Raw genomic sequence first — 456247 nt, forward strand, 5'->3', positions numbered from 1 at the left:
AGGCCAAGGTCTTCGCGCAGACGGTCAAGGACACCGGCGGGGAGAAGCTCGACGTGCGCACGGTCGCCACCCGCGCCGACGCCGTCGGCCTGCTGGAGTCCCGCGAGGTCACCGGCGCCTACGTGCCGGACGCCAAGGCCCCCGAGCTGCTGGTGGCGAGCGCCGCGTCCGACATGGGCGCCACGGCCGTGGAGAAGGTCTTCACCCCGGTCGCCGCCCGGCAGGGCGTGCCGCTGAAGGTCACCGACGTGGCCCGGCCGGTCGCCGACGACCCCACCGGACAGGGCCTGTTCTTCCTGCTGATCGCGGTCAGCATCGGCTCCTACGCCTCGGTCGCCGCGCTCGGCGCCGCCGGCGCCGCACTCGCCATGCGGGTCCGCGCGCTGCTCGTCCTCGGTGTCTCCGCGGTGGTCGGCGGCATCGGCGCGCTGCTCGCCGGACCGGTGTTCCACCTCGCCCACCACGACCTCGCGGGCGTGTGGGGGATGGCCTGGGTGTACTCGGCGGGCATCCTGTTCATCGGCGTCGGCCTGCACACGTTCCTGAAGCGGTGGACCACGCTGACCATGATGGTGCTGTTCGTGATGCTGAACTTCACCAGTTCCGGCGGGCTGTTCCGGCCCGAGCTGCAGAACGGCTTCTTCGGCACCCTGCACGCCTTCTGGAACGGCGCCGGCTTCGTCGAGGGCGTCCGCAGCCTGCTGTACTTCGGCAACGACGGCCTCGCCCGCGACGTGTGGACCCTGGTGCTCTGGCTGCTGGCCGGCATCGTGGTGACCGCGGTCGCCGCCCTGTACGAGCGCACCGTCCGGGCCCGCCGGGAAGCCGCCGGTCCCGAGAGCGAGGCCGCGCACGCGGGAACCGGGACCGGACGCACGGGCCCGCGGCACGCCAAGGACGAGGCCGCGCGGGAAGCCGCGGAAGAGGCCGAGGAAGAGGCCGAGGAGTCGGTCGGCGTCTGACCAACTCCCCGTGGGCCACAGGCCGTCGCGGGCCGTGGGGTAAGGTGGCCGTCCGGCCGCGGGACCCGCGGCCCTCGAGGACGAGGAGGTGAGACCCATTACCGCTGTGTCGGCTGGGGTGCTCTCTCCTCGTGACGGCGCGGTACGCCGGTAGCGGTGACCGCGGGAGCGCCCTGAAGTCTCGCGCTCCCGAAAGGCTTTCGGCTTCCATGCCCGTCCCCGCTCCCTTCACCCCGCTCACCCCGTCCGCCGTCGTCTCCGCGCTGCGCGCCGCCGGATGCGTCTTCGCCGAGGACGAGGCCGAGTTGATCCTCGCCACCGCCCGTACCCCCGAGGAGGCGGCCCGCATGGTGGACCGGCGCGCCGCCGGGCTGCCGCTCGAACAGGTCCTCGGCTGGGCCGGGTTCCACGGGCTGCGGATCGCGGTGGAACCGGGGGTGTTCGTGCCCCGCCGCCGTACCGAGTTCCTGGCCGAACAGGCCCTGGCCGCCGCGCCGGACGCGACCGTCGTCGTGGACCTGTGCTGCGGTTCCGGCGCGCTCGGCGCCGCCCTCGCCCACGCCCTGGACGGCGCGGAGGTGCACGCCGCCGACATCGACCCCGCCGCCGTACGCTGCGCCCGCCGCAACCTCGCCCCCTTCGGCGGCCGGGCCCATCAAGGCGACCTCTACGACGCCCTGCCCGCCGGCCTGCGCGGCCGGGTGGGCCTGCTGACGGCCAACGTGCCCTACGTCCCCACCGCCGAGGTGGCCCTGCTTCCCGCGGAGGCCCGCGACCACGAACCGCCGGCCGCCCTGGACGGCGGAGCCGACGGACTCGACGTGCTGCGCCGGGTCGCCGCCGGGGCGTCCGAATGGCTCGCCCCCGGCGGCTGCCTGCTGACCGAGACCAGCGAACGCCAGGCACCGGCCGCCGTACGGGTCCTCACCGACGCGGGCCTGACCGCCCGTCTGGCGGTGGACGAGGACCGGCACGCGCACGTGGCCATCGGCATACGGCCTCCCGAGACCGCCCCGTAACGCCGTGAGCATCCCCTACAGGGCCGGGCACGGCCGGAGCCGGTCCGCACCTCCCCCGGCCGCACGGCCCCGGACGCCGCCGGCATCAAGGCCCGCGCCGCGTCCCGGCTCGTCCGGTCGAGGTCGCGCCCGCCGCTACGGCAGCTCCTGCGCCCGGGCGATGAGCAGGGCCACGTCGTCGTGGTTGTCCGGGTGGCGGAGGGTGCGCAGGAGGTGGTCGCAGGTCTCCTCCAGCGGGCGGGCGGGGTCGTCGAGCAGGGTGAGCAGCAGGGCCAGCCGTTCGTCCAGCGAGTGGGAGCGGGTCTCCACCAGCCCGTCGGTGTAGAACACCAGCTCGTCGCCGGGCTCGAAATCGACCGTGACGGTGCGGAAGCCGACCCCGCCCACCCCGAGCGGCACTCCGGTCGGCAGGTCGAGCAGCTCCGGCGGGCGTCCGGGCCGGACCCGGGCCGGCGGCAGATGGCCGGCGTTGGCGATCCGGCACTGGCGCAGACGCGGGTCGTGGACGGCGTAGACACAGGTCGCGATGGAGTGGTCCAGGGCCGAGGTCGTCTTGTCCAGGTGCTCCAGCAGCCGGGCCGGGTCGAGATCGAGCGCGGCCAGGGTGGTGGTCGCGGTGCGCAGCCGGCCCATCGTGGCGGCGGCGCTGACCCCGCTGCCCATCACGTCCCCCACGACCAGCGCGGTCTTGCCGCCCTCCAGCGGGATGACGTCGAACCAGTCGCCGCCCACCTCGCTGGTGGCGCCGGCCGGCTGGTAGCGGGAGGCCACCTCCAGTCCGGTGGTGACCGGTGGATGGCTGGGCAGCAGGCTGCGCTGGAGGGTGAGCGCGGTGTTGCGGGCGTTCTGGTACCAGCGCGCGTTGTCGATCTGCACGGCCGCGCGGGCCGCCAGCTCCCGCGCCAGCAGGACGTCGTCCTCGTCGAACGGCGCCGGATTGCGGGTCCGCTTCAGGTCCAGCGCGCCCAGCACCTCACCGCGCGCGATCAGCGGCACCGCGAGGTAGGAGTGCAGACCCGCCCGGCCGAGCAGCACGGCCGCCTCGGCGGAGCGGGCGATCAGCGGCAGGTCCTCGTCCTTCACCCGCGGCACCAGCACCGCCTCGCCGGTGCGCACGCACTCGGTGACCAGCCGGTCCGGCCCGTAGCGGGCGATCTGGCCCGGCGGGTCGGCGGCCCGGACCGCGTCGCTGCCCTCCGCGGGGCGCACGGCCAGCGCCCGGATCACCGCGGACTCCGAGGGCCCCAGCGCGCTGGGCCGGCCCTCGACCACCGCGTCCAGCAGGTCCACCGCCGCCACGTCCGCCAGCTCCGGCACCGCGACCTCGGCCAGCTCGCAGGCGGTGCGCTCCAGCTCCAGCGTGGTGCCGATCCGGGCGGAGGCGTCGGCGATGACCGCGAGCCGGCGCCGCGCGGTCTCCGCCTCCGCCTCGGCCCGGTGCTGCTCGGTGATGTCGACCAGCGAGACGGCCACCCCGAGCACATGGCCCAGGGTGTCCTCCAGCCGGTACAGCGAGTGCGACCAGGTGTGGTCCTCGTCCGGGTCGGCCGGGGTGCGGCCGACCAGCGTGTCGTCGATCAGCGGCACACCCGTCTCCAGCACCCGCCGGGCCACGGCCTCCAGCTCGCGGGCGTTCAGCAGCGGCAGCACCTCCGGCAGCGTCCGGCCCACGTGCTCGGCGGCCGGCATCCCGTTGATCCGCTCCAGGGCCGGGTTGACGGAGACGAACCGCAGGTCGGTGTCCAGCACGGCGTAGCCGATCGGGGACTGCTTCACCATCCGCTCGGACAGCGCCACGTCCTGCTCCAGTCGCCGTACGGTCGACTGGTCGGCGGCCAGCCCGAGCGCGTAGACGTCCCCGCGGTCGTCCAGCAGCCGCATGTTGCGGAACTCCACCAGACGGGTGCTGCCGTCCTTGTGCCGGACCGGGAAGCCGCCCGCCCAGCTCTGTCCGGTGCGCATCACGTCGGCGAACAACCGGCCGACCAGCCGGCTGTGCTCTTCGTGGACCATCAGCCGGGCGGCGTACTGGCCGAGGGCCTCCTCGGCGGAGTACCCGAACAGCTCCGCCGCCTGCGGGCTCCACAGCACGATCCGGCCGTCGGTGTCCAGCACCACCGACGCCACGCCCAGCACGTCCAGCAGGCCGCCCGGCGGGACCGGCCCGCGCGCGGGCTCGCCGCTCTGCGTCACCGGAGCCTCGGCTGCACTCATGCCACGCACCGCCTTCGCCCGTCCGCACGGCCCGCCGTGCCCCGTGCCGACTGCCCTCGTTCTACCGCGCTCACACCCGACTCTCCGCCGCCGATGCCGTTACTCCCTCCACCATCCCTCAACACGGCGGCGTACGTCCGCCGGAGCCGTCGCGCCGGTGGTGCGCGCGGCACGGAACACCCGACGGGACCGTACCGCGCGGGTCCCGCGGGCCGTGAGAGTTCACGCTCATGTTGCGTTGTTGGTCTGTACATGACTTTCGCGCCACGCCAGACTGTCCGCCGTCCGAGTGCCCCCGTCGCCCGTCCGAGGAGCCGGAAATGCCCGCGTCCGCCCGGCAACGTTGTCACGCAGTCCTCGCCGGACTCGTCACCCTCGCCACCGCCGCCGTCGTGTCCCTCGCCGCGCCCGCGCCCGCCTCCGCGGCCGGCGGCTGGACCGAGACCGGCTCCGACCGCGCCGACCCGCTGACCGAGAGCCAGGGCCTGACCTCGGTCGAGGTCCCGGCGAACAGCCCGAACCGCTACACCGGCGTCGGCACCGTCCCGCTCGACGTCGCCGGCCGCGGCTGGAACCACGTCGGCGACCCCGACGCCTCCTACGACGGCTTTTACATCGAGCCCTACCAGCGGGACGCCGGCAACTCGAAGATGTTCCGGGTGCAGGCGCCCGGCGGTGCCTGGTCGGAGTACGTCCACACGCTGGGCCCGGGCGAGGCGCCGAACAACTCCTGGGCCGCGATCTCGCCGGACGGCCGGTGGATGCTGTCCGGCGAGTGGGGCACCATGACCCGCCTGCTGGTCTTCCCGACTCCGGGCGTCAACCCGGCCACCTCGCCCTCGGCGGACCTTCCGCAGGTCTCCACCGTCCGCCTGGACCACGCCGTCCGCGACGTCCAGGGCTGCGACTTCACCGGCCCGACCACCTTGCTGTGCTCCTCCGACGACCCGGAGGGCAGCCTCTTCGGCCTCACCAAGCCGCTGCTGCGGATCGACCTGTCCGCCCCGCCGAGCGGGACCGCCGACGTCACCGGGCACGTCACGGCGGAGCGGCAGCTGCCGCTGCGCAGCTCCTGCCAGGGCTCCTTCGAGGCGGAGGGCATCGACTACGACCGCCGCAGCGGCATCCTGCGCGTGATCGTCGTCTCGCCCGGCTTCTGCGTGCTGACGGACAGCAAGACGTACAAGTTCACCCGCGGCTGACACGGCAGTCCCCCCGCGGCCGAGGTGTGCGCGACGGTCCGTGGTGTTTTTCTGGGGGTGGACGAGGTTTCGCGGGGTACCCCGTTCCACCGCAGCACGGCACGAGAGGAGCGGTCATGGCAGACACGGAGCGGTCGCATCCGGAAACCGTCACGGTGGAGATCAGCGGGTCCAAGGAGGACGCCCGCCTCGTCTTCGACGCGCTCGGGTCCTGCTTCGCCTCGGACCGGGGGCAGGACGAGGAGCCGCAGCAGCTCCACGAGACCCGGCCGATGGTGTGGCTCGGGACCTACGACGTCTCGGAGGCCCGGGGCGGCTGCCGGCCGGTCCACCTCGGGCAGCCCGTCCAGGCGGACGTCCAGGGCGGCTACTGGGCCGTCGACCGGTTCCGCACCACCCTGGACGCGATGTTCACCGTGCAGGAGACCTGCACGGCCTCCGGCGACCAGGAGCGGGATTTGCACCTGCGCCTGGAGAGCCGCTGAGTCAGCGCGGCGACGCCCCGGCCGGTCCTTCTCCGGCCGGGGCGTACTGCGCCAGGCCGTACCCGAAGGACCAGTCGGCGTCGCCGTTCTCGGTCAGGGTGACCAGCACGTTGCGCGGCTCGGTGCCGGTGCGCTCGTGCACCAGCTCGGCGATCCGCCGGTACATCGCGCGCTTGCGGTCCGCGTCCCGTCCGGCCCGCAGGGTGATCGCGACGAAGACGGCCGAGTCGTCCCGCGGGATGCCCGGGTAGTCGCCGTGGCGCAGGGTGCTGCCCGCTCCGTCGTGGCCGGTCAGCACCTGGAAGCGGTCCTCCGGCGGCACGCCGAGCGTCTCCACCAGGGCGTCCTGGACGGCCTGGCCGAGCGCGGCGAGGCGGGCGGGGTCGGTGCCGAGCGTGTCGATGCGGACGAAGGGCATGGCGGAGGTGTCCTTTCGGGCGGCGGATAGGTCGCACCTGATCGTACATACTAGTAGGTACACCAGTGCCGATTATGCAACTAGTTGCACAAAGCCTCGGGCTTCCTCTACAACAAGAGGCGACGACACCGCGTACGGAGGGCCCGATGAGCCGTTACCCGCACCTGATGACCCCGCTCGACCTGGGCTTCACCACGCTGCCCAACCGCGTGCTCATGGGTTCCATGCACGTAGGCCTGGAGGAGGCCGAGCGCGGCTTCGAGCGCATGGCGGCGTTCTACGCGGCCCGCGCGCGCGGCGGCGTGGGACTCATCGTCACCGGCGGCATCGCGCCCAACGAGGAAGGGCGGCCGTACGAGGGCGGGGCCAAGCTCACCACCGAGGAGGAGGCCGAGCGGCACCGGGTGGTCACCGAGGCCGTGCACCGCGAGGGCGGCAGGATCGCGATGCAGATCCTGCACTTCGGCCGCTACGCCTACCACCGCGACCTCGTCGCGCCCAGCCCCCTCCAGGCGCCGATCAGCCCCTTCCCGCCGCGCGAGCTGACCGACGCCGACGTCGAGCGCACCATCGACGACTACGCCCGCGCCGCCCGCCTCGCGCGGCGGGCCGGCTACGACGGCGTCGAGATCATGGGCTCCGAGGGCTACCTCGTCAACGAGTTCATCGCCGCGCGGACCAACCGGCGCACCGACCGCTGGGGCGGCTCGTACGAGAACCGGATGCGCTTCCCCGTCGAGATCGTCAAGCGGGTCCGCGAGGCCGTCGGCGAGGACTTCATCGTCATCTACCGGCTGTCCATGCTGGACCTGGTCCCGGACGGCTCCTCCCTGGAGGAGGTGATCACCCTCGGCAAGGCCGTCGAGGCCGCCGGAGCGACGATCATCAACACCGGCATCGGCTGGCACGAGGCCCGCATCCCCACCATCGCCACCTCCGTGCCGCGCGGCGCCTACACCTGGGTCACCAAGAAGCTCATGGGCGAGGTCTCCGTGCCGCTGGTGACCACCAACCGCATCAACACCCCGGAACTCGCCGAGGAACTGCTGGCCGGCGGCTGCGCGGACATGGTCTCCATGGCCCGCCCGATGCTCGCCGACCCCGACTTCGTCGCCAAGGCCGCCGCCGGCACCCCGGAGGCCATCAACACCTGCATCGGCTGCAACCAGGCCTGCCTCGACCACACCTTCAGCGGGCAGATCACCTCCTGCCTGGTCAACCCGCGCGCCTGCCACGAGACCGAGCTGGTCCTCGCGCCGACCCGGCTGAAGAAGCGCGTCGCCGTCGTCGGCGCCGGTCCGGCGGGCCTCGCCTGCGCGGTCTCCGCCGCCGAACGCGGCCACCACGTCACCCTGTTCGACGCGGCGAGCGAGATCGGCGGACAGCTCAACGTCGCCCGCAAGGTGCCCGGCAAGCAGGAGTTCGACGAGACGCTGCGCTACTTCCGCCACCAGCTCGACGCGCACGGCGTCGACGTCCGCCTGGACACCTGGGTGGAGGCCGCCGACCTGGACGGCTTCGACGAGGTCGTCGTCGCCACCGGCGTCACCCCGCGCACCCCGGACATCCCCGGCGCCGACCACCCCCGCGTCCTCGGCTACCTCGACGTGCTCCGCGACAACGCCCCCGTCGGCGACCGCGTCGCCGTCCTCGGCGCCGGCGGCATCGGCTTCGACGTCGCCGAGTACCTCACCGACGGCGGGGACAAGGCGAGCGAGGACCCGGAGACCTACTTCCGGCACTGGGGCGTCGACATGGACTACCAGGCGCCCGGCGGCCTCGCCGCCCCCGAGCGGCCCGCCCCGCCGCGCCAGGTCCACCTGCTCCAGCGCAAGACCACCAAGGTCGGCGCCGGCCTCGGCAAGACCACCGGCTGGATCCACCGCACCGAGCTGAAGCACCGGGGCGTGACCATGGTGCCGGGCGTGCGCTACGACCGGATCGACGACGCCGGCCTGCACATCACCGTCGGCGAGGAGAGCACGGTCCTGGAGGTCGACACGGTGGTGCTGTGCACCGGCCAGGAGCCGCGCCGCGACCTGTACGAGGCGCTCCTCGCCGCCGGCCGCAGCGCGCATCTGATCGGCGGCGCCGACGTGGCCGCCGAGCTGGACGCGAAGCGGGCGATCAAGCAGGGCACGGAGCTGGCGGCGGCCCTGTAGGGGCCGGGGCGTCCCTCCCTAGGATGAGCCCATGTCACTCCCGCACGCGATCCTCACCGCCCTGCTGGAAAAGCCGTCGTCGGGACTGGAACTGACCCGCCGGTTCGACAAGTCGATCGGCTACTTCTGGTCCGCGACGCACCAGCAGATCTATCGCGAGCTGGGAAAGCTGGAGGCCGACGGGCTCATCCGCACGCTGCCGGCCGAGCAGCCGGCCCGCGGCCAGAAGAAGCGCTACGAGGTGCTGCCCGCGGGCCGGGCCGAACTGGCCCGCTGGACCGCCGCCGCGCAGGAGCCGAAGCCGCAGCGGGACGTGCTGCTGCTGCGGCTGCGCGCGGCGGCCGTGGTCGGCACCGCGGGCCTGGAGGCCGATCTGCGCCGCCATCTGGAGCTGCACCGGCGGCAGCTGGAGGAGTACCGGGAGATCGAGAAGCGCGACTTCCCGCCGGACCGGGACACCCCGCAGGACCGGCTGCGCCACCTGGTCCTGCGGGCCGGGATCGACCTGGAGACCTTCTGGACCCAGTGGCTCGCCCACGCCCTGGCGGAGTTCGCGGAACTGCCGGGGGAGGGGCGCGAGGCCGACGGGGCACGGTGACGGTTCCGCGCGGCGCCGGGCCGCGAAGCCACCGGTACGGCGGTGCGCGAACGCCTCCCGGACGGCCGCCCGCTCAGAGCCGGTACGGCCCGGAGCGGCGGCGCAGGAACCAGCCGGTGGCGAGGAGCCCGGCGCCGACCAGGGCCGCGCCGACGCCGAGGGTCAGCGGGCCGTAGTCGCGGGCGGCGCCGCCGAGGCCGCCCATCACGCCCCGGGACGGGGCCGGGCTGGTGGTCGCCGAGATCGTCGGCCGGGTCGGGACGGCGGGCGCGGGCCGGGTCGGGACGGCCGACGCGGAGACGATCACCGACTGGCTGCCCGCGGTGGTGCCGCTGGAGCAGAGCACGACCACGGTGTAGGTGCCCGGGCTGACCCCCGTCCAGGCCGCGGACTGGCTGACGGACGTACCGGACAGGGCCACCTGCCGGCCCTGGGAGAAGTTCGCCTGGCGGCTGGTGAGCAGGGCCGCGGTGCCCCAGCCGCCGTTGATCTGGGTGCACGCGCTGGTGACCACCGAGACCGTGGAGCCGGTGGTGCTGACCGAGATGCCCGAGGCCGCGGCGGTCGGCCCGGCGAGCGCGGCCGGGAGCGCGGCGGCGGCCGCGAGGGTCAGGCCGGAGCGGAGCAGGAGTCGCGAGTTGTCCATGGACGGGCCTCCGGCGGCACGGTCGGCGGTACGTCCCATGCGCCGCCGGGGGTCGGGAAGCGCCCGTGCTGCCTCAACCGCAGCCAACGCCCCGCCGGGCACGCCCGCACCCGGGGCGGCCCGATCAGGTGACGGCCGGATGGCCGCGCCAGGTCCCTGGAGGACGCCGAGGACGACGCGGGGCGCGCGGAGCGGCGGCCGGCGTGCCCGTCAGGCGCCCGTGGTCACCGTCCGCTCCGGGGACCAGCCGCCCCAGGTGCCGTCCGGCAGCCGGCCCCGCAGCCGCACCCGGTGTTCCTCCCCGGCGGCGGTGCCCACGTAGAAGCTGTGGTGCGCCCGGCCGCGCGGCGGGGCGCCGCCCCAGACCAGCGAGGTGGCCGCGGTGCCGTCCAGCCGGATCTGGTACTCGGTGATCACCCCGTCCGCGTGCGGCGGGTCCCAGGCGAGGTCGACGTAGTAGGCGCCGTCCGCACGGTGGGTGGCGGCGGTGAAGGCGGTGGGCGCGGTGTCCCGGCCGTCGTCGCCGCCCGGCGTGGTCAGACGGACCGGCGTGCCGGCGGGGGAGAGGTTGTCGGCGGCGTCCCGGGCCCGCACCGTGAAGACGTAAGCGGTGCCGGGCCGCAGACCCGTGACGACGGCGGCGGTCTGGTTCCCGCCGACGCTGTGGATCTTCACACCGCTCTGGAACACGTCGTACGACGACACGCCCCGGTCGTCCCGGGACGCGCCCCAGGACAGCTGGACGGCCCGGCTGCCCACGGGCCGCCCGGCGGTCGTCCCCGGCCGGGTCGGAGCCGAGCGGTCCGCCGCCGTCACGGCCGGGGTCCGCGCCCGCACCGACCGGCTCGGCGGACCCAGCCGGCCCTCGGCGTCCCGGGCCCGCACGGTGAACGCGTACAGGGTGGACGGCCTGAGCCTGGTGACGTCCACCATGTGCTGTGCGCCAGGTACCTCGGCCACCTTTGTGGTGTCCCGGTACACCTCGTAGGTGCGGACCCCGGCGCCGGCGGGGGCCGCGTTCCACATCACGTGCACGCTCGTGGCGCTGCCCGCCGCCGCGGTGACCCCGACGGGAGCGCCCGGTATCCGGCCGTCGCCGTCGTCCGCCCGGTTCCAGCCGCAGGACGCGACCAGCAGCACGGCCCCGCAGACCACCGCAAGCGGAAAGGGAACGCGTCGCACGGCACTGCCCTCCCCCGGACGGCCCAGACATCACCTAAAGGTCCGGACCAATAGTGGCCCGGCCGGTGTGGCCGCAGCAAGGGGGCCGCGTTGGTGACCATCCGCCGCGATTACGTATGCTGAAGCTTCCTACGGCCGAACTGCCCTCAGAAGCAGGGGAGTTCACGCCTGTGGCGCGGACACGCTGTCGTCGCCGATCCCGCGCCGGCGCGGGCGGCCGGGAGATCCGGACCGTGCACCCGGTCCGGATCCCCGGCCCCTGTCGTCCCTCCCGCCTTTCCCGGCGCCGCAGCCCCTCCGTCCCCTGACAGAGTGTCAGCCGCGTGCTCCATCCGGCCCCTTCACGGCGCACCCCGTGGCCGGGCGCCCAAGATCACATCACAGTGGGGTCGGCGTCCAGGGCCACGGACAGTGGGCCGGACGTGCGCCTTTGTGTTCCCGGCGAAAGGTTCCCCCATCGTGCGTGTTCCGTCGCTGACCCTGGCCGCGGCCGGCGCCGCCCTGCTCGCCCCGGCGCTGCCCGCCCCGGCCACCGCCGTCGCCCGCCGAGCGGCCCGCGGCCCGCGACGAGGGCCCGGTCCCCGGCGTGGCCACGGTGCTCGACCGGGGCGCGGGCCGTGACGGCCGTGCGACCCGTGGCGGCGGTGTGGTCCGTGGCGGCGGTGTGACCCGCGACGACGACGCGGCTCCCGGCGCTGGCGCGGCCCGTGACCGGGCGACGGCCCACGACGCGGACGAGGTGACCGCCGCCCGGCTGCTGGCCCGGACCGGCCGGTGCGCCCGGGTCTCCCGGGACCGGTACCGCACCGACGCGGGCCGCCCCGCGACCGTGCCCGTCTGCGGCACCCGGGACGCCGTCTTCTGGAAGGCCGACCTGGACATCGACTGCGACGGCCGGCCCACCGCCCGCTGCAACCGCCGCACCGACCCGGTGTTCGCCGCCGCCACCGCGGTCCAGGGGTCCGACGGCCGCCGGCTGAACGCCGAGACCCTGCCCTACATCGTCGTCCCGGCGCCCAGCCGCCGCTGGGACCACCGCAGGTCCGGCGTGCGCGGCGGCTCGGTCGCCGCCGTCGTCTACCGCGACCGGGTGCGTTACGCCGTCGTCGGCGACACCGGCCCGCGCGACCTCATCGGCGAGGCCTCCTACGCCACCGCGCGCGCCCTCGGCATCCGGCCCGACCCGCGCTCCGGCGGGGTGTCCTCCGGGGTGACCTACATCGTCTTCCGCGACTCCCGGATCGGTGCCGCCGAGGACCGCGCGGCGGCGGTGGCGGAGGGGAAGCGGCTGGCCAGACGCTTCCTCGCCCGCCGCTGACCGGCCCCGACGAAAGCCCCCGCACCACCCACCCCTGCCGGGCCCCCGCCGCACCTGCCGGCCCCCGTCGACCCTCCGGTCCCGTCACTTCGCCTGGCGGCGGTCGCGCTTTCTGCTGTCACTTCGCCTGGCGGCGATCGCGCCTTCCGGTGCTGTCATTTCGCCCGGCGGCGGCCGTGCCTTCCGGTCCCGTCACCTCGCCCGGTGGTGACCGCGCCTTCCGGTGCCGTCACCTCGCCCGGTGGCGGTCACACCTTCCGATAGCTGTATGCCTCCGCCGCCGCGGCCTCCACCGCGTCCAGGCCGGCGCCCGCGGCGGCGGTGACCACCGCGGCCACCGCGCCCTCGACGAACGGCGCGTCCACCAGGCGGGTGCCGTCCGGCAGTTCGTCGCCCTCGGCGAGCAGCGCCTTCACCGTGAGCACCGCGCTGCCCAGGTCGGTCAGCACCGCCACGCCGGCCCCCCGGTCCACCGAGGCCGCCGCGGCGGAGATCAGCTCGGCGCTGGTGCCGAGCCCGCCGCCCTCGGTGCCGCCCGCCGCGGCCACCGGCACCCCGGCCGCCCCGCCCGCCAGGCCCTTCGCCAGTTCGGCGACGGCCGCGGCCACCTGCGCGCTGTGCGACACCAGCACGATCCCGACCGGATTGTCCTCACTCACCGTCCGCCTCCGCCGTCTCGGCCAGCGCCGCGATCAGCAGCGCCGACGAGGTCGCCCCCGGGTCCTGGTGACCGATGCTGCGCTCGCCCAGGTAACTCGCCCGGCCCTTGCGGGCCCGCAACGGCACGGTGGCCGCCGCGCCCTCCTCCGCGGCGGTCCGCGCGGCGGCGAAGCCCGTGCCGAGCGCGTCCACGGCCGGCACCAGGGCGTCGATCATGGTCTTGTCGCCGGGCGCCGCGCCGCCGAGCGCCATCACCGCCTCCACACCCGCGCGCAGCGCCTCGGCCAGCTGCTCCACGCCGACCTCTGCGGCGTCGCCGAGCGCCTTGCCGGTCCGGCGCAGCAGAGTGCCGTACAGCGGACCGGAGGCCCCGCCGACCGTCGATATCAACTGCCGTCCGGCGAGTATCAGGACACCGCCCGGGGTGTCCGGCGTCTCCTTCTCCAGGGCCGTGGCCACGGCGGTGAATCCGCGCCGCAGATTGCTGCCGTGGTCGGCGTCCCCGATGGCCGAGTCGAGGGCGGTGAGCCGCTCGGCCTCCCGGCCGACGGACGCGGTCGCCGTCGTCATCCAACGGCGGAAGAAATCGGCGTCGTGCACTGGAACTCCTAGCGTGACAGGGCCGTTGACCGTGCGGCCGGGGTGGTGGCGCGGGCGGTACGCACGGGCGTTCACATGCCCCAGCGCAGGGCCGGGGTCTTCACCGGTGCGTCCCACAACCGCAGCAGCTCCTCGTCCACCTGACACAGCGTCACCGAGACGCCCGCCATGTCCAGGGAGGTGACGTAATTGCCGACGAGGGTGCGGGCCACGGCGACACCGCGTTCGCGCAAGATGCGCTGCACCTCGGCGTTGAACCCGTACAGCTCCAGCAGCGGGGTCGCGCCCATGCCGTTGACCAGCACCAGGACGGGACCGCGCGGCGGCAGGTCCGTCAGGACGGCGTCGACCGCGAAGTCGGCGATCTCCCCGGAGGTCATCATCGGCCGCCGCTCCCGGCCCGGCTCGCCGTGGATGCCGATGCCCAACTCCAGTTCGCCGTCCGGCAGGTCGAAGGTGGGGCTGCCCTTCGCCGGGGTCGTACAGGCGCTGAGGGCCACGCCGAAGCTGCGGGAGTTGTCGTTGACCCGGCGGCCGATGGACTCCACCTGCTCCAGCGGCCGGCCCTCGGCCGCGGCGGCGCCCGCGATCTTCTCCACGAACAGCGTCGCGCCCGTACCCCGCCGGCCGGCCGTGTAGAGGCTGTCGGTGACCGCCACGTCGTCGTCGACGAGCACCTTGGCGACCTGGATGCCCTCGTCCTCGGCCAGCTCGGCCGCCATGTCGAAGTTCAGCACGTCACCGGTGTAGTTCTTCACGACGAACAGGACGCCCGCGCCGCTGTCCACGGCCGCGGCGGCGCGCGCCATCTGGTCCGGCACCGGGGAGGTGAAAACCTCTCCCGGACAGGCGGCGGAGAGCATTCCCGGGCCGACGAAGCCGCCGTGCAGCGGCTCGTGCCCGGAGCCGCCGCCCGACACCAGCGCGACCTGCCCGGCCACGGGGGCGTCGCGGCGGACGATCACCCGCTTCTCCACGTCCACGTTCAGATCGGGATGCGCGGCGGCCAGACCCCGCAGCGCGTCCGCCACGACCGTCTCCGGTACGTTGATGAGCATCCTCATGGGTGTCTCCTCGCGAACTCTCATGGTCGTGCGGTGGCGAGGTCAGTCGCCTGTCCTGTCTGTTGGAAGTATCGACCTTGCGGTGGTGCAGGTCACGTGCGGCCGTACGGCTTCACGGTGCGTGGCGACCCGCTCACCGAAGGTGCGCGCCGCGGACCGCCGTACCCGGGGCGGCTCGGTACGGCCGCCCCGGCCGAAGCGGAGGGCCGCGCGTTTCTAATGGGCTTGCGGGGGCGGGATCAGCTCGATCAGGAAATCCTGGTCGGCGGCGCCGGAGCAGCGGCCCTGGACGACTTCCGCGCCGTCGCCGGTGTCCTGGTCGCGCAGGCTCAGACACTGGCCGGTGACCACGGGACGGATGCGGAACCGCTCCGCGGCGGGCGGGCCGAACGGCTCGACGCGGAATCGCTGGGCCCGGTCGTCGTCGGCGCAGTCGTCACGGGGTTCGAGGAGGTCGCGGCCGGGCCCGTCCCGCAGGACGGTGAGGCAGCCGATGCCGAACCGCGGATGGTGCCACTGGATCTGCACGATGTCCTTGGCCAGCGGTTCGAGGAACACATGCGGCAGGGCGGCCTTCGCGCACGGGCGTTGGGCGGCGACGGCGGTCTTGTAGTGGCCGCGGCGATCCCTGCCCTCGGTGAGGCAGAGCCCGGGGGTGCGGGCGGGGTGGATGCGTGCCCAGCTGCCCACGGCCAGGATGCGCAGCCCGGACACCGGCATCGCGGGCGGGGCGGTCGGTGGTGCGGAGGTGTCGAACAGGCTGCCGGCACCGAGCGTGGCGGCGATCCCGAGAGCCGCGGCGACCACCGGGCCGGCCGCCCGGCGCACTCGCGGAGCGCGCGCCGGGAGGGGCCCGCCGGGTGTGGAGGCCCGGCTGCCGCCGCGGCCGGTCCTGCCGCTCGCCGGCGCGGGGGCGCCGGTGGCGATGCGGCGGCGGACCTCGAGCCACCGGTGTGCTTCCTCCTCGCCGAGGCCGCACGCGCGGGTGAAGGCGTCGACGAACCGTTCGCGCGGAAGTCCCGTACGGCCGAGGGTCGTTGCGATGGTGCTGGCCGGGAGCGCGTCCCCGCGGGCGGTGGCCTTGGCCTCCAGCTGACGGTAGGTCAGTCCCGACCACGTCCGTAGTGCCTTCAGCGCCGCGGTGAACTCGGCCGGGGTGCCGGCCTCCGCCGGCTGTGGTGCGTTCACCGGTCCGGCTGTGCCGCCTCCTGTCTGGCTCATTGCCTCAGCATGGCGCTGCCGGCGGCGACCGGGTGACAGCCAAACCGGCCTCGGGCGAGTGCGCGCGAAACGTGATGTGGTTCGTTCCGGCTCGCCCGCGGCGTGCCGAGGCGGCCGGTGGTGGCGACCGCTCGAATTCAGCCAAGATTCAACCGTTCAGGTCAACTCCGTTGCGTCCTCGTAGTGTTCAGGCGTCAACTTCCTTGTCATGTACCTGCGGCTCAGGGTGGGCCGCAGCCTCGTGGAGGTGTGGGATGCACCGAAGACTGTCCGTCGGCCTGTCCGCCTCGGCTCTCGCCGTGATCACCACCATCGGCGGCGCCACCGCCGCCGACGCCGCTCCTGCCGACAAGCCCCAGGTCCTCGCGAGCTGGACCCAGACCAGCGCGTCGAGCTACAACCTCTGGGTGGCCGCCCGGGCCAACCAGGCCGCCTGGTCCGCGTACGGCTTCGACTGGTCGACCGACTACTGCTCCTCCTCGCCGGACAACCCGTTCGGCTTCCCCTTCGCCACGTCCTGCGCCCGCCATGACTTCGGCTACCGCAACTACAAGGCCGCCGGCACCTTCAGCGCCAACAAGGCCCGGCTCGACAGCGCCCTGTACGAGGATCTCAAGCGCGTCTGCGTCAACTACTCCGGCGCCACGAAGACCGCGTGCGACAGCACGGCGTGGACCTACTACCAGGCGGTGAAGGCGCTCGGCTGAGCCGTGGGCGAGGACGCCGACACCTCGGGGCCCGCGGCGACGGACCGCGTCCCCGGGGATCGGCGGCGGCGCGTCGATGCCGTGGGCCCGCCGAGGCACGCCGTACGACGGAGAACCCGGCCTGGCTCGTCACCGACTCCACCGAGGCCCGTCAGGCACCGCGGGAGCGCCGGCCCGGCGCCGACTCCCGCAGGCCCGGCGCCCTCTCCCGCCGCCCACGCGGACCGGCATCCGCGACACCCGGCCCGCCGTCCCGCGCAGCAGCCCGTCCGGCCGCCCGCGCCCGAGTCCGCCATCGAGCGCGAGACAAGCCCCGCGCACCACGACCGGGTCCGAACGTCACCACGAAGCGGCGTCCCCCGGCCCCGTCCGCCCCGCTGCCTCCGCGACGCACACCGTCCCCGCGCGCCCGCGCCGGGAAGCGGACCACACCCTCCGCGCCGCCTCCCCGGCCCGCACCCGGCGGCCCCCGTCGATCGGCCGGGTCCCGCGGCCGGATGACCGTGTACGCCCCGACCGCGCCGCCCGTCGCCCCGTGGACCCGCTTCCCGCCGCGCCGAGCGCGCACGGCGCGGGACCGAGGCGAGGCCGTCCACGGGCGGCGTACCCGCCGCCGGGTCCGGACGGGGGCTGCCGCCCGGTACGGAACCGCTTCCGACGCGGGCCCGCCCGGTACCGCGCCCCGCAGGCCCGCCCGTCCCGTTCCGCATCTCCCCGGCCGGCCGGGGAACCCGGTAGCGCGGGGCCTGGGGCCGCCGACCGGCGGAGGAGGTGCCGTGGCCGTGGACGACTGGGAGAAGCGGGACATGCACGACGGGATACGGCTGACACCGCGCGAGCGGATCACACTGCTGCGGATCGAGGCGGGCCTCCGGCAGGACCGGCGGTTCGCGCGTCGTATGGGCGAGGCGGGGCACGGGGCGTCGCTGCCGGTCGCGGTGGTGCTGCTGGCGGTCGCGTCGGTGTTCGTCGCCGTCATGGGCATCCGCACCTCGGACCCCGCGCTGTTGTGGTGCTTCGCGCTGCTGTGGCCGCTCACCCTCGTCCAGGCGTTCCGGCTGCTGTGCCGGGGGACCCGGCCCCGTCCCCGCCGCCGCACCCGCGCCCGGGCCACCCCCTGGCTGTGAACGTCGCGGGGGGCCGGGCCCACGGGCCCGGCCCCCCGCGCTGCCGGCGAAACCCGAAGGTGCCCGTCAGCTCTCCTTCCCCCGCCCCGACAGCGCGTCCCGCAGCCGGTCGACCAGGCCGGCTCCCGGGGCCAGCAGCTTGTTGGCCGGAGGAGTGTCCGGCGCCGACGGGTGCGGGCGGGTCGGTGCCATCTGCTTGGCCCGGCGGACCTTGTCGCCCAGCTCCATCAGCGCGTCCGGGGGACAGGCCTGCTCCAGCCGCGGGAACAGGTTCTGTTCCTCGTCGGTCACATGGGACCGGATCTCGCTCATCAACCGCGTCATCAGCGTGTCGAGGCGCGGATCGTCCGCCCGGCAGCCCTCCAGGTCCTTCATGATCCGCTCGGCCTCGGCGTGATCTGCGATCTCCTTGTCCGCCAGCGCGTCACCGCCCGCCACGTGTTCGCGCACCGCCGGGTAGAGGTAGGCCTCCTCGGCGACCGAGTGCCGGACCAGCTCGATGGTGGCCTGGTCGCAGAGGTCCTTGCGCTGCGGCGAGCCGGGCGGCAGCGCCTCGAAACGGCCGAAGATCTCCTCGACCTCACGGTGGTCGGTGGTCAGCTCCTGGATGACGTTTCCGCCGTGGCCCATGTCGTTGCCTCCTGCGTGGAACGCGGCGGCCCGGGAGGGCCGGCCGTCGCCGTGCCGAGTGCCCTGGCCACCGTGCGTCACACGGAGCGCCACGCGCGGTCAGCTCATCGAGTGACGGGCGGCGGCCGTCCGGCCCGCCCCGGACAGCGCCCAGTCCCACCAGCGGTCCAGCACACCCGGGGCCGGCGCGTCCGCCGCCACCAGCGCCGGCCAGCCCACCGCCCGCGCCTGCGCGGTGACCTTGGCGCCGCCCGCCACCGGGTCCACCGCGATCACCGGGGTGCCGGTGCGCAGCGCCAGCACCAGACCGTGCAGCCGGGTGGTGACGACCAGGTCGCAGCGGGCGACGAGGGCGAGGAACTGCTCGGCGGTGGCGCACAGCCGCCAGTCGTCCACGGCCAGCCGGGTCTCGGCCGGCACCCGCGCGCAGTCCTTGCCGCCCAGCCAGCCGGTGATCGCCTCGTTCACCGCCGCGTGCCGCCGGCGCGCCCCGTACTCGCCCTGACCCGCGGAGAGCACCACCGCCACGACCGGCGGCAGCGGCCCCAGCGGGGCGCCGGCCGCCAGGTCCCGGCGGGCCGGGGCCCGGGTGCCGTCCCGGGCGATGATCGTGTGGAAACCGGTGGCCGCGGGATGCGCCGGGTCGACCACCGAGACCCCGGCCGCCAGTCGTGTGCAGGAACTGAACCTGACATGCAGGGCGGCGACTTGGGGGCCGTACACCGGACCGCACACGAACAGCAGCGTGCCGTAGGCGTCGGGGTCGGCCGTCTCCAGGGACAGCGCCCCGGGCCGGAAGCCCGGGCTCCACGCCGTGTCGTGCGGGATGCCGGCGCCGGTCAGTGCCGCCGACGTGTGCCGCTGCGCGAGCACGTCCCCGGCCGTCGCCTCCCCGTCCGGGAAGCTGAACCAGCCGGTGAGCAGCAGCCTCCTTCGGGGGCCGGCGGGCCCGCGCAGGCTGCGCAGTACGGCTGCCGGGACGTCGTCGTGCATGGCAGCCTCCTCCGTGGTGACCGAGCCGCCTGAGTCGCGCGAGTACCCCTGAGTCCGGAGAATAAGAATCCAACGCGTGAACCCAACTGGCAGGGGAACCCAGCTGCCAGTGCCGTCCAGCAAGCGGCGGCCGACCAGGGCGGCCCCGGACGTCTTCCGGGGCCCGGGCCCTGTCCTCTTCCTCTCCGACGGGCCGGTGCCGCCGGGCCGGTGGCCCGGCGCGCGCCGAAACCACCGCACACCTGCCCACAGCACGCGGACGGCGCGTTCGGCGGCGCCGCTTCAGGGGCGCGGACGACGTGGACGAAGGACGACGAAGGAGTAGCCCCCATGACTGGTGACACACCCTTCTCCTGGCGGCGCGCCCTCGTGACCGGCGGCGCCGGCTTCCTCGGCTCCCACCTGTGCGAGCGGCTGCTGGATTCAGGCGTCGAAGTCGACTGCGCCGACAACCTGGTCTGCGGGCGGCGCGAGAACATCGCGCACCTTCAGGCGCGGCCCGGCTTCCGGTACGTGCGCTGCGACGTCTGCGCGGCCGACTGCGCCGCACGCCTGCCGGGCCCCTACGACCTGGTCCTGCACTTCGCCTGCCCCGCCTCGCCCGCCGACTATCTGCGCCTGCCGCTGCAGACCCTGGAGGCCGGCAGCACCGGCACCCGCAACGCGCTGACGATCGCCGAACGCGACGGCGCCCGCTTCCTGCTCGCCTCCACCTCCGAGGTGTACGGCGATCCCCAGGTCCACCCGCAGCACGAGGGCTACTGGGGCAACGTCAACCCGGTCGGGCCGCGCAGCGTCTACGACGAGGCGAAACGGTTCGGCGAGGCGCTGGTCACCGCGCACGCCGGCACCCGGGGCACCGACGCGGGCATCGTGCGGCTGTTCAACACCTACGGGCCGCGGATGCGCGCCCACGACGGGCGGGCGGTGCCCACCTTCATCTGCCAGGCCCTGGCCGGCGAACCGCTCACCGTGACCGGCGACGGCAGCCAGACCCGCTCGCTGTGCTACGTCGACGACACCGTGGACGGCATCCTCCGGGTCGCCGCGAGCAGGTCCCTGCGGCCGGTGAACATCGGCGGCAGCGACGAGATCACCGTCGCCGACCTGGCCCGCCGGGTGGTCGCCCTCACCGGCTCCCGCTCCCCGATCGCGTTCGTCGACCGGCCCGTGGACGACCCCGGCCGGCGCCGCCCCGACACCACCCTCGCGCGCGAGCTGCTCGGCTGGTCGCCGCAAGTCCCCTGGGAGGAGGGCCTGAAGCAGACCATCGCCTACTTCGCCGCCCCGACCCCGCAACCGGTGCCGCGCGCGCAGGACCCGGCCCCGCAGTCCTGACCCCCGCCCCTTTCCGGCCCTGGAGACAGCGCATGCACGTCCTCGGAATCAACGCACTCTTCCACGACCCCGCCGCCGCCCTGATCACCGACGGCCAGGTCGTGGCGGCGGCGGAGGAGGAGCGGTTCTCCCGCCGCAAGCACGGCAAGCGGCCCGTACCCTTCTCCGCCTGGGAGCTGCCCGAGCGGTCGGCCCGCTGGTGCCTGGAGCAGGCCGGCCTCACCCCGTCCGACCTGGACGCCGTCGCCTACTCCTACGACCCCGTCCTCGCCCGCCCCGCCGAGGAGCTGGGCCTGCACGACCCCTGGGACCACCTGCGCCAGGAGTACGCCCGGCAGGCCCCCGGCTTCCTCGCCGAGGCACTGCCCGGACTCGACCCGGACAAGGTGCGGTTCGTCCCGCACCACGTGGCGCACGCCGCCTCCGCCGGGCCCGTCTCCCCGTACCCCGACTGCGCCGTGCTCGTCCTGGACGGCCGCGGCGAGTGCGGCTCCCACCTGGCCGGCCGGTACACCAACCGCGAGCTGACCGTCCTCACCGCCCAGCAACTGCCGCACTCCCTCGGCCTGTTCTACGAGGACCTCACCCAGCACCTCGGATTCCTGCGCAGCAGCGACGAGTTCAAGGTCATGGCGCTCGCCTCCTACGGCACCCCGCGCTTCGCCGACCGGCTGCGCGAGTACGTCCGCGCCGGCGACCAAGGCGGCTTCCTGGCCCGCCCGGTGCCCTGGGCCGATCTCGTCCCGCCCCGCCCGGCCGGCGGCGCCTGGCACCAGGACCACGCCGACCTCGCCGCCAGCGCCCAGCTCTGCCTGGAGGAGGTCACGCTGGCGCTCGCCCGCTGGCTGCGCGAACGCACCGGCGAGGACGCCCTCACCCTGGCCGGCGGTGTCGCCCTGAACTGCGTCGCCAACACCCGGCTGTGGCGCGAGAGCGGCTTCACCCACGTATGGGTGCAGCCCGCCGCGGGCGACGCCGGCACCGCGCTCGGCGCCGCCGCGCACATCGCCGGGCAGAAGGACACCCTGGAGCCGATGGAGACGGCCGCCCTGGGCCGCGGCTGGAGCGACGCCGAACTGCGGGCCTGGCTCGAACGGGCCGCCGTACCGTACGAGGAGCCCGCCGACATCGCCGAGACGGCCGCCGAGGCACTGGCCGCCGACGGGATCGTGGCCTGGTTCCAGGGACGCGGCGAGTACGGGCCGCGCGCGCTCGGCCACCGCTCCCTGCTCGCCCACCCCGGCAAGGCGGAGAACCTGGAGCGGCTCAACGCCGTCAAGGGACGCGAGGAGTTCCGGCCGGTCGCGCCGATGGTGCTCGCCGAACGCGCCGCGGAGATCTTCGACGGGCCGCTGCCCAGCCCGCACATGCTGTTCGTGCACGACGTGGCCGCCGGCTGGAAGTCCCGCATCCCGGCCGTGGTGCACGTCGACGGCACCGCCCGCATCCAGACCGTCGACCGCGCCCGAGAACCCCTGGTGGCCCGGATGATCGACGGCTTCGAACGGCGCACCGGACTGCCGGTGGTGGTCAACACCAGCCTGAACACCGCCGGACGGCCCATGGTCGACGACCCCCGGGACGCCCTGGAGTGCTTCGGCTCGGCCCCCGTGGACCTGCTGGTCCTCGGCCCGTTCGCGGTCCGCCGGGGAAAGGCGTTCGCATGAGCGACGCCCCCGCCTACACCGTCGTCGTCCCCACGATCGGCCGGCCCTGCCTCGCCGAGTGCCTGCGCGCGCTCGCCGAGGGCGCCGTCGCGCACACCCCGCACGAGGTGGTCGTCGTCGACGACCGGCCGGCGCCCGAGGGCGGCCTGCCGCTGGGGACCGCGGGGCAGCTGCTGGACCGGGTGCGCACCCTGCGCACCGGCGGCAAGGGACCGGCCGCCGCCCGCAACGCCGGCTGGCGCACCGTCCGCACCCCCTGGACGGTGTTCCTGGACGACGACGTCCAGGTGCTGCCGGACTGGTCCCGGCGGCTCGCCGAGGACCTGCGCGCGGCCGGCCCCGACGTCGGCGGCGTCCAGGGGCGGCTGCGCGTCCCGCTGCCCGAGGACCGCCGGCCCACCGACTGGGAACGCACCACCAAGGGCCTGGAGAACGCCGCCTGGGCCACCGCCGACATGGCCTACCGCACCGACGTCCTCAAGCGGACCGGCGGCTTCGACGAACGCTTCCCGCGCGCCTTCCGCGAGGACGCCGACCTCGCCCTGCGCGTCGAGCGGGCCGGCTGGAGCCTGACCCGGGGCACCCGCGTCACCCGGCACCCGGTCCGCCCCGCCCACTGGTGGGCCTCGCTGCCCGCCCAGCGCGGCAACGCCGACGACGCCCTGATGAACCGGCTGCACGGCCGCGACTGGTGGCACCGCGCCCAGGCGCCCCGCGGCCGGCTGCCCCGCCACCTGGTGGTCACCGGCGCGGCCCTCGCCGCCGCCGCGTGCGCGCTGGCCGGACGGCGCCGCACCGCGACCGCCTGCGCGGCCCTGTGGACCCTCGGCACCGCCGAGTTCGCCCTCGCCCGTATCCTGCCCGGCCCGCGCGACCCCCGGGAGATCGCCGGGATGCTCGGCACCAGCGTGCTCATCCCCCCGCTCGCCGTGCGGCACTGGATGCGCGGCGTCGTCCGTCACCGCAACGCCCGCCCGCTGGGAGGCGCCGGATGACCACCGTGTCCGCGATCCTGTTCGACCGCGACGGCACCCTCGTCGCCGACGTGCCGTACAACGGCGACCCGGACCGGGTCCGGCTGCTGCCCGGCGCCCGCGAGGCCGTCGCGCTCGCCCGGTCCCACGGCCTGGCCACCGCCGTGGTCAGCAACCAGTCCGGCATCGGCCGCGGGCTGCTCACCGCCGGGCAGGTCCGGCGGGTCAACGAGCGCGCCGACGCGCTGCTGGGCGGGCTGGACCTCTGGCTGTTCTGCCCGCACACCGCCGAGGACGGTTGCCCCTGCCGCAAGCCCCGGCCCGGCCTGGTCCGCGCCGCCGCCGTCCGGCTGGGCGTGCCGCCGGCCGCCTGCCTGGTCGTCGGCGACATCGCCGCCGACGTGCTGGCCGCCCGCGCCGCCGGAGCCCGGGGCGTGCTCGTGCCCAACGCGGCCACCGCACCGGAGGAGACCCGGCGGTTCGCCGGGCACAGCGCCCCCGACGTGCTCACCGCCGTACGAAGCGCCCTCGGCGCCGCCGCGGGGAGGGCACCGGCATGAGATCCCTCGTCGTCCGCCTCGACAGCTTCGGTGACGTGCTCCTCGCCGGGCCCGCCGTCCGCGCCGTCGCCGCCCACAGCACCCGTGTCACCCTGCTGTGCGGCCCGCGCGGCGCGGACGCCGCCCGGCTGCTGCCCGGCGTGGACGACGTCCTGGTCTGGGAGGCGCCCTGGGAAGGCTTCGACCCGCCCCCGGTCCGCCCGGCCGACATCGACGCCCTCCTCGGACGGCTGCGCGCCGGCGCCCACGACAGCGCGCTCGTCCTCACCTCCCACCACCAGAGCCCGCTGCCCGCCGCCCTGCTGCTGCGCCTCGCCGGCATCGGCCGGATCGGCGCCGACAGCACCGACCACCCCGGCCGCCTCCTCGACGTGCGCCACCGCCGGCTGCCCGGCCGGCACGAGGCCGAGGCCGCCCTCGACACCGCCGCCGCCATGGGCTTCACACCGCCCCCGGGCGACGACGGGCGGCTGCGCGTCCTGCCGCCCCCGGACACCGGCGGCCTGACCGGCAACGGCCCCTACGTCGTCCTGCACCCCGGCGCCAGCGCCCCCGCCCGCGCCTGGAGCCCGCACCGCTGCGCCGAGGCGGTCACCCTGCTCGCCGACGCCGGGCACCGGGTCGTCGTCACCGGCGGCCCCGACGAGCGGGACCTCACCCGGCGGGTCGGCGGCGACGCGGCCGTGGACCTCGGCGGCCGGACCTCCCCGCGCACCCTGGCCGGGGTGCTGCGCATGGCGGACGTCGTGATCAGCGCCAACACCGGACCCGCCCACCTCGCCGCCGCCGTCGGCACCCCGGTCGTCTCCCTCTTCGCGCCCGTCGTCCCGGCCGGACGCTGGGCGCCCTACGGCGTCCCCGTCATCCTGCTCGGCGACCAGTCGGCGCCGTGCGCGGACACCCGGGCCCTGACCTGCCCGGTGCCCGGCCACCCCTGCCTGGACGAGGTCACCGGCCAGGACGTGGTGCGCGCGGTGCACAAACTCATCCAGGAGCGGCCCTCATGAACATCCTCGTCTGGCATGTGCACGGGTCCTGGCTCACCGCCTTCGTGCAGGGCCCGCACACCTACCTGGTCCCGGTCACCGAGGACCGCGGCCCCGACGGCCTCGGCCGCGCGGTGACCTGGGACTGGCCCCCGTCCGTCCGGGAAGTCACCCCCGCCGCGCTGCGGGACGCCGACATCGACCTGATGGTGCTGCAACGCCCGCACGAGCCCGGCCTCGCCCTGCGCTGGACCGGCCGCCGGCCCGGCCTGGACGTGCCCGCCGTCTACGTCGAGCACAACAGCCCCGACGCCTCGCCCGAACGCCAACTCCACCCGCTCGCCGCCCAGTCGGCGATTCCCCTGGTGCACGTCACCCACTTCAACCGGCTGATGTGGGACAGCGGCCTGGCCCCCACCGAGGTCGTGGAGCACGGCATCGTCGACCCCGGCCCGCTGTGGACCGGCACCGAGCGGCGCGCGGCCGTCGTCGTCAACGAGCCGGTGCGCCGGGGCCGTACCACCGGCACCGACCTGCTGCCCCGGTTCGCCCGCTCGGTCCCGCTGGACGTCTTCGGCATGGGCACCGGCTCACTCGCCGGCCACCTCGGCCTGCCGCCCGGGCGCTGCCGCGCCCGGGACCTGCCGCAGCACGAGCTGCACCGGGAGATGGCCCGGTGCCGCCTGTATCTGCACCCCGTGCGCTGGACCTCGCTCGGCCTGTCCCTGCTGGAGGCCATGTTCCTCGGCATGCCCGTGGTCGCCCTGGACACCACCGAGGTCCGCGAGGCCGTACCCGAGGGCGCCGGGGTGGTGTCGAACCGACTCGACGTACTGGAGGACGCGGTACGGGCCTTCCTCGCCGATCCCGGGCACGCCCGCGCGACCGGCGCGGCGGCCCGGGCCGCCGCCCGCGCCCGCTACGGAGAGCGGCGCTTCCTGGACGACTGGGAGCGCCTGATCAAGGAGGTCACCCGATGAGCCGCATTCCGCACTCGGCCGGGCGCGTCGCCATGGTCTCCGAGCACGCCAGCCCGCTGGCCGCGCTCGGCGGACCGGACGCGGGCGGCCAGAACGTGTACGTGGCGCAGGTCGCCCGGCAGCTCGCCAGGAAGGGATACCGGGTCACCGTGTACACCCGGCGGGACTCGGCGGGCCTGCCGGACCGGGTGACCCTCATCGACGGCGTCCAGGTGGTCCACGTCCCCGCCGGGCCGCCCGCACCCGTCCCCAAGGACGAACTCCTGCCCCACATGAGCGAGTTCGGGAACTTCCTGGCCCGGCAGTGGGCACAGCGCCCGCCGCAGGTGGTGCACGCCCACTTCTGGATGTCCGGCCTGGCCGCCCTGGCCGGCGCCCGCGACCCGGACATCCCGGTCGTGCAGACCTACCACGCGCTGGGCACGGTCAAGAAGCGCTACCAGGGCACCGCCGACACCAGCCCTCCGCAGCGACTCGCCGTCGAGGAGGCCATCGGGCACGAGTGCGCCCGGATCATCGCCACGTGCAGCGACGAGGTGGCCGAACTGAAGGCCATGGGCCTGCCCGAGGACCGGATCAGCGTCGTGCCGTGCGGCGTCGACCCCGAACAGTTCACCCCGGTCGCCCGCAACCGCCCGCCCGGCGCCCGCAAGCGGCTGCTGGCCGTCGGCCGGCTCGTGCCCCGCAAGGGCTTCGACCGCGCCATCCGCGCCCTGGCCGGCGTCCCCGACGCCGAACTCCTCATCGCCGGCGGCCCCGAGGCCGACCTGCTGCGCACCGAACCCGAGGCCGCCCGCCTGTACGGCATCGCCCGCGAGTACGGCGTCCTGGACCGCGTCACCCTGCTCGGCGGCGTCGGCCGCGCCCGCATGCCCCGGCTGATGTCCAGCGCCGACCTGGTCCTGTCCCTGCCCCGCTACGAGCCCTTCGGCATCGTGCCGCTGGAGGCCATGGCCTGCGCCACACCCGTCGTCGCCACCGCCGTCGGCGGCCAGCTCGACACGGTCGTGGACGGCACCACCGGCCTGCTGGTCCCGGCCGACGACGACTACGACCTCGGCGCGGCCCTGCGCGCCCTGCTCGCCGACCCCGGCCGGCTCGCCCGGTACGGCACCGCCGGCCGCGCCCGGGTCCTCGCCCACTACACCTGGGACCGGGTGGCCGACGGCGTGGCCGGGGTGTACGGCGCCGTGTCCTCGATCCGCTCGCTCTCGGGAGTCGTCCGATGAACACCGCCACCGACACCACGCACTGCGACGACCTCGCCAAGGCCCTGGAGGCGTTCCGCGACCACGCCCCCCTCCTGGAGCGCTGGGGCACCGAACTCGCCCGGCGGCTCGGCTCGGGAGCGCGGCTGCTCGTCGCCGGCAACGGCGGCAGCGCCGCCCAGGCCCAGCACCTCACCGCCGAACTCGTCGGCCGCTACCGCGAGGACCGCCCGCCGTTCTCCGCCCTCGCCCTGCACGCCGACACCTCCTCCACCACCGCGATCGCCAACGACTACGGCGTCCAGGAGGTGTTCGCCCGCCAGGCCGCCGCCCACGGCCGCCCCGGCGACGTGCTCCTGCTGCTGTCCACCAGCGGCGCCAGCGCCAACCTGCTGTCCGCCGCCGACCGCGCGCACCGGCTCGGGATGACCGTGTGGGCGCTGACCGGACGCTCTCCCAACCCGCTGCAACTCGGCGCGGACGACGCGGTGTGCGTCGACGCCCCGGCCACCGCCACCGTCCAGGAACTCCACCTGGTCGCGGTGCACATGCTCTGCGAGACCTTCGACCGGGCGGTGACGCGCGAGGAGGCCGGACGCGCGGACGCGGGCGCCGACGGAGCACCGAGTGCCGACGGCAGACCGGGGGTCGTGGGGCGGCTCGTCGGCCGGGCCCGCACCGTCGGGCGGGCCGCGCCCGGCGGGCCCGTCGCCCCGCGGGAGGGGCAGGCATGAGCGACACACCGACCCCCCTGGTCGTCGTCGGCGACGCCCTGCTCGACCACGACCTGTGCGGCCGGGCCGAACGGCTGGCCCCGGACGCCCCGGTGCCCGTCGTGCACGGCACCCGCCGCAGCTCCCGCCCCGGCGGCGCCGCCCTCGCCGCCTGCCTCGCGGCGGCCGACGGACGCCCCGTCACGCTGGTCACCGCCCTCGGCGCCGACCCCGCCAGCGACACCCTGCGCGAACTGCTGGAGGGCCGGGTCCGCCTGGTCGAGGTGCCCCTGGAAGGCACCCTCGCCAGCAAGACCCGGGTCCTGGCCGGAGACCGGCCGCTGCTGCGCCTGGACGACGGCGAGGGCCGCGCCCGCGAGGCCACCGGGCAGGCGGTGGCCGCGGTCGCGGAGGCCGGGGGAGTCCTCGTCGCCGACTACGGCCGCGGCACCGCCGACGTCCTGCGGGACGCGTTGGCCCACACGGCGGCCCCCGTCGTCTGGGACCCCCATGTGCGCGGCCGGCCCCCCGTGCCCGGCGTCCGCCTCGCCACCCCCTCCGCCCAGGAGGCCCGCGCCTTCGCCCGGCGGGCCGCCGGGGACGAGGAGGCGGCCGGCGGGACGGCGGGGCTGCGCACCGCCGCCGGCGACGCCCGCGCCCTGGTCCGGGCCTGGCGGGCCCGGGCCGTCGCGGTGACCCTCGGCGAACGCGGCGCCCTGCTCTCGCACGGCGAGACCCCGCTGCTGGTGCCGACCCCGGCCGCCGCCACCGGCGACCCCTGCGGCGCCGGCGACCGGTTCGCCGCCGCCGCGGCCGGCCTGCTCGCCGACGGCGCCCTCACCGAGGCCGCCGTCCAGGCCGCCGTACACGCCGCCACCCGCTACGTCGCCGAGGGCGGCGCCCGCGCGCTCGCCACCCCGGACGGGACGGAGACGGCCGCGCGCCAGGCCCCGGCCGACGGCGACACCACCGCCGACGCCGTGCGCACCGCCGCCCGGGTCCGGGCCGCGGGCGGCACCGTCGTCGCCGCGGGCGGCTGCTTCGACCTGCTGCACGCCGGCCACGTCGCCCTGCTCCAGGCCGCCCGCCGGGCCGGCGACTGCCTGATCGTCTGCCTCAACTCCGACGACTCCGTCCGCCGCCGCAAGGGCGACGGCCGCCCTCTCGTGCCGGCCGCCGACCGGGTACGGGTGCTGCGCGCCCTGGAGTGCGTGGACGCCGTAGCCGTCTTCGACGAGGACACCCCCGAACGCGTCCTCGGCGAACTGCGCCCGCACATCTGGGCCAAGGGCGGCGACTACGCGCGGACCCGGCTGCCCGAACAGCCCCTGGTGGAGAGCTGGGGCGGGCAGGTCCTGCTGCTGCCCTACCTCGACGGCCGCTCCACCACCGTCCTCGCCCGCCGGGCCGCCCTGGCCCCCACGGCAGGAGAGGGCACGTGACCCCCGCGCCCACCGCCCGCACCCCGGGCCGCCCCACCACGCGTCCACGGCCGCCCCGTGCGCCCCACGGCCCCGCGGCGAGCGCGGCCACCGGGCGCATGCGGTCCGGGCTTCCCGGTTACCCGGGTGGAGACGAGCCGGCCCGGACCCTGCCGCCCGGCCCGGCACCGCCCCACCGTCCGCCCCCCGCTTCCCCGCCCACCCCCGGAGGACCACCCGGTGACCACTGAGCAGACTCCGCGTGTCCTGGTCCTGCGCGCGCTCGGACTGGGCGACCTGCTGGCCGGCGTGCCCGCGTTGCGCGGGATCCGGCGCGCCTTCCCCGGGCACCAGGTCGTCCTCGCCCAGCCGCCGGCCCTCACCGAACTCGCCCTGGCCACCGGGGCGGTCGACACCGTGTTCCCGGCCGAGGCGCCGGGCCGCGCGGTGCCCGACCTCCGCCACTGGCCGGGACCGCCCCCCGAGGTGGCCGTCGACCTGCACGGCAGCGGACCCGAGAGCCGCGACGCCCTGGCCGCCCTGCGCCCGCGCCGGCTGCTCGCCCACGCCTGCCCGGACGGCCCGCCCTGGCCCGCCCACGTCAACGAACGCGACCGCTGGTGCGCCTTCCTGCGCGGCTACGGCATCCCCGCCGACCCCCGCGACCTGCGGCTGCCCCCGCCCGGCACACCCTCCCCGGCCCCCGGCGCGGTCGTCGTGCACCCCGGCGCGGCCTCCGGCTCCCGCCGCTGGCCGCCGGAGCGGTTCGCCGCCGTCGTCCGGTGCCTGCGCGCGGCCGGCCACCGCGTCGTCCTCACCGGCGGCCCCGGCGAGGACTCCCTGGTCCGCGAGGTCGCCGAACGCAGCGGCCGGCCCGGCACCGACGTGCTCACCGGCGGCCTGCCGCCCGCAAGGCTGTCCGCCCTCGTCGCCGGGGCGTCCCTGCTGCTCAGCGGCGACACCGGCCTGGCCCACCTCGCGGTCGCCCACGGCACCCGCTCCGTCACCCTGTTCGGCCCCGTCTCCCCCCGTCTGTGGGGACCGCCCCCGGGCCCGGACCACCTGGCCCTGTGGAAGCCCGGCCCGCCCGGCGACCCGCACGGCCTCGCCCCCGACGCCCGCCTGCTGCGCATCGGCACCGGCGAGGTCGCCGCGGCCTGCCTGACCCTCCTGCGGGACGCCCGCGGCCGGCGCCGGCCCGCCGGAGCGGAGGTGGCGCATGTCCACTGAGCACGCTCCCGCCCGCCCCCGCCCGCCCACCGTCCCCGGCGACCCGCGGATCACCGTCGCCGTCATCACCCGCGACCGCGCCGCCAGCCTGCTGCGCACCCTGGACGCCCTGGCCGCGCTGCCCGAACGGCCGCCCGTCGTGGTCGTCGACAACTCCCGCGACGACACCACCCGCCGGGCCGTCGCCGGCCACCCGGCCATCGCCCGCCTGCTGCGCCCGGCCGGCAACACCGGCGCCCTCGGCCGCAACCTGGCCGCGCGCCACGCCCGCACGCCCTACGTCGCCTTCAGCGACGACGACTCCTGGTGGGAGCCCGGCAGCCTGGCCCGTGCCGCCGACCTCCTCGACGGGCACCCGCGGCTCGGCCTGCTCGCCGCCCGCACCCTGGTCGGCGACGAGGCCGCCGAGGACCCCCTCAACGCCGTCCTCGCCGCCTCACCCCTGCCGGCCGAGCCCGACCTGCCCGGCCGCCCGGTGCTCGGCTTCCTGGGCTGCGCCTGCGTGGTCCGCAAGGAGGCCTTCCTCGGCGTCGGCGGCTACCATCCGCTGCTCTTCTTCGGCGGCGAGGAGACCCTGCTCGCCTACGACCTGGCCGCCGCCGGCTGGGGCGTCGCCTACGAACCCGCCCTGCGCGCCCGCCACCACCCCGGCGACCACACCCGCGCCGGCCGCTCCGCCCTCGTCCGCCGCAACCACGTCCTCACCGCCTGCCTGCGCCGCCCCTGGCCCGTCGCCCTGCGCGCCGGCACCGGCCTCGCGGTGGCCGCCGCGACCGGCCGGCCCGGCGCCTCCCGCGCCCTGAAGGAGGCCGTCGCCCGGTTCCCGGCCGCGCTCGCCCGCCGCCGGCCCCTGCCCCCGCACGTCGAGCACGCCGCCCGGCTGCTCGACCGGGAGGCGGCCGGACCCGCCGCGGAAGGCGGCGCGCCATGACCGCCCGGCCCGGCCCCGACCACCGCACGACCGTCGTCGTGATCACCCACAACCGCCGCGAGGAACTGCTGCGCACCCTCGGCCTGCTGCGCCGGCTGCCCGAACGCCCGCCCGTGATCGTCACCGACAACGCCTCCACCGACGGCACCGCCGAAGCGGTCGCCCGGGACTTCCCCGGCATGACCCTGCTGCGCCCCGGCCGCAACCTCGGCGCCATCGGCCGCAACCTGGCCGTGCAGCGCGTGCGCACGCCCTACGTCGCCTTCTGCGACGACGACACCTGGTGGGAGCCCGGCAGCCTGCGCCGCGCCGCGGACCTGCTGGACCCCCGGCCCCGGCTGGCCGCCGTCACCGCCCGGATCCTCGTCGAACCCGAAGGCACCGAGGACCCGGTCGTCCCCGAACTGCGCGACTCCCCGCTGACCGGCCCCGACTGGCTGCCCGGACCCGCGCTCGGCTCCTTCCTCGCCGCCGCCACCGTGCTGCGCACCGAGGCCTTCCGGGCCGCCGGCGGCTTCCATCCCGGCCTGTGGCTCGGCGGCGAGGAGGAACTGCTCGCCTGCGACCTCCAGCGCCGCGGCTGGTGGCTCGCCTACGCCGGGGAACTCACCGTCCACCACCACGCCTCCACGCTGCGTGACAGCACGGCCCGCCGCGTCCTCGGCCTGCGCAACACCCTGTGGTTCACCTGGCTGCGCCGCCCCCTGCTGCCGGCCCTGCGCCGCACCGGCCACCTGATCCGCACCGTGCCCCGGGACGCCGCCTCCGCCCGCGCCTTCGTCCACGCCACCGCCGGACTGCCGTGGGTGCTGCGCCAGCGCGCCCCCGTGCCGCCGGACCTGGAGCACCGGATCGCCACGCTGGAACGCGCCCGCCGGGACTCACCCGCACGGCGGTACGTCGGCTGACCGGCCGGCGCCACGACACGCCCGGAGACGTCGTTGCGTCCGGCATCCGCGTGCGGGCACAGTGAACCCCCGGTCAAGAAGCGGCCGGCCGATCCTTCCTCCCCGCCCAGGAAGCGCGTCCCTCCATGGAAATCGGTCAGCCCTCCCCGGCCCGCGTCCGCCCCGGCGGCCCCGCCCCGCTGCGCCTGCGCACCGAACGCGAGCACCACGCCGGCCTCGGCCGGATCAGCGTCCTGAAGGCCCGCGGCACGGTCGACGCCGACAACGCCGGCCGCCTGTCCGCCGCGCTCGCCGAACACCTCGCCGACGCCGGACGCACCGGGGACCACCCCTTGCTGGACCTCACCGAGACCTACCTCGCCTGCCCCGCCGCCCTCGCCGCCCTGGACCGGGCCACCGGTGCCCTCGCCCGCGCCGGCCGCGCGCTGCACGTCGTCCAGCCCCGTCCCCACGTCCGGGAAACCCTCGCCGCGGCCGGCCTGCCGGGCATCCGGACATACGCCGCCCTGACGGCCGTCCTGCGCGCCCTGGAGACCGGCGAACCGGCGGACACGGAACCCGGCCCCGCGCGCACGCGACCCTGAAGGGACGCGCGGAACCAGCGCGGACGGCCCCGGAGCAGGGACCGGCCAGGACGGACCCCGGGCCCGTGCACGCGGCTCCCGTGACGCCGGGCGCCGCCGCCCGGGCCGCACACGCGGACCCCGGCGGCCTGCGCTGACGGCCGTCCGGCCCGCCGTCCCCCGCCCGGCGCGGTGGATGGCGGACCCGGCGGCCCGGGCCTACCGTGCGAGGTGATGCCGGGGCCGGGAAGACGGCCGGGCGAGACCTCTGTGACGTGCTGTCTGGGTGATGCGATGAAACCTTCCTCCGGCCGGCCGGCCGCACCGGCCCCCCTCGTCATCGAGTCGTCCGTGGTCGAGGGGCTCCCCGCCGAGGGCGCCCTGCTGCTGCGCATGTCGGGCAGCCTGGACGCGCAGGGCGCCGAGGTCTGGTCGGAGGAGCTGCGCGGCCACCTGGACCAGGCGGACCGCGCCGGACTGCGTCCCGTACTGGACATGGCCCACGTCCAGCTCGGCGGCGCCGCCGTGCTGCGCGCGCTCAGCGAGACGACCCGGACCCGCACCGGACGCCCCGACCTGATCATCGTCCGCGCCCGGCCCGGGGTGCGCGAGGCGGTGCACCTGGCCCGGCTGACCGGCGTACGGCTGTACGCCACCCTGGACGAGGCGCTGGGCGAGCTGGCCCGCGCCGCCTGCCGGGTGGAGGAGCCGCCCGCCTGGCGGTCGCAGCTGGCCGACCCGGTCCGGCCCTCCTACGAGGACCTGCACAAGGAGGTCCGCGCGCTGCGCGCCCGGGTGCGCAGCGCACCGGTGATCGGCATGGCGCAGGGCGTGCTCATGGTCCGCTACGGCCTGCCGGACTCGGGTGCCGCCTTCCGGGCGCTGCGGGAGGCCTCGCAGCGGTTCAACGTGCCGCTGCGGGTCCTGGTCTCCGCCGTGGTGGCGGCCCGCGCCCCGAACGGCGAGGTGTGGTTCCCCGGCCGCCGTCCCCTGCCCGTGCCGCAGCTGCGGATCCTGGCCCGCGGCGGCCGGGACCCCCGCTACCGCCGGCAGATGATCGACGCCGTCCTGTACGAGGCGCTGGCCATCGGCCGGGCACCCGCCGGACACGTACGGCTCGTGGACCCGGCGGTGAACGCGCTGGCGCTGGAGACCCACCACGGCTGCGCGGAGCCGGTCCTGGACCACCTGGCGCTCGGCCGGGGCGACGGCACCGCCGACGGGGCGGCCCGTACCCGGGGCCGCCAGGCGGGCGTCCCCGACGTCGCGACGGACGCGCTGCTCTCCGACGACTGCCGGTCCGCCCTGCTGGCCGGCGGCGTCCGGGCGCTGCACAGCGTCCCGGTGCTCTCCTCGGCCGGCTCCTGCACCGGCGTGATCGGCCTGCACTGGGCCGACGCCGGCCACCGGCCCACCGCCGCGCAGGCCGAGGCGCTCGCCGTGCTGGCCGCGGACACCTCGGCCTGGCTGAGCTGGTACCACCGCTCGGTCCTCCTGGACGCCCTGGAACACCTCCACCGGACGCTGACGCGCGGCGCGCCGTGAAGCCGGGCCGCCGCCGGGTGCGTCAGCCGTGCGGCGCCGGGAGGAGAGGGCGGCGGGGTGCCGCCGGCGCAGCAGCCGGACCACCCGTGACCGCACTCCTTCGACCCGGCCCGTCGAACGGCCCCGCAGCGGGGCCGTTCGTCATGTCCGGCCGGACACGGCACGGCCCGCGCCGGCCGCTTCGACGCCTCCGGACCCGTTCCGGGGGCGTCGGGCGGTCCGGCGCGGGCCGTGCCGACGGTGAGGGCCGGTGGCGGGGCCGGACGTTCAGTGGGCGCCGAGTCCGCCGCCGCCGAAGGAGCCGCTGGAGCCCTTGCTCCAGCGCGGACGGTCCTTCGACGCGCTCGGCCGGCTGTCCATGTTGGTCAGGTCGTACGGCGTGAGCGGGCGTTCGCCCTTGGCGATCCGCGGTATCTCCGCGGACTCCCGGTTCTGCCGGACCTCGTGCACCGGACCGCCCGGCGGCATCTTGGGCTGCTCCTCCGGGCGCGGGCGCGGGGACTCCTGGGAGCGGACGCGGGAGGTCATCCAGAAGCCGCCGCCGAGCAGCGCGAGGACCGCCACGGCCACGAGGAACAGTACGAGGCTCATCAGGCCGCTCGCCGCGGCCAGCTGCATCGATGCGGTGTTCATAGAACAGGAATACCCATACCATAAGCGTATGAATCCGGACATTGAGGGCGGCCGAGGGGTGGCGAGGGCGGCGCGGAGGGTGTATCCGGACCTCTCCCGCGTACGCCGGAGGCAGTGGTTTGTGGCCGCCCGCCCCGGCTACCCGCCCGGTGTGACAACGCCGACTTCTCAGCAGCAGCTCTACCGGTTCCTGGAGGACCGTTTCACCTGTGCCCAGGCGTGCACGGAGTGCGCCCGGGCCTGTGCGGTGCGGGCGAGTCTGGTCGACCCGGACGGCACCGAGCACCAGGAGCGCGTGCGCCGGCTGGGCATCATGTGCGCCGAGGCGTGCGACGCCACGTGCAGGGTGCTGGGCGAGGAGAACCAGCAGGACGAGGAGGGCATCCGGGCCCGGGTGGAGTGGTGCCGCTCGGTCTGCCTGGAGTGCGCCCGCGCCTTCGACGAGCACCCCGGCGCCGAGTCGGCCGCGGCCACCTGCCGGGCCTGCGCCGAGGCGTGCGCGCACTTCCTGGAACTGCTCGGCTGAGCGCCACGGCCGCCCGCCGCGACCGCGCACCCACCGGCTCGGCCACGCGCACGGCCTCATGGCCATCCGCGCCCCGCGCGACGTAGGGCACCGGGCGATCCGCACCGACCCCGCCGGCGGCCACCGGGCCGCCGGCCCGCCGCCGGACGGCCCGGCCCCGAGGGCGCGGCGTTAGCCTTCGTGCATGGCGGCGGACCCCGGGCTCTTCACGCCCGACTCGGTGACCTGGCAGCTGCACGGCGATCCCATGATGTGGGTCGCGGGAGTGCGGGCGCTGTACCTTCAGGCGCTGCATCCGCGGGCGGTGCGGGGGGTGACGCAGAACTCCGACTTCCGGCGGGACGCCTGGGGGCGGCTGCGGCGGACCGCGGACTTCGTGGGGACGGCGACGTACGGCACCACCGAGGCCGCCGAGCGGGCCGGGGCGCGGGTGCGCGGCATCCACGCCCGGCTGACGGCGACCGACCCGGACACCGGCGAACGCTACGGCCTCGACGAGCCCGCGCTGCTGCTGTGGGTGCACTGCGCGGAGATCGACTCCTACCTGCACGTCCTGCGCCGCTCCGGCTTCCCGCTCACCGACGCCCAGGCCGACCGGTACGTGGCCGAACACCGGGCGGATGCCCGGCTGGTGGGGCTCGACCCGGACACCGTACCGGCGAGCCGCGCGGAGCTGGCCGCCTACTTCGCCAAGGTCCGGCCGCAGCTCGCCGCCGGTCCCGAGGCCCGCGAGGTGGACGACTTCCTGCGCCGCCCGCCGGTCCACCCGCTGCTCATACCGGCGCGCGAGGTGCTGTGGCAGTGGGTGGCGCGCCTGGCGTACGCCTCCCTGCCCGCGTACGCCCACGAGCTGTACGGCAGGCCGGCCCCCGCGCCCGCCGCCGTCACCCGGCGACTGCGCGCCACCGGTGCCGTACTGCGCGCGATCCCCGCACGGCTGCGCTGGCAGCTCCCGCCGAAGCACATCCTGCGCGCCATGGGCCGCCTCGGTCCCGGCGCGCGTCCGGCGGCGCGCAGGCTCCGGCCGTGATCCGCGCCCGGCTCTGGCCGTCGTGGATCAGCGCGTGCTACGAAGGACCATGTCCGCGAACGAGCCGACCCGCGCGTACGACGCCGTGATCGTCGGCGGTGGCCACAACGGCCTGGTCGCCGCCGCCTACCTGGCCCGCGCCGGCCGCTCCGTGCTGGTGCTGGAACGGCTGGACCACACCGGCGGCGCCGCCGTCTCCACCCGCCCCTTCACCGGCGTCGACGCCCGCCTGTCCCGCTACTCCTACCTGGTCAGCCTGCTGCCGCAGAAGATCGTGCGCGACCTCGGACTGGACTTCCGGGTCCGCCCGCGCACCATCTCCTCGTACACCCCGGCGGAGCGGGCGGGCCGGCCCACGGGACTGCTGGTCGGCGGGGACGAGCGGCGCACCCGCGAGGCGTTCGCCCGGCTGACCGGCGGCGACCGCGAGTACACGGCCTGGCGGCGGTTCTACGGCATGACGGCCCACGTCGCCCGGCGCGTCTTCCCCACGCTCACCGAACCGCTGCCCACCCGCGACGACCTGCGCCGCCGCGTCGACGACGAGGCCGCCTGGCGCGCCCTGTTCGAGGAGCCGATCGGCGTCGCCATCGAGGAGGCGTTCGCCGACGACCTGGTGCGCGGCATCGTCCTCACCGACGCGCTCATCGGCACCTTCGCCGACGCCCACGACCCCACCCTGGTCCAGAACCGCTGTTTCCTCTACCACGTCATCGGCGGCGGCACCGGCGCCTGGGACGTGCCCGTCGGCGGCATGGGCGCGCTGACCGACGCGCTGGCCGCGGCGGCCCGCTCGGCGGGTGCGCGCATCGCCACCGGACACGAGGCGGTCCGCGTCGACACCGACGGACACACCGCCGAGGTCACCTACCGCACGGCCGACGGCGTCGGCACCGCCGCCGCCCGGCACGTCCTCGTGGGCGCCTCCCCGCACGAACTGGCCGCCCTCACCGGCGGCCCGGCGCCCGAGCCCGCCGAGGGCGCCCAGCTCAAGGTGAACATGCTCCTCACCCGTCTGCCCCGGCTGCGCGACCCCGGCACCGACCCCCGCGAGGCGTTCGCCGGCACCTTCCACATCGCCGAGGGCTACCGGCAACTGGCCACCGCCCACGCCGAGGCCGCCGCCGGCCGGCTCCCCGCCACCCCGCCGGCGGAGATCTACTGCCACTCCCTGACCGACCCCACCATCCTCGGCCCCGGCCTCGCCGAACGCGGCCACCACACGCTCACCCTGTTCGGCCTGCACGCCCCGGCCCGGCTCTTCGACCGGGACAACGACGCCGCACGCGAGGAACTGCTCACCGCCACCCTCGCCCAGCTCGACGCCCACCTCGCCGAACCGCTCGCCGACTGCCTGGCCACCGACGCCGACGGCCGCCCCTGCATCGAGGCGAAGACCCCGCTGGACCTGGAACGCGACCTGCGGCTGCCCGGCGGCCACATCTTCCACCGGGCCCTGTCCTGGCCCTACGCCGATCAGGGGGAGGGCCGCTGGGGAGTGGAGACCCGGCACCGCAACGTCCTGCTGTGCGGGGCGGGAGCGGTGCGCGGCGGCGGGGTGAGCGGGGTGCCGGGCCACAACGCGGCGATGGCGGTACTGGAAGCGGACCCGTCCCCGCGCCGCGGCCCGGTCAGTCGGCCGACTCCTCCCAGCCCACCGCCGTGATCCGTGCCGCGTCCGCCGGGCGCGCCCCGTCGAACAGCACCGTCCCGCCCGTCTCCACGCGCGGCGCGTCCACGTACGCGCCCCGGCCGACGTACCGCGGGCCGGTGGTGTACCGCCAGCGCAGGACCAGGCGCGGGCCGGCCGGCAGCGCGGCGGCCACCCGGTGCCAGACGCGGCCCGACCAGCCGGACACCGCGCCCTCCGGGTGGTCCTCGGGGCCGGCACCGGGCCGGATGGTGGTGAAGGGCACCGGCCGCCAGGTGGCGCCGCCGTCCGTGGTGGACTCCAGCACCACCTGATCGGCACCGGGTTCGGTGTCCCACCACAGGGCGCAGCGCAGCCGGGCCGTGCCGGAAGAGGTGTCCAGCGCGGGGAGCGTGAGCGTCGCGGCCGTGGCGTTCGCCATGCCCGCGAACCAGGCCGTACGGCCCCGCGCCGGGCGGAGGGGCACCGCGCGGGCGAGCCGGTCGCCGGCCGCGACCCGGGGAGCGGAGCCGGAGCGCCAGGTGCGCACCGGGTGCACGGAGTTGCCGAGCACGACGAGGAACGAGTCGGTCGAGGGGTCGAGCACCAGCGAGGTGCCGGTGAAGCCGGTGTGGCCGGCGGTGCGCGGGGTGGCCATCGCCCCCATGTACCAGTGCTGGTACAGCTCGAAGCCGAGGCCGTGCGCGTTGCCGGGAAAGGCGGTGTTGAAGTCGGTGAACATCAGCTCCACCGACTCCGGCCGCAGGATCCGCGTCCGGCCGTAGCGGCCGCCGTCGAGCAGCGTCCGGCCGAGGACCGCCAGGTCCCAGGCGCGGGAGAACACCCCGGCGTGGCCGGCGACACCGCCCAGGCTGTAGGCGTTCTCGTCGTGCACCTCGCCCCACACCAACCCGCGGTCCAGCCCGGACCAGGGCGGGCGGGCGTCCTCGGTGGCCGCGATCCGCGGCTTCCAGGAGGCGGGCGGGCGGTAGCGGGTGCCGTCCATGCCGAGCGGGCCGGTGATCTCCTCGCGCAGCAGCGCGTCCAGCGGGCGGCCGGTGACCGTCTCCAGGACGAGGCCCAGCGTGATCAGGTTCAGGTCCGAGTACAGGTAGGCGGTGCCCGGCGGGCTGACGGGGGCCTCTTCCCAGACGAGCCGGAGCTTCGCCTCGTGGGTCGGCGCCGTGTACAGCGGCAGCCACGCCCGCAGACCGGAGGTGTGCGTCAGCAGCTGACGGATCGTCACTTTCTCCTTGCCCGCCCGGCCGAAGTCCGGCAGGTACGAGGCGACCGTGCCCGCGAGGTCCAGGGCGCCCCGCTCGATCTGCTGCACGGCGAGGAGCGAGGTGAACAGCTTGGAGACCGAGGCCAGGTCGAATACGGTGTCCCGGGTCATCGGCAGCTGCCGGCCGGGCGGCAGCTCGACGCCCGTGTCGGTCTTCTCGTCGTAACCCGAGTAGCGCACCGCCATGCCGATCGGCTCGTGCAGGGCCACGATGTTGCCGCGCCCGGCGAGCAGGACGGCGCCCGCGTACCAGGGCCGGCGGGGGGAGGGGGCGAGGAACGCCTCGGCGTCCGCGACGAGGTGCCGCAGGTGCGCGGGCAGCAGCCCGGCGCGCTCGGGGGAGCCGTGCCGCAGGGTGGCGCGGCGGCCGGAGGAGGCGGGCGCGGTGGCGGCCGGCCCCGCCGGGAGCGCGCCGAGGGCCAGCGCGCCGCCTGCCGCCAGGGAGCCCGCGACCAGCCGCCGCCGGGTCGGCCCGCCCGGTGCTCCGCCTGCCAGGTCGTCCGTCATCGTCCGCGGCCTCCCGCCTGAAAATATCTTTCCGGACCCGCCCCGCACCGTGAAACTTTCCTGTCGGGCCGGAGGTGTGTCAACGGGGCGCGGCAGCCGCCGAGAAATCTGACGGTCCGTCAGTGACGGCTTCCCGTGACCGTCCTGTGGTCTCGCCACATGTGCGCCGGAACCATGTGCCGCAGACCGAGGTACTCCCGGGTGCTTGACCCGCCCCGGGTGACCTGCCGAGGATCCTGAGGCATGACGCACGGACAGGGCAGCACGGTGGACGCGATGCTGCGGCGCAGCGCCCGGCGCACCCCGGCACGCGTCGCCGTCGAGTACGGCGACCGGACGTGGACGTACGGGGAACTGGACGACGCCGTCTCCCGCGCGGCCTCGCTGCTGCTCGCCGAGGACACCGCACCCGGCGACCGGGTCGCCGCCTACGGCCACAACTCCGACGCCTATCTGATCGCCTTCCTCGCCTGCGCCCGCGCCGGCCTGGTCCATGTGCCGGTCAACCACCACCTCACCGGCGACGACCTCGCCTACCTCCTCGGCCAGTCCGGCAGCACCCTCGTCCTCGCCGACCCCGGCCTCGCCGGGCGGCTGCCGGCCGGGACGCGGACGCTGCCGCTGCGCGACACCGGCGACTCGCTGCTCTCCCGGCTCCCCGGCGCACCGCCGTACGACGGCCCCGAACCGCGCTCGGAGGACCTGGTGCAACTGCTGTACACCTCCGGGACGACCGCCCTGCCCAAGGGCGCGATGATGACCCACCGGGCCCTGGTGCACGCCTACCTGAGCGCCATCACCGCCCTCGACCTGCGTGCCGGCGACCGGCCCGCGCACGCGCTGCCGCTGTACCACTCGGCGCAGACACATGTGTTCCTGCTGCCGTACCTGGCGGTCGGCGCGACCAACCTCATCCTGGACGCGCCCGCCGGCGACCTGCTGTTCGACCTGGTCGAAGCGGGCCGCGTGGACAGCCTGTTCGCCCCGCCGACCGTCTGGATCGCCCTGGCGGGCCGCCCGGACTTCGCGACCCGGGACCTGTCCGGGCTGCGCAAGGCCTACTACGGCGCGTCGGTCATGCCGGTGCCGGTGCTGCGCCGCCTGCGCGAGCGCCTGCCCGGGCTCGCCTTCTACAACTGCTTCGGCCAGAGCGAGATCGGCCCGCTGGCCACGGTCCTCGGCCCGGACGAGCACGACGCGCGGCCGGAGTCCTGCGGGCGTGCCGTCCTGTTCGTCGAGGCCCGGGTGGTCGACGGGGACGGCACGGACGTTCCCGTCGGAGTGCCCGGCGAAGTCGTCTACCGCTCCCCGCAGTTGTGCGAGGGCTACTGGGAGCGGCCCGAGGAGACCGCCGAGGCGTTCCGCGGCGGCTGGTTCCACTCCGGGGACCTCGCGGTGCGGGACGCCGAGGGCTGCCTCACCATCGTGGACCGGGTGAAGGACGTCATCAACTCCGGTGGCGTACTGGTGGCCTCACGCCAGGTCGAGGACGCGCTCTACACCCACGAGGCGGTCGCCGAGGCCGCCGTGATCGGCCTGCCCGACGACCGGTGGATCGAGGCCGTCACCGCGGTCGTCGTGCCGCGCGCCGAGGTGACGGAGGATCAGCTCATCGCCCATGTGAAGGCCAGGATCGCCCCGTTCAAGGCCCCCAAACGCGTCCTGTTCGTCCCGGAGCTGCCGCGCAACGCCAGCGGAAAGATCCTCAAACGCGAACTGCGCGACCGCTTCGGGGGCTGACCGCCCCGGCGGCCGGTCGGAGCCTCACAAACTCTGCCCCAGCTTCGCGACGAGAGCGGCGATGTGGTGCTCGTCGCGCTGGTAGTGGGTCCACTTGCCCACGCGGGTCGCCCGGACCAGGCCTGCGCGCTGGAGTTCGGCCATATAGGCGGACACCGTGGACTGGGCCAGGCCCGCCTTGGCCTGTATGTGGCTCACGGACACCCCGGCCTGGGCCGGGCCGGCGGTGGCCGCGTTCCTCGGGAAGTGCCGCTCGGGGTCGCGCAGCCAGCGCAGCATCTGCAGCCGCATCGGGTTGGACAGCGCCCGCAGCGCGGTGACCAGATCAGGGTCCGGGGTGGCGGCGGTGTCCGTCATGAGGTCGGAGTATAGGGGGCCTCCGGCCTGCCGGGGCGCGCCGATACGTCCCTGGTCAGCCGCCGGACCGGCGGCGCAGCGCCGCCTTCTTCGCCCGGTTGCCGCAGGTGTCCATCGAGCACCAGCGCCGGGTGCCCGGCCGCGAGGTGTCCAGGAACAGCGCCCCGCACGCGGCCCCCGCGCAGTCCCGCACCCGGTCCACGGCCGGTGAGGCGACCAGGTCCAGCGCGTCCCGGGCGACGAGGGCGAGCGTGGCGCGCACCGGATCCCCGGCGTGCCAGGCCAGCCGGCCCGAGGCGGTGAGCGCGGGGACGGGCACGGGATGGGCGGCGGCCTCGTTGACGAGGGCCCGCGTCGCCGCGTCCGGTCTCCCGCCGGAGCGGGCGGCACCGATCAGCCGGTGGATCGCCTCGCGCAGCTCATGAGCCGTACGCACCAGGGCGGGCGTCGCGTCGCCGGCCCCGGCGGGACAGGGGCCGCACTGCCGCACCCAGGCGGCCAGGGCCTCGGCGTCGGGCAACTCCTCCACCGCCTCGGCCGTACCCCGGAAGCGCAGGGTCCGGGCGAAGTCCAGACACAGGCGTCCCGAGCCCTGGCGGAAGCGGATGGTCGTCGGCACCCTCTCACCCTACACAGGAGAACCGGTTTGACTGGTACCGTGCGGGAACCGTTCAAACCGGTTCCTGGAGAGGTGACCGCGTGTCCGCGTCCCCCGCACCGTCCGCCCCGCCCCGCCGGGTGATCCTCGCGCTGGCGCTCGCCTGCGGAGTGAGCGTCGCCACCATCTACTTCCCCCAGGCCATCAGCGCGCTGATCGCCGCCGACCTGCGCGTCTCGGCGGGCGAGGCGGCCCTCGTCGTGACCGCGGCCCAGTTCGGCTACGCGGCCGGCATCTTCCTGCTGGTCCCGCTCGGCGACCGGCTGCCGCACCGCCGGCTGATCGTCACGCTGCTCGCGCTGACCGCGGCGGGGCTGCTCGCCGCCGGCGCCGCGCCGACCCTGCCCGTCCTCGTCGCCGCGAGCGCCGCCACCGGCATCACCACCGTCGTCCCGCAGATCATCATCCCGATGACCGCCGGGCTCGTGCCCGCCGAACGGCGCGGCGCCGTCACCGGCACACTGCTCAGCGGACTCATCGGCGGCATCCTGCTGGCCCGGACCTTCGGCGGCACCCTCGGCGAGTGGCTGGGCTGGCGCGCCCCCTACCTCGTCGCCGCCGCCCTGATCCTCACCCTCGCGCTGCTGCTCGCCCGCGTGGTGCCGGACACCACACCCACCTCCCGCCAGCCGTATCCCGCGCTGATATCCGCCCCGCTGCGCCTGCTGCGCGAGGAACCCGACCTGCGGCGCTCCTGCCTCTACCAGGCGACCGTCTTCGCCGGCTTCAGCGCCGCCTGGACCGCGCTCACCCTCCTGGTGACCGGGCCGGCCTACGGCATGGGTGCCCAGACCGTGGGCGTGCTCGGGCTCGTGGGTGCCGCGAGCATGTTCTGCACCCCCGTCGCCGGGCGCGTGGCCGACCGCCGGGGACCGGACGCGGTGAGCCTGTGGTGTCTGCTCGGGGCGATCGGCTCGGCGGGAGTGCTGGTCCTCGGCGGCACGGGCGGCACCGCCGGGCTGGTGGTGCTGGCCGCCGGCATGCTGCTCCTCGACGTGGCCGTGCAGGGCGGCCAGGTCGCCAACCAGGCCCGCAACTTCGCCCTCCGCCCGGACGCCCGGGCCCGGATCAACACCGCCTACATGACGTGCGCGTTCCTCGGCGGCAGCGCCGGGTCCTGGCTCGGGGTGCGGGCGTACGACGGGCTGGGCTGGCCGGCGGTGACGGCACTGGTGGCCCTGCTGGCCGCGCTCGCGCTGACCCGGCACCTGACCAGGCCCCGGGTGCCGGCCGTACCGGCCGAGGACGCGGTGACACCGAGCAAGGTGCTGTGAGGCGGAGCCCGCAGCGCGCCGCCTCCGCCGCGCTCGTCCCTCTCGCCGGCCCGGCCCTATCCGTCGTCCCGGGGCCGCAGGTCCACGATCCGGCGGATCTTGCCCACCGACCGCTCCAGCGACTCCGGTTCCACGATCTCCACGTCCACCGACACCCCGATGCCGTCCTTGACCGCCGCGACGATGGCCCGGGCCGCCGCCTCCCGCACCTCCGCCGGGGCGTCCGGGCGGGCCTCGGCCCGGACCGTCAGGGCGTCGAGGCGGCCCTCCCGGGTCAGACGCAGCTGGAAGTGCGGTGCCACCCCGGGCGTGCGCAGCACGATCTCCTCGATCTGGGTCGGGAAGAGGTTCACCCCGCGCAGGATCACCATGTCGTCACTGCGCCCGGTGATCCGCTCCATCCGCCGGAACACCCGGGCCGTGCCCGGCAGCAGCCGGGTCAGGTCCCGCGTCCGGTACCGGACGATCGGCATGGCCTCCTTGGTCAGCGAGGTGAACACCAGCTCGCCCCGCTCGCCCTCCGGCAGCACCTCGCCGGTGACCGGGTCCACGATCTCCGGGTAGAAGTGGTCCTCCCACACATGCAAACCGTCCTTGGTCTCCGCGCACTCCTGCGCGACACCCGGACCGATCACCTCGGACAGCCCGTAGATGTCGACGGCGTCGATCGCGCACCGCTCCTCGATCTCCCGCCGCATCGGCTCGGTCCAGGGCTCGGCCCCGAAGACGCCCACCCGCAGCGAGGTGCTCCGCGGGTCCACGCCCTGCCGCTCGAACTCGTCCAGCAGGGTGAGCATGTAGGACGGGGTCACCATGATGACGGACGGTTCCAGGTCCAGGATCAGCCGCACCTGCCGGGCCGTCATGCCGCCGGACGCGGGGACGACCGTACAGCCCAGGCGCTCGGCGCCGTAGTGGGCGCCGAGCCCTCCGGTGAACAGCCCGTAGCCGTAGGCCACATGGACGACATCGCCGGGCCGGCCGCCGGCCGCCCGGATCGAGCGGGCCACCAGGTCGGCCCACAGGGAAAGGTCGCGGTCGGTGTAGCCGACCACCGTGGGTCGGCCCGTGGTGCCACTGGAGGCGTGCAGCCGGCGGATCCTCTCCCGGGGGACGGCGAACATGCCGTACGGGTAGTTCGCCCGGAGGTCGGCCTTGGTCGTGAAGGGAAACCGGGCCAGGTCGGCGAGCGTACGGCAGTCCTCCGGGCGGACACCGGCCCGGTCGAAGGACTCCCGGTAGAACGGCACGTGCTCGTACGCGTGCCGCAGCGAGGCACGCAGCCGCTCCAGCTGGAGTGCCCGCAGCTCCTCGGCCCCGAGCCGTTCGCCCGCGTCCAGCAGATCCGCCACATCCGTCATGGGACGTCTCCCTAGCCAGCCACACATTCCGGACGACCGATCATTCGGTCGTTGTTGCTGCGGCAAGTAATTCAGGCCACCCGGGCTCCGGGCAAGAGGCCGACGGAATTTTCCCGACACCGCACGCCGGAGAGCCGGCCCCGGCCCGGCCCGCACGCCACGGGCTCGGATGGCGCGTCCTGGCCGGCCCGTGCGCGCGGCGCGGGCTCCACACCGCCGCACCGCACGCCCCGTCCAGTTCCCAGGCGGTGATCCCGCGCCGCTCCCCGCGCCTCGGCGCCGTCGGCGGCTCCACCGCACGCGTCGCCGCGCACCCGAACGCCGCCCGCGTCCACCGCACGGTTCTCATCCTCGCCTTCGACAAACAGTCCGAGTCCCACCGCGATGTGCGGCCTGCGGCGCCACCGACACCATCGGCGCCGCGCGGGCCGCAAGCCCACCGGGGCCGGGACGACGGCACTCGACGGGACCTGGCCGCCGCCAGGCCCGGCGGCGTGCTCCGCGCCGACCCCATCGGTGCCTCCGGCCCGATCCGCTCCGCCGGGGCCGCCTTCCGGATGTCCGTCCACGCGGCTCCCGGGTTCCGAACCCCCGGCTCCTGACGGCCCGCCGCGAAGATCGCCCCCGTGTGCCCTGTCCGCCGTGGCGGCCGGTCGCTAGGCTGACCCGCGGACGACGAACCGGGAGGAGCACGGACGTGGCCGAGAGCACCACCCAGCACAAGCCGCTCGCGGGCTGGGACAAGCCGGAGCTGGACCTCAGCAAGGCCGAGTGGCAGTCCAGCAGCCGAGGGCTGGGCGATGTCCAGATCGCCTTCGTCGAGGGCTTCATCGCGATGCGCAACAGCGACCGGCCGGAGAGCCCGTCCCTGATCTTCACCCCCGCCGAATGGGGCGCCTTCGTCTCCGGCGCGCGCGAAGGCGAGTTCGATCTCACCTGAACCGGGGGTGTTCCGCGCGGATTTCCGGACACGCGGCCGGCAGCGCCCCACCGGGGACCGGACCTGAGCCAGGCTGGCCCCTGCACGGGGAAGGTCGCCTTCCGGAGGTGAGAAGGATGAACGCTGCGCCGGTCATCGCCGCGGTGGACGGTTCCGCGGACAGCCTGCGCGCCCTGGACTGGGCCCTGGACGCCGCCCGCCGCCGCGCGGCACCGCTGCGCGTGGTGCACGTACGGCAGTACGCCGCCTGGGGTCAGGCCGGCGTCCTGGTCGCCGGACCGCCCGGCGCCGAGGACGATCCGGTGCTGGACGAGGTGCGCGCCCGCCTCGGGGACCACGCCGGGCAACCGGCCGTGGAGTACGTGACCCTGGAGGGCGTGCCCGGCGCCGTCCTGCCCGAACTGGGCGACGACGCCCAGCTGTTGGTGCTCGGCTCCCGGGGCCGCGGCGGGTTCGCCAGCCTGCTGCTCGGCTCCAACGGCCTCGCCGCCGCCCGGGACGCCGGATGCCCCGTGGTCGTCGTCCCGCCGCCCGGCCGCGAGGTGCACGGAGAGGGTCCCGCCGAACCCGGACCCCGGGTCGTCGCCGGACTGCACGCCGACAGCCCCGACGACGGCGTCCTCGCCTTCGCCTTCGCCGAGGCCGCCCGGCGCCACGCACGGCTCCAGGTCGTCGCCGCCTACCCCTGGCCGGCGCAGACCTGGTCCGCGCCCGGCCAGCCGCTGCCGCCCCTGGTCGACGAGGAGGCCGTCGCGGACGAGACCCGCGCCCTCGCCGACGGCTTCCTCGCCCCGCACCGCGAGCGGCACCCCGAAGTGCGCGCGGACGCCGAGGCGTTGCCCGGCGACGCGGCCGGCCATCTGGTCGCCGCCTCCAGGGACGCCGAACTGGTCGTGGTCGGCCGGCACCGGCGGCGCCTGCTCGCCCCGGCCCGCATGATGGGCTCGGTCACCCAGGCCGTACTGCTGCACGCGGCGAGCCCCGTCGCGGTGGTACCGCCGGCCCCGCACCCGGAACCGGACCGGGAAACGGCGCCCTAGGTGTGCTGTCCCGGGACGTAGGGCCTGTCTGACAATGCCCGTCTGCCGCGCGACGCCCTTCGGGCGACGACGCGCATGGTCAGACAGGCCTTAGCAGGCCGCACCGCGCTCCGCAATCCCTCCGGCGCCGACTGACGCTCCGCCGGCTGTGGGGCGCGACGCCATGGTGCCCGGACACACCCGAACCTAAGGTTCCGCCACCCCGCCGCTCCCGGCGCCGCCCGCGCCCGGAACCGGCCGGGGCCCGTGTGTCCACCGAAGGAGCCGTCATGCCCCTGCCCCCGCGACCCGGAGCACCCGTGGCACCCGGAGCGCGACCCCGCGCCCGTCTGCTGCCCCGCCTGCTCGCCGTCCTCGCCGTCGTCCTCGGCACCGTCCTCGCCGGCCCCGCGCCCCGGGCCGACGCCGCCGTCACGCTCACCAGAGTGAACGACTTCGGATCCAACCCCGGAGCCCTCACCATGTACGTGTACCGGCCCGCGACCCTGCCGGTCCGCCCACCGGTCGTGGTGGCCCTGCACGGCTGCACCCAGAACGCCCAGGTCTACGCCGACAACTCCGGACTGCCCCGGCTCGCCGACCAGGACGGCTTCCTGCTGGTGTTCGCCGAGACCGGCACCGCCAACAACGCGAACAAGTGCTTCAACTGGTTCCAGTCCGGCGACAACCGGCGCGGCCAGGGCGAGGCGCTGTCCGTCCGCCAGATGGTGAGCCACGCCGTCACCGCCTACGGCGCCGACCCGGGCCGCGTCCACGTCACCGGCCTGTCCGCCGGCGGCGCCATGACCGCGGTCATGCTCGCCACCTACCCCGACGTCTTCGCCGCGGGCGCGATCGTCGCCGGCCTGCCCTACGACTGCACCAAGGACAACAGCCCCTACACCTGCATGAACCCCGGCGTCGACCGGAGCCCCGCCGACTGGGCCCGGCGAGTGCGCGACGCCCACCCCTCGTACACCGGGCCCTGGCCGCGCACGGCCATCTGGTACGGCGACCGGGACACCACCGTCGTACCGCGCAACGCCACCGAACTGCGCGACCAGTGGACGGCCCTGCACGGCCTGTCCCAGACGCCCACCCGCACCAGGGCCATCGGGCCGGACGCCACCCGGCAGGACCAGTACCTGGCCGCCGACGGCACCGTGGCCGTCGAGGTCGACCAGGTCCCCGGCATCGGCCACGGCACCCCGGTCGACCCCGGAACCGGCGGCGAACAGTGCGGCGGCACCGGCGCCCCCTACTTCCTCGACTCCATCTGCTCCAGCCGCTGGATCGCCCGCTTCTTCGGCCTGGACACCACCGACCCGGGCGACCCCGGCCCCGGCGACCCCGATCCCGGCGACCCCGGCACCGCCGCATGCTGGACGGCGAGCAACTACGCCCACGTCCAGGCGGGACGGGCCACCGTGGGCGGCGGCTACACCTACGCCGTCGGCTCCGGCCAGAACATGGGCCTGTACAACACGTTCGTCACCCACACCCTGAAGGAATCACCCACGGGCTACTACACCCTCGCCGACAGCGGCTGCCCCTGACCACCCGTCAGCGCCCGCACACCAGCGACCACCCCTCCACCGCCATGGTGACCGGCACCGGCGAACAGCCCGTCATCATGGCGGCCTCACACATGTCCGCAACCCCCACACCGCGCCTAACCTCCAGCGCGTCCCCAACCCGCCGGAGGAGCCGTATGTTTCCGCCCCGAACAGAACACCGCGCCCGGCGCACCCCGCTCGGCGCCCTGTCACTCGCCGCCGTCTGCGCACTCCTGGCCGGCCCGGTCACCCCGGCCGGCGCGCCGCCCGCCGGCCCCGGAAGCCCGGACGCCCACTGCGCCGGACGCGCCCTGGTGCGCGTCCCCGGCGCCGCCCGCCAGCGGACCGACTGCCTGGAGGAGCTGACCACCGCCGGAACCGCCGCCACCGGCCACACCGACCCCGCCGACTACGCGGGCCTCACCCCCAAGGACCTGCCCACGCCCACCGGCGTCCCCGGCCTCCAGATCGACGGCTACTTCCCGGACACCTCCACCACCAACACCAACCACGGCTGGCACCACGACTCCCAGTTCGTGATCCGGCTGCCCGACCACTGGAACGGCGGCCTGGTCGTCGCCGGCACTCCGGGCAACCGCGAGCAGTACGCGGGCGACCGGGCCATCGCCGACTGGGTCCTCGCCCGCGGCTACGCCTACGCCGCCACCGACAAGGGCAACACCGGCACCGCCTTCTACCGCGACGGCCGCCGGCCCGGCGACGCCATCGCCGAGTGGAACACCCGCCTCACCCAGCTCACCCGCGCCGCCCGCACCGTCGTCACCGAGCGCTACCACCGGCCCCCCGCCCGCACCCTGGCCACCGGCCTGTCCAACGGCGGCTACCTGGTGCGCTGGCAGCTGGAACACCACCCGGAGCTGTATGACGGCGGCGTCGACTGGGAAGGCACCCTCTGGCGCGCCGACGGCCCCCACCCGCTCACCTTCCTGCCGGCCGCCCTGCGCCACTACCCGGACTACGCCGCCGGCGGCCCCCGGGCCGCCGAGGCCGCGGCGGCCCTGCACCGGGCCGGCTACCCGGCCGGCTCCGAGTTCCTGTGGCCGTACCACCATCAGGTCTACTGGGACCTCACCCAGCGCCTCTACCGCGAGGAACTCGACCCCGGCTACGACGGTCCCACCGAGGCGGGCACCCCCTACTGCGCCTCCGGCACCCCCGCCTGCGACGCCGACTACGCCTACGCCGAACGGCCCGCCGCCGTCCACCGCGCGGTCGGCCGCATCGGCCTCACCGGCCGCATCGGCAAACCCCTGATCACCCTCCAGGGCACCCTCGACGTACTCCTGCCGATCAGCCAGGACTCCGACGTCTACGCCCGCATGGTCCACGAGGCCGGCCGCGGTGCCCTGCTGCGCTACTACCGCATCGAGGACGGCACCCACACCGACTCCCTCGCCGACGCCTTCCCCGGCCGGCTCCGCCCGATGGTGCCCTGCCACCGCGCCGCCTTCACCGCCCTGGAGCGCTGGCTCGCCGGAACGGGCCGCCCGCCCGCCGACCGCACGGTCGCCCGCCCGGCCGGAGCGGACCCCGCCACCCTGCTCACCAGCTGCCCCCTGCGCTAGCCGGCCTGCCCGGCGCCCGCAGGTCACCCACCGGAGCACGGGCACGTACCATGGCCGCATGTCGTTCCTCCGCCGCCGCAGCGCGACCCCTGCCGGACCCGACTTCGACGTGCTGGCCATGGACCCGGGCGACTGGCCGGGCAATCTCGGCGCGGGCCTGCTGCCCGCCCCCGACGGCACCTGCCAGGGCGTCTTCCTGCGCTACGACCTGTTCGGCGGACGCGGCCCCGCCATGATCATCGGCAATCTCCCGGAGGGCTCCCCGGCCCGCGACGTCGCCGAGGACGAGATCCCCTTCGAGGTGGGCCAGCTGCTGCTGGCGCTGGAGAACGACGAGGAGGTCACCGTCGTCGGCACCGAGGACACCCCGGTGCTCCAGGGCGACAACCTCCTCATCGTGCGGCGGCTGAAGCTCTCCGAGAGCCGGATCTCCTGCGTCCAGTTCGACCGCAGCGACGGCGTCCTCGTGACCATCGCCGCCTGGGACCGGCCCATCACCGACGACCTGTACGCCCTCCTGAAGCCGCTCCCGGCGGAACTGTTCCAGCAGGGCTGACACCCGTCGGCCGGCCTAGCGGGCCGCGGTCCCGTCCTCGACCGTCACGTCGGCGGCCCGGACGAAGGCGACCCGGTGGCCGTACTGGATCTCGTAGTACCGGTCCTCGCCCCTTACCACCCGGTGCGCGTCCGGGGTGAAGGTCACCGCGTAGTAGTACTCGCCCGGCATCTCGTCACCGACGACGTACCGCTGCCCGGCCGGGATCGTGTACGGCAGCGGCACCACCGACTGGGCGGGGACACCCGCCGGGTAGGCCGCCTTCTCCGGGTAGGCCCGGCCGTACACCGGCACGCTCGCCAGGCCCTCGCGCGGGGTCACCACCAGGCCCTTCGCGGGCACCGCCGTGCGCTGCCCGGCCGGGTCGCGGAACCAGGCCTTCTGCCCGAGGTACCAGACGGCCGTCCAGTCACCCCAGCGGCCGGCCACCGCGTACTGCTGGCCCGTGGAGACGCGCGAGGACAGGTCGTTCACCCCGTCGGTCGGGTCCGTCTTCACTCCGATGTCCCTGATGAGCGGCGCGTTCTCGTCGTGGTCCGTGTACAGCCGCACTTCACCGGAGCCGTGCGCCGGGCAGGGCTCGCCCTTGGCGGCGCAGCCGGTGTACACGGGCCGGTTCGCGTCGTAGTCCGGCAGCACCGTCAGCACACCCGAGTGCGGTCCGGCCGTGCGCCGCAGCGGCCGGCCCAGCAGCCGGAAGTAGTGCCGCCAGTCCCAGTACGGTCCCGGGTCCGTGTGCATCCCCGGAATGGTGGAGGCGGTCGGCCCGGGCACGTTGTCGTGGCCGAGGACGTGCTGCCGGTCCAGCGGGATGCCGTACGTCCTGGCCAGGTACCGCACCAGCCGCGCCGAGGAGCGGTACATCTCCTCCGTGTACCAGGCGTCCGGAGCGGCGAGGAACCCCTCGTGCTCGATGCCGATGGACCGGGCGTTGACATCCCAGTTGCCGGCGTGCCAGGCCACGTCCTTCGCCTTCACATGCTGGGCTATCAACCCATCGGTCGAGCGAATCGTGTAGTGCCACGACACATAGGTGGGGTCCTGGATCAGGTTCATCACCCCTTCCCAGGAACCCTCCGTGTCATGGATGACGATGTACTTGATCCGCTGGGACGCCGGGCGGTCGCCGAGGTCGTGGTTGCCGTAGTCGTTGTCCCCGAACTCCTCGTAGGGCGCCGGGACCGAGGTGCACGAGACCGACCGGGGGCACTCGGTGCCGTCCGCCGGCAGTGTGCGCAGGCCCGCCGCCCGCAGCCGCCCGGTGCCGGGGTTCACCCGGGGCCGGGCGGCCAGGCTCACCAGCTGGCCGTCGTCCGTGATCCGCTCCTCGCCGGTGCGCAGCACGTCGTACACATCGTCGGCGTACGCGGCGGCGGTCGCCGTGTCGTCGGCACCCGAGAACCGGGCCACCGCGCCGTACCAGTCGGCCGGGTCGGCGCTCGCCGGCCCGCCCAGCTCCCGCTGCGCGGCGGCGAGCAGCGCGGCACCGCCGGCCACGTTCGCCGCCGGGTCCGACCGCAGTCGCGCGGCCGGGATGCCGGTCAGCTCCGCTGCCTTCGGCAGCGTCCGCAGCCGGGCCGGGACCGCCGAGGACGCCGGCGCCCCGGCCGTGGGATGCGGCGCGGGACGTGCGGTGTCGCCGCGGGCGTCCTCCGTGCCGTGGGCGAAGTGCTCCGCGGTGGCGAGCGCGGTGCGGGCGTCGGTGAGGTGCATCGGGCCGTAGCCGCCGGTCACGCTGGGCGCGCCGCCGTGCCGGTCCCAGCGGGACTGGAGATAGGAGACGGCCAGCAGCACGCTCTGCGGCACGTGGTAGTCGGCCGCCGCGGCGGCGAACGCCTGTTGCAGACGGTGCGCGGAGGGGTCCGGGGCGGGGTGGGCGGGGGCCGCGCCGAGCAGCGACAGCAGCAGGGCCGCGGAGGCGAGCGGGACGACGGTCCGCAGCGGGCGTCCGGGGCCGTCCGGGGCCGGGGGAGCGGTGGCGGGTCCTCGCAAGGCGGCCTCCAGTGAAGGGCGGGGCGTGCGGCGCCGGGCTGGGTCAGTGGTACCGGCTGGCCGACGTCCCGTCAATGAGGCCGACAGGAAGGCGACTTCCCACGTCACGGAGGGTTCACGGCGAGTTTCGCGAGAGCGCGGCCCGGGCCTGCGGAGCGTCACTGGCGTACACCACTGGCCGCCGCCCCGGCCCGCGCGAAAGGTCCGCGGTGCGCCGCCGCTCGGGGCGCACCGCGGACCGTCCCCCCGTCAGCGGGTGCCGACCGCCGCGCGCACCGCCCTGCGGGCCAGCTGGCAGTCGTCGTGCAACCGCCGCAGCAGCAGCCGCTGTTCCTCGCCGGACGGCACGGCACCCGGCTGCGCCGCGCCCGGGACCGGCGGAGCCGCCTCCCGCATGGAACGCTGCACGGCCGTCTCCACGGTGCGGATCTCCCGGGTCACCAGCAGCATCAGGTTCACCAGGAAGGCGTCCCTGGAAGCCGGGCCCGCCGACTGGGCGAGCTGGCTGATGTTCCGCCGGGCCACCGGAGCGGCCTCCCCGAGGGCCAGCCACAGCGTCGCCAGGTCGTAACCCGGCAGGTACCAGCCCGCGTGCTCCCAGTCCACCAGCACCGGACCGGCCGGTGACAGCAGGATGTTGGACAGCAGGGCGTCGCCGTGGCAGAACTGGAGCATGCCGTGCCGGCCCACCTCGTGCGCGATGCCGTGCAGCAGTTTCTGCAGGTCGCCGAGGTCCCGGTCGGTGAGCAGGCCCAGCTCGTGGTACCGGGAGATCCGGGCCGCGTAGTCCAGCGGCATGTCGAAGGTGCCCGCCGGGGGCCGCCAGGCGTTCACCCGGCAGATCGCGCCGAGCGCGGCCCGGATGTCCGCGCGCGGCGGCGCCTCCATCGGATGCCGCCGCAACGCCACCGGGCGGCCCGGCAGCCGCTCGATCACCAGCGTGCAGTTGTCCGGATCCGCCGCGATCAGCCTCGGCACCCGCACCGGCGGCCGGTGCCGGACGAACGAGCGGTATGCGGCTATTTCCTGACGACTCCGCTCCACCCAGACGGGCGAGTGGTCCAGGAGACACTTCGCGACCGCCGTCCCCCGTCCCGTCGTCCCGACCAGGAGCACCGACCGTCCACCCTGCCGCAGCACCTGCACCGGGGCGAACTCCGGGCAGATCCGGTGCACCGAGGCGAGCGCGGTCCGCAGCTGCGCGCCCTGCGGGCCGGACAGGTCCAGCCGTCCGCTGAGCGGCTGGGCTCCGGGCCGGCCCGGGACCCGCCGGGGCCGGACCACCCCCGGCACGGGGACGCCCGGACGCGCCACCGGGTCCAGGTACGGTCCGCCGCCCGCAGGACGGGAGCGCAGCGGCCGGGCCGGGGCGGACACGGAGGACGATGCTGCGTACATGGGAAAGACAGATCCCTTCGTGTGCCTGCTGTGCCTGCCTGTACGTCCGCACTCCGAACCCGTGCTCGCGGGGGCGTGCCCCGTGAGCGTGGTTTCGGGAGCGTGCGCCCACCCGACCCGGCCCTCCGGACACACCCTGGGGAATGTGCCCGGCATGTGCGACCGGACGGCCGTCACCGGGAGGTGGCGGACCGGGTCGGGGTGGCGCTTTCCTACCTGACACCCGATGGCCGGTGGCACACCATCTGGCGGACCCTGGCGAACCGTGGCGAATAGTCGCCCGGCAACCCGCACCCGGCTACTGTCAACTCAGCCGAGAACCTGGGGGCTTGACGTGAGCGGACGACCCAACACCCGCCTCGCCGACCTGTTCGGCCTGGCCGGCTGGTCGAAGGGCGAACTCGCGAGGCTGGTCAACCGGCAGGCGGCGGCCATGGGCCACCCCCAGCTGGCGACCGACACCTCCCGGGTACGGCGGTGGATCGACATGGGAGAGATCCCGCGCGATCCCGTACCGCGGGTGCTGGCGGCCCTGTTCACCGAGCGTCTCGGCCGTGTCGTGACCATCGAGGACCTCGGTCTGGTACGGCAGGGGCGTGCGGGGAAACGGCAGGGCGACGGGATCGAGGAACATCCCGACGGCCTGCCCTGGCCGCCCGGGCGGACCGCCGCGGTCCTCACCGAATTCACGGGAATGGACCTCATGCTCAACCGACGCGGCTTGGTGGGCGCGGGTGCCGCGCTCGCCACGGGATCCACACTCAGCGGTGCCATGCACGACTGGCTGCACACCGATCCGGCCCTCAGGGCCGATGCCCCTGTCCTCGACGACCCTCTGCACGCCGACCCGGCCGGTTTCGACCGGTACGAGGCCGCTCCCGTCGGATCCCAGGAGATCGAGGCGCTGGAGCGCTCGGTCGAGGTGTTCCGCGCCTGGGACGCGGCCCGCGGCGGCGGCCTCCAGCGCAAGGCGGTGGTGGGCCAGCTCAACGAGGTGGGCGGCATGCTCGCCTACCACCATCCGCCCCACCTCCAGCGGCGTTTGTGGGGCGTCGCCGCCAACCTCGCCGTCCTGGCGGGCTGGATGTCGCACGACGTCGGCCTGGAGCCCACGGCGCAGAAGTACTTCGTGATCGCCGCGCACGCCGCCCGGGAGGGCGGTGACCGGCCGCGCGCCGGGGAGGCGCTGTCCCGCGCGGCGCGGCAGATGGTGCACCTCGGCCGCCCGGACGAGGCCCTGGACCTGATGAAGCTCGCCCAGTCCGGCGCCGGGGACGGCCTCCAGCCGCGTACGAAGGCGATGTTCCACACCATCGAGGCCTGGGCGCAGGCGTCGATGGGCAAGGGGCAGGCGATGCGCCGCACGCTCGGGCACGCGGAGGACCTGTTCGTCGTCGACCGGCAGGACGCGGCGACGCCGGACTGGATGCAGACCTTCAAGGACGCCGACCTGTACGGCATGCAGGCGCTCGCCTACCGCACCCTGGCGGAGTTCGACCCGGGAGCGGCCGAACACGCCCAGCACTACGCGCAGAAGGCCCTCGCCCTGCGGGTGGACGGACGGGAACGCTCGAAGATCTTCGACCATCTGTCCATGGCGTCCGCCTGTTTCATCGCCGACGACCCCGAACAGGCCGACCGTTACGCGCGGCTGGCGCTGATGGCGATGGGCTCGAACTCCTCGCGTCGCACCTGGGACCGGCTGCGGCAGATGTACCAGCTGACCGCGCAGTACGCCGGCTGCCCGAGAATCCAGGAGCTGCGGGAGGAGATCAGGATCTCCCTGCCCAAGCAGCGGGCCAGGACGGATGGCGCCGGAGCGCAGGCGTAGGGCCGGCGCACCGTCCGGCCCGGCGGGCCGGTTGCCGTCACACGGTGATCATCGTCGGGTGGTGGCCGTCGTCAGGCGGTGACCTTCGCGGCGAGCACGCACGCGTCGTCCTCGCGTCCGGGTCCGCCGAACTCCTCGACGACCGTGCGGACACAGTCCCGCGCGGTGTGCGCGGGGCCGAACCGGGAGGCGAGGCCGAGCAGCCGGTCCACGGCCGCCGTCCCGCCGTGCTCCGGCAGCAGCGCGCCGGTGTGCAGCAGGAGCAGGTCGCCCGGTCGCAGGGTGACGGCGGACTCTTCGTAGACGGTGCCGGAGGAGGCGCCGAGGGGGGTGCCGTCCGGCGCGTCCAGCAGGCGCCCCGTCCCGCCGCGGTACAGCAGCGGGGCGGGGTGTCCGGCCCGTGCCCAGACCAGGGTGCGGGTCGTGGGCCGGTAGCGGCAGCAGACGGCGCTGCCGAGGGCGGGCTGCGCGGCGGTGCCGAGCAACCGGTTCAGCAGGGTGAGCAGCCGTCCGGGCAGGGTCCCGGCCATCGCCATGCCGCGTACGGCGCCGAGCAGCATCGCCATGCCGGAGGCGGCGGCCTGCCCGGTGAGACCGCCCACGGTGAGCAGGGTCTGGCCGTCGGCCAGGTCCAGCGCGTCGTACCAGTCGGCGCCGATCAGGGTGGCGGTCGCGGCCGGAATGCGGTGGGCGGCCAGGTCCAGGGCCACCGGGCCCTGGTGCGAAAGCCGCAGGGAGCCGTGCCAGGGCGGCAGCACGGCCTCCTGTAACTCCGCCGCGATCCGGTGCTCGGTCCGCTCCCGCCGGCGGCGCCGGTGCAGCGTGTCCCGGGTCTCGCTCACCGTCCGCTGGCTGCGGCGCAGTTCGCTGACGTCGCGGAGCACGGCCCACATGGAGGTCGTGCCGCCGTCGGCGCCGAGCACGGGTTCGCCCATCATGTGTACGGTCCGTACGACACCGTCGGGACGTACGACGCGGAACTCGCCGTCGATGGGCCTGGCGTCGACCAGGCAGGCCGTCACCATCTCGGTGAGTCTCGGCCGGTCCTCCGCCGGCACCAGGCCGGGCAGTTCGTCCAGGGTGAGAGCGGGACCGGCCGGGTCGAGGCCGAGGATCCGGTACAGCTCCGCGGACCAGGTGACCTCGTCCGTCAGCAGGTTCCACTCGGCGCTGCCGACGCGGCTGAGCAGCGAACCGCCCGGAGCGGCCGGCGCCGGTCGGGGCGGCGGGCCGTCCCGCAGCTGGGCCAGGTGCGCGTCGACGTCGTTCAGCTGGTGCAGGGCGAGGTCGTACAGGGCGCGCTGCCAGCGTTCCTCGGGGTCCGCGCCGTCGCCCCGGGTGTCACGCCGTACGGCGTCCACGTCGCCCTTGAGCCGCCGCGTCTGCGTGATCAGCGCCTCGACCGAGCCGCGGCCGGGCGGCTGGGCGGCTGGGCGGTCCGCGGAGACTGGGGACGGCATGAGCACTCCGGAAATGGGGGGACGGTACGGCGGGCGGCGGCGGGGGACCGTTACGACTCTCGCACAGCCCGCGACGGCCTGTAAGGGATTTGGCAACACACGATGCGGTGGTGCCTCAGGCATATGCCAGAGTCCTCTCGGGGGGAGGGAAGGGGACGAACGGCGCACTTGTCACGTCGGTCAAGTCGTAGTGCCCGTACGTGAGTTGGATGAGACGGACGGTCCGGGCACGTTGTTCGCGCGGGTGTTCGGAGGCATTGCGTTCCAGGAAGCGGCCGAAGGCCGGTACCTGCCGAATTCTGACCGGAATTGACGCCATGCGAGCCGCCCGCGCGGACTCCTTAAAAGCATGGAGACCACCGTCGCACAGCTCGCCCACGCCCGCCTCGTCGCCGCCGGGGACCAGGAGGTCCCGGTGCCCGCCACGCTCCGCTACACCGCGGACGACCCGCTCGCGGTGTACCTCGACTTCCCCGCCGAGGCCGCCCTGCACGGCGAGGAGGTCACCTGGACCTTCGCCCGCTCCCTGCTCGACGAGGGGCTCGGGGCCCCGGCCGGCCACGGGGACGTACGGATATGGCCCTGCGGCCGCACCGGAACCGTCCTGGAACTGCACTCGCCGCACGGCATGGCCCTGCTGCTCTTCCGGGCCTCGGTGCTGCGCGGCTTCCTCGGGCGCACGTACCAGGTGGTGGCGAGCGGCGAGGAGGATGTGTCCGAGGTGGTGGAACGGGGGCTGAGCGCGCTGTTCGGAGGCGTGTGAGCCGGTCCGGCGGCACTTTGGTGCCCTGGTCGCGCGGCCGCGGGCGTCAGTGTCCGGGCCGGGCGTACAGATCCGGGCGGGGAGCCGGTTCGACGGGCACCCGGGTGCCCGTCTCCAGGGACCGCACGCCCGCCTCGGCGACCAAGGACGCGGCGTACCCGTCCCAGGCGCCCGGACCGGTGACCTCGCCGCGCCGGGTGGCGTCGACCCAGGCCCGCACCTCGCGGTCGTAGGCGTCGGCGAACCGGACGAGATAGTCCCGCGCCACCTCCTCGCGGGCGCCGTCCGCGGTGGTGACCACCATGGTGTGCGCCTCGCCGATCCGCGCGCTGCCCGCCTCGCACACGGCCTCGCAGCGCACCTGGTAGCCGAAGCCGCAGTTGACGAAGACCTCGACGTCCACCAGGGCCCCCGACTCGGTCTCGAACAGCACGAACTGCGGATCGAGCAGGCCCTCGGGCGCGCGCGAGGACGGCGTGGGCCGCAGCACGGTGACCGCCGTCAGCTCCTGCCGGAGCAGCCACCGGGCCGCGTCGATCTCGTGCGACACCGAGCTGTTGATCAGCATCGCGCTGGTGAAGCCGCCGGGCGAGGAGACGTTGCGGTGCGTGCAGTGCAGCATCAGGGGCCGGCCCAGACCGCCGCCGTCCAGCAGCGCCTTCAGCCGCAGGTACTCGGCGTCGTAGCGGCGCATGAAACCGATCTGCGCCAGCCGGCGGCCGAGTGCCGCCTCGGCCTCCACGACGCGCAGGGCACCGGCGGAGTCCGGCACCATGGGCTTCTCGCACAGGACCGGCAGCCGGCGGGCGAAGGCGCCGAGCAGGGCCTCCTCGTGCGCGGGACCCGGGGACGCGATCAGGACCGCCGCCACGCCGGGCGCGTCGAGCGCGGCCAGCGGATCGGTGTGCACGGTGACGCCGGCCAGCCCGGCCGCCGCAGCCTCGGCCCGGGCGAGGTCGGGATCGGCCACCGCCGCCACCCTGGCGCCGCTGACCACCCGGTCGAGGCGCCGTATGTGGTCCGCTCCCATGTGTCCGGCACCCAGTACCGCCACACCCAGCAGCTCACCCATGCGCGCGCTCCCTTACGCCGACGATCACGCCGTAGCGTACGCGGCGCGCGGGGAGCGCTTGCCGGAAGCGGCCGGGCGCGGCGGCGCTTGCGGCTTCGCGCCGCCGGCGGCCGGCGGAGTGCCTCAGTACCGCAGCACCCCGGCGATGCCGTTCGCGTCGCCCAGTGTGCCGTCCGGGACGAAGCGCACGTCGGCGCCGGTCTCCAGGCACCGCTCGACGATCTCGTCCACGATGTCGTCGCGGGCGTCCAGGTCCCCGGACTCGGCCGGCTCCAGGTGGTCGCCGATCTCGCGGACGGTCGCGCGGTAGTCCTCCTCGACGGCGAGCAGCCGGACGCGGCCGTCCCGGGCGCTTTGCCACAGCTCGTCCACCCCGGCCGCGTAGGTCCTGCGCCCGCGGGCCGCGGTGAGTTCCCGTGCGACGGCCGCGGCGTCGCGGCGCGACTCCTCCTCCAGGACCGGCCGGACGGCCTGCCACACCGCCTCCGGACCGGCGTGGGCGAGCCCGCCGTGCGGCACCGGCACGCCGCACCGCGCGACGCCGCCGGCCTCCTCCATCAGGGACAGCGCCGCCTGCTCGCCGGTGAGGTACAGCGGCCGGGGCCAGGCCCGCAGGATCCTGCTCATGGCGGTGTCCGCGTCGCGCAGGAACCGGCGCGTGTCCTCGTCGCGGAAGGTGCTCGGCTGGTCGCCGATCCGCATCAGCCGCTCGGCGTCGAAGTTCTCCCGGGCGCGGATCAGCGGGAAGCCGCCCGTGTGCTCCTCGACGACCCGGCCGGCGCCGCCGTTCCACAGCGTGACGCGGTCGGCGGAGAGCGTCAGCACCCAGAAGGGCCGTTCGGCGGCATGGGCCGACACCAGGTTGCGGGTGAGGAAGGTGTCCGACAGCACCACCCGCTCGGGCACGGGCCGGGCGAGGGACCACACCTGGTGCTCACCCGGCGCGGCGAAGATCACCAGACCGTCCTCGGGGTGTGTCAGGTCCACCTCCGCGAGGGCGCGGTCGAGTTGTGCCTCGACGTCGGCACGCCGTTCGCGGGTGACGGCCGGGTCGGACTCCAGGCGCCGGCGCGCCTCGGTCAGCGCGTTGCGCAGCCGGACCTGGTCCTGGCCGTCGCCGCGTTGCCGGCGGTGCGTCGGCGTCAGCACGGAGACCGCCGGATAGGGGCGCGGGCGGCGCAGTTCGGCGAGGGTCGCGGGACTCAGTGCGTGCTCCATGACAGAACGATAGGGCGGAATCACCTTTACGGCATTCGGGGTAATCCGGGCCTTCGCGTACACCCCTGTCCGCTCCCGGGCGCCTCCGCCGCGAGCCCCCGTGCCGACGCCGTCCTCCTGTCGGAACTTCCTCGCCGGGTTTCTGATCGCGAAGACGTAACACGTCGTTTACTTGAGGAAGTTTTTGCCTGTGGCCGGTTCTTGTCGGCCGAGGTGCGGCAATGTACGGATCCGTGGATTTTGCTGAGGCAAAACGCGGCCGAAACCGTGACGCGGATACCCGTCCGGTGTTTCCGGCGCGTTGACTCGGCCGGACGTCCGATGGACTCTCGATATAGATGCTCGATACAACTGGTTTGCCCGGCCGGCCCTCCGTACCCGAGGAAAACGCAGGTGAGCGGTGGTCTGCCGGCGGCCGGAGGCAGGAGGTAGCGCATGTGCGGCATCACCGGATGGGTCTCCTTCGACCGTGATCTGACCACGGAGACCGCCGCTGTCGACGCGATGACCGAGACGATGGCCTGCCGGGGCCCGGACGACCGCGGCACCTGGAGTGAGGGCCCCGCCGCCCTGGGACACCGCCGGCTCGCCATCATCGACCTGCCCGGCGGCCGCCAGCCGATGTCCGTGCCCACCCCCGAAGGCACCGTCGCCCTGGTCTACTCCGGCGAGGCGTACAACTTCACCGAACTGCGCCGGGAACTCACCGACCGCGGCCACCGGTTCACCACCGACTCCGACACCGAGGTGGTGCTGCACGGCTATCTGGAGTGGGGCGACGCGGTCGCCGAACGGCTCAACGGCATGTACGCGTTCGCCGTGTGGGACGGCCGGCGGGACAAGCTGGTCATGATCCGCGACCGCATGGGCATCAAGCCCTTCTACTACTACCGCACGCCCGACGGCGTCCTGTTCGGCTCCGAGCCCAAGGCGATCCTCGCCAACCCGCTGGCCCGGGCCCGCGTCACCCTGGACGGCCTGCGCGAGCTGTTCGTCATGATCAAGACGCCGGGGCACGCGGTCTGGGACGGCATGGCCGAGGTGGAACCCGGCACCGTCGTCACCGTCGACCGCTCCGGCCTGTCCACCCGCGTGTACTGGAGCCTGGAGACCCGCCCGCACACCGACGACCGCGACACCACCATCGCCACCGTGCGCTCGCTCCTCGACGACATCGTGCGCCGCCAGCTGGTCGCCGACGTGCCGCGCTGCACCCTGCTCTCCGGCGGGCTCGACTCCTCGGCCATGACCGCGCTCGCCGCCCGGCAGCTCGCCGTCCACGGCGAGAAGGTGCGCAGCTTCGCCGTCGACTTCGCGGGCCAGGCCGACAACTTCGTCGCCGACGAACTGCGCGGCACGCCCGACACGCCCTTCGTGCACGACGTGGCCCGGCTCGCCGGCACCGAGCACCAGGACATCGTGCTCGACACCGACGCCCTCTCCGACCCCGGTGTCCGCGAGCGGGTGATCCGGGCCCGCGACCTGCCGTCCGGCCTCGGCGACATGGACAGTTCGCTGCTGCTGCTCTTCCGCGCGATCCGCGAGAAGTCCACCGTCGCCCTGTCCGGCGAGTCCGCCGACGAGGTGTTCGGCGGCTATCTGCAGTTCTTCGACGAGGAGGCGCGCCACGCCGACACCTTCCCGTGGCTGACCACCATGGGCCGCCACTTCGGCGAGGACGCCGACGTGGTGCGCAGTGACATAGCCAAGGCCCTCGACCTCGAAAGCTATGTGGCCGACGGCTACCGCACCGCCGTCGCCGGCATCGACCGGCTGGACGGCGAGAGCGACTTCGAGTACCGGATGCGGCGGATGAGCCATCTGCACCTCACCCGCTTCGTGCGCATGCTGCTCGACCGCAAGGACCGCATGAGCATGGCCGTCGGCCTGGAGGTGCGGGTGCCGTTCTGCGACCACCGGCTGGTCGAGTACGTCTACAACACGCCGTGGGCCCTGAAGTCCTTCGACGGCCGGGAGAAGAGCCTGCTCCGGGAGGCGACGGCGGACCTCCTGCCGAAGTCGGTGTACGACCGGGTGAAGAGTCCCTATCCGTCCACCCAGGACCCCGGGTACGCCCGCGCGCTCCAGGAGCAGGTCAAGGAGCTGCTGGCCCGGCCCTCCCACCCCGTGTTCGACCTGCTCGACCGGGACCGGGTACGGGAGGCCTCCGAACGCGACACGCCGGTCAGCACCCAGGCGGCCCGGCGCGGCCTGGAACGCGCCCTGGACCTCGCCGGGTGGCTGGACCTGTACGCGCCCGAGCTGGTGCTCGGCTGAGCCGGGTGCTCAGTCCAGCCCGATGATCCGGTCCGCGGCCCGCGCCGTCGGCTGCCACCAGGTGGTCACCGGCTCCCAGACGAGCACCTGCCGTCCGGTGCCGAGCCGGCCGGGGCCGAAGGAGCGGCCCCAGTGCGCGGCCGAGGCCGCCACCGTGACCGAGTCCGCCCGGCGGGCCTGCGGGTCCGCCGGGTCGGCGATGGTCCGCACGGCGGCGTAGGCGGTCCCGCCCGCCGCCAGCCGGTGGTCGCCGGTGCCGCCCTCGGGCAGCGGCAGCGCGGCCCCGTCCAGGTCGCCGAAGGTCACCGTGGGCACGCGGTCGACGAGGCAGGCGCGGGCGGTGTGGTTGGTGACGCTGACCCGCAGCACGGCCGGGTGGCCGGTGACGGCCTTCGCCTGTACCGTCAGCGCCCGCTCGGTGCAGCGGACGGTCCGCTCGTGGCCGGCGGCGGCCTGGCTCTGCGGCGCGGTCAGCAGCAGGGCCGCCGCGGCGGCCGAGACGGCGGCGGGTGCGGCGATGGCGGCGCGGATGCGCATGGGATGTCCCCTGTCGTGGTCGGAAGCGGGTTTGCGGCGCGGCCCCCGCCTGCCCTGTCTGACGGCCGGCATGCCCGGGAGGTTGCCCCGGTCCGCGATGGTCGTCCGCGGCGTCGACGCCGGCACCGGGCCGCGGCGGGCACGCGGCGGTCAGCCGGTGCCCTCGGGGCCGGCGGCCGGGGCAGCGTCCGCGGGACAGGAGCCGCCGCCGGCCGGCAGCGTGCCGTAGAGCAGGAAGTCATTGACCTTGTGGTGCACGCACATGGAGGAGGAATACCCGGTGTGGCCCTCGCCCTTGTTGTCCAGCACCACCGCCGAGGGACCCAGCCGGCGGGCGGTCTCCACGGTCCACCGGTACGGCGTCGCCGGGTCACCGCGTGTGCCCACGAGCAGCATCTTCGCCGTGTGCACGTCCTTCACCCGCTCGCGGATGAAATCGGTGCCCGCGGGCCGGCCGTAGCACAGCAGCAGCTGGGTGAGCCGGTAGCGGCCGAAGACCGGCGAGGCGTGGTCGTACGCGGCCCGCAGCGTGCGCATCTCCTCGGTGAGCCGGGCCGCGGCGGGCCGGTCGGGGTCGTCCGCGCAGTTGATCGCCATCAGGGCGGCCGGCAGGTTGTCCGCCGGGACGTCGGCGGCGTCGACCAGTCCGCCGTCCGCCGGTCCGCCGTCCGCGCGGTGCCGGTCGCGGGGCGCCGGGCCGGTGCGGTCCGCGGCGTACCGGTCGCGGGGCAGGCCGATGCCGCCCGTGGCGAAGCCGAGGACCCGGCGGGTGTCGCCGTCCTCCACCAGCGAGGCCAGCGCGCGTTCCAGCGAAGGCCACGACTGCCTGCTGTACAGGCCCTGTCCGAGGGCGCCCACCAGGTCCTGGCCGCTGAACGAACCGCCGAAGCCCGTCGGCACCGGGTCCCGGTCGAGCGCGCGCACCAGCCGGATCACCTCGTCCCCGGCCCGGCGCCGGTCCTGCCCGAACGGACAGCCGACATCCGCCGTACACCAGTCCAGGAAGTCGTCGAGTGCCGTCTGCTGGCCCTCGGCGCCCGCCAGCCCCTGCTCGGCCGGCGACTCGGTCAGTGTGTCCACGCCGTCCAGGACGAGCCGGCCGGTCCGGTCCGGGAACTGCGCCGCGTACACCGCGCCGAGCCGCGTGCCGTAGGAGAAGCCGAGGTAGTTGAGCTTGCCGTCGCCGAGCGCCTGGCGGATCACGTCCAGGTCGCGGGAGGCGTTCACGGTGCCGATGTGGGGCAGCACCGGGCCGGAGTTGCGGGCGCATTCCTCGGCCACCTGCCGCAGCTGCCGGAACAGTTCCCGCGACCGGCCGGCCTCCGAGTCCTGCCTCGGCACCGCGGGAACCGCGACGCCGCCCTCGCCGCAGCTGACGGGGGAGGAGCGGCCGACGCCGCGCGGGTCGAAGGTGACCACGTCATAGCCGTTGGTCAGATCCATGAACTGCCGTCCCTGGGAGGCCAGTTCCGGAATACCGGCGCCGCCCGGGCCGCCGAAGTTGAGCACCACCGAACCGTGTGACGTGCCCGTCGCGCGGTAGCGGGCCAGCGCCACGTCCAGCGTCCCCGCGTCCGGCCGGGCGTAGTCGAGCGGGACGGTGACCTTCGCGCACTGCAGGTCCTCGGGCATGTCCGGACCCTGGCAGGCGGCCCACACCGGGTGCTGCCGGTAGAAGCGGGTGAGGTCCGGCTGCGGCCGGTCGGCGGCGGTCGCGGGCAGCGCCGCTCCGAGCAGCGCCAGGGCGAGCGCCGAGGCGCCCGCGCAGCGCCGCACGCCGGGCCGTGTGGACAGCATGGCCAGCATCGATCGCCTCCCGGGGCGCGCCCGCCACGGACCGGGGACGGCGCCCTCGGATCACCATAAGCGGACCCCTCCGGGCCCGCCTCCCGGCGGGCGGCCCGGCGCCGGCCGTCGTATCCTGCGCACCCTGCGTGCCCGATCGTGATCATTCGGGCGGCTTCACGGCAGTTCGATAACAGTGCCGCTCGATGGGGTGAAAGACCGATAAGCCACAACTCGGATGGTTCAACTGCGTTTTAGGTGGTGCGGGTGAGTGCTCGCGCGATGTCTGGAAGGCAGGGAACCTATGAGACGGGCCACCCGAAACGGTGTGATCGCGGTCGCCGCCGCGTCCGGCGCGATGGCCGTGGCGCTCCCGGTGTCCGCCGCCTTCGCGGCCGACGGGGCCGGCGCCCGGGGCGCGGCAGCAGGCTCACCCGGGCTGCTCTCCGGCAACGGCGTCCAGCTCCCGGTGGACGTGCCGGTGAACGTCTGCGGCAACACGGTCGACCTCGTGGGACTGCTCAACCCGGCCGCCGGCAACGCCTGCGCGAACACCGGCAAGAAGCGGTCCGACGGCACGGGACCGGGCGCGTCCGCCCACGGCGGCGCGGCGGGCTCGCCCGGCGCGGTCTCGGGCAACGGCGTCCAGCTCCCCGTCGACCTGCCGGTGAACATCACCGGCAACAGCGTCGACGGGGTCGGCGTGGGCAACCCGGTGTTCGGCAACCAGTCGGTCAACGGCCCCGGCGACACTTCCCGCCCCGCCCCGCGTCCCCCCGTCCGGCACACTCCCGCGCCGAAGCCCCGGGCCCCGAAGCCGCAGGCCCCCGCCCCGTCCCGGCCCGCCCCGCGCCCGACCGTGTCCACGCTGGCCCACACCGGAGCGGACGCCGCCGCCCCCGCCGCGGCCGCCGGCGCCCTGCTCGTCGCAGCGGGCACCATCCTCTACCGCCGCTTCCGCCCGGCCCGCGACGCCTAGGGCACGAACGCGGGGCCCGGGGAGCCGCCTCCCGCGACGGTGACCGTGAGGTGGACGGCCTCCGGGCGTACCGTCTCGCGCGCCGGGTCCGCTGCCCGCGGCCGTGACGGCGAGGCGAGCACGCTCCGGGCCGCCGGCTCAGATGACGATGCCGCTGCCGGCGAGTCGCTGCGAGGCGGACGGACGTCCCTGCCGCCGCTACCTGTGACGGTGACCGTGGGGTGGACGTGCTCCGGGCCGCCGGCTCAGGTCGTGAGCTGGACCGGCGTGCCTGCCGCCGTTGCCCGCGACGGTGACCACAAGACGGAGACGGGCGCTCCCGGCCCCGCACCCCTCGCCGACGCTGCCGGCGTCGTCCCCCGGGCCGATGGCCCCCGCGCCGCCTCCCGCGAGCCGTACGGAGTCCGAGCCGCCCCCCCACATGACGGCGGACCGTCGTACGCGTACGCCCCGTCTCCCCGTGGCGTCACCCCCGTTGATCCGGAAGGATGCTGCCGGCGGCCGGCCGGCGGCCGTGCCGTACGACAGCCCGACCCCGACGGAAACGGAGCGCACCGATGACCCCTGCGGCCCCCCAGGACCTCGTCGTCACCCAGGCCACCCTCGCCGACTGGCCGGTGATCAGCGGGTGGGCGGCGGCGGAGGGCTGGGACCCCGGACTGTCCGACGGGCCCGCGTTCTTCGCCCAGGACCCCGACGGGTTCTTCCTCGGCCGGATCGACGGGGAACCGGTCTCCGCCGTCTCCGTGGTGAACCACGGAGACGGCTTCGCCTTCCTCGGCTGCTACCTGGTCCGCCCCGGCCTGCGCGGCCAGGGGCACGGTCTGACCACCTGGAAGACCGCGCTGGCACACGCCGGGAGCCGGACCGTCGGCCTGGACGGAGTCGTCGCCCAGCAGGACAACTACCGCCAGTCCGGTTTCCGCTTCGCCCACCGCACCATCCGGTTCACCGGCCCCGCCCCCGCGGCCGAGCCGCCCGCCGGCGTCCGCCCGGCCGGCCCCGCGGACCTCGCCGCGATCACCGCCTACGACAGCGCCTGCCACCCCGCCGACCGTCCCCGGTTCCTCGCCGCATGGCTCACCACACCCGGCCACCAGGCCGTCGTCCGCGAGAACGACGGCCGCCTGACCGGCTACGGCGTGCTCCGCCCCGGCCACGACACCCTGCGCATCGGCCCCCTCTTCGCGGACACCGCCGCCGACGCCCGCGCCCTGTTCGCCGCCCTCACCGCCGACGTGACCGGCCGGGAGGTCGCGATCGACGTGCCCGAGCCGAACACGGCCGGCACCGCCCTCGCCGAACAGGCCGGACTGCGGCCCTCGTTCGAGACCGCCCGCATGTACACCGGCCCGGTGCGCGCCTACGCCCAAGAGCGGGTGTTCGGCGTCACCACGCTCGAACTCGGCTGACCCTCAGCCGAGCCGGGACCGACCGGAGTGGAAGCGGCGGTGCAGCTCCCGCACCTCGTCCACCAGCTCCGGCACCGGCCCCGCCACGGCCACCCCGGGCGCGACGTCCCGCACCGGAAGAGTCCGCACGGGCGGTGCGGGCACGCCCAACTCGGCCAGCAGTCCGGACAGTTGCGCGGAGGAGAGGACGTACACGATCCGGCCGAGCCCCACCCAGGCGTGCGCCGCCGCGCACATCGGGCAGTGCTCGCCGGAGGTGTAGACGGTCGCCGCCGCCCGCTCCTCGGGCGTCAGACGCGCCGCCGACCAGCGGGCCAGCTCGAACTCGGGGTGCCGGGTGTGGTCCCCGCCCGCCACCCGGTTGCGGTCCTCCGCCAGCACGGTGCCGTCACCGGCCACGAGCACCGACCCGAAGGGCTGGTCACCGGCCTCCAGCGCCTCCTCGGCCAGCTCCACACAGCGGCGCAGATACCGCAGTTCACCATCGCGCACCATCGGCTCACCTCCGTACCCCATGATCCCCGGCCGGGCGCGTTGCGGCCACCGCGTTCGGTTCGGCCGGCGCTTCCGCCACCGGGGCGCCGGCGCGCCGCACGGCCGGGAAGGCGCGCCGGAGCGCGCCGGAGCGCCACCGGAACCCCCTGTTCACCCGCCCTCTCCGCCATGTACATTTCAGCCAACCGACGCGTGGACGACACCCCAAGCCGGTTCTACGCGCGCAGACTTGGCGCCCGCACCGCCTCTCCCCACCCTTCATGGAGGTTCGACGGATGCTCGGATCGAGACGATCCCGCCGCAGCGGCACCACCGCCCTGGCCGGTGCGGCGCTGCTGCTCACCTCGGTCGCCGTACAGGTCGGCACCGGCACTCCCGCGCACGCGGCTACCACCCACCGCATCCTGTTCGACAACGCCCACGCCGAGACCGCCGGCAACGCCGACTGGATCATCTCCACCAGCCAGCCCGACCCGCTCGGCCAGGACTCCTCCCCGTCCGCCGAGACCGACTGGACCGGAGCCCTGTCCTCCTGGGGCGTCGCGCTGCAGAAGACCGGGAACTACAGCCTGAAGACGCTGCCGTCCGGCTCCAGCCTCGGCTACGGCTCCACCTCCGCCACCGACCTGTCGAACTTCGACACGCTCGTCCTGCCCGAGCCCAACACGCTCTTCACCAGCGCCGAGAAGACGGCGATCATGAACTTCGTCAAGAACGGCGGCGGACTGTTCATGATCTCCGACCACACCGGGGCCGACCGCAACAACGACGGCTACGACGCGGTCGAGATCTTCAACGACCTGATGACGAACAACGGCGTCGACTCCACCGACCCGTTCGGCTTCTCCGTCGACTCGCTGAGCATCGGCTCCGACCACCCCTCCGCGATCGGCGACAGCACCGACCCGGTGCTGCACGGCTCCTTCGGCACCGTCACCAAGAGCCTGATCGCCAGCGGTACGACCGCCACCCTCAAGCCCGCCGACAACCCCGGCGTCAAGGGCCTGCTCTACCGCACCGGTTACTCCCAGAACACCGGCGCCTTCTTCGCCACCAGCACCTTCGGCAGCGGCCGGGTGGCCTTCTGGGGCGACAGCTCCCCGGTCGACGACGGCACCGGCCAGTCCGGCAACACCCTCTACGACGGCTGGAACGACTCCACCGCCACCAACGCGGCCCTCGCGCTCAACGCCACCGAGTGGCTGTCCGGCGCGAGCGGCACCGGCACCGGCGGCGGCTCGACGAGCTGCGCCGCCGCCCAGCTCCTCGGCAACAACGGCTTCGAGTCCGGCAGCACCGTCTGGACCACCACCAGCGGTGTCATCACCGACTCCACCAGCCGCGCCGCCCGTTCGGGCTCCTACTACGCCTGGCTCGACGGCAACGGCACCGCCGGCACCGACACCCTCGCCCAGTCGGTGACCCTGCCGTCCGGCTGCTCGGCCAGGCTCGGCTTCCAACTCCACGTGGACACCGCCGAGACCACCACCAGCACGGCCTACGACACCCTCAAGGTCCAGGTCCTGAACGCGTCCGGCACGGTGCTGCGCACCCTGGCGACGTACTCCAACCTCGACGCCGCCTCCGGCTACACCCAGCGCGCCTTCGACCTCGGCGGCTTCGCCGGGCAGACCGTGACCCTGAAGTTCACCGGCACCGAGGGCTCCAAGTACCAGACGTCGTTCGTCGTGGACGACACCGCGCTCGACGTGAGCTGAGCCGGTGAAACGGAGGCGGCCCGTGCGCCGGGGCCGCCTCCGCTCGCATCAGGACGCCGGTACCGTCGTCGGCGGCGTGTTCCAGCCGGAGACCCGCACGCGCGGCGCCGAGCCGCGCAGATCGGCCGTCCGGTAGGTGGCGGTCAGCGTCACCGACTCACCCGGCCACAGGCTCACCTGGTTGTCCGACCAGCGCACCGGCAGCACCGGCTTGCCCTCCGCGCCCACCATGTCGACGTCCGTCAGCAGCGCCGGGGCCGTGCCGCGCCCGTGGCGCCGCAGGGTCACCGTGGTGGTCGACACGCCCTCCGACGCCCGGGTGACCGCCGTCGCCGACACCGGCACCCGGGCCATCGAGGCCAGCCCGGTGAGGTCGGCGTACTCCGTCGTCGGGGTGTAGTACCAGGTGGTGTCGTCCCAGTCGAGGGTGTCGGGCCGGGTGGAGAGCCAGTACACGTTCCGGCTCACCTCCTTGCCGTGCGCGTCCGTCAGCACCAGCCGCAGCAGATGGGTGCGCGACTCCCCGTCCACCGAGGCCGGCAGGGTCAGCGCGGTGGCGCGCGCCCCGCCGCCGTCCACCGTCACGCCTGCGGCGCTCTCGTCGTACCTGCGCGTGCCGTCGGGGTCGAACAGCGTGGCCCGCGCGGTGAGGCCCCGGGCCGCGGCGGTGCGGTTGTTCACCACCACGACGGAGCGGTCGTCGTAGGAGAACTGCACGTGCAGCGGCTCGTTCGCCTTCTTCGCGCCGAAGTAGGCGCCGTTCTGGTCCAGGTAACGGTCCGTCAGCTGCCAGTGCAGGGACGGCCAGCCGCTGTTGAACATCCAGTGGACGACCCCGGTGGCGGGCCGCTCGGCGTCGGTCGCGTTGCGCCGGTACGCCTCGAACTGGGCGCGCACGGTCTCGTACTGGGCCAGCTGGGCCTTGCGCACATAGTCGGCGAGACTCGTCGGAGCGCCGTAGCGGCCGGCGAGCGCCTCGTCGTAGATCTTGAGCGTGCCGAAGGTGAGGGACGGCGAACGGTGGTACTGGCGGGCCTCCGGATCCTTCCACAGGGTGTCGAGTTCGGCCGGTGTCATCATCCGGCGCAGGGTGTCGAGGGTCGGGATGCTCGGGCCCGCGCTGGTCTCGGAGTTGAAGCCGGTGGCTCCGCCCTCCTGCTTGGCGTACCAGTAGCCGGGCGGCACCCAGTCGTAGGGGCCCGTCATCTTCATGCCCGAGTCGCCGAGCCGTGGGGAGGACGTGTCGGAGGCGGCGGGGACCACGGGGACGGGCCAGTCGGCCGCTTCCAGGGCGTCCAGGTAGCTGCGCTCGATCGTCGCGTCCGGCGCGGCGTCGCTGCCGATCAGGAACGACAGCATGCTCGGGTGGTCGCGCAGCCGGGCGGCCTCGGCGGCCATGGAGGCCTTCGCCACGGCGTGGTCGGTGGCGGACCACGGCTCGCCGGACCCGTTGGGGTTGACGTCGCCCTCCCACTTGTCGCAGCACTCCCAGCCCGGCAGCGCGAGCACGCCGTAGCGGTCGGCGAGGTCGAAGAACTCGTCCGGCTCCAGGTGGCCCTCCAGGCGGAGGGTGTTCAGGCCCAGGTCGAGGGCGTACTTCAGACGGTCCTCGGTGTAGGCGCGGTCCCAGCGCAGGAACTCGTCCGGGGACCAGCCGCCGCCCTTGATGAGCAGCGCGCGGCCGTTGACGCGGTACTGGCGGTCGCCGTCGGAGTTCAGCGGGGCCCGCACGTCGCGGATGCCGAAGGTCTCGTGCGCGGTGTCCGAGGGCCTGCCGGCCACGGTGGCGGTGAGGTCCAGGTCGTACAGCGGCTGCTTGCCCATCCCGGCCGGCCACCACACCCTGGGGCGGGTGAGACGCAGGCCGGGGACGTCGGCGGGGGAGAAGGAGAGCGTCTTCGACTCGTGCGCGCCGAGCGTCACCGTCCGGGCGAACCGGGTCCCGGCGGCGCTGCCGGTGACCTCCGTGGTGACCGCGCTGCCCGTGTCGTTGCGGACCAGGGCCCGCACCGTCAGTTCGGCGGTGGCGAGCGAGGGCACCGCCAGCCTGGTGACGACGTGCGCGTCGCGCAGCGCGACCGGCCCGCCCCGGCGCACCAGCACGTCCCGCACCAGGCCCATGTTCCGGTCGGGCGGCGGCTGGAGCCAGTCGAGCCAGCCCATGGTCAGGTCCCGGTTCGGATCGTTGGGCCGCACCCGGAAGGCGACCGTGTTCGTGCCCGGCCTGACCGCCGAGGTGATGTCCAGCTCATGGCGGGTGTAGGCGCCGGTGACCCGCGAGGCAGGTGCCACCAGGCGGCCGTTCACATACACGTCGGCCGCCGAGACGACGCCGCTGAAGTCCAGGAAGGTGCGCCGCGTGGTGTCCTCGACCGCGAAGTCCGAGCGGTACCACCACGGCACCTCGAAGTCGGCCCGCGGGATCTGCCGCTGGTGGGTGGAGCGGAACGGGTCGGCGTACACGCCGTTCGCCAGCAGCGCGGCCAGCACGGTGGAGCGCGGGCCCGCCGGATACCAGTTCCGCGCCGGATAGCCGGGGGACGACACGGCCGCCGCCGAGTCGGTCACCTTCGCGGCCGACTGGATGACATAGCCGGACAGCGCGGTGGTGGCGCCCGCGGCGGCGGGCACGGGAGTGATCCGGCCGGGCCGGTGCGGCTCGGTCGCCTCTCCGCGCCCGGCCCAGGCGCCGGTGGTCAGGGCGCCGCCCAGGGCGAGAAGCGCCGCGGCGGCCAGGGGGAGCCGGCGGGTGGGGCGAGCGAACACGGCGGTCTCCAGCCTCGTAAAGTTAGGAAACTTTACTAACCTAAGTCACGCTAGGTCGCGTCCCGGACACTGTCAACGAGCCTCGCGGAGACCGGCACGGGACGCCGCCGGCTTGGGCAGGATCGTTTCACCGTCGCGGGTCTGACGGATGGTCAGTCACCGCCGGGCGCCTCGGCCCCCCGTCGTGTCAGGAGTCCCCATTGTCCGGTAGCCCGCCACCCACCGGTGGCTTCGTCCGCCGTGTCGGCCTGTTCCAGGCCACGGCGATCAACATGAGCCAGATGTGCGGCATCGGCCCGTTCGTGACGATCCCGCTGATGGTCACCGCGTTCGGCGGCCCGCAGGCGGTCATCGGCTTCGCCGCGGGCGCGGTCCTGGCCCTGTGCGACGGGCTGGTCTGGGCCGAGCTGGGCGCCTGCCTGCCCGGCTCCGGCGGCAGTTACGTCTATCTGCGCGAGGCCTTCCGGCACCGCACCGGCCGCCTGATGCCCTTTCTGTTCGTGTGGACGGCGATGCTGTTCATCCCGCTGATCATGTCCACGGGTGTGGTCGGCCTCGTCCAGTACCTCGGCTACCTCGCCCCCGGCCTCGGACGGACGGCCGGCGACCTCACCGGCCTCGGCGTCATCGCCCTGGCGGTGCTCCTGCTCTGGCGCGGCGTCGAGCACATCGCCCGGATCACGGCCGTGATGTGGGCCGTGATGCTCACCTCTGTGCTGCTGGTGATCATCGCCGCGGCCACCCACTTCAGCCCGCACATGGCCTTCACCTACCCGGCGGGCGCATTCCATGTGACGAGCACCCACTACTGGCCCGGTTTCGCCGCGGGCCTCACCATCGGCATCTACGACTACCTCGGCTACAACACCACCGCCTACATGGGCGCCGAGATCAAGGACCCCGGCCGGACCCTGCCGCGCTCCGTGCTCTTCTCGATCCTCGGCATCATGGCGATCTACCTGCTGCTCCAGATCGGCACGCTCGGCGTGGTCGACTGGCACCGGATGACCGACCCGCAGGACATCGCCTCCACCTCGGTGGCCTCCGCGGTGCTGGAGGACACCTGGGGCGCGGGAGCGGCGGACACGGTGACGGCGCTGATCCTCGTGACCGCGTTCGCCTCCGTCTTCACCGGCCTGCTCGGCGGCTCCCGCGTGCCCTGTGACGCCGCCCGCGACCGCGTCTTCTTCCGCCCCTACGCGAAGCTCCACCCCAGGCACCGATTCCCGGTGTACGGCCTGGCCACCATGGGCGTGATCACCGCCGTCGGCTTCCTGGTCGGCCGGCACACCGACCTCGCCACCCTGATCCAGCTGCTCACGACGGTGATGGTGATCGTGCAGGCGCTGGCCCAGATCGTCGCGCTGACGGTGCTGCGCCGGCGCCGGCCGGACCTGCCCCGGCCGTACCGGATGTGGCTGTATCCCGTGCCGAGCGTCGTCGCCTTCGCCGGCTGGTGCGTGATCTACGGCTACGCCGACCACAACGCCCCGGGCCGCCGTCCCGTCGAGTGGTCCCTGGCCTGGCTGGCCCTCGGCTGCGTGGCCTTCCTGGTGTGGGCGCGACGCGAGAGGGTCTGGCCGTTCGGCCCGAAGGAGACCGGCGAAGAGGCCGGCGAGCGGCACAACGCCCTTGAGATGAGCTAGAGTTGCGGACACCACCTCCCCGGCCGGACCGCGATCCGCCGGGGACGCTGTCGTTCATGACCGACAACACGACCGCGGACCTCGCAGTCCGCCCCGCGACCCCCGAAGACCGGCCCGCCGTGGAACGGCTGTGGCTGATGTTCCGTCACGACCTCTCCGAGTTCCGGGGCGGCCTGCCCGCCGCCGACGGCACGTTCCGCAGCGAGTGGGTGACGTCCGCCTTCACCGGGCCCGGCTGGGCACCGTACCTGCTGACCTGTGACGGCCACCCGGCCGGGCTGGCCTTCGTCCGCGGGCTCGACGGGCCGGTACGCATACTGAACAGCTTCTTCGTGGTGCGCGGCGCCCGGCGCCGGGGCATCGGGCTGCGGGCCGCGCGCGAGGTGCTCACCCGGCACCCCGGGCGGTGGGAGGTCGCCTTCCAGGACGACAACCCGGCAGCCGCGCGCTTCTGGCCGCGGGTCGCCGCGGACCTCGCCGGCGAGGCCTGGACCCGCGAGCCGCGCCCGGTGCCGGGCCGGCCCGACCTGCCGCCGGACGTGTGGATCTCCTTCACCGTGCCGGCCGCCGGACCCGGCGCGGGCCTTTGACACGCAGCTGATCGCCTCGCGAACCCGAGCGGCACGGTACGGCGGGGCCGGAAGGGAGGCACCACCTCGTGTCCCGCGCGGCGACGAGCCGAGGAAGCCATGACCGGCACACCGGTTTCGAGTACGCCGTCCATGTCGCCGGCACACCCGAGCGGGTCCGGGAGGCGCCCACCGGCGCCGACGTGACGGCCGTCTGCCGGGGCACCGGAACGTCTCCGACCGGCGGCCCGGTTGCCGCCGGGAGCAGGTGCGCACCGACGGCGCCGGCGTCGCCGACGCGGCCGGCCGGGTGGTGGCGGGCGAGCCGCCGGTCCGGCTGGCGACCACCCGGGCCGCGCCCGGCGAGAAGGACCGGTCCTCCCGGGCCGCCTCCGCGCTCCGCCCGTAGGGGGACATCGTCCGGCCGGCCCTCACCCACGAGGGACTCGGCGGCGAGGACGAACGGCCGGCCGTCGCGTCCGGCCGGCCGTGCTGTCCCGCCTCAAGTCGCCGCCGGAGACCGGGGCGGCAGCCGCCACAGGAGCCCTGGCGGGTGCCGGCCGGCCGACGGCGGCGCACGGAGGCCGGTGTCGGGCGGGGCTCGGCGGAGTGCCGCCGCGGTGGCATGTCCTCGCCGATCGTGGGCAAGCGGATCAGCACAACACGTACATTCCGTCCGGGCCGGTGCAGCAGGAGGTGGCCGCCGTCATGAGTGCGAGGGTGCTGGAGCGTTTTCCCGCCGGAGCTCCGCGTGGTTCATGGCCCGCAGAGGAGTTCGCCGCCGCCCGACGCGCCGAGGGTGAACCGGCGACCGTGGTGATGGACCTGAAGTCGGACGCCTTCCTCGTGGTGGTCGAGGGGCAGGAGGAGGACGGCGGGTCCTGAGGCCCGGCCCGTCCGGGCCCTGGGACCCCGCCGGCGGGCGACCGCCGTGGACCGCGCGGGTCCGCGATGCGAGAACGACCGGGATCTCCTTGACGGTTGTCGCGGGCTGCTGCCACGATCGATGGCATGACCATGCGACTGGACCTCACGCGGCGACGCCATGTCGATCTCGCGCGCGTCTCCAGCGCCTGCTGTCGCGCCGCGGTCTGATCCGCCACCCCTTCCTTCCCCTCCGGGCCTCGGCACACCCGGGATCCCCGTCGCCGTCCGACGGGTGAGGTGTGCCGTCGTCCCGTCGAGTGGTTGGCGCACCAGGGGTTCCGCGTGCCCGGTCCGGCTCGGGAGGCGGCGCTCCCGACCGACTTCCCTCCGGGCGTCCGGCTCGCGTACGGCCGTCCGGCGCACCCCAGAAACGAGACACCCATGGCCACCGTCCTGTCCGTCTCCGGCAGCCCCTCCGCCTCCTCCCGCACCAGTCTCCTGCTGCGCCACCTGGACCGGCGGCTCGTCACCCAGGGGCACGAGGTGATCCCGCTCGACGTCCGCGCCGTCCCGGCCGAGGCCCTGCTCGGTGCGGACTTCCGGCACCCCGCCATCGTCGAGGCCACCGAGCTGTTCGCCCGCGCCGACGGCGTCGTGGTCGGCACCCCCGTCTACAAGGCGTCGTACTCCGGTGTGCTCAAGGCGCTGCTGGACCTGCTCCCGCAGTACGCGCTCACCGGCAAGACCGTGCTGCCGCTGGCCACCGGCGGCTCCCGGGCACATGTCCTCGCCATCGACTACGCCCTGCGGCCGGTGCTGAACTCCATGGGTGCCGCGCACATAGTCCAGGGCTGGTTCACCCTCGACAAAGACATCACCGTGCGGGAGGACGGCTCTCTGACCGTCGCACCGGCCACCGCCGAGGCCCTGGCACAGGTGGTGGACCAGTTCGCCGCCGCCCTGGACCGCACGCCGGTGCTGGCCGCGACGGCGAGCTGAGCGGACCGGCCGCGGCCGGCGGCGGGGGGTGCGTGCCGGGGCCGGCGGCTGCCGGGCCGGGGCCTGCCGCGTTCCGTGCCGCTCGCCGGCCCGTCGTGTGCCGAAGACACCGCGTTCCGCGCCGGTGGCCGCCCGGTCCGCCGGTGCCGGCCTCACGGGACACCCGCGCCCCGAGCCCGCGGGTACGCGCCCATCCACCCCACGGACCCCAGCGATCATGGAGACCCCTCGTGTCCCTCACCTTCCACTGGTTCCTGCCCACCAACGGCGACAGCCGCCATGTGGTCGGCGGCGGCCACGGCACCCCGGCGACCGCCTCCGGCCGGGACCGGCCCCCGACCGTCGCCTATCTGAGCCAGATCGCGCGGGCCGCCGAGGAACTGGGCTTCGCGGCCGCGCTCACCCCGACCGGCGCCTGGTGCGAGGACGCGTGGCTGACCACCGCCATGGTCAGTCAGCACACCGAACGGCTGAAGTTCCTCGTCGCCTTCCGGCCCGGTTTCGTCTCGCCGACGCTCGCCGCGCAGATGGCGACCACCTTCCAGCGGCAGACCGGGGGACGGCTGCTGCTCAACGTCGTCACCGGCGGCGAGAGCCGGGAGCAGCGGGCCTACGGCGACTTCCTCGACAAGGACGCCAGGTACCGCCGTACCGGTGAATTCCTGCATGTCGTACGGGAATTGTGGGAGGGCAAGGGCGTCGATCTGCACGGGGAGCACCTGCGGGTCGAGGACGCGCGGCTGAGCCGGGTGCCCGATCCGGTGCCCGAGGTGTACTTCGGCGGCTCCTCGCCGGCCGCGGGGGAGGTCGCGGCCCGGTACGCCGACGTCTACCTCACCTGGGGCGAGCCGCCCGCGCAGGTCGCCGGGAAGATCGCCTGGATCCGCCGGCTCGCCGCCGCGCGCGGCCGTACCCCGCGCTTCGGGATCCGGCTGCACGTGATCACCCGGGACACGGCGGAACAGGCCTGGGCGGAGGCGGACCGGCTGCTCGCCGGGTTCGACCCGGAGACGGTCCGGGCCGTGCAGGAGGGACTGGCCCGCAGCGAGTCGGAGGGGCAGCGGCGCATGCTCGCGCTGCACGGCGGTGGCCGGGACGGGCTGGAGATCCACCCCAACCTGTGGGCCGGCATCGGGCTGGTGCGCGGCGGCGCGGGAACGGCGCTGGTCGGCAGTCATGAGGAGGTGGCCGAGCGGATCAAGGAGTACCACGCCCTCGGCATCGACGAGTTCGTCCTCTCCGGCTATCCGCATCTGGAGGAGGCCTACTGGTTCGGCGAGGGCGTCCTGCCCCGGCTCGCCGCGCAGGGCTTGTGGGCCCACCCCCACGGGCCGGCGTCCGCCGCACCCGCGGAGGTACCGCTCGCGATCTGACCGACGGCGCGCGTTCCCGCTCAGCCGCTCCGCCCCCCGGCGTCGCCCGGCGCCCCGCCCAGCGCCCGCAGATGGGCCTCGCGCGACTCGGCGGTCTGGCCCTGCACCAGGAGGAACAACGCCTCCCGGGCGAGGCGCTGGGCGCGGCTCGTCAGGGCCATGGCGCGGCCGCCGCCGGCCACCACCGCCGCCGTGGTCGCCGTACGCAGCAGCTCGTAGGCCCGCGCGCGCACCGCCAGCCGCTCCCGCACCCAGGCGTCCACCGCTCCGGGCCCCGTCCCGGCTTCCGGTCCGGTCCCGTTCCCGCGCGGACCCGTCCATCCCTCGGGCACCGGACCGTCCGCCAGTTCGTACGCCCTGCCGCGGATCCCGGCGAGGCGGGCGCGGAGCGGGGCGGCCGTGTCCGCGTCCAGGAGGGAGAGCGCGGCCCGCGTCACGCCGAAGACCGCGGGGCTGGTGTGCAGGGTCCTGGCCCGGTCGCCGGCGGCCCAGCGGTCGTACGGCGTGCGCAGCGCCACCGACTCCGCGGGCAGCCACAGGCCGTCCAGTTCCAGGGACACCGTGCGCGCGGCGGTGAGGGCCGCCAGCCGCATCGGTGCCGAGGCCCGCAGCCCCGGCCGCTCGCGGGCCTCGGTGAAGGCGGACAGCACCTCGCCGGAGTCGGTCACCCCGGCCAGCAGCATCACGTCGTTCAGGCCCCAGCCGGTGTACCAGGGCACCGTCCCGTCGAACCGCCAGCCGCCGCGCTCCGGCCGGACCCGCACCGGACGGTGCGGAGCCGACCGCACATGCGCGTACGCCACGCCCGACAGCAACTCCCCTCGGGACAGCGGGCCGAGCAGCCGCTCCCGCACCGGGTGACCGCTGTGCGCCAGGATCTGCACCGGCGTGTGGTGCTGGGTCTGCACGAACCAGGTCGCACAGCACGCCCCGGACAGGATCTCCGCGACCTCCCGCGCCACGGCGGCCGGCGCTCCCGCACCCCCGTGCTCCACCGGCGCGCTCACCCCGAGCAGACCCGACCGCTTCACCGCCCCGACATGCCCCGGTGGCACCCCCTCCTGGTCGACCCGCTCGGCCTCGGGGAGGAGCAGGTCCGCGGCGAGCCGGCGGGCGCTGACGACGAGGGGATGCCGAGTGAGATCCATACCGGAGATTCTTCCGGTTCCGCGGACGGTGTATCCGCACGGTGTACCCGCGCGGCACGGGCCGTCCCGGGCCCGGCGTGACCCTCGTCACCCCGGGGGTGCCGCCGGAATGAACTTGAGGACATGAAAGGTTGCCAAATGCATCCGACTGTCCGTACGTGATCCATCGAGGCACCGTGAACCACTCCCTGCCCGAGCAGCCCGCCGAGATCGTGGCCCGGCTGCGCGCCACCTTCGCCACCGGCCGCACGAAGTCCGTCGACTGGCGTACCGGCCAGCTGCGCCGGCTGCGCGCCCTGCTCACGGAACGCGGCGCCGACCTCGCCGCCGCCCTCCGCGCCGACCTCGGCAAGAGCGGCACCGAGGCCCGTCGCACCGAGATCGACTTCACCGTCCGCGAGATCGACCACACGCTGGAGCACCTGGCCGACTGGCTGCGCCCCGAGCCCGCGCCCGTCCCGGCGCACCTGGGTGCCGACGCCACGGCCTGGACGCAGTACGACCCGCTGGGCGTCGTCCTCGTGATCGCGCCCTGGAACTACCCGGCGCAGCTGCTGCTCGCCCCCATGGTCGGCGCGCTGGCCTCCGGCAACGCGGTGGTCGCCAAGCCGAGCGAGCTGGCCCCGGCCACCTCCGCCGCGCTGGCCGAACTGATCCCGGCCTATCTGGACCGGGACGCCGTCGCCGTCGTCGAGGGCGGTGTGCCCGAGACCACGGCCCTGCTGGCCGAGCGCTTCGACCACATCTTCTACACGGGCAACGGCGCCGTCGGCCGTATCGTCATGCGGGCCGCCGCCGAGCACCTCACCCCGGTCACCCTCGAACTCGGCGGCAAGTCACCGGTGTTCGTGGACCGCGGCACCGACCCGGAGGTGGTCGCGGACCGGCTCGTCCGCGGCAAGTTCCTCAACGCGGGCCAGACCTGCGTCGCCCCCGACTACGTCCTGACCGACCCGGAGACCGCGCCCGCCCTGGAAGCCGCGCTGGTCCGCGCGGTCGAGAACCTGTTCGGCGCCGACCCGGCCCGCTCGCCGGAGTACGGCCGGATCGTCAACGAGCGGCACTTCGACCGGCTGTCCGGCCTGCTCGGCTCCGGCCGGGTCGTCGTCGGCGGCGTGGGCGACCGGGCGGCGAAGTACCTCGCGCCGACCGTCCTCGCCGACGTCGACCCCGACTCGCCCGTCATGCGGGAGGAGATCTTCGGCCCCATCCTGCCGATCGTCACCGTGTCCGGGCCGGACGAGGCCATCGCGTTCGTCAACGACCGCGACAAGCCCCTTGCCCTGTACGTCTTCAGCGAGTCGGACGAGATCCGCGCGCGCTTCGCAGCCGAGACCTCCTCGGGCGGCCTCGGCCACGGCCTGCCGGTCGCCCATCTCACCGTCTCCGACCTGCCGTTCGGCGGCGTGGGGGAGAGCGGCATGGGCAACTACCACGGCCGCTACTCCATCGAGACCTTCAGCCACCGCAAGGCGGTCCTGGCGAAGCCGCTGCACTGACCGTACCGGCCCCGACTCCGGTACCTGTCAGGGGACTTCGCTCGCCCGTCGGAGGAGTCCGTCCCCGCGGGCGCGCGGTGAACGGCCGGTCCGCACCCTTGACTGGTACATACCAAAGCGGTTGAGTGGGCCCACCCCCCACCACGGCCGCCCCCGACTCCGGCGGGTGCGGCCGTGCCGGACAAAGGAGTTGGTCCGTGTCGAGGCACCGCATCGCCGCAGCCCTTACCTCCCTCGCCGTCGCCGGTTGCGCCCTGGCGTCCCAGGCGGCGCCGGCCTCCGCCGCCGGTTTCGTGGTGAGCGAGGCGCAGTTCGACCAGATGTTCCCGAACCGGAACGCGTTCTACACCTACAGCGGTCTGACCGCCGCGCTCGGCGCCTACCCCGCCTTCGCGAACACCGGCAGCGACACCGTGAAGAAGCAGGAGGCCGCCGCCTTCCTCGCCAATGTCGGCCACGAGACCGGCGGACTGGTGTACGTCGTCGAGCAGAACACCGCCAACTACCCTCACTACTGCGACTGGAGCCGCCCCTACGGATGTCCGGCGGGCCAGGCCGCCTACTACGGACGCGGCCCCATCCAGCTCTCCTGGAACTTCAACTACAAGGCCGCCGGCGACGCGCTCGGCATCGACCTGCTCAACAACCCCGACCTGGTGCGCAACAACGCCTCCGTCGCCTGGAAGACCGGCCTGTGGTACTGGAACACGCAGTCCGGGCCCGGCACCATGACCCCGCACAACGCGATGGTGAACGGCGCCGGCTTCGGCCAGACCATCCGCAGCATCAACGGCTCGCTGGAGTGCGACGGCAAGAACCCGGCCCAGGTGCAGAGCCGGGTCTCCGCGTACCAGCGCTTCAGCCAGATCCTCGGAGTCTCGCCGGGCGCCAACCTGTACTGCTGAGGACCGGCCGGGTGCCGTGTGCGAGACTCCGCCGATGACCACGCAGAAGATCACCGCGGACGCCTCCGGCACCTTCGCGCTGGGCGACCTGCCCGTCCACCGCATCGGGCTCGGCACCATGCGGCTGACGGGCAGCGCCGCCTTCCACCACGGCACCCCCGGCGACCGCGAACGGTCCCTGACCGTGCTGCGCGAGGCCGTCGCACTCGGCGTGAACCACATCGACACGGCGGCCTTCTACTTCTCCTCGCTGCGCTCCGCCAACGAACTCGTCAACACCGCGCTGTCCCCCTACCCCGACGACCTGGTCATCGCCGCCAAGGTCGGTCCCTACCGCGACTACCACGGCGAGTGGGGCGCCTCCGCCCGGCCCGGCGAGCTGCGCGGCCATGTCGAGGAGAATCTGCGCCAGCTCGGCCGGGACCACCTCGACGTCGTCTACCTCCGCCGGATGAGTCAGGACTCCATCGCCGAACACTTCGGCGCCCTCGCCGAGTTGCGCACGGCCGGCCTCGTCCGGCACCTCGGGATCTCCGGCGTGGAACCCCGGCACCTCGCCGAGGCGCTCGAGATCGCCCCGGTGGTCTGCGTCCAGAACCGGTACGCCCTGGACCGCCCCGACCCCGCCGGCGACGAGCTGCTGCGGCTGTGCGGGGAGCACGGCATCGCCTTCGTCCCCTTCTACACCGTGGCCGGCGAGGCGGGCGAGCACGGCGCCACGGCCGCCCACGACGACGCGGTGCTGTCCGTCGCCCGCGCCCACGGCGTGAGCCCCGCGCAGGTCCGCATCGCCTGGACCCTGCACCAGGGCCCGCACGTCCTCGCCATCCCCGGCACCGGCGACCCCGGCCACCTGGCCGACAACGTCGCCGCCGGGGCGCTGCGGTTCACCGACGGGGAACTGGCCCGGCTCGCCGAGGCCCGCGCCCAGGCCGGCTGACCGGCCGGACACGGCCGCGAGGCCCGTACCCGGACCGGCCGTTCGCCGCGGGCCCGGCCGGGCGGTGCCCGCCGGCCGGTGTCACGCCACCCAGGCGCCGTCCCGCATCAGATGCCGGCCGCGCAGCTCGCGCACCCCGTGCCACGCCTGCACCGCGACCGGCCGCACCTGGAAGAAGACGTACGCCGCACCGTCCGTGCGCGGGTCCCAGCCGGTCTTCGCCGCGAACGCCCCGGCCGCCGCCACCGGCACCTCCGCGGGGCCGAAGACCCGCACCTCCCCGTCGACCAGCACGACGTCCCGGGTGTCGCCGAGGGCGAGCCGGGTGCGGCCGCCGTCGCGCAGATTGCGGCCCGTCGGGTTGGTGCCGCGCGTGCACAGCCAGAACGACTCCGCGTGCCAGACGAACCACAGCGGCACCAGGCAGGGCACGCCGTGCGCGTCCGCCGAGGCCACCCAGATGTCGCTCTCCCGCTCCAGCCGGGCCAGTACGTCGCTCTTGCGCCTGGCCGGGCCGCGGACCGCTTCGTCGATCGTCATGTCCGGGGACGCTACCGGGACGCGCCCCGCCGGCACCTCCGCCCCGAGCCGCCCCGCACCCGCGACCCCGGACGTAGGTCCCCGGCCCCATGCGCCCGCGCACGCCGGAGCCCGCCCCGCGCCCGGCAGGCCACGCCACCCCCCTGACTACGATGGCGTGGACGGCCGTGAGAACCGCACTACGAAGACGGGGTGAGGAACCTCCCCATGACCGACGCCAAGGGTGAACGCCGGCCGGCCGGCGAACTCGAAGCGAGCGTCCTGGCCGCGCTCTGGGCCGCCGCCGCACCCCAGACACCCGGCGAGGTCCAGTCGAGCCTCGGCGCCGGCCTCGCCCGTACGACGGTGACGACGATCCTCACCCGGCTGCACGACAAGGGCGTGGTCGACCGGCGGCGCCAGGGCCGGGGCTATGCCTACTTCCCCGTCCGGGACGCCCAGGACGCCCACGGCCTCACCGCCCGCCGGATGCACGGCGAACTGGACCGGGACAGCGATCGCGAGACGGTGCTCGCCCGCTTCGTCGCCCAGCTCAGCCCGGACGACGAACGCATCCTGCGCGAGCTGCTCGACTCCGACGGCCGATGACCGTCCTGCTCCTGCTCCCGCTCCCGCTGCTGCTCCCGTTCGCCCTGCCGTCCCTGGCCCGCCGGGCGCTGGACCGGCTGACCCCGGCGGCCGCGCTGTGGTCCGTGGCGGGCTGCGCGCTGCTGCTCGCCGGCTGTACGGCGGTGACGCTCGGCGTGCTGCTCCTGCCCGGGCTGCTGAAGCTGCCGTTCCTCGCCGCGCCCGGCGAGCTGGTCCATCCGCTGCGCACCGCTCCCGCCGCCCTCGTGGTCCCGGCCGCCGCCGCCTCGGCCGGCGCGCTCGCCCGGTGCGGCCGGACCCTCGGCCGCTCGGTACGGGAGCAGGCCCGCGCCTTCCGGGCGGCCCGCGCCGAGGCCGGCCGCCGGCCCGCCGCCGGCGATCTGTGCGTGGTGGACTCGTCCAGGCCCGACGCCTACGCCCTGCCCGGCCGCCCGCACCGGGTCGTCGTCACCACGGCCATGCTGCGCGCCCTGGACGGCCCCGAGCGGGAGGCGCTGCTCGCCCATGAGCGGGCGCACAACGCGGGCGGCCACCACTACGCGCTGGCCGCCGCCGAAGTCGCGGCGCACTGCCACCCGGCGCTGCGGCGGGTCCGGGACATTGTCCGGCTCGCGGCCGAGCGCGCCGCGGACGAGGCCGCCGCCGCCTCGGTCGGCGACCGCCGGCTGACCGCCCGGGCCATCGCCCGCGCGGCCCTCGCCGCCCGGCCCGACGGCCCCGCGCGCCCCGGTTTCGCCGCCGGCGCCGCCACCGGCCCCGTCCCGCGGCGCGTCCAGGCCCTGCTGGCGGCCCCGCGCCCGCCCGGGGCCCACCGCACGGCCGCCGTGCTCCTCGCCGCCTGCGCCACCCTGTCCTGCCTGGCCTCGGCCGCCACGGCGGCCGACGTCCACCACCGCGTGGAGGTAGCCCAGGGCGAGGAGAGGCCCTGATCCCGACGCCGTGACGGACCGCTCCGCACGACCGGACCGCACAGCCGCTTCCCCAGGGCGCCCACCCTCGCCACCCAGGACTCCGCCCTCGCGTGACGCGCGTAGAAAGCGGACTGGCGCCCGCAACGTTTTACGTATAACCTCACCGGCTAACCACCCCCCTCCGGAAGGCAGCCATGCGTCGCGTCGCCCTGGTCACCCTCGTCGTCCACGACTACGACGAGGCGATCCGCTTCTACACCGAGGCCCTGGGATTCCGTCTCGCCGAGGACGCCCCGCGCCCCGACGGCTCCCGCTGGGTCGTCGTCGAGCCCGGTGGCGACGGAAGCGGCACCGGGCTGCTCCTGGCCCGCGCCAAGGACACCTGCCAGCGCGCCCGGGTCGGCGACCAGACCGGCGGACGCGTGGGCTTCTTCCTGCACACCGACGACTTCGCCCGCGACCACGCCCGGATGACCGCCGCCGGCGTGACCTTCCTGGAGGAGCCGCGCCACGAGCCGTACGGCACGGTCGCCGTCTTCCAGGACCTCTACGGCAACCGCTGGGACCTGCTCCAGCCCGCCGCCCACTGACCGCACCGCATCACCAGCCGAGGAACGACACACCATGACCGCGTCCCGTATCGACACCGAGACCCTCCGCCGGCTCCCCAAGGCCGTCCTGCACGACCACCTGGACGGCGGCCTGCGCCCCGCCACCGTCGTCGAACTCGCCGACGCGGCCGGCCACACCCTGCCCACCACCGACCCCGGCGAGCTGGCCGCCTGGTACGTCGAGGCCGCCAACTCCGGCGACCTGGTCCGCTACATCGCCACCTTCGAGCACACCCTCGCCGTCATGCAGACCCGCGAGGGCCTGCTGCGCACCGCCGAGGAGTACGTCCTCGACCTCGCCGCCGACGGCGTCGTCTACGCGGAGGTGCGCTACGCCCCCGAGCTGATGCTCAAGGGCGGACTCACCCTGCCCGAGGTCGTCGAGGCCGTACAGGAGGGTCTGGCCGCCGGCATGGCCAAGGCGGCGGCGGCCGGCACCCCCGTCCGGGTCGGCACCCTGCTGTGCGGGATGCGCATGTTCGACCGCGTCCGCGAGGCCGCCGAGCTGGCCGTCGCCTACCGGGACGCCGGTGTCGTCGGCTTCGACATCGCCGGCGCCGAGGACGGCTTCCCGCCCGCCGACCACCTCGACGCCTTCGCGTACCTGCGCGCCGAGAGCATGCCCTTCACCATCCACGCGGGCGAGGCGTACGGCCTGCCCAGCATCCACCAGGCCCTCCAGGTGTGCGGCGCCCAGCGCATCGGCCACGGAGTGCGCCTGACCGAGGACATCGTGGACGGCAAGCTCGGCCGCCTCGCCTCCTGGGTACGCGACCGCCGCATCGCCCTGGAGATGTGCCCCACCTCCAACCTCCAGACCGGCTGCGCCACCTCCGTCAAGGAGCACCCGATCACGGCGCTGAAGGACCTCGGCTTCCGCGTCACCCTGAACACCGACAACCGCCTGGTGTCGGGGACGACGATGACCCGCGAGATGTCCCTGCTGGTGGAGCAGGCCGGCTGGACGGCGGAGGACCTGCGCACGGTCACCGTCAACGCCCTGAAGAGCGCGTTCATCCCGTTCGACCAGCGCACGGCCCTCATCGAGGACGTGGTCCTGCCGGGCTACGCCGCCGCGCTCTGAACCAGCCCCCTGAGATAGGCGGCCTGCCCGACGTGCTGGAGATCGTCGGACAGGACGCTCACCAGGCGCACGCCCAGGCTGACCGGTGGATCCCAGCGCTCGTCCACGACGCGCTCCAGATCCTTGGCGGCCAGCGTGCGCAGGACCCCGAGGGTCTGCTCGTGGACGGCGTCGTAGTACCCGGTCAGCAGCCCGGCCGAGGCCACCCGCACCTTCGCGACCTCGGCCGGGCTGTGCCCGTAGCCCGTGTCGTGCCGGGGCAGGCCGAGCCCGAACCGCTTCTGCCAGTCCTGGGCGAGCCACACCTGGTCCAGGCCGAAGGCGTCGGCGATGTGGTCGTCCTGCACCCGGGTGAGGTGCCAGACCAGCCACGCGAGGGTGTTGGCGTCAGGGGCCGGGCGGTGGTGCAGCTCCTCGGGGCCGAGGCCGTCGAGGGCGGCATGGACTTCTTCCCGGACGCGGCCGTAGCCGTCGATGAGGATGTCCTTGGCATGCATACCGTCCACCTTCGCAAACCACCGCCGCTCCCGCGTCCGCAAGAGGGCGGCCGGCGCGTCACGTCCCCGTTTCGAGCAGCGTGATCAGCGCCCGGGCGGCCGGGCTCGCGGCCCGCTCCGGCGGCAGCAGGGCCACCGTCTCGTACCGCGCCTCGCCCATGCCCTCCAGCGGCAGCGCCGCGAGCGCCGGCCGCTTGTGCCGGAAGTGCCGGGGCACGACCGCGACGCCCAGGTTCTCGTCCACCAGGTCCAGCAGACTGTGCACGTCGTTGACCTCCAGCGCGACCGTGCGCCGGACCCCGGCCGCGGCGAACGCGGCGTCGGTGGTGCGGCGCGGACCCCAGTCCGGGTGGAAGTCCACGAACACCTCACCGGTGAGGTCGTCCGGGCCGAGGGCGGCCGGCGCGGCGGCGAGCCGGTGGCTGGGGTGGCACAGTACGGTCATCGGCTCGCAGGCCAGCGAGACCGACCGCAACTGGTCGGTGTCGGCCTGGGTGCGGTAGGCGAAGGCCAGGTCGAGCCGCCCGGCCGCGACCTCCTCCGCCAGCGCCACCGAACCGGTCTGCCGCAGCCGGATCTCCACATCCGGGTGCCGGCCCCGGAAGGCCGCCAGCAGCGGGGCCACCCGCACGCCGGCGATGCACTGCTCGGTGCCGAGCGCGAGCGTGCCGCGCAGCACGCCCTGCACCGCAGCCACCGCGTCGTGCGCCGCCCGCACCTGGGCGAGGATCCGCTCGGCCTCCGCCAGCAGCGCCCGCCCCGCCTCCGTCAGGGTCACCCGGCGCGTGGTCCGCACGAACAGCGGCGCCCGCAGCTCCCGCTCCAGCGCCCGGATCGACGCCGACAGACCCGACTGGGACACCATCAGACGCTCGGCGGCCCGGGTGAAGTGCCGGTCCTCGGCGACCGCGACGAAGTGCTGGAGATGGCGCAGTTCCATGATTGAGAAGCCTATCCGCACAATTCCATCGGATTCTTCTGTTGGACCGCTGCCCGCCGCCCGGGGAAGAGTGGAGGCGGTAGATCCTGTGCCCACCCCTCATGGAGTCGCGTTGTACACCGCACACCCCGACCGCTACGCCGACATGCCCTACCGGCGCACCGGACGCAGCGGCCTGAAGCTCCCCGCCCTGTCGCTCGGCCTGTGGCACAACTTCGGACCCGACCGGCCGGTGGAGACCCAGCGGGCCATCCTCCGCCGCGCCTTCGACCTCGGCGTGACCCACTTCGACCTGGCGAACAACTACGGCCCGCCGCCCGGCGCCGCCGAGTCCGCCTTCGGCGCGGCCCTGAAGGACGACTTCGCCCGCTACCGCGACGAGCTGGTCGTCTCCACCAAGGCCGGCTATCTGATGTGGCCCGGCCCGTACGGCGAGTGGGGCTCGCGCAAGTACCTGCTCGGCTCGCTCGACCAGAGCCTGAAGCGGATGGGCCTGGACTACGTCGACATCTTCTACTCGCACCGCCCGGACCCGGACACTCCGCTGGAGGAGACGATGGGCGCCCTGCACAGCGCGGTGCAGCAGGGCAAGGCCCTCTACGTCGGCGTCTCCAACTACTCCGCCGAGCAGACCCGCGAGGCCGCCCGCATCCTCGGCGAGCTGGGCACCCCGCTCCTCATCCACCAGCCGCGCTACTCGATGCTCGACCGGCGCCCCGAGGACGAGGGCCTGCTCGACACCCTGGACGAACTCCAGGTCGGCTCGATCGTCTACTCCCCGCTGGAGCAGGGCCTGCTCACCGGCCGCTACCTCGACGGCATCCCGGAGGACTCCCGGGCCGCGAGCGACAGCCCGTTCCTGAACTCGGACGCGGTCACCGAGGACCTGGTCGCCCGGCTGCGCGCGCTGGACGAGGTGGCCGCCTCCCGCGGCCAGACGCTGGCCCAGCTGGCGCTGGCCTGGGTGCTGCGCGGCGGCCGGGTGACGTCCGCGCTGGTCGGCGCGAGCAGCGTCCGCCAGATCGAGGACAGCGTGGCCGCCGTCCGCAACCTCGGGTTCGACGCCGGGGAACTGGCCCGGATCGACGCCATCGTCAAGCCGTGACGTCCTGACCCACCGCGGTCGTACGAGCCCGGCCGCCCGCCCCGGCGGCCGGGCTCCTCGCGTACGCCCGCTCCTCACGCGCCGGCGGGCACCCGGTCGAGGAAGCCGAGCACGGAGCGGATACGGCCGTCCGCGTCCAGCGTGATCACGTCGGAACCGGCGACCGGCGCGGACTCCTCTCCCGAGGACGTGTCCCCGGCCTCGTTCACCAGCTCCCAGGAGAAGCGCGCCGTGTCGTGGTGGCCGTCCACCGGGCCGAGGGGCCGGAAGACGTGCCCGGGGAACTGCTCGTGGGCGGCGGCGATGACGGCCGTGATCCCGTCGTGCCCGCCGACGTCGGCGAGAGGGTCGGTGTAACGGCCGTCCTCGGTCCAGGCGGCGGCCACGGCCTCCGCCCGCCGTTCCGGCCCGGTGGCGTTCCAGGCGTCGAAGTAACGGGACACGGCCATCTGGTAGCGGTCGTTGGTCGCGGACATGGGCGATCAGCCTCCATCGAGGATCGTCACTGGTCAGGGCCCGGATCTCCGCTGCGGTGACCCGGTACGGCAACCATGCCCGGAGCGGCCCGGGACCGTCGATTACCCCCGGGGTCATGGCCGGGCGCCTCGGACGCGCGAAGGACCTCACCGGACCGTGTCGTTTCGGCCAGGACCTGCGCGGAATATGCCAAGAGACTGGCCTAAAAGACATGGTGACAGTGATTCAGCAGTGAACATACTCGACTGTGCGGGCTTCACTTCCAGCGAGGCCCCGATCACGCACCGCACACGAGCCGCAGCGAAAGCGAGGCCGGCCCGCAGGCGAACGACGCGACGGGGGAGTGCGCATGCACGACGAGTTCCTGTGCCATGTCACCGCGTACGGCATCTGCGGCGGACAGCGCATCGGAGTACCGCTCGGCACCTACCGGGCCCCCACGCTCGCGCTCGCCCTGTGGTGGCTGCGCGACCGGGCGAGCTGGATCGCCGACCGCCTCGACCCGAGTCCGCAGGCCGCGCACTTCCCGCCCCGTGCGCTGGTCCCGGTCGCCGACACCGTGCCCGACGTGCCGGCCGTCCTGCGCGCCTGGTGCGGCGACCCGGCCCGGCAGGAACTGGTCGCCGACGAGCTGGCCGCGGGCAGGCTGGTGCGGATCGCGACCGGCGACGAGACCACCGAGTACGAGCTGCTCGCGGAGTCCGTCGACGCGCTGCGCATGCAGCGGACCATACCGGCCCTGGTCATACCGGTAGCCTGACCCTCCGCCGCGCCGCCGCAAGGCCGGGCGCCGGCGGTCCGGACCCGACCGTGACCGGCGGCTCCCTGTGCGCGGTCGGCGAACGCGTCCGAGGGACTGCCGGGCCGGGCTCGGGGTACGAGGACGGGAGCGACAGCCACCGGCCGCACCGGGCCTTTCCGAGAGAGAACAGCATGACCGAGCACCTGGGCGGGGCAGTGATACCGACTGGTTTCGACGTACCCGTGGAGCCGCTGCGGCGCGCGGCGCACTACACCGGCGCACCCGGCTGTATCGCCGAGGCACGTGCCTTCGCCGCCCGGTTCCTCCAGCGGCTGCGCACCGAGTGGTGCGCCAGCGTCGGCGACCGCGCCGACGGCGAGCTGCTGCTGATGGTGAGCGAACTGGTCACCAACGCCGACCGGCACAGCAACGGCCCGTACATCCTGGAGCTGGAGGGCACGGACAGCTCGGTCGTGGTGTCCGTGTACGACAGCAGTACGGCCCTGCCGCGCCGGTTCCCGAAGAACCCCGAGCGCGTCGGGCGGCACGGGCTGGAGATCGTGCACGCGCTGGCCGCCGAGGTCACCGTCGAGCGTGTCCCCGTGGGCAAGCGGGTGCGGGCCGTCTTTTCCCTGCGGCGGGGCTGAACCTCTCCGGCAGGATCTCTCCCGCGCGGCCGGGCCGAGCCCGCTGCCCAGGCACTCGGCCTGCGGCGGGACGCGGCCCGTCGGCGTCGTGACCCCCGGACGTCAGGCGCAGCCCAGTTCCCCGAGCATTCCCTGGCGCAGCCGGGTGATGATCCGCTTGATCAGCCGGGAGACGTGCATCTGGGAGCAGCCCAGCCGCTCACCGATCTCGGCCTGCGTGGCCTCCTCCACGAACCGCAGGTGGATGATCTGCCGGTCGCGTTCGCTCAGCTCCGCCATCAGCGGGGCGAGCGCGTGGAAGTCCTCCACGAGCCGCAGGCCCTCCTCCTCCACACCGATGAAGTCGGCGAGCACGGCCTCGCCGTCCTCGGGGCCGTCCCCGGTGAGCGCGGCGTCCAGGGAGGCGGAGTTGTAGCCGTTCGAAGCGAGCTGGGCCTCGACCACCTCCTTCTCGGAGATGTTCATCAGCGTGGCCAGCTCCGCCACCGTCGGGTCCCGGTCCAGCCGGCTGGACAGCTCCTCGCGCGCCTTGGCCAGCTCCACCCGCAGCTCCTGGAGCCGGCGCGGCACATGGACGGCCCAGGTGGTGTCGCGGAAGAACCGCTTGATCTCGCCGACGATGTACGGCAGCGCGAACGACGTGAACTCCACCTCGCGCGCCAGCTCGAACCGGTCGATGGCCTTGATCAGGCCGATCATGCCGGTCTGGACGACGTCCTCCATGTCGTCCCCGCGGCCCCGGAAGCGTCCGGCCGCGAACCGCACGAGCGACATGTTCATCTCGATGAGTGTGTTGCGCGCGTACTGGTACTCGTGCGTTCCCTCTTCCAGCTCGGCCAGCCGGCGGAAGAACTGACGGGACAGCTCGCGCGCGTCGCGCGGCGCGACGGACGCCGGGTCCGTGATGCCGGGCAGTGACCCCTCGTCCGCTCTGTCCTGCTCGGTCTCCTCGACGGTCTGTGCTTCCGACCGGGTCCCGGCGGCGGTGTTCATTACCTCTCCCACGAAAGTCACGGTTCGACGTCTTCCTGTGCGGCCTCCGGTCCGGCACCCGGTGGAGCCGGTTCCAGTGTCCGGACAGCGTCTCCGGCGGGTACCCGTTGTACAACGGATCATGCCTTCCCGCGAAGCCGCTCACGGCGCGGGTACCCCTGGTGACGCGCTGCATGCCCCCGCCATCGCGCACTGGCGGAAAACGGCCGGTCCAAGGCCGGCCCGGGCGAGGATTTCCCTCAGGGCGAACGCCCGGTCCTTGCTCCCGACGGTACCGCTCCTAGGCTGACGGGATGACCAACCCGGTGAGCGACAAAGCCCGAGTGATCCCCCTGCGACCGGCACCGGCCCGCCCCGAGGCCCCGGAGAACGAGCCCGCCCCCAGGGAGCCGCTGTGGCGGGATCTGGTCGGCGAGGTGCTGCGCCGCGAGCGGCGGGCACAGCGGCGCACCCTCAAGGACGTGGCCGACGCGGCCCGGATCTCGCTGCCCTATCTGTCGGAGATCGAGCGCGGCCGCAAGGAGGCGTCGTCGGAGGTCCTCGCCGCCGCCGCGCACGCCCTCGGCCTCGGCCTCGGCGACCTGCTGTCGCGGGCGCACGGCGACCTGTCCCGCCGTACGGCCGGCCGGCCCGGCGCCGCGGCCCCGCAGCACCGCTCGTACCGCGGCCTCTGCCTCGCCGCCTGACCCCGGCGCGCCGGGCCGTGCCACGCGGCCCGGCCCGGCGTCCGGGCCTCTCTCACCCGTCCGGATGACCCGGTGGCCGGGCCGGCGATTTTCGCGGCGTGCGGCCGATGAGTTCCGCGGCGTGCGGCGGTCTCCTTCCACGACCGTGTTCCCCGACCCGTTCCACGCCCCGGGAGGCGCTCATGACCACCGACGGATTCCTCACCTGCCTCTGGTTCGACGGCCGGGCGGAGGAGGCCGCGCACCACTACGTGTCCGTCTTCAAGGACTCCCGCGTCGAGCGTGTCGTCCGGTGGCCCGAGTCCGGTCCCGGGCCGGCCGGCGCCGTGCTGACCGTGGAGTTCACGGCCAACGGCCAGCGGTTCGTCGCGCTCGACGGCGGACCGCAGTACACGTTCAACGAGGCGGTCTCCTTCCAGGTCCTCTGCGCGGACCAGCAGGAGATCGACCACTACTGGACGAAGCTGACCGAGAACGGCGGCGAGGGCGGCCCCTGCGGCTGGCTCAAGGACCGGTACGGCGTGTCCTGGCAGGTGGTCTACGCCCCGCTGCTCGACATGATCGCCGACCCGGACCCGGAGAAGGCCGGCCGCGCCCTGCGGTCGATGATGGGCATGGGCAGGCTGGACGCGGCCGAGCTGGAACGGGCGTACGCGGGCGAGTAGCGCACACGGCAGCCCACGGGCCGCCGCCGCACACCTCCTCACCGCATGGATCGCGGGTCGGCCGGGACCACCGCTGCCGACCGGATCTCCGGGGCCCGGCTCACCGCGCGGGCCGGACCCCGGATGACTAGCGTGAACAAGCGGGACACACCACATCAGGAGGGTCGCCAGCATGGCCGTGCAACCCGAAGGAACGCCCTGTTGGGCCGACGCGATGTTCAGCGACGTCGAGGGAGCCAAGCGGTTCTACGGCGACGTCCTCGGCTGGACCTTCGGCGAGTCGTCGTCGGAGTACGGCCACTACACCCAGGCCTACGCGGACGGCAGGGCCGTCGCGGCCGTCGTCCCGCCCATGCCCGGCCAGGAGGGCCAGTCGCGGTGGTGCCTGTACCTCGCCTCGCCGGACGCCGCGGCCGCCGCCCGCAGGATCCGGGACAGCGGCGGGGAGGTACTGCTGGAGCCGATGCGGGTCGGCGATTTCGGCACGATGTGCCTGGCCAGGGAGCCCGGCGGCGCCGTGTTCGGCGTGTGGCAGGCGGATACGCACGAGGGCTTCGAGGCGACGGCCGTGCCCGGCGCCTACTGCTGGGCCGAGGTCTTCACCAGGGAGCCGGAGCAGACGGACGCCTTCCTCACCGCCGTCTTCCCCTACCGGATGAAGGAGATCGAGGACGACGCGGTGGACTTCCGGATGTTCGACGTCGGCGAGGACACCGTCCTCGGCCGGATGCGGATGACCGACGACTTCCCGCCCGAGGTGCCCGCGTACATCAACGTCTACTTCACCACCGCCGACTGCGACGCGGCCGTCGACCGGGCCGTCGAACTCGGCGGGGTGCTCCGCTTCGGGCCGATGAGCAGCCCCTTCGGCCGGTTCGCGGCGCTCAGCGACCCGCAGGGAGCCGACTTCTCGGTGATCGACATCACGACCACCGAGGGGCGCATGCCGCAGATCAGGGACGTCTGACCGGCCCCGGCACGGCCCCGTCCGCGGCCATGGCATCATCGAGCGCATGCGTGAACGTGTGGTGGCCGCGTGCGACGGGGCTTCGAAGGGAAACCCCGGACCGGCCGGATGGGCGTGGGTGGTCTCGGACGACGACGAGCGGACCCCCGCCCGCTGGGCGGCGGGCCCGCTCGGCCGGGCCACCAACAACGTCGCCGAACTGACGGCCCTGGAGCGGCTGCTCACGGCCGTCGACCCGGAGGTGCCGCTGGAGATCCGGATGGACTCCCAGTACGCCATGAAGGCCGTCACCACCTGGCTGCCCGGCTGGAAGCGGAACGGCTGGAAGACCGCCGCCGGCAAGCCCGTCGCCAACCAGGACCTGGTGGTCCGCATCGACGAACTCCTCGGCGGCCGGTCCGTCGAGTTCCGCTACGTACCCGCCCACCAGGTCGACGGCGACCCGCTGAACGACTTCGCCGACCGCGCGGCCAGCCAGGCGGCCTCCGTCCAGGAGCCCGCCGGCAGCGAACTCGGCTCCCCGCAGCCCCCGCCGTCGCCCGACACCCCGGCGGCGGCCGGGGCGCCGCGCCGGAAGGCACCCCGCCGCGCCGGCGCCGGGGCGTCCCCGTCCTCCCGGACCATCAAGGCGAAGTTCCCCGGCCGCTGCCCGTGCGGCCGGTCCTACGCGGCCGGCGAGAAGATCGCCAAGAACGCGCAGGGCTGGGGTCACCCGGAGTGCCGTACCGCCGACGCCTGATCAGGCGTCGAACGTGTAGTACTTCGTGTGGTCCAGCAGGTCCGCCGGGCGCACGGTGTTCCACGGCTTCATGGTCTCGTTCAGGTCCACCACGTCCGGCGTGCCGCCCGCCGGCACATAGGCGGCGTCCGGGTGCCGCCGCTGCCACTCGGCCCACAGCTTGTCGACGTAGGCGTGGTGCAGCCAGAACACCGGGTCGTTGGGGGAGACGCCGGTGGCCATCTGCCCGCCCACCCAGACGTGCACCCGGTTGTGCAGGTTCACCCCGCGCCAGCCCTCCAGGTGGTTGCGGAAGCCGTCCGAGGCGCTGTTGTACGGCGGCAGGTCGTACGCGGCCATCGCCAGCACCGACTCCACCTCGGCGCGCGTCGGCAGCTCGGCCACGCTCGTGCCGAGCGAGCGGCGCAGGAACGTCCGGCCGTCGACGCGCACGTTGACCGGCCAGTTGCCGGTGGACGCGGCGAACGGCCCGTCCATCACCCGGCCGTCGGTGCTGCGCCCGGTGCCGCCGAGGAAGTCCGGCGCCCACAGCGAGGCCCGCACGGTCCGGTCGGTGCTCCAGTCCCAGTACGGCAGCGTGACGGAGGAGTCCACGGCCCGCAGCGCCTCTTCGAAGTCGAGCAGGAATCTGCGGTGCCAGGGCAGGAAGGAGGGGGAGCGGTGGCCGGTCCGCTCACCGCTGTCGGTGTCCGACATGATGAACTCGTTGTGCGTGCGGACGAAATCGTCGTAGCGCCCGCTGCGCTTGAGTTCGAGGACGGCGGCGACGAACCGGCGCTTCTCGTCGGCGGTCAGGGTGGCCTGGTTCTTGCGTACGGTCATGGTGCGCGGTGCTCCGAAATCCTTGCGGGGGCGGTCAGTTGGCGGGGAACGGCAGCAGCGGGGCGCCTTGCAGCTCGTCCACCGCGGCACGGGCGGCGGCGCGCGGGGTGGGCACCGGGTCGTAGTGGCTGACGACACTGATCCAGCTGCCGTCGGCGTTGCGCATCACGTGCAGCCGCACGCCGTCGATGAACACCGCGTATCCGCCGCCGTGTTCGTGGTGGTGCTCGGTGCCGTCCGCCGGACGGCCCTGTATCCGGCGGCCCTTGTAGACCTCGTCGAAGGAATCGGGCGCGGCGGGGTCGTGGTGGCCGGTGGCGGGCGCGGCGGTCGCGGCGGGGGCGGTGAGGGCGACGGCCGCCGTGGCGGTCGCGGCGACGGCGGCCGCCGCGGTGAGCGCGCGACGCCGGGTGATCTCGGGCATGCGGGTCCTCCGGAAGAGTGATCTTTTTGGTGACGACGCATGCCTATCGGCAGGTCCCGGAGCGGAAGAAATCTCCCGGAACCGGTTGGCTGTGATCCGGACAATTAACCACATGTCATACAGAGTTGAACAAAGATGATCTTGCTGTGGCGGTGGTCCGATCCGCACCGGAACGGGGAATTCCTTGCCGGACCGCCCCGGTTTTCCTTGATCCTTTCCGGGTGCGGTCCGTCCGAGTGGCGCGGCTCACCACGCGAGACTGACGCGATCGGGCGGCCTGCCGCCCCTGCTACCCTCCGGTTCCGTTCGGACACGTCGGGTGACTGTCAGGGGTGTGTGCGTGAAGGTCGTCTGCGTCGGAGGCGGGCCCGCCGGCCTCTGCCTCGCCCTCCTGCTCAAGCGGCAGGACCCGGCCCACGACATCACCGTCCACGAACGCGACCCCGAGGGCTCCACCTACGGCTGGGGCGTGACGTACTGGCGCGGATTGCTCGACAGACTGCGGGAGTACGACCCCGAGACCGCCCGCGCGGTGGAGGGGCACTCGGTGCGGTGGACGGACGGTGTCGCCCACGTCGGCGACCTGACCACCCGGCACCGCGGCGACGAGGGCTTCGGCATCGGCCGGCACCGGCTGCTCGGCCTGCTCGCCGCCCGGGCCCGATCCCTCGGCGTCCGCCTGGAGTACGAGAGCGCGCCGGCCCGGCCGCCCGCCGGCGCGGACCTCGTCGTCGCGGCCGACGGCGTCCACAGCATCCTGCGCACCCGCCGCGCCGACCACTTCGGCACCCGCGTCACCCCGGGCCGCAACCCCTACCTCTGGCTCGGCACCACCAAGGTCTTCGACGCCTTCACCTTCGCCTTCACCGAGACCCGGCACGGCTGGATCTGGGCCTACGGCTACGGCTACAGCGGCGACCACAGCACCTGTGTCGTCGAGTGCTCACCGGAGACCTTCACCGGACTCGGGCTGGACCGGGCCGATCCCGGCGAGAGCCTCGCACTGCTGGAGGAACTCTTCGCCCGCGTCCTCGACGGCCACCCCCTCGCCGTCCGCCCCGGCGCCTCCTGGGGAACCTTCCGCACCCTCACCAACCGCACCTGGCACGACGGCCGCATGGTCCTGCTCGGCGACGCCGCCCACACCACCCACTACTCCATCGGCGCCGGCACCACCCTCGCCCTGGAGGACGCCATGTGCCTGGCCGACGCCCTGCGCGCGCACCCTCTGCCCGAGGCCCTCGCCGCCTACGAACGCCGGCGCCGGAGCGAGCTGCTGTCCGCGCAGAGCGCCGCCCGCTACAGCGCCCGGTGGTACGAGAACCTGCCCCGCTACATCCACCTGCCCCCGCACCGGATGTTCGCCCTGCTCGGCCAGCGCCACTCACCGCTGCTGCCGTACGTCCCGCCGCAGCTGTACTACGGCCTGGACAAGGCGGCCGGACAGCTGGAGCCCCTGCGCAGGCTCAAGCGCTGGCTCGGCCCCCGCGCCGCCCGCGCCCTGCACGCCCGCGCCGAACGCCCCCGCTGACCGAACCCACACCTCGGCCGGCCACAGCCTCCAGCGCGCCTACTGGCTGGCCCGTGCCGCCGAGCTGGCCTACCGGAACGAGGCCGCCATCGGGGAACAGGCCGCCCAGTGGGGCTTCGGGGAGGTCCGCCACCACCACACCCGCTTCACCCCGCCCTTCCCGCTCCAGGACACCCAGGCGTACACCCTGGCGAGCGACCGGATGATCGCCACCGCGTCCCGCGGCACCGAACCCGCGCAGATCAAGGACTGGCTCTCCGACGCCACCACTGCGCCACTGCCCGGCCCCGGCGGCACCGGCTACGTCCACCACGGCTTCGCCCAGGCCCTGGACTCCGTCTGTCCGGCCGTCCACGACACGCTCGCCGAGCTGCGCACCGACGGCCAGGCCGTCTACTTCACCGGGCACAGCCTCGGCGGAGCCCTCGCGATGCTGGCCGGCGCCCGGCTGTACCTCCAGGAGCCGTACCTGGCCGCCGACGGCGTCTACACCCACGGCCGGCCCCGCACCTGCGACCGGCTGCTGGCGGAGGCCTTCCACGAGGGTTTCGGCGGCCGGATGTACCGCTTCGTCAACAACAACGACATCCCCCCAGCTCCCGCCGGAGCCGGTCTACACCCACGTCAGGGCGCTGCGCCACTTCGACTCCACGGGCCGGCTGCACGAGTCCGTGCCGCTGCTGTCGGCACTCGGCGACCGGGCCAAAGGCCTGACCTCGGACCCGTTCGCCCCGGCCTCCGACGGCGTCCGCGACCACCTCGTCCGCCACTACCTCGCCGCCCTGGAACGGAACCTGGCCTGAGCCGCGGGGCCGTCGCCCGGCGGCGGCCCGGCGCGGTGACCGGGCGGGAGGCGGCGACACTACCGGGATGGATCTGCTGTCACTGCGCTATTTCCAGGCCGTCGCCCGGCACCAGCACATCAGCCGGGCCGCCGAGGAACTACGGGTCGCCCAGCCGTCGGTGAGCCGGACCATCCGCCGGCTCGAAACCGACCTCGGCGTCCCGCTGTTCGACCGCCAGGGCCGCCGCATACGGCTCAACGACCACGGCGCCGCCTTCCTGGCCCGGGTCGACCGGGTGCTGGCGGAACTCGACGACGCCCGGCGGGAGATGGCCGACGCCGCCGGGCCCGGCCCCGGACGCGTCGCCGTGGCCGCCGAGACCCTGCTCCAGCTGTCCGGTGTGCTGTCCGCCTTCCGCGCGCTGCGGCCCGGGGTGCGGGTGCGTCTGTTCCAGGCCCCGGTGGACGCCATGCACCGGCATCTGCGCTCCGCCGAGGTGGACTTCGCCATCGCCTCCCAGCCGATCGCCGGGCCCGGCCTGCGCACGCTGGAACTGGTCCGCGAGGAGGTGCTGCTGGCCGTGCCGACCGGACACCCGCTGGCCGGCCGGGCGAGCGTCACGGTGGCCGAGCTGGCCGGCGAGGACTTCGTCAGCACCCGCACCGGCCACTGGCAACGGGCACTGCTGGAGCGGCTGTTCGCCCGCGAGGGACTGACCCCGCGGGTGGTCTGCGAGGGCGACGAGGCCGCCGCCACTCCCGAACTGGCCGGCGCCGGGCTCGGCCTGTGCCTGCTGCCGGCCGTCGCCCGGCGGGCCATCGGAGAGAACGGGCCGGTGGCGTGGCTGCGCCTGGACGCTCCCGGCTGTCACCGCACGCTCACCCTGGTGTGGCGGCGGAACGCCTATCTCTCGCCCGCCGCCCGCGACTTCCGCAAGGTGGCCGGAGAGCGGCTCATGCCTCACGCGTCATGAACACATGGCCGAACCGGTTGTGGAAGGCATGGACCTTCCGGCACTAGCGTCGGCCGTGCCCACCACCGCCCCGGACGAGGGAGAACAGCGATGACCGAGCAACAGGTCCCTGACCGGGCCGGGTTCCGCAGTTACGCGGAGGCCGTCCTCGACGTGCTGGCCGCCGAACCGGCCCGGGCCGCGGCCACCACCGCCGAGGGGCGCGTGGTCGGCGCCGGAGAGTTCCGGGACCAGGTTCACCGGCTCGCCCGGGAGCTGGCCGCCCGCGGTACGGGCCGCGGGGCCACGGTCACCCTGCTCACCGGCAACACCGTGGAGGCCCTGGTGGCCCGTTACGCCGCCAACCTGGCCGGCGCCCGGGTCGTCGTCCTCTACGAGGGCATGAGCCCGCCGGTCATGGCCCGGGTGATGGAGAGCGTGGACTGCTCCCTGCTGCTGGCGGACGACCGGCAGCGGGAGGCGGCACGGCGGCTGTCGCGGCTCCCCGGCACCCCGCAGACCCTCTGGCTGGGACCGGGCGGCGAGGCCGAGGACGTGCTCGCCGCGGCGGCACGGCGGCCGGCCCGGCCGATGGACGGCCGGGCCGGACCCGACGACGACTGGTGCGTCCGGCACACCGGCGGCACCACCGGCATCCCCAAGGGCATCCGCATGACCCACGGCGCCTACCGGCTGAGCATGGACCAGGGTTTCGCCGCCGCCGGCGACCCGCCCCGCTTCCTGGCCTGCACCGCCCTCGCCCACCTCGCCGGCATCTTCGCCGACCTGGCGCTCTACCAGGGCGGCTCGGTGGTCCTGCGGCACGGCTTCGAGCCCGGCGACGTCCTGGCCACCATCCAGCGCGAACGCGTCACCCACACCTGGCTGCTGCCGCCCCTGCTCTACCAGCTCCTGGACCACCCCGACCTGCCCCGCACCGACCTGTCGGCCCTCAGCCGCGTCAGCTACGGCGGCACCCCCGCCTCACCGGCCCGGATGCGGCAGGCCGCCCGGGTTCTCGGACCGGTGCTGCACGGCATGTACGGGCAGGCCGAGACGCAGCTCATCACCCAGACCGGCCCCACGGAGCAGGAGGTGACCGGACGCGGCGGCCAGCTGACGGTCGGCCGGGCGCTGCCGGGCGTGGAGATCGCCGTCCGGGACGCCGACGGCACCAGCCTGCCGCCCGGGGAGTGGGGCGAGGTGCGGGTGCGCTCGCCCTATGTGATGGGCGGCTACTGGAAGCAGCCGGAGCTGACCGCCGAGGTGCTGCAAGACGGCTGGGTGCACACCGGTGACGTCGGCTACCTCGACGAGGACGGCTACCTCTACCTGGTGGACCGGATCAAGGAGAAGATCGTGGTCGTCGGAGGCCATGTCTATCCGGCGGAGCTGGAGGAACTGCTGCTGGACCATCCCGCCGTGGGCCGGTGCGCGGTGTTCGGCAGCCGGGACGAGGACGCGGTGGAGCACGTGCACGCCGCCGTGGTGCCCGCCGCGGGGCAGCAGCCCACGCTTCGGGAGATCCGGGACTTCGTCACCGCCCGCAAGGGACGCCTCTACGCCCCCGAGGCCCTGCACCTGGTGCCGGACATCCCGCTGACGGCGGCGGGCAAACCGGACAAGCGGCAGCTGCGCGCCCGGCTGACCGGCTGATCCGGCCCGTCCGGCGCACGCGATGCCGTCACGGATGACAGACTGGCGCCATGGACGAACGTGTGATCGGCAGGTCGGGTCAGTGGGCATCGGTGGTCGGGCTCGGCACATGGCAGCTGGGCGCCGACTGGGGAGACGTGGACGACAAGGTGGCCCTGTCCGTCCTGGAGGCGGCGGCCGAGGCCGGGGTGACCTTCTTCGACACGGCTGACGTGTACGGCGACGGGCGCAGCGAGGAGACCATCGCCTCCTTCCTGCGCGGCCGTCCCGACCTGCACGTCCTCGTGGCCACCAAGATGGGCCGCCGGGTGGAGCAGATCCCGGAGAACTACGTCCTGGACAACTTCCGCGCCTGGAACGACCGCTCGCGCCGCAACCTCGGCGTCGACCGTGTCGACCTGGTGCAGCTGCACTGCCCGCCCACCGCCGTCTACTCCTCCGACGAGGTGTTCGACGCCCTGGACACCCTGGTCGAGGAGGAGCGCGTCGCCGCCTACGGCGTGAGCGTGGAGACCTGCGAGCAGGCGCTCACCGCGATCGCCCGGCCGGGCGTGGCCAGTGTGCAGATCATCCTCAACCCGTTCCGCATGAAGCCGCTGCACGAGGTGGTGCCCGCCGCCCGCGAGGCCGGCGTCGGCATCATCGCGCGGGTCCCGCTCGCCTCCGGGCTGCTGTCCGGGAAGTACACCAAGGACACGGTGTTCGCGGCCGACGACCACCGCACCTTCAACCGGCACGGCGAGGCCTTCGACCAGGGCGAGACCTTCTCCGGGGTCGACTACGCCACCGGCGTGGAGGCCGCCGCCGAGTTCGCCGCGCTCGCTCCCGAGGGCTACAGCCCGGCCCAGCTCGCGCTGCGCTGGATCATCGAGCAGGAGGGGGTCACCACCGTGATCCCCGGCGCCCGCACCCCGGAGCAGGCCCGCGCCAACGCCGCCGCGGCCAAGCTGCCGCCGCTGCCGGCTCGGACCCTCACCGCGATCCGGGAACTGTACGACCGCCGGATCAAGGACCAGGTCGAACACCGCTGGTAGCCGCTCGGCCCGTTTGAACGAACGGACGGACGGTTACACGGCACCGCATGATACGGGAAGGGCGGCGCAGAGGGCGCGACGAGACCGAGGAGGAGCGGGCCGACCGGATGTGGGGTGAACTCATCCAGGAGGTCCGCGTCGCACAGACGGGCGTACAGATCCTGTTCGGCTTCCTGCTGACAGTCGTCTTCCAGGCGAAGTACGCCCGCCTGGCCGACACCGACCAGACGATCTACATCGTGACCGTCGTCATGGGCGCCTGTGCCACCGGCGCCCTCATCGGGCCGGTGTCCCTGCACCGCCTGGTCTCCGGCCACCGGGTCAAACCGCGGGCGGTACGGCTGGCCTCCCGGATGACACTGGTCGGCCTGGCCCTGCTGCTCGCCACGATGACCTCGTCCCTGCTGCTGATCCTCCGGGTGGCCACGCACAACGGCTATGTGCCCTACCTGGTGTCGGCCGTCGTCGCCTGGTACGTCCTGTGCTGGTACGTCCTCCCCCTGTGGGCCCGCCGCCGGAACCCGGCGGACCCGGAGGACTAGCCGCAAGGGTCCGCAGATTTCCGGAACCGGCCGGCGGTCGGCACAAAGCCCTGCTTCGGGTATCCGAAGCAGGGCTTGCGGTTGCTCAGCCCGCGGAGAGGATCTCCGCCAGCAACTCGTCCATGTCGAGCCGCTCCTGACCGGGCGGCACGACCTGGTACGTCTCGCGCAGGAACGCCGCCACTCCCGGCGCCCACGCCAGCACCACCGCCCGGTGCCGGCTGCCGTCCGGGCGGGTGTCGCCGAGGAACTCCATGCGCAACTCGTGCCACGGGCCGGTGGCCTGCGGCCGCAGCCGTACGTCGCCGATGCCGACCGGACCGGCCAGGCCCTCGGCGAGCATCGCCCGGTCCAGCCGCCACGAGGCCAGCACCCGGCCGTCGTGGGCGAAGACGGCGGTGACGGCGAACGGGTCGTCGGCGGCGTAGCCGAGATGGGCCAGCACCGGACACCGTCCGGTGCCGGTCGCGAGGAGCTGCACCACCAGGGTCTTGTGCACGAACGGATTCACGCGGGGCCTCCGGCAGACAATCGTCGTAGAGACCCCTAGTACCCCGGCAGTGCCCAGGATGCTCACTCGCGCGGCTGATTCCCGTACCGCACCGCCAAAAAAGATCCTCAGCCGAACGCCTCCCGCAGCGCCGGCAGCAGGGTCTTGGACGACCAGTCCAGGAACTCCCGCTGCGCGTCGCCGCCGATCTGCACCAGCGCGACCTCTCCGAACCCGGCCTCCACGTACGGCCGTACGGCCTCGACGAAGGCGTCCGGGTCGTCGCCGCACGGAATGGCGGAGGCGACATCGTCCTCGGTGACGAACTGCGTCGCGGCCTCGAACGCGTCCGGGTGCGGCAGTTCGGCGTTCACCTTCCAGCCCAGGCCGAACCAGCGGAACTGGGAGTGGGCGCGCTTGACCGCCGTGTCCCGGTCGGGGTCGTAGCTCACCGGCAGCTGGCCCACCCGGGGCTTGCCCTGGCCGCCGTGCCGGTCGAAGGCCTCCAGCAGGCCCGCCTTCGGCTCGGTAGCGATCACCAGGTCGGCGAGGTGCCCCGCGAGTTGGCAGGACTGCTCGCCGGAGACGGCCAGGCCGATCGGCGGCGCCTGGTCCGGCAGATCCCACAGCCGGGCCGACTCCACGTCGTAGTGCTGTCCGTGGTGGGTGACATGGCCGCCCTCGAACAGCGCGCGGATGATCTCCATCGCCTCCTCCAGCATCTCGTGCCGGACGTCCACCGGAGGCCAGCCGCCGCCCACGACGTGCTCGTTCAGGTTCTCGCCGGCGCCGAGGCCGAGCCGGAACCGGCCCTCCGACAGCAGCTGCACGGTCGCCGCCTTCTGCGCCACGACCGCCGGGTGGTAGCGCAGGATGGGACAGGTGACGTAGGTCATCAGCGGGATCCGCGAGGTGGCCTGGGCGGCGGCGCCCAGCACGCTCCACGCGTAGGAGGCATGACCCTGCGCGCGCAGCCACGGGAAGTAGTGGTCCGAGATCACCGAGAAGTCGAACCCCACCTCCTCGGCGCCCACCACGTGGTCCACCAGGTCCCGGGGACCAGCCTGCTCGGTCATCATCGTGTATCCGATTTGCACCATATCCGGCGAGTCCCCGGCTGAGCCCCGGGAAAACGGCCGATTGCGCGGGTCACTCCTCCGGTACCCGGAGCGTCCGCGGGAATGTCGTCGGCGCGATCCGGTCCGCCGCGTCGTCCCCGCTCGCGTTCCGGGCGGTGGAGCGCGGCGAGAAGCCGCGTCGGCCGCCCGGCAGCAGGCCGCGCCCGAGGGGGGCGCGCCCGTGCCGCCCCGGACCCGGCAGTGGTGGCCCGTACGCCACCGGTCCGCGCGGCCCGGCAGCCTCGCCGGGCCGGGCTTCACGTTCTCGCGCCACACGGCGACCGGGCCGGGGCCGACGCGCTCGCCGCCGGTGACGGCGGAGGCGGGCCCGTCGCGGTCCCGGCGCGAGGTGACGCGGTGGGCGGAGAGCGGTCGTCGGTCCCCGGCCGGTGTCACCGTCGTCGACGCGTGACCATGACGCGGTGGTCGGCCGCCACGACAGCGACGACCTGGCCCGCGCGGGACCTGGCCGGGAGGCGGCGCGCGGTGTCCCCGGCGGGCCGGGGATCAGTGCTGCTGGTTCTTCTGCGGCGTCAGCTCGCTCGGCCGCACCACGACGAACCCCTCGCCCTGGAACATCAGCTGCACGGCCTCCCCGGACCCGCCGCGCAGCATCGAGCCGAGGGACTGCGAGCGGTGCAGCGAGGTCTGCAGATGGGTGGTCCAGCCCACCACCGCGTCCGTGTCGACGTACACCGGCGCCTGCGCGGACACGGGGATGACCAGCGGGTTGCCCTCGCAGACCAGGCCGAGCCGGCCCTGCCCGGTGAACACGCTGTTGAACAGGCCGCCGCCGGCGATGCCCGACCCCTTCACCGTCTTGATCTCGTACGACAGCGAGGCGTCGAAACACAGGACGTTGCGGCCGTTGACGGTGAACTGGTCGCCGGGCTCGACGTCGACGATGAAGCAGTTCTGCGCCTCGTGCGCGAACCAGGCCTCGCCCCGTCCGCGCACCGCCATCAGGGGCAGCCCCTCACCGGTGACCGCACGCTTGAGCATGCCGCCGACGCCCTGTCCCTTGCGCTCGAACCTCAAGTCGCCGCGGTAGGCGACCATCGCGCCCTGCCGGGCGTACATCTCGCCGTCCACCGCGTACTTGACGCACTTGGCGTTCTCGACGCTCATTCCCGGCGCCACGGCCGGCTGCACCACGTGCTGACTGGAAAACAGATCACCCTTCATGCGGGCATGGTGTCCCGGACGGCGCCGTTCCGCCAAGATCACGGCATGCGCCGGTCCGGTCACCGTCCGGTCACTTCCCGCAGAACGCCGACTCCAGTGTCCCGGCCAGCGTGTTGAGCACCTTGGCGTTGTTGGAGGTGTTGGCCATGGCGGTGAGGGTCCGCGCGCCGTCCTTCGTGCCGAACGCGTAGGTGTAGTAGCCCTGCACCGCCCCCGTGTGCCCGTACACCGACACCCCGCAGGACAGAGTGCGCCGCCGCAGCCCGAGCCCGTACGCCGTCGTGCCGTTCACCTTGGTGAACCGCTCCATGTCGGCGAGGCGCGCGGCGGACATCAGCCTGCCCTTCAGCAGCGCGCCGTAGAAGACGTCGAGATCGCGGGCGCTGGAGATGACCGCCCCCGCGCTCTGCGCCCAGGACACGGTCTGCGCGGTCGCGTCGACCAGCGGGGCGCCCGCGGCGTCCGGCGTCAGATATCCGCGGGTGTGCCGGCCGGGGATCGCGGTCCGCGGATGGACGTAGAAGGTGTCGGTCAGCTTCAGCGGCTTGATGAGACGGTTTTGGTAGGCGGTCGCCACCGGCTGTCCGGTGAGCTTCTCCACGAGCATCCCGGCGACGACGAAGTTGGTGTTGGAGTAGGCGTAGGCGGCGCCGGGCGCGTTGGTGCGGGGCTTCTTCAGGGAGAGGGCGACCAACTGCCGGTAGGTGAACACCTTGTTGCGGACCGCCTCGAAGCCCGGGACGCTGGCGGCGAACATGTCGTCGGTGTAGTCGTACAGGCCGCTGCGGTGGCCGAGCACATGGCGGACGGTGATCCGGTCGTCCGGCAGCAGGCCCGGCAGGTAGCGGTTGACCGGCGCGTCCAGCCGGAGCCGGTGTTCGTCGGCCAGTTGGAGCAGCACCACGGTCGTGAAGGTCTTGGTGACACTGCCGATCCGGAACCGGTCGGCGGTGCCGATGGCCCGCCCGGTGGCCCGGTCGGCCACGCCGCGGGTGACCCGGTAGGTCCGGCCGTGGTCGTCGATCCGGGCCAGCGCCCCCGGCGCGCCCTGGGCCACCACCGACCTCAGCACCGCCGCCAGACCCGCGGTGTCCGGGGCCGGCAGCGCCGCCGGGGCCGGACTGCCCGGTGCCTGCCGTGCCGCCGGGGCCGGACTGCCCGGTGCCTGCCGTGCTCCCGCGGCGGCGGCCGTCCGCGTTCCGGCCGCCGCGTGCGCGGGGACCGCGAGCAGCGACAGCCCGACCGCGCCGAGAACCGCTGCCCGCCCCACCGTTGCCAAGACCATGTCGCGATTCTCTCCCACCGGTCCGGTTCCTGATGCGATATCGGTCACATTCCGCCCTGGGAACCTAGGGGATGGAAGTGACGTCCTCCCAGCCGACACACGATGAGCCATGCTGTGATCACTCTGTGGTTCTCGTATGTAAAGGATTGCCATAGAAGTTCACGAAATGGATCATTCCGGCTTTACGTGCCCATGACTGATCCGTAAGGGTTACCCCCTGGGGCCGGACCAGCCCCCGTGGCGCCCAACCGCGCCATGTCTCAAGGCGGTTGACGACCTCGACCGCCTTCGAACGAAGGAACCCTGATCAGATTGCGTAGACCGCACATACGCACCGTGGCGGTCGCCGTCGCGGTGACGACGGCAGCCACGGGCCTGGCCGGTACGGCCTTCGCGGCTCCCGCCACGGGGACGCAGCGCTCCGCCGCCTCCGCCGCCGCCTCCGACGCCGCGGTGGTGGTGGAGGCGGCGCGCACCGCGGCCTTCGCGCACGCCTCGGCGACCGGCGTCTCCAAGGGCGACGAACTGCACGCCCAGGACGTCATGATCGACCCCGAGGGCGCCCGGCACGTCCGCTTCGTCCGCACCCACGCGGGCCTGCAGGTGCTCGGTGGCGACCTCGTCGTCCACCTCGACGGCAAGCTCGGCTACACCGGCGTGACCCGCGCGGCCGACCACGCCGTCAAGCCCGCCGCCCAGGCCAGGCTGACCGCCGCCCAGGCCGCCGCGAAGGCCGCCAAGGCGGCCAAGGGCGACGCGGGCGGAGCCCAGCTCGTGGTGGACGCCCGCGCCGGCGCCTCCGCGCTCGCCTACCAGGTCACCGTCACCGCCCAGGACACCTCCCGCACGGTCGTCGTCGACGCGGTCACCGGCAAGGTGCGCAGCAACACGCCGACCCGGGACGAGTTCCTGTCGCCGAAGCTGCTCGACACCCTGCGCGACCGCGGCGAGAGCCTCGACCCGGCCACCGGCACCGGCTCCGCCGCGGCCGCCTCCGGCCTGGCCGGCTCCGGCGCCACCGGTGCCACGCGCTACCCGTCGGCCGCCAAGGGCACCGGCAAGACCCTCTTCGTGGGCAACGTCGGTCTCACCACCACGCAGACCTCGCGCGGCCACTACCAGCTCAAGGACCCGAACCGGTACGGCACCGAGACCCGGGACGCCAAGGGCTCGTACACCGAGAAGTTCAGCGCCGGCGCCAAGTTCACCAACACGAACAACGTGTGGGGCAACGGCAAGACCACCAGCCGGGTCACGGTCGCCGCCGACGCCCAGTACGGCGTGACCAAGACGCTGGACTTCTACAAGTCCACGTTCAAGCGCAAGGGCATCCGCAACAACAGCAAGGCCGCCCAGGCGATGGTCCACTGGGGCAAGAAGGTCGCCAACGCCTTCTGGGACCCCACCTGCAACTGCATGCTGTACGGCGACGGCGACGGCCAGATGTTCAAGAAGCCGCTCGTCGTCCTCGACGTCACCGGTCACGAGCTGACCCACGGCGTGGTGGAGGCGACCGCCAACCTCCAGCCGACCTTCGTCGACTCCGACGGCAACCAGTACGGCGAGCCCGGCTCGCTGAACGAGTCGCTCGCGGACATCTTCGGCTCGAACGTCGAGTTCTACGCCAAGAACGCGAAGGACACCCCGGACTACCTGGTCGGCGAGAAGCTGGGCCTCGCGCAGAAGTTCCTGCGCCGCCTGGACCACCCGTCGCTGGACAAGCTCGAGGGCACCATCGACTACTGGTCGCCGAAGGTCTACGACACCGAGGTGCACGCCGGCTCCGGTGTCTCCTCGCACGCCTACTACCTCCTCGCCGAGGGCAGCGGCAAGAAGAAGATCGGCAGCGTCACCTACAACTCGCCGACCTACCACAGCATCAAGGTCAAGGGCATCGGCCGGGCCAAGGCGACCGCCATCTACTACCGGGCGCTCACCCGCTACATGGTCTCCACCACCGACTTCCACCAGGCGCGCACCGCGACCCTGAAGGCGGCCAAGGACCTGTACGGCGCGAACAGCACCGAGTACAAGACGGTCAACACCTCGTGGTCCGCGGTCAACGTGACCGCCGCCAACACCCCGCGCGCCCGCCACTGACGGACGCCGTACCACCCAGCACCACCGGATGCCCCGCCCCGCGCGGGGCATCCGCCTGTCGGCTCCCGGGTCAGTGCAGGGTCCGCGCCCAGTCGTCGGGCACCCGCCCCGCCGGGCCCGGGACCGGCTGGCCGGCGGGACGGCTCGTCGGAGGAGCCAGCTCGGGTCCGCCGGCGCACAGCTCCTCGGTGGCGTAGTTCCAGAACCAGTCCTCGCCCGGCTCGAAACTGCGGACCACCGGGTGACCGGTCGCCCGGAAGTGGGCGGTGGCGTGCCGCGACGGGGAGTCGTCGCAGCAGCCGATGTGCCCGCACAGCGCGCAGCGGCGCAGATGGAACCACCAGCCGCCCGTCTCCTCGCACTCCACGCAGCCCGGCCCGCTCGGCGGCACGTCCGGGTCGATGCCCCCGGTTCCCACGGCGTCGTTCATCGCGGTTCCTCCCCGGACGGTCCGGCGGTCAGCGGCAGCAGCACCTGGAAGCGGGTGTCGCCGGGCACCGAGTCCACCCGCAGGGTGCCGTGGTGCTTGTCGACGACGATGCGCCAGGAGATGTCCAGGCCGAGCCCGGTGCCCTCGCCGACCGGCTTGGTGGTGAAGAACGGGTCGAAGATCCGGTCCTTGATCTCCGGCGGGATACCGGGACCGGTGTCCCGGAACTCCACGAGCAGCCGCTCGTGGTCGCGTGCCGTCCGCACGGTCAGGGTGCCTTGCCCGCCCGCGTCGTTCATCGCGGACACGGCGTTGTCCACGAGGTTGGTCCACACCTGGTTCAGTTCCGCCGGGTAGGCGGGCACCGGCGGCAGCGCGCGGTCGTAGTCCTTGACGACCTCGATGCCCGGCCCCCGCTTCCCGGACAGCATCAGCAGGGTGCTGTCGAGGAGTTCGTGCACGTCCACCACCCGGTACGACGCCCGGTCCAGCTGCGCGTACTGCTTGGCCGCGTCGACCAGGTGCGAGATGCGGGAGGTGGAGTCCTCGATCTCGTTCATCAGCAACTCGGTCTCGATCGTGTAGTTGAGCCAGCCGACCGCGTTCGGCAGGATCTCCTCGCCGACCGCCGCCGCGACCTGCTCCAGCCAGTCCGTGTCGAGTCCGGCCTGCACGAAGGCGGGCGCGAGCTGCCAGCCGTGGCCGATGCCGTGCTCCTGGAGCCAGTCGGTGAGCGCGTCCTCCCGGTCGGACGCCTCCAGCGGGCTGAGCACCGGCGCCTTCGCCACCCGCTCCGCGGTCCGCTCCTGGATCTCCACCAGTCTCGCCAGCACCTCCCGGGAGAACGGGCCCTCGGCGATCAGGCCGAGCTTGTGCCGCATCTTCGCGACCCGCTCGCGCAGCGTGGCCGTCGCCCGGACCGCTGCCGCCGCCGGGTTGTTCAGCTCGTGCGTGAGCCCCGCCGACAACGAGCCGAGCGCCAGCAGCCGTTCCCGCTGCCCGATCATCGCCTGGGTGTTCTTCGACCCGAAGAACAGGCCGTCCAGCAGGTGCACGGCCATCGGGAACCACTCGCGCATCACGTCCGCGAAGACGTCGGCCGGCAGCACGAAGAACCGCGTCGGCTCCGTGACCCGCATCGAGTTGCGGTACACCTGCCGCACCCGGTCGCCGAGGTAGGCCTGCATCGCGCCCGCGTACACCCCGCGCTGCGAGGTCCGGCTGACCTCCACGTCGTCGGCGCCGACCCGCCGGGACAGCACCACCGTGCCCTCGATCATCACGAAGAGGCAGGTGGCGGGGTCGCCCTCGGTGTACACCGGGCCGGGCTCGAACAGCTCCACCCGGCCCGCCGCGCACAGCCGGCCCAGCTGTTCGGGACGGAGCTTCTCGAACAGGAACAGCGAGCCGATCTCCCAGGGGCTGCACGGCACGATCCGCCCGCTCACGACTGCTCCAGGTACCGGTGGACGAGCATCACGGCCATGGCTCCCTCTCCGACGGCGGACGCGACCCGCTTGGCGGACTCGGCGCGCGCGTCCCCGGCGACGAACACGCCGGGGACGCTGGTCTCCAGGTGGTACGGCGGCCGGTCCAGCTCCCAGCCGGCCGGCGGCCGTCCGTCGGCGGTCAGGTCGGGCCCGGCCAGGATGAACCCGCGCTCGTCGCGCAGCACCGTCCCGTCCAGCCAGTCGGTCAGCGGGGCGGCGCCGATGAACACGAACACCCACCGGGCGTCGACCTGTTCGCGCTCGCCGGTCACCGCGTGCCGCAGCGTCAGCCGCTCCAGCCGCCCGGTGCCGTGCGCCTCGTCGACCACCGTGCGGCAGCGCACCGAGATGTTCGGGGCGTCCTCGATCTGCTGGATCAGGTAGTGCGACATCGACGCCGACAGGTCGGGACCGCGCACCAGCAGCGTCACCGACTTGGCGAACCGGGACAGGTACATCGCCGCCTGGCCGGCCGAGTTGGCGCCGCCGACGACGTATATGTCCTCTCCCTCGCAGGAGGCGGCCTCGGTCAGCGCCGAGCCGTAGAACACGCCGCAGCCCGTCAGGCCGTCGCAGCCCGCGGCCGGAAGCTGCCGGTACTGCACGCCGGTCGCGAGGATCACGCTGTGCGCGGCGATCGCCGAGCCGTCCGCGAACCGTACGATCCGGGCCGCGCCGCCGGCCTCGAGTCCCGTCACCTCGCGGGCGGTCAGGATCTCGGCGCCGAACTTGGCAGCCTGCCGCCGCGCCCGGTCGGTGAGCTGGGCGCCGGAGACGCCGTCGGGGAAGCCGAGGTAGTTCTCGATGCGGGAGCTCTGCCCGGCCTGCCCGCCGGTCGCCGACCGCTCCACCAGCACCGTCCTGAGGCCCTCGGAGGCGCCGTACACGGCCGCGCCGAGCCCGGCCGGGCCGCCGCCGATCACCACCAGGTCGTAGAAGTCGGCCGCCGGAGTCGTCGCGAGCCCCACCCGCGCCGCCAGCTCCGGCGGCTCGGGCTCGACCAGGGCCGTGCCGTCCGGGGTGACCACCAGCGGCAGCCGCTGTCCGTCCTGTCCGGCGGCGGCCAGCAGCCGTCGGCCCTCGGGTTCCCCGACCGAGTACCAGCGGTAGGGCACCTGGTTGCGGGCCAGGAACTCCCGCACCGCCGAGGACCGCGCCGACCAGCGGTGCCCGACGACCTTGGTGCTGGTCACCGGCTTGCAGGCGCTGCCGTGCCAGGCCTGGAGGAGATCGTCGAGGACCGGATAGAGCTTCTCCTCGGGCGGGTCCCAGGGCTTGAGCAGATAGTGGTCCAGGTCGACGACGTTGATGGCGTCGATCGCCGCGTGCGTGTCCGCGTACGCGGTCAGCAGCACCCGGCGCGCGCCCGGATACACGTCCAGGGCCTGTTCCAGGAACTCGATGCCGTTCATCCGGGGCATGCGGTAGTCGGCCAGGATCACCGCCACCAGGTCCCCGCGCAGCTTCAGTTCGCGCAGCGCGGCGAGCGCGGACTCGCCGGACTCCGCCCGGACGATGCGGTACGCCCCGCCGTAGCGCCGCCTGAGGTCGCGGGCGACGGCACGGGAGACCCCCGGGTCGTCGTCCACGGTCAGGATGACGGTCCGCGCGGTCTCGGCGGCCTGTGCCATACGACTCCCCACCCATGTCACCGGTACCAGGCCATCGTATGTTCGATCGCCCGGACCCGCTCCGGACACCGAGGTGCCGGGGGCCGGGAGCGGGCACCATGATCGTGGGCACACGACGACACGCTCGTGCGCACATCACGACGAGGAGGCCCACGGATGACACGCCCGATCACGGCAGGGGTGGACGGTACGGAGGAGAGCCTGGCCGCGCTGGACTGGGCGGCCAGGGAGGCCGTGCGCCGGGACCTGCCGCTGCGCGTGGTGCACGCCTGGCGGTACGCCGAGGCGCTGGCCACGGCCGACCGGGACACCCAGCACGGGTGGGTCTCGCAGGGCGTGGAGCGCGCCGTGCGCTCGGTCGCGGAGCGGCACCCGGGACTGACGGTCACCACGGACCTGGTGGAGAGCGGCGCCGGGCACGCGCTGGCACAGGCCGCGGCCGCGGCCGAGATGCTGGTGCTCGGCTCGCGCGGGCACGGACCCGTCGTCGGGTTCCTGCTGGGCTCGGTGGGGCAGCAGGTGATCGCCGAGGCGGCCCGGCCCGTGGTGCTGGTGCGCGCCGGCGACGAACCGGCGGCGGAGGCGGCCGGCCGGGACGTCGTGGTCGGGCAGCAGGGCGGCCCCGAGGACAGCGCGGCGGCGCTGCGGTTCGCGTTCGAGGCGGCGGCGGCCCGGCGCGCGGCCGTCCGCGTGGTGCGGGCGTGGACCCTGCCGCCGGTGTTCGCCTACAGCCCCGGTTCGCTCCGGCTGCTGGACGAGGCGGGCGGCCTCGAACCGTACGAGAAGCAGGCGCTGGCCGACGCCGTGCGGCCCTGGCGGGAGCGGTTCCCCGAGGTGTCCGTCGCCGAGCACGTCGAGATGGGCAGCGCCGGTCAGGTGCTGCTGTCGACGGCCGCCCGGGCCCAGTTGATGGTCGTCGGGCGCCGGGCGCGCCGTACGGCCGTCGGCGCCCGGATCGGCTCGGTGGCGCACGGTGTGCTGCACCACGCCGGCTGCCCGGTGGCCGTGGTCCCGCACGACTGACCGACCGGCCTACTCGGGCTCGGCCGGCTCCAGCGTGGCGCGGGCCCGAGGCAGGACGTTCTCGATGTAGTCCTTGACGGCCGTGTCCAGCCCGATGTCGTGCTGGGCGCGCTCGGACAGGTACCAGCGGTGTTCGAGCAGCTGGTGGTAGATCTCCGCCGGGTCCATCGTGCCGCGCAGCTCCGGGGGCACGGCGCGCACGGTGGGCCGGAACACGTCCCGCACCCAGCGGTGGGCGAGCACCTCGGGGCGGGCGGCAAGCGGGTCTCCGCTGCCCGAACGGAGCCGAGAGCCGGGGGGCGGGTCGTCGGGGGCGTAGTCGTCCTGGGTGGCCATCCAGCTCTCCAGGTCGCTCAGCAGCCGCCGCGCCTGGTTCTCCTCGGCGTCCAGGCCGGTCAGCCGCAGCAACTGCCGCTGGTGATGGCCGGCGTCCACGACCTTCGGCACGAAGGTGACCGTGTCGCCGTTGGAGGAGTGCTCGATCTGCATCTCGGCCACGTCGAAACCGAGGTCGTTCAGCCGGCGGATGCGGCGCTCGATGTAGTGGTACTTGCCCGCCGGGTACACCGAGGTGCGGGTCAGCTCCCGCCACAGCCCCTCGTAGCGGGTGCAGATCTCGTGGCCGAACGCCACCGGGTCCACCGCCGGGTGCAGCGCGCCGGACGCCTCCAGGTCCAGCAGCTCGCCGCTGATGTTGACCCGGGCCAGGTCCAGGTCGTAGTCGCGCTGCCCGGGGCTGAGCCGCGGATGCAGCTCGCCGGTCTCGGCGTCGACCAGATAGGCCGCGTAGGCGCCGGCGTCCCGCCGGAACAGCGTGTTGGACAGCGAGCAGTCGCCCCAGGCGAACCCGGTCAGGTGGAGGCGGACCAGCAGGACGGCGAGGGCGTCCATGAGCCGGTGCATGGTCGCCGGGCGCATGGTCGTCTCGAACATCGACCGGTACGGCATCGAGCCGCGCAGGTGCCGGGTGATCAGCACCGGCTCCAGCGGGGCGCCCGAGGGACCGGTGCGGCCGGTGACCACGGCGAGCGGGTCGACGGCCGGGATGCCGAGCCGGTCCAGGTCGCGCAGCAGCTCGTACTCGCGCAGCGCGGGCCGCTCGGCCAGCTCCTTGACGGCGATCACCTCGTCGCCGGCGTGCGCGTAGCGCACCACGTGCCGGGAGATGCCGCGGGGGAGCGGGACGAGGTACTCCTCGGGCCACTCCTCCAGCGGGGTGTCCCACGGCAGGGCGAGCAGGAGCGCGGGGTGCTCGGGGTTCGTGGCGCTGATCTGCAAGGACATGACACGAACCCTAAGGCCCCGGCCGGGTGTTCTAGGAGGCCCTCTCCCGGGCCAGTTCGGCCGCCGCGCGCACCGGACCCCGGTGCACCGGTCCGTGTCCCGGCAGCAGGACGTCCCCGTCGAGCGCGCCGATCAGCTCCAGCGAGGCCACGACCCGATCGCGTTCGTGGTGGAAGAAGCCGGGCAGGATCTGCGGGCCCTCGATCCGCGAGATGGCGTGCCCGCTGACGAGCGCGTCCCCGGAGATGACGATGCCCGACCCGGGCAGGTGGTAGACGCAGTGGCCGTCGGTGTGACCCGGAGTGTGCACGGGCACGGGGCGGCCGGGCAGGTCGAGGGGGCCCTCGGCCGGGAACGGCTCGGGCGCGGTGACCGGGTTGTGCTCGGTGCCGCCGGCCTTGATCACATGCCGGGCCCAGGGCAGGACGCCGGGCCGCCAGGCGTTGCGTATGACGTCGCCGATGGTGGCCTGCTGGAGGAAGTCCCGCCGCGCGTGCGGCACTTCGGCCGGGTGCAGATACACCGGCGTGCCGTGCGCCGCGCGCAGGTACTCGGCCGAGCCCAGGTGGTCGTTGTGCGCGTGGGTGATCAGTACGGCGGCGACCGCCTCCGGGGAGGCGCCCACCTCGGCGAGCGATTCCAGCAGCGCCGGGCGGTCTCCCGGATAACCGGTGTCCACCAGGGTGACGGCGTCGCCCTCCTTGAGGATGACCCAGTTGACGTGGTGGCCGTGCACCAGATAGATGCCGTCGGCGACTTGGCGTACCTCTGCCCGCATGATCTCCCCGAGCCCTGTGTGATCGTTGGTGGAAGGACAGCCAATCAGACCGGCCGCCGGCGCGGGCAAGGGCGGGGCCGGCCGGTCACCGGACGCCGTGCGGCCGGAACTGGACGCTGATGCGCGCTCCGGCGGCCCGGCCGGTCTTGGGCACGCAGTGCTCCCAGGTGCGCTGGCAGGATCCGCCCATCACGATCAGGTCGCCGTGCCCGAGCGGCCGGCGCACCGCGGAGCCGCCGCCCACGGGGCGCAGCAGCAGGTCCCGGGGCGCGCCGACGGAGAGGATCGCGACCATGGTGTCCTCGTGGGCGCCCCGCCCGATGCGGTCCCCGTGCCAGGCCACGCTGTCCCGGCCGTCCCGGTAGAAGCACAGCCCGGCCGTGGTGAACGGCTCGCCCAGCTCCTCGGCGTAGTGCCGGGACAGCGCGGCGCGGGCCTCGTCCAGCACCGGGTGGGGGAGCGGGTCCCGCTCGCCGTAGTGGGCCAGCAGCCGGGGTACGGCGACCACGCTGTCGTACATCTTCCGGCGCTCCGCCCGCCACGGCACCCCGGCCGCGAGCCGTTCGAAGAGCGCGTCGGCGCCGCTCAGCCAGCCCGGCAGCACGTCGATCCAGGCCCCCGCGCCCAGCACGGTCCGGCGCAGCCCGTCCAGCGGACCGAGCCGCAGCTCGTCGGTCTGGTCGAACAGGGAGCCCTGGAGGTGCGTGGCCATGGGACCAGCGTACTCCGTGAATCGAAAATGCGTTCCAATTGATCACCGGGGCGCGAGCGCCTCCCACCGCGGCGTTCACCCTCTTTCGATACACCGGTGTATCCGATACATTCACGCATCGAACGAGAGGACGGTCGGATGGAACCGGCACACGAGCCGCCCGCGCGCGTCACGCGGCGCCGGGTCCGCACGCGGGCCCGGCTGCTCGACGCCGCGTTCGCCGTGTTCGCGGCGAAGGGGTTCGGCCGGGCCACCATCGAGGAGGTGTGCGAGGCGGCCGGATTCAGCCGCGGCGCCTTCTACTCGAACTTCGCCACCCTGGACGAACTCTTCTTCGCCCTGTACCGGGAGCGCGCCGGCCTGATCGCCGGCCAGGTGGCCGACGCGCTCGCCCAGGACGGCCCGGACCTGGACGTGACCGCCTCCGTGGACCGGGTCACCGAGGTGCTGCTGCTCGACGTGGACTGGCTGCTGGTGAAGACCGACTTCCTGGTGCGCGCCGCCCGGGACCCGGCCGTCGCCCGCGCCCTGCTCGACCACCGCGCCCGGCTCCGCGCGGCCGTCGCCGACCGGCTCGCCCGGGCCCGGGGCCGCACCGCGCTGCCCGCCGTCCTCGGCGACGCGGACGGCGCCGCGCGCGCCGTGGTCGCCGCGTACGACGGCGTCACCACCCAGCTGCTGCTGGACCGGGACGTGGAGGCCGCCCGGGCCTGGCTGAAGCAGCTGCTCACCGCGCTGCTGACGGACGGCGGCCGCATCCCGTCGTAGCCCCGCGACGGCCCCCGACGCACCCTCCGAGGAAGGACACACACATGGACGCGGACGCCATCGTCGTCGGAGCGGGCCTCGCCGGGCTCGTCGCCGCGCACGAACTCACCAGCCTGGGCCGCCGGGTGGCCCTGGTCGACCAGGAGAACGCCGCCAACCTCGGCGGCCAGGCGTTCTGGTCCTTCGGCGGGCTCTTCCTCGTCGACTCGCCCGAGCAGCGCCGCCTCGGCATCAAGGACTCCTTCGGCCTCGCCTGGACCGACTGGCAGGGCAGCGCGCGTTTCGACCGGCAGGCCGACGAGGACTCCTGGGCGGTGCGCTGGGCCCGCGCGTACGTCGAGTGGGCGGCGGGGGAGAAGCGGGCCTGGCTCGCCGGGCACGGCATCGAGCTGCTGCCCACCGTCGGCTGGGCCGAGCGCGGCGACCTGCGGGCCGACGGGCACGGCAACTCCGTGCCCCGCTTCCACATCGCCTGGGGCACCGGCACCGGCGTGGTCGAGCCCTTCGTCCGCTACGCCCGGCAGGCCGCCCGGGACGGACTGCTGACCTTCCATCACCGCCACCGGGTGGACGAACTGATCGTGGAGGGCGGCACGGCACGCGGGGTGCGCGGCACGGTCCTCGCTCCCGACGACTCCCCGCGCGGCGCCCCCTCCGGCCGCGACCGCGCCGGGGACTTCGAACTGACCGCGCAGGCCGTCGTCCTGACCACCGGCGGCATCGGCGCCGACCACGACATCGTCCGCCGCCACTGGCCCGAGCGGCTCGGCACGCCCCCCGCCCGGATGGTCACCGGCGTCCCGGCCTACGTCGACGGCCGCATGCTCGACATCAGTGCCGAGGCCGGCGTACGGCTCGTCAACCGCGACCGCATGTGGCACTACACCGAGGGCCTGCGCAACTGGGACCCGATCTGGCCCGGCCACGGCATCCGCATCCTGCCCGGCCCGTCCTCCATCTGGCTCGACGCCCTCGGCCGCCGCCTGCCCGACCCCTGCCTGCCCGGCTACGACACCCTCGGCACCCTGAAGTACCTGCGCACCACCGAGGACGTCGCCGGCTACGACCACTCCTGGTTCATCCTCACCCGGAAGATCATCGAGAAGGAGTTCGCGCTCTCCGGCTCCGAGCAGAACCCCGACATCACCGCCAGGGACCGCAAGGCCGTGCTGCGCGACCGGCTGCTCGGCAAGGGCGCACCGGCACCCGTGCGGGCCTTCCTGGAGAAGGGCGAGGACTTCGTCGTCGCGGACGGCCTGGAACGGCTGGTGGAGAAGATGAACGGCCTGGCCGGCGAGCCGCTGCTCGACGCCGCCGGGGTGCGCCGCCAGATCGAGGCCCGCGACGCGCAGATCGCCAATCCCTACAGCAAGGACGCGCAGGTCCAGGGCATCCGCAACGCCCGCCGCTACATCGGCGACCGGCTCGGCCGGGTCGCCGCCCCGCACCGCATCCTCGATCCGGCCGCGGGCCCCCTCATCGGCGTCCGGCTGCACGTGCTGACCCGCAAGACCCTCGGCGGCATCCAGACCGACCTGGACTCCCGGGCCCTCGGCACCGACGGCACGCCCGTCGAGGGGCTGTACGCGGCCGGCGAGGTGGCCGGGTTCGGCGGCGGCGGGGTGCACGGCTACAACGCCCTGGAGGGCACCTTCCTCGGCGGCTGCCTGTTCTCGGGCCGGGCGGCGGGCCGGCACGCGGCCCGGCACACGGGCTGAACCCCGGCCGGCGGCAGGCGGCGGACGGTGGCCCCGGACAAGGGCGGGCCTCAGCCCCGTACCAGCTCCAGCAGCACCCGCGCGTGGCTCTCCTCCGGCCGCTTCGACGCCGTCAGGAGCGTCACGTGCCCCTCCCGGGCCGACCGGCGCAGGCCGTCGAGCAGCCCGGCGGCCTCCGGCGCGTCCAGCTCCGCCTCGTAGCGCCGGCGGAACTCCTCGTAGGAACCCTCGCCCGCGTGGTACCACTTGCGCAGTTCGGCCGACGGCGTCAGGCCCTTGGGCCACTCGTCCACGTGGGCGTCCTCCTTGGCCAGGCCGCGCGGCCACAGCCGGTCCACCAGCACGCGCAGACCGTCGTCGGGCTCGGGCGGTTCGTAGATCCGGCGCAGGCGCACGCTCACGGCACGGGGCTCCTTCCGGGGCGGGGGACGGTGCCGCGAGCGTACTGCGCGCCGCCTCGCGCGCCCGGCGGCGACGCGACGCGACTTGACCGGAAGAAGGGGGATTCCGGGACGCCGGTCCGCCTACGCTGACGGCCAGTCGATCACCGGCCACGCCCCGAGGAGCGCATGTGACACCACCGCGCCAGCCCGCCCGCCGCCGTACCGCCGTCCTCGCCACCGTCCCCGTGGCCCTGGCCGCGCTCCTCGCCACCACCGGGGCCGCGGCGCCGGACGCCACCGGACCCGCGGCACCCGAGGCCGGCGGACGCGCCGCGCCGGGCACCGCCGGAGCACCCGGCGCGGGCGACGCGTACTTCCCGCTCAGCGGCAACGGCGGCTACGACGTGCGCCACTACGACCTGACGCTCCGTTACCGGCCCGCCGACCGGCGCCTCGACGGCACCGCCGTCCTCACCGCCCGTGCCACCCAGCGCCTGACCCGCTTCGACCTCGACCTGTCCGGGCTGACCGTCACACGGGTCACGGTCGACGGCCGTCCCGCCCGCTTCGCCCGGGACGGCCGCGAACTCGTCGTCACCCCGCGCACCGCGCGGGCCAAGGGCCGCGACTTCCGGGTCACCGTCGCCTACCACGGCACCCCCGGGCCGGTCACCGACCCCGACGGCTCGGCGGACGGCTGGATCCCCACCGACGACGGCGCGTTCGTCGCGGGCGAACCACAGGGCGCCATGACCTGGTTCCCGGCGAACGGCCATCCCCGGGACAAGGCGTCGTACGACTTCACGCTCACCGTCCCGCGCGGACGCACCGCCGTCGCCAACGGCGTCCTGCTCGGACAGCACACCGCCCACGGCGAGACCACCTTCCGCTGGCGCCAGGCCGAGCCCATGGCCGCCTACCTGGCGACCGCCACCGTCGGCACGTTCCGTACCGAGCGGTACACGACCCGTGACGGCATCCAGGTGTACAACGCCGTGGACCCCCGTGAGGCGCGCGCCGCCGCACCCGTGCTGAAGAAGCTGCCGTCCGTGCTGGAGTGGGAGAGCCGGCTCTTCGGGCCGTACCCGTTCCGGGCCGCCGGCTCCCTCGTCGACCACGCCCCGGACGTCGGCTACGCCCTGGAGACCCAGACCCGCCCGGTCTACGACTCCGCGCCCGACCTCGGCACCCTCGTCCACGAGAGCGCCCACCAGTGGTTCGGCGACTCCGTGTCCCTCACGGCCTGGAAGGACATCTGGCTCAACGAGGGCTTCGCCACCTACGCCGAGTGGCTCTACTCCGAGCAGCACGGCGGCCCCAGCGCCCAGAAGACCTTCGACGCCCTCTACTCCCGCCCCGCCCGCGACGGCCTGTGGGCCTACCCGCCCGGCGACCCGGGCGGCGGCGAGCGCCTGTTCGGCACGCCCGTCTACGAGCGCGGCGCCATGGCCCTGCACGCACTGCGGCGGGCCGTCGGCGACCGGGACTTCTTCCGCGTCCTGCGCGCCTGGGCGGACGGACACCGCGGCGGGCACGGCACGACCGCCGGGTTCGTCGGGCTCGCCGAGCGGACGTCGGGCAAACGGCTCAAAGGACTGTTCGACACCTGGCTGTACACCCGGGGCAAGCCGGACCGCGCCTGAGGCCGCCGCGCGGCCGTCCGCCGCGGGCCCCGGCGGACCGGAGCGGAGTGCCGCCGTCCGATTTCCGGTGCGCGGCGGGGGTACTCCGGTCGCGTCGCGTACGCGCAGGTACAGGGAGGTCAAGCCATGAGCGCACCGGACGACCTGCCGGTCGTGAGCACCCTCGCCGACGCGGCCGCTCTGGTGCGGCGGCGCCAGGGGCTGTACGTGCGGTGGTCCAAGGGGCCCGGCGCCGATCTCCACAAGGCGTCCAGTACGGACGAGCTGACCGGCGTGGCCATGCCCGGGCTGTCCGCCAACCCGCTCGACGTGGAGGAGTGGTGGCGGGGCCGATCGGTCGAACTGTGGGTGGCGCGCCGGCTCTACGACTACGCGCACCTGCCGCACGACAAGGGCCCCGGCGTACGGCCCTGGTTCCTGACGGGCCGGGAGAGGGGCCGGGGTCCCGACAACGAGCCGCTCGTGGCCGACGTCGAGCCGCTGTGCTGGATCGCCGACGAGGTGATCGAGGAGGCCCGTCAGGAGGTGGCCCGCCAGGAGCGGGAGTGGGGGACGCTGCGCCGCGGGAGCGGCTGAGCCGCGCGCCGGGGGCCTTGGCGCCGGGAGGGCCGCCGGCGCGGCGCGCGGGCGTCCGCCGGGTCCCGGCGGTCAGCCGGAGCGGTACCGGGAGCGGGCCCGGCGCTTGAGCGCCCGGCGTTCCAGCTCCGTGGTGCCGCCCCAGACACCGATGCTCTGTCCGGTGTCCAGCGCCCAGTCCAGGCACTGCTCCCGGACCGGGCAGTGTCCGCACACCGCCTTCGCCCGCTCGGTCTGTCCCTGCGCCGGGCCGGTGGTCCCGATGGGGAAGAACAGATCGGGATCCTCGTGACGGCACGCGGCATGGTCACGCCAGTTGTCCATCGGAAATCTCCTGGATCGGTGGAAGTCGTCGTGCCCTGTCGTCAGTGTTCTCGCCTCCGGGTGACCGGCCGGGAGCACGTGAAACGGCTCAACCGCCGCACGTTCCGGTGACGGTGCGACGACGGCGGGCCCGGGCGCCGCCCGCCGCCTCGGTCGTGGCCGGTCAACAGGCCTGGCACCGGGGCCCGATGAGCGCCGGGCCACCGGACCGACCGCCGTTGCGGGCGAGTTGGGCTCAGCGGCGCAACGCCTGCGCCGCCGTGGCCGTGACCGCGTCGGCCAGGGCCGCCAGCGCGGGGGAGTCGAGCTTCCACTGCTGCCAGTACAGCGCCACGTCCATGAACTCGTCCGGGACCAGCACGGCCAGCCGTCCCCGCTCCAGCAGGGGGCCGGCCTGGGCCTCCGGGACCATGCCCCAGCCCAGCCCCGCAGCGACCGCCTCCAGGAACCCCTCGGAGGTGGGCACATGGTGCCGGAACGGGCCGGCCGAACCGCGGCCGAGCCGGCGGGCGAAGCCGTCCTGGAAGTCGTCCTTGCGGTCGAAGACCACCACGGGCGCCCGGGACAGCGCCTCCGCCGCCGGCCGCCCCGCCAGCCGGTCCGCGACGAACTCCGGCGCCGCGACCGGCAGATAGCGCATCCGGCCGAGCGGGCGCACGGTGCAGCCGGGGACCGGGTCGGGCGAGGAGGTCACCGCCGCCATCACCAGGCCCTCGCGCAGCAGTGCCGCCGTGTGGTCCTCGTCCTCCCGGCGCAGCTCGAAGCAGAGGTCCGCGACCCGGGTCAGGGCGGGCAGGAACCAGGTCGCCAGCGAATCCGCGTTCACCGCGACCGACACCCGGGTCGGCTCCCCGGTGCCGTTCAGCCCCAGCTCGCCCCAGGCGTCCCGCTCCAGCCGGGCGAGCTGCCGGGCGAACCGCACCAGCACCGCGCCGGACTCCGTGGGCCGTACCGGCTTGGTGCGCTGGAGCAGCACCCGGCCGGTGCGCTGCTCCAGGGCCTTGACCCGCTGGCTGACCGCCGACGGAGTCACGTGCAGCGCGGCTGCGGCCGCGTCGAAGGTGCCCTCGTCGACCACGGCCATCAAGGTCCGCACCTGCTCCAGGGGAAGTTCCGACATCACGAATGCTAAGGGTACGTAAAAATCATTAGCTGTACTTGAGGCGGTGCTTTCTCTAGCGTCCTCCGCATGAACCACGCCCTGACCGCCACCGCCGCCGGATTCGGCACCGGCCTCTCCCTGATCGTCGCCATCGGTGCCCAGAACGCCTTCGTCCTGCGGCAGGGGGTGCGGCGCGACGCCGTGCTCACCGTGGTCGGCATCTGCGCCCTGTCCGACGCGGTGCTGATCGCGCTCGGCGTCGGCGGGGTCGGCGCGGTGGTGGTGGCCTGGCCGGGCGCGCTCCGCGCGGTCGGCGTCGTCGGCGGCGTCTTCCTGCTCTGCTACGGCGTGCTGGCCGGCCGCCGGGTGCTCAGGCCGGGCGCCGGGCTGCACGCGGAGGGCGAGGCGGCCGGCTCCCGGCGCCGGGCGGTGCTCACCTGCCTGGCGATGACCTGGCTGAACCCGCACGTCTATCTGGACACCGTGTTCCTGCTGGGCTCGCTCGCCGCCGACCGGGGCCCGCTGCGCTGGACCTTCGGGCTCGGCGCCGCGCTCGCCAGCGTGTGCTGGTTCACCGCCCTCGGCTTCGGCGCCCGGCTGCTCGGCCGGTATCTGGCCCGGCCGGGCGCCTGGCGGGTGCTGGACGGCCTGGTCGCCGTCACCATGCTGGTCCTGGGCGTCAGCCTGATCGCCGGGTCCTGACCGCGCCCTGCTCGATGCCAACCGGTTGCTGCTGAGATAGTCGGGCTTTCGAACCGGAAAGCTGTAACGAGCAACCAGGACAGCCGTGGACACGAGCGAGAGCAGCACCACCGAGACCACCACCGGACCTCCGGCGGCCGGGGACCCGCCGCGGCGCGGCTGGCGCCGCTGGGGGATGGACACCCGTCCGCTGCGCATCCCCGCCTACCGGCGGCTGTGGTCGTCGACCATCGTCACCTCCGTGGGCAGCCAGCTCACCGCCGTCGCCGTACCCAAGCAGATCTACGACATCACCCACTCCTCGGCCTGGGTCGGCTACGCGAGCTTCGCGGGCCTGGTGCCGATGGTGGCCTTCGCGCTGTGGGGCGGGGCGATCGCCGACACCGTCGACCGGCGCAAGCTGCTGCTGGTCACCAACAGCGGCATCGCGGTGACCTCGCTGCTGTTCTGGGCGCAGGCGGTCAGCGGCCTGGACTCCGTGGTCGTCCTCATGGTCCTGCTCGCGCTGCAACAGGCGTTCTTCGGGCTCAACGCGCCCGCCCGCAGCGCCTCGATAGCCCGGCTGGTGCCGGCCGAGCAGCTGCCGGCCGCGAACGCGCTGGGCTCGACGGTGATGCAGACCGGCCTGGTGGCCGGCCCGCTGCTCGCCGGTGCGCTGATCCCGGTCGTCGGGCTGCCGGAGCTGTACCTGATCGACGCGGTGGCGCTGTGCGCGACCGTGTGGGCCGTCGCGCGGCTGCCCGCCCTGCCGCCGCTCGGCGGGACCGGCCGCCGCCGGGCCGGGCTGCGCGAGATAGCGGACGGGTTCCGGTACATCTCCCGGCACAAGGTGCTGCTGCTGTCCTTCCTCGCCGACATCGTCGCCATGGTGTTCGGCATGCCCCGCGCCCTGTTCCCGCAGCTGGCCGCGGAGAGCTACGGCTCCTACGGCGAGGGCCTGGCGCTCGGTGTGCTGTTCGCCGGCATCCCGGTCGGCGCGGTGCTCGGCGGCCTGTTCTCCGGGGTGTTCTCGCGGGCCCGCCGGCACGGCTGGATGGTCGTCGGGGCGGTCGTCGGCTGGGGCGTGGCCATCGCCGGGTTCGGGCTGAGCGGCAACCTCTGGGTCGCCGTGGTCTTCCTCGCCGCGGCCGGGGTCGCCGACATGGTCTCCATGGTGTTTCGCGGCGCGATCCTGCTGTCGGCCGCGACCGACGAGATGCGCGGCCGGATGCAGGGGGTCTTCACGGTGGTCGTGGCGGGCGGGCCGCGGCTGGCCGACGTCCTGCACGGCACCGCCGGCGCCGCGTTCGGCCCCCGGGCCGCCGTCGCGGGCGGCGGCGCCCTGGTCGTCGTGGCGATGCTGGCCCTGGCCGGCGCCGTCCCGGCCCTGCGCCGGTACCGCGTCTGACGGGCCGGTACCGCGGCTGACGGAGCGGCCCTAGAGCGGGCCGGCCTGCCGCCGTATCGTGTACTGCTCCATCAGCTTGCCGCGGGTCGTCTCCAGCCGGTGGGCGAGGATCTCGGCCACCGTCCGCACCACCGAGAGACCGAGCAGCGGGTCCTCCACGCACAGGCCGAGCACCGACGGCCCGTCGAACTGGTAGGCGCGTACGTCGGTGAAGGCCACGGCGCCGAAGTCCCACTCGTACGGCGGGAACAGCCAGGACCAGCCGAGCAGGTCGCCCGCGCCGAGCATGGCCACGGTCACCCGCTGCCGGGAGGTGACCTCGGTGTCCAGGTGGACCGCGCCCGAGCGGATCACCCAGAACCGGTCGGCGGTGCCGCCCGCCTCGAAGATGCGGCTGTCCTCGGGGAAGGAGACCTCCTGGGCCACCTCCATCAGGCGCTCGCGCTGTGCCTGCGGCAGGGCGGTGAGCAGTTTGATCGCTTTGGTCATGCGCGGGGCTCCTCGCCGGCGGCGGATGCGGTCGGGGTGCTGTGCCTAAGCCCATTTCAGCCGCTGCCGCCGTCCCGGGCACCTCGAACCCGGGGTGCCCGCCGCCTCCCGGCCGTTTCCGGGCAGCGAAAAGCCCTGGCTGGACGGGGGAAACCAGCCAGGGCCGTATGCGGTGACGCGTGGCGGGGGGAAGGACGGTTCCGCGCCGCGCCCGCATCACGTATGGATGAATAGTAAACCAATTATCAGGCCTTTCCGCGGCCTGAACCGGGTCAGGTGACCTGTTTCACTCCGTCGGCCCGCGCGCGAGCTTTGCCCGGATCGACGATCTCCTCCAGCACCCGCAGCACCGCCTCGAACGCCCGCGCCCGGTCCGCCGCCTCGGCGGCGCCCTCCGGATCCGTCGCCGCGAGGCTCCGGGCCCGCTCCCGCCATGTCTCCTCCTGCTCCTGCGCGTGCTCCCGACCGCGCCGGATACGGCGCAACAACTCGTCCGCGTCCACGACATCCTTCATATCCGGCGGGTACCCGGGAGCGGCCGGGTGATGGCACCCCTACCGGGCGTGCCGGGCCGCGAGCGCGGCCCGGTCCCTCGTTCCGCTTGTGCCAGAGGCCGGTACCGGAGTGGTGGAGCGAAGTTCCGTTCATCGGGGGTGTTTGACCGCCGGGGCAGGGGGCAGGCGGAATCTCGTGCTTCGGACCGGAGGCGCGCGCCCAGCGGGGAAGAGACCCGCTGCCTGGGCCCCTCCCGCCGGGCCCGGTGGCTCACCCGCGGCGAAACCCTGACACCACCGTTCGGGCCAGAACCCGGAACCCCTGTTTCCGGAGGTGCCCTGAAACCACGTTCAGGAGCGATTCCGCATGCTGACCGACATGTCGACAAGCCGTCCCGGCACGACCGCCCCCGCCGGGGCGTCCGCCCGCCGCAACCACGACGACGCCCCCGACACCGCGGCGCTGTTCGCCCGGCTGGCGGAGCTGGAGGACGGCCCCGAGCGGGACGCCGTACGCGATGAACTCGTCACCGCCTGGCTGCCCATGGCCCACCGGATCGCCGGCCGGTTCCGCGACCGCGGCGAGTCCGTGGAGGACCTGCGCCAGGTGGCCGCACTGGGACTGGTCAAGGCCATCGACCGCTTCGACCCCTCCCGCGGTGCCTTCGAGAGCTACGCCGTGCCCACGATCACCGGAGAGGTCAAGCGGCACTTCCGCGACCGTATGTGGGCCCTCCGGGTGCCCCGCCGGGTGCAGGAACTGCGCAACCGGGTCCGGGTGGCCCGGCGGGAACTCACCCAGAACCCGGGCAGCCCCGAGCCCACCGTCGCCGACATCGCCGCCCACACCGGGCTCACCGAGGAGGAGGTGAACGCCGGCATGGAGGCGCTGGAGAGCTTCAGCACCCTCTCCCTGGACGCCGAGCTGTCCGCCGGCGACGACGGCTACAGCCTCGCCGACACCCTCGGCGCCACGGACACCTCCTTCGACGTCGTCGTCGACCGGGAGGCCGCCAAGGAGGGCCTGCGCCGGCTGCCCGAGCGCGAGCGGGCCATCCTCTACATGCGCTTCTTCGAGGACATGACCCAGAGCCGCATCGCCGACCGGCTCGGCATCTCGCAGATGCACGTCTCCCGGCTGATCAGCCGCAGCTGCGCCCGCATCCGCGACGAGGCGCTCGGCACGCGCAGGCCCGGCTCCGCCGGGTCGCGCTGAAAGCTCACCGGGCCGGGCCGCCGGCCACGCCGAGCGGGCGCGCCAGACCGGAGACCGCCTCGTCCAGCCGCTGCAGATGGCGCAGCACCCGGTCGGTCACCCGGCCGTAGCGCGGGGTGCGCAGGGTTCCCGGCTCCAGCATCGACGCGATGCTGGAGCCGCTCTCGATCTCCTCGGCGGAGCGCGGATCGGCCACGTGCGCCGCGATCGCCTCGATGTTGTGCACGATCCGCCGGCAGGCCCCGCGCAGCCGGGGATCGGCCGCGATCGAGGGGTGCGTGGGCAGCAGCTCGGCCGTGGCCGCGAGGGACCGCCCGTGGTACGCGCACGTCTCCAGCAGCGCCACCACGTACCGCACCGAGTCCCGGCGCGAGCGCAGCGGCGTGATCGGATGGGTCAGCGGCTGGGTGGCCGCGCGCAGGTCGGCCAGCGCCTGGTCCAGCTCCCGTGCCCGCTCCACCAGATCGCCGCCCGGCCCGCCGCTGAGCTGGTCGACGGCGCCCCGCGTGACCTCGGCCAGCCGCTCCAGGACCGCCACCAGCAGCTCGTTGGTACGGCGGTCGGTGTGCACCGGCAGCACCACCGCCGCCGCGAACACCCCGCAGGCCGCGCCGAGCGCCGTCTCCTCGATCCGCAGCACCAGCACCGCCGCGCTGTAGGTGTTCAGCAGCGTGTAGAGCAGCCCCAGCATCGCCGTGACGAAGAACGACATCAGCGTGTACGACAGCGGCGCGGTGTAGAACATCGCGAAGATGAACACCAGCACCAGGCCGAACGCCATCCAGGTGTGGTGCCCGACCAGCCCGGCGAGCCCGATGCCCGCCACCACGCCGAGCACCGTGCCCAGCAGCCGCCGGTAGCCCTTCACCAGGATCTCGCCCGTGGAGGCGGTGTTCAGGAACACGATCCAGCACGTCAGCACCGCCCAGTACCAGCGCTGGCTGGACAGCAGCTCGCCGCCGGCGATGGCCAGCGAGGAACCGACGGCCACCTGGACCGCGGCCCGCGTGGTGGGCCGGCGCAGCCCGGACGGCTCCGCCTGCGGCGCCCGCTCCTCGCTGATCTCGATCGCGGTGTCCTCCGCGTCCAGCTCCTCGCGCGAGCGGGTGGTCGCCGGGGTGTCGGCGGACTCGTCCTGCGGCCCGTCCAGGGCCAGCCGGAGACCGAGCGCGGCGCGGGCCGCCTCGCCGAGCCCGCGGAAGACGTCCTGCACGGCCGGGGAGGCGTCCGGCAGGTTCTCCTCCTCGCGGTAGCCCAGCAGCCGGTTGCGCACCTGGGCGAGCGCGGCCCCGGGCGCCTCGCCGGCCGGCCGCAGCATCAGCACCCGCAGCGCCCGCAGGTCCCGGCGCAGCGCGGCCGCCGCCCCGTCCCGCACCGGCAGCTCGACTCCCGAGGGCACCGGGGCGCCCGGCAGATGCAGGGTGAGGGTGTCGGTCCGCTCGGCGCTGCGCGCGGTGAGCAGCAGCAGTCCCAGCCGCTCGGCCGCGATCTCCGCGTCCGCGATCCGGCGTTGCAGCAGCCGGGCCACCGCGGGGTCGGAGGTGCCGTCCTCCAGCCGGCCCTGGATCAGCAGCGCCGTCTCGTGCAGCCGGGCGGTGCGGGTGCGCAGCTCCTCCAGCACCTTCTCCACCTCCTCGGGCCCGGCGTCCGGCAGTTTGGCCTGGCTGGCGAGCAACTGGGCGAGGCGGGCGCGGAAGGCCCGGCGCAGCCGGTCCAGGGTGCCCGCCGGGGTCTGCGGCAGCAGCACGAACCGGGCGGTGGCGCTGCACGCGAACGCCACCGCGATGACGGCGTACAGCGCGGGCAGCGCGGCCGTCGTGGCCTGCACGAACAGCGACAGGAAGTAGACCTGGAACCCGATCAGCCCGAGCGCCGTGCCGCGGTCGCCGAACCGGCGGCCGTAGACGGCACCGAAGATCAGCGCGACGAAGAACAGGTCGCCGACGACGACACGCTGGTTGAGCAGCGCGCCCAGCGACACCGAGGCCAGCGCCACCGGCAGGCCCAGCGCGAGCGTGACGGCCTGCCGGGCGGGCTGCTTCTCGCGGATGGCGAAGGTGGCGACCATCGCGGCCATGGCGCCGGCGACCAGACGCGGGACCGGGACGCCCGCAGCGGCCAGGACGGCGAGGGTCAGGGCGATGGCGGTGACCGTGCGCAGTCCCGCCGTCAGGCGGAGCAGCCCGGGGTCCGACGCCGCCAGCCGGTCCCACATCCGTACCCGTCCCGACCGTCCCCGTGCCGTCACCTGGTCGCGCTCTCTCCCGTACCGGACATCGATCCGCGACCCAGCATCGCACGCCCGCTCCGGCTACCTGCCCTCGGCCAGGGTGGCGGCCACCAGGGCGTTCGCGTGCCCGTGGCCGAGCCCGTGCGCCGACTTCAGCCAGCCGACCAGCTCCGCGTGCCGGGTCAGCGGCGAGGAGCGGATCAGCTCCTGCCACTCGGCGGCCGGGCGGCCGTACTTCTTCTCGATCGAGGGGAAGTAACTCGCCGGGCCCTTGACGGTCTTCTCGGTCATGGTGCGTCCCTCCGCGTGGTGTTCCGTGATCACCTGGTACGACGGCCGGCCCGGGCCGGACTCATCGGCGGCCGACGGTGATCACGGTCACATCAGGACGGGCCGACGGCCGCGCCCTCCACCCGGGCCCGCACCTGTTCCGGTGTCAGATAGGAGTCGGTGAACTCGAAGTCCTTCAGCCGGGCGGGCTTGCGGGCCTGGAAGCCGGTGCGCACGAAATCGTCGCCCGCGACCGCGTTCAGCATCCAGTTGGTCATCACCCGGGTCTTGGCGACGTTGGTGCGCAGCGCCGACCAGTGGTAGCCGCGGGCCACCGCCTGCGCGGGCACCCCGCGCAGCTCCACGCCGAGCGGCTTGGACACCGCGTCCTTGCCGCCGAGGTCGACGACCAGTCCCAGGTCCTTGTGCTCGTAGGGCCGCATCGGCTGTCCGCGCAGCGTGGCGATGACGTTGTCGGCGACCACCTTGCCCTGCCGCATGGCGTGCTGCGCGGTGGGCGGGCAGACCGCGCCCTCGTCGCCCTTGGCCAGGTCCGGCACGGCCGCCGAGTCGCCGAGCGCGAACACCCCGTCGTGGCCCGGCAGGCACATCTGCTCGGTCACCGCCAGCCGGCCCTTGACCGTCTCCGCGCCGAGCGTGGCGATCAGCGGGCTGGCGACCACTCCGGCCGTCCAGATCAGGGTGTGCGTCGGTACCACCCGGCCGTCGGTGAAGGTGACCTCCTCCGCGCCGGCCTTGTCGATCGACACGCCCAGCGAGACCTCGATACCGCGCCGCCCGAGGATCTCCTGCGCGCTGCGGCCCAGCTTGTCGCCCAGCTCCGGCATCAGCTTGGGCGCGATGTCGATCAGGTGCCAGCGGATCAGGCCCGGGTCCAGGCGCGGATAGCGCTGCACGGCGGCGTGGGTCAGGCGTTGCAGGCAGGCCGCGGTCTCCGTGCCCGCGTAGCCGCCGCCGACCACCACGAACTGCAGCCGCGCGGCCCGTTCGGCCGGGTCGTCGCTGGCGTCCGCCAGGTCCAGCTGCGAGATGACGTGGTCGCGGATGTAGGCGGCCTCGGCGAGCGTCTTCATCCCGAAGGCGTGGTCGGTCAGCCCGGGGATGTCGAAGGTGCGGGTCACACTGCCCGGGGCCAGCACGATGTAGTCGTACGGCTCGTTGACGATCTTGTCGGTGATGGTGCGGACGACACACACCTTGGACCTCAGGTCCACCCCGATCGCACCGCCCGGGATGATCCGGGTGCGGTACTTCTTGCTGCGGCGCAGCGACAGGGCGATCGACTGCGGCGTGAGCACGCCGGAGGCGACCTGGGGCAGCAGAGGCAGGTAGAGCTGGTAGGAGGACGGCGTCACCAGCGTGACGTCGGCCTCGTCGGGGGCGAGTTTCCGCTCCAGGCGGCGGACGCACTCGACTCCGGCGAAGCCTGCGCCCACCACCAGGATCCTGGGTCGTGTCACGGTGTTCATCCCTTTCTGCGGCTCCGGGCGGCCCGGCTCGACGCCGCCGTCCTGCCCCGGTTCGCTGTGCGCCGAATCCGATCCCACCGCGCCCGCGGCCACCCCGCCAGCCGGGCGTGGCAGCCAGCCGAACGCGTGGGGGGCACCACGCCCCCGCTGCCGGGTGGAGTAACCGGTGCGCGCCCGCCTACACGTCGTACGGCCCGCCGTCCGGCGTCCCACGCGTCACCAGGGCAGGAACGCGTGGATGTCCTTGCCGGTGTCGTGCACGACGACGCTGACCTGGCTGCACAGGGTGTGCACCAGATGCCAGCCGATCCCGCCGCCTCCGGTGCGCGGGTGGAAGGGCCGCGGCTCCGGCCGCTCCGGGCTGGTGTCCCGCATCATCACGTGCACCCCGTCGAAGGTGCGGCGCAACCGCAGGTCGAAGGGGCCCGGCGCGTACTGGATGGCGTTCGCGGCCAGTTCGGTCACCACCAGCAGGATGTCGTCCCAGTACTCCTGGGCGCACGGTGGTGCGTCCCGGGAGAGCGCGCGGAGGAATTCCTCCGCCGCGAGCCGCGCTCCCGTGACGTTGCGCAGCTCACCAGGGAAGGAGAACGTGCGCTCGTACTTCTCCTCCGACGGTGGTGTGTCGTCCCAACGCGGCTCCGTCGCCATCTCGCTTCCCCGGCCCCGTCCGGCCTCGACGGCCGGACGGTCCTCGTCGCTGATCTGTTCGCTGCGCTGCGGGTTCCCCAGCTGGCGCGGACTATCCTTCCGCCCTTCCCGCCCCGCGGTTCCCCCCGGCGGGCACCGCCTTCTCAGCGGAACACGTCGTCCGTCTCGTCCCGGTCGGCCGGCTCCCGCACGACCGGCCGCGGCCGGGACCGGGCCGCGTACATCGCCTCGATCTCGGCGGAGTGGTGCCGCACCACGGCGTCCCGGCGCAGCTTCAGGGACGGTGTGAGCAACCCGTCGTCCGCCGCGAACGGTTCCGGAAGGACACGGTAGACCCTGATGGACTCCGCGCGGGACACCGCGCTGTTGGCGGAGGCCACCGCCCGCGTGATCTCCTCCCGCAGCGCGTTCTCCTCCCGGGCCTCCCGGGCCGGGGCGTCGCCCGGCAGCGAGAGCGCGGCCCGCCAGTGCGCGAGGAAGTCCGGGTCCAGGGCGATCAGGGCGCCGACACAGGGCCGGCCGTCGCCGATCACCACCGCCTGGTGGACCAGCGGATGAGCGCGCAGCCGCTCCTCCAGCGGGCCCGGCGCCACGGTCTTGCCCGAGCTGGTGACGATGACGTCCTTCTTGCGTCCGGTGATCGTCAGATAGCCGTCGGCGTCCAGCCGCCCGAGGTCCCCGGTGGCCAGCCAGCCACCGCGCAGCGCGGCCCGGGTCGCCTGCTCGTCACCGGCGTAGCCCTGGAACACCGAGGGCCCGCGGACCAGGATCTCGCCGTCGTCGGCCACCCGGATCGCGGTGCCCGGCAGCGCCGTCCCCACCGTCCCGGACTTCTCCCGGCCCAGCGGCTGCATGGTGATCCCGCCGGAGGTCTCGGTGAGTCCGTAGCCGTCGTGCACGAACATGCCGATGCCCTCGTAGAACAGGCCCAGTTCGCGGCCGAGCGCGGAGCCGCCGGAGGTGCCGCGGACCACCCGGCCGCCGAGCGCGGCCCGCAGCCCGCGGTACACCGTCCGCTCGTACAGGGCGTGTTGCAGCCGCAGCTCCAGCCCGGGGCCCGGCCCGGCGCCCAGCCGCCGGCGCTCCTCGGCCGCGGCGAAGTCCCGCGCCGTGCGCGCGGCCCGCTCGAACAGCGCGCCCCGGCCCGCCTGTCGCGCGGTGCGCAGAAAGGTCTTGTGGAGCCGCTCGTACACCGACGGCACCCCGTGGAGATACGTCGGCCGGAAGGTGCCGAGGGCCGATGTCAGCGCCGCCTCGGTCACCTCCGGCTCGTGCCCCAGCAGGACGCCGCCGCGCACACACATCACCATGATCATCAGGCCGTACACATGGGAGAACGGCAGGAAGGCCAGGACGGACGGCCGCTGCCCCGGTCGCGCCGCGGTGTGCGCCCAGCCGGCCAGCAGGGTGTCGCACGGGTAGGCCAGGCCGCGGTGGCTGAGCGCGCAGCCCAGCGGACGCCCCGAGGTGCCGGAGGTGTGGACGACGGCCGCCGTGGCGTCCGGCGGGACGAGCCGGCGCAGCGACTCCACGGTGGTGTACGGCACCGCCGCGCCGTCCGCGGCGAGATCGGCGAGGGCGCCCGTGTCCAGCTGCCAGACGTGCCGCAGCCGGGGCAGCCGGGCGCACACCGTGCCGACGGTCATGACGCCGTGCTCGTCCTCCACGAGCACGGCGACGCAGCCGGTCTCCCGCAGCATCCACTCGACCTGCTCGCGCGCGGAGGCCGGGTGGACGGGCACCAGCTCGGCGCCGACGGCCCACACGGCGTGGGCGAACACCGTCCACTCGTGGCGGGTCCGGGACATCAGGGCCACCCGGTGGCCGGGCGAGATCCCGGCGGCCACCAGGCCCCGGGCCACGTCCGCCACCCGGTCCCGCAGTTCCCCGGCCGTCACCGTCCGCCAGACCGGGGCGGCGGGTCCGGCGCGGTGCGCCAGCACCGGCAGCGCGGGCTCGCGCTCCGCCCTGGCGAAGACGCTGTCGGCGAGACCGCCGGTGAGCGGCGGGACGGCGGCCGGAGCGGAGGCGACGTTCCGCATGCGCTGCTCCTGGGGTACGCGGGGTCACACCGTCGAGCGGCTCGCTGCCGGCGGTGCTCGAATGTAGCTCAGGGGCCGGCGTTCGGTGACCGGAACCGGGAAGTCGTGATCGGCTGATGATGTGGGCCCGTCCTGGGGACTCGGGGGACATGAGTCATGTGAACCCCGATCCGGAGCCCGAGCGCAGCACCGGCCTGGAGCCCGGTGGCGGTGTCCCGCCCGGCGAGACGCCGCCCGCCGAGAGCAGCATGCCCGAGGCCGGGCCCCGGGAGACGCACAATCCGACGAAGGGCTGGGCGAAGGCGCCGCTGACCGCGATCCTGGTCCTGGTGGTCATGGTCGCGGCGTTCTTCCTGGTCTACGCGCTGATCATGATCCTGTGAGCGAGCGGGACGCTCACCCCTGTGTGTGCCGCACGCACTCGGTGACCACGTCCCGCAGGCTGCCGGTGCGCTCCAGCAGGCGGCGCTGTTCCCGTGCGCCGTTGCCCCGGCGCAGCAGCTCCGCGACGCCCTGCGCGGCGCGGTCGGCGTCGCCGCTGCCGGCGAGCGCGTCCCCGGTGTACTCCAGCAGGGAGTCCAGCACCCGCGCGGCGGGCCGGGGCCGCAGGGTGACCGGGTCGAGCAGGTCCTCCTCCAGGCCGAACCGGGCGGCCTGCCAGTCGGCCATCCTGAGCAGGCTCACTCCGGTGCCGGGCGTCGGCCGGCCCGCCCGCCAGTCGGCCGCGGCCGTCTCCACGAGGGCGCGGACCAGCGTGGCGAGCAGGACGGCGGTCTCCGCGTACAGGCACACGTCCGCCACCCGTATCTCCACCGTCGGATAACGGGCGGACAGCCGCGCGTCGAAGTAGACCATGCCCTCGTCCAGCACGACGCCCGTGGCCACCATGTCGGCCACCCGCCGGTGATAGTCCTCGGCGGTGCCGAACGGCTCGGCCGGCCCGGCCGACGGCCAGCGGTTCCACACCCGGCTGCGATAGCTGGCGTAGTCGGTGTTGCGGCCCTGCCAGAACGGCGAGTTGGCGCTGATCGCGCGGAGCACCGGCAGCCACGGGCGCAGCCGGTCGAGGACGGCGACCCCCTCCTCGTCCGACTCCACGGAAACATGCACATGGCAGCCGCACACGAGCTGGTCCCAGGTCGGGATGCCGAACCGCTCGGCCAGCCACTGATAGCGCTCGTTGACGCTGAGCGAGGGGCTGACCGGCAGCGGCGAGGTGGCCAGCGCGGCGACGGCGCAGCCGATCTCCCCGGCGTGCCGGGCCGCCTCCTTGCGGCAGCGGACGATCTCGTCCCCGAGTCGCGCCATGTCCGACTGCGGATGCGTGGCGAACTCCAGCATCTGCCCGAACAGCTCCTTTTCGAAGACCTGCTGTCCGGGGTCGTCCTGGGCGGCGCGGGCGAGGACGGCCGTCGCCAGCGCCTTCGGGTCGCCGCTGTCCGGATCGACCAGGAGGAGTTCCTCCTCCACTCCTACGGTGCGCAATGGTGCCGCCCTTCTGTGTCGTGCCGCGGGGGGCAGTCGAGGCTCTGTACGACCTCGACTGCCCCCCGGACGGCCGCCGACACCTGCGGCGTCTCAGCCCTCCGGTACCAGCCAGAGCGTGGCGAGCGGCGGCAGCGTCAGCGTGAGGGCCCCGTCCTCGGCCTTGACCGGCCCGCCGGCACCGACACCGCCGCCGCCGTAGCGCACCTCGTCGGTGTTCAGCTCCTCCCGCCAGGCGGCGACGCCCTCGGGCACCCACAGGCGGTAGCCGTGCCGGACGACCGGGGAGAAGTTCGACACCGCCAGCAGCGGGCCGCCGTCCGCGGCGAACCGCAGGAACGCCAGCACGTTGTCGTCCGCCGCGTCGCACAGCACCCACCGGAAGCCGCCCGGATCGGTGTCCCGCTGCCACAGCGCCGGCGTCGCCCGGTACACCCCGTTCAGATCGCGGACCAGTGACTGCACGCCCCGGTGGTCGCCCGCCGAGTGGTAGTCGTCGCCGAGCAGCCACCACTCCGGGCCGTGCGCCTCGGACCACTCCGCTCCCTGCGCGAACTCCTGCCCCATGAACAACAGCTGTTTGCCCGGATGGGCCCACATGAAGCCGAGATACGCGCGGTGGTTGGCGCGCCGCTGCCACCAGTCGCCGGGCATCTTCGACACCAGCGCCCGCTTGCCGTGCACCACCTCGTCGTGGGAGATCGGCAGGACGTAGTTCTCGCTGTAGGCGTACACCATCGAGAAGGTCATCTCGTCGTGGTGGTACTTGCGGTGCACCGGCTCCTTCTGGATGTACTCCAGCGAGTCGTGCATCCAGCCCATGTTCCACTTCAGCCCGAAGCCCAGCCCGCCGCCGTCGGTCGGCCGGGTCACCCCGTCCCAGGCGGTGGACTCCTCGGCGATGGTGACCACGCCCGGGCAGCGCCGGTAGACGGTGGCGTTCATCTCCTGGAGGAAGGCGACCGCGTCCAGGTCCTCCCGGCCGCCGAACACGTTCGGCTCCCACTGCCCGGAGTCGCGCGAGTAGTCCAGGTAGAGCATCGAGGCGACCGCGTCCACCCGCAGCCCGTCGATGTGGAACTCCTCGCACCAGTAGACGGCGTTGGCGACGAGGAAGTTGCGCACCTCGGTGCGGCCGTAGTCGAACTCGTACGTCCCCCAGTCCGGGTGCTCGGCACGGGCGGCGTTCCCGGGCTCGTACAGCGGGTCCCCGTCGAACCGGGCCAGTGCCCAGTCGTCCTTCGGGAAGTGTGCCGGCACCCAGTCCATGATCACTCCGAGGCCGGCCCGGTGACAGGCGTCCACGAAGTACCGGAAGTCGTCCGGGGAGCCGAGCCGGGGCGTCGGCGCGTAGTAGGAGGTGACCTGATATCCCCACGAACCGCTGAACGGATGGCCCGCCACCGGCATCAGTTCGAGATGGGTGAAGCCCATCTCCCGTGCGTAGGCCGGGAGTTCCTCGGCGAGCTGCCGGTAGGTCGCGCCGGGCCGCCAGGACGGCAGATGCACCTCGTACACCGAGAACGGCGCCTGGTGCACGGGGGTGTCACCGCGGTGCGCCATCCACTCCGCGTCGTCCCAGGCGTAGTGCGAGGCCGTCACCACCGACGCGGTGTCCGGCGGGACCTCCGTGCACCGCGCCATCGGGTCGGCCTTCAGGAACCGGTGGCCGTGCCGGGAGGTGATCTCGAACTTGTACCGGGTGCCCTCGCCGATCCCGGGCAGGAACAGCTCCCACACCCCGGACGCGCCGAGCGAGCGCATCGGGTACTGCGTGCCGTCCCAGTAGGTGAAGTCCCCGGCCACCCGCACCCCCCGGGCGTTCGGTGCCCACACCGTGAACCGGGTGCCGGCCACGCCCTGGTGGACCATCGGCTCCGCGCCGAGCGCCCGCCACAGCTGCTCGTGCCGGCCCTCCCGGATCAGATGCAGGTCCAGCTCACCGAGGGCGGGCAGGAAGCGGTACGGGTCGTGCACCTCCTGCTCGCCGTCGTCGTACGCCACCAGCAGGGTGTACGACGGGATGTCCGGGCCCGGCAGCACGCCGGCGAACAGCCCGTCGCCCTCCGGGCGCAGCTCGGTGCGGGTGCCGTCGGCCACGACGCTCACCGCGCGGGCGTTCGGGCGCAGCGCCCGCAGCAGCGTGCCGCCCGGCACCGGGTGGGCGCCCAGCAGCGCGTGCGGATCGTGGTGCGCCCCGGCCAGCAGCCGGCCGCGCTCGGCGGCGTCCAGCGGCTCGGCCACGGGGGGCACGGGGCCCGCGGCCTCCGGGCGGGTGGTGTCGCGCAGTGCCATGCGTCAGCCTCCCCACACGGCGAGCCGTTTGATCGCCGCCATCGGAACCGGCAGCCAGTCCGGTCGGTGTCTCGCCTCGTACAGCACCTCGTAGACCGCCCTGTCCGTCTCGTGCGCGCGCAGCAGCGCGTGCTTCTTGCGTGGATCCCAGCCAGCCCGGGCCGCGTAGCCCGCGCAGAACGCCTCCCGGCAGCGGCGCGCCCACTCGGGTCGCCAGGGGCGGCGCTGCCGGGCCGCGTAGTCGAAGGAGCGCAGCATCCCGGCGACGTCCCGCACCGGGGACTGCGGGGTGCGCCGCTCGGCGAGCGGCCGGGACGGCTCGCCCTCGAAGTCGATGACGAACCAGTCGCGGCCGGCCCGCAGCACCTGCCCCAGGTGCAGGTCGCCGTGGACCCGCTGGGCGGGCGGACCGGTGTCGCAGGTGGCCAGCGCCGCGAACGCGGCCCGGAGGCCGGGCACGAAGGGCAGCAGCCCGGGTACGGCGTGCGCGGCGGCGTCCAGCCGGGCGCGCATCGCCTCCGCCGTACGGCAGTTCTCGCCCGGCCCGGCCGGCGGGAAGGCCTCGGCCAGCGCCAGGTGCACCTCGGCCATGGCCCGGCCCAGCGCCCGGGCCTCGGCGGTGAAGTCGTCGCCCGCGGCGAGCGCGCCGAGGGCCAGCGACCAGCCGTCGGCGGCGTCCGGCAGGAACGGCTGGAGCACTCCGAGGGTGGCCGGGCGGGGACCGGCCGTGGTGAACCAGGCCACCGGCGCCGGCACCCGGGAGCAGCCGAGGGCGGCCAGCGCCGCCGGCACCTCCAGGTCCGGGTTGACGCCGGGCTGGATCCGCCGGAACAGCTTCAGGATGTACGCGTCGCCGTAGACGATCGAGGAGTTGGACTGCTCGGCGTCCAGCAGCCGCGGCGGCAGGCCGCCGGGCACCCGGGCGGCCGGATCCGCCTCGAAGCGCAGCGGGCCCGCCGCGCCGGGCCGGCGCAGCCGCTCCAGCAGCAGATGGGCCGAGCGCGGGTCGTGCAGCGCGTCGTACACCGCCAGTCCGGCCAGCGGTCCCGTCGTGGCCCGTCCGATGAACGCCCGTTCCAGGCGCGGCGCGAGGTGCCGGCGCAGGCTCAGCAGCAGCTGGTAGCAGTCCCCGGGCGGGGGCGTGCCGCCGGGGGTGGGCACCGGCACGTGCGAGGCGTGCACCAGCAGGTGCAGGCAGCCCGGGAACAGTTCGGTCACGGACAGCACCGACAGATCGGTGACGGGCCGGTCCTTGCCCGCGAACCAGCGTTGCCCGGGCAGCCATTCGCGCAACAGTCCGCCGAGCGAGTCCAGGGGCCCGTCGAGCGCGGTCGCGGCGCGCGGTCGTGAGGTGATGGTGTTCGGCATGGTGACGCGTCCTTTCCTCGGCGCCGGACGGGTCAGCGGCGGCGGCCGATGCGGGATGCGACTCGGGTGAGCCGGAACCAGTAGAAACCGTGGCCTTGCAGGGTCAGCAGGTAGGGCAGTTCGCCGATGGCGGGGAAGCGCACTCCGCCGATCAGCTCGACGGGGTGCCGTCCGTCGTAGGCCCGCAGGTCGAGTTCGGTGGGCTGGGCGAAGCGGGAGAAGTTGTTGACGCACAGCACCAGGTCGTCGCCGTGTTCGCGCAGGAACGCCAGCACCGCCGGGTTGGAGGACGTCAGTTCCGTGAACGACCCCAGGCCGAAGGCGGGGTTCTGCTTGCGGATCTCGATCATGCGGTGGGTCCAGTGCAGCAGGCTGGACGGGGAGGACATGGAGGCTTCCACGTTGGTGACCTGGTAGCCGTAGACCGGGTCCATGATCGTCGGCAGGAACAGGCGTCCCGGGTCGCAGGAGGAGAAGCCGGCGTTGCGGTCCGGGGTCCACTGCATGGGGGTGCGGACGGCGTCGCGGTCGCCGAGCCAGATGTTGTCGCCCATGCCGATCTCGTCGCCGTAGTAGAGGATCGGTGAGCCGGGCAGGGACAGCAGCAGGGCGGTGAACAGCTCGATCTGGTTGCGGTCGTTGTCGAGGAGCGGGGCCAGGCGGCGGCGGATGCCGATGTTGGCGCGCATGCGGGGGTCTTTGGCGTACTCGGCCCACATGTAGTCGCGTTCCTCGTCGGTGACCATTTCCAGGGTCAGCTCGTCGTGGTTGCGCAGGAAGATGCCCCACTGGCAGGTGGAGGGGATCGCGGGGGTCTTGGCGAGGATCTCGGAGACCGGGTAGCGCGATTCGCGGCGTACGGCCATGAAGATGCGGGGCATGACGGGGAAGTGGAAGGCCATGTGGCACTCGTCGCCGCCGGCGGAGTAGTCGCCGAAGTAGTCGACCACGTCCTCCGGCCACTGGTTGGCCTCCGCCAGCAGCACGGTGTCCGGGTAGAGCGCGTCGATCTCGCGGCGCACCCGCTTCAGGAACTGGTGGGTCGCCGGCAGGTTCTCGCAGTTGGTGCCCTCCTCCGCGTAGAGGTAGGGCACCGCGTCCAGGCGGTAGCCGTCGATGCCGAGGTCCAGCCAGAAGCGCAGGGCGGCCAGGATCTCCTCCTGGACGGCCGGGTTCTCGTAGTTCAGGTCCGGCTGGTGCGAGAAGAAGCGGTGGAAGTAGTACTGGCCGCGTACCGGGTCGAAGGTCCAGTTGGAGGCCTCGGTGTCGACGAAGATGATCCGGGCGTCCTGGTACTGCTTGTCGTCGTCGGCCCACATGTAGTAGTCGCCGTAGGGGCCGTCGGGGTTCTTGCGGGACTCCTGGAACCACGGGTGCTGGTCGCTGGTGTGGTTCATGACGAAGTCGATGATCACGCGCATGCCGCGCTGGTGGGCGGCGTCCACGAACTCCACGAAGTCGGCGAGGTCGCCGAACTCCGGCAGGACGGCGGTGTAGTCGGAGACGTCGTAACCGCCGTCGCGCAGCGGTGACTTGAAGAACGGCGGCAGCCACAGGCAGTCCACGCCGAGCCATTGCAGGTAGTCCAGCTTGGCGGTCAGGCCCTTCAGGTCGCCGACGCCGTCGCCGTTGCTGTCCTGGAAGGAGCGGACCAGGACCTCGTAGAAGACGGCGCGTTTGAACCACTCGGGGTCCCGGTCCTTGGCGGGAGTGTCCTCGAAGGTGTCCGGAACGGGCTCGTTGACGGTCATGACGCTGCGGGCCCTCCGGTCCGGGGCGCCGAGCGCCCGACGTGGAGCACGTGCGCCGGCGCCCGGCCGGGCGTGAGCCGCACGTAGGCGGTGCCGCTCCAGTGGTATGTCTCGCCGGTCAGTTCGTCGTGCACCGGCACGGACTCGTGCGGGTCCAGGCCGAGTCGCGGCATGTCCAGTGAGACCGTGGCCTCCTGGGTGTGGTGCGGGTCGAGGTTGACGACCACGACGACCGTGTCCGTCCCGGTGCGCTTGCTGTACGCCAGCACGGCGTCGTTGTCGGTGTGGTGGAAGTGGAGGTTGCGCAGGTACCGGAGTGCCGGGTGGCGGCGGCGGATGGTGTTGAGGCGGGTGACGAGCGGCGCGATGCTGCGGCCCTCGCGTTCGGCGGCTTCCCAGTCACGGGACCTGAGCTGGTACTTCTCCGAGTCCAGGTACTCCTCGCCGCCCTCGCGCAGCGGAGTGTTCTCGCACAGTTCGTAGCCGGAGTAGATGCCCCAGGCGGGGGAGAGGGTCGCGGCGAGCACGGCCCGGACCTCGAACGCGGGCCGTCCGCCGTGCTGGAGGTAGGCGTGCAGGATGTCGGGGGTGTTGGGGAAGAGGTTCGGCCGCATGTAGGCCGCCGCCTCGCCCGACAGCTCGGTCAGGTACTCCGTCAGCTCCTGCTTGCTGTTGCGCCAGGTGAAGTACGTGTAGGACTGCTGGAAGCCGATCTGGGCCAGGGTGTGCATCATCGCCGGGCGGGTGAAGGCCTCCGCCAGGAAGATCACGTCCGGGTCGCGGCGGTTGATCTCGGCGATGACCCGCTCCCAGAAGACGACCGGTTTGGTGTGCGGGTTGTCGACGCGGAAGATGCGCACGCCGTGGTCCATCCAGTGCCGCAGGATCCGCACGCTCTCGGCGACCAGGCCGTCCATGTCGGCGTCGAAGGCCAGGGGGTAGATGTCCTGGTACTTCTTCGGCGGGTTCTCGGCGTAGGCGATCGAGCCGTCGGGGCGGTGGTGGAACCAGTCGGGGTGCTTCTCCACCCACGGGTGGTCCGGTGAGCACTGGAGCGCGAAGTCCAGGGCCACTTCCAGGCCGAGCCTGCCGGCCTCGGCGACGAAGAAGTCGAAGTCCTCCAGGGTGCCCAGGTCCGGGTGGACGGCGTCGTGGCCGCCCTCGGGGGAGCCGATCGCCCAGGGCACGCCGACGTCGTCGGGGCCGGCGGTCAGGGAGTTGTTGGGGCCTTTGCGGTGGGTGGTGCCGATGGGGTGGACGGGCGGGAGGTAGACGACGTCGAAGCCCATCCGGGCGATCGGGCCCAGCCGGCGGGCGGCGGTGCGGAAGGTGCCGTGCGGGCGTTCGGCGGTGCCCTCGGAGCGCGGGAAGAACTCGTACCAGGAGCCGTACAGCGCGCGTTCGCGCTCCACCAGCAGCGGCATCGCGTCGGAGGCGGTGACCAGCTCCCGCAGCGGATACCGGGCGAGCACCTCCTCCACCTCCGGGGACAGCGCGGCCTTCAGCCGGTGGTGGACCGAGAGGGTGTCGTCGCCGAGGGCCCGGGCGGCGGCCAGCACGAGGTCCCGCTCCGGGCCCTTGGGCACCCCTGCGGCGGCCCGCTCGTACAGCTCCGCGCCCTCCTCCAGCACCAGCCCGGTATCGATCCCGGCCGGCACCTTCACCGACGCGGTGTGCCGCCAGGCGGCCAGCGGATGGCTCCACGCCTCCACGCGGAAGGTCCAGCGTCCCGTCACGTCCGGGGTGATCTCCGCTCCCCAGCGGTCGCTGCCCGGCGCCAGTTCCCGCATCGGCGTCCAGGGGCCGCGCCGGCCCTTCGGATCGCGCAGGACCACATTCGCGCCCACGGCGTCCTGCCCTTCGCGGAACACGGTGGCCGTGACCTCGAACGTCTCCCCGGCCACCGCTTTCGCCGGGCGCCTGCCGCACTCCACGGCCGGCCGGACATCACGTACCGGTACACGGCCGATGGCCGGGGTCCTGCGCATGTTTCTCACCTCCGCCGTGCGCGGAGCCGGGCGCCCGGCCCGGCTCCGCGATCCGATAGCCGGAACCGGCCGCTCGCCGGTCCCGCGGGGAACGCCTTGTACGGTGCCAGGTCAGGGGCTTGGCGCCGTGGAACGCCGCTCCGACGGCGGCGCTCTTCTCGCCGTCCGGCGCGGCTGCGGCCGCCCGTCCTGCTCCCGCAGATAGGTGACCAGGTTCGTGCGCAGATAGCGCTCGGCGGCGTCCGCGGCCTCGCGGGCACAGCGCTTGCCCATCAGCACGCACAGGGTGTACCCCGAGTCCTCGAAGGTGGCCCGGACCGTGCGGTCGTGCGGCGAGGCGAGCATCACGCGCTCCCACGCCCGGTATCGCCGCAGCTGCCGGGCCACTTCGGCCTTGGCGGGTAGCAGCATGGCCCTGTTCACCTTCCACGCTCTCGACTGGGCGCGTTCCCGACGGTCGGGTGGTGTCCGCGCAGGGGAGGGCGCGGCACCGTTACGGCGATCGAGGCTTTCACTCATGGTGCACGCGCGGCGACGCAGCGTCTTGTTGGAACTTCAACGAGAGGGGGGTGATCGTGGCTCGTGTTGCACGAATGGCGTAGTGAGCGCACCGTGGAGATGACTCTGAAGCGATCAACGCTCACGCTGTGTGCCCGGGAGACCGTCCGGGCGGGCGAGGGGAGCGAGAGCTTCGCCGGTGAGGAGCAAGCGACGATGAAGACCGCAGTGCCCTGCTACTACCACCTCGACGTGGAGGTCGGTCCGGAACGGGTGGGACAGGTCGGCCGCATCCTGGCCGCCCATCTGCGCTACTGGGATCTGGACAACCTCGTGGACCCCGTCTGCCGCGGCGCCGAGCTGCTGCTGCGGGCGATCGACGCGCACGCGAGGAACAAGCGCACCTCCATCGAGCTGTGGTGGAACGGCCAGCACCTCATCACCGCCTTCGGCGGCGACGACCCGGATCTGCGCCCGGACCCGGACCTGCGGTCCTGCCTGGCGGACATCGCCGCCATGAGCGACGGCTGGGGCTGCTGCGCCTCGGACACCGGCATCACCATCATCTGGTTCTCGCAGCGGGCCCGGGCCGGCCAGCGCGTCCCGCTGGTGCCGCTCGCCCCCGCGCCCACGCTGCGCACGGACCTGGAGGTGCCCCGCGACGAGCCGGTGACCGTGCTGGCCGGCCGGGCGTCCGCCGGTGACGCCGCCCTGGAGGGCAGCCGGTGACCGCCCGCACGTCACGCGCAGGGGTGCCCGTCTGGAGCGGGCACCCCTACCCGCTGGGCGCCGCCTTCGACGGACAGGGCACCAACTTCGCCCTGTTCAGCGAGGTCGCCGAGCGCGTGGAGCTGATCCTCGTCGACGACGCCGGTGCCGAGACCCCGATCCGGCTGCACGAGGTCGACGGGTTCGTCTGGCACGCCCGTCTGCCCGGCGTCGGCCCCGGGCAGCGCTACGGCTACCGGGTGCACGGCCCCTGGCAGCCCGCGCTCGGCCACCGCTGCAACCCCGCGAAGCTGCTGCTCGACCCGTACGCCCGCGCCGTGGACGGCCAGATCGACAACCACCCCTCGCTGTACGAGCGTGCCCAGGACGGCCCCGCCCCCGCCGACAGCGCCGGCCACTCCATGCTGGGCGTGGTCACCGACCCGTTCTTCGACTGGGGCGACGACCGGCCGCCGCGGACGCCGTACGCGGACTCGGTGATCTACGAGGCCCATGTCCGCGGCCTGACCCGCACCCACCCGGACATCCCCGAGCGGCTGCGCGGCACCTACGCCGGCCTCGCGCACCCGGCCGTGACCGAGCACCTCACCTCGCTCGGCGTCACGGCGGTGGAGCTGATGCCGGTGCACCAGTTCGTCCAGGACGGCATCCTCCAGGACCGCGGGCTGTCCAACTACTGGGGCTACAACACCATCGGCTTCTTCGCCCCGCACAACGCCTACGCCGCCTTCGGCACCCGCGGCCAGCAGGTCAACGAGTTCAAGGCCATGGTGAAGGCGCTGCACGCGGCCGGCCTCGAAGTCATCCTCGACGTGGTCTACAACCACACCGCCGAGGGCAACGAACAGGGCCCCACGCTGTCCTTCCGGGGCATCGACAACGCCTCCTACTACCGCCTGGTCGACGGCGACTGGGGGCACTACTACGACACCACCGGCACCGGCAACAGCCTGCTGATGCGGCACCCCTTCGTGCTCCAGCTGATCATGGACTCGCTGCGGTACTGGGTCACCGAGATGCATGTCGACGGCTTCCGCTTCGACCTCGCCGCCACCCTCGCCCGGCAGTTCCACGAGGTGGACCGGCTCTCGGCGTTCTTCGACCTGATCCAGCAGGACCCGGTGATCAGCCGCGTGAAGCTGATCGCCGAGCCGTGGGACCTGGGCGAGGGCGGCTACCAGGTGGGCAACTTCCCGCCGCTGTGGTCGGAGTGGAACGGCAAGTACCGGGACGCCGTACGGGACTTCTGGCGCGCCGAGCCCGGCTCGCTCGGCGAGTTCGCCTCCCGGCTCACCGGCTCCTCGGACATCTACCAGCACAGCCGGCGCCGGCCGCGCGCGAGCGTCAACTTCGTCACCGCGCACGACGGTTTCACGCTGCGCGACCTGGTGTCGTACAACGACAAGCACAACGAGGCCAACGGCGAGGACAACCGGGACGGGGAGGGCCACAACCGGTCCTGGAACTGCGGCGCGGAGGGCGACACCGACGACCCGGCCGTCCTGGAGCTGCGCGCCCGCCAGCAGCGCAACCTGCTGGCCACGCTGCTGCTGTCGCAGGGCATCCCCATGCTGTGCCACGGCGACGAGCTCGGCCGCACCCAGCGGGGCAACAACAACGCCTACTGCCAGGACGACGAGACCTCGTGGGTGGACTGGGACCTCACCGACGAGCAGCGCGCCCTCCTCGGCTTCACCCGGCGCCTGATCGCCCTGCGCGCCGCCCACCCGGTGCTGCGCCGGCGCCGCTTCTTCCGCGGCGAGACCGCGACCCACGCCCGGCAGCCGCTGCCCGACCTGGTGTGGCTGCGGCCCGACGCCCGGGAGATGACCGACCGGGACTGGCAGCGCGCGGACGCGCACTCGGTCGGCGCGTTCCTCAACGGCGACGCCATCGCCGAACGCGACCCCTACGGCCGTCCCATGGCCGACGACTCCTTCCTGCTGCTCGTCAACGGCTACTGGGAGCCGGTCGTCTTCCGCCTGCCCGACGACTCCTTCGGCGAGCGCTGGACCACGCTGATCGACACCGCCGACCCCGACGGCGTCCCCGACGAACGCGAACGCAAGGCGGGCACCCGGCTCCGTGTCGAGGCTCGCGGCCTGGTCCTGCTGTCCCGCCCGTCCCGTGCCGCGGCCGAGCGGGCCGGTGAGGCTCTCGGGAAGGGGCGGGACGGCGCCGGGCGGGTCAGCGGCAGGCGCCGCGCGCGGTGACGGTGAACTGGGCGCCGTCGGCGTCGCGCAGGATCGCCTCCCGGCCGCCGTCGTCGCGCAGCACGCTGCCGCCGTGCTTCTCCGCCGCGCGGGCACAGGCCGGCACGTCGGTCACCGCGAAGTGGATCTGCCAGTGCGGCCGTACCGAGGGGTCCGGGGCGGCCTCCACCGCGCCGGAGTCGATGCGCGCCACCACGGCGCCCTCGCTGCGCAGCAGCACCTCGCCGCCGTCGTACTCCACCTCGCAGCAGCCCGGCTGCCCGGACGCCCAGTCCAGGATCTCGCCGTAGAACATCGCCGCGTCGAAGGCGTCCCGGGTGTGCAGCCGTACGAAGGTGGGCGCCGCCCGCCGCCACGCCTCCCAGTTGGTGACCAGGTCGCCCTGCCAGATCCCGAACGTGGCGCCGTCCCGGTCGGCGAGCAGCGCGGCCCGGCCGGGCGGGAAGGACAGCGGGCCGACCGCCGCCGTACCGCCGCGCTCCCGGACCCGGGACACGGCCACGTCCGCGTCCCGCACCGCGAAGTACGGCGTCCAGGCCACCGCCATCTGCCACATGGAGGCGACGGCGGCGATCCCCGCGACCGGGACGCCGTCCGCCAGCGCGATCCGGAAGTGCTCGCCGAGCTTGGCGGTGCGCCACTGCCAGCCCAGTACGGCCGTGTAGAAATCCTGCGTGGCCTGAAGATCACGGCTGGTCAGGCTCACCCAGCAGGGTGCGCCGAAGACGGAGTGGGTGGAGACGACGTCCTGTCCGCGCGGTCCGCCACCGGGGCTGTGGTGGTTCATGGCAGTCGGGTCCTGCTCTCGGGGCCGGGCGGCCACCGGTATGACACCAGTGTCCGGCCGGACGGGGTGGAAGCGCCTGCCGAGTACCCCGGGTGGCAGCGGGACAGGCCCCTGCGCACGATGGTGGGATGGGAGAGAGCGAGCCGGACCGGATCGCCGCGTTGCAGGCGGAGGTCGACCAGCTGAAGGAGGCCATGGCCTCGCACGCGGTCGTGGACCAGGCGATAGGAATGGTGGTGGCCCTCGGCCGGGTCACCCCGGACCAGGGCTGGCAGGTGCTGAAGGAGGTCTCCCAGCACACCAACATCAAGCTGCGCCACATCGCCGAGCTGATCCTGATCTGGGGCCGTCGCGGAGACCTCCCGGACCACATCCGGGCCGAGCTGGAGGACGCCCTGGACCGGTACGGGCCCGCGCAGGTGCCGGGGACCGAGGGGGAGTAGGGGCGTACCGGCGGCGGAAGGGGGCCGCCGTACGGGTGCGGGGATCAGCGGACCTCCGTGAGCAGTTCCTCGCGCAGCCGGTCGAAGCAGCCGCTGAGCAGCCGCGAGACGTGCATCTGCGAGATCCCGAGCTGCGCGGCGATCCGGCTCTGTGTCATGCCTCCGAAGAACCGCAGGTAGAGAATGGTGCGCTCGCGCTCGGGCAGCGCCTCCAGACACGGTCTGACCGCCGCCCGGTCCACGACGAGGTCGAACCCGGGGTCCGGTCCGCCCAGGGAGTCCCCGAGGGCGTAGCCGTCCGTGCCGGACACCTCGGCGTCCAGCGACAGCGCGGAGAAGCACTCCAGCGCCTCCATGCCGGTGCGCACCTCGTCCTCGCTGAGCCGGGTGTACGCGGCGATCTCGGCGACGCTGGGCGCGCCGCCCCCCGTGGTCTGCGCCAGGTCCTTCACGGCGGCGCGGACCCGGTTGCGCAGGTCCTGCACCCGGCGGGGCACGTGCAGGGTCCACATGTGGTCCCGGAAGTGACGCTTGATCTCGCCGGTGATGGTGGGCACCGCGTACGCCTCGAAGGCCCGGCCACGCTCCGGGTCGTAGTGGTCGACGGCCTTCACCAGGCCCAGCGCGGCCACCTGGTACAGATCCTCCAGGGCCTCGCCGCGGCCGCGGAACCGCACCGCGATCCGCTCGGCCATGGGCAGCCACAGCCGGACCAGCTCGTCCCGCAGCGCCTGGCGCTCGGGGCCGTCGGCCAGTTCGGCGAGCCGCTCGAAAGCGGCGCCCGTGTCCGGGGCGTCGTCGTGGGGATGGGACTTGGTGCTGCCAGTGACACGCATCGCGCGCACCTCTCTCAGCAGGTGCTGAAGGGACAACACCGTGGGAGGTGCGCTCGGACCATGGAGTGGGGACACCCGGGGGCCGGCGGTGCGCGGTCTCCCACGGACGTGCCTCCTGTCCGAAGCACTGTTCTGGCCATTCCCGTCAAGGGACATTTATAAACAGATAATAGTAAAAGCGCTGAATCGGACCAAGAGGCCGGAAAGATCGCCGATCTTGCCGCGGACGTGATGTGCGGCACGCGCGGGAGGGCGGCCGGAACCCGCCGCGGAGGTGTTCTTCCTGGGCAGCGCTTGATCACCGCTCGATGAGGCCCAATTCCCCTGACCACGGCGCGTTCCGGCCATTTGACAGTGCGCTCGGCGCACAGATAGACAGCAGCTCTCGAAGGTCGAGAGGGGCACTGTGTACGAGCCGAACGTGGTCGGTGACTGGCAGGAGTGCGAGGAGCATGCCGGTCTGCGGGTCCGCGTCCACCGCCTGGAGGCGGCCGAGCCGCCGCGCGGACGCGACGACGCCGCCGCCGGGCTGACGTATTTCAGTGTCCGGGTGACCGTGGAGAACCGCGGCGCGCTGCCCTGCGGCATCCACCTGGAGGACGGCCAGATCGACGTCCGCGTCGGCCCGGACGGCGAGGGCGCCTTCATCGACTGGCGCAACTCGCAGTTCATCGAGGGCTTCGACGTCTACCCGCTGCGCCGGGCCACCGCCGTGCTCTACGCCGCCGCGCCCGAAACCTCCCTCGGCCACGTGGACGTACAGGTGCAGCTGCGGGTGGACGACGAGTGGGCCGGCCGCCGGCTGTGGGCGGGCGGCATCGGGGTCCTGGAGTCGGCTCCGGTGGCCGCTCCCGCGGCCACCGGCCAGGGCAGCCTGGCGCACCAGGTCTCCGCCTTCCTGCGCGACCAGGCGGAGCCGGGCTCCGCCTGACCCGGCCTCCCGCCGCGCCGCTCCCGGCCGGCGCGGGACGCCGCGCCGGCCGGGCGCCGTACGCGGCTCGCCGACCGGATGCCGTACGCGGCTCAGTGCGGGATGCCGTCGATGATCTCCCGTGCGCCCTGCCGCAGCAGTGCGACCGCGACCGAGGTGCCGAGGGTGGCCGGGTCGAGCCGTCCGGCCCACTCGTGGGCGTTCAGCCGCGTCTTGCCGTCCGCGGTGAACACACAGGCGCGCAGCGAGAGTTCGCCGCCGCGGTCCACGCGCGCGTACCCGGCGATCGGGCTGTTGCAGTGCCCTTGCAGCACATGCAGGAACATCCGCTCCGCCGTCGCCTCCCGATGGGTGTCCGGGTCGCCGAGGCCGCTCACCGCGTCGATCAGCCCGGTGTCGTCCTCCCGGCACTGCAGGGCCAGGATGCCCGCGCCGATCGGCGGCATCATCGCCTCCGCCGACAGCACCTCGCTGATGACGTCGGTCCGGCCGATCCGCTCCAGGCCGGACACCGCCAGCAGCAGCGCGTCCGCCTCGCCCGCGGCCAGCTTCTCCAGCCGGCGGTTGGCGTTGCCGCGGAACGGCACGCACTCCAGATGCGGGTGGGTCGCGGCCAGTTGGGCGATCCGGCGCACCGAGGAGGTGCCGATCCGGGTGCCGGCCGGCAGCTCGTCCAGGGTCAGCCCGCCCGGGTGGACCAGCGCATCCCGGATGTCGTCGCGCTTGAGGAACGCGGCGAACACCGTACCGGCGGGCAGCGGCCGGTCGGCCGGCACGTCCTTCACGCAGTGCACCGCGAGATCCGCCTCCCCGGCGAGGAGGGCCGCGTCCACCTCCTTGGTGAACGCCCCCTTGCCCTCGACCTTCGACAGATCGCCCAGCCACTTGTCGCCGGTCGTCTTCACCGGGACGACCTCGGTGCGCACGCCCGGGTGCAGCACGGCCAACTCGGCGCGGACCCGCTCGACCTGGGCCAGGGCCATGGGGGAGTCGCGGGAGACGATACGGATCAGTTCCGGTGCAGACATGGTGGACACGATAGACCCTGGGCCGGGACGGCTCCGGTCGCACCACCCGTGCCGGAGACCGGGCATCGGCCGCCGCCGCTACGGGAGTTCGGCCGACGGCCGTGAACCGCCGTACGACGCTAGGCCGGCTCGTCCGGCAGGTCCGCCGCCGACTCCCGCGGGGTGAGGTCCGGGCGGAGCCGCAGCCAGGACGGCTGGCGCAGCATGCCGTGCCGGGTGCGGGTGCTGTACGCGACCTCGCCCACCAGCCGGGGCACCACCCAGCGCGCCTGCGGGATGTGCGGCACCGGGTCGAAGGGGCACCGCCCGCTCGCCGCGTCCCGCAGCAGCTCGGCCAGCCGGACGCGTTCCGCCTCGCTCCAGCCGGTGCCCACCCCGCCGACGTAGCGCAGCCGGCCCGTCGGGTCGCGCTGGCCGGCCAGGACCGCCCCGGGCAGTCCGGCGAGCCGGCCCCTGCCGGGCAGCCAGCCGCCGATGATCACGTCCTCCGCGCGCATGTTACGGATCTTGATCCAGGCGCGGGAGCGGACCCCGGGCTCGTAGACCGAGTCCAGCCGCTTGCACACCAGGCCCTCCAGCCCGTGCTCCCGGGTGGCGCGCAGCGCCTCGGCGCCGTGCCCGGTCACCGCGCCCGGGACCGACCAGTACGGCCCGGCCAGGCCCAGCTCCTCCAGCCGGGCCCGCCGCCCGGCGTACGGCAGCCGCAGCAGCGGCCCGGTCAGATACGGCACGTCGAACAGCACCAGGTGCACCGGCACCCGGGCGGCCCGGCGCGCCGCCCGCGCCGGGGCGTGCGCGAGGCCCATCCGGCTCTGCAGCAGCTGGAAGTCGGACCGTCCCCGCTCGTCCAGGGCCAGCACCTCGCCGTCCAGCACGGCGGGCGTGGAGCCCAGCGCGGCGCCCAGCGGACTCAGCTCGGGGTAGGCCGCGGTGATGTCGGCGCCGGAACGGGCGCGCAGCAGCACACTGCCGTCGCCGGGCAGATAGACCAGCACCCGCTGGCCGTCCTGCTTCGTCTCGTACGCCCAGCGCCGGTCCTGGGCGGCGGGCGGCAGGCTGCCGGGGGTGGCGAGCATCGGCGCGATGAGCGGCAGGGGCACGGCGGTCACGGCAGAAGATCTCGACCGGCCCCGGCCCGCTCACGCGTCTTTCCCGCCCGGTTCCCCTGAACGGTCCCCGCGCCGCCGCCCCGGCGCCGTCTCAGCCGACCGGCTCGGCCGGCGCGGCGGCCGCCGCCGCGGCCGCGGGGGCGGTGCCGGCCGGGCGGTGCCGGGGCAGGAACGCGGCGAGCAGGAACGCGAGGGCCGCCGCGCCCGCGCCGAGCGCCATGACGGCCTTGAAGCCGTCCTCGGACGGCAGCGCGTGGCCGCCGAGGCTGATCGTCATCCGGGCCAGGATCACGCCCGCCACGGCACTGGCCACCGAGGTGCCGATCGACCGCATCAGCGTGTTGAGGCTGTTCGCGGCGGCCGTCTCGGAGGCCGGGACCGCGCCCATGATCAGCGCCGGCATGGCGCCGTAGGCGAAGCCGACGCCCGCGCCGATGACGCAGGAGACGAGCACCAGGTGCCAGACCTCGCTCATCAGCACGATGCCGAGCGCGTATCCGGCGGCGACGATCACCGCGCCGGTCATCAGCGTGGTCTTCGGGCCCCGCGTCCTGGTGATCAGGGCGGAGACCGGGGCCGTGGCCATCATCACCAGGCCCTGCGGGGCCATCACCAGGCCCGCGGTGAGCATGGACCTGCCCAGGCCGTAACCGGTCTGGACGGGCAGCTGGAGAAGCTGCGGCAGGACGAGGGCCATCGCGAACATGGAGAAGCCGAACGCGATCGACGCCAGGTTCGTGAACAGCACCTGGCGGCGGGCCGTGGTGCGCAGGTCGACCAGCGGCTGTGCGGTGCGCAGCTCGAAGAAGCCCCAGGCCGCCAGGACCACCACGGCGAGCGCGAGCAGGCCGAGGGTGGTGCCGCTGCCCCAGCCCCAGTCGGCGCCCTTGGACACCGCGAGGAGCAGCGAGACCAGACCGACGGCCATGCCGAGCGCGCCGGTCAGGTCGAACCGGCCGCCGGTGCGCACGCCGGACTCCGGCACCAGGCTCAGCACCAGCACGGCCGCGACGACGCCGAGGCTCGCGGAGGTCCAGAACAGCATGTGCCAGTCGTAGTGGTCGGCGATGAACGCCGCCGCGGGCAGTCCGAGCGCGCCGCCGACCCCGAGCGAGGCGCTCATCAGCGCGGTGGAGCCGGCCAGTTTCTCCGCCGGCAACTCGTCCCGCATGATGCTGATGCCGAGCGGGACCACGGCGGCGGCCAGTCCTTGCAGCGCGCGGCCGGCGATCATCGGCACCAGCCGGTCGCTGAGCGCGCACACCGCCGAGCCGGCCACCAGCAGGGCCAGGCTCACCAGCAGCAGGCGCCGCTTGCCGAACATGTCGCCGAGCCGGCCGGCCACCGGAGTGGCGACGGCGGCGGCCAGCAGGGTGGCGGTGACCGCCCAGGCGGCGTCGGACGGCTCGGCGTGCAGATAGCCGGGCAGCTCGGGCACGATCGGGATCACCAGGGTCTGCATCAGCGACACGGTGATCCCGGCCAGGGCCAGCACCGCGACCACGGCACCCGGCCGGGACGGTGCCGTGCGGCCGGCCTCGGCGGGCCGGACGGGGACGTCGGACATGAAGGGAGCCTTCCGGAGAACGAGGAGCGGCGAGCCGCTTTTAAGTCAAGTGCTTGACTTACCTTAGCGGGCCGCCGCCGGACCGGGCGCGCGACGGCGGCTCACCGGGCCCGGTCCGGGCGGGCGGCCGGCGCGCCGTAGGCTGTGACCGGCTGGACCTCGCCCGCTTCGGCCGAGGACCCGGGGCGGAGTGCGGGACGGACCGCCCCCGGGGTGGCGCACGTCCCGGAGCGGTGGTGAGCATGGCGCGCAGGACGGCGCGGACCGAACAGGTGAACGCGACGCGGGAGGCGATCCTGACCGCGGCGGAACGGCTGTTCGCCGAGCACGGCGTGTACGCCGTCTCCAACCGCCAGGTCAGCGAGGCCGCCGGCCAGGGCAACAACGCCGCCGTCGGCTACCACTTCGGCACCAAGGCCGACCTGGTCCGCGCGGTCGCCCGGCGGCACACCGGGCACATCGAGACGCTGCGGGAGCGGGCCCTGAAGGAGACCGCGGGCTCAACGGACGTGCGCGACTGGGTCGGCTGCCTGGTCCGCCCGGTCACCGAGCACCTGGCCGGACTCGGCAGTCCCACCTGGTACGCCCGCTTCTGCGCGCAGGTGATGACCGACCCGGCGCTGCACGAGATCATGGTCGAGGAGTCCCTCGCCTCGCCGGCGCTGCGCGAGGCGGTCGAGGGCCTGAACCGGGCCCTGCCGGACCTGCCGCCCGAGGTCCGCGCCGAACGCGGCCAGATGGTCCGGCTGCTGATCCTGCACACCTGCGCCGAGCGCGAGCGGGCCCTGGCCGAGGGCACCCCGACCCCGCACGCCACCTGGAGCGAGGCCGCGACAGGGCTCGCCGACGCGATCGTGGGCCTGTGGCTGGCACCGGTCAGCGCCCGGGCGGCGGCACCGGAGCGGTCCTCCTCGGACTGAGGCGGGCGGTGTGCGCGGCGGGGGTCAGGAGGTCCGTGGTGGCCCGGCCCATCCCAGGGACCGTTCGACGGCCCGCTTCCAGTCGCCGTACTCCGCCTCGCGCCGCTCGGGGTCCATGGCGGGCAACCACTGCGCGGCCCGGTGCCAGTTGCGGCGCAGCACCTCCAGTCCGGGCCAGTAGCCGGCGGCGAGGCCGGCCGCGTAGGCCGCGCCCAGGGAGACGGTCTCGGCGACCATGGGCCGCACCACGGGCACGTCGAGCACGTCGGCCACGAACTGCATGAGCAGGTTGTCCGCGGTCATGCCGCCGTCCACCTTGAGCTGCGGCAGGGGCACCGGGAAGTCGGCGTTCATCGCGTCGACCACCTCCCGGGTCTGCCACCCCGTGGCCTCCAGCACCGCACGCGCCAGATGCCCCTTGGTGATGTACGAGGTGAGGCCGACGATGACCCCGCGCGCGTCGCTGCGCCAGTGGGGCGCGAACAGCCCGGAGAAGGCCGGGACGATGTAGCAGCCGCCGTTGTCCTCGACCGTGCGGGCGAGGGTCTCGATCTCCGGGGCGCTGCCGATCAGGCCCAGGCGGTCGCGGAACCACTGGACGAGCGCGCCGGTGACCGCGATCGACCCCTCCAGGGCGTAGGCCGGAGGCTGGTCCCCGATCTTGTAGGCGACGGTGGTGAGCAGCCCGTGCCGGGAGCGCACGACGTCGTCGCCGGTGTTGAGCAGCAGGAAACTCCCGGTGCCGTAGGTGCACTTGGCCTCGCCGGGGGAGAAACAGGTCTGGCCGAAGAGGGCGGCCTGCTGGTCGCCGAGGGCGGCGGTGAGGGGGATGCCGGGCAGCAGCGCGCTCGCCTCGCCGTACCGCTCGGCGGAGGAGCGGATCTCGGGCAGCATCGGGCGGGGCACGCCGAAGAAGTCCAGCAGCTCGTCGTCCCAGGCGAGCGTGTGGATGTTCATCAGCATCGTGCGGCTGGCGTTGGTGGCGTCGGTCAGGTGCAGGCCGCCGCCGGTGCCGCCGGTGAGATTCCAGACGAGCCAGCTCTCCATCGTCCCGAACAGCACGTCACCGTCCCGGGCGCGCTGCTCGACGCCCTTGACGTGGTCGAACAGCCAGCGGATCCGCAGCGCGGAGAAATAGGTGGAGGGCGGCAGGGCGCACCGCTGGAGGAAGAACGCCTCGCCGGGGTGGCGCAGGAGGTCCTCGACCAGGGGCGCGGTACGGGTGTCCTGCCAGACGATGGCCCGGCCCAGCGGGACACCGGTGTGCCGGTCCCAGAGCACCGTGGTCTCCCGCTGGTTCGCCAGCCCGATGGCGGCGACCTGCTCCGTGCCGACCCCGGCGGCGGACAGGGCCTCGGGCACCACCCGGCGCAGGTTCTGCCAGATCTCCACGGCGTCGTGCTCCACCCATCCGGGCCGCGGGAAGTGCTGCCGGTGCTCCCGCTGCGCGACCGAGACCAGCCGCCCGCGGTGGTCGAAGAGGATGCAGCGGGTGGAGTTGGTGCCCTGATCGACCGACATCACATACCGCTCAGTCATGATCGGGTCTGCCTTCCGGGGGATCGTGGGCGGCTGTCCTGGCCTACCAGCGGGCGGCTCCCAGATCTCTGGAGATCGCCCGCGCGGCCTCACGGAGCAGGCCGATCAGCGCGGGCCGGGGCCGGCACCGGCCGTCGCAGACCCGCTCCACCGGCCCGGACAGCCCGATGGCGCCCACGACGAGCCCGCCGTGCCCCCGGATCGGCGCCGCGATCCCGGCCTCGCCCATGCTCATCTCCTGGATCTCGGCCGCCCATCCGGTGTCCCGGACGGCGGCGAGCGCCCGGGCGAGGCGCTCGGGATCGGTCAGGGTGTGCCGGGTGTACGCCTCCAGCCCGGGCCCCCGCTCGGGCTCGGCCGTCGCCGTGCCGTAGGCCAGCAGCACCTTGCCGAGCGAGGAGGCGTGCAGCGGCAGCAGCGCGCCCACGTCCAGCGTCTGGAAGCTGTCGTCGGGCCGGAACACATGGTGGACGACGAGGACCCTGCCCTCCAGGGGTGTGCCCAGGCGCACCGCCTCCCCGCTGCGGGCGGCCAGGGCGTCGGCCCAGTTCAGGGAGCGTGAGCGCAGTTCGTTGACGTCCAGGTAGCTGGTGCCCAGGTGCAGCAGGGCGGCCCCGAGCTGGTACTTCCCGGTCGCCGCGTCCTGCTCCACGAAGTCCACGTGCTGGAGTGTGCGCAGGATGCCGTGGGCGGTGCCCTTCGCCAGCCCGAGCGAGGCCGCCACCTCGCCGAGTCCGAGCCGGCGGGGCCCGCCGGCGAGCAGCCGCAGAATCGCCGCCGCCCGCTCGATCGACTGGACGGGTCCGGCCATGAGGCGAGCCTATTACCGCCGCGGGCGCTTCGCCCCGTGGGACGGCTGGGACGGCTGGGACGGCTGGGCCCGGCTTTCCCGCACCGCCTTCCGTACGGTGTTCGCGCAGGGCGGAGCCCGGTGCGGGCCGGGGACGCGGGGAGGCGTTCGGTAATGCCGACTCCTGTTCATTGACCCGCCCGATATGTCTCCCTAACGTGCTTTGAGGCCCGGAAGACGCCGAGACAGCGTGCGAGACCGGCAGTAGATCGGGAGAGAACATGGTGGCTCAGCTCAATACCCTGCTTCGGGTGGCACACGAACATGTGTGTCCGGTGCCTCCCGTCGCCGGCGCGGTCTCGGCCGTACGCCGGCGGGTGGCGGCGCTCCTCGCCGACTGGAGCGTATGTCCGGAGATCGTCGAGGACTCGCTGCTCGTGGTGTCGGAGCTGGTCACCAACGCGATCGTGCACGCCCGGCCGCCGGCCGAACTCCGGCTGTCCTGGGTGCGCGGCGACCACCCTCCCACCCTGCGCGTGGAGGTCACCGACGCCGGAACCGACTTCGCCGCGGGGCCGTCCCGCGCCGGGATCGACCCGGACGAGCACGGCCGGGGCGAGGCGATCGTCCGCGCCCTGGCGACCCGCCACGGCATACGGGTCCACGCCGAGCGGATCACCCGCTGGGCCGAGCTGGTCGCGGCCTGAGGCACGGCCCCGGTCCCGGCCGCCACGGCGGCCGGAGAACCGGCCGCAGGCCGAGCCCGGCCGGGGCGTGCGCGTCCGCCGTCTCGGGCACGACGGCCTTCTCGCCGCCGGCGTGCTCGCCGGCGACGAGTTCCGGCAGCACCTGCTCGGCGCCCGGCATGCGCGCCGCCCCGGACCCCTGAAGCGCACGGATTCACCGGACCCGGCGCCGCCATGTCGCCGTTTGACCGGCCGCACCACCGTCCTCGAAGCCCAGTACGCCGCGGTTGCCGAAGCCGAGTGCATACGTCCTGCCGGTCCGGCACCATGGCACAGGAGCGGTCGGCAGCCCGCAGGAACCCTCGGGCAGCCATGGCGGACGGGGGGCGAAGCAGTGAGGAAGAACCCGGAGCCCGCTGGGACGGCGGCGGAGGAAGCGGGAACCGGGGACTTACCGCCCGCCGTACCCCGGCAGTCCCGCGCCCGGGGTGTGCTCCTCCTGGCCGCCGCCTGGCCGATGGGTCTCGCGGGATTCTGGCAGGCCCTGGCCGCGTTCGACCACTGGCAGGACGCCCGGCTCCGGTCCACGATGGCCGTCGACGCGTTCGGCCCGCGTGCCCCCTGGTGGTACCCGACGGTCGTCGCCGGGGCCCTGATCGTGGCCGGTGCCGTGGCGCTCGGGACCGTACGCGCTGTGGTGCTGCGACGTCCTCCGGGCGGGCAGGGCTTCGGTCGTCTGCGACTCTTCCTGCCGATCATGGCGTTCAACTCGGTGCCCGGACTCTGGGGAGCGGACTCACCGTTGCCCTGGTGGGATCTCGGCCTTCTGATTCCCCTCGTCGCGGTGTCCGCCCAGACCCTGTTGTTCGGCGCGCGCCGTCTCGCCGTGCTCGGACGGCAGCACCTCGCGGAGATCATCCGGTCCCCGGCGGAACTCCGCAGGAACTCGTTCACGCTCTATCTGAGGTCCTTCGAGGACGACGTACGGCGTACGGCGCTGGAGGAGAACGAGCGTCCGGCACCCGGGCCGGGCGCCGTGGTGTCGGACCTCGGGCTGTCCACGCGGACCGAGGAGGAGCAACTGGCACAGGCACTGAAGCCGGTGGCACCGATGGTCGCCGTGGGCCGCCCCGGGGAGCGGCTTCCCCTGGTCGGTGCCCGGCGGCTGTATCTGCCGATCGACGACTGGCAGGACACCGTCTGGGACTTGATGGGGCGAGCGCGGCTCGTGGTGATGGCTGTGGGGCTGGGTCCCGGACTGCTGTGGGAATTCAGGGAGGCGACGCGGCTGCTCCCCGCGGAACGACTCGTTCTCCTCGTGCCCGGCCGCGAGGAGTACGAGACGTTCCGGGCCCAGGCGGCGCCGCCTGGGCAGGACGCGGTGCGACCGGGGCAGGCGGGGGACGCCTGGGCACCGCCCGCCCTGCCGGCCTATCCCGACAGCGAGCCTCCGGCCGGCCTCACATTGAAGGGCGCTGTGTACTTCGACGTCGACTGGGCCCCACACTTCGTACTCTTCGGCGCGGGCAGGAGCCGGAACAGACTCGGCGGCGTGGTCCGAGCGGCTATGGAGGAAGGGCTCGAGCCGGTTTTCGACCGGTACCGTCCCGGCCGCCACCGGTGATACGGCCCGCGTCGCGCGTGTCAGGCTCCTCCGACTGACGGAAGGTGATTTTGTGGCTGAATCGCACGACTCGCTGTGGAACCCGGCGGTCGGTCATTCGGACTACTCGAGGGACGCCGACAAATACCAGCAGGTCGTCTTCGAGCAGTACAAACTCTGCGTGGAGATGGCCGACAGGGTCAGCGCCCGGCGCAATCTGGCCAACACCTTCTTCCTCTCGATGAACAGCGCAGTCGTCACCGTTCTCGCCGTACTCGCCCACGACACACCCTCTTCGTCGCTCTCGGTTCCGGCGCTCGCGGCAGGGTTGGTGATCCTGCTCGCTCAGTGCGCCGCCTGGTGGTTCATGGTCCGTTCCTACCGGCAGCTCAACGCGGCCAAATGGCGGGTGATCGGCATGTTCGAGGAGCGGCTGCCGGCCTTCGCCTACTCGCGCGCCGAATGGGCGATGCTCGACGGAGGCCGGAACTGGCGCACCTACCTGCCGTTGACACACGTCGAGCAGTGGGTTCCGGTCATATTCTGTGTGGCGTACCTGCTAGGGTTCGCGGCGCTGGCGCTGTGACGTGGGCAATCGGCCGGCCGATGGCCGGTGCACGGCCGCCCGGCCCCGCGCCCCCACGACGAACAGGGAGTTGACGGATGCCGACCGTCGCCACCACCGGGCACATGGATCTCACAGTGGCAAGCGTCGAGCCGGTCCGCAACGCCCTGCGGCAGGCGCTCGCCGAGGAGGTCGGCGCGGACGGTGGCCTGATCGGGATCTCCTGCCTGGCTCCGGGAGCGGACACCCTGTTCGCCGAAGCGGTGCTCGAAGCCGGGGGAGACCTGGTCGTCGTCCTGCCGTCGCGGGACTACCGGAAGAAGCAGGTGGGCCCGGAACACGCATGCGTCTTCGACCAATTGGTGAAGGCGGCGTCCGAGGTCGTCATCATGCCCTTCGCCACGGCTGATCGACGCGCCTACGAGGCGGCGAACGCCGAACTCGTCAAGCGGGCCGATGCGTTGGTGGCCGTGTGGGACGGCACACCGCCCTCCGGCCGCGGCGGCGGTACGGCCGACACGGTGCTCAAGGCACGCGGCGCCGGCGTACCCGTACACGTCGTGTGGCCGGAGGGAGCCTCGCGGCGGGGCCAGGGATGATCCTCGACCTCATCGAGGAGGGCATCGCCGCAGGCAAGGGAGTCCTGGAAGTCCTCGGCGCCGATGTCACCGCGTTCACGCCGGCCGGTGTGTCCTCCGTGGTGTTCACCGGCCTCGCGGCCCTCCGCGCCGCCCGCCGCCCCGTGCCCGCCGCCCCGTGCCCGGCGGCCCCGTGGAGTGCCTGGTCACCACCAGCGGCTGACGGCCCGGTACCGGGCCGTCCCGGGGCGAACGCGCCCCGGTGGCCTACGCTCCAGTAATATCCGGCGGCAGGCCACCCGAGGAGGAACCGTGTCCCGGTCCGAACGCTCACCCCTGCTGCTCGCCGGCCTGCTGGCCGCCGCCGGGGTCGCCCACTTCACCGCGCCCCGGCAGTTCGACGCGACCGTCCCCCGGGCGCTGCCGGGCCCGCCCCGGGCCTGGACCTACGCCAGCGGGGCCGTCGAACTGGCCCTGGCGGCCGGTCTCGCGGCGCCCCGCACCCGCGCCTCGGCCGCGAAGGCGGCGGCCGCCTTCTTCGTCGGCGTCTTCCCGGCGAACGTCCAGATGGCCGTCGACTGGCGCCGCCGGCCGGCGCCGCTCCGGACGGCGGCGCTGGCCCGGCTGCCCCTCCAGGTGCCCCTGGTGCTGTGGGCGCGCGGCGTGGCCCGGAACGCGAAGGGGCGGTCGTGACACGGCCCCTCGCGGTCGGCGACACGGCGGAGGACTTCGCCCTGCCCGACGAGATGGGCACCACCCGCCGGCTCACCGAACTGCTGGCCGGCGGACCCGTCGTGCTCTTCTTCTACCCCGCCGCCCTCACCCCCGGCTGCACCGCCGAGGCCTGCCACTTCCGGGACTTGGCCGCCGAGTTCGCGGCCGTCGGCGCCCGGCCCGTCGGCATCAGCGGCGACGCCGTCGACAGGCAGCGGGAGTTCACCGACCGGCACCGGCTCGGCATGCCGCTGCTCTCCGACGCCGACGGCACGGTCCGCGAGCGGTTCGGCGTCACCCGCGGCTTCTCCCTGGCCCCGACCAAGCGCGTCACCTTCGTGATCGCCGAGGACCGTACCGTCCTGGAGGTCGTGCGCAGCGAGCTGCGCATGAACACCCACGCCGACCGGGCCCTCGCCGCGCTCCGCGCCCGCCGGGGCTGAGCGGCGGTCACTGGAAGGGGCAGCCCGGGTTCGGGGCGTCCTCGGAGAACGGGGAGCCGTGCGGCAGCACGTACAGCACCTCCAGGACGAGCGGGGTGTCGCCCAGGTTGCGGCCGATGTGGACGTAGCCCGGGCCGGCCGGCTCCTGGATCGTCCCGCCGGTGCGGTACACGCCGTCCGACGCGCAGGTGGAGTCGAAGTGGCTGAGGGTGCCCTGCCGCACGACGCCGTACAGCGGGCCGTCGTGGTAGTGCCAGCCGGTGGTCTGGCCGGGCGGGAGCGTGACCTCCCGCAGGATGTAGTCGGTCCCGTCGGCCGTGGTCCGGGCGAGGATCCGGGACGTGATGCCGGGTCCCGCCGGGGTAGCCCCGGCGAAGGAGCAGGTCATGAGGGCGGCGCCGGTGACGACGGCGGTCACGGCGGTACGGAGTGCGATGCGCATGCCGGCCTCCGGAAGGCGTGGAAGGGTATCGCCGCGACCCTAGGGGCGCGGCCGTGCCCTCGGGGCCGGAATCCCCGCATCCGGATACGGCCGCCCGCGCGGCGGTGCGCGGGCGGGGCCGCGCACCGGTGCCGGCGGCGGCCCGGGCGCGCTGCCGTGGTCACCCGGCAGGCCGCCAGCCCAGCGCCGGCCCGAGTTTCGTCGCCATGTCCGTCAGGATCTGTACGTAGTCCTCGTGCTCGAAGGTGAAGGGCAGCGCGAACGCCACCTCGTCGACCTCCCGGAAGGCGGCGTGCGCGGACAGCCGTTCGGCCAGCTCCGCCGAGGTGCCCACCAGGTCCGGCGCGAACAGCTGCCGCGCCGGGCCCTGCGGGGAGGCCGTGCGGGGCAGCCGCCGGGCCGCGTACTCCGCGTATTTGGCGCGCTGCGCGGGGCTCGCGGAGTCGGTCGGGATCACCACCAGCCCATGGGAGACCCGGGCGGCCTCCCCGTCCGGGTGGTGGGCCCGGAACTCCCGGATGAGGGACAGCTGGATCCGGGCGAAGTCCGGCGGGCCGTCCACGGCTCCGGTGTCCTCCACCTTGACCACGCTGCTGGTCAGGAGGTTCATGCCGTGCTCGCCCGCCCAGCGCGCCGACCGCAGGCTGCCGCCGCCGTACCACATCCGCTGCCCGAGCCCGGGGGAGTGCGGCTGGACCACGTCGGAGAACACCTCGAAACCCTTCACGCCGCTGAAGTCGCTGGCGGGCTTGCCGCGCACCAGGTCCAGCAGCCGCCGCACCCGCTCGAAACCGAAGTCCTCCGCGTCGGCGGTGTCCGGGTAGAGGGCGCCCTTGACCTGGTCGAAGTGCGTCGGCGGGCCCACGCTGACGCCCGGGTTCAGCCGCCCGCCGGACAGCACGTCCACCGTCGCCAGATCCTCGGCGAGCCGCAGCGGGTTCTCCCAGCCGAGCGGCGTCACCGCGGTGCCGAGCTGGATCCGCCGGGTGCGCTGTGAGGCGGCGGCCAGGACCGCGACCGGTGAGGAGATGCCGTACTGCAGATGCCGGTGGCGCAGCCAGGCGCTGTCGAAGCCGAGCCGCTCGCCCAGCTCGATGATCTCCAGCGTGGACTCGTGGCCCCGCCCGGGGTCCGCCGCGTCGAACAGGCCGATGGTCAGAAAGCCCAGCTTGCGCAGGGGGCGAGGAGTGGACGGCAACGGGTCCTCCAGCGGTCGTGGGTCGGCTCCGCCTCGATTCTGGCAGGCCGGTGTGACAACCGTGTGATCAATCTGCCGGTGCCGCCGGCAGCGGGATCACGACCTCGTCCTCGACCGGGGGATCGAGTTCCTGCGCGCGGTTGCCCGTCGCGGCGAAACAGCGCAGCCGTACGGTTTCCGCCGTGACGTCCAGCCGCAGGAAGGACTTGAAGAACGGCGGGCTGTAGGTGACGGAGGACGGCGAGAACAGCTGGGTGTACATCTTGCGCACGGGCAGCCGGAACCGGGCGGGACGGTCGGGGCGGCGGCCGGTGCCGAGCAGGCCCGCGACCAGCCGGGTGCGGCGGGTGACCCGGGCGTCGGGGCCCGGGGCGCGGGCCGGTTCGATGCCGAGCCGTTCGGCGACGACGGCCGCCGCCTCCTCCTGCGTCAGGCGGAAGAAGCGGCGCAGCCGCAGCCGGTGCCCGTACAGGCGGCTGTAGAAGGCGAGCGAGTCGCCGCGCAGCGGATAGCAGCGGAACTCGCGTTCGGTGACGCCGCCCACCGACACCCGGGGGATGGTGTGCGTGGCGTGCGTGAACGCCCCGCCGCCGCCCGCCACGACGTACTGGACGGTGCGGCCGTCCACCGTCACCGGATAACGCTGGTAGTTGTGGATGTCACCGCCGATCGCGGCCACGTAGTGGTGCTCCGGGTCCCGGACGACGTCGTCCACCGTGCCGCCGCCCTCGATCGGGCAGGGGTGGTGCTCGCCGTCGACGTACAGCGGCGAACCGGTGACGAGGATCTTCGGCCTGGGCCCCCGCGACACCTCCCGCAGCCAGGCGCCCTGTTCGGCGTCGACCGTGCCCAGCAGACCGGTGTCGATGCCGACGATCCGCAGCGGCCCCGCGTCGATCGCCCAGTACGGCCCCGGCTGTTCGGCGCGCTGCCCCGGTGCCGACCGCAACGCCCGTGCCGCGGCGAACCGTTGCTCGTCGGCGGGGCGCGCCCGGTGCCACAGCAGGGACCGCCACCAGGCGCGGGTCAGCGGGCGGGGCGGGGGCTTTGGGGCGGGCGGCGGGGTGTCGGCGCAGAAGACGCGCATGAAGGCGCCGAGGTCCTCGTACCAGTCGTGGTTGCCCGGTATCGCGTAGATCGGCCCCGGGTAGTCCTGGTAGGGCCGGAAGAACTTGTCGCCGTAGTCGTCGGCGCCGCCGACGGGATAGACGACGTCGCTGGCGAGCACCGCGAAGTCGGTTCCCTGACCGACCCTCAGAAAGCCGGGCACGACGGCGTATTGGGAGTGGCCTCCCTCGCCGGTGTCCCCGATGACCATGAAGGAGAACGACTCCGGTACGTCCCGCCGGATCAGCTTGTCGGCGGGCGCCCCCGCCTCCGCCCGGCGGGCCACCCAGCGGCCGCGGGTGGCGCCGGTCGGGTCGCCGAACCAGGACGCGAGAACGCCGTTGCGGGCGGCCCACAGGATGCGGGGATCGAGCCACGACAGGTTCTCGACGTGGTCCGGCAGCAACTGCCGGTAGGCGCCGGGCCGGGCCTCGCCCCAGCCGGCGCCCTGTGCGGTATCGCGTGAGGAGTCAGACACGCGGTGCACGGTAACAACGCCCCGACCAGCGACGGAAAGCCGGGTCCGGCCCAACGGGACTGCCGGCGGGGCGTGTTGCGCGCGACCGTCCGGTGGCGTACCGGTGCGTGGCCTCCTTTTGGCACCGGACGCCGGAGGGGTGTCGTCCCGTGGCGGACGGGCGGCCGTAGGGAGCGGACAGGGCGGCGGCCGTCCGGACCCTCCGGGCCCTCGGTCCGGCGGGGCCACGACCTCGGCGTCCGCGCCGAGCCGCGGTGGCATGCCGGCGGCGTGTTCCGCGGACGCGACGGCAAGGACGGCCCGGACGCGGCCGGCGGGACCCGGCGGGGTCGCGCTGTCCCGTGTGGCGCGCGCCACCACCGGTTCCATGAGGCCGGGCAACCGACGCGGGAGCGCGGCTGCCGGCCGTACCACCGCCTTCCCTGGTGGCGGCGGGCGCCGAAGCCGGCCGGGCAGGACTGCCGGTGCGCGGCCGGGCCGGAGCCCGCCGGCCGCTCCAAGCGTTCCCGGAGGATTCGGATCGAGGCCGCGAGGAGCGTCGGCGGGTCACCGCTTCCGGGCGACCCCGCCGTACTCGGCGACGGCCTTGGGGGCGGGCGGACCGGGCAATGGGTCGTCGGTCGTGTCCTTCTCTCCTCCGGGGCCCTGATCCGGCCACGAACTCCCCCCGGGGCCCTGCCCGGCCCCTGCCCGACCCACGCCCCCGCGCCCGCCGTTCACCTCCGGATTCGTCCAGGCCGGCCGATAGGGAAAACCCTCGATTGACCCGGCCAGAGGTGACATGGATCGGTCAAGGCTGTCATTCTCCCTGCGCACCCTGATCCACCCCACCGATTCCCGGATCACGGCCCCGCACGACTCAGCTCACCCGGGCAGCAGACCCCTCTGCCCGTCTGTCACCTCACCGGCCGCCGATCGGCGACCGCAGCAGGAGGAGTACGCGTGAGACCCCACAGACCCCTTCCCCACAAGCGCGCCACGGCGGCAGCCGCGCTGCTCTCCACCGCGGCGTTCCTCGCCGTCGGCCTCCAGGCGACCGGCGCGGCCGCCGCCCCGGCCGCCCCCCACCCCGGCCCGCTGCGCACCGGCGGACTGGAGGCCGAACTCAGCCCGGCCCAGCACCAGGCACTCCTCGAGAGCGCCCGGGACAAGACCGCCGGCACCGCCCGCACCCTCGGCCTCGGCGCGCGGGAGAAGCTGGTCGTCAGGGACGTCGTCAAGGACAACGACGGCACCCTGCACACCCGGTACGAGCGCACCTACGACGGCCTGCCCGTCCTCGGCGGCGACCTCATCGTGCACACCCCGCCCGCCTCGCTGGCCAAGGGGACCGTGAGCACCACCTTCAACAGCAAGCGCACGATCAAGGTGCCCTCCACCACCGCCACCTTCGCCAAGGCCGCCGCCGAGACCAAGGCGCTGAAGGCCGCGAAGGCGCTGGCCGCCGGCAAGCCCGCCACGGACAGCGTCCGCAAGGTGATCTGGGCCGGCGCCGGCACCCCGAAGCTCGCCTGGGAGACGGTCGTCGACGGCCTCCAGGACGACGGCACCCCCAGCCGGCTGCACGTCGTCACCGACGCCACCACCGGCAAGGAGCTGTACCGCTACCAGGCGGTCAAGACCGGGACCGGCAACACCCAGTACAGCGGTGCCGTCACCCTGAACACCACGCTGTCGGGCTCGACGTACCAGCTGTACGACACCACGCGCGGCGGCCACAAGACCTACAGCCTCAACCGGGGCACCTCCGGCACCGGCAGCCTGATGACCGACGCCGACGACGTCTGGGGCGACGGCACCGGCTCCAACACCCAGACCGCGGGCGCCGACGCCGCCTACGGCGCGCAGGAGACCTGGGACTTCTACAAGAACACCTTCGGCCGCAGCGGCATCCGCAACGACGGCGTCGCCGCCTACAGCCGCGTCCACTACAGCAGCGGTTACGTCAACGCCTTCTGGGACGACAGCTGCTTCTGCATGACCTACGGCGACGGCAGCGGCAACACCCACGCCCTGACCTCGCTGGACGTGGCCGGCCACGAGATGAGCCACGGCGTCACCTCCAACACCGCCGGTCTGGAGTACAGCGGCGAGTCCGGCGGCCTGAACGAGGCCACCTCCGACATCTTCGGCACCGGCGTGGAGTTCTACGCGAACAACTCCAAGGACGTCGGCGACTACCTCATCGGCGAGAAGATAGACATCAACGGCGACGGCTCGCCGCTGCGCTACATGGACAAGCCCAGCAAGGACGGCGGGTCCAAGGACAGCTGGTATTCCGGGATCGGCAGCCTCGACGTGCACTACTCCTCGGGCCCGGCGAACCACATGTTCTACCTGCTGTCCGAAGGCAGCGGGACCAAGGTCGTCAACGGCGTGACCTACAACAGCCCGACGTCCGACGGCGTCGCCGTCACCGGCATCGGCCGCGACGCCGCGCTGAAGATCTGGTACAAGGCGCTGACGACGTACATGACGTCCAGCACCAACTACGCCGGCGCCCGCACCGCCGCGCTCAACGCCGCCGCCGCGCTGTACGGCACCAACTCCGCGCAGTACGCCGGAGTCGGCAACGCCTTCGCCGGCATCAACGTCGGCGGTCACATCAACCCGCCGAGCAGCGGCGTGACGGTCACCAACCCGGGCAGCCAGTCCTCCACCGTCGGCACGGCCGTGAGCCTGCAGATCCAGGCGAGCAGCACCAACAGCGGCGCGCTGACCTACAGCGCCTCCGGTCTGCCCTCCGGCCTGACGATCAACGGCTCGACCGGTCTGATCACCGGCACGCCCACCGCGGCGGGCAGCTACAACACCACCGTGACGGTGACCGACTCCACCGGCGCGACCGGCACCGCCGCCTTCGCCTGGACGATCGGCACGACCGGCGGCGGCTGCTCGGCGACGCAACTGCTGGGCAACCCCGGCTTCGAGTCCGGCGGCACCGGCTGGAGCGCGAGCAGCGGAGTCATCACCACCGACAGCGGCCAGCCCGCCCACGGCGGCTCCTACAAGGCATGGCTGAACGGCTACGGCTCCACGCACACCGACACGCTGTCCCAGTCGGTGACCATCCCCGCGGGCTGCAAGGCGACCCTGACCTTCTACCTGCACATCGACACCGACGAGACCACCACCAGCACCCAGTACGACAAGCTGACGGTGACCGCCGGTTCGAAGACGCTCGCCACCTACTCGAACCTCAACGCGGCCTCCGGCTACGGCCAGAAGACCTTCGACCTGTCCTCGCTGGCGGGCTCCACGGTCACGCTGAAGTTCAACGGCGTGGAGGACTCCGGCCTCCAGACCAGCTTCGTCGTGGACGACACCGCCCTGACGACCGGCTGACCGCCTGACACCGCGCGCGGTCCCGCACCCGGTTCGCCGGGTGCGGGACCGCGTCGTGTCAGCCGAGCGGGTCCAGCGTGAGATATGCCTGCCGCGGGCTGCCGTCGTGCACCAGCGACTCCTGGTTGCCGACGTCGTCGAAGGCGAACGCGTAGGCCTTGCCGTCGGCCATCTGCGCGTGGACGGCGCGCGCGTACTGGTTGGTCACCGCGTCCCGGTAGAAGTCGGCCGCCGTGGTGTCCGGCTGATTCGCGCTGACCAGCAGCGTGGACCGGTTGAAACCGGCGCACAGCGTACGGGAGATGGGCCCGCGCACCGCGTCGTTGGGCGCGTCCAGCAGCTTGTGGCAGCCGAAGACACTGGACGCGTCGGGCTTCTGGAAACTGGTGACGACCGCGCCGGCGGAATTGGTGAAGTTCATGACGTTGCCCGAGACCCGGCCGTAGTACTTGGTGTTCGGCTGGTCCGCGAACGGCGTGACGGTCAGCGTCGACGTCGTGTACTTCTGCCAGACCCGGTTCACGTAGTCGTCCAGCACGTTCCCGGGAAGCGCCCCGGTCTCCACGCCGTACAGCGGGGACAGCGCGCGCAGCACCGTGCCGTCGGAGCGGGTCTGGATCAGGCCGGCCCAGCCGCCCGGCTGCGCGCGCAGCGCGGAGAAGAAGCCGTTCCAGCCACCGGACTTCAGATGCCCGGTGGTGCTCACGCCGCCGTCGGCGCGCTGCACACCGACCGCGTACGGCGCCGAGAACATGTCCACCTGCGTGCTGTTGAGCCAGAGGCCGGCGTCGTTGAGCGTGTACTCCGACCAGTTGAAGAGGATGTCGCGGTTGGGGTCGGACGGGTTCTGCACGGCCGGCTGGACCAGTCCGCCGGTGGTCAGCCGGAAGTCCAGCTTGCGGCCGTAGGAGAAGTAGATCCGGCCGGAGAACTTCGGGATGCGGATCGTCTTGGACTGGCCGGCGGCCGGCCCGGGTATCGCGGCGTCCGGCGCGGGAGTCGGCGGGTTCCCTCCGGCCGGCCAGGCGTGGAAGACGCCGTCCGCGTCGGCCCAGCCCTGCCGTCCCGAGGACAGCTGGGTGCCGAGGTCGTAGACGTACACCGGCTCGGAGCGGCCCGAGTTGTTGGTGATCGTCAGCGGGATGGTGTCGGGGACGGCGGCGGCGGCGCGGCCCGGGGTGCCGAGCGCGAGCAGTCCGCCGAGCAGCGCCGTGGCGGCGGCCAGGGGCAGCACGCCCCGCGTGAGCGTGTGAGGCAACTCTCCACCTCCGTGTGGGGTCGGGGTCGTACGGAATTGGTCCGTACCGCTGTGAGAGCGCTCTCAGATTCCCGGTCACGGCGAGTGCATGTCAATGCCGGAGACGAGATCGGCCCGGTGCCCGCCGGGCGGCGGACACCGGGCCGGGCCGTCAGAACGCGCGCTTGAGCAGGTCGAGCAGCGCCGTCCAGTGCCGCTCGTCGGCCTGCCGGTCGTAGGCGGGGGTGTCCGCCTGGGTGTAGCCGTGGCGGGCGCCGGCATAGACCTCGCAGGTGTGCCGCACACCGGCGGCGGTCAGCGCCTCCTCGAAGCGCGCGATCTGCTCCGGCGGCAGCGACGGGTCCTCGTCGGCATGCCCGAAATACAGCTCCGCGGTGATGCGCGGGGCCTCCCGGTGCGGGCTGTCCGGGTCGTCGGTGGCCAGGCCCCCGCCGTGGAAACCGGCCGCCGCCGCGACCCGGTCCGGATAGGCGCCCGCCGTCCACAGCACGAGCCGGGACCCCATGCAGTAGCCGGTCAGCGCGACCGGGCCGTCCGCCACCAGCGGGCTGTCGGCCAGCCAGCGCAGATAGGCGCCCGCGTCCCGCTTGACCAGGTCCGGCGTGAGCCCGGCCAGCATCGGGCCGAGCCGCTCCCAGATGGTCGGGTCGGCGCCCGGGTCGATGAACTCGGGCAGGTCCGCGACCGGCGCCCGGCCGAGCCGGTAGAACACGTTCGGCAGCAGCACGGTGTAACCCGCCGCGGCCAGCCGGTCGGCCATCGACTTCAGGTGCGGTCGCGGGCCGTAGGCGTCCTGATAGAACAACACGCCCGGGCGGGGCCGGCCGTCGGCGGGATGGACCAGGTAGGCGTCGGCGATCCCGTCCTCGGTCCGGATGTCGACATCGTCACGCTGGAGATCGGTCATGGTGGACAAACCCTCCCTCGGGAATCGGGCGCCGGGCGCGGGTGGTCCCCGGCGTCTTGGCTGCGACCATGCTGTCACGCAAGATCGACAACGCTCGCCGGGTCCGGGCGGACGGGGCGGGCGTGGGTGTGCGGAGACCTGTATGCGGGGCGCCTGTGTGGTGCGCGTCTGTGCGGGGCGCCTTCATGTGGGGGTGGCGCCTGTGTGGGGTGCGGCTATGCGGGCCGCGGCTGTGTGCGGGGCGCACATGTGCGGGACGCACACGTGGGGAGCGGCCCATGTGTGAAGCCCCCATCGCGGAGGCCGTCCGCGGGCCGGCTGCTCACTCGAAGCGGCTGGTGTCGCCCGCGCCTCGCCGGACGATCTCCGCCTCGCCTCCGGAGAAGTCGACCACCGTCGTCGGCTCGGTGCCGCACTCGCCGGAGTCGACCACCGCGTCCACCACGTGCTCGAGCCGGTCCTTGATCTCCCAGCCCTGGGTCAGCGGCTCCTCCTCGTCGGGCAGCAGCAGCGTGCTGGACAGCAGCGGTTCGCCCAGCTCCGCCAGCAGCGCCTGGGTGACCACGTGGTCCGGGATGCGCACGCCCACGGTCTTCTTCTTCGGGTGCAGCAGCTTGCGCGGCACCTCACGGGTGGCCGGCAGGATGAAGGTGTAGCTGCCGGGTGTGGACGCCTTCACCGCCCGGAAGACGTCGTTGTCCACCCGGACGAACTGGCCGAGCTGCGCGAAGTCCCGGCACATCAGGGTGAAGTGGTGCCGGTCGTCCAGCCGGCGGATGGCACGGATGCGGTCCATGCCGTCCCGGCTGCCCAGCCGGCAGCCGAGCGCGTAACAGGAGTCGGTCGGATATGCGATGAGCGCTTCCGAGCGCACCGCGTCGGCGATCTGCGCGATGCTGCGCGGTTGCGGGTTCTCGGGATGCACGTCGAAGTACTTCGCCACCCGTCGAGCTTATGCCGTCCCGGGCACCACACGCGCATCCCGGTCACCCGGCCGCCCCCGCCTCCCCGCACAGCGCACCCGGCCGGGGGTGTCCGGACGGCGATACCTATGGCTCCATACCTGTTTGACATGGGTATGTAGTCATACCTATCCTGGAGGGCATGTCCGGATCCAGCGCGCCCCAGCGGGACGTCGACAGCGTCGCTTCGGCGCTCGCCGACGCCCTGCCCGCGCTGTACCGTGCCCTGGACCGGCGGGTCGCCCGCGACTTCCCCCACCCCAAGCCGCCCGAGGGACACCTCAACCTGCTGCGGTACGTCGCCGAGCACGACGGTGCCACGGTGCGGGAGGCCGCCGACGCGCTGCTGATGAAGCCCAACAACGTCAGCGCGCTGGTCTCCCAGCTCACCGAGCAGGGCCTGCTGGAGCGCGGGCAGGACGGCACCGACAAGCGGGTCGTACGGCTGCACCTGATGCCGGTCGCCCGGCGGCGCCTGGCCGAGGTGCACGCACTCCAGGCCGGCCACCTCACCCAGGCCCTGCTCGCGCTGACCGAGGGCGAGATGGACGCGCTCGGCTCCGCCCTCGGCGCGCTCCAGTCACTGGCGCACCGCCTGCGCCCCGCCGCGCACTGACCCGCACGGCCGTACTCCCTGTAGGTCCGTACACGCCTGTACGCGCCCGTACGGCCCCGGTGTCCTGCGCCTTGCGTCCCGCGTCGCGTACCGAGTCCTCGCGCCTCACCGCACGGAGCGCCCGGCCACGCGTGCGCTTGTCACGTCTTCCCGCGCCCTCCACACCTTTCCGCATCCTTTCCACCCCGTATCAGACGAGGCTTCCGCCATGCCGTCCACCTCCGTGGATCACTCCGCCGTGCCCGCGACTCCCGCGGCACCGGCCACCGCCGCCGCCCGGCGGCGCGCCAACCCCTGGCTCACCCTGTGCGCCGTCGCCTTCGGCCTGTTCATGGTCCAACTCGACGGATCCGTCGTCGCGATCGCCAACCCCGAGATCGGCCGCGAACTGCACGCGTCCACCGCCCAGTTGCAGTGGGTGACCAACTCCTATCTGCTGGCCCTGGCCGCCACCCTCATCCTCGGCGGCAAGCTCGGCGACCGGTTCGGCCGGCGCACCTTCTACCTCGCCGGCGTCGCCGGGTTCGCGTTGTCCTCCGTCGCCATCGGCCTGTCCGGCTCCATCACCGGCGTCGTCGCCTTCCGCGCGCTCCAAGGTGTCTTCGGCGGTCTGCTGATGCCCAACACCCTCGGTCTGCTGCGGGCCGTGTTCCCGCCGCGCAAGTTCGGCATGGCCGTCGGCATCTGGGCGATGGTCTCGGCCGTGTCCACCGCCCTGGGCCCGATCGTCGGAGGCCTGCTGGTGGAGCACGTCAGCTGGGAGTCCGTCTTCTACATCAATCTGCCCATCGGCGTACTCGCCTGCGCCTTCAGCGCGTTCGTGCTGCCGCAGTCGAAGAGTGCCGCCGGCAGCCACCGCTTCGACGTCATCGGTGTCGTCCTGCTCGCGCTCGGCCTGCTGAGCGTCGTCTTCGGCGTGGTCAAGGGCGAGACCTGGGGCTGGACGTCGGCCGGCACCTGGGCCGCGATCCTCGCCGGTCTGCTCCTGCTCCTCCTCTTCGGCCGTCACGAGACGCGAGTGGAATATCCGTTGCTGCCGATGCGGCTCTTCCGCAGCCGTGCCCTGACCATCGGCGCGGTCATCACCGCCCTCAACTTCTTCGTCATGCTGGGCGTGATCTTCTTCGTCATGCTCTACCTGCAGAACGTGCGCGGTCTGACGCCCGTGCAGGCGGGCGTGCGCACCCTGCCGTTGAGCCTCGCCTCCCTCGTCGCCTCCCCGCTCGGCGCCGCCCTGACCGCGCGGTTCGGCGCCCGCCTCTGCATGCCGCTCGGCATGCTGCTCCAGGCCGCGGCCTGCTTCGCCCTGCTGACCTGGTCCGGCGACTCCTCGTACGCCACCATGTGGCCGCCGTTCGTCGCGCTCGGGCTCGGTGTCGGCATGGTGCTGTCCGCCTCGTCCGACGCGATCGTCGGCAACGCGCCCGTGCAGGACGGCGGTGTGGCCGGCGGGCTCCAGGCCACCACACTGCAGATCGGCGGCGCTCTCGGCACGTCCGTGCTGGTCTCCGTCATCAGCGCCCGCGTCGGCGCCACCCTGGCCACCGAACTGACCGGCGCGGGCGTGCCGGGTGGCCTGGCCGGGAAGCTGGCCGAGGCGAAGGACGCCGTGGCCATGGGTGTCGCGCCGGTGTCGCCGTCCATGCCGGACACGCTCCGTGCGGCCGTCGTCGAGGGCAGCGGCCGGGCGTTCATGAACGGTGTGCACGCCTCCGCCGTGGTCACCGGCGTGCTCTGCCTGCTGGGCGCGGCCCTCGCGGCGGCCGGCATGCGGGGCCGGACGACGGCCGGGGACGAGTAGGCAGAGGCCAAGGGGACCGAGCGGTGAAGGCACCGGAAAACGGCGACGGGCCTCCCGGCCGCCGACGTACCGCGAGGCGGCCCGGCCCGCCCGCGGCATCGGCCGGTCCGTCACGCGTCGGTTCCTCACCCGTCGGCTCGTCACCCGTCGGCTCGTCACCCGTCAGCCCGTGCGCCGACCTCTGCGCCGGTCCCCGCCTCGGTCTCCGCGTCGTCCCTTGCTCAGCCCGACCGCTCAGCCGCCGGCGGTGGCGGACCGGCCGGCCTTACCCGGCAGGGCGGTGGCCACTCGCCCCGGCCGGGACCGAGCGGTCATCAACCGGCGTGCCCGGGCCGATTCCCGGCCCATAGTCCTCGGCCGCTTCCCGGCCCGTCGCCCTTGACCGATATCCGCCCCATCGCCGCCGACCGGTGTCCGGCAGGGTGGCCCTCGCCCCTGCATCCCTTACGCCCTTACACCCTGTGACCCCGTGACCCGGTGCTCTCCGGTTCCCGGCCGGTTTGGAAGATTTTTCGGATCGTCTGGAATTCGGCTGCGTACATCCAGGATTCCGGGGCATCCGAGCACTGAACCGCCCGGGGTCTCCCCCTGCTCCGGGCGCGGCGTCTCCGCCGGCGGCCCCATCCCCCCGGGCCGCCGGCGGAGCCATGCGCGGCCGTCCCGGCCACCCGGGCCCGGCGGTGCTCAGTTCCCCAGCCGGACCGGGATCTCCTGCCAGCCGTGGGCGATGCAGGACGGCACATGGCGCAGCTCGTCGGCCGCGCGGGCCAGGCGCAGGCCGGGGAAGCGGGAGAACAGGGCGGGCAGCGCGGTCAGCGCCTCCAGCCGGGCCAGCGGAGCCCCGACGCAGCGGTGCACGCCGACCCCGAACGCCAGGTGGTCCTCGGCCGCCCGCGTCGCGTCGAAGACGGCCGCGTCGGGGCCGTAGCGCGCCGGGTCCAGGCCCGACGCGGCGTACGTCGTGATGATCGCGTCCCCGGCCGGAATCGTCACGTCCCCGACCGTGAGGTCCTCCACCGCGAACCGCAACGGCAGCGCGGCGATGGACGGATGCACCCGCAGTGTCTCGTCGACCACCGCGTCCCAGCCGATCTCCCCGGCGCGCACCGACGCCAGCTGTCCGGGGTCGGCCAGCAGGGCGACGGCCGCGTTGCCGATGAGGTTGACGGTGGTCTCGAAGCCGGCGCCGACCACCAGCAGCAGCGTGTGCAGCAGTTCCTCGTCGGAGAGCCGGTCGCCGTCCTCGTCCCGCACCCGGATCAGCTCCGTGGTGATGTCGTCACCCGGCCGGGTCCGCCGGTACTCGATCAGCGCGCCGAGCACCGAGCCGACGCGTTCGCGCACGGAGGCCGCGAACTCGGGGCTCGGATCGGAGGTGTTCATGAAGTCGGCGATGAGCCGCGCCGCGCCGGGCCGTAACGCGTCGGGCACGCCCAGGAGTTCGCAGATCATCCGCATCGGCAGAGGATGCGCGAGGCCGTCGCGCAGGTCGACCACGCCGCCGTCGGCGCCCGCGGCCTGGAGCGCGTCCAGCAGCTCGGCCGTCAGCGCGGCCACCCGGGGCCGCATCGCCTCGGTGCGCCGGTGGGTGAAGCTCGGCGCCACCAGCCTGCGCAGCCGGGTGTGGTCGGTGCCGTAGGTGGTGAGCATGTTGGTCACGCCCACCCAGTTGGCCATCCAGCCCCAGGACGGATGCGCGTCCAGCTCCGGCCACAGACGCCAGTGCCGGCGCGCGTCCTTGCTGACCCGGGGATCGAGGATGAGGGTCTTGAGGGTGTCGTGACCGGTGGGTGCCCAGGCGGGGATGGCTCCGGGCAGCTCCACGGGTACGACGGGGCCGAGGGCGCGCAGCCGGGCGCTCTCCGCGGCGATGTCGGAGCCGAAGGGGTCGAGGGCGATACGGTCGGTGACGGTCACAACGGTCTCCAGACTGGTCGGCCATGCCTGAGGCGGTCCCGGTCCAAGTACACCCTGTCATCGGTCGTACGCACACCGCTTCCGTGTCATCCGGCCCGTAAGGGGACCGAGTTCGGCCGCGGGCCCGGCCTCCGGGCCGGCGCGGGACGGTCGTTCGCCCGCCGTGGAGGAGGGCAGCACGCCGGCGGCCCGGCGTTCACCGCGGCCCTCCACCCGCTCCCGCCGCCTCCGGTGTCAGGACCAGCATGGTCGCGTCGTCGCGGACCAGATAGCGGTGTCGTACCAGGTCCTCCCACACCGCGCCGGGAAGGTCGGCGGACGGGGCGCCGGCCAGGGCGGTCAGTCGTCGCGGGAGCGGGTAGAAGGCACCGCCGGCGTCCCGGGCCTCCCACACGCCGTCGGAGGCCAGGAACAGGCGGTCGCCCGGAGCGAGCGGCACGGTGACCTCCTTCGGCGGGTCGACACCGACCAGCCCGATGCCCAGCGGCGGTGCGGGCGCGACGGTCACCTCCCGGGCCGCCCCGGCGCGCAGCAGCACGGGCGCCGGATGCCCGCACGCCACCACCCGTACCGCGGCCGTGCCGTCGGCGAACTCCAGCAGCAGGGCGGTGGCGAACAGCTCCGCGTGCCCCACGTCCGCCGAGTCCACCGCCAGCCGGCGGTCCAGCCGCGCCGCCACCGACTCCAGGTCCGGCTGGTCCAGCGCGGCCTCCCGGAACGCTCCCAGCAGCGACACCACCGTGGCCACCGCCGTCAGCCCGTGCCCCTGCACATCCCCCAGCACCGCCCGCACGCCGTACGGCCCCGCCCGCACGTCGAAGAAGTCCCCGCCCACCAGCGTCCCGTCCTGCGCGGCCCGGTAGTAGGCGGCGCACCCGACCCGCCCGACCCGGTCCGGCAGCGGCGGCAGCACGGCCCGCTGCACCGCCTCGCCGATCGCCCGCTCGGTGTCCAGCTGGGCGTCCCGCCGGCTGCGCACATAGGCCACGAACACGCTCAGCGCGGCCACGAACACGACGGTCAGCAGATCGGTGTCACCGGGACGGTTCAGATGCGTGGCCGGCATGTTCAGCACCGCGACCACGCCCAGCCCGAGCACTCCGGTGGTCAGCGGGCCGTAGGACAGGACCGCCAGCGGCGGGATCGCGCCCAGCAGGAAACCGAGATCGCGCGCGTGGGGTGTGATCAGCGTGGCGGAGCCGACGGCCGCGAGCAGCAGGACGGGCAGCACACGGACCCACCACGGCGGCGGCGCGCCCCGCAGCCAGCCGCGCTCCCGACGGTCCCCGCGCGCCCACCGGCCGCGTACCGATCCCACATCCCCAAGCTACGCCGCCGCCCATGTCCCGCACCTCGCGCGAGAACGCGGAAACCGGTGGACGCCGGCCCGGCCGCCCGCCTAACCTGGGCCCGCCACGCCCGGACCGGACCGACGAAGGAGGCGAGTGTCATGCGCGACAGCAGCAACAGGCGCTTCCCCCTCCCCGTGCCGCGGGCGTGTCACGTCTGATCCGATGATCCGACCGGGAGCGTCGTCCACCCACGCATCCCGGAGGAATCCATGACCGGCCTGGTCGTCCGCGCGCTCGACGACAGCAGCGCGCACCTGTTCCACACCCTGCCCGACCCGCTCGCCCTGGGCGACGGGCACCGGCGCACCCGCTACCGTCCCGACTGGCGGCGCGTCGCCCTGCGCGACGGCCGTGTCGTGGCACGGGCCGCCTGGTGGGCCCGCCCCGAGGACCCCGAGCCCCTGGTGATCAACTGGTTCGACGTCGCCGAGGGCGAGGAGGAGGCCGGTGCCGCACTGCTGCGGACGGCCCCGTGGCGGACCCCCGAGCTGGAACTCGACCTGCCGCCCGGCTGGCGGAACGACCCGCGCCTGCGGGCCGCGGCCGGCGCCCGGGCCGCCGCCGCGCGCCGGGCCGGCTACACCCCTCTGGTGGAGCGGTTCGTCTACCGCTGGACCCCGGACCGGGGCCTGCCCGAGCGGCCCGGACGGCTCGTCTTCACCGCCGAACCGGACGACAGCGTGTTCCACGGCCTGCTGCGCCGCATCCACTCCGCCACCCTGGACGCCCACGCCCGCCGGGCCGTCGAGCGGGGCGGCGTGGACCGGGCGGCCCGGGAGGAGATGGACGTCTTCCACTGGTTCCCCTCGCCCCGCCACTGGTGGCGGCTCGCCCACACCCCGGCGGGCGACCCGGTCGGCATCCACATCCCGGCCCGCAACCCCTCGGGGCCGTGCGTCGGCTTCATCGGAGTGGTGCCGGAACAGCGCGGCCACGGCTACGCCTACGACCTGCTCGCCGACTGCACCCACTTCCTGGCCGGACAGGGCGCCGAGTTCATCGCCGCCGCCACCGACCAGGACAACTTCCCGATGGCCGCCCACTTCACCACGGCCCGCTATCCCGTCGTACACGAACGCGTCACCTACTGGACCGGCCCGGAGGCCGGCGACGGTCGCTGACGGCACGGCGACCGGCCGTCCGGACCCGACCGGCCGTCCGGACCCCGGTCGGCCTACGCCGGGCCGGCCTACGCCGGGCCGGCCTACGCCCGGGCGGCCGTGAGCCGGTCCTCCGCCGCGGCGAGGATTTCGGTGACCCGCAGCCCGAACGCGGCGTCGCAGGAGTGCGGGCGGCCGGTGCGGGCGGCCCGCACCAGCGCGTCGGCGGCCCGGCCGAGCGCGGCGACCGCTCCTTGCGAACTCCCGGGCATGACCGACACACCCGCCTCGCCCCGCAGCTCCACCTCGGCCCCGGCCGCCGCCGGCGGGGCCGTCAGGCTCAGCGTGAGCGAGCTGGACGCGCCGGTGGCGTGGTCCAGCACCAGATGGACGGTGTCCGCCGGACCGCGCGCCGCCGCCGCGACCTTCCCTACGTCGCCGAGGACCGGCAGCAGGACCGACAGGGCGTGCGGGCCGACGTCCCACAGCGCCCCCTTCTCCCGCCGCCACGGCGAGGCCGCGAACGGGCTGTCGCCCGTGAACACCGCGCCCAGCCAGTGGGCCCGCGCGGTGAACCAGCCCGTCCGCGCGGCCTGTTCCTCGACCCAGGCCTCCGGCTCCTTCTGGAAGCGCGTGGTGAAAAACACCACCGACGCCACCCCGGCCCGCTCCACCGCCTCCGCCACGGCCCGGCCCCCGGCGGCCGACACCGCCAGCGGCTTGTCCAGCAGCAGGTGACGGCCCGCTCCGGCCGCGCGCACCGCCAACTCCGCCTGCACCGACGGCGGCAGGGCCACCGCCACCGCGTCCACGTCGGCCAGCAGCGCGTCCACGTCGGCGTACGCGGCGACGCCGTACCGCTCCGCCAGCTCCGCGGCCGCCTCCGGCCGGCGCCCCCACACCCCGGTGAACTCCAGGCCGGTGTGCTCCGCGAGGGCGGGAGCGTACGTCGCCCGCGCCCATGGGCCCGTCCCCAGCAGTCCGATGCGCATGTCCCGTTCCCTTCCGACAGTCGTTCCCCGCCCCTTCAGGATGGTGCGCCGCGTTCACCCTCCGCACACCCGTGGCCCCCCGTTCCCCGCCCCGCGAGCCAGCCCGCGATGGCGGCGGCGATCGGCTGGCCGGTGTCCATCTCCACGAACCCGAACTGGCCGGACTGGTTGCACTCCAGGAACCACCAGATCCCGTCCGCGTCCTCCGCGAAGTCGAAGGCTCCGTACGCCAGTTCCGCACCCGTCATGTACCGCCGCACGCCTTCGGCGACCCGTGGGGGCACGTCCGCGGGCAGCCAGGGGGAGACCGAGGGGGCGAAACGGACGTCCACGTCGTCCGGATGGGCGTCCGGGTCGGCGGGCTTGCGGGCGGCCAGCAGCGTGCCGCCGACGACGGTGAGCCGGATGTCGGCCCGTTTGGCGATCCTCCGTTGCAGCAGGGTCGGGCCGTAGGCCACCGCGGTGAAATCGGTGTCCGGCGCGACGCGGCTGGTCGGCACGGACCGGGGCGGCTCCTGCGGATGCGCCCCGGAGACCGGCTTGACCACCAGGTCCGGGAAGCGCCGCGCGAACTCCCGCGCGGCCTGCGGGAACGTCGTGATGAGGGTGGCCGGCACCGCCAGCCCGCTGCGCTGGGCCAGGCCGAGCTGCCAGGGTTTGTGCCGGGCGCGGCGGGCGGCGTCCGGATGGTTCATCCAGCGGGCGTCGCTGCACCGCAGCATGCCGTACAGCGCCTGCGACGACTCCTCCGTCAGCCAGGCGGAGGGCTGGGCGGCGCGGGCGGCCGGATCGCCCGGTCTGCGCACCCACACCGAGCGCAGACCGTCCATGCCCACCAGGCGCCCGCCGACGGACAGATGCCCCCGGCAGGCGCCCCGCACGTACTCGCCCGACAGCGCCACGCCGTTGGTCAGATCGGCGGGGTCGAGCCGGACGACGGGCACGCCGGCCTCGCCCAGCCGGAGGACCACCATGTCCGCCGTCACGTCTTCCTCACTGGTCAGGATGAGCACGGTCATCTGTGGGGGTCCGCGGTTTCAGTCGTCGAAGTGCGTCTTGGAACCGGCGGTCGACGTCGTGGTCCCGAGGGCTCTCAACGTCGCGTGGTCGGTCGCGGCGATCCGCCCGTCCGGGAGGACGTTCACTTGCAGTCCGGAGTCGTACGCGTACGGAATGGTGACGTCCAACTGCACAGCGGGCCGCGCGTAGTTGAGCGTGAACGGTTGCATGGTCTCTCCCTGATTAGGCTTTCACGTCCTTATACGAGTCGAACGGGTGATTGGTTTCCTTACTCTCCGTGGCCGCGGCGCGGAGGGACGCCGCGGGCGCCTACCGCGCGAGCGTCTCCCGCGCCGCCGTCAAGGCCTGTTCGGCGTACCCGCGTCCGAACAGCACCGCGTGCACCAGCAGAGGGAAGAGCCGGTGCAGCCCCACCCGGTCCCGCCAGCCGTCCGCCAGCGGCGCCGCCTCCTGGTAACCGACGAATACCCGCTCCAGGTGCGGACAGCCGAACAACCCCAGCATCGCCAGGTCGGTCTCCCGGTGCCCGCCGTGCGCGGCCGGATCGATCAGCCGCACCTCGCCGTCGGCCGCCCACAGCACATTGCCGTTCCACAGGTCGCCGTGCAGCCGGGCGGGCGGCTCGGCCGGACCCGCCAGCTCCGGCAGGCGCGCGCAGACCCGCTCGAACACGGCGGCCTCCGCCGGGCGGAGCACGCCGCGGTCGACCGCGCCGCGCACATAGGGCAGCACGCGGTGCTCGGCGTACCAGGACGGCCACTCGGCGCCCGGCGCGTTGCGCATGGGGGCCGCGCCGATACGGGCGTCCTCGGGGCCGCCGGGCGGCGCCGCCCCGAAGCAGGGCGCGCCGGCCGCGTGCAGCGCGGCGAGGGCCTGGCCGAAACGGAGCGCCGCCGCCGGGCCGGGCGACCCGGCCGGCACCCGCTCGGTCACCATCCAGTGGTCGTCGTGCCCCAGCACCGCCGGCACCCGGACCGCGTCCGCGGCGGCCAGCCAGCGCAGCCCCGCGACCTCGGCGCGCACCGCCCCGGGAGCGTCCCCCCGCTTCACCATCACGGGTGTCCCGTCGTCGAGCAGCACCTCGGCGGGCGAGCCGGACGACGGCCGGGTCCCGGCGGCGGGGCGCCCGGTGAGCCGGGACGCCACCTGTCCTGGATCCTCTTCACGGTTGGCCACGGCCCCAGGGTACGACCCGCAACAAGGGCGCCTCGCTGGGCAGTTCAACCATTGATACGACTGTTGCCAGCCAAACGGATGAGGTCGGCGGCCCACGTTTCCCGAGCGGCTGCCGGTGACCGGGCGGCCTCAGCGGCCGACGGGGAGCGTCCTGCGGGTGAGCCCCACCGGATTCGCGGCCGGCAGCAGCCCCGACTCCCGGACCGCGTGGGCCAGCGGCTCCAGCAGCGCGGCCAGCCGCTCGGTGCGCTCGGCGCCCAGCGCGGTCCACGGCCGTTCGGCCGCCGCGTCGGTCAGCGCCTCCGTCCGGGCGCGCAGCGCCGCGCCCGCGGGCGTGAGCGAGCCGTCCGCCGCGAGCCTGCCGTCCGCGCGCAACCGCTCCTCGGCCGCCGCCCAGTCCCGCGCCGGCCACTTCCGCGTCTCGCGCAGGAAGGCCCCGTCGGACTCGCCGGCCGCCGCCTTGAGCACCATGGCCTCCACCGGCCCGAGCCCCAGGCCGACCAGCACCGCCACATGGGAGTCGCCGCGATGCTCACGCAGGGTCGTCACGGCCTGCCACAGCCGGGCGGCGGGCCGCTCCGGGCGGCCGAGCGCCTGGTTGGCGGCGGCCAGCACCCGGCCTGTGGTGTCCGCCGCCGCGGCGGCCTCCCAGGCGAGGTCCGCGGCCTGCGCGAAGGCGGCGGAGCCGACGGCGTCCGCGCCGGCCACCCGGGTCAGCGCCGCGTCCATCGCCTCCAGACGGGCCGCCAGCACATCCGCCGGAGCCGCGTACGCCCAGGCGTCCGGCAGCGCCCGGGCCACCCGCGAGGGATGGAAGACGTGGAAACAGCTCGTCACCACGGACGGGGACACCGCGCCGAGCGGAGCGGCGCGCAGCGCGAAGTACCCCATCCAGAACCCGCGAAGCCCGAGCGCGTCCGCCGCCCGGTGCGCCTCCGGCGCGAAGTACACGAGGTCGTGCACCGGCTCGTACCGCTCCCACAGAGCGCGCGCCCTTCCGTCCGCCACCGCTTCCTCCCGCCGCGTCGCCCCGGCCGGCCGCCGTACGGCCGGTGCCGTACGACCGTGCTGCCGTGCCGTCGCCACCAGCCTGCGTTATGACGGCGGTCATAACAAGGGGTCCGGCGTCACCCGGAGCCGGTCCGGACGCGGCCGGTGGCAGCCGATCACTCCGGCAGGCGTACGGACGCGCCGCCGATTGACCCGTACGAGGGGTCGCGAAGCGGGCGCGCTGGGGCAGACGGGTGGCGTGGTGACCCGGCTGGGCGGCCCGGATGGTGGGAGCCGGGGGCCTCGCTGACGGTGGTTCATGTCGGGACCGGGTCCATCCAGCTGATGAGGTATCCGCTGCCCGGTCACGGCGGAAGGACATCACTATGCGCTCTGCCCGCACGCTCCTGGCGACGGCGGCCGCCACGGCCGCCCTCGGCTTCGCGACGCCCGGAGCCGCGTTCGCCGTTCCGGCCGAACACGACAGCGGTCGCGACGACTCCTCGTACAGCAGGGAGCACGACAGCGACTCCGACCGTGACGAGGGATCCGACAGCGGCGACAACAGCGACGACAACAGCGACAAGGACAACGACTACGGCAGCGAGCGCGGCGGCGGAGGGGAACACGACGGGCCGCGCGGCGGAATGCACACGGGTGGCGGAGCACTCGCCGCGGTGCGCAGCGGCGGCTGGGGATCGGGGAGCGACGACAGCAGGTTCGACCCGGAGAGCTACCGCGACAACGGCGGCGACGACGAGGAGGAGAAGGGCGGCAAGGAGGAAAAGGGCGGCGGCAAGGGTGAGAAGGGAGGCAGGAGCGGCAAGAGCGAGTGGGGCGAGGACGACGAGCACGACAAGCCGCGCGGCGGCATGCACACCGGCGGCGGCGCGCTCGCCACGCCCGGTGTCACCGCGGGCGGTCTCGCCGTCCTGGCCGTGGCCGCGACCGGCGCGTACACGCTGCGCCGCAAGAAGGCCGCCGGACCGGCGGCCTGACGGGCCGCCGCCGTGCGACAGGGGCCGCGGACACCGCCGGCACGCCCTCGGGGCCGGCGGCCCGCGCCCCCGCGCCGCACCAGTGCCGCCCTCGCCGGCCCTCGCGCGCGGCCCCGCCCCGCCCCTGTCCTCCGTGCCCCGATCCCCGTGCTGCCGTGCCCGAGTGAGGTGGTGTCCGATGGCAGCAGATCCCTCCGCGTCCCCCGTCTCTCCGGCGGCGCCGGCGGACGACCGGCACGCCGGCCACGGCGGGCGGCTGACGCTGTGGGGTGTGGCAGCGGTCTTCCTCGCCGTCAGCCTGTTCGGCGGCCATCGGCCGGCCGGTGAGCCCACGCCGCACCGGGCCCCGGACGCCGGTGCCGTCGCCTCCGCCGGTCCCCGCCGGCCGGGCGAGGCGCTGCCCCGGTCGGCGCCGACCCGGCTGCGCATCCCGGAGATCTCCGTGGACGCGCCCTTCACCACCCTGGCCCTCGGTTCCTCGGGCCAGCTCCAGCCCCCGCCCGCCGCCGACACCAACCTCGTCGGCTGGTACGCCGGCGGTGTCTCGCCCGGTGAGCGGGGCACCGCGATCATCGCCGGTCACGTCGACACGGTCACCTCGGCGGCCGTCTTCGCCGAGCTGGGCCGGCTGGAGCCCGGCGACCGGTTCTCCGTGGAGCGGGCCGACGGGCGTACGGCGGAGTTCGTCGTGGACAGCGCCGAGACCTTCGCCAAGGACGACTTCCCCAGCGAGCGGGTGTACGCGGACGCCGACCGCCCCGAGGCCCGGCTCATCACCTGCGCCGGGGACTACGACCGTTCGGTGCGCGACTACACCGACAACCTGGTCGTCTTCGCCCACCTGGTGTGAGCCGCCGGGGTCACGGGCGCGCGCCGGAGCCTTCCGGCCGGGCGGTGGCGCGGGTCCCGGCCGGGCGGCGGCCAGCGCTCCGGTCGGGCGGCGGGACGGCTTCCATCAGGCGGGGGCGGGATCGCGGCAGGCGGCTCAGGGCTGCGGCCGGGCGGCCGCGCGTGCGGTGAAGGGGCCGTCGGGCGCGAACGCCAGCGCCGCGAACCGTTCGCCGATCCGGCGGTGGCCGGCCGGGTCCGGGTGCAGGCCGTCGGGCAGCGGCAGCTCGGCGAAGTCGGCCTCGCCGTACAGCTCGCGGCCGTCCAGGTAGTGCAGCCGCGGGTCCTCGGCGGCCCGCTCGCGCACGATCCGGGCCAGCTCCTCCCGGACGACCCCGAGGGTGAGCTTGCCGGCCGCCCGCTCGGCGGGGTCCCCGGTGGCTAGGTACCGCAGCCGGCCCTCGCCCAGCGCCGCCGGGTCCATGGCGGTGGGGCCGGGCGTGTCCTCGTGCATCGGGCACAGGACCGGGGAGACGACGAGCAGCGGGGTGCCCGGGTGGCCCTCGCGGACGGTGTCGAGGAAGCCGTGCACGGCGGGGCCGAAGGCGCGCAGCCGCATCAGGTCGGTGTTGACCACGTTGATCCCGAGCTTGACGCTGATCAGATCGGCGGGCGTGTCGCGCAGCGCGCGGGCGGTGAACGGGTCGAGCAGCGCGCTGCCGCCCAGCCCGAGGTTGACCAGCTCCACTCCGCCCAGGGACGCGGCGAGCGCGGGCCAGGTGGTGGTGGGGCTCGCCGCGTCGGAACCGTGGCTGAGGGAGCTGCCGTGGTGCAGCCACACCGGGCGGCCCCGGTTTGGTACGGGTTCCACGGGGGCGTCGGCGCGCAGCGCGACGAGTTCGGTCCTCTCGTTGTGCGGCAGCCAGATCTCCACGTCCTTGAGGGTGTCCGGCAGGCCCGCGAAACGCACGGTGCCGACGGGCCCGGGCCGGTGCTCGGCGGAGCCGGTGGCCAGGTCGACGGTGAGCGTGTCGCCGTCGGCGAGGGTGGCGCTGCCGGCCGGGCGGCCGTCCACGAGCAGGTCGTAGACGCCGTCCGGGCGGGGCGGCGCGCCGGTGTAGACGCGCTTGGTCGGCACGGTGTCCAGCTCGACGGCGGTGGCGCGGGTGCGCAGCGCCAGGCGTACGCCGGAGGGCTGGGACTCGGCCAGGGCCAGCTGCGGGTCGGCGCACTGGGCGCGGGCCCGGGCGGGCAGCCGGTGCGGCAGCAGCCCGCGCTCGGTGCGCTCCAGTTCGAGGGCGCCGCGGATCAGGCCGGAGGTCAGGGGAATGGTGTGCATGGTGTCTGCCAGGGGTCTCAGGGGCGGGCGGGCCAGGTGCGCAGCAGGGAGTCGAGGGCGTCCAGGATCCGGGCCCAGGACTCCTCGGAACCGGGGGCGCTGTGGTCGAAGCCGCCGGCCGTCTCCAGGCTGACGTAGCCGTGGAAGACGCTGCCGAGGAGGCGTACGGCGTGGGTCTGGTCCGGCTCCGCCAGGTCGTAGCCGCGCAGGATGGCCCGGGTGAGCTGGGCGATGCGGACGCCGGCGCTGCCGGCCGCCGTCGCGGGGTCCAGCGGGTGGCGGGCCGCCGTGTAGCGGCCGGGGTGAGCGCGGGCGTAGTCCCGGCAGACGTTCGCGAAGGCGACGAGGGCGTCCCTGCCGGACCGGCCGGCCAGCGCCTCGGCGGCCCGGTCGGCCATCTCCTCCAGGGCGAGCAGGGCGATCCGCGTCTTCAGGTCCTGGGAGTTGCGCAGGTGCGAGTACAGGCTCGCGACCTTGACGTCGAACCGCCGGGCCAGCGCCGAGACCGTCACCTGCTCGAAGCCGACCTCGTCGGCCAGTTCCGCCCCGGCCCGGACCAGGCGTTCGGTGGTCAGACCCGCACGCGCCATCATCGTCTCTCCTGTCTTCCGGAGGGGATTATGGAACTTCCTAAAGGGTTTAGGCAAATGGGATCGGAAATTAGGTGGGCTTCTTACTCCCGCCCGCTGTCCTCCGCGAGGCGGTAGAGGGCGGCGCCGTGGGCGGGCAGGCGTACGGTGAGGTGCCGGCCGTCGTGCGGGACGTCGGCGTGGGTCCACAGCTCGCGGACCCGGTCGGCGGGGCGCGCGCCGACCGAGCCGAGCGGCACGTCGTACCGGCGGGGTTCGCCGGCCAGGGAGAAGACGGCGGCGTACCGGGTGCGGCCGTCGGTGTGCCGGGCGGTCCACAGCACCAGTCCGTCCTCGCGGAGCACCTCGCGGTTGCCGGTGCCGTGCCACAGCACGGCCAGCGCCTCCTCGTTGGTGAGCAGTTCGATGGTCTCGGGCGGGCTGGTGGGCAGATCGCCGCCCATCATCAGCGGTGACCGGGAGATCAGCCACAGGGTGAGCAGGCTGATCTGCTCGGGACGGGTCAGGGAGCACAGCCGGTCCGTGCCGCGTTCGGCGCGGATGCCGATCCGGCCGAGGGGCAGCATGTCGGCGTCCGCCCAGCCGGCCTCGCTCTGCCAGGGCGCCCACCGGGCCATCCGGGCGAACTGCGCCTCCACGTCCGCCCAGCGGTCCCACAGGTCGTCGCAGACGCGCCACATGGTGGCGTGCTCGCGCAGGTGGTCCAGGCGGGCGAGGGAGAGGTCGGTGCCGGGGGAGAGGCTCAGCTCGATCGGCCGGCCGCAGCGCTCGATCGCCCGCGCGTAGGCGGCGATCTCCCGTTCGTGGTACGGGAACAGCATGTCGTCGGCCTTGACGAAGTCCACGCCCCACGCGGCGAACCGGGCCACCTGGGAGTCGTAGTACGCCTGGGCGCCCGGATGGTCGTGGTCCAGGCCGTAGTTGTCGGTGTTCCACGGGCACACCGAGGTGGTGTCGGCGATCTCGTCGGCGGTGAACTCCGTTCCGTGGACGGGCAGCCGGGCGGCCACGGCACGGCGCGGGACGCCCCGCATGACGTGCAGCCCGAAGCGCAGCCCGAGGTCGTGCACCCGGCGGGCCAGCGGTGCGAAACCCGCCCCGCCGGCGGCGGACGGGAACCGGTTCGGGGCCGGGAGCTGACGGCCGTACGCGTCCAGGACCAGCGGGGCGTCCGGATTGTAGCCGTGGGCACGGGCCGTCGGCTCGTACCACTGGATGTCCACCACCACGGTGTCCCAGCCGTGCGGCAGCAGGTGGCCGGCCATGAACTCCGCGTTGGCCAGCACCTCCTGTTCGGTGACGGTGGGGCCGTAGCAGTCCCAGCTGTTCCAGCCCATCGGCGGACGCGGTCGGCGGGCGGGGAGGGCGCGGTCCACGGTGGTGTCCTCTCGGTCCGGCAGCCGGCCGACGGCCCGGACGGCGACGAAGGAGTACGGCGGGCGGGTGAGCCGCGCGGCCGGTTTCCCCGGGCCGCCGGACACCCACTTTTTTGTGGGTACTTGGCACCTCCCGGTCGCTCGGGAGAGGCTGTTTCCCGAGGCCAGGGGCTGCCGGCAGAACGGACGGGAGGTGCCAGCCGCAGGCGCGTCAGGACGCCGCCCCGCTCGCGCGGAGCCGGTCCAGACGGCGGTGGCCCCACTCGGCCAGCGGGCCGAGGGCCTCGGCCAGGTCGCGGCCGAACGCGGTCAGCGAGTACACGGTCTTCGGCGGCAGCACGTCGTGCACCTCACGGTGCACCAGGCCGTCCAGCTCCATCTCGCGCAGCGCCTGGGTCAGCACCTTCTCGCTCAACCCGGCCAGCCGGCGACGCAGTTCGCCGGGCCGGTGCGGGCCGGACTCCAGCATCCACAGCAGTGACGTCTTCCATTTGCCGTCGATCACGGCGACCGCGGCGGTCACTCCGCAGACGTTCGGGTCCTGGGCACGGCTGCGCGTCATCGTCGTCCTCTTCGTCTTGTCCCCGCGGCCCGTCCGGCCGCTCTTGCCCCATTGCCAACATGAACATCACGTACCGGAGTTGCAACATGTCCACAGCTGTGAATCTTCCTGCCGTCACCGTGCTCGGCCTCGGTCCGATGGGCCGCTCGCTGGCGGGCGCGTTCCTCGAGGCCGGCCTGCGGACCACGGTCTGGAACCGCACGCCCGGGAAGGACCGGGAACTGGCCGAGCGGGGCGCGACGGCCGCGGCGACCGCCGAACAGGCGGTACTGGCCTCGGAGTTGACGGTCATCTGCGTGGTCGACTACGACGCCTGCGACGCGATCCTGCGCGATGCGGACGTCACCCGCGCGCTGAAGGGCCGGACCGTCGTCAGCCTGACCGCCGACACCCCAGGCCGCGCCCGGGACACCGCCGAGTGGGCGGCGGCCCACGGCATCGGCTACCTGGACGGCGCGATCATGACGCCGGCCCCCAGCATCGGCACCCCGGAGGCCGTCTTCCTGCACAGCGGACCGCGCGACCTCTACGAGCGGTACCGGCCGGTGCTGGAGGTGCTCGGCGGGACGCACACCCACCTGGGAGAGGAGACCGGGCGCGCGGCCACCTTCGACATCGCGCTGCTCGACATCTTCTGGACCGCGATGGCGGGCTACGCGCACGCCGTGGCGATCGCCCGGGCGGAGGGCGTCACCGCCGGGGAGCTGGCCCCGTTCGCCCAGGGCATCGCCGCGATCCTGCCGCCCCTGTTCGAGGAGTTCGCGCGGAACGCCGACGACGGCACCTACTCCGGCGAGATCAACCCCATCACCTCGGCCGCCTCCACCATGTCCCACGTCGTCGCCGTCTCCGAGTCCCACGGGATCGACGCGGGCGTGATGCGCTCGGTGGAGGGCCTGGCCCGCCGCGTCATCGGGCTGGGGCACGGCGGGGACGGGTTCATCCGGGTGGCGGAGATGCTCGGACGGCACTGAGGCAGACGCCACCGGAACACGCGGCCGGTGGCCATTCTGCTCCACGGGTCGTGTGCCGATCCCGCGGGGCCCAGGGCCGGCAGGCGAGGACACACGCCTGCGGCCCGCCGGGCAGCGTCCCGGCCGGCCCTGACCGGCCGGGACGCTCCGGCGCCGGTCCACGCCGCCACCGGCCCCCGCCGACGGCCGCTCCCGGCGCGCTCTTCGAGGCCGGCGACCCGTTCTCCCTCCAGCACGGCCGAACGCGCGGCGAACCCGTACCCCCCGATGTGACCGCCCCACACCCTGGCGGACCTGCGACTTGTGCCGCGCGGGGCGCCATGGAACGCTTCGGTCCGCCGGTCGCCACCGCGTCCGGCCCCGGCGGCGCGCGGCCACGGGCCGTGCGCGGCCCCCGGCGCCGGGCACAGGGCCGGGACGGCGCGACGGCCGTGCCACCGGGCGGAGCGCGGGCCCCGGCCCCGGGCACCGCCGCCCGGCCGGCCGGAGGAAACGAACGGGAAAGCGGACCGATGGAGCTGGAACTGCGGCATCTGCGGGTGGTGTGTGCGATCGCCGACGCCGGCAGCGTGGGGCGGGCCGCCGCTCAGCTGGGGTATTCGCAGCCCGCCGTGAGCACCCAGCTCCGGCGCATCGAACGGCATCTGGGCGAGCCGCTCTTCGAGCGAGGACCGGGCGGGGTGCGGCCGACCCGGTACGGCGCGGAGGTCGTCGAGCAGGCCCGGGACGTGCTCGCGCGGGCCGCCGCGATCGGGCACCGGCCGGCCGCGGCCCGCGCCCGCCGCACCCTGCGCGTGGCCGCGACCAACTCGCCGATGCTGTCCGGCACGGTCTCCCGGGTCCGCGCCCGCCTGCCGGAGCTGACCCTCGCCGTCACCAGCGTCTACGCGTCCTCGCGGATCGTGGAGCTGCTGGAGGACGGCGCGGTGGACGCCGCCATCGCCGCCGACTACCCGGGCATGGAGCTACGGCACTCGGCCGCCGTCCGGCACCGCGGCATCGTCACCGAGCCCACCTTCGTCGCCCTGCCCGCCCGGCACCGGCTGCGGCCGAGCCCCCAGGTGCGGCTCGCCGACCTCGCCGAGGACGCCTGGTTCGTGACCCCGGACGACGGCGCGGGCTGGCCGGAAGTGTTCTACGACGCCTGTGCGGCGGCCGGGTTCAGGCCGCGTACCGTGCACGAGTGGCTCGGCGACCAGACCCAGTTGCAGAGCATGATCGCCGACGGGCTCGGGGTGTCGCTGGTGCAGCCGACGCTGCGGCCGATCCCGCACGTCGTGGTCAAGCCGCTGGACGGTTCCCCGCTGTGGTGCCGCTATGTGCTGGCCTGGCGGCCGGACACCGTCACCGACGACGTCGTGGAGACCGTCGTCCGCTCCGCCACGGACGCCTACCGCGACCTCGTCGCCCAGGCCCCCCACCTGCGCACCTGGGCCTCCCGCACCTGGAGCGCCGCCGGGACACAGGGGACGTAGGACACCGCCGGCACCCGGCCCTCCCGCGCCGCCGGGATCCGCGGCGCGGCCCGTCCCGGCCGCGGGCAGCCGGTACTGCGCCGAACGGCGGCACCCGCGTGCCGCGCGTGGTTCCCGTGACCGGTGCCAGGTGGTAGACACGGCGGGGTCACGGTTCCTGTCCGCCAGCAGGAAGGTCACTGCCGTATGTCTGCAACACGCCGTCAGGTCCTGTCCGCAGCGAGTGCCCTGGGAGCGGGCATCGCCTTCACCGGGGCCCTGTCCGAGGTCTTCGCGGGTACGGCCGCCGCCCAGGGCATGGGCGGCACCGGTTACGGTCCGCTCGTTCCCGACCCGGACGGCCTGCTCGACCTGCCGAAAGGTTTCCGCTACACCGTGCTCTCCCGCGAGGGCGACCAGCTCCGCTCGGGGGAGGGCCGGGTGCCCTCCCACCACGACGGCATGGCGGCCTTCGCCGGCAAAGGAGGCCGAACGCACCTCGTCCGCAACCACGAGAACCGCGCGACCGCGGAGATCCCGGTGCCGGCCGTCAGCGGCCTCACCTACGACCCGGCGGGCAAGGGCGGCTGCACGGCCCTGACGCTCGACCGGAACCAGCGGGTGCTCTCCGAGCGGGTCGCCATCGCCGGTACGGCCGTCAACTGCGCGGGCGGCCCGACGCCTTGGGGTACCTGGCTGACCTGTGAGGAGACCGAGGACAAGGCCGGCACCAACGGATACACCAAGGATCACGGCTTCGTCTTCGAGGTGCACCCCAACGACCCGCACCGCACCGGCGCGGTGCCGCTGACCGCACTGGGCCGCTTCCAGCACGAGGCGGTCGCGATCGATCCGCGCCACGGTGTCGTCTACGAGACGGAGGACGCCTTCCAGAAGCCCTTCGGCCTCTTCTACCGCCTCCTGCCGCACAAGCCGCTCGGCGGTGTCGGTTCGCTGCGCGCGGGCGGCCGGCTCCAGGCGATGCGGGTGCCCGGCGTACCGGACCTGTCGACGGTCCAGGAGACCGGGGCGCGTTTCGACGGCGTCGAGTGGGTGGACGTACCGGACCCGCTGGCCACCGCCACGCCGACCAGGTTCCAGGACTACGGCCCCGGCGGCATCACCCACGCGCAGAAGCTGGAGGGCTGCTACTGGGGCGGCTCCAGCGTGTACTTCGTGTCGTCCTTCGCGCGCGGCGCCGACGGCTCCGGCGCCGACCACTACGGCCAGATCTGGCGCTACGACCCGGCGCGCCGCCGGCTGACCCTGGTCGTCGTGTTCGGCCCGCACACCGACGTACGGCTGCCCGGCGAGTCCCCGGACAACATCTGCCTCGCACCCGGAGGCGGCCTGATGGTCTGCGAGGACGGCAACGGCGCCCAGCACGTCTTCGGGCTGACCCGCCGTGGCGAGGTGTACGCGATGGCCCGGGGCCGGCAGAACATCGGGACGGCGGAGAAGCCGGAGTGGGGCGAGTTCGCCGGGGTCACCTTCGCGCCCGACGGAGAGACGATGTACGTCAACTGCTACACCCCGGGCACCACGTTCGCCGTGACCGGTCCCTGGCGCGGCTAGCGCGCCGTGGCGAAGAGGCGGGCCGCCGGTCCGGTGCGTTCCGGCGGCGCGCCGGCCTTTGCACCCAGAGGTGCTCCACGTACGGCGTCGCGGGGCAGCGTGAACCAGTCCCGGTGCGCGGAGCCGGAGCGGGCCGGCCGGGGCCGAGAGCCAGCAGCGGCGGGCGTACGACGCCGTCGGCGCCCGGGCGCCGCGACGAAAGAGGCACCGGAGACGATCGCCTCCCGGGCCGGGTGCGCGTGCGGTCCGGGCGCGGGCCGGCGCCCCTCGGCGGCGACCGTCTCGAAGACGGCCTCCGGCGCACCGCCCACCCGTGCGGCGGCCCAGCCCTCCGGTTCCGTACCGACGGCGGCGAGCCGGGACCTGACGCCCATGGTGTTGCTGCCCCTGGTGCCGCCGTCCGTCGCCGCCGGCTCCGTCTTCACCTTCTCGCTCAGCCTCGGCGACTACATCACCGTGCAGATCGTGGGCGGCAAGACCCAGCTCATCGGCAACCTCGTGTACTCCCGCATCGATCTCGACCTGCCCATGGCCACCGCGCTCGGCACCGTGCCCGTCGCCGTGATCGTCCTGTATCTGCTGGCGATCCGCCGTACGGGCGCCCTCGACAGCCTCTAGGAATGAGCGCCATGCGTCTTGGCCGCACCGCGCGGATCGCCCTGCGGATCGGCGCCGGCCTCGGTTTCGCGGTGATCTACGTCCCGCTGCTGCTGGTCCTGCTCAACTCCCTGAACCCCGACCCAGCGCGGGCTGGCCGCCGCCGGGGCTGACCGGGCGGTGGTGGTCGGTGGCGGCGCACAACGTCGGTGTCCGGCAGGCGCTGTGGGTGTCGGTGAAGGCCGGGCTCGGGGCCACCGCCCTCGCGCTGGTGCTCGGCACACTCCTCGCCTTCGCGGTGGCCCGGCACCGCTTCTTCGGCCGGGACACGGTGTCGTTCCTGGTGGTGCTGCCGATCGCGCTGCCCGGCATCGTCACGGGCATCGCGCTGAACTCGGCCTTCGGCACGGTGCTGGAGCCGCTCGGCGTGGGCCTCGGGCTGTTCACCGTGATCGTCGGTCATGCCACGTTCTGCGTCGTCGTGGTCTTCAACAACGTGGTGGCCCGGCTGCGCCGCACGGCCGGCTCGTACGAGGAGGCGGCCGAGGACCTCGGCGCGACCGGCTTGCGCGCCTTCGCGGACGTCACGTTCCCGCTCGTGCGCTCCTCGCTGCTGGCCGGCGCCCTGCTCGCCTTCGCGCTGTCCTTCGACGAGGTCGTGGTCACCACGTTCACCGCGGGCCCGGGTGTCCAGACCCTCCCGCTGTGGATCTTCGACAACATGGCCCGGCCACGGCAGGCACCGGTGGTGAACGTCGTGGCCGCGGTCCTCGTCCTGCTGTCGGTGATCCCGGTCTACGTCGCCCAGCGGCTGTCCGCGGACACGGCCACGTCGAGCCGCGTATAGCCGGAAGACGCCCGGCGGCCCGCCGCCTCCGCCGCCCGGATGTTATGAGCGAGCGGCGGCATGTGCTATGTCACACACCATTGTCGGGTCCGGTGCGCGCTGAGACAGTGCCTGACACGCCTCGACCCCACAGAGGCGCGTCCCCTTCGTGGAGGAATCCCGATGCGCCCTCGCTTCGCGCTGCCCGCACGCGTGCCCACCGGCACCACGGGCCGCATCGCCGCCGCCGTCGCCGTCTGCGTCACCCTGGCCGGCCTGCCGGCCGCGCCCGCGCAGGCGGCGCCCAGGCCGCCCGCCGCGCCCCGCGCACACCTGCCCGCGCCGTCACCGGCCGCCGCGTCCGCCGCCGCCACCGAGCGTCCCGCGACCCGGCCCGGACGGCTCAGTCCGGCCCAACTCCCGCCCAGGCAACCACGGTCCGGCCGCCAGGACGGTCGCGCGGTGAAAGCCGGCTCCTGCACCCCGGCCGACTTCGGGTCCCGTACCGGCGCCGCCCTCGTCGCCCACGTCAAGGCCGCCACCCCGGCCTGTGTCAACACCCTCTTCGCGGTCACCGGCGGCGACGCGCGGGCCGTCTTCCGGCAGGCCCAGATGCTGACCGTGGCGCACGCGTTCACCGGCACCGCCGGGCAGTACCGCGGCGACAACTCCGGCGGCCTGCTGCAACTGGTCCTCTTCCTGCGCGCCGGCTACTACGTGCAGTTCAACCACCCGCAGGACGCGGGCACGTACACCTCCCGGCTCACCACCGCCGTCACCGGCGGCCTGGACACCTTCTTCGCCCGCCCGCACTCCCGCGATGTCACGGCGGCCAACGGCGACATGCTCGGCGAGAGCGTCATCCTCACCGACAGCGCCGACCAGCAGGGCCGCTATCTGGACGTCTACCGGCGGCTGCTCGACGACTACGACGGTTCCTACGACGCCGTCGACAGCATGGTCAGGGCCGTCAACGACGTCCACACCCCGCTGTGGCGCGGCAACTGGAACCCGGCGTACGTGCGGGCGGTACGGGCCGACCCGAGGATCACCGGCGCCTTGTACGACTTCGCGCTGGCGCACACCGGCCTGCTCGGCACGGACCTGGCCTTCCTGGACTCCAACGCCGGGATGAACCTGGCCCGTTACGCCGAACATCCCGAACTCCAAGACACCGTCCGGCCGTTGGCCAAGGACCTGCTGGACCGAACCGCGATCACCGGGCCCACGGCCGCGCTGTGGGTGGCCGTCGCCACCCAGGCCGCCGCCCACGACGGCGCGCACTGCGGGTACTACGGCGTCTGCGACCTGCCGGCCCGGCTCGACAGGGCCGTCCTGCCGGTCACCCGCCACTGCGACGCGAACATCACCGTCCGCGCCCAGGCGCTGACCGCCGCCGACCTCGACGCCGCCTGCGCGAGCGTGCTCCGCCAGGACGCCTGGTTCCGTTCGGTGGTGGGGGCCGGCGGACCGATACCCGGCCAGTACGCCACCAGCCTCCGCCTGGTGGTGTTCGCCGGCCGCGCCGACTACCAGACCTACGCCGGCGCGATGTACGGCATCAGCACCGACAACGGCGGCATGACCCTGGGCGGCGACCCGTCCGACCCGGCCAACCAGCCCGTGTCGATCATGTACCAGAAGGACCACGACGACGGCTTCCCGGCCCGGATCTGGAACCTGAACCACGAGTACACGCACTTCCTGGACGCCCGTGACGACATGAAGGGCGACTTCGGCCGGCAGACCTCGGTGCCGGACGTGTGGTGGATCGAGGGCATCGCCGAGTACGTGTCCTACGGCTACCGCGGGCTCACCGACGGCCAGGCGGTCCAGGAGGCCGGCCGGCACACGTACCGGCTGAGCACGCTGTTCGAGAGCACCTACGACAACAGCGATGTGACCCGCACCTATCCGTGGGGCCATCTCGCCGTGCGCTACATGGTCGAACGTCATCCCGACGACGTGCGGCGCATGCTCGACCGCTTCCGCGCCGGTGACTACGCCGGCGGGTACGCCGTCTACCACGACGGCATCGGCACCCGCTACGACGCCGACTTCGACCAGTGGCTCACGGCGTGCGCCGCGGGCGCCTGCGCCGGACCGGCCGGGACCTGACCGCACCCGGCAACGGAGACGGCCGCCGCTCGGAGACCCCCGGTCGGCGGCCGTACGTCGCGTACGCGGTGCGGGCGCGGTCAGACCGCGGTCGCCGGGTACGTCGGGTACTCCACGCCCGACACGTGCTGGACGACGCGGACGACCTGGCAGGAGTAGCCGAACTCGTTGTCGTACCAGAGGTAGAGGATCGCGTTGTCGCCGTCGACCTTGAGGGCGCCGGCGTCCACGATCGAGGCGTGGCGGGAGCCGATGAAGTCGCTGGAGACCGCGTCGGGCGCCGTGATGAAGTCGATCTGACGCTTGAGCGGCGAGGTCAGCGACACCTCGCGCAGGTAGTCGTGGACCTCCTCGCGGGTGGTCTCGCGGGCCAGCTGGAGGTTGAGGATCGCGATCGAGACGTCCGGCACCGGGACGCGGATCGAGCTGCCGCTGATCTTCGCCTTCAGGTCGGGCAGGGCCTTGGCGACGGCGGAGGCGGCACCGGTCTCGGTGATGACCATGTTCAGCGCCGCGGAGCGGCCACGGCGGTCAGACTTGTGGTAATTGTCCAGCAGGTTCTGGTCGTTGGTGAACGAGTGGACGGTCTCCACATGGCCGCGCAGCACACCGTACTCGTCGTCCATCGCCTTCAGCGGCGGGACGATCGCGTTGGTGGTGCAGGAGGCGCAGGACAGGATGCGTTCCTCCGGCTTGACCGTGTCGTGGTTGACGCCGTGCACGATGTTGGGCACGTCGCCCTTGCCCGGCGCGGTGAGCACGACCTTCTCGATGCCGGGGCGCAGGTGCCGGGACAGGCCCTCGCGGTCGCGCCACTTGCCGGTGTTGTCGATGAGGATGGCGTCGCGGATGCCGTACTGGGTGTAGTCCACGGACGCCGGGTCGTCGGCGTGGATCACCTTGATGGCGTTGCCGTTGGCGACGATCGCGCTGTTGTCCTCGTCCACCGTGATGGTGCCCTGGAACTGGCCGTGGATGGAGTCGCGGCGCAGCAGCGAGGCGCGCTTGACGATGTCCTGGGGGCCGCCGCCGCGTACGACGATGGCGCGCAGCCGGAGGCCGTTGCCGGAGCCGGCCTTCTCGATCAGCAGGCGGGCCACGAGGCGGCCGATGCGGCCGAAGCCGTAGAGGACGACATCGCGCGGCTCGCGGCGCTCGATCTTGTTGGCCCCGGTGGCGCCCGCGACCGCCTCGGCGGTGAACTCCTGGACGCTCAGGCCGCGTTCGTCGGCCTTGTACATGGTGGCCAGCATGCCGAGGTCGATCTGGGACGGCCCGAGGTCGAGGGAGGTGAGGGCCTGGAGGAACGGCATCGTCTCGGTGACGGACAGCTCGGCGCCGGCGATCTGCCGGGCGAAGCGGTGCGTCTTCAGGATGCTGACCACCGACTTGTTCACCAGGGAGCGGCTGTGCAGCAGGACGGTCACGTCCCGCTCGCGGTGCAGCTTCCCGATGAGCGGGATCATCGACTCCGCGATCTCTTCGCGGATCTTCCAGTTGGTGAACGAGTCGTCGTTGACAGTCACGGATCCATCTTTCGAGCTAGGCAGCGCTCATATGATAACCACACGGCTTTGGCGCGTTTATAGCCCCCTCCAGGCCACCTCGCCGGCACGCCGGCAGCGGTGTCACACGGGCTGTTCGCCTCGGTGTGTCCGGCGGTGGGCGACCAGACCCGCGACGGCCGTCAGCAGCGCGCTGACCCACACCGGGGAGCGGTGGCCGAATCCGCCGTCGAGCACGGCACCGCCCAGCACCGGACCGAGCGCGGCACCCACGTTCAGCGCCGAAGTCGCGAACGCGCCGCCGAGCGACGGCGCGTCGGCCGCCTCGTACAGCACCCGGGTGACCAGCGTGGCGCCCACCCCGAAGGCCAGCAGGCCCAGCACCGGCACCAGCGCGACGGCCACCGCCGGCTGCCCGGCGGCCAGGGCCAGCGCGGTCCAGCCCGCGAGCAGCGCGGCGCCGGCCAGGGGCGGCACCGGCCGGACGCTCCGGTCCGCCAGCCGGCCCGCCGCCGTCACCCCCGCGAACGCCCCCGCGCCGAACAGCGCCAGCACCGCCGGCACCCAGCCCGGGCCGAGTCCGCACACCCGCGTCACCAGCGGCGCCAGGTAGGTGAACGTGCAGAAGGTGGCGCCGTTGACGAGCGCGGCCAGGCACAGCACCGACAGCAGCCGGGGCCGGCCCAGTGCCCGCAGCTCCGTGCCCGCGTCCGGTGCCGGGCACCCGGCCGCCGGGCCGCGCGGCACCGACCGGGAGATCGCCGCCAGCGCCGGCGCGGACACCAGGGCCACCGCCCAGAACGCCGAGCGCCAGCCCAGGAGTTGACCCAGCACGGCACCCGCCGGCACTCCCGCCACACAGGCGAGCGTGGTGCCGCCGAGCAGGACGGCGGTGGCCCGGCCCTTGGCGTCCGGCGCGACCATGCCGGTCGCCGCCGTCAGGCCGACGGCGAGGAAACCGGCGTTGGCCAGCGCCGCGAGCACCCGGGTCGCGAGCAGGACCAAGAAGTCGGAGGTGAGCGCCCCGGCGACGTGCACGGCCAGGAACACCCCGAGGAACACCAGCAGCGACGGCCGGCTCGGCCGCCGCCGGGCGAGCAGCGCCGCCGCCGGCGCGCCCACGACCATGCCGACGGCGAAGGCGGACGTGAGCGTGCCCGCCGTGGACACCGAGACCCCGAGGTCGCGGGCGATGTCCGGCACCAGGCCGGCCAGCATGAACTCGGACGTGCCCTGGGCGAAGACCGCCAGCCCGAGCAGATAGAGAGCGAAAGGCATCAAGACTCCACACACCGTGTCGCGGACGGGTAGCGAGCACGCGGAGCCGCGACGGTCACGACCGGTGGGTGTGGTCCTGGAGCGGACGGACGGCCGGGCGCGCGGGGCAACGCGTGCGGGCCCGGCCGGCACCGCCGCCCGCACGAGGGCGACGCGTCACACGGACGAGTGAGGAGGCACAGCAGAAGAAGCGGAAGAGAGGTGCGTGCCGGTCCGGAACCCGGAGGACGGCAGCCCGGTGATGGCGTGCGAACGACGAAAAGCCACCGGGCGGCCGGTGGCTAGCGTCTGGATGCCTCGGGGCTGGACATGTCCCGCACGCTAACGCGCGGCCCCGGGCGCGCGCCACCGGTTTTTCGCGGCGGCGCGCGCCCGGGTGTGCGCGCAGGCGGTCAGGTGTGCGGGAGCGTGCGCTCCCGGTGCCGGACGGTGCCGGACGGTGCGGGTCAGCGCGGGTTGAAGACGACGCTGGCGAAGCGGGCGCCGGCGGGCGCCGCTTTGCCGGGAGCGAGCCGCGTCGCCGTTCCCTTGCACCGCTTCTGCGTGTAGACCACGAGCGGCTTCTTCGTCCCGTTGCGGGCGCCGCGCGCCTCCTGGGCCATGTCGAAGCACTTGCGGTCCGGCGGGTTCTGGATGCCGTACGCCTTGCCCTCGGGCCCGATCCACGCGAACGTGCCGTCGGCGGCGAGCGCGGAGCCCGTGGCGGTCAGGACGAGGGCGAGAGTGCCGAGCACGGCGGCGAGCGGACGACGATACAGACGCATGGGATGCCCTTCGGATACGTCGGGGTCGGAAGACGGGGAGCGCGGAACGGGGCCGCCTCCGTGACGCGGAACGGGGCCGCTTCGGTAATCTCCCACTCCCGCCCGGCCCGCCCCCGGGGCCGACACGGGCACGTCCACCGTTCGGGTGACGGACGGGGACGGTCACGCGGAGACCGGCCGGTGTGCTCCGCCGGGGCCGTGCGAAGGCGCGGAAACGGGGTAGACGAGGGGACGCCCGAAGAAAGGACCGTCTCATGACGACCTACGTGATCAGCGTCCCCGGCACCTTCACCACCGGGATCGGGGCCGACGCCCGCACCCGGCTGGTCAGGGCGCTCCGGCCCGCCGATCCGCACGGCACCCGTATGGGCAACGCCGAGGACCTGGACGTGCTCAGCGTCAACGACGACAACACCTTCACCCTGCGCCTGACCGTCGACGCGGACACCCGTCCGCACGCCGAGGAGGAGGCCCGGCGGCTCGCGGGCGACGCGCTCCGGGACGCGGGACTGGACGAGCGGAACGCGCCGCTGGGGCCCGCGGTGGTCACCGGCATCGACTCCGAAATCCACTGATCAGTAGAAGTAGGTAAAATCTAGGCGTTTGCTGAAGATTCGGGCTACCGGCCCGCCGAGAGCCACCGCCCCGCCGGAAGTGATCGATGCCCCGCAAGCGCACCATGGACGAAGGCGACGAGTTGCTCGCCCGGCTCGGTTCGCTCACCGCCCAGGCGCGCCGACGCGCTCAGCTCCAGCGCACCCAGGTCGAGCTGGCCATCGCCCTCCAGCGGGGCATGCTCCCGCGGGACCTGCCCGTCGCCCCCGGCGTCCATGTCGCGGTGCGGTACACGCCCGCCAACCTCGGCCTGAACGTGGGCGGCGACTGGTACGACGCCTTCACCATGCCCGACGGACGGATCGGGCTGTCCATCGGCGACGTACAGGGCCACAACATCGAGGCCGCGGCCTTCATGGGCCAGGTCAGGGCGGGACTGCGGGCGCTCGCCTCGGTCACCGGGGATCCGGGCGAGCTGCTGGCCCGCACCAACGACCTGCTGCTCTCGCTGGGCAGTGAGCTGTTCGCCACCTGCACCTTCATGCGGCTGGACCCGGCCACCGGCGTGCTGGAGAGCGCGCGGGCCGGGCACATCCCGTTCGTGTGGGCCACGGCCGACGGGAAGTCCGGGGTCGTCGACGACGAGGGCGGGCCTCCGCTCGGCATCGAACGGGGCGTGGAGTTCCCCGTGACGCGGCACCGCCTCACCACCGGCGGGGTGTTCGTGCTGCTCACCGACGGTGTGGTGGAGGGACCCTCGCTGAACATCGAGGACGGCCTGGACCAGGTGGTACGGCTCGCGGGCATAGCCGCCGTCGCCGGGCTGGAGGCCCACGCGCTGGCGTCGGCCGTGATCAAGGGCGCGGAGAGCGTCGGACACGAGGACGACGCCGCCGTCCTGGTCGTGGGCCTCGACGGCCCCTGCACCCTCGCCTGACCGGCGGCCGGGTTCCGCGGCGGCCCGTCGTTCAGCCATAGGGCCGGACCGGACCGCGGCTCGCCTCGCCGAGATGCGCCCGGCGGTGTGAGATGGCTGCTGTGGTGGGTATCGAGAAGCTGCGCCGGCCGGGCGGCCTTGCCGTCCAGGTGGCCGCCGTCGCCGCCTGCTACTACGCGGCGGCCCGGCTCGGCCTGCTGCGCGAGCTGTCCGTCGAGGGCGCCGTCGTCACTCCCATCTGGCCGCCCACCGGCGTCGCCGTCGCCGCGCTGCTGATCCTCGGCCTGCGCTGCTGGCCCGGCATCACACTCGGCGCCTTCTTCGCCGTCCTGTCCCTGACCACACCCGACGTCGACATCCTCGGGGTCCTGTTCGGCAACACCGCCGCGCCGGTGTGCGCGGTGCTCCTGCTGCGCCGGGCCGGCTTCCGCACCGACCTCAGCCGGTTGCGCGACGGCCTCGCCCTGGTGTTCCTGGCGGCGCTGGCGGCCACGCTGATCAGCGCGACCGTCGGGGCCGGTCTCCTCGTCCTCGCGGACGGCCTGGCCGCCCACGGCTTCTGGCCCGTCTGGCTCGCCTGGTGGGTGGGGGACGCGATGGGCGTCCTGATCGTCACTCCGCTGCTGCTGTCACTGCACCGGGCGCGCCGGCCGCTGCCGCTGGGCCGCTGGAAGGAGGCGACCGCGCTGGCCGTCGTCGCCTGCCTGCTCGTGCCGCTGGCCGCCTACAGCCCGATCAGCACGCTCTTCCTCGTCTACCCGGTCGTCATCTGGGCGGCGCTGCGCTTCCAGCTGGTGGGCAGTGTGCTGTGCGCGCTGCTGACCTCCGTGGTGGCGACCGTCGCCGCGACGGACGGCGCCGGCGCGTTCGCGGGGCTGAACCGGATCGAGGTGATGGTGAAACTCCAGGCGTTCAACGGGGCCACCGCCCTGACCGCGCTGCTGCTGTCCGCCGTGATCATCGACCAGCGCAACACCCGCCGGTCCGTGGAGCACGCCTGCCAGGAACTGGTCGAGGTGCTCGAACACCTCACCGCCGGCGAGGCCCCACCGCCCCGCTCCCGCCCGAACCCCCAGAACACCGACGACCGCCCCCACCCGACCGGCATCCCGTGACGCACCACGACGCCGGCGACCGCCCCTGCCGGAGCGGGCATCCGGTGACGGGCCGGGGCTGACGCGGATCACGACGCCGACGGCGGGCCTGGTCCGACCTGCGTGCGCGTGACGGGCGGGGCCGGGCCAGGATCACGGCCCGATGGGCTACGGCGCCGATGGCCGATCCTGCCGGGGCAGCGGTCCGTGAGTCGGCGGGGCCCCGGCCACGATGCCGGCGGCCGACACCGTCCGACCGGCATTCCGCGGGCCGGGGCCGACCCGGACCACGGTGTCGGTGACCGGCTCCGGCGGGCGGTGCCGTGGCCGCGGCCGGGCGGTGCGGGCCGGGACGCCGGCGTACGCCGTCGGCCCCGCCGCCGTACGGCCTCGCACGGCGGCGGGGCCGCCCGTCGTTCCGGCACCATCCGGCCGGCCCCAAGCGCCACGGCCCCGGACCACCCCCGTATCCCGTTCCCGGGTCAGCGCTTCCGCTTGGAGCGGTTCGCCGGTCCCTCGTCGTCGCCGGGCTCGGCCGCCGGGGGCCGGGCCGGGGTACGGCGCTCGGGGGCCGGCGGGTGGGCGGCGCCGGTCGCGCCGGGCTGGCCGCCGCCGGTCGTGCCGTAGCCCCCGGGGATGCCCGGCGGGGTGTCCGCGGCGGCCTGCGCCTCGCTGATGTGACGCCGGGCCCGGACCCCGGCCCGGCGCTCCGGGTACGGGTAGTCGAACGGCTGGGCGCCGGCCCGCTCGCGCTCCTCCTCGCTCCGCCGGCGTGCGGCCCGCTCGGCCGCCGTCGCGTCCTCGTGCTGTCGGTCGCGGTCGTGTGCGTGCTCGCTCATGCGGCGCCGAGTACCCGGGCGGCGGCCCCCGCCAACGTGCCTTCCGGCGTGTCGGGCGGCGTGGCGCGGGCGGCGGGAGACGATGGGCCGCGACCGCACGGGCACGGGGCCGGACCGGGAGGACGGGGCGCCATGGAGCAGCGGCCGGTACCAGGACGGACGGCCGGGGACATCCCGCCGCGGCCGGACGCGGCCGACGCCCGCCGCCGCATCCCGCGCACCGACACCCTGCTGCGCGACCCCCGGCTGGCCGCCGCCGCCGACCGGCTCGGCGCGCACCGGGTGAAGGACGCCGTACGGCGGGCGCAGGAGCGGGCCCGCGCGGGCGGCATCGCGCCGGAGCAGGTTCCGCGCACGGCCCTGGACCTGCTGCCCGGCACCGCGAGCGGCCTGCGCCCGGTGATCAACGCCACCGGGGTGCTGCTGCACACCAACCTCGGCCGGGCCCCGCTGTCGGACGCGGCCCGGCAGGCGGCCCTGGAGGCCGCCGGACCCACCGACGTCGAACTCGACCTGGCGACCGGCGCACGGGCGCGCCGGGGCCGCTCCGCGCTCGCCGCGCTGCGCGAACGGGTGCCGGCCGCCGGCGCCGCGCACGTCGTCAACAACGGCGCCGCCGCGCTCGTCCTGGCCGCCACCGCCCTCGCGGCCGGCAAGGAGATCGTCGTCAGCCGGGGCGAGATGGTGGAGATCGGCGACGGCTTCCGCCTGCCCGACCTGCTGGCCTCGACCGGCGCCCGGCTCCGCGAGGTCGGTACCACCAACCGCACCACTCCCGCCGACTACGCGGCGGCGACCGGACCGGACACCGGGTTCGTACTGAAGGTCCATCCGTCCAACTTCCGCGTCACCGGCTTCACCCGGTCGGCCGAGGTCTCGGAGCTGACCGGCCTCGGGGTGCCCGTCGTCGTCGACATCGGCTCCGGCCTGCTCGCCCCGCATCCGGCCCTGCCCGGCGAACCCGACGCCGACAGCCGGCTGCGCGCCGGGGCCGCGCTCGTCATCGCGAGCGGCGACAAACTGCTCGGCGGCCCGCAGTGCGGACTCCTGCTCGGCCGGCAGGACCTGGTCCGCGCGCTGGCCCGGCACCCGCTCGCCCGCGCCCTGCGCGTCGACAAGCTGACCCTCGCCGCGCTGGAGGCCACCCTCACCGGCCCGCCCACCCCGACCGCCCGCGCCCTCGCCGCCGCCCCGGAGCGGCTCGGGGCCCGCGCCGACCGGCTCGCCGCCGCGCTGCGCGCCGACGGGATCGACGTACGCGCCGTCGCGAGCGCGGCCACGGTCGGCGGCGGAGGAGCACCCGGAGTCACCCTGCCCAGCGCGGCCCTGTCCCTGCCCGAGCCGTACGCCGCCGCGCTGCGCACCGGCCGCCTCCCGGTCGTCGGCCGGCTGGAGGCGGGACGCTGCCTGCTGGACCTGCGGTCGGTCCCGCCCGAGGACGACGACCGGCTGGCGTGGGCCGTACGGTCGGCCCGCGCCGCCGTCCACGAGGCCACCGCGCAGCACCCGGCCGCGGAAGGACCCGACGCGGCGGCCCGGCCCGCGGCGGACGGGTGGCCCTGATGCGGGTGCTCGCCACCGCCGGCCACGTCGACCACGGCAAGTCCGCGCTGGTCCGCGCGCTCACCGGGATGGAGCCCGACCGGCACGAGGAGGAGCGGCGCCGGGGCCTCACCCTGGACCTGGGTTTCGTGTGGACCCGGCTCGGCGGTGACCACCTCGCCTTCGTGGACGTACCGGGGCACGAGCGGTTCGTGCCGACCATGCTGGCCGGCGCCGCCCCGTGCCCGCCGTGCTGTTCGTGGTCGCCGCCGACCAGGGCTGGCAGCCGCAGTCGGCGGAGCACCTCGCCGTCCTCGACGCGCTCGGCGTCCGGCACGCCGTCCTCGCGGTGACCCGCAGCGACCTCGCCGACCCCCGGCCGGTGCGCGCCGACGCCCTCCGGCGGCTGGCCGCCACCTCGCTGGGCCCGGTCGGCTCGGCCGCCGTCAGCGCGGTCACCGGCGCCGGCCTGGACGACCTGCGCGCCGAACTCGCCCGGCTGGCGGACCGGCTGCCCGCGCCCGATCCCGACGCCGACGTACGGCTCTGGCTGGACCGGGCCTTCACCGTCCGCGGCCACGGCACCGTGGTGACCGGCACCCTCGGCGCGGGCACCCTGCGGGTCGGCGACCGGCTGGCCACCGCCGACGGCACGGCCACGCTGCGGGTGCGCGCGCTGCAGAGCCTGCGCGAGGAACGGACCGCCGTCGGCGCGGTGGCCCGGGTCGCCGTCAACGTGCACGGCCCGGGGGACGGCGCGCTGCGCCGCGGAGAGGTGCTGCTGACCCCGGACCGCTGGCTGTGCACCGAGACGACCGACGTACGGATCACCGGGGACGACGCGGCCGGCCTGCCCCGGTGCCTCACCCTGCACATCGGCACGGCCGCCGTGCCGGTGACCGTCCGCCCGCTCGGCCCGGACACCGCCCGGCTCGTCCTGCGCCGCGGCCTGCCCCTGCGGGTGGGCGACCGGGCGGTGCTGCGCGAACCCGGCGGCGGCCGCACCCCGCGCGGAGTCACCGTCCTGGACGTACGGCCGCCCCGGCTGACCCGGCGCGGTGCCGGCCGGGCCCGCGCGGCCGAACTGGACGCCATGACCGGCCGGCCCGACACCGCCGCCGAACTCAGCCGCCGCAAGCTGGTCCGGCGCGCCGAGCTGCGCGCCATGGGAGTGCCCGCGCCCGGCGACCCGGTCGCCGGGGACTGGCTGGCCGACCCGGCGCACTGGGCGGACCTGGGGGACCGGCTCGTTGCCCGGGCCGGGGAACACGCCCGCGACCATCCGCTGGACCCCGGCCTGCCCGCCGAGACGGCCCGCCGGCTGCTCGGCCTGCCCGACCGCGCCCTGGTGGACGCGCTCGCGGCCGGGCTGCCCCGGCTGCGCGCCCGCCAGGGCCGGCTGTACCCCGCCGACGGCCCGGCACCCACCCTGCCCACACCCGTGCGGACGGCCGTGGACGCCCTGCGCCGCGACCTCGCCCGGGCCCCCTTCCGCGCCCCCGAGGCCGGGCGGCTCGCCGAACTCGGCCTGGACCGGCGGGCGCTGGCCGCGGCGGCGGCCGGCGGGGCACTGTTGCGGATCGCCGACCACGTCGTGCTCCTGCCCGGCGCCGACGCCCGCGCCGTCGCCGTGCTGCGCGCGCTGCCCCAGCCGTTCACGCTCAGCGAGGCCCGGCGCGCGCTGGACACCACCCGCCGGGTGGCCGTACCGCTGCTGGAGTTCCTGGACGCCCGGGGACACACCGAGCGCGTCGACGAACGGCGCCGGCGCTGCCGTGCCGGCGTGGGGAACGGAGGCGGACAGGAATCGAACCTGCCGGCCCGAGATCCTCGGGCCCCTCGGTTTTGAAGACCGGGAGGGCCACCAGGCACCCACACGCCTCCACCGCCCGCCACGCTACCGCCCCAGGAGACCACCACCATGACAGCGACACCGGCCCGCGAGGCGCCCGTACGGCTCACCCGGTTCGCCCGCGGCGGCGGCTGCGCCTGCAAGATCCCGCCCGGCGAACTGGAGGCGATCGTGGCCGGCCTGACCGCGCCCGCGCTCGCCGGCGGCGACACCCCGCTGCTCGTCGGCCTCGCCACCGGCGACGACGCGGCCGTGGTCAGCCACCGGGGCACCGCGATCGTGTGCACGGCCGACTTCTTCACCCCGGTCGTGGACGACCCTTACGACTGGGGCCGGATCGCCGCCGCCAACGCCCTGTCCGACGTGTACGCGATGGGCGGCCGGCCGGTGCTCGCCGTCAACCTGCTCGCCTGGCCGCGCGACCGGCTCCCCTTCGACCTCGCCCGCGAGGTGCTGCGCGGCGGGCTCGACACCGCCACCGAGGCGGGCTGCCATGTCGGCGGCGGACACAGCGTCGACGACCCCGAGCCGAAGTACGGCATGGCCGTCACCGGTGTCGCCGACCCCGGGCGGCTGCTGCGCAACGACGCCGGGCGGCCCGGGCTGCCGCTGTCCCTGACCAAACCGCTCGGCACCGGCGTCCTGAACAACCGGCACAAGGCCACCGGCGAGTACTTCGGGCACGCCGTCGCCACGATGGCCGCGCTCAACCGCGAGGCCGCCGAGGCCGCGCTCGCCGCCGGCGCCCGGTGCGCCACGGACGTCACCGGGTTCGGTCTCCTCGGCCACCTGCACAAACTCGCCCGTGCCTCCGGGGTGACCGCCGTGCTCGACACCGCCGCCGTGCCGTATCTGGAGGGCGCCCGCCAGGCCGTACGGGACGGGTACGTCAGCGGCGGCACCCGGCGCAACCTGGAGTGGGTCGCGCCGCACACCGACTTCGGCGACACCGACGCCGACACCCGGCTGCTGCTCGCCGACGCGCAGACCTCCGGCGGGCTGCTCGTCGCCGGAGAGGTGCCCGGCGCGCCGGTGGTGGGGGAGCTGGTGGCGCGCGGCGCGCACTCCCTGGTGCTCCGGTAGGGCCGCTCACGGCTCGGTCCCGGTGTGCTCGTCGATGCCCGCCCGGATCCGGTACGCCCGCACCAGCGCCAGCGCCGCCTCGCCCCTCGGCCGCCGTCCCGGGCGGATGTCGACGGCGAACGCCTTCGTCTCCTGGATGTGCGTGTTGGGGTCCAGGGACAGATGGAGCAGTTCGTTCGCCGCGTCCCCGGTGCTGTAGCCGTTCGGGCCCCAGTGGTAGGGCAGGCCCACCTGGTGCAGCGGGCGTCCGCGCACGGTCAGCGGGATCATCCGGTCGGTGACCAGCACCCGTGCCTCGATCACGCCCCGGGCGCTGACGACCGTGGCCCAGCCGGTGTGCTCCAGGCCCCGCTCGGCGGCCAGCTCCGGGGAGACCTCGCAGAAGAACTCCGGTTGCAGCTCGGCGAGATACGGCTGCCAGCGGGACATCCCGCCCGCCGTGTGGTGTTCGGTGAGCCGGTAGGTGGTGGCCACGTACGGGAACACCGAGGAGCCGGGGGAGCCGCCGCTCGGCTGGTAGCGGTTGTCCGGGTGCGGCGGCAGCAACTGCCGTACCGGGTTGCGCTGCCGGTCGTGCAGGAGGTTCGGCACGGGAGAGTCCTGCGGTTCGTAGTGCGCCGGCAGCGGCCCGTCCGTGAGCCCGGAGGGGACGTACAGCCAGGCCTTGCCGTCGGCCTGCATGATGAACGGGTCCGTGCCGGACAGGGCGTCCGGGCCGGTCGCGTCCTCGGGCGGCACGTGGTTCGGTGCCTTGTCCTTCTCGAAGTCGGGGACGTCGTGTCCCGTCCACCGGCCGCGCTCCGCGTCCCACCACACCAGCGCCTTGCGTTCGCTCCACGGCCGGCCCTCGGGGTCGGCGGAGGCACGGTTGTACAGGATCCGCCGGTTGGCCGGCCAGGCCCACGCCCACTCGGCCGCCACCCAGTCCTGCTCCCGGCCCGGTCTGCGGCGGGCCGCCTGGTTGACGCCGTCGGCGTAGACCCCGCAGTAGATCCAGCAGCCGCACGCCGTCGAGCCGTCGTCCTTCAGCTCCTCGTACGAGGCGAGCGGAGTGCCGCCGGCGTCCCGCCCGTTGATCTCGGCGAGGACCGCCTCCGCGTCCGGTTCGGCGTGCGGACCCTTCGTCGGGTAGTCCCAGGCCAGGTCCCGTACCGGCCGGTCCATCGGGTCGGCGGACCCGGCGAGCTTCTGCCGGATGATCCGGCCCAGGTGGTAGGCGAACCACAGGTCGCTGCGCGCCTCGCCGGGCGGCTCGACCGCCTGGTGGTGCCACTGCAACAGCCGCTGCGTGTTGGTGAAGCTGCCGTCCTTCTCGGTGTGCGCGGCGGCCGGCAGGAAGAACACCTCGGTGCGGATGTCCTCGGTGCGCAGCTCGCCGGTCTCGGTCTCCGGCCCGTCGCGCCACCAGGTCGCCGACTCGATCAGCGAGAAGTCCCGGACCACCAGCCAGTCCAGGCAGGCCATGCCGAGCCGCATCAGCTTGGAGCCGGCGTTGCCCACCGCCGGGTTCTCACCGAGCAGGAAGTAGCCTTTGCAGACGCCGTCCAGCTGCGCCATCGTCGTCTCGTACGTCGAGTGGGAGCCGGTCAGCCGGGGCAGGTAGTCGAAGCAGAAGTCGTTCTCCTCGCTCGCCGCGTCACCCCAGTACGCCTTGAGCAGGCTCACCAGATAGGCGCGCATGTTGCCCCAGTAGCCCTTGTGCGCGGCCTCGGCGGCGACGAACCCCTCCAGGTCCTGGTGCTGGTGCGCGTGCGGCATCGGGATGTAGCCCGGCAGCAGGTTGAACAGGGTCGGGATGTCCGTGGAGCCTTGGATGGAGGCGTGCCCGCGCAGTGCCAGGATGCCGCCGCCCGGCCGGCCGATGTTGCCCAGCAGCAGTTGCAGGACGGAGGCCGCCCGGATGTTCTGCACGCCCACCGTGTGCTGTGTCCAGCCGACCGCGTAGGCGAACGCCGTCGTCCGGTCGCGTCCGGAGTTCTCCGTGACCAGCTCGCACACCTGCCGGAACAGCTCCCGCGGCACGCCGCAGATCTGTTCGACCAGCTCCGGGGTGTAGCGGGCGTAGTGCCGCCTGAGCACCTGGAAGACACAGCGCGGGTGGGACAGCGTCTCGTCCCGTTCCGGCTCGCTCTCGTCGATCACCGGGCCGCCGGAGCCGTGGGACTCGCCGCGCGCGGCCTCGGTCACGGACGCGTCGTCCCGGGCGCGCTCGTCGTACTCCCGGTCGCGCTCGCCGGAGGCCGCCCGGGTCTCGGTGCCCTCGTACTGCCAACTGGCGTTGTCATACGTGCGGCTGTCGTCGTCCAGGCCGGAGAAGACACCGGCCAGGTCCTCGGTGTCCCGGAAGTCCTCCCGCAGGATCACGGGCGCGTTGGTGTACGCCACCACGTAGTCGCGGAAGTACTTCTCGTTCTCCAGGACGTGGTGGACGATCCCGCCGAGGAAGGCGATGTCCGTGCCCGCGCGCAGCGGTACGTGCAGGTCGGCGAGCGCGCTGGTGCGGGTGAACCGCGGGTCGACGTGGATCACCTTCGCGCCGCGGGCCTTGGCCTCCATCACCCACTGGAACCCGACCGGATGGCACTCGGCCATGTTCGAGCCCTGGATCACCACGCAGTCCGCGTTCTGCAGGTCCTGCTGGAAGGTGGTCGCGCCGCCGCGGCCGAACGAGGTTCCCAGACCGGGAACGGTGGAGGAGTGTCAAACGCGCGCCTGGTTCTCGATCTGGATCGCTCCGAGCGCGGTGAACAGCTTCTTCAGCAGGTAGTTCTCCTCGTTGTCGAGCGTGGCACCGCCGAGGCTCGCGATGCCGAGGGTGCGCCGGGTGCGGGCCCCGTCGGCCTCCCACTGCCAGCCGGCCCGGCGCGCCGCGATCACCCGGTCGGCGATCATGTCCATCGCCGTGTCCAGGCCCAGTCGCTCCCACCCGGTGCCGTACGGACGCCGGTAGAGGACGTGGTGCTCGCGGGCGCCCCCGGTGGTCAGCTGGAGGCTGGCCGCGCCCTTGGGGCACAGCCGGCCCCGGGACACGGGGGAGTCGGGGTCGCCCTCGATCTGGGTGACCCGGCCGTCCTGGACGTACACGTCCTGGCCGCAGCCCACCGCGCAGTACGGGCAGACGGACTTCACCACCCGGTCGGCCGTGGCCACCCGGGGCGTCAGCCGGGCGCTCGCCGCGCTCTTGGCTGCGGCCCCGCGGCCCAGCGGATCCGTGCCCGTGAGCTGCCGGTAGACCGGCCAGGAGTCGATCCAGGTGCGTACGCCCACGGCTCCTCCTCCCGCTCGGGTGCCTCGATTGTCCCGCGGCCTCGCGCAGGCGGCACCTCCGGCCGTGCCGGTCGCGGAGGGAGGTGCCGGCGCGGTGTGTCGGCGCACGGACCGGACGCAGTGCCCGTAATGTCCGGGTGGTCACGGTCCCGGGCGAGTGACGGGAGTGATCGGGTGACGGTCAGGGGCGGCGGGGCGGAGGCGGTGGCGCCGTGAGGCAGCGTCACGTCTTCGGAACGGTGTGCACGGTGGAGGCGGCCATCGCCGGCGCCGTGTTCCTCGCCGTCCTCGGACTGCTCGCCCGGACGCTCCCGCGCCACCGGCGGGCCCCCGCCCCGGAGAGCGCCGGGGCCGCCGAGCGTGGGGAACGGCCCCAGGCGGAGGCGGTCGCCTCCCGCTCCGGCAGCGGATCGCCGTCGCCCTCCCCCTGCTGGTGCCGGCGCACGCCCGGGCGGTCCTCGGCGGCCTCATCGCCCCGGAGCCGGCCGGCGGCGCCCGGGTCGCGCAGCCGCCGGTGCTCGCGGCGGCCGTGCTGTTCCGGCTGCCGGTCCCGGCCCGCGCCCGGCACCGGCTGGACGACGCCGGCCGGGATCACCGCGGCGGCGCCGACCTGGTCCCGGGCGAACCGGGTGAACCGGGCGAACCGGGAGGAACGCGAGGCCCGTCGGGCGTCGCCGGACCCCGCGTCCGCTCACTCCGCGAAGGGCGCGGCCATCAGCAGGTCCTCCACGGTGGGCACCGGGAAGCCGGGCAGGTGACGGCGGCCGACCTCGGCGAAGGGATGCATCAGCTCCCCCATGGGCTTGGTGCGGCACAGCGACAGCACCGTGTCCAGCGCGGCCTTCTTGAACTCCAGCCGGGGAAACGCCTCCAGCACGTCCGCCACGGCGTCGGACGGGATCCGCTCCAGCCCGTTGCCCGTGAAGTCGAGTCCGGACCCCACGGCGACCAGGGCGATCTCCGGCCTCTTGCGCGTCGCGATGCCCATGCTGGTGTGCAGGGCGATCGCGTCCCAGACCACGTCCACCCGCTCCGCCGGCACCCGCAGCCGCTCCAGGAAGCGGCGCGCGGCGTCGGCGCCGTCGACCTCGAACCGCTCGGCCGGCGTCTGGTACGCCTCCACCAGGCCCAAGTCGTGCAGCACGGCGGCGACGAACGCCAGTTCCCGGTCGTAGCGCACCCCCTGCCGGTCGAACACCAGCGCGCCGAAGACATAGCTGCGCAGGACGTGCTGGAAGAGCGACGGGGAGCTGACCTGGCGCGCGAAGGCCACGCTGCGCCGGGCCAGTTCGCCGTCGGGGATGCGGACGCCGGCCACCGTCGCGGGCAGCGCGGCGGCCGGGCCCGGCCGGGCGTGGGCGGCGGCGGGCGGACCGGCGAACGCGGCCGCCGCGCCGGCCGCCGCGACCCCGGCCCCCCGCCGAAGCGCCGTGCGCCGGGTGATGTCGCGTCCGTCGGTGTGTGCCTCGGTCATCTGTGCGTTCCTCTCACGGGCGACTGGTCACCGTGAGCCTAGGAACGCCCGGTCCGCGCCGACAGCGGCGAAAGTGACAGAGGGTCACGGAATTCCGCCAGCACCGGCCGGCCCGCTCAGGAACCGGGCCGAGTCGCCTCCAGGCGCTCGCGCTGCGGCAGGACCGTGTAGGCGGGGTCCGCCGCGGACGCCACCCCGGCGTGGAACACGCCGAAGCGCAGGGCCGCCGAGCCCGCCAGCAGCGCGGCTCCGGCCGCCGCCGCGAGGTGCCGGTCCCGCGCGGAGCACGCGGCGAGGACCGCGCCGCCCGCCGTCAGCAGCTCCGAGGCCCGCACCAGCAGCCCCGCCCGGCCCTGCCCGAAGGGCTTCGCGGCCAGGCCCATGCGCCGCTTCATCGTGTGCAGGGCGCCCAGTTCCAGGACGGCTCCGAGGACGGCGAACCGGCGCGCGGGACCGGCCTCGGCGGCCGGCGCAGCGGCCAGCGCCAGACCGGACGCGGTGCCGGCCGCCGAGCCCGCGAAGACGAACGGCAGTTCCCGGTAGCCCTCGTGCCAGGACGGCACCGCCGTGTCCGAGAGCAGCACCGCCGTGTAGGTCGCCACGGCCGGGCCGAGGACGGCGGAGGCCGCCGTGGCGGCCCGGCCCGGCAGCCGGTACCGGCCCGCGACGTCCGCGGCCGCCGCGGTCAGCGCCAGCGGCGCGTACGCCGCCAGCAGCCACGAGCCCACGCTCATCGGGGAGGTGGGCTTGCACACCCGCAGCATGTTCAGGAACCGGGCCGGCCGCCCGAGGTCGTGCACCAGCGCCGCCAGCGACAGCGAGACCGCCGCCGCCGCGGCCGTGTGCGCCGGTGCGGCGAGCCCCGGCCGGCCGGTCAGCCGGGCCCCGGCCGCCAGCAGCGAGGACGCGCCGGCCAGCCCGCCGAGGTACAGGTACCCGGCGATGTCCAGCGGCTTCCACGGGGGCTCGGCGAGCACGGGCATGCCGTAGTACGACGCGAACTCCGCCTCCGGCACCACCGGCCGCTCGCCCCGCCGGCCGCGGCCCGCCGGGACACCGGGCACCGCCTCCCGGCCCGGCCGCGCACCCCGGACCCCGTCCCGGGTGACATCCGACTCGCTCATCGCGGCCTCCTGAAGAAGCTGCCCGCGGCCAGGGCCGCCAGGGTCACCGCGGCCGCCGCCGCGTGCCGCCACATCGACGGCAGGTCCCGGGTGGTGACCCGCGGGTCCGGCGGCAGCCCGTACACCTCCGGCTCGTCCAGCAGCAGGAAGAACGCCCCGGCGCCGCCGACGCCGTCCTCGGGGCTCTCGCCGTACAGCCGGGCGCCGGTCACACCGGCCGCGTGCAGCCGCGCCACCCGGGCCCGCGCCCGCTCCCGCAACTCCTCCAGCGGGCCGAACTGGATGGACTCCGTCGGGCAGGACTTGGCACAGGCCGGTTCCAGGCCGGCACCGAGCCGGTCGTAACACAGGGTGCACTTCCACACCCGGCCGTCGCCCTCCCGCCGGGCGATGACGCCGTAGGGGCAGGCGGGCACGCAGTAGCCGCAGCCGTTGCAGACGTCCTGCTGGACGACGACGGTGCCGAACTCGGTGCGGAACAGCGCGCCCGTGGGGCACACGTCCAGGCAGGCCGCGTGCGTGCAGTGCTTGCACACGTCCGAGGCCATCAGCCAGCGCAGCTCGGTGCGGCCGTCGGGGGACACCGGCGCGATGCCTCCGGCGGCCGCCGTGCCCGCGCCGAGGCGGGACGCGGCGGCGAACACGTCCACCTCGTCGTGTGCCGCCTCCGGCGTGCCGAACGGCCCGCGCTGCTCCACGAAGGCCACGTGCCGCCAGGTGTCGGCACCCAGGCCGCGCGTGTTGTCGTAGGACATGCCGGTCAGTTCCAGGCCGTCCTCCGGGATCGCGTTCCACTCCTTGCACGCCACCTCGCACGCCTTGCAGCCGATGCACACCGAGGTGTCGGTGAAGAAGCCCACGCGCGGCGGGGCGTCGGGGTAGCCGGCCGCGCCGGACACGTCCGGCTCCGGGCCGTACAGCGCGTTCCCGCGCCGGTCGGCACCCTCGGTCATGGCGTCTCCTTCTCGCTCTCGGCTTCCCCGGCCGTTTCCCGGGGCGCCTCGTCCGGCCAGCGGCTGAGCGCGTCCCGCACCCGGTGCCGGCGCACCCGGCGCCATGCCTCCGGTGCCTTCCGTCCGGAGCCGGGGTGTGTCGCGCACGAGGACACGGCAGACCTCCTCGCCGGGTGGCAGGAGGTGCGCTTCCTCGCCGTCACCGCCCGCCGTGCGCCGCGCCTTCTCCGAGCCTGGCACGGCCGCCCGCGCTCCGCGCGCCCGGGACGGCCGCCCGGTCCGCCGGGCCCGTTCGCCCCGCTTCGCGCACGGCGACCCGGGGGCCCGGACCAGTGGCCGCCGGGCGCCGGGGCCCGGGGAGGTCGCCGTGGAGACCGTGTCCGGCGGACTCGCCGTCCTGCTGCGGGAGCGGGGCGTGGGCCGGGTGTACGGCGTGTCCGCACCGGCCGTCGACCCGTTTCCGCGGGCACTCGGCGGTGGTTCCCGGTCCGGGAGTTGGTGCAGACGCCGGGCAAGGAGTCCGTCGCGCAGATGGCCCGCGCCGAGCGCGGACCCGGCGTCCCGGCGGGCGACGCGGCCGTGCGTCATCTGGCGGAGGTGTCCGTGTAGTGCGAGGAGGTGTCCGGGCCGGGCTGCTCGGCGACCGGAGCGTGGCGGGTTTCGTGCTGCGCCGCGCTCTTCTCGAGGGTCGGGCCGGTCTCTCGGCCGCGCGGGCCAGGAGCGGGTCCTGCCCGAAGGTACTGGCCAGGTTGCCGGGGACGGCGGACTGACCGCTCCTTCCGGCACACGGGGTGGGACGTGGCGCCGCGATGGCCGCCGGGTTTCCTCACCAGCTCCAAGGCGGGCGGCCGGATGTCGAGGCCGCTCGCGCCGCGGCTCGCCGTCGACCGACGGCCGCAGGAGGTTGTGGCTGGCGGGCGGGGCCGAATGGCACGCGGGCCGGGTGTCGGGTCAGCCGGGCTGTTCCGTGGTCAGTGGTACCGTCACCGAGACTCGTTTGCCGTGGGACAGCCAGCTCACGTCCAGGTCTCCGGCGAGCATCGCCACCAGGTGCAGACCGTGGCCGCCGACCCGCCGCGGATCGGGCGGGCGCTTGCGCGGCGGCTCACGCGAGGTGTCCGTGACGGTGACGCGCAGTGCCCGCGCGCCGGGCAGCAGTTCCAGGCCCAGCGCACACGGGCCGGGCGCGTGCCTGGCCGCGTTGGTGACGAGTTCGCTGACCACCAGCTGGGCATCCTGGACCGGACGCCGTCCGGGGGCCGGCCGCGCCCGCGCGAGCAGGTCGGCGACCGCCTCTCTGGCCTCGGCGATGCTGGTGACGCCGGTGTCCCAGGTGCGGCTGTAGCGCTGGACCGCCGGGCGGTCCCGCGTCGTCGCGTGGGTCCTGAGCGGGATGTCCATACCTAGTTGCCCTTTTTCTCTGGGGTCAGGGGCCCTTCCTGTGCACAGGGGTGCCGTCCCTCCCCGGCTACCCGCTGGGCCGCCGGTCAAGGGGACGTTCGCGAGGAATCCCCCGGATGGTCACGAACGGCCCCGGCCCCGCAACGCGCGAACGGGCCCGGGAACTCCCGCGGAAGCGGAGGCCCCGGGCCCGTCGTGCGGCCGGACGGCGCGCACCTCGGCTCAGTGCTTGAAGACGTCCTTCGCCTTCTCCTTGGCCTGCTGGGCGTCACCCTTGGCGCCCTGCGCCCGGCCTTCGGCCTCCATGCGCTCGTTGCCGACGGCGCGCCCCGCGGCTTCCTTCACCTTGCCCTTGACCTGCTCGGTCTTGGCCTTGGCCTTCTTGTCGCCGGCCATCGTGTCACTTCCCAACGTGGTACGCGGTCTGTGGTCTCCCTCCGGATTGCCGCTGCGCCGCCGTCCAAACCCGCCGGCGGGTCAGCGGGCGCGCCGCCGCACGAGGCGGCGTACGACGAACCCCGCGATCACGACCGCGCAGGCGAGGACGACGTACAGCTGGTAGCGCCTGATCTCGTCGTAGATCGCGGTGATGTGGCTGCCCGCGACACAGGCCAGCGTCGTCCACAGGCCGACCCACAGGGCCGCGCCGAGGGCGTTGAACGCGAGGAAGCGGCGCCAGCGCATGCCGGTCGTGCCCGCGATGATGCCGTTGGCCTGGCGCAGGCCCTCCACGAACCGGGCCACGGTCACGATGCCTCCGCCGTGCCGGGTGAAGAACCGCTCGGCGGTCGCGAACCGCTCCGGCGTCAGCAGGACGTAACGGCCCCACCGGTGCACGAAGGCCCGTCCGCCGGCCCGGCCGATCAGATAGCCGAGGTTGTCCCCGGCGACGGCCGCGGCGAACGCGATGAGCGCCACGGCCGCCACGTTCAGCCGCCCCGCGCCCGCGTACACCCCCGCCGCGAGGAGGATCGTCTCGCCGGGCGCGGGCACCCCGAAGTCCTCCACGAGGACCACCGCCCCCACGGCCCAGTAGCCGTAGTGGCCGAGCAGCGGTTCCAGATGGGCCAGCGGTCCCGGGAGGGGCGACGACATGCCTCCACCGTACGTCGGTGCCGCCGGCCGGTGATCAGGGGCGGCTGACCGGGGTGTCCTGGTCGGGGACGACGGCGTCCGGGCCGGTCCCGGCCCCGGTGTCCGGTGCCGCGCGCCGGGCCCGCAGGCCGGTCAGCCGGAGGGCGAGCGGCTCGGTGTACCGGGCGGTGAGCGGGCCGAGCACGACGAGGATCAGCACATAGGCGGTGGCCAGCGGGCCGAGGTCGGAGTCGATGCCGGAGGTGACGGCGAGGCCCGCTATGACGATGGAGAACTCGCCGCGGGCCACCAGGGTGCCGCCGGCCCGCCAGCGGCCCCGGCCCGAGATGCCCGCGCGGCGGGCCGCCCACCAGCCGGTGGCGATCTTCGTGACGGTGGTGACGGCGGCCAGGGCGAGCGCGGGCAGCAGCACCGGCGGGATGCTCGCCGGATCGGTGTGCAGGCCGAAGAAGACGAAGAACACCGCCGCGAACAGGTCCCGCAGCGGTGCCAGCAGGTTGTGCGCGCCCTCGGCGACCTCTCCGGACAGGGCGATGCCCACCAGGAACGCGCCGACCGCCGCCGACACCTGGAGCTGCTGGGCGATCCCGGCCACCACCAGGGTCAGGCCGAGCACCACCAGCAGCAGCTTCTCCGGGTCGTCGGTGGAGACGAAGCGCGAGATGTGCCGGCCGTAGCGCACCGCCACCACCAGCACCAGGCCCGCCACGCCGAGCGCGATGGCCAGCGTGACGCTGCCCGCGGCGATGCCGGTCCCGGCCAGCAGGGCGGTGACGACGGGCAGGTAGACCGCCATGGACAGGTCCTCCAGCACCAGGATGCTGAGGATGACCGGTGTCTCCCGGTTGCCGATCCGGCCCAGGTCGCCGAGGACCTTGGCGATGACACCGGAGGAGGAGATCCAGGTGATGCCGGCCAGGGCGACGGCGGCGATCGGGCCCCAGCCCAGCAGCAGGGCCATGGCGGCGCCGGGCAGGGCGTTGAGGGTGGCGTCGACGATCCCGGCCGGGTACTGCGTCTTCAGGTTGGAGACCAGATCGCCGGCCGTGTATTCGAGGCCCAGCATCAGCAGCAGCAGGACGACACCGATCTCGGCGCCGACGGCCACGAACTCCTCGCTGGTGCCGAGCGGCAGCAGGCCGCCCTCGCCGAAGGCCAGCCCGGCCAGCAGATACAGCGGGATGGGCGAGAACCGCAGGCGGGCGGCGAGCCTGCCGAGCAGCCCGAGGCACAGGATGATCGCGCCGAACTCGATCAGGAAGACCGCGGAGGAATGCATCCCGATCACTCCCGCCCGAGTATCGCGGCGGCACCGTCCACGCCTTCGCGGGTGCCGATGACGATCAGCGTGTCGCCGCCGGCCAGCCGGAAGCCGGGGCCGGGGGAGGGGAACGCCTCGGCGCGGCGCAGGACGGCCACGATCGACACGCCGGTCTCCGTGCGCATCCGGGTGTCACCGAGCAGCCGCCCGTTCCAGTGGGAGGTTCCGGACAGCTCGATGCGTTCGGCCACCAGACCCAGCTCGGTGGTGGACAGCAGGGTGGGGCTGTGGTGGGTCGGCTTCAGGGCGTCGACCAGGGCTTCCGCCTCCTGTCCGGTGAGCCGGACCGACAGCGCGCAGGCGTCCGGGTCGTCGTGCCGGTAGGCGCTCACGGTGCGTGAGCCGTCCCGGTGGGCGACCACCGACAGGTGGCGGTGTTCGCGGGTCGTCAGGTCGTACCGGACGCCGATGCCCGGCAACGGTGTCCTGCTGGTGCGTGCGGTGCTCATGGCAGCCCCCCTGCTCGGCTTTGAAAGTTTCTTGGTAAAACTGTTACCAGAAGCTTATCCGGAACGTGATCGTCCCGGAGGGCCGAGATCGAGGGGTGTGCCGAGGCGGGCGCTAGGAGCGGGCGGCGCCGCCCATTCCCCGGCCGGGGCCCGGCTGGCAGGCGTGGCACAGCTCGTGTTTCCCGTCGTGGGTGACGACGGTGCCCCAGCCGAGGCACTGGTCGCAGTCGCGGGCGAGGGCCGGGTCGGGGTGGGGCGGGAGAAGGGGGCTGCGGTGGGCTCCGTGCGCCATACGGGGGACGGCTCCTTGAGGATCGGGAATCGCGTGGGAGGCGGGTTGGCAACTCTGTCCGACAGATTCCATTATGTCCTACTTTTTCCTTACGTCTGTGATGTGTGCCACATTCCCGCCGACCGGGCGGACGCGACTGTTCCGTTTCCGGTCCGGCCGGAAGGGCAGGCGGTGATCGAAACGGCGAGCGGAAGGAAGCGCTGATGAGCGGTGAGAGGTCCGGCGGGGAGGCCGCGTCCGGCAGGGAGCGGGAGATGGCGGGCGGAGCGCGGGTCCCGAAGGCCGTGGCCCGGCTGCCGCGCCAGGTCCGCGAGGAGCTGAGCCGCAGGCTGCACCGCAACCGGCGGGCCTTCGGCGCCGACGACGTCCAGGTCGTCGAGCCGCCGCTGCTGCGGCGCGCCGTCGGCGCCTCCGCGCTCGGCAACTGCATGGAATGGTTCGACTTCGGCGTCTACAGCTATCTCGCCGCCACCATCGGCAAGGTCTTCTTCCCCGGCGCCTCCCCGGCCGCCCAGGTCATCTCCTCGTTCGCGACCTTCGCCGCCGCCTTCGTCGTACGGCCCCTCGGCGGACTGGTCTTCGGGCCGCTCGGCGACCGGATCGGCCGGCAGAAGGTGCTCGCCACCACCATGATCATGATGGCGGCGGGCACCTTCGTCATCGGTGTCATCCCCGGCTACGCCACCCTCGGCCTCGCCGCGCCGGTGCTGCTCCTGCTGGCCCGCATGCTCCAGGGCTTCTCCACCGGCGGCGAGTACGGCGGGGCCACCACCTTCGTCGCCGAGTACTCCCCGGACCGCCGGCGCGGCTTCCTCTCCAGCTGGCTCGACTTCGGCACCTTCACCGGCTACGCCCTCGGTTCGGCGCTGGTCACCGCGCTGAACCTGGCCCTGACGGACGACCAGATGCTGTCCTGGGGCTGGCGCGTGCCGTTCCTGATCGCCGGGCCGCTCGGTGTCATCGGCCTCTACATGCGGATGAAGCTGGAGGAGTCCCCGGCCTTCCAGCAGCAGCTGGACGACCACGAGAAGGCTCTGGCGCAGGAGTCGGCGGGCAGCGAGTTCAAGGACATCGTGCGCAACCACTGGCGTGCGCTGCTCGTCTGCGTGGGCCTGGTGCTGCTCTACAACGTCACCAACTACATGGTCACCGGCTATCTGCCGACCTACCAGACCGAGACCCTGCACCGCGCCGGCGGCTCCGCCGACCTGCTGGTGCTCGTCGGCATGGTGTGGATCGTCATCCTGATCACCTTCCTCGGCCGGCTCAGCGACCGGGTGGGCCGGCGGCCGCTCTACGCCGTCGGCGCCGCCGCGCTGATCGTGCTCGCCGTGCCGGCCTTCCTGCTGATCAAGGCGGGCGGCACCTGGCCGCCGATCGCCGGGGTGCTGCTCCTGTCCACGCTGCTGGCCTGCTTCGCCGCGCCGAGCGCGGCCACCCTGCCGGCGCTGTTCCCGACCGCCGTGCGGTACGCGGCCATGGGTATCGGCTTCAACTTCGCGGTCGCCGCGTTCGGCGGCACCACGCCGCTGGTCACCGCCGCGCTGGTCGAGCTGACCGGCGACGACCTGATGCCCGCCTACTATCTGATGCTGGCCGGCGTCATCGGCCTGGTCACCGTCCGGTTCCTGCCGGAGAGTGCCCAGGTGCCGCTCAAGGGCTCGCAGCCGATGGTCGGTTCGCGCGAGGAGCGGCGCGAACTCATCGCCACCTCCAAGGAGCTGTACGCCTTCGCGCGGGAGCAGGAGCGGGCACGGCGGAGCTGAGCCGCGCCCGCGGGCTGTTCGATCCTACGAACTTCCCGCGGGGCCGGTTACCGGCTCACCCTCCATTTGATAGGAAACTTTCCTATCAGCGTTCCTCCGCCCCCCACTCCCGCTTGGAGCCCCTGTGGTCCGTCAACACCGCCTGTCCCGCCGGGCCGTCGTGGTCGCGCTGGGCGCCGTCGCCTCCGGCGCCGTGGCCGCCGTCGGCCGCGGCGGCACCGCCACGGCCGCCACGCCCGGCCTGGACGACCCCGCGAAGAAGGAGATCGCCATGAAACTGGTGTCGAGCGCGGAGAACTCCTCGCTCGACTGGAAGGCGCAGTACCGGTACATCGAGGACATCGGGGACGGCCGCGGCTACACCGCCGGCATCATCGGCTTCTGCTCCGGCACCGGCGACATGCTCGACCTCGTCGAGCTGTACACCCGCCGCCGGCCCGGCAACGTCCTCGCCGCGTACCTGCCCGCCCTGCGCAGGGTCGACGGCACCGACTCGCACGCGGGTCTCGACCCCGACTACCCGGCGGACTGGCGCAGGGCCGCCCGGGACACCGCGTTCCAGCAGGCCCAGAACGACGAACGCGACCGCGTCTACTTCGACCCCGCCGTCGCCCGGGGCAGAGCGGACGGGCTGCGCGCCCTCGGCCAGTTCATCTACTACGACGCCCTCGTCATGCACGGCGACGGAGACGACCCGACCGGCTTCCGCGCCATCCGCGAGCGCGCCCTGCGCGGCGCCGAGCCGCCGGCCCGGGGCGGCGACGAGCGGGCCTACCTCGACGCCTTCCTGGACGCCCGGGTCTGGGCCATGCGGCAGGAGGAGGCGCACAGCGACACCAGCAGGGTCGACACCGCGCAGCGGGTCTTCCTGCGCCAGGGCAACCTCGACCTGAACACCCCGCTCGACTGGAAGGTGTACGGCGACAGCTACCACATCGGCTGAGCCGTCCCCCGGCGATGCGCCCCCGCCGGTGGGGCGCACTCGCACCGCGCGCCCCCCACGGGGAAAGATGTGCGGTGAGCGAACGATCCCACCGACGTGGAGGAATGCTACTCATGCCGCATGAACGAGCCGGCCGGCCGGCCCGTCCCGAGGACCTCGTCGACGTGGCCCGGCTGGTCACGTCGTACTACACGCTGCACCCCGATCCCGCCGACCCGGCACAGCGGGTGGCGTTCGGCACCTCGGGGCACCGGGGCTCGTCCCTGGCGAGCGCCTTCAACGAGGACCACATCGCCGCCACCAGCCAGGCCATCTGCGAGTACCGCGCCGCCCAGGGCACGGACGGCCCGCTGTTCCTGGGCGCCGACACCCATGCCCTGTCCGAGCCGGCGCGGGCCACCGCGCTGGAGGTCTTCGCCGCCAACGAGGTGAGCGTGCTCATCGACGGCGCGGACGGCTACACGCCCACCCCCGCCGTCTCGCACGCGATCCTGACCCACAACCGGGGCCGCACCTCGGGCCTCGCCGACGGCGTGGTGGTCACCCCGTCGCACAACCCGCCCGCCGACGGCGGCTTCAAGTACAACCCGCCGAGCGGCGGCCCGGCCGCCTCCGACGCCACCTCCTGGATCCAGGACCGCGCCAACCAGATCATCGCGGGCGGCCTGAAGGACGTACGCCGGCTGCCGTACGCCCGCGCGCTCGCCGCGGACACCACCGGGCGCTACGACTTCCTCGGCACCTACGTCGCCGATCTGCCCGGCGTGCTGGACCTGGACGCCGTCCGCGCGGCCGGGGTGCGCATCGGCGCCGACCCGCTCGGCGGCGCCTCCGTCGCCTACTGGGGCCGGATCGCCGAACAGCACGGCATCGACCTGACGGTGGTCAACCCGCACACCGACCCCACCTGGCGGTTCATGACCCTGGACTGGGACGGCCAGATCCGCATGGACTGCTCCTCGCCGTACGCGATGGCCTCCCTCATCGAGCAGCGCGACCGCTTCCGCATCGCCACCGGCAACGACGCCGACGCCGACCGGCACGGCATCGTCACCCCGGACGCGGGCCTGATGAACCCCAACCACTACCTCGCGGTCGCCATCTCCTACCTCTTCCGGCACCGCGAGCAGTGGCCGGACGCCGCGGGCATCGGCAAGACCCTGGTCTCCTCCGGCATGATCGACCGGGTCGCCGCCGACCTCGGCCGGCGGCTGGTCGAGGTGCCGGTCGGCTTCAAGTGGTTCGTGGACGGACTCGTCGGCGGCGACCTCGGGTTCGGCGGCGAGGAGTCGGCCGGCGCCTCCTTCCTGCGCCGCGACGGCTCGGTGTGGACCACCGACAAGGACGGCATCATCCTCGCGCTGCTCGCCGCCGAGATCACGGCCGTCACCGACAAGACGCCCTCGGAGCACTACGCCGATCTGACCGGCCGCTTCGGTGCCCCCGCCTACGCCCGCATCGACGCGCCCGCCACCCGCGAACAGAAGGCGCTGCTCGCCAAGCTGTCGCCGGCCCAGGTCACCGCGGACACGCTGGCCGGGGAGCCGGTCACGGCCGTGCTCACCGAGGCGCCCGGCAACGGCGCCGCGATCGGCGGTATCAAGGTCACCACCGACAACGCCTGGTTCGCCGCGCGGCCCTCGGGCACCGAGGACGTCTACAAGGTGTACGCCGAGTCCTTCCTCGGCCAGGACCACCTCGCCCGGGTGCAGGAGGAGGCCCAGGCCGTGGTGCTGAGCGCGCTCGGCGGCTGACGCGGCGCACGGGGCGGCTCCCGGCGGGGCCGCCCCGGTTCAGCCGCGGCCCCGCTCCAGCCGGTCCAGCACGGCCCGTGCCATGGCCGCCTCGCCCCGGGCGTTGGGGTGTGCGGGGGCGGCGGGCGCGGCCGGCCGGAGCGGCTCGATCCAGCGGTCCGCGGGTGCCTGGCACATGTCGTGGCCGGCCGTGGGACCGTAGGTGTCCACGAACTCGGCCCGGTTCGCCCCGGCGACCAGCCGCAGCATCCGGTTCAGCCGCTTCTCGGTGTCCCGCAGATAGGGGAAGTCGCCCCGGGCGAACGGGACCTGGGGGAAGCAGCCGCTGCCGTCGTCGGGCAGCAGGGCGGGATAGCCGACGACGAGCACCCGGGCGTGCGGGGCGCGGGCGTGCACCGCACGCAGCACCCGGTCGACCTTCGGGGCGGTACGCAGCACGGCGAGCGCGAGTTCGTCGCGGCCCGAGGCCCGGTACGCGCGCTCGCAGGGGTTGCCCGCCAGGTCCTGGGCGGCGAGGCGGGCGCAGGTTTCGATGATCGGCCCGAAGCCGACGTCGTTGCCGCCGATCTGCACGGTCACCAGGCCGGTGTGCCGGTCCAGCGCGTCGAGCTGGGGCGGGTTGCCGCCCTGCGCCCGCCACATCTCGGCGGTCGTGGCCCCGCCGCAGCTGACGTCCGTGAACGTCCTCGGGTGCCGCTCGGCGGCCACGAGGGAGGGATAGTTGTGGTCCGAGCGGGCGCAGCCGGCGTCCACCTGCGCCGGGATGCCGGGGCCGGAGGTGTAGGAGTCGCCGAGCGCCGCGTAGGCGACCGGGGGGCGGCCGTGTCCGCCGGGGTGCGCGGCGGCCGGTGGTGCCGTGGCGGCCCCGGCCAGGACGCATCCGCCCAGCACCGCCGCCAGTGCGGCGGCCCGCAGCCGTCTCGCCGGACGCCTCTCGCGCGCCATGCGCCCTCCCCCTGTGCTCGTCCTCGCCCGTTCGACTGGGTCTGTATACCGCCCGGTGCCTCGCGGCGACCAGAAGCGGGAGGCGACGAGTTCGGGGGAGGGGCGGTCAGGCCCCGGCCGTCTGGAGGAGGGAGTCGTCCTCCGGGCGGGCACCGGAGAGGCGGTGACGGGCCGCGATCAGGGCCATGTCGACATCCCGGGTGCCGGTGGCCACGCACAGCGTGTACGAGATGTCGGCGAGCCGCTGCCGGGCCTCGGGGGTGCTCTCCTCGGCACCGAGCAGGGACAGGGTCTCGTACTGGGCGATGAGGTCCTTCAGTACCGCGGGGTGTGCCATGAGCATGCGCTTTGCCTCCTGATGGTCCGCCGGACTAACGAATTCGCAGCCCTGATACCCCCGCGGCGCGCGTACATGCCCCGCCCGGTCCGGCGTGCCGGGGCCGGAAACCGCCGTGTGGCCGGGAATGAGCCCCCTCACAAGCGGCGGCCCCCGTTCCGTGGCCGGCGCAACGGCGCGTCCACGCCAACGGTGTCCCGCGCGTCACCGCACCGGAACGCCCCGCCGCTCCCTCCCGTCCACCACGCCCGGAGTGCGGTGATACGAGAAGCGGTGTGTCAACACATCGTCATCGCGACTTCTTCACAGGGCAATCACTTTCGGCCGAACCGGCTCCGGCTCCGTGCACGGGTGCAGACGCCGCACACGGCCCGTGCCTAGCCTCCCGGGCCATGCGATCACCTCTGCCGAGACGCCTCGGTCTCACCGCCGTCCTCGCCTTCCTCCTCGCCGTCTTCGGTCTCGTCCCGAGCGCGAGCGCCGACCCCGCGCCGACCACCCTGGCCTTCGCCACGGACACCGCCACCACCACCCCCGGCGGCACGGTGAAGCTGTCGATGACGCTCACCAACAACAAGACCTACGACGTCTGGTTCGTGTACCAGACCATCGACCCGACCTGGCTGACCACCCAGCGCCCGGACCTGAAGTACAGCTTCACCGGATGCAGCCTCGCCACCGCGGCCGGCAGCACCCCCTGCTCCGGTACCGGCCCGAGCAACCTCGGCGGCAACTACGGCGCCACCATCCCGCCCGGCCAGAGCCGGACCGTCACGCTGACGCTCCAGGTCGCCGCCGACTCCGGCTGCAACGGCAACATCGGCTTCTACTCGTACTACTACGCCGAGTTCAGCGACACCAGCAACACCAACGGCGGTCCCGTCTACACCCCCGAGACCCGGGTGCTCTGCGCCTGACGGACGCGACGGCGGCCGTGGCCCGGTGACTTGAAACGGCTACGGCCGCGGGCCGGTCGCGAGGCGCGCCACGGCCCATCGCCCGGCGGACCGCATGGTCCGCCGGTACGCCGTACGACGGCCGGACCAGCCCGCCGGACCCGCCCCGCGTCCTGTACCACTCGCGCGGCGGCGACGGGAAAACGGCCCGCCGGGTTGCCTCGTCGGGCGACCGGCGCGCGCCAATTTCCGTCATGTTTCGTATCTCGAGCACAAAAGCTCCACAGAGCCATCACCATGTGACGCGACGGATGCGCCGACGACCGGCTTCTGAGGGGGACGCCGGCGTCGCGCGAGGGGGTGCGTCCGCTCCATGGGAGCCGTGCTCACCCCTGTCCGGGGAGGGGACTTCACCGCAATGAAGCGGACCATACGCACCACCGCCCTGACGGTGGGCGCGCTCATCGCCGCGCTCGGCCTGCCGGCCGGCCCGGCCCAGGCCGACACCACCGCACCACGCATCGACCTCAGAGTCCTGGTGGTGAGCGACGGCGGCCCGGCCACCGACGCCATCGCCGCCGAACTCGACGCCGCCGGAACGCCGTACACGAAAGTCGACCTCGGCCGCGCCGACCGGCCCACCATCGACGCGGCCTTCCTCGCCGACACCGTCGACGGCCGCCCGCGCGCCAAGTACCAGGCCGTCGTCCTGCCCAACGACAACCCGTTCGCGGCCGGCAGCGCCGAGATGAGCGCGCTCGCCGCCTACGAACAGACGTACGCCATCCCGCAGGTCGACGCCTACACCTACGCCCGGCCCCAGGTCGGCCTCCAGGTCCCCACCCTCGGCGGCTACTCCGGCAGTGTCGACGGCATCCGCGCCCAGGTCACCGCCGCCGGGCAGGCGGGCCCCTTCGGCTACCTCGACGGCGCGGTCCCGTTCGAGGACAACTCGCCGACCGTGGGCGAGAGTTACGCCTACCTGTCGACGCCGGCCGCCGGCGCCGACTTCACGCCGTACGTGCAGGCGCCCGTCCCCGGCACCTCCAGACAGGGCTCCCTGGTCGGGGAGTACCGGCACGACGGCCGGCGCGAACTGGTCGTCACCTTCGTCTACAACCAGTACCAGCAGCAGTTCCGGCTGCTGGCCCGGGGCATCGTGGAGTGGATGACGGGCGGGGTGCACCTCGGCGCCGCCCGCAACTACTTCGCCGTCCACGTGGACGACGTGTTCGCCGCCGACGACCGCTGGGACACCGAGCTGAACTGCACGCCCGGCGATGTCGACTGCGCGAACGGCGCGGGCACCCCGAACCCGATCCGGATGACCCCGGCGGACGTCGACTACGCCACCACCTGGCAGAACAGCCACCGCTTCACCCTCGACCTGGTCTACAACGGCGCCGGCAGCGTCGACCAGCGCGAGGACAACGACGGCGTCGACCAGCTCGCCGACAAGCTGATCGCCGACCGGAACCAGTTCCGCTGGGTCAACCACACCTACACGCACGCCTTCCTCGGCTGCGAGCAGAACGTCACCGTCGTGCCGTGGACCTGCGCCACCAACTTCGACGGCAGCACCAAGTGGGTCGGCCTCGCCACGATCGACTACGAGATCGCCACCAACCGCGTCTGGGGCCAGAGCGCCGGACTCCCGCTGGAGAACGACGAACTGGTCACCGGCGAGCACTCCGGGCTGAAGCTGCTGCCGCAGCAGCCGCAGGACAACCCCAACCTGGCGCTCCCGCTCACCGTCGAAGGCGTCAAGTGGATCGCCTCCGACAACTCCCGCGACCCCGAGCAGCGCCGGGTCGGCCCCGCCACCACCGTCTCCCGCTATCCGATGAACGTCTTCTACAACGCCGGCCGCGCGGCCGAGCAGGTCGACGAGTACAACTGGCTCTACACCAGCCGCGCCCAGGGCGGCAGCGGCATCTGCGAGGACAACCCGGCCACCACCACCTGCCTGCCGGCCCCGCTGGACACCGCCACCGGCTACACCGGCCACATCGTGCCGCTGGAGACCCGGATCGCCCTCGGCCACGTGCTGTCCAACGACCCCAAGCCGCACTTCATCCACCAGTCCAACCTCGCCGAGGACCGCATCGCCTACCCGGTCCTCAACGGCGTACTCGACACCTACGACGCCCTGTTCGCCGACAACACCCCGGTGGTCAACCTGCGGATGAAGGCCATCGGCGCCGAACTCCAGCGCCGCGCCGCCTGGAAGAGCGCCGTACAGGCCGGCCGGGTCACCGCCTACCGCGTCGGCACCACCGTCACCGTGCAGGGCCCGAACGGCACCGCCGTCCCCGCCACCCTGCCCACCGGAACCACCCTCGCCGGCACCGCCTACGGCACCGCGTACGCGGGCGCGGTCTCCGGCTGGACCGCCTCCCCGGGCACCCCGCTCACCTTCACCCTGCCGGCCGCCGCCGCCGCGCCCTCCGCACACCCGGCCGCCACTCTCGCCGCCACCGCCCCGGCCCCGCGCACCAAGGTCCCGGCGGGCGTCACCGAGCGGGCCGCGCACACCCCGGACAGCTGAACCGCGCACCGATCCCAGGGCCCGTCCGATCGTTCCCCGCGAGGGGCGGACGGGCCCCGGTCCCGCCCGCCCACCGGCGGGACGGGACCGCACGACCACCCCACACCTCGGCCGTGGAGTCCCATCGATGCACGTTCAGCACGGCGCGCGCCGCACCGGCGCCGCGCACGTCACCCTCCTCACCGAAGGCACCTACCCGCACAGCCACGGCGGCGTCAGCGTCTGGTGCGACCAGCTCGTCCAGGGCATGCCCGACCTCGACTTCGACGTCATCGCCGTCACCGGCACCGGACGCGAACCCGTCGTATGGGAACTGCCCGGCCACGTCCACAGCGTGCTGTCCGTGCCCATGTGGGGCGCCCCGCCCGAGGGCCGCCCGCCCCGGGGCCGGGCCCTCGCCCGGCTCGCCGACGCCTACGAACACTTCCTGACCGCGCTGCTCGACCCGCGGGCCGAGGAGCGGTTCCCGGCCGCGCTGTACAGCCTCGCCCGGGCCGCCGCCGAGGGCGCGCTCAGCCCGTTCCTGCGCGGCGACCGGGCCGTCTCCCTGCTCGCCGGGGTGTGGAACCGCCCCGGACTCCCCGTCCGGGAGGCCCGGCCCACCCTGCACGACGCGCTCACCGCCACCACCCTGCTGGAACACGCCCTGCGTCCGCTCGCCGCGCCGCCGCCCCGGCACGGTGTGGCCCACGCGGTCAGCGGCGGGGTGGCCGTCCTGCCCGGCCTCGCCGGCCTGGAGCGTTACCAGGTGCCCTTGCTGCTCACCGAGCACGGCGTCTACCTGCGGGAACGTTACCTCGGCTATCGCACCGCCCCTTACCGCTGGCCGGTGAAGGCCGTCGTCCTCGGCTTCTTCCGGCTGCTGGCCGAGGAGAGCTACCGGCGGGCCGCCCTGATCACCCCCGGCAACCGCTACAACCGGCTGTGGGAGGAACAGGGCGGCGCCGACCCCCGGTCCATCCGCACCGTCTACAACGGCGTGGACCCGGCCGCCTTCCCGCCCGCCGGCCCGGAACCGCGGACGCCCACCCTCAGCTGGGCCGGCCGGGTCGACCCCATCAAGGACCTGGAGACCCTCATCCGCGCCTTCGCCCTGGTCCGCAAGGAGATACCCGAGGCGCGCCTGCGCCTCTTCGGCGGCACCCCCCGCGGCGGGGAGGCGTACCGGGAACGCTGCGAGGCACTCGCCGCCGACCTGGGCCACGCCGACGCCGTCACCTTCGAGGGCCGGGTCGACGACATCAAGGACGCCTACGCGGCCGGGAACGTGGTGATGCTCTCCAGCATCAGCGAGGGCTTCCCGTTCACCCTCATCGAGGCCATGTCCTGCGGCCGGGCCACCGTCTCCACCGACGTCGGCGGCGTCCGCGAGGCCGTCGGCGACACCGGCCTCGTCGTCCCGCCGCGCGACCCCGACCGTATGGCGGCGGCGGCCCTCGAGCTGCTCGGCGACGCCGGGCGCCGCCGCGCGATGGGCGAGGCGGCCCGGCTGAGGGTGATCGAACAGTTCACGCTGCGCCAGACCATCGACACCTTCCGCTCCATCTACCTCGAACTACCGCACCATGCCCGGCCGTTCACCGAACCGGCCGCGCGCGGGCAGCACCTCGGGGCCGCCGCGGGGAGCCTGGCCGGATGAGCGGGCCCATGGCGCTCGAACCGGGCGGCGCCGAACAAGACACCCTCGCCCTGCGGCTCGCCCGCCCGCCCCTCCGCGGCGACGACCACACCCTGGCCCTGCGGCTGCCCGGCCACGCGAGCGACCCGGAGGCGGTGAGCCGGCTGGCCGCCGACCTCGCCGACCGCATCGGCCCCGCCGTCCACCCCTACGAGGTCGCCGCCCTGCTGGAGGCCGAGGGCCTGACCGCCGAACAGATCAGACAGCGCTACGGCCATCCGAACCTCTTCTCCCTCGCCACCGCCCTCTACGAACAGGTGCCGCGCACCTACCCCGAACCCGCGCCCGCCGCCGACCCCTGGCGCCCGGACACCCTCCGCTGCCTGCTGCGCGGGGTGCTGTTCGCCCTGCCGGGCCTCGCCTACCTGCTCACCGCGCCGCTGTGGCACCCCGGCCGGCACACCGCCGCGCCCGTCCTCGCCGGCCTGGTCTCCTGGGCCTGGGGCCAGGCCCTCGGCCACCGCACCCACCTGCGGCTGGCCACCGGCCGCCGGGAGGCCGCCCGCACCCTGCTGGCCGGCGCCCCGCTCGGCGCCGCCCTCGCCACCGCCGCCGCGGCCCCGCTCGCCGGCCACGGCCCCGTCCTGCTCGCGGCGGCGGCCCAGTCGCTGTATCTCGCGGCGGCCGGCGTGCTGCGCGCCCTGGCCCGCGAGCGGCTGCTGCTCGCCGCGCTGACCCCGCTGATCGCGGGCACCGCCGTCCTGCCCTGGTGGGAGCCCGGCCCGGCGGTGCGCGCCGGGCTGCCGCTGCTGGCCCTGCTGGCCACCCTCGCCGTCACCGGCCACGTCCTGCGCGGGGCCCTCGCCGTCCCGGCCGCCGCCGCCGGCGCCCGGCCCCGGCTGCGCTGGTCCCTGCCGTACGGACTGTTCGGGCTGGCCGCCGGGGTGCTGGTGCTGCTGGAAGGGCGGCACGAGCCGTACGCGGTGATCGTGCTGACGGTCAGCATGGGCCCCGCCGAATGGCTGCTGTACCGCTACCGGGGCCTGTCCGTGGCCGCGCTGCGCGCCACCGCCACCCCGGCCGGCTTCCTGCTGCGCTCCGCCGCCGTCCTCGCCGGCTGCCTGGGCGCCTATCTGCTGCCGCTGCTGCCCGCCGCCCGGCTGACCGGCGCCGCCCCGGTCACCCTGCTGCTCCTCGCGGCCACCCTGTGGACCGCGCTGCTCCTCCAGGCGTTCGGGACCGCCTGGCCGCCGGCCGTGATCTGCCTGGCCGCCGCCGCGGTGGCCGGCCTGGTCCCACGGCTCCGGCCGCCGGCCGTCCCCGCTCTCCTGCCGCTGTGCTGCGCCGCCGCCGTCCTCGGTCTGGTGACGTACGCGCTGCTGCTGCTCGGCCGCCCCGCCCGGCACGTCTGACACCGTCCCCGCCCGCACCGACCCACCGGAAGGACACCGCAGTTGACCTCCCTACCGCTCGCCGCCGTCACCGGAGCCGAGGGCTTCATCGGCTCCCACCTCACCGAGGCCCTGGTCGCCTCCGGACACCGGGTCAGAGCCATGGCCCAGTACAACTCCTTCTCCTCCTACGGCTGGCTGGAGACCCTCGCGCCCGACGTGCTGGACCAGGTGGAGATCGTCCTCGGCGACGTCCGCGACCCCGGCTCGGTCCGCGCCCTGCTCGACGGCGCCGACGTCGCCTACCACCTGGCCGCCCTCATCGCGATCCCGTACTCCTACCAGGCGCCGCACAGTTACGTGGAGACCAACGTCACCGGCACCCTCAACGTGCTGGAGGCGGTGCGCGCCCTCGGCACGCCCCGGCTGGTGCACACCTCCACCAGCGAGACCTACGGCACCGCGCGGACCGTGCCGATCACCGAGGACCACCCCATCAACACGCAGTCCCCGTACGCCGCTTCGAAGGCCGGCGGGGACCGGCTCGCCGACAGCTACCACGCCAGCTTCGGCACCCCCGTCGTCACCCTGCGGCCGTTCAACACCTTCGGGCCCCGGCAGTCCATGCGCGCCGTCATCCCCACCGTCATCGGCCAGGTCGCGGCAGGGGAGCGCACCCTCACCCTCGGCGATCTGCGGCCCACCCGGGACTTCACCTTCGTCAAGGACACCGCGCGGGCCTTCCTCGCCGTCGGCACCGCCCCCGCCGGACAGGTCGTCGGCCGCACCTTCAACGCCGGCACCGGCGGCGAGATCTCCGTCGGCGACCTGGTCGCGCTGATCGGCAAGGTGATGGACACCGACCTCGACGTCCGCGCGGACCCCGCCCGCGTCCGGCCCGCGAACTCCGAGGTGATGCGGCTGGTCTGCGACGCCACCCGGCTCACCCGGGCCACCGGCTGGCAGCCCGCCCACACCCTGGAGCAGGGCCTCGCCCACACCGTGGAGTTCTTCCGCGACCCGGCCAACCTGGCCCGCTACAAGACCGGCATCTACAACATCTGACCCCGTCCGCACGGCATCGCCCCACGAAGGAGGAGCCCCATGCACGCAGTGATCCTGGCCGGAGGCAAGGGCGTCCGGCTGCGGCCCTACACCACCGCGCTGCCCAAGCCGCTCGTCCCGATCGGCGACCAGCACGCCATCCTGGAGATCGTGCTGCGCCAGCTGTCGGCCGCGGGGTTCACCCGCTGCACCCTCGCGATCGGCCACCTCGGCGAGATCATCCGCGCCTACGTCGGCGACGGCTCCCAGTGGGGCATGACCGTCGACTACGCCACCGAGGAGAGCCCGCTCGGCACCATGGGCCCGCTGCTGGGCCTCAGAGACCGGCTGCCCGAGGACTTCCTGGTGATGAACGGCGACATCCTCACCGACCTCGACTACTCCGACGTACTGCGCCGCCACCGGGACTCCGGCGCGCCGCTCACCATCGCCACCTACGCCCGCAAGGTGCACATCGACTTCGGTGTGCTCACCACGGACGCCAGCCGGGTCGTCGCGTTCACCGAGAAACCGAGCATGGACTACCGGGTCTCCATGGGCGTCTACGGCCTCAGCCGCGCCACCCTGGACGGCTACACGCCCGGTCTGCCGCTCGGCTTCGACGAACTCGTCCTGGACCTGCTGCGCGCCCAGAACCCGCCGTACGCCTACGATTTCGACGGGTACTGGCTGGACATCGGCCGCCCCGACGACTACGACCGGGCCAACGCCGAGTTCACCAGCCGCAAGTCCCTGCTGCTCAAGGGAGCCTGAGTACCGCATGCGCATTCTCGTCCTCGGCGGCACCGGATACCTGGGCCGCCATGTGGCGGAGCGACTGCGCGCCCTGCCGGGCGCGCAGGTCCTCGCCGCCGGCCGCTCGGCCGGCGCCGCTTTCGCCGCCGACCTCGCCCGTGACCGGCCGGAACGGCTCGCCGAGACCCTGGCGGCCGCGGCCCCCGACGCCGTGGTCAACTGCGCGGGCGCCACCGGCGGCGACCCCGTCACCCTGGCCGAGGTCAACGCCCGCGGCCCCGCCGCACTCTGCGCGGCCCTGTGCGCCGCGGCCCCCGCGGCCCGCCTGGTGCACCTCGGGTCGGCCGCCGAGTACGGGCCGGGCACCCCGGGCGTGCGGGTCACCGAGGCGTCCCCCGCCTGCCCGGTCACCCCGTACGGCGCGACCAAGCTGGCGGGCACCGTCGCGGTGGCCTCGGCCGCCCTGGACGCGGTGGTGCTGCGGATCGGCAACCCGGTCGGCCCGGGAGCGCCCGCGGCGAGCCTGCCCGGCCGGCTGGCCGCCCTGCTCCGCCCGGCCGGCCGGGACCCGCAGGCCGTACTGCGCCTCGGGGACCTCTCCGCCCACCGCGACTTCGTCGACGTACGCGACGTGGCCCGCGCGGTCGAGCGCGCCGTCACGGCCCCCGCCGCGCCGCCCCGGGTGCTCAACATCGGCGGCGGCAGGGCCGTACCGGTGCGGGAACTGGCGCACGGCCTGGCCCGGCACGCGGGGTTCCGGGGCCGGCTGGAGGAGGGCGCGGACGGCTCGGCGCGCTCGGCGCGGGTGTCCTGGCAGTGCTCGGACATCTCCGCCGCCGCCCGGGCCCTCGACTGGCGGCCGGCGCACAGCCTGGACGACGCCCTCGCCGCGCTGTGGGCGGCCACCCTGGAGCGGGTGCCGTGAGCCTGCTGGTGCCGCTGTACGTGCATCCGGCCGACGACCCCGGCGCCTGGCACCGGCTGATCGCGGCGGCGGACCGCACCTACGCGGTCGTCCTCAACCCGGCGAGCGGCCCCGGCACCGCCCCCGACCCCGCGTTCACGGCGGTCGCCCGGGCGCTGCGCGCGGCCGGGGCCCGCCTGCTCGGCTACGTCGACACCGACTACGGCGTCCGGGACCGGGCCGACCTCGCCGACGAGGCGCGCCGGCACCGGGAGTGGTACGCGACCGACGGCTGCTTCCTGGACCGGGTGACCGCCGGCCCGGACGGCGTGCCCGCCTGCCGCCGGCTGGTGCGGGACCTGCGGCGGTCGGGCACCGGGACCGTCGTGCTCAACCCCGGCGTGCACCCGGCCCCCGGCTATGTCCGCCTCGCCGACCTCACCGTCACCTTCGAGGGGCACTGGAGCACGTACGTGTCGTCGTTCACCCGGCCGGCCCGGACCGCCCGGCACCCGCCCGAGCGGCTGTGCCATCTGGTCTACGGCGTTCCCGAGGTTCTCGTCCCGCTCGCGGTGCGCACCGCGCACGAGCGGGGCGCGGCGGTGTGCGGCCCGGTGACCGGCGAACCCCCCAATCCCTGGGCCGCGTTGACCCCGGCGCTGACCGGCGGAAACGGTGTGCAAGGCTGAGAGGACCAGCATCCGCGCACGGGAGGCAGCGACCGGCATGGCCGTCATCCATCACACCACCCTCAAGCCGACCAAGACCGAACTGATCGCCGGCTGGCTGCCCGGCCGCCCGTGGTACCGCGGCGGCCCCGTCCCGGTCCTGGAGAGGTCCGGCGGTTTCCGGCTGGACGACCCCGAGGGCGAGGTCGGCATCGAGTTCGTCGTGGTCACCGACAGCGCGGGCCCGGAGCGGACGGCATACCTGGTGCCGCTCACGTACCGGGGGGCGCCGCTGGAGGGCGCGGAGCACGGCCTCGTCGGCACCTTGGAGCACGGGGTGCTGGGCACGCGCTGGGTCTACGACGGCTGCCACGACCCGGTGCTGGTCACCGAGCTGCTGGCGCTGATCGGGGGCCGGGCCCAGGCGATGTCCCAGAGCGTCACCGACACCCCCGACCACGAGGTCGGCCGCTCCTGCGCCGTCGCCCCGCCGAGCCTGGACGGCCGCATGCCCGAGCCGGCCGACGACGCCGACGGCACGCACCTGCCCCTGCCGGGCGGCACGGTCCTCCACGTCCACCGCGTCCCCGAGCCCGTCGCCGGCGAGCAGCCGCTGCCGCAGCCGGACGCCCTCGGTCACGTCGCGAGCGGCTGGCCGGGCCCGGACGACAGCCGGCTGCGGGCCGTGTTCATGACGCTCCGTCCGGCCTGACCCCCGCTTCCTGCCGGCCCGTCACCGCATCGGAGGACGACGGCCACCCGCATGGGCTACAGACCGGCCGCGGACGGCGTCGTTGGGCGCAGTCCGGGGTGCGGTGCGCGCCGGCGCCGGTTCAGATGGACTCGTGCGAAGCCCCATATTCCGTCCTTGCGGATGGTCCCGCCGGTGCCTCACCGGCGCCCTGACCGTCCTCGTCCTGTTCCTCTCCGGCCCTCCGGCCGCGTCGGCGGAGCCCGACCCGACCGCGAACCCGCTCGCCCGCGGCAGCGCCTACATGGGCATCGGCGTCCTCGCCCACGACGGCGCCTCCGGCACCCCGCCCCCGGACTCCCGCGCCACCCAGACCGAGGGCGTGGACGTCTCCAGCCACCAGGGCGACGTCGACTGGCGGTCGCTGTGGAACAGCGGCGTCCGCTGGGCGTACACCAAGGCCACCGAGGGGACGTACTACACCAACCCCTACTTCACCCAGCAGTACGACGGCTCCTTCGACGTCGGCATGGTCCGCGGCGCCTACCACTTCGCGACCCCGGACACGGCCGGCGGCGCCGCCCAGGCCGACTACTTCCTGGCGCACGGAGGCGGCTGGTCGGCCGACGGCAAGACCCTCCCGGGCGTCCTGGACATCGAGTGGAACCCGTACGGCGACGCCTGCTACGGCAAGTCGGCGAGCGGCATGGTCACCTGGATCCGCGACTTCCTGAACCGCTACAAGTCCCGCACCGGCCGGGCGGCGGTCGTCTACACCGCCACCAGCTGGTGGTCGGAGTGCACCGGGAACTACGCCGGCTTCGGATCGGTCAACCCGCTGTGGATCGCGCGCTACGCCGCGACGGTGGGCACGCTGCCGGCCGGCTGGTCGTCGTACACCATGTGGCAGTACACCTCCTCGGGCCCGGCGGTCGGCGACCACGACCGCTTCAACGGCTCCCAGGACAAGCTGCGCGAGTTCGCCACCGGCTGAGCGTCCGGGCCGGGTTCAGTCCACCTCCACGTCGTCGAACAAGGCGTGCATCGCGCCGAGCACCCGCAGACAGGCGTCGACGTCGGCCATGGTCAGGTCGGCGTCGACGCGGCGCAGCAACTCGTGCTCGCGGGCCCGTACCGCGCCGATCGCGTCCCGGCCCGGCCCGGTGAGCCGGATCAGCGACGACCGGCGGTGCGCGGGGTTGGGCACGCTCTCCACCAGGCCCTGCCGGGCCGCGTCGTTCACCATGCGCTGCACGAACTGCCGGCTGAGCGCCTGGGCCCGGCCCATCTGCGGCACCGTCATCGGGCCCCGGGCGCGCAGCAGATCGAGCACGGCGCGCACACCGACCGAGAGGCCCTCGACCGGTGCCGCCTGCTCCACCTTGCGGTGCACCCGCCGGTAGAGCGGGCCGACCAGGTCGAAGACCTCGGTGAGGCGTTCGGCCAGGGCGTCCTGGGAGGGCCGGGCGGGAGCGGTGCGGGGGTCGTTCATGCCTCCAGGATGACACCTTGGTTGCCAACTCGCGCAAGGAATGACACCTTGGTTGTCATGACTGTCGATCTGGCATCCCTTCCCGTCCGCTTCCTGCCGACCTCCGACGGCCGCCTCGCCTACCGCGAGGCCGGCTCCGGAACGCCCCTCGTCCTGCTGCACGGCGGCTTCACCGACCACCGCATGTGGGAGGCGCAGATCCGGGCCTTCGCGCCGACCCACCGGGTCATCGCCTGGGACGCCCGCGGCCACGGCGCCTCCGACAACGCCACCCGTCCGTTCCGCCCGGCCGACGACCTCGCCGCGCTGCTCCGGGGGCTCGACGCCGCGCCCGCCGTCCTCGTCGGGCTGTCGATGGGCGGGGGCACCGCCACCGACTGCGCGCTGGAGCACCCCGAGCTGGTCCGCGCGGTCGCCGTCAGCGGAGTGGGCACCAGCGAGCCCGTGTTCGAGCACCCGTGGGTGCTCAAGGTCATCGCCGAGCAGCAGGCGAGCCTGGCCGCGGGCGACCTGGAGGGCTGGGCCGACGCGTTCGCGCTGTGGGCGGCGGGCCCGGACCGGGAGCTGTCCGAGGTCGACCCCGGCGTGGTGCGCCTGGTACGGGAGATGGGGCTGGCCACGCTGCGCAAGCACACGCCCGACGAGCCCGACCACACGGTCCCCGTCACCCGCACCTGGGAGCGCGCCCCGGGCATCGAGGTGCCGCTGATCACCATCAACGGCGCCCTGGACTCCCCGGACCACCACGCCATGGCCGCCCGGCTCGTGGACCTCGTCCCGGACGGCCGCGGCGTCACCGTGCCGGGCGCCGCCCACTACCCGAACATGGAGAACCCGGACGCCTTCGACGCCGAACTGGCCGCCTTCCTGGAGCGCCTGCCGTAACCCGGGCCGGCGGGGGAGGGGGCCGGGGACCCGGGCGGGTGTGCCCGGCCCGCTCCGGCGGGTACCCGGAGGCCGGGCGGCCTGACCCGGGCGGGCGTACCGGCACTGCGGCGAGCGTGTCCCGAGGCGAGACTGCTGGGAAGACGACCGGTGCCGGGGTGGTGATGCAGAGGTGACCGCAGACCCGGGCGGTGCCCCGCTGGAGGACTTCCTCGCCGACCCCACCACCTGCACCCTGGACATGGCGACCGCCGTCGCCCGCTGCGCGAAGGCCCTGGGCCTCCGGCACGCCGTCGTCTACCTCGCCGACCTCCAGCAGCGGCACCTCGTGCCGCTCACCGACGTCACCGCGGCCCTGCCCATCGACACGTCGCTCGCCGGCTGGTGCTACCGCACCCAGTCGCTGCGCGTCGAGGAGTCCGAGCGGGACGGCATGACGGCCTGGTTCCCTCTCCTCGACGGCGCCGAACGGCTCGGCGTCCTCGCCGTCCACACCGGGACGCTCACCGCGGCGACCCTGCGCCAGGGCCGGGCGATGGCCGCCCTGCTCGCGATGATGACCTCCTCGAAACGGGCGTACAAGGAGACCTTCGTACGGCGGACCCGCACCCGGGAGATGCACCTGCCCGCCGAGATGCTGCGCGCCTTCCTGCCGCCGCGTACCATCGGCAACCCCCACGTCGTCTCCACGGCCGTCCTCGAACCCGCCTACGACCTCGGCGGCGACGCCTTCGACCACGCCCTGACCACCGACAGCCTGCACGCCGTCGTCCTGGACGCCATGGGGCACAACCTGCTCTCCGGGCTGACCAGCGCGGTCGCCCTGGCCGCCTGCCGCAACGCCCGGCGCAACGACGCCGACCTGCGCGACCTGGTGGACAGCGTGGACGAGGCGCTCACCCAGTGGCTGCCGGACCAGTTCTGCACCGGCATCCTCGCCCGGCTCGACTTCCGCACCGGCAGGCTGGAGTGGTTCAACTGCGGCCATCCCGCGCCGCTGCTGATCCGCGGCCAGCGGCTGATCGCCGACGCGCTGTCCCGCGAGGCCGACCCGCCCATGGGCCTGCGGTCCCTGTTGTCCGAGCGGATCCGCCGGGCGCACACCGCCCAGCTCCAGCCCGGGGACCGGGTGCTGCTCTACACCGACGGCGTCACCGAGGCGCGCACGGCCGACGGCCGGCTCCTCGGCCTGGAGAGGTTCGCGGACTACGTCATCCGGGCCAGCGCCACCGGCGAGATCGCGCCCGAGACGCTCAGGCGCCTGATCCACTCGCTGCTGGACTCCCAGGACAGCCGGCTCCGGGACGACGCCACGATCGTGATGATGGAGTGGGAGCCGGGCTCGCCGCCGCCGGGCTCCGACCTCGCCGGTTAGGCCCGGCGCGTGCCGCACGCCGAGATCCGCCGGCCGGCTGGTCTCCCCGGTGCACCGGCTCGCCGTCCGGCCGGGCGACGCCCCTGCCCGGGCTGCCGCCCGGGGAACGGATGACCCGGGCCGAGGCGCGCGCCGGCCTCGCCATCGTCGGCGACCGGCACTCCGGCCGGCCCGCGCACCCCTGACGGCCGCCGGGCGCGTGCCGCCGCCCGCACCCGGCCCGGTGCGACGTCCTGCTCGCCGGGGCGGCATCGACGCCCTCACCGGCGCGACGGTCGTCCCGGACCGCGGCCCCGGCCCGGTGGAACCGGAGGTCCGCCGCGCCGCCCGGCCGCGAGCCCGGACGGACACCACACTCGGCCCCCGGCGCCCGGCGCGGCGGCGGGGGAGGGGAGTGCGCTGCCGGCCCCGCCCGGTTCGAGGTCGCACCTCGCGCACGGCGCCAGACAGGCCCTAGGCGCCCGAAGGGAGCAGCTGGTCGGTCAGCCGGTGGGCCTGGGCGAGCAGGGCGCCGTAGGTGGCGACCTCGTCGGGGTCGTCGGTCGTGGCGCGGGCCAGGTCCCGGCGCAGCACGGTGAGCGTGCCGCGCAGGTCGGCCACGGCCTCGCGCAGCTCGTCCTCCCGGGCGTCGCCGAACCGGCTGTGGCCGTAGAGTCGTAGCGCGCGGGCGGTCCGGCACAGGAACTGCGCGTACCGCCGGGCGAGCGCGGGGTGCGGCCGGGGCGCCGGACGGTCCTCGGCGGCGGTCTCCAGCACCGTGCGGGTCACCTCCGCGGTGTACACGGCCGCGTAGTCCAGGGCCGCCAGCGCGTCCTCGCACCCCTCGCCCGGCGGTACGGCGCCGGTGCGGCGGCGCGGGTTCGCGCGCAGGCTCTCCCGGCTCCACTCCACCGCCGAGCGGGCCTGCTCCACCAGCCGCGGCAGCCTGAGGGCCCGGTCGTGCCACTCGCCGGCCTCCGCCGCGTCCCAGCGGCCCGTGGTCAGCCCGTCCGCGACGTCCCGCAGGATGCCGTCCGTCTCCGCCACCGCGTCCCGGAGCGCCGCCTCGGTGTCGCGCAGATACAGCGGCGGCCGGACGAGCGCGTTGACCGCGATGCCGACCACCGCTCCGAACAGGGCCTCGGCGAGCCGGGCCGCGGAGGTGCCGACGGCGACCGGCCCGCCCGTCAGGACGAACAGGGCGCCGGTGGCCGCGTAGACGCCCTGGCTGCCCAGCCGCGGCCAGCGGCCCAGCAGCATCGCCAGGGGCAGTACCACCGCCATCGCGGCCACCGGGCTGGGCAGCAGCAGCCCGACCGCCGTGGCCGCGATCGTGCCGGTCGCGATGGCCGCGAGCTGTTGCAGACCGTGCGCGATCGACCGGTACACGGTCGATTCCACCAGCACCACCGCGACCCACGGCGCGACGAACGCCACCGGCGCCTTCAGCCACCAGCCCGCCACCGCCCAGGCCACCCACGCGGCCAGCGCCGCCTTCACCGCCTGGACCGCCAGGTCCCGTTCCCGGCCGGGTCCCGCCCAGGCCCGCCGCGCCGCGCCCGCAGCGGCCGACACGTCGCGCCGCAGGGCCTGCCAGGTCACTCGTATTCCACGCACGCGGGCCCGGGTGCCACCTTCGGGGCGACTTCATGCGCCGGTGCGCACGGACGGCGGCGCCGCGTTTCTCACACCCCTCGCGGCGTGGGATCGGCCACCCGGGGCAGGCCGGGCCACGGCTTACGGCGGCACCGCCCGCAGCGCGTTCAGCACCGCCCACACCACCGACACCAGCGGCACCGCCACCACCGCGCCGATCACTCCGGCCACGATGCTGCCCGCGATGACCGAGACGGCCACGACCAGCGGATGCAGCCGCACCGCCCAGCTCATCACCAGCGGGTGCAGCACATGCCCCTCCAGCTGGCCGATCACCACGATCAGCACCAGCACCGCGGCCGCCGTCAGCGGCCCCCGCCCGGCCAGCGCGACCACCGTGGCCACTCCGAGCGCCACCGGTGAGCCCACCAGCGGCACGAACGCGGCGAAGAACTCCAGCAGCGTCAGCGGCAGTGCCAGCGGTACGCGCAGCACCAGCAGCGCCACGCCCACCAGTACGGCGTTGGTGCCGGCCACGATGATGATGCCGCGGGTGTACCCGGCGAAGCTCCGCCAGGCCGCCCGGCCCGCCCGGTCCCACCCCGGACGGGCACCGCTCGGCAGCAGCCGGTCCCGCGCCCAGGCCCACAGGCGCTCCCCGGAGTGCAGGAAGAAGACCGACGCGAACAGCGCCAGCGCGGCCCCGGTGATCAGCTCCACCACCCGGCCCAGCTCGCCCACCGCGCTGCTGAGCAGAGCCGACCGGTGCGTGGCCACATAGCCGGTCACCTGCTGCTGGAGCTTGGACAGCGCGCCGGGACCGAGCCGGAACGGCGGCCGCCCCAGCCACTCCTCGATGCGGTTCACCCCGCCGCGGAACTCGTCCGCCAGCCGGCCCGACTCCTCCGCCACCGCGCTGCCCACCAGCGCCAGCAGACCCAGCAGCAGCACCAGACTGCCCACCAGCGCCACGGCCACGCACAGCGGCCGGGGCAGGAACCGGGCGAGCAGGTCGGTCGGCGGGCGCAGCAGTGAGGTCACGACCAGCGCGACGAAGAGCGCGACGGCGATCAGCTGGAAGCTGCCGAGGACGCTGAACACGCCGTAGACGGCGATCCCGACGAGGATCAGCCGCCACGCGTAGGAGGCGGCCACCCGCAGCCAGGGCACCGTCCGCTCCGCCGCCCGCACCGGCGCGGCCCGGGGCCGCGGGCGGGGCGGGCGCGGCATCCGTACCGAGTACGCCGCCCGGCTGCCCGGCACCGCGCGCCGGCTCCGCCCGGGCCGCCCGCCCGCGGGCCGGCGCACCTCGCCCACCACCGCTGCCGCCTCCTCTCCGCCTGACGGCAGGTCGCCTGACAGCACGGTAAGCACAGCGGACGCGGGCGGCGCGCCGGGCGCGCGTGTGGCCGTACCCCGCCCGGCGGTCCGCCGGCCCGGCCGGGCCGGCGGACCGCGAGGTCACAGGCCGTTGGTGATCACCGCGTCGGATCCGCCGTTCCCCGCTCCGGGTCCGAGGCCGTGCGGGCCGGACCGGGCCGGGGACCGGCGGATGCGGGCAGGCCGTCGCCGGGCGGCGCGGAACGCTCGCCGCAGCGGCGGTAGCGGACGATCGCCTTCACCAGTTCGATCCGCTCGGGTTCGGGCAGGTCTTCGCCCTGGACATGGCCGAGCACGTGCTCGGCGACCGTACGCAGCTTGACGTTCGTGCGCTGGGACACGTCCCGCAGCGCCCGCCAGGCCTCCTCCGGGGCGATCCGGCCGAGGACGACCACGACGCCGATGGCCTGGTCGATCACCGCGTGGGAGGTCACGGCGCGTCGCAGGTGCCGGTTCTCCTCCAGCAGCCGGTCGTACTCCGACGCCAGGTCGGTCACCGAGAGCAGGGTCAGCGGCTGGAGGCGGGAGAGGGCGAAGAAGGCCATGGAGCACCTTTTCGGGGTGGGGGGCGTCTCGGGCTACGCCTGCCCCCAGCGGGCGCCCGCACACGAATCGAATCAGTCTCGCGGGCCGCCGTCACGTGGCCGGCCCGCATCGGTGCGCGCCCGCGGCCGGTGCCGTCCGGGCCGTCCCGCGCCGGTGTCAGGCGAACCGGTGTCAGGCGAACCGGCCCATGTCCTGGGTCGCGCGGACCACCGGCAGCAGTTCCCTGATGTCGGCCGGCAGCGCGTGCGCCATCCGCTCGGTCAGCTCCGGCGCGAGCGCGGCGTCGAGCACCTCCAGCACCGCGGCGGCGTCCCGCAGCGCCCTGTCCTCGTCGGTGCCGGCCCGGACCGCGACCCGTCCGGTGAAGGTGGTCAGCCCGAACCGCTCGCCCGCGGTACCGGAGTCCCGTCCGGCCGAGGCGTCGGCCGCCTCCCGCATCTCCGCCGCCAGGTCCGGCGGCAGCTGGGCCGCCACGTGCCGGGCGAGCCCGGACGGCAGCCGTTCCGCCAGCGTGCGGACGACCGCGTGCGCGGCCCGCTCGGCCGTGCCCCGGTCCGGCAACTGGGCCAGCGCCTGCACCTTCCCGATCATCTCGTCGTGCCGCATGAGACCGGTCCCTTCCGCCCGACGCGCTCGCCCGCGCCCGTCCCCGCGGGCGCGGCGCCACCCGCCGGGTACCCCGTGCCCGCCCCGGATCACCGGCCGCGCGGCCGTGGTCCCGGTTGCGTCGGCCCCTTGTCCCGGGGTACGTGTCGGCAGCGGGACGACGGCGAAGGAGACGCGGACGAGGAGGTGCGCATGACGGGTGCGGCGGCGGCACCGTTGTGGGACCTCCAGGCCGGCCAGGGGCCGCGGCAACTGGCCGAGCTGGGACTGGCGCTGCTGCTGTCGAGCCTGATCGGCTGGGAGCGCGAGGCCCAGCAGAAGAGCGCGGGACTGCGCACCCACACCCTGGTCGGCATCGCCAGCGCCCTGATGATGGAGGTCTCCCAGCACGGCTTCGCCGCGGTGCTCGGCCTGCAGAGCGTGTCCTTCGACCCCTCGCGGGTCGCGGCCCAGATCGTCTCCGGGATCGGCTTCATCGGCGGCGGGCTGATCTTCGTACGACGGGACGCCGTACGGGGCCTGACCACGGCCGCCACCATCTGGCTGACCGCAGCGGTCGGCATGGCCTGCGGCGGCGGGCTGCCCGTGCTCGCGCTGGCGGTGACGGCCCTGCACTTCCTGGTGGTCCGGGGCTACCCGCTGCTGGCGTCCCGCCTGGTGCCCGGCACGGTCTCCGCCGCGTTCGAGGCGCGCCTGACCTACCGGACCGGGACGGCGCTGCTGCCCCGCCTGTTGCAGACCTGCACCCGGCGCGGCTTCCGCATCGCGCAGGTCACGGTGGAACGGCTGCCCGGCCGCGCCGACGACGCCGCGCGGGTGCTGCTGCGGCTGGAGGGCACCGGGGACCCCTCCGGGCTGGCGTCGGAGCTGTTCTCGGACGACGGCGTGCTGGAGGTGGACCTCTCCGCCGCGACGCAGGAGGAGTGACCGGAGGCCCAAGGGGGTCACACGGGCGGGCGCCGGGCGCGCCGGGGCGGTGTGCCGCTCAGTCCTCGGCGATGCGCTGGGTCGCCGTCCAGGCGTACTGGAGCCAGTCCGCCACGGTCAGCGCGGCGAAGCCGGCGCCGACCAGCCGGGTGAGCCGGGGAGAGGCGGCGTAGGTGCACACCAGGGCGCCGGTGGCCCAGGCCGCGGTGCAGAACGGGCAGGAGACCAGGTCGCCGACGGCCCGGCGGAGCCCGGTGCCCGTCGCCTCGTCCATGACCTCGCTGGCCTCGCCCTCTTCCGCGCGCCGGGTGAACGGCGCCCGGAGAAAGCTGGTGATCTTGTCCTTGGTCACCAGCCGCGACGCCTTGTACGCCGCCGTGCCCATCAGCAGCACGTCCCAGGGCGGCACGTTCTCCGGCAGCCGCACACCCCGGCGCCGGGCCACCAGCGCGAAGGTGCCGGTGCCCGCCACGAAGACGGAGGCGAGGGCGGCGTACCCGCCCAGCGGCGTGTCCTCCCGGTCGTCGTAGCGTGCGGCGTCCGTCGTCATGAGACCTCCCAGATCCCGCCGGTGTCCTGCGGCCCGTGCCCGAGCGACGGACGAGTGCCCGCCGGGCCGGTGACGACACGCGGCCTTGTGGCCGGGGCCGCACGGGTCTATATTCATCGTGTGATGAATAACTGCTCCTGAGAAGGGCAGGACGGCCATGGACGACAAGACCACCTGCTGCGTCATCGGCGGCGGCCCCGCGGGCATGGTGCTCGGGCTGCTGCTGGCCCGCGCCGGCGTCGCGGTGACGGTGCTGGAGAAACACGCCGACTTCCTGCGCGACTTCCGCGGCGACACGGTCCACCCGTCGACCCTCGCGCTGCTGGACGACCTGGGCCTGGGCGAGCGGTTCGCCCGGCTGCCGCAGCGCCGGCTGCGCACCGTCCAGCTGCCGGCGGGAGCCGGCCGCCCACCGGTCACGGTCGCCGACCTCTCGCTCCTGCGCGGTCCCTACGACTACGTCGCGATGGTGCCCCAGTGGGACCTGCTGGACCTGCTCGCCGAGGAGGCCCGGCGCGAACCGGCCTTCGAGCTGCGGACGAACACCGAGGCGACCGGCTTCCTCGTCGAGTCCGGACGGGTCACCGGGGTGCGCTACCGCACCGCCGACGGCCGCACCGGCGAACTGCGCGCCACCCTCACCGTCGCCTGCGACGGCCGAGGATCACTGGCCCGCTCCCGGCCCGAACTGCGGCTGCGCCGCTTCGCCTGCCCGATGGACGCCTGGTGGTTCCGGCTGCCGCGGCGGGAAGGCGACCCGTCCGGGCTCGTCGGCGGCGCCGGCGACGGCTTCCTGACCGCGATGATCGACCGCGGCGACTACTGGCAGTGCGCGGCACTCATCCCCAAGGGCACCGACGCCGAGCGCCGCGCCGCCGGCCTGGACCGCTTCCGGGCCGACTACGCCGCCACCGCGCCCTGGCTCGCCGGCCGCACCCGGGCCCTCGGCTCCTGGGACGACGTCAAGCTGCTCGACGTGCACCTGGACCGTCTGCGCCGCTGGCACCGCCCCGGCCTGCTGTGCATCGGCGACGCGGCGCACGCCATGTCCCCGGTCTTCGGCATAGGCATCAACCTCGCCGTGCAGGACGCCGTCGCCGCCGCCCGCCACCTGGCCGGGCCGCTGCGGCGGGGCAGGGTGCGGCTGCGCGACGTACGCGCCGTGCAGCGCCGCCGCCGGCCCACCACGCTCGCCACGCAGGCGCTGCAACGGGCCGCCCACGCCCGCGTCATCGCACCGGTCCTGCGCGGCCGTCCGCCGCTCGGCGGCCCGGAACGCGCCCGCCGCGCCGCGGCCCTGGTCACCGCCGCGCCCTGGCTGCGCCGCCTGCCCGCCTACTTCATCGCCTACGGCGCGCTGCGCGAACGCCCCCCGGCCGAGGCCGTCCGCCACCACCCGCCGGCCGCACCGGACGCCGGCCTCTCCTGACGCCCCGGAACCCCGTATCTCTCCTATCACGCGCACCTTTTGACGAACCATCAGCACCAGCCATCCCACTCTCCCTCGCCCGCCGCCCGGCCCGGAACATCTCCGTCTTTCTTTCGCGTGAGCACCGTTGTCCGAACAGAAGACTCCGTGTTCCACTAATCTCCTTCCGCCACAACGATCACCGCTCCCGGGCGGATGAGCATCCAGAGGGATCCGTGTGTGATGATCTGGGGTTCGAAAGACTCCTCGGCGAGGAAGGCTTCTTCGCGCGCATGCTCGGGCGGTCACCCTCGGGTGCCGGCCGCGAACCGCTCTACGGCCCCGATCTCCCGGTCGTCCTGCTCACCGGCGGCCCGGGCATGGGCAAGGGGCGGCTGCTGCGCGCGGTACGGGACCGGTTCGCCACCAAGGTGCCGGTGATCTATCTGGACTGCGGCTCACCGGTCCACGCGGACCGGGCCGAGCCCGAGCCGGGCGCCCGCTCGGCCGCCACCGAGGTCCTGGTCGAGGCCGCCCGGCGACTGTCCACCTGGCAGGGCACGGGCGGCTCCTTCACCTTCCCCCGCCTCTTCGCGGGTCTCGCGATGATCGCCACCGGAGTCGCGGACGGCACTCCCGACGCGGTCGCGGCGGAGGTCGAACGGTACGCGGAGTTACCCCAGAAGCAGCGCCTCCGGGGCCTGGGCGCCGGCGACTTCTGGCGCGGCGCCCTCCTCGGCGCCATCCGGAACCTGCTGACCACCCTGTCCGGGCAGGCGCTCGACCCCTACTCGGCCGCCGTGAGCAGCGCGCTCGTGGACGCCCTCGTCTCCGGCCTCGCGCCCCGGGGCCGGGCGGAGATGGCCCGGATCTACGGCGCCTACCCCGGCGCGGCCGGCCAGCCCGAGCACGGACTGCGCGACCTCGCCGCCGACTTCAAGGCCGGCGGCGAGGGACGCGAGGTGGCGGAGCGCTTCCTCTTCCAGGCCCTGCGCGAGGACCTGGAGGCCGCCCACACGGGCGCGGTGGGCTGGCTGCGCCGGGTCGGCCGCCCGGCGGTACTGCTCGACCGCGCCGAGTCGCCGCTCGGCGAACAGCTGCTGCGGGCCGTGCTCGTCGACCGCCGGGCCGGGCAGCGCGACCGGGTGGTGGTCGTCGGCACGGCCCGCCGGGCGGACGGCGGCGCCTTCCTGTACGAGGGCCTGCCGCCCGGACAGGTGCCGCCTCCGGCCGAGTTCCGGCCGGCCGACGGCGCCCCGCCCGCCTGGTCCCGGCGCACCGACGCGACGGCGGGCCGGGCCCCGCTGGCCGACGGCGTCCTGCTGCTGCGCATGCCCCTGCTCGGCGGCGACCAGCTGCGCCGGGAGACCGAGCGCAGACAGCGGCGCACCGAACCGGAGGGCGGCACCAACCGCCGCCGTATCGACGCCGCCGTGGCACGGCTGAGCGGCGGACGCCCGCACACGGTGATCCGGCTGGCCGAGGCCGCCGCCGCCTTCAGCATGGAACCGGACGCCAACGACCGGGCCATCCTCGACGCCCCGCTGAACCTCTCCGGCGACGGCGCCGCCGAGCGGCCCGTGGCCGAGGTGCTGCTGCGCGAACTGGTGCTGGACCAGTTGCCGGTACGGCTGCCGGCCGAGCAGCACGACCAGTGGCTCGACCTGCTCACCCATCTGTCGGTGGCGCACGACACCGAGTGCGCGGACGTCCTGCTCCGCCACCACCAGCGCGGCCGGGTCCACCGGCTGACGGCCCATCATGTCGCACAGCTGCTGACCGACACCGGCTGGCCCGCCTGCGAACGCCACTTCATCGGGGACTTCGGCCTGCGCCAGCTGCTGGTGCACCGGCTGTACGCGCTGTCCCCCGACGGCGCCGCCTGGTACGCCGACCACCACCTGCTGCGCGACCACTACACCGGACGTGTGGCGGACGAGGCGGCGCCGAGCGGCGCCGCCTTCCGCTCGGTCATGGCCCACCGGATGAACCACCACCTGGTCTCCGGCGGCGTCGACGACGTGGTCCGCCACCTGGCCGCCACCCTGCCCGGCCGCCCCGGACAGTGGTGCGCCGAACTGCTGGAGATCGCCCAGGCGCCGTATCCCGCGGGCGCGGACACCCGCCGGGACCGCGCGCAGGGCCTGGTCGCCGTGGACGGACCGGCGCTGCGCCGCACGGTCGACCAGCTGCTGCACGCGGTGTGGCTGTGCGAGGAGCGGACCCGGCCCACCGGCCGCGAGACCGCCCGCACGCTGGCCAAACTGCTGGACCTCCTCTCGATCATGGAATTCGAGGGCGCCGGGCAGCTCGGCCGGACCGCCACCGAGTGGAGCGGGCTCGCGGAGAACGACCAGCCGTTGCTGCGCTGCACCTGCACCGATCAGCTCGGGCGAAGGAGATAACGCGGATGCCCAGGTGGAAGAAGATCCTCTACGCCCTGCTGGTCACGGCGGCCCTCGTGGCGGGAGGCCTGTTCGGCTGGTCCTTCCTCCACCGGCCGGACACCTGCGCCGAGGGTGTCGAGCGGATCGACGGCGAGTGCGTCGGCGTCAACGGCGAGGGCTACGACTTCGGCACACGGGAGATCGGCGCCGTCGCCCGGGCCATCGCGCAGGAGAACAAGCGGATCGAGAAGGACCCTCATGTGACGGTGGCGATGATGCTGCCGCTCCACTCCGGCAACGAGGCGCTGAACCGGCAGATACGCAGCGACCTCCAGGGCGCCTACCTGGGACAGCTGCAGGCCAACGAGGGCGAGGGCGAACCACCGAAGATCCGGCTGGTGCTGGCCAACCCCGGCCGGGAGTACGGTCACCAGGCGCCGGTCGTGGACACCCTGCTGCGCATGGCCCGCTCTCCCGGGGACCGGCTGCGCGCCGTCACCGGCTTCAACCTCAGCCTCGACGCCACGACGGCGGCCGTCGACCGCCTGACCGCGCACCAGGTCCCCGTGCTCGCCTCCCGGATCACCGGCGACGGGATCGCCAACGAGGAGGGCCTGGACGCGGTGGCCAAGCCGAAGTTCCCCGGCCTGGCCCGGATCATCCCCACCAACCACGAGGTGGCCCGGGCGCTGGCCGCCTTCACCGGGGGCCTGGACCGGGAGGACCGCCGGACGGTACTGGTCCACGACACACGCGAGGACAGCTACAACGAGTCGCTGGCGAAGGCGTTCGACAGCATCGAGGAGAAGGGCCCGGCCGGACCCGCCGAGATGTCCTTCACCTCCCCGGCGATCGACGAGGCCGGCTCCACCGGCAACCAGTTCACCCAGATCGCCAACAACATCTGCAGCTCCGAGGCGGACACCGTCTACTTCGCGGGGCGCACGGTGCACCTGCGGCTCTTCGCGCTCAAGCTCGCCGAAGTCGGCTGCGGGAAACGGCACTACACCATCATCAGCGGCTCCGACGCCGCCTCGCTGCGGCAGTACATGAGCGAGGAGAACTGGGAGAAGCTGCGCGGCACGGACGGCGAGGCGAAGGTCACGGTGCAGTACGCCGCCCCCGCGCACCCCCAGGCCTGGGACACCGAGCTGACCGCCTGGCGCAAGGAGTGGCGCGAGCGCCACCACCGGGAGCCCACCGGCAAGGAACTGCCCCAGTACCTCGCGGAGCCCAAGGCGGCCCTGGACCGCCTGCGCGGCCTCATCGACACTACGCGGCGCGCCGGAACGGACCTCGGCACCCCGCCCAGCCTGGAGGACTCCCGCACGATGCTGGTGTACGACGGCATGGTCACCATCGGCACGGCCCTGCACCAGGTGCAGAACGGCCCCGCCGAGAAGGTGCCCGGCCTGGAGGAGGTCGGCCAGGAGTGGGTGCGGCTGAACGCCCAGCACCGGGTGGCGGGCACCAGCGGCCTGATCTGCCTGACCGGCGGCGGCAACCCCTACGACAAGCCGGTCGCGGTGGTCGAGCTGGACCCGGGCCGCAAGGGCGAGGGCACGCTGAAGTACGTCGGCCTGGGCTGGCCCGCCGGCGGGCCGCAGCCCAAGAACTGCGTCATCCCCAGCAGAACCCCGTGACACCACCGCCCGGCGGGCGTGCGTCACGTCACATATGACCTGGTTCGCACACCCCTCCCGGGCGTGCCGGGCGCCGGGCTACCGTGGCGTGGAGCTTCGTACCCCCTCGTTACCTCGGACGGCCCGGCTGTGCTCACTGACCTGTCCCCCCTGATCGCCGCCACGGCGCGCTGGCTGACGGTCGCCTACCCGCCCAGCGGCGGCGCGCTCGCCACCGCGCTGTGCGAGGCCCAGGCCCGGCAGGCGGCCACGGTCGCCGCCCGGCTGCGCTACCCCACCGACCTCGACGCCGGCCTGGTGACCCTCGCCGGCCCCGGAGGCGCCGGCCGGCTCGACTGGATCGCCGGCGCCGAACCGGCCGGCGAACACCTCGCCGCGGATCGGGCGTGGCGCACCTGGGTGGACGAGGTCGTCGCCAGCTGGGCCGCCGTGCTGCTCACCGACCCGGACCTGGCCGCCCTCGCCGTAGCGGCCCTCGCCGAAGGCGGACCCGCCGCCCACGCCCCGGCGGAGTACCGCCGGCTGCTCGACCCCGACGACAGCGACCGCCGCGCCGCCGCCCTGCTGCGCCACCCGGACCTGCTGGCCCCCGTGGCCGGGCTGCACCGCGACCAGCTCCTCGACCGCCTCGCCCCGGGCCGATCCCTCGCCGCCTGACCGGCAGGCCACGGCGGACCGGCCGGCCGTCCCGGTGCCGGCCGGTCCCTGAACGCCGGGGTCCGGGCGGCGTGTCAGCCGGCCGTGTGGTCGGCGCGCATGCGCACCTGTTCCTCCAGCCGTCGCAGGCTGCCGTCCAGGGCGTCGTACACCGCTCCTTCGCCCGGGTCGTGGCCCTCGTCGAAGAAGGACAGGTGGACGGTCACCTCGCTGGCGCCGCTGCCGATGCCCGCCACCTGGAGCCAGCCGGTGTAGCTGCCCTGCTCGCGGGTGCCCCACTCCAGGCGCATCTGGTCCGGCTGGGCCCGCAGCAGGGCGGGCATGTCCTGGCCGGAGAGATCCTCGTGCACGGTCACGGCGGGCGGGTCCTGGACGTGCACGTGCAGTGCGTCCGGGAGCCAGGCGTCGAGCTGGTCGGCGTTGGCCGCCTGGTCGAAGACGTGCTCGGGCTGCGCGGGCATGGTGCGGGAACGTTCGTACTCGGACATCGCGGGAGCGCCCCTTCCGGTCGGAAGCCGTACTCCGACCGCGTGCCCCTTCCGCGGCCGCCGAAAAGTGGGGGACGGACAGGCCTCAGACCGCCGCGCGCGCCGTGCGCTCCACCAGGGATATGCCGGCGCCCATGGACGCGTTCCCGTCGGACAGCACCGCCACGAGGTACCGGTGTTTCCCGACCGACACCTCGCCGACGCTGTTGACGTCCCAGCGGCCCGTGGTGGTCCGCTGCAGCCAGCCGTTCTTCAGCACCGGCCGGGCGTGCGCGCCCCCGGCCGCCGGGACACCCCAGGTCTGCCCGGGCACGACCCGGCTCATCAGCGTACGGACGTAGGCGCGGGAGGCGGCGTCGAGTCCGCCGGAGCCCCGGCGCACCGTGCCGCCCGGGCCGAACACGGCCCGCAGCAGCCGCACCTGATCGCTCGCGGTGGTCCGGGTCAGGCCCCACTTGCCGCCGGGCCCGCCCGTGGTCGAGGTCAGCCCCAGCCGCTCGTTGGCCGCCGCCAGCCCGCCGGCGCGGCCGATGCGCCGCCACAGGGCGTTGGCCGCCGCGTTGTCGCTGCGCCGGATCATCGGCTCGGCGAGGTCCCGTTCGGCTCCGCTGAGCGGGCGCCCGGCGTCCTGTGCCCGGAGCAGCAGCGCCGCGAGGATGTCGATCTTGACGATGCTGGCCGTGTCGTACGGCCGGTCCTCGCCGCGCACCACGGTGGTGCGGCCGGTGCCGTCCAGGTCGAGCACGGCCGCCGTGGCGTGCGCCGATGCCTTCGGTGTCTTCCCGGACGGGGCGGACGCGGTCGCGGCCGCCGCCGGGTGCGGAAGGCCGGCGGCCAGCAGGGCGGTCGCCGAGGCCGCGAGGGCGCCGGCCGTGGTCCGTGCGGTGCGGGAGAGGCGGGACGACATGGGTCACGAACGTAGACAACCCGTGCGTCCGGCGACATGGCCGCCGTCACGTTCGGGCCCGGTTCGCGCCGATTGTGACAAGAGCCACCGACGGGTGCGACGAGCCGCCCGGGCCGCGTCCCCGGCGGCGTGTACGCGCGGCCGGGCCGCCCGCCTCGCCTATCGTCGGCCCGACACCGACATCCGGAGCGACGATGCAGAAAACGGATGATCCGGCCGGTGCGGCGGGGCCCGCGACCGCCGTACCCGCCGGTCCGCCCGTGCGCCGGGTCCGGGCGTGGCCGCTCGGCGCCGTCCTCGTGTGCGCCGCCGGTGCCACGGCCGTGCTGCTGCTGCCGGCCGGCACCCGGTGGCTGGAGCATCCGGCCGTCCAGGCATGGCGCACCGTCTCGCTGGCCATCACCGTGCAGGCGCTGCCGTTCCTGCTCCTCGGCACCGCACTGTCCGGCGCCATCAACGCCTTCGTGCCGGCCGGCCTGTTCACCCGGGTGCTGCCGAAGCGGCCCGCTCTCGCCGTACCGGTCGCCGGGGCCGCCGGCGCCGTCCTGCCCGGCTGCGAGTGCGCCTCCGTGCCCGTCGCGAGCAGCCTGATCCGCCGGGGCGTGCCACCGGCCGCCGCCTTCGCCTTCCTGCTCTCCGCGCCCGCGATCAACCCCGTGGTGCTCACGGCCACCGCCGTCGCCTTCCCCGGCGACCCCGCGATGGTCGCCGCCCGGCTGCTCGCCTCCCTGACCACGGCCGCCGTGATGGGCTGGCTGTGGCTCTGGCTCGGCAAGGAGGAGTGGCTGCGTCCCCTGCTGCGCCACCGGCACACCGGGCACCGGCACGGCCACAGCCGCTGGACCGAGTTCCGGCTCGGCTTCCGGCACGACTTCCTGCACGCCGGCGGCTTCCTGGTGCTGGGCGCGATGGCCGCGGCCACCTTCGACGTCGCCGTGCCGGGCTCCGTCCTGGACGCCTTCGCCGGCTCGCCATGGCTGTCCGTGCCGTTCCTGGCGGGCCTCGCCGTGCTGCTGGCCGTCTGCTCGGAGGCGGACGCGTTCGTCGCGGCCTCGCTCACCGGGTTCTCGCCGACCGCGCGGCTCGCCTTCCTGGTGGTCGGCCCGATGGTCGACCTGAAACTCATCGCGCTGCAGGCCGGCACCTTCGGCCGGGCCTTCGCCTGGCGGTTCTCCGCGGCCACCACCGTCGTCGCGGTCATCGCCGCCGTCCTGATCGGAGGCGCCCTGTGGTGAGACGGCTTGTCCACAACCTGCTCCTGGCCCTGACCGGGGCCGGCCTGCTGCACGCGGCCCTCTTCACCGACCTCTACCTGCGCTATGTCAAGGCCGGACTGCGCCTGCCGCTGATCGTGTCCGGCGCGGTCCTGCTGCTGCTCGGCCTGGCGGCGGCCGCCAGCCGCGAGGGCCCCCGCGGTGCCGTCGGCCACGGGCACGACCACACCGGCGCCCCGCGCGTCGCCTGGCTGCTGTTCCTCCCCGCGCTGAGCCTGCTGTGCCACGCCCCGCCCGCGCTGGGCGCGTACACCGCGGCCCGCGCCGGCGACAAACCGGTCGCCGCGCAGCGGGGTTTCGGACCGCTGCCCGCGACCTCGCCGCTGCCGCTGACCCTCACGGACTTCACCAAGCGGGTCCAGCAGGACCGCGGCCTCGCCGTCGCGGGCCGCACCGTCCGGCTGACCGGCTTCGTCACCCCGGCCGGGCACGGCGGCTGGTACCTGACCCGGATCGTCTTCTCCTGCTGCGCCGCGGACTCCCGGACGGTCCGGGTGCGCATGTACGGCCGGCCGGCCCCGCCCGCCGACACCTGGCTGGCGGTGACCGGGACCTGGCACCCGGGCGGCACCCTGGGCACCCGCACCGCTCAGGCGGCGCTCGACGTCGGGGACGCCCGCCCGATCGCCCCGCCGGTGAACGCCTACACCGACGACCTCCCGCTGACCCCTTCCTGACCCGGTTCCCGCACACGGCTTGCCGAGCAGGGCGTACGACCGGCCCGGACGGGTGCAGGATGGTGTCGTGACGCTCGTTCCGAGACCGGGTCCGGTCGCCGCGCAAGGGCCGCCCCGGTCGCGGGCCGCCGGCGCGCGGAAGGAGGCGGTGACGATGACACGGACACCCTCCACGGCGGTCACCCGGGTGTGGCTGTGGCGCTGGCGGCGCAACCCGCTCAAGCGGCACAGCGATGTCGTCGAGGCCTGGATCGTGCTCGCCGGCTGGCTGCTCGTCCTGGCCGCGGGGATCGTCGCCGGCCTGGCGGCGGCCCACACCTCCGCGTCGGCCTTCGCGGCCCGGCAGGCCCGGTCGCACCCCGTGTCCGCCGTGCTCACCGACGGCACGGCGGGAATGGCGGCCGCGGCCAGCGGCTACGGCGACGGGCGGGTGTGGGCGACCGTGCGCTGGACGGACGCGGACGGCTCGGTGCGCACCGACCGGGCCGAGGTCGTCCCCGGCGCCCCCGCCGGCAGCCGGGTCACGGTGTGGACCGACCGGGCCGGCCGGGTCGTGCCGGCGCCCGTCACCGGCACGGCGGCCGACGTCCAGGCGGCCCTCACCGGAGTCCTCGTCGCCCCGGGAGCCGGCGCGCTGGCCTGGGGCGGGCTACGGCTGGTCCGGGGCCGGCTCATCCGGCGGCGCATGGCCGAGTGGGACGAGGAGTGGAGGCAGACAGGACCCCGCTGGGGAAACCTCAGCGGCGGCGTCGGCTGACCGGGACGCGGAACCGGGCCCGCGAGGCCGAGCCCGGCCCCGGCACCGACCGGCCCGGCCCCGACCGGCCCGGCGAGGAGACGGGCCATGCCCTCTCCGGCCGGTGCCGCTATGGCCGTGTCCGCTCCGGGCCGGTGCCGCTATGGCTGGGTCCGCCCGTCCTGGGCTGGTGCCGCTACGGCCGTGCTCTCTCCGGTCGGCGCCGCTGTCGCCGTCTCCTCACCAAGCCGGTGCCGATCGCGGCCGTGTCCTCACCGGCCCGGCGCGGGGACGGCCGTGTCCACCGGGCTGCCTCGGCCCGCTTCCTCCCCGGACGTGCTCCCCGTCGCACGCCGGCCCCACGCCGGTGACCGTGTCTTCACCGTCTTCACCGTCGTCACCGCCATCACCGCCTTCGTCCTGACCGGCACGGCCCTGCCGGCAGCCGGCTGCCGCGCCGCCGCACGGCGCGACGGAGACCGGCGGGCGCGGGACGCCGCGGCACCGGCAGCCGGATCGACACCGCGGGCGTGAGCGCGCGCCGGCTGGTTACCCGGCTCTCATGACCAAGCTGCACGTTCCACGGCTGCGTCACCGGCACGCCGCCGACGAGAGCCCGGAGCCGGCGACGCCGGCACGGGAGGAGACCGGGCCCGCGCCGCAGACGGAGCGGGCGGTGCCGGAGAGGGACGAGGGCCGGGCGACCGCGGACCGTCGTGACGAGAGCGCGGAGCCGCGGACGCCGGCGCCGGAGGAGGCCGGGCCCGCGCCGGAGACGGAGCGGGCGGCGCCCGACAGTCCGGTCCGGCTGCCCCGGCGGGCCTGGGGCGCGGTGTTCCGGGGCGCGCTGCGCGAGTTCCGGGACGACCAGCTCACCGACCGGGCCGCGGCGCTCACCTACTACGCCGTGCTGTCCCTCTTCCCCGCCCTGCTGGTGCTGGTGTCCCTGCTGTCCGTCGTCGGCCGGTCGGCCACGGACCGGGTGCTGGCCAACGTCCAGAGCCTCGCTCCCGGACCGGCCCGGGACATCATCGTCCGGGCCGTGGGACAACTCCAGGACAAGGCCGGCATCGGCTCGGTGATGGCCCTGGTCGGCATCGTGCTGGCGGTGTGGTCGGCGTCCGGCTACGTCGCCGCCTTCATCCGCGCCGCCAACGCCGTCTACGACATGCCCGAGGGCCGCCCGGTGTGGAAGGTGCTCCCGGTGCGCGTGGGCGTCACGGTCGTCCTGATGGTCCTGTCCGTGGCCGGCGCGCTCATCGTCGTCTTCACCGGCGGCCTCGCCAAACGCGCCGGGCAGGCGCTCGGCGTCGGCGACACGGCCCTGACGGCGTGGTCGATCGCGAAGTGGCCGGTGCTCGTCGTGCTCGTCACCCTGATGATCGCGATCCTGTACTGGGCGACTCCCAACGCCAAGGTGCGCGGCTTCAAGTGGATCACCCCGGGCAGCGTCCTCGCCCTGCTGATCTGGATGGTGGCCTCCGCCGGCTTCGCGTTCTACGTCGCCGGTTTCGCCTCGTACAACAAGACCTACGGCGCCATGGCCGGAGTCATCGTCTTCCTGGTCTGGCTCTGGATCACCAACCTGGCCATCCTGCTGGGCCTGGAGTTCGACGCGGAGACCCTGCGCCAGCGGGCCATCGCCGGCGGCCATCCGCCCCACGCCGAACCCTATGTGCAGCCCCGTGACACCCGGAAGTGGGACGAGGAGGACGTACGCCGCCTGGACCGGCCGGACCGGTCCTGACGCGCACATCCGCCCCGTCCCGTCCGGCTCAGGCCGCGTAGCCGCCGTCCACCGAGAACTCCGCACCCGTCACATAGGCCGCCTCCGGTCCGGCGAGGAACGCCACCATGGACGCCACCTCCTCGGCCGTGCCGAAGCGGCCCAGCGCGGTCATGGCCGCCTGACCGGAGGCGTGGGGGCCGTCCGCGGGGTTCATGTCGGTGTCGGTCGGGCCCGGGTGCACGACGTTCGCCGTGATGCCGCGCCCGGCCAGCTCCCGCGCCAGCGCCTTCGTCAGCCCGGTCACGGCCGACTTGCTCATCGCGTACAGCGTGGCCCCGGGCCCCGGCACCCGCGCGGTGAGACAGCTGCCGACGGTGACGATCCGCCCGCCGGTGCCCATGAGGCCGGCGGCGGCCCGGGCCGCCAGGAACAGCCCGCGCACATTGACGGCGAGGACCCGGTCGACATCGGCGAGGGTCAGGTCCTGAAGTGGTGCCATGACGCCGACGGCCGCGTTGCCCACCAGCACGTCCAGCCCGCCCAGTTCCCGCGCGGCCCGCCGTACCGCGTCCGCCGCCTCCTCGGCGTCCGCCGAGTCGGCACGCAGCGCCACCGCCCGCCGCCCCAGCGCCTCGATGTCCCGCACGACCGATTCGGCCGCGTCCTTGTCGTGCACATAGGTCAGCGCCACGTCCGCGCCCTCCCGGGCCAGCCGCCGTGCCGTCGCCGCGCCGATGCCCCGGCCGCCGCCGGTGACCAGGGCCGTCCTGCCATTGAGGTTCTCTCGTGAAGTCATGTGTCCATCTCACCGCCGGTGCGCGGGAAGCACCGGCGGTGAACGGACATCGACCTTTCCGGCCGGCCGGGTCAGCCCGTCAGGTGGCCGCGCGGGCTGATCAGGCCGGTCTCGTAGGCGAGGATCGTGGCCTGGACGCGGTCGCGCAGCTGGAGTTTGGACAGCAGGGCGTTGACATGGCTCTTGACCGTGCCCGTGGTGACCCCGAGTTCGGCGCCGATCTCGGCGTTGGTCAGCCCCGAGGCGATCTTCAGCAGGACCTCGCGTTCCCGCTGGGTGAGCCGGCCCAGCGGCCCGCCGGCCGCGGGCGGCGGCGGGGCGCCGCGGGCGAAGGTGTGGATGAGCCGGCCGGTCACGGCGGGCGCCAGGATGCCGTCGCCGGCCGCGACGACCCGGATCGCGGACAGCAGTTCGTCGGGCCGGGCGTCCTTCAGCAGGAACCCGGACGCCCCGGCGCGCAGCGCCTCGTACACGTACTCGTCCAGGTCGAACGTGGTGAGCACCAGCACCCGCGGCCCGCCGGGCGACGCGGTGATCAGACGGGTGGCGGCCAGCCCGTCCATGCCCGGCATCCGGATGTCCATCAGGACCACGTCGGCCTCCCGGGCCGTGGCGAGGGACACCGCCGTCGCCCCGTCGCCGGCCTCGGCCACCACGGTCAGATCGGGTTCGGCGTCCACGATGGCCGCGAATCCGGCGCGGACCACGGCCTGGTCGTCGACGACGATCACGCGTATGGCGACGGGGACACCTCCTGGACGGGGGCCGCGAAGGCCCCGGCCGGCAACGACACCCGTAGCGTACCGGCCGGTTCGCACACCATCCGTCCCTCCCCGGCGGCGACCTGCACCCGCAGCCGCTCGGCGACCGGGCCCGCGACGGCCAGCCGGACCCCGCTCACCGTGATCCGCAGGGTGCCGCGGCGGCGCCGCAGGGTCACCCGCGCCGGGCCGGGATCGCCCGCGCCGAGCGCGGCCTCGACGATCCGGTACACCGACACCTGCGTGGACGGCGGCAGTCCCCGGGCGGCCTCCGGCAGCCCCCGCAGCCGTACCTCCCGGCCGGCCCGGCGCAGCGCCCGGCACAGGGCGTCGAGGTCGGCGGCGGACGGCGACGGCGCCAGCGGACCGCCGGGTCCCGCGTCGCCGCCGTCCGCCAGGCCGTGCAGCATCTCCCGCATCGCGGCCAGCGCCGCCCTGGCCGCGTCCGCGACCTCGGCCAGTTCACCCCGGCGGGCCGCGCCGACCAGCGCCCGGGTGTGCGCCGGCACCGCCTCGCGCAACGTGGCCGCGAGCCGCTGCCGTTCGGCCTCGGCCGCCCGGTCCGCCTGCCACATCGAGCTGGCGAACGCGAAGTCGTCGTAGGCCAGGGCCCGCACCCGGCGGCGGCGCACCAGCAGCCCGGCACCCCACACGGCGGCGAACACCGGGGCCAGCAGGACGGACAGGAAGAACGGCAGCAGGACGGCCTCGGCCGGGCCCGCCGGCTCACCCGCCACCATGCCGTCGGCGCACGCGAGGGCCGCCACGGCACCGGCCGTCCCGAGCGCGGCCACGGCCGGCGCGGGCCAGGTGTGCCCCGGGCCCGAACCGTAGGCGGCGACCGCGTACACGGCCAGTGCCTCCACGAGCGTGCCGGCGACCAGGAACTGCGCGACCTGGGACGGCAGCGGCACCGCGACGACGGCCACCGGCCCCAGCCAGGCCGACGCCAGCACCGCGCCGAACACCGTCCACGGGGCCCGCCTGCGCCACAGCAGCGGCAGCGCGTGCAGCACCAGCAGCCCGCAGACCACCAGCAGCGTCGGCAGCACGGCCCGCCGCGCGGCGGCCGGCCAGTCCTCCGTCAGCGCCAGCGCGCACGCCACCGGCAGCAGCGTCGCGGCCAGCGCCAGCGCCGGATCGGCGAACCGCTGCTCGCGCAGGACGTCACGCCGCCAGCCGGCCTCCTCGGGCCGCGGCGACGCGGCACCGTCGGGCAGCGTCGCGCGCACCCGCCAGCCGCCTTCCGGCGTGGGCCCGGCGGTCAGCTCGCCGCCCGGCCGCGGCGGCCCGCTCCCGCATCCCGGCCACGCCGCGCCCGGCGCCGAGTCCGCCGGCCGTCTGCGGCGCGACGCGCGGCGGCGCGTTCTCCACCGTCACCTCCAGCAGCCCGTCCACCCGCCGGACGACCACCCGGGCGGCGGCGCCGGGCGCGTACCGCAGCGCGTTGGTCAGGGCCTCGCGGACGATGCCGTGCGCCGCCTCGGCCGCCGGGCCCGCCAGGTCGTCCGGGATCCGCGCGGTGACCGGGCGGCCCAGCCGGCCGAACCCCGCGACGAGTTCCTCGATCCGTCCGCTCATCGGCCGGTGGTCCGGCCGGCCGGTGTCCCGCAACAGCCCCACCAGCCGTTGCAGCGCCGTGAGCGTCTCGGTGCCGGTACGCTCGGCGAACGCCAGCGCCTCGGCGGCCAGATCGGGCCGGTCGTCCCGGAGCCGCAGCGCCGCGTCCACGGTCACCACGACGGAGGTGAGGTGATGGGCGCTCACGTCGTGCAGTTCCCGGGCCAGTCGCCGGCGCTCCTCGTCGCCCGCCAGGCGGCGCGCCTGCTCGGCCCCGGCCAGCCGCCGGGCGGCGGTCAGCCGGCCGGCGAGCCACTGGCGCCGGGCCTCGCCGAGCCCCGCGCACAGCACGTACGTGCCCAGGGAGACGGCCATCGTGGACAGCAGCGGGGCCCGCAGGCCCTCCGTCACCGCGGCTCCCACCCATTCGACGCCCACCGCGGCGGCCAGCGCCCGCACCGTCACCGACACCGGGCAGCGTACGGCGACGGAGTACAAGGCGATCAGCGAGCCGAGGCCCGCATAGCCGTCCGGCCAGGCGAGTCCGCCGAGGGCCAGGGCGGCCAGGGTGCCGGCCAGCGACCGCACCGGTGCGGTACGGCGCCACCCGAGGGCGGCCGTCTCCACGGCCAGCGCGCCCACCACGGCGGCCAGGGCGAGCGGGCCGGGGGTGCCGTCCGGGTTCACCCCGGGCCACAGCAGGACGCCCTGCCCGGTCGCCAGCAGCAGGGGCAGCAGCCAGTTGCGTATCGTCTCCATGTCGCCGACGAGCGTAAAGGCCGGTCCGTGTGGCGGGCACCGGCCCCGAGGAGGAGGTCCTTCCCCAACCAGGGATAGAGACACCGCTCCTGCCGGGGGCCGATGGCACACCTCCGTGTTTTCGGCAGGCTGACGGCATGACACAGCCGCCGTTCGCCGAGCGACTCCCGTACCACCGTCTGGCCCGTCTCACGCCGCACCACCGGTGGTGGCGCCCGCTGCTCGGGACGCTGGTCGTGGCCGTGGCCTACGTGCTCGCCGTGCTCGTCCTCCTGCTGTGCTCCGCCGTCCTCGGCACGGCCCTCGGCTATCCCGCGGACGCCGACGGCTGGCCGGAGTTCGGCCCGGTGCCGGGCACCGCGGTCGACCTGCTGTCGATCGCGGTGGGCCTGCCCGTCCTGCTGCTGACGGTGCGCTGGACCGGCCGCCGCCCGGCGGGCTCGGTCTCCTCGGTCACCGGGCGGCTGCGGTGGCGCTGGCTCGGCCTGTGCGTGCTGACCGCCGTGCCCGTCCTCGCCCTGGCGACAGGCGGCATGTTCCTGCTGCCCGAGGAAGGCGGCGAGGCGCGGAGCGAGTGGGTGGGCGGGCCGGAGTTCGCGCGGGCCCTCGCCGTGCTGGTGGTGCTGGTGCCGTTGCAGGCGGCGGCCGAGGAGTATGTCTTCCGCGGCTGGCTGACGCAGGCCGCGGGGGCGTTCCTGCGTTCGCCGTGGGCCGCGCTGGTGCCGCAGGCCGTGCTGTTCGCGGCCGCCCACGGCTGGGGCACCCCGTGGGGCTTCGCCGACCTGCTGGTGTTCGCGGCGTGCGCGGGCTGGCTGACCTGGCGGACGGGCGGACTGGAGGCATCCATCGCCCTGCACGCCGTCAACAACCTCTTCGCCTTCGGCATCTCGGCCGCCGTCGTGGACGGGCTCGCCAGTGACGAGACCGCGGCCGACGCGGGCTGGCAGACGGTGCTGCTCGATGTCGCGGGCATCGCGCTCTACACGGCGGCCGTGACATGGTGGCTGCGCCACCGCCCCCTGGAACGCACCGCCCCGGCGCCACCGCCCCCGGCCCACCCGTACGCCATGGCCCCCGGCCAGTGGCCGGCCCCCCTGACGACCGGCACCCCGCTCCCGCCGAACCGGCCGGCTTACCCGGCGACCGGCGTCCCGCTTCCGCCGCACCGGGCTCATCCGGCGGCCGGTGCCGCCGTGCCATCGGACTGGACGGGACACCCGGCGGCCACACATCCGGTGCCACAAGCGGGGCCGGGCCGCCCGGCGACCGGTGCGCCCGCGCCACAGGCCGGGCCGGACCACGCGCCGGCCGACGACGTGGTGCCGCCGGTCTGGCCGCCGCACCCGGGGGCTGTCTCACCGTGGCCGGGTCCGGGCCGCCCGACCGAGCCGGCGGGCACGGGCGAGGAGGGCCCCGACGGGGTGTGAGCGGCGGGCTGCCGGGGCGGGTGCCGGTGTTCCGGCGGGCTCGGTGGCTTTGCAGGGGCCTGCCTGTGGGCCGGGTCGGGTCGTCCGGCCGGGCCGGTGGGTACGGGGAGGACGGTTCGGCACGGGGCGAGCGGCCGGGTGGTCGGTGCGGGGGCACGTCCCGGTGGGCCCGTCGTACAGGTGGGTCCGTCCGTCAGCCCGCCTGCGCGGGGCGTCCGGGGGAGTCGGCGGGAGCCTCGGCTCCCGGGGCGCGGGCACCGTGGTTCAGGCACATCACGGGGTGTCCGTCAGGTCACCCGTGCGGCGATGGTCCGTGCGCACTCCAGGGACTCGGTGCGGGTCGTGTCCACCTCCATGTCGTAGGAGACACCCTCGTGCACCGCGTGGGCCTGGATCAGGGCCATGCCCTGTATCCGGTCGCCGCGGGCGGTCTCCCGTGCCGCGGCGACCTCCGGGTCGCAGCGGACGCCGACCCACAGCACGTCGAGTCCGTCCAGGGCCTTCCGCCACCGCCGCTGGGAGCCGGCTCCGCCGAGGAAGACATCGTCGACGACGATCCTGGCGCCCGCGCGGGCCGTCGCCGCCACGCCCTCCCGCCAGGCCTCCTCCAGTGTCCGGAAGTCCGCGCCGACCACCACCTCGCCGTCCGCCGCGAACTCGATCCCGCCGTCCGCGTCCCGCAGCCTCGGCGGCAGCGCGTCCACGAACGCGTCGATCCCGAACGCCAGCCAGGCGTCCGGCAGTACGGCCTGAAGGCAGCGGACGATCCCCGACTTCCCCGCGCTGGAGCCACCGTTGAGAACGATCACCTGAGTCACCGGACCACCGTACGCGGCCTGCCGGCGCGACGGCGCGGGAGCCGGTGTCCCGGACCCGGGTGGCGTGCGGGGCCACGGGCCCGGCTGGTGGAAGATCTGTGCGGGGGCCGGAGCCGTACCCGCACCCGGGAGACGTGTCCGCCGGCCGCCGATCCGCCGCAACCCTCCAGGAGTCGACGACATGACCGACAACCTCACCGTGACCGTCCTGGGCACCGGCATCATGGGTGCCGCGATGGCCCGCAACCTCGTGCGCTCCGGACACACCGTGCGCGTCTGGAACCGCACCCGCGCCAAGGCCGAACCGCTCGCCGCCGACGGCGCGCGGGTCGCCGGCACGCCCGCCGAGGCCGTCGAGGGCGCCGACGTCGTCCTGACCATGCTCCACGACGGCCCGGCCGCCCTCGATGTCCTGCGCGAGGCCGCCCCCGCGCTGCGCTCCGGCACCGCCTGGGTGCAGTCGAGCACCGCCGGCACCGAGGCCCTCGGTGACCTGGCGGACTTCGCCCGCGCACACGGCCTGGTGTTCTTCGACGCGCCCGTGCTCGGCACCCGGCAGCCCGCCGAGGCCGGGCAGCTCCTGGTCCTCGCCGCGGGACCGGCCGGGCACCGGGCCGCCGTCACCCCGGTGTTCGACGCGATCGGCAGCCGTACCGTGTGGACCGGCGAGGACGGCGCGGCCGGCAGCGCGACCCGGCTGAAGCTGGTCGCCAACAGCTGGGTCGTCGCGGTCACCGCCGCCGCCGGCGAGACACTGGCCCTGGCCAAGGCCCTCGGTGTGGACCCGGGCGACTTCTTCGGCGCCATCGACGGCGGCCCGCTCGACATGGGCTATCTGCGCGCCAAGTCCCGGCTCATCCTCGACGACCGGCTGACACCGGCACAGTTCGCGGTGGCGACGGCGGCCAAGGACGCCCGGCTCATCGTCCGGGCGGGCGAGGAGCACGGCGTACGCCTGGACGTGGCCGCCGCGAGTGCCGAGCGCCTGGAGCGCGCCGCCGCGCAGGGCCACGCCCACGAGGACATGGCCGCCGCCTACTTCGCCAGCTTCGGCGAAGCCGAGGGGCCGTCCGCCTGAGCGAGGACCCGGCGGGAGGCGTCGGGACTCACTGGGCGGGTTCGGTGCCCTCCGCGTCCCCGGGCGTCTCCCGAGCCGGCTCGGTGACCACGGTGTAGAAGACGGACGAGCCCTGCTTGGAGCGGTGCGCGCCGTTGCGGGCCACGAGGTTCTCCAGCGTGGTGCGTACGACCTTCGTCTGCACCGCCCGCTCGGGGTGCGCCCGGCCCAGCGCCTCCGCGACCTCCGCGGCGGAACGCGGCTCGTTCTGCTCGGCCAGGTACCGGCGGACCAGTTCGACGAGCGTCGGCTGCGCCGGCTCCGCGGACGCCTTCGCGTCCGCCGTGTTCCCGGCGGTCGCCTTCGCGTCCGCCGTTTTCGCGGCCGTCGTCTTGGCGTCCGCCGTTTTCGCGGCCGTCGTCTTCGCGGCTGCCGTGTTCCCGGCGGTCGTCTTGGCGTCCGTCGTCTTCGCGGCTGTCGTGTTCCCGGCCGTCGTCTTCGCGGCCGTGGTCTTCCCGGCCGTGGTCTTCCCGGCCGTGGTCTTCGCGGTCGCGGCCTTTGCGGTCGCCGGCTTCTTGGCGGCCGGCTTCCTGGTCGCCGGCTTCTTCGCGTCGGGGCGCCGCGCGTCGCCGCTCTTCTGGCGCGGAGCGGGTACGACCGCGCCACCGGCCGACGCGGCGATGCCGAGCGCCTGCTGCATGTTCTGCAAGATGGCGTGGTCGTGCTGAAGAGCGGCCAACCGCTCCTGGAGCGATGCGATCTCGGCGGTGACGCGCTCCTGTTCGTGGACGTTGTGCTCCAGGTCCTTGGTCACCTGGCTGACGTACTGAGAGGCCAATTCCGTGACGGGCCTCGCGGTTTCCGGCATACCTACCTCCGCTTGTGGTGCGACACCTGGATGATACGGGTGAGTTAACCCGTTCTCACCCTTCGTGACGACAGACACGGCGGTGGAGCCATGTGTCCGCCTTGTTCAGTCCTGGGCCAGGACCGCGACCTCGCCCGGGGCCAGGGCCCGGCCGTAGACCCGGAAGTCGTCCACGGCTCCCTTCAGATACGGGTCCGGGTACTGGGAGCGGCCGAGGTAGCCGCAGCGGATGTGATTGCCGAAGTCGCGGGGCTCGACGGTGACGTCGGTGTTCCGGCCCGCCTCGCGGCCGTCGACGTACAGCACGGCGGTGCCGGAGTTGTAGGTGACGGCCACGTGGACCCACCGGTCCGCCGGCAGCGGTCCGGCGTCGATGCGCCGCTCCGCGCCACCGCCGCCCGCGGTGATCGCCCAGCGGAGGGTGCCCGCGTCGCTGAGCGGGGTGAGGAACAGGTTGGCGCCGACTCCGGTGCCGATGTCGAAGACCCGGCTCCAGAGGGCCGGTTGCCCGGTCAGCCGTACCCACGCCGCCACCGAGTAGGCGGACGCGCCCGCCAGCAGGTCCTCGGCGAGCAGCACATGGGCGCCCGAGCCGTCCAGGGCGACGGCGCCGCCGGTGCGGCCCTGTGTCCAGGCGGCGCCGCCGGCGAGTGCCGCGGTCCGTCCGTGGCCGGTGGCGTCCGCCGCCGTGGTCCCGGAGGTCTCGTCGAAGCGGTGCCAGACGGCGAACTCCGGCGGCGGAGGCGGGGCCTGGCCGGTCAGCCAGTAGACGTCGTAGTACTGGTGGTGGATGCGGGCGAGCGGCAGCAGGGTGACGGTCCTGCCGTCGGCGGTGGCCGTGAACCGCAGCGGATCGGTCGAGGTCCGCCGGACGGTGGAGGTGTCCAGGCGGGGCAGCCACCGGCTGGGGGTGTCGCCGGTCGCACCGGCCAGCACCACCGGACCGTGCAGCACCGCCGTGACATCGGGGTCGTCCGGGGTGGCCGCCAGGACGGTGCGCATCGGCAGGCTCACCTCGACCCGGTCGCCGGTGCGCCATGGGCGGTCCAGGGTCAGCCGGCTGCCCGCCGCCGGCCGGTCCGGCAGGATGCGGCCGTTCAGCCGGACGCGCGCCCCCGGGGCCCAGCCGGGGATGCGGATGGCCAGTTGGTGGGCGGCGGCCCCGGCGGCGACCGTGAGCACGGTGGAGGAGGTGTCGGGCAGCCGGGTGGTCTGCCGCCAGGTGATGCCCTTCTCCCGCCAGTGGACCTCGGACGGGATGAACAGGTTGACCAGCAGCCGGTGTTCGTCGTGGGTGTAGACGGTGTCCGCGAGTTTCGCGTGTGTCTCCATGCCCGTGCCGTGGTCGCAGGAGAAGTTGTCGTAGTCGGAGGAGTACGCGTCCGGGTCCGTGCCCATGAAGGACGGCTGCTGTTTGAACGAACCCGGGCCGAGGCCGGTGTAGTAGATGTTGAAGCCGTGCGCGGAGTCCGGATCCTGCTCGCCCAGCATCTGGTTGAACAGGGTGCGTTCGTAGTGGTCGAGCAGGTCCGCGCGGTCCGGGTCCGCGAAGTGCAGCAACCGGGTCAGCTTCAGCATGTTGTAGCTGTTGCAGTTCTCGCAGGTCGCGTTGGACAACTGACCGGCGACGACGTCGGGTCCGTGGAACGCCTCGCCGTTGCTGTTGCCGCCGATGACATACGAGTGGTGTTCGGTGACGATCCGCCAGAAGTTCTCGCCGATGGTGCGGTAGCGGTCCGCCAGGCCCTCCTCCCACATCCGTACCGCGCCGACCGTCTTCGGGATCTGGGTGTTGGCGTGCAGTCCGGCGAGCCGGTCCTCGCCCGCGGCCAGCGGGTCGAACACCCGGGCGTGGACGAAGCGTTCGGCGACCTGGAGCCAGTGGGTGTCGCCGGTGACCGCGTGCAGATCGGCCAGGACGTCGTTCATGCCGCCGAACTCGGTCTCCAGCACCCGCTGCATGTGCGCGGGGCTCAGCCGGCCCGTGCGCGCGTCCACCCACGCGCCGAGCCCGAGGACCACGTCGAGTGCCTGGCCGTTCCCGGCCAGCCGGTACTGGTCGACCAGGCCCGCCATGATCTTGTGCAGGGTGTAGTACGGCGCCCAGACCCCCGTGCCGGCCTCCAGCCGGTCGAAGAAGTCCTCCGGGAACGCCGACAGATAGCCCCGGCCGTACCCGGCCGACGGCGACGCGGCCTGGCACTCGGCCAGCGCGGCGACCAGCCGGCGGCCCTTGTCGCCGAGCGCGCTCTCGCCCGTGGCGGCGAAGGCGAGGGCGAGCCCGGACAGCAGGTGGCCGGTGGAGTGGCCGCGCAGTTCGACGTCCGGCGCCTCCCAGCCGCCACACGGCCGGGCGGTGCTGGGCAGGCCGACGTTCAGCCGGAAGGTGTGCAGCAGCCGGTCGATGTCGACGAAGCGCAGATAGGCGGAGTTGCGGCGCTGGTTGTCCCGGAACGGTCCGGCCAGCAGGGTCACCGCGGTGAGCGGGAAGGGCACCGCGCGGGCGGCGGCGGGCCGGCGCGGTGGTCCGGCGGTGCCCGGCGCCGCGTGGGCGGCCGTGCCGTCCACTGCCGTCAGGGCCGCCGCGGCACCGGCCGCGGTGAGGAAGGACCGTCTGCCGAGAGAGGGGGTCACGAAGTCCTCCGCATGTCGATGGCAGAGGGTGACGTGTCCCGTGCGCCGCCCTCGCGAGGTCGGTTCGAGATATCGAATGCTGTGCGACATGCTGTGCGGGGGTCTACGGTAGAGGACCCGTCCTCGATGTCAATGGTGCCGGGGAAGACGCCCCGGCTCCCGTGCCTGCGGGGCGGGATGACTACGATGCCTCCTCATGGCGGCGGAGCGCGGGCACACCGGGACACCCGGGCCGGGGCGGCCTGTGCGTGCGGCCCTGGTCCTGGCCGGCCTGCTGCTCTGCGCCGGATGCGAGGACTCCCTGGGAAAGCCCCCGCCGCGCCCGGCCGGCCCCTCCGCCGTCACCGCCTGTCTCACCGGCTCCGGTGACCTGATCGCCGATGTGGACAACGACGGCCGCCCGGACCGGATCACCGACCCCTCCCGCCGCGGCGCCCGGCTGTCCATCGCCTTCGGCACCGGCTCTCCTCGCGAACGGACCGTCCCGGCGCGGGGACTGGCCGACCGTCCGGGAGGCCGGCAGCAGTATGTGCGCGCCGTCGTCGCGGACTTCGACCGGGACGGCTGGAGCGACCTGGTCGTGGTCGCGGGGCGGACCCAGGGCGGCGACGACCCGGTCCCGCCCCGCGTGGCCGAACTGCGGCTCGGGCCCTTCTCCGGCACCGGCCGCAGCCGGCGTACCGTACGGCTCGACCTGGGCGCCACCCAGGACATCGCCGTGGCCGACTACAACCACGACCGGTACCCCGACCTGGCGGCCTACACCTACGCGGGCGACGGCGTGTATGTGTTCCAGGCCCGGCTCGGCGGCCCGCGCACCGGACTCGGGTCCGACACCCGCGAGTACACCACGGACGCCGGGGCCACCGGCTACCACCCGCCGGCCCGCCTCCCGCACGCCGGACCGGCGCCCTTCTACCCGCTGTGCGGCAGCGGGTGACAGGGCCCGCGGGAGGGGGTCAGCCGAGCACCAGGGGGAGCCGTCCGGCCGGCGGGTCGCCGAGTTCGGCGCGTTCGGCGCGGGTCGGGGCCCGGCGGCCGGTGCCGATCCGCAGCGCCTCCTCGTCGGACCAGGACACGGGGAAGGGCGCCCCGGCGATCTCCTCCAGCACGGCGCGCGTTCGGGCGAGGCCCTCGGCGGGCGGCCGGGCCGCGCCCGGCAGGTGCGCGATCAGGTCCAGGTGGTGCAGGGTCCACTCCAGGACGTACGCCGAGAGGTAGTCGCCGGCGGTGAGGACCATGTCCTGGGTGCGCACCCGCAGCCCTGGATCGGCCAGGCCCGCCGCGCGTCCGGCGGCCGCGCCGACGTCGTCCAGATGGAACTTCAGCAGCTCCGGCTCCTCGTACGCGGCGGCCAGCCGGACCGTCAGCGCGTCCAGCGGATCGTCACCGGCCGGCGGGGTGTCCGTCACGTGCCAGTAGCTCACCGCGTCGTGCGTCGGCTCCCGCGCGGCGGGCGTCACCAGGGTGATCAGCACGTCCTGGGCGTCGATCACCAGATGGCACACCAGGTCCCGGACGAGCCAGCCGGTACAGCCGGACGGCCGCGCGAAGTCCTCGTCGGCGAGCCCGGCGACCGCCGCACGCAGGGCGGCCCACGAGCGCTGGAAGAGTTCCATGCCCGCAAGCCAACAGCACATCGCGAAGCACTTCGACCGCTTTACCGAAGGGCCCGGTGCGCCGGCCTTCGCGCGGGCGGCGGCGGCCGGCTCAGAACGTCGCGTCCACGAAGCCCATCTTGCGGTTCATGGCGATGACACCGGCGTTCGCGGGGTGGTGGAAGGTCCGGACCGTGGTCGCCGCGCGCTGCCTGGCGAAGGCCATGCCGAGGGTCTTCATGGCGATGGCGATGCCGCGGCCCCGGTAGGCGGCCCGCACCCCGGTCATCTCGTTGAAGACGAAGTCCGGGTGGACCGACGTGGCCGCCATGCCGATCCACGCGTCGCCGTCCAGGGCGATCAGCACGCCGTGGGGGTCGTAGCCGGCGGAGCCGAAACGCCGTTCGGCGTACTCCTCGTACGAGTAGAACTCCCCGCGCTCCGGGATGTCCGCCGAGCACTCCTTGTTCAGCTCGTACAGGGCCCGCCGGTGTTCCGGTGTGTCGCCCAGTTCGGCGAGAGTGGCGAAGCGGATGCCCGCCGCGCGGCAGCGTTCCACGTAGGGCTGGAAGCGCGGTGCGTCGAACGAGGCCAGGTCCAGTTGGAGCTTCACCCAGTGATCGGCCATGCTGCCCCCTCGGTCGGCAAGATCCTCGCCTCATCCTGTCAGATGATCGACCACGGACCAGAAGAGTTCATGGACATGAACTTCACCCATGTGGGTGTACATGTGCCGCGCGTGTGTGCCAAGCTCAGCCAACTTCTCGCTGAGACGGCGGAGTTGGAGGGCGAGCATGAGCGTTTCCCGGCGTGCGCTGCTGGCCACGGCGGCCGGTGCGGCGGCCCTGGTGCCGGCCGCGGAGGCGTCCGCGGCACCCGCGACGGAGAGCGGCCGGCCTGCGGCGGCGACCCTGCGGACGCTGACCGCGGCGGCGGACTACGCCGTGGCGAAGGTCCGCGCCGTCGCGCCCCGCGTGACCGGCTTCCCGGTCGGCACCAGGTTCGAGAAGTGGACGTACTCGCGCGGCGGGGACTGGGTGGGCGGTTTCTGGCCCGGGACGCTGTGGATGGCGTACCTGTACAGCGGCGACGACTCCTTCCGTGCCCGGGCCGTCGAGTCGGCCCGGAACCTGGCCCCCCGCCAGAGCGACACGAGCACGCACGACCTCGGCTTCCTCTTCTACCCCTCCTGGGTCACCGCCTGGCGTCTGACCGGCGACGACGAGTGGCGTATGGGCGCGATACGGGCCGCTGACTCCCTGACGCGGCGGTACAACCCGCGCGGTGAGTTCATCCGGGCGTGGGGCGCGCTTACCGACACCGCCAACGCCGGCCGCGTCATCATGGACACGATGACTATCCATCAAGTACCGGCAACGAGCTGAACAGCGGCGATGCTGCTTCACCCGCTGCCAATGGGAGACGGATGGGAAACGAGGGCATCCATAGCCCAGCCGCAACGACCCTCTTCTCCCACACCTCTTGCAGGTACTTGACGATCCGCTCCTCCATCGCGAGCGTCACCTCGCTGTAGGCGCCCTCCATGCCGGGTAGCTCGTGACCCAAGCGCCCCTCCTTGGCCACCTTCGGGATGTCGGCGCCCGGCTCGTCCAGCAGCGCACGGTGCCAGTGCCGCAGGCGGTAGATGTCCTGCTTGGCCATCTCGGGCACGGCCGGCACCTTCGGCCGGGCGTTGCGCCCGGTCCGCTCGTCCGCTCCATCGCGGATCGGATACCAGTAGTCCCGGTTGAAGTTCGTGCCCACCAGTGGACGCCCTGTCATGGACGTGAAGACGAACGGCTGGTCATGGCTCGCCAGCACCGCTTCATGCATGTGATGCAGGAACGGCGGGATCACCAGCGTGCGGTGTGACTCGTACTTCGGGCCGGCCAGCATCGGCTTCCCGTCGACCCGGTACACCTGATGCTGGACCCGAAGGGCATGCAGCCGAGTCCCATAGCGGGATGCTGCTTCCTCGCGCCGCTCGTCGTCGGGTTCGGAAGCCGGCCAGTAGGGGGAGGCGTAGCCGCGCTGGAGGCCGTACATTTCGCCGGGCGGGCGCATGCCGGTGAAGGCGAGGGTCCAGATGTACGCCCAACCGGTGTAGCCCCATACGGTGTGCGCGTTGACGGCGAGCTGGTGAATAGGCTCGATGGGCAGATGCTTTTTCTCGCGCCGGACCTTCTTCTTCGTGTACCTGCCGCGTCGACTGTGCGTGACGATAGGTGTGTCAGCGCGCAGTTTGTACTTGGTCATCGCGTCGACCATCATCGTGCGAAAGAGGCCGCAGAGCTGTGCTGCGTAGTTGTCCGAGTACCGGCGCTCAATACTGTTTTTCCAGCGCTCGTATTCGATGGGCGTGATTTCCCCGACGGGTCGGCCTTGCCAGTCTGGGGCAATGACGGTTTTGATCATCGACTTGTAGGCGTCGAGGGAGCGAGGGCGCAGGTCTGCGGCCTTGTACCAAGTCCAGGCGTACTCGTCCATCGGCGTCTTGCTGGAGGCGTGCGGGATGTGCTTGCCGTGTCGGACCTCGTATTCGCGGTCGAGGCCGTACTTGTGGGCTTCGTCCTCGTCCTCGAATGAAACGCCCGGCTCAGGCCCTGAAGCTGAGTCATACAGCTTCTTCTTTGTGGGTTTTCCGTCGTCGCCGAGTTTGTACGTGCCGTTCCACCATTTGACGCGGATCGAGTTGCCGCGGACTTCGACACTGGGCATATGTACCCCCCAATGATTGGTGAGTTGGGGGCGTGGCGGGCACCCCTGCCGCCATCGCCTCCGCTGGACTGTCTCTACGATGCCTGACCTATCGGGCAGCCGCCGCAGGTTTCACAGTCCCGGCCCTGTGCCTTCATGAACCGCCTCACGCGCCCCTGAATAGCGCGATCTTCGACAGCCCTGGAGGACAGGACGCACACCTTCTCTCCTGCTACTTGGGTCGGATAGCCGAAGCTGGTCGGCCCAAGATCGAGATAGATGACATTACTCACCGGTCCCCCTTATGTGGCTTGGGACCTCCGCGGGTGGGTCCTATCAGCCTCGCATGCCGAACATGCGAACGGGAGGGGGTTGTTGAGGTTTCATCAGCTCAATGAGGTCACGTTTTGGTCACGGCGAAAAGGTTGTACGGAAGAACGCCCCTAGTCAGGAGCCATCCGTCACGATCCCCGCTCTTCGCAAGTTCTCCACAAGCTCGTTCACGAAGGTGTCAAGCTCGCCAACTGGGGCAGTCGGCAGGGTTGCCCTCGCGGTGTCCCACGCCATGTCGCGCGCCTGCTTCTCGGTCATCCGCGGCGCGGGATCGGGTGACGACGTTGTCGTGCCGCCGGCCAGTACTGGCTCGCCACCTTCCGTGATGGCAGTGCAGCTGCCGATCGCCCAGCCGAGAGCCTTGTCGACCTTGGCATAGGTGGACTCGCGGACGGGCTCGCCTTCTTCGACGCGCTTCCACGTGTTGCGAGTGACTCCTGCCGTGGCGGCGGCTGTGTCGCGTGACGGGTACTGCGCCAGTCGGTGCGCCTTCACGTGCTTCGCGAGACGGTCAAGATCGGGGGTGGCCATGTCGACATGGTCTCAGGTCCAACCAGTTCCAGCTAGTTCCACCTAGGTAAACGGCCGGTTTCCGTGAGGAGCGGGTCATCTACATCCAGTGATGCTCTGGCCACAGGGTCATCTAAGGTCAGAAAAGTCCACCGAGGGCTAGACAGCTAGGGTCAACTAAGGTTAACTCGAGGCATGCACCAACCGCTGACCTACGAGGTCAACGGGGACGCGATCCGCGAGGAGCGCATGCAAGCGGGCCTGACTCAGACCGAGTTGGCCAGACGCGCGGACATAACCCCCCGCTACGTCAGCCACCTCGAAAACGGCACCCGCAGACACATGGGCCCCAAGACGTACCGGCGCCTCCGCAAAGCCCTCAACGCGACCGACGAACGCCTACGGCTCACGCCTCCTCGCCCGACCGAGGACCCTCCTCACCCTGCCGAAAGGGAATGACCCGTGCCCACGGACAAGAGCTGGTACCACCGGCCGCAGCCGCCGGCCGACCCGGACCAGGAGTACATGACCGTGCAGGAGACGGCCTACGTACTGCACGCCAGCACCAACTGGATCCGGCGCCTGGTGCGTGCCAACCCGCACCTCTGCGGCCGGAACGGTGTCAACGGAAAGATCGTGACGGACCGGGAGCAGCGCGCCGAGATCCACCTGATCCGCAGTGCTGGTGACCCGCGTCAGGGCCGCTCGATGCCGCGGCCCCGCCGGCGCCCGACCACCCGCTCGCGGGCTGCTGTCGCCGCCTGACCAACCCCTTGAACGCGCCGAAGGGCCGCCCACCTTGCCCGGCTGACGGCCCCGCGACCGGCGCACCCCACCACACAGAAAGTGAGGCCACCGTGGCCACATCATTGCAGATCCGCAGCAGGGTTCTCCCGCTGCACCTGTCGCCGCAGGCGCGGCCGACGACCGTCCCGGCGGTGTTCCGGGCCGCCGCGCGGATCGTCGCGGCGAACGGGCTCTGGCAGGGCGACTACGTCCCGGACCCGTTCGACCGGGAGATGGACGTGCCGCACGCGCTGCGGCCGATGAGCATCGTCGCGGCGCTGAAGTGCGCGGTGTCGGGTGACCCGCACACGTGGTCGCCGCTGGCGGACGACGCGATCGCCGTGCTGGCGCTGCGCCTGAACGACGGCCCGGAGTACGGCGACATCTTCTCCCTGGAGGAGCACGTCGACGCCTGGGGCGACGTGGAGGGCCGGACCAGGGAGAGCGCCGTCGCGGTGCTGGAGGCGGCTGCGGACGCGAACGAGGTGGCGGCATGAGTGCGCTGCGGATGGTTCGTGCGGAGGACTTGGAGGAGGCCCGCCTCGCGGAGGTGGACCGGGAGTTCATGACCGACTTCGGTCCGGACTGGGCGTCCTGGCTGCCGTGGCAGCAGGAGCAGTACCTCACGGCGATCGAGCGGGTCCACGCCGAGTTCGCCCCGCAGGGGGTGGCGGCGTGAACGCGAAGCGTGTGAGTGCGGCGGCGGACTTGATCCACCGGTCGCAGGTGAACGGGAAGCAGACGGCGGCGGGGGTCGCGGCGGATCTGGACGCGGCGTGCATGTTGCAGTCGCCTGAGGTGGCCGCCGAGATGGCGGCGTATCGGGCGCTGGAGCTGGGTGACCTGGATGGCCGCGTGTCGGCGGCCTGCGAGAAGCCCGGGCACCCGACGTGGCTGCGGCCGAAGGGTGACAACCGGATCTGCCCGTGGTGCTTGGCCGACATGCAGTCGGCGTCGCTCACCGCGATGAGGCGCGAGCTGGATATGCACGAGCGCATCGAGCGTGAGCGTGAGGCGAACCAGCGGATCGATGGATCTCTGGCGGCGGTCGCGAATCTCCGCATCGCAGAACTGAACGAGGAGCGTGACGCGGCCAAGAGCGAGGCGGCGCAGGCTCGCCGTGAGCGGGACTTGATCCGCGAGCGGGTGTCGGAGCCGTTCGGTTGCGCGCACTGCGGTGTGGTGAAGCGGCGGCATGGCAGCCGGTACATCAGCGGTGTGGGCATGCACGCGTGGGAACGCCCCACCGACGAGCAGGTCAAGGATCGGATGCTCGCCCGTCGCGCCGCACGATCCCCGCTGCCCGGGAAACTGGAGCTCGACCGTGCCCACGACGACCTGACCGGCGCGTCCCTCTCCTTGTACGAGGGGGCGTTGGACACCGCGCGGCTGCGGCTGGCGTTGAAGTCGGCGCAGCGCGGCCGGCGGCAGCTTCGGGCCCGGGTCGCCGAGTTGGAGGCAGAGCGGCACGCCACGAATGCCTCGCTGTCCGAGGCGGCCGAGGCGCTGCGCGAGCAGCGGGACCGAATCGCCGGCCTGGAGGCGGAGCGCGCGCGGTATGTCGGTGCGGAGCCGACGATCGCGGAGGAGTTGGCCTACCTGTCCCGCTGCCTGGACTCGGTGCTCGCGTGGTGCGAGAAGGCCGAGGAGCGGGCGCCCGAGTTGGTCGCGGAGGTTCGTGCGGCGGCGGAGGGGATGGTCGAGCGCACGTCGTATCCGCCGGCCCTGCCGTGGGCGCGGCTCATGGACTGCGAGGACCTCGCGGAGTTCCTGGACGAGTTGGCCGCGTCCGCTATCACCCACGCGTCCGCCGAGGTCGCGCTGACCGAGGTGGAGGCGACGTGTGGCCGGTGGCGGGCGATCGCCGAGGCGCAGCACGCCCACAACACCGCACCCGGCGAGGAGACCACTCGATGACCGACATCACGACTCCCGTGGACGGGCCGTTCCCGATCCGCGTCGTCCGTACCGAGTCCGGTGCCGACCTGGACGTGTCCGCGTTCCTGGTCCGCGCGGTGTTCGCGGAGTTGTTCTCGCAGGCGTACGAGGACCCGGAGGGGTTCACCGAGGAGTTCGCCGACATGTACGAGCTGTTGCGGTCGGCGCAGCACGGCGGCCCGGACTCGGCCGCGCGGCACGAGTTCGACGCGCGGATGGAGAAGTACCTCGGCGCGTTCGGTGACGGGCTGATCCCCGTGTACGGCGGGCAGGTTGGCCGCTTGCGTGACCGGCTCGCCGAGATCGCCGCACCCCGCCCCGTCCCCGCCCAGCGCGAGGCAGGTGCGGCATGAACGAGATTCGCGTCGTTCTCCAGCCCGCTGGCGCGATCCCGCACGAGAGCGCCTACAAGCACACCGACATCGACGGCGACCGGCTCCTGATCAGCACCGCGTTGATGCCGGACAACGTGCCCGGGATCTACTTCCGTACCGACCCGAACGGCTCCACGGTCCCATTGGCCGGCCTGCCCCAGCTCATCGCCCAGTTGCAGGTCATCGCCGATGCCTCCCAGGCCGAAGCGAATGAGGCGGGTGAGTCCCGATGACCGCGCTTCAGCCCGAGATCACCGCGCTGGTCGCTCGGCAGCGGGAGCAGCGTCTCGCCGAGGGCGTCGCCGCCGAAGCCCGACACCAGGTGGACGACACGGACCCGGTGTTCGCCCGGCTCGCCTGCGACCACCCCGAGGCGTGCTCGTGCGAGGCCGACTACCCGGGATGGACCCCCGGGGGTGCCGCGTGAGCACCCAGTCCAGCCGCGAGGACCGCTTCGCGCAGCTCCTCACCACCATCCGCGATCACCCCGGGAAGTGGACCGCCGGCCGCCTGCACAAGACGCGCCGTGTGACGGGCGGCCCGGTCCAGCGGGGCACCGCCCGCCGCGACCTGGCCGAACTGGTTCGACGCGGCTACCTCGCTCAGCGCGGCCCGTCCGACGGCCGCTACTTCACCCTCAGGAAGGACGGCTGCGCGTGACCATCACGACCGACGCCGGGGCGCAGGCCCCGGCCGCCGGCCCGGTCATCCGGGACGACCTGACTGCCGAGCAGTACCACGCCGACCGCACATCGATCTCCTCGTCCGGGCTGCGCGCCCTCCTCGCCCCGGGCTGCCCCGCCCAGTTCAAGTACGACCGCGACAACCCGCCGTCCCCAAAGCGCGAGTTCGACCTCGGACACGCCGCGCACCGTCTGGTCCTCGGTGTGGGTGAGGAGCTGGTCTTCACCGAGTACGAGGACTGGCGAACGAAGGCGGCCCGCGAGGAACGCGACGCGATCCGTTACGACGGTGCCGTCCCGCTGCTCGCCCACGAGGGTGAGCAGGTCCAGGCGATGGCAGACGCGGTCCGCCGCCACCCGATCGCGGGCCCGCTGTTCACGCCGGGCACCGGCCGGGCGGAACTGTCGATCTTCTGGACGGACCGGGAGACCGGCGTCCGCTGCCGGGTCCGCCCGGACTGGCTGAAGGAACTCCCGGGGCTGGTCCTGGCCGCGGACTACAAGACGATCAAGTCGGCTGACCCGGAGACCGTCTCTCGGGCGATCCGCGACCACTCGTACCACCAGCAGGACGCGTTCTACACCGACGGGATCTGGGTCGCCCTCAACCCGGCCGACGTGCGGTTCGTCTTCGTCTTCCAGTCCAAGCAGGCCCCGTACCTGATCACGGTGCGCGAACTCGCGCAGCAGGACCGGGACATCGGCCGCGCCCGAAACCAACGCGCCCTCCGCCTCTACGCGGACTGCGAGCGAACCGGCATCTGGCCCGACTGGACCGGCCCCGTCACCGAGATCCCCACGATCTCCATGCCCTCCTACGACACCCTCCGCCAAGCCGAGGAGTACCTGAAGTGACCACCGAAGTCGCCACCCGCGACGAGCAGCAAGCCGTCGTCACCCAGCCACAGGCGCCGCAGCAGGTCACCACCAAGAGCGCCCTCGTGATCTGGGCCGAAGAGGCCCGCGTCGTCGCCAACATCGCCGTCTCCATCGCCAAGACCCCGTTCGCCGGCCAGCTCCGCGGCAAGCCCGAGGAAGTCACCGCGGTGATCCTCGCGGGGAACGAGATCGGACTGCCGCCGATGGCCGCGCTGAAGGCGTTCGACATCATCCAGGGCACCCCGGCTCTGCGAGCGCACGCCATGCGCGGTCTCGTCCAGTCCAAGGGTCACAAGATCCAGCTCGTGGAGTCCGACGGCGAGCACTGCGTGATGCGCGGTCGTCGGGCCGATGACGAGGACTGGCAAACGGTCACCTGGACCATGCCCCGCGCGGCGCTCCTGGGCCTGGTGAACAAGCCGGAGTGGAAGAAGCAGCCGCAGACGATGCTCGTTGCTCGGGCCACGGGCGAGCTGTGCCGGCTGATCGCCTCCGACGTGCTGCACGCCGTGCCGTACACGTCGGAGGAACTCCGCGACGCCAACCACACCACCTACGAGGTACGGCCCGCCGCGGCCCCGCTGTCCGTCGCCGCGATCACCGCCGCCCCGGCGCCAGCCTCGACGCCTGCGGAGACCGGCCCGGATCACGAGTCCGGCTCCGACGAGCAGGACGGCGACGGTCTGTGGCAGCAGGAGCAGGGCGAGCAGCCCACCGGCTGGCCGACCGTGACGCAGCCTGGCGGTGACGCGTGAACGGGCCGCAGCACTACCGCGAGGGCGAGCAGCACATGAGCGCCGCCGAGCTTCTCAACAAGCCCGGAGGCAGGCCCGTTGACCCGACGGCGTCGGCGTTCCACCTGATGGCCGCACAAGCCCATTTCGCCGCCGCTCAGGCTGCCGCCGCTGCCGACCAGCTTGCGGACCGGTACGTCGGCGACGGCCCTCACATCAACGAGTGGCGAAATGCCGTGAGCTGGCTCGCGCCCGCCGAGATCATGGACGGCGACGCGTCGGCGCCCGGCCCGCGCATCCCGGGCAAGCCGTACTCGCCGGCTGTCGAGACCGCGCTGCGGAACCTCAACCTCGCCGGGCATGTCACGCCCGCCGACACGCTGGCCGCCGCGATCCCGGTTATCGCCGGACACGTCGCTGAAGCGCTGGTCGACGGCGAGAACGACGCCGTCCGTAGGTGGGCCCGCAGCATTACCGACGAACTCCGCCGGGTCGGGCTCGACCTCAGGGGCCACGTCGAGCGCCGGGCCGAAGACCTCAACGGCAGTCAGCCGTTCAGCTACGACCTTCCGCTCGGCTACAGCGACGAGCCCCCGTTCTAGCCCGCACACGTACGGCCGCCCCGCGGGCAGTGCGGGGCGGCCCTCCCAAGGAGACCACAGCCCATGAACAACACGCGTATCCCGATCGCCTTCGTGGACACCGAGACGACCCACCTGGACGCCGAGGTCGGCGAGGTCTGGGAGGTCGCGATCATCCTCCGCGACTTCGATGACTCCACGCCGACGGACACGGAGTACGTCTGGCAGGTCCGCCCCGACCTGGCCACCGCTGACCCCGAGTCTCTGAAGATCGGCCGCTACCTTGAGCGGTTCGTCGTGCCGCCGCACGCCGAGGCCGCCTGGACCGGCTACGAGGACGGGCCCGTCATGCCGATGACACGGTCCGAGGCCGTGGCCGCGGTCATGGACGTGCTGAGTGGCGCGGTCATGGTCGGCAGCAACCCGGGCTTCGATGACCGGTTCCTCCGCCGACTGCTCGGCCCCGGCTCGGCGCAGTGGCACTACCGGCCCATCGACATTGCCACCCTCGCCGCCGGCTACCGGTATGGGCAGGCGGCGAGCGGCGCCTACGGCGGCGACTTCCTCTTCCCGCACGACTTCCCCCGCTTCCCGTTCTCGTCGCGCGATCTGTCCCGCGCGGTTGGTGTGGAGCCGCCGGGAGACGACGTGGCACACACCGCGCTGGGCGACGCCCGCTGGGCCCGTGACGTCTTCGACGCGGTGACGGGCGGTGGCCGGTGATGCTGGTCTCCAAGTCGAAGTACGAAGACCTGAAGCGCGCGCTCGCCGTGGAGACGGGTCGCCGGGCGGTGGCAGAGGCGAAGATCGAGCAGCAGGCCGCGACGATCGCCCGCTTCCAGGGCCAGCGCGATGACCTCCGCTCCCAGCTCCAGCACCTCCAGGACGAACACCCGGACACCCCCGTCTCGGTGCAGCCCGCCGTGGGTGACGCCCGGGTCGCGCAGCAGCTCAGCTTGCTGGAGAGGGCCCGGCGCTCGCTGGACGAGCAGGTCCGCACCCTCCACGCGGCGAACCTCGCGCAGGAGCAGGAGATCGTGGTGCTGCGCGCGCAGCTCGCCGCTCTCCAGCCGGTTGAGGAGAGCGCGTCGTGACCCCGGAGATCACCCTCGGCGTCGCCTCTCTCATGGGCGCCCTCGTCATCGCCACCGCCGCCGTCCGCTGGGCTGTCAGCCCCGCGGCGGCCCGCGCCCGACACGCCCGCCAGTACGGGGCTGCGGCGATCCAGCAGTGGGCGTACTGCCCGGCCTGCACCGCCATGGCCCCGGCGACGGTGCACGGGACCGCGGTCCGCTGCGACGCTGGCCACCTCACCGGGGAGGGCCGGTGAGCAGCAAGAAGCACCGTCGCCTCATCAACTGTGCTGCGTGCGGAAAGAGCCGTGAGCACGGAGGCCACGGCTGGTGCCGGACCTGCGTCGCCCGATGGATTTACCACGGCAGGCCCGCTGACGGACCGCCTCCTATCCTCCAGCCCGCACCGTGCGGCACGGACGGCGCCTACCAGCGACACCTCCGCAAAGGGGAGGAGCCCTGCCAGGCCTGCCGCAACGCGCACGCCGCCAAGCAGCGTGCATACACGCGACGCCACTCGGCCTCCAGGCACTGGAGCCGTGAAGAGGCACAGGCCGCAGTAGCTGTCGCGGCTCGCTCCAAGGGAGTCGCGGACTGCCGTCTCGTCCTCGAAGCCCTCGGCCTGACGCCCTCTGGTGTGCAGCGCCGTGATCACGTTGGGAGGGCAGCATGACCAGCAACTACGAGAAGGGCCGCGCGCTGGAGCACCGCGTCCGCGCCCACCTTCGCGAAGAGGGCTACGAAGTCCTCCGCACCGCCGGCTCCAAGAGCAAGGTGGACCTGGTCGCGATCAAGCCGGGGCAGATCCTGCTGGTCCAGTGCAAGCGGTCCGGCGCGCTGCCGCCCGCGGAGTGGAACGCGCTGTGGGACCTCGCGCAGATGATCGGCGCGGTCCCGGTCCTTGCCGAGCAACTCCCGCGCGGGCGCCGCTACTGGCGGCTGACCGCCCGCAAGGACAGGCCGGGGGCCCGGCAGCCGTACGTCGAGCTGAAGCTGGACGAACTCGCCGCGGGGGTGGCGGCATGAAGCGCCCCCGAGTTCTCGATCTTTTCTGCTGCGCCGGCGGCGCGGGCATGGGCTACTGGCTCGCCGGCTTCGACGTCATCGGCGTCGACATCCAACCCCGCCCCCGCTACCCGTTCGAGTTCATCGAGGGCGACGCACTCGACGCCATGCGCGAAATGGGACAAGAGTTCCACCTCGTCCACGCCTCCCCGCCCTGCCAGGCCCACACCGCCCTCACCAAGGGCACGAACAAGGGCCGCCAGTACGTCGACCTCATCCCCGAGATGCGGAAGCTGTGCGAGTGGTACGGCGTCGACTGGGTCATGGAGAACGTCCCCGGGTCCACTCTGCGGCGTGACCTGGCCCTGTGCGGGGAGATGTTCGGGCTCGGCGTGATCCGGCACCGGGACTTCGAACTCGGCTGGATCGGCGGCAACAAGGTCGTCCCGCTGCCACACCGAAAGCACCGCGGCCCCGTCCGAGGATGGCGGCACGGCATCTACCGGAACGGCCCCTACATCGCCGCCTACGGCAAGGGCGGCGGCAAGGGCAACGTCACAGAGATGCAGCAGGCCATGGGCATCTGGTGGACCGACGTTCACGAGGAACTCACCGAGGCCATCCCGCCCGCATACACGGAGTGGATCGGCCGCGAGTGGCTCCTCCGCTGCGAGTGGAACGCCAACCGCGAGCCGGACGCCGAGCAGCGCATCGCAAGGCTGCGACGCCAGCCTGAGGCGGTGGCGGCATGAGCGTCCGTCTGGATGTCGAAACTCTGCTCCGCGCCGGGTACGGGGACCGCACGATAGCCCGCCAGCTCGGCGTCACAACCGGCAGCGTCACCCGCGCCCGCACCCTGCTCCGCCTCCCCAAGGTCCGCGGCGGCCTTAAGGCGGCGGGCAGCCTGGAGGACTTCTACTGGCGCCGCACCCGCCCCGTCGACGGCGGCCACATCGAGTGGACCGGAGCGCGCAACACCAAAGGCGTCCCGATCATCCACTGGAAGCGGACGTCCCACAGCGCCCTACGGATCGCCTACAAGATCCGCGCCGGGCACGAACCCATCGGGTACGCGCACGTCACCTGCACCCACCCCGGATGCGTCGCCCCGAGCTGCGTCGCCGACTCCGCGGTCACCCCACGCAAGGGCCACCACCGGCTGGGGCCAGGCGTCAAGCCGCTCACCAGCCGGGAGGAGATCGTCCGGCTCCTGACCGCCGGCCACTCCGACCGGTACATCAGCCTCCGTCACAGCGTGAACAGCGCGCGGGTCGCACGAATCCGCGCCGAACTCGGCCTCCCTGTCACCGAGATGCCGCAGCCGGTCAGCTTCGAGACCAGGTGGGCCACGTCCACCGAGCCCGCCGACGGCGGCCACACGCGGTGGGTCGGCAGGGTCCGCGGCGGGCGTCCCGTCCTCCGGGTCGACGGCCGCCGTGTCAGCGCCCGCCGTGCCGCGTTCGAGCGGCTGCACGGCCGACCCGCGGTGGGCCCAGTGCGGCCGGGCTGCGGCTGGGAGCCGTGCGTGCGCCCGGACCACCTGGAGGACCGGCCGATGCGGGACCGGTTGAACACCCAGCTCACAGCGATCTTCGGAGTAGCAGGATGACCCACTACATCGGCTCCGTCCCCGACCCCGAGCGCGCCCGGCACTGGCGAGACGAAGCAGCCTGCCGCGACGCCAACCCGGACGACTTCTTCTCGGAGAACACTCACATCGTCAACGAAGCCCGGAAGGTCTGCATCAGCTGCCCCGTCCGGCAGCAGTGCGCCGCCTACGCCCTGGAGCACGGCGAGTGGTGGGGGACGTGGGGCGGGATGACGCAAACCCAGCTCCGCACCCACCGCGGCCGACGCCGGGCCGGCCGGCACGCGGCCTGATGGACGCCGCTGCCGGCCCGGTCTGCGACATACCGGCCCCGCACGAGGGCCCGGTCCGCCTGTACCCCGCCGGGTGGCTGTGCTCCACGCACAGCCCCTGGCGGGCGGCGGGCCTCCCCGAACCACCACCCCCGTACCAGCCCCGCCCCCAGCAGGAGGAGACCACGCCATGACCGGCCGTCCCATCACCGGCGCCGCCCGAATACACCTGCGGACCAAGGCCGCCCGCCTCTACACGGAGGGCTGCACCATCCAGTCGGTCGCCCGGCAGATCGGCTACTCCTACGGCACCACCCGCACCCTGCTGATCGAGGCCGGCGTCCGGATCCGCGCCCGCGGTGGTGTGCTGTGACCGCCCCGGTCCAGCCCGCGCTCGACGGCACCGTGCCCGCGCCGGCCGTGGACTACCACTCGTGGGTCGACGCCGTCCGCCCGGCGTTCGTGGCCGCCGCGCGGTCGGGCCGCCGGTTCACCACCTACGAGGTTGCCGACGAGCACCAGCTCCCCGAGCCGCCGAACCCGCGCGCCGACTGGGGCAACTTCACACAGTCCCTGGTCCGGGACCGGGTGATCGAGCACGTCGCGTTCGAGCGGTCCAGCCGGCCGACGGGTGAGCGGTCCGCGGTGTCCGTGTGGCGCGGCACCCGCGCGGCACAGGCAGGACGGATCGCGTGATGGCCGCCCGTACCTGGCACCCCGACGGGCCCGGCAGCTTCCAGGCCCCGGCCGACGTGCGCGCGGTCACCGATCGGACCGGGCGCCGCTGGTCCAGGAAGGGCGCCCGCTGGACCGCGACCGGCTCCCACTTCATCCGCTGGCGGGTCCTCGTCGCCGACCACGGACCCGTCACCGAAGCCGACGCCTGACGCACGCAGCAGAGCCCCGCACCAGCACGGTGCGGGGCCCGGAGAGAAGGGGAGGGGAACGGTGTCAGGACTCGGAGTCGAGCAGGTTGTCGAGCCGACGCTGAGCCGCCCTCTGACGGGCCTGCTGCTTGCGCCACGCGGCAACGCGCGAGTGGACGTGACGACGGATGTCATCGGCGCGCGAGGTTCCCTCCGCCTCGCACAGCTGCCCGTACGCGGCCCACACCTCGTCATCGATGCGGACCATGCGGCCCGGGGTTCCCTTCGTCGTCATGTCGACAGCGTAGCTGACTTGTCAGTGGCTACACACCCCCTGCGACTCACCCGTATGTCGAATGTATTGCGGGTGACTATACACCCTGCGCTAGAATCAGGGGCAGGCAAGGCGCTCGAACATCCGCCCTGAACTGGGGCGTTACTCGACATGCCCTGACCAGCACTAACGCGAAGAGAGAACCCGTGAGCTTCAAGGTCACCAACTGGGTGTGGACCCGGTCCGAGTCCCGCAACGGGGCCCGGCTCGTGATGCTCGCCCTGGCCGACCGCGCCGACGACAACGGCTGCTGCTGGCCGTCCATTGATGACCTCGCCGAGCGCACGAAGCTCAGCCCTCGCGCAGTGCAGAAGGCCATCGCCACCCTCGCGGAGATCGGCGAGCTGGACATCGAGAACGGTGGCGGCCGGCACCGCTCGAACCGCTACCGCATCATCCCGAAACCCCGCACATCTGACGGGGTAACCGGCCCGGAACCCCGCACAAACGACGGGGTATCGGCACAGGAAACCCCGAACTCTGCGACAGAAACCCCGAACTTTGAAGCAGAAACCCCGAACTCTGCGACCAGAAACCCCGTCCAAAGTTCACCCGAACCCTCTATAGAACCAACAGAGAACCGTCAGAGGAACCTCCCCGCACGCCGCACCGAGCCGACACCCGCCGAAGCACTTCTCGCGAAGTGGTGGGAGCAGTACGGCCACACCACCGCCCAGGGCAAGCGCACCATCCAGCGCGCCATCACCGACGCCCTGAGCAACGGCATCGACGTAGCCGAACTCTGGCAGGCCCTCGACCGTCTCGGCGCCCTCTCCAAGCCCGTGACGGGCGGCACCCTTCAGTTCGCCCTTGCCGAACTCCGCCAGCCGGCGCCCGGCAACGTCGTCGCCCTCCCCGGCCAGCCCCCGCTCCGCCGCTCCACCACGGACGAGCGCGTAGCCCAAGGCCTCGCCCTGGTCGAACACTTCCGCCGCCTCGAACAAGGAGACACCGCATGACCACCGCGCCCGCCCCGGTCGCCGACACCACCGGCTACGACAACGAGACCACCCACGTCTACTGCTGCGACCCCAACACCGCCCTCTGCGGCTGGGACGTCAGCGACACCCCCGAAGTCCCCGACGGCGTCGGACACGACTGCATCGTCTGCACCGACCTGGAGACGCAGCCGTGCCCCATCTGCGGCGACGGCAACGACAAGGAGACCGCCCGATGACCCCCGCCGAGACCGCCGCGCTCCTCTCCTTCGCCGCCGCGTTCGACCGCCGCACCCTCGGCGAAACCGACGTCCTCGCCTGGCACACCGTCCTCCACGACATCACCTTCGACGCCGCCAAGGCCGCCGTCACCGCGCACTACGCGGTCGAGACCCGGTGGATCATGCCCGCCGACATCCGACAGCACGTGCTCAAGGCCCGCGCCGACACCGCCGCCGACATCCAAGGCCCCGGCCTCCCCCCAGAAATCCCCGACGCCGACCCCGACAACGTCCCCGCTTACCTCGCCGCCGTCCGGCAGCAGCGCACCCGGGCCGCCGACGGCCAGGAGCTGAAGCGCCGGCCCGTCGCCGAGCTGCTGGCCGGCATCGGCCGCGACATCCCCCGCGAGCACACCACCGTCCGCCGGCCCGGCCCCCTCGGCATCACCTGCCCCGACTGCCGAGCCCCCACCGGCCGCCCCTGCCGCACCGGCAACGGCCGCGAACGCGCACCCCACGAAAACCGAGAGACCGCCGCCCTCCAGCCACGCACCGAGGAGACCGCATGAACGCCCGCGAGCGCCTGACGCTCATGATCCGCAGAGACCGCGGCAACATGACCGTCTGGTCACAGCCCGAGGTGAACGACGCCCTCGACGCCCACCGCGCCCAGAACCTGAGCGACGGCCTGACGAAAGAGGAACGCCAGTTCCTCACCTTCGCCCTCAACCTCGCAGCCGACGTCATGGCCTCCCGCAGCAACGAGTTCACCGACGAGGACGAGGCCGCTCTCGCCACCTTCCGCCACATGGCCGCCCCGGAGAACGGTGACGCCCGATGACCGCCCGCAAGCCCGGCGCCCCCATGCCTCCGGCCCTCCGCGCCCTCATCCACAGCACAGCCACCCACCCCGCACGAACTGTTCCCTGCCCCCACTGCACGGCCACCGCAGGCAAACCCTGCCGGCTCCGCACCACCGGCCGGCACCTCCCCGAACCCCACCCCCGCCGCGTGTCCGCCTGGGCGCAGCAGACCGCCGTCTGCCCCCAATGCCAGGTCGAGCCCACCGTGCCCTGCCACGACGTCGGCTGCGCCCGCCACACCGTCCATCACCGCCGCCACCAGGAAGCCGAGGCCACCGCCGCATGAAGGTTCGCGCCGACATTGCCGCCCTCATCCGCGAGGGCCACACCAACGCCTACATCGCCCGACGCCTGTACTGCGACCCGTCCACCGTCGCCCGCGCCCGCCACGCCCTCCGCCTGCCACCCGCCGACAAGCTCGGCCGGATCTACGCCGAAGCCACACCCACCCGCCCCGCACCGCCACCGCCCGGTAGCCACTGGACCCCGCAACAGCAGGACGCCCACTGGACGGCCCTCTGCCACGCCGTCGGAACACCCGGAGCCCCACGGCCCACCGACACCGAGAACGCCCGCCAGGCCGCCGCCTGACCACCACACCCCAACCCACCCCTGGAGCACGCCGTGACCAGCACGCCCGACCCCCGCATCCGCCAGCTCGCCGAAGCCCACTACCGCAACAACGCCACCGCGACCAGCAAGCCCTGGAACACCCTCGACCCGAGCATCCGCGACTACCTGGCCGACAAAGCCGAGGCATGGCTCCGCGCCGCCATCGAAGCCGGGATCGCCCCCGCCGCCTGACCGCCTGACCGCCGCCACCACAACCCAGACACGGAGACAGCCATGCCGATTACCGCCGAGTACCAGGTCAAGTGCGACGTCTGCTGGGGCGTCATGGACGGCTACTACGAGACCCGTGAGGACGCCGACACGGCCCGCCTGGAGATGGGCTGGGTCGACCCCAACGGTGGCACCGCATGCCCCGAGCACAACACCCGCCAGCCCTCCGCCTGACCGCCCCGACACCCCTGGAGACCCGATGCCACACGACCAGCTCGACCTCGACGCCATCGAAGCCCGCGCCAACGCCGCCACCCCCGGACCGTGGCGCCTCGTTCGCGAGCAGTGCGACTGCTCCGACGGCTACTGCCACCACGGCGAGTACGTCACCGGCGTCGTCACCCCACAGCTGACTGAACTCGCTGTCGAGCGGATCGCTCGGACTGGCGGGGAACCGCAGGACTACGACTACCACCGCTCGGACGTCGGCGACTTCACCGAAGCGGACTGGGAGCTGATGGTCCACGCCCGCGAGGACGTCGACGCCATGGCCAACGAGATCCGTCGCCTCCGCGCCGACGCGAGCGAGCAGCAAGCCGAGATCGCGAAGCTGATCCGCTGGCACGGCGAGGACGAGACCGCGATGAAGAAGATGCGCGGCGCGATCGAGCGCCTCCGCGCCGAACTCGCCGAGATGACCCACTTGCGCGACAACGCCCTCCGCGCCCTTTACCGCGACGACGTCAACACCGACATCGACCTGGAAGAGACCATCGCCGCCCCGTTCTACGGGCCCGGCTGGGACTGGGACGAGGCCGACCTCCAACGCGTCGCCCGCGAGGCCGCCGCCGCAGTCCGGCCCGCGTTCGGGAAGCTCACCCAGCAGCGGGACAAGGCGCGCCAGCGTGCCCGCGAGTACGGCGAGCTGGCCGCTCGCCGCGAGTCCGAACTGATCGCCCTCCGCGCCGAACTCGCCACCGCGCGCACCGCCGCGCTGACCGAGGGCGCCGCTGGGATCGACCACCTGCGCGCCACCATGCTCGCGCCGCCGGTAGCCGACCTGTACGCGAATGGACTGTCGCGAGCCGCCGGGGAACTGCGCCGGTTGGCCGCCGCCGTGGTGGCGCACGTCGTCGCCGACGACAGCGACGACCCCGAACACGTAGACGACTGCCCCGGCTGCGAGACCGCCGCCCGCCGGCCGTGACCCACCCCTCGCGCGCGGCCCGGGCGGCGGCATTCCGCCCGGGCCGGCGCACCGACCATCTCACAGGAGCAGACATGACCCAGACCGACCACCCGTACCGCGTCCGATTGCACGGCGGCCGGAACGTACACGCTGCACGGCATGTCAACGGCAGCGCCAACCGCGTCACCGGCTGCGGGTACTACCTGCCCGAGGACAGCACCAACCACTGGATGGACGACGACACGGCCGTCACCTGCCGCGGCTGCCAGCGCGCGATGGGCGGTGCCCGATGACCGACCTGCCCCCCGGATGCCACCCGCAGGACTGCTGCGGCGACCCGTCCGCCCACCAGCCGGCCGTCGTGTCCCCGCCCGCGGACCGGGCCAGCGACCTTCGCGACCGGATCGACGCCGCTCTCGCCGGGCTTCAGGGCGGGCCGCATCACTTGCCGCGGGGGACACGGCAGGCAGTGGCCGAGCACTTGGCCGCCGTGCTGCCCGTCTTTGAGCCCGCCCTGCCCAGCCAGACCGGGCCCAAAGCCGACTCAAAGGCCGCCACCGTGCTGCCCGCGCCCGACCAGCAGGCCGCCGAACTGGCGTCGCTCGCCGTGAATGCCGGGCGTGCGCTCCAGGACGAGAAGCGGCACTACGAGATCGCCTGCCAGGAGAACGCCCGCCTGCGCGCCGATATCGCCGAGCTGCGCCGTCTGGCTGGCGAGGCGCAGCAGGACGCGCACGTGTGCCGTCCGGGCGCCGGCTACTACTACTGCCCGACCAGCGCCCGGGTGGAGTCCGACTGCCACGGGGGTTTCGACGTCTGCTGCGACCGGCCCGAGCTGCACTTGCCCCAGCGCGAGGCGCAGCAGGACCCGGCACAGGACGGCGAGGCGCTCCCGTCGTCCACCGCCCCGCTCGCCTCCGGACTCCCGCTCGTCAAGGGCAACTGCCCCGCCTGCCAGCACGCCAGCCTGTTCCTTGGGACCGGCGGCTACCCCACGTGCAGCAACGCCGACTGCCCGGAACCCGACGCCGCGACCACCGTGCTGGAGCAATACGCCAACGAGGCGCACTCGCCGTCTCACGCCTGGACGGTCGAGTCCCCGCGCCGCGACAACTGGGCGAGCTGGGGTGCCACCTACGACGACCGTGACTGGGCCAGCGATAGCTACGAGTCGGCAGTCAGCACCGCGCCTCAGCGTCCGTTCCGGCTCGTGCGCGCTACGACCACGTACACCGTCGAGGCCGAGCACACCCCCGCCGCCGTGGCGAGGTCCGGGCAGCCCGAGACGGACTGAGCCTGCCGGGGCCGCGTGAGACTGCGCGGCCCCCACAGAGGGGCTGGACGGGCCTGTGAGCCCCGAACAGCCCGCCCCGGCCCTCCGCTTCGTCCGAACCCGTCAACGCGCCGCAGGCAGGCGCACAGCCGATCAGGAGACCCCGTGACACCCGCCGACGAGATCCGCACCGCAGCCGCCAAACTCCGAACCCTCGCCGCCGCCACCAGCACCGACACCGACGGAACCCCCACCACCCACTGGAACAGCAAGGACCAAGGCCACGGCCGCAGCCTCCTCTGCGGCAGCTACACCACCAACGGACGCGGCGAACAGGTCGGATGGCCGTCCCTAGTCCGCGGCGGCTCATTCCAACGGCCCTCGTACATGCACACCCAGCACGCCGACTACGCCGCCGCCATGGACCCCACCGTCGGCCTCCTGCTGGCCGACCTGCTGGACGACATGGCCGACGGCGACGACGCCGGCGAAATCAACCCCTGGGCCCTCACGCTCGCCCGCGAACTCAACGCCAAGCCGTAGCCCGCAGCCCGCCCGGCACACCCGGGCGGGCCCACCACCAGGAGCAGCACGTGAACGAGCAGCAGATCCGTAACATCCTCCGCGTCCACTTCGGCCGCTTCGGCAGCCCCATCCACCGCCTCTACACCACCGGCGAAATCACCGAGCACACCGACCAAGCCCTTCGAGACCGCATGGTCCAGCTCACGCTCGCCGCCCGGGACCCCGAGGCCGACCAGATCGAGGACGTCATCGACTACGTCACCCAGGTCGGATGCCGGCCGCCCGTCACCCGCTGGACGACCTCCGCAACCAGGGGGCAGCAGTGACCTTCCACTACCGCGACACCGACGGCGACCTCCTCGTCATCACCGCTGGCCGCAACCTCAACGGCCAGCCCGTACTCCACTTCGCCGCGACGCCCGACGGCGTTGACGTCCCCCTTGACCGGATCGAGGAACTGATCGCCGGCGCCCGCGACACCGCCCGTCAAGCCGCCGCACAGGAGCAGCCGTCAACCTGGGAGCGGCGCGGCGGCTTCGACCAGCACGACGACTACCGGACCGACTTCCCCGTGACGGAGCAGTCCGCGCCGACGGCAGCGACCCGAGCAGCCGACAACTGGGAGCGACAGGAGGACGACACCTGGACCATGCCGATCAGCAACGGTGGCGGCGTACTCATCGCCCCCAGCCAGATCACGCCCGATGAGCGCGCCCGCCTGGCCGCCGCCTGGCCGAAGGAGAACCCCGATGCCTGACCTGCACGGCTGGATCACCCAGCAGATCGAAGAGACCGAGCGCCTCGCGCGCAGGGCTGCTGAGCTGTGCGGCTGCCATCCGGCAGCGCCATCGTGGATCTTCGGCGACGAGACGACGGACGGCCGCATCCTCGTGGCCGACGACCCGCACCCGGACCTGAAGCGGAAGATCGGGCGACGGTGGAACCGCTCTTACGAAGGCCTGTTCATGGCCGAGCACATCGTTCACCACGACCCGGCCGCGGCGCTCCGTCGCTGCGAAGCCGACCGGCGCATCCTCGCCCGCCACCAGCTCGACCCCGACGTCCACTACGAGCCGGCCTGCAAGGGCTGCGGCACCTACGGTGACATGGAACTCCCCGAAACCGACAACCTCAACGAGTGCCCCGAACTCCTCGACCTCGCCTACGCGCACGGCCTCACCAACGAGATCCTCGCCAGCCTCGACAAGCCGGTACCGCCGCCTACACCACCGCGCCCGGAACCGAGCGCCGTCGACCTGTCCGCGTACATGCGGCTGTGGACCGCGCAGCCGACGAGCAGCGTCCCGCCCGCACTCCGCGGACCCAACTGGAAGGCTCAGCCGTGAACTACTGGATCACCCGCCGCGTCGACGCCGTCGGCTGCTGGCTTGTGGAACGCGGCCACCCAGGGGCCGCCGAACTGCTGTGGCGGGCCTGCCGCATGTGGTGAGCGCCCGGCTTGACGGCCGTGGCATCCTGAGCGTGGCAGTACGGCACCCACGGGGTGTCATCCGATCGGCTGCCGCGCACCGGCCCAGCTACCCGGCGCACCGCCTTCCGCCCCGCCTCCACGGTTGAGGTGGGGCGGTCGTGCGGTCCGCACACGGCGCGACCCGCCGACCAGCAGCCGGCGGGCCCGACGCCGCAAGGGCGCCCCCCTTCGCGGGACCTCAGACGCTACGCCCGCGCCGGCCAGAACGGTAGATGTATGCAACCCTTGACCCTCGCCGAGGGCGGGCGCACCCTGAACCCTCACCTCAAGGGGAGGGAAACCAGTCATGGCCGAAAACGACGACTACCGGACCGTCATCCGCGAAGACGAAGACGGCACCCGACACATCGCCATCGTCCGCCGCGACCCTGAAACCGACCAGCTCACCGACGACCAGATCATCACCGACCTCCAGGAGTGGCGCGCCAAGCGCGAACAGCCCGAACGCGAACGGTGGCCTATGCCCCGGCCGTTCGGCGAGTGGCTGATGGCGACCAAGCCCGGTCCGAAAGGACCATGCCCCGAGTGCGGCTGCTACGGACTCCGCCGCGGAGCCAACCCAGCTCACCCGGACGACGAGAAGGTCATCTGTACGAACAGCAACTGCGAGGCCTGCCCCTGGTACAGCGGCTGAGCCTGCCGGTCAGTGCTCCCACGCGTCTGGCCCGCCGCCCCGCCACTCGATCCAGTCGGCCGCCGCAACGTCGGTGTCCTCGATCGTGTCCAGGCCGGCCCGGCGCAGGAACTCGACCACGTCCTTCAGGCCGAGCGCGCGGCCCGAGATCTCCCCATCGACACGGACACGCCGGCCGCCCTGCTCGTCGGGCGGGTACACGATCACCACAGGCATGGTGGACAGCCTGCCGCACGCCACTGACAACGGCACGGTGAGCACGCCCGAACGAGGGTTCCTTGACAGCGGTGTGATCCTGGGAGTGCTGCCGGGCGGACACGCTGCTCGCGCACCGGCAGCGGTTGCTCTCAGCCTGGGAAGGCTCGGGGCGGAGGACACAAGAGAGCCCCCGAGACCAGGTCTCGGGGGCTCTCGTCTGATCGGGCCTACTCCTCGTCGTCGGCGCGCGGCATTTCGTCCACGAACGGGCCCTCCGCCGCCTCAACGATGATGTCCAGCAGCGGCCCCTTCTTCGATACCAGGCTGCCGGGCGGCCAGTCCGTCGAGCCGTAACCGGAGTGAAGCCACATCCGCTCAATCACCCGGAACGTACCCCCGCGCTTCTCATAGGCGTCCCACAGGCTGATCAGGTCCCCAGTCGCGGGCGGGTACGGGGTGACGAAACGCTCGAATCCGCTCGGCCCGTTGATGTTGATCCGGTCGTAGCGGTAGCCGCCCTCGACCTTGACACGCTCGTAGAACTGGCAGCGTGGCGCTGCCTGCACCAGCTCATCCATCCGACGCCTCTTTCTTCGGCCGCACGGTCCCCGACCCCTTGTAGCCGCGGAACACGTCCTGCACCGTGCTCAGCTTGATCCCGAGGCGGTCGGCAATCTGCCGATACGAGAGTCCGTCGCCGTCGTCCCACAGCTCGCGGATCAGCTCGCTGCGCTCCTGCGCCCAGACCTTGTTGCGGCGGACCTGCTCAGCCATGATCTTGCTCTGGGCTCTGACCCGCTCTTCCCGGTCCGCGATCTGCTCGACCGCATCGAGGGCGTCTGACACGCGGCGCACCTCCTCGTCGTCCATCCCTGGCCCTTCATTCGTGGGGCCGCTTGCCAAGAGCGTAGGGGACCCCTACAGTCATGGGCAAGCGACCGGGAGTCGCTTAACAGAACGGCCCCGGCCGGAGTTCGCACCTCCGCCGGGGCCAGCCTTCCCCTGATCAGACCAGGAGAGACCGTGCCCGATCGTACCCAGCCCCAACCGGCACAGCCCAGCCCCGGCAACCTGTACGTGGCCGCCGCCCGCGCCTGCCACTTCAGCCACTGCACCCGCTGCCGGGAGATCAACGCCGCCAGCGAGGTCACCGCCACCGAGAACGCCGAATCCATGGCGCGCCGCGACCGCCTCACCCTTGGCCTGCGCCGCACCCCGGCGGTGACCCGGTGACTCAGCAGCCCGTCTCCACCCCGTGGCAGGTCCCGTGGCCCGACGGCGTCACCCACCGGTACGCCAACCTCGTTGGCGCCACCGTCGACATCACCGACAGCGGGCGCGGGCGTTACGACACCAAGTGCACCGGCTGCCCCTACGGGAACAGCTCCAAGTTCGAGGCCAACGCGCACACCGAGGCCCAGGCCCACGCCGAGCGCTGCCGCGCCCTGCCCCGCCCCGAGGCCACCCGATGACCGCCCCCACCTGCCAGGGCTGCGGCGGCCAAGGCGGCTACCCCGAAACCACGCCGAAGCAGGGCGGCGGGCAGGTCACCGTCTGGCGGCGCTGTGCCACCTGCGGCGGACGGGGGACCGCCTGATGCGCGCCATCTGCATCCTCGGCATGGCCTGGCCACTGATCCTCGGCGCCGCCGTCCTCGCCCGCCACCTCCACTGACCCATCAGACTGCCGGCCCCCGCACCCCAACCCCTCCGTCCGCGGGGGCCGGCACCCCTCCGGAAGGACCCCGATGAAACGCCTCCGCGGCTACCTCGCCAGGCTCGACGTGTTCGCCGTCGTGGAAAAGCTGCTCACCCTGGCCGCGCTCGCCCTCGTGGCCGTCACCGTTGGCGGCCAGCTCGGCCCCATGCTCGGCCTCCACGGCACTCTCGGCCAGATCGCCGGATGGTCCATCGCCCTCGTCTACGACGCCCTGTGGATCGGCTCGCTCCGCATGAGCGAGGTCGCGATCCGGCAGCGCTCCCGCATCGGCATGGCCGTGATGCTCGGCCTGTCCCTCGCCGCGCTCGGCGTCTCCACCGGCACGCTGCTCGTCCTCGGCCACGCCAAGGTGTTCGCGTTCGTCCCCGTGGCCGCCGCCGCGTTCATGGCCCTGCGTCTGTTCGCCACCCACTGCCTCGCCGACCACGCCACCGCCGACCAGATCGCCGAGCAGTCCGCCGCGGACCGCACCGCCCGCGCCCTCGCTGCCGCCGACGCCCGGCACATCCGCTCCGCTGCCATCACGGACGTGGTCACCGAAACCGCCGGCCACCTCGGGGAGATGGCACGGCAAATCGCCCGCGCCGAGACCCTCACGGCGGCGGAGAAGCGGATCAGCAAGGTCCGCGCCAAGGCGGAGCAGCGACTGCGGAAGTCCGACGAGTCGCACGGCGAACTCGCCGCAGCGTTCGCGGGACGGCCCCTGACCCTGGCCGTCTCGGCCCCCGGGACACCCGCCCTGCCCGCCGTCCCGGACCGTCCCGGCACCGCCCCGGAGCCCGCCGAGGAACCGACCCCAAAGCCCGCTCCCGACACGGCCGAGACGCAGCCCGTCCCGGGTACCGACACGCAGGTCAGCGCCCCAACCGGCCCCACTCCCGACACGGCCGAGACACCCGCGGTACACCCCGTCACGCTCGCCGACCTCGCTGCCGTCTCGGGTGTCCCGACCCCCGTCCCGGGCGAGCAGCTCTCGGACGAGCAACTCGACGTCGTCCTGCGACACCTGCGCTACGCCGACGACCCGCCCCGCTCATACCGGCAGGCGCTGCGGGAGTTCCGTGACGCCGGGTGGGTCGGAAGCGAGGAACGCGTCCGCCGGGTGTGGGGCGCCCTCCTGACGCACGAGGAGACCACCCCCGCAGGCGAGTAGCAGCGTCCGGCACCACCAGTGAGGGCCAGCACCACCGGGTCTGGCCCTCGCTGCGACTGCCGGAAGCAGTCACCAGGACCGGCGAGTGACCGGCGAGCACCCCGTGCAGACCCGGCGAGCAGACCCCGACCTACCCCATCCAACCCGCGAGGGCCGTCGCATGACCAGCCAGGGCGCCGACGAGTTGCGCGCCCGCCACTACCTCCGCCGCCTCGGCGCCCGCCCTATCGGCCACCAGGAGCCCACCGTGGAGCCCCGACTCGTGACCCCCACCCGCATCATCCCCGCCAGCGCGCTGCTGCCCGTCGGGCCGGCCCGCCCACCTTCCCGCCCCGAAGGACCACCCACCATGCTGCTCGCCCTGCTCGCCGCAGCCCTACTGCCCGGCGCCATCACCACCTGGCTGATGCGCCGCCGAGGCTGGGCCATCGCCCTCCTGGCCGGCATCGGAATCACAGCAGCCCTGCCGTTCCTGCTGCTCGCGACCCTGGTCGTGTTCCCGCCTCTCGGGTTCGCGGTAGGTATCGCCGCCGGCCTCGCCGCGCTGGACGCGTTCGGCGCTGGCCGGATCTGGGCCGCCACCGCTCTGGCCACCATCTCCGCCGTTGCGCTCGCTTGCGCGGGGTGGTCGCTGTGAGCAGTCGTCACCCGATCACTCCGACCCGGGTGATCCCGGCGGGGGAGTCGCTGCCCGCTCCGGGCGCGCCCCCGACTCCTCCGCCGCCCCCACCGCCGTTCCCGCCCGCACCGGCAGCCCCGGTCCCCGGTCCGGACTGGTGGCGGCACCTGCCCCGCCCGGCCGTACCGCCCCAGCCGGTCCCGGTCGACGTACACGTCACCGTCACCATCGACACCGGACCGACGGAGCCACCCCCGCCTCCGCCGTGGTGGCGCCGGATCCGCTGGGGCTACCACGCGGTGATGGCCCTCACCGCGTTCCCGCTGTCCGGGCCGTGGGCTTGGGTCCTCGCCGACGTCCGCGAGCAGGCATCCCTCACTGGGACCTGGGTGATCGCGGTCATCCCACTGGCCATCGTTGCCTGGTGGGACAACGCAGCCCGCATCCAGGCCCGGCACTCGGACCCGGACCTGTGGGGACCGCGGGTCCGTGCCACCGTCGCCCGGCTCGCGCTGTACGCCACCGCCGAGGCCACCGCCCTCGCCTTGCCCCTGTACTCCCTCGTGATCATCCTGACTGGAGTTCGTCCATGAGCACCGTCCTCGCAGCCGAGGTCAGCCGGTTCACGTCCGGCACCGTCACCACCGCGGGGTTCGCAGTCGGCCTGGCCCTGCTCGGCGTCGAGCACTACCGCTGGTACAAGGTCGGTGGGGGAGCAGCCGCCGGCGCGGCCGGGGGTGGCGGCAGCCGCGACCCCAAAGCCCTGATCCCGTTCTGGTTCGGCATCATCTGCGGCATCCTCATGGTCGCCTGCCCCGCGGGCGTCCTCGGCACCGCCGCCGGGTTCCTGCGCTGGGGCACCAACGGCGCCGGCGGCATGGCCATGGGCTGGCTCACTGGCAAGGACGGCAGCACCCTCGCCAGTGCCTCGGCACCGGGCCTGGACGGGTACGGCGCCGTCGTGATCACCGCGCTGACTATGGCGCTGTGGTGGCTGCGGAAGTCGATCGCCAAGGCCGTGAAGGGGAAGTGGAAGAAGGGCGTGCTCACCGGGTGCGTGCTGTGCATCTCCACCGGCACCGCAGCGATCGTTGCCCAGCAGGTCGTCAGCAGCACCAACCAGCTGGGCCACTTCGTCCTCGGCCAGATCGCCACCGGGACCCTGGTGTGAGCGCCCCGACCACCGCGCAGTGGCTCCGGACCGCGGTCGACCGGGTCGCGGTCGGCAGCACGCGGCTGGCCGCCGACCGGGGCGGGCGCCTCATCCGGGGACTGCACAACAGGTACGTGCGGACCCGGGCGTGGGTATGGGAGTCGACCGGCCTCGACCGGTGGATCCGCGTGGCGCTGCTGGCCGCCGCGGCGCTGATCGCCCGGGCGATCGGTGTGGCCGTCGGCAGGTGGGCGTACGACCGGATCCAGTCCGGCGCCTGGTGGCACCTGCTCGTCGCAGCCGCCCTCGCCTGGATCAGCGCGGCCTACCGCGCCGGCCGCGACGACTGGCAGCCGACCCCAGCACCGGCGCCCGCCGAGGCGACCTCAGCCGAGGGCGAGCAGGCCGACACCGCGCAGCCGACGCCGGCCGTCGAGCGGGCTCCCGCAGGGCCGCCGCCCGTCTCGCCCGGCGCGCTCATCGCCGCGGTCCGGGACATCGGCACCCCGCACGCCCAGCTCGTCCCCCTCGCCGAGCACCTCGGCACGACCACCGACGCGGTGCGCTCCGCGGCGGCCGGGATGGGGTGGCCGGTGAAGGACGTCCGGATGAAGGGCCGGTCGTCGGCGGCCGGGCTGCGCGGGGACGAGGTCCCCTCCCCTCCCCTGGAAGACCCTTCTTCGGGTGTCGTCGGTGCAGGTCAGACCGCCGACGACAACGACGACGACGTCTGTGGGGAGGGGCCCGGAGAGGGGGTGCGTGTAGTGCGCACCGATGGCGGGCTGATCGTCTACGACCTCGCCGACACCCACCGCCGACGCGGCACCGTCCGCGCATGAAGCCCCGGGGCGGCCGTCCGCCTGGCAGCTACCCGGCCGCCCCGGTCCCATCCCACGAAGAGACAGGACTGCCATCATGGCCTTCCGCCGATCGATCCCCCAAGAGGAACTGCGCGCCCGGCTGACCCCCCAGCAGCGGGCCCGGCACGAGACGACGTACCAGGCGTCACGGGGCGGGCACTTCCCCACCCCGCCCAAGCCCGTACCGGGTACACCGAAGAAGCCCCGCGAGAACTGACCGGCTGCCAGACTGAGTTGCGAGACCCCCGCCGTCCCCCGTCGGCGGGGGTCTACTGCTGTCCGGGCTCGGCCGTGTGGTCGGCTGGCGGGATGGCGCGGGCGCGGGCGAGCCAGCCGTTGCCGAACGTGTCGGACGGTAGTAGCGCCGGCTGGGCGTTGAGCCGTTCGCACAGTTCGGTGAGGGCCTGCATGCATTCTTCGCGGGTATCGCCGATGACTCCGTACCTGATCGCCATGAGCAGCAGTGTGCCGGGACGGGAGAGGCCGGGCTACCGGTTCGCTCGAACGAGGGTCACAGATCAATGACAGATGCTTCACGTAGCCCGCACGGCAGCGGATGATGCGGCGGAACACTGCCGTCACCCCGGGGGACCGATGCCCAGCTACAGCGAAGTCCAGCGCGCGGTACGCGTGGAGAAGGTCCGGCTCTGGTTCGCGTGGCTGGCCGGCAACGTCATCATGTTGATCATCGCCAACGCAACGAAGAACATCGCGGTCGTCTCGGTGGTCACCCAGGTGCTGATGGTCGTCGTCTTCGTCGGCTTGACCGTGGCGCTGTTCCGGATGACCGGTGCCCTGAACCGGCGCGCGACCGACGCCCGGCGCGAGGTGCTGGGCGACGACTACCCGGGCTGACCCCCGGACGTACAGCGGCCCCGCACCGGATCCCGGGCGGGGCCTTCGTCATGCGGGCAACTGTGCGTCGCAGTCCGGGCAGAGGTACGCGAGCAACTCGTCGGTGACGGTGCTGCGGACCTCGGTAGGGGTGAGGTGGCGGCAGGCGCCCCGCAGGTACTCCGTTCCGTAGCCGACCGTCGTGATCTCAACCCAGTCCCACCGCGGATCGAGATCCGCGCTCACGTGGGCTCCTCGTCCGGGCGCACCGGGCCCTCGCTGGTCTGAGGGTCGATGAGGTCCGGCAGCTCGTCACCGTGACAGACGCCGAGGTCGCAGCCGCCGCCCACCTCGTTGTGCGCGTACCGCTGCTGTTCGGCCAGCTCGTGCGCGAAGGCGTCGAGGTTGGCCTCGGCGCGCGCCGTGCTCAGCCCGGCCTGGCGTAGATAGGCGAGCAGCCTGTCCCGTGCGTTCATGCGGTCCTCGTCTTCTTCGGTCCGGGCCGTGCGGGCTCGATGCCGTTGTCACGGGCGATACGCCGGACGTAGGCGGCAGTGAACGGGGACCGGGCGGTGACGTCGGTCGGGCGCTCGCCTGCCTCCAGGGCGTTCACCACTGCCTCGACCGCCGCGTCTCGGGCTGCATTGTGGGCGGCTTCGGTCTCTCGGTAGCGGGCCGTGGCCTTGTCGAGATTGGTCATCGGGTCCATGCGATACAGAGTAGCGCAACCCCCTTGCGCTGCCCAGCGATGAAGCGCTAACGTGTATCGCAACAGAGAAGCGCAACACTGTAGGGGGACCTGAGATGATCGCCGCCAACCGCACCCGCCGCGCCACCCTCGCGGCCCGCGCCCGCACCCACCGCGCCGCCGCGAAGATCCGCCGCACCGGCACCGGCACCCTCGCCACCCACTGCATCGCCGCCGGCCTCCCCGTCCGCGAAGCCCGCAGCGTCGCTGGCTCCCTCCGCAAGAACGCGGTCAAGGCCGGCATCACAGGCACCCCCTCCGTCAGTTACACCCACGGCCGCGCCCGCCAGTGCCGCAGGTTCACCCCGGCCGAGGTCGCCCGCATCGCCACCGTGTACCGGCCCCGCCGTGCCGAGTACAAGGCCGCCTGCACCCGACTCGCTCTCGCCGCCTGACCTACCGCCAACCACGAGCCGCAGGAGAACCATCATGATCAACGCCCGCATCTACGGCTACCTCACCGACGACGGCACCCAGACGATCGGCGGAACCGTCACCGCCAGCGGCGGCCGGTACGGCGACATCAAGGCCATCCAGTGGGACGACGGCCAGACCACCCACGTTGCGGAGCACGAGCGCGGCATCACCTGGGACTACGACGACGAGGACTGACCGCCCCGCACCGCCGCCGCTCGACTCACCCTCGCCGCTTGACCCCCGCCATACCTTCAACCCACCGCCGCGAAAGGACCCCTGTCGTGATCCGTCGGACCCGTGAGACCTACGCGTTCATCAACGAGCACCCGGAGCCGTCGACCCCAGAGGAGGCGCTCGCGCACGTGCTCGCCGTCTACGAGCACGAGGACGACGCCCGCCTGATGGTGGAGGCCACCCGGAACATCTACGGCGGCGGAGTCGTCACCGGCCTCACGATGGGCGACCTCCGCGCACTCGCCGCCCGCCTTGGCCTCTGACCTTCGACGCGAAAGGAGCCTGCCATGGCCGCTACCGGACTCACTGACGTCAAGGTCGGCGACCCGCTGATCCTCGTCACCGGCAACAAGTACCGCAGTGACGAGCCCGTCACCGTCTCCCGGGTCGGCCGGAAGTACGTGTACGTCAACCTCCATGGCCGCGAGTACAGCCAGCGGTTCCACAGGGACACCGGCGCAGAGGACAGCCAGTACGGCGCCCGCGAGCACCTGTACACGCCAGAGCAGTACGACGAGATGAAGCAGCGCGACGCCCTGTTCATGAAGTTGTCGGCGGCAGGGATCGACGTGAAGTACCAGATCCGACCCGAGGTGACCACGGACCAGCTCCGCGCCCTGCTCGCCGTCGTCAAGCCCTCCACCTGACCGCCCGACACGACAGGACGAACCCCATGACCGAGATGTACATCCCCGCCGACAACTTCCAGGTGGGCGACATCGTCCACACCGAAAAGAGCCGACCCGTCCGGGTCCGGCACATCGTCCGCGACAAGGCAGGCCGCCTCCTCGTGAACCCCGGAGACTCCGACGAGCTGGATGGCTGGGTGTGGGAGCACGCCACCGTCACTCGCGACGCCTGACCCCGGGCGAACTGAAGGCCCCGCACACGCCACCGGTGCGGGGCCTTCGTCCTGCGCGCGCCCTCAGCCGCCACCCCGGTTGCACGCATCACCTACCATCAAACCACGCCAACCGTTATACGTATAACCACACGAGGAGGGGCCCGTGACCGCCAACGACGACCCCCACAAAACCCGCGACGGCCACGGCCGCTACGCCCGCACCATCAACCAAGCCCGCCGCGACGCCCACGCCGCCGAACTCCGCGCCGAAGGCTGGACCTACCAGCAGATCGCCGACGAACTCGGCATCGACAAATCCGGCGCCATCCACGCCGTCCGCCGCGCCATCCGCGACGCCTGCGCAGGCCCCGGCCAAGACCTCATCAACCTCGAAGTACAGCGCCTCGAAGCGATGTACGACCAAGTCCTCGACATCCTGCAAACCGATCACCCCGTCGTCTCCCACGGCCGGATCGTCAAGGACGACACCGGCGCGCCCCTCACCGACGTCGAGATGAAACTCAAGGCCGTCGACCGCGCCCTCCGCACCCGCGAGAGCTTCCGGAAACTCCTCGGCCTCGACGCCCCCTCCCGCGTCTCCGTCGACGCCGAACAACTCGGCCGCGAGATCGGCCGGCTCCTCGACGCCGCCACCAGCGAGGACGACGGTGACGACACCGACGCGTGAGGAGATCCACCAGCAGATACAGCAGCTGGTGCGCGCCGGCGACACGAAGGCGCTCAAGGCCATCCGGGATCAGCTCCAGTCGAAGGTCGACCGCCGGAACCTCAAGCAGCGGACGCGCTTGTACCAGAACAACCCGACCGGCTGGGTCGAGGAACGCCTCGGTCAGGTCGTCTGGTCGAAGCAGCGCGAGATCATGCTCAGCGTCCGCGACAACCGGCGCACCGCCGTCCGCTCCTGCCACGGCGTCGGCAAATCCCACACCGCATCACTGGTCGCCTCCTGGTGGCTCGACACCCACCCCCCAGGCGAGGCCTTCGTCGTCACCAGCGCGCCCACCTTCGCCCAGGTCCGCGCCATCCTCTGGCGATACATCCGCCGCGTACACCGCCGCGGCAAGCTCGCCGGCCGCGTCAACCAGACCGAATGGCACATGGAAGACGAGTTGGTGGCGTTCGGCCGGAAGCCCGCCGACCACGACGAGTCCGCCTTCCAGGGCATCCACGCCCGCTACGTCCTCGTCATCCTGGATGAGGCGTGCGGTATCCCCGGCCAGCTGTGGGTGGCGGCGGACGCGCTGACGACCAACACGGACTGCCGCATCCTCGCGATCGGCAACCCCGACAACCCCGCGAGCCACTTCCGGAAGGTCTGCCAGCCCGGCAGCGGTTGGCACGTCATCGGGATCTCAGCGTTCGAGTCACCCAACCTCACCGGCGAGCAGGTCCCGGACGACGTGGCGCAGGCCCTCGTCTCCCGCGGCTGGGTAGAGGAGAAAGCCACCGAGTGGGGCGAGGACAACCCCCTCTACAAGAGCAAGGTCTTGGGGGAGTTCAGCGAGGATGCCCCGAACAAGGTCGTCCGCGCCTCGGACATCGCCAAGTGCCGCATCGCCTCAGAGGAGAGGCCCGCTGCCGCCGACCTGGAACCGGTGGAGCTTGGGGTTGACGTCGGCGGTGGCGGGGACGAGACCGTCATCCGGGAGCGCCGTGGCCGGCGCGCGGGCCGGGAATGGCGGGCACATACGGACCGCCCGGAGAAGATCGCCCCGCTCGTGCTCCGGGCGATCGAGGAGTCCGGCGCCGAGGCGGTGAAGGTCGACTCCATCGGCGTGGGCTTCGGTGTGATCGGCGAGCTACGGAACCTCGCGTCGCAGGGCAAGCACCGGGCGCGGATCGTCGGCGTCAACGTGGGTGAGAAGTCGTCCCAGCCGGACAAGTTCAAGAACCTCCGCGCCGAGATCTGGTGGGAGATCGCGCGCGGCCTGTCCGAACGGCAGGGCTGGGACCTGTCCGCGATGGACAACGCCGACACCACCGTGGCTCAGCTGTTGGAGCCGTTGTGGGAGGTCGACGCGCAGGGCCGGATCTTCGTGGAGCCGAAGGACGAGATCCGGAAACGACTGGGGCGCAGCCCCGACAACGCAGACGCGCTCTTGTTGGCGTTCTACAACGGAGCCCGAACAAGGGTGAGGTGGCTGTGACCAGTCGAAACGAGCGATTCCGCAGGTGGGCTCTGCTGTGGCGGAAGTTGGCGCCGTTCTTGCTTGACACGGCTGGGATCATCCTATTGTCGGGTTCCGCCATGGTGTGGAACCTGATCGCTGGCCTGGCCGCAGCAGGAGTTGGCTGCTTCGTCCTGAACTGGCGGTGGTTCGGAACCGAGTAGGCGAAGGAGGGGCGTTGGCACGGACCCTCCTCGGCGCGCTCCTCAACAAGACCAGCAGCGTCGCAGCTCAGACCCCGGTCCCCTTCGCCTCCCGCTCCGCCAGCTACGGCGGCCTGTTTGGCTCCAGCCGCACCGCCGAAGGCCAGATGCGCGCGATGTCCGCAGTCGGCACGCTCTTCGCCATCGTGGACCGCACCTCGAATGCGACCGCCCTGGTCGACTGGAAGCTGTACCGCAAGGCCAAGTCCGGTCGGAAGGAAGACCGGACCGAGGTCACCTCGCACGCGGCGCTCGACCTGTGGAACAGGCCCAACCCGTTCATGCCGCGGCAGGAGTTCGTAGAGACCCAGCAGCAGCACTTCGACCTCACCGGCGAAGCCTGGTGGGTCATCGCCCGCCGGCCCGGCGTCACCCTGCCGCTGGAGATGTGGCCCGTCCGCCCCGACCGCATGACCCCGGTCCCCGACCGCGAGACGTTCCTGAAGGGCTACTTCTACACCAGCCCCGACGGCGAGCAGATCCCCCTCGGCCTGGACGAAGTCATCCAGCTCCGCCGGCCGAACCCGCTGGACCCGTACCGCGGTCTCAGCCCGGTGCTGTCGATCCTCCCGGACCTGGACACCAGCCGGTACGCCTCGGAGTGGTCGCGGGCGTTCTTCGTCAACTCGGCTCAGCCGGGCGGCATCATCGAGGTTCCACAGGCTCTGTCGGACGACCAGTTCGGCGAGTTGCGGGACCGGTGGAACGAGCAGCACCGCGGCGTCGGCAACGCGCACCGTGTGGCCATCCTCGAACACGGCAAGTGGGTCGACCGCACCATCAGCCAGCGAGACATGCAGTTCGTGGAGTTGCGCGGCGCCACCGCCGACCGGATCCGCGAGGCCTACGGCATTTCCAAATCGGCGATCGGTGATTTCGAGGACATCAACCGCGCCTCCGCGCTGGCGGCCAAGGCGTGGTTCGCGGAGCAGCAGACCATCCCGCGGCTGGAGCGGATCAAGGCGGCGCTCAACTTTGAGCTGCTGCCCATGTACGGGCCGACCGCGCAGGGCCTGGAGTGGGACTACGAACCCCCCACCCCGCCGGACCCGGAGATCGAGGCCCAGCAGCTCACCGCCCGCTCGGCTGCTGCTGCCGTCCTGGTTCGCGAGGGCTTCGACCCGGCCGGCGTCCTGTCCGCCGTCGGCCTCCCCGAGATCCCGTTCGCCGGCCGCCCGACCGCGCCCACGCCAGCCGCTCCGGTGGCCGCGTGGGATGACGCGGTTGCTGGCTTGCTCGGTACTGAGATCGAGGCGGCGATGCGCTGGGAGGTCGTCACCGAGCACGACGACGATGTCTGCGGCCCATGCGCCGAGCAGGACGGCCGGCTCTATCGCAACCGTGCCGCCGCGTACAAGGACTACCCGGGCGGGTCCGGCTACATCCACTGCGTGGGCGCGGAGTACGGCAACGACTGCCGCTGCAAGGTCGTGAAGCGACGGAAGACGAGGGACGACGAATGATCACCCTTCCCGCGAACCTCCCCGGTTTCGTCGCCCGCCAGCGCGAGCACGCCGAGAAGCAGCGCGCGCAACTCGGGGTCGAGGCCCGCTCCTGGTACCGCATCACCAACGCCGCGGACCCAGACGAGGCCGAGGTCATGCTCTACGACGAGATCGGCGGCTGGTTCGGGTCGACGGCCGATGAACTGATCGCCGACCTGCGGGGCATCACGGCGCCGCGTATGCGGGTCCGGGTCAACAGCCCCGGCGGCAGCGTGTTCGAAGGCGTGGCCATCGCCAACGCCTTGAGGAGCCACCCGGCTCAGGTCACGGTGCAGGTCGACGGGATCGCCGCGAGCATCGCCTCCGTCATCGCGATGGCCGGGGACCGGATCGAGATGGCCCCGAACACGATGATGATGATCCACGACGCGTCCGGCGTGTGCATGGGCAACGCCTCCGACATGGAGGAGATGGCCGAACTCCTCGACCTCATCAGCGACAACATCGCCGACGCCTACGCGGCCAAGGCGGGCGGCACCCGCGACGAATGGCGGGCCCGGATGAAGGCCGAGACCTGGTACCTCCCCGAGGACGCCGTCGCCGCCGGCCTCGCCGACGAAGCCGTACAGACCCCGAAGGCCGGCGCCCCGACGGAACCCGCCGAGCCCGAGCCGGACATGGCCCGCGCCTGGGACCTCGCCGCCTACGGCTACCAGGGCCCGCGCCCGGCCGAGCCCGCGCCGACCGCGACGCTCACCGAGGACATCCGCACGCTCGTCGGCGAGGAGGTGGCCGCGCAGCTCGCTGCCGCGGTCGTCCCGCCCACCGAGGCCACCACCGCGGCCGAGTCGGCCGACGAGGTCACGGCCAGCGAACCCGCCGTCACGCCGGCCGAGGCGGCCCCGGAGGCGCCCGCGGCCGAACCCGTGGACGAGTGGGCCGCCGCAGTGGCGCACCTCGTCCAGCCCCCATCTGACCCGTGGGCCGCAGCCGTGGCCCATCTCATCAACAGCACGTCGGCGGCCAGCTCGGCGACGGAAGCAGCCTGAAGGAGGCAGCAGTGGCAACACCCACCATCCCGAGCAATGCCGCCGAGCTGGCGGAAATGCTCAGCGACCCGGCCAAGGCGAAGGACGTCGTCGCCTCCCCGGAGGACCTGACGAAGTTCATCACCGAGTACGCCAACCGGCAGCAGGGCGAGGGCACCGACCTCAACCGGCAGATCGCCGAGCAGGTGCAGCAGCAGTTCGCGGCGATGCTCCGCGACAACGGCGCCGACGCCACCACCAAGGACGCCGCCCAGGCGATCAAGCGGCTCGACCTCGACCCGCAGGCCAAGCGCGGCGGCATGCTCACCTCCCACCGGCAGGGCACGGCCTACAACAAGGCCGCCCCCGGCGCGATCGTGGACAAGCACTTCGAGAACTCGATCGACTACGTCCAGAACATCTGGCACAAGAACGCGCACGCGGACGCGGACAAGCTGGCCGCGCTGCGCAACGCCGCGGGCTCCGTCAGCCCCGCCGACGGTGGCTTCCTGGTCCCCGAGACCCTGCGCTCGCAGCTCCTCCAGCTCGCGCTGGAGAAGGCGGTCGTGCGCCCGCTGGCCACGGTGGTCCCGATGGAGTCGGCCCGGGTCCCGTTCCCGATGATCGACACCACCACCAACGCCGGGTCGGTGTTCGGCGGCATGGTCGCCTACTGGGGCGAGGAAGGCGCCGCGCTCAAGGACTCGAACCCGTCGTTCGGGCGGGTCGAGCTGGACGCGAAGAAGCTCACGGGCCTCTCCGCGGTCCCGAACGAGCTGCTCCAGGACTCCATCGTCTCCTTCAGCGCGCTGATCGAGACGCTGTGGCCGCAGGCCCTCGCCTTCAGCGAGGACAACGCCTTCCAGTCCGGCTCCGGCACCGGTGAGCCCCTCGGCTTCCGCGGCGCCGGTAACCCGGCCGCGGTCACCGTGACCCGCGCGAACAGCAACAAGATCCAGTACGTGGACGTCATCGGGATGTACGCCCGCATGCTGCCCTCGTCGCTGTCCAACGCCGTGTGGATGTGCGCCCCCGACGCGCTGCCGCAGCTCCTCCAGCTTTCCCTCACCGTCGGCACCGGCGGCAATTCGGTGTTCGTCGTCAACGCCGCGGCCGGCATGCCGATGAGCATCTTCGGCCGGCCGCTGATCATCACGGAGAGGGGCTCCACGCTCGGCTCCCGCGGCGACCTCGCCTTCGTCGACCTGTCGTACTACCTCGTCGGCGACCGGCAGGTCATGACCGCCGACAGCTCGACGGACTACAACTTCGGCACGGACAAAACGACCTTCAGGATCATCCAGAGGGTCGACGGCAGGCCGTGGATCCAGTCCCCGATCACCCCGGCCAACGGCTCCACCTCCACACTCAGCCCGTTCGTCGAGCTGAACTAACCCCCCGCGGTCGGCGGCGGCATTCACACCCCGCCGCCGGCTTCCACCGGGCCGGCAGTGTCGCCCCGGACCCGCTCACCAGACGAAAGGAAACCCGATGTCTCAGAAGGCACTCGGCCGGCTCATCAACAGCACCCCCGCCGCCGACGGCAAGTGGATCGCCCTCAAGGGCGCCGCGGCCGGCGTCACCTTCTCCTGCTACCTCGCGGGCGCGGTCGGCGACACGTACACCCTCCAGGAAGCCAAGGACAGCAGCGGCACCGGCGCACAGAACCTCGCGATCGTCACCGAGTACCACACCAACACCGGTGACGGCTCGGACGCGTGGACCCGCAGGACGCAGGCCGCTGCGGCGACCATCACCACCGCGGCGGCGGCAACGCAGAACGCCATGGTCTGCGAGGTCGAGGGCACGTCGCTGTCGGACGGCTACAAGTACGTGAAGCTCACCTCGACCGGCGCCGGCACGGTGAACGCGCTCACCCGCGACCTGCTCGCCCAGCGGGCCCCGGCGAACCTGCCGGCGACCGGGGCCTGATCGTGGCGGTGTGGACGTGCGCCGACTGCACCGCACGGTATGCGGTCGGCGCCCCCCGATGCCCGCAGTGCGGCTGCCGGGTCCGAGTCGAGGACGGAAGCGAGGACGACATGGCGAAGGTCACCGTACACGGCGGCCCGTCCGACGTGCACACCGAGGAGAGGGGTGAGGACGTATCAGCTGGGAGCAGCTCATCGACATCCTCCGCGAAGGAGCAGCCCTCGCCCGAGCCGAGCGAGAAGCCGACCCCGTCGCGTGCCCGCAAGACGGGGAGCCGCTCCGGACGGGCCCGGACGGACAGCTCTTCTGCCCGTTCGACGGGTGGCGGCCCGGAGGCCGGTACGTCGGCGACCGACTCCGCTGACGAGGAGGGCGACGCGTGACACCGAGCGTGGGCCGCGTCGTCCACTACGTCAGCTACGGCACCCCAGGCGGCGAGTACACCTCGCAGTGCCGGGCGGCCGTCATCACCGAGGTTGGCGAGTGGCCCGAAGGCGTATCCGAGGAGGACAGGCACAACATCGCGGTGCCCATCGGCCTCGCGGTGCTGAACCCCACGGGCGTGTTCTTCGACCGGAAAGTCATGCAGTCCGAGGTCGGCCGCGAAGGCGGCACCTGGCACTGGCCCGAGCGCACCGACTGACCACCCGCACGACCACAGAGAGGAGGTGAGAGATGACCCAGCAGCCGGTGTACGCGACCCGTGAGAACGTGCAGCGCGCCATGGACAGCAAGCCCACGGCGAGGAGCAGCGCCCAGATCGACCGCGCCCTCCAGTCCGCGTCCCGGGACGTCGAGCACCTGTGCCACAGGCGCTTCTACCCCGAGCAGGGCACCCGGTACTTCGACTGGCCAGAGTCGCAGTACCGGCCGTCGTGGCGGCTGTGGCTGGACGACTCGGAGCTGATCTCTCTCACCTCCGTCTCTTCCGGTGGCGTGACCATCCCCTTGGACGACGTGCTGCTGGAGCCGAACCGGTCCGGACCGCCGTACAACCGCGTCGAGATCAACATCGGCACCAGCGTGGCCTGGGGCGGCGGCAGCACCCACCAGCGGGACATCACCATCACCGGCCTCTGGGGCTACCGCAACGACGAAACCACCGCGGGCACGCTGACCGGCGCCGTCTCCTCCACTACCGCGACGACGGTGGCCGTGGACGGGCCGGCCGCCGCGGTCCTCGGCGTCGGCTCCGTGATCAGAGTCGACTCGGAGCGGATGCTCGTCACAGGCCGGACGATGGCCGCCACCGGGCAGACGCTCGGCGGCAGCGGACTGACCGCGCAGCAGAACAACGTGGCCCTCACCGTGGCCGACGGCTCCGGCTTCGCGGTCGATGAGGTGCTGCTGATCGAGTCCGAGCGCGTGCTCATCGTGGACATCGCCGGGAGCACGCTGACCGTGAGGCGCGGCTGGGACGGGTCCGTCCTCGCCGCGCACCCGGCCGGCACCGACATCTACGCCTCCCGCTCCCTCGCCGTGGCCCGCGGGGCGCTCGGTACCACCGCGGCTACCCACGCCAACGGCTCATCCGTCGTGCGCTGGGACCCGCCCGGCCTGGTCCGGGACTTGGTCATCGCGGAGGCGATCGGCCGGCTCACCTCCGAGACGTCGGGATACACGCGGGCGCTCCGGGCGGGCGAGACGGGGGAGCGAAACCGGGACCACAGCGCCCTCACGACGCTACGGCAGGCCGTGTACGACGCGGTCGGCCGCAAGGCCCGGATGAGGAGCGTGTGACGTGGCCATCGACATCGACTTCCGTGGCCCCCTCTTCGACGGCCGCGCCGAGCGTGCCATCGAGGACGCCTGCACGGATGCCCGCGACGACGTCGCCGACTTCGCGCAGGAGCACGCGCTCGGCCTGATGCGCGCCAGCTTCCGGAACCCCACCGGCTACTACGAATCCCGCGTCACCACCACCCGCGTCAGCAGCGAGGTGGCCCTCGTTCACGACCAGGGCGTGGTGTACGGGCCGTGGCTGGAGGGCGTCGGCTCCCGTAACAGCCCCGTGACCCGGTTCCCCGGCTACTGGCACTGGCGCCGCACCAAGGGCGTGGTGGCCGCGCGAGGCCCGCAGATCGCTGAGACTGCGGTGCGCCGGCACCTGCCTGAGATGGGGGGCTGACGGGTGACTCTCGACATCACCGGCATCCTCGACGCGGCGATCTCCCACGCCTCCGCCAGCGGCTACTTCGAGCAGGTCAACGGGCACGAGCCGACCAGCCCGGCCCCGTCCGGCGGCCTCACGGCCGGGGTGTGGGTCGACCGGGTCACACCGGTCCGCTCGTCCGGCCTGGACTCGGTGACCGCGCTCGTCGTCCTCAACGTCCGCCTGTACACCAGCGCGCAGCAGCTGCCGCTCGACGCGATCGACCCCGCCATGGTCGCCGCCGTCGACGCCCTCTGCACCGCGTACTGCGGGGACTTCACGCTCGGCGGCCTTGTCCGCAGCGTGGACATCTTCGGCACCTACGGCCAGTCCCTGGACGTGCGCGCCGGCTACCTGCCCCAGGACGGGGCGTTGCAGCGGGTCATGACGATCTGGCTGCCCTGCATCGTCAACGACCTATGGGAGGAGGCCGCGTAGTGGCCAAGACAGGCGGGTTGGGAGACAACCTGTACATCGCGGGCTACGACGCCTCGGGCGACATCCAGGCCCTCGGCAACATCGGCGGCGGGCCAGCCCTGCTGAACATGACCAGCATCCGGTCGTCTGCGTACGAGCGGCAGGGCGGTCTCAGGTCGGGCCAGTTCGAGATGACCACGTTCTTCAACTCCGTGGCCATCACCGGCGCCACGCACGAGAAGCTGTCAGCCCTGCCCCGCACCGACGTCATCATGACGTACTGCCGGGGCACCACCCTGGGCGACCCGGCCGCGTCCCTCGTTGCCAAGCAGACGAACTACGACCCCACCAGGGGCGACGACGGGATGCTGACCTTCTCCGTGTCGGCGCAGTCCAACGGCTACGGCATCGAGTGGGGCCGGCAACTCACCGCAGGCGTACGGACGGACACGGCAGCCACGACGGGCACGAGCATCGACACCGTGGCCAGCGCCTCGTTCGGCGGTCAGGCGTACCTGCACGTGACCGCGTTCACCGGCACGGACGTCACCATCAAGATCCAGGACAGTGCCGACAACAGCACCTTCGCCGACGTCGCGTCGTTCGCCTTTACCCAGGTGACCGCAGCCCCGGCGTCCGAGCGGATCGCGCTGGGCAACACGGCGACGCTCCGCCGGTACCTGCGGGCAACCACGGTGACCACCGGCGGCTTCACCTCGGTGACCTTCTCCGTCAACGTGATCAAAAACGAGGTGGCTAATGTCAGCTTCTAACGTCCGCCACCTGAACCGGGTGGCCCCGCTCATGGACCCAGCCGCGTACAAGACGTACTCGGTCGTGGCCCCAGTTGGCACGCACTTCAGGCGCGGCACCTGCGCAGAAACCCAGTGCCCCCACTACCTCAACGGTTGGCGGACCAGGATCGAGAACCTCACCCCTGACCTGCTGCACGCGGCCACCCACTCGGGCCGGCAGTACACCGTGCAGCAGGTCACCGACGGCGAGAGCTACCTCGTGTTCCCCGCCGGCCAGCCGTGCTTCGCGGCGTCGGAGCACCGGGTACGGCTGGACCGGCCGCCGCTGTACGTGGTCCGGGACGGGGACTGGCGCGGCAACCCGCGCGGCACGAAAGCCCGGGTGCACGTGAGCCCGGACAACTGGCTGGACGACTTCGCCACGCACCAGCAGACCATCGCCGACGAGATCGCGAAGGGGTGACAGCATGGCCAACGCGGCTGACGCGCGCGTGATCGTGGACGGCACCGACCACACCGACGAGGTCGGCCCTGTCGAGTTCCATACCCCGTTCGCAGTCCACGAGGTCCCCGATGACGAGCCGTGGACGAACCGCGTGCTCGGACCGTCAAGCTTCACCATCCTCATCTCAGCTCCGAGCGACCGCCTGTATGCGCTGGTCGACGGTGGGGAGACAACGCACGAGGTCAAGCTCATCGCCGCCGACTACTCGATCACCCGGCCCACGCACTTCCACAAGGGCTGGGTGGGCGCCGACGGCGTCCGCAAGATGTTCGGCTCCCTCGCGGTCAACCGCGAGCGCGAAGCCAAGTGGGTCCAGGAGCTGCCCGCCGGGGCCAGCACCGCAACAGAAGGGAACTGAGCCATGGCCAAGGCTTCCGGTCTCGGGCAGACGACGCTGTCCGTGGACGACGCGTCCGGCACCGCCCGCGCGATCAAGAACGACATCACCAACTGGCAGATGTCCACGCCGCGCGGCGTGCAGGACATCACCGGCGTCGACAAGTCCGCGAACGAGCGGCTGCTGCTCCTCGCCGACGGCAGCGTCACGCTGAACGGCGTCTTCAACGCCGCGGCGAACCAGAGCCACGACGTCTTCAAGACCGTCCCGTCCACCTCGGTGGCCCGCACGGTCACGCAGACCGTCAACGGCGTCACCCTCGCCATGGAGATGCTCCCGACCGACTACCAGCTCACCCGCTCCGACAGCGGCGAGCTGACGTTCTCCGTCCCCCTGTCCCTCGCGGACGGTTCGGTACCGACCTGGGCATAGCTCCAAGTCCACGTCCCAGTCTGCTAGTTGCTCGATAGACTGTCCAAGTCATCGGCACTTGGAGGCCAGGTCATGGGCGGAGCAGCGTCCGGCAAGTTCACCGTCAAGTCCTGCGGCAAGGCGCACGCCTGGTGTGCCGAATGCCGTCCCGCACAGACAGCCGCACAGCGGAAGCCACCGAAGCCGAGGAAGGAGCACGACAAGCCATGCAGGAACTGCGGACGCTGCGACGCGTGCCTCGGTCTCACGGCCCCCGAGGGCTTGAAGGTCTGCCGGGACTGCAAGGAAACGAAGCTGCTGTCGGCGTTTGCTCGGCGCAACGACACGGGCGGCTACCGGAATCAGTGCATGCAGTGCCGGAACAAGGGCATGGCGGCAGGTCAATGCCAAGGGTGCGGGAAGTCCTTCACTCGGCACTCGGCCGGTCGCACGCACTGTGCCGCGTGCCGTCCAGCAGTCACAAAGCCGTGTGCCCGGTGTGGGGCAGAGTTCGTCGGCTCGATGGAGCAGCGTCGGTACTGCTCGCCGGAGTGCCGCGAGGCCACGCTGAGCGAGCGTCGGCAGAGGGCGCACCGGAAGCAACGCGCGGCGGCGCTCCGCGCGTATGGCGGAGACGTACCGGCTTGCGTCTGCTGCGGCGAGACGATCACCCAGTTTCTTGCCCTCGACCACATAAACGGCGGTGGCCATCAACACCACCGGGAGACCGGCGGCGGCGGCTTCTACACCTGGCTCAAGCGCCACAACTATCCGGCTGGGTTCCGGGTGCTCTGCCACAACTGCAATTTTGGTCGACAGATCAACGGCGGGATCTGCCCGCACCAGGAGAGATGAACATGGGCTACCGCAAAACCGTCCGCAAGATCGAGGTCTCCCTCAAGGGCCACAAGGTGTACGGCCAGGACGCCGACTACCCGCTCGCGTACGCGCGCGGCAAGAACCTCGGCGAGTACCTCCACCTCGTCGGCTTCGCCGAGACCGACGAGGACGGCGAGACGAACTACCTCGTCAAGCAGCTGGAGGCGTTCGGCGACGCTCTCGTCTCCTGGAACCTGGAGACCGAGGACGGCACCCCAGTCCCCTGCACCCGCGAGGGCCTGTTCTCCATCGACAACGACCTCGCGCTGTCGCTCGCCAAGGAGTGGATCGACTGCCTCGGCGGCAAGGTGGACGAGGCGTCCCCTTTGGACAGCAACTCGCCCTCTGGCGAGCCGTCCCCGGTGGCATCGATTCCCATGGAAACACTGTCGGCCCCCCAGCCGAATACCAGCGTGCCCGCCTGATCCTCGGCCTCTGTGAGCGGTTCCACTGCCTACCCAGTGCGCTGCTCGCAGAGGACTCCGAGCTGCTGCAACTGATCGAGATCGAGAGGCTCGGCACGCCCGAGCACGAGCTGGAGGGAGGGGACGGCCTTGGGTAACGACATCGAGATCCGGGTGCGGGTCGCGAACAACACCGCCACCGGCCTCGCGGCTGTCAACCGCTCCCTCGACCAACTCCGCGACCAGGCCCGAGACGCCGGCCGCGGTCTGGACGGGCTGACCGAGCGGGCAACCGCCGCGTCCATCGCTCTTCGCGCCTTGAAGGACAGCGCGCAGGATGCCGCCCGCGCGCTGCGGTCGCTGAACACCGCAGCCCGAAACGCCGACACCCGCATGACCGCGATGTCGGACCGGTCCCGGACACTGCGTCGGGACACGGACGAGCTGGACGGCAGCATGCGCCGTCTCACCGGCACGATGGGACAGCTCCGCGGCAACAACGGGCGCCTGACCGCCACTTTCAGCGGCAGCAGCCAGGGCCTGGACCAGCTCAAGACCGCGGCGCTCATGCTTGTCCCAGCGCTGCTCCCGATCGCCGCCGCCACGGTCCCGATCATCGCGAACGTGGGCGCGGCCGGCGCCGCTGTCGGCGCGTTCGGGCTCGCGATCGCGGGCCAGCTGGTGGCGGTGAAGGACGCGGCGGACGCGCAGAAGAAGTACGACGAGGCGGTGAAGAAGCACGGGCCCGCGTCGAAGCAGGCCACGCAGGCCGAGGCCGCCTACCTGGACCAGCTCAAGGGCATGGACCCGGCCTCCCGGCGGGCAGCCGCCTCCCTCACCGTGCTGACGGACCAGTACAAGCAGTGGTCTAAGAGCCTGGCCGGCGACACGATGCCCGTCTTCACGAAGGGGCTCGCGGTCGCCGGCGCGCTGCTGCCGAAGCTGACCCCGGCGGTGAAGGGCGCCGCGGGCGAGTTGGACCGGTTCATGACCATCCTCGGTGGCGGCGTGCAGTCCGGCGCGTTCTCCAAGTTCATGGAGTCGTTCTCGTCGTTCGCGACGGGCGCCCTGTCCAAGGCAAACGACAGCTTGGTCCACTTCATGCGGACGATGTCCGAGGGCGGCGGTGGCTCGGGCAAGCTGTCCGAGTTCATGGATTACGTCCGCAAGGCCGGCCCGCAAGTTGGGGACACGCTGCTGCACCTGTCCGAGGCGCTGGTGCACGTGGTGACCGCAGCGTCGGACACTGGCCTGAGCATGCTCGGCTTCGTGAACGCGGTCGCGAAGCTCGTCAGCGCGATCCCACCTGGGGTGTTGTCGACGTTCCTTCAGTTCGCAGTCGCACTGAAGGCCGTGAAGATGGCCGCGGCTGGTATGGCGGCGTTGGGTGGCCTGTCGAGCGTGGCCGCTGCGATCGGGGCGATGCGGACGGCGGCGGCCGGCGCGACCGGTCCGCTGGCGTCGCTGTCCGCTGCGTTCGGGGCCCTGTCCAGGTCGGCGAAGGTCGCGCTGATCGGTACGGGGATCGGCCTGCTGGTGATCGCTCTGTCGAGTCTGTCGGAAGCAGGGAAGGCGGCGCCGCCGGACATTGACAAGCTCACCACGAGCTTGGGGAAACTGGCCGACACCGGCAAGGTGAGCGGCGAGGCCGCGCGTGCGTTCGGCAAGGATCTGTCCGGGCTCGGCGAGAGTCTGCGGACGCTGGCCCGGCCGTCGAACATGGAGGGTGTCCAGCAATTCCTCACGTCGCTGATCGGCATGGACTCCACGCCGGTGAAGAAGGCGAAGGAGGACTTGGACGCGGTCGACAAGGCCCTGGCCAACATGGTCAAGGGCGGCAAGGCGGACCTCGCGGCGGCGGCGGTCACCGATATCGCGAAGGCGATGGAGAAGCAGGGCCTCAGCTCGAAGGAGCTGAAGGGGAAGCTGGACGACTACCGCTCCGCGCTCGCCGACCAGGCGCTTGAGGCCAAGCTCACCGCCGAGTCGCAGGGCCTGTTCGGCGCGCAGGCGCAGGCGACGGCAGCGAAGCTCGACGCGCAGAAGGCGTCGGCGGACGGGTTGCGTGGCGCCCTCCAGGCCTTGAACGACGTGCAGCGCGCGGGCTTGGGCGGGATGATCGGGTTCGAGGCCGCCGTCGACGCGGCGGCGCAGGCGGCGAAGGACAACGCGGGCGCCCTGAGCATGACGCACGGCGTGCTGGACCTGAACTCGGAGAAGGCCCGCGCGGCGGCGTCGGCGCTTCAGGATCTCGCGGACAAGACGGACGGAGCGGCAGCGAGCGCTCGGGAGTCGGGGGCGAGTTGGGAGACGGTCAACGGGATCTACTCCCGGGGTCGCTCGGAGCTGATCAGGTCGGCTGAGGCGATGGGCCTCAACAAGGAGCAGGCACGGCAGCTCGCGGACCAGATTCTGAAGATTCCGGACAAGAAGGCCAAGGTCCGGATGGACACCGAGGACGCGCGCGCGGGCCTCGAAGCGTTCAACGCTGCGGTGAAGCGGTCTCCGGGCTCGAAGAAGGTGACGCTTCAGACGCTGTCCGGTGCGGCCGAGAAGGTCTTGGAGGCGTTCGGGTACAAGGTCACCCATTTGAAGGACGGCCGCGTGTCGGTCACAGCGGCGACTGGTGGGGCGCTACGCGGGATCGGCAGTGTAAGCAGCGCAATCGGCGCCCTGGACGGCAAGTCCGCCAACACCTACGTGAACACGTACAAGCGCGTCTACTTCCAATCCATCGGCCGCCCCGGTGAGAAGGTTCCCGCCGCCCATCGCCCGGACATCGCCACAGGCGGACCGGTGCCACGGTATGCGAGTGGCGGGGCAATCCAGCACTTCCCCAACGGCGGCTACGTGCAGGGGCCCGGGACCGGCACCTCGGACAGCATCTTCGCTACCTTCCCCTCAGGGGCACCGGCCAACATCTCGAACACCGAATATGTGATCAAAGCGGACTCGGTGCGGAAGTACGGTGTGAAGTTCCTCGACGCCCTCAACGAGGGCCGTCTCCCCGTCGCTCACTTCGCCAAGGGCGGCAAGACAAAGCCGAAGATCGACCAGGCCCAGCTCGACGCGAGGCGGGCGCTGTCCGGCAGCTTCGGGATCTCCGCGTTCGGTCGGCTGGCGGGCTACCAGCGGACCCCGTTCGAGAAGAGCCTCGGCGGCGCGACGGACGTGAACGCGCTGGTGTCGTCCCTGAACGAAGCCGCGAGCCGAATCAAGGCGGCGTTCTCCGGGAAGACCGAGACCCGCCTGCTCAAGCAGTTGAACTCGGTCGGCAAGGCGCTGATCGGCTACGAGAAGAAGCTGACCACCGTCACGGCATCGCTGGACAAGGCCAAGGACAAGCTCAGCGACTTGAAGAACGCCTCGTCGCAGCTCGCCAGTTCAGTCAAGGGCAACCTGATCTCCTCGGCGAACATCACCAAGGGCGCGTCCGGTGAGGGCACGGTGACGCTGTCCTCGATCCGCTCCAACATGCGGATGAGCAAGGACAAGGTCACCGCGTTCGCGAGCGCCCTGAAGCAGCTCCGCGCGAAGGGCTTCTCGAAGTCGATCATCCAGCAGGTCGCCGAGGCGGGCATCGACGGCGGCGGCCTGGAGACCGCGGGCGCCCTGCTCCAGGCCAGCGCGTCCGAGATCAAGACGATCAACGACACCCAGGCTCAGATCGAAGCCGCAGCCGGGTCAGCTGGGAAGACCGCGGCGGACGCCGTGTACGACAAGGCGATCAAGCAGCAGGAGCGGTACGTCAAGGCACTTGAAGTCCAGCAGAAACTTCTCACCAGAGCCATGGATCGGCTGGCCAAGGTGATGGAGCAGTCCATCAAGAGCGCCCTCGGGAAGAAGGCCAGCGGCGGGATCGTCGGCGCCGCAGCCTCGGGTGGTCTCCGCTCCGGTCTGACGCTCGTTGGCGAACAGGGGCCCGAGCTGGCAGAGCTGCCCATGGGGTCTCGCGTGTGGTCCAACCCGGACACCCGGCGGAAGCTCGGCGCTGGCCAGGCGCCGTGGGCGTCGATGCTCACCGCACCCCGCCGCGCGCCGGCCGGGACAGCGGCAGCCGCGACCGGGCCGGCGCCGAGCCAACCGATCGTGTTGGAGCTGCGGTCGTCCGGGAGCCACGTCGATGAGCTGCTGCTCCAGATCCTCCGTAAGGCCATCCGCGTCCGCGGAGGCAACGTCAACTTCGTCCTCACCGGACGCCCGTAGGGGAGAGACATGCACCGGTACAAGATCTGGAACGGCGCGGCGCCCACTACCGCAGCGCTGGCGAAGGTGGCCACAGGCACGTCCATCAAGACGATGCTCCAGTTGGCCACCCCGTCAACCAGGCAGATACAGCTGATCAGCTGGGGCTACAGCTTCGACGCGGGCCCCTCATCGGCGGGAGTGGTTGAGCTAGTCCAGACCGACGTCGCCGCGACCGTCACCGCGCACGTGGCATCCGGGGTGCAGCCGCTCGATCCGAACGCGCCGGCGTCACTGCTGACGCTGGGCACCAGCGCGACCGGCTACACGGCCACCGCGGAGGGCACCACGACGGCGTCCCGCAGCTTCGACACCGTGCTGGTGCCGCCGTCTAGCAGCTCGGCGCCGAGCGTCTGCTACAGCTACCAGTGGATGCCAGACGAGCGCCCGATCATCGCCGTCAGCAAGTTCCTACGGGTCCGGGCCACGATGGGCAGCTCAGTCAACATGATCGCCTGGGTCTGCTGGGACGAGTGACCGGTGCCGGGGAGTATCGCAGCGCAGACGATGGCCTGGCAGCGCCGCATGGGCGGCGTCGCCGGACCACTCGCCGCCGCGCCCAGCGCCAGCGGGGAGGCGTCCAACGGGCACGCCGTCCAGGTGGAGATGTTCGTCGGCGGCGCCTGGGTGGACATCACCGATCCGTACGTCATGGTCCGCGACGACCAGGGCAACATCGCCATCAGCAAGGGAATCCGCGACGAGGGCGGCAACACCGAGGCCGGGTCAGCCAGTTTCCCGCTGCGCAACAATGACGGCCGCTTCAGCCCTCGCAACCCGATGGGCGCCTACTACGGGCAGCTCAGCCGCAACACCCCGCTGCGGGTCAGCGTCCCGGACGGCAACGGTGGCAAGTCCTACCGCCTTTGGGGCGACGGCTCCGAATGGCCGGTGTCCTGGGACCCGTCCGGCACGGACGTCTGGACTGATGTCAGCGTCAACGGACCGCTCCGTCGCGTTGCGCAGGCGCCGGCTCCGGAGCGGTCGGTCATCTACACCGCGGTCATGGATCCTCTGCCCTCCAGCGTGGTGGCGTACTGGCCGTGCGAAGACCCGACCGGATCGACATCGCTCGCGTCTGCGCTGGCCTCGGGCTCACCGATGACGTGGAGCGGTGTGCCGGCGCCCGCGAGCTACAGCGGGTACGCCGCTTCGGACCCGCTGCCGGACCTCACAAACGGTGCCTTGGCCGGCGGCATTCCCAAGTACGACGACCCGCCCGCGACTCAGGTTCGCTTCCTTGCCTATGTCCCGGCGGCCGGGCTCGGCCTCGGTAAGGTCCTGATGGCGATCGACCAGCTCGAATATGCGGCCGGCGCCTCCCAGTTCTGGGAGCTGTACTACGACACCTCCACCACGTCCTTCACGATCCGGACGTGCGCGTCCGACGGCACGGTCCTCGGCGCGGAGCTTCAGCACACCCTCGACGTGCGGGGGCGTCTGCTGTACGTCTCGGTGGAGCTTCAGGAGACGGGCCCGGACGTCGCCCGCACGGTCCGCCTGAAGGACGTGAGCACCGGCCGCGTGTACAGCGTGAGCGACACCGTCTTCGTGACCCAATTGACGAGGTTGACGAAAGTCCAGTTCGGGCCCGCGTCGCGTGCGGTGTCCGGCGCGGCCGGGAGCGCGTTCCTGCCGGGCGTCGCGGTCGGCCACTGCACGGTGGAGACTGCGATCACGCCGCTCGACACGCTCGGCGTCCGCCTCAACACTATCGGCGAGCCGGCCGGGCGTCGCATTCAGCGGCTGTGCGGCGAGGCCGGTATCACCTTCGACTGGGTCGGCGACCTGGACGACACCGTCGCCATGGGCGCGCAGCCCAAGGCCAGCTTGCTGTCGCTGGTGCAGGAGTGCGTGCAGGCCGACGGCGGCCTGCTGTACGAGAACCCCGGCACGCTCGGCATCGGCTACCGCACTCGCACCTCCCTGTACAACCAGGACCCCACGTTGGTGCTGGACTACTCGGGCGCCCAGCTCGCGCAGGTCCCGACGCCGGTCGAGGACGACCGCTACATCCAAAACAAGATCACCATCACCGTGGGCGGCGTATCCCAGACGTACGAGGAGACCAGCGGCGCGCTGGGCACTGCGCTGCCGCCGGCCGGCGTCGGCACGTATGGCGGCGAAGCCACGCTGAACCTCGCGAGCACGGACGCCGGGACGCTCCAGGACCAGGCGGCCTGGCGGGTGCATCTCGGCACGACCGATGAGGCTCGCTACCCGCAGATCGCGGTGAACCTCGCCCACCCCAGCATCACCTCGGCGATGCGTCGCACGATCCTCGGCATGCGACTCGGCGACCGCATCCAGATCACCAACCCACCAGCCTGGCTACCACCCGACACCATCGACCAACTCGTCCTTGGCATCGCCGAGACCATCACGCACTTCGAACACCGGATCGTCTTCAGCTGCGCGCCGGCCAGCCCGTACAGCAGCATCGGCGTCCTGGACGCCACCGCGTCTCGAATCGACACGGACGGCTCGCAGCTCGTCGGCGATCTCACCACGACGAATACCGTGGCGGGGGTGCAGCCGTCGTCCGGAGCCGACCTGCTGTGGACGAAGGACCCGGCGGATTTTCCGCTGGACGTCCGGGTCGGTGGCGAGGTCATGCGTGTGACGGCTGTCTCGGACTTGGTGACGGACACGTTTACCCGTACGACGTCCAGCGGCTGGGGCGCCACCGACGGCGGCCTCACGTGGGCGACGAGCGGCGGCTCGGCGACGGACTACTCCGTGAGCGGCGGGGCGGGCGCGCATCTGCTGTCCACGATCAACATCAGCCGCCGGGTGCTGCTGACCACCACCGTCACTGACCTGGACATGTACGTCAGCATCACAGCTGACCAGCTCGCGACGGGGGACATGCTGACAGGCGGCCTTATGGCCCGGCACATCGATGTCGGCAATCTGTACTCAGCACAGATCCGTTTCGGCAACGCGACGAACACGGTGGGTGTCGCGATCATCAAGCGTGTCGGCGGCGTCGAAACCACCCTCGGCTCGTACACGATGCCTGGCGTCACCTTCGTCGCGGGGACGGCATACCGGCTGCGGTGGAAGCTGACCGGCAGTCTGATGCGCGCCAAGGTCTGGGCCGCCGGCGATGCTGAAGCCCCGGAGTGGCACGTCGCGGTGACCGATACTGAACTGACGGAGCCGCAGTCCCTTGGGATGCGGTCGATCTCAGGGCCGGCGTCCACGAACGTCAACCCGAGCATCAAGTACGACGACTTCGCCATCGTGAGCCCGCAGCTGTTCACGCTGACCCGCAGCATCAACGGTGTCATCAAGACCCACTCGGCGGGCGAGGACGTCCGTCTCGCTACCCCCACCTACTTGGCCCTGTAAGGAGACACCGTGGCTGAGGCATACCCCACGCCCCTCGCGGGGCAGCGGATTACCGCAAGCCTGTTGCGCAGCATGCAGCCGCAGGTCGTCCGCAAGACGTCGGATACGAGCCGCGCGGCGACCACGACCGTGACGCCGGACCCGCACTTGCAGTTCGATCTCGTGGCGGGCGGGGTGTACGTCATGGACGGCTGGATCAAATACGACGGGCCGAGCGCTGCTGACCTGAACATCGACTGGTCGGTTCCGAGCGGGACCCTCGGCGAGTGGGTCGGTTTCGGTGGCGGCCTCTCCCCGATGATCTCGTTCAACGCCAGCGCGGTGCTCGTCACGGACTCGCAGCAGTCGCGCGGCTACACCATCCGTACCGAGTCGACGGACGTCGCGGCGTCCCGGGCATTCGGCACGCTCGGACTCACCGGCGTCCAGCTCTCCGTGGCCCTGTACTCGACGCTCCGCGTCGGTTCGGTGAGTGGCACGTACAGCCTGGACTGGGCTCAGGTCACCTCTGACGCGTCCCCGGTGACGCTCTACACGGACTCGTGGCTCCGCCTCCAGCGGATCGCCTGAACAGGAGAAGCATGCCGAACTACCAGGTAACCGGCCGAAACAACGAAGGGACACCGCTCGCGTCGGTGTCGCTCAGCAGCGTTGACCAAGAGGGCCACGTAGTCGATGACATGACCGTCGTCAATGCGATCCGAGACTGCCTCGCGGGTGTGCCCGGAGTGCAGTCGGTCGTCGCCCTGAAGTACGAGCAGGTCATAACCCGCGTCTGACCAGCAGAAAGTAGGCAGGTATGGCCACTCCAATGACGGCGGCTCAGGTCGTCGCACAGCTGAAGAAGTGGGGTCTCCGCTACGTTGAGATCCCCGGCTGGTCCTCCCACAACCGCAACCAGAAGGGAGCGTGGGGGCCGGTCAACGGCTTCGTGTGGCACCACACCGGCGCCGACGTACGCGACGGCCAGGCGTACGCCTCCACCACCCTGTACAACGGCATCACCGGCCTGCCGGGCCCACTCTGCCAGTTCTCCATCGGCACCGACGGCACGGTGTACCTGGTGGGTTGGGGCCGCGCGAACCACGCCGGCGGCGGCGACCCGGCGGTGCTCGCGCACGTGCAGGCGGAGGACTACAGCGGGCAGCTGCACCCGACGCGCGGCAACTCCAACGGGGTCGACGGCAACGCGCACTTCTACGGCGTTGAGATCCAGTACTCCGGGGGCCACGAGATGAGCGCGGCGCAGTACACGGCGGCGCGCCGGCTGTCGGCGGCGATCCTCGATTTCCACGGCTGGTCGGAGCGGTCGGTCATCGGGCACGGCGAGTGGTCGTCGGACAAGTGGGACCCGGGCTACGCGGCCGGGAAGATCATGGCCATGCCTGCGGTGCGCGCCGACGTGGCCTCCACCCTCAGCGCAGGACCCAACACGCAACAGGAGGAGACCGTGGCACTGACCGCCGCTGACCTGGAGAAGATCCGCAAAGTGGTATGGGAGTCGGACAAGGCCGCCGCTCCCAAGGACGCTCCGGACGCGAAGACGAACCCGACGTGGCAGTACCAGTCGTATCTGAAGGACACGAACGCCCGCGTGCGTGCGATTCAGGTGTCGGAGGCCGCGCAGACGGCGGCGATCGCGAAGTTGGCGGGGCTGGCGGGTTCTGGTGTGGACACGGCAACGGTGGTTGCCGCGGTGAAGGAGGCCATCGCGGACGCGGTGGTGAAGGTGTCGGTCGACGTGACCGGCGCGGATTCGAAGGGGGTCTGATCATGGTGAAGGAATCCACGAAGACGACGGCGCGGACGGTGCTCCAGACGCTGGTGGGTGTGGCGGTTGCCCTGCCGGGGATCGTGGCGGCGTCCGGGGTGCCGGAGTCGCTGCCGTGGGTGGCGGGCGCGCTGGCGGTGGCCGGGGGTTTCGCGCGGGTGATGGCACTGCCGTCCGTGCAGGGCCTGCTGCCGGGGTGGCTGCGGACGGGTGAGGGTGCGGAGGCGAGAGAGTGAGCGTGCCGGACTCGGGCGTGTACATCGCGCCTGCCCAGATGTATCAGGAGTTGCGGTCGTTGAGCGATGGCCTAACCCGGGTCGAGACGAAGCTGGATGGGATCGGCCAGGGCCTCACGGAGTTGGGTAAGGACGTCGCGGACCACGAGACGCGGCTGCGGACGCTGGAGCGGGCCCGCTGGCCTCTGCCGTCGCTGGCGGCCGTGGTGTCGGTGGGAGCGCTCGGCCTGACCTTGTGGCAGGCGGCGGGCCGGTGAGTACCGGGGACGTCGTCTGGGGCGGGCTCATCCTCGCTGGTGCCGGGTTCGAGGCGTACGCGCTGCGGAACGCCCGCGAGGGGGACACGCTGTCGGAGTCGACGCGCCGCTGGTTCCGGGTCCACACGAAGGCGGGCGCGGTTTGCTTCGCCGTGGCGTGGACTGGCTTCGGCGTCTGGTACCTCGACCACATCCTCCGCTGACCGCGCGGTGAGGCCCCGTCCGTAGTGCGCGGGCGGGGCCCTCTGCGATCATCGGGGCAAGAGAAAGGGGGCAGCGTGACGCCTCAGCATTGGATCATCACCGTGCAGTGGGAAGAGAACGGCCACGTCAACGCACGCACCCTCGACGGAACGATCTTGCCCGAAGCCCGCGCCACGCGACGCAGCGCCTACCTCACCATCCTGCGCACCGCCACCGAGCACCTGGGCATCTCGGATCCTGTCGTCCTCTTCTTCGACCTGAGCCCCGAGATCCTCGACAGCTGAACTGCGCCCCGTGGTCACGCCGCCGTGGCGCCCCCGCGCTGCACTCGCGCCAGTTCGGCGCACAGCCGCTCGTACTCCGCCCGCTGCTCCCTGGTGAGGGGTACCGCCGGATGCGACCAGAGCGCGCGGATCGCTGCGTTCAGCTCCGCAGCAGACAGCACCAGGTCACAGGTCACAAGATCGGGGGACATGAGCCCAGCGTACGCCGCCCCCACCCCACAACACACGACACAAAAACGGCCCCGCCCCCTACCCTGACAGTGCGACCCGAACAGAGCTGGAGGGCGAGACCATGCACAACGATGCTACCCCCGACCCCTACGCCAACCCCCTCGCATTCGGACAACGGATGCAAATCCTCCGGCAACGACGAGGAATGAGCCGACCCGTCCTCGCCGGCCTCCTCGGCAAGAGCCCGTCATGGGTGAAGCAGGTGGAGAGCGGCGTGCTCCAGACGCCGAAGTTGCCGACCATCCTCCGTATCGCCGAGCTGCTCCGTGTCCGGGACCTCGCCGACCTCACAGGAGACCAGTCCATGCCGGCCGATCTGTTCATTGGCCCCGGCCACCCGAAGCTCGCCGCGGTGAAGGCCGCGGTGGACGCGTTCCCGTTGGCGACCGACCGGCAGGCGCCGCCCACCCTGCACCTACGGCACCGCCTCGACGCCGCGTGGGCGGCCCGGCACGAGGCACCGAACCACCGTGAGGTCGTCGGCGGCCTGCTGCCCGACCTGATCCGTGACGCGCAGCTCGCCGTCCGGCAGGCTGACACCGCGGCGGACCGGCGCGCGGCGCAGGCTGTCCTCTCCGAGGTGTACTCCCTCGCCCAGTTCTTCGTCGCATACCAGCCCGACAGCGCCCTGCTCTGGCGAGTCGCCGAACGCGGCATGGTCGCGGCCCAGGAATCGGAGGACCCGCACGCCATCGGTGTGGCCGCGTGGCTCGCCGCCCAAGCCCACCGCGACACCGGGCCCGTGCACTTCGACGCCGCCGACTCCGTCACCCTCGACGCACTCCGCTACCTCGACCACCATCTCCCCGACGTCGACGACAGGGTGCTGGCCATCGCCGGCGCGCTCCAGTTCGAGGCCGGGTACACGGCGGCGCGCCGGGGTAAGACCGGGGAGGCGTGGGGGTGGTGGGACCGGGCGGAGAAGACCGCGAAGAAACTGCGCCCCGACTACTACCACCCCGTCACCTCGTTCTCGCGGGCCATCATGGGCGCCCACGCGGTGACCGTCGCGGTTGAACTGCACCAGGGCGGCGAGTCCGTCCGGCAGGCCGCGCGGGCGGACAAGCACGTCATCAAGTCCCGGCCTCGGCGGGCCCGGCACCGGATCGAGGAGGCCCGTGCCTACCAGCTGGACGGGCAGCCGGACGTCGCGCTGGCCACGCTGGACAAGGCGTGGGAGTCGGCTCCGGAGACCATCCAGTACAACGGCTACGCCAGGAGGATCGTGCTGGAGGAGACCGAGGCGAAGCAGCCCGAACGGCGGCAGCGGGCGTCTGAGCTGGCGGTCAAGCTGGGGATGTTGGCCGCGTAAGCATGGGGCAGAAACTCTGCCCCACCCTCAGCAGACGGGCTTCTACGGTCAGTTGCGTGACCCAGCCGCGCTGACCGTGGAGGCCCGACTCATGCCAAGCGACACCGCGGGCACTCAGCCCGCGCTCGCCGCCCTACCACTCCCGAAGTACGACACCCTCACCCCGGACCAGGCGCGCGGCGCAACCTGCGTTTGGGACGGGACCCGACTCACCGGCGAGACCGCGGTGGACCTCGGCCCGCGCCGCGACGACGACGGGGTGTGGTTCCCGCGGGCGTGCCGGCCGTGCGCGCAGAAGCAGGCGATGGACGCGCTGGTGGAGCACAGCAGCGAGTGCGAGCAGTGCGTGGACGACCACAATCTCTGCCCCGAGGGCAGCACGCTGGTCCGCGCGGTCCGTGAGGCACGGCGATGATCTGCACGCGCTGCGATCAGCCGATCCGCGAGGACGAGGGTTACGACACGGTCATCCACCACGGCGCGACCGGGGCCAAACCGACGCAGTACGTCCACAAGCGGTATTGCCAGCCTGCTCCGAGGCAGAGCTACCTCTCGCACCGCCTACGCAGGTAGCGTCCCCAGATTCCGGCGCCCGGGGGTGGGCGCCGGCGGCCACCCGCGAAGGGCCTGCCCGGGTGGCCACGGTCCGCCGCCGGTTTTCCCTTGGGCCGGCGGCGGGCCACAACTCAACAGAGTGACCGCAGTCGGTGAGCAGTCGTTGGCGATACGCCACTCGTGTGGCCCTATCGAAGGAGATCACGTGGCCGCTATCTGCCCGAACTGTCACCTCCCGGAAATGATCGCGTACGTCGTCAACGACGAGGGACTGCACCCCTTCCCGTGTCTGGAGTGCAACACGGGGACCGTCCGCTCCACCCCCTACGGGCATCTCTCAGGGGCGGCGCCGTGCGGCACCAGCGGCTGCCGGGGGTCGGTGCGTGACGACTACCAGTACGACGCCAAGGGGCGTCTGCACCGCCTGGACCGCGTCAGGTGCCAGTTCTGTGGAACCAACGAGACAGGAGTGATTCATGCCGGAAATGCGAAACAACGTGCCCTGCCCTAGGCCCGGCTGCACCGGCTCCAGGTGCGACATCGTCATCACCGACGACGACGGCACCTGGATCGGCCAGAGTTCCGAGCCGTGCAACGTGTGTGGTAGCTGACCGGTCTACCGGACGAGGTCGGCGAGGGGGACGTCGAGGGCGTTGGCGATGAGGAGTAGGTCGGTGAGGTCGGGGGCCCGGTGGGCGTTCTCCCAGCGGCTGATGCTCTTGTGGTCGCGGCCGATGCGTTCCCCGAGCTGGACCTGGGAGAGGCGGGCCGCGCGACGGGCGTCACGGATGCGAGTCCCGATCTCGGCGCGGCGGCGGGGTACCCAGTCGGGGAGGTCGTGCACCCGCTTGATGGTCTGGTGATCTTGCGGGGATGTCTTTACCCACCTGGGTAAATCTCATCCGGCGGGGTACTCGACAGATATATGCAGGAGGAGTACCAATTAAATCAGCACGGTCTGTAGCGAAGTCGCACTCACTGTGTTGAGATGGCATATGCCGGACCGTACTGGCGTTCGATCCGGTCGCTCCTTGACGCCTGAATCTGCCACCCCCCAGCAGGCCCGGCACGGCCGACCGTGCCGGACGGACCGTCCGCCCGCCGTGAGCACCCCCTCGACGGCGGGCGGACGGAACTCCGTGCCCGTCGATCGCAGGTCGCACCGCTCGTTCGAGCGAGTGACACATGCATAGTGCATGCGTTACACAGACGGGGCCAGGGCGGGGGTGATGTCTGCCTCCGCGGGTGGTCAACCCCCGCCCTGGCCCTACAAGGATGGCCCCCCGACGTCCGAGACGTCGGGGGGCCATCCGCCCCTCTCATGGGGAACGGATGGGAAACAGATCTTGTGAACCTGGGTCAACTCAAACCAACCGCAGTCAACCCAGGTCAACTCCCCTCGGTGACGTTTCCCAGATAGGCGCCCCACCTGCGGAAACGTCACTCACGTGCATCATGGACACGATGATGAACCTCGATCTGCTGGCGTTCGCGAGCCGGCAGACCGGTGACGGCAGGTATCTGGACATCGCGGCGGCGCACGCGCGCACGGCCCGGCGTGTCTTTCCCCGCCCCGACGGATCGACCCCGCACGTGTTCGACTTCGACCCGGACACCGGCGCACCCCTCGGACCCGCCACGGTGCAGGGCTACGACGCCTCCTCCTGCTGGTCGCGGGGACAGGCGTGGGGCATCTACGGCTTCACCACCATGTACCGCAGGACCGGCGACACCGGTTTCCGGGACACCGCGCGCGCACTCGCCGACTACGCCATCGAGGCGCTGACCCCGGACCACGTTCCCGTCTGGGACTACCGCGCGCCGCAACAGCCGTACGACGTCAAGGACGCCTCCGCCGGGGCGATCATGGCGTGCGGTCTGCTGGACCTGCACGCGGCGACCGGACGAAGCGGCTACCGGGAGGCGGCGCTGCGGATCCTCACCGCGCTCGCGGAGACATGCCTGACCAGGAACTCGGCCCGCGCGGAGGCGGTGATCGCCCGCTGCACCCGCAACCGTCCGGCCGAGGACGGCGTCGAGATCTCGCTGCCGTACGCCGACTACTACTTCCTCGAGGGCGTCCTGCGAGTGCTCCGCCCGGCCGACGTGGACCGGGCGATCGACCTGTCGCAGCCCGCCTGACCGCGCGGACCGCGACGGCTCAGCGGCGTATGGACGCCTCGTCGGCGCGTTCGCCCGTGCTCTCCTCGCGGCCGGCGCGCCCGGCGACGGCCCGGGGCCGCGGCGCCGCGGCGGAGCCGCGGCGGTTGATCAGGACGACTCCGGCCACGACGACGGCACCGCCGAGCAGCTCGATCGGGTGCGGGATCTCGCCGAGCCAGACGAAGGACACCAGCAGGGCGACGGGCGGCACCAGGTACAGCGCGGCGGTGGACGTGGAGAGCGGGAGCCGGGCGACGGCGTAGCCCCAGATGACGAAGCCCAGCGCGGACGGCAGCAGCCCGAGGAAGAGGACGGCCAGCAGCGCGTCCAGGGGAGCGTGGGTCACGGCCCGGGCCGTCGCGGGCACCAGCGGCAGCGCGAACACCGTGCCGGCGATCATGGCGTACGTGGCCACCTCCAGCCCGGTGTAGCGGCGCAGCAGCGGCTTGGTGGCGAAGTGGTAGACGCCCTGGACGACGGCCGCGGCCAGGACCACCAGGGACGCGGCGGTGAACCCGGACACGCCTTCACTGAGGGTGACGACGGCGGTGCCCGCGAGCGCGATGACGCTGCCGACGGCGACGTTGCGGCTGATGTGTTCGGCGAGGAAGACGCTGCCGAGCAGGACGCTGAAGACGGGGGCGACGGCGATCAGCAGGCTCGCGGTGCCCGCCTCGACGTGGATCTCGCCCCAGTTCAGCAGGATCTGGTACGCGGTCATGCCGGTGAGCCCGCACAGCGCGATCTGCGGCAGGTCCCTGCGCCGGGGCACCCGGACGCCGGCGAACGGCGCCAGGACGGCCAGGACGGCGGCGGCGATGGCCAGCCGCAGCAGCGAGAGCGCCGCCAGGCCGAGCCCGCCGACCCCCACCCGGATCGCCGGGAACGCGGACGCCCAGAGCACCACCGTGCCGGCCAGGGCGAAGAAGCTGGGGGAGGCGAACGGTTTGCGCATTCCTCTACGATGCCGAGAGCGAAACGAGAAGGTCCAGTTAGCTTTCGTTATGTGAAGCGTAAGCTGTGGTGATGCTTGATGTGCGCCGGCTCAGGATCCTGCACCACCTGGCCATCCACGGCACCGTCGCGGCGGCGGCCGAGGCCCTGCACCTGACCGCTCCGGCCGTCTCCCAGCAACTGGCCGTCCTCGAACGCGAGGCCGGTCTGCCCGTCGTGGAGAAGCACGGCCGCACGCTGCGGCTGACCAGCGCCGGAGAGCTGCTGGTCGCGCACGCGGAGGTGGTCCTCGGCGACCTCGCCGCCGCGGAGTCCGACCTCGCGGCGCTGCGCGGTGGCGAGCGCGGCCAGGTCCGGGTGGCCGCGTTCTCCTCGGCCGCCCGCGCGCTGTTCCCGGCCGTGTACCGGGCGCTCGCCGAGGAGGACGAGGCGTGGTCGCGCCGGCTCGTCCTCCAGCTCACCGTCCTGGAGCCCGGGGACGCGCTCACGGCCCTGCACAAGCGGGAGATCGACGTGGCCGTCGTCCACGGCTACACCGTACTGCCCCGCGACTTCCCCTCCGGCAGCGAGCAGGAGGCCCTCATGGACGACCCCGTGGTGGCCGTGCTGCGTCCCGGACACGCGGACCGGCTGGGGCTGGCTCCCGGGCAGCCGGCCGACCTCGCCGCGCTCGCCCGGGCGCCCTGGCTGACGCCCGCGCCGGACACCTCCTGCTACGAGATGATCCAGCGCACCTGCGGCGCCGCCGGGTTCGTGCCCGACATCCGGGTGCGCAGCAGCGACTTCGCCGTCCTGACCGCGCTGGTCGCGGCCGGCGCGGGTGTCGCGCTGGCGCCCCGGCTCGCCGTCCCGGACGACATCGCCGGCGTCAGCCTGCACCCGCTGACCAGGCCGGTCAGCCGGACCATCTTCACCGTGAGCCGCTCGGGCACCACCCGCCGGCCCGACATACACCTGCTGAACTCCCTGCTGAAGCGGGCAGCGGCCGGCCACCCTCACACCTGACGCCCACCCCGCCGCCAGGCGCCGGCCATCCCGGCGCCCGCCGGCCGCGCCGGGCATGTGTGCGTCTGACGGCTGTCCTGCCGGCCGTGCCGAGCGTGCCGGCGTCTGGTGGCCTGTCCTGCCGGGCCGTGTCGGACATGTGCGTGTGGGGTGGCCGCCCTGCCGGGCCGCGCCGGGCATGTGTGCGTCTGACAGCCGCCCACGCGGGCCCGCGTCAGGCATGTCTGCGTGTGACGGCCGTGCCGGTCACCGCTGCCGGCCGCTCTGCGGGTCGCGTCGGGCATCCCGGTGGCCGTCGGCCGCCCCGTCGGCCCGCCCGCGCCTTGCGGCACCTCGCCGGTCGTGTCAGCGCAGGCCGGGCAGGTGCCGTAGCTCCGTGATCCGTAGCAGGCGGGCCGCCGCGAGGTAGCCGGCGGCCAAGGTCACCGCGCCCGCGGCCAGGGAGAGTGCCGTGGGCCAGGTGCCGGTGCCCAGGCGGGCGGCGCAGACGTGCGCGACCGCCCAGCCCAGGGCCGCGGCCGGCCCCGCGGCGGCCAGCAGCTTGGCGTAGGTGCGGCGCAGGGCCCCGTCGTCGAGGCGGCCGCCGACCCGCCTCCGCAGCAGCCGCGCGGTCACCACGAGGCCGACCGCGTACGACAGCGTGTACGCCCCGGCCATCGCCGTGACCGCCCAGCGTGCCGGCAGCAGCACATGGCACGCGGTGGCGAGGGCGACGTTGACCACGGCGACCCACGCCGCCATGAAGAACGGCGTACGGGTGTCCTCGAAGGCGTAGAAGCCGCGCAGCAGCAGGTACTGGGCGGAGAACGGCACGAGCCCCGGGCCGAACGCCTGGAGCATGTGACCGAGCGGCCGGGCCGAGGTCGCGTCGGCGGCGCCGTGGGCGAACAGCAGCACCGCCAGCAGCGGCCCCAGGGCCAGGAAGAAGAAGGCGGCGGGCACGATGACGGCGCCGCTGACCCGCAGGGCGCGCGACAGGTCCGCCCGCAGGTCGGCGACCCGTCCTTCGGCGGCGGCCCGGCTCATGCGCGGCAGCAGCGCGGTCACCAGCGACACGGTGACGATGGACTGCGGCAGCATCCAGATGGTCTGCGCGTAGGTGTACGCCGAGTAGCCCGCGCCCGCGTCCGGCAGCTTCTGGTCGGCGGCGTTGGCGTAGTTGGTGACCACGGCCAGGGCCACCTGGTTCGCCAGGACGTACAGCAGGGTCCACTTGGCCGCGTGCACGCTGGAGCCGAGACCCGTGCCGCGCCAGTCGAAGCGCGGGCGGAAGCGGAAGCCGGCGGCGCGGGCGAACGGGATCAGCGCGAGGGCCTGCACGGCTATGCCCGCGGTCGTGCCGATGCCCAGCAGCCGGACCTGGCCGGCCGTGATGTCCTCGACCCGGTCGGGCGCCGTCATCAGGCCCAGGTAGGCGCCGAACATGGCGACCAGGACGACGTTGTTCAGCACCGGCGTCCACATCGCCGCACCGAACTTCTCGCGCGCGTTGAGGACTTGGCCGTAGATGCCGGTCAGGCCGTAGAAGAAGATCTGCGGCAGCAGGTACCGGGCGAAGGTCACCGTCAGCCGGTAGGCCTCGTGGTTGCCTGGTGTGTCCCGCATGTAGACGCCGACGATCTGCGGCGCCGCCCACACCGCCAGCGCCGTCCCGGCGCCGAGGACGCACACCACGAGGGTCACCAGCCGCTGCTCGTAGGCCCGGCCCTGGTCGGGGTGGGTGGCGCGGGCGCGCACCAGCTGCGGGACGAGGACGGCGTTGAGGGCGCCGCCGATCAGGAGCGTGTACAGACTGGTCGGCACCGTGTTGGCCGTGTTGTAGGTGCTCGCCAGCAGGCTCGTGCCGAGCGCGGCCGCCTGGAGCACCGTGCGTATGAGTCCCGTCGCCCGGGACACCACGGTGCCCGCCGCCATCAGCAGCGAGGCGCGGGCCGGCCCGCCCTGTGCCGGTCTCTTCCCGCGCCGGCCCCGCCTGCGACGGTCCGCCCGGCCTCCGGGGGCGGCGTGCCGGCCCCGGGCCCGGTGCTGCGCCGGCACCGCCCGTGGCCTCGTCTTCGCGTCCTCGATCATGCGCACAACCTATGTGAGCGGGTCGCGGGGGCCGGGGCGGGCGTCGGGGAGCGGACACCGTGGGGGAAAATAGTTGCCTTGAGAAACTAGGAAGTGTGATGAAAGGTCCCGCATGCCGCACCTCACCATCGACTACTCCTCCCACCTGGCCGGAGTCCTCGACGCGAGCGTCCTCGTGAAGGAGCTGCATCCGCTGGTCCTGGAGGAGTCCGGCTCGGCGGGCGTGTGCAAGACGCTGGTCCGGCCCGTGGAGACGTACGTCGGGGACATGTCGAGCGGGGAGACGGGTTTCGTGCACGTCGAGGTGGGCCTGCTGACCGGCCGTCCCGAGCACCAGCGGGCCCGCCTGTCCGAGAGCGTGCTCGCCCTGCTCGACGGACACCTGCGGGCGGCCGGAGTGCGCGAGGCGGTCGTCACCGTGGAGGTCAGGGAACTGGCCGGCAGCTACCGGCTGTCGTCGCTCTCCACGGCCGGCGGGTGACGCCGGCCCGGTCACGTGGTGCCGTCACCGCCGGGGGACCCCTTAGCCGCCGAGGGGGTCCCTGGGGGCCGTAGGGGTGTCTTGCGTCACCGCCCCCTGCCTAGCCTCCCACCAGCGGAGGGGAAGCGGACCGGCGACCGTCCGGAGGCGATCCGCACGGCCCAGGCCCTCACTTCGATCCCGATCGGATGGCGCGCTGGTGAACAACGAAGAGCAACTGCTCGACTATCTCAGGCGGACGACGGCGGACCTGCGGGAGGCGCGGCGGCGGCTGCGCGAGAACGAGCGACGCGCACACGGCCCGGTCGCCGTCGTCGGCATCGGCTGCCGCTACCCGGGCGGCGTCACCACCCCCGAGGACCTGTGGGACCTCGTCGCGACCGGCACCGACGCGGTGACGGACTTCCCCGCCGACCGCGGCTGGGACGTGGACGCCCTGTACGACCCCGACCCGGCACGGCCCGGCAAGACCTACGCCCGCACCGGCGGATTCCTGCACGACGCCGCCGACTTCGACCCCGGCTTCTTCGGCATCAGCCCGCGCGAGGCCCTCGCCATGGACCCGCAGCAGCGGCTGCTGCTGGAGACCTCCCACGAGGCCTTCGAACGGGCCGGCATCGTCCCGGCCTCCCTGCGCGGCAGCCGGACCGGCGTGTTCGCCGGCGTCATGTACAACGACTACGCCACCCGCCTCGGCTCCGTGCCCGACGACCTCGGCGGCTACCTGGCCAACGGCAGCGCCGCCAGCATCGCCTCCGGCCGCGTCGCCTACACCTTCGGGCTCGAAGGGCCCGTCGTCACCGTCGACACCGCCTGCTCCTCCTCCCTGGTCGCCCTGCACTGGGCGGTACGGGCGCTGCAGTCCGACGAGTGCTCCCTGGCGCTGGCCGGCGGGGTCACCGTGATGTCCACCCCGGAGACCTTCGTCGACTTCAGCCGGCAGCGCGGGCTCGCCCCGGACGGCCGCTGCAAGGCGTTCGCCACCGCGGCCGACGGCACCGGCTGGGGCGAGGGCGCGGGCATGCTGCTGCTGGAACGGCTCGCCGACGCCCGCCGCAACGGCCACCCGGTGCTCGCCGTGATCCGCGGCAGCGCGGTCAACTCCGACGGCGCCAGCAGCCGGCTGACCGCGCCCAACGGCCCCTCCCAGCAGCGCGTCATCCGGCAGACCCTGGCCGGCGCCGGGCTCACTCCCGCCGACGTCGACGTGGTCGAGGCGCACGGCACCGGCACCTCCCTCGGCGACCCCATCGAGGCGCAGGCGCTGCTCGCCGCCTACGGCCAGGGCCGCGAACGGCCGCTGCTGCTGGGCTCGGTCAAGTCCAACCTCGGGCACACCCAGGCCGCCGCGGGCGTCGCGGGCGTCATCAAGATGGTGCTGGCCATGCGGCACGGCGAGGTCCCGCCCACCCTCCACGTCGACGCGCCCACCGACCAGGTGGACTGGAGCGCCGGAGCCGTCGAACTGGCCCTGGAGCGGCGCCCGTGGCCCGCCACCGGACGGCCCCGCCGCGCCGCCGTCTCCTCCTTCGGCATCAGCGGCACCAACGCCCACGTCATCCTGGAACAGGCGCCCGCCGACCCCGAACCGGCCGAGGACACACCCGGCGCACCCGCCCGGGAAGGCGGTTGCGTCCCCTGGATCGTCTCCGGCCGCACCCCGCAGGCCCTCACCGCGCAGATCGCCCGGCTGCGCGAGCACCTCGACGCACACCCCGGCGCCCGCCCGGCCGACCTCGGACTGTCGCTCGCCACCACCCGCGGCCGCCACGAGCACCAGGCCGTCGCCGTCGGCCGGGACACCACGGAACTGCTCGCCGCGCTCGGCACCGCCACGCCGCTCACCCGGACCGGCGGCAAGGCCGCGTTCCTGTTCACCGGGCAGGGAGCCCAGCGCATCGGCATGGGCCGCGCCCTGCACCGCGCCTTCCCTGTGTACGCCGAAGCCTTCGACGCGGTGTGCGCCCTCGCCGACCCGGGCCTGGAACGGCCGCTCGCCGAGGTGATCGACGGCGACGCCGCCCTGCTCACCCGCACCGACTACGCGCAGCTCGCCCTCTTCGCCACCGAAGTGGCCCTCTACCGGCTCCTGGAGTCCTGGGGCATCACCCCCGACTACCTGGCCGGCCACTCCGTCGGCGAGATCGCCGCCGCGCACGCCGCCGGGGTGCTGTCCCTGCCCGACGCCATCAAGCTCGTCCTCGCCCGCGGCACCCTGATGGCGGCCCTGCCCGAAGGCGGCGCCATGGCCGCGCTGCGCGCCACCGAGGAGGAGATCACCCCCCACCTGGACGACCGGGTCGGCCTCGCCGCCGTCAACGGCCCGCGCTCGGTGGTGATCTCCGGCGCCGAGGACGCCGTCGACGCCCTCGCCGCCCGCTTCGGCACCGGAAAGCGGCTCACCGTCTCGCACGCCTTCCACTCGCCGCTGATGGAGCCGATGCTCGCCGGCTTCGCCGAGGCCGCCGCCGCGTGCTCCTACGCCGAGCCCCGCATCCCCCTCGTGTCCACGCTCACCGGCGCCCTCGCCGACCCCGCGCACCTGACCACCCCCGGCTACTGGGTGGAGCACGTCCGCCGGACCGTCCGCTTCGCCCCCGCCATGACCACCCTGCGCGAGCTGGGCGTCCGGGCGTTCCTCGAAGTCGGCCCGGACGCCGCCCTGACCGCGCTCGCCGCCGACTGCGTGCCCGGGGACAGCGTGACCGTCGCCGCACTGCGCCGGGCCGGCGACGAGGAACGCGACCTGGTCACGGCCGTGGCCCGGCTGCACGCGGCCGGCACGGACGTCGACTGGGCGGCCTTCTTCACCCCGCACCACGCCCGGCCCACCGCCCTGCCCACCTACGCCTTCCAGCGCGAACGCCTCTGGCTGGACGCCGGCTCCGGCGGCAGCGGCGACGCCGGCGGCCTGGGCCAGAGCGCCACCGGCCACCCCCTGCTGAGCGCCGCGACCGATCTGCCCGACACCCAGGGAGCGGTCCTCACCGGCCGGCTCTCCCGGGCCACCCACCCGTGGCTCGCCGACCACGCCGTGCACGGCACCGTACTGCTGCCCGGCACCGCCTTCGTGGAGATGGCCCTCCAGGCGGCGCGGCACACCGGCTGCGACAGCGTCGGCGAACTCACCCTGCACGCCCCGCTGATCCTGCCCGAGCAGGGCGCCCTCGCCGTCCAGGCCGCCGTCGGCGCCGACCGGGACGGACAGCGGGAGCTGACCGTCTGGTCCCGCCGCGCTGACACCCCCGACGCGCCCTGGACCCGGCACGCCGCGGGCGTCCTCACCCGGCCGGCCGCCGAGGACACGGACCCGGCCGGGCTCACCGACTGGCCGCCGCCGGACGCCGAACCCGTCGGCCTGGACGGCCTCTACCCGGCGCTGGCCCGCACCGGCTACGGCTACGGCGAGGTCTTCCAGGGCCTGCGCGCCATGTGGCGGCGCGGCGACGAGCTGTTCGCCGAGGCGGCCCTGCCCGACGGCGCCCGCGCCACCGCCGCCGCGTACGGCGTGCACCCGGCGCTGCTGGACGCCGCCTTGCACGTCAACCTGCTGGACCTGCCCGGCGGCCAGGCGGTCCTGCCGTTCGCCTGGGACGGCGTCACCCTGCACGCGGCGGGCACCGACACGCTGCGCCTGCGCCTTACGCCGTCCGGCCCCGACACCGTCGCCCTCACCCTGGCCGACGCCACCGGCGCACCCGTCGCCACCGTACGCGGCCTGGTGGCCCGCCCCGTCTCGGCCGACCAGCTCGCCGGCGACGGCGACGACCCGCTGTACCGGGTGGACCTCGTCCCGGCGCCCGCCGCGGCGGCCCCGGCCCCGCCCGCGGCGGCCGTGTGCGGCCTCGGCGGCAGCGACCCGCAGCACACCGGCCTCGACGCCCCCCACCACCCGGGCCTCGACGCCCTCGCCGCCGCGGGCCCCGTGCCCGATCTGGTCGTACTGGCCGTACCGCCCGTCCCCGACGCCGCACCGGACCTGCCCGCCCTGGTGCGCGCACGGGTGCACGCGGTCCTGGACGTGCTGCGCGGCTGGCCCGCCGACGAGCGGTACGCCGGGCGGCATCTCGCCGTGCTGCTGCGCGCCGGCGACCTCGCGCACGCGGCCCTGTCCGGACTGGTCCGCGCGGCCCAGGCCGAGCATCCCGGGCGGTTCCTGCTGGTCGACAGCGACGGCAGCGCCGGCCCCGGACCGGCCCTCGCCACCGCGCTCGCCGCCGGGGAACCGGAGGTCGCGGTGCGGGACGGTGAGGTACGGCTGCCCCGGCTGGCCCGCGCCAAGCCCGGCGGCGCGCCCGCCTGGGACCCGGACGGCACCGTCCTGATCACCGGCGGCACCGGCGGCCTCGGCGCCCTGATCGCCCGCCACCTGGTCACCGCGCACGGCGTACGGCGCCTGCTGCTGGCCGGCCGGCGCGGCCCGGACGCCCCCGGAGCCGCCGAACTCGCCGACGCCCTGCGCGAGTCGGGCGCCGAGGTGACCCTCGCCCGGTGCGACGCCGCCGACCGCGACCAGCTCGCCGCGCTGCTGGCCGAGCACGACGTACGGGCCGTGGTGCACGCCGCCGGCGTCGTCGACAACGGCGTGCTGGCCGGCCTGGACGCGGACCGTGTGGACCGGGTGCTGCGGCCCAAGGTGGACGCCGCCTGGAACCTGCACGAACTGACCCGCGACCAGGACCTGTCGGCGTTCGTGCTGCTGTCCTCCACCGCCGGTCTGCTGGTCGGCGGCGGCCAGGCCAACTACGCCGCCGCCAACACCTTCCTCGACGGCCTCGCCGCGCACCGCCGCGCCCTCGGCCTGCCCGCCGTCTCCCTCGCCTACGGCCTGTGGTCCGGCACCGGCGGCATGGGCTCCGGCATCGACGCCGCCGACCTGGAACGGCTGCGCCGGCTGGGCCTGCCGCCGCTGACCCCCGCACAGGGACTGCGTGCCCTGGACGCGGGCCTCGGCGGCGAGGACGCCGTCCTGGTGCCCGTACGCCTGGACACCGCCGCGGTGCGCGCCCGGACCGACGGCGTACCCGCGCTCCTGCGCGGCCTGGTCCGGCCCGCCCGGCGGCCCGGCGCCGAACCCGGCACCCCGGCCGGTTCCTGGCGCGAGCGGCTGGCACCGCTGGCCGACGCCGACCGCGACCGCGCCCTGCTGGAGCTGGTGCGCACCCACGTCGCCGCCGTGCTCGGGCACCCCTCGCCCGAGTCGGTGGACCCCGGGCGCGCCTTCCAGGAGATGGGCTTCGACTCGCTCGCCGCCGTGGAACTGCGCAACCTCCTCGCGGGCGCCACCGGCCTGACCCTGCCCGCCACCCTCGTCTTCGACCAGCCCACCCCCACCACCCTCGCCGCCCACCTCAAGACCGCGCTGGTGCCCGGACCCGCCGACCGGGCCCGGTCGGCGCTGGCCGAGCTGGACCGCCTCGAAGCCGCGCTGCACGCCCTGCCCGACGAGGCCGGCAGCCACGCCCGCGTCACCGCCCGTCTCGAAGCGCTGCTGCGCGACTGGCAGGACACTCACGGACGGCACCCCGCGCCCGGCGCGCCCGAGGACTTCGGCGACGCCAGCGACGACGAACTCTTCGCCAGGATCGACAACGAACTGGGAGCCCTGTGATGGAAGACTCGGCCACGGCCGGCAAGCTCCGCGACTACCTCAAGCGGGCCACGACCGAGCTGGAGCGCAGCCGCCGCCGCGTGCGGGAGCTGGAGGACCGCGAGCACGAGCCCGTCGCCATCATCGGCATGGGCTGCCGCTACCCGGGCGGTGTGCGCACCCCCGAGGACCTGTGGCGGATCGTCGACGAGGGCATCGACGTCGTCACCGAGTTCCCTGCCGACCGCGGCTGGGACACCGAGGCGATCTACGACCCGGAGCCCGGCGCCCCCGGCAAGACCTACGTCCGCCACGGCGGCTTCCTGCACGACGCCGCCGAGTGCGACCCCGCCTTCTTCGGCATCAGCCCCAAGGACGCGCCCGGCACCGACCCGCAGCAGCGGCTGCTGCTGGAGGTCACCTGGGAGGCCTTCGAACGGGCCGGCATCGACCCCACCACCGTCAAGGGCACCCCGACCGGTGTCTTCGTCGGCCTGATGCACCACGACTACATCGGCGGCACCATCTCCGGCAGCATCGTCTCCGGCCGCATCGCCTACACCCTCGGCCTGGAGGGGCCCGCGGTCACCATGGACACCGCCTGCTCCTCCTCCCTGGTGGCGCTGCACCAGGCCGTCCAGTCGCTGCGCAAGGGCGAGTGCTCCCTGGCGCTGGCGGGCGGCGCCGCCGTCATGGCCAGCCCCGAGATGTTCATCGAGTTCAGCGAGCGCCGCGCGCTGTCCCCCGACGGACGCTGCCACTCCTTCTCCGACGACGCGGCCGGCGCCGCCTGGGCCGAGGGCGCCGGCATGCTGCTGGTGGAGCGGCTGTCCGACGCGCTGCGCAACGGCCACGAGGTGCTGGCCGTCGTGCGCGGCTCGGCCGTCAACCAGGACGGCGCCTCCAACGGCCTGACCGCGCCCAGCGGCCCGGCCCAGGTCCGCGTCATCCGGCAGGCCCTCGCCGACGCCCAGCTCGCCCCGCACCACATCGACGCGGTCGAGGCGCACGGTACCGGCACCACCCTCGGCGACCCCATCGAGGCCCAGGCCGTCATCGCCGCCTACGGACAGGACCGGCCGGAGAACCAGCCGCTGTGGCTCGGGTCCCTCAAGTCCAACATGGGCCATCCGCAGGCCGCGGCCGGTGTCGGCGCCATCATCAAGACGGTCATGGCGATGCGCCACGGCACCCTGCCCCGCACCCTGCACGTCGAGAAGCCCTCCACCGCCGTCGACTGGAGCGCCGGAGACGTCCGGCTGCTCACCGAGGGCCGCCCCTGGGACACCCCCGACGGCCGCCCGCGCCGCGCCGGCGTGTCCTCCTTCGGCATCTCCGGCACCAACGCCCACACCATCCTGGAGGAGGCACCCCCCGCCGGGACCGGACAGGCCCCTGCCGAGCGGGCCGCGCTGCCCGTCATCCCCTGGGTGCTGTCCGGCAAGGGCCCCGACGCCGTCCGCCGGCAGGCCGAACGGCTCCTCGCCACGGCCGGCGGCCTCGACCCGTACGACGTCGGCTACTCGCTGGCCACCACCCGGACCGTGTTCTCCCACCGGGCCGCCGTCACCGGCCGGGACCGCGACGAACTGCTGGCCGGCCTGCGCGCCGTCGCCGACGGCCACCGGCCCGCCGAGGCGGCCCCCGAACCCGGCCGGCTCGCCGTGCTGTTCTCCGGCCAGGGCTCCCAGCGGCCCGGCATGGGCCGCACCCTGTACACCGCGTTCCCGGTGTTCGCCGCCGCCTTCGACGAGATCTGCGCCGCGTTCGACACCCACCTGGACCGGCCGCTGCGCGAGGTGATGTGGGACCAGGACACCGACCCCGCGCCGCTGCACCGGACCGCCTACACCCAGGCGGCCCTGTTCGCCTTCGAAACCGCCCTGTACCGGTTGCTGGAGCACTGGGGCGTGCGCCCGGACCTGCTCGCCGGGCACTCCGTCGGCGAGGTCGTCGCCGCGCACGCGGCCGGCGTCCTGGACCTGAAGGACGCCGTCGCCCTGGTCGCCGCCCGCGGCCGGCTCATGCAGGAACTGCCCGCCGGCGGCGCGATGGTGTCCCTGCTCGCCACCGAGGCCGAGGTCACCGCGCTGCTCACCGACGGCGTCGACATCGCCGCCGTCAACGGCCCGCGCGCGGTGGTGGTCTCCGGCGACGAGGACGCCGTACTCGCCGTCGCCGCCCGGGTGGAGAAGTCCACCCGGCTGAAGGTCTCGCACGCCTTCCACTCCCACCGCATGGAACCCATGCTGGACGCGTTCCGCGAGGTGCTTGCGGGACTGACCTTCCGCGAGCCCGCCGTGCCGGTCGTCTCCAACGTCACCGGCCGCCTGGCCGACCGGCTCACCTCGCCCGAGTACTGGGTCCGGCACGTCCGGGAGGCCGTCCGCTTCCACGACGGGGTCACCACGCTGGCCGCCGAGGGCGCCACCCGCTTCCTGGAGGTCGGCCCCGACGCGGTGCTCAGCAACCTGGCCCAGGACACGGTGCCGGTCGTCGTCGGCACCCAGCGCCGCGACCGCGACGAGGACGCCGCCCTCCTCGACGCCGTCTGCCGGCTGCACCTGACCGGCACCGGCCCCGACTGGACGGCGGTGTTCGCCGGAGGCCGCAAGGTCGACCTGCCCACCTACCCCTTCCGCCGCGACCGGCACTGGGAGGACGCCCCCATCCTCCAGGCCGAGCGGTCGGCGGCGGCCCGCGCGGGCGGCGACACCGCCGACCCGTTCTGGGACCTCGTCCGCGACCGGGACGTCACCGCCGTGGCCGCCACCCTCGGCGTCGCCGACCAGACCTCCGTCGCCGCCGTCGTACCGGCCCTGGCCGCCTGGCACGAGCGGCGGCAGGCCGACGCCGCGGCCGACGGCTGGCGGTACCGCGTCGCCTGGGAGCCGCTGGCCCCCGCCGCCACCCCGGCGCGCGGCGGGCACTGGCTCGCCGTCGTCCCCGCCGCCGGCGACCCCTGGACCACCGCCGTCCTGACCGGGCTCGCCGGACACGGCCTCGCCCTCGACACCCTCACCGTGCCCGCGACGGCCGGCCGCGCCGAACTCGCCGCGCTGCTCGCCGGACGGGACGGCGTCGACGGAGTGCTGTCCCTGCTGGCGCCCGCCACCGCGCCGGCCGTCACCGCCGCCCTCGTCCAGGCCCTCGGCGACGCGCAGGTCACCGCACCGCTGTGGTGCCTCACCCGCGACGCCGTCGCCCACGGCCCGGCCGCCGCCGTCACCGGCCTCGACCAGGCCCCGGTGTGGGGCCTCGGCCGGGTCGCCGCCCTGGAACACCCCGAGCGCTGGGGCGGACTGGCCGACCTGCCCGCCGAGCCCGGCCCGCAGGTCCTCGCCCGGCTGGCCGCCCTGCTCGGCGACGGCGGCGGCGAGGACCAGGTCGTCCTGCGCGAGACCGGCGCCTACGGCCGGCGCCTGGAGCCCGCCCCCGCCCGCGCCGGCGCCCCCTTCAAGCCGTCCGGCACCGTGCTGGTCACCGGCGCCACCGGCGCCGTCGGCAGCGCCGTCGCCCGCTGGCTCGCCGCCGAGGGCGCCGACCACCTGCTGCTGACCTCCCGCCGGGGCATGGACGCGCCCGGCGCCGCCGACCTGGTCCGCGAACTCACCGACGCCGGCACCCGGGTCACCCTCACCGCCTGCGACGTCGCCGACCGCCGGGCCCTGGCCGCCCTGCTGGACTCCGTACCGGCCGAACACCCCCTCACCGCCGTGCTGCACCTGGCCGGCGTCCTCGACGACGGCGTCCTGGACGCCCTCACCCCCGAACGCTTCGCCCGCGTCCTCGCCCCCAAGGCCGACGCGGCCCGCCACCTGCACGAACTCACCGCGGACCGGGACCTGTCGGCGTTCGTGCTGTTCTCCTCGCTGACCGCCACCGTCGGCGGCGCCGGCCAGGCCAACTACGCCGCCGCCAACGCCTACCTCGACGCCCTCGCCGCGCACCGCCGCGCCGCCGGGCTGCCCGCCGTCTCGATCGCCTGGGGACCGTGGGGCGGCGACGGCATGGCCGCCCACGGCACCGTACGCTCCGCCGCCCGCGCCATGGGCATGTCCCTCCTCGACCCCGGCCGCGCGCTCACCGCGCTGCGCCGCGCCCTGGCCGGCGGCGACACCGCCGTCACCGTCGCCGACGTCGACTGGACGGTGTTCGCGCCCGCCTTCAGCGCGACCCGGCCCAGCCCCCTGCTGGCCGCGCTGCCCGGAGCCCGCCCCGGCACCGGCGGACCCGAACAGGCGGGCGCCGCCGACGGTTTCGCCGAGAAGCTCGCCGGCCTCACCGGCGGCGAACGCGACCGCGCCCTGCGGGAGCTGGTGTGCGGCCAGGCCGCCGCCGTCCTCGGCTACGGCGGCGCCGACGCGGTCGAGCCGACCACCGCCTTCCGCGACCTCGGCTTCGACTCCCTCACCTCCGTCGACCTGCGCAACCGGATCAGCGCCGCCGCCGGGGTGCCGCTGCCGGCCACGCTCATCTTCGACTACGCCACGCCCGCCGCCCTCGCCCAGCACCTGGGCACCGAACTCGCGGGCTCCGCCACCTCCTCCGTGGACTCGGTCCTCGCCGACCTCGACCGGATCGCCGCCCGGCTCGGCGGCCTGAGCGCCGAGGACATCGAAGAGGGCGGGATCACCAACCGCCTGCGGTCGCTGCTCGGCGACCTGGACACGGCCCCCGGCCGGGAGGAGGCCGGCAGCGTCGCCGGACGGCTCGAGGACGCCACCGCCGACGACGTCTTCGCCTTCATCGACAACGAACTCGGCTCGGCCTGAGGCGACCCTCCCACGACACCCCGGCCGCACCGCGGTCCACCTCTTCGCACAGGAGTGGCGACACCCGATGACCAACGACGAAAAGCTGCTCTCCTACCTCAAGCGGGTCTCCGCCGACCTGGCCCAGACCCGCCGGCGGCTGCGCGAGGTGGAGACCCAGGACCGGGAACCCATCGCGATCGTCGGGATGAGCTGCCGCTTCCCCGGCGGCGTGACCACCCCGGAGGAGTTCTGGCGGCTCGTCCACGACGGCACCGACGCCATCGGCGACTTCCCCGACGACCGGGGCTGGGACATCGACGCGCTGTACGACCCCGACCCGGACGCCACCGGCAAGAGCTACGTCACCCGCGGCGGGTTCCTCACCGACGCGGCCGGGTTCGAGCCGGACTTCTTCGGCATCAGTCCCCGCGAGGCGCTGGCGATGGACCCCCAGCAGCGGCTGCTGCTGGAGGTGTCGTGGGAGGCCCTGGAACGCGCCCGGATCGCCCCCGACTCGGCGCACGGCACCCGCGTCGGCGTGTTCGCCGGCACCAACGGCCAGGACTACAAGGACCTGCTGGCCCGGATGCCCGACGACAGCGAGGCCGCGCTCGGCACCGGCGTGCTGGCCGCCGTCATCTCCGGCCGCATCTCCTACACCCTCGGCCTGGAGGGCCCGGCCGTCACCATCGACACCGCCTGCTCCTCGGCGCTCGTCGCGGTGCACCTCGCCGTCCAGGCCCTGCGCGGCAAAGAGTGCACCCTCGCCCTGGCGGGCGGCGCCACCGTGATGTCCACGCCGGGCAACTTCGTCGCCTTCAGCCGGCAGCGCGGCCTCGCCGCCGACGGCCGCTGCAAGTCCTTCGCGGACGCCGCCGACGGCACCGGCTGGAGCGAGGGCGCCGGCATGCTGGTGCTGGAACGGCTCTCCGACGCCCGCCGCAACGGCCACGAGGTGCTGGCCGTCATTCGCGGCTCCGCCGTCAACCAGGACGGCGCCTCGAACGGCCTGACCGCCCCCAACGGACCCTCCCAGCAGCGCGTCATCCGCGCCGCGCTGGCCTCCGCCGGGCTCGGCCCGGCCGACGTGGACCTGCTGGAGGCGCACGGCACCGGCACCACCCTCGGCGACCCCATCGAGGCGCAGGCGCTGCTCGCCACCTACGGCCAGGGCCGCGAAGAGCCGCTGTGGCTGGGGTCGGTGAAGTCCAACATCGGGCACACCCAGGCCGCGGCCGGCGTCGCCGGCATCATCAAGGCGGTCATGGCGATGCGGCACCGCGTCCTGCCCCGGACACTGCACGCCGAGCAGCCCTCCACCAAGGTCGACTGGGAGCAGGGCGCCGTCCGGCTGCTGACCGGGAACCGGCCCTGGACCGACCCCGGCCGCCCGCGCCGGGCCGCCGTGTCCTCCTTCGGCGCCAGCGGCACCAACGCGCACACCATCCTGGAGGAGGCCCCCGCCGAGGAAGCCGGGGAACCCGCGGAGGCGGCGCCGCGCACGGCCCCGCCGCTGGTGCCCTGGGTGGTCTCCGGCCGCACCGAACGCGCCCTGCGCGAGCAGGCCGCCCGCCTCGCCGCCGCCGTCGGCGAGGCGGACCCGGTGGACGTGGCGCACTCCCTGGCCGCCACCCGCACCGCCCACCCGTACCGGGCCGTCGTCCTCGGCGCCGGCCGCGACGAGCTGCTGGCCGCCCTGACCGGCGTCGCCGAGGGCGGCCGGGGCGCCGCCACGGGCCGCATCCGCAAGGGCCAGACCGCCTTCCTGTTCACCGGCCAGGGCGCGCAGCGCGCCGGCATGGGCCGCGAACTGCACGCCCGCTTCCCGGTGTTCGCCCGCGCCTTCGACGAGATCTGCGCGCTGACCGGCGACGACGGCCTGCGCGACCTCGTCCTCGGCGACGACCCCGAGCCGCTGCGCCACACCGCCCGCACCCAGACCGCGCTGTTCGCCTACGAAGTCGCCCTGTACCGGCTGCTGGAGTCCTGGGGACTCACTCCCGACTACCTGGCCGGCCACTCCGTCGGCGAGATCGCCGCCGCCCATGTGGCGGGCGTCCTGGACCTGAAGGACGCGACCACGCTGGTGACCGCGCGCGGCCGGCTGATGCAGGCGCTGCCCGAGGGCGGCGCGATGATCGCCGTACGCGCCACCGAGGAGGAGGTCCGCCCGCATCTCACCGCGCGGATCGGCATCGCCGCCGTCAACGGCCCCCGTTCCGTGGTGATCTCCGGCGACGCCGCCGAGGCCGAGGCGGTGGCCGCCCGCTTCGACAAGAGCCGCCGGCTGACGGTCTCGCACGCCTTCCACTCGCCGCTGATGGAACCGATGCTGGACGCGTTCCGGACGGTCGTGGAGTCCCTGACCTTCCACCGGGCCGCCGTCCCCGTCGTCTCCAACGTCACCGGCGCGCTCGCCACCCAGGACATCGCCTCCCCCGAGTACTGGGTGCGGCACGTGCGCGAGGCGGTCCGCTTCCACGACGGCGTCCGCGCCCTCGCCGCCGCGGGCGTCACCCGCTACCTCGAGGTCGGCCCGGACGCCGTGCTGACCGCCATGGCCCGCGACTGCCTGACCGACGACGGCACCGACACCGACGCCGTCCTGGCCGCCGCCGCCCGCCGCGACCGCGACGAGACCGAGACCCTGCTCACCGCCCTCGCCCGGCTGTACACCGCCGGCGCCGCCGTGGACTGGACCGCGCTGTTCACCGGCGCCCGCACCGTCGACCTGCCCACCACCGCCTTCCAGCGCGAACGCTTCTGGCCCGAGACGACCGCGACCGCCGGCGACGTCGGCTCCGCCGGCCTGGACTCCGCCGACCACCCGCTGCTCGGCGCCGCCACCGTCCTCGCCGACACCGACGGCGCCGTCCTCACCGGCCGGCTGTCGGCGCGCACCCATCCCTGGCTCGCCGACCACGTCGTCGGCGGCCGGATCGTGGTCCCCGGCACCGCCATGGTCGAACTCGCCGTCCGCGCCGGCGACCAGGTCGGCTGCGCCCACCTGGACGAACTCGCCCTGGAGACACCGCTGGTGCTGCCCGCGGACGAAGGGGTGCGGGTCCAGGTCGCCGTCGGGGCGCCCGACGCCCTGGGCGCCCGTACGGTGCACGTGTACGCACGCGCCGAGAGCCTGCCCGCCGACGCCCCGTGGACCGCGCACGCCTCCGGCCTCCTCACCGCCGGCCCCGCCGCCCCGGGCACCCGCCTGGACGACTGGCCCCCCGAGGACGCCGAAGCGCTCGACATCAGCGGCCTGTACGAGCGGCACGCCGCCGCCGGACTGGAGTACGGGCCCGTCTTCCGTGCCCTGACCGCCGCCTGGCGGCGCGACGGGGAACTGTTCGCCGAGGTACGGCTACCCGAGCGGCCCGCCGCCGACGCGCCCCGCTTCGGCCTGCATCCGGCCGCGTTCGACGCCGCCCTGCACTCCCTGGCCCTGCTCGGCGACGGATCCGCCGACGACACCGCCCGGCTGCCGTTCGCGTTCGCGGGCGTCACCCTGCACGCCACCGGCGCCTCGGTGCTGCGCGCCCGGCTGACACCCGCCGGCGAGAACGCCTTCGCCGTCGACCTGGCCGACGCCGGCGGCGCGCCCGTCGCCACCGTCGCCTCGCTGACCTCCCGCCCGCTCACCCGCCTCACCGCCCACGACCCCGCCGCCGACGCCCTGTTCACCCTCGACTGGCAGCCGCTGCCCCTGGACACCGACGCCCCCGACGCCGGCCACCGGGTGCTGCACAGCAGCCCGGGGTCCACTCCCGACGCCGTCCGCGCCGCGCTGCGCACCGCGCTCGCCGCTCTCCAGGACGACGACCCCCGCCCGCTCGCCGTGGTCACCCGCGGCGCGGTGAGCGTCGCCGGCGAGGACGTGCCCGACCTGGCCGGCGCCGCCGTATGGGGCCTGGTGCGGTCCGCGCAGTCCGAGCACCCCGACCGGTTCACGCTGCTCGACCTCGAACCCGGCGCGGACGCCGCCGCCGTCCTGCCCGGCGCCCTCGCCACCGGCGAACCCCAGCTCGCCGTGCGCGAAGGCACCGCCCGCGCCGCCCGCCTCCTACGCGCCGAACTCCCCGCCGACGCCCCCGGCCGCACCTTCGATCCCGAGGGCACCGTCCTGCTGACCGGCGCCACCGGCGGCCTCGGCCGGGTCCTCGCCCGCCATCTGGTCACCGCGCACGGCGTGCGGCACCTCGCGCTGCTCAGCCGCTCCGGCAACGCCGACGACCTGATCGCCGACCTGGCCGCCCTCGGCGCCACCGCGACCGCCCACGCCTGCGACGTCGCCGACCGGGACCGCCTCGCCGCCGTCCTGGCCGCCCTCCCCGCCGACCGCCCCCTCACCGCGGTCGTGCACGCCGCCGGCGTCCTGGACGACGGCGTGATCTCCGCCCTCATCCCCGAACGCCTCGACACCGTCCTCGCACCGAAGGCCCTCGGCGCCCTCCACCTGCACGAACTGACCGGCCCCGGCACCACGTTGGTGCTGTTCTCCTCCATCGCCGGCACCGTCGGCGCCCCCGGCCAGGGCAACTACGCCGCCGCCAACGCCGTCCTGGACGCGCTGGCCGCGCACCGGCACGCCCACGGCGCCCCCGCCCTGTCGCTGGCCTGGGGTCCCTGGGAGCCGTCCGGCGGCATGACCGGCACCCTCGACGAGGCCGACCGCTCCCGGATGACCCGGGGCGGCATGACCGCCCTGTCCGCCGAGGAGGGCACCGCGCTGTTCGACCGGGCGCTGTGGGCCGGCCGTCCCGCCCTGGCGCCGGTACGGCTCTCCCTGCCCGCGCTGCGCGCCCAGGGCCCCGGCCTCGCGCCCGTCCTCCGGGCCCTCGCGGGCCGCCCGGTGCGCCGGGAGGCCGCCGCCGAGGGCACCGGCGCCGGCTTCGCCGAGCGGCTGGCCGCGCTGAACGCCGAGGAGCGCGCCGAGGCGCTGCTGCACACGGTCCGCGCCCATGTCGCCGCCGTCCTCGGGCACGCCGACCCGGGCGGCGTGGAGACCGACCGGGCCTTCAAGGACCTCGGCTTCGACTCGCTCGCAGCCATCGAACTGCGCAACTCCCTCTCCGCCGAACTGGGCCGGCGGCTGAGCGCCACCCTGGTCTTCGACCACCCCTCGCCCGAAGCGCTCGCCGCCCACCTCGGCACGCTGGTCGGCGACGCCCCGGCCGCGGCCCGCGGCGACCGGCGCGCCCGCGCGGCCCGCGCCGAGGAGCCGCTGGCGATCGTCGGCCTGGCCTGCCGCTACCCGGGCGACGTCCGCACCGCGGACGACCTGTGGCGGCTGGTCGCGGACGGCACCGACGCCATCACCGCCTTCCCCGCCGACCGCGGCTGGGACGTGGACCGGGTCGTCGACCCCACCCGGCGGCGCCCCGACACCTCCTACGTCGGCGAAGGCGGATTCCTGCACGACGCGGGCGACTTCGACGCCGCCTTCTTCGGCATCAGCCCCAAGGAAGCCCTCGTCATGGACCCCCAGCAGCGGCTGCTGCTGGAGACGTCCTGGGAGGCGCTGGAGGACGCCGGCATCGACCCGCACTCCCTCAAGGGCAGCCGCACCGGCGTGTTCGCCGGCGTGCAGTACCACGACTACTTCGGCAGCTTCGGCTCCGGCAGCATCATCTCCGGCCGCGTCGCCTACACCCTCGGCCTGGAGGGCCCCTCCCTCTCCGTCGACACCGCCTGCTCCTCCTCCCTGGTGGCGCTCCACCTGGCCGCCCAGTCGCTCCGGCAGGGCGAGTCCGACCTGGCGCTGGTCGGCGGCGTCGCCGTCATGGCCACCCCGGAGACGTTCGTGGAGTTCAGCCGGCAGGGCGCGCTCGCCCCCGACGCCCGCACCCGCGCCTTCGCCGACGCGGCGGGCGGCACCGTGTGGGGCGAGGGCGTCGGCGTGCTCGTCGTGGAACGCCTCTCCGACGCCCGCCGCAACGGCCACCAGGTCCTCGCCCTCGTCCGCGGCACCGCCGTCAACCAGGACGGCGCCTCCAACGGCCTCACCGCCCCCAACGGCCCCGCCCAGGAACGCGTCATCCGCGAGGCCCTGGCCGCCGCCCGCCTCACCACCGCCGACGTGGACGTGGTGGAGGCGCACGGCACGGGGACGACGCTGGGCGACCCGATCGAGGCGCAGGCGCTGCTGGCGACCTACGGCCAGGACCGGGACCAGCCGCTCTGGCTGGGGTCGGTCAAGTCGAACATCGGGCACACGCAGGCCGCCGCCGGTGTCGCCGGGATCATCAAGATGGTCATGGCGATGCGCCACGGCGTTTTGCCGAAGACGCTGCACGTGGACAAGCCGTCCACGAAGGTCGACTGGGACGCGGGCAGCGTACGGCTGCTGACCGAGGAACGTCAGTGGCCGGCCGCCGGCCGGCCGCGCCGGGCCGGCGTCTCCTCCTTCGGCATCAGCGGCACCAACGCCCACGTCATCCTCGAACAGGCCCCGCCCGCCCCCGCCGAGCCCGCACCGCCCGCACCCCAGGGGCCCGCCGTGCCCTGGCTGCTCAGCGCCAAGACGCCCGCCGCGCTCGCCGGACAGGCCGCCGCCCTCCTCGGCCACCTCGACACCCACCCCGGCCTCGACCCCCGCGACATCGGCTGGTCGCTGGCCACCACCCGCGCCCGCTTCGCCCACCGCGCCTCGATCAACGGGACCGACCCGGCCGAACTGCGCGGCGCCCTCGCCGCACTGGCCGACGGAAGCACCGCCCGCGCCCTCGTCCAGGGCACCGCCGCCGGCCGCGCCCGGCCCGTGTTCGTCTTCCCCGGACAGGGCTCCCAGTGGTCCGGCATGGCCACCCGGCTCCTCGACGAGTCACCGGTGTTCGCCGCCCGCATGGCCGAGTGCGCCGCCGCCCTGGCCCCCTACACCGACTGGGACTTCGCCACCGAACTGCGCGGCGACCTGGACCGCGTGGACGTCGTCCAGCCGCTGCTGTGGGCCGTGATGGTGTCCCTCGCGCACACCTGGAGCGCCTACGGCGTCACCCCGGCCGCCGTCATCGGCCACTCCCAGGGCGAGATCGCCGCCGCCTGCGCGACCGGCGCGCTCACCCTCGCCGACGGCGCCCGCGTCGTCGCCCTGCGCTCCCAGGCCATCGCCGAACTGCTGTCCGGCTCCGGCGGCATGATGTCCGTCGGCGAGGGCGCCGACGCGGTCCGTGCCCGGCTCGCCGCCTTCGCCGGCCGGCTGTCGGTCGCCGCCGTCAACGGCGCCGCCTCCACGGTGGTCTCCGGCGACCCCGACGCCCTCGGCGAACTCCTCGCCCTGCTGCGCGCCGAGAAGGTCCGCGCCAAGCGCCTGCCCGTGGACTACGCCTCGCACAGCGCCCACGTCGAGACCCTGCGCGCCCGCCTCGCCGAGGACCTCGCCGGCATCGAGCCGCGCACCACCCGGGTGCCGTTCTACTCCACCGTCACCGGCGGCCTCCTGGACACCGCCGGGCTCGACGCCGACTACTGGTACACCAACCTGCGCGGAACCGTGCTGTTCGAACAGGCGGTACGGGCCGCCGTCTCCGCCGGGCACCAGCTGTTCATCGAGGCCAGTCCGCACCCCGTGCTCACCGTCGGCATCCAGGAGACCGACGACGCGGTGGCCGCCGTCGGCTCCCTGCGCCGCGACGAAGGCGGCCGGGACCGGCTGCTGACCGCGCTGGGCGAGGCGTTCACCCATGGCGCCGCCGTCGACTGGACCGCCGTGGCCGAGGGCCGCCGGCCCCGCCGGGTGCCGCTGCCCGGCTACGCCTTCCAGCGCGAGCGGTACTGGCTCGACAGCACCGCCGCCGGCGCCGACGTCACCGCCGCCGGCCTCGCCCCCACCGACCACGCCCTGCTCGGCGCCGCGATGGTACGGGCCGATACCGAGGGCGCCGTACTCACCGGCCGGCTGTCCGCCGCCACCCAGCCCTGGCTGGCGGACCACCGGGTCGGCGGCCGGCTGCTCTTCCCCGGCACCGGGCACCTGGAACTCGCGCTGCGCGCCGGCGACCAGGTCGGCTGCGGCGACCTCGCCGAACTCACCCTGCACGCGCCGCTGATCCTGCCCGACCACGGCGCCGTCCAGCTCCAGGTCACCGTCGGCCCGCCCGAGGGCGACACCCGCCCGGTCACCATCTGGTCGCGGCCGGAGAGCCCGGACGAGGAACTGCCGTGGACCCGGCACGCCGACGGCCTGCTTGCCCCCACCGGCACCCTGCCCGCCCCCGCCGACCCGCTCACCGACTGGCCCCCACGCGACGCCGAACCCGTCCCGCTCGACGGCCTGTACGACGACCTGGCCGGCCTCGGCCTCGGCTACGGGCCGCTGTTCCAGGGCCTGCGCGCCGCCTGGCGCACCGCCGACGGCCTGTACGCGGAGGTCGCCACCGACGCCGCGCCCGACGGGTTCGGGCTGCATCCCGCGCTGTCCGACGCCGCGCTGCACACCGTCGGCCTCACCGACGCGGCCGGCGAGGAGGCGCTGCTGCCGTTCGCCTGGTCCGGGGTACGGCTGTACGCCACCGGGGCGACCGCGCTGCGCGTGCGCGTCCGGACCGCCGGCGAGGGCACCGTCTCCCTCACGCTCGCCGATCCCGCGGGCGCCCCCGTCGCCACCGTCGACGCGCTCACCCTGCGGCCCCTGCGCACCGAGGCGCTGGCCGCCGCGGCCCGTGGGCCCCGCGCGGGCGCGCTGTACCGGGTCGCCTGGGTGCCGGCCCCGCCGGTCACGGCGGCCACCGGCCGGGTGGAGGTGGTGCGGGCCCCGGCCGGGGTGAGCGCCGCCGACGCCCGGGCGGCCGTCGGCACGGTCCTGGACGAGCTGCGTTCCAGGCTGGCCGACGACCGCCTCGCCGACACCCCGCTCCTCGTCGTCACCGGCACCGACCCGGCGGGCGCCGCCGTCGGCGGCCTGGTCCGCTCGGCCCAGTCGGAGAACCCCGGCCGCATCGTCCTGGTCGAGTCCGACACGCCCCCGGACCCCGCACGCCTCCCCGAAGCGGCGACCCTGGGCGAACCCCACGTGGCGTTCCACGAGGACGAGTGGCGGATGCCGCGCCTGGTCCGCGTCACCACCGAGACCCCGGCCGCGGCCGAGGCCACCGGCGGATCCGCCGATAGTTCCGCCGTGCCCACCGGCGCGCTCGCCCCGGAGGCCGGCGGCTCCGTTCCGGCCGCCGGCACCGCCGGCCCGGCCGAGCCGGGTGCCGCCTCCGCGCCGGGCGCCGGAGAGACCGCCGACCCGGGGACCGGACTCGGTGCCGGGACCGTCCTCCTCACCGGTGCGACCGGTGCCCTCGGGCGGATCGTGGCCCGGCATCTGGTCGTCGCGCGGGGAGTGCGGAGTCTGCTGCTGGTGAGCCGGAGCGGGGCCGCCGAGGATCTGGTCGGCGAACTCGCCGCGCTGGGCGCGGAGGTGACGAGTGCCGCCTGCGATGTCGCCGACCGCGCGGCGCTCGCCGCCGTACTGGACGCCGTACCCGCCGACCGGCCGCTGACCGCCGTGATCCACGCGGCCGGTGTCCTCGCCGACGGCGTGCTCTCCTCGCTCACCCCCGAGCGGCTCGACACCGTGTTCCGGCCGAAGGCGGACGCCGCCTGGAACCTGCACGAACTCACCGCGGACCGGAACCTGTCGGCGTTCGTGCTGTTCTCCTCCTCCGCCGCCACGCTCGGCTCGCCCGGCCAGGCCAACTACGCCGCCGCCAACGCCTACCTCGACGCCCTCGCCGTACACCGCCGCTCCCTCGGGCTGCCCGCGCACTCCCTGGCCTGGGGCCTGTGGGCCGAGGCCGGCGGCATGACCGGCGCCCTCGGCGACGGCGACCTCGGCCGGATCGCCCGCGGCGGCGTCGCCCCGCTGGCCACCGAGGAGGGCGTCGCCCTGTTCGACGCCGCCCTCGGCGGCACCGACCCCGCCGTGCTGCCGGTGCGGCTGGACCTGGCCGCGCTGCGCGCCCAGGAGGACGGCCCGGCCCCGCTGTTCCGCGCCCTGGTGCCCGTACGCCGGGCCGGTGCGGCCGGTGCGCGGACCGCGGCCGGTGCCGACGCGCTGCGCGAGCGGCTCGCCGGGCTGCCGGCGGCCGGCCGCGAGCCGTTCCTCACCGACCTCGTGCGCGGCCACGTCGCCACCATCCTCGGCTACCGCTCCGCCGAGGACGTCGGCCGCACCCTGGCCTTCCGGGAACTCGGCTTCGACTCCCTGGCCGCCGTCGAACTGCGCAACCGGCTCACCGCGGCGACCGGCCTGAAGCTGCCCGCCACCCTCGTCTTCGACCACCCCACGCCCGCCGGCCTCGCCCGCCACCTGCTCGGCGAACTCACCGGCGCCCTCGCCGCGGCACCCGCCCGCACCGCCTCCCGCGGCGCCGCCGACGACGAACCGATCGCCGTCATCGGCATGGCCTGCCGCTTCCCCGGCGGCATCGCCTCCCCGGAGGACCTGTGGCGGCTGGTCGCCGAAGGCAGGGACGCCGTCGGCGAGTTCCCGGCCGACCGCGGCTGGGACCTCGACCGCCTCTACGACCCCACCCTGGACCGCCCCGGCACCAGCTACACCCGGCAGGGCGCCTTCCTGTACGACGCCGCCGGCTTCGACCCCGCGTTCTTCGCCATGGACGACGAGGAGGCCCTGGTCACCGACCCCCAGCAGCGGCTGCTGCTGGAGACCTCCTGGGAGGCGCTGGAGCGCGCCTCCATCGACCCGGCGACCCTGCGCGGCTCCGACACGGGCGTGTTCGCGGGCGTCATGTACCACGACTACTTCGGCAGCTACGGCTCCGGCAGCGTGGTCTCCGGCCGTGTCGCCTACACCCTCGGCCTGGAGGGCCCGACCCTCTCCGTCGACACCGCCTGCTCCTCCTCGCTGGTCGCGCTGCACCTGGCCGCCCAGGCGCTGCGGCAGGGCGACTGCTCGCTGGCGCTGGCCGGAGGAGTGACCGTCATGGCCACCCCGGGCACCTTCGTGGAGTTCAGCCGGCACCGGGGCCTGTCCCGGGACGGCCGCTGCAAGCCGTTCGCGGACGCCGCCGACGGCACCGGCTTCGGCGAGGGCGCCGGCGTGCTGCTGCTGGAGCGGCTCTCCGACGCCCGCCGGAACGGCCGCCGGATCCTCGCCGTGCTGCGCGGTACCGCCGTCAACCAGGACGGCGCCTCCAACGGCATCAGCGCTCCCAACGGGCCCGCCCAGCAGCGCGTCATCCGCCGCGCCCTCGAAGCGGCCGGTGTCGCCGCGGCCGAGGTCGACGTGGTCGAGGCGCACGGCACCGGCACCACCCTCGGCGACCCCATCGAGGCGCAGGCGCTGATCGCCACCTACGGCGCCGAGCACACCGGCGACCGCCCGCTGTGGCTCGGCTCGGTCAAGTCCAACCTGGGCCACACCCAGGCCGCCGCCGGCGTCGCCGGTGTCATCAAGATGGTCGAGGCGCTGCGCCACGAGACCCTGCCCGCCAGCCTCGGCGTGGACCGGCCCACCCGGCACGTGGAGTGGGAGGGGAGCAACGTACGGCTGCTCACCGAGAACCGTCCCTGGCCGGACCCGGGCCGCCCGCGCCGCGCGGGCGTCTCCTCCTTCGGCATCTCCGGCACCAACGCCCATGTCATCATCGAGGCCGCACCCGCCGAAGAGCCCGCCGAGGAGCCCGCCGCCCCGGCCGGCGGCACCGTGCCGTGGCTGCTGTCCGGGCACACCCCCGACGCCCTGCGCGCCCAGGCCGCCCGGCTGCTGGACCACCTGTCCGCCGCCCCGGACACCGACCCGTACCGGCTCGCGGGCGCGCTCGCCCACGCCCGTACCCGGCTCGGCCACCGGGCCGCCGTCCTCGGCCGCACCCGGGACGAACTGACCGCCGGCCTGCGGGCCGTGGCCGAGGGCCGCACACCCCCGGCCGGAGTGCTCGGCACCGCCGCCGACGGCCGGCTCGCCTTCCTCTTCTCCGGCCAGGGCTCGCAGCTGCCCGGCATGGGCTCCCGCCTCGCGGCGGACTTCCCCGCCTTCGCCGCCGCCTTCGACGAGGTCCGCGCCCACCTCGACCCGCTGCTGGACCGGCCGCTCGCCGAGGTGATGGACTCCGCCGGGCTGCTGGAGCGCACCGAGTACACCCAGCCCGCGCTGTTCGCCGTCCAGGTGGCCCTGTACCGGCTGCTGGAGTCCTTCGGCGTGCGGCCCGACCTGCTCGCCGGGCACTCCGTCGGCGAGTTCGCCGCCGCGCATGTCGCGGGCGTGCTCGGACTGGAGGACGCCTGCGTCCTGGTCGCCGCCCGCGGCCGCCTGATGCAGGCCCTGCCCGAGGGCGGCGCGATGATCGCCGTACAGGCCACCGAGGACGAGGTCGTGCCGCTGCTCGGCGACGGCGTGGGCATCGCCGCCGTCAACGGTCCCGCGTCGCTCGTCGTCTCCGGGCCCGCCGGACCGGCCCGCGCGCTGGCCGCCCGCTTCGCGCGCACCAAGGAACTGGCCGTCAGCCACGCCTTCCACTCGTCCCTGATGGAACCGATGCTGGCCCGGTTCCGCGAGATCGCCGCCTCCGTGTCGTACGGGACCGCGCGCATCCCGCTGGTGTCCACCCTCACCGGCGCCCCGGCCGCCCCCGACGAGCTGTCCGCCCCCGACTACTGGGTGCGGCACGCCCGCGAGGCCGTCCGCTTCGCCGACGCCGTCACCGCCCTGCACGACGCGGGCGTACGGCACTTCGCCGAGGTCGGTCCCGGCAGCGCGCTGACCGCCGCGGCCGGCGAGTGCCTGCCCGAGCAGGCGGCCGTCGTACCGCTGCTGCGCAAGGACCGCGAGGAGACCGAGGCGCTGCTCGCCGGGCTCGCCGCGCTGCACGTGCGCGGCACCGCCGTCGACTGGACGGCGCTGCTGCCGCACCGCGACGGCTCCGGCCTGCCCACCTACGCCTTCCAGCGCAGCCGCTACTGGATGACCGGCGACACCGTCCCGGCGCGCCCGGCCGACGGGCATCCGCTGCTGGGCACCGCCGTCGAACTCGCCGGCGCCGACGGCATCCTGTACACCGGGCACCTCTCCCTGGCCGACCAGCCGTGGCTGGCCGACCACCGCGTGGGCGGGGTGCCGCTGCTGCCCGGCACCGCCTTCCTGGAGATGGCGCTCGCCGCCGGGACCCGGGCCGGCTGCGCCGCGGTGGAGGACCTGACCGTCACCGAACCGCTGCCGCTGCCCGAGGACGGCGCCGTCCGCCTCCAGTGCACGGTCGGCGAACCGGATGCCACCGGCGCCCGCGCCTTCCGCGTGTACGCCGCCCGGGCCGACGGCGACCCGTGGACCACCCACGCCACCGGCGTGCTGCGGCCGGCCGGGGAGCGGTCCGTTCACGACCCGGCCGCCTGGCCGCCGCCCGGCGCCGAACCGGTCGCCCTGGACGGCGTCTACGAGCGGCTGGCCGAGCTGGGCGCCGAGTACGGGCCCCGCTTCCAGGGCCTGAGGGCGGCCTGGCGGCGCGGCGACGAGGTGTACGCGGAGGTCGCCGTCCCCGGCACCACCGACGGCTTCGGCCTGCACCCGGCGCTGTCCGACGCCGCCCTGCACGCCCTCGCCCTGCGCGCCGGAGCCGAGGAGCGCATGACCCTGCCGTTCGCCTGGAGCGGCGCGGAGCTGTACGCGCCGGGCGCGACCGCCCTGCGGGTGCGGATCGCCCCGGCCGGTGCCGGCGCGGTGCGGATCGAGGCCGCCGACGCCACCGGCCGGCCGGTGGCGCGGGTGGCGTCGCTCGCGCTGCGGGAGGTGGACCCGCAGCGGATCGCGGCGGCCGCCGCGGGCGGCCACGACGACCTGTTCGCCCTGGACTGGGTGCCCGCCACCGTGCCCGCGGCCCCGCAGGCCGGGCGGTGGACCGTCCTCGGCCCCGGCCGCGAGGAGCTGGCCGCCGCCCTGGCGGGCGAGGTCGCCGACGTCACCGTCGCCGCCGGCCCCGCCGAGGCCGCCGCCCAGGCCCCCTCCACCCTGGTCCTCCTGCACCCCGGAGGGGAGGGCGCCGACGCGGTCCGGGCCGGCCTGCACCGCCTGCTCGCCCAGGTGCGCGACTGGCTGGCCGACCCGCGGTCCGCCGACGCCACCCTGGTGGTGGCGACGCACGGCGCGACGGGCCCCGGAGACGTCACCGACCCCGGTGCCGGCGCCGCGTGGGGCCTGCTGCGCTCCGCGCAGTCCGAGCACCCGGGCCGCCTCGTCCTCACCGACCTGGACGGCACCGAGGCGTCCCGCCGGCTGCTGCCCGCCGCCGTCGCCTGCGGCGAACCGCAGCTCGCACTGCGCGACGGCACACTGTGCGTCCCCCGGCTGGTGCGCGCACCACGGCTGCCCGAGTCCGCCCCGGCCGACTTCACCGGCGGCGTGCTGGTCACGGGCGGCACCGGCGCCCTGGGCCGGCTGGTCGCCCGGCACCTGGTCACCGCGCACGGCGCCGACCGGCTGGTACTGCTCAGCCGGGGCGGGCCCGAGGCGCCGGGCGCGGCCGGACTGCGGGAGGAACTGACCGCGCTCGGCGCCCGGGTGACGGTCGTCGCCTGCGACGCCGCCGACCGCGCCGCCCTCGCCCGGGTCCTGGACGAGCACCCGGTCGGCGCCGTGGTGCACACCGCCGGTGTGCTCGCCGACGCCGTGCTGACCTCGCTCACGCCCGAACGGCTGGACACCGTGCTGCGGCCCAAGCTGGACGCCGCCTGGAACCTGCACGAACTGACCCGCGAGCGACCCCTGACGGCGTTCGTGCTGTTCTCCTCCGCCGCCGGTCTGCTCGGCGGCCCCGGCCAGTCCGGCTACGCCGCCGGCAACGCCTTCCTCGACGCCCTCGCCGCCCACCGCCGCTTCCTCGGCCTGCCCGCCGTCTCGCTCGCCTGGGGCGCCTGGGCGGGCAGCGGCGGCATGGCCGACCGGCTCACCGGCACCGACGCCCGGCGCGTCACCGCCGGCGGCATGCTCGCCCTGGACGCCGAGGCCGGGCTCGCCCTGTTCGACACGGCGGCCGGCCGCCCGGAACCGGTGCTGCTGCCGGCCCGCCTGGACCTCGCCCCGCGTGAGGCCGCCCGCGTCGCCCCGCTGCTGCGGTCCCTGGTACGGGCGCCGCGCCCGGCCGGCCCCGGGACGCCGGCCGCCGCGACGGCCCTGCGCCGCGAACTGGCCGCGCTGACCCCCGAGGACCGGGACGAACGGCTGCTGCGGCTGGTGCGTGACGAGGCCCGCGCGGTCCTCGGCACCGAGGAGTTCGCCGACGAACTGCCCTTCAAGGACCTGGGATTCGACTCGCTGACCGCCGTGGAGTTCCGCAACCGGCTGAACGAGGCCACCGGTCTGCGGCTGACCGCCACCCTGGTCTTCGACCACCCGACCCCGGCCGCGCTCGCCGGCCACCTCGGTGCCGAACTGGCCCCGCGCACACCGGACGGCCCGCGCGCCGAGGAGGACACCGTACGGGCCGCGCTCGCCGCGCTCCCGGTGGCGCGGCTGCGCGAGGCCGGCCTGCTGGACAGCCTGCTCGAACTCGCCGGACTGCGGCCCGCGCCGCACCCGGCAGGCGACGGCGGAGCCGGCCGCGCCCCGATCGACGAGATGGACGCCGAGAACCTGATCAGCATGGCCCTCGACGACCTCGTCGGGGACGACGACGCCCTGTGACGACGCCCGCGACAAGGAAGAGGACCATGGCCGAGTCCGAGAAGCCGGACACCAGGATGGTCGAGGCGCTGCGCGCCTCGCTGAAGGAGATCGAGCGGCTGCGGGAACGCAACCGCGCGCTGACCGCGGCGGCCCGGGAACCGGTCGCGATCGTCGGCATGGCCTGCCGCTACCCGGGCGGCGTCCGCTCCCCGGAGGACCTGTGGCGGCTGGTCGCGGACGGCGGCGAGGGCATCACCGCCTTCCCCGCCGACCGCGGCTGGGACCCGGACCTGTACGACCCGGCACCGGGCACACCGGGCCGCTCGTACACCCGGCACGGCGGATTCCTGCACGACGCGGGCGAGTTCGACGCCGCGTTCTTCGGCATCGCCCCGAACGAGGCCCTCGTCATGGACCCGCAGCAGCGGCTGCTGCTCGAAGGCTCCTGGGAGGCGCTGGAGAACGCCGGGATCGACCCCGCCGGGCTGCGCGGCTCGCGCACCGGCGTCTTCGCGGGCGTCATGTACCACGACTACTTCGGCAGTTTCGGCTCCGGCAGCATCGTCTCCGGCCGCGTCGCCTACACGCTCGGCCTGGAGGGACCCACGCTCAGCGTCGACACCGCCTGCTCCTCGTCGCTGGTCACGCTGCACCTGGCCGCGCAGGCGCTGCGGCAGGGCGAGTGCACGCTGGCGCTGGCCGGGGGAGTGACGGTGATGGCGTCGCCGGGCACCTATGTGGAGTTCAGCCGGCAGGGCGCGCTCTCCCCGGACGGGCGGTGCCGCTCCTTCGCCGAGGACGCGGCCGGCACCGGGTTCTCCGAGGGGCTGGGCGTCCTGGTGCTGGAGCGGCTGAGCGACGCCCGCCGCAACGGGCATCCGGTGCTGGCCGTGGTGCGGGGCTCCGCCGTGAACCAGGACGGTGCCTCCAACGGCCTCACCGCGCCGAACGGTCCCGCGCAGCAGCGGGTGATCCGGCAGGCGCTGGCCGCCGCGCGGCTGTCGGCGGCCGACGTGGACGTGGTGGAGGCGCACGGCACGGGGACGACGCTGGGCGACCCGATCGAGGCGCAGGCGCTGCTGGCGACCTACGGCCAGGACCGGGACCAGCCGCTCTGGCTGGGGTCGGTCAAGTCGAACATCGGGCACACGCAGGCCGCCGCCGGTGTCGCCGGGATCATCAAGATGGTCATGGCGATGCGCCACGGCGTTTTGCCGAAGACGCTGCACGTGGACAAGCCGTCCACGAAGGTCGACTGGGACGCGGGCAGCGTACGGCTGCTGACCGAGGAACGGCAGTGGCCGGCCGCCGGCCGGCCGCGCCGGGCCGGCGTCTCCTCCTTCGGCATCAGCGGCACCAACGCCCACGCCATCATCGAGGAGGCGCCAGCCGAGGACCCGGCCGGCACCGAACCGGACGCGCCCGCCGTCGTCTGGCCGCTGTCCGCCCGCTCCGCGCCCGCCCTGCCCGCCCAGGCCGCACGGCTGCACGCCTTCCTCGCGGCCCGGCCCGGACTGCACCCGGCCGCCGTCGCCCGCGCCCTCGGCACCCGGCGCACCGCCTTCGACCACCGGGCGGCCGTCACCGGCACCGACCGGGAGGAACTGCTGGCCGGGCTGCGCGCCCTCGCCACCGGCACGCCCGCACCCACCGCCGTCACCGGCCGGGCGCGCCCCGGCACCCGCACCGCGTTCCTGTTCACCGGGCAGGGCGCCCAGCGACCCGGCATGGGCCTGGAACTGCGCGCCCGCTACCCGGTGTTCGCCGACACCTTCGACGCGATCGAGGCCCGGCTCGGCCTGGACCTGGCCGCGGTGCTCGCGGGCGACGACCCCGACGCCGTCCACCGCACCGGATACGCCCAGCCCGCGCTGTTCGCGTTCGAAGTCGCCCTGTTCCGGCTGCTGGAGTCCTTCGGCGTGCGGCCCGACCTGCTCGCCGGGCACTCCGTCGGCGAGATCGCCGCCGCCCACGCGGCCGGCGTCCTCGACCTGGACGACGCCTGCGCCCTGGTCGCCGCCCGCGGCCGGCTGATGCAGGCGCTGCCGGAGGGCGGCGCGATGGTCGCCGTACGGGCCACCGAGGAGGAGGTACGGCCGCTGCTGGACGGCCGGGTTGCCCTCGCCGCGGTCAACGGCCCCGATTCCGTGGTCCTCTCCGGCGAGGAGGAAGCGGTGCTCGCCGCCGCCGAGGGCTTCTCCAAGACCCGGCGGCTCACCGTCTCGCACGCCTTCCACTCACCCCTGATGGACGGCATGCTCGACGAGTTCCGGGCCGTGGCCGGCAAGCTGGCCTTCCACGCGCCGCGCGTCCCGCTGGTGTCCACCGTCACCGGCCGTCTCGCCGAGGAGGGCGAGCTGCGCGACCCGGACCACTGGGTGCGGCAGGTGCGCGGGACGGTCCGGTTCGCCGACGCGGTCGCCGCCCTCGCCGCCGCCGGGGCCGGCCGCTTCGTGGAACTCGGCCCCGACGCCGTCCTCACCGGTCTCGCCCGCGCCTGCCCGGAGGCCGACGGCGCCCTCCTCGTCGCGCTCGGCCGCCGCCACGGCGCCGAACCCGCCGTCCTGGCGGCCGGCCTCGCCCGCCTCCACACCGACGGCCTCGCCCCCGACTGGGCCGCGCTCTTCCCCGGCACGGCCCGTGCCGAACTGCCCACCTACGCCTTCCAGCGCGCACGCTACTGGCTGAACGCCGACGTGCCCCTGACCGCCGGCCCCCTGGCCGAGCCCGCGCACTCCGCCCCGGCCACCGGCCCCGCAGCGGCCGAACCCCTGCGGCGACGGCTGGCCGAGGCCGGGCCGGCCGAACAGGAGGAGCTGCTGACGGACCTGGTCCGGGCCCAGACCGCCGCGGTCCTCGGCCACACCGGACCGGAGGCCGTCGAACCCGACGCCGTCTTCCTGGAGATCGGCCTGGACTCCGTCTCCGCCGCCGAACTCCGCGCCGCGCTCGCCACCGCACTGGAAACCGGCCTGCCGGCCGGTGCCGTCTTCGACCACCGCACCCCGGCCGCCCTCGCCGCCGCCCTGCGCACCCACCTGGCCGGCGGCCCGCCGGCCCCGGACGGCGCCGGCGGCCTGGAAACAGTCGCCGGGCTCGTACGGCACGCGGCGGCCGACGGACGCATGGACCAGGCCGTCGACCTGCTGCGCACCGTCGCCGGCATCCTCCCCGGCTTCTCCGGCCTGGCCGAACTCGGCGACCTCGCCGACCCGGTGCGCCCGGCCACCGGCCCCGCCGGCCCCCGCCTGGTCTGCCTGCCGTCGCCGATGGCGCTGGGCGGCGCCCACCAGTACGCCCGCTTCGCCCGGCACTTCGAAGGGCGCCGGGACGTCCTCGTGCCCGCGATGCCCGGCTTCGGCCCCGGCGAACCACTGCCGCGCTCGGTGGACGCGGTGCTGGAGGCGGTCGTCGAGGGCATCCGCCGGGCCTGCCCGGACGAGCGGCCGTACGTGCTGGTCGGATACTCCTCCGGCGGCCAGTTCGCCCACGCGGCGGCCGAGATCATGGAGAAGGAGGGCCGGCCGGCCGCGGGCGTGGTGCTGCTGGACACCTATCTGCCCGGGGACGACGGCAAGGACGAACTGTGGCGGCAGATGTTCGACGGGATGCTGGCCCGCGAGTCCGCCCTCGGCGGCTTCGGCACCGCCCGCCTCGCCGCGATGAGCCGCTACAGCGACCTCATCCAGCACTGCCTGCCCGGCGCCCTGACCGCGCCGGTGCTGTTCGTGCGGCCCACCGAGTCCTTCGCCACCGGCCCCGGAACCGGCGACTGGCGGGCGCTCTGGCCCGCCGAGCACCAGCCGGCCGACGTCCCCGGCACCCACTTCACGATGCTGGAGGACCATGCGCAGGCCACCGCCGAGGCGGTCGAGAACTGGCTGACGGCCCGGCCGGCCGCCGGCACCCCCTGAGCCGGCCCCGCCGAAAAGGCGGCGGAAACCCGGCGTGACCCCCCGCGCGGGCGGCCGAAAAGGCCGCCCGCGCCCGCATATCCCCTTATCTGGCGGCGTCGCGGAAATGCGCCAGCCACGCCTCGATATCACAGTGGATACTGTCCGGATCGATCCCTAATCGCGCGGCGATTTCATCCGCCGCCAATTCCGGCTGCCAGTCGCTGCGCTGGAGCGCCAGCCACATCGTCGTGCCCCGCGGACCGCACCGGTGCCGCTTACCGGTGCGCCGTGAGAACAACTCCAGATAACCATCGGGCCGGACGCTCGCGGTCAGCTCGTGGTCGGGCCTCCTGGCCATGCGACATCCTATCTACGTGGTTTCCCGGTCGGTTTCGACGGTACCCGCAGGTACGCCCCGTGACACGGGTGGCAATCGGACCTTTCCCGGTCGATCCTGCTGTCCGGGCAGGGTGGAGACGCCTCTGCACAAACATGGCGCCACTTCTGCACAAAGGTGGAGACGCTGTCGTACACATTTCAGCGGAACCCTGTCGAAACCTGGCCCGGAGAGGTAGAGAAACCTCTACCTCGAACCGGGCGGACAATGCCAATGTGCCGGCGGCGCGGTGTTCCTAATCTGGTCCTCAGACACCGCGTGAGAGGCGCGTCATCCCCTAGGGAGCCCGAGTGCACACTTCACACGACCTCCGCCGGACGGAGGCGGTACGGCTGGATGCCGTGTCGAAGACCTATGGCCGGGGAGACGGCCGGGTGGCCGCCCTCCGCGGACTCACCATGAGCTTCGCCGACGGCACCTTCACCGCCGTGATGGGCCCCTCGGGATCCGGCAAGAGCACCTTCCTGCACTGTGCCGCCGGACTCGTCCAGCCCACGTCCGGCACGGTCACCGTCGGCGGCACCGACCTCGCCGGCCTCGACGACACCCGGCTGACCAAGCTGCGCCGGGACCGGATCGGCTTCATCTTCCAGTCCTTCAACCTGCTGCCCGCCCTCACGGTGATGCAGAACATCACCCTGCCGCTGCAACTGGCCGGACAGCGCCCCGACCAGGGCCTGATCCGCAGCGTCGTCGAGCGCGTGGGCCTGGCCGAGCGGCTCGGCCACCTGCCGGCCCAGCTGTCCGGCGGCCAGCAGCAGCGCGTCGCCATCGCCCGCGCCCTGGTCACCCGCCCCGCCGTCGTCTTCGCCGACGAGCCCACCGGCGCCCTCGACACCCGCACCGCCGCCGCCGTGCTCGGCCTGCTGCGCGAGTCCGTCGACACCGCCCGCCAGACCCTGGTCATGGTCACCCACGACCCGGTCGCCGCCTCCTACGCCGACCGCGTGGTCTTTCTCGCCGACGGCGCCTTCGCCGGCGAACTGCACCGGCCCACGGCCGACGCGGTCGCCGCCCGGATGACCCGGCTCGGCGCCTGGGAGGACGACGCCCACCGGCAGAGCGCGCCGCAGCACTCGGGAGGACGGTACTGATGTGGCGCCTGGCCCTGCGCACCCTGAAATTCCGCCGGACGAGCTTCGTCGCGACCTTCCTCGCCATGTTCCTCGGCGCCGCGATCGTCATCGGCTGCGGCGGCCTGATGGAGACCGGCGTCCGCATGGCGGCCGACCCGCAGCGCCTGCGCGGCGCCCCGGTCGTCGTCACCGGTGAACAGACCTACGACTCCGGCGCGCTGACCGAGCGGCACCGCATCGACGCCGGCCTGACCGGCGAGGTGGCCCGGGCCGACGGTGTGCGCGCGGCCGTCCCCGACGTGTCGTTCCCGGCCACCGTCCTCAAGGACGGCAAGCCGGTGACGGAGAAGTCCGCGTCGTACGGCCACGGCTGGGCGTCCGCCCGGCTCACCCCCTATACCCTCGCCGCCGGGAAAACCCCCGTCACCGGCGGCGAGGCCGTTCTCGACGCCGGGCTCGCCCGGCGGGCCGGCGTCCGCCCCGGCGCCACGGTCGACATCGTCGTCCGGGGCACCATCGGGCACTTCCGGGTCAGCGGCATCGCCGAGCAGCACGGCGACCACAACCCGGACGCGGCCGTGTTCTTCACCGACGACGCGGCACGCGACCTCGCGGGCGGCCGGATCGACTCCATCGCCGTGCTGCCCGAGCCCGGCACGAGCACCGCCGCCGTCGCCGACGCGGTGCGCGCCGAGGTAGGCGACCGCGCCGAGGTGCTCACCGGCGCCCGCCGGGGACTGGCCGAACTGCCCGGCACCCTCTCCAGCCGGCGCACCGTCGTCATCCTCGCGGCGGTCTTCGGCTCCTCGGTCGTCCTGATCGTCATGTTCGGCGTGGCCTCCACCCTCGGTCTCTCGCTCCAGCAGCGCGTCCGCGAGATGGCCCTGCTGCGCGCCGTCGGCTCCACCCCGAAGCAACTGCGCCGCATGATCCTCACCGAGACCGCCGTGCTGTCGGTGGCCTCCGTACTGCTCGCCCTGGCGCCCGGATACGCCATCGGACGGCTGCTGTTCAAGGTGCTGACCTCCAGCGGCGTGGTGGCGCCGGCCATCGTCTACCACGCCGGCTGGATGCCGATGGCCGTCGGTGCGGCCGTCACCGTCCTCGCGGCGGCCGGCGCCACCCGGTTCGCCGGACGGCGGGCCGCCCGCACCGAACCGGTCGCCGCCCTCGCCGAATCCACCGCCGCCAACCGCTGGTTCGGCCTGCCCCGGCTGCTGCTGGCGCTGTTCTTCCTCGCCAACGGCATCGGCCTGGCCGTCGCCACCGCCACCGTGATGGAGGACGGCCCCACCCTCGCCAGCACCGCGGGCCCCGCCTCCGTGCTGTTCTGCATCGGCCTCGCCCTGCTCGCGCCCGGTCTCACCAAGGCCATGGTGGCGCTGCTGCGACCGCCCGTACGGGCCCTGTCCGGGCTCTCCGGGCAGCTGGCGCTGCGCAACGCCGCCACCGCGCACGTCCGCATGGCGGGCGCCGTCGCACCGATCGTCCTGCTGATCGGCATCGCCACGGGCACCCTGTACATGCAGTCCACCGAGGACCACGTCTCCCGGACCTCCTACGACGCCAACGTCCTCGCCGACTACGTCCTCGACTCCACCACGGGCGGCTTCGCGCCCGGCGTCGTCGCCGCGGTGCGGGCCACGCCCGGGGTGGCCGCGGCCTCCGAGTTCGTCACCAGCCGCGGCTTCGTGGACCGCCCGGGCGGCCCGGCCGACACCGACCTGCGCGGCGTCTCCGCCGAAGGAGTGCGCCGGAGCCTCGACCTGCCCGTGGTCGCCGGCTCCCTCGACGCGCTGCGCGGCGACACCGTGGCCCTGTCCGACAAGAAGGCGCAGGAGTACGGCGTGCGGGTCGGCGACCGGCTGCCGCTGCACCTCGGCGACGGCACCGCCCTGCGGCCCACCGTCGTGGCCCTCTACACCGACAACCCCAAACAGCAGTACCTGACCCTGCCCGCGGCCACCCTCGCCCCGCACACCGGCGACGGGCTGCCGCACCAGATCCTGGTCCGCGCCGAGCACGGCGCCGGCGCCGAGGTCCACGAGCGGCTCGCCGCGCTGGCCGCCCGGGTGCCCGGCACCGAACTGGACGACAGCTCCTCCCTGGCCGGCCGGAACAACCAGATCCAGCAGATCCTGGTGTCCGCCAACTACACCATCGTCGCCATGATCGTCGGCTACGCGGCCATCACCGTCGTCAACACCCTGGTGTCCGTCACCCGCAAACGGCGCGCGGAGTTCGGCCTCCAGCGGCTCACCGGCGCCACCCGCGCCCAGGTGATCGGCATGCTGACCGTGGAGGGCGTGCTGATCGCGGTCGTCGCCACCGTCCTCGGCACCCTCGCCTCCGCGACGACCATCGTCCCCTACAGCCTCGTCAAGAGCGGCTCGTACCTGCCCTCCGGATCCCCCGGCATCTACCTCGCCATCGTCGGCGGGTCGCTGCTGCTGGTGTTCGGTGCCACGCTGCTCCCCTCCTGGCGCGGTATGCGCAGCCCCGCCGTGGAAACGGTGAAGGCCGCGTGAGCCACGCCCCGGCCGGGCCGTCCCCGCTTCCCCCGGGCGGGGACGGCCCCCGCGTGAGCGCCGGCCGGGGATGGCAGCATGAGGGCATGAAGACTGTGCCGGTCGCGTGGCGCGGCCGACTCCGCCGCGCCGCCCTGGACACCCTGGTCGGCGCGGCCATCGCCACCGGAGCGCTGCTGTCGGTCGTCCTCTTCGTCACCACCACCTACTTCGTCATCCTCTGCCTGATCGGCATCGGCTTCCTCGCGCTGCCCTACCTCACCCGGGCCGTGCGGTGGCTGTGCGACCTCAACCGGCGTGCCGCGGCCCGCTCCGGCGTCCCCGTGGAGCGGCCCTACCGGCCCGAACCCGAGGAGATCGAGCGGGACATCGTCGGCTGGACGCGCCGCTGCAAATGGATCCTCGCCGACCCCGCCACCTGGCGGGACCTGCTGTGGCTGCTGCTCAACTCCGTAGTCGGAATGGCCGGTTTCGTGCCGGCCGCCCTGCTGTACTACGCGGGGGAGGGGCTGTTCCTGGCCTGTGGGCTGTGGCGGCCGGTCGCGGACGGCGGGACGGGCCGCTGGTACGCCTTCGTCACCGTCGGCAGCTGGCCGGCCGCGTTCGCCGCCGGCCTGCTCGCGCTCGTCGTGCTCACCGGCTGGCTGTTCCTCTCGCCGCCGGTGCTCAAGGGGTACGCCTACTTCGTCCGCTTCCTGCTCGGCCCGACCCGCGGCTCCCAACTGGCCTCCCGCGTGCAGCACCTGTCCGAGACCCGGTCCGGCGCGCTGGACATCCAGGCCGCCGAGCTGCGCCGCATCGAACGCGACCTGCACGACGGCGCGCAGGCCCGGCTCGTCAGCCTCGGCCTCCAACTCGGCGCCGTCGACCGGAAGATGGGCCAGGACCCCGAGGAGGCCCGCCGGCTGCTGCGGCAGGCTCGCAGCTCCTCCGTCGAGGCCCTGCGCGAACTGCGCGACCTGGTCCACGGCATCCACCCGCCGGTCCTCGCCGAACGCGGCCTGGCCGACGCGCTGCGCGCCCTGGGCCTGGCCAGCCCGCTGGACGTGACCGTGGTGGTGGACCTGCCCGGCCGGCTGCCCGACCCGGTGGAGTCCGCCGTCTACTTCGCGGTGTCGGAACTGCTCGCCAACGCCCTCAAACACGCCGACGCCCGGCGTGTGGAGGTCGTCGCCTGGCGCGCGGACGACACCCTGCACGCCCGGATCACCGACGACGGCCGCGGCGGCGCCGACGTCTCGGCCGGGAGCGGTCTGGAGGGCATCCGGCGGCGGCTGGCATCCTTTGACGGCGTCCTGGAGATCAACAGCCCTCCGGGCGGACCGACCGTGATCAAGATGGAGTTGCCGTGCGCGTTGTCCTCGCCGAAGACCTCTTCCTCCTGAGGCAGGGAATCATCCAATTACTGGAGGCGTACGGGTTCGAGGTCGCCGCCGCCGTCGACAACGGCACGGACCTCGCCGCCGCGATCGCCGAGCACCGGCCCGACGTGGCGATCGTGGACGTACGGCTGCCGCCCACCTTCACCACCGAGGGCCTCCAGGCCGCGCTGCGGGCCCGGCGCGAGCGGCCCGGCCTGCCGATCCTCGTCCTCTCCCAGCACGTCGAGCAGATGTACGCCCGCGAACTGCTGGCCGACGGCACCGGCGGCATCGGCTACCTCCTCAAGGACAGCGTCCTGGACGACGAGCAGTTCATCGACGCCGTACGCCGGGTCGCGGCCGGCGGCACGGCCATGGACCCCGCCGTCGTCGCCCAGCTGCTGACCAGTCACGCCCGGGACGAACCACTGGCCGCGCTCACCACCCGCGAACGCGAGGTGCTGGAACTCATGGCCGAGGGCTGCTCCAACACCGCGATCGCCCAGCGGCTCACCGTCACCGAGGGCGCGGCGGCGAAGCACATCTCCAACATCTTCACCAAGCTGATGCTGCCGCCGTCCGGCGACAGCAACCGCCGCGTGCTCGCGGTCCTCGCCTACCTCAACGCCTGAGAGTGCGCGCGGTAGTTGGGGCGGGTAGGGGTGGGCGGGCGGCCGCCCCGCGCGCCAGACTGCTGGGGCCCGCCCGTGCCCCGGCGCGGCGCAGCCACCCCAGGAAGGGAACACCCGCCCCATGACCACGCTCGCCGAGCACGACCGCCTCTGGATCCGCCGCTACCACCCCCGCCCGGACGCGGCGGCCCGGCTGGTGTGCCTGCCGCACGCCGGCGGCTCGGCGACCTTCTACCACCCGGTCTCGGCGAGCATGCCGGCCTCCGTGGACGTGCTCGCCGTGCAGTATCCCGGCCGCCAGGACCGCCGTCACGAACCGTGCGCCGCGAGCATCCAGGAGCTGGCCGACCAGGTCACGCCCGCGCTGCTGCCGTGGGCCGACCGCCCGCTGGTCCTGTTCGGCCACAGCATGGGCGCCTCCCTGGGCTTCGAGGTCGCCCGCCGGCTGGAGCGCGACCACGGCATCGTCCCGAGGGCCCTGTTCGTCTCCGCCCGCCGCGCCCCCTCCTGCCCGCGCGACGAGTCCGTGCACCTGCGCGACGACGACGGGCTCATCGAGGAGATGCGGCGGCTCAGCGGCACGGACTCGGCCATCCTGGACGACGTCGAACTGCTCCGCCTGGCCCTGCCCGCCATCCGCGCCGACTACCGGGCCGCCGAGACCTATGCCTACGAGCCCGGCCCGAACCTGCGCTGCCCCGTCGTCGCGCTGGTAGGCGACGACGACCCGAAGGTCACCGTGGACGAGGCGCGCGCCTGGTCCCGGCACACCGACGCGTCCTTCGAGTGCCATGTGTTCCAGGGCGGCCACTTCTACCTGACGAGCCACCAGCAGCAGGTGCTCGGCCTGCTCGCGGACACGGCGCTACGGCCCTGAGATCTCCTCGTCACCGGATACGGCAGCGGGCACCGGGCCGGCGGCGGCGTGCCGGAGGCCGGCTTTCCGGGGACGCCGCGCCTGGTCCGCGCGACGCGGCCCGGGACGCGTGCCCGGGGCTCAGGTGGTCTCGCCGGCGTCTCCTCGTTCGCCGCCCGCGCCTTCGCCGAGCCGTACGGCATCCGCGGGGTGTGACCGGAGCCGGACGGCTTCGCCACCGTGGTCCGGCGCGCCTGTGCGGCCGGTGCCACCGGCGGGCGGCCGCCCGGACCGGCCCGTGCGCCGCGGCCCCCGCCTGGCCGGACCGGTTCCCCGCCCGGGTCGCGGAAGGCACCGCGCCGACCGTGCCGAGGCGGTACGGGAGTTGCTCCAGGTGCTCTTGCGAGCGGTGGCCGCCCCGCTTCCCGGCCCGGCCCCCGGCAGGCCGACGGCGGCGGGACCGGGGAGCCCGGTCCCGCCGCCGTCGGGAGAGGTCAGCCGTGTACGCGGATCGAACGGGACGGGCACAGCTCGGCGGCCTGCGCGACCTGTTCGCGCAGGTCCTCGGCCGGCTCCTCCCGAAGGACGGTGACCAGGCCGTCGGCGTCCTGGTCGAACACCTCGGGGCTCAGCAGCGCGCACTGGCCGGAGCCCACGCACCGGTCGCGTTCGGTGGTGACACGCATCAGGGGTGCTCCGTTCGGGTCGGCCGTCACCAGGTGACGGGGAGTTCGTAGACGCCGTAGACCATGGCGTCGTCCTTGAACCGCAGCTCCGCCACGTCGGCGTCCAGCCGCAGGCCCGGGACGCGGCGCAGCAGCGTGCCGTAGACCGCCTCCAGCTCCACCCGGGCGAGGTTGGCGCCGATGCACTGGTGGATGCCGTAGCCGAAGGCCAGATGGCTGCGGGCCTCGGCGCGGCGGATGTCCAGGGTGTCCGGGTCAGGGAAGACCGACTCGTCGTGGTTGGCCGCGTTGTTCAGGGCGAGGATGCCCTCGCCGGCGCGGATGGTGACGTCGCCGACCTCGATGTCCTCCACCGCGACCCGGGCGGTGCCGGAGTCGGAGATGGAGAAGACGCGCAGCAACTCCTCGACGGCGTTGGGCAGCAACGACGGATCGGCCCGCAGCGCCTCCATCTGGTCCGGGTGCCGCAGCAGGGCCAGCACCCCGAGCGCGATCATGTTGGCGGTGGTCTCGTGGCCGCCGACCAGCATCAGCCGGGCCATCGTCACCACGTCGGTGTGGTCGGCGACCTGTTCGGCGCGGTTCTTCTCCAGGAACCGGCTGATCAGGTCGTCGCCCGGCTCCTTCTCCTTCAGGGTGACCAGCTGGTCGAGGTAGGTGTCCAGGGCCTGCACGGCCGCGCCGTACTCCTCCGGGCTCAGGTCGTGGTTCATCATCGCCGCCGACCACTCCTCGAACCGCGCGTGGTCCTCGTAGGGCACGCCGAGCAGTTCGCAGATCACCAGGGACGGCACCGGCAGCGCGAGGGCGGTGACGAGGTCGACCGGGCCGCCCGCCGCCAGCATCGCGTCCACGTGGTCGTCCACGATCTGCTGGATCCGCGGGCGCAGCTCCCGCACCCGCCGGGCGGTGAACTCCGGTATGAGCATGCGGCGGTGGGCGGTGTGCTCCGGCGGGTCCATGTTCAGCATCATCAGCCGGACCTGCGCCAGCAGTTCCTCGGGGATGTGGAACTGGTGCGGATAGCCCGGCAGTTTCAGGTTGGAGCTGACCCGGCTGTCGCCCAGCACCTGCCGGACGTGCTCGTGCCGGGTGACCAGCCAGGCCGGCTTGCCGTTCACTTTCAGCGCGGCCCGGGAGACGGGCTCCTCGGCGCGCATCCCGGCGTACTCGGGCGGCTCGGCGAACGGGCAGGTGCGGCGCAGCGGGAACCGCACCAGCGGCGATTCCGTCTCGGGTACGGCGTCGGCGGACTGGGTCATGGCTGCCTTTCGGACGTCGGTGACGGCGGGGGAGGGGGCGGGGCGGCGGGGGTGGGGTGTCACCAGGTGACGGGCAGCTCGTACAGGCCGTAGACGATCGCGTCGTCCTTGAACCGCAGCTCCTCCACCGGGGCGGCCAGGCGCAGCGTCGGGACCCGGGTGAGCAGCGTCGAGTAGACGACGTCCAGCTCCATGCGGGCCAGGTTCTGGCCGATGCACTGGTGCACGCCGTAGCCGAACGCCAGCTGGCTGCGGGCCTCGCGGCGCACGTCCAGGCGGTCGGGGTCGGGGAAGACGCGCGCGTCGTGGTTGGCCGCGTTGTTCAGCGGCAGGATGCCCTCGCCGGCCCGGATGGTCACCCCGCCCAGCTCGATGTCCTCCAGGGCGACGCGCGCGGTGCCCGCGTCGGAGATGGAGAAGAAGCGCAGCAGCTCCTCCACCGCCCGGGGCATCAGCTCCGGCTCGGCGCGGACGGCGGCCAGCTGCTCCGGATGCTCCAGCAGGGCCAGCACGCCGAGGGCGATCATGTTGGCGGTGGTCTCGTGGCCGGTGACGAGCATCAGCTTGGACATGCTGACGATGTCGGAGTGCTCCACGGCGGGAGTCTGCCGGTTGAACTCGATCAGCCGGCTGATCATGTCGTCGCCGGGCTCGCTCTCCTTGGCGGTGACCAGTCCGTCCACGTACCGGTCCAGCTCGTAGTGGGCGCGGCCGCGGTCCTCCTCGCTGATGTCGTGGTTCATGATGGCCCACGCCCACTCCTCGAACCGGCCGTGGTCCTCGTACGGCACGCCGAGCAGTTCGCAGATCACCAGGGAGGGCACCGGCAGCGCGAGCGAGGTGACCAGGTCGACCGGGCCGTCCGCGCCCTTCTCCAGCATGTGGTCGATCTGCCGGTCCACGATCTGCTGCACCCGGCCGCGCAGCTCGCGCATCCGGCGCACGCTGAACTCCGGTGCCAGCATGCGCCGTTGGACCGTGTGGTCCGGCGGGTCCATGGAGAGGAAGGTCAGCGGCACCGACTGGAGGATCTCGTCCGGCACCGGCACCTGGAGGGGGTAGCCGGGCAGCTTCAGGTTCGCGCTGACCCGCTCGTCGCCCAGCAGCTTCTTGTACAGGTCGTGCCGGGTGACCAGCCAGGCGGGCTTGCCGTTGACCTTCAGCCGGGCCCGGGAGACGGGGGCGGTCTCGCGCAGCTCGGCGTAGGCGGCCGGCGGGCTGAAGGGACAGGCCCGCCGCATCGGGAAGTCCGGCGGCGCGGCCTGGTCGGCCGGTTCGGCAGGTGCAGTCATCATGACCTCTTCGCACGGGAGGGAACGGGACGCGCCGACGCCGGGTCGGCTCCGGGCGCGACGCCGTGCGGCGCCGTCGGCCGTCCCCCGCACGCTAGGCAGCCACGCCGACGGACCCCAACCCCTAGCCGCCCCTAGGGAAGGGCGCGGAGCCACCGGCCCGGCGGACGGCGGTCCCCGGGCGGACGGCGCGGTCGGATTCACCTGGTGTTCCGGGCGCTGTGAGCGTTGCGGGCGCGGTGCGGCGGGTGTTCCGGGTGCCGTCGGCGCGGTGTGGCTGGTGGCACCCGGGCGCGCCGCCGGTGCCCCGGGCCCGCCGTGCCGCCCGCCGCGGGAGCCGGGAAGTCCGGTGCCCCGGGCGCCGCCGGCATCCCGCCCTCCGTCGCTCCGCGTACCGCCGGCACCCCCTCCTCCACCGGCCCCGTGCCGCCGGTCACCCTGCCGCCACGTACGGCCCGCACCCCCTCACCCGCCATCCCGCACACCGCCGCCACCCCACCCCCGGCCCGCCCCGCCCCCGTGCGCCCCCAGTCCCCCCTGCGCCGCCTAGGGGCGGTTAGGGGTCTGGTGGCGGCGTGGGGGCCGTTAGCGTCGGCTGCGGACCACGGCGGAGACGGTCAGGGCGCCGCACCCGGCCCTCCCGGTCCCGGCCGGTGTCCGCGCCCGGCCGCCGTCCCGTCCCGCAGCGAGCAGAGGTGATCAGCGTGTCCCCGGAAGCCACCGCGAAGGGCACCGTCCCCTTCGGGGAGTACCGGACCTGGTACCGGGTGACCGGCCGGCTCGGCGCGGGCCGTCCGGCGGTCGTCGCCGTGCACGGCGGGCCCGGCAGCACCCACGACTACCTGCTGCCGCTCGCCCGGCTCGCCGAGGACGGCTGGCCCGTCGTCCACTACGACCAGCTCGGCAACGGCGGCTCGACCCACCTGCCGGACCAGGACCCCGGGTTCTGGACCGTCGAGCTGTTCGAGGCCGAACTCGCCAACCTGATCGAGCGGTTGGGCATCGCCGACGACTATGTGCTGTTCGGCCAGTCCTGGGGCGGCCCGCTGTGCGCCCGGCACGCCATGACCGCCCCGCCCGGCCTGCGCGGCCTGGTCGTCGCCAACGCGCCCGCCTCCTACCCGCTGTGGCTGAAGGAGATGGCCCGGCTGCGCGCCGCGCTGCCGCCGGAGGTGGAGGACACCCTGCGGCGGCACGAGGCGGCCGGCACCTACGACAGCGAGGAGTACCTCGCCGCGATGCGGGTCTTCTACGACCGCCATGTGTGCCGGGTGACGCCCTGGCCCCGGGACTTCCTGTCCTCCTTCATGGAGATCTACAACGACCCCACCGTGTACTACGCGATGAACGGCCCCAACGAGTTCCACGTCATCGGCTCCCTGAAGGACTGGTCGATCGTCGGCGACCTGCACCGCGTCCGCACCCCGACCCTGCTGATCAGCGGACGCCACGACGAGGCCACACCGGCCGTCGTCCAGCCGTATTACGACGAGATCCCCGGGGCCCGCTGGGAGATCTTCGAGGAGTCCAGCCACCTTCCGCACCTGGAGGAACCCGAGCGGTTCCGCGCGGTGCTGACCGACTTCCTCAAGAGCCTGTGAAAGGGGACGTGGCCATGGCACACGACACCGCCCTCGTCTTCCCCGGCATGGGACCCGTCCCGTTCGCCGAGGTGGGCAGGTTCATGGTGGCGAACCCCATCGCCCGGGACCTGGTCGCCGTCGCCGACGAGGCACTCGGCTACTCCCTCGTGGACGCCTTCCGCACCTCCCCGGGCGACTACTCCGAGGCCGCCCAGGTCGCGTTCTTCCTCAACTGCCTGGCCTGCGCCCACTGGGCGGAGGAACACCTCGGCGTGGAGCCCGGCATCGTCGCCGGGCCCAGCTTCGGCGAGAAGGCGGCCCTCGCCTACACCGGCGCCCTGGAACTCCCCGACGCCGTCCGCCTCACCGCGGAGATCGCCCGCTGCCTGGAGGAGTACTTCGCCGTCGAGCACCGGGACATCGTGACCCTCTCCTTCGTCCGCGCCCCGCGCGACGGCCTCGACGCGATCCTCGCCGAACTGGACGAGGCGGGGGAGTGGCACGAGATCTCCTGCCACATCGACGACGGCTTCTACATGGTGTCCCTCTCCGAACACCGCGTGCCCTGGTTCCAGGAGCGGCTGCGCGCCCTCGGCAGCCTCCCCCTGTACACCATGCGGCCTCCCATGCACGCCTCGGCGTTCGCGTCGCTGCGCGAGAAGGCCGCCCGCGAGGTGGTGTCCCGCTACACCTTCGCCGACCCCCGGCTGCCCGTCGTCGCCGACCAGGACGGCCGGCTGCTGCGCACCGGCGAGGAACTGCGCACCATGCTCCTCGACGGCTTCGACCACCCGATGGACTGGCCGAGCGTCACCACGGCCCTGAAGGACGCCGGCGCCCGCCGGATGTGCGTCGCCGGACCCGACAGCCTGTTCGGCCGGGTGCCGTGCACGACCCGCCAGTTCGACGTCGTCGCGGCCCAGCCGCGGCTGGCGATGACCCCCCGGCGCCGTACCCGCGCCGCCTGACCCCGCCCGACTCCTTGGAGGCCCCCATGTGGGACGACCGGTTCGAACAGATACTCCGCCCCTTCCTGCCGTTCCTCCCCCCGCAGGAGGAGCTGACGCCGGAGTCCGACCTGAAGGACCTCGGCCTGGACTCCCTCGGCACCGTCCAGCTGCTCGGCACGCTGGAGGAGGACTACCAGGTCCGCTTCCGCGACAGCGCGCTGACCATGGACACCTTCCGCACCGCCGGTGTGCTGTGGGACACGCTGCGCGGCATGCTGCAGCAGAGCACCGCGGGCTGACGGGGCGGCCACCGTGGACCCCACCGTGGACGGCACGCTGTCCGGCCGGTTCGCGCGCGGCCTGGCCCTCGCCCCCGACCGGCCCGCGCTGCGCGCCGACGGCGTCGACCTCACCTACCGCGAACTGCACGAGAGCGCCCTGGTCCGGGCCGGTTCGCTGCTCGCCGGGCTTCCCGGCCGGCCGCCCGCCGTGGGGGTGCTGGCCGGCAAGGGGCCCACGGCGTACGCCACGCTGCTGGCCGGCCTGTACAGCGGCGTCACCGTCGTTCCCCTCCAGCCCGCCTTCCCCGCCGCCCGCACCCGGCGGATGATCGAGGCCGCCGGGGTCGGCGCGCTGCTCGCCGACGACGACGCCCTGCCCGCTCTGACCGCGCTGCACGAGGACGGTGTGCGGCTGCCGACACTGTTCGCGCCCGGCGCACACCCGATGCCCGCCCTCGCCCTCGACCCGGACAGCGCCCTGAAGGCGCCCCAGCCCGCCCGGCCCTCCGACATCGCCTACGTGCTGTTCACCTCCGGCTCCACCGGCCGGCCCAAGGGCGTACCGGTCACCCACGCCAACACCGCCCACTACTTCGGCCTGCTCGACCGGCGCTACGACTTCGGGCCGCACGACGTCTTCTCGCAGACCTTCGACCTCAACTTCGACTGCGCGATGTTCGACCTGTTCTGCGCCTGGGGCGCCGGCGCCACCGTCGTCCCCGTACCGGCCCGGGCCTACGCGCGCCTGCCGGAGTTCGTGGCCGAGCAGCGGATGACCGTGTGGTTCTCCACACCCAGCGCCATCACCCTGGTGCGCCGCACCGGCGGGCTCGCACCGGGCGCCCTAGCCTCGCTGCGCTGGAGCTTCTTCGCGGGAGAGGCGCTCGGCTGCAAGGACGCCGAGGACTGGGCCGCCGCCGCGCCGGGCGCCGCGCTGGAGAACCTCTACGGCCCCACCGAGCTGACCATCACCATCACCGCGCAGCGCTGGACGCCCGGCCCGCAGCCGAACGGCATGGTGCCCATCGGCGCCGTCCACCCCGGTCACGACACCCTGCTGCTCGGCCCCGACGGCGCGCCCTGCACCGGCGACGAAGGCGAACTCTGCATCGCCGGACCCCAGTTGACCCCCGGCTATCTCGACCCGGCCGACGACGCCGGGCGGTTCCTCCAGCGCGACGGCCGGCGCTACTACCGCACCGGCGACCGGGTCCGGCGCGCCGACGGCGGCGGCTGGCACTACCTGGGCCGCAAGGACGCACAGGTCCAGGTGCACGGCATCCGGGTGGAGCTGGCCGAGGTGGACGCCGCCGCCCGCACCTGTCCGGGCGTCGAGGACGCCGTGACGGTGGCGGTGCCCGTGGACGGCACCGTGGAACTCGCCGTCTTCCACACCGGCACGCCCGTGCCGCCCGCCCGGCTCGCCCGTCATCTGCGCGAGCTGCTGCCGGCCGCCGTGGTCCCGCGCGCCTACCACCACCTGGACACCCTCCCGCTCAACGCCAACCGCAAGACCGACCGCAGGAAGCTCGCCTCCCGGGCCGCGGCCATGCGGCAGCCCGCCGGAGGCACACACGAAAGGCGGCAGGAGTCGCAGTGAACGGTCAACCGACAGTGCCGGCCCGCACCGACGCCCGGGTGCACGACCTGCTCGACGAGGCCACCGCCGAGCGCCCCGACGCACCGGCGGTCACCGACGCCGCGGGCCGCTGGACGTACCGGGAACTGGCCGCCCACAGCCACGCCGTCGACGCCTGGCTGCGGGCGGCCGGCATCGGCCCCGGCGACCGGGTCCTGGTCCAGCTGCCCAGCACCCGGGAACTCGTCGCGCTGCTGTACGGCACCGCGCGGTGCGGCGCGGTCCTCGTCCCCGTGAACACCGGCATGAAGGACTACCACCTGCGGGCGGTGGTGGAGAACGCCGAGCCCTCGCTGATCATCGTCGCCGACACGGCCGTGGACCGGATCGGTGCCCTCGCCGGCGAGGTGCCGGTCCGCGGGCTCGGCCCGGCCTGGCGGGAGATCACCGCGCTGCGCGAGCGCGGGGCCCGCGGCGCCGGAATCCCGGTCGGCGCCGACGACATCGCCGTCCTCGTCTACACCTCCGGCTCCACCGCCGCGCCCAAGGCGGTGATCTGCCCGCACGGCCGGATGGTCTTCGCCACCGAGGCCATCAACCTCGAACTCGGCTACCGCCCCGACGACGTGGTGTTCTGCCGCTTCCCGATCTCCTGGGACTACGGCCTGTACAAGGTGCTGCTCACCGCCGCCGGCCGCAGCGAACTCGTCCTCGCCGACGGAGACTCCGACCTGGTGCTGCTGCGCCGCATCCGGGAGACCGGCGCCACCGTCGTCCCGATCGTGCCGTCCCTGGCCACCATGATCTGCGCCCTCGCCGAACGCGAACCGGCCCGCGAGTCCCGGGTGCGACTGTTCACCAACACCGGTGCCGCGCTGCCGAAGGCCACCGCCGACGCCCTGCGCACGGCGTTCCCCGGCGCCGAGGTGGTCGTCCAGTTCGGGCAGACCGAGTGCAAACGCGTCTCCGTGCTGCCGCCCGCCTTCCAGGACGCCAAGCCCGGCTCGGTCGGCCGCCCGCTGCCCGGCACCCGCGCCTTCGTCGTGGACGACGAGGGCCGGCCGCTGCCGCCCTGGCGGACCGGCGAGATCGTCGTCGAGGGACCGCACGTCATGCCCGGCTACTGGCGGGCCCCGGAGCAGACCGCCCGCGCCTTCCGCCCCGTCCCCGGCGGCGGACTGCGGCTGCACACCGGCGACTTCGGCCATGTCGACGAGGACGGCTTCCTGTACTACGAGGGCCGCCGCGACGACATGTTCAAGCACAAGGGCGTCCGCATGAGCACCACCGAGATCGAGGCCGCCGCCACCGACGTCCCCGGCGTCCGCGCCGCCGCCGTCCTGCCGCCCGCCGAGGACCGCCCGCTCGCGGTGTTCGCCGAGGGCGACATCGACCCGCACACCCTGCTGAAGGAACTGTCGCTGCGGCTGGAGCCCGCCAAGGTGCCCGCCGTGAGCCGGGTCGTCGGCGAACTGCCGCTCACACCGCACGGCAAGCACGACCGCAAGGCGCTCGCCCGCCTCCTGGAAGGAACCACCGCGTGACCGCCACCGAACCGGCCGGGCACACCCGCCGCGTGACCGCCGCCGAACTGGCCGAGCGCTTCGGCACCCCGGCCTACGTCTACGACCTGGACCGGGTGGCGGCGGCCCGCGACGACCTGTTCGCCGCGCTGCCCGACGAGGTCGAGGTGTTCTACGCCGCCAAGGCCAACCCCCACCCCGAACTGCTGCGCGAGCTGCGCACCGGCGGCTGCCGCGCCGAGATCAGCTCCGTCGGCGAACTCGACGCCGTGCTGCGCGCCGGGTTCACCGGCGACCGCGTCCTGTTCACCGGACCCGGCAAGACCACCGGGGAACTGACCGAGGCCCTGACCCGGGGCGTGCGGCTGTTCTCCGCCGAGTCCCACGGCGACCTGCGCCGCATCGGCGAGACGGCGCTCGGGCTGGGCCTGACCGCCGACTGCCTGCTCCGCGTCAACAACGCCACCGGCGCCGCGGCCACCGGCATCCGCATGACCGGCGTGCCCTCGCAGTTCGGCTTCGACAGCGAGACCCTGCCCGACCTCGCCGCCGAACTGCGCGAGATTCCCGGCACCCGCGTCGCCGGCCTGCACTTCTTCCCGCTGAGCAACGCCAAGGACGAGGCGAGCCTGATCGCCGAGTTCCGGCACACCATCGCCACCGCCGCAGCCCTCCAGCGGGCCCTCGGCGTCACCTTCCGCTTCCTCGACATCGGCGGCGGATTCGCCGCTCCCTACGCCGTCCAGGGCACCCGGCCCGTCTACGGCGAGCTGCGCGACGCCCTCGCCCGGACGCTGGACGAGCACTTCCCCGGCTGGCGCTCCGGCGCCCCCCGGATCGCCTGCGAGTCGGGCCGCTACCTGGTCGCCGACAGCGGCACCCTGCTCACCTCCGTCGTCAACGTCAAGGACAGCCGCGACCACCGCTACCTCGTCCTCGACGCCGGCATCAACACCTTCGGCGGCATGTCCGGCCTCGGCCGCATCCTGCCCGTGTCCGTCGAACCCCACGAGTCCGTGGGCGCCGACGGCACCCCGGCGAGCCTGGCCGGCCCGCTGTGCACGCCGGGCGACCTGCTCGGCCGGAACGTCCCGCTGCCCGCGCTCACCCCGGGCGACCTGCTCACCGTCCCCAACGCCGGCGCCTACGGCCCCACGGCCAGCCTGCTGATGTTCCTCGGCCGGCCCGCGCCCGCCGAGATCGTCGTACGCGGCGACGACCTCGTGTCCGTCTCCCGCATCGAGCACACCCGCACCTACGACCACGGACAGGCCCTGTGATGAGCCCCTTCCCGACCACCCCCGACCCCGGCGCCCGGCCCGTGCTGGTGGCCGGCGGCATCTCCGACTCCCACACCTGGAACCTCGTCTACCTCCAGCTCCTGCTGGAGGAGCACGGGCACCGCGTGGTCAACCTCGGCCCCTGCGTCCCCGAGGACCTGCTCATCGCCGAGGCCCTCGCGCACCGCCCCGTGCTCATCGTGGTCAGCAGCGTCAACGGCCACGGCTACCACGACGGCATGCGGACCGTCACCCGGCTGCGCGAACACCCCGCCCTCGCCACCGTGCCCGCCGTCATCGGCGGCAAGCTCGGCATCGCCGGGCCCTCGGGCGCCGAGGAGGTGGCCGCGCTGCGCGCCGCCGGGTACGACGCGGTGTTCGACGACAGCGCCGAGGGCGTCGCCGCCTTCCGGCGGATGCTCGGCGAGCTGCCGCAGCGGGCCCTGGTGTGACCGGCGGCGGGTTCGGCGCGTTCGTGCGCCGGGCTCACGACGCCGGCCACCTGGTGGTGCAGCCCCGGATGGGGATGAGCAGCCCGCGCCGGATGCGGGCCGGGCTGCTCGCCACCCGCGACGCGCGGGCGACCACCGTCGGCACCATCACCCTGGACAGCTACACCCGGGTCGGTGATCTGGAGTCGGCGCGCCTGGCGGTCCTGGAGGGCGTGGCCCTCAACGGCTACCCGATCGTGAGCCACGACGCGGCCACCACCGCTGGCGTCCTCGACGACATCCACGGACCCGGCTTCCCGGTCCAGGTCCGGCACGGCTCCGCCGCGCCGCAGGACATCTTCCGGGCGCTGACCGCCGTGGGGCTGGACGCCTCCGAGGGCGGCCCGGTCTCCTACTGCCTGCCCTACGGCCGGGTCCCGCTGCGCGCGTCCGTCGCCCACTGGGCCGCCGCCTGCGAACTGCTCGCCGCCCACCGGGAGCCGGGCACCGAACCGCACCTGGAGACCTTCGGCGGCTGCGTCCTCGGCCAGCTGTGCCCGCCCAGCCTGCTCGTCGCCGTCAGCGTGCTGGAGGCGCTGTTCTTCCACCGGCACGGCATCCGCAGCATTTCCGTCAGTTACGCCCAGCAGACCCATCCCGGCCAGGACGCCGAAGCGGTGGCCGCGCTGCGCCGCCTGTGCGCGGAGCATCTGCCGGACACCGAATGGCATGTCGTCGTCTACGCCTACATGGGGCTGTATCCGGAAACGGAACAGGGCGCCTACCGGCTGCTCGGAAAAGCGGCCGAACTCGCCGTCGCCAGCGGCTCGGAACGGCTCATCGTGAAAACCGTCGCGGAATCCCGCCGCATTCCCACGGTGGCCGAGAACGTCGCCGCCCTGGAATACGCCGCCGAGGTCGCCGCCCGCACCCCGCGCGCCCCGCTGGACGCCACCGGCACCCAGACCTACGCCGAGGCGTCCGCCCTGGTGAACGCCGTACTGGGGCTGGACGACGACCTCGGTACGGCCCTGCTGACGGCGTTCGCCGAGGGACTGCTCGACGTGCCCTACTGCCTGCATCCGGACAACGCCGGATTCAGCCGGAGTCATATCGCCGCGGACGGCCGGCTGGCCTGGACCGACGTCGGCAGGATGCCGCTGACCGGCATCGCCGACGTACGCCCGGCCCGCGCCGTCACCGCCGCGGAACTGCTCGATTCCCTGTCATACGTACGCCGTTCGTTCGACGGACACGCTCCCGGGAACATCCGGGCCGTCGAATCCGCCCACCCCTAGGGGTGGTTAAGGGTGTGGCCTTTCGAGGGCCGTCACTACGGTGTGGAAAAAGGTGAGGAAAACCGGTGTCGGCCGAAAGTGGAGATGCGTGGATGAACGGGCCCGGATCCGACTCAGCTCTGGCACGACGGCTCGCCACGGCCGTACCCTCCCGGCACCGCGCGCTGGTGACCGACCTGGTGCGCACGGCCGTGGCCGAGGCGATCGAGACGGCCCGGCCGGGCACGCCGGCCCCGCTCGACCCGGCCGCGCCCCTCGCCGCGCAGGGACTCGACTCGCTCGCCGCGGTCGACCTGCACCGGCGGCTGACCGCGCTGACCGGCCTGGACCTGCCGGTCGGCCTCGCCTACGACTGCCCGACCGTCCAGGACCTCGCGGCCCGGCTGCTCGCCGAGGTCCACGGCACCCCGGACACCCCCGCCGAGCCGGCTCCCGGCCACGACCCCGGTGAGCCGGTCGCCGTCGTCGGCATGGGCTGCCGCTTCCCCGGCGGCATCGACTCGCCCGCCGACCTGTGGCGGCTGCTCACCGAGGGCGGCGAGGTGCTGACCGGCTTCCCCCAGGACCGCGGCTGGGACCTGGACGCCCTCTACCACGAGGACCCCGAGGTGCCCGGCAGCACATATGTGCGCAGCGGCGGATTCCTCGACACCGCCACCGAGTTCGACGCCGACTTCTTCGGCATCAGCCCGCGCGAGGCGCTCGGCATGGACCCGCAGCAGCGGCTCGTGCTGGAGACCTCCTGGCAGGCCCTGGAGGACGCCGGCATCGATCCCACGGCACTGCGCGGCACCCCGGCCGGGATGTTCCTCGGCGCCGAGATCCAGGAGTACGGTCCGCGCCTGCACGACGCCCCGGACGGCCTGGACGCCTATCTCCTCGCCGGGAACGCCAACAGCGTGATATCCGGCCGGATCGCCTATGTGCTGGGCACCGAGGGACCGGCGGTCACCGTCGACACCGCCTGCTCCGCCGCCCTGGTCGCCGTCCACCTGGCGTGCCGCTCGCTCAGGCAGGGCGAGTCCTCGCTCGCGCTCGCCGGCGGCGTGGCCGTCATGGGCGGCCCCGGCGTGTTCACCGCCTTCGGCCGGCAGCGCGGCCTCGCCCCCGACGGGCGCTGCAAGGCGTTCTCCGCCGCCGCGGACGGCACCGGATTCTCCGAGGGCGTCGGCGTGCTCGTCCTGGAACGGCTGTCCGACGCCCGCCGCAACGGGCATCGGGTGCTGGCCCTGGTGCGCGGCTCGGCCGTCAACTCCGACGGCGCCTCCAACGGCCTGACCGCGCCCAGCGGCACCGCCCAGCAGCGGCTGATCCGCCGGGCGCTCGCCGACGCCGGCCTCACCGCCGCCGACGTCGACGTGGTCGAGGCGCACGGCACCGGCACCCGGCTCGGCGACCCCATCGAGGCCACCGCGCTGCTCGCCACCTACGGCCAGGACCGGCCCGCCGGCGCGCCGCTGCTGCTCGGTTCCGTCAAGTCCAACCTCGGGCACACCCAGGCCGCCGCCGGTGCCGCCGGCCTGATCAAGACCGTCCTCGCCATGGAGCATGGGCGGATACCGGCCACGCTCCACGTCGACGCGCCCACCCCGCACGTCGACTGGTCCTCGGGCGCCGTGGAACTCGTCACCGCGCCGCGCGCCTGGCCCGACACCGGCCGGCCCCGGCGGGCCGGAGTGTCCTCGTTCGGGGTCAGCGGCACCAACGCGCACGTCATCCTCGAACAGCCTGGACCCGAACCCGAGGCGCCCGGCCCGGACGCCACCACCGCACCGCCCGCCGGGACACCGCTGCCGTTCGCCCTGTCCGCCCGCGGCGAGGCCGCCCTGCGTGCCCGCGCCGCCGACCTGCTGCCGCTGGCGGACGAGGCCGGCCTGCTGGACCTCGCCCACTCGCTGGCCACCACCCGGGCCGCGCTGCCCGACCGGGCCGTCCTCGTCGCCGCCGACCGCGCCGAACTCCGCGCCGCCCTCGCCGACCTGGCCTCCGGGACCACCCCGCCCACCCCGCGCGCCGACGGCGAACTCGGCTTCCTGTTCACCGGGCAGGGCAGCCAGCGCCCCGGTATGGGCCGCGAACTCGCGGCCGCCCACCCGGTGTTCACCGACGCCCTGGACGACGTCTGCGCCCACTTCGACCTCCAGCTCGCCCGGCCGCTGAAGCAGATCCTGTTCGCCGGCCCCGGCACCCCCGAGGCGGAGCTGCTGCACCGCACCGAGTACGCGCAACCCGCCCTGTTCGCCGTGGAAGTGGCCCTGTACCGGCTGCTGGAGAGCTGGGGCCTCACCCCGGACCAGCTCGCCGGGCACTCCGTCGGCGAGATCGCCGCCGCCCATGTCGCGGGCGTCCTCAGCCTCCAGGACGCCACGATCCTGGTCGCCGCCCGCGGCCGGCTGATGCAGGCCCTGCCCGAGGGCGGCGCCATGGTCGCCGTACGCGCCGCCGAGGACGAGGTGGCACCCCTGCTCACCGCGCGCACCGGCATCGCCGCCGTCAACGGGCCCGCCGCCGTCGTCGTCTCCGGCGACGCCGCCGACGTGGAACTGATCGCCGCCGAACTCGCCGCGCGCGGCCACGACACCAAGCGGCTGCGGGTCAGCCACGCCTTCCACTCGCCGCTGATGGAACCGATGCTGGCCGGGTTCCGCCGGATCGCGCACGTCCTTGACTACGCCGAGCCGAAGCTGCCGATCGTCTCCACCGTCACCGGCGGCCCCGTCACCGCCGGCGAACTGCGCGACCCCGAGTACTGGGTGGAGCACGTCCGCGCACAGGTCCGCTTCCACGACGCCGTCCGCTCCCTCGCCGACGCCGGCGTGCGCACCTTCCTGGAGGTCGGCCCGGACGCCGTGCTGTCCGCCATGGGCCCGGACTGCACCGACGCACCCGGCACCGCGTTCCTGCCGGTCCTGCGGCGCGAGCGTCCCGAGCCGCGCGAGGCCCTCGCCGCGCTGGCGGCCGCCCACGCCCGGGGTGTCCCCGTCGACTGGCGGCGGCACTTCGCCGGCCTCGGCGGACGCCGGATCGACCTGCCCGGCTACCCCTTCCAGCGGCGCCGCTTCTGGCTGGAGCAGCGCACCGGCACCGACGCCACCGGCCTCGGCCAGCTCCCCGCCGGCCACCCGCTGCTGGCGGCCGTGGTCGCCGTCGGCGCCGAGGGCGTCGTCCTCACCGGCCGCCTCTCCACCCGCGCGCAGCCCTGGCTCGCCGACCACGTCATCGCCGGCCGGGTCCTCTTCCCCGGCACCGCCTTCGTCGAACTCGCCCTGCGCGCCGGCGACCACGCCGGCGCCGGCACCCTGGAGGAGCTGACCCTCGGCGCCCCGCTGGTGCTGCGCGCCGAGGAGGACATCGCCGTACAGGTCGCCGTCGGCGAACCCGACGCCACCGGCCGGCGCACCGTCACCGTCCACAGCCGCGCGGACGAGGCCGCGCCCTGGACCCAGCACGCCACGGGCGTCCTCACCGCCACCGCCCCGCCCGCCCCGGCCCCCCTCACCGAGTGGCCGCCGCGCGACGCCCGGCCCCTGGACACCACCGGCGTGTACACGGACCTCGCCGGCCAGGGCTACGACTACGGGCCCGCCTTCCAGGGCCTGCGCGCCGCCTGGCGGCACGGCGACGACGTCTACGCCGAGGTCGCCCTGCCCGACGACGACGCCGCCGACGCCGGCGCGTTCGGCCTGCACCCGGCGCTGCTCGACGCCGCGCTGCACGCCGCCGACCTCGGCGCCCCGCCGCGCCCCGAGGTGCTGGTGCCGTTCGCCTGGACCGGCGTCACCCTGCACGCCACCGGCGCCACCGCCCTGCGCGTGCGCATCACCCGCGCGGGCGGCGACACCATCGCCCTGCACCTCGCCGACCCCACCGGCGCCCCGGTGGCCGCCGTCGAGGCCCTCGCCTCCCGCCCCGTACCGGACCAGGACGTGCTGTACGCCGTGGGCTGGCAGCCGTACCCCCGGCCCGCGACCACCGAGCCGCTGCGGACCGCCGTCCTCACGGACCCCACCGAGCCGCCCGCGGACGGGCCCGCCCCGGACGCCGTCGTGTACCGCGTCCCCGGCGCGGCGGAGGCCGACGCCGGCCAGGCGCGCGCCCACGTCCGCCATGTCCTCGGCCTGCTGCGCACCTGGCAGACCGACGAACGCCGCGCCGCCACCCGGCTGGTCGTCGTCACCCCGCCCGGCAGCCCCGCCCACGCGGCCGTCCGCGGCCTGGTCCGCTCCGCCCAGGCCGAGAACCCCGGCCGCTACGTCCTCATCGAGCACGAGACGCTGCCCTCCGAGGCCGACCTGCGCCGCGCCCTCGCCACCGGCGAAAGCGAACTCTCCCTGGCCGGCGGCGCCTTCAGCGTGCCCCGGCTGACCGTGCGGCCCCCGGGCGAGGAGGCCGCCGCCGACTGGGGCACCGTCCTCGTCACCGGCGGCACCGGCGGCCTCGGCGCGCTCCTCGCCCGCCACCTGGTGACCGCCCACGGCGTACGCCGCCTGGTCCTCGCCGGCCGCCGCGGCACCGCACCCGAGCTGCGCGCCGAACTGACCGCGCTCGGCGCCGAGGTGACGATCGCCGCCTGCGACACGGGCGACCGCGAGGCGCTGCGCCGCCTGCTGGAGCGGCACCCGGTGGACTCCGTGGTGCACGCGGCGGGCACCGTACGCGACGGCGTCGTGGAGACCCTCACCGACGCGATGGTGGACGAGGTCTTCCACGCCAAGGCCCTGGGCGCCTGGCACCTGCACGAACTGACCCGGGACCGCGAACTCGCCCACTTCGTGCTGTTCTCCTCCCTCGCCGCCGTCCTCGACGGAGCCGGCCAGGGCAACTACGCCGCCGCCAACGCCTACCTCGACGCCCTCGCCGAGCACCGCGCCGCCCTCGGCCTGCCCGCCACCTCCCTCGGCTGGGGCCTGTGGGCCACCGACACCGGCATGGGCGCCACCCTGGACGACGCCGCCCGCCAGCGGATCGCCGCCTACGGCGTGCCCGGACTCTCCGCCGCCCGCTCCCTGGAACTGTTCGACGCCGCCGTCCGCTCCCGCGCCCCCCACCTGGTGCCCGTGGAGATCGACACCGCCGCCGTCCGCCGCCGTCCCGACGGCGTACCGCCGCTGCTGACCGGCCTCGTCCGCCCGGCCGTCCGCCGGGCCGCGGCGAGCACCGCCGCCGTGCCGGCCGCGGACGGACGGCTCGCCGCGCTGCCCGCCGCCGACCGCGACCGAGCCCTGCTCGACCTCGTGCGCACCGAGGTCGCGGCCGTCCTGCGGCACGACGGCCCGTCCGCCGTCGACCCCGGCCGCGCCTTCACCGACCTCGGCTTCGACTCGCTCGCCGCCGTCGAGCTGCGCAACCGGCTGAACACCGCCACCGGACTGCGGCTGCCCGCCACCCTCGTCTTCGACCACCCCACCTCCCGCGCCCTGGCCGCCCACATCCACGACACCCTCTTCGGCACCGGCCCCGAGGAGACCTCCGCCGCCGCCCCCGCCCGCACCGCCCCGGACGACGACCCGATCGCCATCGTCGGCATGAGCTGCCGCTACCCCGGCGAGGTCCGCTCCCCGGAGGACCTGTGGCGGCTCGTCGCCGACGGCGTCGACGCGGTCGGCGGCTTCCCCGCGGACCGCGGCTGGGACACCGAGGCGCTGTACGACCCCGAGCCGGGCACCCCCGGCCGCACCTACACCCGCGAGGGCGCCTTCCTGTACGACGCGGCCGAGTTCGACGCCGGCTTCTTCGGCATCGGCCCCCGCGAGGCCACCGCCATGGACCCGCAGCAACGGCTGCTGCTGGAGGTGTCCTGGGAGGCGCTGGAGCGCTCCGCCATCGACCCGCACCGGCTGCGCGGCTCCCGCACCGGCGTGTTCGCGGGCGTCATGTACCACGACTACGGCACCTGGCTCGCCGAGGTCCCCGAGGACCTCGCCGCCTACCTCGGCAACGGCAGCCTCGGCAGCGTCGTCTCCGGCCGGGTCGCCTACGCCCTCGGCCTGGAGGGACCGGCCGTCACCGTCGACACCGCCTGCTCCTCCTCGCTGGTCACCCTGCACCTGGCGGCCCAGGCACTGCGGCAGGGCGAGTGCGACCTCGCCCTGGTCGGCGGCGTCACCGTCATGTCGACACCGGACACCTTCGTGGACTTCGCCCGGCAGCGCGGACTGGCCGCGGACGGCCGCTGCAAGTCCTTCGCCGCCGCGGCCGACGGCACCGGCTGGGGCGAGGGCGCCGGCATGCTGGTCGTGGAACGCCTCTCCGACGCCCGCCGCAACGGCCACCGCGTGCTGGCCCTGGTGCGCGGCTCCGCCGTCAACTCCGACGGCGCCTCCAACGGCCTGACCGCCCCCAACGGCCCCTCCCAGCAGCGCGTCATCCGCGCCGCGCTCACCGCCGCCGGGCTCACCCCGGCCGACGTGGACGCCGTGGAGGCGCACGGCACGGGGACGACGCTGGGCGACCCGATCGAGGCGCAGGCGCTGCTGGCCACCTACGGCCAGGACCGCGACCAGCCGCTGTGGCTGGGCTCGGTCAAGTCCAACATGGGACACACGCAGGCCGCCGCCGGAGTCGCCGGGATCATCAAGATGGTCATGGCGATGCGCCACGGCGTCCTGCCGAAGACCCTGCACGTCGACGCGCCGTCGCACCAGGTCGACTGGAGCGCCGGCGCCGTGGAACTGCTCACCGAGCGGCGCCCGTGGCCCGAGACCGGCCGGCCCCGGCGCGCGGGCGTCTCCTCCTTCGGCATCAGCGGCACCAACGCCCACGTCATCCTGGAGGAGTTCCCCGCACCCGAGCCCGCCGAGCCGGACCCCGCCACCGCCCCGCCCGTACTCGCCCTCCCCGTCTCCGCCCGCTCGCCCGAGGCCCTGCGCGGCCAGGCCCGGCGGCTGCTGGAGCTGACCGGCACCGCCCCCGCCGACCTCGGCCGGGCCCTCGCCACCACCCGCGCCGCCCACCCGCACCGCGCCGTCCTCCTCGCCACCGGCGCCGACCGGGCCGCCACCGCCCTCGACGCCCTCGCCCACGGCACCGAGGCACCCGGACTGCTGGTCACCGGCTCCGCCACCGACGGCGGCCTGGCCTACCTGTTCTCCGGCCAGGGCGCCCAGCGTCCCGGCATGGGCCGCGACTGGTACGACGCCTTCCCCGTCTACGCCGAACACTTCGACCGCGTCGCCGCGCTCTTCGACAAGCACCTCGAACGCCCCCTCGCCGAGGTCGTCCTCGGCGACGATCCCGAGACCCTGGAACAGACCGCCTACACCCAGGCCGCCCTGTTCACCACCCAGGTGGCCCTCTACCGGCTGCTGGAGTCCTTCGGACTGCGCCCGGACCGGCTGGCCGGGCACTCCGTCGGCGAGTTCGCCGCCGCGCACGTCGCGGGCGTGTGGTCGCTGCCGGACGCCGTCACCGCCGTCGCGGCCCGCGGCCGGCTCATGCAGGCACTGCCGGCGGGCGGCGCGATGACCGCCGTCCAGGCGTCCGAGGAGGAGGTCGCCGCGCTGGTGGACGGCGAGCGGTGCGCGATCGCGGCCGTCAACGGCCCCCGCGCCGTGGTCGTCTCCGGCGACGAGGACGCCGTCGCCGAGGTCGCCGCGCACTTCGGCACCACCCGCCGGCTGCGCGTCTCGCACGCCTTCCACTCGCCGCGCATGGCACCCATGCTGGACGCCTTCCGGGACGTCATGGCCGGCCTGCCGGCCGCCGAGCCGGCGCTGCCGATCGTCTCCACCGTCACCGGCGCCCCGGCCACCGCCGTCGACCTCGGCTCCGCGGACTACTGGGTGCGGCAGGTCCGCGACACCGTACGGTTCGCCGACGCGGTCGCGACGCTGGCCGCGCAGGGCACCGGCACCTTCCTCGAACTCGGCGCCGCGCCCGTGCTCACCGCCCTGGGCCCCGACTGCCTGCCGGACGCCGAGGACACCGCCTTCGTGCCCGCCGCCCGCAAGGACACCGCCCAGCTCCCCGGCCTGCTCGCCGCCCTGGCCGCCGTGCACACCCGGGGCTTCGACGTCGACTGGGCCGTGCTGTACGAGAACTACGCGGGGCGCCCGGTCGACCTGCCCACCTACGCCTTCGAGCACCGCCGGTACTGGCTGCCCACGCCCGCCGTCACCGCCGGCGACGCCGCCGGGCACGGGCTCGCCGCCGCAGGCCACCCGCTGGTCAGCGCCCGCCTGGACCTGCCCGGCGACGCCGGGGTGCTGCTCACCGGCCGGATCTCCACCGCCACCCACCCGGTCCTCGCCGACCACGCCGTGCTGGGCACGGTCCTGGTGCCCGGCGCCGCGCTGGTCGACCTCGCCCTGCACGCCGGCCACCTGACCGGCCGTCCCGTCCTGGAGGAGCTGACCCTGCACGCCCCGCTGGCCCTGCCCGGCGACACCGCCGTACGCCTCCAGGTCGCCGCCCGCGCCGACGGCACCGTGGAGATCCACTCCCGCGCCGAGCAGGCCGCCGCCGACGAGGGCTGGACCCACCACGCCACCGGCACCCTCACCGACTCCGACGGCGCACCCGCACCCGTGCCCGCGGCCGGCGCCTGGCCGCCGCCCGGTGCCGTCCCGCTCGACGTCGACGGCCTCTACCCGCGCCTGCACACCGAGGGCTACGACTACGGCCCCGTCTTCCGGGGCGTCCGGGCCGCCTGGCGGGACGGCGACACCCTCCTCGCCGACCTGGAACTGCCCGCGGCGGCGGGCCAGGACGCCGCCCGGCACGTCCTGCACCCCGCGCTGCTGGACTCCGCCCTGCACGTCACGTCCCTGCTCGACGGCGAGCCGGCACCCGACGGGCCCACCGACGGCGTCGCGCTGCCCTTCGCCTGGACCGGGGTCACCGCGCACGCCCGATCGGCCCTGACCGCCCGGGCCCGCGTCACCCGCCACACCGACGGCACCCGCATCGAGCTGACGGACACCGACGGCCGGCCCCTGGCCACCGTCGCCTCCTACGTCACCCGGCCGGTCACCGCCGACCGGCTCACCCGGCGCCGCCGCCACCTCTACACCGTCACCGACACACCGCTGCCCGAGACCGCCGGCCGCCCCGACCGCCGTAGCTGGGCGGTCCTCGGCGACGACGACCTCGGCCTCGGCGTCCCCGTCCGCCCCGGCCCGGACGCACTCGGCACCCCGGTGCCCGACGTGGTGATCCTGCCCGTCACCACGCCCCGCGCCGAAGAAGTGCCCGGCGCCGTGCGCGACGCGCTCGGCCGCACCCTGGAGGTCCTCAAGGCATGGGCGGCCGACGACCGGTACGCCGGCTCGGCGCTCGTGGTCCTCACCGGCGGCTCACTCGCCGACGCGGCGGTGCACGGGCTGGTACGGGCCGCGCAGGCCGAGGACCCCGGCCGCATCCTCCTCGTCGACCGGACCGCGCCCGACGCGCCCGTACCCGACCGGGCCGCCCTCGCCGCCCTCCTGGACTCCGGGGAACCCGAGGTCCGCTGGCGGGACGGCACGGCCCACGCGCCCCGCCTGGTCCGCGCCGACGACGGCGAGGGCACGGACCGCCCGTGGGGCACCGTCCTCGTCACCGGCGGCACCGGCGGACTCGGCGCCCTCGTCGCCCGCCACCTGGCCGCCCGGCACGGCGTCACCCGCCTGGTGCTGACCAGCCGCCGCGGCCCCGACGCGCCCGGCGCCGCCGCACTGCGCGCCGGCCTCGCGGACCTCGGCGCCGAGGCCGACATCGTCGCCTGCGACGTCGCCGACCGCGCCGCGCTCGCCGCCCTGCTCACCGCGCACCCCGTCGACAGCGTCGTCCACACCGCCGGCGTCCTCGACGACGCCCTGATCGGCTCGCTGACCCCGGCGCGGCTGGACACCGTCCTGCGGCCCAAGGCGGACGCCGCCTGGCACCTGCACGAACTGACCCGGGACAGGGAACTCGCCCACTTCGTGCTGTTCTCCTCGGCCGCCGGCACCCTCGACGCCTCCGGACAGGGCAACTACGCCGCCGCCAACGCCTTCCTCGACGCCCTGGCCGCCCGGCGCGCCGCCCTCGGCCTGCCCGTCACCTCCCTCGCCTGGGGCCTGTGGTCCGGCGGCGGCATGGGCGCGGCGCTCGGCACGGCCGACGTCCAGCGCATCGAACGCACCGGCATCGGCGCGCTCGACCCGGACGAGGCACTGGACCTGTTCGACGCCGCCGTCGCCACGGGCGCCCCGGCCCTGGTCCCCGTACGGCTGGACACCGCCGCCCTGCGCCGCCGCGCCGACGACGTCCCGGCCGTGCTGCGGACCCTGGCCGGCGCCACCGCCCGCCCGGACCGCGCCGACCACGCCCGCACCCTCGGCGAACGACTGGCCGCCCTGCCCGCCGCCGACCACGAACACACCGTGCTGGAAACGGTCCGCACCGAAGTGGCCGCCGTCCTCGGCCACTCCGGGCCCGCCGCAGTCGAACCGCGCCGTGCCTTCACCGAACTGGGCTTCGACTCGCTCGCCGCCGTCGAACTGCGCAACCGTCTGGGCGCGGCCAGCGGACTGCGCCTGCCCTCCACCCTCATCTTCGACCACCCCACCCCGGCCGCCCTCGCCGGCCACCTCCTCGAGCGGCTGCGCCCGGAGCCCGAGCCGGCCGCGCCCGGCGACGACGACGAGGTGCGCGCCCTGATCTCCCGCATCCCCGTCGCCCGCCTCCGCGCCGCCGGTCTGCTGGACAGCCTGCTGAAACTGTCCGGGCCCGCCGCGGACCCCGCCCCCGCCGAACCGGCCAGGGACATCAGGACCATGGCCGTCGCCGACCTGGTGCGCGCCGCGCTCGACCGCAGCGCCCCCCAGTGACCCCACCCGGTGCCGGACGACGCGCCGCGTCCGGCACCGGGCCATCCGCACCCGGCGCACCCGCCACCGCGTCACCAGCGCCGCCGAGCCAGCAGGGAGCGACACCGACCGTGGACACATCCGTCGAGCAGATCGTCGAGGCGCTGCGCGAGTCATTGCTCGAGAACGAGCGGCTGCGCGTGCAGAACGACCGGATCACCGAGGCGGCGCACGAGCCCGTCGCGATCGTCGCCATGAGCTGCCGCTACCCCGGCGGCGTACAGACCCCCGAACAGCTGTGGCAGCTGGTCGACACGGGCACGGACGCCGTCGGCGACTTCCCCGACGACCGCGGCTGGGACGTCGAGGGCATCTACGACCCCGACCCCGACACCCCCGGCCGCACCCATGTCCGCGAAGGCGGATTCCTGTACGACGCGGCCCGGTTCGACCCCGGCTTCTTCGGCATCAGCCCGCGCGAGGCCCTCGCCATGGACCCGCAGCAGCGGCTGCTGCTGGAGACCGCCTGGGAGGCCTTCGAACGCGCCGGGATCGACCCGCACACCCTCAAGGGCAGCCGCACCGGCATCTACGCCGGCGTCATGTACCACGACTACGGCAGCTGGCTCACCGAGGTCCCCGAGGGCGTCGAGGGCTACCTCGGCAACGGCAACCTCGGCAGCGTCGCCTCCGGCCGCGTCTCCTACCTCCTCGGCCTCGAAGGGCCCGCCGTCACCGTCGACACCGCCTGCTCCTCCTCCCTGGTCGCCCTGCACCTCGCCGTGCAGGCCCTGCGCACCGGCGAGTGCACCCTCGCCCTGGCCGGCGGCGTGACCGTCATGTCCACCCCGGACACCTTCATCGACTTCTCCCGCCAGCGCGGCCTCGCCCTCGACGGCCGCTGCAAGTCCTTCGCCGACGGCGCCGACGGCACCGGCTGGGGCGAGGGCGCCGGCCTGCTCCTGCTGGAGCGGCTCTCCGACGCCCGCCGCAACGGCCACCGCGTGCTGGCCGTGGTGCGCGGCTCCGCGGTCAACCAGGACGGCGCCTCCAACGGCCTGACCGCCCCCAACGGCCCCTCCCAGCAGCGCGTCATCCGCGCCGCCCTCGCCAACGCCCGCCTCGAACCGCACCAGGTGCACGCCGTCGAGGCCCACGGCACCGGCACCCCGCTCGGCGACCCCATCGAGGCGCAGGCGCTGCTGGCCACCTACGGCCAGGACCGGGCCGAGCCGCTGTGGCTGGGCTCGGTCAAGTCCAACATCGGGCACACGCAGGCCGCCGCCGGAGTCGCCGGCGTCATCAAGATGGTGATGGCCATGCGGCACGGCCGGCTCCCCAGGACCCTGCACGCCGACCGCCCCACCACCCAGGTGGACTGGGAGGCGGGCGCCGTCGAACTGCTCCGCGAGGCCCGCGACTGGCCCGCCGACGGCGAGCCGCGCCGCGCCGCCGTCTCCTCCTTCGGCATCAGCGGCACCAACGCCCACGTCATCGTGGAGGCCGCCCCCGAGACCGAGCCCCGCGCCGCGGACCCCGCCTGGACCGGCCCGCTCCCGCTGGTGCTGTCCGGCAACGGCGCCCGGGGACTGGCCGCCCAGGCCCGCCGCCTCCTCGACCACCTCGCCACCACCGCCGACCCCGTCCCCGACATCGCCCACACCCTTGCCACCGCACGCGCCGCGCTGGACGAACGGGCCGTCGTCACCGCGGCCCGCCCGGCCGCCCTGACCGCCGCCCTGACCGCCCTCGCCGAGGGCGAGGACACCGCGCCGGACGTGGTGCGCGGCCGGCCGGCCGGGGAGTCCCGCATCGCCTTCGTCTTCCCCGGCCAGGGCTCCCAGTGGGCCGGCATGGCCGCCGACCTCCTCGAGACCTCACCGGTGTTCGCCGCGCGCATGGCCGACTGCGCCGCCGCCCTCGCCCCCGTCACCGACTGGGACCTCCTCGAGACCGTACGGGCCCGGCAGCCGCTGGACCGCGTGGACGTCGTCCAGCCCGTGCTGTGGGCCATCATGGTGTCCCTCGCCGAGGTGTGGCGCGCCCACGGCATCCGGCCCGCCGCCGTCGTCGGCCACTCCCAGGGCGAGATCGCCGCCGCCTGCGTGGCCGGCGCGCTCTCCCTCGCCGACGGCGCCCGCGTGGTCGCCCTGCGCAGCCAGGCCATCGCCCGGGAACTGTCCGGCCGCGGCGGCATGATGTCCGTGGCCCTGCCCGAGGACCGGGTCCGCGACCTCCTCGCCGCCTACGACGGCCGGGTCTCGGTGGCCGCCGTCAACGGCGCCTCCTCCGTGGTGCTGTCCGGCGACGCCGACGCCCTCGACGCCCTCCGCGCGACCATCGTGGCCGGCGGCGACCGCGCCAAACGGCTCCCCGTGGACTACGCCTCGCACAGCGCGCACGTCGAGTCGATCCGGGAGCGGCTGCTCGCCGACCTGGCGGACATCCGGCCCCGGCCCGCCGAGGTGCCGTTCTACTCCACCGTCACCGGCGCCCGCCTCGACACCACCGGCCTGGACGCCGGCTACTGGTACACCAACCTCCGGCAGACCGTGCTGTTCGCACCGGCCACCCGGACCCTGCTCGACGCCGGGTACGGCGTGTTCGTCGAGTGCAGTCCGCACCCGGTGCTGCTGCACAGCGTCGAGGAGACCGCCGACACCGCCGGCGCCACCGTCACCGGCCTCGGCTCCCTGCGCCGCGACGACGGTGGCACCGAGCGCCTGCTGACCGCCCTCGGCGAGGCCTTCGTCGCCGGCCTCCCGGTGGACTGGGCACCGGTCTTCGACGGCCTGCCGGTCCGCACCGCCGACCTGCCCACCTACGCCTTCCAGCGCGAGCGGTACTGGCTGGGCCGGTCCGCCGGCGGCGGCGACGTCACCGCCGCCGGCCTCCAGACCACCGGCCACCCCCTGCTGGGCGCCGCCGTCCCGGTCGCCGAGGGCGGCACCGTCCTCACCGGCCGGCTCGCCACCGCCACCACACCCTGGCTGGCCGACCACGCCGTGTCCGGCACCCCCCTGCTGCCCGGCACCGCCCTGGTCGAACTGGCCCTCGGCGCCGGCCACCGGCTCGGCTGCGGACACCTGGCCGAACTCACCCTCCAGGCACCGCTGGTCCTGCCCGAGCGCGGCGCCGTCCAGCTCCAGCTGCACGTGGCCGCCGCCGACGACACCGGGCACCGCGCGCTGACCGTCCACTCCCGCCCCGAGGGCGCCGACGACACCGCCTGGACGCGGCACGCCACCGGCCTGCTCGCCCCCCGGGCCGCCACTCCCGCCTTCGACCTCGCGGCCTGGCCGCCGCCGGGCGCGGAGCCCGTACCGGCCGAGGACGCCTACGACCGCCTGGCGGCCCTCGGCTACGACTACGGGCCCGCCTTCCAGGGGCTGCGCGCGCTCTGGCGGCGCGGCGACGAGACCTTCGCCGAGGTCGAACTCCCCGGCGAAGCCGATGGGTTCGCCCTGCACCCGGCCCTGTTCGACGCCGCGCTGCACGCCGACGGCCTCACCTCCGGCGGTGAGGACACCGCCCGGCTGCCCTTCTCCTGGACCGGCGTCTCGCTGTACGCGGCCGGTGCCACCGCCCTGCGGGTCCGGCTGCACGGCACCAAGGACGCGCTCGCCCTCCAGCTCGCCGACCCCACCGGCGCCCCGGTCGCCGAGGTCGAGTCCCTGGTCTCCCGGCCCGTCGACCCGGCCGCGCTCACCGCCGCCGCCCGCACCGACGCCCTGTACCGGCTGGACTGGCCGGCCCTGCCCGTACCCGAGGCTCCCGCGCCGGAGTACACCGTCCTGGACGCCCGGGACCCGGCCCTGCCGGAGACCGTTCCCGCGTGGGCGGTGCTGCCCGCCGGCGGCGACGGCCCGGGCGCCGGCACGCACCGGGCGGCCGAGCGCGTGCTGACCGCCGTACAGGACTGGCTGGCCGACGAACGCACCGCCGCCGCCCGGCTGCTGGTCCTGACCCGGGGCGCAGTGGCGGCCGGAGAGGAGGACGTCACCGACCTGGCGGGCGCCGCGGTGTGGGGCCTGGTCCGCGCGGCCCAGGGGGAGCACCCCGGGCGGTTCGTGCTCGTCGACGCCGACGAGGGCGGCTCGGAGAGCGCCGTCGCCGCCGCCGTGGCCGCCGCCGCGGCAAGCGGTGAACCCCAGCTCGCGCTGCGTGACGGCACCGTGCGCGTGCCCCGGCTCGCCCGTGCCATCCCGCGAGGACAGACGCCGGCCCTCGACCCGGACGGCACCGTGCTCATCACCGGCGGTACCGGCGTGCTCGGCGCCCTGGTCGCCCGGCACCTGGTCGCCGAGCACGGCGTCCGCCGACTGGTGCTGGCCGGCCGCAGCGGCACCGCTGCCGGGGACGTCGCCGGCCTGGACGCGGAGGTCGTCGTGGCCCGCTGCGACGCCGCCGACCGCGACCAACTGGCCCACCTCCTCGGCGAGATACCGCAGGACCGCCCGCTGACCGCCGTCTTCCACCTCGCCGGCGTCCTGGACGACGGCCTGGTGACCGACCAGACGGGCGAGCGGCTGGAAGCGGTCATGCGGCCCAAGGCCGACGCCGCCTGGCACCTGCACGAGCTGACCCGCGACCTCGGCCTCGCCGCGTTCGTGCTGTTCTCCTCCGCCGCCGGCACGGTCGACGGCGCGGGCCAGTCCGGCTACGCCGCCGCCAACGCCTTCCTCGACGCGCTGGCCGCCCACCGCACCCACCACGGCCTGCCCGCACACGCGCTGGCCTGGGGCTTCTGGGAGCAGCGCACCGGCCTGACCGCGCACCTCACCGACGCCGACGTGGCCCGCATGGCCCGCGCGGGCGTCCGTCCGCTGTCCACCGAGGAGGGGCTGCGCCTGCTCGACGCCGCCCTGGGTGCCGCCGAGCCGCTGCTGCTCCCGGTCGGCCTGGACCCGGCCGTGCTGCGCCGGGCCGCGGACGTCCCGGCCGTGCTGCGCGGCCTGGTGCCCGCCCGCGCCCGCCGCACCGCGGCCACCCGCGCGGACCTGGTCCCGCTCGCCGGCCGGCTCGCCGCCCTCGGCCCCGCCGAACGCGACGCGGCCCTCCTGGAGCTGGTCCGCACCCAGGTCGCCGCCGTGCTCGGCCACGGCAGCGACATGACGCTCGACCCGCGCCGCTCCTTCCGCGAGTCCGGGTTCGACTCGCTGACGGCGGTGGAACTGCGCAACCGGCTGGGCACCGCGGTCGGCCTGCGCCTGCCCGCCACCCTGGTCTTCGACTATCCGGACGCGGGCGCGCTCGTCGCCCACCTCAGGACGGAACTGTTCGGCGAGGACGACGGGTCCACCGCCGACGTCACCGCGCGGGAGGCGGACGAGCCGGTCGCCATCGTCGCCATGGCCTGCCGCTACCCCGGCGGCGTCGCCACCCCCGAGGAGCTGTGGCGGCTGCTGGCCGACGGCGCCGACGGCATCGGCGCCTTCCCCGCCGACCGCGGCTGGGACCTGGACGGCCTGTACGACCCGGAGCCCGGCAAGGCCGGCCACTCGGTCACCCGGTCCGGCGGATTCCTGTACGACGCCGCCGACTTCGACCCCGACTTCTTCGGCATCGGCCCGCGCGAGGCCCTGGCCATGGACCCGCAGCAGCGCCTGCTGCTGGAGACGTCCTGGGAGGCGCTGGAGCGGGCCGGCATCGACCCGCACTCCGTGCGCGGCAGCCGTACCGGCGTCTTCGCGGGCGTCATGTACCACGACTACGGCAGCCGGCTGCGCCGCGTCCCCGAAGCCGTGCGCGACCACCTCGGCAACGGCAGCCTCGGCAGCGTGGCCTCCGGCCGGGTCGCCTACGCCCTCGGCCTGGAGGGCCCGACGCTCACGGTCGACACGGCGTGCTCGTCGTCCCTGGTGGCGCTGCACCTGGCCGCGCAGGCGCTGCGGCAGGGCGAGTGCACGCTGGCGCTGGCGGGCGGGGTGTCCGTGATGTCGACCGTCGACACGTTCGTGGACTTCAGCAGGCAGCGCAATCTGGCCGCCGACGGCCACGCCAAGTCCTTCGCCGACGCGGCGGACGGCACGGCCCTGTCCGAGGGCGCCGGCATGCTGGTGCTGGAGCGGCTGAGCGACGCCCGCCGCAACGGGCATCCGGTGCTGGCCGTGGTGCGGGGCTCCGCCGTGAACCAGGACGGTGCCTCCAACGGCCTCACCGCGCCGAACGGTCCCTCGCAGCAGCGGGTGATCCGGCAGGCGCTCACCGCCGCCGGGCTCACCCCGGCCGACGTGGACGCCGTCGAGGCGCACGGCACGGGGACGACGCTGGGCGACCCGATCGAGGCGCAGGCGCTGCTGGCCACCTACGGCCAGGACCGCGAGCAGCCGCTCTGGCTGGGCTCCGTCAAGTCGAACATCGGGCACACGCAGGCCGCCGCCGGTGTCGCCGGGATCATCAAGATGGTCATGGCGATGCGCCACGGCGTCCTGCCGCGGACCCTGCACGTGGACAAGCCGTCGTCCCAGGTCGACTGGGACGCGGGGAACGTACGGCTGCTGACCGAGGAACGGCAGTGGCCGGCCGCCGGCCGGCCGCGCCGGGCCGGCGTCTCCTCCTTCGGCATCAGCGGCACCAACGTCCACGCCATCATCGAGGAGGCACCCGCCGAGGAACCCGCATCGGCCCCCGGCCCCGCCTCGGCCCCGCTGCTGCCGCTCGTCGTCTCCGGGGCCACCCCCGAGGCGCTGGCCGCCCAGGCCGCCCGGCTGCGCGCGGTCGCCGGCCGCCCGCTGCCCGACCTGGCCCGCTCCCTGGCGACGGGCCGCGCCGCCCTCACCCACCGGGCCGCCGTCGTCGCCCGCGACGAGGACGAACTCCTCGCCGCGCTCGCCGCGCTCGCCGACGGCACCGCCTCCGACGCCGTGGTCCGCGGCCGGCCCGCGGGCGGCAAGACGGCCGTCCTCTTCACCGGCCAGGGCGCCCAGCGCCCCGGCATGGGCCGGGGCCTGTACGCCGCCCACCCGGCGTTCCGGGACGCGCTCGACGAGGTCTGCCGGGCACTCGACGCCCACCTCGACCGCCCGCTGCGCGAGGTGATGTGGGCCGAGCCCGGCACCGAGGACGCCGGCCTGCTCGACCACACCCTCTACACCCAGAGCGCCCTGTTCGCCGTGGAGACCGCGGTGTACCGGCTGCTGGAGTCCTACGGCGTACGCCCGGACCGGCTGGCCGGCCACTCCATCGGCGAGCTGACGGCCGCGCACGTCGCCGGGGTCTGGGACCTGGCGGACGCCGCCCGGCTGGTCACCGCGCGCGGCCGGCTGATGCAGGCGCTGCCCGCCGGGGGCGCGATGCTCGCCGTCGACGCCACCGAGGACGAGGTGCTGCCCCACCTCGGTCCCGAGGTGTCCGTCGCCGCCGTCAACGGGCCCCGCGCCGTCGTCGTCTCCGGCACCGAGGCCGCCGTGGCCGCGGTCGCCGCCGCCTTCCCCGGCCGCCGCACCAGGCGGCTGCGGGTCAGCCACGCCTTCCACTCCCCGCTGATGGACCCGATGCTCGCCGAGTTCGAGAAGACCGCCCGGGAACTGCGCTACGAGCCGCCCGCGATCCCCCTCGTCTCCAACCTGACCGGAGCGCTCGCCGGCGAGGACGAGGTGTGCGACCCCGAATACTGGGTGCGGCACGTCCGCGAGACGGTCCGCTTCGGCGACGGCGTCCGCGCGCTGGAGGCCGACGGGGTGCGCACCTTCCTCGAACTCGGTCCGGACGCCGTCCTGACGGCCCTGGGCGCGCACGCCGTCGCCGATGCCGAACGGTCGGCGTTCGTCCCGGCGCTGCGCCGCGACCGGGACGAGGAGCGGACCTTCGCGGCCCTGCTCGGCACCGCCCACGTGCGCGGGGTGCCCGTCGACTGGCGGCGGGTGTTCGCCGGCACCGGCGCCCGCCGCACCGACCTGCCCACCTACGCCTTCCAGCGGCGGCGGCTGTGGCTGGACGACGAGCCCGGCACGATCGCCGACGCGGGCGGCCTCGGCCAGGCCCCGGCCGGGCACCCGATGCTCGGCGCGGCCCTGGACCTCGCCGACGACGACCGGACGACGCTCACCGGCCGCCTCTCCCTGGCCACCCACCCCTGGCTCGGCGACCACGCCGTGGCCGGTGTCGTCCTCGTCCCGGGCAGCGCCTTCGTCGAACTGGCCGTCCAGGCCGGCGACCGCACCGGCTGCCCGCACCTCGCGGAACTCACCCTGGAACGCCCGCTGGTCCTGCCCGGGCACGGCGCCGTCCACCTCCAGGTGACCGCCGCCGCCCCCGACGCCGACGGACACCGGCGGCTCACCGTGCACGCCCGCCCCGAGGGCACCGACGGCGAGTGGACCCGGCACGCCACCGGCGTCCTCGCCCCGCACACCGCACCGCAACCCCTCGCCGTGACCGACTGGCCGCCCGCCGGCGCCGTACCCGTGGACGTCACCGGCACCTACGACCACCTGGCCGCGCAGGGCTACGCCTACGGCCCGCTGTTCCGCTGCCTGCGCGGCGCGTGGCGGCTCGGCGCGGAGGTCTGGGCCGAACTCGTCCTGCCCGAGCCCGCCGCGGCCGACGGCTTCGCGCTGCACCCGGCGCTGCTCGACTCCACGCTGCACGCCATCGACCTGCTCGACGGCCAGGACCCGACCGTCCTCACCCTGCCCTTCTCCTGGGAGGGCGTCACCCTGCACGCGACCGGTGCCACGGCGGTGCGGCTGCGGCTGACCCCGCACGGCACCGACCACATGACCCTGCGCCTGTACGACGGCACGGGCGCCCCCGTGGCCGAGGTGGCCGCGCTGCGCATCCGCCAGGTGACCGCCGACCAGCTGAACGCGGCCGCGCCGGAGCCCGGTGAGCTGTTCGGCGTGCGGTGGACCGAACTGCCGGTCCCCGAGGGCGGCCCGGCACCCGCGCCCCGCATCCTCACCACGGACCCCGCTCCCGGCACCGAACCGCCCGCGGCGGCCCGCGCGACCGCCGTACGCACCCTCGCCGCGCTACGACAGCACCTCGCCGGCGCACCGGACGGCGCGCCGCTGGTGGTGCCGACCCGGTCCGCCGTAGCCGTCCACGCCGGCGACGTACCCGACCCGGCGCAGGCCGTGATCTGGGGCCTGGTGCGGTCGGCCGCGGTCGAGCACCCGGGCCGCTTCGTCCTCGTCGACACCGACGGCGACCCCGCCTCGGCCGCCGTCCTCGCGGCCGCCGTGGCCACCGGCGCCCCCGAACTCGCCCTGCGCGCCGACACGGTGTACGTCCCGGAGCTGACCCGCGTCACCGGTCCGGAGCCGGAGCGCACCGCCCCGGAAACCGTCCTGGACCCGGAGGGGACCGTTCTGGTCACCGGCGGTACCGGGAGCCTCGGGCGGCTGCTGGCCCGGCATCTGGTGACCCGGCACGGGGTGCGGCACCTGCTGCTGGCCGGCCGTGGCGGGCGGCTGCCCGAGCCCGGCGCCCTGGACGACCTGGCGGCCCTGGGCGCACGCGTGACCGTGGCCGCCTGTGACGTCACCGACCGGACCGCGCTCGCCGGCCTGCTGGCGTCCGTGCCGGACGAGCACCCGCTGACCGCCGTCGTGCACGCCGCGGGCGTCCTGGACGACGGCTTGGTCACCGACCTCACCCCCGAGCGGCTGGAGGCGGTCATGCGGCCCAAGGCCGACGCCGCCTGGCACCTGCACGAGCTGACCCGCGGCCTCGGCCTCGCCGCGTTCGTGCTGTTCTCCTCCGCCGCCGGCACCCTGGGCGCGGCGGGCCAGGCCAACTACGCGGCCGCGAACGCCTTCCTCGACGCCGTGGCCGCCCGGCGGCGCGCCGAGGGGCTGCCCGCCCTCTCGCTGGGCTGGGGACTGTGGGACACGGGGGAGGGCATGGCGGCCGGGCTCGGCGAGACGGAGCTGCGCCGGCTGGCCCGCGACGGCATCCTGCCGCTGTCCGCCGACCGCGCCCTGGCCCTGTTCGACCGCGCGCTGAGCGCCGCGCCGGCGCCGGCCGCCGACCGGGCCCTGCTGCTGCCGGTGCGCGTGCGGGTCACCGAGGACGCCCCCGCACTGGTACGGAACCTCGCCCCCGCAGCCGTCCGGCGCCCCGCCCGTCCGGCGGCCCCCCTCGCACCCGCGGCCGTCGAGCCGCTGCCGGACCGGCTGGCCCGCCTCGGCGCCGCCGACGCCCTGGACCTGCTGGTGGAAACGGTGTGCGGGCACGTCGCCGACGTCCTCGGCCACACCTCCGGCAGCGCCGTCGACCCCCAGCGCTCCCTGGGCGACCTGGGCGTGGACTCGCTGGCCGCGCTGGAGCTGCGCAACCGGCTCGGCGCGGACACCGGTCTGCGGCTGTCCACCACGCTCACCTTCGACTACCCGACCTCCGACGCCCTCGCCCGGCACCTGTTCACGGAGCTGGGCGGCGACCGCGCCGCCGAGCCGGCCGTCGACGTCGAGGCCGAAGTGGTGCGCCTGGAGGAGGTGCTGGGGACCGCGCTGGACTCGCCGGCGCTGGACGAGGAGCAGCGCGCCCGGGTGGCGGCCCGGCTGCGCACGCTCACCGCCCGCTGGGACGGCACCGGCGAGTGGCGGGAGAGCGGCACCGCGCCGACCGGCGGGACGGGGCTGGAGACGGCCACGGCCGACGAGCTGTTCGGCATCCTGGACGACGAACTCGGCAGCTTCGGCTGACCGTGCGGCGCACGGCACGCGGCCCCGCCGGAGACCTCCCGGTGGGGCCGTGTGCCGCGCTTCTCCTCGGGCCGGGCGCCGCGGGCCGCTCAGCCCGCCGAGGTGTGGGTGCCGGCCCAGCGGTCCGACAGCTTGGGGATGCGGTGCTCCAGCATCTTCGACGGCAGCTCCGCCCGGCTGGCCACCTGGAGCTTGCGGTAGACCCGGGTGAGGTGCTGCTCCACCGTGCTGATGGTGACGTGCAGCCGGGCGCTGATCTCCCGGTTGGTGTAGCCGAGCGCGGCCAGCCCGGCGACCCGGCACTCGGCGTCGCTGAGGATGGCCGGGCCGTCCTCGGACTCGGCGGCCTCGGGCCGTACGGGGTCCTCCAGCAGGTGCGCGTCGACCGGCGACTCGATCCGGCAGGCCTCGGCCTCCCGGGCGGCCCGCCGGGCCACCAGCCGGGCCCGGGCGTACTCGCCGAGTTCGTAGTGCGCGGCGGACAGGTCGGCGTACGCCTGCGCCAGCGCGTAGCGGTCGCCGGACGTCTTGAGCAGGTCGATCGTCTCGCGCAGCAGCGAGGCCCGGCGGTGCGGCTTGCTGGTCGCGGCCAGCAGCCGCAGGGCCGTGGCCCGGGCCCGGGAGCTGTACCCGCCCGGCAGCCGCAACTGCTCCTCGGCCCACTCGCGGGCCGTACGGGCCTTGCCGATCCGCAGATTGGCCAGGGCCAGGTCGGACCGCCAGGGGATGCCCTTCTGCAGGCTGGGATTGCCCTCGCGGAGCAGCCGGCCGCAGGTCTCGAAGTCGCCCAGGGCCGCGAACGGCCGGTCGGTGGCGAGGTAGTGGTGGCCGCGGGCCCGCAGGTACTGGATGCCGAACACGGTGCGGAACATGGGTTCCGGTACATCGTGCTTGAGCAGTTCCTCGGCCTCGGCGTGGGAGCCGGTGGCGGTGTGCGCCGAGATGGCCGTCGACAGCGGCAGGCCGATCAGCACCCCCCAGCTCTGCGCGCCCAGGATGCCGAGCGCGTCGAGCGCGCCGCGCGACGCGGCGGTCACGTCCCCTTGGAGCAGGGCTATCTCGGCCCGGATGGAGCCGAGCAATGCCTGCCAGGTCGTCGCCCCGCGCTCCGCGGCGCACTCCAGCAGCCCGTCACAGGCCTCGGCGGCGATCGCGGGCCGGTCCGCGTGGGCGATCGCCAGCAGCGACATCGCCACCAGTTCGAGGTTGAGGTGGTCCAGCTGGTGTCCCTGCAGGGCCTGCGCGACGGCCGCCGCGGACTCGTCGGTGGCCTCGCCGCCGACGAGCGCCGCCACCCGCGCGGCCAGTCCGCCGCCGTCGGCGCGCACCGGGCGGGGACGCGGGACGGGGCCGGCGGCCGGTGCGGCCTTGCCGGGCAGCGCCACGCCGTAGAACCACTGCCGCACGAACTCCACCTCCGCGACGATCTGCGCGTCGGCGGACGACTGGGCGTGCACGAGCGTGGCCACGGCCTTGGCCGCCAGCTCGGTGTCGCCCCGCCACAGCAGATACCGCAGGACGGTGGCGGTGTCCCGCATGCTCAGCCCGCCGTCCAGCGCGACGTCGCGCAGCGGCTCCAGATGGGGGCCGGCCGCCGCCGGGTTGGTACGCCACTGGGCGCGGGCCAGGGCCACGGACAGCGCGTGGCGTTCGCCTTCGTCGGCGCAGACGCGCAGGACCATGCCGAGGTAGTCGGTGCAGCGCTCCACGTCGTCGGCGGCCAGCGCCTGTTCCGCGGCGGCGCGCAGCACGCCCGCGCCCCAGCGCGCCGGGACCAGGCCGGCGGCGTGCAGATGCCGTGCCACCTCGACGGCGGGAGCGCCGGAACGATACAGCAGGTGAGCGATCCGGCCGTGCAGCTCGGTGCGGGCGGTGGGATCCATGTCCTCCAGGACGGCCGCGGCGGCGGTGGGGTGCCGGAAGGCGTGACCGTCCAGCAGCCCGGAGGAGTTGAGGACGGCGACGGCCTCCTGGGCGCCGGCGGGCGTGGTGCCGGCCGGCTCCGCGACGGAGACGGTCTGCGCGAGGGTGCCGAGCGCCGCCAGGACCCGGGCGACGCGGACCTGGGCGGCCCCGCCGCGGTGCAGCAGGGACAGCACGGCCTGGCGGTAGGCGGCGCCGGCCACGGGCGGGCCGATCTCGGGGCCGAGGCCGGCGCTGTCGTCCAGCAGGGCGTGGATGAGCAAGGGGCTGCCGGCGGTGGCCCGGTGGTAGGCGCCGCACACGAGGTCCGGCAGGGCCCGGCCGGCCTGGGCGGCGAGCAGTTCGCCGACGCTCGCCTCCGACAGCGGCGCCAGCCGCACCCGTTGATGCGGCTGGCGCAGCAGCTCGGTGTGCGCGTCCGAGCGGGCCGCGCCGAAGTGCCCGGAGGTCGCGCACACCACGAGCACCCGCCGGGAGCGGCTGCGGCGCAGCAGATGGAGGAGAGTCGTCAGCGACTCGGCATCCATGGCGTGGGCGTCGTCCACGGCGATGACCAGGGGACGTTCGCCGGGGACGAGGCTCAGCAGGGCCTCGGTCCCCTCGGCCGCCCGGAGCACGGAGGGCGCGGACGGAGTGCGGGATCCGGGTTCCCGGGGACGGCCGTCCGCCGCCGGCGGGCGCGCGGCCGGGAGGGCGTGGTGTGCTAACGCGTTCTCCGCCTCGGCGTTGCCGAGTAATTGCCCGACCAGGCTCATCGGCTGACGTCGTTCCGCCGCGCAGGCCGTACCGGCCAGTATCCGCGCGTCGGCACTGTTCAGCGTGGCCAGGAATTCGTGCATCAGCTGGGTCTTGCCGGTTCCCGGACCCCCCGTGATGATCACCAGGCGGCCGTTTCCCCGCGTACAGTCGGTGAATGCCTCGGCCAGGTACAGCAGTTCTCTCGAACGGCCGAAGATGTGCATCGTGCCTCTCCCCATGGATTCTTTATGCCGAACCGGATCGTGCTCCGCTTTCCGCGTGATGGGTGATGGCGGGGTGTCACGCGACGGTGCGTGGAGAGTTCACAAGGGCGGCGACGGCGCCGCAAAGGCGGCGCGCCGAACCCGCCCGGTCCCTGGCGGACGACTGCTGGCCGGCGGCACGAGCGCGTGGCCGCCGGTGTGGTCCCTGCCTGCATCGCGAGAGGCGTTGCATCCTCTGGTCTCCCGTAGGTGCCGCGTACTGTCGACACCCCGAATCGGTTCCAGCCAACAATTGGCTGGAACCGATTCGGGGTGTCCACGGCTTTGCTGGTCGAATCCTGAATTAAAGATTACGAACACATAGCAGATCGAAACGCTATCTGTCCAGACCAACGTTGTCAACTGTCGTCATGTATCGGTCAGTTGTCGTTGTGCGAGGTCTCCTGCCTACTGGCCGGACGGTCCGTCGAGGCATCGTTTTACGGGCAGTTCATTTACCGGATGGTTAATGAAAGGAGCCGGGCAGGATCAATCGTGAGATCGGTCACGCGAAAGGCGCCATGGCTGCCCGTTCGGGCATCGGGCCCTGTTGGAGGGCCGGTCGGGGGAGGGCCGAGCCGGTGTACCCGCCGTCCACGCGGCGGGCCCCGCGATGACCGGGCGCACCGGGCGTATACAGCCGGGCCGGCCGTACGGCGGGGAGGACGTTCACCTCGAACGCCCGGTATCGACCGGCAGCCGTAAGAGAACCGTCAAAGCCCTGGGTGCTGCCGTAAGAGAGGCGTCAACAACGGCCGGATCCGGCCAGAGGGGCGCTTTCCTCGTACACGTCCGTTTCCACCGCACCTCACTCCAGGAGTTCGCGATGGCCGACCTGGCCTTCGTCGTCACCGTGCTCGCCGGCTTCGCGCTGGTGGCCCTCGTCGCCAAGGGGGTGACGAAGCTGTGACCGCCGAGAACGTCGTCGGCCTGATCGTGGCCGTCGCCCTGCTGGGCTACCTCGTCCTCGCCCTGATCTTCCCGGAGAGGTTCTGAGCGCGCACATGGGTCCCGTACTGGCAGGCGTGCTCCAACTGCTCGCCCTCATCGGCGCGCTGGCGCTCGTCCACAACCCGCTCGGCGCCTACATGGCCCGGGTCTACACCTCCCGGCGCCACCTGCGGGCGGAGCGGTGGATCTACCGGGCCATCGGCGCCGATCCCGACGCCGAGATGACCTGGCCCGCGTATCTGCGCGGTGTGCTGGCGTTCTCGCTGGCCGGTGTCCTCTTCCTGTATCTGCTCCAGCGGCTCCAGGGCGTCCTGCCCGGCTCGCTCGGCTTCTCCTCGGTGAACCCGGCGCAGTCGTTCAACACGGCCGTCTCCTTCGTGACCAACACCAACTGGCAGTCGTACGCCGGCGAGCAGACCATGGGGCACGTCGTGCAGACCGCCGGCCTGGCCGTGCAGAACTTCGTGTCGGCCGCCGTGGGCATGGCCGTGGCCGTGGCGCTCGTGCGCGGCTTCGCCCGGTCCCGCTGCGGTGGGCTGGGCAACTTCTGGGCCGACCTGGTACGCGGCACGCTGCGCGTCCTGATGCCCGTCGCCGCGCTCGCCGCCGTGGTGCTGGTGGCCTCGGGCGTGCTGCAGAACTTCTCCGGCATCCACGAGGTCGGGCAGTTCACGGGCGGTGGACAGCAGTGGGGCGGCGGCGCGTACGCCTCGCAGGAGGCCATCAAGGAACTCGGCACCAACGGCGGTGGCCTCGCCAACGCCAACAGCGCCCACCCCTTCGAGAACCCGACCCCGTTCACGAACCTGCTGGAGATCTTCCTCGTCCTGGTGATCCCCTTCTCGCTGACCCGCACCTTCGGCGTGCTGGTCGGCAGTGCGAGGCAGGGCTACGCGATCCTCGGCACGATGGCGGCCATCTGGCTGGGCTTCGTCGGGCTCATGATGTGGACCGAGTTCGCCCACCACGGCCCGGCGCTCCAGGCCGCGGGCGCGGCGATGGAGGGCAAGGAGGTCCGCTTCGGCGTCGGCGGGTCCTCGCTCTTCGCGGTGACGACCACGCTCACGTCGACCGGTGCGGTGAACTCCTTCCACTCCTCCTTCACCGGCCTCGGCGGCGGCATCACCCTGCTCGGCATGATGCTGGGCGAGATCGCGCCCGGCGGTGTCGGCTCCGGTCTGTACGGCATGCTGATCATGGCGGTCATCGCGGTGTTCATCGCCGGCCTGATGGTCGGCCGCACCCCCGAGTACCTGGGCAAGAAGATCGGCGCCCGGGAGATGAAGCTCGCCGCCTGCCACATCCTCGTCACCCCGGCCCTCGTCCTGGTCCTCACCGCGGCCTCCCTGGCCCTGCCGACCCCGCCGCACTCGATGCTCAACCCGGGCGCGCACGGCTTCTCCGAGGTGCTGTACGCGTTCACCTCGGCGTCGAACAACAACGGCTCGGCCTTCGCCGGCCTGAACGCGAACACCGACTGGTTCAACACGATGACCGGACTCGCGATGCTGCTCGGCCGCTTCCTGCCGATGGTGTTCGTGCTGGCGCTCGCCGGCTCGCTCGCCGGGCAGCGGCCCGTCCCGGTGACGGCGGGGACCCTGCGCACCGGGAAGCCGCTGTTCACCGGCCTGCTGGCGGGCGCCGTCCTCATCGTCACCGGTCTCACCTACTTCCCGGCCCTGGCACTGGGCCCGCTCGCGGAGGGCCTGGCATGACGAGCACCGACGTACACCGGCAAGAGGGCCCGACGACCCGTGGCGCCCTCGCACCCCACCAGGACGCGCCGGCAGGGCACCGGCGCTCCGAGGGCCGTGTCGGCGCCGGCCTCTTCGACCCCGCGCAACTGATCAGATCGCTGCCGGACGCCTTCCGGAAACTGGACCCGCGGGTGATGGCCAAGTCCCCCGTGATGTTCGTGGTGTGGATCGGCTCGGTCCTGACCACAGCCTTCTCCTTCAAAGACCCGACGGACCGGTTCGGCTGGACCATCAGCGCCTGGCTGTGGCTGACCGTGCTCTTCGCCAACCTGGCGGAGGCGGTCGCCGAGGGCCGCGGCAAGGCACAGGCCGACACCCTGCGCAAGGCCAAGACCGGTAGCGTCGCGCGCCGGCTGCGGACGGACGGCTCCGAGGAGCGCGTCCCGGGCACCGGGCTGGCCATCGGCGACCTCGTGGTCTGCGAGGCCGGGGACGTCATACCCGGCGACGGGGACGTGGTGGAGGGCGTCGCGGCCGTGGACGAGTCGGCCATCACCGGCGAGTCCGCGCCGGTCATCCGCGAGTCCGGCGGCGACCGCTCGGCCGTCACGGGCGGGACGAAGGTGCTGTCGGACCGGATTCTCGTCCGGATCACGACAAGACCGGGCGAGACCTTCATCGACCGGATGATCCGCCTCGTGGAGGGCGCGGCCCGGCAGAAGACACCGAACGAGATCGCCCTGAACATCCTGCTGGCCTCGCTGACCGTCGTGTTCCTGCTGGCCTGCGCCACGCTGCCGCCGTTCGCGGACCACGCGGGCACCCATCTGACGATGGTCGTGCTGGTCGCCCTGCTGGTGTGCCTGATCCCCACCACCATCGGCGCCCTGCTCTCCGCGATCGGCATCGCCGGCATGGACCGCCTGGTGCAGCGCAATGTGCTGGCCCTGTCCGGCCGCGCGGTCGAGGCCGCGGGTGACGTCTCGACGCTGCTGCTGGACAAGACCGGCACCATCACCCTCGGCAACCGGCGGGCCGCCGAGTTCGTGCCGGTGGGCGGCGCTACACAGGCCGAGGTCGCCGACGCCGCCCAGCTGTCGTCGCTGGCCGACGAGACCCCCGAGGGCCGCTCCGTCGTCGTCCTGGCCAAGGATCGGTACGGGCTGCGCGAACGCCACCGGGGCGAACTCGCCGGCGCCGCATGGGTCGCCTTCTCCGCCGGGACGCGCATGTCCGGCGTGGACATGGACGGCCGCAGGATCCGCAAGGGCGCCACCGCCTCGGTCATCGCCTGGGTCCGGGAGCGGGGCGGTACGGTCGCCGCGGACGCGGACCGGACGGCCGGACGCATCTCCGCGGCCGGCGGCACGCCGCTGCTGGTCGCGGTCGAGGACGACGAGGGCGCCCGGGTACTGGGCGTGATCCACCTCAAGGACGTCGTCAAGGAGGGCATGCGGGAGCGGTTCGAGGAGCTGCGCCGCATGGGCATCAGGACGGTCATGATCACCGGTGACAACCCGCTGACCGCCGAGGCGATCGCCGCGGAGGCGGGCGTGGACGACTTCCTCGCCGAGGCCACCCCCGAGGACAAGATGGCCCTCATCAAGCGGGAGCAGGCCGGTGGCAGGCTGGTCGCGATGACCGGCGACGGCACCAACGACGCGCCGGCCCTCGCCCAGGCGGACGTCGGCGTGGCCATGAACACCGGTACGTCGGCCGCCAAGGAGGCCGGCAACATGGTCGACCTCGACTCCGACCCGACGAAGCTGATCGAGATCGTGGAGATCGGCAAGCAACTCCTCATCACCCGGGGCGCGTTGACCACGTTCTCCATCGCCAACGACGTGGCGAAGTACTTCGCGATCATCCCGGCGCTGTTCGCGGCCGTCCACCCGGGCCTGGACAAGCTGAACATCATGCGGCTGTCCTCGCCGGACTCGGCGATCCTGTCGGCGGTCGTCTTCAACGCGCTGATCATCATCGCGCTGGTGCCGCTGGCCCTGAAGGGCGTGCGCTACCAGCCGATGAGCGCGGACCGGATGCTGCGCCGCAACCTCGGGATCTACGGCGTCGGCGGCCTGATCGCGCCGTTCCTCGGCATCAAGCTCATCGACCTGCTCATCTCTTCGATTCCCGGGATCGGCTGAAGGACATGAAGAACTCTTCCGTGAACACCGGCCGGTTGCTGGGCGCGGGCCTGCGGGCGCTGCTGGTGTTGACCGTGCTCACAGGCGTTCTCTATCCGCTGGCCGTCACAGGTGTGGCCCAGGCGCTCTTCCCCGGCCCCGCGAACGGCTCGCAGATCAAGGCGGACGGCAAGGTCGTCGGTTCCTCTCTCATCGGACAACAGGGCTACGACCTGCGGTACTTCCAGCCCCGCCCGGCAGGCGGACTGACCGAAAACTCGGTCGACACGCGATACCGGCTGCTGGTGTCGGGCGCGACCAACCTCGCCGCCGACAGCGAGGAACTGCTCCGCCGGGTCGAGGACGCCAAGGCCGAGGTCGTCCGCGTCAACTCGGTGCCCGGCCACCCGGTCAGGCCCGCGGACGTCCCCGCCGACGCCGTCACCTCCTCCGGCTCCGGCCTGGACCCCGACATCTCCCCGGCCTACGCCGCGCTCCAGGTGCGCCGGGTCGCCGTCAGGAACCACCTGCCCGTCACCGCGGTGCGCGGGCTGGTCGAGCACCACACCGAGGGGCGGACCCTGGGCTTCCTTGGCGAACCCCGCGTGAACGTCCTGGAACTGAACATCGCGCTCGAGGACCTCGTGGCCGAGCGGTGACGCTCCCGCGCGACCCCGCTCGGGAGCCGATGGCACCAGGACGCGTCCCGGTGCCATCGGCTCCCGGGCCGTGCACGGGAAAGGCGCACGGCCGGCCCCGGGTCCTCGTGCGGCCTCCAGGCCCGCCGCCACGGTGCCGACGGCATCGAGGCGCCGCGCGGCTGGGCCACGTCACCCGGCCGTGGCCAGGGCTCTCCGAGTGCGGGGCGGCCGGGCCGGTGCCGGCCGCCGACCGGGACGTCGCTGCCGTTCTCGCGGCCAGAAGACGTATACCGGGCGCGGCTGGTGGGCTGGTCCTACGGCGCACTCGGCGGCGCGCCCGGCGCGCACCGGGACCCCGGCAGGGCCCTCGGTACGACCCCGGTCGACGGCGTCCGGCCCTACGACCGGCCGGACAAGGCCATGGAACACCGCGTCCGCGAGCTGTTCCGGCGGCTGAACCGGGCCGTGCCGCCGCGGCCCCCGACCGGTCCGGCCCCGCGGACGACCGCCGGGGAGGCCGGAAGCGCGCCCTGACTCGCCGTCACCGGATCGGATCCGTCCGCGGATCGACGACCCAGTGGTTGGTCCGGAGCATCCGCCCGGCGAACTCCACCTCGGCCTCCGCCCGGAACCGGAACCCGACGGACCGGCAGATGCCGTTCGACGCCGCGTTGGTGACCGCCGGGAAGGCGTGCACCACGCCCCACCGCCCCTGGTCCCGGGCCGCCTCCAAGAGCGCGCGGACGGCGCGCTTGCCCAGGCCGCGGCCCTGGAACTCCGGCAGCACCATCCACCCGATCTCGGAGACCGGCCCGCCGCCGGGGTCGTGGGACCAGAGGGTCACCTGGCCCGCCACCACCTCCGGGCTGCCCGGGTCGGGGACGATCATCTTGATCCACGCCTGGTCGTCCGCCGCCTGCCGGACATCCCGCCGGACCTTGTCCGCGATGCCCTCGCGTGGCAGGGGGCCGCCGAGGTCGGCCATCATGGCGGGGTCGCAGCGCATCCGGACGTAGACGCCGGCATCGCCCGGTGACACATCGCGCAGTTCCACAGGTCTCCTCCGTTTTCCCGGGATCGTCCCATGGACGGCTCCCGGCGAGGTCACGGGCTGGTGAGCAGCACGAGCCGGCCGGTGGCGCGGGTCATCGCGACGTAGCGGTCCACCGCTCCGCGGACACCGGTGCCGAAGCGGTCCGGGTCGACGAGGACGACCAGGTCGAACTCGAGCCCCTTGGTCAGCTCGGGCGGCAGGGAGCGGACCCGGGAGGTCGCCGGGAACGCGGGGTCGCCGATGACGCAGGCGGTCCCGTCGTCGTGCGTGGCGAGCCAGGCGTCCACGATCGAGCGCAGCTCCGATACGGAGCCGCGGGCGACGGGAACACCGCTGCGGCGCACGGACACCGGCACGTTGGCGTCGGGCAGCGCGGCCCGGATCACCGGCTCGGCCTCGGCCATGACCTCCTCCGGAGTCCGGTAGTTCACGCTCAGCGAGGCCAGCCGGACCCGGTCGAACCCGACCCGTTCGAGCCGTTCGCTCCAGGACTCCGTGAACCCCTGCCGGGCCTGCGCCCGGTCCCCGACGATCGTGAAACTCCGGGACGGGCACCGCAGCAGCAGCATCTGCCACTCCGCGTCGGTCAGTTCCTGGGCCTCGTCCACGACGATGTGCGCGAACGGCCCGGCGAGCAGGTCGGGATCGGCGGCGGGCAGCTCGCCCTCGTCCACCAGGCTGACCTTCGCGTCCTCGCCGCGCAGCATCGTCACCAGGCCCTCACCGTCGTCCCCGTCGGCCCCGGAACCCGCCACGGCCTCGATCAGGGTGTCGACGACCCGCTCCATGCGTTCCCGCTGGGCCTCGAGGACCGCCGCGTTCCGACGCGCGCGCCGCGCCGCCGCCGGGTCGCCGAGCCGCTGCCGCGCCGCGTCCAGCAGCGGCAGGTCCGACACCGTCCAGGCCTGCGCGTCCGCCCGCCGCAACCGCCGGACCTCGTCCCGGCCGAGCCAGGGAGCGCACAGCCGCAGGTAGGCGGGCACCGTCCACAGGTCGCCGACCAGGTCGGCCGCCTCCAGCAGCGGCCACGCCCGGCCGAAGGCCGTCAGCAGCTCCCGGTTCGTCCGCAGCGACCTGCGCAGCAGCGCGGCCGGGGCGCCGCCGTCGTGTTTGTCCTCCAGGATCGTCAGCAGTTCCGCCAGCACCTGTTCCCGGGCCTCGTTGTGCGGCGTACCGGGCTCGGCCGCGTCGAACGCCGCCGCCCAGTCGTCCGCGGTCAGCCGGACGGTGGCCCAGGGAGTGGTGACCGTCATCTCCTCGGTGGGCGGCTCCTCGTAGAACCTGACGGCCGTCTCGATCGCCCGCACCATCCGCGCGGACGACTTCAGCCGGGCCACCTCCGGATCGGCCTCGGGCACCGCCCGGGCCCCCTCGGTGACGAGGTCCCGCAGCGTGCAGGTCTGCACACCCTCCTCGCCGAGGCCGGGCAGGACGTCGGCGACGTAGGACAGGTACGGCCGGTGCGGCCCGACGAACAGCACCCTGCCCCGGCGGTGCCCGAGCCGCGGGTCGGCGTACAGCAGGTAGGCGGAGCGGTGCAGGGCGACGACCGTCTTGCCGGTGCCCGGGCCGCCGTCCACGACGAGCGCGCCCCGCGAGTCCGCCCGGATGATGGCGTCCTGGTCGGCCTGGATGGTGCCGAGCACGTCCCGCATCCGCGCCGAACGGCTGCCGCCCAGACCGGCGATGAACGCGGACTGGTCGTCCAGCGCGGCATGCCCCACCAGGCCGTCGGCGGTGAACACCTCGTCCCAGTAGTCGCCGATCCGGCCGTTCGTCCAGCGGTACCGGCGGCGGCTCACCAGACCCATCGGGTGGGCGTGGGTGGCGCCGAAGAACGGCTCGGCGGCGGGGGAGCGCCAGTCGACCAGCAGCCGCCGGCCCGTGCTGTCGGTGAGGCCGAGCCGTCCGACGTACACGGGCTCGGGGTCGTCCGCGGTGACCATGCGCCCGAGGCACAGGTCCAGTCCGAAGCGGCGCAGCGTGCGCAGCCGGGCGGTCAGCCGGTGGATCTCCGCGTCCCGGTCCATCGCCTGCCGGCCGGTGCCGCCGGGCGCCCGGCGTTCGGCGTCGAGCCGCTCGGTCAGTTCGGCGATCGACCGCTCCAGGCACTGCGCGATCGCCGCGAAGTGCCGCTCGTCGTCGCCGATCAACGCGGGGTCGGCCTTGGCGGACAGCCGGTCGGGAAGGGCGAAGGCGCTGGTGGTCGGGTGGGATGTCACGTCGCTGTCTCCGATGAGGCCGCGTTGCCGGCCGCGTAGTGGTGGTGTCGATGGTTCCGGGCCGGGCGCCTGCCGGTCCGGTGTTCACGGGTCGGCCGGCAGGGTGGGACGCCGGCCGGCCGGACGGGTCCCGAGGGCCCGGCGTTCAGCGGGCCGCCGTCGTCCGTCACCGGGAAGCCGCGGTGTCGAGCAGCAGCCGCGCCGCCACCGAGGCCCCGTCGGAGCGGACCCGGCCCGCCGCGGCGGCCGCCCGCGCGCGGGTCCCGGGAGCGAGCGCCGTGCGGAGCGCGGCCGACAGCGACGCGACGGTGGGGGCGGGGCCGTCGTGGGCCGCGCCGATGCCCAGGCCGGCCACCCGGCCGGCCCAGTACGGCTGGTCCGCCGCCTGGGGGACCACCACCTGGGGCGCTCCGGCCCGGGCGGCCGTGGTCGTGGTGCCCGCGCCGCCGTGGTGCACGACGGCGGCCACCCGGCCGAACAGCGCCTGCTGGTTGACCTCCCCGACCACGAGGCAGTCGGCCTCGTCACCGCCGAGGGACAGCTCCGCCCAGCCGCTCGCCACGATCACGCGGCGGCCCTGCGCGCGGACCGCCTCGACGGCGACCCGGGCCATGTCCGCCGTCGCGTGCAGGGGCATGCTGCCGAAGCCCACGTACACCGGCGGCGTCCCGGCGTCGAGGAACGCCGTCAGGCCGGCCGGGAGCGGGCGGGTGTCGGGCAGGATCCACGCGCCGGTCTGGACGACGTCGAGGTCCGGCGTGCCGTGCCACGGGTCCAGGAACGGGTCGCTCGCCAGCCACGGCCGGTCGCCGAGGACATAGGCGCGGACGTCGTCCACCGGTGGCAGGCCGAGGGACGCCCGGCCCGTGTCGAGCGCCGTCCGGAACAGCGCGTCGATGTTCCGGGCGTCCAGCTCCCACAGCTCCCGGTTGCCGGTCACCTCCGGCGGGAGCGGGCGGCCCGGGTACGCGAGCGGCCGGCGGTGCGGCGCGGGCAGGGTGAGCTGCTGGAAGGTGACGGACACCGAGCGGACCCCCAGCTTCTCGGCCACCGACAGCGCACCCGCGGCGGCGGGCAGCGCACCGGTCGCCACCAGCACGTCGCACCCCTCGGCCGCCTCGGTGACCGGGCCGAGCTGGCCGGCGATCAGGTCGGCCGCGCGCTCGGGCAGCGACGAGGGGGCCGGCGCCGCCCTCGTCAGCGCCCGGGCCGACGGGCCGACGGGCACCAGCGGCACCTCCACGTCGGCGAGCCGGCGCGCGAAGTCCTCGTCCGGCGGCGCGCACACCCGCACCTGCGCGCCGTGCTCGCGCAACCGGACCGCGAGTCCCGCCAGCGGTTCCACGTCCCCGCGCGACCCATATGTCGACAACACAACACGCACTTGGCGGAACTCCCATTTCGGCGGCAATCTGGCTCAGGCCGTTGATTCTGCGCTACGACGGGGGCCTTGCCGCAAGGCCCCCTGTGCGCTATAAGTTAAGAGTGGCAAGGAGCGGCTGACCTCCTTGCCTTTGTTCTTTTACGGCGCCTGCCGGGGCATGAGTGTCCTGCGGCGGTCTCCTGCCGGTCGACCGGCGGCTCCGGCGGGATACGGCCCCGTCCGGCCGCGACCGGTCCGCGTGGCTCCGGGCTCAGGACCGCAGGGCGAGCAGGCCCGCGGCCGTCTCCTCGAACCCGCAGGTGTCCAGGTAGAACGGGCGCAGGTGCTCCTCGAAGTCGACGTGCAGCCACGCGCAGCCGGCGGCACGGGCCTCGTCGGCCGCGCGGGCGACCAGCGCCGCGCCGACGCCCCGGGACCGGCACGCGCGGGCGACGACCGTGTCCAGCAGGAAGGCGTGCGCCCCACCGTCCCAGCCGACGTTCACGAAGCCGACCAGAGCGCCGTCCCCCCACGCGCAGACCCAGCCCAGACTGTGGCGCTCCGCCCGCGCCCGCCGCCCGGTCGCGGCGACCGGACCCCCGAAGCCCTCGGCGTGCAGCGCGTCGAGAGCGGCGTCGGCGAAGTCGCCGCGCCACTCGTAAGTGATCATCACGCCGCCGATGGTATGCCGGGTGCTCAACGGACCCGGCGCCGAGGCCCGGGCCCTCCGCCGGTCCGCCGGTTCCGTACCCGCATCCGTCCGGCGCGGGTTAGCGTGCTCTCCATGTCCGGAAGAGCACCGCGGCGCCCCGCCCGCCCCCAACGTCCCCCAGCCGTACGCGACTACGACCTGCCACGCTGGCGGGACGAGGGCAGCCTCGGCCGTGGCAAGCCCTTCGTGCGCAAGGCGACCGAGGTGAACGGCGGCCGGAAGGCCGTCGTCAAGCACACCGCCGACCCGCCCGACGCGCGCCTGACCCGGTTCCAGCGGACCCGCCTCCAGCGCTTCCACCAGGAGGCGCTGTACATGCGCCGGATGAACGGCACGCCCGGCATCCTGCCGGTCTGGGACATCGACGACGAGCACGGCGACCGGCCCCGCTGGTACGCCATGCCGCAGGCCCGCCCGCTGGCCGACGCCCTCGACGAGAACTCCACCCTCCTCGACGTCGTCGCCCACGTCACCGACCTGGCCGGAACCCTGGCCGCCCTCGCCGAGCAGGGCACCTACCACCGCGACATCAAGCCCGACAACCTCTTCTGGTACGACGGCGCGCCGGTCCTCGGCGACTTCGGGATCGCCGCCATCGCCCGGATGCCCGCCGGACTGACCCGGCAGGGAGAAGGGCTCGGCCCCGCCAACTTCCTCGCCCCCGAGATGCGCCGGGCCGCGGGCCCCGGGGCCGGTGAGCGGGCCGACGTCTACTCCCTAGCCAAGACGCTCTTCGCCCTCGCCCACCCCCGCCGCGGTCCCTACCCGCCGTTCGGCACCCATCGCGTGGACGCCGAGGAGTTCAGCTTGTGGTCGCTCGGCGGCGGCAACGCCACGCTGGCCCTCGGTCACGTCCTGGAGGCGGCCACCCAGCACCGGGTCGGCGACCGGCTGACCATGGCCGACTTCCACGCCGAGCTGCGCGCCTGGCTCGACGGCCACCGCGGCGACGCCGCCCGCTTCACGCCCCTCGGCGCCCAGTCCTTCCGCCGGGGCTGGGGCGATCCCTCCCTGTGGGACCGCCACCACCGCGACGAGGAAGCCACCCGGGCGATGATGCTGCCCTCCATCCGCCGTATCGCCGAGGCCCTGACCGGCGACAAGGGCGCCTGGACCGAGGGCATCGACCACGAGGGCGGCGACAGCACCCTCGGCGCGTACGACTGGCAGCCCAACAGCGACGAAGGCTTCGTACCGGAGGGTGCGCTCTGGATGGCCACGCAGTCGCACGACGGCCGGCGCGTCGTCCTGGAAGCCGTCCTCGACCACGACGTCTGCTTCCTCGCCGAGGCCCAGCGCGGCGGCCCGCCGTGGACCCTGGAGCGGCAGTGGGGGCACACACCCTGGCACCGGCCCCGCCTGCCCCGCACCCACGACCGGCTCCGGGAGCTGACCGACGAGGTCGTCGACTGGATCGCGCACACCGCACCGGAAACCCCCGCCGCGCCGGACCGGCCGGTCGTCGACGGCCGTCTGGCGCCGGTCACAGGCCCATGACGTCGAACAGGAGGGACGGATCCGGCTCCGCCGCCCGGTCCAGGGTCTGCTCGGCCCAGATGACCTTGCCCCGCGCGGCGTAACGCGTCCCCCACAGGTCGGCGAACTGGGAGACGAGGAACAGGCCCCGGCCGCCTTCGTCCGTGCTGGCCGCGCGCCGCAGCCGCGGGGAGGTGTTGCTGCCGTCCGACACCTCGCAGACCAGGGTGCGGCCCAGCAGCAGCCGGACCCGCACGGGCGGGGCGCCGTAACGGAGCGCGTTGGTGAGCAGCTCGCTGAGGATCAGCTCGGTGGCGAACGCCGTCTCCGCCAGCCCCCAGTCCGCCAGCCGCCGGCTCACCTCGCCGCGCACCCGGGGCACCGCCGTCACGTCGAACGGGACGTCCCAGGCCGCCACGCACGAGGGGTCGAGCAGCCGGGTCCGGGCGACCAGCAGGGCCACGTCGTCACTGGGGCGCTCGGGCAGCAACCGCTCCACCAGGACGCGGCAGGTCTCCTCCGGTGTCCGGTCCGCGTGGGCGACGGCCGCGGAGAGCGTCGCCAGGCCCTCGTCTACGTCCCGGCCCCGGCTCGCGATCAGACCGTCGGTGAACAGCACCAGACGACTGCCCTCCGCCAGCTCCAGCTCGCCCGCCTCGAAGGGATGACCACCCACACCGAGGGGCGGCGACAGAGGCAGGTCCGGGAAGGTCACCCGGCCCTCGGGGTCCACCACCGCGGGCGCCAGGTGCCCCGCGCGGGAGACGGCGCAACGCCCGCGCACCGGGTCGTAGACGGCGTAGAGGCAGGTGGCCCCGGTGAGCGGCACACGGTCGTCGTCGGTCGCGGTCTGCGAGTCCAGCCGGGTCACCATCTCGTCCAGGTGGCCCAGCAACTCGTCCGGGGCGAGGTCCAGCGACGAGAAGTTCAGCACGGCCGTGCGCAGCCGCCCCATGGTCACGGCCGCCTGCATCCCGTGTCCCACGATGTCCCCGACGACGAGCGCCACCCGGAACCCGGGCAGCGGGATGACGTCGAACCAGTCGCCGCCCACGCCCGACCGGGCCGGCAGGTACCGCGAGGCGATCTCCAGCACGTCCTGCTCGGGCAGGCCGACCGGCAGCAGGCTGCGTTGCAGGGTCACCGCCATCTCGTGCTCGCGGGAGTACCGGCGGGCGTTGTCGATGGCCACGGCGGCCCGGGCCACCAGCTCCTCGGTCACCGCGACGTCCTCCTCGTCGAACCGGGGCGAGCCCGCGCACCGCCAGAAGTCGGCCATGCCGAGGATCACCCCGCGGGCCCGCAGCGGCACCGTGATCAGCGAGTGGATGCCGTAGTCCAGCACCCGTTGCGCGCCGCCGGCGTCCCGTGCCCGCCAGTCCCGGGCCGTGCGCAGGTCCGGCACGAGGACGGCCTTGCCCCGGCGCAGCGCCGCCGCCATCGGGGTGTCGGCCATCACGAACCGGATCACCTCGCCCACCGGCTGCAACGGGTGCCCGGTGTGCGTGCCGCGCAGCGCGGTACGGCGCATCTCGCGCACCGCGCTCGTGGGCTCCTCGCCGCGCAGCACGGAGTCCAGCAGCTCCACGGTGACGAAGTCGGCCATGCGCGGCACCGCCACCTCCGACAGCTCCTCGGCCGTGCGCCGCACATCGAGCGTGGTGCCGATCCGCATGCCCGCCTCGTACAGGAACGACAGCCGGCCCCGCGCCAGCTCCGCCTGACCGGAGAGGGTCCGCAGATCGGTGGTGTCGCGGAACGTGGCCACGAGGCCCGGCGCGCCACCGTACGGGGCGGTGGGCCGGATGTTCACCGCCAGCAGCCGGTCCCCGGACCGCACCACCTCGTCGGACACGGCCTCGCCCGCCTCCAGCAGCCTGGTCGGCCCCGGCCCCAGCCCCAGCTCCCGCACCCGGCGCCGGTCGGCGTCCTCCGGCAGGTCCAGCAGCCGGCGCGCCTCGTCGTTGGCGAGCAGCACGCGCCCGTCGCCGCCGAGGATCAGCACCCCCTCGCGCACGGCGTGCAGGACGGCGTCGTGATGCTCGTACATCCGGGTCATCTCGGCCGGGCCGAGCCCATGGGTCTGCCGCAGCAGCCGGCGGCTGACCAGGGCCGCGCCGCCGGTGGCCAGGGCCAGCGCCCCCGCCGCCGCGCCGAGCAGCGCCGGCAGCTGCCGGACGAGGACATCGCCCACATTGGCGTACTCGATGCCCGCGGTGACGACGCCGACCACGCGCCTGCTCGGGTCCGTCACGGGCACGGCGGCGCGCACGGCGTCGGCCGGCCGGCCGTGGAAGGTCTCGGTGAACGCCTCGCCCAGGAGGGCCCGCCCGACTCCCTGTGCCTTCGTGCCGATCAGGTCGGGCCGGCGGTCGGTGAGCCGGACCCCGTGCTGGTCCAGCACGGTGACGAAGTCGACCCCGGCCCCCTTGCGCACCTGCTCCGCCATCGGCTGCAGCCGGGCCGTCGGATCCGGCGCGCGCAGTGCCTGGGCCGTGCCGGGGGCGTGGGCGAAGGCCTCGGCCACGGCCAGCGACCGCTGCCCGGCGCTGCGCTCGGCGTCGTACAAGCCCTGCACCACCAGCACGGCGGCACTCGCCGCGACCAGCAGCAGCATGATCAGCGCCTGGAACAGGAAGACCTGCGCGGCGAGCGTGCGGACGCTCAGGGACGGCGAGAGCCGGCGCCCGCGAAACGGCCACGGCGCGCGTCGGCGGGGCGGATCGGAGGTCCACCGGGTGCCGGGCGGCGGCGCCGCTTTCGCCCTTGGACGGCGGAAACGTCCGCTCATCTCCCTTTTCTAGCACTGGAACTCGGTGACCGGCGACCGCTGTGCCGCCGGTCGCGCACGGCCGACGGTCCGGTGCCGGCCGGACGGGGGAGGGGACCGCGGCGCGGGCGGCGCCTTTGGACGTGCGGCATCTCGTGCCGGCCGTGGCGGAAACATGCCGCTGAGTGGAGCAATCCCCGGTGTGCCGCGCGCGGGCGCACCAGGCTGGGGACCTTGTCGTCGTGAGGTCCTCGGATCAGGAGTCCGTGTGCGGAGACCACGTATGCCGAAGCCTGGACCCGCCGGCCGGGAGCCGGAGGACGGCGCGGGTGCGCGGACGCGGTTGCCGGAGCCTCCCGCGTGGCTGCGGTGGCTGCCGGTGCTCTTCGTCGCCGCCATCCTGCTGCTGGAGCCCGTGACCCCCGTCCAGTGGCCGGTGAGCTTCGTACTGATCGCCCTGCCCCTGGTGACCGCGTTCGCCTACGGCCCCGCGGTCGTCGCCGGTGCCACCGTGTTCGCCGTCCTCATGGAAGGCGTCCTGGCCGGCACCCCGTGCTGTGCCGGCCGGCCCGTCGGCTACCTCTGGGACCGCTACTACGTGGCCTCCTACGTCTGTACGGCCCTGGTGGGCGTCCTCGGCACCATCCTGGCCGCGCACCGCATCCACCGCGAGCGCACCCTGGCCGATGTGCGCTTCGTGGCCGACATCGCGCAGCGGGTGCTGCTCCGGCCGGTCCCGCACCGGATCGGCGGCCTGCTGCTGGACAGCCTCTATCTGTCCGCCACGGCGGAGGCCCGCATCGGCGGCGACCTCTACGAGGCCGTGCCGACCCGGTACGGGGTCCGGCTGCTCATCGGCGACGTACGGGGCAAGGGACTGCTCGCGGTGGAGACCGCCGCCGCCCTGCTCGGCGCGTTCCGCGAGGCCGCGCACGACGAACCCGCGCTGCCCGCCCTGGCCGACCGCGTGGAGACCAGCATGAACCGCAGGGCGGCGCTGCTGGGCGGGAACGAGGTCGGCGAGCGGTTCGTCACCGCCGTCTTCGTGGAGATCCCCGCCGCGGCGCCGGTGCTCCGCGTCGTCAACTGCGGCCATCCGCCGCCCGTCCTCATCCGCGCGGGCGCGGTCCGCGAACTGGACAGCGGGCGGTCGGCTCCGCCGCTCAACCTCGGCATGCTGGCCGGGGAGCCGTACCACGTCGACGAGTACTCCTTCCGCCCCGGCGACGAGCTGCTGCTCTACACGGACGGCGTCACGGAGACACGCGACCCGTCCGGCTCCTTCTACCCCCTCCTCCAGCGCCTCGGCTCCTGGCGCGCCCTCCCGCCCCGGAGTCTGCTGCGACAGCTCCACCACGACCTGCTGGCCTTCAGTGGCGACCGCCTCCAGGACGACATCGCGGCACTCGCGGTCTGCCTGCCCGCCGACGCCGCGTCCGCATGACGTGTGCGGCACGGACACGAGCCACGATGGTCCGCCGGCGCGAGCGCGCGGACGAAGTCGGTGAGCCGGACGGTCGTGCGGACGAGCAGACGGGGGAGCGGGCGGGCCTTCGGGCCGCGGGCGGCCGGCCGGTACGGACACCGCCCGGGCCGCGGCCCTCGCCGGACAGTGCGCACCGGCCGCAACGCGCGACACCACCCGGGCAAGTGGCGTACTACTGGAGGGACTTGCCACCCCACCCCTGAAGGAGTCCGGATGACGGAGCGCGCGGAGTCGATCGAATCGATGGAGCAACTCGCCCTGGTCTGGCGCGCCCTGGTGCTCGACCGCGATCCGGACGCCGATGTGCGGGACCTGCCGGGCATCGCCGTGCGCTGGGCCGACTGCCGGTTCGCGTTCTGGAACTGCGTCACGCTGACCGAGACCGGCGCGGGCCCGGCGCTGGTCGAGGAACGCCTGCGCCAGGCGGCGGACATCATGCGCGCCAAGCGGCACCCCGGATTCCTGTGGCTCTTCGAGGACCTCCTCGACGCCGAGGCACGCGCCACGGTCCGGACGGCCGCCGAGAAGGCGGGCCTGGAGTACGCCTTTCCCGGCACCGGCATGGCCGGTGACCTCCTCCCGCTTCCCGAACCGGCCCACCCGGAGCTGACGTTCGTCCGCGTGAGCACCGACGAACACCTGCGTGCGTACGCGGACCTGAACTCGCGCGCCTACGGCTTCCCGCTGGAGGACGGCCGCGACGGACTCCTCGGCTCCACCCTGTGGAAGAGCCGGGCGCACGCCTACCTCGGCCTCCGGGACGGCGTCCCGGTGACCTGCGCCGCCACGGTGGAGGCGGACGGCCGGCTGTTCGTCGTGCTCGTCGCCACGGCGCCGGAATGGGAACGCCGGGGCTATGGCGAGACGGTGACGCGCAAGGCCCTGTACGAGGGCGCCCGCGCCACCGGCCTGACCCGCGCCACCCTGCACGCGACGGCGGCCGGGGCGCCGGTGTACCCCCGGATCGGCTTCCAGCCGAACTCGCCGGTCGGCTTCTACGGCCTGAAGCAGTGACCGCCGGCGCCCGACCGCCCGGAGTGCCGCCTTACCGCGACTTCGGGCCCGCGTCCAGATGGTGACCCGTCCGGCGTAGTGAGGAAATGATTCCCCGGGTGAAATCGGACGGCAGGCGGCGGGACGCACCAAGTGATCCGCGACCATGGGCGTGCTCCGGCCGAGCGGCCCCACCGCTCCCGGCAGCACCTCTTTCCCCGCCTGCCGTCCGTCCAGAGGAGTCCGCCGTGTCCGTCCGCCGTCTGCTGACCAGTGCCCTCGGAACCGTCGCCGTCGCGCTCGCCCTCACGGGCGCCGGCACCGTCACCGCGAACCCGGCCGCGGCCGACCCCTGCGGCTTCTACGAGACCAGCGCCGACGCCTACTACAACCACTGCACCTCCGACGGCTCCCACGTCGTCATCAAGGTCCAGGTCGCGCTGGCGTCCGACTACGAGCGGTGTGTGGGCCCCGGCCGGACCTGGCTGGGCTCCGCGAGCAAGATCCAGGGCGCCTACTACGTCGGCCGCACCTGCTGATCCGGCGTCCCGCGGTCAGATGGTCATCGACTCCTGGAGCCACCGGCTGATCCGGTACGGCAGCCACCAGGCGAGCGGGCCGACGTCCAGGACCAGCCGCTCGCCGCGGAAGTCGTCCAGGACGGCGGCCGGCACCGAGTCCGCCGGTGCTCCGTAGGCCAGCCGCTCGATCGTCTCCGCGTAGTGCGGCTCGTCGGCGGTGAACCGGCGCAGCTCCCCCCAGCGGCGGTCCCGGATCTGCACGAAACCGGGACCCTTGCGCCACAGGCACTTGCACAGATAGTGGCCCTGCCGCCAGCCGCGCAGCGCCTCACCGGCCCCGGCGGGGCCCTCGATACGCCGGGGCGGCTGGAGATGACCGAGGACCTGCCAGGCGTCGGCGGGTGCCGCGGCGAGCCGCAGATCCCACTCGACCAGGACGGCCCGCGCGGTCAGATCCCGCACCAGACTCAGCGCGGCCACCGCCTCGGCGGCCCGCTCCGGGTCCGCGCCCGCGGTGAGGTCCACGGCGGCGGGCAGCCGTACCCGCCGGGCGCCCAGCCGCCACAGCCGGTCGCTCTCTCCCTGCGGCGGACCGGTAAGGGCGACTTCTCCCAGGAACATGCCGGGCAGCTTGCAGGCGGCGGCGTCGTAGTCGCGCCAGGCGAGGACGGCGGGCGGGCTCAGGGTGCTCGGTGCGCTCATCGGCGTACTCCTCCTCGGGGCGCGGTCAGGCGTGGACGGGCTCGGCGGACGCGGGCCCGGCCGCGTACGTGTGGCGCATGAAGTCCAGTCGCAGCAGGTCCTCGTTGACGGCGGCCGGGGCGAGGTGCACGTACTGCCCGCCGTCCGTGAAGACGATCCCGAGCGCGGCCCAGTCGTCCAGCAGCCGCCGCACCGCGGCCTCGTCACGGGCGTGTCCGGGCGCCTTGCCCGCCGCCTTGCGGGCGACGGCGGAGAGAGCGTGCGGCTGGTCGAGAAGACGGAAGACGGCCAGCTCGAAGGGGTCGGTCAGCTCGGCGGTGCGCCAGTCGAAGGCACGCCGCCGGGAGACCAGGACGATCCGGTCGCCCAGATCGGTGTGGGTCAGCCGGGCGTCGGCGTGGTGCTTCTTCCACGCGGCCAGGGCGTCGTTGAGCGCGGTGACGGTCGGCTCGCCGATGCCCCGCGCCGGAGCCTCGAACACATACGCCAGGTCGTGGAGTTCCGTCTCCGGCAGGTCGTAGGTGAACCGGTAGTGCTGCTCGGGCCTGAGGCCGGTGAAACCCAGTTCCGGGCGCTCGAAGTAGGGGCTGAAGCGTTCGATGGCGATCCGGGCCGACAGGTCGACCGGGGGATCGAGGTGCTCCAGCGCCGGTATCTGCGCGATGACCGGCTCGTAGTCCTCGGCTCTCTCGCCGGGGAAACCGTGCAGGTAGTTCCAGGCCACGGACAAGCCGGTCTCGGCGCCGTCGCGGAGCATCCGGACGTTCTGGCAGCCGCTGACACCCTTGTCCATCAGGTCCAGCACCCGGTGGTTGAGCGACTCGATGCCGGGCTGGACGTAGATCATCCCCGCGTCGGCGAGGGTACGCAGTTGCGGCCGGCGCATGTTGGCCTTGATCTCGATGTGCAGCCGCAGGTCGTATCCGCTGTCGACGATCCGGGGCAGCACGGTCGTCAGATAGCCCATGTCGAGGATGTTGTCCACGACGTACATGTCCAGGACCCGGTGACGGCGGGCCAGTTCGACGATCTCCTCGTAGAAGGTCTCCGGGCTCTTCGAACGGAACTCCATGAACGAACCGTTGAGCCCGCAGAACGTGCAGTGGTGCTTCTCGCCCCACCAGCAGCCGCGGGCGCCCTCGACCACCAGCTTCGGCTCGATCCAGTGCCGCGCGGCGGAGGCGGCCAGGCGCTCGAAGTAGCCGCTGTAGTCGGGCGGCAGGATCGCGGCGGGCGGCAGCGGACGCGTGGCCATCCGATTGGCCAGGCTCTCCCCGCCCGGGCCCCGGTGGCACAGACCCGGCACACCGGCGAGGTCCGAGCCGTCGGCGAGCGCGGTGAGCAGCCGAGGGAAGGCCGCCTCGCCCTCGCCCCGTACGACGTGGTCGACGAAGGGGAAGTTGCGGTGCACGGCGGCGCCCTGCGCCCCGTCGCAGTTGGCTCCGCCCAGCACGGTCACGATGTGCGGAGCGAGCCGCTTGACCCGCCGGGCGGCGGCCAGCGCGGCGGTGTTCTGCTGGAAGGTGGAGGTGAAGCCGACGACATCGGGCGCGTGGGCGACGATCCGGCGCGCGATCTCGTCCACGAACTCCGGGACCACCCGGTGCAGCGCGTGCGTCATGGCCATGCGCGACTTCTTCAGCTTGCCGCGCATCACCGACGTGAACTCCTCCTCGCGCCAGTGCGGATCGTCGTAGAGGGCCGAGGAGAACACCCAGTCGCCGCAGCCCATGAAATAGGAGGACAGGGCGTAGTACTCGTAGTCGTCGCCGGTGAACTCGGTGCGCGCGGTGATCCAGTCGGTGAATTCGAGGTTGGCGTGCAGGACCTCGGCCTCGGCGCCGGGCACGCGTTCGTCCACGCCGCGCTTGAGGATGCCCAGCGCGAGGGACGGGAGGTCGATGGGGGACCAGGGCATGTTGACCAGCAGGACACGCATGTCGGCTCCTCGGGGAGGGGGAACCGGCCGGCCCGGCGGTGCACCGCCGGGCCGGCCGGCGGGGGTCAGTCCTCTTCCGCGTCCTCGGCGTTGCGGAACGGGACGGTGACGGTGATGCCGACGCTCGGCTTGCGGTTCTCCTCGTCACCCGCGAGCGGGTCGTTGTGGATGATGTCCTTCTGCATGAGGCGTTCTCCTCTCCGTGGCGCGTGCGGTGGTGTGGTGCTCCCCGCTCCGGGCGGAGCGGGGCGTCTGGGGGTGGCGGCGGGCCGGGCCGCGCAGTTCCCGGTCGAGGAAGACCACGGCCCGGCGCAGCACGGTGACGTGGTCGTGGCCGTCGTAGCCGTCGTGGCCGGAGTCGAGCCACAGCGCCTCGTGCCGGACCCCGGCGGCGCGCAGCGCGGCGAGGTAGCCGCGGATCTGGCCGGGCGGGCACTTGGCGTCGTGCGTGGCTGCCGCCACCAGCAGCGGGGCGCGGACCGCGGTGGCGTAGTGGATCGGCGAGCCGCGCGCGTACCGTTCGGGGACCTCCTCGGGCGTGCCGCCGAACAGCCGCTCGTCCAGGGCGCGCAGCGCGGGCGTGGTGGTGCGGTGGGCGGCGGCGCAGTCGGCGACCGGCTTGACCGCGACCCCCGCCTGCCACAGGCCGGGACGGGTGCCGAGCGCGAGCAGCGTCAGGTAGCCGCCCCAGGACGTGCCCCACAGGCCCACGGCGTCGCCCCGGATCAGCCGGCGGGCGACCAGCTCGGTGCGCACGGACGCCAGGTCGGCGACCTGGGTGAGTCCCACACCGTCCCGGTAGGCGCGGCGCCAGCGCGGCCCGTACCCGGTCGAGCCGCGGTAGTTGACACGGACGACGGCGAACCCGGAGGCCAGCAGGGAGTGGACGGCGCCGTCGTAGGCGTCCCGGTCGTGGTCGGCGGGCCCGCCGTGCACCAGGAACACCGCCGGGACCGGGCCGCGTGCCGCGTCGGGCAGGCCGAGCAGGGTGTGCACGGGGCCGTCCGGGCCGGGCGTCCACACGTCCCGGTGCGTCCCGGGGACCCGGCCGGGGAGGGAGGGCGGTTCGGGCAGGGCGGTGTCCCGGGTGGAGCACAGGCGGGGCGGATGACCGGCGGCCGTCCAGAGGTAGTGCAGGTCGCCGCCGGGGCGGGTCGCGGCGTCCAGCACGGTGCCCGGCGGGGTCGCGACGGGGGTGAGCGTGCGCGCGGTGAGGTCGGCGCGGTGCAGGGTGGAGCGGCCGTGGCGGTCCTGACGCACCAGCACGGACCGGCCGTCCGCGTCCCAGCGGGCCGTGATCTCCGTGTCGAAGGCGCACCACTCGTGCGTGGTCAGCCCGGTGGCGGGCCGCCAGGAGGCCAGGACGTAGCGGTCGTCGCGGGCGCGGACCAGGAGCAGTTCCTCGGCCTCGGGGGCGGGGGCGAAGCCGAGGGACCACAGGCGTTCCCGGTCGTCGGCGGGGAGCGCGGCCCGTGTGCCGCCGACGGGCGGGACGGGCCGTGCGCCGCTCTCCGTGCTGCCGCCGCGCAGCACCGCCTCCACCTCGCCCTCGCGGGTCAGCACGGTGACGTCGGCGGTCCCGGCGAGAGCGAGCAGCCGGCCGCCGGGCGTGATCCCGGTGAGGGTGACACGACCGGGCATCCGGGCCACCGTACGGGCCGTGCCGCCGCGCGGGCCCACGTGGACGGCGGTGGCCCGGCCGTCGCCGACCGCGAGGGCCACGGTGCCGTGGTCGCTCACCGCCAGGCCCCGGGCCGGCCCGGACGGTACGTTTGTCAGCCCGGGCCGGTCGGGCCCGCCGGCGAAGGGCTGGAACCGCCAGCACCCCGCGCCGTGCGCGTCCTCGTCGAACCACCACACGTGCGCGTCCCGGTCCACGGCACCGTGCAGGGTGCCGCGCGGACGCCGGGTGACCTGCCGGGCGCGGCGGGCCCCGGCGTCCCAGGCGAACACCTCGCACCGTCCCTCGGCGTCGGCGGTGAACACCATCTTCGCCGGGTCGGCGGCGCACACCTCGGGCAGGGCGGCCCGGTACACCTGGTAGCCGCCGCTCATCCGGATGCCCTGGCGGTGAGGGTGCCGCGCACCGGGCGCCGGGAGCCATGGGCGGCGAGCAGCACCAGCAGCACACCGCAGCAGACCGCGGGGGCGGCGGGGGAGAGCCGGTCGGCGAGCGCCCCGGCGAGGACGGGGGCGAGGGCGGCGGCGCCCGTGGTGGCGGTGGCCAGTACGGCGCCGGTCCGGGCCTGGAGCGCGGGCGCGGTGGCCTGGAGGGCGCGGGCCTGGAGCACGACGGAGGCGAGCGGCATCAGCAGGCACACCAGGCCGAACAGCAGCCCGTACGCCCACGCGTCGGTGACCGCGGCGAGGGCGGCGGCGAGCGGGACGAGCAGCCAGGTCACCGTGGTGACGACCCGCGCGGCGCCCCACCGCCTCGCCACGCGCGGCGCGGCGAGCGCACCCGCGAGGCCGGCCGCGCCCGAGACGGCGAGGACCGCGCCCAGCACGGCACCGGCGTGCCCTTCCCGCTGGAGGGTGAAGACGGCTCCGTAGTACAGCGCCACCACGACCCCGTTGACGACGGTGCCCCACACCAGGACCAGCCGCAGCAGCGCGGAGGAACGCACCAGCCGCAGCCCGGCCGCGCCCTCGCGCAGCGGCCCCTCACCGCGCCGCCGCGGCGCCGGCGCCGTGAGGTCGGCGCGCATGGCGGACACGCATACGGCGCTGACGACGTAGGAGAGGGCGTCGGCGAGGAACGGCAGCGCGCGGGCGGCCTGGTAGAGCGCGCCGCCGAGCACCGGGCCGGCGATCAGCGCGCCCTGCCCGGCGGCGGTGAGCCGGGCGACGGCCCGGGGCTGTTCGGGGCCGGGGCAGATCAGCGCGACCGTCCCGCGGGCCGCCGCCTCGAAGCAGGCGGTCGCCAGCCGTTCGACCAGCACCGCCGCCAGGATCAGGCCGAGCGGCGCTCTTCCGGTGGCCAGGGCGAGCGCCACGCAGCCCATGGCGAGCGCGGCGACGGACGCGGACCCGACCATCACCGGTTTGCGGGCGCCCCGGTCCGCGGGAAGGGCGACGAGCGGACCGAGGAGTAGCCCGACGGCGGTGGAGACACCGGCGATCAGGCCGACGGTCCCGGGCGAGTGCCCGAGCCCCAGCAGGAGCAGCGGAAGGACGGTGCCGGAGGCCTGGCTGCCGACCCCGTCGGCGGCGTCGGCCCACCACAGGAGCCTGAAGTCGGATGTGTCCGCCCGCTGGTGGGACGGTCGTGCGGATGACACTGGCCGTTCCACGGAGCACCTCACCAATTGTGGCGAAACTGTGCAGAAAATGTGGCGGGAGCGGAGTGAGCGGGATCGTAGAGGAGCGCGGAGAACCGCCACAAGGCTCCGCGAGGCGTGGCCGGTTTCGTGCCGTGGGGAGGCGCGGGGGCGAGGACGGTCGAACCGGGCGAAGGGGGACTGATCATTCCGTAGCGGACGAGCGCACCGCCGCGCGCTCTCCAGCGGGAACACCCTCGGCCACCGCCGCTTCGCCGGGCCGGACCGGCCGGGCGGGCCGGCATCCGCGCACGCCGGCCCACGCGGCCGAGGAGGCGGCCCGGACGCCGCTTTCGACCGAGAACGTTCGCCGCCGCCGGGCACCGCCCGCGGCTCGCCGGCTACCGGGCGGCGAGCCGGGCGAACTCCCAGGGATCGTGGGCACTGAAGACGGTCACCTCGTCCGCGTGGTCGCGGCGCAGGGCACGCAGGCGGTCACGCGTCGCGACACGCGCCGCCGCATCGACCTGCGCGCCACGCTGGACCGGCTCGAGAACGGGGTGGGCGAGCGGCGGACCGGCCTCCAGTTCACCGTGGTACATGTACGCGTCGCCCGCGTGCAGCAGCCACCGCCCGTCGCCGTCGCGCACGGCCACGCCCGCGTGTCCCGCCGAGTGACCGGGCAGCGGCACCAGCAGCAGTTCGAGCGACAGCCCTTCCGGCCGCACCACTCCCGGGAAACCGAACCACCGCGCGGGTTCCGCCACGGGCGCGGGTGTCAGCAGCGGGCCGTGCGCCCGGTGCGCCGCCATGAAGCGGTCCAGGCTGTGCCGGTGGTGCGCCGCCGCGGGATCGCCGACGGCCCGGTACTCGTCGGGATGCACGTGCACACGGGCGTGCGGGAAGTCCGGCAGCCCTCCGGTGTGGTCGCGGTGCAGATGGGTGAGCACGATGTGCCGTACGTCCGCCGCCGCGTACCCGAGCCGTACGACCTGGCTCAGCGCGGTCTCCGCCGGGTCCAGCACGGGCCGGGCGTACGCCACCCAGTCCGCCTTCAACGACCCTGTGGGGTCACGGAGATCGCCGGTGCCGAGGCCGGTCTCCACCAGGAGAAGCCCGTCCGCGTCCGTCTCGATGAGCAGACAGTGGCAGACGGCGGCCCGCTCCCGGTCCGGCGCACTCGTGCCGGCCCCGGACCGCAATGGTGGAATCCCCAGCATGGAACCGCAGTTGAGATGATGGATACGCATGACGCCCCCGGTAGGTGTGGACGGGTGGGCTGTTCGTCGACCGACGCTAGGAGGGGGCTTCGTGACTCACCAAACGGTTGGACACGGGCCGAGCGGTGACCGGGACGGCCCGCTGGCCGACTGCCCGGACGACGTCCTCGTGCCGCCCGGCGACCAGCCGCGCTGTCCCGTCGACATCACCCTCGCGGTACTGAACGGCCGTTGGACCCCGCTGGTGCTCCGCGAGTTCCTGCGCCGCGGCCAGGCCACCTACACCGAGCTGTCCACCGCCCTGCCCGCCCTCTCGGACAAGGTCCTCTCCGACCGGCTGGCCCAGTTGACCAGGGCGGGCGTCATCGAACGCCATCGGATCCCCGGCTGGCCTCCCCGGGTCCGCTACGTCCTGACCGGCCCCGGCCGGGCGCTGGAGCCGGTGGTGCGCGGCATGTGGGAATGGGGTACGGCACGCCGGGACACCTCCGCCTGATCACCGGCCCGGCGCCGCGGTGAACGTATCGGTCCCCGCCGGCGTCGATCTGCTGTGAGGACTCATGTGTGGGCGTGCCGGCTCGTCCCGGTGACGGCCGTCGCGATGCTCGCCGGTCTGACGGGATGTTCGGTCCGGGGCGCCGGCCCCGGCGTGCCGGCCGTCACCAGGAAGGCGCCGATCACCCGGCCGGTCGGGGTGAGCGGCGACGGCCGTGTTCTCACCGTCACGGTCGAGTCCGGCGGGTGCGACGGCCTTCCGCGGCTGAAGGTCTCCGAGACCGCCGGGAACGTCCTGCTCACCGCATGGATCACCACCCGGACGGGACCGGACGCCGTATGCCCGGCCGTGGCCCGGGCCGGCCGGTCCCGGGCGGTCCTGCGTACGGCCCTGGGGCGAAGGACCGTGACCGACGCGGCGAGCGGACACCGGCTGTCGCTCCGCCGAGCACGGCGGCCGGCCCGCCACGGTCCGCCGGGACCTGGAGGCGGACAGGAAACGGACGGCGTCATTCTGCCCCCACCCTCTTCGAATGTGATTACGATCAAGCGGTGGCCTCGGGGAACACCCCGGCGGCCGTTCGAAGAGGGGGAGACATGAGCGCCATTTCGAGACGATCCCTGATCGGGTACACGGGGACGACCGCCGCCGGCGCGGTGATCGCCGGCACTGCCTCGGCGTCGCCGGCCCAGGCCGCCCAGACGGAGTCGGCGAGCACGGCGGCCGACTTCCCCGAGGGGACGCTCTTCGGCGGCCGCGTGGGCCGGTCCACCAACAGCGACACGCCCGCCGACCTGGAGATCAAGTTCAGCGTCACGAACTCCGAGACGCCGGCGGGCTACGTCGTCACCCCGCAGGAGATCGCCGACGCGCTCAACGAACTCATCGCCTCCCGGGGCTGGCCGGCGATCACCTTCTACGGCACGCCGGCGCCCGCGCCGCTGAACTGACCGAGCCGGCACCGGCCCTCCCGCCGCACCTCCCGTGACACCGCGGCCACGCGGCTGCGAGACTGGCCCGCGAGGGCCCACGGGCGGTGGGCGGCGAGGCGGTGGAGGAACCGGCGTGGTCGATCAGCACCGGGCCGTGCCGGGAACCCCGGCGCCCGCCGACGTCTGGATGCTGGTACGGCACCGGCCGTCGGTGCTGCGCCGCTCCACCCGCGACCTGGCGGCGGCGCTCGCCGACGCCCACGGCTCCCGCTTCGCGGTCTGGCACACCGACGAACTGCTCTTCGGGGTCCAGGGCGGACGGCTGACGCTGCGCACCCTCGGCGGCATGGAACTGCCCGCCCCCGAAGTGGTGTGCGTCCGCCAGGTGGCCGGCCCCATGCGCGACGACCGCGAGGTGACGCTGCTGCGGCACCTGACGCGCATGGGCAGCACCCTCGTCAACTCGCTCGACGCCCAGCTCAAGTCCCGCAACAAGATCTGGCAGTTCCAGGAACTCGCCCTGGCCGGACTGCCGGTGCCCGACACCCTCTCCTACGCCACCGCCCCGCTGGAGGGCGTCGTCCGCAGCCCCGGCCTGGACACGCCGTGCGTGGTGAAGTCCGTCGGCGGCGCCAAGGGCGGGCAGGTCTTCCTGGCTCCCGATCCGCACCTGCTGCGGGAGGTGGCCGGCAGCCTCACGCAGGAGACGCCGTTCCTCTTCCAGGAACACGTGGCCACGTCGCACGGCCGCACCCTGCGTGTGCTCGTGGTCGACGGCGAACCGGTGGGCGCCGTCCTGCACACCTCCCACGACGGCGCCCTCGCCGCCAACATCGCCAAAGGCGGCTCTGCCACCCCGTGTTCCGGCCGTCATCCACGCGCGGAGGAGCTGGCGGTGCGCGCGGCCCGCGTCCTGGGCCTGGACATCGCCGGAGTGGACCTGCTGTTCGCCGGCGAGGACACCTACACTCTCTGCGAGGTGAACGCCGTGCCGGGCTGGCGCCCGGAGCTGACGGCGGTCGTCCCGGCCATCACCGCCTGCGTCGCCCGGCGCCTGTCCGCCCTCGACCGAACCGGCCCGCCCCGACCGTCCCCGTCGTAACCGGACCCCGGACCTGGCGCCGCCGGGAGCGCGTCGCCCGGACGTCGGTCCTTCCCGCGGCTTCGGCCGTCGTGCAGGCGTTCATCGCGCACGCGCCCCGGGAGGGGCACCGGGCCGGTGGGCGCGGGATTCCGCCGGTAGGCATCGCGGCGGGCGGTGTGCATGCGCCGGGCGAGGCACAGCATGCCGGCCGGCACGCGGCACTCCGGGCAGGGCAGGGAGTAGGCACCCTGCCGGAACCGGGCGGCGGTCGCGTGCGCGGCGTCGTGGACGGCGTCGGCGGCCGACGTCGGGATGACGGCGGTGAGCGGGGGTATCAGGCGCGGCGGCCGCCCTTCCGGCCCGGGACGCTGATCCGCGGGCGCCTGCGGAAGGGTACGTCCTCGGCGAGCCGGCACCGCCGCGGTCCGTCGTTGCCGACCTCCCCATGCCGCGGGGCCGACGGGGTAGCCGTCGACGTCGTCGCGGTCGTAGAAGTCGAGGGGCACGGGGTGTGCGGTGCTCATGGAGAGGCATCTCCTTGTCGTGTCGAGGGCGGCCCACCCTCGGTCGCTGTACGCCGAAGTGCCGTTCCCCGCTACGCCTACCCCGCTTTCGCTGGTCAAGGGCCGTGCAGTTCGACTCGGTTGCGCCCGGTCCCCGGCGGACCCTTCAGCGGGTGCCGTCGGCGGGATCGATCTTCTCGACGAACGTCTCCTCCGGGCCGATCGGACGCCCGTCGCCGGTGCGGATCTCCAGTGGGCCCAGCGGGCGCCGGTCGCGCCGGTCGAGGAGCCGCGAATGCGCTTCCCCCGGGGCGAAGCAGTGCGCCTCGCCCCACTGGCGCAGCGCCACGATCACCGGGAAGAGGCCGCGTCCCTTCTCCGTGAGCACGTACTCCTGGTAAGGGCTGCCGTCGGAGGCGGGTACGGTCTCCATCACCCCGGCCCGCTCCAGCGCGCGCAGCCGTGTGGTGAGGATGTTCCTGGCGATCCCCAGGCTGCGCTGGAACTGACCGAAGCGGCGGCTGCCGTCGAAGGCGTCGCGCACGATCAGCAGCGACCACCAGTCTCCGATGGCGTCGATCGACCGGGCGACGGGGCAGGGGTCGGCGTCGAGCCGGGTGCGGGCGACCATCGGGCTCCCTTCCTTCACTTCTGGTTGCAACATGCTACCAGCGCGGCCTAGAGTCCGTCCGGTAGCAACTTGCAACCACTATGGGGAGGGTGCCGTATGCCGAGTGACTGCTCCACGGCGGGCGGACGGACGGCCCGTGACACCACGCTCGCACCGACCGGACCGCCGCCCACGCGCCTGGTCCTGCTCTTCGCCGTCGCCTGCGGCAGCGCGGTGGCCAACGTCTACTTCGCCCAGCCCCTCCTGGTCACCCTCGGCGACCGGTTCTCGCTGGGCCCGGGCCTGCTCGGCGCCCTGGTCGCCGTCACCCAACTCGGTTACGCGGCGGGCCTGTTCCTGCTCGTACCGCTCGGCGATCTGGCCGACCGCCGGAAGCTGATCACGATTCAGCTCGGCCTGCTCTCCGCCGCCCTGCTGGCGGTCGGGCTGGCCCCCGGGACCGCCGCGCTGCTCGCCGCTCTCGCCGTGGTCGGCGCGCTCGCCGTCGTAGCCCAGACGATGGTCGCCGCGGCGGCCCACCTCACCGCCCCAGCCTTCCGCGGACGAGTCGTCGGAGCGGTCACCAGCGGGGTGATCACCGGCATCCTGCTGGCCCGCACGGTGGCGGGCATCCTGGCCGACCTGGCCGGATGGCGGTCCGTCTACCTCTTCTCGGCCGCCCTCACCGCCACGCTCGCCGTGCTGCTGCGCCGCGCCCTGCCGGCCGGCGGCCCGCCGCCGGCCGCCCGGCTGCCGTACCGGAGCCTGCCGGCGTCCACCGTCGCCCTGTTCGCCCGCCACCGCCTGCTCCGGGTCCGCGGCGCGCTGGCACTCCTCGTCTTCGCCGCCTTCAGCACCCTGTGGAGCACCGTCGTCCAGCCCCTCAGCAGCCCGCCGTGGTCGCTGTCGCACACCGCGATCGGCGCGTTCGGGCTCGCCGGGGCGGCCGGTGCCCTGGCCGCGGGCGTCGCCGGCCGATGGAACGACCGCGGGCTCGCGCAGCGGACCACCGGCACCGCGCTGGTCCTGCTCGCACTGTCCTGGCTCCCGCTCGCGTTCACCCGGCAGTCCCTGTGGGCGCTCGCCGTCGGAGCGGTCCTGCTGGACTTCGCCGTCCAGGCCGTGCACGTGACCAACCAGACCCTCGTCCACGCGGTGCGCCCGGACGCGGGAAGCCGGATCATCGGCGGCTACATGATCTTCTACTCGGCCGGCAGCGCCCTCGGCGCCACCGCCTCCTCACTGGCCTACGCGGCGGCGGGCTGGACCGGGGTGACCGCGCTCGGAGCGGCCTTCAGCTGCGCCGCGCTGCTGCTGTGGGCGACGACCCGCAGCTCGTGAGTCCGCCGTCGGTACTCCGCACTCCGTGTGTCTGTGAGTGCACTGCCGACGCACGCACCCGGCGCGGGCCGTCGCCTCGGCGGGCCGGGGCCGGGCGTCGTCCGCGGAGACGAGGCGCCGGGCGGCTCCGGCGAGCAGCGCGGCGGCCAGGGCCAGGAGTGCCGCGCGCCGACACTCGCGCGGCGGCTGCTTCGGCCCGGACCGGCGCCGTGTCCGGTGGTCGCAAGGGTCCGGCGGCTCGTCGTCCGGGCCGGCCATGGTGCCGTGCCCCCGCGCATGTGCCGGTCCGAGAAGGACCGTCGGCTTTTCCGCACCGACGGTGACGGGTGGTCGGCGGGGCGTGCCGCCGAACGGCGCCGGTGGCCGAACCGTCGCGCTGATAGGAGACTGTCCACGGAAGGCATGTGTCACGCTCCATGCACTCGAACGAGTGAGCCAGCTGAACAGTCGGTCCGGGACTCGTCGCCGATCGGCCGGCCCAGGCGCCGGCCGGCGCGAGGTGCGGCCACGACATCCGAGACGCCTTGGCGGTGCTCGGGGCGACCGCGCGGGTCCACCCCCCGAACCGCCGGCCCGGCATCCTCCCCTCCGGCCGGGCGACGGGGGCGGCACCGCACCAGGACGGCGTCTTTCACGAGTACCGCCACGACCGACCAGGACCGGGAAGGAACGATCGGTTCATGAGCGGCATCCAGGTGCGAACACCCGTCGCGGCCGACGGCCGACTGGGCGAGGCCGGCGAGCACCCCGGGCTCAGCGATCCGGACTATCTGTCCCGGCGCCGGGCGATCGCCGCGCAGGCCCGCGGGCACCGGGTCGGCGACCCGTCCCCGCCGGTGGAGTACACCGCGAGCGAGGAGAGAACCTGGCGCACCGTCCACCGGGCGCTGTGGACGGCCCAGGACGAGCACGCGTGCCGCGCCGCCCTCGACGCCAGGCGGTACGCCCCGGTCCCCGCGGACCACATCCCGCAGCACGCCGAGGTCGGCGCGCACCTGCGGCGGCTGACCGGCTTCGACTTCACCCTCGCCGGAGGAGTGGTCGCCAACAAGCGGTTCCTGGGATCGATGGCGGACGGCTACTTCCACGCGGTGCAGTTCGTCCGCCACCCCGCCGTACCGCTGTTCACCCCGGAGCCCGACGTCGTCCACGACGTCTTCGGCCACGGCATCCACCTCGCCTCGCCCGCCTTCGCCCGGATCTACCGTTTGATCGGAAAGGCGGCGCTGCGGGTGGAGCGCGAGGACGTGCTGCAGATGATCAGCGACGTGTACTGGTTCACCCTGGAGTACGGCGTCCTCGACGAGGGCGGGGCGCCCAAGGCGTACGGCGCGGCCCTGCTCTCCTCCTTCGGAGAGATCGGCCGGCTGCACGAGGCCGACGTCCGGCCGCTGGACGTCGACGCGATGCTCGCCACCCCGTACGACATCCGCGGCTACCAGCCGGTCCTCTTCGGCGCCCGCACCCTGGACGAGGTCAACGACACCCTGGCCGCCTTCCTGGAGGACCTCGACGACGACAGCGAACCACGCCGGCGCCCGGGCCCGGGGGACGGCGGTACCGCCGGCCGCTGAACGGGCACCCGGAACCGGGTTCAGCGGCGCTGCCGCTCGAAAGTACGGCCCTCGGCGGCGGTCTTCAGGTCGCGTGGCCACGCTTGCGGACTCCCGCGCGGCAACGCGGTCGCGGAGGGAACATCCGCGTCGACCTGTGCGCCGGTGTGCGTCTCCTCGGTGCGTACGCGGACGCCGTGCGGTTACTGGTGTCCGGCCAGGAACGGCAGGAGGACGCCGGCCATCTCGTCGGGCACTTCCTCCGCGAGGTCGTGGCCGGCGTCGAAGGTGTGTCCGGTGACGTCGTGGGCCATGAGTCGCATCTGGGACTCGTTGCGGTCGCCGATGAACGCGGATCCGCCGAGGGCCAGGACCGGGATGTCCAGTTTCTTCTGTGCGGTCTGCCGGTTCTGTTCGGCGTCGACGAGCATGGCCCGGTAGATGGAGAGCATCGCGCGGATTCCGCCGGGCATGGAGTAGCAGCGCACGTATTCGTCGAGCGCGTCGGGAGTGGCGCTGTCGGGCCGGCCGCGCTCGTACTTGATCATGTAGGTGATCAGCTCGCGCTCGTGTCCGGCGATCAGCATCTCGGGTATGTCCGGCTGGAAGTAGAAGCCCAGGTGCCACAGGTGCATGCCGCCGAAGACGTTCTCGGGGGTGAGGGCTGTGTGGTCCTCGAAGCCGAATCCGGGGAGCAGGGCCTCGGCGAACACGAGAGCGGTGACGTGGTCGCGGTGGCGTGCGGCGAGCTGGTAGCCGATCACCGCTCCCCAGTCCTCGCCCGCCACGGCGTATGTCTCGTGTCCGAGGTGGTTCATCAGCTCGGCGATGTCGTCGCTCATCGTCGCGGAGTCGTAGCCGTCCGACGGGCGGGCGGAGTCGCCGAGACCGCGAAGGTCCGGGACGACGACGGTGTAGTGGGGCGTCAGCTTCGGGACGAGATGGCGCCAGTGGTAGCTGGTCTTGGGTACGCCGTGCAGCAGCACCACCGCGGGGCCGGACCCGGCTGTGCGGTAGTGCAGACTCGTTCCGTTGACGGCGGCTCGGCCCGTGCGGACGGGCGTTCCGTCATGGTCGAACATCATGTTTTCAACCTCTTCGGTGTACGTCGCGATGCGGGTGTCAGTGGGCTTGCGCGGGGACCACGGGGCGGTGCCGGCCGCGGGGAAGGTGTTCCGGCGGCTTCCGCCGGGAGCGGGCGCGCTCGGGGCGGGTGCGGGGGCACGGGTCCTCCCGAGTCCTCGATGGAAGCGGGGCAGGGTCGCCGGATCCCGTGTCCGGGCGGGCGTCGGCGACCTTTCTGGATCGAGCGATACGGATTCCGGGTATGAAAAAGTCAGTCGAGGGTGGCCAGCGCGACCTCCACAAGGGGCTCGAGGGCGGAGACGTCCGGCGTGATCTTCGAGGAGACCAGCAGTCCGTTGAGGAAGGTGACGAGGAAGGCGGCGAGGGTGTGCGGGTCGTGCCGTTCCGCGATCTCGCCCCGCTCCCTCGCGACCCGCAGCACTTCGGCGAGCGCTTCGCGGCTGGCGTCCTGCATGTCGCGCACGGTGCGCCGGGTCGCCGCGTCCTCCGGCAGGCGCTCGCAGGCGGCATTGACCGCCAGACAGCCCCGGCCGTCGCCTTCCGCGGCGATCCGGATCCGCTCGACCAGCATCGTGCGGATCGCCGACCGGGCGTCCGCCCCTTCCTCCAGGTCGCGCAGGGCGGCCGCCGCGAGGGTGGTGCGGTAGTGCTCCAGCGCCGCCCGGTACAGGCCGTCCTTGTCGCCGAACGCGGCGTACAGGGACCCCTGCCCGATTCCCAGGTGCCCGGTCAGGTCGCGTACCGAGGTGGCCTCGTAGCCGCGCGTCCAGAACAGCTCCATCGCGCGGCTCACCGCCGCCTCGGTGTCGAACTCCCGGGTCCTTGCCATGAGTCCACCGTAACCGATCTGGATCGAACGCTCAAGAAACGAGGCCGAGGACCGTTCCGGCTCCCGGCGCGCGCGGGCACCTCGGCGAACGTCCCGTACGCCTCGGCCTGGCATCGCTGACGAGTGGAACCGCCTCGGGCCCGTCGGCAAAGCGGGTGTGATCGTGATCGGTGGCGTGGCCGCCGCGGCGGTCGCAGGTCCCCTGGCCTCTTCGAACCCCCGCGCGGCTGCGGACGGCGCGGTCGAGGAAGAGGGCGACTACCCACCCACCCGCTGGTGGACCAACCACGCCGGCGGCTACTGCGTGTGCGGTCACCGGGGGTGCGGCAAGAAGGTGAACCCGGCCGTCTTCGGTCACGACTGCTGCGGCCGCTGCCGGACCGGCCGGGACTGTCTGAGCGCCGCCCAACGCGACCGCGACGGTACCGGCGGCTTCGCGTCTTCGATTGGGCGAGGCGTTCGCCGCTCACGATCGCCCTCCTGTTCCATGGAAGCTCTCTCGTGTTGGTTATAGGTCGTAACCGAAGCGGTGGCGATGGTCAATAGCTTTCGTGATAGCTTCTAACCGACGGTTGCCGGGACAGGGAAGAGAGACGGCCGTGAGCAAGCCGGATGCGAGCACCACTCCCAGGGAGCGCTACCGCGCCCAGGTGCGGGAGGAGATCAAGAGGCACGCCTGGGAGCAGATCGCGACCGCCGGGGCGTCCGCGCTCTCGCTCAACGCCATCGCCAAGCGGATGGGCATGAGCGGACCGGCGCTGTACCGCTACTTCGCCGGCCGCGACGAGCTGATCAACGCGCTCATCACGGACGCCTACCGCAGCCTGGCCGACACCTTCCGCGCCCGCGCCGAGGCCGGCACCGACCTGCGCGACCTCGCGCAGGCGCTGCGCGAGTGGGCCCTGGCCGACCCGCAGCGCTACTTCCTCGTCTACGGCACCCCCGTGCCCGGCTACCGGGCCCCCGACGACACCACCCGGATCGTCTCCGAGGTCATGGCCGTCATCCTCGACGCCTGCACCGCCGAGAACCTCCCCGACGTGCCGCCGTCGCCGCTGGAGGCACATCTGGACGAACACCGTGCCTGGGCCGGAGAGCATCCGGCCCCACCGCAGGCCCTGCGCCGCGCCCTCGCCTTCTGGACCCGCCTGCACGGCGCCCTGTCCCTCGAACTCGCGGGCCACTTCACCGGCATGCGCTTCGACCCGGCCCGGCTCTACGACGCCGAGGCGGACTCCGTCGCGGACCGCTGACGGGGCCGGACCGCCGGGGCGGATGCGGCAGATCGCCGCGTCCCGGCCGGACGGACCGGGCGACCGGCATTCCGCCGTCGTACCGCACGGTCCCGTCGGCCACCGGCTCCGGCGCATGCGGCGAGGCCGGCGCCTCCACGGCCGCGCCGCGCGTGACACGATGGGCGCATGAGTGATGAACGCCGCCTGCTCGCGGAGAAGACGCCCTTCCCCGACGGCCTCGACGAGCGACTGCGCGCCCAACTCACCTTCCTCGTGGAGGTGGACCAGCTCAAGACCATCCTCCGGCAGTCTCCTCTGGCCGCCGCGGACCGCCGTGAGAACGACGCCGAGCACTCGTGGCACCTGGCGATGATGGTGGTGATCCTCGCCGAACACTCCGACGAGCCCATCGACATCGGGCACACGGTCCAGCTCGTCCTGCTGCACGATCTGGTGGAGATCTACGCCGGCGACACTCCGCTCTACGACAGTGCCGCCGGTGTCGATCAGCACGAGCGGGAAGTGGCCGCGGCCGAGGAGCTGTTCGGCCTGCTGCCGGACGACCAGGCGCGGCGGATGCGCTCGCTGTGGGACGAGTTCGAGGAACGCCGCACGCCGGAGGCCAAGTTCGCCAAGGCGATGGACCGGTTGCAGCCTCTGTTGCTCAACTGGATGGCCCGCGGCGGCACGTGGCGCACTCCGGGCGTCACGGCGGACGATGTCCGCGCCCGTAAGGCCGTGATCGCGGAGGCGTCCTCCTCGCTGTGGACGGCCGGGCGGCGCCTCATCGACGAGGGAGAGGCGCGCGGCTGGTCGAGGAGCGCCGCGCCCCGGCCCTGACCGTGGCCGGACCGCCGGTCCGGCCGGCGGTCAGCGGGAGGCGCTCAGACCGGTGACGAGGAGATCGACCAGGCGGCGCGCGTCGTAGCGGTCGTCGCTCTCCGCCCCGGCGCAGAGGTTCCCGACGCCGCGCATGAGGGTGTAGGCCTCGACGTCGGAGTGGATCTCACCGGCCGCGGCCGCGGCGTCGAGCAGCTCCGTGCAGACCGGCAGCAGGCGGTCCAGGAAGTAGGCGTGCAGGGTGTCGAAGCCGGCGTTGTCCGACCGCAGTACGCCGGCGAGCCCGTGCTTGGTGACCAGGAAGTCGACGAACAGGCCGATCCACTGCCGTAGCGCGGCGTAAGGCGTCGCGCTCGACGCCAGCAGTGCCGGACCGGCCTCCGCGCAGGCGTCGACCTGGTGCCGGTAGACGGCGACGATGAGATCCGCCCGGGTCGGGAAGTGGCGGTAGATGGTGCCGACGCCGACACCCGCCTTGGCCGCGATGTCCCGCACCGGCGCCTCCACGCCCGCCGTGACGAAGACCGCGGCGGCCGCGTCCAGCAGGGTCTCCTTGTTGCGCCGGGCGTCCTTCCGCCGGGACGGGCCCGTGTGCCCGGCACCCTCGCCGCTGTCGTTCACGGCGCCGCTCCTTCCGTTCACCACTTGCAGAAACGGAACAGTGTTCCGTATCGTTCTTTCCGGAACGATGTTCCGCTTGTCCATGATGGCAGAGCGGACGCCCGGCGACCAAGCCTGCCCTCACCCACCCATGCCCCGGCTGTCCGAGCCGTCCACGACTCGCCGCCGGCATGCTCGCTCTTCCTTCCGATCAAGGAGACACGCTCATGCAGTACCGCACCTTGGGCCGTACCGGAGTACAGGTCGGCACGCTCGCGCTCGGCGCGATGAACTTCGGCAGGATCGGGCGCACCCCACAGGACGAGGCCACCGCCATCGTCGACGCCGCCCTGGCCGCGGGGATCAACCTCATCGACACCGCGGACATGTACGGCGACGGCGAGTCGGAGGAGATGGTCGGCAAGGCCATCGCCGGCCGCCGCGACGACATCGTGCTGGCCACGAAGGCGGCCCTGCCGATGGGCGACGACCCCAACCACCGGGGCGGTTCGCGTCGCTGGCTGGTCACCGCCCTCGACAACAGCCTGCGCCGCCTCGGCGTCGACCACGTCGACCTCTACCAGATCCACCGGTGGGACCCGGCCACCAGCGACCAGGAGACGCTGTCGGCCCTGACCGACCTGCAACGCGCCGGAAAGATCCGCTACTTCGGCTCCTCCACCTTCCCCGCCTACCGGATCGTCCAAGCGCAGTGGGCCGCCCGCGAACACCACCTGGGCCGCTACGTCACCGAGCAGCCCAGCTACTCGATCCTGCAGCGCGGAATCGAGGCCCACGTCCTGCCCGTGGCCGAGGAGTACGGCCTTGGCGTGCTCGCCTGGAGCCCGTTGGCCTCCGGCTGGCTGTCGGGCGCGGTCCGCCGGGGCCGGGACGTCACCACCCACCGCGCGACGGTCCTGCCGGAGCGCTTCGACACCGCCGTTGCCGCGAACCAGGCCAGGCTGGACGCCGTGGAGCGACTGGCCCGGATCGCCGACGAGGCGGGCCTGACGATGATCCAGCTCGCGCTGGGCTTCGTCACCGCGCACCCGGGCGTGACCAGCGCCCTCATCGGCCCCCGCACGCTCGACCACCTGCACGCGCAGCTCGCCGCCGCCGACACCGTGCTCTCCGCCGACGTGCTCGACGCCGTGGACGCCGTCGTCGCCCCCGGCACCGACCTCGCCCCCCAGGAGAAGTTCGACACCCCGCCCGCGCTGCTCGATCCGTCACTGCGGCGCCGCCGCTGACCCGAGCACCGGTGCTTCAGCCGGCCTGCCCGTGAGAGGTGAAGAAGCCGACGAGGCTGTGCGGGGCGTCGGCGTCGAGACACAGGGCGTGGATGCGGGACGCCTCGGCGGCAGCGGCGGCGCTGCGCGGGAAGAGGGCCTCCTCGTACGAGGCGAGCGCGGCCTCGATGTCGTACGGGTGCGCGGCCAGGGCCTTGCCGAGTTCGGCGCCGTCGTACATGGCCAGGTTGGCTCCCTCGCCGGACGGACACATCAGGTGGGCGGCGTCGCCGAGCAGCGTCACGCCGGGTACGCGCTTCCAACTGTGCTCGATGGGAAGGGTGTTGACGGTGCGAGGGATCGGTGCGGTCTCGCCGTCGGTGATCAGGGAGGTGAGTTCCGGGGCCCAGTCGTGGAACTCCGCGGCGACGCGGGCGGTGGCCCCGGCGGCGTCGCCGAAGTCGATGGTGTCCAGCCACTCCCGTGGCTTGGTGAGCGTCACGTAGGTGTGCAGGACGCCGTCCGGTTCGCGGTGGGCGGAGATCCCCTTGCCGGGAGCGAGCGCGAAGAGCGAACCGTCGCCGACGGCCCGGGCGGCGGCCGGATGGCGGGAGTCGCTCTCGAAGAGGAAGGTCTCGATCAAGCAGGTGCCGGCGTACTCGGGTTCGGCGTCGGACAGCAGCGGACGCACCCGCGACCATGCCCCGTCCGCGCCCACCAGCAGGCTGGTCGACACGGTCGTCCCGTCCGCGAACATCACCTCGTGCCGGCCGTTCCCGAGGGGCCGGACGCCACTCGCCTTGCGTCCCCACCGGACCGTGCCGGCGGGCAGCGAGTCGAGCAGGAGCCGTCGCAGGGCGCCGCGGGGCACCTCCGGCCGGCCGCCGGTACCGTCGTCCGGCTCGTCCAGCAGGACCCTTCCGTCCTTGTCGAGGACCCGGGACGCTTCGGCCCCCTTGTGGATGATGCCGAGGAACTCCTGGTGGAGCCCGGCCGCCTTCAGCGCGAGCTGCCCGTCGTGCTCGTGGATGTCGAGCAGGCCGCCCTGGGTGCGGGCCGTCGGCGAGGTCTCGGCTTCGTAGACCGTCGCCGGGATGCCGTGGACGTGCAGGACACGGGCGAGCGTCAGTCCGCCGAGCCCCGCGCCGATGATCGTGACCGGAGTGGCCATGGTGGTCCTTTCTGATCGCGGGCCGCCGGGACGTGCAACCCAGGAGGAGCACGCCCGGCAGGAGACTGGAACGCCGTTCCAGCCTCGCCCTCAGGCTGGAACGGCGTTCCAGTCCTTGTCAAGCTGGAATGGCGTTCCAGACCGTTTAGGATCGACGGCATGGCCACCAGGAAGCGTCGTCCGGAGCGACGGCAGGAACCACTCTCCCGGGAGCGCATCGTCACCGCGGCCGTCGAACTCCTCGACACCGTCGGCGAAGGCGGGCTCACGTTCCGCGCCCTGTCCGAGCGTTTGGAGACGGGTCCGGGGGCGATCTACTGGCACGTCACCGGCAAGACCGAACTGCTCGTCGCCGCGACCGACGCCGTCGTGGCCACGATCGTCGCCGGCGACGACACCGGCGCGACGCCGCAGGAGGCGATCCGTGCCCTGGCGCTCGGGGTGTTCGACGCGATCGACGCCCACCCATGGCTGGGCACGCTGCTGGCCCGGCTTCCCCGCACGCCCGGGCGGTCGCCGATGCTGCCGGTCTTCGAACGCATCGGTCGCCAGGTGCGCGCGCTTCACGTACCCGAGGCCGCCCGGTTCACCGCGGCGTCCGCGCTGATGGCCTACATCCTCGGAGTGGCGGGCCAGAACGCCGCCAACACCCGGGCGGCGCGGCCGGACACCGACCGGACCGCGTTCCTCGACGCCACGGCGACCGCGTGGACGGAGCTGGACCCCGACCGGTATTCGTTCACCCGCGAAGTGGCCGGGCAACTGCGCGAGCACGACGACCGCGAGGAGTTCCTCGCCGGTATCGACCTCATCCTCGCGGGCATCACCGCCGGCGGGACCGGGAGCCGGCAACGGCCCTGAGCTACGGGCACGCCGGACGATCGGCACCCCGTGACCGTGGACGACCACGCCGACACACCCGTACCCGCCGCCGGCGAACGGTGGACGGTCGGGGCCGTCGTCGTCGACCAGGACGGCCGCGCCTTCGCCCGGGAAGGCGGTCCCGGCCGACGGCTTTGCATCGACGCCGGGACATCAAGAGGAGACCGGCCGGCGCCTGCGCCGCGTCCGACGCCTGCTCGGCATCTCCACGTGGACCGGCGGCGACGGCGAGGTTCCGCGCCACGAGGCCGGCTCCCTCGCCGAGGTCCACGGCGACCCGGCCCACCCCGCTGTGGAGTGGTTCCGGACACACCGCCTGCCACCGGTTCGGCCCCGGTGACCTCCCGGAAGCATCCGGGCAGCGTTCGGGCGCACGCCGAGGTGCGGTCCTCGGTGCCGGGTCATGGGTAATCCGGTCGCGCATGGTGACCGGTCCCCGGCAGACTGAGGCCGTGGAGCGCTTGGATGAGATCGCGCATCGGCTGGCCGGTGTCGAAGGGGTCGTCGGCGTGTGCCTCGGGGGCAGCCGGGCGAGAGGCACGCACGACCCCGGCTCCGACTTCGACCTGGGCCTGTACTACCGGCCGCCGCTCGACACCGCCGCCCTGCGGAAGCTCGCCGCCGAGCTGACCGGCGAGGCGGTGGAGGTGACCGAGCCGGGCGGCTGGGGACCGTGGGTGGACGGTGGTGCCTGGCTGGTTGTCGACGGCCACCGGGTCGACTGGATCTACCGCGACCTGGACCGGGTGCACCGCGCCTGGAAGCAGTGCCGCGCCGGGCGGTTCGAGATCGGCACCCAGCCCGGCCATCCCCTGGGCGTCTACTCCCACGCCTACGTCGGCGAACTGGCCCTGGGACGTATCCTCGCCGACGCAGGCGGTGAACTGCGCACGCTCCAGGAGCAGACGCGTCACTATCCCGAGCCGCTGCGCGAGGCGCTCATCGGCAACGCGCGTTGGGAGGCGCCGTTCATCCTGGCCGCCGCCCGCAAGGGAGCGGCCCGCGGTGACGCCTTCTTCGTCGCCGGCTGCCTCTTCCGCGCGGTCGGGCTTCTCGTGCACGCCCTCCACGCCCACGCCCGGTGCTGGGTCCTCAACGAAAAGGGCGCGGTGCGGGCCGCGGGAGAACTGCCCAACGCCCCGGCCGACTTCGCCGCCCGGGCCCATGCGCTGTTCGCCGCTCTCGGCACGACCCCGGAAACGCTCACCGCCACACTCGACGCCGCCGACACCCTGACCGCCGAGGTGTGCGGCGAGCCGGCGCGGTGACCAGGACCCGCTGGGCTCAGGCGCGGACACGGCACGTGCCCCGGCGGGCCGGCTGGTCCCGGTGAACGGAGCGGGCGATGGAGACCGGCGGCGTTGAGTCGGCGGAGCAGGGCCCCCTCTTGGTGTGGTGCCGGGCGCGCGGGGCGCCGTAGCGCTGTGTGAGGCGTCCCTGGTGCCGTCGCGGTCGGCGAGTGCGGTCAGGTCGCCGGGCGGTTCTACGGCGGCGGGTACGGCCGTCCGCAGTCGGGCCACCGTACGGCCGGACTCGACGGGCAGGACGTCTGCGTGGGCGAGGCGGCGCAGGCCGGCGACGGTGCGAAGGCCGTCGTCGAGGAGCAGCGGACCAGGGGCGGGGTGTGCGGCAAGCGCCTGTTCCCGGCCGCGACATCGGAGCGCGCCTGTGCGATGGAGGGCGGACACTCCTCGGGAGTGTCCGCGCCGTCAGGCCATCTCGACGTAGCGGTGGACCCGGTCGAGGCGCAGGGCCGCCAAGTCCCGCTGGCGGATCACCCAGTGGGCCACGCCGGAGTCCAGTTCCGTGACGTCGTCGCCGCACCTCCAGGTGGCCAGGAGAGCCCAGTCGCCCTCGGTCCCACCGCCGTACCCGGCCGTACCACCCTCCTCGGAGCCGCCGCCCTCCTCCGGATCGCGGGCGTTGTGGACGGGGTCGTTCTGGGGCGAGACCGGGTGGCCGCCGATCTGAAAGGCCCAGGCAGGCCGGTAACCGCCCACATGGGCCCAGGCGTCGCTGAGTTCGTCGGCGAGTTCGAACTGCTCCTCGTCAGGGAAGTCGCCCCATCTGTCCAGAGCGAAGCTCTCCGGCATCTGGGCGCTCAACTGCCGCCACGATGTGCGGAGTTCCCGGAGCCGGTACGGCTTGCGCCGGCTGTCGGCGAGAGGGGCCGGGGCGGTCGGGGTGCCGGCGGGGACGTACAGGACCGCGTCGGGCACCTGTCCCTCGATGCCGTGCACATCGGGGCCGGCGAAGAAGAGAAGGCGGCCGTCGGAGGGGAGCGGGAGGTTGGTGGCTCCCTGGGGGAGGGCGGCGAGGTCGACGGAGGCCACGAAGGGTTCGGACGGCTTCGGCGCGCCGTACGGCAGCATGGGGTCGCCGCCGATCCGGGCCACGACAGGACCGTCACCGCCCTCGGCCAGGTACACCGCCGGCCGGGCGACACGGATCCATTCCTCCAGCTCCTCCGCCGGAAGGCCCCGGGATGCCGCCTCGGCCCGGAAGCGGTCCGGTATGTCCACGCTCTCGTCGGTCACCGGGTCACCCTAACGGGCGCCGGCAGACGTGAACCAGCCTGCCAGGAAGAGGGGTTGTGGCCGTCTACGGTTCACCGCCCGCAGGCGGGCGGGCGGCACAGGGGACGCGCCGCCCGCCCGCGCAGCGCGCCGACGGCCCTCGGACCCCGGCCCCGGCGAAGGCCCGCGGCCGATCCGCCGGCGACCGCCGGACGCGGTGCGGTCACAGCAGGTGGCGGATCCCGTAGCCGAGCAGACCGGCGACCGTCGCACCGGTGCCGTAGGCGAGGCCGCGGACGAAGTGTGCGGCGGCGGTGCGGCGTTGCCCGCGGGTCCATGCGCCGTACCGGCGGAACCGGGACGGCCGGTCGCCCGGCGGTACGGGAGTGGTGGTCATGGTGCGGGTCCTTCCACGGGTGCGGTGAAGGGAGCCCTTCCGGGGGTGCCTCCCGGGCGGACTCCCTTCAGGGACGGGGGTCAGTGGCTGGTGAGTTCTCGCAGGCGGTCGGCGAGCCGGCGGTCGGGACGGCACAACAGGCCGCCGTCGTCGTGCAGATCGGCCAGCCGGTCCACCTCCGCCTTCAGGCCGCCGATGGGGACGGCCCGTTCCGCACCGGTGAGAGCACCGTGACCGGCGAAGTGCTCCCACACCTCGATCAGCCTCACCAGTTGCTCGGCGTCCAGGTCCGCGCCGCCGCCGGGACCGGCCAGGATCGCGCCGACCTGCTCCCACCAGTGATCCGCCTCTCCCAGTTCCCCGCTCATGAGGTGCTGGAGATACAGGCAGTAGGCCGCCACGCCGTGCCCCGCACCCGCGGCGAACTGCCACCAGAACCGGGCGCTCTCCGGGTGGTCGGCGAGATGGAGGGAGCAGGCGAAGACATGGATGCCGACGATGTCGAGGTCGTCGGTCCACCCTTCGAAGGTGGTGCCGGGAGCGTCGATGATGTCGGTGAGGTCCTTCATGTGCGCCGCCGCGTCGGCCTCGGTGACACCCCGCACGGTGACGGCCTCCAACTGCCGCCGGGCCGCCGTGCTCTCCGGCCGCTCCACGGCCGAGGGCGGAAGGTATCCGGCGTCTTGGGCCAGGCGGCGCAGGCCGGAGGCCACGTCGAAGGGGCGGCGCGGCTCGCACGTGGAGGCACCGGCCAGGCGGTCTTCCCATGTGTTCACGCGGTGTCCTCCCGTTGGGACTTCAGGATCCTGTGGTAGATCGGGGCGAGCCGCTCCCGGGCCTTGCGGCAGTGGTAGTCGACGGTGCTCTGGGTGACGCCCATGTACCAGCTGATGCGCTTGGTGTCGTGGCCGCCGATGTACCGCAGGACCATGACGTCGAACTGGCGCGGAGGAAGAGAACCGAGCGCCGCGTACAGGCCGCTGCCGCTGTCCAGGGCCGCCATCTGCTCGCGGAGAGACAGCAGCTCTTCGGATATGACGGTGCGCCGCACGATCGCCCAGATCTCCTGCTGGAGGTCCTCGCTCTCCTCGCTGAGCCGGTCCCAGTGGCGCAGGATCTCCAGGAAGGCGCGGTGGATGGCCCGTTCGGCCGCGTCGTTCGTGCCCAGCGCGGCCAGGGCGAAGTCGTGGAACGCCTCCTGGTGCAGGATGTAGAGCGCCTCGAACTCCACGGGCAGCGGGAGAGGGGCTTCGGCCACGGGGATCCGGCCGTCGTCCTCGCCGACTTCTTCGGTCATCGGTCCTCTTCGTTGAGGGTTCCAGGGGCCGACGCGGGGGTGCGCCGGCGTGAACTACTCAACCGGTCGAAAGCCCCGAACACGCATACGTCAGTGAACGATTTCTACGGTCAGAGACCACTCGGATGCCCACCGTGACGGACAACGCCCTGTGCGATGCGGCCTGATCAGGGATTTTGCATCACAGCGCGTGACATGGAACTGACAGACCGCTGTTCATATGTGATGAAGAGCACATGAGTTCGTTGTTTATCGCGTATCGGGTCGCAACACTAACGAGTGAAATGCCTCGAAAACTGCGCGCCTCAGGGGTTGAAGTGCTAGCGCGCCGCCCCGGCGTGGAGGAACTGGCAATGACGAAGGCCCCGGTCGTCGCCATGGCCGCCGCTGCCACGGCGCTGGGGACGGTGCTCGGCTCCCTCGCGCTTCGGCTGCGCGCAGGGCTGTGAGCAGTACGTCGAATCCGTGTCCACCTTCGGCATCCTGATGTACGTCACCGCGGCTCTCGTCGTGGTGACCTGGGTCCGCGACGGGCGTCCGCACTCCGGCTGACCCGGAACGGCGGCCGGCCGTCGTACAGGCGCGGGCCGGGAGGCGCCGGGCCCAAGTGTGGGCCGGGTTCGGCGGCCCGGCCGCACTCGTGGTGCGCCGTGAACCCTCCGTTGAGCCGCATGCCGACGCGCTCCGGCCGGCCGTGTACGGCCCCTGGATTCCCACGCCTCCCGGGCGTTGACACGGCGTCACACCCCTCTCATCATGGGAGCGCTCCCATAGGCGGGTTCCGGCCGCCCCGCCCCGCACGCGCACGCTCGCCCCGCACCCCGCTCCGTCCGCTCCTTTTCCTGTGTCACCGGCGCGGAACGCCCTGCTGCCGCGTCGGCGGCTCCGCCTGTCCGGCGGTACCGTCCGGCATCCTGCCGCGCCGCCGGACCCACGAGGGAGGACCCCCATGCCACCACTGCACAGACCCGGCCGTCCGGCCGGCGCCGGGGGCCCGCGCGCCCTCGCGCGCGCCGCGATCGTGCTGGCCGCCACCGCGGCCCTGCTGCCCCCGCTGGCCGGCGTCGCACCCGCCGCGCCCCAGGCGGCGGCCGCCTCGGACGTCGGGGTCCGCGTCAACACCCAGGCGGCGCTGGGCCGGCTGACCGACACCGCGCGCGGCGTCAACACCGCCATCTGGGACTCGCACATGAACGATCCCGAGGTCGCCGGCCTGATGAAGGCGGCCGACGTCGGGATGATGCGCTACCCCGGCGGCTCCTACGCGGACATCTACCACTGGGAGACGCACACGGCGCCCGGCGGCTACGTCGCTCCCGGCACCGGCTTCGACGCCTTCATGGGCACCGTCCGCGCCACCGGCGCGCAGCCGATCCTGATCGCCAACTACGGCTCGGGAACGCCCGAGGAGGCGGCGGGCTGGGTCCGGTACGCGAACGTCACCAAGAACTACGGCGCGAAGTACTGGGAGATCGGCAACGAGATCTACGGCAACGGCCATTACGGCAGCGGCTGGGAGCACGACGACCACGCGGACAAGAGCCCGCAGGAGTACGCCCGTCAGGTCCGCGCGTACGCCAAGGCCATGAAGGCCGTCGACCCGACGGTCAGGATCGGCGCGGTCCTCACCGCACCGGGCGAGTGGCCGGACGGCGTGGTCGGCGGGAGCGATCCCGGCGACTGGAACAACACCGTGCTCTCCCAGGTGACCGACGTGATCGACTTCGTCAGCGTCCACTGGTACGCGGGCGGGGCGGACACCACCGCCCAGGACGCCATGACCCGGCTGACCCGGCTGCCCGGCGAACTGCGGGAGGTGCGCGCCCAGCTCGACCGGTACGCGGGCGCGGACTCGCCGCGCATCGGCATCGCGCTCACCGAGATCAACACCAACACCGGCGGTGCCCGGCTCACCGCCCGTCCCAACGGCCTGTTCGCCGCCGACGCCTTCATGACGGCCCTGGAGAACGGGGTGTTCAACGTCGACTGGTGGGACACCCACAACGGCGCGGGCCAGATCACCACCGTCGACGGCGAGACGGACTACGGCGACATGGGGATGCTCTCCAGCGGCGCCTGCGCCGGTGACGTCTGCGAACCGGCGCCGAACACGCCGTTCCACCCGTACTACGGCATGAAGATGACCAGCGAACTGGGCACCGCGGGCGACACCATGGTCGCCGCCGAGTCCTCCGCGCAGGACGTCTCGGCCCACGCCGTACTGCGGCGCGACGGACGCCTGAGCGTCCTGCTCGTCAACAAGAACCCGGACGCCGCACGGACCGTGGACCTGGACTACGCGGGCTTCACGCCGTCCGCGTCCGCGCCCGAGGTCCACCGCTACGCGCGCGGCGACAGCGACGTCACCGAGGTGGCCGACGGAGCGGTGTCCGCCTCCCAGGTCACCGTGCCGCCGTACGCGCTGCTCACCGTCACGCTGGAACCGCGGGCCGGCACCGGGCCCGGGGCGTCGGCCGCCGGAACGCCGGGCACCCCGAGGCTGGACGCGGTGACCGACACCACCGCGCGCCTGTCCTGGACGGGCGCGACGGGCGCCGCCCGCTATGTGGTCCAGGAACGCGACGGCACGCACACCCGCCTGGTCGGCGAGACCACCGGCACCTCCGTGACCCTGCGCAACCTGCCCCCGGGCAGCACCCACACGGTCAACGTGCTGGCGTCCGACGCCTCCGGACGGCTCTCCGGCCCGTCCTCGCCGCTGACCTTCACCACCGGCACTCCGGCGGACGCCGCCTGCGCGGTGACCTATCACCGCGACACCGGCTGGGGCAACGGCTTCGTCGCCACGATCACCGTCCGCAACCTCTCGGACACCCCGATCACCGGCTGGACCGTGGACTGGGACTGGCCGACCGGTGGCCAGTCGGTGTCCTCCGGCTGGAACGCCACCTTCCAGCAGACCGGCGCGCATGTGCGGGTGACCGCTCCCGAGGGCGCCGGACCGCTGGCCCCGGACGGCGCGTCGACCGTGTCCTTCGGGTTCGTCGGCGCCAACGACGGCCCCAACCCGGACCCGACGGTCTTCCGCCTCAACGGAGCGGTCTGCTCCGGCGGTTGACGCCCGGGCCCGCTCGGGACGGGGGCGCGGGACGACCTCCTCCCGGGCGGGCCGGCGCGGGGTTCGCGGCGGCGCCGGACGGCCGTCGTCCACGCCGTGTACCCGGGTGAAGGGACGACGGATACGAGGGGCCCTCCGGTCATCGTGAACGCCGCCGCGCCGCCCACCGACCTTCTCCTCGACCACGCGCACCGCTCCGACCGGCACCGGCACGGGGGAACCAGCCGTGCCGGACGACGACGCGATCCCCAAGTCCTGCTCGGCGGCACGCTCGAGAGACGGGACCCGTTCATGACCGCCGAGCAGACCCCCGCCACCACCACCGGCACCCGGCCCACCGGCCGCGGCGCCGACAGCGCGCGGCCCGTGTGGATCTGGCTCGCCCTCGGCGCGGCCCTCACCCTGTGGCGTCCGCGTTCGTCGGGATCAAGGCGGTCCTGCACGACTTCAGCCCGGGCCCGTTGGTACTGCTGCGGTTCTGCGTCGCCTCGGTCGGCGTCGTCGCCATCTGGGTCGTCACCGCTCGCCGGCGCTTGAGGCTCCCGGCACTCCGCGACCTGCCGCTGCTCCTGCTGTGCGCCCTGCTGGTGATCGTCGTCTACAACCTCGGCGTCGGCTACGGCGAGTCGACCCTCAGCCCGGGAACGGCCAGCTTCATCATCGGCCAGGCTCCCGTGTTCACACCGTCCTGGCCGCCTTCCTGCTGCGCGAGAAGGTGGCGGTGCTCGGCTGGGTGGGCATCGGCCTCGGAGCCGGCGGCACGGTGGCGATGCTCTTCGCCGACCAGGCCGGGCCGCGGATCAATGCCGGCGCGTTCCACGTCCTCGCGTCGGCGCTCGCCGAGAGTCTCTACTTCGTGCTGTCCAAACCGCTGCTCGGGCGGTACACCTCGACGGAGTTCAACGCCTTCGTGACGGTGCTGGGCACGCTGATGACGCTCCCTTACCTGGGGCGGCTCGGTCACGAGGTGGACGCGGCTTCCGCCGGGAGCATCGCCGTGGTCGTCTACCTGGGGCTGTTCCCCGCGGCCGTCCATCGGCGCGGCCCTCGTGAACAGCCGACGCGCCCGGTGAACCCTCACGGGAGGAGACCGCGACGGCGGGCCCCGCGGTCGAAGCGCGGAGCCCGCCGTCGCGGTCCGGCGGGTCAGGTGCCGACCGTCTCCGTCAGCCGGGTGACGGCCTCGGGCCACGGGGTGGGCACGGCGACCAGGGCGCGCAGGGAACGGGTCTGGCGCGGGGGCAGGCCGAGTGCCAAGATGCCGGTGGCCCGCTCGCCGGTGCCGTACAGGGCGGCCAGCCGCAGCGGGTCCTTGCCCAGGACGCGGACCTCGATCCGGTCGGCTCCGGCCGGTACACCGTGGGCCTGGAGCTTCATGTCGTACTGGTCGGACCAGAAGTACGGCACCGGCGTGAACGGGCGCCGCTCGCCGAAGCGTTCCGGATCCAGTTCGGACAGGAGGTTGCGGGCGGCCGCGAGACCCTGCTCACCGGCGTTCATACGGTGCTCGATCCGCACCTCCCGCCCCAGCACGGGGTGGTACCAGCGGGCGACGTCACCGGCGCCGTAGAGCCCGGGGGCCGCGGCGCAGTACTCGTCGCAGCGCAGTCCGTCCGACAGGTCCAGGCCCGCCGCCTCGGCGCCGGGGCCGCGCAGCCAGTCGACGGCCGGGACGGAGCCGACGGCCAGCAGGACGTCGTCGGCCTCGACCACGGTGCCGTCGGCGAGCACGGCACCGGTCGCCCGGCCCGCCTCCCGGCGGATACCGGTGACCGCCTGTCCCGTGCGCAGGGTGACGCCGTGGGCGCGGTGGACGTCGGCGAGGAGCCGGCCGACCTCCGGGCCCAGCACCCGCCCCATCACCGTGTCCTCGGTGCCGATGAGCGTGACGTCGTGGCCGAGCGCACGCGCCACGGCGGCGGCCTCGGCGCCGAGCACGCCGCTGCCGACCACGGCCAGCCGCCGGCCGGAGACGGCGAGGCGCTCGCGCAGGGCGAGCGCGTCGTCCAGGGTGCGCAGGACGTGCAGTCCCTCGGCCGTGTCGCCGCCGGGCAGGGTGCGCGGCACCACGCCGGTGGCGACGATGACACCGGCGCAGCGCAGCACGGTCCGCCCGGCGTCGTCGAGGGTGAGAGCGCGGTGCGCGGGATCGTAGGCGACGGCGCGGGTGCCCAGCCTGAGGTCCAGGCCGAGCGCCGCGAGCTGGTCGGCGTCGCGCAGCGCGGTGCGTTCCGGCTCCCAGGTGCCGGACAGGACTTGTTTGGACAGCGGAGGGCGGTCGTAGGGCGGGTGGGGTTCGTCGCCGACGAGGGATATCTCCCCGTCCCAGCCCAGGCGGCGCAGGCCCTCGGCCGCGGCCAGCCCGGCCGCCGCAGCGCCGACGACGGCGATCCGCGGGCGGGAGGCCTGCGGGGCGCTCATTCGCGCACCTGGATGGCCGCGGCGGGGCAGATGGTGGCGGCCTCGCGCACGGCGGCGTGCAGGCCGGCGTCCGGAGCGGCGTTCAGCAGGACGACGATGCCGTCCTCGTCACGCTGGTCGAAGACGTCGGGGGCGACCAGTACGCACTGGCCGGCGCCGCAGCACTTCGCCTCGTCGATGGTGATCTGCATCAGGTTTCCTTCGGTGAGTGGTGGTGGACGGGGATGCGGAGGTCACCAGGTGACCGGCAGGGCATGGCAGCCGTAGATGACCATGTCGGTGCGGAAGGGGATCTCCTCGACCGGTACGGCGGGACGCATGCCGGGGAAGCGGCGCAGCAGGGTGCTGATCACCACCTGGAGCTCGGCGCGGGCCAGTGCCTGGCCGAGGCACTGGTGGATGCCGTAGCCGAAGGCGACGTGGTGCTGGGCGTTCGGCCGGGTGATGTCGAGCCGTCCGGCGTCGGGGAAGGTGTCCTCGTCGCGGTTGGCGGAGGGTACGGCGACGATGACGCCCTCGCCGCGGCGGATGAGCTGCCCGCCGACCTCGACGTCCGCCAGGGCCGCGCGGCGGGGGCCGTTGCGGATGATGCTGTGGAAACGCAGCAGTTCCTCCACGGCGCCGCGGATCAGGGAGGGGTCCTCGCGCAGCCGGCCGGCGGTCTCCTGGTCGAGCATCAGGGACAGGGCGCTCAGGCCGATCATGTTGGCGGTCGTCTCGTGGCCGGCGACCAGCAGCAGCACGGCGAACGCCACGAGGTCCTCGTGGGTCAGCTCGTCCCGTGCGTACTGCTCGGTGACGAGCCGGCTGATGATGTCGTCGCCCGGGTCGGCCTTCTTGGCGCCGACCAACTGGTCGATGTAGGCGAGGAGTTCGTTGCGGGCGGGTTCGCGCTGCTCTTCGGTGAGGTCACGGGAGAGCAGGGTACCGGTCAGCCGCTGGAAGGTGTCGTGGTCCTCGTAGGGCACGCCCAGCAGCAGGCTGATGGCGAGCGAGGGCAGCGGCAGTGCCAGGGCCTGGACCAGGTCGACGGGGCGCTCGGAACGGTCGGTCCGCTCCATCGCGTCGCACAGTTCGTCGGTGAGGCGTTGCAGGATCGGGCGCAGCGCCTCCACCCGCTTGACCATGAAGTCCCGGGTGACCATGCGGCGCAGCCGGGTGTGTTCCGGCGGGTCCATGCGGATGAAGCCCCGCGTGGCGCCGGGGCGCGGGCTGCCGCCGGTCATCCCGCTGACCGGGTACCCGGCGGCGGAGGTGTCGGAGCTGAAGCGCACGTCGCCGAGGATCGCCCGGACGTCCGTGTACCGCGTGGCGAGCCATGCCCAGCCGCCGTCGTCCAGCGCGACCTTGGACAGGGGCTCTTCCAGGCGCAGTCGCGCGAGGCCCTCGGGCGGATCGAAGGGGCAGCCGGACGGCGGCCGGGAAGGCAGCGGCGGCAGCGGTGCGGTGGTGGTCATGCCACTCCTTGTGGGAGAAGACCTTCAACTAACAGTCGTTAGCTTACGACCGTTTCCTTAGGGCATGGCGCGACCGGGGCGGCAGGAGGGGTGAAGGAAATCGGGTGATGTGATGGAGAGGTGACGTGTCGTCAGGGCGAGGCGGCCGAGGAGGACCCGGGACGGGTCAGCGTTCCAGCAGCAGGCCGAGCAGCTCGTCGACGAAGCGGTCCAGCCGGGCGGTGTCCTTGCGGCGCGGCATGACCTGCCAGAGCGTGACCCGGCCGTGCAGCGCGCACCACAGCAGGTACGGGGCTTCCGCGCGGGTGCCCCGGACCTGCCAGCCGGCCTCCTCGCAGTGGGTGAGTGCCTGGCTCAGCCCGCGCAGGAGCAGGCCCGCCGGGTGGCCGTGCAGCCGGTCCTCGTCCACCGGGGTCTGCCAGATCTCGCACATCAGGCGGTACTTGGCCGGGTTGGCGACCGCGAAACGGCAGTACGCGCGCAGCTGGTGCCGCAGCCGCTCCAGCGGGGCGTCGGCGGGCGCGGAGGCGTCGGCCTCGGCCATCAGCGCGGCCAGCCGTTCGTAGTGCTCCGCCAGTACGGCCCACACCAGTTCGGTCTTGTCGGCGAAGTGCCGGTAGATGCTCGGGGTGGCGATGCCGACCTCCCGGGCCACCGCGCGCAGGGAGAGGGCGTCCTCGCTGCCCACCTGCTCCAGCAGCCCGCCGGCGGCCCGCAGGATCTCCTCACGCAGCCGCTCGCCCTGCCCGCGCGGGTTGCGCACCCGCGCCGTCCGCTCCGGAGCGGCCCCGGCGGAGCCCTCCCCGTCCCGCTTCGTCCCGTCCACCGCCGCCCACCTCCTTCTCGTCCGAGCGTCCGCGCCGCCGCGGGCGGTGGACCATTCTCGCCGATCACCGCAGGGCAGCCGCCCCGAACCGTACACGACACCGGCCGCCGCATCGGCGCACACGGGCGGCCGTAGGCGGCGCACCGGACCGCTGGGCGTGCCGAGCCGATGGCGTTGCGATACCGGGGCGGCTCGGTCTCGCCGACGAGGGCTGCGACCGGGTCCGCCGGTGTCCGGGACCGGCCGGCCGGCGATCGGGCGACGTACGGTGTCCGCGAAGCCCGGGCCGGGTTGCCCGGCTGGAACCCGCCGGTCAGCACGTCCAGGCCGGCACCGGACGTCGATGCCCGCCCAGGTGATGCCGTCCGGCGCTCGGCGCATCCGACGGACCGGAGCCGGGGCCGCTGGACACGGGCGGCGGCCCCGGATGCCGTCACGGCATCCGGACCCTTCGCCCGGACACGCTCTTCCGGGAGGAACAGCCCGGCTCACCCGGGCCTTGGGCGGACGGCGCCGGCGCTGCCACGGGAGCGCCCGGCAGGCGCGACGCTCCCGCCCCCGGGCATGCCGGAGATCCGTGCCGCCCCTCGGGGCGGTGGGCCCGCCGGACGGGAGGGAGCGGCACGGATCGTTCACCTGTCGGTTTCGTCGGTTTCCTTCAGGGCCCCGGGGGTCACACCGTCGCGGTGTGACCGGTGATGGGGCAGGTGGCGGCGGCCGCGGCCGCGCCGAACGCGGCGGTCTTGGCGGTGGGCGCCGTTCCGCCGACCTGCTGGAGGATCTCGTCCGACAGCAGGTCTTCCCTGCCCTTGAGGGCGTCGGCGACCTTGAGGTCGGTGTTGAAGACCATCTCGGCCGCGACGTTGTCCTGGACGATGCGCGCGAGGTTGTCCAGGGCCACGGCGATCGGGTCCGAGGGGTTCTCCACGGTGGGCAGGTCGATCAGGTGGGTGTTCACCTTCGCCTGGTTCATGGTGCGGCGGATGATGATGGACGCCTGGTTCAGTTCGGACGTCGTCCAGATGGACAGCACCGTGACGTACAGGTCGCTCCACGCCGCCTCACCGATCAGCGTGCGCCACCGCTTCATCAGGCTCTCGATGCCGGTGATCTGCGCCGTGGCGGCGAAGGTCATGTTGACGCGGATCGACGGGTAGACGGTCGCGGCGAACCGGTTGTACGCGACCATGTCGAACGACTGCGCCTTGACGATGGTGTCGATGAACTTGACGGCCTCCGACAGGATCTTGGTGCAGGAGTTCTCCAGATCCAGCGGGAGATTCGCGGTGGGCAGCTTGGTGAACGCCGAATTCAGCGTGGTCCGGAAGCTGTTCAGCGGAGTGATCCAGCCCTTGTCGCCCGGGGTCTTGAACGCGACCATGTCCAGGTCGTGCGGGTCGATGCGGTCCGCGTTGGGGATGTTCGGCACCTGGTCGCTGAGGTAGGCGGCGATCACCGAGTAGATGCCCAGCGGAACGTGGGCGATGGACTTGGCCAGTTCGAAGTACTCCGGAACCGGGTCGACGGTCTCGACCTGCA

417 protein-coding genes, 1 tRNA gene and 5 pseudogenes (2 of these 423 running past the window's edge) are annotated in these 456247 nt (G+C 73.9%); 262 read left to right on the forward strand and 161 right to left on the reverse strand.

Going from position 1 to position 456247, the window contains the following annotated elements; translation table 11 throughout:
* Both SCK26_RS33370 and SCK26_RS33375 read left to right on the forward strand, forming a co-directional pair.
* On the forward strand, positions 1-962 hold the 3' portion of the coding sequence (locus SCK26_RS33370; protein WP_318205084.1) for a hypothetical protein. 145 nt of this gene lie to the left of the window's left edge; only the last 962 of its 1107 coding nucleotides appear in the window; the start codon falls outside the window, past its left edge; the stop codon is at positions 960-962.
* A gap of 209 nt (positions 963-1171) precedes the next feature.
* A complete protein-coding gene (locus SCK26_RS33375) occupies positions 1172-1981 on the forward strand; it encodes a putative protein N(5)-glutamine methyltransferase (RefSeq protein WP_318205085.1) in 810 nt (269 codons plus the stop codon).
* 135 nt (positions 1982-2116) lie between these two features.
* On the opposite strand, the gene SCK26_RS33380 is transcribed toward SCK26_RS33375, so the two are convergent.
* Positions 2117-4195, reverse strand: coding sequence for a SpoIIE family protein phosphatase (locus SCK26_RS33380; protein WP_318205086.1), 2079 nt, complete (start codon positions 4193-4195; stop codon positions 2117-2119).
* Between the two features lie 320 nt (positions 4196-4515).
* Here SCK26_RS33380 and SCK26_RS33385 point away from each other — a divergent pair, with 320 nt between their 5' ends.
* Both SCK26_RS33385 and SCK26_RS33390 read left to right on the forward strand, forming a co-directional pair.
* On the forward strand, positions 4516-5397 hold the full coding sequence (locus SCK26_RS33385; protein WP_318205087.1) for a hypothetical protein: 882 nt from the start codon (positions 4516-4518) through the stop codon (positions 5395-5397).
* 116 nt (positions 5398-5513) lie between these two features.
* Positions 5514-5882: a hypothetical protein gene (locus SCK26_RS33390; RefSeq protein WP_318205088.1), complete on the forward strand. Its 369-nt coding sequence runs from the start codon at positions 5514-5516 to the stop codon at positions 5880-5882.
* A gap of 1 nt (position 5883) precedes the next feature.
* Here the strand turns inward: SCK26_RS33390 and SCK26_RS33395 are convergent, their stop codons facing one another.
* A complete protein-coding gene (locus SCK26_RS33395; RefSeq protein WP_318205089.1) occupies positions 5884-6300 on the reverse strand; it encodes a tautomerase family protein in 417 nt (138 codons plus the stop codon).
* Positions 6301-6446: 146 nt separating this feature from the next.
* On the opposite strand from SCK26_RS33395, the gene SCK26_RS33400 reads away from it, so the two are divergent.
* Positions 6447-8462, forward strand: coding sequence for an NADPH-dependent 2,4-dienoyl-CoA reductase (locus SCK26_RS33400; protein ID WP_318205090.1), 2016 nt, complete (start codon positions 6447-6449; stop codon positions 8460-8462).
* Positions 8463-8493: 31 nt separating this feature from the next.
* On the forward strand, positions 8494-9060 hold the full coding sequence (locus SCK26_RS33405; RefSeq protein ID WP_318205091.1) for a PadR family transcriptional regulator: 567 nt from the start codon (positions 8494-8496) through the stop codon (positions 9058-9060).
* A 73-nt stretch (positions 9061-9133) separates the two neighbouring features.
* Here the strand turns inward: SCK26_RS33405 and SCK26_RS33410 are convergent, their stop codons facing one another.
* Positions 9134-9706, reverse strand: a complete 573-nt coding sequence (locus SCK26_RS33410) for a hypothetical protein (RefSeq protein ID WP_318205092.1) — start codon at positions 9704-9706, stop codon at positions 9134-9136.
* A gap of 210 nt (positions 9707-9916) precedes the next feature.
* Positions 9917-10888: a fibronectin type III domain-containing protein gene (locus SCK26_RS33415; protein ID WP_318205093.1), complete on the reverse strand. Its 972-nt coding sequence runs from the start codon at positions 10886-10888 to the stop codon at positions 9917-9919.
* Positions 10889-11474: 586 nt separating this feature from the next.
* On the opposite strand from SCK26_RS33415, the gene SCK26_RS33420 reads away from it, so the two are divergent.
* Positions 11475-12206, forward strand: coding sequence for a glycoside hydrolase family 75 protein (locus SCK26_RS33420; RefSeq protein WP_318205094.1), 732 nt, complete (start codon positions 11475-11477; stop codon positions 12204-12206).
* Positions 12207-12454: 248 nt separating this feature from the next.
* Here SCK26_RS33420 and SCK26_RS33425 read toward each other — a convergent pair whose 3' ends face one another.
* The 4 genes from SCK26_RS33425 to SCK26_RS33440 form a co-directional block, all read right to left on the reverse strand.
* Positions 12455-12865: a PTS fructose transporter subunit IIA gene (locus SCK26_RS33425; protein WP_318205095.1), complete on the reverse strand. Its 411-nt coding sequence runs from the start codon at positions 12863-12865 to the stop codon at positions 12455-12457.
* Entirely contained in the window at positions 12858-13436 is a 579-nt protein-coding gene (dhaL, locus tag SCK26_RS33430) for a dihydroxyacetone kinase subunit DhaL (RefSeq protein ID WP_412080874.1), read from the reverse strand. Before dhaL ends, SCK26_RS33425 begins: the two co-directional genes overlap by 8 nt.
* 101 nt (positions 13437-13537) lie before the next feature.
* Complete coding sequence (gene dhaK / locus SCK26_RS33435) at positions 13538-14530, reverse strand: dihydroxyacetone kinase subunit DhaK (protein ID WP_318205097.1); 993 nt, start codon at positions 14528-14530, stop codon at positions 13538-13540.
* Positions 14531-14746: 216 nt separating this feature from the next.
* Positions 14747-15751, reverse strand: coding sequence for an XRE family transcriptional regulator (locus tag SCK26_RS33440; protein ID WP_318205098.1), 1005 nt, complete (start codon positions 15749-15751; stop codon positions 14747-14749).
* 254 nt (positions 15752-16005) lie between these two features.
* Here SCK26_RS33440 and SCK26_RS33445 point away from each other — a divergent pair, with 254 nt between their 5' ends.
* Positions 16006-16458 carry a phospholipase gene (locus SCK26_RS33445; protein WP_318205099.1) on the forward strand — a complete coding sequence of 151 codons (453 nt, stop codon included), beginning with the start codon at positions 16006-16008 and terminating at the stop codon, positions 16456-16458.
* Between the two features lie 776 nt (positions 16459-17234).
* The gene (locus tag SCK26_RS33450) at positions 17235-17585 is read left to right on the forward strand and encodes a DUF3040 domain-containing protein (RefSeq protein ID WP_318205100.1); all 351 of its coding nucleotides are present in this window, start codon (positions 17235-17237) and stop codon (positions 17583-17585) included.
* Positions 17586-17651: 66 nt separating this feature from the next.
* Here SCK26_RS33450 and SCK26_RS33455 read toward each other — a convergent pair whose 3' ends face one another.
* Both SCK26_RS33455 and SCK26_RS33460 read right to left on the reverse strand, forming a co-directional pair.
* Complete coding sequence (locus tag SCK26_RS33455; RefSeq protein WP_318205101.1) at positions 17652-18215, reverse strand: hemerythrin domain-containing protein; 564 nt, start codon at positions 18213-18215, stop codon at positions 17652-17654.
* Between the two features lie 99 nt (positions 18216-18314).
* A complete protein-coding gene (locus SCK26_RS33460) occupies positions 18315-19208 on the reverse strand; it encodes a polysaccharide pyruvyl transferase family protein (protein WP_318205102.1) in 894 nt (297 codons plus the stop codon).
* 330 nt (positions 19209-19538) lie between these two features.
* On the opposite strand from SCK26_RS33460, the gene SCK26_RS33465 reads away from it, so the two are divergent.
* The 14 genes from SCK26_RS33465 (at position 19539) to SCK26_RS33530 (ending at position 34232) form a co-directional block, all read left to right on the forward strand.
* Positions 19539-20546: an NAD-dependent epimerase/dehydratase family protein gene (locus tag SCK26_RS33465; RefSeq protein WP_318205103.1), complete on the forward strand. Its 1008-nt coding sequence runs from the start codon at positions 19539-19541 to the stop codon at positions 20544-20546.
* Between the two features lie 32 nt (positions 20547-20578).
* Positions 20579-22213 (forward strand): carbamoyltransferase, encoded by a 1635-nt coding sequence (locus SCK26_RS33470; RefSeq protein WP_318205104.1) that lies wholly within the window; start codon positions 20579-20581, stop codon positions 22211-22213.
* Positions 22210-23208, forward strand: coding sequence for a glycosyltransferase family 2 protein (locus SCK26_RS33475; protein WP_318205105.1), 999 nt, complete (start codon positions 22210-22212; stop codon positions 23206-23208). The genes SCK26_RS33470 and SCK26_RS33475 overlap by 4 nt, the downstream gene beginning before the upstream one ends.
* Entirely contained in the window at positions 23205-23747 is a 543-nt protein-coding gene (locus SCK26_RS33480) for an HAD-IIIA family hydrolase (protein ID WP_318205106.1), read from the forward strand. The genes SCK26_RS33475 and SCK26_RS33480 overlap by 4 nt, the downstream gene beginning before the upstream one ends.
* Positions 23744-24754, forward strand: coding sequence for a glycosyltransferase family 9 protein (locus SCK26_RS33485; protein ID WP_318205107.1), 1011 nt, complete (start codon positions 23744-23746; stop codon positions 24752-24754). Before SCK26_RS33480 ends, SCK26_RS33485 begins: the two co-directional genes overlap by 4 nt.
* Positions 24751-25713 carry a glycosyltransferase family 4 protein gene (locus SCK26_RS33490; protein WP_318205108.1) on the forward strand — a complete coding sequence of 321 codons (963 nt, stop codon included), beginning with the start codon at positions 24751-24753 and terminating at the stop codon, positions 25711-25713. The genes SCK26_RS33485 and SCK26_RS33490 overlap by 4 nt, the downstream gene beginning before the upstream one ends.
* Positions 25710-26942, forward strand: a complete 1233-nt coding sequence (locus SCK26_RS33495; protein ID WP_318205109.1) for a glycosyltransferase — start codon at positions 25710-25712, stop codon at positions 26940-26942. The genes SCK26_RS33490 and SCK26_RS33495 overlap by 4 nt, the downstream gene beginning before the upstream one ends.
* Positions 26939-27655, forward strand: a complete 717-nt coding sequence (locus SCK26_RS33500; RefSeq protein ID WP_318205110.1) for an SIS domain-containing protein — start codon at positions 26939-26941, stop codon at positions 27653-27655. The genes SCK26_RS33495 and SCK26_RS33500 overlap by 4 nt, the downstream gene beginning before the upstream one ends.
* Entirely contained in the window at positions 27652-29076 is a 1425-nt protein-coding gene (locus tag SCK26_RS33505; RefSeq protein WP_318205111.1) for a PfkB family carbohydrate kinase, read from the forward strand. Before SCK26_RS33500 ends, SCK26_RS33505 begins: the two co-directional genes overlap by 4 nt.
* Positions 29077-29295: 219 nt before the next feature.
* A complete protein-coding gene (locus SCK26_RS33510) occupies positions 29296-30285 on the forward strand; it encodes a glycosyltransferase family 9 protein (protein ID WP_318205112.1) in 990 nt (329 codons plus the stop codon).
* Positions 30275-31216, forward strand: a complete 942-nt coding sequence (locus tag SCK26_RS33515; protein WP_318205113.1) for a glycosyltransferase family 2 protein — start codon at positions 30275-30277, stop codon at positions 31214-31216. Before SCK26_RS33510 ends, SCK26_RS33515 begins: the two co-directional genes overlap by 11 nt.
* On the forward strand, positions 31213-32124 hold the full coding sequence (locus tag SCK26_RS33520; protein WP_318205114.1) for a glycosyltransferase family 2 protein: 912 nt from the start codon (positions 31213-31215) through the stop codon (positions 32122-32124). The genes SCK26_RS33515 and SCK26_RS33520 overlap by 4 nt, the downstream gene beginning before the upstream one ends.
* A 125-nt stretch (positions 32125-32249) precedes the next feature.
* The gene (locus SCK26_RS33525; protein ID WP_318205115.1) at positions 32250-32708 is read left to right on the forward strand and encodes an anti-sigma factor antagonist; all 459 of its coding nucleotides are present in this window, start codon (positions 32250-32252) and stop codon (positions 32706-32708) included.
* Positions 32709-32981: 273 nt separating this feature from the next.
* Positions 32982-34232: an ANTAR domain-containing protein gene (locus tag SCK26_RS33530; RefSeq protein ID WP_318205116.1), complete on the forward strand. Its 1251-nt coding sequence runs from the start codon at positions 32982-32984 to the stop codon at positions 34230-34232.
* A gap of 267 nt (positions 34233-34499) precedes the next feature.
* On the opposite strand, the gene SCK26_RS33535 is transcribed toward SCK26_RS33530, so the two are convergent.
* The gene (locus tag SCK26_RS33535) at positions 34500-34865 is read right to left on the reverse strand and encodes a DUF6479 family protein (protein ID WP_318205117.1); all 366 of its coding nucleotides are present in this window, start codon (positions 34863-34865) and stop codon (positions 34500-34502) included.
* A 151-nt stretch (positions 34866-35016) separates the two neighbouring features.
* Here SCK26_RS33535 and SCK26_RS33540 point away from each other — a divergent pair, with 151 nt between their 5' ends.
* The 3 genes from SCK26_RS33540 to SCK26_RS33550 all read left to right on the forward strand — a co-directional run bounded on the left by SCK26_RS33540 (position 35017) and on the right by SCK26_RS33550 (position 38087).
* Positions 35017-35391 (forward strand): ferredoxin, encoded by a 375-nt coding sequence (locus SCK26_RS33540; RefSeq protein ID WP_318205118.1) that lies wholly within the window; start codon positions 35017-35019, stop codon positions 35389-35391.
* A 184-nt stretch (positions 35392-35575) separates the two neighbouring features.
* Entirely contained in the window at positions 35576-36421 is an 846-nt protein-coding gene (locus SCK26_RS33545; RefSeq protein ID WP_318205119.1) for an oxygenase MpaB family protein, read from the forward strand.
* 49 nt (positions 36422-36470) lie between these two features.
* On the forward strand, positions 36471-38087 hold the full coding sequence (locus SCK26_RS33550) for an NAD(P)/FAD-dependent oxidoreductase (protein ID WP_318205120.1): 1617 nt from the start codon (positions 36471-36473) through the stop codon (positions 38085-38087).
* Here the strand turns inward: SCK26_RS33550 and SCK26_RS33555 are convergent.
* Positions 38053-39843 carry a serine hydrolase gene (locus SCK26_RS33555; protein ID WP_318205121.1) on the reverse strand — a complete coding sequence of 597 codons (1791 nt, stop codon included), beginning with the start codon at positions 39841-39843 and terminating at the stop codon, positions 38053-38055. The genes SCK26_RS33550 and SCK26_RS33555 overlap by 35 nt on opposite strands.
* Before the next feature lie 243 nt (positions 39844-40086).
* Here SCK26_RS33555 and SCK26_RS33560 point away from each other — a divergent pair, with 243 nt between their 5' ends.
* Positions 40087-41583, forward strand: a complete 1497-nt coding sequence (locus tag SCK26_RS33560) for a fatty acyl-CoA synthetase (RefSeq protein WP_318205122.1) — start codon at positions 40087-40089, stop codon at positions 41581-41583.
* 24 nt (positions 41584-41607) lie between these two features.
* Here SCK26_RS33560 and SCK26_RS33565 read toward each other — a convergent pair whose 3' ends face one another.
* Both SCK26_RS33565 and SCK26_RS33570 read right to left on the reverse strand, forming a co-directional pair.
* A complete protein-coding gene (locus SCK26_RS33565; protein ID WP_318205123.1) occupies positions 41608-41940 on the reverse strand; it encodes an ArsR/SmtB family transcription factor in 333 nt (110 codons plus the stop codon).
* Between the two features lie 55 nt (positions 41941-41995).
* The gene (locus SCK26_RS33570) at positions 41996-42559 is read right to left on the reverse strand and encodes a CGNR zinc finger domain-containing protein (protein ID WP_318205124.1); all 564 of its coding nucleotides are present in this window, start codon (positions 42557-42559) and stop codon (positions 41996-41998) included.
* Positions 42560-42639: 80 nt separating this feature from the next.
* Here SCK26_RS33570 and SCK26_RS33575 point away from each other — a divergent pair, with 80 nt between their 5' ends.
* A complete protein-coding gene (locus SCK26_RS33575) occupies positions 42640-43872 on the forward strand; it encodes an MFS transporter (RefSeq protein WP_318205125.1) in 1233 nt (410 codons plus the stop codon).
* Positions 43873-43928: 56 nt separating this feature from the next.
* Here SCK26_RS33575 and paaK read toward each other — a convergent pair whose 3' ends face one another.
* The gene (paaK, locus tag SCK26_RS33580) at positions 43929-45233 is read right to left on the reverse strand and encodes a phenylacetate--CoA ligase PaaK (RefSeq protein ID WP_318205126.1); all 1305 of its coding nucleotides are present in this window, start codon (positions 45231-45233) and stop codon (positions 43929-43931) included.
* Positions 45234-45930: 697 nt separating this feature from the next.
* Here paaK and SCK26_RS33585 point away from each other — a divergent pair.
* The 5 genes from SCK26_RS33585 to SCK26_RS33605 all read left to right on the forward strand — a co-directional run bounded on the left by SCK26_RS33585 (position 45931) and on the right by SCK26_RS33605 (position 50890).
* Positions 45931-46173: a DUF397 domain-containing protein gene (locus SCK26_RS33585; RefSeq protein WP_030783943.1), complete on the forward strand. Its 243-nt coding sequence runs from the start codon at positions 45931-45933 to the stop codon at positions 46171-46173.
* 116 nt (positions 46174-46289) lie between these two features.
* Positions 46290-47213, forward strand: a complete 924-nt coding sequence (locus SCK26_RS33590; protein ID WP_318205127.1) for a universal stress protein — start codon at positions 46290-46292, stop codon at positions 47211-47213.
* Between the two features lie 269 nt (positions 47214-47482).
* A complete protein-coding gene (locus tag SCK26_RS33595; protein WP_318205128.1) occupies positions 47483-48748 on the forward strand; it encodes a PHB depolymerase family esterase in 1266 nt (421 codons plus the stop codon).
* 155 nt (positions 48749-48903) lie between these two features.
* Positions 48904-50334, forward strand: coding sequence for a 3-hydroxybutyrate oligomer hydrolase family protein (locus tag SCK26_RS33600; protein ID WP_318205129.1), 1431 nt, complete (start codon positions 48904-48906; stop codon positions 50332-50334).
* A gap of 58 nt (positions 50335-50392) precedes the next feature.
* Positions 50393-50890: a hypothetical protein gene (locus tag SCK26_RS33605; protein WP_318205130.1), complete on the forward strand. Its 498-nt coding sequence runs from the start codon at positions 50393-50395 to the stop codon at positions 50888-50890.
* Between the two features lie 15 nt (positions 50891-50905).
* Here SCK26_RS33605 and SCK26_RS33610 read toward each other — a convergent pair whose 3' ends face one another.
* Both SCK26_RS33610 and SCK26_RS33615 read right to left on the reverse strand, forming a co-directional pair.
* Positions 50906-52882, reverse strand: coding sequence for an N-acetylmuramoyl-L-alanine amidase (locus SCK26_RS33610; protein WP_412080806.1), 1977 nt, complete (start codon positions 52880-52882; stop codon positions 50906-50908).
* 249 nt (positions 52883-53131) lie between these two features.
* The gene (locus SCK26_RS33615) at positions 53132-54280 is read right to left on the reverse strand and encodes an aminoglycoside phosphotransferase family protein (RefSeq protein WP_318205131.1); all 1149 of its coding nucleotides are present in this window, start codon (positions 54278-54280) and stop codon (positions 53132-53134) included.
* Between the two features lie 334 nt (positions 54281-54614).
* On the opposite strand from SCK26_RS33615, the gene SCK26_RS33620 reads away from it, so the two are divergent.
* Positions 54615-56111, forward strand: a complete 1497-nt coding sequence (locus tag SCK26_RS33620; RefSeq protein WP_318205132.1) for a hypothetical protein — start codon at positions 54615-54617, stop codon at positions 56109-56111.
* 71 nt (positions 56112-56182) lie between these two features.
* Here the strand turns inward: SCK26_RS33620 and SCK26_RS33625 are convergent, their stop codons facing one another.
* The gene (locus tag SCK26_RS33625; protein ID WP_318205133.1) at positions 56183-57571 is read right to left on the reverse strand and encodes a PP2C family protein-serine/threonine phosphatase; all 1389 of its coding nucleotides are present in this window, start codon (positions 57569-57571) and stop codon (positions 56183-56185) included.
* 349 nt (positions 57572-57920) lie between these two features.
* On the opposite strand from SCK26_RS33625, the gene SCK26_RS33630 reads away from it, so the two are divergent.
* On the forward strand, positions 57921-58334 hold the full coding sequence (locus SCK26_RS33630; protein ID WP_318205134.1) for an SsgA family sporulation/cell division regulator: 414 nt from the start codon (positions 57921-57923) through the stop codon (positions 58332-58334).
* A 46-nt stretch (positions 58335-58380) separates the two neighbouring features.
* Here the strand turns inward: SCK26_RS33630 and SCK26_RS33635 are convergent, their stop codons facing one another.
* Positions 58381-59406: a Gfo/Idh/MocA family oxidoreductase gene (locus tag SCK26_RS33635; protein WP_318205135.1), complete on the reverse strand. Its 1026-nt coding sequence runs from the start codon at positions 59404-59406 to the stop codon at positions 58381-58383.
* Between the two features lie 123 nt (positions 59407-59529).
* Complete coding sequence (locus SCK26_RS33640; RefSeq protein ID WP_318205136.1) at positions 59530-60624, reverse strand: chemotaxis protein; 1095 nt, start codon at positions 60622-60624, stop codon at positions 59530-59532.
* Positions 60625-61059: 435 nt separating this feature from the next.
* Here SCK26_RS33640 and asnB point away from each other — a divergent pair, with 435 nt between their 5' ends.
* Positions 61060-62901, forward strand: coding sequence for an asparagine synthase (glutamine-hydrolyzing) (asnB, locus tag SCK26_RS33645; protein ID WP_318205137.1), 1842 nt, complete (start codon positions 61060-61062; stop codon positions 62899-62901).
* 9 nt (positions 62902-62910) lie between these two features.
* Here asnB and SCK26_RS33650 read toward each other — a convergent pair whose 3' ends face one another.
* A complete protein-coding gene (locus SCK26_RS33650) occupies positions 62911-63438 on the reverse strand; it encodes a DUF4232 domain-containing protein (RefSeq protein ID WP_318205138.1) in 528 nt (175 codons plus the stop codon).
* Between the two features lie 150 nt (positions 63439-63588).
* On the reverse strand, positions 63589-65244 hold the full coding sequence (locus SCK26_RS33655) for an alpha/beta hydrolase (protein WP_318205139.1): 1656 nt from the start codon (positions 65242-65244) through the stop codon (positions 63589-63591).
* Between the two features lie 283 nt (positions 65245-65527).
* On the opposite strand from SCK26_RS33655, the gene SCK26_RS33660 reads away from it, so the two are divergent.
* The gene (locus SCK26_RS33660; protein WP_318205140.1) at positions 65528-66202 is read left to right on the forward strand and encodes a chaplin; all 675 of its coding nucleotides are present in this window, start codon (positions 65528-65530) and stop codon (positions 66200-66202) included.
* A 557-nt stretch (positions 66203-66759) separates the two neighbouring features.
* A complete protein-coding gene (locus SCK26_RS33665; protein ID WP_318205141.1) occupies positions 66760-67614 on the forward strand; it encodes a GNAT family N-acetyltransferase in 855 nt (284 codons plus the stop codon).
* A 3-nt stretch (positions 67615-67617) separates the two neighbouring features.
* On the opposite strand, the gene SCK26_RS33670 is transcribed toward SCK26_RS33665, so the two are convergent.
* A complete protein-coding gene (locus SCK26_RS33670) occupies positions 67618-68109 on the reverse strand; it encodes a nucleoside deaminase (RefSeq protein WP_318205142.1) in 492 nt (163 codons plus the stop codon).
* A gap of 275 nt (positions 68110-68384) precedes the next feature.
* Here SCK26_RS33670 and SCK26_RS33675 point away from each other — a divergent pair, with 275 nt between their 5' ends.
* A complete protein-coding gene (locus SCK26_RS33675; RefSeq protein WP_318205143.1) occupies positions 68385-69827 on the forward strand; it encodes a hydrolase in 1443 nt (480 codons plus the stop codon).
* 48 nt (positions 69828-69875) lie between these two features.
* Here SCK26_RS33675 and SCK26_RS33680 read toward each other — a convergent pair whose 3' ends face one another.
* The gene (locus SCK26_RS33680) at positions 69876-72593 is read right to left on the reverse strand and encodes a glycosyl hydrolase 2 galactose-binding domain-containing protein (RefSeq protein WP_318205144.1); all 2718 of its coding nucleotides are present in this window, start codon (positions 72591-72593) and stop codon (positions 69876-69878) included.
* A gap of 200 nt (positions 72594-72793) precedes the next feature.
* On the opposite strand from SCK26_RS33680, the gene SCK26_RS33685 reads away from it, so the two are divergent.
* The 7 genes from SCK26_RS33685 to SCK26_RS33710 all read left to right on the forward strand — a co-directional run bounded on the left by SCK26_RS33685 (position 72794) and on the right by SCK26_RS33710 (position 78047).
* Positions 72794-74239, forward strand: coding sequence for an APC family permease (locus SCK26_RS33685; protein ID WP_318205145.1), 1446 nt, complete (start codon positions 72794-72796; stop codon positions 74237-74239).
* Positions 74240-74295: 56 nt separating this feature from the next.
* The gene (locus tag SCK26_RS33690; RefSeq protein WP_318205146.1) at positions 74296-74829 is read left to right on the forward strand and encodes a GNAT family N-acetyltransferase; all 534 of its coding nucleotides are present in this window, start codon (positions 74296-74298) and stop codon (positions 74827-74829) included.
* A gap of 247 nt (positions 74830-75076) precedes the next feature.
* The gene (locus SCK26_RS33695) at positions 75077-75217 is read left to right on the forward strand and encodes a hypothetical protein (protein ID WP_318205147.1); all 141 of its coding nucleotides are present in this window, start codon (positions 75077-75079) and stop codon (positions 75215-75217) included.
* 299 nt (positions 75218-75516) lie between these two features.
* Positions 75517-75693, forward strand: coding sequence for a hypothetical protein (locus SCK26_RS33700; RefSeq protein WP_318205148.1), 177 nt, complete (start codon positions 75517-75519; stop codon positions 75691-75693).
* A 132-nt stretch (positions 75694-75825) separates the two neighbouring features.
* Positions 75826-75903: a putative leader peptide gene (locus SCK26_RS38060; RefSeq protein WP_397953445.1), complete on the forward strand. Its 78-nt coding sequence runs from the start codon at positions 75826-75828 to the stop codon at positions 75901-75903.
* Between the two features lie 213 nt (positions 75904-76116).
* Entirely contained in the window at positions 76117-76674 is a 558-nt protein-coding gene (gene ssuE / locus SCK26_RS33705; RefSeq protein WP_318205149.1) for an NADPH-dependent FMN reductase, read from the forward strand.
* Between the two features lie 230 nt (positions 76675-76904).
* Positions 76905-78047 (forward strand): LLM class flavin-dependent oxidoreductase, encoded by a 1143-nt coding sequence (locus SCK26_RS33710; protein ID WP_318205150.1) that lies wholly within the window; start codon positions 76905-76907, stop codon positions 78045-78047.
* Between the two features lie 20 nt (positions 78048-78067).
* On the opposite strand, the gene SCK26_RS33715 is transcribed toward SCK26_RS33710, so the two are convergent.
* Complete coding sequence (locus tag SCK26_RS33715; protein WP_318205151.1) at positions 78068-79195, reverse strand: acyl-CoA dehydrogenase family protein; 1128 nt, start codon at positions 79193-79195, stop codon at positions 78068-78070.
* Positions 79196-79371: 176 nt separating this feature from the next.
* On the opposite strand from SCK26_RS33715, the gene SCK26_RS33720 reads away from it, so the two are divergent.
* From SCK26_RS33720 to SCK26_RS33730, 3 genes are all read left to right on the forward strand, one after another.
* On the forward strand, positions 79372-80694 hold the full coding sequence (locus SCK26_RS33720) for an aldehyde dehydrogenase family protein (RefSeq protein ID WP_318205152.1): 1323 nt from the start codon (positions 79372-79374) through the stop codon (positions 80692-80694).
* Between the two features lie 254 nt (positions 80695-80948).
* Positions 80949-81599 carry a chitinase gene (locus SCK26_RS33725; protein ID WP_412080875.1) on the forward strand — a complete coding sequence of 217 codons (651 nt, stop codon included), beginning with the start codon at positions 80949-80951 and terminating at the stop codon, positions 81597-81599.
* A 34-nt stretch (positions 81600-81633) separates the two neighbouring features.
* Positions 81634-82539, forward strand: a complete 906-nt coding sequence (locus tag SCK26_RS33730) for an aldo/keto reductase (RefSeq protein ID WP_318205154.1) — start codon at positions 81634-81636, stop codon at positions 82537-82539.
* A gap of 81 nt (positions 82540-82620) precedes the next feature.
* Here the strand turns inward: SCK26_RS33730 and SCK26_RS33735 are convergent, their stop codons facing one another.
* Complete coding sequence (locus SCK26_RS33735) at positions 82621-83079, reverse strand: pyridoxamine 5'-phosphate oxidase family protein (protein ID WP_318205155.1); 459 nt, start codon at positions 83077-83079, stop codon at positions 82621-82623.
* A 207-nt stretch (positions 83080-83286) separates the two neighbouring features.
* On the opposite strand from SCK26_RS33735, the gene SCK26_RS33740 reads away from it, so the two are divergent.
* From SCK26_RS33740 to SCK26_RS33755, 4 genes are all read left to right on the forward strand, one after another.
* A complete protein-coding gene (locus tag SCK26_RS33740; RefSeq protein ID WP_318205156.1) occupies positions 83287-83667 on the forward strand; it encodes a BlaI/MecI/CopY family transcriptional regulator in 381 nt (126 codons plus the stop codon).
* Positions 83664-84596 carry a M48 family metalloprotease gene (locus SCK26_RS33745; RefSeq protein WP_318205157.1) on the forward strand — a complete coding sequence of 311 codons (933 nt, stop codon included), beginning with the start codon at positions 83664-83666 and terminating at the stop codon, positions 84594-84596. The genes SCK26_RS33740 and SCK26_RS33745 overlap by 4 nt, the downstream gene beginning before the upstream one ends.
* 176 nt (positions 84597-84772) lie before the next feature.
* A complete protein-coding gene (locus SCK26_RS33750) occupies positions 84773-85168 on the forward strand; it encodes a VOC family protein (RefSeq protein ID WP_318205158.1) in 396 nt (131 codons plus the stop codon).
* Between the two features lie 34 nt (positions 85169-85202).
* Positions 85203-86273, forward strand: coding sequence for an adenosine deaminase (locus tag SCK26_RS33755; protein WP_318205159.1), 1071 nt, complete (start codon positions 85203-85205; stop codon positions 86271-86273).
* Here the strand turns inward: SCK26_RS33755 and SCK26_RS33760 are convergent.
* Together SCK26_RS33760 and SCK26_RS33765 are read right to left on the reverse strand one after the other, a co-directional pair.
* Positions 86255-86770: a mycothiol transferase gene (locus SCK26_RS33760; protein ID WP_318205160.1), complete on the reverse strand. Its 516-nt coding sequence runs from the start codon at positions 86768-86770 to the stop codon at positions 86255-86257. The genes SCK26_RS33755 and SCK26_RS33760 overlap by 19 nt on opposite strands.
* Before the next feature lie 58 nt (positions 86771-86828).
* Positions 86829-87710 carry a LysR family transcriptional regulator gene (locus SCK26_RS33765; protein WP_318205161.1) on the reverse strand — a complete coding sequence of 294 codons (882 nt, stop codon included), beginning with the start codon at positions 87708-87710 and terminating at the stop codon, positions 86829-86831.
* Positions 87711-87822: 112 nt separating this feature from the next.
* Between SCK26_RS33765 and mgrA the strand changes: the two genes are divergently transcribed.
* The gene (gene mgrA, locus SCK26_RS33770) at positions 87823-88815 is read left to right on the forward strand and encodes an L-glyceraldehyde 3-phosphate reductase (RefSeq protein WP_318205162.1); all 993 of its coding nucleotides are present in this window, start codon (positions 87823-87825) and stop codon (positions 88813-88815) included.
* A 74-nt stretch (positions 88816-88889) separates the two neighbouring features.
* On the opposite strand, the gene SCK26_RS33775 is transcribed toward mgrA, so the two are convergent.
* Positions 88890-89291, reverse strand: a complete 402-nt coding sequence (locus SCK26_RS33775; protein WP_318205163.1) for a nuclear transport factor 2 family protein — start codon at positions 89289-89291, stop codon at positions 88890-88892.
* A gap of 350 nt (positions 89292-89641) precedes the next feature.
* Between SCK26_RS33775 and SCK26_RS33780 the strand changes: the two genes are divergently transcribed.
* Both SCK26_RS33780 and SCK26_RS33785 read left to right on the forward strand, forming a co-directional pair.
* A complete protein-coding gene (locus SCK26_RS33780) occupies positions 89642-90052 on the forward strand; it encodes a hypothetical protein (protein WP_318205164.1) in 411 nt (136 codons plus the stop codon).
* Positions 90053-90225: 173 nt separating this feature from the next.
* A complete protein-coding gene (locus SCK26_RS33785; RefSeq protein ID WP_318205165.1) occupies positions 90226-90681 on the forward strand; it encodes an ATP-binding protein in 456 nt (151 codons plus the stop codon).
* Positions 90682-90783: 102 nt separating this feature from the next.
* Here SCK26_RS33785 and SCK26_RS33790 read toward each other — a convergent pair whose 3' ends face one another.
* Complete coding sequence (locus tag SCK26_RS33790) at positions 90784-91674, reverse strand: RNA polymerase sigma factor SigF (protein ID WP_318205166.1); 891 nt, start codon at positions 91672-91674, stop codon at positions 90784-90786.
* A 293-nt stretch (positions 91675-91967) separates the two neighbouring features.
* Here SCK26_RS33790 and SCK26_RS33795 point away from each other — a divergent pair, with 293 nt between their 5' ends.
* From SCK26_RS33795 to SCK26_RS33810, 4 genes are all read left to right on the forward strand, one after another.
* Positions 91968-92360: a helix-turn-helix transcriptional regulator gene (locus SCK26_RS33795; protein ID WP_318205167.1), complete on the forward strand. Its 393-nt coding sequence runs from the start codon at positions 91968-91970 to the stop codon at positions 92358-92360.
* 182 nt (positions 92361-92542) lie between these two features.
* A complete protein-coding gene (locus SCK26_RS33800) occupies positions 92543-93025 on the forward strand; it encodes a VOC family protein (RefSeq protein WP_318205168.1) in 483 nt (160 codons plus the stop codon).
* A gap of 172 nt (positions 93026-93197) precedes the next feature.
* Positions 93198-93992, forward strand: coding sequence for a VOC family protein (locus tag SCK26_RS33805; RefSeq protein ID WP_318205169.1), 795 nt, complete (start codon positions 93198-93200; stop codon positions 93990-93992).
* A gap of 34 nt (positions 93993-94026) precedes the next feature.
* Positions 94027-94731 carry a ribonuclease H gene (locus SCK26_RS33810; protein ID WP_318206146.1) on the forward strand — a complete coding sequence of 235 codons (705 nt, stop codon included), beginning with the start codon at positions 94027-94029 and terminating at the stop codon, positions 94729-94731.
* On the opposite strand, the gene melC2 is transcribed toward SCK26_RS33810, so the two are convergent.
* Both melC2 and melC1 read right to left on the reverse strand, forming a co-directional pair.
* Positions 94732-95553 carry a tyrosinase MelC2 gene (melC2, locus tag SCK26_RS33815; protein ID WP_318205170.1) on the reverse strand — a complete coding sequence of 274 codons (822 nt, stop codon included), beginning with the start codon at positions 95551-95553 and terminating at the stop codon, positions 94732-94734.
* 34 nt (positions 95554-95587) lie between these two features.
* Positions 95588-95977: an apotyrosinase chaperone MelC1 gene (melC1, locus tag SCK26_RS33820; protein WP_318205171.1), complete on the reverse strand. Its 390-nt coding sequence runs from the start codon at positions 95975-95977 to the stop codon at positions 95588-95590.
* A 334-nt stretch (positions 95978-96311) separates the two neighbouring features.
* Between melC1 and SCK26_RS33825 the strand changes: the two genes are divergently transcribed.
* From SCK26_RS33825 to SCK26_RS33850, 7 genes and pseudogenes are all read left to right on the forward strand, one after another.
* Positions 96312-97508 (forward strand): FAD-dependent monooxygenase, encoded by a 1197-nt coding sequence (locus SCK26_RS33825; RefSeq protein ID WP_318206147.1) that lies wholly within the window; start codon positions 96312-96314, stop codon positions 97506-97508.
* A gap of 202 nt (positions 97509-97710) precedes the next feature.
* A pseudogene (locus SCK26_RS38065) lies at positions 97711-98043 on the forward strand (lipase family protein); the annotation flags it as partial.
* Positions 98044-98179: 136 nt separating this feature from the next.
* Positions 98180-98311: a hypothetical protein gene (locus tag SCK26_RS38070; RefSeq protein WP_412080884.1), complete on the forward strand. Its 132-nt coding sequence runs from the start codon at positions 98180-98182 to the stop codon at positions 98309-98311.
* Positions 98312-98378: 67 nt separating this feature from the next.
* Positions 98379-99266, forward strand: coding sequence for a LysR family transcriptional regulator (locus SCK26_RS33835; protein ID WP_318205172.1), 888 nt, complete (start codon positions 98379-98381; stop codon positions 99264-99266).
* A 90-nt stretch (positions 99267-99356) separates the two neighbouring features.
* On the forward strand, positions 99357-100901 hold the full coding sequence (locus SCK26_RS33840; protein WP_318205173.1) for an AMP-binding protein: 1545 nt from the start codon (positions 99357-99359) through the stop codon (positions 100899-100901).
* A 50-nt stretch (positions 100902-100951) separates the two neighbouring features.
* The gene (locus SCK26_RS33845) at positions 100952-101935 is read left to right on the forward strand and encodes an aldo/keto reductase (protein WP_318205174.1); all 984 of its coding nucleotides are present in this window, start codon (positions 100952-100954) and stop codon (positions 101933-101935) included.
* Between the two features lie 47 nt (positions 101936-101982).
* Positions 101983-102477 (forward strand): DUF6328 family protein, encoded by a 495-nt coding sequence (locus SCK26_RS33850; protein ID WP_318205175.1) that lies wholly within the window; start codon positions 101983-101985, stop codon positions 102475-102477.
* 85 nt (positions 102478-102562) lie between these two features.
* On the opposite strand, the gene SCK26_RS33855 is transcribed toward SCK26_RS33850, so the two are convergent.
* The 4 genes from SCK26_RS33855 to SCK26_RS33870 form a co-directional block, all read right to left on the reverse strand.
* Positions 102563-102988 (reverse strand): SsgA family sporulation/cell division regulator, encoded by a 426-nt coding sequence (locus SCK26_RS33855; protein WP_318205176.1) that lies wholly within the window; start codon positions 102986-102988, stop codon positions 102563-102565.
* A gap of 107 nt (positions 102989-103095) precedes the next feature.
* Positions 103096-104067, reverse strand: coding sequence for an LLM class F420-dependent oxidoreductase (locus SCK26_RS33860; RefSeq protein ID WP_318205177.1), 972 nt, complete (start codon positions 104065-104067; stop codon positions 103096-103098).
* 525 nt (positions 104068-104592) lie between these two features.
* Positions 104593-105270, reverse strand: coding sequence for an AIM24 family protein (locus SCK26_RS33865; protein WP_318205178.1), 678 nt, complete (start codon positions 105268-105270; stop codon positions 104593-104595).
* A gap of 70 nt (positions 105271-105340) precedes the next feature.
* Positions 105341-106555: a serine hydrolase domain-containing protein gene (locus SCK26_RS33870; protein WP_318205179.1), complete on the reverse strand. Its 1215-nt coding sequence runs from the start codon at positions 106553-106555 to the stop codon at positions 105341-105343.
* Positions 106556-106891: 336 nt separating this feature from the next.
* On the opposite strand from SCK26_RS33870, the gene SCK26_RS33875 reads away from it, so the two are divergent.
* Complete coding sequence (locus tag SCK26_RS33875) at positions 106892-108655, forward strand: M4 family metallopeptidase (RefSeq protein WP_318205180.1); 1764 nt, start codon at positions 106892-106894, stop codon at positions 108653-108655.
* Positions 108656-108725: 70 nt separating this feature from the next.
* Here SCK26_RS33875 and SCK26_RS33880 read toward each other — a convergent pair whose 3' ends face one another.
* Genes SCK26_RS33880 through SCK26_RS33890 form a run of 3 tightly spaced genes read right to left on the reverse strand, consistent with a single transcriptional unit; the run spans position 108726 to position 112206 of the window.
* A complete protein-coding gene (locus SCK26_RS33880) occupies positions 108726-109085 on the reverse strand; it encodes a UBP-type zinc finger domain-containing protein (protein WP_318205181.1) in 360 nt (119 codons plus the stop codon).
* Complete coding sequence (locus SCK26_RS33885; protein ID WP_318205182.1) at positions 109082-110533, reverse strand: ATP-binding protein; 1452 nt, start codon at positions 110531-110533, stop codon at positions 109082-109084. The genes SCK26_RS33880 and SCK26_RS33885 overlap by 4 nt, the downstream gene beginning before the upstream one ends.
* A complete protein-coding gene (locus SCK26_RS33890; RefSeq protein WP_318205183.1) occupies positions 110530-112206 on the reverse strand; it encodes an FAD-dependent oxidoreductase in 1677 nt (558 codons plus the stop codon). The genes SCK26_RS33885 and SCK26_RS33890 overlap by 4 nt, the downstream gene beginning before the upstream one ends.
* Positions 112207-112362: 156 nt before the next feature.
* Here SCK26_RS33890 and SCK26_RS33895 point away from each other — a divergent pair, with 156 nt between their 5' ends.
* A complete protein-coding gene (locus SCK26_RS33895) occupies positions 112363-113229 on the forward strand; it encodes a universal stress protein (RefSeq protein ID WP_318205184.1) in 867 nt (288 codons plus the stop codon).
* Positions 113230-113238: 9 nt separating this feature from the next.
* On the opposite strand, the gene SCK26_RS33900 is transcribed toward SCK26_RS33895, so the two are convergent.
* The 3 genes from SCK26_RS33900 to SCK26_RS33910 all read right to left on the reverse strand — a co-directional run bounded on the left by SCK26_RS33900 (position 113239) and on the right by SCK26_RS33910 (position 116003).
* Positions 113239-114513 carry a DUF4032 domain-containing protein gene (locus tag SCK26_RS33900; protein WP_318205185.1) on the reverse strand — a complete coding sequence of 425 codons (1275 nt, stop codon included), beginning with the start codon at positions 114511-114513 and terminating at the stop codon, positions 113239-113241.
* 31 nt (positions 114514-114544) lie between these two features.
* On the reverse strand, positions 114545-115291 hold the full coding sequence (locus SCK26_RS33905) for an MBL fold metallo-hydrolase (protein WP_318205186.1): 747 nt from the start codon (positions 115289-115291) through the stop codon (positions 114545-114547).
* An 85-nt stretch (positions 115292-115376) separates the two neighbouring features.
* The gene (locus tag SCK26_RS33910; RefSeq protein WP_318205187.1) at positions 115377-116003 is read right to left on the reverse strand and encodes an alpha-ketoglutarate-dependent dioxygenase AlkB; all 627 of its coding nucleotides are present in this window, start codon (positions 116001-116003) and stop codon (positions 115377-115379) included.
* Positions 116004-116141: 138 nt separating this feature from the next.
* On the opposite strand from SCK26_RS33910, the gene SCK26_RS33915 reads away from it, so the two are divergent.
* A complete protein-coding gene (locus SCK26_RS33915; RefSeq protein WP_318205188.1) occupies positions 116142-116771 on the forward strand; it encodes a TetR/AcrR family transcriptional regulator in 630 nt (209 codons plus the stop codon).
* A 44-nt stretch (positions 116772-116815) separates the two neighbouring features.
* Complete coding sequence (locus SCK26_RS33920; RefSeq protein WP_318205189.1) at positions 116816-118489, forward strand: FAD-binding dehydrogenase; 1674 nt, start codon at positions 116816-116818, stop codon at positions 118487-118489.
* Between the two features lie 50 nt (positions 118490-118539).
* On the opposite strand, the gene SCK26_RS33925 is transcribed toward SCK26_RS33920, so the two are convergent.
* Entirely contained in the window at positions 118540-118890 is a 351-nt protein-coding gene (locus tag SCK26_RS33925; RefSeq protein ID WP_318205190.1) for a DUF488 domain-containing protein, read from the reverse strand.
* 170 nt (positions 118891-119060) lie between these two features.
* Here SCK26_RS33925 and SCK26_RS33930 point away from each other — a divergent pair, with 170 nt between their 5' ends.
* Both SCK26_RS33930 and SCK26_RS33935 read left to right on the forward strand, forming a co-directional pair.
* Entirely contained in the window at positions 119061-120515 is a 1455-nt protein-coding gene (locus SCK26_RS33930) for a M1 family metallopeptidase (protein WP_318205191.1), read from the forward strand.
* 126 nt (positions 120516-120641) lie between these two features.
* Positions 120642-121091, forward strand: a complete 450-nt coding sequence (locus SCK26_RS33935) for a DUF6098 family protein (RefSeq protein ID WP_318205192.1) — start codon at positions 120642-120644, stop codon at positions 121089-121091.
* A gap of 72 nt (positions 121092-121163) precedes the next feature.
* On the opposite strand, the gene SCK26_RS33940 is transcribed toward SCK26_RS33935, so the two are convergent.
* Both SCK26_RS33940 and SCK26_RS33945 read right to left on the reverse strand, forming a co-directional pair.
* Positions 121164-121415, reverse strand: coding sequence for a WhiB family transcriptional regulator (locus SCK26_RS33940; protein ID WP_318205193.1), 252 nt, complete (start codon positions 121413-121415; stop codon positions 121164-121166).
* A 235-nt stretch (positions 121416-121650) separates the two neighbouring features.
* Positions 121651-122538, reverse strand: coding sequence for a LysR family transcriptional regulator ArgP (locus SCK26_RS33945; protein ID WP_318205194.1), 888 nt, complete (start codon positions 122536-122538; stop codon positions 121651-121653).
* 66 nt (positions 122539-122604) lie between these two features.
* Between SCK26_RS33945 and SCK26_RS33950 the strand changes: the two genes are divergently transcribed.
* Both SCK26_RS33950 and SCK26_RS33955 read left to right on the forward strand, forming a co-directional pair.
* The gene (locus tag SCK26_RS33950) at positions 122605-123219 is read left to right on the forward strand and encodes a LysE/ArgO family amino acid transporter (protein WP_318205195.1); all 615 of its coding nucleotides are present in this window, start codon (positions 122605-122607) and stop codon (positions 123217-123219) included.
* A gap of 85 nt (positions 123220-123304) precedes the next feature.
* Entirely contained in the window at positions 123305-124606 is a 1302-nt protein-coding gene (locus SCK26_RS33955; protein WP_318205196.1) for an MFS transporter, read from the forward strand.
* A 30-nt stretch (positions 124607-124636) separates the two neighbouring features.
* Here SCK26_RS33955 and SCK26_RS33960 read toward each other — a convergent pair whose 3' ends face one another.
* Positions 124637-125095, reverse strand: coding sequence for a cyclic nucleotide-binding domain-containing protein (locus SCK26_RS33960; RefSeq protein ID WP_318205197.1), 459 nt, complete (start codon positions 125093-125095; stop codon positions 124637-124639).
* 272 nt (positions 125096-125367) lie between these two features.
* Positions 125368-125610, reverse strand: a complete 243-nt coding sequence (locus SCK26_RS33965; RefSeq protein WP_318205198.1) for a hypothetical protein — start codon at positions 125608-125610, stop codon at positions 125368-125370.
* 346 nt (positions 125611-125956) lie between these two features.
* Here SCK26_RS33965 and SCK26_RS33970 point away from each other — a divergent pair, with 346 nt between their 5' ends.
* Entirely contained in the window at positions 125957-126805 is an 849-nt protein-coding gene (locus tag SCK26_RS33970) for an RNA polymerase sigma factor SigF (protein WP_318205199.1), read from the forward strand.
* A 4-nt stretch (positions 126806-126809) separates the two neighbouring features.
* On the opposite strand, the gene SCK26_RS33975 is transcribed toward SCK26_RS33970, so the two are convergent.
* From SCK26_RS33975 to SCK26_RS33995, 5 genes are all read right to left on the reverse strand, one after another.
* Positions 126810-129020, reverse strand: a complete 2211-nt coding sequence (locus tag SCK26_RS33975; RefSeq protein ID WP_318205200.1) for an FUSC family protein — start codon at positions 129018-129020, stop codon at positions 126810-126812.
* 96 nt (positions 129021-129116) lie between these two features.
* Complete coding sequence (locus SCK26_RS33980; RefSeq protein WP_318205201.1) at positions 129117-129326, reverse strand: DUF4287 domain-containing protein; 210 nt, start codon at positions 129324-129326, stop codon at positions 129117-129119.
* Positions 129327-129418: 92 nt separating this feature from the next.
* Positions 129419-130795, reverse strand: coding sequence for an NAD(P)/FAD-dependent oxidoreductase (locus SCK26_RS33985; RefSeq protein WP_318205202.1), 1377 nt, complete (start codon positions 130793-130795; stop codon positions 129419-129421).
* 216 nt (positions 130796-131011) lie between these two features.
* Positions 131012-131446 (reverse strand): ATP-binding protein, encoded by a 435-nt coding sequence (locus SCK26_RS33990; protein WP_318205203.1) that lies wholly within the window; start codon positions 131444-131446, stop codon positions 131012-131014.
* Between the two features lie 143 nt (positions 131447-131589).
* Positions 131590-133488 carry an AMP-dependent synthetase/ligase gene (locus SCK26_RS33995; protein ID WP_318205204.1) on the reverse strand — a complete coding sequence of 633 codons (1899 nt, stop codon included), beginning with the start codon at positions 133486-133488 and terminating at the stop codon, positions 131590-131592.
* Positions 133489-133637: 149 nt separating this feature from the next.
* On the opposite strand from SCK26_RS33995, the gene SCK26_RS34000 reads away from it, so the two are divergent.
* Entirely contained in the window at positions 133638-133871 is a 234-nt protein-coding gene (locus SCK26_RS34000) for a DUF6480 family protein (RefSeq protein WP_318205205.1), read from the forward strand.
* A 13-nt stretch (positions 133872-133884) separates the two neighbouring features.
* Here SCK26_RS34000 and SCK26_RS34005 read toward each other — a convergent pair whose 3' ends face one another.
* The 6 genes from SCK26_RS34005 to SCK26_RS34030 form a co-directional block, all read right to left on the reverse strand.
* Positions 133885-134973 carry a glutamate--cysteine ligase gene (locus SCK26_RS34005; RefSeq protein ID WP_318205206.1) on the reverse strand — a complete coding sequence of 363 codons (1089 nt, stop codon included), beginning with the start codon at positions 134971-134973 and terminating at the stop codon, positions 133885-133887.
* A gap of 93 nt (positions 134974-135066) precedes the next feature.
* Positions 135067-137268, reverse strand: a complete 2202-nt coding sequence (gene glgB, locus SCK26_RS34010; protein WP_318205207.1) for a 1,4-alpha-glucan branching enzyme — start codon at positions 137266-137268, stop codon at positions 135067-135069.
* Positions 137269-137271: 3 nt separating this feature from the next.
* Positions 137272-138636: a maltokinase N-terminal cap-like domain-containing protein gene (locus tag SCK26_RS34015; RefSeq protein ID WP_318205208.1), complete on the reverse strand. Its 1365-nt coding sequence runs from the start codon at positions 138634-138636 to the stop codon at positions 137272-137274.
* A gap of 32 nt (positions 138637-138668) precedes the next feature.
* Positions 138669-140387: a maltose alpha-D-glucosyltransferase gene (treS, locus tag SCK26_RS34020; RefSeq protein WP_318205209.1), complete on the reverse strand. Its 1719-nt coding sequence runs from the start codon at positions 140385-140387 to the stop codon at positions 138669-138671.
* Entirely contained in the window at positions 140384-142375 is a 1992-nt protein-coding gene (locus tag SCK26_RS34025) for an alpha-1,4-glucan--maltose-1-phosphate maltosyltransferase (protein WP_318205210.1), read from the reverse strand. The genes treS and SCK26_RS34025 overlap by 4 nt, the downstream gene beginning before the upstream one ends.
* 111 nt (positions 142376-142486) lie before the next feature.
* Positions 142487-142786: a DUF5133 domain-containing protein gene (locus SCK26_RS34030; protein ID WP_318205211.1), complete on the reverse strand. Its 300-nt coding sequence runs from the start codon at positions 142784-142786 to the stop codon at positions 142487-142489.
* A gap of 303 nt (positions 142787-143089) precedes the next feature.
* Between SCK26_RS34030 and SCK26_RS34035 the strand changes: the two genes are divergently transcribed.
* Together SCK26_RS34035 and glgX are read left to right on the forward strand one after the other, a co-directional pair.
* Positions 143090-143602 (forward strand): pep a2, encoded by a 513-nt coding sequence (locus SCK26_RS34035; RefSeq protein WP_318205212.1) that lies wholly within the window; start codon positions 143090-143092, stop codon positions 143600-143602.
* The gene (gene glgX, locus SCK26_RS34040) at positions 143599-145815 is read left to right on the forward strand and encodes a glycogen debranching protein GlgX (protein WP_318205213.1); all 2217 of its coding nucleotides are present in this window, start codon (positions 143599-143601) and stop codon (positions 145813-145815) included. Before SCK26_RS34035 ends, glgX begins: the two co-directional genes overlap by 4 nt.
* Here the strand turns inward: glgX and SCK26_RS34045 are convergent.
* A complete protein-coding gene (locus SCK26_RS34045; protein WP_318205214.1) occupies positions 145790-146602 on the reverse strand; it encodes a VOC family protein in 813 nt (270 codons plus the stop codon). The genes glgX and SCK26_RS34045 overlap by 26 nt on opposite strands.
* Positions 146603-146730: 128 nt before the next feature.
* Here SCK26_RS34045 and SCK26_RS34050 point away from each other — a divergent pair, with 128 nt between their 5' ends.
* Entirely contained in the window at positions 146731-147045 is a 315-nt protein-coding gene (locus SCK26_RS34050) for an ANTAR domain-containing protein (protein ID WP_318205215.1), read from the forward strand.
* 44 nt (positions 147046-147089) lie between these two features.
* Here SCK26_RS34050 and SCK26_RS34055 read toward each other — a convergent pair whose 3' ends face one another.
* Positions 147090-147881, reverse strand: a complete 792-nt coding sequence (locus tag SCK26_RS34055; RefSeq protein ID WP_318205216.1) for an RNA polymerase sigma factor SigF — start codon at positions 147879-147881, stop codon at positions 147090-147092.
* A 406-nt stretch (positions 147882-148287) separates the two neighbouring features.
* Here SCK26_RS34055 and SCK26_RS34060 point away from each other — a divergent pair, with 406 nt between their 5' ends.
* Complete coding sequence (locus SCK26_RS34060; protein WP_318205217.1) at positions 148288-148812, forward strand: hypothetical protein; 525 nt, start codon at positions 148288-148290, stop codon at positions 148810-148812.
* Between the two features lie 92 nt (positions 148813-148904).
* Here the strand turns inward: SCK26_RS34060 and hemC are convergent, their stop codons facing one another.
* The 3 genes from hemC to SCK26_RS34075 all read right to left on the reverse strand — a co-directional run bounded on the left by hemC (position 148905) and on the right by SCK26_RS34075 (position 152516).
* A complete protein-coding gene (gene hemC / locus SCK26_RS34065) occupies positions 148905-149840 on the reverse strand; it encodes a hydroxymethylbilane synthase (RefSeq protein ID WP_318205218.1) in 936 nt (311 codons plus the stop codon).
* Positions 149841-149959: 119 nt separating this feature from the next.
* Positions 149960-150940 carry an ATP-dependent DNA ligase gene (locus SCK26_RS34070; RefSeq protein ID WP_318206148.1) on the reverse strand — a complete coding sequence of 327 codons (981 nt, stop codon included), beginning with the start codon at positions 150938-150940 and terminating at the stop codon, positions 149960-149962.
* A 100-nt stretch (positions 150941-151040) separates the two neighbouring features.
* Entirely contained in the window at positions 151041-152516 is a 1476-nt protein-coding gene (locus SCK26_RS34075) for an MFS transporter (RefSeq protein WP_318205219.1), read from the reverse strand.
* A 242-nt stretch (positions 152517-152758) separates the two neighbouring features.
* Between SCK26_RS34075 and SCK26_RS34080 the strand changes: the two genes are divergently transcribed.
* A complete protein-coding gene (locus tag SCK26_RS34080) occupies positions 152759-153436 on the forward strand; it encodes a TetR/AcrR family transcriptional regulator (RefSeq protein WP_318205220.1) in 678 nt (225 codons plus the stop codon).
* Between the two features lie 24 nt (positions 153437-153460).
* On the opposite strand, the gene glpK is transcribed toward SCK26_RS34080, so the two are convergent.
* The gene (glpK, locus tag SCK26_RS34085) at positions 153461-154975 is read right to left on the reverse strand and encodes a glycerol kinase GlpK (protein ID WP_318205221.1); all 1515 of its coding nucleotides are present in this window, start codon (positions 154973-154975) and stop codon (positions 153461-153463) included.
* A 43-nt stretch (positions 154976-155018) separates the two neighbouring features.
* Positions 155019-155786 carry an IclR family transcriptional regulator gene (locus SCK26_RS34090; RefSeq protein ID WP_318205222.1) on the reverse strand — a complete coding sequence of 256 codons (768 nt, stop codon included), beginning with the start codon at positions 155784-155786 and terminating at the stop codon, positions 155019-155021.
* A gap of 290 nt (positions 155787-156076) precedes the next feature.
* Here SCK26_RS34090 and SCK26_RS34095 point away from each other — a divergent pair, with 290 nt between their 5' ends.
* The 7 genes from SCK26_RS34095 to SCK26_RS34125 all read left to right on the forward strand — a co-directional run bounded on the left by SCK26_RS34095 (position 156077) and on the right by SCK26_RS34125 (position 160354).
* Complete coding sequence (locus tag SCK26_RS34095) at positions 156077-156472, forward strand: ATP-binding protein (protein WP_318205223.1); 396 nt, start codon at positions 156077-156079, stop codon at positions 156470-156472.
* A gap of 373 nt (positions 156473-156845) precedes the next feature.
* Positions 156846-158075 carry a hypothetical protein gene (locus SCK26_RS34100; RefSeq protein ID WP_318205224.1) on the forward strand — a complete coding sequence of 410 codons (1230 nt, stop codon included), beginning with the start codon at positions 156846-156848 and terminating at the stop codon, positions 158073-158075.
* Positions 158076-158127: 52 nt separating this feature from the next.
* On the forward strand, positions 158128-158640 hold the full coding sequence (locus SCK26_RS34105) for a hypothetical protein (RefSeq protein ID WP_318205225.1): 513 nt from the start codon (positions 158128-158130) through the stop codon (positions 158638-158640).
* 77 nt (positions 158641-158717) lie between these two features.
* Positions 158718-159218, forward strand: coding sequence for a hypothetical protein (locus SCK26_RS34110; RefSeq protein WP_318205226.1), 501 nt, complete (start codon positions 158718-158720; stop codon positions 159216-159218).
* The gene (locus tag SCK26_RS34115; RefSeq protein WP_318205227.1) at positions 159215-159478 is read left to right on the forward strand and encodes a hypothetical protein; all 264 of its coding nucleotides are present in this window, start codon (positions 159215-159217) and stop codon (positions 159476-159478) included. The genes SCK26_RS34110 and SCK26_RS34115 overlap by 4 nt, the downstream gene beginning before the upstream one ends.
* A 31-nt stretch (positions 159479-159509) precedes the next feature.
* Complete coding sequence (locus SCK26_RS34120) at positions 159510-159890, forward strand: MauE/DoxX family redox-associated membrane protein (RefSeq protein ID WP_318205228.1); 381 nt, start codon at positions 159510-159512, stop codon at positions 159888-159890.
* Positions 159887-160354 carry a peroxiredoxin gene (locus tag SCK26_RS34125; protein ID WP_318205229.1) on the forward strand — a complete coding sequence of 156 codons (468 nt, stop codon included), beginning with the start codon at positions 159887-159889 and terminating at the stop codon, positions 160352-160354. The genes SCK26_RS34120 and SCK26_RS34125 overlap by 4 nt, the downstream gene beginning before the upstream one ends.
* A 7-nt stretch (positions 160355-160361) precedes the next feature.
* Here the strand turns inward: SCK26_RS34125 and SCK26_RS34130 are convergent, their stop codons facing one another.
* From SCK26_RS34130 to SCK26_RS34140, 3 genes are all read right to left on the reverse strand, one after another.
* Positions 160362-160796 carry a cupin domain-containing protein gene (locus SCK26_RS34130; RefSeq protein WP_318205230.1) on the reverse strand — a complete coding sequence of 145 codons (435 nt, stop codon included), beginning with the start codon at positions 160794-160796 and terminating at the stop codon, positions 160362-160364.
* Positions 160797-160956: 160 nt separating this feature from the next.
* On the reverse strand, positions 160957-161994 hold the full coding sequence (locus SCK26_RS34135) for an LLM class flavin-dependent oxidoreductase (protein ID WP_318205231.1): 1038 nt from the start codon (positions 161992-161994) through the stop codon (positions 160957-160959).
* Positions 161995-162061: 67 nt separating this feature from the next.
* Positions 162062-163579 (reverse strand): metallophosphoesterase family protein, encoded by a 1518-nt coding sequence (locus SCK26_RS34140; protein WP_318205232.1) that lies wholly within the window; start codon positions 163577-163579, stop codon positions 162062-162064.
* Between the two features lie 942 nt (positions 163580-164521).
* On the opposite strand from SCK26_RS34140, the gene SCK26_RS34145 reads away from it, so the two are divergent.
* Positions 164522-166924: a M4 family metallopeptidase gene (locus SCK26_RS34145; RefSeq protein ID WP_318205233.1), complete on the forward strand. Its 2403-nt coding sequence runs from the start codon at positions 164522-164524 to the stop codon at positions 166922-166924.
* A 58-nt stretch (positions 166925-166982) separates the two neighbouring features.
* On the opposite strand, the gene SCK26_RS34150 is transcribed toward SCK26_RS34145, so the two are convergent.
* The 3 genes from SCK26_RS34150 to SCK26_RS34160 all read right to left on the reverse strand — a co-directional run bounded on the left by SCK26_RS34150 (position 166983) and on the right by SCK26_RS34160 (position 170032).
* Positions 166983-168182 (reverse strand): glycoside hydrolase family 64 protein, encoded by a 1200-nt coding sequence (locus SCK26_RS34150; RefSeq protein WP_318205234.1) that lies wholly within the window; start codon positions 168180-168182, stop codon positions 166983-166985.
* Positions 168183-168333: 151 nt separating this feature from the next.
* Positions 168334-169089: a dienelactone hydrolase family protein gene (locus SCK26_RS34155; protein ID WP_318205235.1), complete on the reverse strand. Its 756-nt coding sequence runs from the start codon at positions 169087-169089 to the stop codon at positions 168334-168336.
* A gap of 322 nt (positions 169090-169411) precedes the next feature.
* Entirely contained in the window at positions 169412-170032 is a 621-nt protein-coding gene (locus SCK26_RS34160) for an L-threonylcarbamoyladenylate synthase (protein ID WP_318205236.1), read from the reverse strand.
* 161 nt (positions 170033-170193) lie between these two features.
* Between SCK26_RS34160 and SCK26_RS34165 the strand changes: the two genes are divergently transcribed.
* Together SCK26_RS34165 and SCK26_RS34170 are read left to right on the forward strand one after the other, a co-directional pair.
* The gene (locus SCK26_RS34165) at positions 170194-170667 is read left to right on the forward strand and encodes a MarR family winged helix-turn-helix transcriptional regulator (protein WP_318205237.1); all 474 of its coding nucleotides are present in this window, start codon (positions 170194-170196) and stop codon (positions 170665-170667) included.
* A gap of 208 nt (positions 170668-170875) precedes the next feature.
* A complete protein-coding gene (locus SCK26_RS34170; protein ID WP_318205238.1) occupies positions 170876-172468 on the forward strand; it encodes an MFS transporter in 1593 nt (530 codons plus the stop codon).
* Positions 172469-173152: 684 nt separating this feature from the next.
* On the opposite strand, the gene SCK26_RS34175 is transcribed toward SCK26_RS34170, so the two are convergent.
* On the reverse strand, positions 173153-174385 hold the full coding sequence (locus SCK26_RS34175) for a cytochrome P450 (RefSeq protein ID WP_318205239.1): 1233 nt from the start codon (positions 174383-174385) through the stop codon (positions 173153-173155).
* A gap of 196 nt (positions 174386-174581) precedes the next feature.
* On the reverse strand, positions 174582-175703 hold the full coding sequence (locus SCK26_RS34180; RefSeq protein ID WP_318205240.1) for a PP2C family protein-serine/threonine phosphatase: 1122 nt from the start codon (positions 175701-175703) through the stop codon (positions 174582-174584).
* Between the two features lie 243 nt (positions 175704-175946).
* Between SCK26_RS34180 and SCK26_RS34185 the strand changes: the two genes are divergently transcribed.
* Entirely contained in the window at positions 175947-176858 is a 912-nt protein-coding gene (locus SCK26_RS34185; RefSeq protein WP_318205241.1) for a GNAT family N-acetyltransferase, read from the forward strand.
* Between the two features lie 83 nt (positions 176859-176941).
* Here the strand turns inward: SCK26_RS34185 and SCK26_RS34190 are convergent, their stop codons facing one another.
* The 5 genes from SCK26_RS34190 to SCK26_RS34210 all read right to left on the reverse strand — a co-directional run bounded on the left by SCK26_RS34190 (position 176942) and on the right by SCK26_RS34210 (position 181033).
* Positions 176942-177829, reverse strand: coding sequence for a Gfo/Idh/MocA family oxidoreductase (locus SCK26_RS34190; RefSeq protein ID WP_318205242.1), 888 nt, complete (start codon positions 177827-177829; stop codon positions 176942-176944).
* A gap of 35 nt (positions 177830-177864) precedes the next feature.
* A complete protein-coding gene (tgmB, locus tag SCK26_RS34195; protein ID WP_318205243.1) occupies positions 177865-178848 on the reverse strand; it encodes an ATP-grasp ribosomal peptide maturase in 984 nt (327 codons plus the stop codon).
* Positions 178849-178866: 18 nt separating this feature from the next.
* A complete protein-coding gene (gene tgmA, locus SCK26_RS34200; protein WP_318205244.1) occupies positions 178867-179058 on the reverse strand; it encodes a putative ATP-grasp-modified RiPP in 192 nt (63 codons plus the stop codon).
* Between the two features lie 100 nt (positions 179059-179158).
* Positions 179159-179995, reverse strand: coding sequence for a fructosamine kinase family protein (locus SCK26_RS34205; RefSeq protein WP_318206149.1), 837 nt, complete (start codon positions 179993-179995; stop codon positions 179159-179161).
* Between the two features lie 159 nt (positions 179996-180154).
* Positions 180155-181033 (reverse strand): SCO6745 family protein, encoded by an 879-nt coding sequence (locus SCK26_RS34210; RefSeq protein ID WP_318205245.1) that lies wholly within the window; start codon positions 181031-181033, stop codon positions 180155-180157.
* Positions 181034-181401: 368 nt separating this feature from the next.
* Here SCK26_RS34210 and SCK26_RS34215 point away from each other — a divergent pair, with 368 nt between their 5' ends.
* Both SCK26_RS34215 and SCK26_RS34220 read left to right on the forward strand, forming a co-directional pair.
* Positions 181402-182013: a hypothetical protein gene (locus SCK26_RS34215; RefSeq protein ID WP_318205246.1), complete on the forward strand. Its 612-nt coding sequence runs from the start codon at positions 181402-181404 to the stop codon at positions 182011-182013.
* Positions 182014-182191: 178 nt separating this feature from the next.
* The gene (locus tag SCK26_RS34220) at positions 182192-182863 is read left to right on the forward strand and encodes a class F sortase (RefSeq protein WP_318205247.1); all 672 of its coding nucleotides are present in this window, start codon (positions 182192-182194) and stop codon (positions 182861-182863) included.
* A gap of 135 nt (positions 182864-182998) precedes the next feature.
* Here SCK26_RS34220 and SCK26_RS34225 read toward each other — a convergent pair whose 3' ends face one another.
* From SCK26_RS34225 to SCK26_RS34240, 4 genes are all read right to left on the reverse strand, one after another.
* Positions 182999-184180, reverse strand: a complete 1182-nt coding sequence (locus SCK26_RS34225) for a GDSL-type esterase/lipase family protein (RefSeq protein WP_318205248.1) — start codon at positions 184178-184180, stop codon at positions 182999-183001.
* Between the two features lie 17 nt (positions 184181-184197).
* Positions 184198-184770 (reverse strand): TetR/AcrR family transcriptional regulator, encoded by a 573-nt coding sequence (locus tag SCK26_RS34230; protein ID WP_318206150.1) that lies wholly within the window; start codon positions 184768-184770, stop codon positions 184198-184200.
* Positions 184771-184853: 83 nt separating this feature from the next.
* A complete protein-coding gene (locus SCK26_RS34235) occupies positions 184854-186251 on the reverse strand; it encodes a glycoside hydrolase family 27 protein (RefSeq protein ID WP_318205249.1) in 1398 nt (465 codons plus the stop codon).
* 106 nt (positions 186252-186357) lie between these two features.
* Positions 186358-186708 (reverse strand): helix-turn-helix domain-containing protein, encoded by a 351-nt coding sequence (locus SCK26_RS34240; protein ID WP_318205250.1) that lies wholly within the window; start codon positions 186706-186708, stop codon positions 186358-186360.
* Between the two features lie 86 nt (positions 186709-186794).
* On the opposite strand from SCK26_RS34240, the gene SCK26_RS34245 reads away from it, so the two are divergent.
* From SCK26_RS34245 to SCK26_RS34255, 3 genes are all read left to right on the forward strand, one after another.
* The gene (locus tag SCK26_RS34245; RefSeq protein WP_318205251.1) at positions 186795-187682 is read left to right on the forward strand and encodes an NAD(P)-dependent oxidoreductase; all 888 of its coding nucleotides are present in this window, start codon (positions 186795-186797) and stop codon (positions 187680-187682) included.
* Between the two features lie 512 nt (positions 187683-188194).
* On the forward strand, positions 188195-189157 hold the full coding sequence (locus SCK26_RS34250; RefSeq protein ID WP_318205252.1) for a LysR family transcriptional regulator: 963 nt from the start codon (positions 188195-188197) through the stop codon (positions 189155-189157).
* A 186-nt stretch (positions 189158-189343) separates the two neighbouring features.
* Positions 189344-190711 (forward strand): alkaline phosphatase PhoX, encoded by a 1368-nt coding sequence (locus SCK26_RS34255; protein WP_318205253.1) that lies wholly within the window; start codon positions 189344-189346, stop codon positions 190709-190711.
* Here the strand turns inward: SCK26_RS34255 and SCK26_RS34260 are convergent.
* Positions 190708-191085, reverse strand: a complete 378-nt coding sequence (locus tag SCK26_RS34260; protein WP_318205254.1) for a hypothetical protein — start codon at positions 191083-191085, stop codon at positions 190708-190710. The two genes, SCK26_RS34255 and SCK26_RS34260, sit on opposite strands and share 4 nt — an antisense overlap.
* 1 nt (position 191086) lies before the next feature.
* Between SCK26_RS34260 and SCK26_RS34265 the strand changes: the two are divergent.
* From SCK26_RS34265 to SCK26_RS34275, 3 genes and pseudogenes are all read left to right on the forward strand, one after another.
* Positions 191087-191329 (forward strand): annotated as a pseudogene (locus SCK26_RS34265) (ABC transporter permease); the annotation flags it as partial.
* Between the two features lie 11 nt (positions 191330-191340).
* Positions 191341-192155 (forward strand): annotated as a pseudogene (locus SCK26_RS34270) (ABC transporter permease).
* A gap of 162 nt (positions 192156-192317) precedes the next feature.
* Entirely contained in the window at positions 192318-194252 is a 1935-nt protein-coding gene (locus tag SCK26_RS34275) for a collagenase (protein WP_318205255.1), read from the forward strand.
* A gap of 80 nt (positions 194253-194332) precedes the next feature.
* On the opposite strand, the gene SCK26_RS34280 is transcribed toward SCK26_RS34275, so the two are convergent.
* The 3 genes from SCK26_RS34280 to SCK26_RS34290 form a co-directional block, all read right to left on the reverse strand.
* On the reverse strand, positions 194333-195778 hold the full coding sequence (locus SCK26_RS34280; protein WP_318205256.1) for a glyceraldehyde-3-phosphate dehydrogenase: 1446 nt from the start codon (positions 195776-195778) through the stop codon (positions 194333-194335).
* 102 nt (positions 195779-195880) lie between these two features.
* A complete protein-coding gene (locus tag SCK26_RS34285; protein ID WP_318205257.1) occupies positions 195881-197035 on the reverse strand; it encodes a Cmx/CmrA family chloramphenicol efflux MFS transporter in 1155 nt (384 codons plus the stop codon).
* A 446-nt stretch (positions 197036-197481) separates the two neighbouring features.
* Positions 197482-197799, reverse strand: a complete 318-nt coding sequence (locus SCK26_RS34290; RefSeq protein WP_318205258.1) for a hypothetical protein — start codon at positions 197797-197799, stop codon at positions 197482-197484.
* 254 nt (positions 197800-198053) lie between these two features.
* Here SCK26_RS34290 and SCK26_RS34295 point away from each other — a divergent pair, with 254 nt between their 5' ends.
* The 3 genes from SCK26_RS34295 to SCK26_RS34305 all read left to right on the forward strand — a co-directional run bounded on the left by SCK26_RS34295 (position 198054) and on the right by SCK26_RS34305 (position 200406).
* Complete coding sequence (locus SCK26_RS34295; protein WP_318205259.1) at positions 198054-198374, forward strand: hypothetical protein; 321 nt, start codon at positions 198054-198056, stop codon at positions 198372-198374.
* An 86-nt stretch (positions 198375-198460) separates the two neighbouring features.
* Complete coding sequence (locus tag SCK26_RS34300; RefSeq protein ID WP_318205260.1) at positions 198461-199291, forward strand: PP2C family protein-serine/threonine phosphatase; 831 nt, start codon at positions 198461-198463, stop codon at positions 199289-199291.
* 101 nt (positions 199292-199392) lie between these two features.
* Positions 199393-200406, forward strand: coding sequence for an MASE1 domain-containing protein (locus tag SCK26_RS34305; protein WP_318206151.1), 1014 nt, complete (start codon positions 199393-199395; stop codon positions 200404-200406).
* Between the two features lie 461 nt (positions 200407-200867).
* Here SCK26_RS34305 and SCK26_RS34310 read toward each other — a convergent pair whose 3' ends face one another.
* Complete coding sequence (locus SCK26_RS34310; RefSeq protein ID WP_318205261.1) at positions 200868-201224, reverse strand: hypothetical protein; 357 nt, start codon at positions 201222-201224, stop codon at positions 200868-200870.
* Positions 201225-201356: 132 nt separating this feature from the next.
* Between SCK26_RS34310 and selA the strand changes: the two genes are divergently transcribed.
* A complete protein-coding gene (gene selA / locus SCK26_RS34315; RefSeq protein ID WP_318205262.1) occupies positions 201357-202787 on the forward strand; it encodes an L-seryl-tRNA(Sec) selenium transferase in 1431 nt (476 codons plus the stop codon).
* Positions 202787-204546: pseudogene (locus SCK26_RS38075) on the forward strand (SelB C-terminal domain-containing protein); the annotation flags it as partial. The gene selA and the pseudogene SCK26_RS38075, both read left to right, overlap by 1 nt.
* 11 nt (positions 204547-204557) lie before the next feature.
* Here SCK26_RS38075 and SCK26_RS34330 read toward each other — a convergent pair.
* Positions 204558-204650: transfer RNA gene (locus tag SCK26_RS34330), tRNA-Sec, on the reverse strand.
* Between the two features lie 37 nt (positions 204651-204687).
* Between SCK26_RS34330 and selD the strand changes: the two genes are divergently transcribed.
* Positions 204688-205701: a selenide, water dikinase SelD gene (gene selD, locus SCK26_RS34335; RefSeq protein WP_318205264.1), complete on the forward strand. Its 1014-nt coding sequence runs from the start codon at positions 204688-204690 to the stop codon at positions 205699-205701.
* Between the two features lie 6 nt (positions 205702-205707).
* On the opposite strand, the gene fdh is transcribed toward selD, so the two are convergent.
* From fdh to SCK26_RS34390, 11 genes are all read right to left on the reverse strand, one after another.
* Positions 205708-208968, reverse strand: coding sequence for a formate dehydrogenase (gene fdh, locus SCK26_RS34340; protein WP_318205265.1), 3261 nt, complete (start codon positions 208966-208968; stop codon positions 205708-205710).
* 223 nt (positions 208969-209191) lie between these two features.
* On the reverse strand, positions 209192-209563 hold the full coding sequence (locus SCK26_RS34345; protein WP_318205266.1) for a hypothetical protein: 372 nt from the start codon (positions 209561-209563) through the stop codon (positions 209192-209194).
* Between the two features lie 96 nt (positions 209564-209659).
* Positions 209660-210442, reverse strand: a complete 783-nt coding sequence (locus SCK26_RS34350) for an HD domain-containing protein (protein ID WP_318205267.1) — start codon at positions 210440-210442, stop codon at positions 209660-209662.
* A 116-nt stretch (positions 210443-210558) separates the two neighbouring features.
* Positions 210559-211566 (reverse strand): NrfD/PsrC family molybdoenzyme membrane anchor subunit, encoded by a 1008-nt coding sequence (nrfD, locus tag SCK26_RS34355; RefSeq protein WP_318205268.1) that lies wholly within the window; start codon positions 211564-211566, stop codon positions 210559-210561.
* A complete protein-coding gene (locus tag SCK26_RS34360; protein ID WP_318205269.1) occupies positions 211563-212519 on the reverse strand; it encodes a 4Fe-4S dicluster domain-containing protein in 957 nt (318 codons plus the stop codon). The genes nrfD and SCK26_RS34360 overlap by 4 nt, the downstream gene beginning before the upstream one ends.
* 951 nt (positions 212520-213470) lie before the next feature.
* A complete protein-coding gene (locus SCK26_RS34365; RefSeq protein ID WP_318205270.1) occupies positions 213471-213920 on the reverse strand; it encodes an ATP-binding protein in 450 nt (149 codons plus the stop codon).
* Between the two features lie 222 nt (positions 213921-214142).
* On the reverse strand, positions 214143-214316 hold the full coding sequence (locus SCK26_RS34370; RefSeq protein WP_318205271.1) for a CsbD family protein: 174 nt from the start codon (positions 214314-214316) through the stop codon (positions 214143-214145).
* A gap of 81 nt (positions 214317-214397) precedes the next feature.
* Positions 214398-215015, reverse strand: a complete 618-nt coding sequence (locus SCK26_RS34375; RefSeq protein ID WP_318205272.1) for a DedA family protein — start codon at positions 215013-215015, stop codon at positions 214398-214400.
* A 34-nt stretch (positions 215016-215049) separates the two neighbouring features.
* Positions 215050-216294, reverse strand: coding sequence for a cation:proton antiporter (locus SCK26_RS34380; RefSeq protein ID WP_318205273.1), 1245 nt, complete (start codon positions 216292-216294; stop codon positions 215050-215052).
* A 5-nt stretch (positions 216295-216299) separates the two neighbouring features.
* Positions 216300-216785 (reverse strand): cation:proton antiporter regulatory subunit, encoded by a 486-nt coding sequence (locus tag SCK26_RS34385; protein WP_318205274.1) that lies wholly within the window; start codon positions 216783-216785, stop codon positions 216300-216302.
* Positions 216786-216897: 112 nt separating this feature from the next.
* Positions 216898-217077, reverse strand: coding sequence for a hypothetical protein (locus tag SCK26_RS34390; RefSeq protein ID WP_318205275.1), 180 nt, complete (start codon positions 217075-217077; stop codon positions 216898-216900).
* A 254-nt stretch (positions 217078-217331) separates the two neighbouring features.
* On the opposite strand from SCK26_RS34390, the gene SCK26_RS34395 reads away from it, so the two are divergent.
* From SCK26_RS34395 to pgm, 3 genes are all read left to right on the forward strand, one after another.
* Positions 217332-218843, forward strand: a complete 1512-nt coding sequence (locus SCK26_RS34395) for an MFS transporter (RefSeq protein ID WP_318206152.1) — start codon at positions 217332-217334, stop codon at positions 218841-218843.
* Positions 218844-219036: 193 nt separating this feature from the next.
* A complete protein-coding gene (locus SCK26_RS34400) occupies positions 219037-219786 on the forward strand; it encodes a chitosanase (RefSeq protein WP_318206153.1) in 750 nt (249 codons plus the stop codon).
* 113 nt (positions 219787-219899) lie between these two features.
* Positions 219900-221540 carry a phosphoglucomutase (alpha-D-glucose-1,6-bisphosphate-dependent) gene (pgm, locus tag SCK26_RS34405; protein ID WP_318205276.1) on the forward strand — a complete coding sequence of 547 codons (1641 nt, stop codon included), beginning with the start codon at positions 219900-219902 and terminating at the stop codon, positions 221538-221540.
* Positions 221541-221579: 39 nt separating this feature from the next.
* On the opposite strand, the gene SCK26_RS34410 is transcribed toward pgm, so the two are convergent.
* Together SCK26_RS34410 and SCK26_RS34415 are read right to left on the reverse strand one after the other, a co-directional pair.
* Positions 221580-222485 (reverse strand): SGNH/GDSL hydrolase family protein, encoded by a 906-nt coding sequence (locus SCK26_RS34410; RefSeq protein ID WP_318205277.1) that lies wholly within the window; start codon positions 222483-222485, stop codon positions 221580-221582.
* Between the two features lie 106 nt (positions 222486-222591).
* Positions 222592-222828, reverse strand: a complete 237-nt coding sequence (locus tag SCK26_RS34415; RefSeq protein WP_318205278.1) for a DUF5133 domain-containing protein — start codon at positions 222826-222828, stop codon at positions 222592-222594.
* Positions 222829-223214: 386 nt separating this feature from the next.
* Between SCK26_RS34415 and SCK26_RS34420 the strand changes: the two genes are divergently transcribed.
* The 10 genes from SCK26_RS34420 to SCK26_RS34465 all read left to right on the forward strand — a co-directional run bounded on the left by SCK26_RS34420 (position 223215) and on the right by SCK26_RS34465 (position 234332).
* The gene (locus tag SCK26_RS34420) at positions 223215-223739 is read left to right on the forward strand and encodes a hypothetical protein (RefSeq protein ID WP_318205279.1); all 525 of its coding nucleotides are present in this window, start codon (positions 223215-223217) and stop codon (positions 223737-223739) included.
* Positions 223740-224136: 397 nt separating this feature from the next.
* Positions 224137-226266 (forward strand): hypothetical protein, encoded by a 2130-nt coding sequence (locus SCK26_RS34425; RefSeq protein WP_318205280.1) that lies wholly within the window; start codon positions 224137-224139, stop codon positions 226264-226266.
* A 127-nt stretch (positions 226267-226393) separates the two neighbouring features.
* Positions 226394-227905: a GT4 family glycosyltransferase PelF gene (gene pelF / locus SCK26_RS34430; protein WP_318205281.1), complete on the forward strand. Its 1512-nt coding sequence runs from the start codon at positions 226394-226396 to the stop codon at positions 227903-227905.
* The gene (locus tag SCK26_RS34435) at positions 227902-229296 is read left to right on the forward strand and encodes a hypothetical protein (RefSeq protein ID WP_318205282.1); all 1395 of its coding nucleotides are present in this window, start codon (positions 227902-227904) and stop codon (positions 229294-229296) included. The genes pelF and SCK26_RS34435 overlap by 4 nt, the downstream gene beginning before the upstream one ends.
* A gap of 42 nt (positions 229297-229338) precedes the next feature.
* Positions 229339-230340 carry a GDP-mannose 4,6-dehydratase gene (locus tag SCK26_RS34440; protein WP_318205283.1) on the forward strand — a complete coding sequence of 334 codons (1002 nt, stop codon included), beginning with the start codon at positions 229339-229341 and terminating at the stop codon, positions 230338-230340.
* Between the two features lie 39 nt (positions 230341-230379).
* Complete coding sequence (locus SCK26_RS34445; RefSeq protein WP_318205284.1) at positions 230380-231093, forward strand: nucleotidyltransferase family protein; 714 nt, start codon at positions 230380-230382, stop codon at positions 231091-231093.
* A 7-nt stretch (positions 231094-231100) separates the two neighbouring features.
* On the forward strand, positions 231101-232000 hold the full coding sequence (locus tag SCK26_RS34450; protein WP_318205285.1) for an NAD-dependent epimerase/dehydratase family protein: 900 nt from the start codon (positions 231101-231103) through the stop codon (positions 231998-232000).
* Positions 231997-232668 (forward strand): spherulation-specific family 4 protein, encoded by a 672-nt coding sequence (locus SCK26_RS34455; protein WP_318205286.1) that lies wholly within the window; start codon positions 231997-231999, stop codon positions 232666-232668. The genes SCK26_RS34450 and SCK26_RS34455 overlap by 4 nt, the downstream gene beginning before the upstream one ends.
* Positions 232669-232705: 37 nt before the next feature.
* On the forward strand, positions 232706-233359 hold the full coding sequence (locus tag SCK26_RS34460; RefSeq protein WP_318205287.1) for a maltokinase N-terminal cap-like domain-containing protein: 654 nt from the start codon (positions 232706-232708) through the stop codon (positions 233357-233359).
* A 133-nt stretch (positions 233360-233492) separates the two neighbouring features.
* Positions 233493-234332 carry a lysozyme gene (locus tag SCK26_RS34465; protein ID WP_318205288.1) on the forward strand — a complete coding sequence of 280 codons (840 nt, stop codon included), beginning with the start codon at positions 233493-233495 and terminating at the stop codon, positions 234330-234332.
* 15 nt (positions 234333-234347) lie between these two features.
* Here the strand turns inward: SCK26_RS34465 and SCK26_RS34470 are convergent, their stop codons facing one another.
* Complete coding sequence (locus tag SCK26_RS34470; RefSeq protein ID WP_318205289.1) at positions 234348-234830, reverse strand: MarR family winged helix-turn-helix transcriptional regulator; 483 nt, start codon at positions 234828-234830, stop codon at positions 234348-234350.
* A gap of 57 nt (positions 234831-234887) precedes the next feature.
* Between SCK26_RS34470 and SCK26_RS34475 the strand changes: the two genes are divergently transcribed.
* Positions 234888-235715, forward strand: coding sequence for an alpha/beta fold hydrolase (locus SCK26_RS34475; protein ID WP_318205290.1), 828 nt, complete (start codon positions 234888-234890; stop codon positions 235713-235715).
* Positions 235716-235887: 172 nt separating this feature from the next.
* Positions 235888-237090, forward strand: coding sequence for a PP2C family protein-serine/threonine phosphatase (locus SCK26_RS34480; RefSeq protein WP_318205291.1), 1203 nt, complete (start codon positions 235888-235890; stop codon positions 237088-237090).
* 453 nt (positions 237091-237543) lie between these two features.
* Here the strand turns inward: SCK26_RS34480 and SCK26_RS34485 are convergent, their stop codons facing one another.
* The 4 genes from SCK26_RS34485 to SCK26_RS34500 all read right to left on the reverse strand — a co-directional run bounded on the left by SCK26_RS34485 (position 237544) and on the right by SCK26_RS34500 (position 241197).
* A complete protein-coding gene (locus SCK26_RS34485) occupies positions 237544-238686 on the reverse strand; it encodes an FUSC family protein (RefSeq protein WP_412080807.1) in 1143 nt (380 codons plus the stop codon).
* Between the two features lie 120 nt (positions 238687-238806).
* Complete coding sequence (locus SCK26_RS34490; RefSeq protein WP_318205292.1) at positions 238807-239895, reverse strand: AI-2E family transporter; 1089 nt, start codon at positions 239893-239895, stop codon at positions 238807-238809.
* A gap of 248 nt (positions 239896-240143) precedes the next feature.
* Positions 240144-240590: an ANTAR domain-containing protein gene (locus SCK26_RS34495; protein ID WP_318205293.1), complete on the reverse strand. Its 447-nt coding sequence runs from the start codon at positions 240588-240590 to the stop codon at positions 240144-240146.
* Positions 240591-240762: 172 nt separating this feature from the next.
* The gene (locus SCK26_RS34500; RefSeq protein ID WP_318205294.1) at positions 240763-241197 is read right to left on the reverse strand and encodes a DUF2267 domain-containing protein; all 435 of its coding nucleotides are present in this window, start codon (positions 241195-241197) and stop codon (positions 240763-240765) included.
* A 192-nt stretch (positions 241198-241389) separates the two neighbouring features.
* Between SCK26_RS34500 and SCK26_RS34505 the strand changes: the two genes are divergently transcribed.
* The gene (locus tag SCK26_RS34505; RefSeq protein WP_318205295.1) at positions 241390-242124 is read left to right on the forward strand and encodes an MgtC/SapB family protein; all 735 of its coding nucleotides are present in this window, start codon (positions 241390-241392) and stop codon (positions 242122-242124) included.
* Between the two features lie 58 nt (positions 242125-242182).
* On the opposite strand, the gene SCK26_RS34510 is transcribed toward SCK26_RS34505, so the two are convergent.
* Positions 242183-242674: a DUF1360 domain-containing protein gene (locus tag SCK26_RS34510; RefSeq protein ID WP_318205296.1), complete on the reverse strand. Its 492-nt coding sequence runs from the start codon at positions 242672-242674 to the stop codon at positions 242183-242185.
* A 157-nt stretch (positions 242675-242831) separates the two neighbouring features.
* Between SCK26_RS34510 and SCK26_RS34515 the strand changes: the two genes are divergently transcribed.
* The 4 genes from SCK26_RS34515 (at position 242832) to SCK26_RS34530 (ending at position 248769) form a co-directional block, all read left to right on the forward strand.
* The gene (locus SCK26_RS34515) at positions 242832-244103 is read left to right on the forward strand and encodes an FAD-dependent oxidoreductase (RefSeq protein WP_318205297.1); all 1272 of its coding nucleotides are present in this window, start codon (positions 242832-242834) and stop codon (positions 244101-244103) included.
* 215 nt (positions 244104-244318) lie between these two features.
* Entirely contained in the window at positions 244319-246487 is a 2169-nt protein-coding gene (locus SCK26_RS34520; RefSeq protein ID WP_318205298.1) for a hypothetical protein, read from the forward strand.
* A gap of 5 nt (positions 246488-246492) precedes the next feature.
* Entirely contained in the window at positions 246493-248112 is a 1620-nt protein-coding gene (locus tag SCK26_RS34525; protein ID WP_318205299.1) for an amino acid ABC transporter substrate-binding protein, read from the forward strand.
* A gap of 129 nt (positions 248113-248241) precedes the next feature.
* Entirely contained in the window at positions 248242-248769 is a 528-nt protein-coding gene (locus tag SCK26_RS34530; protein WP_318205300.1) for a hypothetical protein, read from the forward strand.
* A gap of 74 nt (positions 248770-248843) precedes the next feature.
* Here the strand turns inward: SCK26_RS34530 and SCK26_RS34535 are convergent, their stop codons facing one another.
* Positions 248844-249257: an SRPBCC family protein gene (locus tag SCK26_RS34535; protein ID WP_318205301.1), complete on the reverse strand. Its 414-nt coding sequence runs from the start codon at positions 249255-249257 to the stop codon at positions 248844-248846.
* A gap of 85 nt (positions 249258-249342) precedes the next feature.
* Complete coding sequence (locus tag SCK26_RS34540) at positions 249343-250164, reverse strand: serine hydrolase (protein WP_318205302.1); 822 nt, start codon at positions 250162-250164, stop codon at positions 249343-249345.
* 194 nt (positions 250165-250358) lie between these two features.
* Between SCK26_RS34540 and SCK26_RS34545 the strand changes: the two genes are divergently transcribed.
* The 5 genes from SCK26_RS34545 (at position 250359) to SCK26_RS34565 (ending at position 254598) form a co-directional block, all read left to right on the forward strand.
* Positions 250359-251399 carry a permease gene (locus SCK26_RS34545; RefSeq protein WP_318205303.1) on the forward strand — a complete coding sequence of 347 codons (1041 nt, stop codon included), beginning with the start codon at positions 250359-250361 and terminating at the stop codon, positions 251397-251399.
* The gene (locus SCK26_RS34550) at positions 251396-252115 is read left to right on the forward strand and encodes a TIGR03943 family putative permease subunit (RefSeq protein ID WP_318205304.1); all 720 of its coding nucleotides are present in this window, start codon (positions 251396-251398) and stop codon (positions 252113-252115) included. Before SCK26_RS34545 ends, SCK26_RS34550 begins: the two co-directional genes overlap by 4 nt.
* A 154-nt stretch (positions 252116-252269) precedes the next feature.
* Positions 252270-252872 carry a hypothetical protein gene (locus SCK26_RS34555; RefSeq protein WP_318205305.1) on the forward strand — a complete coding sequence of 201 codons (603 nt, stop codon included), beginning with the start codon at positions 252270-252272 and terminating at the stop codon, positions 252870-252872.
* 315 nt (positions 252873-253187) lie between these two features.
* Complete coding sequence (locus SCK26_RS34560) at positions 253188-253385, forward strand: hypothetical protein (RefSeq protein ID WP_318205306.1); 198 nt, start codon at positions 253188-253190, stop codon at positions 253383-253385.
* Positions 253386-253413: 28 nt separating this feature from the next.
* The gene (locus tag SCK26_RS34565) at positions 253414-254598 is read left to right on the forward strand and encodes a YihY/virulence factor BrkB family protein (protein WP_318205307.1); all 1185 of its coding nucleotides are present in this window, start codon (positions 253414-253416) and stop codon (positions 254596-254598) included.
* A 28-nt stretch (positions 254599-254626) separates the two neighbouring features.
* Here SCK26_RS34565 and SCK26_RS34570 read toward each other — a convergent pair whose 3' ends face one another.
* The 4 genes from SCK26_RS34570 to SCK26_RS34585 all read right to left on the reverse strand — a co-directional run bounded on the left by SCK26_RS34570 (position 254627) and on the right by SCK26_RS34585 (position 258456).
* Entirely contained in the window at positions 254627-255376 is a 750-nt protein-coding gene (locus tag SCK26_RS34570; RefSeq protein WP_318205308.1) for an SDR family oxidoreductase, read from the reverse strand.
* Positions 255377-255447: 71 nt separating this feature from the next.
* Entirely contained in the window at positions 255448-256107 is a 660-nt protein-coding gene (locus SCK26_RS34575) for a response regulator transcription factor (protein ID WP_318205309.1), read from the reverse strand.
* Positions 256104-257369 carry a hypothetical protein gene (locus SCK26_RS34580; protein ID WP_318205310.1) on the reverse strand — a complete coding sequence of 422 codons (1266 nt, stop codon included), beginning with the start codon at positions 257367-257369 and terminating at the stop codon, positions 256104-256106. The genes SCK26_RS34575 and SCK26_RS34580 overlap by 4 nt, the downstream gene beginning before the upstream one ends.
* A complete protein-coding gene (locus tag SCK26_RS34585; RefSeq protein ID WP_318205311.1) occupies positions 257305-258456 on the reverse strand; it encodes a sensor histidine kinase in 1152 nt (383 codons plus the stop codon). The genes SCK26_RS34580 and SCK26_RS34585 overlap by 65 nt, the downstream gene beginning before the upstream one ends.
* A gap of 137 nt (positions 258457-258593) precedes the next feature.
* Here SCK26_RS34585 and SCK26_RS34590 point away from each other — a divergent pair, with 137 nt between their 5' ends.
* A complete protein-coding gene (locus SCK26_RS34590; RefSeq protein WP_318205312.1) occupies positions 258594-259883 on the forward strand; it encodes a CPBP family intramembrane glutamic endopeptidase in 1290 nt (429 codons plus the stop codon).
* A 287-nt stretch (positions 259884-260170) separates the two neighbouring features.
* Here SCK26_RS34590 and cpt read toward each other — a convergent pair whose 3' ends face one another.
* Positions 260171-260692, reverse strand: coding sequence for a chloramphenicol phosphotransferase CPT (cpt, locus tag SCK26_RS34595; protein ID WP_318206155.1), 522 nt, complete (start codon positions 260690-260692; stop codon positions 260171-260173).
* A gap of 190 nt (positions 260693-260882) precedes the next feature.
* On the opposite strand from cpt, the gene SCK26_RS34600 reads away from it, so the two are divergent.
* The gene (locus SCK26_RS34600; protein ID WP_318205313.1) at positions 260883-261779 is read left to right on the forward strand and encodes an NAD(P)-dependent oxidoreductase; all 897 of its coding nucleotides are present in this window, start codon (positions 260883-260885) and stop codon (positions 261777-261779) included.
* Between the two features lie 28 nt (positions 261780-261807).
* On the opposite strand, the gene SCK26_RS34605 is transcribed toward SCK26_RS34600, so the two are convergent.
* Together SCK26_RS34605 and SCK26_RS34610 are read right to left on the reverse strand one after the other, a co-directional pair.
* Positions 261808-262626: a hypothetical protein gene (locus SCK26_RS34605; RefSeq protein ID WP_318205314.1), complete on the reverse strand. Its 819-nt coding sequence runs from the start codon at positions 262624-262626 to the stop codon at positions 261808-261810.
* 105 nt (positions 262627-262731) lie between these two features.
* Positions 262732-265260, reverse strand: a complete 2529-nt coding sequence (locus SCK26_RS34610) for a beta-L-arabinofuranosidase domain-containing protein (RefSeq protein ID WP_318205315.1) — start codon at positions 265258-265260, stop codon at positions 262732-262734.
* Positions 265261-265504: 244 nt separating this feature from the next.
* On the opposite strand from SCK26_RS34610, the gene SCK26_RS34615 reads away from it, so the two are divergent.
* Positions 265505-266200: a VCBS repeat-containing protein gene (locus tag SCK26_RS34615; protein WP_318205316.1), complete on the forward strand. Its 696-nt coding sequence runs from the start codon at positions 265505-265507 to the stop codon at positions 266198-266200.
* Between the two features lie 19 nt (positions 266201-266219).
* Here SCK26_RS34615 and SCK26_RS34620 read toward each other — a convergent pair whose 3' ends face one another.
* The gene (locus tag SCK26_RS34620) at positions 266220-266879 is read right to left on the reverse strand and encodes a maleylpyruvate isomerase N-terminal domain-containing protein (RefSeq protein WP_318205317.1); all 660 of its coding nucleotides are present in this window, start codon (positions 266877-266879) and stop codon (positions 266220-266222) included.
* A 91-nt stretch (positions 266880-266970) separates the two neighbouring features.
* Positions 266971-267486: a GNAT family N-acetyltransferase gene (locus SCK26_RS34625; RefSeq protein WP_318205318.1), complete on the reverse strand. Its 516-nt coding sequence runs from the start codon at positions 267484-267486 to the stop codon at positions 266971-266973.
* Between the two features lie 166 nt (positions 267487-267652).
* Here SCK26_RS34625 and SCK26_RS34630 point away from each other — a divergent pair, with 166 nt between their 5' ends.
* Complete coding sequence (locus tag SCK26_RS34630) at positions 267653-268243, forward strand: hypothetical protein (protein ID WP_318205319.1); 591 nt, start codon at positions 267653-267655, stop codon at positions 268241-268243.
* Here the strand turns inward: SCK26_RS34630 and SCK26_RS34635 are convergent.
* Positions 268215-269576, reverse strand: a complete 1362-nt coding sequence (locus SCK26_RS34635) for an integrase (RefSeq protein WP_318205320.1) — start codon at positions 269574-269576, stop codon at positions 268215-268217. The genes SCK26_RS34630 and SCK26_RS34635 overlap by 29 nt on opposite strands.
* Positions 269577-270002: 426 nt before the next feature.
* Positions 270003-270419 (reverse strand): hypothetical protein, encoded by a 417-nt coding sequence (locus SCK26_RS34640; RefSeq protein ID WP_318205321.1) that lies wholly within the window; start codon positions 270417-270419, stop codon positions 270003-270005.
* Between the two features lie 174 nt (positions 270420-270593).
* On the opposite strand from SCK26_RS34640, the gene SCK26_RS34645 reads away from it, so the two are divergent.
* The 22 genes from SCK26_RS34645 to SCK26_RS34750 all read left to right on the forward strand — a co-directional run bounded on the left by SCK26_RS34645 (position 270594) and on the right by SCK26_RS34750 (position 281198).
* Positions 270594-270857 carry a helix-turn-helix transcriptional regulator gene (locus tag SCK26_RS34645; protein WP_318205322.1) on the forward strand — a complete coding sequence of 88 codons (264 nt, stop codon included), beginning with the start codon at positions 270594-270596 and terminating at the stop codon, positions 270855-270857.
* Positions 270858-270860: 3 nt separating this feature from the next.
* On the forward strand, positions 270861-271163 hold the full coding sequence (locus SCK26_RS34650) for a DNA-binding protein (protein WP_318205323.1): 303 nt from the start codon (positions 270861-270863) through the stop codon (positions 271161-271163).
* 92 nt (positions 271164-271255) lie between these two features.
* Positions 271256-271681, forward strand: a complete 426-nt coding sequence (locus SCK26_RS34655; RefSeq protein WP_318205324.1) for a hypothetical protein — start codon at positions 271256-271258, stop codon at positions 271679-271681.
* Positions 271678-271863: a hypothetical protein gene (locus SCK26_RS34660; RefSeq protein ID WP_318205325.1), complete on the forward strand. Its 186-nt coding sequence runs from the start codon at positions 271678-271680 to the stop codon at positions 271861-271863. Before SCK26_RS34655 ends, SCK26_RS34660 begins: the two co-directional genes overlap by 4 nt.
* On the forward strand, positions 271860-273101 hold the full coding sequence (locus SCK26_RS34665; RefSeq protein WP_318205326.1) for a hypothetical protein: 1242 nt from the start codon (positions 271860-271862) through the stop codon (positions 273099-273101). The genes SCK26_RS34660 and SCK26_RS34665 overlap by 4 nt, the downstream gene beginning before the upstream one ends.
* Complete coding sequence (locus SCK26_RS34670; protein WP_318205327.1) at positions 273098-273475, forward strand: hypothetical protein; 378 nt, start codon at positions 273098-273100, stop codon at positions 273473-273475. The genes SCK26_RS34665 and SCK26_RS34670 overlap by 4 nt, the downstream gene beginning before the upstream one ends.
* Complete coding sequence (locus tag SCK26_RS34675; RefSeq protein WP_318205328.1) at positions 273472-273729, forward strand: hypothetical protein; 258 nt, start codon at positions 273472-273474, stop codon at positions 273727-273729. Before SCK26_RS34670 ends, SCK26_RS34675 begins: the two co-directional genes overlap by 4 nt.
* Complete coding sequence (locus SCK26_RS34680) at positions 273726-273923, forward strand: hypothetical protein (RefSeq protein WP_318205329.1); 198 nt, start codon at positions 273726-273728, stop codon at positions 273921-273923. Before SCK26_RS34675 ends, SCK26_RS34680 begins: the two co-directional genes overlap by 4 nt.
* Positions 273920-274156: a hypothetical protein gene (locus tag SCK26_RS34685; protein ID WP_318205330.1), complete on the forward strand. Its 237-nt coding sequence runs from the start codon at positions 273920-273922 to the stop codon at positions 274154-274156. Before SCK26_RS34680 ends, SCK26_RS34685 begins: the two co-directional genes overlap by 4 nt.
* Positions 274153-275034 carry a PD-(D/E)XK nuclease-like domain-containing protein gene (locus tag SCK26_RS34690; RefSeq protein WP_318205331.1) on the forward strand — a complete coding sequence of 294 codons (882 nt, stop codon included), beginning with the start codon at positions 274153-274155 and terminating at the stop codon, positions 275032-275034. Before SCK26_RS34685 ends, SCK26_RS34690 begins: the two co-directional genes overlap by 4 nt.
* Positions 275031-275813: a hypothetical protein gene (locus tag SCK26_RS34695; RefSeq protein ID WP_318205332.1), complete on the forward strand. Its 783-nt coding sequence runs from the start codon at positions 275031-275033 to the stop codon at positions 275811-275813. Before SCK26_RS34690 ends, SCK26_RS34695 begins: the two co-directional genes overlap by 4 nt.
* Positions 275810-276394: a hypothetical protein gene (locus tag SCK26_RS34700; protein ID WP_318205333.1), complete on the forward strand. Its 585-nt coding sequence runs from the start codon at positions 275810-275812 to the stop codon at positions 276392-276394. Before SCK26_RS34695 ends, SCK26_RS34700 begins: the two co-directional genes overlap by 4 nt.
* 63 nt (positions 276395-276457) lie before the next feature.
* Entirely contained in the window at positions 276458-277096 is a 639-nt protein-coding gene (locus tag SCK26_RS34705; RefSeq protein WP_318205334.1) for a hypothetical protein, read from the forward strand.
* Positions 277096-277467, forward strand: coding sequence for a hypothetical protein (locus SCK26_RS34710; protein WP_318205335.1), 372 nt, complete (start codon positions 277096-277098; stop codon positions 277465-277467). The genes SCK26_RS34705 and SCK26_RS34710 overlap by 1 nt, the downstream gene beginning before the upstream one ends.
* Positions 277464-277703, forward strand: a complete 240-nt coding sequence (locus SCK26_RS34715) for a hypothetical protein (RefSeq protein ID WP_318205336.1) — start codon at positions 277464-277466, stop codon at positions 277701-277703. Before SCK26_RS34710 ends, SCK26_RS34715 begins: the two co-directional genes overlap by 4 nt.
* Before the next feature lie 412 nt (positions 277704-278115).
* On the forward strand, positions 278116-278472 hold the full coding sequence (locus tag SCK26_RS34720) for a restriction endonuclease (RefSeq protein WP_318205337.1): 357 nt from the start codon (positions 278116-278118) through the stop codon (positions 278470-278472).
* Positions 278469-279203, forward strand: a complete 735-nt coding sequence (locus SCK26_RS34725) for a DNA methylase (protein ID WP_318205338.1) — start codon at positions 278469-278471, stop codon at positions 279201-279203. The genes SCK26_RS34720 and SCK26_RS34725 overlap by 4 nt, the downstream gene beginning before the upstream one ends.
* A complete protein-coding gene (locus SCK26_RS34730; protein ID WP_318205339.1) occupies positions 279200-280060 on the forward strand; it encodes a hypothetical protein in 861 nt (286 codons plus the stop codon). Before SCK26_RS34725 ends, SCK26_RS34730 begins: the two co-directional genes overlap by 4 nt.
* Complete coding sequence (locus SCK26_RS34735) at positions 280057-280332, forward strand: WhiB family transcriptional regulator (protein WP_318205340.1); 276 nt, start codon at positions 280057-280059, stop codon at positions 280330-280332. Before SCK26_RS34730 ends, SCK26_RS34735 begins: the two co-directional genes overlap by 4 nt.
* A 169-nt stretch (positions 280333-280501) precedes the next feature.
* Positions 280502-280684, forward strand: a complete 183-nt coding sequence (locus tag SCK26_RS34740) for a helix-turn-helix domain-containing protein (protein WP_318205341.1) — start codon at positions 280502-280504, stop codon at positions 280682-280684.
* Positions 280681-281007, forward strand: a complete 327-nt coding sequence (locus SCK26_RS34745; protein ID WP_318205342.1) for a hypothetical protein — start codon at positions 280681-280683, stop codon at positions 281005-281007. The genes SCK26_RS34740 and SCK26_RS34745 overlap by 4 nt, the downstream gene beginning before the upstream one ends.
* Complete coding sequence (locus SCK26_RS34750) at positions 281007-281198, forward strand: hypothetical protein (protein ID WP_318205343.1); 192 nt, start codon at positions 281007-281009, stop codon at positions 281196-281198. The genes SCK26_RS34745 and SCK26_RS34750 overlap by 1 nt, the downstream gene beginning before the upstream one ends.
* Before the next feature lie 64 nt (positions 281199-281262).
* On the opposite strand, the gene SCK26_RS34755 is transcribed toward SCK26_RS34750, so the two are convergent.
* Positions 281263-281472 carry a hypothetical protein gene (locus SCK26_RS34755; RefSeq protein ID WP_318205344.1) on the reverse strand — a complete coding sequence of 70 codons (210 nt, stop codon included), beginning with the start codon at positions 281470-281472 and terminating at the stop codon, positions 281263-281265.
* A 185-nt stretch (positions 281473-281657) separates the two neighbouring features.
* On the opposite strand from SCK26_RS34755, the gene SCK26_RS34760 reads away from it, so the two are divergent.
* The 16 genes from SCK26_RS34760 (at position 281658) to SCK26_RS34835 (ending at position 289429) form a co-directional block, all read left to right on the forward strand.
* The gene (locus tag SCK26_RS34760; RefSeq protein WP_318205345.1) at positions 281658-282470 is read left to right on the forward strand and encodes a helix-turn-helix domain-containing protein; all 813 of its coding nucleotides are present in this window, start codon (positions 281658-281660) and stop codon (positions 282468-282470) included.
* Positions 282467-282688: a hypothetical protein gene (locus SCK26_RS34765; protein ID WP_318205346.1), complete on the forward strand. Its 222-nt coding sequence runs from the start codon at positions 282467-282469 to the stop codon at positions 282686-282688. Before SCK26_RS34760 ends, SCK26_RS34765 begins: the two co-directional genes overlap by 4 nt.
* Positions 282685-283239 carry a hypothetical protein gene (locus SCK26_RS34770; protein WP_318205347.1) on the forward strand — a complete coding sequence of 185 codons (555 nt, stop codon included), beginning with the start codon at positions 282685-282687 and terminating at the stop codon, positions 283237-283239. Before SCK26_RS34765 ends, SCK26_RS34770 begins: the two co-directional genes overlap by 4 nt.
* Positions 283236-283511, forward strand: coding sequence for a hypothetical protein (locus tag SCK26_RS34775; RefSeq protein WP_318205348.1), 276 nt, complete (start codon positions 283236-283238; stop codon positions 283509-283511). Before SCK26_RS34770 ends, SCK26_RS34775 begins: the two co-directional genes overlap by 4 nt.
* On the forward strand, positions 283508-283819 hold the full coding sequence (locus SCK26_RS34780) for a hypothetical protein (RefSeq protein ID WP_318205349.1): 312 nt from the start codon (positions 283508-283510) through the stop codon (positions 283817-283819). The genes SCK26_RS34775 and SCK26_RS34780 overlap by 4 nt, the downstream gene beginning before the upstream one ends.
* Positions 283816-284124, forward strand: coding sequence for a helix-turn-helix domain-containing protein (locus SCK26_RS34785; protein WP_318205350.1), 309 nt, complete (start codon positions 283816-283818; stop codon positions 284122-284124). The genes SCK26_RS34780 and SCK26_RS34785 overlap by 4 nt, the downstream gene beginning before the upstream one ends.
* Positions 284125-284157: 33 nt before the next feature.
* Positions 284158-284337 carry a hypothetical protein gene (locus SCK26_RS34790; protein WP_318205351.1) on the forward strand — a complete coding sequence of 60 codons (180 nt, stop codon included), beginning with the start codon at positions 284158-284160 and terminating at the stop codon, positions 284335-284337.
* 42 nt (positions 284338-284379) lie between these two features.
* Positions 284380-284550, forward strand: coding sequence for a hypothetical protein (locus SCK26_RS34795; RefSeq protein WP_318205352.1), 171 nt, complete (start codon positions 284380-284382; stop codon positions 284548-284550).
* Positions 284551-284575: 25 nt separating this feature from the next.
* Entirely contained in the window at positions 284576-285523 is a 948-nt protein-coding gene (locus SCK26_RS34800) for a hypothetical protein (RefSeq protein WP_318205353.1), read from the forward strand.
* 74 nt (positions 285524-285597) lie between these two features.
* Positions 285598-285798, forward strand: a complete 201-nt coding sequence (locus tag SCK26_RS34805) for a hypothetical protein (RefSeq protein ID WP_318205354.1) — start codon at positions 285598-285600, stop codon at positions 285796-285798.
* A gap of 176 nt (positions 285799-285974) precedes the next feature.
* On the forward strand, positions 285975-286799 hold the full coding sequence (locus SCK26_RS34810; protein WP_318205355.1) for a hypothetical protein: 825 nt from the start codon (positions 285975-285977) through the stop codon (positions 286797-286799).
* A gap of 144 nt (positions 286800-286943) precedes the next feature.
* Positions 286944-287321, forward strand: a complete 378-nt coding sequence (locus SCK26_RS34815; RefSeq protein WP_318205356.1) for a hypothetical protein — start codon at positions 286944-286946, stop codon at positions 287319-287321.
* A gap of 50 nt (positions 287322-287371) precedes the next feature.
* Positions 287372-287629 (forward strand): hypothetical protein, encoded by a 258-nt coding sequence (locus SCK26_RS34820; RefSeq protein WP_318205357.1) that lies wholly within the window; start codon positions 287372-287374, stop codon positions 287627-287629.
* Entirely contained in the window at positions 287575-288060 is a 486-nt protein-coding gene (locus SCK26_RS34825; RefSeq protein WP_318205358.1) for a hypothetical protein, read from the forward strand. Before SCK26_RS34820 ends, SCK26_RS34825 begins: the two co-directional genes overlap by 55 nt.
* Positions 288053-288649, forward strand: a complete 597-nt coding sequence (locus tag SCK26_RS34830) for a DUF6221 family protein (RefSeq protein ID WP_318205359.1) — start codon at positions 288053-288055, stop codon at positions 288647-288649. The genes SCK26_RS34825 and SCK26_RS34830 overlap by 8 nt, the downstream gene beginning before the upstream one ends.
* A gap of 432 nt (positions 288650-289081) precedes the next feature.
* Positions 289082-289429, forward strand: a complete 348-nt coding sequence (locus SCK26_RS34835; protein WP_318205360.1) for a hypothetical protein — start codon at positions 289082-289084, stop codon at positions 289427-289429.
* 9 nt (positions 289430-289438) lie between these two features.
* On the opposite strand, the gene SCK26_RS34840 is transcribed toward SCK26_RS34835, so the two are convergent.
* From SCK26_RS34840 to SCK26_RS34850, 3 genes are all read right to left on the reverse strand, one after another.
* Positions 289439-289645, reverse strand: coding sequence for a hypothetical protein (locus SCK26_RS34840; RefSeq protein ID WP_412080808.1), 207 nt, complete (start codon positions 289643-289645; stop codon positions 289439-289441).
* A 209-nt stretch (positions 289646-289854) separates the two neighbouring features.
* Entirely contained in the window at positions 289855-290205 is a 351-nt protein-coding gene (locus SCK26_RS34845; protein WP_318205361.1) for a hypothetical protein, read from the reverse strand.
* The gene (locus SCK26_RS34850) at positions 290198-290497 is read right to left on the reverse strand and encodes a helix-turn-helix domain-containing protein (protein WP_318205362.1); all 300 of its coding nucleotides are present in this window, start codon (positions 290495-290497) and stop codon (positions 290198-290200) included. The genes SCK26_RS34845 and SCK26_RS34850 overlap by 8 nt, the downstream gene beginning before the upstream one ends.
* Positions 290498-290650: 153 nt before the next feature.
* Between SCK26_RS34850 and SCK26_RS34855 the strand changes: the two genes are divergently transcribed.
* The 8 genes from SCK26_RS34855 (at position 290651) to SCK26_RS34890 (ending at position 295348) form a co-directional block, all read left to right on the forward strand.
* Entirely contained in the window at positions 290651-290860 is a 210-nt protein-coding gene (locus SCK26_RS34855; protein WP_318205363.1) for a hypothetical protein, read from the forward strand.
* Positions 290857-291099, forward strand: coding sequence for a hypothetical protein (locus tag SCK26_RS34860; RefSeq protein ID WP_318205364.1), 243 nt, complete (start codon positions 290857-290859; stop codon positions 291097-291099). The genes SCK26_RS34855 and SCK26_RS34860 overlap by 4 nt, the downstream gene beginning before the upstream one ends.
* A 275-nt stretch (positions 291100-291374) precedes the next feature.
* A complete protein-coding gene (locus SCK26_RS34865) occupies positions 291375-292499 on the forward strand; it encodes a hypothetical protein (protein WP_318205365.1) in 1125 nt (374 codons plus the stop codon).
* A 160-nt stretch (positions 292500-292659) separates the two neighbouring features.
* Positions 292660-293136 carry a hypothetical protein gene (locus tag SCK26_RS34870; protein ID WP_318205366.1) on the forward strand — a complete coding sequence of 159 codons (477 nt, stop codon included), beginning with the start codon at positions 292660-292662 and terminating at the stop codon, positions 293134-293136.
* Positions 293133-293711, forward strand: coding sequence for a hypothetical protein (locus tag SCK26_RS34875; RefSeq protein WP_318205367.1), 579 nt, complete (start codon positions 293133-293135; stop codon positions 293709-293711). The genes SCK26_RS34870 and SCK26_RS34875 overlap by 4 nt, the downstream gene beginning before the upstream one ends.
* Complete coding sequence (locus SCK26_RS34880; protein ID WP_318205368.1) at positions 293708-294289, forward strand: hypothetical protein; 582 nt, start codon at positions 293708-293710, stop codon at positions 294287-294289. The genes SCK26_RS34875 and SCK26_RS34880 overlap by 4 nt, the downstream gene beginning before the upstream one ends.
* Positions 294286-295110 carry a hypothetical protein gene (locus SCK26_RS34885; RefSeq protein WP_318205369.1) on the forward strand — a complete coding sequence of 275 codons (825 nt, stop codon included), beginning with the start codon at positions 294286-294288 and terminating at the stop codon, positions 295108-295110. Before SCK26_RS34880 ends, SCK26_RS34885 begins: the two co-directional genes overlap by 4 nt.
* A gap of 76 nt (positions 295111-295186) precedes the next feature.
* Positions 295187-295348 (forward strand): hypothetical protein, encoded by a 162-nt coding sequence (locus SCK26_RS34890; protein ID WP_318205370.1) that lies wholly within the window; start codon positions 295187-295189, stop codon positions 295346-295348.
* A gap of 52 nt (positions 295349-295400) precedes the next feature.
* Here the strand turns inward: SCK26_RS34890 and SCK26_RS34895 are convergent, their stop codons facing one another.
* Positions 295401-295586: a hypothetical protein gene (locus SCK26_RS34895; protein ID WP_318205371.1), complete on the reverse strand. Its 186-nt coding sequence runs from the start codon at positions 295584-295586 to the stop codon at positions 295401-295403.
* Positions 295587-295725: 139 nt separating this feature from the next.
* On the opposite strand from SCK26_RS34895, the gene SCK26_RS34900 reads away from it, so the two are divergent.
* Entirely contained in the window at positions 295726-295986 is a 261-nt protein-coding gene (locus tag SCK26_RS34900; protein ID WP_318205372.1) for a hypothetical protein, read from the forward strand.
* Between the two features lie 48 nt (positions 295987-296034).
* On the opposite strand, the gene SCK26_RS34905 is transcribed toward SCK26_RS34900, so the two are convergent.
* The 3 genes from SCK26_RS34905 to SCK26_RS34915 are packed head-to-tail and all read right to left on the reverse strand — an operon-like array spanning position 296035 to position 296674.
* Positions 296035-296211 (reverse strand): hypothetical protein, encoded by a 177-nt coding sequence (locus SCK26_RS34905; RefSeq protein ID WP_318205373.1) that lies wholly within the window; start codon positions 296209-296211, stop codon positions 296035-296037.
* Complete coding sequence (locus SCK26_RS34910) at positions 296208-296441, reverse strand: hypothetical protein (protein ID WP_318205374.1); 234 nt, start codon at positions 296439-296441, stop codon at positions 296208-296210. The genes SCK26_RS34905 and SCK26_RS34910 overlap by 4 nt, the downstream gene beginning before the upstream one ends.
* Positions 296438-296674, reverse strand: a complete 237-nt coding sequence (locus tag SCK26_RS34915) for a hypothetical protein (RefSeq protein WP_318205375.1) — start codon at positions 296672-296674, stop codon at positions 296438-296440. The genes SCK26_RS34910 and SCK26_RS34915 overlap by 4 nt, the downstream gene beginning before the upstream one ends.
* Positions 296675-296769: 95 nt before the next feature.
* On the opposite strand from SCK26_RS34915, the gene SCK26_RS34920 reads away from it, so the two are divergent.
* The 31 genes from SCK26_RS34920 (at position 296770) to SCK26_RS35070 (ending at position 321216) form a co-directional block, all read left to right on the forward strand.
* Complete coding sequence (locus tag SCK26_RS34920; protein ID WP_318205376.1) at positions 296770-297108, forward strand: hypothetical protein; 339 nt, start codon at positions 296770-296772, stop codon at positions 297106-297108.
* 34 nt (positions 297109-297142) lie between these two features.
* Positions 297143-297325, forward strand: coding sequence for a hypothetical protein (locus SCK26_RS34925; protein ID WP_318205377.1), 183 nt, complete (start codon positions 297143-297145; stop codon positions 297323-297325).
* Between the two features lie 86 nt (positions 297326-297411).
* Positions 297412-297627: a hypothetical protein gene (locus SCK26_RS34930; RefSeq protein ID WP_318205378.1), complete on the forward strand. Its 216-nt coding sequence runs from the start codon at positions 297412-297414 to the stop codon at positions 297625-297627.
* 24 nt (positions 297628-297651) lie between these two features.
* Positions 297652-298011: a hypothetical protein gene (locus tag SCK26_RS34935; RefSeq protein ID WP_318205379.1), complete on the forward strand. Its 360-nt coding sequence runs from the start codon at positions 297652-297654 to the stop codon at positions 298009-298011.
* Between the two features lie 26 nt (positions 298012-298037).
* Complete coding sequence (locus SCK26_RS34940; protein WP_318205380.1) at positions 298038-298226, forward strand: hypothetical protein; 189 nt, start codon at positions 298038-298040, stop codon at positions 298224-298226.
* Positions 298227-298371: 145 nt separating this feature from the next.
* Positions 298372-298896 carry a hypothetical protein gene (locus tag SCK26_RS34945; protein ID WP_318205381.1) on the forward strand — a complete coding sequence of 175 codons (525 nt, stop codon included), beginning with the start codon at positions 298372-298374 and terminating at the stop codon, positions 298894-298896.
* Complete coding sequence (locus SCK26_RS34950; protein ID WP_318205382.1) at positions 298877-300376, forward strand: hypothetical protein; 1500 nt, start codon at positions 298877-298879, stop codon at positions 300374-300376. Before SCK26_RS34945 ends, SCK26_RS34950 begins: the two co-directional genes overlap by 20 nt.
* A 199-nt stretch (positions 300377-300575) precedes the next feature.
* Positions 300576-302063 (forward strand): phage portal protein, encoded by a 1488-nt coding sequence (locus tag SCK26_RS34955; RefSeq protein WP_318205383.1) that lies wholly within the window; start codon positions 300576-300578, stop codon positions 302061-302063.
* Positions 302060-303094, forward strand: coding sequence for a head maturation protease, ClpP-related (locus SCK26_RS34960; protein WP_318205384.1), 1035 nt, complete (start codon positions 302060-302062; stop codon positions 303092-303094). The genes SCK26_RS34955 and SCK26_RS34960 overlap by 4 nt, the downstream gene beginning before the upstream one ends.
* Before the next feature lie 11 nt (positions 303095-303105).
* A complete protein-coding gene (locus tag SCK26_RS34965; protein WP_318205385.1) occupies positions 303106-304467 on the forward strand; it encodes a phage major capsid protein in 1362 nt (453 codons plus the stop codon).
* A 97-nt stretch (positions 304468-304564) separates the two neighbouring features.
* A complete protein-coding gene (locus SCK26_RS34970; RefSeq protein ID WP_318205386.1) occupies positions 304565-305005 on the forward strand; it encodes a hypothetical protein in 441 nt (146 codons plus the stop codon).
* Positions 305006-305384: 379 nt separating this feature from the next.
* On the forward strand, positions 305385-305648 hold the full coding sequence (locus SCK26_RS34975) for a hypothetical protein (RefSeq protein WP_318205387.1): 264 nt from the start codon (positions 305385-305387) through the stop codon (positions 305646-305648).
* A 32-nt stretch (positions 305649-305680) separates the two neighbouring features.
* Positions 305681-306745 carry a hypothetical protein gene (locus SCK26_RS34980; protein ID WP_318205388.1) on the forward strand — a complete coding sequence of 355 codons (1065 nt, stop codon included), beginning with the start codon at positions 305681-305683 and terminating at the stop codon, positions 306743-306745.
* Position 306746: 1 nt separating this feature from the next.
* On the forward strand, positions 306747-307133 hold the full coding sequence (locus tag SCK26_RS34985) for a hypothetical protein (RefSeq protein ID WP_318205389.1): 387 nt from the start codon (positions 306747-306749) through the stop codon (positions 307131-307133).
* 3 nt (positions 307134-307136) lie between these two features.
* Complete coding sequence (locus SCK26_RS34990) at positions 307137-307595, forward strand: hypothetical protein (RefSeq protein ID WP_318205390.1); 459 nt, start codon at positions 307137-307139, stop codon at positions 307593-307595.
* Complete coding sequence (locus SCK26_RS34995; RefSeq protein ID WP_318205391.1) at positions 307595-308347, forward strand: hypothetical protein; 753 nt, start codon at positions 307595-307597, stop codon at positions 308345-308347. The genes SCK26_RS34990 and SCK26_RS34995 overlap by 1 nt, the downstream gene beginning before the upstream one ends.
* Before the next feature lie 31 nt (positions 308348-308378).
* A complete protein-coding gene (locus SCK26_RS35000) occupies positions 308379-308792 on the forward strand; it encodes a hypothetical protein (protein ID WP_318205392.1) in 414 nt (137 codons plus the stop codon).
* Positions 308793-308796: 4 nt separating this feature from the next.
* Positions 308797-309192, forward strand: a complete 396-nt coding sequence (locus SCK26_RS35005) for a hypothetical protein (protein WP_318205393.1) — start codon at positions 308797-308799, stop codon at positions 309190-309192.
* Between the two features lie 3 nt (positions 309193-309195).
* Positions 309196-309603: a hypothetical protein gene (locus SCK26_RS35010; protein ID WP_318205394.1), complete on the forward strand. Its 408-nt coding sequence runs from the start codon at positions 309196-309198 to the stop codon at positions 309601-309603.
* A gap of 501 nt (positions 309604-310104) precedes the next feature.
* The gene (locus SCK26_RS35015; RefSeq protein WP_318205395.1) at positions 310105-310437 is read left to right on the forward strand and encodes a hypothetical protein; all 333 of its coding nucleotides are present in this window, start codon (positions 310105-310107) and stop codon (positions 310435-310437) included.
* 2 nt (positions 310438-310439) lie between these two features.
* Positions 310440-310886: a hypothetical protein gene (locus SCK26_RS35020; protein ID WP_318205396.1), complete on the forward strand. Its 447-nt coding sequence runs from the start codon at positions 310440-310442 to the stop codon at positions 310884-310886.
* A 129-nt stretch (positions 310887-311015) separates the two neighbouring features.
* The gene (locus SCK26_RS35025; RefSeq protein ID WP_318205397.1) at positions 311016-315071 is read left to right on the forward strand and encodes a phage tail protein; all 4056 of its coding nucleotides are present in this window, start codon (positions 311016-311018) and stop codon (positions 315069-315071) included.
* A 9-nt stretch (positions 315072-315080) separates the two neighbouring features.
* A complete protein-coding gene (locus SCK26_RS35030) occupies positions 315081-315587 on the forward strand; it encodes a hypothetical protein (RefSeq protein ID WP_318205398.1) in 507 nt (168 codons plus the stop codon).
* A gap of 30 nt (positions 315588-315617) precedes the next feature.
* Positions 315618-318464 (forward strand): hypothetical protein, encoded by a 2847-nt coding sequence (locus SCK26_RS35035; RefSeq protein ID WP_318205399.1) that lies wholly within the window; start codon positions 315618-315620, stop codon positions 318462-318464.
* A gap of 9 nt (positions 318465-318473) precedes the next feature.
* A complete protein-coding gene (locus SCK26_RS35040) occupies positions 318474-319034 on the forward strand; it encodes a hypothetical protein (protein WP_318205400.1) in 561 nt (186 codons plus the stop codon).
* Between the two features lie 11 nt (positions 319035-319045).
* On the forward strand, positions 319046-319243 hold the full coding sequence (locus SCK26_RS35045; protein ID WP_318205401.1) for a hypothetical protein: 198 nt from the start codon (positions 319046-319048) through the stop codon (positions 319241-319243).
* 20 nt (positions 319244-319263) lie between these two features.
* A complete protein-coding gene (locus SCK26_RS35050) occupies positions 319264-320235 on the forward strand; it encodes a peptidoglycan recognition family protein (protein WP_318205402.1) in 972 nt (323 codons plus the stop codon).
* A 2-nt stretch (positions 320236-320237) separates the two neighbouring features.
* The gene (locus tag SCK26_RS35055) at positions 320238-320471 is read left to right on the forward strand and encodes a hypothetical protein (RefSeq protein WP_412080809.1); all 234 of its coding nucleotides are present in this window, start codon (positions 320238-320240) and stop codon (positions 320469-320471) included.
* Between the two features lie 59 nt (positions 320472-320530).
* Positions 320531-320728, forward strand: coding sequence for a hypothetical protein (locus SCK26_RS35060; protein ID WP_318205403.1), 198 nt, complete (start codon positions 320531-320533; stop codon positions 320726-320728).
* A complete protein-coding gene (locus SCK26_RS35065; protein ID WP_318205404.1) occupies positions 320725-320931 on the forward strand; it encodes a hypothetical protein in 207 nt (68 codons plus the stop codon). The genes SCK26_RS35060 and SCK26_RS35065 overlap by 4 nt, the downstream gene beginning before the upstream one ends.
* 75 nt (positions 320932-321006) lie before the next feature.
* Positions 321007-321216, forward strand: coding sequence for a hypothetical protein (locus SCK26_RS35070; RefSeq protein WP_318205405.1), 210 nt, complete (start codon positions 321007-321009; stop codon positions 321214-321216).
* 14 nt (positions 321217-321230) lie between these two features.
* On the opposite strand, the gene SCK26_RS35075 is transcribed toward SCK26_RS35070, so the two are convergent.
* Complete coding sequence (locus tag SCK26_RS35075; protein WP_318205406.1) at positions 321231-321407, reverse strand: hypothetical protein; 177 nt, start codon at positions 321405-321407, stop codon at positions 321231-321233.
* Between the two features lie 101 nt (positions 321408-321508).
* Here SCK26_RS35075 and SCK26_RS35080 point away from each other — a divergent pair, with 101 nt between their 5' ends.
* Both SCK26_RS35080 and SCK26_RS35085 read left to right on the forward strand, forming a co-directional pair.
* Positions 321509-322759 (forward strand): helix-turn-helix transcriptional regulator, encoded by a 1251-nt coding sequence (locus SCK26_RS35080; RefSeq protein WP_318205407.1) that lies wholly within the window; start codon positions 321509-321511, stop codon positions 322757-322759.
* Between the two features lie 91 nt (positions 322760-322850).
* On the forward strand, positions 322851-323174 hold the full coding sequence (locus SCK26_RS35085) for a hypothetical protein (protein WP_318205408.1): 324 nt from the start codon (positions 322851-322853) through the stop codon (positions 323172-323174).
* 756 nt (positions 323175-323930) lie between these two features.
* Here the strand turns inward: SCK26_RS35085 and SCK26_RS35090 are convergent.
* Entirely contained in the window at positions 323931-324158 is a 228-nt protein-coding gene (locus SCK26_RS35090) for a helix-turn-helix transcriptional regulator (RefSeq protein WP_318205409.1), read from the reverse strand.
* 620 nt (positions 324159-324778) lie between these two features.
* Here SCK26_RS35090 and SCK26_RS35095 point away from each other — a divergent pair.
* The gene (locus tag SCK26_RS35095; RefSeq protein WP_318205410.1) at positions 324779-325456 is read left to right on the forward strand and encodes a glycoside hydrolase family 88 protein; all 678 of its coding nucleotides are present in this window, start codon (positions 324779-324781) and stop codon (positions 325454-325456) included.
* A gap of 19 nt (positions 325457-325475) precedes the next feature.
* On the opposite strand, the gene SCK26_RS35100 is transcribed toward SCK26_RS35095, so the two are convergent.
* Positions 325476-326432, reverse strand: coding sequence for a DMT family transporter (locus SCK26_RS35100; RefSeq protein WP_318205411.1), 957 nt, complete (start codon positions 326430-326432; stop codon positions 325476-325478).
* A 71-nt stretch (positions 326433-326503) separates the two neighbouring features.
* Here SCK26_RS35100 and SCK26_RS35105 point away from each other — a divergent pair, with 71 nt between their 5' ends.
* Entirely contained in the window at positions 326504-327436 is a 933-nt protein-coding gene (locus SCK26_RS35105) for a LysR family transcriptional regulator (RefSeq protein WP_318205412.1), read from the forward strand.
* Positions 327437-327781: 345 nt separating this feature from the next.
* Here SCK26_RS35105 and murJ read toward each other — a convergent pair whose 3' ends face one another.
* Positions 327782-329350 carry a murein biosynthesis integral membrane protein MurJ gene (gene murJ, locus SCK26_RS35110; RefSeq protein WP_412080876.1) on the reverse strand — a complete coding sequence of 523 codons (1569 nt, stop codon included), beginning with the start codon at positions 329348-329350 and terminating at the stop codon, positions 327782-327784.
* Positions 329351-329618: 268 nt separating this feature from the next.
* Here murJ and SCK26_RS35115 point away from each other — a divergent pair, with 268 nt between their 5' ends.
* The 5 genes from SCK26_RS35115 to SCK26_RS35135 all read left to right on the forward strand — a co-directional run bounded on the left by SCK26_RS35115 (position 329619) and on the right by SCK26_RS35135 (position 359849).
* On the forward strand, positions 329619-329987 hold the full coding sequence (locus SCK26_RS35115) for a 5-carboxymethyl-2-hydroxymuconate delta isomerase (protein ID WP_318205414.1): 369 nt from the start codon (positions 329619-329621) through the stop codon (positions 329985-329987).
* A gap of 199 nt (positions 329988-330186) precedes the next feature.
* Positions 330187-335598, forward strand: coding sequence for a type I polyketide synthase (locus SCK26_RS35120; RefSeq protein ID WP_318205415.1), 5412 nt, complete (start codon positions 330187-330189; stop codon positions 335596-335598).
* The gene (locus tag SCK26_RS35125) at positions 335595-340352 is read left to right on the forward strand and encodes a type I polyketide synthase (RefSeq protein WP_412080810.1); all 4758 of its coding nucleotides are present in this window, start codon (positions 335595-335597) and stop codon (positions 340350-340352) included. The genes SCK26_RS35120 and SCK26_RS35125 overlap by 4 nt, the downstream gene beginning before the upstream one ends.
* Positions 340353-340419: 67 nt before the next feature.
* Entirely contained in the window at positions 340420-355953 is a 15534-nt protein-coding gene (locus tag SCK26_RS35130; protein WP_318205417.1) for a type I polyketide synthase, read from the forward strand.
* Positions 355954-355979: 26 nt separating this feature from the next.
* Positions 355980-359849 carry a type I polyketide synthase gene (locus SCK26_RS35135; RefSeq protein WP_318205418.1) on the forward strand — a complete coding sequence of 1290 codons (3870 nt, stop codon included), beginning with the start codon at positions 355980-355982 and terminating at the stop codon, positions 359847-359849.
* Between the two features lie 85 nt (positions 359850-359934).
* Here SCK26_RS35135 and SCK26_RS35140 read toward each other — a convergent pair whose 3' ends face one another.
* The gene (locus tag SCK26_RS35140) at positions 359935-360189 is read right to left on the reverse strand and encodes a hypothetical protein (protein ID WP_318205419.1); all 255 of its coding nucleotides are present in this window, start codon (positions 360187-360189) and stop codon (positions 359935-359937) included.
* 329 nt (positions 360190-360518) lie between these two features.
* Here SCK26_RS35140 and SCK26_RS35145 point away from each other — a divergent pair, with 329 nt between their 5' ends.
* From SCK26_RS35145 to SCK26_RS35165, 5 genes are all read left to right on the forward strand, one after another.
* On the forward strand, positions 360519-361322 hold the full coding sequence (locus SCK26_RS35145) for an ABC transporter ATP-binding protein (protein WP_318205420.1): 804 nt from the start codon (positions 360519-360521) through the stop codon (positions 361320-361322).
* Positions 361322-363832 (forward strand): FtsX-like permease family protein, encoded by a 2511-nt coding sequence (locus tag SCK26_RS35150; protein WP_318205421.1) that lies wholly within the window; start codon positions 361322-361324, stop codon positions 363830-363832. The genes SCK26_RS35145 and SCK26_RS35150 overlap by 1 nt, the downstream gene beginning before the upstream one ends.
* An 86-nt stretch (positions 363833-363918) precedes the next feature.
* Positions 363919-365217, forward strand: coding sequence for a sensor histidine kinase (locus tag SCK26_RS35155; RefSeq protein WP_318205422.1), 1299 nt, complete (start codon positions 363919-363921; stop codon positions 365215-365217).
* A complete protein-coding gene (locus SCK26_RS35160) occupies positions 365181-365825 on the forward strand; it encodes a response regulator transcription factor (protein WP_318205423.1) in 645 nt (214 codons plus the stop codon). The genes SCK26_RS35155 and SCK26_RS35160 overlap by 37 nt, the downstream gene beginning before the upstream one ends.
* A gap of 121 nt (positions 365826-365946) precedes the next feature.
* Positions 365947-366702, forward strand: a complete 756-nt coding sequence (locus SCK26_RS35165) for a thioesterase II family protein (RefSeq protein WP_318205424.1) — start codon at positions 365947-365949, stop codon at positions 366700-366702.
* Positions 366703-367175: 473 nt separating this feature from the next.
* On the opposite strand, the gene SCK26_RS35170 is transcribed toward SCK26_RS35165, so the two are convergent.
* Genes SCK26_RS35170 through SCK26_RS35180 form a run of 3 tightly spaced genes read right to left on the reverse strand, consistent with a single transcriptional unit; the run spans position 367176 to position 369921 of the window.
* On the reverse strand, positions 367176-367367 hold the full coding sequence (locus tag SCK26_RS35170) for a ferredoxin (protein ID WP_318205425.1): 192 nt from the start codon (positions 367365-367367) through the stop codon (positions 367176-367178).
* A 26-nt stretch (positions 367368-367393) separates the two neighbouring features.
* On the reverse strand, positions 367394-368629 hold the full coding sequence (locus SCK26_RS35175; RefSeq protein ID WP_318205426.1) for a cytochrome P450: 1236 nt from the start codon (positions 368627-368629) through the stop codon (positions 367394-367396).
* Positions 368630-368688: 59 nt separating this feature from the next.
* The gene (locus SCK26_RS35180; protein ID WP_318206158.1) at positions 368689-369921 is read right to left on the reverse strand and encodes a cytochrome P450; all 1233 of its coding nucleotides are present in this window, start codon (positions 369919-369921) and stop codon (positions 368689-368691) included.
* A 704-nt stretch (positions 369922-370625) separates the two neighbouring features.
* On the opposite strand from SCK26_RS35180, the gene SCK26_RS35185 reads away from it, so the two are divergent.
* From SCK26_RS35185 to SCK26_RS35230, 10 genes are all read left to right on the forward strand, one after another.
* Positions 370626-371522, forward strand: a complete 897-nt coding sequence (locus SCK26_RS35185) for a proline iminopeptidase-family hydrolase (protein WP_318205427.1) — start codon at positions 370626-370628, stop codon at positions 371520-371522.
* A 14-nt stretch (positions 371523-371536) separates the two neighbouring features.
* Positions 371537-372472, forward strand: a complete 936-nt coding sequence (locus SCK26_RS35190) for an ACP S-malonyltransferase (RefSeq protein ID WP_318205428.1) — start codon at positions 371537-371539, stop codon at positions 372470-372472.
* Positions 372473-372498: 26 nt separating this feature from the next.
* Complete coding sequence (locus tag SCK26_RS35195; RefSeq protein ID WP_318205429.1) at positions 372499-372753, forward strand: phosphopantetheine-binding protein; 255 nt, start codon at positions 372499-372501, stop codon at positions 372751-372753.
* Positions 372754-372766: 13 nt separating this feature from the next.
* A complete protein-coding gene (locus tag SCK26_RS35200) occupies positions 372767-374335 on the forward strand; it encodes an AMP-binding protein (protein WP_397953026.1) in 1569 nt (522 codons plus the stop codon).
* Positions 374332-375858 carry a class I adenylate-forming enzyme family protein gene (locus tag SCK26_RS35205; RefSeq protein WP_318205430.1) on the forward strand — a complete coding sequence of 509 codons (1527 nt, stop codon included), beginning with the start codon at positions 374332-374334 and terminating at the stop codon, positions 375856-375858. Before SCK26_RS35200 ends, SCK26_RS35205 begins: the two co-directional genes overlap by 4 nt.
* Positions 375855-377117: a type III PLP-dependent enzyme gene (locus SCK26_RS35210; RefSeq protein ID WP_318205431.1), complete on the forward strand. Its 1263-nt coding sequence runs from the start codon at positions 375855-375857 to the stop codon at positions 377115-377117. Before SCK26_RS35205 ends, SCK26_RS35210 begins: the two co-directional genes overlap by 4 nt.
* On the forward strand, positions 377117-377569 hold the full coding sequence (locus SCK26_RS35215) for a cobalamin B12-binding domain-containing protein (protein ID WP_318205432.1): 453 nt from the start codon (positions 377117-377119) through the stop codon (positions 377567-377569). The genes SCK26_RS35210 and SCK26_RS35215 overlap by 1 nt, the downstream gene beginning before the upstream one ends.
* Positions 377566-378846: a methylaspartate mutase gene (locus SCK26_RS35220; RefSeq protein WP_318205433.1), complete on the forward strand. Its 1281-nt coding sequence runs from the start codon at positions 377566-377568 to the stop codon at positions 378844-378846. Before SCK26_RS35215 ends, SCK26_RS35220 begins: the two co-directional genes overlap by 4 nt.
* Before the next feature lie 92 nt (positions 378847-378938).
* Positions 378939-389636: a type I polyketide synthase gene (locus SCK26_RS35225; RefSeq protein WP_318205434.1), complete on the forward strand. Its 10698-nt coding sequence runs from the start codon at positions 378939-378941 to the stop codon at positions 389634-389636.
* 110 nt (positions 389637-389746) lie between these two features.
* Positions 389747-400267: an SDR family NAD(P)-dependent oxidoreductase gene (locus SCK26_RS35230; protein WP_318205435.1), complete on the forward strand. Its 10521-nt coding sequence runs from the start codon at positions 389747-389749 to the stop codon at positions 400265-400267.
* An 89-nt stretch (positions 400268-400356) separates the two neighbouring features.
* Here SCK26_RS35230 and SCK26_RS35235 read toward each other — a convergent pair whose 3' ends face one another.
* Positions 400357-403167, reverse strand: a complete 2811-nt coding sequence (locus tag SCK26_RS35235; RefSeq protein WP_318205436.1) for an AAA family ATPase — start codon at positions 403165-403167, stop codon at positions 400357-400359.
* A gap of 637 nt (positions 403168-403804) precedes the next feature.
* Between SCK26_RS35235 and SCK26_RS35240 the strand changes: the two genes are divergently transcribed.
* From SCK26_RS35240 to SCK26_RS35265, 6 genes are all read left to right on the forward strand, one after another.
* Positions 403805-404101, forward strand: coding sequence for a hypothetical protein (locus SCK26_RS35240; RefSeq protein WP_318205437.1), 297 nt, complete (start codon positions 403805-403807; stop codon positions 404099-404101).
* Positions 404098-404187 (forward strand): K(+)-transporting ATPase subunit F, encoded by a 90-nt coding sequence (gene kdpF, locus SCK26_RS35245; RefSeq protein WP_018566520.1) that lies wholly within the window; start codon positions 404098-404100, stop codon positions 404185-404187. The genes SCK26_RS35240 and kdpF overlap by 4 nt, the downstream gene beginning before the upstream one ends.
* An 8-nt stretch (positions 404188-404195) precedes the next feature.
* On the forward strand, positions 404196-405857 hold the full coding sequence (gene kdpA, locus SCK26_RS35250) for a potassium-transporting ATPase subunit KdpA (protein ID WP_318205438.1): 1662 nt from the start codon (positions 404196-404198) through the stop codon (positions 405855-405857).
* Positions 405854-407986 carry a potassium-transporting ATPase subunit KdpB gene (gene kdpB, locus SCK26_RS35255; RefSeq protein WP_318205439.1) on the forward strand — a complete coding sequence of 711 codons (2133 nt, stop codon included), beginning with the start codon at positions 405854-405856 and terminating at the stop codon, positions 407984-407986. The genes kdpA and kdpB overlap by 4 nt, the downstream gene beginning before the upstream one ends.
* 5 nt (positions 407987-407991) lie before the next feature.
* Positions 407992-408624 (forward strand): potassium-transporting ATPase subunit KdpC, encoded by a 633-nt coding sequence (gene kdpC / locus SCK26_RS35260; RefSeq protein WP_318205440.1) that lies wholly within the window; start codon positions 407992-407994, stop codon positions 408622-408624.
* 285 nt (positions 408625-408909) lie between these two features.
* The gene (locus SCK26_RS35265; RefSeq protein ID WP_318205441.1) at positions 408910-409140 is read left to right on the forward strand and encodes a hypothetical protein; all 231 of its coding nucleotides are present in this window, start codon (positions 408910-408912) and stop codon (positions 409138-409140) included.
* Between the two features lie 7 nt (positions 409141-409147).
* On the opposite strand, the gene SCK26_RS35270 is transcribed toward SCK26_RS35265, so the two are convergent.
* From SCK26_RS35270 to SCK26_RS35285, 4 genes are all read right to left on the reverse strand, one after another.
* Positions 409148-409660: a GNAT family N-acetyltransferase gene (locus SCK26_RS35270; RefSeq protein ID WP_318205442.1), complete on the reverse strand. Its 513-nt coding sequence runs from the start codon at positions 409658-409660 to the stop codon at positions 409148-409150.
* Positions 409661-409710: 50 nt separating this feature from the next.
* A complete protein-coding gene (helR, locus tag SCK26_RS35275) occupies positions 409711-411882 on the reverse strand; it encodes an RNA polymerase recycling motor ATPase HelR (protein ID WP_318205443.1) in 2172 nt (723 codons plus the stop codon).
* Between the two features lie 166 nt (positions 411883-412048).
* Positions 412049-413266 (reverse strand): glycosyltransferase, encoded by a 1218-nt coding sequence (locus SCK26_RS35280; protein ID WP_318205444.1) that lies wholly within the window; start codon positions 413264-413266, stop codon positions 412049-412051.
* A 250-nt stretch (positions 413267-413516) separates the two neighbouring features.
* Positions 413517-413918: a GNAT family N-acetyltransferase gene (locus SCK26_RS35285; protein ID WP_318205445.1), complete on the reverse strand. Its 402-nt coding sequence runs from the start codon at positions 413916-413918 to the stop codon at positions 413517-413519.
* A gap of 111 nt (positions 413919-414029) precedes the next feature.
* Between SCK26_RS35285 and SCK26_RS35290 the strand changes: the two genes are divergently transcribed.
* Positions 414030-415454 carry a serine/threonine-protein kinase gene (locus SCK26_RS35290; RefSeq protein ID WP_318205446.1) on the forward strand — a complete coding sequence of 475 codons (1425 nt, stop codon included), beginning with the start codon at positions 414030-414032 and terminating at the stop codon, positions 415452-415454.
* Here the strand turns inward: SCK26_RS35290 and SCK26_RS35295 are convergent.
* Positions 415441-418224, reverse strand: coding sequence for a SpoIIE family protein phosphatase (locus SCK26_RS35295; RefSeq protein WP_412080811.1), 2784 nt, complete (start codon positions 418222-418224; stop codon positions 415441-415443). The genes SCK26_RS35290 and SCK26_RS35295 overlap by 14 nt on opposite strands.
* Positions 418225-418567: 343 nt before the next feature.
* Between SCK26_RS35295 and SCK26_RS35300 the strand changes: the two genes are divergently transcribed.
* The 3 genes from SCK26_RS35300 to SCK26_RS35310 all read left to right on the forward strand — a co-directional run bounded on the left by SCK26_RS35300 (position 418568) and on the right by SCK26_RS35310 (position 421221).
* On the forward strand, positions 418568-419647 hold the full coding sequence (locus SCK26_RS35300) for a PP2C family protein-serine/threonine phosphatase (protein WP_412080877.1): 1080 nt from the start codon (positions 418568-418570) through the stop codon (positions 419645-419647).
* A gap of 255 nt (positions 419648-419902) precedes the next feature.
* Positions 419903-420703 carry a GNAT family N-acetyltransferase gene (locus tag SCK26_RS35305; protein ID WP_318205448.1) on the forward strand — a complete coding sequence of 267 codons (801 nt, stop codon included), beginning with the start codon at positions 419903-419905 and terminating at the stop codon, positions 420701-420703.
* A gap of 227 nt (positions 420704-420930) precedes the next feature.
* The gene (locus tag SCK26_RS35310; RefSeq protein ID WP_318205449.1) at positions 420931-421221 is read left to right on the forward strand and encodes a DUF6355 family natural product biosynthesis protein; all 291 of its coding nucleotides are present in this window, start codon (positions 420931-420933) and stop codon (positions 421219-421221) included.
* Positions 421222-421236: 15 nt separating this feature from the next.
* Here the strand turns inward: SCK26_RS35310 and SCK26_RS35315 are convergent, their stop codons facing one another.
* From SCK26_RS35315 to SCK26_RS35335, 5 genes are all read right to left on the reverse strand, one after another.
* Complete coding sequence (locus SCK26_RS35315) at positions 421237-421905, reverse strand: DUF5825 family protein (RefSeq protein WP_318205450.1); 669 nt, start codon at positions 421903-421905, stop codon at positions 421237-421239.
* Positions 421906-421930: 25 nt separating this feature from the next.
* A complete protein-coding gene (locus SCK26_RS35320; RefSeq protein ID WP_318205451.1) occupies positions 421931-423844 on the reverse strand; it encodes a RiPP maturation radical SAM C-methyltransferase in 1914 nt (637 codons plus the stop codon).
* A 144-nt stretch (positions 423845-423988) separates the two neighbouring features.
* Entirely contained in the window at positions 423989-425899 is a 1911-nt protein-coding gene (locus tag SCK26_RS35325; RefSeq protein WP_318205452.1) for an alpha/beta hydrolase family protein, read from the reverse strand.
* Complete coding sequence (locus tag SCK26_RS35330; protein ID WP_318205453.1) at positions 425896-427125, reverse strand: MFS transporter; 1230 nt, start codon at positions 427123-427125, stop codon at positions 425896-425898. Before SCK26_RS35330 ends, SCK26_RS35325 begins: the two co-directional genes overlap by 4 nt.
* Positions 427126-427505: 380 nt before the next feature.
* Positions 427506-428354: an MBL fold metallo-hydrolase gene (locus SCK26_RS35335; RefSeq protein WP_318205454.1), complete on the reverse strand. Its 849-nt coding sequence runs from the start codon at positions 428352-428354 to the stop codon at positions 427506-427508.
* Between the two features lie 61 nt (positions 428355-428415).
* Between SCK26_RS35335 and SCK26_RS35340 the strand changes: the two genes are divergently transcribed.
* From SCK26_RS35340 to SCK26_RS35350, 3 genes are all read left to right on the forward strand, one after another.
* Positions 428416-428820 (forward strand): helix-turn-helix domain-containing protein, encoded by a 405-nt coding sequence (locus SCK26_RS35340; protein ID WP_318205455.1) that lies wholly within the window; start codon positions 428416-428418, stop codon positions 428818-428820.
* A gap of 596 nt (positions 428821-429416) precedes the next feature.
* A complete protein-coding gene (locus SCK26_RS35345; protein ID WP_318205456.1) occupies positions 429417-429770 on the forward strand; it encodes a hypothetical protein in 354 nt (117 codons plus the stop codon).
* Positions 429771-429885: 115 nt separating this feature from the next.
* Positions 429886-430854 carry a RimK family alpha-L-glutamate ligase gene (locus SCK26_RS35350; RefSeq protein WP_318205457.1) on the forward strand — a complete coding sequence of 323 codons (969 nt, stop codon included), beginning with the start codon at positions 429886-429888 and terminating at the stop codon, positions 430852-430854.
* A 651-nt stretch (positions 430855-431505) separates the two neighbouring features.
* On the opposite strand, the gene SCK26_RS35355 is transcribed toward SCK26_RS35350, so the two are convergent.
* Entirely contained in the window at positions 431506-431970 is a 465-nt protein-coding gene (locus SCK26_RS35355) for a helix-turn-helix domain-containing protein (protein WP_318205458.1), read from the reverse strand.
* Between the two features lie 96 nt (positions 431971-432066).
* On the opposite strand from SCK26_RS35355, the gene SCK26_RS35360 reads away from it, so the two are divergent.
* Together SCK26_RS35360 and SCK26_RS35365 are read left to right on the forward strand one after the other, a co-directional pair.
* A complete protein-coding gene (locus SCK26_RS35360) occupies positions 432067-433290 on the forward strand; it encodes an MFS transporter (RefSeq protein WP_318205459.1) in 1224 nt (407 codons plus the stop codon).
* Between the two features lie 680 nt (positions 433291-433970).
* Positions 433971-434864 carry a phenylalanine 4-monooxygenase gene (locus SCK26_RS35365; RefSeq protein ID WP_318205460.1) on the forward strand — a complete coding sequence of 298 codons (894 nt, stop codon included), beginning with the start codon at positions 433971-433973 and terminating at the stop codon, positions 434862-434864.
* Positions 434865-435046: 182 nt separating this feature from the next.
* Here SCK26_RS35365 and SCK26_RS35370 read toward each other — a convergent pair whose 3' ends face one another.
* Entirely contained in the window at positions 435047-435928 is an 882-nt protein-coding gene (locus tag SCK26_RS35370) for an alpha/beta fold hydrolase (RefSeq protein ID WP_318205461.1), read from the reverse strand.
* A 251-nt stretch (positions 435929-436179) separates the two neighbouring features.
* On the reverse strand, positions 436180-436758 hold the full coding sequence (locus tag SCK26_RS35375; protein WP_318205462.1) for a helix-turn-helix domain-containing protein: 579 nt from the start codon (positions 436756-436758) through the stop codon (positions 436180-436182).
* Positions 436759-437357: 599 nt separating this feature from the next.
* Here SCK26_RS35375 and SCK26_RS35380 point away from each other — a divergent pair.
* Positions 437358-438011 carry a TetR/AcrR family transcriptional regulator gene (locus tag SCK26_RS35380; protein WP_318205463.1) on the forward strand — a complete coding sequence of 218 codons (654 nt, stop codon included), beginning with the start codon at positions 437358-437360 and terminating at the stop codon, positions 438009-438011.
* 168 nt (positions 438012-438179) lie between these two features.
* Positions 438180-438833, forward strand: coding sequence for an HD domain-containing protein (locus SCK26_RS35385; RefSeq protein WP_318205464.1), 654 nt, complete (start codon positions 438180-438182; stop codon positions 438831-438833).
* Positions 438834-438863: 30 nt separating this feature from the next.
* On the opposite strand, the gene SCK26_RS35390 is transcribed toward SCK26_RS35385, so the two are convergent.
* Entirely contained in the window at positions 438864-439454 is a 591-nt protein-coding gene (locus tag SCK26_RS35390) for a TetR/AcrR family transcriptional regulator (protein WP_318205465.1), read from the reverse strand.
* A 206-nt stretch (positions 439455-439660) separates the two neighbouring features.
* Between SCK26_RS35390 and SCK26_RS35395 the strand changes: the two genes are divergently transcribed.
* Positions 439661-440683, forward strand: a complete 1023-nt coding sequence (locus SCK26_RS35395; protein ID WP_318205466.1) for an aldo/keto reductase — start codon at positions 439661-439663, stop codon at positions 440681-440683.
* Positions 440684-440699: 16 nt separating this feature from the next.
* Here SCK26_RS35395 and SCK26_RS35400 read toward each other — a convergent pair whose 3' ends face one another.
* Positions 440700-441833 carry an NAD(P)/FAD-dependent oxidoreductase gene (locus SCK26_RS35400; protein WP_318205467.1) on the reverse strand — a complete coding sequence of 378 codons (1134 nt, stop codon included), beginning with the start codon at positions 441831-441833 and terminating at the stop codon, positions 440700-440702.
* A 159-nt stretch (positions 441834-441992) separates the two neighbouring features.
* Here SCK26_RS35400 and SCK26_RS35405 point away from each other — a divergent pair, with 159 nt between their 5' ends.
* Together SCK26_RS35405 and SCK26_RS35410 are read left to right on the forward strand one after the other, a co-directional pair.
* On the forward strand, positions 441993-442694 hold the full coding sequence (locus tag SCK26_RS35405) for a TetR/AcrR family transcriptional regulator (protein WP_318205468.1): 702 nt from the start codon (positions 441993-441995) through the stop codon (positions 442692-442694).
* A gap of 443 nt (positions 442695-443137) precedes the next feature.
* Positions 443138-443983, forward strand: coding sequence for a nucleotidyltransferase domain-containing protein (locus SCK26_RS35410; RefSeq protein WP_412080812.1), 846 nt, complete (start codon positions 443138-443140; stop codon positions 443981-443983).
* A 441-nt stretch (positions 443984-444424) separates the two neighbouring features.
* Here SCK26_RS35410 and SCK26_RS35415 read toward each other — a convergent pair whose 3' ends face one another.
* From SCK26_RS35415 to SCK26_RS35430, 4 genes are all read right to left on the reverse strand, one after another.
* Positions 444425-445252, reverse strand: a complete 828-nt coding sequence (locus SCK26_RS35415) for a DUF1963 domain-containing protein (protein ID WP_318205470.1) — start codon at positions 445250-445252, stop codon at positions 444425-444427.
* Between the two features lie 202 nt (positions 445253-445454).
* The gene (locus SCK26_RS35420; protein WP_318205471.1) at positions 445455-445628 is read right to left on the reverse strand and encodes a hypothetical protein; all 174 of its coding nucleotides are present in this window, start codon (positions 445626-445628) and stop codon (positions 445455-445457) included.
* Positions 445629-445708: 80 nt separating this feature from the next.
* Positions 445709-446404, reverse strand: a complete 696-nt coding sequence (locus SCK26_RS35425) for a hypothetical protein (RefSeq protein ID WP_318205472.1) — start codon at positions 446402-446404, stop codon at positions 445709-445711.
* Complete coding sequence (locus SCK26_RS35430; RefSeq protein ID WP_318205473.1) at positions 446401-446925, reverse strand: RNA polymerase sigma factor; 525 nt, start codon at positions 446923-446925, stop codon at positions 446401-446403. Before SCK26_RS35430 ends, SCK26_RS35425 begins: the two co-directional genes overlap by 4 nt.
* A gap of 486 nt (positions 446926-447411) precedes the next feature.
* Between SCK26_RS35430 and SCK26_RS35435 the strand changes: the two genes are divergently transcribed.
* The 4 genes and pseudogenes from SCK26_RS35435 to SCK26_RS38085 form a co-directional block, all read left to right on the forward strand.
* A complete protein-coding gene (locus SCK26_RS35435) occupies positions 447412-447477 on the forward strand; it encodes an SCO3870 family protein (RefSeq protein WP_318206161.1) in 66 nt (21 codons plus the stop codon).
* Positions 447478-447874: 397 nt separating this feature from the next.
* Positions 447875-450004 (forward strand): cellulose binding domain-containing protein, encoded by a 2130-nt coding sequence (locus tag SCK26_RS35440; RefSeq protein ID WP_318205474.1) that lies wholly within the window; start codon positions 447875-447877, stop codon positions 450002-450004.
* 404 nt (positions 450005-450408) lie between these two features.
* Positions 450409-450918, forward strand: a complete 510-nt coding sequence (locus SCK26_RS38080; protein WP_412080813.1) for an EamA family transporter — start codon at positions 450409-450411, stop codon at positions 450916-450918.
* A pseudogene (locus SCK26_RS38085) lies at positions 450873-450974 on the forward strand (hypothetical protein); the annotation flags it as partial. The gene SCK26_RS38080 and the pseudogene SCK26_RS38085, both read left to right, overlap by 46 nt.
* 176 nt (positions 450975-451150) lie before the next feature.
* On the opposite strand, the gene SCK26_RS35450 reads toward SCK26_RS38085, so the two are convergent.
* The 5 genes from SCK26_RS35450 to SCK26_RS35470 form a co-directional block, all read right to left on the reverse strand.
* On the reverse strand, positions 451151-452425 hold the full coding sequence (locus SCK26_RS35450; RefSeq protein ID WP_318205476.1) for an NAD(P)/FAD-dependent oxidoreductase: 1275 nt from the start codon (positions 452423-452425) through the stop codon (positions 451151-451153).
* Positions 452422-452616, reverse strand: coding sequence for a ferredoxin (locus SCK26_RS35455; protein ID WP_318205477.1), 195 nt, complete (start codon positions 452614-452616; stop codon positions 452422-452424). The genes SCK26_RS35450 and SCK26_RS35455 overlap by 4 nt, the downstream gene beginning before the upstream one ends.
* A gap of 42 nt (positions 452617-452658) precedes the next feature.
* Positions 452659-453882: a cytochrome P450 gene (locus SCK26_RS35460; RefSeq protein ID WP_318205478.1), complete on the reverse strand. Its 1224-nt coding sequence runs from the start codon at positions 453880-453882 to the stop codon at positions 452659-452661.
* Between the two features lie 166 nt (positions 453883-454048).
* On the reverse strand, positions 454049-454708 hold the full coding sequence (locus tag SCK26_RS35465) for a TetR/AcrR family transcriptional regulator (protein ID WP_318205479.1): 660 nt from the start codon (positions 454706-454708) through the stop codon (positions 454049-454051).
* A 673-nt stretch (positions 454709-455381) separates the two neighbouring features.
* A protein-coding gene (locus SCK26_RS35470) for a hypothetical protein (protein WP_318205480.1) crosses the window boundary here: on the reverse strand, positions 455382-456247 show its 3' portion. The gene runs 265 nt beyond the window's last position; only the last 866 of its 1131 coding nucleotides appear in the window; its start codon lies beyond the right edge, outside the window; its stop codon occupies positions 455382-455384.

The organism is Streptomyces sp. SCL15-4 (genome assembly GCF_033366695.1).
Lineage (GTDB): Bacteria > Actinomycetota > Actinomycetes > Streptomycetales > Streptomycetaceae > Streptomyces.

What these genes read in the sequence shown, in the direction of transcription:
- SCK26_RS33375 (WP_318205085.1), top strand. Translation starts at nt 1,172, where the DNA reads ATGCCCGTCCCCGCTCCCTTCACCCCGCTCACCCCGTCCGCCGTCGTC.
- SCK26_RS33380 (WP_318205086.1), bottom strand. Translation starts at nt 4,195, where the DNA reads ATGAGTGCAGCCGAGGCTCCGGTGACGCAGAGCGGCGAGCCCGCGCGC.
- SCK26_RS33385 (WP_318205087.1), top strand. Translation starts at nt 4,516, where the DNA reads ATGCCCGCGTCCGCCCGGCAACGTTGTCACGCAGTCCTCGCCGGACTC.
- SCK26_RS33390 (WP_318205088.1), top strand. Translation starts at nt 5,514, where the DNA reads ATGGCAGACACGGAGCGGTCGCATCCGGAAACCGTCACGGTGGAGATC.
- SCK26_RS33395 (WP_318205089.1), bottom strand. Translation starts at nt 6,300, where the DNA reads ATGCCCTTCGTCCGCATCGACACGCTCGGCACCGACCCCGCCCGCCTC.
- SCK26_RS33400 (WP_318205090.1), top strand. Translation starts at nt 6,447, where the DNA reads ATGAGCCGTTACCCGCACCTGATGACCCCGCTCGACCTGGGCTTCACC.
- SCK26_RS33405 (WP_318205091.1), top strand. Translation starts at nt 8,494, where the DNA reads ATGTCACTCCCGCACGCGATCCTCACCGCCCTGCTGGAAAAGCCGTCG.
- SCK26_RS33410 (WP_318205092.1), bottom strand. Translation starts at nt 9,706, where the DNA reads ATGGACAACTCGCGACTCCTGCTCCGCTCCGGCCTGACCCTCGCGGCC.
- dhaL (WP_412080874.1), bottom strand. Translation starts at nt 13,436, where the DNA reads ATGACGACGGCGACCGCGTCCGTCGGCCGGGAGGCCGAGCGGCTCACC.
- dhaK (WP_318205097.1), bottom strand. Translation starts at nt 14,530, where the DNA reads ATGAGGATGCTCATCAACGTACCGGAGACGGTCGTGGCGGACGCGCTG.
- SCK26_RS33440 (WP_318205098.1), bottom strand. Translation starts at nt 15,751, where the DNA reads ATGAGCCAGACAGGAGGCGGCACAGCCGGACCGGTGAACGCACCACAG.
- SCK26_RS33445 (WP_318205099.1), top strand. Translation starts at nt 16,006, where the DNA reads ATGCACCGAAGACTGTCCGTCGGCCTGTCCGCCTCGGCTCTCGCCGTG.
- SCK26_RS33455 (WP_318205101.1), bottom strand. Translation starts at nt 18,215, where the DNA reads ATGGGCCACGGCGGAAACGTCATCCAGGAGCTGACCACCGACCACCGT.
- SCK26_RS33460 (WP_318205102.1), bottom strand. Translation starts at nt 19,208, where the DNA reads ATGCACGACGACGTCCCGGCAGCCGTACTGCGCAGCCTGCGCGGGCCC.
- SCK26_RS33465 (WP_318205103.1), top strand. Translation starts at nt 19,539, where the DNA reads ATGACTGGTGACACACCCTTCTCCTGGCGGCGCGCCCTCGTGACCGGC.
- SCK26_RS33470 (WP_318205104.1), top strand. Translation starts at nt 20,579, where the DNA reads ATGCACGTCCTCGGAATCAACGCACTCTTCCACGACCCCGCCGCCGCC.
- SCK26_RS33475 (WP_318205105.1), top strand. Translation starts at nt 22,210, where the DNA reads ATGAGCGACGCCCCCGCCTACACCGTCGTCGTCCCCACGATCGGCCGG.
- SCK26_RS33480 (WP_318205106.1), top strand. Translation starts at nt 23,205, where the DNA reads ATGACCACCGTGTCCGCGATCCTGTTCGACCGCGACGGCACCCTCGTC.
- SCK26_RS33485 (WP_318205107.1), top strand. Translation starts at nt 23,744, where the DNA reads ATGAGATCCCTCGTCGTCCGCCTCGACAGCTTCGGTGACGTGCTCCTC.
- SCK26_RS33490 (WP_318205108.1), top strand. Translation starts at nt 24,751, where the DNA reads ATGAACATCCTCGTCTGGCATGTGCACGGGTCCTGGCTCACCGCCTTC.
- SCK26_RS33495 (WP_318205109.1), top strand. Translation starts at nt 25,710, where the DNA reads ATGAGCCGCATTCCGCACTCGGCCGGGCGCGTCGCCATGGTCTCCGAG.
- SCK26_RS33500 (WP_318205110.1), top strand. Translation starts at nt 26,939, where the DNA reads ATGAACACCGCCACCGACACCACGCACTGCGACGACCTCGCCAAGGCC.
- SCK26_RS33505 (WP_318205111.1), top strand. Translation starts at nt 27,652, where the DNA reads ATGAGCGACACACCGACCCCCCTGGTCGTCGTCGGCGACGCCCTGCTC.
- SCK26_RS33515 (WP_318205113.1), top strand. Translation starts at nt 30,275, where the DNA reads ATGTCCACTGAGCACGCTCCCGCCCGCCCCCGCCCGCCCACCGTCCCC.
- SCK26_RS33520 (WP_318205114.1), top strand. Translation starts at nt 31,213, where the DNA reads ATGACCGCCCGGCCCGGCCCCGACCACCGCACGACCGTCGTCGTGATC.
- SCK26_RS33525 (WP_318205115.1), top strand. Translation starts at nt 32,250, where the DNA reads ATGGAAATCGGTCAGCCCTCCCCGGCCCGCGTCCGCCCCGGCGGCCCC.
- SCK26_RS33530 (WP_318205116.1), top strand. Translation starts at nt 32,982, where the DNA reads ATGAAACCTTCCTCCGGCCGGCCGGCCGCACCGGCCCCCCTCGTCATC.
- SCK26_RS33535 (WP_318205117.1), bottom strand. Translation starts at nt 34,865, where the DNA reads ATGAACACCGCATCGATGCAGCTGGCCGCGGCGAGCGGCCTGATGAGC.
- SCK26_RS33545 (WP_318205119.1), top strand. Translation starts at nt 35,576, where the DNA reads ATGGCGGCGGACCCCGGGCTCTTCACGCCCGACTCGGTGACCTGGCAG.
- SCK26_RS33550 (WP_318205120.1), top strand. Translation starts at nt 36,471, where the DNA reads ATGTCCGCGAACGAGCCGACCCGCGCGTACGACGCCGTGATCGTCGGC.
- SCK26_RS33555 (WP_318205121.1), bottom strand. Translation starts at nt 39,843, where the DNA reads ATGACGGACGACCTGGCAGGCGGAGCACCGGGCGGGCCGACCCGGCGG.
- SCK26_RS33560 (WP_318205122.1), top strand. Translation starts at nt 40,087, where the DNA reads ATGACGCACGGACAGGGCAGCACGGTGGACGCGATGCTGCGGCGCAGC.
- SCK26_RS33565 (WP_318205123.1), bottom strand. Translation starts at nt 41,940, where the DNA reads ATGACGGACACCGCCGCCACCCCGGACCCTGATCTGGTCACCGCGCTG.
- paaK (WP_318205126.1), bottom strand. Translation starts at nt 45,233, where the DNA reads ATGACGGATGTGGCGGATCTGCTGGACGCGGGCGAACGGCTCGGGGCC.
- SCK26_RS33590 (WP_318205127.1), top strand. Translation starts at nt 46,290, where the DNA reads ATGAACGCTGCGCCGGTCATCGCCGCGGTGGACGGTTCCGCGGACAGC.
- SCK26_RS33595 (WP_318205128.1), top strand. Translation starts at nt 47,483, where the DNA reads ATGCCCCTGCCCCCGCGACCCGGAGCACCCGTGGCACCCGGAGCGCGA.
- SCK26_RS33600 (WP_318205129.1), top strand. Translation starts at nt 48,904, where the DNA reads ATGTTTCCGCCCCGAACAGAACACCGCGCCCGGCGCACCCCGCTCGGC.
- SCK26_RS33605 (WP_318205130.1), top strand. Translation starts at nt 50,393, where the DNA reads ATGTCGTTCCTCCGCCGCCGCAGCGCGACCCCTGCCGGACCCGACTTC.
- SCK26_RS33615 (WP_318205131.1), bottom strand. Translation starts at nt 54,280, where the DNA reads ATGTACGCAGCATCGTCCTCCGTGTCCGCCCCGGCCCGGCCGCTGCGC.
- SCK26_RS33625 (WP_318205133.1), bottom strand. Translation starts at nt 57,571, where the DNA reads ATGCCGTCCCCAGTCTCCGCGGACCGCCCAGCCGCCCAGCCGCCCGGC.
- SCK26_RS33630 (WP_318205134.1), top strand. Translation starts at nt 57,921, where the DNA reads ATGGAGACCACCGTCGCACAGCTCGCCCACGCCCGCCTCGTCGCCGCC.
- SCK26_RS33635 (WP_318205135.1), bottom strand. Translation starts at nt 59,406, where the DNA reads ATGGGTGAGCTGCTGGGTGTGGCGGTACTGGGTGCCGGACACATGGGA.
- SCK26_RS33640 (WP_318205136.1), bottom strand. Translation starts at nt 60,624, where the DNA reads ATGGAGCACGCACTGAGTCCCGCGACCCTCGCCGAACTGCGCCGCCCG.
- asnB (WP_318205137.1), top strand. Translation starts at nt 61,060, where the DNA reads ATGTGCGGCATCACCGGATGGGTCTCCTTCGACCGTGATCTGACCACG.
- SCK26_RS33650 (WP_318205138.1), bottom strand. Translation starts at nt 63,438, where the DNA reads ATGCGCATCCGCGCCGCCATCGCCGCACCCGCCGCCGTCTCGGCCGCC.
- SCK26_RS33655 (WP_318205139.1), bottom strand. Translation starts at nt 65,244, where the DNA reads ATGCTGGCCATGCTGTCCACACGGCCCGGCGTGCGGCGCTGCGCGGGC.
- SCK26_RS33660 (WP_318205140.1), top strand. Translation starts at nt 65,528, where the DNA reads ATGAGACGGGCCACCCGAAACGGTGTGATCGCGGTCGCCGCCGCGTCC.
- SCK26_RS33665 (WP_318205141.1), top strand. Translation starts at nt 66,760, where the DNA reads ATGACCCCTGCGGCCCCCCAGGACCTCGTCGTCACCCAGGCCACCCTC.
- SCK26_RS33670 (WP_318205142.1), bottom strand. Translation starts at nt 68,109, where the DNA reads ATGGTGCGCGATGGTGAACTGCGGTATCTGCGCCGCTGTGTGGAGCTG.
- SCK26_RS33675 (WP_318205143.1), top strand. Translation starts at nt 68,385, where the DNA reads ATGCTCGGATCGAGACGATCCCGCCGCAGCGGCACCACCGCCCTGGCC.
- SCK26_RS33690 (WP_318205146.1), top strand. Translation starts at nt 74,296, where the DNA reads ATGACCGACAACACGACCGCGGACCTCGCAGTCCGCCCCGCGACCCCC.
- SCK26_RS33700 (WP_318205148.1), top strand. Translation starts at nt 75,517, where the DNA reads ATGAGTGCGAGGGTGCTGGAGCGTTTTCCCGCCGGAGCTCCGCGTGGT.
- SCK26_RS38060 (WP_397953445.1), top strand. Translation starts at nt 75,826, where the DNA reads ATGCGACTGGACCTCACGCGGCGACGCCATGTCGATCTCGCGCGCGTC.
- ssuE (WP_318205149.1), top strand. Translation starts at nt 76,117, where the DNA reads ATGGCCACCGTCCTGTCCGTCTCCGGCAGCCCCTCCGCCTCCTCCCGC.
- SCK26_RS33715 (WP_318205151.1), bottom strand. Translation starts at nt 79,195, where the DNA reads ATGGATCTCACTCGGCATCCCCTCGTCGTCAGCGCCCGCCGGCTCGCC.
- SCK26_RS33730 (WP_318205154.1), top strand. Translation starts at nt 81,634, where the DNA reads ATGACCACGCAGAAGATCACCGCGGACGCCTCCGGCACCTTCGCGCTG.
- SCK26_RS33735 (WP_318205155.1), bottom strand. Translation starts at nt 83,079, where the DNA reads ATGACGATCGACGAAGCGGTCCGCGGCCCGGCCAGGCGCAAGAGCGAC.
- SCK26_RS33740 (WP_318205156.1), top strand. Translation starts at nt 83,287, where the DNA reads ATGACCGACGCCAAGGGTGAACGCCGGCCGGCCGGCGAACTCGAAGCG.
- SCK26_RS33745 (WP_318205157.1), top strand. Translation starts at nt 83,664, where the DNA reads ATGACCGTCCTGCTCCTGCTCCCGCTCCCGCTGCTGCTCCCGTTCGCC.
- SCK26_RS33750 (WP_318205158.1), top strand. Translation starts at nt 84,773, where the DNA reads ATGCGTCGCGTCGCCCTGGTCACCCTCGTCGTCCACGACTACGACGAG.
- SCK26_RS33755 (WP_318205159.1), top strand. Translation starts at nt 85,203, where the DNA reads ATGACCGCGTCCCGTATCGACACCGAGACCCTCCGCCGGCTCCCCAAG.
- SCK26_RS33760 (WP_318205160.1), bottom strand. Translation starts at nt 86,770, where the DNA reads ATGCATGCCAAGGACATCCTCATCGACGGCTACGGCCGCGTCCGGGAA.
- SCK26_RS33765 (WP_318205161.1), bottom strand. Translation starts at nt 87,710, where the DNA reads ATGGAACTGCGCCATCTCCAGCACTTCGTCGCGGTCGCCGAGGACCGG.
- SCK26_RS33775 (WP_318205163.1), bottom strand. Translation starts at nt 89,291, where the DNA reads ATGTCCGCGACCAACGACCGCTACCAGATGGCCGTGTCCCGTTACTTC.
- SCK26_RS33780 (WP_318205164.1), top strand. Translation starts at nt 89,642, where the DNA reads ATGCACGACGAGTTCCTGTGCCATGTCACCGCGTACGGCATCTGCGGC.
- SCK26_RS33785 (WP_318205165.1), top strand. Translation starts at nt 90,226, where the DNA reads ATGACCGAGCACCTGGGCGGGGCAGTGATACCGACTGGTTTCGACGTA.
- SCK26_RS33790 (WP_318205166.1), bottom strand. Translation starts at nt 91,674, where the DNA reads ATGAACACCGCCGCCGGGACCCGGTCGGAAGCACAGACCGTCGAGGAG.
- SCK26_RS33795 (WP_318205167.1), top strand. Translation starts at nt 91,968, where the DNA reads ATGACCAACCCGGTGAGCGACAAAGCCCGAGTGATCCCCCTGCGACCG.
- SCK26_RS33800 (WP_318205168.1), top strand. Translation starts at nt 92,543, where the DNA reads ATGACCACCGACGGATTCCTCACCTGCCTCTGGTTCGACGGCCGGGCG.
- SCK26_RS33805 (WP_318205169.1), top strand. Translation starts at nt 93,198, where the DNA reads ATGGCCGTGCAACCCGAAGGAACGCCCTGTTGGGCCGACGCGATGTTC.
- melC2 (WP_318205170.1), bottom strand. Translation starts at nt 95,553, where the DNA reads ATGACCGTACGCAAGAACCAGGCCACCCTGACCGCCGACGAGAAGCGC.
- melC1 (WP_318205171.1), bottom strand. Translation starts at nt 95,977, where the DNA reads ATGCCCGAGATCACCCGGCGTCGCGCGCTCACCGCGGCGGCCGCCGTC.
- SCK26_RS33835 (WP_318205172.1), top strand. Translation starts at nt 98,379, where the DNA reads ATGGATCTGCTGTCACTGCGCTATTTCCAGGCCGTCGCCCGGCACCAG.
- SCK26_RS33840 (WP_318205173.1), top strand. Translation starts at nt 99,357, where the DNA reads ATGACCGAGCAACAGGTCCCTGACCGGGCCGGGTTCCGCAGTTACGCG.
- SCK26_RS33845 (WP_318205174.1), top strand. Translation starts at nt 100,952, where the DNA reads ATGGACGAACGTGTGATCGGCAGGTCGGGTCAGTGGGCATCGGTGGTC.
- SCK26_RS33850 (WP_318205175.1), top strand. Translation starts at nt 101,983, where the DNA reads ATGATACGGGAAGGGCGGCGCAGAGGGCGCGACGAGACCGAGGAGGAG.
- SCK26_RS33860 (WP_318205177.1), bottom strand. Translation starts at nt 104,067, where the DNA reads ATGGTGCAAATCGGATACACGATGATGACCGAGCAGGCTGGTCCCCGG.
- SCK26_RS33865 (WP_318205178.1), bottom strand. Translation starts at nt 105,270, where the DNA reads ATGAAGGGTGATCTGTTTTCCAGTCAGCACGTGGTGCAGCCGGCCGTG.
- SCK26_RS33870 (WP_318205179.1), bottom strand. Translation starts at nt 106,555, where the DNA reads ATGGTCTTGGCAACGGTGGGGCGGGCAGCGGTTCTCGGCGCGGTCGGG.
- SCK26_RS33880 (WP_318205181.1), bottom strand. Translation starts at nt 109,085, where the DNA reads ATGAACGACGCCGTGGGAACCGGGGGCATCGACCCGGACGTGCCGCCG.
- SCK26_RS33890 (WP_318205183.1), bottom strand. Translation starts at nt 112,206, where the DNA reads ATGGCACAGGCCGCCGAGACCGCGCGGACCGTCATCCTGACCGTGGAC.
- SCK26_RS33895 (WP_318205184.1), top strand. Translation starts at nt 112,363, where the DNA reads ATGACACGCCCGATCACGGCAGGGGTGGACGGTACGGAGGAGAGCCTG.
- SCK26_RS33900 (WP_318205185.1), bottom strand. Translation starts at nt 114,513, where the DNA reads ATGTCCTTGCAGATCAGCGCCACGAACCCCGAGCACCCCGCGCTCCTG.
- SCK26_RS33905 (WP_318205186.1), bottom strand. Translation starts at nt 115,291, where the DNA reads ATGCGGGCAGAGGTACGCCAAGTCGCCGACGGCATCTATCTGGTGCAC.
- SCK26_RS33910 (WP_318205187.1), bottom strand. Translation starts at nt 116,003, where the DNA reads ATGGCCACGCACCTCCAGGGCTCCCTGTTCGACCAGACCGACGAGCTG.
- SCK26_RS33915 (WP_318205188.1), top strand. Translation starts at nt 116,142, where the DNA reads ATGGAACCGGCACACGAGCCGCCCGCGCGCGTCACGCGGCGCCGGGTC.
- SCK26_RS33920 (WP_318205189.1), top strand. Translation starts at nt 116,816, where the DNA reads ATGGACGCGGACGCCATCGTCGTCGGAGCGGGCCTCGCCGGGCTCGTC.
- SCK26_RS33935 (WP_318205192.1), top strand. Translation starts at nt 120,642, where the DNA reads ATGAGCGCACCGGACGACCTGCCGGTCGTGAGCACCCTCGCCGACGCG.
- SCK26_RS33940 (WP_318205193.1), bottom strand. Translation starts at nt 121,415, where the DNA reads ATGGACAACTGGCGTGACCATGCCGCGTGCCGTCACGAGGATCCCGAT.
- SCK26_RS33950 (WP_318205195.1), top strand. Translation starts at nt 122,605, where the DNA reads ATGAACCACGCCCTGACCGCCACCGCCGCCGGATTCGGCACCGGCCTC.
- SCK26_RS33960 (WP_318205197.1), bottom strand. Translation starts at nt 125,095, where the DNA reads ATGACCAAAGCGATCAAACTGCTCACCGCCCTGCCGCAGGCACAGCGC.
- SCK26_RS33965 (WP_318205198.1), bottom strand. Translation starts at nt 125,610, where the DNA reads ATGAAGGATGTCGTGGACGCGGACGAGTTGTTGCGCCGTATCCGGCGC.
- SCK26_RS33970 (WP_318205199.1), top strand. Translation starts at nt 125,957, where the DNA reads ATGCTGACCGACATGTCGACAAGCCGTCCCGGCACGACCGCCCCCGCC.
- SCK26_RS33975 (WP_318205200.1), bottom strand. Translation starts at nt 129,020, where the DNA reads ATGTGGGACCGGCTGGCGGCGTCGGACCCCGGGCTGCTCCGCCTGACG.
- SCK26_RS33980 (WP_318205201.1), bottom strand. Translation starts at nt 129,326, where the DNA reads ATGACCGAGAAGACCGTCAAGGGCCCGGCGAGTTACTTCCCCTCGATC.
- SCK26_RS33985 (WP_318205202.1), bottom strand. Translation starts at nt 130,795, where the DNA reads ATGAACACCGTGACACGACCCAGGATCCTGGTGGTGGGCGCAGGCTTC.
- SCK26_RS33990 (WP_318205203.1), bottom strand. Translation starts at nt 131,446, where the DNA reads ATGGCGACGGAGCCGCGTTGGGACGACACACCACCGTCGGAGGAGAAG.
- SCK26_RS33995 (WP_318205204.1), bottom strand. Translation starts at nt 133,488, where the DNA reads ATGCGGAACGTCGCCTCCGCTCCGGCCGCCGTCCCGCCGCTCACCGGC.
- SCK26_RS34000 (WP_318205205.1), top strand. Translation starts at nt 133,638, where the DNA reads ATGAGTCATGTGAACCCCGATCCGGAGCCCGAGCGCAGCACCGGCCTG.
- glgB (WP_318205207.1), bottom strand. Translation starts at nt 137,268, where the DNA reads ATGGCACTGCGCGACACCACCCGCCCGGAGGCCGCGGGCCCCGTGCCC.
- SCK26_RS34015 (WP_318205208.1), bottom strand. Translation starts at nt 138,636, where the DNA reads ATGCCGAACACCATCACCTCACGACCGCGCGCCGCGACCGCGCTCGAC.
- treS (WP_318205209.1), bottom strand. Translation starts at nt 140,387, where the DNA reads ATGACCGTCAACGAGCCCGTTCCGGACACCTTCGAGGACACTCCCGCC.
- SCK26_RS34025 (WP_318205210.1), bottom strand. Translation starts at nt 142,375, where the DNA reads ATGCGCAGGACCCCGGCCATCGGCCGTGTACCGGTACGTGATGTCCGG.
- SCK26_RS34030 (WP_318205211.1), bottom strand. Translation starts at nt 142,786, where the DNA reads ATGCTGCTACCCGCCAAGGCCGAAGTGGCCCGGCAGCTGCGGCGATAC.
- SCK26_RS34035 (WP_318205212.1), top strand. Translation starts at nt 143,090, where the DNA reads ATGAAGACCGCAGTGCCCTGCTACTACCACCTCGACGTGGAGGTCGGT.
- SCK26_RS34045 (WP_318205214.1), bottom strand. Translation starts at nt 146,602, where the DNA reads ATGAACCACCACAGCCCCGGTGGCGGACCGCGCGGACAGGACGTCGTC.
- SCK26_RS34050 (WP_318205215.1), top strand. Translation starts at nt 146,731, where the DNA reads ATGGGAGAGAGCGAGCCGGACCGGATCGCCGCGTTGCAGGCGGAGGTC.
- SCK26_RS34055 (WP_318205216.1), bottom strand. Translation starts at nt 147,881, where the DNA reads ATGCGTGTCACTGGCAGCACCAAGTCCCATCCCCACGACGACGCCCCG.
- hemC (WP_318205218.1), bottom strand. Translation starts at nt 149,840, where the DNA reads ATGTCTGCACCGGAACTGATCCGTATCGTCTCCCGCGACTCCCCCATG.
- SCK26_RS34075 (WP_318205219.1), bottom strand. Translation starts at nt 152,516, where the DNA reads ATGTCCGACGTCCCCGTCCGGCCCGCCGAGGCCGGCCGCACGGCACCG.
- SCK26_RS34080 (WP_318205220.1), top strand. Translation starts at nt 152,759, where the DNA reads ATGGCGCGCAGGACGGCGCGGACCGAACAGGTGAACGCGACGCGGGAG.
- glpK (WP_318205221.1), bottom strand. Translation starts at nt 154,975, where the DNA reads ATGACTGAGCGGTATGTGATGTCGGTCGATCAGGGCACCAACTCCACC.
- SCK26_RS34090 (WP_318205222.1), bottom strand. Translation starts at nt 155,786, where the DNA reads ATGGCCGGACCCGTCCAGTCGATCGAGCGGGCGGCGGCGATTCTGCGG.
- SCK26_RS34110 (WP_318205226.1), top strand. Translation starts at nt 158,718, where the DNA reads ATGCCGACCGTCGCCACCACCGGGCACATGGATCTCACAGTGGCAAGC.
- SCK26_RS34115 (WP_318205227.1), top strand. Translation starts at nt 159,215, where the DNA reads ATGATCCTCGACCTCATCGAGGAGGGCATCGCCGCAGGCAAGGGAGTC.
- SCK26_RS34130 (WP_318205230.1), bottom strand. Translation starts at nt 160,796, where the DNA reads ATGCGCATCGCACTCCGTACCGCCGTGACCGCCGTCGTCACCGGCGCC.
- SCK26_RS34155 (WP_318205235.1), bottom strand. Translation starts at nt 169,089, where the DNA reads ATGACCGATCTCCAGCGTGACGATGTCGACATCCGGACCGAGGACGGG.
- SCK26_RS34165 (WP_318205237.1), top strand. Translation starts at nt 170,194, where the DNA reads ATGTCCGGATCCAGCGCGCCCCAGCGGGACGTCGACAGCGTCGCTTCG.
- SCK26_RS34170 (WP_318205238.1), top strand. Translation starts at nt 170,876, where the DNA reads ATGCCGTCCACCTCCGTGGATCACTCCGCCGTGCCCGCGACTCCCGCG.
- SCK26_RS34185 (WP_318205241.1), top strand. Translation starts at nt 175,947, where the DNA reads ATGACCGGCCTGGTCGTCCGCGCGCTCGACGACAGCAGCGCGCACCTG.
- SCK26_RS34190 (WP_318205242.1), bottom strand. Translation starts at nt 177,829, where the DNA reads ATGCGCATCGGACTGCTGGGGACGGGCCCATGGGCGCGGGCGACGTAC.
- tgmB (WP_318205243.1), bottom strand. Translation starts at nt 178,848, where the DNA reads ATGACCGTGCTCATCCTGACCAGTGAGGAAGACGTGACGGCGGACATG.
- tgmA (WP_318205244.1), bottom strand. Translation starts at nt 179,058, where the DNA reads ATGCAACCGTTCACGCTCAACTACGCGCGGCCCGCTGTGCAGTTGGAC.
- SCK26_RS34215 (WP_318205246.1), top strand. Translation starts at nt 181,402, where the DNA reads ATGCGCTCTGCCCGCACGCTCCTGGCGACGGCGGCCGCCACGGCCGCC.
- SCK26_RS34220 (WP_318205247.1), top strand. Translation starts at nt 182,192, where the DNA reads ATGGCAGCAGATCCCTCCGCGTCCCCCGTCTCTCCGGCGGCGCCGGCG.
- SCK26_RS34225 (WP_318205248.1), bottom strand. Translation starts at nt 184,180, where the DNA reads ATGCACACCATTCCCCTGACCTCCGGCCTGATCCGCGGCGCCCTCGAA.
- SCK26_RS34230 (WP_318206150.1), bottom strand. Translation starts at nt 184,770, where the DNA reads ATGGCGCGTGCGGGTCTGACCACCGAACGCCTGGTCCGGGCCGGGGCG.
- SCK26_RS34240 (WP_318205250.1), bottom strand. Translation starts at nt 186,708, where the DNA reads ATGACGCGCAGCCGTGCCCAGGACCCGAACGTCTGCGGAGTGACCGCC.
- SCK26_RS34245 (WP_318205251.1), top strand. Translation starts at nt 186,795, where the DNA reads ATGTCCACAGCTGTGAATCTTCCTGCCGTCACCGTGCTCGGCCTCGGT.
- SCK26_RS34250 (WP_318205252.1), top strand. Translation starts at nt 188,195, where the DNA reads ATGGAGCTGGAACTGCGGCATCTGCGGGTGGTGTGTGCGATCGCCGAC.
- SCK26_RS34255 (WP_318205253.1), top strand. Translation starts at nt 189,344, where the DNA reads ATGTCTGCAACACGCCGTCAGGTCCTGTCCGCAGCGAGTGCCCTGGGA.
- SCK26_RS34260 (WP_318205254.1), bottom strand. Translation starts at nt 191,085, where the DNA reads ATGGGCGTCAGGTCCCGGCTCGCCGCCGTCGGTACGGAACCGGAGGGC.
- SCK26_RS34275 (WP_318205255.1), top strand. Translation starts at nt 192,318, where the DNA reads ATGCGCCCTCGCTTCGCGCTGCCCGCACGCGTGCCCACCGGCACCACG.
- SCK26_RS34285 (WP_318205257.1), bottom strand. Translation starts at nt 197,035, where the DNA reads ATGCCTTTCGCTCTCTATCTGCTCGGGCTGGCGGTCTTCGCCCAGGGC.
- SCK26_RS34290 (WP_318205258.1), bottom strand. Translation starts at nt 197,799, where the DNA reads ATGCGTCTGTATCGTCGTCCGCTCGCCGCCGTGCTCGGCACTCTCGCC.
- SCK26_RS34295 (WP_318205259.1), top strand. Translation starts at nt 198,054, where the DNA reads ATGACGACCTACGTGATCAGCGTCCCCGGCACCTTCACCACCGGGATC.
- SCK26_RS34300 (WP_318205260.1), top strand. Translation starts at nt 198,461, where the DNA reads ATGCCCCGCAAGCGCACCATGGACGAAGGCGACGAGTTGCTCGCCCGG.
- SCK26_RS34310 (WP_318205261.1), bottom strand. Translation starts at nt 201,224, where the DNA reads ATGAGCGAGCACGCACACGACCGCGACCGACAGCACGAGGACGCGACG.
- selA (WP_318205262.1), top strand. Translation starts at nt 201,357, where the DNA reads ATGGAGCAGCGGCCGGTACCAGGACGGACGGCCGGGGACATCCCGCCG.
- selD (WP_318205264.1), top strand. Translation starts at nt 204,688, where the DNA reads ATGACAGCGACACCGGCCCGCGAGGCGCCCGTACGGCTCACCCGGTTC.
- SCK26_RS34350 (WP_318205267.1), bottom strand. Translation starts at nt 210,442, where the DNA reads ATGACCGAGGCACACACCGACGGACGCGACATCACCCGGCGCACGGCG.
- nrfD (WP_318205268.1), bottom strand. Translation starts at nt 211,566, where the DNA reads ATGAGCGAGTCGGATGTCACCCGGGACGGGGTCCGGGGTGCGCGGCCG.
- SCK26_RS34360 (WP_318205269.1), bottom strand. Translation starts at nt 212,519, where the DNA reads ATGACCGAGGGTGCCGACCGGCGCGGGAACGCGCTGTACGGCCCGGAG.
- SCK26_RS34365 (WP_318205270.1), bottom strand. Translation starts at nt 213,920, where the DNA reads ATGGACATCCCGCTCAGGACCCACGCGACGACGCGGGACCGCCCGGCG.
- SCK26_RS34370 (WP_318205271.1), bottom strand. Translation starts at nt 214,316, where the DNA reads ATGGCCGGCGACAAGAAGGCCAAGGCCAAGACCGAGCAGGTCAAGGGC.
- SCK26_RS34375 (WP_318205272.1), bottom strand. Translation starts at nt 215,015, where the DNA reads ATGTCGTCGCCCCTCCCGGGACCGCTGGCCCATCTGGAACCGCTGCTC.
- SCK26_RS34380 (WP_318205273.1), bottom strand. Translation starts at nt 216,294, where the DNA reads ATGCATTCCTCCGCGGTCTTCCTGATCGAGTTCGGCGCGATCATCCTG.
- SCK26_RS34385 (WP_318205274.1), bottom strand. Translation starts at nt 216,785, where the DNA reads ATGAGCACCGCACGCACCAGCAGGACACCGTTGCCGGGCATCGGCGTC.
- SCK26_RS34390 (WP_318205275.1), bottom strand. Translation starts at nt 217,077, where the DNA reads ATGGCGCACGGAGCCCACCGCAGCCCCCTTCTCCCGCCCCACCCCGAC.
- SCK26_RS34395 (WP_318206152.1), top strand. Translation starts at nt 217,332, where the DNA reads ATGGCGGGCGGAGCGCGGGTCCCGAAGGCCGTGGCCCGGCTGCCGCGC.
- pgm (WP_318205276.1), top strand. Translation starts at nt 219,900, where the DNA reads ATGCCGCATGAACGAGCCGGCCGGCCGGCCCGTCCCGAGGACCTCGTC.
- SCK26_RS34410 (WP_318205277.1), bottom strand. Translation starts at nt 222,485, where the DNA reads ATGGCGCGCGAGAGGCGTCCGGCGAGACGGCTGCGGGCCGCCGCACTG.
- SCK26_RS34415 (WP_318205278.1), bottom strand. Translation starts at nt 222,828, where the DNA reads ATGCTCATGGCACACCCCGCGGTACTGAAGGACCTCATCGCCCAGTAC.
- SCK26_RS34420 (WP_318205279.1), top strand. Translation starts at nt 223,215, where the DNA reads ATGCGATCACCTCTGCCGAGACGCCTCGGTCTCACCGCCGTCCTCGCC.
- SCK26_RS34425 (WP_318205280.1), top strand. Translation starts at nt 224,137, where the DNA reads ATGAAGCGGACCATACGCACCACCGCCCTGACGGTGGGCGCGCTCATC.
- pelF (WP_318205281.1), top strand. Translation starts at nt 226,394, where the DNA reads ATGCACGTTCAGCACGGCGCGCGCCGCACCGGCGCCGCGCACGTCACC.
- SCK26_RS34435 (WP_318205282.1), top strand. Translation starts at nt 227,902, where the DNA reads ATGAGCGGGCCCATGGCGCTCGAACCGGGCGGCGCCGAACAAGACACC.
- SCK26_RS34445 (WP_318205284.1), top strand. Translation starts at nt 230,380, where the DNA reads ATGCACGCAGTGATCCTGGCCGGAGGCAAGGGCGTCCGGCTGCGGCCC.
- SCK26_RS34450 (WP_318205285.1), top strand. Translation starts at nt 231,101, where the DNA reads ATGCGCATTCTCGTCCTCGGCGGCACCGGATACCTGGGCCGCCATGTG.
- SCK26_RS34460 (WP_318205287.1), top strand. Translation starts at nt 232,706, where the DNA reads ATGGCCGTCATCCATCACACCACCCTCAAGCCGACCAAGACCGAACTG.
- SCK26_RS34470 (WP_318205289.1), bottom strand. Translation starts at nt 234,830, where the DNA reads ATGAACGACCCCCGCACCGCTCCCGCCCGGCCCTCCCAGGACGCCCTG.
- SCK26_RS34475 (WP_318205290.1), top strand. Translation starts at nt 234,888, where the DNA reads ATGACTGTCGATCTGGCATCCCTTCCCGTCCGCTTCCTGCCGACCTCC.
- SCK26_RS34490 (WP_318205292.1), bottom strand. Translation starts at nt 239,895, where the DNA reads ATGCCGCGCCCGCCCCGCCCGCGGCCCCGGGCCGCGCCGGTGCGGGCG.
- SCK26_RS34495 (WP_318205293.1), bottom strand. Translation starts at nt 240,590, where the DNA reads ATGGCCTTCTTCGCCCTCTCCCGCCTCCAGCCGCTGACCCTGCTCTCG.
- SCK26_RS34500 (WP_318205294.1), bottom strand. Translation starts at nt 241,197, where the DNA reads ATGCGGCACGACGAGATGATCGGGAAGGTGCAGGCGCTGGCCCAGTTG.
- SCK26_RS34505 (WP_318205295.1), top strand. Translation starts at nt 241,390, where the DNA reads ATGACGGGTGCGGCGGCGGCACCGTTGTGGGACCTCCAGGCCGGCCAG.
- SCK26_RS34510 (WP_318205296.1), bottom strand. Translation starts at nt 242,674, where the DNA reads ATGACGACGGACGCCGCACGCTACGACGACCGGGAGGACACGCCGCTG.
- SCK26_RS34515 (WP_318205297.1), top strand. Translation starts at nt 242,832, where the DNA reads ATGGACGACAAGACCACCTGCTGCGTCATCGGCGGCGGCCCCGCGGGC.
- SCK26_RS34525 (WP_318205299.1), top strand. Translation starts at nt 246,493, where the DNA reads ATGCCCAGGTGGAAGAAGATCCTCTACGCCCTGCTGGTCACGGCGGCC.
- SCK26_RS34535 (WP_318205301.1), bottom strand. Translation starts at nt 249,257, where the DNA reads ATGTCCGAGTACGAACGTTCCCGCACCATGCCCGCGCAGCCCGAGCAC.
- SCK26_RS34540 (WP_318205302.1), bottom strand. Translation starts at nt 250,164, where the DNA reads ATGTCGTCCCGCCTCTCCCGCACCGCACGGACCACGGCCGGCGCCCTC.
- SCK26_RS34545 (WP_318205303.1), top strand. Translation starts at nt 250,359, where the DNA reads ATGCAGAAAACGGATGATCCGGCCGGTGCGGCGGGGCCCGCGACCGCC.
- SCK26_RS34555 (WP_318205305.1), top strand. Translation starts at nt 252,270, where the DNA reads ATGACACGGACACCCTCCACGGCGGTCACCCGGGTGTGGCTGTGGCGC.
- SCK26_RS34565 (WP_318205307.1), top strand. Translation starts at nt 253,414, where the DNA reads ATGACCAAGCTGCACGTTCCACGGCTGCGTCACCGGCACGCCGCCGAC.
- SCK26_RS34570 (WP_318205308.1), bottom strand. Translation starts at nt 255,376, where the DNA reads ATGACTTCACGAGAGAACCTCAATGGCAGGACGGCCCTGGTCACCGGC.
- SCK26_RS34585 (WP_318205311.1), bottom strand. Translation starts at nt 258,456, where the DNA reads ATGGAGACGATACGCAACTGGCTGCTGCCCCTGCTGCTGGCGACCGGG.
- SCK26_RS34590 (WP_318205312.1), top strand. Translation starts at nt 258,594, where the DNA reads ATGACACAGCCGCCGTTCGCCGAGCGACTCCCGTACCACCGTCTGGCC.
- SCK26_RS34600 (WP_318205313.1), top strand. Translation starts at nt 260,883, where the DNA reads ATGACCGACAACCTCACCGTGACCGTCCTGGGCACCGGCATCATGGGT.
- SCK26_RS34605 (WP_318205314.1), bottom strand. Translation starts at nt 262,626, where the DNA reads ATGCCGGAAACCGCGAGGCCCGTCACGGAATTGGCCTCTCAGTACGTC.
- SCK26_RS34620 (WP_318205317.1), bottom strand. Translation starts at nt 266,879, where the DNA reads ATGGAACTCTTCCAGCGCTCGTGGGCCGCCCTGCGTGCGGCGGTCGCC.
- SCK26_RS34625 (WP_318205318.1), bottom strand. Translation starts at nt 267,486, where the DNA reads ATGGCCGATCACTGGGTGAAGCTCCAACTGGACCTGGCCTCGTTCGAC.
- SCK26_RS34630 (WP_318205319.1), top strand. Translation starts at nt 267,653, where the DNA reads ATGAGCGTTTCCCGGCGTGCGCTGCTGGCCACGGCGGCCGGTGCGGCG.
- SCK26_RS34635 (WP_318205320.1), bottom strand. Translation starts at nt 269,576, where the DNA reads ATGCCCAGTGTCGAAGTCCGCGGCAACTCGATCCGCGTCAAATGGTGG.
- SCK26_RS34640 (WP_318205321.1), bottom strand. Translation starts at nt 270,419, where the DNA reads ATGGCCACCCCCGATCTTGACCGTCTCGCGAAGCACGTGAAGGCGCAC.
- SCK26_RS34645 (WP_318205322.1), top strand. Translation starts at nt 270,594, where the DNA reads ATGCACCAACCGCTGACCTACGAGGTCAACGGGGACGCGATCCGCGAG.
- SCK26_RS34660 (WP_318205325.1), top strand. Translation starts at nt 271,678, where the DNA reads ATGAGTGCGCTGCGGATGGTTCGTGCGGAGGACTTGGAGGAGGCCCGC.
- SCK26_RS34670 (WP_318205327.1), top strand. Translation starts at nt 273,098, where the DNA reads ATGACCGACATCACGACTCCCGTGGACGGGCCGTTCCCGATCCGCGTC.
- SCK26_RS34675 (WP_318205328.1), top strand. Translation starts at nt 273,472, where the DNA reads ATGAACGAGATTCGCGTCGTTCTCCAGCCCGCTGGCGCGATCCCGCAC.
- SCK26_RS34680 (WP_318205329.1), top strand. Translation starts at nt 273,726, where the DNA reads ATGACCGCGCTTCAGCCCGAGATCACCGCGCTGGTCGCTCGGCAGCGG.
- SCK26_RS34705 (WP_318205334.1), top strand. Translation starts at nt 276,458, where the DNA reads ATGAACAACACGCGTATCCCGATCGCCTTCGTGGACACCGAGACGACC.
- SCK26_RS34710 (WP_318205335.1), top strand. Translation starts at nt 277,096, where the DNA reads ATGCTGGTCTCCAAGTCGAAGTACGAAGACCTGAAGCGCGCGCTCGCC.
- SCK26_RS34720 (WP_318205337.1), top strand. Translation starts at nt 278,116, where the DNA reads ATGACCAGCAACTACGAGAAGGGCCGCGCGCTGGAGCACCGCGTCCGC.
- SCK26_RS34725 (WP_318205338.1), top strand. Translation starts at nt 278,469, where the DNA reads ATGAAGCGCCCCCGAGTTCTCGATCTTTTCTGCTGCGCCGGCGGCGCG.
- SCK26_RS34730 (WP_318205339.1), top strand. Translation starts at nt 279,200, where the DNA reads ATGAGCGTCCGTCTGGATGTCGAAACTCTGCTCCGCGCCGGGTACGGG.
- SCK26_RS34735 (WP_318205340.1), top strand. Translation starts at nt 280,057, where the DNA reads ATGACCCACTACATCGGCTCCGTCCCCGACCCCGAGCGCGCCCGGCAC.
- SCK26_RS34740 (WP_318205341.1), top strand. Translation starts at nt 280,502, where the DNA reads ATGACCGGCCGTCCCATCACCGGCGCCGCCCGAATACACCTGCGGACC.
- SCK26_RS34750 (WP_318205343.1), top strand. Translation starts at nt 281,007, where the DNA reads ATGGCCGCCCGTACCTGGCACCCCGACGGGCCCGGCAGCTTCCAGGCC.
- SCK26_RS34755 (WP_318205344.1), bottom strand. Translation starts at nt 281,472, where the DNA reads ATGACGACGAAGGGAACCCCGGGCCGCATGGTCCGCATCGATGACGAG.
- SCK26_RS34765 (WP_318205346.1), top strand. Translation starts at nt 282,467, where the DNA reads ATGACCACCGCGCCCGCCCCGGTCGCCGACACCACCGGCTACGACAAC.
- SCK26_RS34770 (WP_318205347.1), top strand. Translation starts at nt 282,685, where the DNA reads ATGACCCCCGCCGAGACCGCCGCGCTCCTCTCCTTCGCCGCCGCGTTC.
- SCK26_RS34775 (WP_318205348.1), top strand. Translation starts at nt 283,236, where the DNA reads ATGAACGCCCGCGAGCGCCTGACGCTCATGATCCGCAGAGACCGCGGC.
- SCK26_RS34780 (WP_318205349.1), top strand. Translation starts at nt 283,508, where the DNA reads ATGACCGCCCGCAAGCCCGGCGCCCCCATGCCTCCGGCCCTCCGCGCC.
- SCK26_RS34785 (WP_318205350.1), top strand. Translation starts at nt 283,816, where the DNA reads ATGAAGGTTCGCGCCGACATTGCCGCCCTCATCCGCGAGGGCCACACC.
- SCK26_RS34795 (WP_318205352.1), top strand. Translation starts at nt 284,380, where the DNA reads ATGCCGATTACCGCCGAGTACCAGGTCAAGTGCGACGTCTGCTGGGGC.
- SCK26_RS34800 (WP_318205353.1), top strand. Translation starts at nt 284,576, where the DNA reads ATGCCACACGACCAGCTCGACCTCGACGCCATCGAAGCCCGCGCCAAC.
- SCK26_RS34805 (WP_318205354.1), top strand. Translation starts at nt 285,598, where the DNA reads ATGACCCAGACCGACCACCCGTACCGCGTCCGATTGCACGGCGGCCGG.
- SCK26_RS34825 (WP_318205358.1), top strand. Translation starts at nt 287,575, where the DNA reads ATGCCGGCCGCCCGTCACCCGCTGGACGACCTCCGCAACCAGGGGGCA.
- SCK26_RS34830 (WP_318205359.1), top strand. Translation starts at nt 288,053, where the DNA reads ATGCCTGACCTGCACGGCTGGATCACCCAGCAGATCGAAGAGACCGAG.
- SCK26_RS34835 (WP_318205360.1), top strand. Translation starts at nt 289,082, where the DNA reads ATGGCCGAAAACGACGACTACCGGACCGTCATCCGCGAAGACGAAGAC.
- SCK26_RS34840 (WP_412080808.1), bottom strand. Translation starts at nt 289,645, where the DNA reads ATGCCTGTGGTGATCGTGTACCCGCCCGACGAGCAGGGCGGCCGGCGT.
- SCK26_RS34845 (WP_318205361.1), bottom strand. Translation starts at nt 290,205, where the DNA reads ATGGATGAGCTGGTGCAGGCAGCGCCACGCTGCCAGTTCTACGAGCGT.
- SCK26_RS34850 (WP_318205362.1), bottom strand. Translation starts at nt 290,497, where the DNA reads ATGGACGACGAGGAGGTGCGCCGCGTGTCAGACGCCCTCGATGCGGTC.
- SCK26_RS34865 (WP_318205365.1), top strand. Translation starts at nt 291,375, where the DNA reads ATGAAACGCCTCCGCGGCTACCTCGCCAGGCTCGACGTGTTCGCCGTC.
- SCK26_RS34870 (WP_318205366.1), top strand. Translation starts at nt 292,660, where the DNA reads ATGACCAGCCAGGGCGCCGACGAGTTGCGCGCCCGCCACTACCTCCGC.
- SCK26_RS34880 (WP_318205368.1), top strand. Translation starts at nt 293,708, where the DNA reads ATGAGCACCGTCCTCGCAGCCGAGGTCAGCCGGTTCACGTCCGGCACC.
- SCK26_RS34890 (WP_318205370.1), top strand. Translation starts at nt 295,187, where the DNA reads ATGGCCTTCCGCCGATCGATCCCCCAAGAGGAACTGCGCGCCCGGCTG.
- SCK26_RS34895 (WP_318205371.1), bottom strand. Translation starts at nt 295,586, where the DNA reads ATGGCGATCAGGTACGGAGTCATCGGCGATACCCGCGAAGAATGCATG.
- SCK26_RS34900 (WP_318205372.1), top strand. Translation starts at nt 295,726, where the DNA reads ATGCCCAGCTACAGCGAAGTCCAGCGCGCGGTACGCGTGGAGAAGGTC.
- SCK26_RS34910 (WP_318205374.1), bottom strand. Translation starts at nt 296,441, where the DNA reads ATGAACGCACGGGACAGGCTGCTCGCCTATCTACGCCAGGCCGGGCTG.
- SCK26_RS34915 (WP_318205375.1), bottom strand. Translation starts at nt 296,674, where the DNA reads ATGGACCCGATGACCAATCTCGACAAGGCCACGGCCCGCTACCGAGAG.
- SCK26_RS34920 (WP_318205376.1), top strand. Translation starts at nt 296,770, where the DNA reads ATGATCGCCGCCAACCGCACCCGCCGCGCCACCCTCGCGGCCCGCGCC.
- SCK26_RS34925 (WP_318205377.1), top strand. Translation starts at nt 297,143, where the DNA reads ATGATCAACGCCCGCATCTACGGCTACCTCACCGACGACGGCACCCAG.
- SCK26_RS34935 (WP_318205379.1), top strand. Translation starts at nt 297,652, where the DNA reads ATGGCCGCTACCGGACTCACTGACGTCAAGGTCGGCGACCCGCTGATC.
- SCK26_RS34940 (WP_318205380.1), top strand. Translation starts at nt 298,038, where the DNA reads ATGACCGAGATGTACATCCCCGCCGACAACTTCCAGGTGGGCGACATC.
- SCK26_RS34960 (WP_318205384.1), top strand. Translation starts at nt 302,060, where the DNA reads ATGATCACCCTTCCCGCGAACCTCCCCGGTTTCGTCGCCCGCCAGCGC.
- SCK26_RS34970 (WP_318205386.1), top strand. Translation starts at nt 304,565, where the DNA reads ATGTCTCAGAAGGCACTCGGCCGGCTCATCAACAGCACCCCCGCCGCC.
- SCK26_RS34980 (WP_318205388.1), top strand. Translation starts at nt 305,681, where the DNA reads ATGACCCAGCAGCCGGTGTACGCGACCCGTGAGAACGTGCAGCGCGCC.
- SCK26_RS35000 (WP_318205392.1), top strand. Translation starts at nt 308,379, where the DNA reads ATGGACCCAGCCGCGTACAAGACGTACTCGGTCGTGGCCCCAGTTGGC.
- SCK26_RS35005 (WP_318205393.1), top strand. Translation starts at nt 308,797, where the DNA reads ATGGCCAACGCGGCTGACGCGCGCGTGATCGTGGACGGCACCGACCAC.
- SCK26_RS35010 (WP_318205394.1), top strand. Translation starts at nt 309,196, where the DNA reads ATGGCCAAGGCTTCCGGTCTCGGGCAGACGACGCTGTCCGTGGACGAC.
- SCK26_RS35015 (WP_318205395.1), top strand. Translation starts at nt 310,105, where the DNA reads ATGGAGCAGCGTCGGTACTGCTCGCCGGAGTGCCGCGAGGCCACGCTG.
- SCK26_RS35020 (WP_318205396.1), top strand. Translation starts at nt 310,440, where the DNA reads ATGGGCTACCGCAAAACCGTCCGCAAGATCGAGGTCTCCCTCAAGGGC.
- SCK26_RS35030 (WP_318205398.1), top strand. Translation starts at nt 315,081, where the DNA reads ATGCACCGGTACAAGATCTGGAACGGCGCGGCGCCCACTACCGCAGCG.
- SCK26_RS35035 (WP_318205399.1), top strand. Translation starts at nt 315,618, where the DNA reads ATGGCCTGGCAGCGCCGCATGGGCGGCGTCGCCGGACCACTCGCCGCC.
- SCK26_RS35045 (WP_318205401.1), top strand. Translation starts at nt 319,046, where the DNA reads ATGCCGAACTACCAGGTAACCGGCCGAAACAACGAAGGGACACCGCTC.
- SCK26_RS35050 (WP_318205402.1), top strand. Translation starts at nt 319,264, where the DNA reads ATGGCCACTCCAATGACGGCGGCTCAGGTCGTCGCACAGCTGAAGAAG.
- SCK26_RS35055 (WP_412080809.1), top strand. Translation starts at nt 320,238, where the DNA reads ATGGTGAAGGAATCCACGAAGACGACGGCGCGGACGGTGCTCCAGACG.
- SCK26_RS35075 (WP_318205406.1), bottom strand. Translation starts at nt 321,407, where the DNA reads ATGTCCCCCGATCTTGTGACCTGTGACCTGGTGCTGTCTGCTGCGGAG.
- SCK26_RS35080 (WP_318205407.1), top strand. Translation starts at nt 321,509, where the DNA reads ATGCACAACGATGCTACCCCCGACCCCTACGCCAACCCCCTCGCATTC.
- SCK26_RS35085 (WP_318205408.1), top strand. Translation starts at nt 322,851, where the DNA reads ATGCCAAGCGACACCGCGGGCACTCAGCCCGCGCTCGCCGCCCTACCA.
- SCK26_RS35095 (WP_318205410.1), top strand. Translation starts at nt 324,779, where the DNA reads ATGATGAACCTCGATCTGCTGGCGTTCGCGAGCCGGCAGACCGGTGAC.
- SCK26_RS35100 (WP_318205411.1), bottom strand. Translation starts at nt 326,432, where the DNA reads ATGCGCAAACCGTTCGCCTCCCCCAGCTTCTTCGCCCTGGCCGGCACG.
- SCK26_RS35105 (WP_318205412.1), top strand. Translation starts at nt 326,504, where the DNA reads ATGCTTGATGTGCGCCGGCTCAGGATCCTGCACCACCTGGCCATCCAC.
- murJ (WP_412080876.1), bottom strand. Translation starts at nt 329,350, where the DNA reads ATGGCGGCGGGCACCGTGGTGTCCCGGGCGACGGGACTCATACGCACG.
- SCK26_RS35115 (WP_318205414.1), top strand. Translation starts at nt 329,619, where the DNA reads ATGCCGCACCTCACCATCGACTACTCCTCCCACCTGGCCGGAGTCCTC.
- SCK26_RS35130 (WP_318205417.1), top strand. Translation starts at nt 340,420, where the DNA reads ATGACCAACGACGAAAAGCTGCTCTCCTACCTCAAGCGGGTCTCCGCC.
- SCK26_RS35135 (WP_318205418.1), top strand. Translation starts at nt 355,980, where the DNA reads ATGGCCGAGTCCGAGAAGCCGGACACCAGGATGGTCGAGGCGCTGCGC.
- SCK26_RS35140 (WP_318205419.1), bottom strand. Translation starts at nt 360,189, where the DNA reads ATGGCCAGGAGGCCCGACCACGAGCTGACCGCGAGCGTCCGGCCCGAT.
- SCK26_RS35150 (WP_318205421.1), top strand. Translation starts at nt 361,322, where the DNA reads ATGTGGCGCCTGGCCCTGCGCACCCTGAAATTCCGCCGGACGAGCTTC.
- SCK26_RS35155 (WP_318205422.1), top strand. Translation starts at nt 363,919, where the DNA reads ATGAAGACTGTGCCGGTCGCGTGGCGCGGCCGACTCCGCCGCGCCGCC.
- SCK26_RS35165 (WP_318205424.1), top strand. Translation starts at nt 365,947, where the DNA reads ATGACCACGCTCGCCGAGCACGACCGCCTCTGGATCCGCCGCTACCAC.
- SCK26_RS35170 (WP_318205425.1), bottom strand. Translation starts at nt 367,367, where the DNA reads ATGCGTGTCACCACCGAACGCGACCGGTGCGTGGGCTCCGGCCAGTGC.
- SCK26_RS35175 (WP_318205426.1), bottom strand. Translation starts at nt 368,629, where the DNA reads ATGACCCAGTCCGCCGACGCCGTACCCGAGACGGAATCGCCGCTGGTG.
- SCK26_RS35180 (WP_318206158.1), bottom strand. Translation starts at nt 369,921, where the DNA reads ATGACTGCACCTGCCGAACCGGCCGACCAGGCCGCGCCGCCGGACTTC.
- SCK26_RS35190 (WP_318205428.1), top strand. Translation starts at nt 371,537, where the DNA reads ATGGCACACGACACCGCCCTCGTCTTCCCCGGCATGGGACCCGTCCCG.
- SCK26_RS35195 (WP_318205429.1), top strand. Translation starts at nt 372,499, where the DNA reads ATGTGGGACGACCGGTTCGAACAGATACTCCGCCCCTTCCTGCCGTTC.
- SCK26_RS35215 (WP_318205432.1), top strand. Translation starts at nt 377,117, where the DNA reads ATGAGCCCCTTCCCGACCACCCCCGACCCCGGCGCCCGGCCCGTGCTG.
- SCK26_RS35225 (WP_318205434.1), top strand. Translation starts at nt 378,939, where the DNA reads ATGAACGGGCCCGGATCCGACTCAGCTCTGGCACGACGGCTCGCCACG.
- SCK26_RS35235 (WP_318205436.1), bottom strand. Translation starts at nt 403,167, where the DNA reads ATGGGGAGAGGCACGATGCACATCTTCGGCCGTTCGAGAGAACTGCTG.
- SCK26_RS35240 (WP_318205437.1), top strand. Translation starts at nt 403,805, where the DNA reads ATGACCGGGCGCACCGGGCGTATACAGCCGGGCCGGCCGTACGGCGGG.
- kdpA (WP_318205438.1), top strand. Translation starts at nt 404,196, where the DNA reads ATGGGTCCCGTACTGGCAGGCGTGCTCCAACTGCTCGCCCTCATCGGC.
- kdpB (WP_318205439.1), top strand. Translation starts at nt 405,854, where the DNA reads ATGACGAGCACCGACGTACACCGGCAAGAGGGCCCGACGACCCGTGGC.
- kdpC (WP_318205440.1), top strand. Translation starts at nt 407,992, where the DNA reads ATGAAGAACTCTTCCGTGAACACCGGCCGGTTGCTGGGCGCGGGCCTG.
- SCK26_RS35290 (WP_318205446.1), top strand. Translation starts at nt 414,030, where the DNA reads ATGTCCGGAAGAGCACCGCGGCGCCCCGCCCGCCCCCAACGTCCCCCA.
- SCK26_RS35295 (WP_412080811.1), bottom strand. Translation starts at nt 418,224, where the DNA reads ATGAGCGGACGTTTCCGCCGTCCAAGGGCGAAAGCGGCGCCGCCGCCC.
- SCK26_RS35305 (WP_318205448.1), top strand. Translation starts at nt 419,903, where the DNA reads ATGACGGAGCGCGCGGAGTCGATCGAATCGATGGAGCAACTCGCCCTG.
- SCK26_RS35315 (WP_318205450.1), bottom strand. Translation starts at nt 421,905, where the DNA reads ATGAGCGCACCGAGCACCCTGAGCCCGCCCGCCGTCCTCGCCTGGCGC.
- SCK26_RS35320 (WP_318205451.1), bottom strand. Translation starts at nt 423,844, where the DNA reads ATGCGTGTCCTGCTGGTCAACATGCCCTGGTCCCCCATCGACCTCCCG.
- SCK26_RS35325 (WP_318205452.1), bottom strand. Translation starts at nt 425,899, where the DNA reads ATGAGCGGCGGCTACCAGGTGTACCGGGCCGCCCTGCCCGAGGTGTGC.
- SCK26_RS35335 (WP_318205454.1), bottom strand. Translation starts at nt 428,354, where the DNA reads ATGCGTATCCATCATCTCAACTGCGGTTCCATGCTGGGGATTCCACCA.
- SCK26_RS35345 (WP_318205456.1), top strand. Translation starts at nt 429,417, where the DNA reads ATGAGCGCCATTTCGAGACGATCCCTGATCGGGTACACGGGGACGACC.
- SCK26_RS35355 (WP_318205458.1), bottom strand. Translation starts at nt 431,970, where the DNA reads ATGGTCGCCCGCACCCGGCTCGACGCCGACCCCTGCCCCGTCGCCCGG.
- SCK26_RS35360 (WP_318205459.1), top strand. Translation starts at nt 432,067, where the DNA reads ATGCCGAGTGACTGCTCCACGGCGGGCGGACGGACGGCCCGTGACACC.
- SCK26_RS35365 (WP_318205460.1), top strand. Translation starts at nt 433,971, where the DNA reads ATGAGCGGCATCCAGGTGCGAACACCCGTCGCGGCCGACGGCCGACTG.
- SCK26_RS35370 (WP_318205461.1), bottom strand. Translation starts at nt 435,928, where the DNA reads ATGATGTTCGACCATGACGGAACGCCCGTCCGCACGGGCCGAGCCGCC.
- SCK26_RS35375 (WP_318205462.1), bottom strand. Translation starts at nt 436,758, where the DNA reads ATGGCAAGGACCCGGGAGTTCGACACCGAGGCGGCGGTGAGCCGCGCG.
- SCK26_RS35385 (WP_318205464.1), top strand. Translation starts at nt 438,180, where the DNA reads ATGAGTGATGAACGCCGCCTGCTCGCGGAGAAGACGCCCTTCCCCGAC.
- SCK26_RS35395 (WP_318205466.1), top strand. Translation starts at nt 439,661, where the DNA reads ATGCAGTACCGCACCTTGGGCCGTACCGGAGTACAGGTCGGCACGCTC.
- SCK26_RS35400 (WP_318205467.1), bottom strand. Translation starts at nt 441,833, where the DNA reads ATGGCCACTCCGGTCACGATCATCGGCGCGGGGCTCGGCGGACTGACG.
- SCK26_RS35405 (WP_318205468.1), top strand. Translation starts at nt 441,993, where the DNA reads ATGGCCACCAGGAAGCGTCGTCCGGAGCGACGGCAGGAACCACTCTCC.
- SCK26_RS35410 (WP_412080812.1), top strand. Translation starts at nt 443,138, where the DNA reads ATGGTGACCGGTCCCCGGCAGACTGAGGCCGTGGAGCGCTTGGATGAG.
- SCK26_RS35420 (WP_318205471.1), bottom strand. Translation starts at nt 445,628, where the DNA reads ATGACCACCACTCCCGTACCGCCGGGCGACCGGCCGTCCCGGTTCCGC.
- SCK26_RS35430 (WP_318205473.1), bottom strand. Translation starts at nt 446,925, where the DNA reads ATGACCGAAGAAGTCGGCGAGGACGACGGCCGGATCCCCGTGGCCGAA.
- SCK26_RS35440 (WP_318205474.1), top strand. Translation starts at nt 447,875, where the DNA reads ATGCCACCACTGCACAGACCCGGCCGTCCGGCCGGCGCCGGGGGCCCG.
- SCK26_RS35450 (WP_318205476.1), bottom strand. Translation starts at nt 452,425, where the DNA reads ATGAGCGCCCCGCAGGCCTCCCGCCCGCGGATCGCCGTCGTCGGCGCT.
- SCK26_RS35455 (WP_318205477.1), bottom strand. Translation starts at nt 452,616, where the DNA reads ATGCAGATCACCATCGACGAGGCGAAGTGCTGCGGCGCCGGCCAGTGC.
- SCK26_RS35460 (WP_318205478.1), bottom strand. Translation starts at nt 453,882, where the DNA reads ATGACCACCACCGCACCGCTGCCGCCGCTGCCTTCCCGGCCGCCGTCC.